The 440,129-nt window shown below is 66.2% G+C and carries 469 protein-coding genes, 6 tRNA genes and 2 pseudogenes (2 of these 477 cut by a window edge); 240 read left to right on the top strand and 237 right to left on the bottom strand.

The features are described 5' to 3' along the window. The 3 genes in view from P0204_RS08580 to P0204_RS08570 are tightly spaced (at most 9 nt apart) and all read left to right on the top strand, a layout consistent with a single transcriptional unit that may run on beyond the window. On the top strand, window positions 1-449 hold the final stretch of the coding sequence (locus P0204_RS08580; RefSeq protein ID WP_276178210.1) for an extracellular solute-binding protein. 847 nt of this gene lie to the left of the window's left edge; only the last 449 of its 1,296 coding nucleotides appear in the window; its start codon lies off the left edge, out of view; the stop codon is at window positions 447-449. Window positions 450-458: 9 nt separating this feature from the next. After that, window positions 459-1,421, top strand: coding sequence for a carbohydrate ABC transporter permease (locus P0204_RS08575; protein ID WP_276178208.1), 963 nt, complete (start codon window positions 459-461; stop codon window positions 1,419-1,421). Then, entirely contained in the window at window positions 1,421-2,503 is a 1,083-nt protein-coding gene (locus P0204_RS08570) for an ABC transporter permease subunit (RefSeq protein WP_276178206.1), read from the top strand. Before P0204_RS08575 ends, P0204_RS08570 begins: the two co-directional genes overlap by 1 nt. A 27-nt stretch (window positions 2,504-2,530) precedes the next feature. Here P0204_RS08570 and P0204_RS08565 read toward each other — a convergent pair whose 3' ends face one another. Further along, window positions 2,531-3,232, bottom strand: a complete 702-nt coding sequence (locus tag P0204_RS08565; RefSeq protein WP_276178204.1) for a nucleotidyltransferase family protein — start codon at window positions 3,230-3,232, stop codon at window positions 2,531-2,533. 374 nt (window positions 3,233-3,606) lie between these two features. Here P0204_RS08565 and P0204_RS08560 point away from each other — a divergent pair, with 374 nt between their 5' ends. Then, complete coding sequence (locus P0204_RS08560; RefSeq protein ID WP_276178202.1) at window positions 3,607-3,867, top strand: hypothetical protein; 261 nt, start codon at window positions 3,607-3,609, stop codon at window positions 3,865-3,867. Between the two features lie 87 nt (window positions 3,868-3,954). Further along, window positions 3,955-4,338: a methylglyoxal synthase gene (locus P0204_RS08555; protein ID WP_276178200.1), complete on the top strand. Its 384-nt coding sequence runs from the start codon at window positions 3,955-3,957 to the stop codon at window positions 4,336-4,338. A gap of 11 nt (window positions 4,339-4,349) precedes the next feature. On the opposite strand, the gene queC is transcribed toward P0204_RS08555, so the two are convergent. Genes queC through P0204_RS08540 form a run of 3 tightly spaced genes read right to left on the bottom strand, consistent with a single transcriptional unit; the run spans window position 4,350 to window position 6,292 of the window. Next, the gene (gene queC, locus P0204_RS08550; protein ID WP_276178198.1) at window positions 4,350-5,063 is read right to left on the bottom strand and encodes a 7-cyano-7-deazaguanine synthase QueC; all 714 of its coding nucleotides are present in this window, start codon (window positions 5,061-5,063) and stop codon (window positions 4,350-4,352) included. A gap of 3 nt (window positions 5,064-5,066) precedes the next feature. Then, on the bottom strand, window positions 5,067-5,846 hold the full coding sequence (locus P0204_RS08545) for a 7-carboxy-7-deazaguanine synthase QueE (RefSeq protein ID WP_276178196.1): 780 nt from the start codon (window positions 5,844-5,846) through the stop codon (window positions 5,067-5,069). Further along, window positions 5,846-6,292 carry a 6-pyruvoyl trahydropterin synthase family protein gene (locus P0204_RS08540; protein WP_276178194.1) on the bottom strand — a complete coding sequence of 149 codons (447 nt, stop codon included), beginning with the start codon at window positions 6,290-6,292 and terminating at the stop codon, window positions 5,846-5,848. Before P0204_RS08540 ends, P0204_RS08545 begins: the two co-directional genes overlap by 1 nt. Window positions 6,293-6,371: 79 nt before the next feature. On the opposite strand from P0204_RS08540, the gene P0204_RS08535 reads away from it, so the two are divergent. Continuing rightward, entirely contained in the window at window positions 6,372-7,064 is a 693-nt protein-coding gene (locus tag P0204_RS08535) for a hypothetical protein (protein ID WP_276178192.1), read from the top strand. Window positions 7,065-7,455: 391 nt separating this feature from the next. Then, entirely contained in the window at window positions 7,456-7,887 is a 432-nt protein-coding gene (locus P0204_RS08530) for a universal stress protein (RefSeq protein ID WP_276178190.1), read from the top strand. On the opposite strand, the gene P0204_RS08525 is transcribed toward P0204_RS08530, so the two are convergent. After that, window positions 7,880-9,088 (bottom strand): inorganic phosphate transporter, encoded by a 1,209-nt coding sequence (locus P0204_RS08525; RefSeq protein ID WP_276178188.1) that lies wholly within the window; start codon window positions 9,086-9,088, stop codon window positions 7,880-7,882. The two genes, P0204_RS08530 and P0204_RS08525, sit on opposite strands and share 8 nt — an antisense overlap. A 152-nt stretch (window positions 9,089-9,240) precedes the next feature. Here P0204_RS08525 and P0204_RS08520 point away from each other — a divergent pair. The 4 genes from P0204_RS08520 to P0204_RS08505 all read left to right on the top strand — a co-directional run bounded on the left by P0204_RS08520 (window position 9,241) and on the right by P0204_RS08505 (window position 13,119). Continuing rightward, window positions 9,241-9,344: transfer RNA gene (locus tag P0204_RS08520), tRNA-Ile, on the top strand. Between the two features lie 688 nt (window positions 9,345-10,032). Further along, entirely contained in the window at window positions 10,033-11,988 is a 1,956-nt protein-coding gene (locus tag P0204_RS08515; protein WP_276178186.1) for an archaea-specific SMC-related protein, read from the top strand. A 41-nt stretch (window positions 11,989-12,029) separates the two neighbouring features. After that, window positions 12,030-12,647 (top strand): rod-determining factor RdfA, encoded by a 618-nt coding sequence (gene rdfA / locus P0204_RS08510; RefSeq protein ID WP_276178184.1) that lies wholly within the window; start codon window positions 12,030-12,032, stop codon window positions 12,645-12,647. Window positions 12,648-12,789: 142 nt separating this feature from the next. Further along, window positions 12,790-13,119 (top strand): hypothetical protein, encoded by a 330-nt coding sequence (locus tag P0204_RS08505; protein WP_276178182.1) that lies wholly within the window; start codon window positions 12,790-12,792, stop codon window positions 13,117-13,119. Between the two features lie 8 nt (window positions 13,120-13,127). On the opposite strand, the gene P0204_RS08500 is transcribed toward P0204_RS08505, so the two are convergent. Further along, entirely contained in the window at window positions 13,128-14,375 is a 1,248-nt protein-coding gene (locus P0204_RS08500) for an outer membrane protein assembly factor BamB family protein (protein WP_276178180.1), read from the bottom strand. A 130-nt stretch (window positions 14,376-14,505) separates the two neighbouring features. Here P0204_RS08500 and P0204_RS08495 point away from each other — a divergent pair, with 130 nt between their 5' ends. Then, complete coding sequence (locus P0204_RS08495) at window positions 14,506-14,685, top strand: HVO_0416 family zinc finger protein (protein WP_276178178.1); 180 nt, start codon at window positions 14,506-14,508, stop codon at window positions 14,683-14,685. A gap of 125 nt (window positions 14,686-14,810) precedes the next feature. On the opposite strand, the gene P0204_RS08490 is transcribed toward P0204_RS08495, so the two are convergent. After that, a complete protein-coding gene (locus P0204_RS08490; RefSeq protein ID WP_276178176.1) occupies window positions 14,811-15,272 on the bottom strand; it encodes a PadR family transcriptional regulator in 462 nt (153 codons plus the stop codon). 156 nt (window positions 15,273-15,428) lie between these two features. Here P0204_RS08490 and P0204_RS08485 point away from each other — a divergent pair, with 156 nt between their 5' ends. From P0204_RS08485 to P0204_RS08475, 3 genes are read left to right on the top strand one after another with little or no spacing between them, the layout of a single operon-like run. Then, window positions 15,429-15,779: an ArsR/SmtB family transcription factor gene (locus tag P0204_RS08485; protein ID WP_276178174.1), complete on the top strand. Its 351-nt coding sequence runs from the start codon at window positions 15,429-15,431 to the stop codon at window positions 15,777-15,779. 51 nt (window positions 15,780-15,830) lie between these two features. Continuing rightward, window positions 15,831-16,130 (top strand): DUF7521 family protein, encoded by a 300-nt coding sequence (locus tag P0204_RS08480; protein ID WP_276178172.1) that lies wholly within the window; start codon window positions 15,831-15,833, stop codon window positions 16,128-16,130. Between the two features lie 54 nt (window positions 16,131-16,184). Further along, window positions 16,185-18,026 carry a UvrD-helicase domain-containing protein gene (locus tag P0204_RS08475; RefSeq protein WP_276178170.1) on the top strand — a complete coding sequence of 614 codons (1,842 nt, stop codon included), beginning with the start codon at window positions 16,185-16,187 and terminating at the stop codon, window positions 18,024-18,026. A gap of 18 nt (window positions 18,027-18,044) precedes the next feature. Here P0204_RS08475 and P0204_RS08470 read toward each other — a convergent pair whose 3' ends face one another. Continuing rightward, a complete protein-coding gene (locus P0204_RS08470) occupies window positions 18,045-18,293 on the bottom strand; it encodes a DUF7533 family protein (RefSeq protein ID WP_276178168.1) in 249 nt (82 codons plus the stop codon). A gap of 88 nt (window positions 18,294-18,381) precedes the next feature. Between P0204_RS08470 and P0204_RS08465 the strand changes: the two genes are divergently transcribed. Continuing rightward, window positions 18,382-18,873: a metallophosphoesterase gene (locus P0204_RS08465; RefSeq protein WP_276178166.1), complete on the top strand. Its 492-nt coding sequence runs from the start codon at window positions 18,382-18,384 to the stop codon at window positions 18,871-18,873. Window positions 18,874-18,911: 38 nt separating this feature from the next. Here P0204_RS08465 and P0204_RS08460 read toward each other — a convergent pair whose 3' ends face one another. Then, entirely contained in the window at window positions 18,912-19,976 is a 1,065-nt protein-coding gene (locus P0204_RS08460) for a type II glyceraldehyde-3-phosphate dehydrogenase (protein WP_276178164.1), read from the bottom strand. A gap of 169 nt (window positions 19,977-20,145) precedes the next feature. Here P0204_RS08460 and P0204_RS08455 point away from each other — a divergent pair, with 169 nt between their 5' ends. Next, a complete protein-coding gene (locus P0204_RS08455; protein ID WP_276178162.1) occupies window positions 20,146-21,099 on the top strand; it encodes an aminopeptidase in 954 nt (317 codons plus the stop codon). Window positions 21,100-21,103: 4 nt separating this feature from the next. On the opposite strand, the gene P0204_RS08450 is transcribed toward P0204_RS08455, so the two are convergent. Further along, window positions 21,104-21,520 carry a DUF1648 domain-containing protein gene (locus P0204_RS08450; protein ID WP_276178160.1) on the bottom strand — a complete coding sequence of 139 codons (417 nt, stop codon included), beginning with the start codon at window positions 21,518-21,520 and terminating at the stop codon, window positions 21,104-21,106. Window positions 21,521-21,670: 150 nt separating this feature from the next. Here P0204_RS08450 and P0204_RS08445 point away from each other — a divergent pair, with 150 nt between their 5' ends. The 3 genes from P0204_RS08445 (at window position 21,671) to P0204_RS08435 (ending at window position 23,766) form a co-directional block, all read left to right on the top strand. Next, window positions 21,671-22,324: an HVO_0476 family zinc finger protein gene (locus P0204_RS08445; protein WP_276178158.1), complete on the top strand. Its 654-nt coding sequence runs from the start codon at window positions 21,671-21,673 to the stop codon at window positions 22,322-22,324. 1 nt (window position 22,325) lies between these two features. Then, window positions 22,326-22,955: a protein-L-isoaspartate(D-aspartate) O-methyltransferase gene (locus P0204_RS08440; RefSeq protein ID WP_276178156.1), complete on the top strand. Its 630-nt coding sequence runs from the start codon at window positions 22,326-22,328 to the stop codon at window positions 22,953-22,955. Between the two features lie 82 nt (window positions 22,956-23,037). Then, window positions 23,038-23,766 carry a protein-L-isoaspartate O-methyltransferase family protein gene (locus tag P0204_RS08435; RefSeq protein WP_276178154.1) on the top strand — a complete coding sequence of 243 codons (729 nt, stop codon included), beginning with the start codon at window positions 23,038-23,040 and terminating at the stop codon, window positions 23,764-23,766. Here P0204_RS08435 and P0204_RS08430 read toward each other — a convergent pair. After that, window positions 23,763-24,206, bottom strand: a complete 444-nt coding sequence (locus tag P0204_RS08430) for a DUF7382 domain-containing protein (protein ID WP_276178152.1) — start codon at window positions 24,204-24,206, stop codon at window positions 23,763-23,765. The two genes, P0204_RS08435 and P0204_RS08430, sit on opposite strands and share 4 nt — an antisense overlap. 75 nt (window positions 24,207-24,281) lie before the next feature. Here P0204_RS08430 and P0204_RS08425 point away from each other — a divergent pair, with 75 nt between their 5' ends. Genes P0204_RS08425 through P0204_RS08405 form a run of 5 tightly spaced genes read left to right on the top strand, consistent with a single transcriptional unit; the run spans window position 24,282 to window position 28,577 of the window. Beyond that, on the top strand, window positions 24,282-25,310 hold the full coding sequence (locus P0204_RS08425) for an ATP-binding protein (protein ID WP_276178150.1): 1,029 nt from the start codon (window positions 24,282-24,284) through the stop codon (window positions 25,308-25,310). Window positions 25,311-25,358: 48 nt separating this feature from the next. Next, window positions 25,359-25,751: a fluoride efflux transporter FluC gene (locus P0204_RS08420; protein WP_276178148.1), complete on the top strand. Its 393-nt coding sequence runs from the start codon at window positions 25,359-25,361 to the stop codon at window positions 25,749-25,751. Then, window positions 25,748-26,092 (top strand): fluoride efflux transporter FluC, encoded by a 345-nt coding sequence (locus P0204_RS08415; protein ID WP_276178146.1) that lies wholly within the window; start codon window positions 25,748-25,750, stop codon window positions 26,090-26,092. Before P0204_RS08420 ends, P0204_RS08415 begins: the two co-directional genes overlap by 4 nt. A gap of 38 nt (window positions 26,093-26,130) precedes the next feature. Beyond that, window positions 26,131-27,237, top strand: coding sequence for an aminotransferase class V-fold PLP-dependent enzyme (locus P0204_RS08410; RefSeq protein WP_276178144.1), 1,107 nt, complete (start codon window positions 26,131-26,133; stop codon window positions 27,235-27,237). 38 nt (window positions 27,238-27,275) lie between these two features. Beyond that, the gene (locus P0204_RS08405; RefSeq protein WP_276178142.1) at window positions 27,276-28,577 is read left to right on the top strand and encodes an eIF2B alpha/beta/delta subunit family protein; all 1,302 of its coding nucleotides are present in this window, start codon (window positions 27,276-27,278) and stop codon (window positions 28,575-28,577) included. A gap of 43 nt (window positions 28,578-28,620) precedes the next feature. Here the strand turns inward: P0204_RS08405 and P0204_RS08400 are convergent, their stop codons facing one another. The 7 genes from P0204_RS08400 to P0204_RS08370 all read right to left on the bottom strand — a co-directional run bounded on the left by P0204_RS08400 (window position 28,621) and on the right by P0204_RS08370 (window position 36,124). Then, entirely contained in the window at window positions 28,621-29,367 is a 747-nt protein-coding gene (locus P0204_RS08400) for an MBL fold metallo-hydrolase (protein ID WP_276178140.1), read from the bottom strand. A gap of 121 nt (window positions 29,368-29,488) precedes the next feature. Next, window positions 29,489-30,520 (bottom strand): phosphate signaling complex PhoU family protein, encoded by a 1,032-nt coding sequence (locus P0204_RS08395; protein ID WP_276178138.1) that lies wholly within the window; start codon window positions 30,518-30,520, stop codon window positions 29,489-29,491. A gap of 1 nt (window position 30,521) precedes the next feature. Next, window positions 30,522-31,199 carry a phosphate signaling complex protein PhoU gene (phoU, locus tag P0204_RS08390; protein ID WP_276178136.1) on the bottom strand — a complete coding sequence of 226 codons (678 nt, stop codon included), beginning with the start codon at window positions 31,197-31,199 and terminating at the stop codon, window positions 30,522-30,524. A gap of 7 nt (window positions 31,200-31,206) precedes the next feature. Next, window positions 31,207-32,121 carry a phosphate ABC transporter ATP-binding protein PstB gene (gene pstB, locus P0204_RS08385; protein ID WP_276178134.1) on the bottom strand — a complete coding sequence of 305 codons (915 nt, stop codon included), beginning with the start codon at window positions 32,119-32,121 and terminating at the stop codon, window positions 31,207-31,209. Beyond that, a complete protein-coding gene (gene pstA, locus P0204_RS08380; protein WP_276178132.1) occupies window positions 32,118-33,731 on the bottom strand; it encodes a phosphate ABC transporter permease PstA in 1,614 nt (537 codons plus the stop codon). Before pstA ends, pstB begins: the two co-directional genes overlap by 4 nt. Further along, the gene (pstC, locus tag P0204_RS08375) at window positions 33,731-34,861 is read right to left on the bottom strand and encodes a phosphate ABC transporter permease subunit PstC (protein WP_276178130.1); all 1,131 of its coding nucleotides are present in this window, start codon (window positions 34,859-34,861) and stop codon (window positions 33,731-33,733) included. Before pstC ends, pstA begins: the two co-directional genes overlap by 1 nt. A gap of 66 nt (window positions 34,862-34,927) precedes the next feature. Next, window positions 34,928-36,124 carry a substrate-binding domain-containing protein gene (locus P0204_RS08370; protein ID WP_276178128.1) on the bottom strand — a complete coding sequence of 399 codons (1,197 nt, stop codon included), beginning with the start codon at window positions 36,122-36,124 and terminating at the stop codon, window positions 34,928-34,930. A gap of 227 nt (window positions 36,125-36,351) precedes the next feature. On the opposite strand from P0204_RS08370, the gene P0204_RS08365 reads away from it, so the two are divergent. After that, complete coding sequence (locus tag P0204_RS08365; protein ID WP_276178126.1) at window positions 36,352-37,287, top strand: hypothetical protein; 936 nt, start codon at window positions 36,352-36,354, stop codon at window positions 37,285-37,287. Here the strand turns inward: P0204_RS08365 and P0204_RS08360 are convergent. Beyond that, complete coding sequence (locus P0204_RS08360; protein WP_276178124.1) at window positions 37,284-38,063, bottom strand: DUF7537 family lipoprotein; 780 nt, start codon at window positions 38,061-38,063, stop codon at window positions 37,284-37,286. The two genes, P0204_RS08365 and P0204_RS08360, sit on opposite strands and share 4 nt — an antisense overlap. Window positions 38,064-38,208: 145 nt before the next feature. On the opposite strand from P0204_RS08360, the gene P0204_RS08355 reads away from it, so the two are divergent. The 3 genes from P0204_RS08355 (at window position 38,209) to P0204_RS08345 (ending at window position 41,017) form a co-directional block, all read left to right on the top strand. Further along, complete coding sequence (locus tag P0204_RS08355) at window positions 38,209-40,023, top strand: formate/nitrite transporter family protein (protein WP_276178122.1); 1,815 nt, start codon at window positions 38,209-38,211, stop codon at window positions 40,021-40,023. A 299-nt stretch (window positions 40,024-40,322) separates the two neighbouring features. Next, a complete protein-coding gene (locus P0204_RS08350) occupies window positions 40,323-40,877 on the top strand; it encodes a type II toxin-antitoxin system death-on-curing family toxin (RefSeq protein WP_276178120.1) in 555 nt (184 codons plus the stop codon). A gap of 2 nt (window positions 40,878-40,879) precedes the next feature. After that, on the top strand, window positions 40,880-41,017 hold the full coding sequence (locus P0204_RS08345) for a hypothetical protein (protein WP_276178117.1): 138 nt from the start codon (window positions 40,880-40,882) through the stop codon (window positions 41,015-41,017). Between the two features lie 144 nt (window positions 41,018-41,161). Here the strand turns inward: P0204_RS08345 and P0204_RS08340 are convergent, their stop codons facing one another. The 7 genes from P0204_RS08340 to P0204_RS08310 form a co-directional block, all read right to left on the bottom strand. Further along, on the bottom strand, window positions 41,162-41,512 hold the full coding sequence (locus P0204_RS08340) for a rhodanese-like domain-containing protein (RefSeq protein ID WP_276178115.1): 351 nt from the start codon (window positions 41,510-41,512) through the stop codon (window positions 41,162-41,164). Window positions 41,513-41,550: 38 nt separating this feature from the next. Next, window positions 41,551-42,093 (bottom strand): NUDIX hydrolase, encoded by a 543-nt coding sequence (locus tag P0204_RS08335; RefSeq protein WP_276178112.1) that lies wholly within the window; start codon window positions 42,091-42,093, stop codon window positions 41,551-41,553. Then, window positions 42,090-42,503, bottom strand: a complete 414-nt coding sequence (locus P0204_RS08330; protein WP_276178109.1) for a hypothetical protein — start codon at window positions 42,501-42,503, stop codon at window positions 42,090-42,092. Before P0204_RS08330 ends, P0204_RS08335 begins: the two co-directional genes overlap by 4 nt. Next, window positions 42,503-42,916, bottom strand: coding sequence for a DUF5809 family protein (locus tag P0204_RS08325; RefSeq protein WP_276178106.1), 414 nt, complete (start codon window positions 42,914-42,916; stop codon window positions 42,503-42,505). The genes P0204_RS08330 and P0204_RS08325 overlap by 1 nt, the downstream gene beginning before the upstream one ends. 23 nt (window positions 42,917-42,939) lie before the next feature. Beyond that, complete coding sequence (locus P0204_RS08320) at window positions 42,940-43,350, bottom strand: DUF5810 domain-containing protein (RefSeq protein WP_276178104.1); 411 nt, start codon at window positions 43,348-43,350, stop codon at window positions 42,940-42,942. A 43-nt stretch (window positions 43,351-43,393) separates the two neighbouring features. After that, window positions 43,394-43,888 (bottom strand): GNAT family N-acetyltransferase, encoded by a 495-nt coding sequence (locus P0204_RS08315; protein WP_276178101.1) that lies wholly within the window; start codon window positions 43,886-43,888, stop codon window positions 43,394-43,396. Window positions 43,889-44,187: 299 nt separating this feature from the next. Beyond that, window positions 44,188-46,161, bottom strand: a complete 1,974-nt coding sequence (locus P0204_RS08310) for an aconitate hydratase (RefSeq protein ID WP_276178098.1) — start codon at window positions 46,159-46,161, stop codon at window positions 44,188-44,190. 134 nt (window positions 46,162-46,295) lie between these two features. On the opposite strand from P0204_RS08310, the gene P0204_RS08305 reads away from it, so the two are divergent. After that, on the top strand, window positions 46,296-46,757 hold the full coding sequence (locus P0204_RS08305) for a deoxyuridine 5'-triphosphate nucleotidohydrolase (protein ID WP_276178095.1): 462 nt from the start codon (window positions 46,296-46,298) through the stop codon (window positions 46,755-46,757). Window positions 46,758-46,762: 5 nt separating this feature from the next. Here the strand turns inward: P0204_RS08305 and P0204_RS08300 are convergent, their stop codons facing one another. Next, a complete protein-coding gene (locus P0204_RS08300; RefSeq protein WP_276178092.1) occupies window positions 46,763-47,197 on the bottom strand; it encodes an acyl-CoA thioesterase in 435 nt (144 codons plus the stop codon). A gap of 76 nt (window positions 47,198-47,273) precedes the next feature. On the opposite strand from P0204_RS08300, the gene P0204_RS08295 reads away from it, so the two are divergent. Next, window positions 47,274-47,423 (top strand): 50S ribosomal protein L40e, encoded by a 150-nt coding sequence (locus P0204_RS08295; protein WP_276178089.1) that lies wholly within the window; start codon window positions 47,274-47,276, stop codon window positions 47,421-47,423. 42 nt (window positions 47,424-47,465) lie between these two features. On the opposite strand, the gene P0204_RS08290 is transcribed toward P0204_RS08295, so the two are convergent. After that, a complete protein-coding gene (locus tag P0204_RS08290; protein ID WP_276178087.1) occupies window positions 47,466-48,077 on the bottom strand; it encodes an MBL fold metallo-hydrolase in 612 nt (203 codons plus the stop codon). A gap of 79 nt (window positions 48,078-48,156) precedes the next feature. Here P0204_RS08290 and P0204_RS08285 point away from each other — a divergent pair, with 79 nt between their 5' ends. The 4 genes from P0204_RS08285 to P0204_RS08270 all read left to right on the top strand — a co-directional run bounded on the left by P0204_RS08285 (window position 48,157) and on the right by P0204_RS08270 (window position 50,396). Beyond that, window positions 48,157-48,876, top strand: a complete 720-nt coding sequence (locus P0204_RS08285) for a ThuA domain-containing protein (protein ID WP_276178085.1) — start codon at window positions 48,157-48,159, stop codon at window positions 48,874-48,876. A 146-nt stretch (window positions 48,877-49,022) separates the two neighbouring features. After that, entirely contained in the window at window positions 49,023-49,211 is a 189-nt protein-coding gene (locus tag P0204_RS08280; RefSeq protein WP_276178083.1) for a DUF5786 family protein, read from the top strand. Then, window positions 49,208-49,759 carry an endonuclease dU gene (locus P0204_RS08275; RefSeq protein ID WP_276178081.1) on the top strand — a complete coding sequence of 184 codons (552 nt, stop codon included), beginning with the start codon at window positions 49,208-49,210 and terminating at the stop codon, window positions 49,757-49,759. Before P0204_RS08280 ends, P0204_RS08275 begins: the two co-directional genes overlap by 4 nt. A gap of 49 nt (window positions 49,760-49,808) precedes the next feature. Further along, window positions 49,809-50,396, top strand: a complete 588-nt coding sequence (locus P0204_RS08270) for a uracil-DNA glycosylase (RefSeq protein ID WP_276178079.1) — start codon at window positions 49,809-49,811, stop codon at window positions 50,394-50,396. 2 nt (window positions 50,397-50,398) lie between these two features. On the opposite strand, the gene P0204_RS08265 is transcribed toward P0204_RS08270, so the two are convergent. The 3 genes from P0204_RS08265 to P0204_RS08255 are packed head-to-tail and all read right to left on the bottom strand — an operon-like array spanning window position 50,399 to window position 53,304. Next, complete coding sequence (locus P0204_RS08265; RefSeq protein WP_276178077.1) at window positions 50,399-51,391, bottom strand: PhnE/PtxC family ABC transporter permease; 993 nt, start codon at window positions 51,389-51,391, stop codon at window positions 50,399-50,401. Further along, window positions 51,388-52,194 (bottom strand): phosphonate ABC transporter ATP-binding protein, encoded by an 807-nt coding sequence (locus tag P0204_RS08260; RefSeq protein ID WP_276178075.1) that lies wholly within the window; start codon window positions 52,192-52,194, stop codon window positions 51,388-51,390. The genes P0204_RS08265 and P0204_RS08260 overlap by 4 nt, the downstream gene beginning before the upstream one ends. Before the next feature lie 39 nt (window positions 52,195-52,233). Then, on the bottom strand, window positions 52,234-53,304 hold the full coding sequence (locus P0204_RS08255) for a substrate-binding domain-containing protein (RefSeq protein ID WP_276178073.1): 1,071 nt from the start codon (window positions 53,302-53,304) through the stop codon (window positions 52,234-52,236). A 317-nt stretch (window positions 53,305-53,621) separates the two neighbouring features. On the opposite strand from P0204_RS08255, the gene hisH reads away from it, so the two are divergent. Next, window positions 53,622-54,326 carry an imidazole glycerol phosphate synthase subunit HisH gene (gene hisH / locus P0204_RS08250; RefSeq protein WP_276178071.1) on the top strand — a complete coding sequence of 235 codons (705 nt, stop codon included), beginning with the start codon at window positions 53,622-53,624 and terminating at the stop codon, window positions 54,324-54,326. A 308-nt stretch (window positions 54,327-54,634) separates the two neighbouring features. Here the strand turns inward: hisH and P0204_RS08245 are convergent, their stop codons facing one another. Beyond that, a complete protein-coding gene (locus P0204_RS08245) occupies window positions 54,635-54,982 on the bottom strand; it encodes a hypothetical protein (RefSeq protein WP_276178067.1) in 348 nt (115 codons plus the stop codon). A gap of 119 nt (window positions 54,983-55,101) precedes the next feature. Here P0204_RS08245 and P0204_RS08240 point away from each other — a divergent pair, with 119 nt between their 5' ends. Both P0204_RS08240 and P0204_RS08235 read left to right on the top strand, forming a co-directional pair. Beyond that, entirely contained in the window at window positions 55,102-56,766 is a 1,665-nt protein-coding gene (locus tag P0204_RS08240; RefSeq protein WP_276178064.1) for a histidine kinase N-terminal 7TM domain-containing protein, read from the top strand. A 45-nt stretch (window positions 56,767-56,811) separates the two neighbouring features. Beyond that, window positions 56,812-57,915: a tRNA (guanine(26)-N(2))-dimethyltransferase gene (locus tag P0204_RS08235; RefSeq protein WP_276178061.1), complete on the top strand. Its 1,104-nt coding sequence runs from the start codon at window positions 56,812-56,814 to the stop codon at window positions 57,913-57,915. Here P0204_RS08235 and P0204_RS08230 read toward each other — a convergent pair whose 3' ends face one another. After that, entirely contained in the window at window positions 57,916-58,326 is a 411-nt protein-coding gene (locus P0204_RS08230; RefSeq protein ID WP_276178058.1) for a hypothetical protein, read from the bottom strand. 90 nt (window positions 58,327-58,416) lie between these two features. Here P0204_RS08230 and P0204_RS08225 point away from each other — a divergent pair, with 90 nt between their 5' ends. After that, on the top strand, window positions 58,417-59,856 hold the full coding sequence (locus P0204_RS08225) for an MATE family efflux transporter (RefSeq protein WP_276178055.1): 1,440 nt from the start codon (window positions 58,417-58,419) through the stop codon (window positions 59,854-59,856). Window positions 59,857-59,866: 10 nt separating this feature from the next. Here P0204_RS08225 and P0204_RS08220 read toward each other — a convergent pair whose 3' ends face one another. Further along, window positions 59,867-60,268, bottom strand: a complete 402-nt coding sequence (locus tag P0204_RS08220; RefSeq protein ID WP_276178053.1) for a hypothetical protein — start codon at window positions 60,266-60,268, stop codon at window positions 59,867-59,869. A gap of 58 nt (window positions 60,269-60,326) precedes the next feature. Further along, the gene (locus tag P0204_RS08215; RefSeq protein WP_276178050.1) at window positions 60,327-60,497 is read right to left on the bottom strand and encodes a hypothetical protein; all 171 of its coding nucleotides are present in this window, start codon (window positions 60,495-60,497) and stop codon (window positions 60,327-60,329) included. Window positions 60,498-60,513: 16 nt separating this feature from the next. Here P0204_RS08215 and P0204_RS08210 point away from each other — a divergent pair, with 16 nt between their 5' ends. Next, window positions 60,514-61,761: a YihY/virulence factor BrkB family protein gene (locus P0204_RS08210; RefSeq protein WP_276178047.1), complete on the top strand. Its 1,248-nt coding sequence runs from the start codon at window positions 60,514-60,516 to the stop codon at window positions 61,759-61,761. After that, window positions 61,758-62,648 (top strand): phosphatase PAP2 family protein, encoded by an 891-nt coding sequence (locus P0204_RS08205; protein WP_276178045.1) that lies wholly within the window; start codon window positions 61,758-61,760, stop codon window positions 62,646-62,648. The genes P0204_RS08210 and P0204_RS08205 overlap by 4 nt, the downstream gene beginning before the upstream one ends. Window positions 62,649-62,672: 24 nt before the next feature. On the opposite strand, the gene P0204_RS08200 is transcribed toward P0204_RS08205, so the two are convergent. The 4 genes from P0204_RS08200 to glnA form a co-directional block, all read right to left on the bottom strand. After that, window positions 62,673-64,787, bottom strand: coding sequence for a CapA family protein (locus P0204_RS08200; RefSeq protein WP_276178043.1), 2,115 nt, complete (start codon window positions 64,785-64,787; stop codon window positions 62,673-62,675). Beyond that, a complete protein-coding gene (locus P0204_RS08195; protein WP_276178041.1) occupies window positions 64,784-65,965 on the bottom strand; it encodes a folylpolyglutamate synthase/dihydrofolate synthase family protein in 1,182 nt (393 codons plus the stop codon). The genes P0204_RS08200 and P0204_RS08195 overlap by 4 nt, the downstream gene beginning before the upstream one ends. Window positions 65,966-65,967: 2 nt before the next feature. Next, window positions 65,968-67,152, bottom strand: a complete 1,185-nt coding sequence (locus P0204_RS08190; RefSeq protein ID WP_276178039.1) for a poly-gamma-glutamate biosynthesis protein PgsC/CapC — start codon at window positions 67,150-67,152, stop codon at window positions 65,968-65,970. 330 nt (window positions 67,153-67,482) lie between these two features. After that, the gene (gene glnA / locus P0204_RS08185) at window positions 67,483-68,841 is read right to left on the bottom strand and encodes a type I glutamate--ammonia ligase (protein WP_276178037.1); all 1,359 of its coding nucleotides are present in this window, start codon (window positions 68,839-68,841) and stop codon (window positions 67,483-67,485) included. 126 nt (window positions 68,842-68,967) lie between these two features. On the opposite strand from glnA, the gene lrp reads away from it, so the two are divergent. The 4 genes from lrp (at window position 68,968) to P0204_RS08165 (ending at window position 73,109) form a co-directional block, all read left to right on the top strand. Further along, window positions 68,968-69,429, top strand: coding sequence for an HTH-type transcriptional regulator Lrp (gene lrp / locus P0204_RS08180; protein ID WP_276178035.1), 462 nt, complete (start codon window positions 68,968-68,970; stop codon window positions 69,427-69,429). Window positions 69,430-69,543: 114 nt separating this feature from the next. Further along, the gene (locus P0204_RS08175; protein WP_276178033.1) at window positions 69,544-70,140 is read left to right on the top strand and encodes a TetR/AcrR family transcriptional regulator; all 597 of its coding nucleotides are present in this window, start codon (window positions 69,544-69,546) and stop codon (window positions 70,138-70,140) included. Further along, complete coding sequence (locus tag P0204_RS08170; protein WP_276178031.1) at window positions 70,137-71,624, top strand: MATE family efflux transporter; 1,488 nt, start codon at window positions 70,137-70,139, stop codon at window positions 71,622-71,624. The genes P0204_RS08175 and P0204_RS08170 overlap by 4 nt, the downstream gene beginning before the upstream one ends. An 87-nt stretch (window positions 71,625-71,711) precedes the next feature. Continuing rightward, window positions 71,712-73,109, top strand: a complete 1,398-nt coding sequence (locus P0204_RS08165) for a protein kinase domain-containing protein (protein WP_276178029.1) — start codon at window positions 71,712-71,714, stop codon at window positions 73,107-73,109. On the opposite strand, the gene P0204_RS08160 is transcribed toward P0204_RS08165, so the two are convergent. The 3 genes from P0204_RS08160 to P0204_RS08150 form a co-directional block, all read right to left on the bottom strand. Beyond that, window positions 73,092-74,054 carry an AEC family transporter gene (locus P0204_RS08160; RefSeq protein ID WP_276178027.1) on the bottom strand — a complete coding sequence of 321 codons (963 nt, stop codon included), beginning with the start codon at window positions 74,052-74,054 and terminating at the stop codon, window positions 73,092-73,094. The two genes, P0204_RS08165 and P0204_RS08160, sit on opposite strands and share 18 nt — an antisense overlap. A 256-nt stretch (window positions 74,055-74,310) precedes the next feature. After that, entirely contained in the window at window positions 74,311-75,993 is a 1,683-nt protein-coding gene (thsA, locus tag P0204_RS08155) for a thermosome subunit alpha (RefSeq protein ID WP_276223259.1), read from the bottom strand. Window positions 75,994-76,237: 244 nt separating this feature from the next. Continuing rightward, window positions 76,238-77,209, bottom strand: coding sequence for an ATP-binding protein (locus tag P0204_RS08150; RefSeq protein ID WP_276223258.1), 972 nt, complete (start codon window positions 77,207-77,209; stop codon window positions 76,238-76,240). 251 nt (window positions 77,210-77,460) lie between these two features. On the opposite strand from P0204_RS08150, the gene P0204_RS08145 reads away from it, so the two are divergent. Together P0204_RS08145 and P0204_RS08140 are read left to right on the top strand one after the other, a co-directional pair. Then, window positions 77,461-78,774, top strand: a complete 1,314-nt coding sequence (locus tag P0204_RS08145; RefSeq protein WP_276178025.1) for an outer membrane protein assembly factor BamB family protein — start codon at window positions 77,461-77,463, stop codon at window positions 78,772-78,774. Further along, the gene (locus tag P0204_RS08140; RefSeq protein ID WP_276178023.1) at window positions 78,771-79,982 is read left to right on the top strand and encodes an outer membrane protein assembly factor BamB family protein; all 1,212 of its coding nucleotides are present in this window, start codon (window positions 78,771-78,773) and stop codon (window positions 79,980-79,982) included. Before P0204_RS08145 ends, P0204_RS08140 begins: the two co-directional genes overlap by 4 nt. 4 nt (window positions 79,983-79,986) lie before the next feature. Here the strand turns inward: P0204_RS08140 and P0204_RS08135 are convergent, their stop codons facing one another. The 4 genes from P0204_RS08135 to eif1A form a co-directional block, all read right to left on the bottom strand. Further along, window positions 79,987-80,535 carry a KH domain-containing protein gene (locus tag P0204_RS08135; RefSeq protein WP_276178021.1) on the bottom strand — a complete coding sequence of 183 codons (549 nt, stop codon included), beginning with the start codon at window positions 80,533-80,535 and terminating at the stop codon, window positions 79,987-79,989. 70 nt (window positions 80,536-80,605) lie between these two features. Continuing rightward, on the bottom strand, window positions 80,606-82,108 hold the full coding sequence (locus P0204_RS08130; protein WP_276178019.1) for an HTTM domain-containing protein: 1,503 nt from the start codon (window positions 82,106-82,108) through the stop codon (window positions 80,606-80,608). Between the two features lie 58 nt (window positions 82,109-82,166). Beyond that, window positions 82,167-83,117 carry a serine/threonine-protein kinase Rio1 gene (rio1, locus tag P0204_RS08125; RefSeq protein WP_276178017.1) on the bottom strand — a complete coding sequence of 317 codons (951 nt, stop codon included), beginning with the start codon at window positions 83,115-83,117 and terminating at the stop codon, window positions 82,167-82,169. Window positions 83,118-83,150: 33 nt separating this feature from the next. Next, complete coding sequence (gene eif1A, locus P0204_RS08120) at window positions 83,151-83,438, bottom strand: translation initiation factor eIF-1A (protein ID WP_276178015.1); 288 nt, start codon at window positions 83,436-83,438, stop codon at window positions 83,151-83,153. A gap of 98 nt (window positions 83,439-83,536) precedes the next feature. Here eif1A and P0204_RS08115 point away from each other — a divergent pair, with 98 nt between their 5' ends. From P0204_RS08115 to P0204_RS08105, 3 genes are read left to right on the top strand one after another with little or no spacing between them, the layout of a single operon-like run. Continuing rightward, complete coding sequence (locus P0204_RS08115) at window positions 83,537-84,031, top strand: twin-arginine translocation signal domain-containing protein (protein WP_276178013.1); 495 nt, start codon at window positions 83,537-83,539, stop codon at window positions 84,029-84,031. 15 nt (window positions 84,032-84,046) lie between these two features. Beyond that, entirely contained in the window at window positions 84,047-84,457 is a 411-nt protein-coding gene (locus P0204_RS08110; protein WP_276178011.1) for an SCP2 sterol-binding domain-containing protein, read from the top strand. Window positions 84,458-84,494: 37 nt separating this feature from the next. Continuing rightward, window positions 84,495-84,692, top strand: a complete 198-nt coding sequence (locus P0204_RS08105) for a DUF7470 family protein (RefSeq protein WP_276178009.1) — start codon at window positions 84,495-84,497, stop codon at window positions 84,690-84,692. Window positions 84,693-84,770: 78 nt separating this feature from the next. Here the strand turns inward: P0204_RS08105 and P0204_RS08100 are convergent, their stop codons facing one another. Continuing rightward, window positions 84,771-86,744, bottom strand: a complete 1,974-nt coding sequence (locus tag P0204_RS08100; protein ID WP_276178007.1) for a DUF460 domain-containing protein — start codon at window positions 86,742-86,744, stop codon at window positions 84,771-84,773. 111 nt (window positions 86,745-86,855) lie between these two features. Between P0204_RS08100 and P0204_RS08095 the strand changes: the two genes are divergently transcribed. From P0204_RS08095 to P0204_RS08085, 3 genes are all read left to right on the top strand, one after another. Further along, window positions 86,856-87,245, top strand: coding sequence for a DUF7383 domain-containing protein (locus P0204_RS08095; RefSeq protein WP_276178005.1), 390 nt, complete (start codon window positions 86,856-86,858; stop codon window positions 87,243-87,245). 173 nt (window positions 87,246-87,418) lie between these two features. After that, the gene (gene thsB, locus P0204_RS08090) at window positions 87,419-89,095 is read left to right on the top strand and encodes a thermosome subunit beta (protein WP_379801678.1); all 1,677 of its coding nucleotides are present in this window, start codon (window positions 87,419-87,421) and stop codon (window positions 89,093-89,095) included. A 290-nt stretch (window positions 89,096-89,385) separates the two neighbouring features. After that, complete coding sequence (locus tag P0204_RS08085; RefSeq protein ID WP_276178003.1) at window positions 89,386-90,249, top strand: ATP-grasp domain-containing protein; 864 nt, start codon at window positions 89,386-89,388, stop codon at window positions 90,247-90,249. A gap of 159 nt (window positions 90,250-90,408) precedes the next feature. On the opposite strand, the gene P0204_RS08080 is transcribed toward P0204_RS08085, so the two are convergent. Next, the gene (locus P0204_RS08080; RefSeq protein ID WP_276178001.1) at window positions 90,409-90,792 is read right to left on the bottom strand and encodes an Hsp20/alpha crystallin family protein; all 384 of its coding nucleotides are present in this window, start codon (window positions 90,790-90,792) and stop codon (window positions 90,409-90,411) included. Between the two features lie 211 nt (window positions 90,793-91,003). On the opposite strand from P0204_RS08080, the gene gap reads away from it, so the two are divergent. After that, window positions 91,004-92,011, top strand: a complete 1,008-nt coding sequence (gene gap / locus P0204_RS08075; RefSeq protein WP_276177999.1) for a type I glyceraldehyde-3-phosphate dehydrogenase — start codon at window positions 91,004-91,006, stop codon at window positions 92,009-92,011. 241 nt (window positions 92,012-92,252) lie between these two features. Then, on the top strand, window positions 92,253-93,455 hold the full coding sequence (locus P0204_RS08070) for a phosphoglycerate kinase (protein ID WP_276177997.1): 1,203 nt from the start codon (window positions 92,253-92,255) through the stop codon (window positions 93,453-93,455). Window positions 93,456-93,465: 10 nt separating this feature from the next. Here the strand turns inward: P0204_RS08070 and P0204_RS08065 are convergent, their stop codons facing one another. Then, entirely contained in the window at window positions 93,466-93,627 is a 162-nt protein-coding gene (locus P0204_RS08065) for a hypothetical protein (protein ID WP_276177995.1), read from the bottom strand. A 156-nt stretch (window positions 93,628-93,783) separates the two neighbouring features. Here P0204_RS08065 and P0204_RS08060 point away from each other — a divergent pair, with 156 nt between their 5' ends. Next, window positions 93,784-94,359, top strand: coding sequence for a riboflavin synthase (locus tag P0204_RS08060; protein WP_276177993.1), 576 nt, complete (start codon window positions 93,784-93,786; stop codon window positions 94,357-94,359). Here the strand turns inward: P0204_RS08060 and P0204_RS08055 are convergent. Continuing rightward, window positions 94,356-95,390, bottom strand: coding sequence for a PrsW family intramembrane metalloprotease (locus P0204_RS08055; protein WP_276177991.1), 1,035 nt, complete (start codon window positions 95,388-95,390; stop codon window positions 94,356-94,358). The two genes, P0204_RS08060 and P0204_RS08055, sit on opposite strands and share 4 nt — an antisense overlap. 88 nt (window positions 95,391-95,478) lie before the next feature. Here P0204_RS08055 and pdxT point away from each other — a divergent pair, with 88 nt between their 5' ends. Continuing rightward, window positions 95,479-96,063, top strand: coding sequence for a pyridoxal 5'-phosphate synthase glutaminase subunit PdxT (gene pdxT / locus P0204_RS08050; RefSeq protein WP_276223242.1), 585 nt, complete (start codon window positions 95,479-95,481; stop codon window positions 96,061-96,063). A 36-nt stretch (window positions 96,064-96,099) separates the two neighbouring features. Beyond that, on the top strand, window positions 96,100-96,396 hold the full coding sequence (hisE, locus tag P0204_RS08045) for a phosphoribosyl-ATP diphosphatase (RefSeq protein WP_276223241.1): 297 nt from the start codon (window positions 96,100-96,102) through the stop codon (window positions 96,394-96,396). Between the two features lie 2 nt (window positions 96,397-96,398). Here the strand turns inward: hisE and P0204_RS08040 are convergent, their stop codons facing one another. Further along, window positions 96,399-96,719 (bottom strand): ASCH domain-containing protein, encoded by a 321-nt coding sequence (locus P0204_RS08040; RefSeq protein WP_276223240.1) that lies wholly within the window; start codon window positions 96,717-96,719, stop codon window positions 96,399-96,401. Between the two features lie 121 nt (window positions 96,720-96,840). On the opposite strand from P0204_RS08040, the gene P0204_RS08035 reads away from it, so the two are divergent. Next, window positions 96,841-97,839, top strand: a complete 999-nt coding sequence (locus P0204_RS08035; protein ID WP_276223239.1) for an NOG1 family protein — start codon at window positions 96,841-96,843, stop codon at window positions 97,837-97,839. Here the strand turns inward: P0204_RS08035 and P0204_RS21060 are convergent. The 3 genes and pseudogenes from P0204_RS21060 to P0204_RS08015 form a co-directional block, all read right to left on the bottom strand. Then, window positions 97,840-98,798 (bottom strand): annotated as a pseudogene (locus P0204_RS21060) (calcium/sodium antiporter). It abuts the gene before it with no gap. A 62-nt stretch (window positions 98,799-98,860) separates the two neighbouring features. Beyond that, a complete protein-coding gene (locus P0204_RS08020) occupies window positions 98,861-99,571 on the bottom strand; it encodes an SIMPL domain-containing protein (RefSeq protein WP_276223235.1) in 711 nt (236 codons plus the stop codon). A 61-nt stretch (window positions 99,572-99,632) separates the two neighbouring features. Beyond that, window positions 99,633-100,919, bottom strand: a complete 1,287-nt coding sequence (locus P0204_RS08015) for a TIGR00341 family protein (protein WP_276223234.1) — start codon at window positions 100,917-100,919, stop codon at window positions 99,633-99,635. Window positions 100,920-101,010: 91 nt separating this feature from the next. Between P0204_RS08015 and engB the strand changes: the two genes are divergently transcribed. Both engB and P0204_RS08005 read left to right on the top strand, forming a co-directional pair. Then, window positions 101,011-101,628, top strand: coding sequence for a GTP-binding protein EngB (engB, locus tag P0204_RS08010; RefSeq protein WP_276223233.1), 618 nt, complete (start codon window positions 101,011-101,013; stop codon window positions 101,626-101,628). 82 nt (window positions 101,629-101,710) lie between these two features. Next, window positions 101,711-102,130, top strand: coding sequence for a hypothetical protein (locus P0204_RS08005; RefSeq protein ID WP_276223232.1), 420 nt, complete (start codon window positions 101,711-101,713; stop codon window positions 102,128-102,130). Between the two features lie 28 nt (window positions 102,131-102,158). Here the strand turns inward: P0204_RS08005 and P0204_RS08000 are convergent, their stop codons facing one another. The 6 genes from P0204_RS08000 to P0204_RS07975 all read right to left on the bottom strand — a co-directional run bounded on the left by P0204_RS08000 (window position 102,159) and on the right by P0204_RS07975 (window position 108,217). Beyond that, window positions 102,159-103,238 (bottom strand): ATP-binding protein, encoded by a 1,080-nt coding sequence (locus tag P0204_RS08000; RefSeq protein ID WP_276223230.1) that lies wholly within the window; start codon window positions 103,236-103,238, stop codon window positions 102,159-102,161. 94 nt (window positions 103,239-103,332) lie between these two features. After that, entirely contained in the window at window positions 103,333-103,626 is a 294-nt protein-coding gene (gene yciH, locus P0204_RS07995; protein ID WP_004516073.1) for a stress response translation initiation inhibitor YciH, read from the bottom strand. Window positions 103,627-103,680: 54 nt separating this feature from the next. Next, window positions 103,681-105,879 carry a transglutaminase TgpA family protein gene (locus P0204_RS07990; RefSeq protein ID WP_276223186.1) on the bottom strand — a complete coding sequence of 733 codons (2,199 nt, stop codon included), beginning with the start codon at window positions 105,877-105,879 and terminating at the stop codon, window positions 103,681-103,683. Next, window positions 105,876-106,847 (bottom strand): DUF58 domain-containing protein, encoded by a 972-nt coding sequence (locus P0204_RS07985; protein ID WP_276223184.1) that lies wholly within the window; start codon window positions 106,845-106,847, stop codon window positions 105,876-105,878. The genes P0204_RS07990 and P0204_RS07985 overlap by 4 nt, the downstream gene beginning before the upstream one ends. Continuing rightward, window positions 106,844-107,803 (bottom strand): AAA family ATPase, encoded by a 960-nt coding sequence (locus P0204_RS07980; protein WP_276223182.1) that lies wholly within the window; start codon window positions 107,801-107,803, stop codon window positions 106,844-106,846. The genes P0204_RS07985 and P0204_RS07980 overlap by 4 nt, the downstream gene beginning before the upstream one ends. 153 nt (window positions 107,804-107,956) lie before the next feature. Next, complete coding sequence (locus tag P0204_RS07975; protein WP_276223180.1) at window positions 107,957-108,217, bottom strand: DUF7573 domain-containing protein; 261 nt, start codon at window positions 108,215-108,217, stop codon at window positions 107,957-107,959. 83 nt (window positions 108,218-108,300) lie between these two features. Here P0204_RS07975 and P0204_RS07970 point away from each other — a divergent pair, with 83 nt between their 5' ends. Next, entirely contained in the window at window positions 108,301-108,519 is a 219-nt protein-coding gene (locus P0204_RS07970) for a DUF8024 family protein (protein ID WP_276223178.1), read from the top strand. Here P0204_RS07970 and P0204_RS07965 read toward each other — a convergent pair. Beyond that, window positions 108,476-109,450 carry a 5,10-methylenetetrahydromethanopterin reductase gene (locus P0204_RS07965; RefSeq protein ID WP_276223177.1) on the bottom strand — a complete coding sequence of 325 codons (975 nt, stop codon included), beginning with the start codon at window positions 109,448-109,450 and terminating at the stop codon, window positions 108,476-108,478. The two genes, P0204_RS07970 and P0204_RS07965, sit on opposite strands and share 44 nt — an antisense overlap. Window position 109,451: 1 nt before the next feature. Continuing rightward, the gene (locus P0204_RS07960) at window positions 109,452-110,216 is read right to left on the bottom strand and encodes a coenzyme F420-0:L-glutamate ligase (protein WP_276223175.1); all 765 of its coding nucleotides are present in this window, start codon (window positions 110,214-110,216) and stop codon (window positions 109,452-109,454) included. A gap of 114 nt (window positions 110,217-110,330) precedes the next feature. On the opposite strand from P0204_RS07960, the gene P0204_RS07955 reads away from it, so the two are divergent. Continuing rightward, window positions 110,331-110,654 (top strand): hypothetical protein, encoded by a 324-nt coding sequence (locus P0204_RS07955; protein WP_276223173.1) that lies wholly within the window; start codon window positions 110,331-110,333, stop codon window positions 110,652-110,654. Between the two features lie 22 nt (window positions 110,655-110,676). Then, window positions 110,677-111,468 (top strand): inositol monophosphatase family protein, encoded by a 792-nt coding sequence (locus P0204_RS07950; RefSeq protein ID WP_276223172.1) that lies wholly within the window; start codon window positions 110,677-110,679, stop codon window positions 111,466-111,468. Here P0204_RS07950 and P0204_RS07945 read toward each other — a convergent pair. From P0204_RS07945 to P0204_RS07930, 4 genes are all read right to left on the bottom strand, one after another. Then, entirely contained in the window at window positions 111,443-111,931 is a 489-nt protein-coding gene (locus P0204_RS07945) for a metallophosphoesterase family protein (RefSeq protein WP_276223170.1), read from the bottom strand. The genes P0204_RS07950 and P0204_RS07945 overlap by 26 nt on opposite strands. Window positions 111,932-111,961: 30 nt before the next feature. Beyond that, window positions 111,962-112,282 (bottom strand): winged helix-turn-helix transcriptional regulator, encoded by a 321-nt coding sequence (locus tag P0204_RS07940; protein ID WP_276223169.1) that lies wholly within the window; start codon window positions 112,280-112,282, stop codon window positions 111,962-111,964. A 103-nt stretch (window positions 112,283-112,385) separates the two neighbouring features. Beyond that, complete coding sequence (locus tag P0204_RS07935) at window positions 112,386-113,039, bottom strand: hypothetical protein (RefSeq protein WP_276223168.1); 654 nt, start codon at window positions 113,037-113,039, stop codon at window positions 112,386-112,388. 106 nt (window positions 113,040-113,145) lie between these two features. Continuing rightward, window positions 113,146-113,218: transfer RNA gene (locus tag P0204_RS07930), tRNA-Asp, on the bottom strand. Between the two features lie 282 nt (window positions 113,219-113,500). On the opposite strand from P0204_RS07930, the gene P0204_RS07925 reads away from it, so the two are divergent. The 6 genes from P0204_RS07925 to P0204_RS07900 are packed head-to-tail and all read left to right on the top strand — an operon-like array spanning window position 113,501 to window position 121,636. After that, window positions 113,501-113,728: a DNA-directed RNA polymerase subunit H gene (locus P0204_RS07925; RefSeq protein WP_276223166.1), complete on the top strand. Its 228-nt coding sequence runs from the start codon at window positions 113,501-113,503 to the stop codon at window positions 113,726-113,728. After that, window positions 113,728-115,293 carry a DNA-directed RNA polymerase subunit B'' gene (locus P0204_RS07920; RefSeq protein ID WP_276223164.1) on the top strand — a complete coding sequence of 522 codons (1,566 nt, stop codon included), beginning with the start codon at window positions 113,728-113,730 and terminating at the stop codon, window positions 115,291-115,293. The genes P0204_RS07925 and P0204_RS07920 overlap by 1 nt, the downstream gene beginning before the upstream one ends. A gap of 3 nt (window positions 115,294-115,296) precedes the next feature. Next, window positions 115,297-117,123: a DNA-directed RNA polymerase subunit B gene (gene rpoB, locus P0204_RS07915; RefSeq protein ID WP_276223163.1), complete on the top strand. Its 1,827-nt coding sequence runs from the start codon at window positions 115,297-115,299 to the stop codon at window positions 117,121-117,123. Window position 117,124: 1 nt separating this feature from the next. Continuing rightward, a complete protein-coding gene (locus P0204_RS07910) occupies window positions 117,125-120,034 on the top strand; it encodes a DNA-directed RNA polymerase subunit A' (RefSeq protein WP_276223161.1) in 2,910 nt (969 codons plus the stop codon). 1 nt (window position 120,035) lies between these two features. After that, complete coding sequence (gene rpoA2 / locus P0204_RS07905) at window positions 120,036-121,211, top strand: DNA-directed RNA polymerase subunit A'' (protein WP_276223159.1); 1,176 nt, start codon at window positions 120,036-120,038, stop codon at window positions 121,209-121,211. Then, on the top strand, window positions 121,211-121,636 hold the full coding sequence (locus P0204_RS07900; protein WP_276223157.1) for a NusA-like transcription termination signal-binding factor: 426 nt from the start codon (window positions 121,211-121,213) through the stop codon (window positions 121,634-121,636). The genes rpoA2 and P0204_RS07900 overlap by 1 nt, the downstream gene beginning before the upstream one ends. A 48-nt stretch (window positions 121,637-121,684) precedes the next feature. Here P0204_RS07900 and P0204_RS07895 read toward each other — a convergent pair whose 3' ends face one another. Continuing rightward, window positions 121,685-124,075, bottom strand: a complete 2,391-nt coding sequence (locus P0204_RS07895; RefSeq protein ID WP_276223155.1) for a methyl-accepting chemotaxis protein — start codon at window positions 124,073-124,075, stop codon at window positions 121,685-121,687. A gap of 182 nt (window positions 124,076-124,257) precedes the next feature. On the opposite strand from P0204_RS07895, the gene P0204_RS07890 reads away from it, so the two are divergent. From P0204_RS07890 to P0204_RS07870, 5 genes are all read left to right on the top strand, one after another. Next, the gene (locus P0204_RS07890) at window positions 124,258-124,686 is read left to right on the top strand and encodes a 30S ribosomal protein S12 (protein ID WP_276223153.1); all 429 of its coding nucleotides are present in this window, start codon (window positions 124,258-124,260) and stop codon (window positions 124,684-124,686) included. Between the two features lie 2 nt (window positions 124,687-124,688). Further along, window positions 124,689-125,300, top strand: coding sequence for a 30S ribosomal protein S7 (locus P0204_RS07885; RefSeq protein ID WP_276223151.1), 612 nt, complete (start codon window positions 124,689-124,691; stop codon window positions 125,298-125,300). Window positions 125,301-125,398: 98 nt separating this feature from the next. Further along, complete coding sequence (locus tag P0204_RS07880; protein ID WP_276223149.1) at window positions 125,399-126,013, top strand: biotin transporter BioY; 615 nt, start codon at window positions 125,399-125,401, stop codon at window positions 126,011-126,013. Then, window positions 126,010-126,711: an energy-coupling factor ABC transporter ATP-binding protein gene (locus P0204_RS07875; protein WP_276223147.1), complete on the top strand. Its 702-nt coding sequence runs from the start codon at window positions 126,010-126,012 to the stop codon at window positions 126,709-126,711. The genes P0204_RS07880 and P0204_RS07875 overlap by 4 nt, the downstream gene beginning before the upstream one ends. Further along, window positions 126,705-127,415: an energy-coupling factor transporter transmembrane component T family protein gene (locus P0204_RS07870; protein ID WP_276223146.1), complete on the top strand. Its 711-nt coding sequence runs from the start codon at window positions 126,705-126,707 to the stop codon at window positions 127,413-127,415. The genes P0204_RS07875 and P0204_RS07870 overlap by 7 nt, the downstream gene beginning before the upstream one ends. On the opposite strand, the gene P0204_RS07865 is transcribed toward P0204_RS07870, so the two are convergent. Then, the gene (locus P0204_RS07865) at window positions 127,416-128,213 is read right to left on the bottom strand and encodes a DUF5781 family protein (protein ID WP_276223145.1); all 798 of its coding nucleotides are present in this window, start codon (window positions 128,211-128,213) and stop codon (window positions 127,416-127,418) included. A 191-nt stretch (window positions 128,214-128,404) separates the two neighbouring features. On the opposite strand from P0204_RS07865, the gene P0204_RS07860 reads away from it, so the two are divergent. The 10 genes from P0204_RS07860 to P0204_RS07815 all read left to right on the top strand — a co-directional run bounded on the left by P0204_RS07860 (window position 128,405) and on the right by P0204_RS07815 (window position 136,206). Continuing rightward, window positions 128,405-130,594: an elongation factor EF-2 gene (locus P0204_RS07860; RefSeq protein ID WP_276223144.1), complete on the top strand. Its 2,190-nt coding sequence runs from the start codon at window positions 128,405-128,407 to the stop codon at window positions 130,592-130,594. Between the two features lie 276 nt (window positions 130,595-130,870). Continuing rightward, window positions 130,871-131,089 (top strand): hypothetical protein, encoded by a 219-nt coding sequence (locus P0204_RS07855; protein ID WP_276223142.1) that lies wholly within the window; start codon window positions 130,871-130,873, stop codon window positions 131,087-131,089. 253 nt (window positions 131,090-131,342) lie between these two features. Continuing rightward, window positions 131,343-131,879: an amino acid-binding protein gene (locus tag P0204_RS07850; protein WP_276223140.1), complete on the top strand. Its 537-nt coding sequence runs from the start codon at window positions 131,343-131,345 to the stop codon at window positions 131,877-131,879. Then, window positions 131,876-132,826 (top strand): homoserine dehydrogenase, encoded by a 951-nt coding sequence (locus tag P0204_RS07845; RefSeq protein WP_276223138.1) that lies wholly within the window; start codon window positions 131,876-131,878, stop codon window positions 132,824-132,826. The genes P0204_RS07850 and P0204_RS07845 overlap by 4 nt, the downstream gene beginning before the upstream one ends. A gap of 163 nt (window positions 132,827-132,989) precedes the next feature. Further along, window positions 132,990-133,385: a DUF4870 domain-containing protein gene (locus P0204_RS07840; RefSeq protein WP_276223136.1), complete on the top strand. Its 396-nt coding sequence runs from the start codon at window positions 132,990-132,992 to the stop codon at window positions 133,383-133,385. A gap of 359 nt (window positions 133,386-133,744) precedes the next feature. Beyond that, on the top strand, window positions 133,745-135,010 hold the full coding sequence (gene tuf / locus P0204_RS07835; RefSeq protein ID WP_276223134.1) for a translation elongation factor EF-1 subunit alpha: 1,266 nt from the start codon (window positions 133,745-133,747) through the stop codon (window positions 135,008-135,010). Between the two features lie 3 nt (window positions 135,011-135,013). Next, window positions 135,014-135,325: a 30S ribosomal protein S10 gene (rpsJ, locus tag P0204_RS07830; RefSeq protein ID WP_276223131.1), complete on the top strand. Its 312-nt coding sequence runs from the start codon at window positions 135,014-135,016 to the stop codon at window positions 135,323-135,325. Between the two features lie 211 nt (window positions 135,326-135,536). Beyond that, window positions 135,537-135,608: transfer RNA gene (locus P0204_RS07825), tRNA-Ala, on the top strand. A 145-nt stretch (window positions 135,609-135,753) separates the two neighbouring features. Then, window positions 135,754-135,960, top strand: coding sequence for a type II toxin-antitoxin system HicB family antitoxin (locus P0204_RS07820; protein ID WP_276223129.1), 207 nt, complete (start codon window positions 135,754-135,756; stop codon window positions 135,958-135,960). After that, on the top strand, window positions 135,961-136,206 hold the full coding sequence (locus P0204_RS07815) for a type II toxin-antitoxin system HicA family toxin (RefSeq protein ID WP_276223128.1): 246 nt from the start codon (window positions 135,961-135,963) through the stop codon (window positions 136,204-136,206). Window positions 136,207-136,360: 154 nt separating this feature from the next. On the opposite strand, the pseudogene P0204_RS07810 reads toward P0204_RS07815, so the two are convergent. From P0204_RS07810 to P0204_RS07775, 8 genes and pseudogenes are all read right to left on the bottom strand, one after another. Beyond that, window positions 136,361-136,611 (bottom strand): annotated as a pseudogene (locus P0204_RS07810) (type II toxin-antitoxin system HicA family toxin). Then, the gene (locus tag P0204_RS07805; protein ID WP_276223126.1) at window positions 136,612-136,884 is read right to left on the bottom strand and encodes a type II toxin-antitoxin system HicB family antitoxin; all 273 of its coding nucleotides are present in this window, start codon (window positions 136,882-136,884) and stop codon (window positions 136,612-136,614) included. Window positions 136,885-137,140: 256 nt separating this feature from the next. Continuing rightward, on the bottom strand, window positions 137,141-137,278 hold the full coding sequence (locus P0204_RS07800; RefSeq protein ID WP_276223124.1) for a hypothetical protein: 138 nt from the start codon (window positions 137,276-137,278) through the stop codon (window positions 137,141-137,143). A gap of 76 nt (window positions 137,279-137,354) precedes the next feature. Then, a complete protein-coding gene (locus tag P0204_RS07795; protein ID WP_276223122.1) occupies window positions 137,355-137,546 on the bottom strand; it encodes a hypothetical protein in 192 nt (63 codons plus the stop codon). Window positions 137,547-137,552: 6 nt separating this feature from the next. Next, a complete protein-coding gene (locus P0204_RS07790; protein WP_379801686.1) occupies window positions 137,553-138,392 on the bottom strand; it encodes an aldo/keto reductase in 840 nt (279 codons plus the stop codon). 67 nt (window positions 138,393-138,459) lie between these two features. Continuing rightward, the gene (locus tag P0204_RS07785) at window positions 138,460-139,446 is read right to left on the bottom strand and encodes a Gfo/Idh/MocA family protein (RefSeq protein ID WP_276223120.1); all 987 of its coding nucleotides are present in this window, start codon (window positions 139,444-139,446) and stop codon (window positions 138,460-138,462) included. A 25-nt stretch (window positions 139,447-139,471) separates the two neighbouring features. Next, window positions 139,472-140,797, bottom strand: coding sequence for a hypothetical protein (locus P0204_RS07780; protein ID WP_276223118.1), 1,326 nt, complete (start codon window positions 140,795-140,797; stop codon window positions 139,472-139,474). Window positions 140,798-140,847: 50 nt separating this feature from the next. After that, window positions 140,848-141,123, bottom strand: a complete 276-nt coding sequence (locus P0204_RS07775) for a DUF7577 domain-containing protein (RefSeq protein ID WP_276223116.1) — start codon at window positions 141,121-141,123, stop codon at window positions 140,848-140,850. A gap of 185 nt (window positions 141,124-141,308) precedes the next feature. On the opposite strand from P0204_RS07775, the gene P0204_RS07770 reads away from it, so the two are divergent. From P0204_RS07770 to nucS, 3 genes are all read left to right on the top strand, one after another. After that, window positions 141,309-142,703 (top strand): PAS domain-containing sensor histidine kinase, encoded by a 1,395-nt coding sequence (locus P0204_RS07770; RefSeq protein ID WP_276223114.1) that lies wholly within the window; start codon window positions 141,309-141,311, stop codon window positions 142,701-142,703. A gap of 71 nt (window positions 142,704-142,774) precedes the next feature. Further along, window positions 142,775-143,206 (top strand): hypothetical protein, encoded by a 432-nt coding sequence (locus P0204_RS07765; protein WP_276223112.1) that lies wholly within the window; start codon window positions 142,775-142,777, stop codon window positions 143,204-143,206. A gap of 9 nt (window positions 143,207-143,215) precedes the next feature. Continuing rightward, the gene (gene nucS, locus P0204_RS07760) at window positions 143,216-143,944 is read left to right on the top strand and encodes an endonuclease NucS (protein WP_276223110.1); all 729 of its coding nucleotides are present in this window, start codon (window positions 143,216-143,218) and stop codon (window positions 143,942-143,944) included. Window positions 143,945-143,980: 36 nt separating this feature from the next. Here nucS and mutS (P0204_RS07755) read toward each other — a convergent pair whose 3' ends face one another. From mutS (P0204_RS07755) to P0204_RS07725, 7 genes are all read right to left on the bottom strand, one after another. Then, a complete protein-coding gene (gene mutS, locus P0204_RS07755; RefSeq protein WP_276223108.1) occupies window positions 143,981-146,698 on the bottom strand; it encodes a DNA mismatch repair protein MutS in 2,718 nt (905 codons plus the stop codon). 47 nt (window positions 146,699-146,745) lie between these two features. Then, entirely contained in the window at window positions 146,746-147,939 is a 1,194-nt protein-coding gene (locus P0204_RS07750; protein ID WP_276223107.1) for a DUF5305 domain-containing protein, read from the bottom strand. A 48-nt stretch (window positions 147,940-147,987) separates the two neighbouring features. Beyond that, window positions 147,988-149,136, bottom strand: a complete 1,149-nt coding sequence (locus P0204_RS07745) for a signal peptidase I (protein WP_276223106.1) — start codon at window positions 149,134-149,136, stop codon at window positions 147,988-147,990. Window positions 149,137-149,197: 61 nt separating this feature from the next. After that, on the bottom strand, window positions 149,198-150,097 hold the full coding sequence (locus P0204_RS07740) for a rhomboid family intramembrane serine protease (protein ID WP_276223105.1): 900 nt from the start codon (window positions 150,095-150,097) through the stop codon (window positions 149,198-149,200). 32 nt (window positions 150,098-150,129) lie between these two features. Continuing rightward, complete coding sequence (locus P0204_RS07735; RefSeq protein ID WP_276223103.1) at window positions 150,130-151,074, bottom strand: hypothetical protein; 945 nt, start codon at window positions 151,072-151,074, stop codon at window positions 150,130-150,132. Window positions 151,075-151,724: 650 nt separating this feature from the next. Continuing rightward, window positions 151,725-152,522, bottom strand: coding sequence for a hypothetical protein (locus P0204_RS07730; protein ID WP_276223102.1), 798 nt, complete (start codon window positions 152,520-152,522; stop codon window positions 151,725-151,727). 381 nt (window positions 152,523-152,903) lie between these two features. Continuing rightward, on the bottom strand, window positions 152,904-153,482 hold the full coding sequence (locus P0204_RS07725; protein ID WP_276223100.1) for a hypothetical protein: 579 nt from the start codon (window positions 153,480-153,482) through the stop codon (window positions 152,904-152,906). Between the two features lie 436 nt (window positions 153,483-153,918). Here P0204_RS07725 and P0204_RS07720 point away from each other — a divergent pair, with 436 nt between their 5' ends. From P0204_RS07720 to P0204_RS07705, 4 genes are all read left to right on the top strand, one after another. After that, window positions 153,919-154,536 carry a DUF7344 domain-containing protein gene (locus tag P0204_RS07720; RefSeq protein ID WP_276223099.1) on the top strand — a complete coding sequence of 206 codons (618 nt, stop codon included), beginning with the start codon at window positions 153,919-153,921 and terminating at the stop codon, window positions 154,534-154,536. Further along, window positions 154,529-155,386 carry a hypothetical protein gene (locus tag P0204_RS07715; RefSeq protein ID WP_276223098.1) on the top strand — a complete coding sequence of 286 codons (858 nt, stop codon included), beginning with the start codon at window positions 154,529-154,531 and terminating at the stop codon, window positions 155,384-155,386. The genes P0204_RS07720 and P0204_RS07715 overlap by 8 nt, the downstream gene beginning before the upstream one ends. 97 nt (window positions 155,387-155,483) lie before the next feature. Then, the gene (locus P0204_RS07710; RefSeq protein WP_276223096.1) at window positions 155,484-155,813 is read left to right on the top strand and encodes a thioredoxin family protein; all 330 of its coding nucleotides are present in this window, start codon (window positions 155,484-155,486) and stop codon (window positions 155,811-155,813) included. 65 nt (window positions 155,814-155,878) lie between these two features. Continuing rightward, window positions 155,879-156,649: a DUF7847 domain-containing protein gene (locus tag P0204_RS07705; protein WP_276223095.1), complete on the top strand. Its 771-nt coding sequence runs from the start codon at window positions 155,879-155,881 to the stop codon at window positions 156,647-156,649. A gap of 9 nt (window positions 156,650-156,658) precedes the next feature. Here P0204_RS07705 and P0204_RS07700 read toward each other — a convergent pair whose 3' ends face one another. Both P0204_RS07700 and P0204_RS07695 read right to left on the bottom strand, forming a co-directional pair. Then, window positions 156,659-157,099, bottom strand: a complete 441-nt coding sequence (locus P0204_RS07700; RefSeq protein ID WP_276223093.1) for a universal stress protein — start codon at window positions 157,097-157,099, stop codon at window positions 156,659-156,661. Window positions 157,100-157,123: 24 nt separating this feature from the next. After that, window positions 157,124-158,212: a sulfite exporter TauE/SafE family protein gene (locus P0204_RS07695; RefSeq protein ID WP_276223091.1), complete on the bottom strand. Its 1,089-nt coding sequence runs from the start codon at window positions 158,210-158,212 to the stop codon at window positions 157,124-157,126. Between the two features lie 177 nt (window positions 158,213-158,389). Between P0204_RS07695 and P0204_RS07690 the strand changes: the two genes are divergently transcribed. Further along, on the top strand, window positions 158,390-158,569 hold the full coding sequence (locus P0204_RS07690) for a hypothetical protein (RefSeq protein WP_276223089.1): 180 nt from the start codon (window positions 158,390-158,392) through the stop codon (window positions 158,567-158,569). A gap of 58 nt (window positions 158,570-158,627) precedes the next feature. Here the strand turns inward: P0204_RS07690 and P0204_RS07685 are convergent, their stop codons facing one another. Further along, window positions 158,628-159,254 carry a DsbA family oxidoreductase gene (locus P0204_RS07685; RefSeq protein WP_276223087.1) on the bottom strand — a complete coding sequence of 209 codons (627 nt, stop codon included), beginning with the start codon at window positions 159,252-159,254 and terminating at the stop codon, window positions 158,628-158,630. A gap of 63 nt (window positions 159,255-159,317) precedes the next feature. Further along, window positions 159,318-160,682, bottom strand: a complete 1,365-nt coding sequence (gene thiD / locus P0204_RS07680) for a bifunctional hydroxymethylpyrimidine kinase/phosphomethylpyrimidine kinase (protein WP_276223085.1) — start codon at window positions 160,680-160,682, stop codon at window positions 159,318-159,320. A 125-nt stretch (window positions 160,683-160,807) separates the two neighbouring features. Between thiD and P0204_RS07675 the strand changes: the two genes are divergently transcribed. Then, on the top strand, window positions 160,808-160,963 hold the full coding sequence (locus P0204_RS07675) for a DUF7331 family protein (RefSeq protein WP_276223083.1): 156 nt from the start codon (window positions 160,808-160,810) through the stop codon (window positions 160,961-160,963). A 103-nt stretch (window positions 160,964-161,066) separates the two neighbouring features. Here the strand turns inward: P0204_RS07675 and P0204_RS07670 are convergent, their stop codons facing one another. Next, window positions 161,067-163,205, bottom strand: coding sequence for a PGF-CTERM sorting domain-containing protein (locus tag P0204_RS07670; RefSeq protein WP_276223082.1), 2,139 nt, complete (start codon window positions 163,203-163,205; stop codon window positions 161,067-161,069). A 222-nt stretch (window positions 163,206-163,427) separates the two neighbouring features. Between P0204_RS07670 and P0204_RS07665 the strand changes: the two genes are divergently transcribed. The 6 genes from P0204_RS07665 (at window position 163,428) to mutS (P0204_RS07640) (ending at window position 171,614) form a co-directional block, all read left to right on the top strand. Then, window positions 163,428-164,117 (top strand): 2-phosphosulfolactate phosphatase, encoded by a 690-nt coding sequence (locus P0204_RS07665; protein ID WP_379801713.1) that lies wholly within the window; start codon window positions 163,428-163,430, stop codon window positions 164,115-164,117. After that, window positions 164,117-164,887: a PHP domain-containing protein gene (locus P0204_RS07660; protein WP_276223078.1), complete on the top strand. Its 771-nt coding sequence runs from the start codon at window positions 164,117-164,119 to the stop codon at window positions 164,885-164,887. Before P0204_RS07665 ends, P0204_RS07660 begins: the two co-directional genes overlap by 1 nt. Window positions 164,888-165,189: 302 nt before the next feature. Further along, the gene (locus P0204_RS07655; protein WP_276223075.1) at window positions 165,190-166,047 is read left to right on the top strand and encodes a DUF8171 family membrane protein; all 858 of its coding nucleotides are present in this window, start codon (window positions 165,190-165,192) and stop codon (window positions 166,045-166,047) included. Between the two features lie 9 nt (window positions 166,048-166,056). Continuing rightward, complete coding sequence (locus tag P0204_RS07650) at window positions 166,057-167,850, top strand: ABC transporter ATP-binding protein (protein WP_276223074.1); 1,794 nt, start codon at window positions 166,057-166,059, stop codon at window positions 167,848-167,850. Further along, complete coding sequence (locus tag P0204_RS07645; RefSeq protein WP_276223072.1) at window positions 167,847-168,812, top strand: energy-coupling factor transporter transmembrane component T family protein; 966 nt, start codon at window positions 167,847-167,849, stop codon at window positions 168,810-168,812. The genes P0204_RS07650 and P0204_RS07645 overlap by 4 nt, the downstream gene beginning before the upstream one ends. A gap of 72 nt (window positions 168,813-168,884) precedes the next feature. After that, the gene (gene mutS, locus P0204_RS07640) at window positions 168,885-171,614 is read left to right on the top strand and encodes a DNA mismatch repair protein MutS (protein WP_276223071.1); all 2,730 of its coding nucleotides are present in this window, start codon (window positions 168,885-168,887) and stop codon (window positions 171,612-171,614) included. Window positions 171,615-171,680: 66 nt separating this feature from the next. Here the strand turns inward: mutS (P0204_RS07640) and P0204_RS07635 are convergent, their stop codons facing one another. The 3 genes from P0204_RS07635 to P0204_RS07625 all read right to left on the bottom strand — a co-directional run bounded on the left by P0204_RS07635 (window position 171,681) and on the right by P0204_RS07625 (window position 173,730). Then, the gene (locus tag P0204_RS07635) at window positions 171,681-172,187 is read right to left on the bottom strand and encodes a hypothetical protein (RefSeq protein WP_276223070.1); all 507 of its coding nucleotides are present in this window, start codon (window positions 172,185-172,187) and stop codon (window positions 171,681-171,683) included. 41 nt (window positions 172,188-172,228) lie between these two features. Beyond that, the gene (locus tag P0204_RS07630) at window positions 172,229-173,482 is read right to left on the bottom strand and encodes an HAD family hydrolase (protein WP_276223069.1); all 1,254 of its coding nucleotides are present in this window, start codon (window positions 173,480-173,482) and stop codon (window positions 172,229-172,231) included. Between the two features lie 77 nt (window positions 173,483-173,559). After that, window positions 173,560-173,730, bottom strand: a complete 171-nt coding sequence (locus P0204_RS07625; protein WP_276223067.1) for a hypothetical protein — start codon at window positions 173,728-173,730, stop codon at window positions 173,560-173,562. 130 nt (window positions 173,731-173,860) lie between these two features. Between P0204_RS07625 and mutL the strand changes: the two genes are divergently transcribed. From mutL to ygfZ, 4 genes are all read left to right on the top strand, one after another. Beyond that, on the top strand, window positions 173,861-176,005 hold the full coding sequence (gene mutL / locus P0204_RS07620) for a DNA mismatch repair endonuclease MutL (protein WP_276223065.1): 2,145 nt from the start codon (window positions 173,861-173,863) through the stop codon (window positions 176,003-176,005). Between the two features lie 82 nt (window positions 176,006-176,087). Beyond that, window positions 176,088-177,029, top strand: a complete 942-nt coding sequence (locus tag P0204_RS07615) for a sugar kinase (RefSeq protein WP_276223063.1) — start codon at window positions 176,088-176,090, stop codon at window positions 177,027-177,029. A 48-nt stretch (window positions 177,030-177,077) separates the two neighbouring features. After that, the gene (locus P0204_RS07610; RefSeq protein WP_276223061.1) at window positions 177,078-178,331 is read left to right on the top strand and encodes a carboxypeptidase-like regulatory domain-containing protein; all 1,254 of its coding nucleotides are present in this window, start codon (window positions 177,078-177,080) and stop codon (window positions 178,329-178,331) included. Between the two features lie 38 nt (window positions 178,332-178,369). After that, complete coding sequence (gene ygfZ / locus P0204_RS07605) at window positions 178,370-179,455, top strand: CAF17-like 4Fe-4S cluster assembly/insertion protein YgfZ (protein WP_276223060.1); 1,086 nt, start codon at window positions 178,370-178,372, stop codon at window positions 179,453-179,455. Here ygfZ and P0204_RS07600 read toward each other — a convergent pair. Both P0204_RS07600 and P0204_RS07595 read right to left on the bottom strand, forming a co-directional pair. After that, a complete protein-coding gene (locus P0204_RS07600) occupies window positions 179,446-179,841 on the bottom strand; it encodes a hypothetical protein (RefSeq protein WP_276223058.1) in 396 nt (131 codons plus the stop codon). The two genes, ygfZ and P0204_RS07600, sit on opposite strands and share 10 nt — an antisense overlap. Before the next feature lie 64 nt (window positions 179,842-179,905). Then, complete coding sequence (locus tag P0204_RS07595) at window positions 179,906-180,133, bottom strand: DUF7860 family protein (protein WP_276223056.1); 228 nt, start codon at window positions 180,131-180,133, stop codon at window positions 179,906-179,908. Window positions 180,134-180,214: 81 nt separating this feature from the next. On the opposite strand from P0204_RS07595, the gene P0204_RS07590 reads away from it, so the two are divergent. Continuing rightward, complete coding sequence (locus tag P0204_RS07590; protein ID WP_276223054.1) at window positions 180,215-180,460, top strand: DUF8151 family protein; 246 nt, start codon at window positions 180,215-180,217, stop codon at window positions 180,458-180,460. A gap of 1 nt (window position 180,461) precedes the next feature. On the opposite strand, the gene P0204_RS07585 is transcribed toward P0204_RS07590, so the two are convergent. After that, window positions 180,462-181,544: a geranylgeranyl reductase family protein gene (locus tag P0204_RS07585; protein ID WP_276223053.1), complete on the bottom strand. Its 1,083-nt coding sequence runs from the start codon at window positions 181,542-181,544 to the stop codon at window positions 180,462-180,464. 51 nt (window positions 181,545-181,595) lie between these two features. Next, a complete protein-coding gene (locus P0204_RS07580) occupies window positions 181,596-182,042 on the bottom strand; it encodes a DUF5518 domain-containing protein (protein ID WP_276223052.1) in 447 nt (148 codons plus the stop codon). Window positions 182,043-182,163: 121 nt separating this feature from the next. Here P0204_RS07580 and P0204_RS07575 point away from each other — a divergent pair, with 121 nt between their 5' ends. Next, window positions 182,164-182,550, top strand: a complete 387-nt coding sequence (locus P0204_RS07575; protein ID WP_276223051.1) for a hypothetical protein — start codon at window positions 182,164-182,166, stop codon at window positions 182,548-182,550. Between the two features lies 1 nt (window position 182,551). Here P0204_RS07575 and P0204_RS07570 read toward each other — a convergent pair whose 3' ends face one another. From P0204_RS07570 to uvrA, 8 genes are all read right to left on the bottom strand, one after another. After that, window positions 182,552-183,061 carry a DUF7519 family protein gene (locus P0204_RS07570; RefSeq protein WP_276223050.1) on the bottom strand — a complete coding sequence of 170 codons (510 nt, stop codon included), beginning with the start codon at window positions 183,059-183,061 and terminating at the stop codon, window positions 182,552-182,554. Continuing rightward, complete coding sequence (locus P0204_RS07565; RefSeq protein WP_276223049.1) at window positions 183,045-184,967, bottom strand: DUF7269 family protein; 1,923 nt, start codon at window positions 184,965-184,967, stop codon at window positions 183,045-183,047. Before P0204_RS07565 ends, P0204_RS07570 begins: the two co-directional genes overlap by 17 nt. After that, complete coding sequence (locus P0204_RS07560) at window positions 184,964-185,635, bottom strand: DUF4129 domain-containing protein (protein ID WP_276223047.1); 672 nt, start codon at window positions 185,633-185,635, stop codon at window positions 184,964-184,966. The genes P0204_RS07565 and P0204_RS07560 overlap by 4 nt, the downstream gene beginning before the upstream one ends. Before the next feature lie 50 nt (window positions 185,636-185,685). Continuing rightward, complete coding sequence (locus P0204_RS07555; protein ID WP_276223046.1) at window positions 185,686-186,666, bottom strand: AAA family ATPase; 981 nt, start codon at window positions 186,664-186,666, stop codon at window positions 185,686-185,688. A gap of 73 nt (window positions 186,667-186,739) precedes the next feature. Next, window positions 186,740-187,696: a WD40/YVTN/BNR-like repeat-containing protein gene (locus P0204_RS07550; RefSeq protein ID WP_276223044.1), complete on the bottom strand. Its 957-nt coding sequence runs from the start codon at window positions 187,694-187,696 to the stop codon at window positions 186,740-186,742. A 48-nt stretch (window positions 187,697-187,744) separates the two neighbouring features. Then, complete coding sequence (locus P0204_RS07545) at window positions 187,745-189,673, bottom strand: S9 family peptidase (RefSeq protein WP_276223042.1); 1,929 nt, start codon at window positions 189,671-189,673, stop codon at window positions 187,745-187,747. A 47-nt stretch (window positions 189,674-189,720) separates the two neighbouring features. Next, window positions 189,721-190,482 (bottom strand): hypothetical protein, encoded by a 762-nt coding sequence (locus P0204_RS07540; protein WP_276223039.1) that lies wholly within the window; start codon window positions 190,480-190,482, stop codon window positions 189,721-189,723. Window positions 190,483-190,550: 68 nt separating this feature from the next. Next, window positions 190,551-193,535 carry an excinuclease ABC subunit UvrA gene (gene uvrA, locus P0204_RS07535; protein ID WP_276223038.1) on the bottom strand — a complete coding sequence of 995 codons (2,985 nt, stop codon included), beginning with the start codon at window positions 193,533-193,535 and terminating at the stop codon, window positions 190,551-190,553. 226 nt (window positions 193,536-193,761) lie between these two features. Between uvrA and P0204_RS07530 the strand changes: the two genes are divergently transcribed. Continuing rightward, window positions 193,762-194,343: an LURP-one-related/scramblase family protein gene (locus P0204_RS07530; protein ID WP_276223036.1), complete on the top strand. Its 582-nt coding sequence runs from the start codon at window positions 193,762-193,764 to the stop codon at window positions 194,341-194,343. A gap of 48 nt (window positions 194,344-194,391) precedes the next feature. After that, a complete protein-coding gene (locus tag P0204_RS07525; RefSeq protein ID WP_276223034.1) occupies window positions 194,392-195,810 on the top strand; it encodes an LVIVD repeat-containing protein in 1,419 nt (472 codons plus the stop codon). Here P0204_RS07525 and P0204_RS07520 read toward each other — a convergent pair. The 3 genes from P0204_RS07520 to P0204_RS07510 form a co-directional block, all read right to left on the bottom strand. Then, window positions 195,802-197,193, bottom strand: coding sequence for a ribonuclease FAU-1 family protein (locus tag P0204_RS07520; protein ID WP_276223032.1), 1,392 nt, complete (start codon window positions 197,191-197,193; stop codon window positions 195,802-195,804). The genes P0204_RS07525 and P0204_RS07520 overlap by 9 nt on opposite strands. Then, a complete protein-coding gene (locus P0204_RS07515) occupies window positions 197,190-197,564 on the bottom strand; it encodes a DUF7532 family protein (protein ID WP_276223030.1) in 375 nt (124 codons plus the stop codon). The genes P0204_RS07520 and P0204_RS07515 overlap by 4 nt, the downstream gene beginning before the upstream one ends. 240 nt (window positions 197,565-197,804) lie before the next feature. Then, window positions 197,805-197,966, bottom strand: a complete 162-nt coding sequence (locus P0204_RS07510; protein WP_276223028.1) for a preprotein translocase subunit Sec61beta — start codon at window positions 197,964-197,966, stop codon at window positions 197,805-197,807. Window positions 197,967-198,073: 107 nt separating this feature from the next. Here P0204_RS07510 and P0204_RS07505 point away from each other — a divergent pair, with 107 nt between their 5' ends. Continuing rightward, the gene (locus tag P0204_RS07505) at window positions 198,074-198,340 is read left to right on the top strand and encodes a thioredoxin family protein (protein ID WP_276223026.1); all 267 of its coding nucleotides are present in this window, start codon (window positions 198,074-198,076) and stop codon (window positions 198,338-198,340) included. A gap of 77 nt (window positions 198,341-198,417) precedes the next feature. Here the strand turns inward: P0204_RS07505 and P0204_RS07500 are convergent, their stop codons facing one another. Beyond that, window positions 198,418-198,633, bottom strand: a complete 216-nt coding sequence (locus tag P0204_RS07500) for a hypothetical protein (RefSeq protein ID WP_276223024.1) — start codon at window positions 198,631-198,633, stop codon at window positions 198,418-198,420. Window positions 198,634-198,705: 72 nt separating this feature from the next. Further along, on the bottom strand, window positions 198,706-199,227 hold the full coding sequence (locus tag P0204_RS07495) for an archaemetzincin family Zn-dependent metalloprotease (RefSeq protein ID WP_276223022.1): 522 nt from the start codon (window positions 199,225-199,227) through the stop codon (window positions 198,706-198,708). 39 nt (window positions 199,228-199,266) lie between these two features. Here P0204_RS07495 and P0204_RS07490 point away from each other — a divergent pair, with 39 nt between their 5' ends. From P0204_RS07490 to npdG, 4 genes are all read left to right on the top strand, one after another. Beyond that, window positions 199,267-199,665 (top strand): UPF0146 family protein, encoded by a 399-nt coding sequence (locus P0204_RS07490; protein ID WP_276223021.1) that lies wholly within the window; start codon window positions 199,267-199,269, stop codon window positions 199,663-199,665. 35 nt (window positions 199,666-199,700) lie between these two features. Then, window positions 199,701-200,564 carry a TIGR01548 family HAD-type hydrolase gene (locus P0204_RS07485; RefSeq protein WP_276223019.1) on the top strand — a complete coding sequence of 288 codons (864 nt, stop codon included), beginning with the start codon at window positions 199,701-199,703 and terminating at the stop codon, window positions 200,562-200,564. Between the two features lie 114 nt (window positions 200,565-200,678). Beyond that, window positions 200,679-201,068: a hypothetical protein gene (locus P0204_RS07480; protein WP_276223017.1), complete on the top strand. Its 390-nt coding sequence runs from the start codon at window positions 200,679-200,681 to the stop codon at window positions 201,066-201,068. A gap of 54 nt (window positions 201,069-201,122) precedes the next feature. Beyond that, the gene (gene npdG, locus P0204_RS07475; protein WP_276223015.1) at window positions 201,123-201,788 is read left to right on the top strand and encodes an NADPH-dependent F420 reductase; all 666 of its coding nucleotides are present in this window, start codon (window positions 201,123-201,125) and stop codon (window positions 201,786-201,788) included. Window positions 201,789-201,830: 42 nt separating this feature from the next. Here the strand turns inward: npdG and P0204_RS07470 are convergent, their stop codons facing one another. Beyond that, entirely contained in the window at window positions 201,831-203,660 is a 1,830-nt protein-coding gene (locus P0204_RS07470; protein ID WP_276223013.1) for a ribosome biogenesis/translation initiation ATPase RLI, read from the bottom strand. Between the two features lie 2 nt (window positions 203,661-203,662). Continuing rightward, window positions 203,663-203,959: an EMC6-like membrane protein gene (locus P0204_RS07465; protein ID WP_276223012.1), complete on the bottom strand. Its 297-nt coding sequence runs from the start codon at window positions 203,957-203,959 to the stop codon at window positions 203,663-203,665. 127 nt (window positions 203,960-204,086) lie between these two features. Between P0204_RS07465 and P0204_RS07460 the strand changes: the two genes are divergently transcribed. Then, entirely contained in the window at window positions 204,087-204,350 is a 264-nt protein-coding gene (locus P0204_RS07460) for a helix-turn-helix domain-containing protein (protein ID WP_276223010.1), read from the top strand. A gap of 22 nt (window positions 204,351-204,372) precedes the next feature. Here the strand turns inward: P0204_RS07460 and P0204_RS07455 are convergent, their stop codons facing one another. From P0204_RS07455 to P0204_RS07445, 3 genes are all read right to left on the bottom strand, one after another. Beyond that, window positions 204,373-204,927 (bottom strand): cysteine hydrolase family protein, encoded by a 555-nt coding sequence (locus tag P0204_RS07455; protein ID WP_276223009.1) that lies wholly within the window; start codon window positions 204,925-204,927, stop codon window positions 204,373-204,375. After that, window positions 204,927-205,751, bottom strand: a complete 825-nt coding sequence (locus tag P0204_RS07450) for a YqcI/YcgG family protein (protein WP_276223008.1) — start codon at window positions 205,749-205,751, stop codon at window positions 204,927-204,929. Before P0204_RS07450 ends, P0204_RS07455 begins: the two co-directional genes overlap by 1 nt. Window positions 205,752-205,887: 136 nt before the next feature. Beyond that, the gene (locus tag P0204_RS07445) at window positions 205,888-207,768 is read right to left on the bottom strand and encodes a PINc/VapC family ATPase (RefSeq protein WP_276223006.1); all 1,881 of its coding nucleotides are present in this window, start codon (window positions 207,766-207,768) and stop codon (window positions 205,888-205,890) included. A gap of 95 nt (window positions 207,769-207,863) precedes the next feature. Here P0204_RS07445 and P0204_RS07440 point away from each other — a divergent pair, with 95 nt between their 5' ends. The 5 genes from P0204_RS07440 (at window position 207,864) to P0204_RS07420 (ending at window position 212,925) form a co-directional block, all read left to right on the top strand. Beyond that, window positions 207,864-208,955, top strand: a complete 1,092-nt coding sequence (locus tag P0204_RS07440) for a M20 family metallopeptidase (protein WP_276223004.1) — start codon at window positions 207,864-207,866, stop codon at window positions 208,953-208,955. Window positions 208,956-209,008: 53 nt separating this feature from the next. Then, complete coding sequence (locus tag P0204_RS07435; RefSeq protein WP_276223002.1) at window positions 209,009-210,508, top strand: carboxypeptidase M32; 1,500 nt, start codon at window positions 209,009-209,011, stop codon at window positions 210,506-210,508. Window positions 210,509-210,600: 92 nt separating this feature from the next. Further along, entirely contained in the window at window positions 210,601-211,587 is a 987-nt protein-coding gene (locus P0204_RS07430; protein WP_276223000.1) for a methyl-accepting chemotaxis protein, read from the top strand. 60 nt (window positions 211,588-211,647) lie between these two features. Beyond that, window positions 211,648-212,463 (top strand): SAMP-activating enzyme E1, encoded by an 816-nt coding sequence (gene ubaA / locus P0204_RS07425; protein WP_276222999.1) that lies wholly within the window; start codon window positions 211,648-211,650, stop codon window positions 212,461-212,463. Between the two features lie 81 nt (window positions 212,464-212,544). Next, window positions 212,545-212,925, top strand: a complete 381-nt coding sequence (locus P0204_RS07420) for a DUF5658 family protein (protein ID WP_276222997.1) — start codon at window positions 212,545-212,547, stop codon at window positions 212,923-212,925. Here P0204_RS07420 and P0204_RS07415 read toward each other — a convergent pair whose 3' ends face one another. Continuing rightward, window positions 212,926-213,837 carry a cobalamin-binding protein gene (locus tag P0204_RS07415; protein ID WP_276222995.1) on the bottom strand — a complete coding sequence of 304 codons (912 nt, stop codon included), beginning with the start codon at window positions 213,835-213,837 and terminating at the stop codon, window positions 212,926-212,928. Between the two features lie 97 nt (window positions 213,838-213,934). On the opposite strand from P0204_RS07415, the gene P0204_RS07410 reads away from it, so the two are divergent. From P0204_RS07410 to P0204_RS07395, 4 genes are all read left to right on the top strand, one after another. Beyond that, window positions 213,935-214,414 carry an RNA-binding protein gene (locus tag P0204_RS07410; protein WP_276222993.1) on the top strand — a complete coding sequence of 160 codons (480 nt, stop codon included), beginning with the start codon at window positions 213,935-213,937 and terminating at the stop codon, window positions 214,412-214,414. A gap of 104 nt (window positions 214,415-214,518) precedes the next feature. Then, a complete protein-coding gene (locus P0204_RS07405; protein WP_276222992.1) occupies window positions 214,519-214,878 on the top strand; it encodes a cell division protein SepF in 360 nt (119 codons plus the stop codon). 68 nt (window positions 214,879-214,946) lie between these two features. Next, the gene (locus P0204_RS07400) at window positions 214,947-215,891 is read left to right on the top strand and encodes an ABC transporter ATP-binding protein (protein ID WP_276222990.1); all 945 of its coding nucleotides are present in this window, start codon (window positions 214,947-214,949) and stop codon (window positions 215,889-215,891) included. Next, the gene (locus P0204_RS07395; protein WP_276222988.1) at window positions 215,888-216,655 is read left to right on the top strand and encodes an ABC transporter permease; all 768 of its coding nucleotides are present in this window, start codon (window positions 215,888-215,890) and stop codon (window positions 216,653-216,655) included. The genes P0204_RS07400 and P0204_RS07395 overlap by 4 nt, the downstream gene beginning before the upstream one ends. A 240-nt stretch (window positions 216,656-216,895) precedes the next feature. Here the strand turns inward: P0204_RS07395 and P0204_RS07390 are convergent, their stop codons facing one another. Beyond that, window positions 216,896-217,288 (bottom strand): DUF5611 family protein, encoded by a 393-nt coding sequence (locus tag P0204_RS07390; protein WP_276222987.1) that lies wholly within the window; start codon window positions 217,286-217,288, stop codon window positions 216,896-216,898. A gap of 38 nt (window positions 217,289-217,326) precedes the next feature. Then, window positions 217,327-218,118: a DUF7093 family protein gene (locus P0204_RS07385; protein ID WP_276222985.1), complete on the bottom strand. Its 792-nt coding sequence runs from the start codon at window positions 218,116-218,118 to the stop codon at window positions 217,327-217,329. Between the two features lie 134 nt (window positions 218,119-218,252). Here P0204_RS07385 and P0204_RS07380 point away from each other — a divergent pair, with 134 nt between their 5' ends. The 3 genes from P0204_RS07380 (at window position 218,253) to P0204_RS07370 (ending at window position 221,688) form a co-directional block, all read left to right on the top strand. Beyond that, window positions 218,253-220,601, top strand: coding sequence for a CARDB domain-containing protein (locus P0204_RS07380; protein WP_276222984.1), 2,349 nt, complete (start codon window positions 218,253-218,255; stop codon window positions 220,599-220,601). Beyond that, window positions 220,586-221,305, top strand: a complete 720-nt coding sequence (locus P0204_RS07375) for a hypothetical protein (protein WP_276222983.1) — start codon at window positions 220,586-220,588, stop codon at window positions 221,303-221,305. The genes P0204_RS07380 and P0204_RS07375 overlap by 16 nt, the downstream gene beginning before the upstream one ends. 89 nt (window positions 221,306-221,394) lie before the next feature. After that, complete coding sequence (locus P0204_RS07370) at window positions 221,395-221,688, top strand: DUF6432 family protein (RefSeq protein WP_276222981.1); 294 nt, start codon at window positions 221,395-221,397, stop codon at window positions 221,686-221,688. A 17-nt stretch (window positions 221,689-221,705) separates the two neighbouring features. Here the strand turns inward: P0204_RS07370 and P0204_RS07365 are convergent, their stop codons facing one another. Further along, window positions 221,706-222,878 carry an MBL fold metallo-hydrolase gene (locus P0204_RS07365; RefSeq protein ID WP_276222979.1) on the bottom strand — a complete coding sequence of 391 codons (1,173 nt, stop codon included), beginning with the start codon at window positions 222,876-222,878 and terminating at the stop codon, window positions 221,706-221,708. A 70-nt stretch (window positions 222,879-222,948) separates the two neighbouring features. Here P0204_RS07365 and P0204_RS07360 point away from each other — a divergent pair, with 70 nt between their 5' ends. Beyond that, window positions 222,949-223,551, top strand: coding sequence for a transcription antitermination protein (locus tag P0204_RS07360; protein ID WP_276222977.1), 603 nt, complete (start codon window positions 222,949-222,951; stop codon window positions 223,549-223,551). Between the two features lie 122 nt (window positions 223,552-223,673). Then, the gene (locus P0204_RS07355) at window positions 223,674-224,030 is read left to right on the top strand and encodes a winged helix-turn-helix transcriptional regulator (RefSeq protein ID WP_276222975.1); all 357 of its coding nucleotides are present in this window, start codon (window positions 223,674-223,676) and stop codon (window positions 224,028-224,030) included. 4 nt (window positions 224,031-224,034) lie between these two features. Here the strand turns inward: P0204_RS07355 and P0204_RS07350 are convergent, their stop codons facing one another. Together P0204_RS07350 and P0204_RS07345 are read right to left on the bottom strand one after the other, a co-directional pair. Continuing rightward, complete coding sequence (locus P0204_RS07350; RefSeq protein WP_276222973.1) at window positions 224,035-225,381, bottom strand: RNB domain-containing ribonuclease; 1,347 nt, start codon at window positions 225,379-225,381, stop codon at window positions 224,035-224,037. A gap of 41 nt (window positions 225,382-225,422) precedes the next feature. Next, on the bottom strand, window positions 225,423-225,704 hold the full coding sequence (locus P0204_RS07345; protein ID WP_276222972.1) for a DUF7562 family protein: 282 nt from the start codon (window positions 225,702-225,704) through the stop codon (window positions 225,423-225,425). Between the two features lie 127 nt (window positions 225,705-225,831). On the opposite strand from P0204_RS07345, the gene P0204_RS07340 reads away from it, so the two are divergent. The 4 genes from P0204_RS07340 (at window position 225,832) to P0204_RS07325 (ending at window position 230,404) form a co-directional block, all read left to right on the top strand. Then, the gene (locus P0204_RS07340; RefSeq protein ID WP_276222971.1) at window positions 225,832-227,406 is read left to right on the top strand and encodes a bacterio-opsin activator domain-containing protein; all 1,575 of its coding nucleotides are present in this window, start codon (window positions 225,832-225,834) and stop codon (window positions 227,404-227,406) included. Window positions 227,407-227,668: 262 nt separating this feature from the next. Continuing rightward, on the top strand, window positions 227,669-228,640 hold the full coding sequence (locus P0204_RS07335) for a phytoene/squalene synthase family protein (protein ID WP_276222970.1): 972 nt from the start codon (window positions 227,669-227,671) through the stop codon (window positions 228,638-228,640). Between the two features lie 19 nt (window positions 228,641-228,659). Continuing rightward, window positions 228,660-229,385 (top strand): lycopene cyclase domain-containing protein, encoded by a 726-nt coding sequence (locus P0204_RS07330; RefSeq protein WP_276222968.1) that lies wholly within the window; start codon window positions 228,660-228,662, stop codon window positions 229,383-229,385. A 44-nt stretch (window positions 229,386-229,429) separates the two neighbouring features. Next, the gene (locus P0204_RS07325; protein WP_379801714.1) at window positions 229,430-230,404 is read left to right on the top strand and encodes a Brp/Blh family beta-carotene 15,15'-dioxygenase; all 975 of its coding nucleotides are present in this window, start codon (window positions 229,430-229,432) and stop codon (window positions 230,402-230,404) included. 126 nt (window positions 230,405-230,530) lie between these two features. On the opposite strand, the gene P0204_RS07320 is transcribed toward P0204_RS07325, so the two are convergent. Together P0204_RS07320 and P0204_RS07315 are read right to left on the bottom strand one after the other, a co-directional pair. Then, on the bottom strand, window positions 230,531-231,859 hold the full coding sequence (locus P0204_RS07320; RefSeq protein WP_276222964.1) for an ammonium transporter: 1,329 nt from the start codon (window positions 231,857-231,859) through the stop codon (window positions 230,531-230,533). Window positions 231,860-231,863: 4 nt separating this feature from the next. Beyond that, window positions 231,864-231,992 (bottom strand): hypothetical protein, encoded by a 129-nt coding sequence (locus tag P0204_RS07315; RefSeq protein WP_276222962.1) that lies wholly within the window; start codon window positions 231,990-231,992, stop codon window positions 231,864-231,866. A 366-nt stretch (window positions 231,993-232,358) separates the two neighbouring features. Between P0204_RS07315 and P0204_RS07310 the strand changes: the two genes are divergently transcribed. Next, window positions 232,359-233,045 (top strand): hypothetical protein, encoded by a 687-nt coding sequence (locus tag P0204_RS07310; RefSeq protein WP_276222960.1) that lies wholly within the window; start codon window positions 232,359-232,361, stop codon window positions 233,043-233,045. Window positions 233,046-233,103: 58 nt separating this feature from the next. Here P0204_RS07310 and P0204_RS07305 read toward each other — a convergent pair whose 3' ends face one another. Together P0204_RS07305 and P0204_RS07300 are read right to left on the bottom strand one after the other, a co-directional pair. Beyond that, window positions 233,104-233,694: a 50S ribosomal protein L15e gene (locus P0204_RS07305; protein WP_276222958.1), complete on the bottom strand. Its 591-nt coding sequence runs from the start codon at window positions 233,692-233,694 to the stop codon at window positions 233,104-233,106. Window positions 233,695-233,854: 160 nt separating this feature from the next. Next, on the bottom strand, window positions 233,855-234,925 hold the full coding sequence (locus tag P0204_RS07300) for an iron transporter (protein WP_276222956.1): 1,071 nt from the start codon (window positions 234,923-234,925) through the stop codon (window positions 233,855-233,857). 132 nt (window positions 234,926-235,057) lie between these two features. Here P0204_RS07300 and P0204_RS07295 point away from each other — a divergent pair, with 132 nt between their 5' ends. Beyond that, on the top strand, window positions 235,058-236,020 hold the full coding sequence (locus P0204_RS07295; protein WP_276222955.1) for a C-terminal binding protein: 963 nt from the start codon (window positions 235,058-235,060) through the stop codon (window positions 236,018-236,020). 57 nt (window positions 236,021-236,077) lie between these two features. Here P0204_RS07295 and P0204_RS07290 read toward each other — a convergent pair whose 3' ends face one another. From P0204_RS07290 to glmM, 4 genes are read right to left on the bottom strand one after another with little or no spacing between them, the layout of a single operon-like run. Further along, entirely contained in the window at window positions 236,078-236,866 is a 789-nt protein-coding gene (locus tag P0204_RS07290; protein WP_276222953.1) for an HpcH/HpaI aldolase family protein, read from the bottom strand. 42 nt (window positions 236,867-236,908) lie between these two features. After that, window positions 236,909-237,229, bottom strand: a complete 321-nt coding sequence (locus P0204_RS07285) for a cupin domain-containing protein (protein ID WP_276222951.1) — start codon at window positions 237,227-237,229, stop codon at window positions 236,909-236,911. 24 nt (window positions 237,230-237,253) lie between these two features. Beyond that, window positions 237,254-237,673, bottom strand: coding sequence for a hypothetical protein (locus tag P0204_RS07280; protein WP_276222949.1), 420 nt, complete (start codon window positions 237,671-237,673; stop codon window positions 237,254-237,256). A 37-nt stretch (window positions 237,674-237,710) separates the two neighbouring features. Then, window positions 237,711-239,045 carry a phosphoglucosamine mutase gene (glmM, locus tag P0204_RS07275; protein WP_276222947.1) on the bottom strand — a complete coding sequence of 445 codons (1,335 nt, stop codon included), beginning with the start codon at window positions 239,043-239,045 and terminating at the stop codon, window positions 237,711-237,713. A 100-nt stretch (window positions 239,046-239,145) separates the two neighbouring features. Here glmM and P0204_RS07270 point away from each other — a divergent pair, with 100 nt between their 5' ends. The 3 genes from P0204_RS07270 to P0204_RS07260 all read left to right on the top strand — a co-directional run bounded on the left by P0204_RS07270 (window position 239,146) and on the right by P0204_RS07260 (window position 241,165). Further along, complete coding sequence (locus tag P0204_RS07270) at window positions 239,146-239,556, top strand: NUDIX hydrolase (protein ID WP_276222945.1); 411 nt, start codon at window positions 239,146-239,148, stop codon at window positions 239,554-239,556. Further along, entirely contained in the window at window positions 239,553-240,185 is a 633-nt protein-coding gene (locus tag P0204_RS07265) for a class I SAM-dependent methyltransferase (RefSeq protein ID WP_276222944.1), read from the top strand. Before P0204_RS07270 ends, P0204_RS07265 begins: the two co-directional genes overlap by 4 nt. 65 nt (window positions 240,186-240,250) lie before the next feature. Next, on the top strand, window positions 240,251-241,165 hold the full coding sequence (locus P0204_RS07260; RefSeq protein WP_276222942.1) for an NAD-dependent epimerase/dehydratase family protein: 915 nt from the start codon (window positions 240,251-240,253) through the stop codon (window positions 241,163-241,165). Here P0204_RS07260 and P0204_RS07255 read toward each other — a convergent pair. The 8 genes from P0204_RS07255 to P0204_RS07220 form a co-directional block, all read right to left on the bottom strand. Beyond that, window positions 241,162-241,929 carry a hypothetical protein gene (locus tag P0204_RS07255; RefSeq protein WP_276222940.1) on the bottom strand — a complete coding sequence of 256 codons (768 nt, stop codon included), beginning with the start codon at window positions 241,927-241,929 and terminating at the stop codon, window positions 241,162-241,164. The two genes, P0204_RS07260 and P0204_RS07255, sit on opposite strands and share 4 nt — an antisense overlap. Before the next feature lie 101 nt (window positions 241,930-242,030). Further along, entirely contained in the window at window positions 242,031-243,086 is a 1,056-nt protein-coding gene (locus tag P0204_RS07250) for an ABC transporter substrate-binding protein (RefSeq protein WP_276222939.1), read from the bottom strand. A gap of 514 nt (window positions 243,087-243,600) precedes the next feature. After that, window positions 243,601-244,575: an ABC transporter substrate-binding protein gene (locus P0204_RS07245; RefSeq protein WP_379801715.1), complete on the bottom strand. Its 975-nt coding sequence runs from the start codon at window positions 244,573-244,575 to the stop codon at window positions 243,601-243,603. A 659-nt stretch (window positions 244,576-245,234) separates the two neighbouring features. Further along, entirely contained in the window at window positions 245,235-246,143 is a 909-nt protein-coding gene (locus P0204_RS07240) for a serine/threonine-protein kinase RIO2 (RefSeq protein WP_276222935.1), read from the bottom strand. Between the two features lie 264 nt (window positions 246,144-246,407). After that, on the bottom strand, window positions 246,408-247,061 hold the full coding sequence (locus P0204_RS07235) for a potassium channel family protein (protein WP_276222933.1): 654 nt from the start codon (window positions 247,059-247,061) through the stop codon (window positions 246,408-246,410). Between the two features lie 2 nt (window positions 247,062-247,063). Continuing rightward, entirely contained in the window at window positions 247,064-248,503 is a 1,440-nt protein-coding gene (locus P0204_RS07230; RefSeq protein WP_276222931.1) for an APC family permease, read from the bottom strand. A gap of 278 nt (window positions 248,504-248,781) precedes the next feature. Continuing rightward, window positions 248,782-249,204, bottom strand: a complete 423-nt coding sequence (locus tag P0204_RS07225; RefSeq protein WP_276222929.1) for an acyl-CoA thioesterase — start codon at window positions 249,202-249,204, stop codon at window positions 248,782-248,784. Window positions 249,205-249,307: 103 nt separating this feature from the next. Continuing rightward, window positions 249,308-249,634 (bottom strand): hypothetical protein, encoded by a 327-nt coding sequence (locus P0204_RS07220; protein ID WP_276222927.1) that lies wholly within the window; start codon window positions 249,632-249,634, stop codon window positions 249,308-249,310. A 185-nt stretch (window positions 249,635-249,819) separates the two neighbouring features. Between P0204_RS07220 and P0204_RS07215 the strand changes: the two genes are divergently transcribed. Next, window positions 249,820-250,563 carry a bacteriorhodopsin gene (locus P0204_RS07215; RefSeq protein WP_276222925.1) on the top strand — a complete coding sequence of 248 codons (744 nt, stop codon included), beginning with the start codon at window positions 249,820-249,822 and terminating at the stop codon, window positions 250,561-250,563. Between the two features lie 45 nt (window positions 250,564-250,608). Beyond that, window positions 250,609-250,854: a hypothetical protein gene (locus tag P0204_RS07210; RefSeq protein ID WP_276222923.1), complete on the top strand. Its 246-nt coding sequence runs from the start codon at window positions 250,609-250,611 to the stop codon at window positions 250,852-250,854. A 14-nt stretch (window positions 250,855-250,868) separates the two neighbouring features. Here the strand turns inward: P0204_RS07210 and P0204_RS07205 are convergent, their stop codons facing one another. From P0204_RS07205 to P0204_RS07185, 5 genes are all read right to left on the bottom strand, one after another. Beyond that, complete coding sequence (locus P0204_RS07205; RefSeq protein ID WP_276222920.1) at window positions 250,869-252,947, bottom strand: AAA family ATPase; 2,079 nt, start codon at window positions 252,945-252,947, stop codon at window positions 250,869-250,871. Then, window positions 252,947-253,147 carry a hypothetical protein gene (locus tag P0204_RS07200; RefSeq protein ID WP_276222919.1) on the bottom strand — a complete coding sequence of 67 codons (201 nt, stop codon included), beginning with the start codon at window positions 253,145-253,147 and terminating at the stop codon, window positions 252,947-252,949. Before P0204_RS07200 ends, P0204_RS07205 begins: the two co-directional genes overlap by 1 nt. Before the next feature lie 79 nt (window positions 253,148-253,226). Continuing rightward, window positions 253,227-253,403, bottom strand: a complete 177-nt coding sequence (locus P0204_RS07195; protein WP_276222917.1) for a hypothetical protein — start codon at window positions 253,401-253,403, stop codon at window positions 253,227-253,229. Between the two features lie 203 nt (window positions 253,404-253,606). Continuing rightward, window positions 253,607-254,137, bottom strand: coding sequence for a peptide-methionine (S)-S-oxide reductase MsrA (gene msrA / locus P0204_RS07190; protein ID WP_276222916.1), 531 nt, complete (start codon window positions 254,135-254,137; stop codon window positions 253,607-253,609). A 62-nt stretch (window positions 254,138-254,199) separates the two neighbouring features. Continuing rightward, window positions 254,200-255,840 carry an NADH-quinone oxidoreductase subunit D gene (locus tag P0204_RS07185; protein WP_276222914.1) on the bottom strand — a complete coding sequence of 547 codons (1,641 nt, stop codon included), beginning with the start codon at window positions 255,838-255,840 and terminating at the stop codon, window positions 254,200-254,202. Window positions 255,841-255,922: 82 nt separating this feature from the next. Here P0204_RS07185 and P0204_RS07180 point away from each other — a divergent pair, with 82 nt between their 5' ends. The 3 genes from P0204_RS07180 to P0204_RS07170 all read left to right on the top strand — a co-directional run bounded on the left by P0204_RS07180 (window position 255,923) and on the right by P0204_RS07170 (window position 258,309). Then, window positions 255,923-256,597 (top strand): helix-turn-helix domain-containing protein, encoded by a 675-nt coding sequence (locus P0204_RS07180; RefSeq protein WP_276222912.1) that lies wholly within the window; start codon window positions 255,923-255,925, stop codon window positions 256,595-256,597. 48 nt (window positions 256,598-256,645) lie between these two features. Continuing rightward, window positions 256,646-257,476, top strand: coding sequence for a deoxyribonuclease IV (locus tag P0204_RS07175; RefSeq protein ID WP_276222910.1), 831 nt, complete (start codon window positions 256,646-256,648; stop codon window positions 257,474-257,476). Between the two features lie 89 nt (window positions 257,477-257,565). Then, window positions 257,566-258,309 (top strand): class I SAM-dependent methyltransferase, encoded by a 744-nt coding sequence (locus P0204_RS07170; protein WP_276223254.1) that lies wholly within the window; start codon window positions 257,566-257,568, stop codon window positions 258,307-258,309. 12 nt (window positions 258,310-258,321) lie between these two features. Here the strand turns inward: P0204_RS07170 and P0204_RS07165 are convergent, their stop codons facing one another. Beyond that, on the bottom strand, window positions 258,322-258,969 hold the full coding sequence (locus P0204_RS07165; protein ID WP_379801716.1) for a DUF7095 family protein: 648 nt from the start codon (window positions 258,967-258,969) through the stop codon (window positions 258,322-258,324). Between the two features lie 99 nt (window positions 258,970-259,068). Here P0204_RS07165 and P0204_RS07160 point away from each other — a divergent pair, with 99 nt between their 5' ends. The 3 genes from P0204_RS07160 (at window position 259,069) to P0204_RS07150 (ending at window position 262,238) form a co-directional block, all read left to right on the top strand. Continuing rightward, window positions 259,069-259,767 carry an alpha/beta fold hydrolase domain-containing protein gene (locus tag P0204_RS07160; protein WP_276222906.1) on the top strand — a complete coding sequence of 233 codons (699 nt, stop codon included), beginning with the start codon at window positions 259,069-259,071 and terminating at the stop codon, window positions 259,765-259,767. Window positions 259,768-259,887: 120 nt separating this feature from the next. Then, complete coding sequence (gene ncsA / locus P0204_RS07155) at window positions 259,888-260,883, top strand: tRNA 2-thiolation protein NcsA (protein WP_276222904.1); 996 nt, start codon at window positions 259,888-259,890, stop codon at window positions 260,881-260,883. Window positions 260,884-260,957: 74 nt separating this feature from the next. After that, on the top strand, window positions 260,958-262,238 hold the full coding sequence (locus P0204_RS07150; RefSeq protein WP_276222903.1) for an FG-GAP repeat domain-containing protein: 1,281 nt from the start codon (window positions 260,958-260,960) through the stop codon (window positions 262,236-262,238). 57 nt (window positions 262,239-262,295) lie between these two features. On the opposite strand, the gene ftsZ is transcribed toward P0204_RS07150, so the two are convergent. From ftsZ to P0204_RS07130, 4 genes are all read right to left on the bottom strand, one after another. After that, complete coding sequence (gene ftsZ / locus P0204_RS07145; RefSeq protein ID WP_276222901.1) at window positions 262,296-263,534, bottom strand: cell division protein FtsZ; 1,239 nt, start codon at window positions 263,532-263,534, stop codon at window positions 262,296-262,298. A gap of 2 nt (window positions 263,535-263,536) precedes the next feature. Beyond that, window positions 263,537-263,716: a CopG family ribbon-helix-helix protein gene (locus P0204_RS07140; protein WP_276222899.1), complete on the bottom strand. Its 180-nt coding sequence runs from the start codon at window positions 263,714-263,716 to the stop codon at window positions 263,537-263,539. Window positions 263,717-263,954: 238 nt separating this feature from the next. Next, window positions 263,955-264,560, bottom strand: a complete 606-nt coding sequence (locus tag P0204_RS07135) for a double zinc ribbon domain-containing protein (RefSeq protein ID WP_276222897.1) — start codon at window positions 264,558-264,560, stop codon at window positions 263,955-263,957. 68 nt (window positions 264,561-264,628) lie between these two features. Continuing rightward, window positions 264,629-264,793, bottom strand: a complete 165-nt coding sequence (locus tag P0204_RS07130) for a hypothetical protein (RefSeq protein WP_276222895.1) — start codon at window positions 264,791-264,793, stop codon at window positions 264,629-264,631. Between the two features lie 179 nt (window positions 264,794-264,972). Here P0204_RS07130 and P0204_RS07125 point away from each other — a divergent pair. Continuing rightward, window positions 264,973-265,046: transfer RNA gene (locus P0204_RS07125), tRNA-Tyr, on the top strand. Window positions 265,047-265,277: 231 nt separating this feature from the next. On the opposite strand, the gene P0204_RS07120 is transcribed toward P0204_RS07125, so the two are convergent. Further along, a complete protein-coding gene (locus tag P0204_RS07120) occupies window positions 265,278-266,843 on the bottom strand; it encodes a globin-coupled sensor protein (protein WP_276222894.1) in 1,566 nt (521 codons plus the stop codon). Between the two features lie 195 nt (window positions 266,844-267,038). On the opposite strand from P0204_RS07120, the gene P0204_RS07115 reads away from it, so the two are divergent. The 12 genes from P0204_RS07115 (at window position 267,039) to P0204_RS07060 (ending at window position 276,763) form a co-directional block, all read left to right on the top strand. Next, the gene (locus P0204_RS07115; RefSeq protein ID WP_276222892.1) at window positions 267,039-267,197 is read left to right on the top strand and encodes an FmdB family zinc ribbon protein; all 159 of its coding nucleotides are present in this window, start codon (window positions 267,039-267,041) and stop codon (window positions 267,195-267,197) included. Between the two features lie 113 nt (window positions 267,198-267,310). After that, on the top strand, window positions 267,311-268,300 hold the full coding sequence (locus tag P0204_RS07110; protein WP_276222891.1) for an aldo/keto reductase: 990 nt from the start codon (window positions 267,311-267,313) through the stop codon (window positions 268,298-268,300). A gap of 283 nt (window positions 268,301-268,583) precedes the next feature. Further along, entirely contained in the window at window positions 268,584-269,204 is a 621-nt protein-coding gene (locus P0204_RS07105; RefSeq protein ID WP_276222889.1) for an HAD family hydrolase, read from the top strand. Beyond that, the gene (locus P0204_RS07100; protein WP_276222887.1) at window positions 269,201-270,124 is read left to right on the top strand and encodes a CobD/CbiB family cobalamin biosynthesis protein; all 924 of its coding nucleotides are present in this window, start codon (window positions 269,201-269,203) and stop codon (window positions 270,122-270,124) included. The genes P0204_RS07105 and P0204_RS07100 overlap by 4 nt, the downstream gene beginning before the upstream one ends. Continuing rightward, window positions 270,115-270,888 (top strand): adenosylcobinamide-GDP ribazoletransferase, encoded by a 774-nt coding sequence (gene cobS / locus P0204_RS07095; RefSeq protein WP_276222885.1) that lies wholly within the window; start codon window positions 270,115-270,117, stop codon window positions 270,886-270,888. The genes P0204_RS07100 and cobS overlap by 10 nt, the downstream gene beginning before the upstream one ends. Further along, complete coding sequence (locus tag P0204_RS07090; RefSeq protein ID WP_276223252.1) at window positions 270,888-271,427, top strand: NTP transferase domain-containing protein; 540 nt, start codon at window positions 270,888-270,890, stop codon at window positions 271,425-271,427. Before cobS ends, P0204_RS07090 begins: the two co-directional genes overlap by 1 nt. Window positions 271,428-271,467: 40 nt before the next feature. After that, entirely contained in the window at window positions 271,468-272,514 is a 1,047-nt protein-coding gene (gene cobD / locus P0204_RS07085) for a threonine-phosphate decarboxylase CobD (RefSeq protein WP_276222884.1), read from the top strand. Then, entirely contained in the window at window positions 272,511-273,212 is a 702-nt protein-coding gene (locus tag P0204_RS07080; protein ID WP_276222882.1) for an adenosylcobinamide amidohydrolase, read from the top strand. Before cobD ends, P0204_RS07080 begins: the two co-directional genes overlap by 4 nt. A gap of 9 nt (window positions 273,213-273,221) precedes the next feature. Continuing rightward, window positions 273,222-273,872 (top strand): cob(I)yrinic acid a,c-diamide adenosyltransferase, encoded by a 651-nt coding sequence (locus tag P0204_RS07075; RefSeq protein ID WP_276222880.1) that lies wholly within the window; start codon window positions 273,222-273,224, stop codon window positions 273,870-273,872. 47 nt (window positions 273,873-273,919) lie between these two features. Then, complete coding sequence (locus tag P0204_RS07070) at window positions 273,920-275,398, top strand: cobyric acid synthase (RefSeq protein ID WP_276222879.1); 1,479 nt, start codon at window positions 273,920-273,922, stop codon at window positions 275,396-275,398. A gap of 58 nt (window positions 275,399-275,456) precedes the next feature. Continuing rightward, window positions 275,457-276,224 carry a nucleotide-binding protein gene (locus P0204_RS07065; protein WP_276222878.1) on the top strand — a complete coding sequence of 256 codons (768 nt, stop codon included), beginning with the start codon at window positions 275,457-275,459 and terminating at the stop codon, window positions 276,222-276,224. After that, a complete protein-coding gene (locus P0204_RS07060; protein WP_276222876.1) occupies window positions 276,221-276,763 on the top strand; it encodes a DUF8054 family protein in 543 nt (180 codons plus the stop codon). Before P0204_RS07065 ends, P0204_RS07060 begins: the two co-directional genes overlap by 4 nt. Here P0204_RS07060 and P0204_RS07055 read toward each other — a convergent pair. The 14 genes from P0204_RS07055 to P0204_RS06990 form a co-directional block, all read right to left on the bottom strand. Further along, window positions 276,760-276,993 carry a helix-turn-helix domain-containing protein gene (locus P0204_RS07055; protein WP_276222874.1) on the bottom strand — a complete coding sequence of 78 codons (234 nt, stop codon included), beginning with the start codon at window positions 276,991-276,993 and terminating at the stop codon, window positions 276,760-276,762. The genes P0204_RS07060 and P0204_RS07055 overlap by 4 nt on opposite strands. A 264-nt stretch (window positions 276,994-277,257) precedes the next feature. Further along, window positions 277,258-278,055 (bottom strand): helix-turn-helix transcriptional regulator, encoded by a 798-nt coding sequence (locus P0204_RS07050; RefSeq protein ID WP_276222872.1) that lies wholly within the window; start codon window positions 278,053-278,055, stop codon window positions 277,258-277,260. A gap of 56 nt (window positions 278,056-278,111) precedes the next feature. Then, on the bottom strand, window positions 278,112-278,630 hold the full coding sequence (locus tag P0204_RS07045; protein ID WP_276222871.1) for a DUF7261 family protein: 519 nt from the start codon (window positions 278,628-278,630) through the stop codon (window positions 278,112-278,114). After that, window positions 278,627-279,031 carry a DUF7262 family protein gene (locus P0204_RS07040; RefSeq protein ID WP_276222869.1) on the bottom strand — a complete coding sequence of 135 codons (405 nt, stop codon included), beginning with the start codon at window positions 279,029-279,031 and terminating at the stop codon, window positions 278,627-278,629. Before P0204_RS07040 ends, P0204_RS07045 begins: the two co-directional genes overlap by 4 nt. Continuing rightward, window positions 279,024-279,725: a DUF7263 family protein gene (locus P0204_RS07035; RefSeq protein ID WP_276222867.1), complete on the bottom strand. Its 702-nt coding sequence runs from the start codon at window positions 279,723-279,725 to the stop codon at window positions 279,024-279,026. Before P0204_RS07035 ends, P0204_RS07040 begins: the two co-directional genes overlap by 8 nt. Then, entirely contained in the window at window positions 279,722-280,168 is a 447-nt protein-coding gene (locus P0204_RS07030) for a DUF7266 family protein (protein ID WP_276222865.1), read from the bottom strand. Before P0204_RS07030 ends, P0204_RS07035 begins: the two co-directional genes overlap by 4 nt. Further along, window positions 280,161-280,874, bottom strand: coding sequence for a DUF7289 family protein (locus P0204_RS07025; RefSeq protein ID WP_276222863.1), 714 nt, complete (start codon window positions 280,872-280,874; stop codon window positions 280,161-280,163). Before P0204_RS07025 ends, P0204_RS07030 begins: the two co-directional genes overlap by 8 nt. Next, a complete protein-coding gene (locus P0204_RS07020; protein WP_276222860.1) occupies window positions 280,871-282,757 on the bottom strand; it encodes a type II secretion system F family protein in 1,887 nt (628 codons plus the stop codon). Before P0204_RS07020 ends, P0204_RS07025 begins: the two co-directional genes overlap by 4 nt. Then, entirely contained in the window at window positions 282,747-284,978 is a 2,232-nt protein-coding gene (locus P0204_RS07015) for a type II/IV secretion system ATPase subunit (RefSeq protein ID WP_276222859.1), read from the bottom strand. Before P0204_RS07015 ends, P0204_RS07020 begins: the two co-directional genes overlap by 11 nt. A gap of 108 nt (window positions 284,979-285,086) precedes the next feature. Continuing rightward, window positions 285,087-285,257 (bottom strand): hypothetical protein, encoded by a 171-nt coding sequence (locus P0204_RS07010; protein ID WP_276222857.1) that lies wholly within the window; start codon window positions 285,255-285,257, stop codon window positions 285,087-285,089. Window positions 285,258-285,291: 34 nt separating this feature from the next. Next, a complete protein-coding gene (locus P0204_RS07005) occupies window positions 285,292-285,480 on the bottom strand; it encodes a hypothetical protein (RefSeq protein WP_276222856.1) in 189 nt (62 codons plus the stop codon). Between the two features lie 45 nt (window positions 285,481-285,525). Beyond that, a complete protein-coding gene (locus P0204_RS07000) occupies window positions 285,526-286,212 on the bottom strand; it encodes a hypothetical protein (RefSeq protein WP_276222854.1) in 687 nt (228 codons plus the stop codon). A gap of 66 nt (window positions 286,213-286,278) precedes the next feature. Next, window positions 286,279-288,537: an amino acid permease gene (locus P0204_RS06995; protein ID WP_276222852.1), complete on the bottom strand. Its 2,259-nt coding sequence runs from the start codon at window positions 288,535-288,537 to the stop codon at window positions 286,279-286,281. After that, window positions 288,530-288,967, bottom strand: coding sequence for a universal stress protein (locus P0204_RS06990; RefSeq protein ID WP_276222850.1), 438 nt, complete (start codon window positions 288,965-288,967; stop codon window positions 288,530-288,532). The genes P0204_RS06995 and P0204_RS06990 overlap by 8 nt, the downstream gene beginning before the upstream one ends. A 188-nt stretch (window positions 288,968-289,155) precedes the next feature. Between P0204_RS06990 and trkA the strand changes: the two genes are divergently transcribed. Further along, complete coding sequence (trkA, locus tag P0204_RS06985) at window positions 289,156-290,487, top strand: Trk system potassium transporter TrkA (protein WP_276222849.1); 1,332 nt, start codon at window positions 289,156-289,158, stop codon at window positions 290,485-290,487. Continuing rightward, complete coding sequence (locus P0204_RS06980; protein ID WP_276222848.1) at window positions 290,484-292,061, top strand: TrkH family potassium uptake protein; 1,578 nt, start codon at window positions 290,484-290,486, stop codon at window positions 292,059-292,061. The genes trkA and P0204_RS06980 overlap by 4 nt, the downstream gene beginning before the upstream one ends. Here the strand turns inward: P0204_RS06980 and P0204_RS06975 are convergent. Beyond that, window positions 292,058-293,593, bottom strand: coding sequence for a TrkH family potassium uptake protein (locus tag P0204_RS06975; RefSeq protein ID WP_276222846.1), 1,536 nt, complete (start codon window positions 293,591-293,593; stop codon window positions 292,058-292,060). The two genes, P0204_RS06980 and P0204_RS06975, sit on opposite strands and share 4 nt — an antisense overlap. Window positions 293,594-293,839: 246 nt before the next feature. Between P0204_RS06975 and phoU (P0204_RS06970) the strand changes: the two genes are divergently transcribed. After that, a complete protein-coding gene (gene phoU, locus P0204_RS06970) occupies window positions 293,840-294,520 on the top strand; it encodes a phosphate signaling complex protein PhoU (RefSeq protein ID WP_276222844.1) in 681 nt (226 codons plus the stop codon). Window positions 294,521-294,535: 15 nt separating this feature from the next. Here phoU (P0204_RS06970) and P0204_RS06965 read toward each other — a convergent pair whose 3' ends face one another. From P0204_RS06965 to P0204_RS06955, 3 genes are all read right to left on the bottom strand, one after another. After that, window positions 294,536-295,879 (bottom strand): alkaline phosphatase family protein, encoded by a 1,344-nt coding sequence (locus P0204_RS06965; RefSeq protein WP_276222842.1) that lies wholly within the window; start codon window positions 295,877-295,879, stop codon window positions 294,536-294,538. 85 nt (window positions 295,880-295,964) lie between these two features. Continuing rightward, entirely contained in the window at window positions 295,965-296,090 is a 126-nt protein-coding gene (locus tag P0204_RS06960) for a hypothetical protein (RefSeq protein WP_276222840.1), read from the bottom strand. Window positions 296,091-296,203: 113 nt separating this feature from the next. After that, window positions 296,204-296,737: an inorganic diphosphatase gene (locus P0204_RS06955; RefSeq protein WP_276222839.1), complete on the bottom strand. Its 534-nt coding sequence runs from the start codon at window positions 296,735-296,737 to the stop codon at window positions 296,204-296,206. Window positions 296,738-296,992: 255 nt separating this feature from the next. Here P0204_RS06955 and P0204_RS06950 point away from each other — a divergent pair, with 255 nt between their 5' ends. Next, a complete protein-coding gene (locus P0204_RS06950; protein WP_276222838.1) occupies window positions 296,993-297,352 on the top strand; it encodes a PadR family transcriptional regulator in 360 nt (119 codons plus the stop codon). Window positions 297,353-297,354: 2 nt separating this feature from the next. Here P0204_RS06950 and P0204_RS06945 read toward each other — a convergent pair whose 3' ends face one another. From P0204_RS06945 to P0204_RS06935, 3 genes are all read right to left on the bottom strand, one after another. After that, the gene (locus P0204_RS06945) at window positions 297,355-297,909 is read right to left on the bottom strand and encodes a DUF7108 domain-containing protein (protein ID WP_276222837.1); all 555 of its coding nucleotides are present in this window, start codon (window positions 297,907-297,909) and stop codon (window positions 297,355-297,357) included. After that, the gene (gene rnhA, locus P0204_RS06940) at window positions 297,902-298,495 is read right to left on the bottom strand and encodes a ribonuclease HI (RefSeq protein ID WP_276222836.1); all 594 of its coding nucleotides are present in this window, start codon (window positions 298,493-298,495) and stop codon (window positions 297,902-297,904) included. Before rnhA ends, P0204_RS06945 begins: the two co-directional genes overlap by 8 nt. A gap of 61 nt (window positions 298,496-298,556) precedes the next feature. Beyond that, on the bottom strand, window positions 298,557-298,964 hold the full coding sequence (locus P0204_RS06935) for a hypothetical protein (RefSeq protein ID WP_276222834.1): 408 nt from the start codon (window positions 298,962-298,964) through the stop codon (window positions 298,557-298,559). Between the two features lie 96 nt (window positions 298,965-299,060). Between P0204_RS06935 and nreA the strand changes: the two genes are divergently transcribed. From nreA to P0204_RS06915, 4 genes are all read left to right on the top strand, one after another. Then, a complete protein-coding gene (gene nreA / locus P0204_RS06930; RefSeq protein WP_276222832.1) occupies window positions 299,061-300,335 on the top strand; it encodes a DNA repair protein NreA in 1,275 nt (424 codons plus the stop codon). A 39-nt stretch (window positions 300,336-300,374) separates the two neighbouring features. Next, on the top strand, window positions 300,375-300,545 hold the full coding sequence (locus P0204_RS06925) for a hypothetical protein (RefSeq protein ID WP_276222830.1): 171 nt from the start codon (window positions 300,375-300,377) through the stop codon (window positions 300,543-300,545). A 142-nt stretch (window positions 300,546-300,687) separates the two neighbouring features. Then, the gene (locus tag P0204_RS06920; RefSeq protein ID WP_276222828.1) at window positions 300,688-300,831 is read left to right on the top strand and encodes a hypothetical protein; all 144 of its coding nucleotides are present in this window, start codon (window positions 300,688-300,690) and stop codon (window positions 300,829-300,831) included. Window positions 300,832-300,872: 41 nt separating this feature from the next. Further along, complete coding sequence (locus P0204_RS06915; protein WP_276222826.1) at window positions 300,873-301,118, top strand: hypothetical protein; 246 nt, start codon at window positions 300,873-300,875, stop codon at window positions 301,116-301,118. 9 nt (window positions 301,119-301,127) lie between these two features. Here P0204_RS06915 and P0204_RS06910 read toward each other — a convergent pair whose 3' ends face one another. Then, window positions 301,128-301,409, bottom strand: coding sequence for a DUF5789 family protein (locus P0204_RS06910; protein WP_276222824.1), 282 nt, complete (start codon window positions 301,407-301,409; stop codon window positions 301,128-301,130). A 111-nt stretch (window positions 301,410-301,520) separates the two neighbouring features. Here P0204_RS06910 and P0204_RS06905 point away from each other — a divergent pair, with 111 nt between their 5' ends. The 3 genes from P0204_RS06905 to P0204_RS06895 are packed head-to-tail and all read left to right on the top strand — an operon-like array spanning window position 301,521 to window position 303,514. Further along, complete coding sequence (locus P0204_RS06905; protein ID WP_276222823.1) at window positions 301,521-302,519, top strand: cell division protein CdpA domain-containing protein; 999 nt, start codon at window positions 301,521-301,523, stop codon at window positions 302,517-302,519. Between the two features lie 50 nt (window positions 302,520-302,569). Beyond that, window positions 302,570-302,893: a transcription factor S gene (locus P0204_RS06900; RefSeq protein WP_276222822.1), complete on the top strand. Its 324-nt coding sequence runs from the start codon at window positions 302,570-302,572 to the stop codon at window positions 302,891-302,893. A gap of 9 nt (window positions 302,894-302,902) precedes the next feature. After that, the gene (locus P0204_RS06895; protein ID WP_276222821.1) at window positions 302,903-303,514 is read left to right on the top strand and encodes a DUF6517 family protein; all 612 of its coding nucleotides are present in this window, start codon (window positions 302,903-302,905) and stop codon (window positions 303,512-303,514) included. Here the strand turns inward: P0204_RS06895 and P0204_RS06890 are convergent. The 5 genes from P0204_RS06890 to P0204_RS06870 form a co-directional block, all read right to left on the bottom strand. Further along, a complete protein-coding gene (locus P0204_RS06890; RefSeq protein WP_276222820.1) occupies window positions 303,495-303,899 on the bottom strand; it encodes a hypothetical protein in 405 nt (134 codons plus the stop codon). The two genes, P0204_RS06895 and P0204_RS06890, sit on opposite strands and share 20 nt — an antisense overlap. A gap of 4 nt (window positions 303,900-303,903) precedes the next feature. Then, a complete protein-coding gene (locus P0204_RS06885; protein ID WP_276222819.1) occupies window positions 303,904-304,110 on the bottom strand; it encodes a hypothetical protein in 207 nt (68 codons plus the stop codon). A gap of 46 nt (window positions 304,111-304,156) precedes the next feature. Beyond that, window positions 304,157-304,879 (bottom strand): methyltransferase domain-containing protein, encoded by a 723-nt coding sequence (locus P0204_RS06880; protein ID WP_276222818.1) that lies wholly within the window; start codon window positions 304,877-304,879, stop codon window positions 304,157-304,159. Between the two features lies 1 nt (window position 304,880). Then, window positions 304,881-305,279 (bottom strand): nascent polypeptide-associated complex protein, encoded by a 399-nt coding sequence (locus P0204_RS06875; RefSeq protein WP_276222817.1) that lies wholly within the window; start codon window positions 305,277-305,279, stop codon window positions 304,881-304,883. 70 nt (window positions 305,280-305,349) lie between these two features. Next, on the bottom strand, window positions 305,350-305,817 hold the full coding sequence (locus tag P0204_RS06870) for a PUA domain-containing protein (RefSeq protein ID WP_276222816.1): 468 nt from the start codon (window positions 305,815-305,817) through the stop codon (window positions 305,350-305,352). 149 nt (window positions 305,818-305,966) lie between these two features. On the opposite strand from P0204_RS06870, the gene P0204_RS06865 reads away from it, so the two are divergent. Further along, a complete protein-coding gene (locus P0204_RS06865) occupies window positions 305,967-306,149 on the top strand; it encodes a DUF8178 family membrane protein (protein ID WP_276222815.1) in 183 nt (60 codons plus the stop codon). Here the strand turns inward: P0204_RS06865 and P0204_RS06860 are convergent. Next, window positions 306,146-306,643: a LabA-like NYN domain-containing protein gene (locus P0204_RS06860; RefSeq protein WP_276222814.1), complete on the bottom strand. Its 498-nt coding sequence runs from the start codon at window positions 306,641-306,643 to the stop codon at window positions 306,146-306,148. The two genes, P0204_RS06865 and P0204_RS06860, sit on opposite strands and share 4 nt — an antisense overlap. A 266-nt stretch (window positions 306,644-306,909) precedes the next feature. Between P0204_RS06860 and dapA the strand changes: the two genes are divergently transcribed. From dapA to P0204_RS06845, 3 genes are read left to right on the top strand one after another with little or no spacing between them, the layout of a single operon-like run. Beyond that, window positions 306,910-307,836, top strand: coding sequence for a 4-hydroxy-tetrahydrodipicolinate synthase (gene dapA, locus P0204_RS06855; RefSeq protein WP_276222813.1), 927 nt, complete (start codon window positions 306,910-306,912; stop codon window positions 307,834-307,836). Next, window positions 307,833-308,585 carry a 4-hydroxy-tetrahydrodipicolinate reductase gene (dapB, locus tag P0204_RS06850; protein WP_276222812.1) on the top strand — a complete coding sequence of 251 codons (753 nt, stop codon included), beginning with the start codon at window positions 307,833-307,835 and terminating at the stop codon, window positions 308,583-308,585. Before dapA ends, dapB begins: the two co-directional genes overlap by 4 nt. A gap of 54 nt (window positions 308,586-308,639) precedes the next feature. Continuing rightward, window positions 308,640-309,479, top strand: a complete 840-nt coding sequence (locus P0204_RS06845) for a 2,3,4,5-tetrahydropyridine-2,6-dicarboxylate N-succinyltransferase (RefSeq protein ID WP_276222811.1) — start codon at window positions 308,640-308,642, stop codon at window positions 309,477-309,479. 176 nt (window positions 309,480-309,655) lie between these two features. Here P0204_RS06845 and P0204_RS06840 read toward each other — a convergent pair whose 3' ends face one another. Then, on the bottom strand, window positions 309,656-311,026 hold the full coding sequence (locus tag P0204_RS06840) for a protein kinase family protein (RefSeq protein ID WP_276222810.1): 1,371 nt from the start codon (window positions 311,024-311,026) through the stop codon (window positions 309,656-309,658). A gap of 168 nt (window positions 311,027-311,194) precedes the next feature. Here P0204_RS06840 and lysA point away from each other — a divergent pair, with 168 nt between their 5' ends. Further along, complete coding sequence (gene lysA, locus P0204_RS06835) at window positions 311,195-312,427, top strand: diaminopimelate decarboxylase (protein ID WP_276222808.1); 1,233 nt, start codon at window positions 311,195-311,197, stop codon at window positions 312,425-312,427. Beyond that, complete coding sequence (locus P0204_RS06830) at window positions 312,424-313,614, top strand: M20 family metallopeptidase (RefSeq protein WP_276222806.1); 1,191 nt, start codon at window positions 312,424-312,426, stop codon at window positions 313,612-313,614. The genes lysA and P0204_RS06830 overlap by 4 nt, the downstream gene beginning before the upstream one ends. Before the next feature lie 16 nt (window positions 313,615-313,630). Here the strand turns inward: P0204_RS06830 and P0204_RS06825 are convergent, their stop codons facing one another. The 5 genes from P0204_RS06825 to P0204_RS06805 all read right to left on the bottom strand — a co-directional run bounded on the left by P0204_RS06825 (window position 313,631) and on the right by P0204_RS06805 (window position 318,900). Then, window positions 313,631-314,941: an MFS transporter gene (locus tag P0204_RS06825; protein WP_276222804.1), complete on the bottom strand. Its 1,311-nt coding sequence runs from the start codon at window positions 314,939-314,941 to the stop codon at window positions 313,631-313,633. A 62-nt stretch (window positions 314,942-315,003) separates the two neighbouring features. Then, complete coding sequence (purB, locus tag P0204_RS06820) at window positions 315,004-316,386, bottom strand: adenylosuccinate lyase (RefSeq protein WP_276222801.1); 1,383 nt, start codon at window positions 316,384-316,386, stop codon at window positions 315,004-315,006. Window positions 316,387-316,423: 37 nt separating this feature from the next. Beyond that, the gene (locus P0204_RS06815; RefSeq protein WP_276222799.1) at window positions 316,424-317,383 is read right to left on the bottom strand and encodes a PrsW family intramembrane metalloprotease; all 960 of its coding nucleotides are present in this window, start codon (window positions 317,381-317,383) and stop codon (window positions 316,424-316,426) included. Window positions 317,384-317,439: 56 nt separating this feature from the next. Beyond that, complete coding sequence (locus P0204_RS06810; protein ID WP_276222797.1) at window positions 317,440-318,291, bottom strand: eIF2B alpha/beta/delta subunit family protein; 852 nt, start codon at window positions 318,289-318,291, stop codon at window positions 317,440-317,442. Between the two features lie 60 nt (window positions 318,292-318,351). After that, a complete protein-coding gene (locus P0204_RS06805) occupies window positions 318,352-318,900 on the bottom strand; it encodes a hypothetical protein (protein ID WP_276222795.1) in 549 nt (182 codons plus the stop codon). Between the two features lie 128 nt (window positions 318,901-319,028). Here P0204_RS06805 and purH point away from each other — a divergent pair, with 128 nt between their 5' ends. From purH to folP, 4 genes are all read left to right on the top strand, one after another. Beyond that, window positions 319,029-320,642: a bifunctional phosphoribosylaminoimidazolecarboxamide formyltransferase/IMP cyclohydrolase gene (gene purH / locus P0204_RS06800; RefSeq protein ID WP_276222793.1), complete on the top strand. Its 1,614-nt coding sequence runs from the start codon at window positions 319,029-319,031 to the stop codon at window positions 320,640-320,642. Window positions 320,643-320,748: 106 nt separating this feature from the next. After that, window positions 320,749-321,327 carry a hypothetical protein gene (locus P0204_RS06795; RefSeq protein ID WP_276222792.1) on the top strand — a complete coding sequence of 193 codons (579 nt, stop codon included), beginning with the start codon at window positions 320,749-320,751 and terminating at the stop codon, window positions 321,325-321,327. A gap of 123 nt (window positions 321,328-321,450) precedes the next feature. Next, on the top strand, window positions 321,451-322,254 hold the full coding sequence (locus tag P0204_RS06790; protein WP_276222791.1) for a hypothetical protein: 804 nt from the start codon (window positions 321,451-321,453) through the stop codon (window positions 322,252-322,254). Window positions 322,255-322,294: 40 nt separating this feature from the next. Beyond that, entirely contained in the window at window positions 322,295-324,733 is a 2,439-nt protein-coding gene (gene folP / locus P0204_RS06785; RefSeq protein WP_276222789.1) for a dihydropteroate synthase, read from the top strand. 17 nt (window positions 324,734-324,750) lie between these two features. Here folP and P0204_RS06780 read toward each other — a convergent pair whose 3' ends face one another. Beyond that, window positions 324,751-326,640 (bottom strand): DEAD/DEAH box helicase, encoded by a 1,890-nt coding sequence (locus P0204_RS06780; RefSeq protein WP_276222787.1) that lies wholly within the window; start codon window positions 326,638-326,640, stop codon window positions 324,751-324,753. A gap of 44 nt (window positions 326,641-326,684) precedes the next feature. Continuing rightward, window positions 326,685-327,740, bottom strand: coding sequence for a glycosyltransferase family 4 protein (locus P0204_RS06775; RefSeq protein WP_276222786.1), 1,056 nt, complete (start codon window positions 327,738-327,740; stop codon window positions 326,685-326,687). 81 nt (window positions 327,741-327,821) lie between these two features. On the opposite strand from P0204_RS06775, the gene P0204_RS06770 reads away from it, so the two are divergent. Next, window positions 327,822-329,624: a S9 family peptidase gene (locus tag P0204_RS06770; RefSeq protein ID WP_276222785.1), complete on the top strand. Its 1,803-nt coding sequence runs from the start codon at window positions 327,822-327,824 to the stop codon at window positions 329,622-329,624. Window positions 329,625-329,682: 58 nt separating this feature from the next. Continuing rightward, a complete protein-coding gene (locus P0204_RS06765) occupies window positions 329,683-330,162 on the top strand; it encodes an NUDIX hydrolase (protein WP_276222783.1) in 480 nt (159 codons plus the stop codon). On the opposite strand, the gene P0204_RS06760 is transcribed toward P0204_RS06765, so the two are convergent. Then, window positions 330,163-331,221 (bottom strand): NAD(P)-dependent glycerol-1-phosphate dehydrogenase, encoded by a 1,059-nt coding sequence (locus tag P0204_RS06760; RefSeq protein ID WP_276222782.1) that lies wholly within the window; start codon window positions 331,219-331,221, stop codon window positions 330,163-330,165. It abuts the gene before it with no gap. Window positions 331,222-331,382: 161 nt separating this feature from the next. On the opposite strand from P0204_RS06760, the gene P0204_RS06755 reads away from it, so the two are divergent. Continuing rightward, on the top strand, window positions 331,383-333,911 hold the full coding sequence (locus P0204_RS06755; RefSeq protein WP_276222779.1) for a beta-glucosidase family protein: 2,529 nt from the start codon (window positions 331,383-331,385) through the stop codon (window positions 333,909-333,911). 71 nt (window positions 333,912-333,982) lie between these two features. Beyond that, the gene (locus P0204_RS06750) at window positions 333,983-335,077 is read left to right on the top strand and encodes a TrmB family transcriptional regulator (protein ID WP_276222777.1); all 1,095 of its coding nucleotides are present in this window, start codon (window positions 333,983-333,985) and stop codon (window positions 335,075-335,077) included. 1 nt (window position 335,078) lies between these two features. Here P0204_RS06750 and P0204_RS06745 read toward each other — a convergent pair whose 3' ends face one another. The 5 genes from P0204_RS06745 to P0204_RS06725 form a co-directional block, all read right to left on the bottom strand. Next, a complete protein-coding gene (locus tag P0204_RS06745; protein WP_276222775.1) occupies window positions 335,079-336,062 on the bottom strand; it encodes an NAD-dependent epimerase/dehydratase family protein in 984 nt (327 codons plus the stop codon). Between the two features lie 96 nt (window positions 336,063-336,158). Further along, complete coding sequence (gltB, locus tag P0204_RS06740) at window positions 336,159-340,706, bottom strand: glutamate synthase large subunit (RefSeq protein WP_276222773.1); 4,548 nt, start codon at window positions 340,704-340,706, stop codon at window positions 336,159-336,161. A 162-nt stretch (window positions 340,707-340,868) separates the two neighbouring features. Next, the gene (locus P0204_RS06735; protein ID WP_276222771.1) at window positions 340,869-341,285 is read right to left on the bottom strand and encodes a CBS domain-containing protein; all 417 of its coding nucleotides are present in this window, start codon (window positions 341,283-341,285) and stop codon (window positions 340,869-340,871) included. A gap of 247 nt (window positions 341,286-341,532) precedes the next feature. Continuing rightward, window positions 341,533-342,195 carry a DUF2306 domain-containing protein gene (locus P0204_RS06730; RefSeq protein WP_276222769.1) on the bottom strand — a complete coding sequence of 221 codons (663 nt, stop codon included), beginning with the start codon at window positions 342,193-342,195 and terminating at the stop codon, window positions 341,533-341,535. Window positions 342,196-342,312: 117 nt separating this feature from the next. Further along, window positions 342,313-342,900: a TetR/AcrR family transcriptional regulator gene (locus tag P0204_RS06725; RefSeq protein WP_276222768.1), complete on the bottom strand. Its 588-nt coding sequence runs from the start codon at window positions 342,898-342,900 to the stop codon at window positions 342,313-342,315. A 398-nt stretch (window positions 342,901-343,298) separates the two neighbouring features. Here P0204_RS06725 and P0204_RS06720 point away from each other — a divergent pair, with 398 nt between their 5' ends. Next, on the top strand, window positions 343,299-344,102 hold the full coding sequence (locus P0204_RS06720) for a hypothetical protein (RefSeq protein WP_276222767.1): 804 nt from the start codon (window positions 343,299-343,301) through the stop codon (window positions 344,100-344,102). Between the two features lie 161 nt (window positions 344,103-344,263). Here the strand turns inward: P0204_RS06720 and proS are convergent, their stop codons facing one another. The 3 genes from proS to P0204_RS06705 form a co-directional block, all read right to left on the bottom strand. Continuing rightward, a complete protein-coding gene (proS, locus tag P0204_RS06715) occupies window positions 344,264-345,718 on the bottom strand; it encodes a proline--tRNA ligase (RefSeq protein WP_276222766.1) in 1,455 nt (484 codons plus the stop codon). Window positions 345,719-345,833: 115 nt separating this feature from the next. After that, window positions 345,834-346,556, bottom strand: a complete 723-nt coding sequence (locus P0204_RS06710) for an ATP-grasp domain-containing protein (RefSeq protein ID WP_276222765.1) — start codon at window positions 346,554-346,556, stop codon at window positions 345,834-345,836. Window positions 346,557-346,595: 39 nt separating this feature from the next. Then, window positions 346,596-347,078, bottom strand: coding sequence for a DUF7984 family protein (locus P0204_RS06705; RefSeq protein ID WP_276222764.1), 483 nt, complete (start codon window positions 347,076-347,078; stop codon window positions 346,596-346,598). Window positions 347,079-347,160: 82 nt separating this feature from the next. Between P0204_RS06705 and P0204_RS06700 the strand changes: the two genes are divergently transcribed. Both P0204_RS06700 and P0204_RS06695 read left to right on the top strand, forming a co-directional pair. Next, entirely contained in the window at window positions 347,161-347,583 is a 423-nt protein-coding gene (locus tag P0204_RS06700; RefSeq protein WP_276222763.1) for a disulfide bond formation protein B, read from the top strand. Between the two features lie 40 nt (window positions 347,584-347,623). Next, complete coding sequence (locus P0204_RS06695) at window positions 347,624-348,658, top strand: aldo/keto reductase (protein ID WP_276222761.1); 1,035 nt, start codon at window positions 347,624-347,626, stop codon at window positions 348,656-348,658. A gap of 18 nt (window positions 348,659-348,676) precedes the next feature. Here the strand turns inward: P0204_RS06695 and P0204_RS06690 are convergent, their stop codons facing one another. The 3 genes from P0204_RS06690 to P0204_RS06680 all read right to left on the bottom strand — a co-directional run bounded on the left by P0204_RS06690 (window position 348,677) and on the right by P0204_RS06680 (window position 350,161). After that, window positions 348,677-349,480, bottom strand: a complete 804-nt coding sequence (locus tag P0204_RS06690) for an endonuclease III domain-containing protein (protein WP_276222760.1) — start codon at window positions 349,478-349,480, stop codon at window positions 348,677-348,679. Between the two features lie 68 nt (window positions 349,481-349,548). Further along, window positions 349,549-349,962, bottom strand: a complete 414-nt coding sequence (locus tag P0204_RS06685) for a DUF371 domain-containing protein (protein ID WP_276222759.1) — start codon at window positions 349,960-349,962, stop codon at window positions 349,549-349,551. A gap of 25 nt (window positions 349,963-349,987) precedes the next feature. Continuing rightward, window positions 349,988-350,161, bottom strand: a complete 174-nt coding sequence (locus P0204_RS06680; RefSeq protein WP_276222758.1) for a hypothetical protein — start codon at window positions 350,159-350,161, stop codon at window positions 349,988-349,990. A 327-nt stretch (window positions 350,162-350,488) separates the two neighbouring features. Between P0204_RS06680 and P0204_RS06675 the strand changes: the two genes are divergently transcribed. Together P0204_RS06675 and P0204_RS06670 are read left to right on the top strand one after the other, a co-directional pair. Further along, window positions 350,489-351,379, top strand: coding sequence for a coiled-coil protein (locus P0204_RS06675; RefSeq protein WP_276222757.1), 891 nt, complete (start codon window positions 350,489-350,491; stop codon window positions 351,377-351,379). Window positions 351,380-351,416: 37 nt separating this feature from the next. Beyond that, window positions 351,417-352,115, top strand: coding sequence for a LysE family translocator (locus P0204_RS06670; protein WP_276222756.1), 699 nt, complete (start codon window positions 351,417-351,419; stop codon window positions 352,113-352,115). Here P0204_RS06670 and P0204_RS06665 read toward each other — a convergent pair. Further along, on the bottom strand, window positions 352,110-352,826 hold the full coding sequence (locus P0204_RS06665) for an HD domain-containing protein (protein WP_276222755.1): 717 nt from the start codon (window positions 352,824-352,826) through the stop codon (window positions 352,110-352,112). The genes P0204_RS06670 and P0204_RS06665 overlap by 6 nt on opposite strands. A gap of 433 nt (window positions 352,827-353,259) precedes the next feature. On the opposite strand from P0204_RS06665, the gene P0204_RS06660 reads away from it, so the two are divergent. After that, the gene (locus tag P0204_RS06660) at window positions 353,260-353,988 is read left to right on the top strand and encodes a GNAT family N-acetyltransferase (RefSeq protein WP_276222754.1); all 729 of its coding nucleotides are present in this window, start codon (window positions 353,260-353,262) and stop codon (window positions 353,986-353,988) included. Here P0204_RS06660 and P0204_RS06655 read toward each other — a convergent pair. The 4 genes from P0204_RS06655 to P0204_RS06640 all read right to left on the bottom strand — a co-directional run bounded on the left by P0204_RS06655 (window position 353,985) and on the right by P0204_RS06640 (window position 355,480). Then, window positions 353,985-354,179, bottom strand: coding sequence for a hypothetical protein (locus P0204_RS06655; RefSeq protein ID WP_276222753.1), 195 nt, complete (start codon window positions 354,177-354,179; stop codon window positions 353,985-353,987). The two genes, P0204_RS06660 and P0204_RS06655, sit on opposite strands and share 4 nt — an antisense overlap. A 232-nt stretch (window positions 354,180-354,411) precedes the next feature. Continuing rightward, a tRNA-Gln gene (locus P0204_RS06650) sits at window positions 354,412-354,515 on the bottom strand. Between the two features lie 51 nt (window positions 354,516-354,566). Next, on the bottom strand, window positions 354,567-355,001 hold the full coding sequence (locus P0204_RS06645) for a metal-dependent transcriptional regulator (protein ID WP_276222752.1): 435 nt from the start codon (window positions 354,999-355,001) through the stop codon (window positions 354,567-354,569). Next, complete coding sequence (locus P0204_RS06640) at window positions 354,998-355,480, bottom strand: ferritin family protein (RefSeq protein WP_276222751.1); 483 nt, start codon at window positions 355,478-355,480, stop codon at window positions 354,998-355,000. Before P0204_RS06640 ends, P0204_RS06645 begins: the two co-directional genes overlap by 4 nt. A 255-nt stretch (window positions 355,481-355,735) precedes the next feature. Between P0204_RS06640 and P0204_RS06635 the strand changes: the two genes are divergently transcribed. Further along, window positions 355,736-357,370: an alpha-amylase family protein gene (locus P0204_RS06635; protein WP_276222750.1), complete on the top strand. Its 1,635-nt coding sequence runs from the start codon at window positions 355,736-355,738 to the stop codon at window positions 357,368-357,370. A gap of 12 nt (window positions 357,371-357,382) precedes the next feature. Here the strand turns inward: P0204_RS06635 and P0204_RS06630 are convergent, their stop codons facing one another. The 7 genes from P0204_RS06630 to P0204_RS06600 form a co-directional block, all read right to left on the bottom strand. Then, window positions 357,383-357,889 (bottom strand): GNAT family N-acetyltransferase, encoded by a 507-nt coding sequence (locus P0204_RS06630; protein WP_276222749.1) that lies wholly within the window; start codon window positions 357,887-357,889, stop codon window positions 357,383-357,385. Window positions 357,890-357,955: 66 nt separating this feature from the next. Then, window positions 357,956-358,261, bottom strand: a complete 306-nt coding sequence (locus tag P0204_RS06625) for a putative quinol monooxygenase (RefSeq protein ID WP_276222748.1) — start codon at window positions 358,259-358,261, stop codon at window positions 357,956-357,958. 127 nt (window positions 358,262-358,388) lie between these two features. Then, on the bottom strand, window positions 358,389-359,621 hold the full coding sequence (gene sufD / locus P0204_RS06620) for a Fe-S cluster assembly protein SufD (RefSeq protein ID WP_276222747.1): 1,233 nt from the start codon (window positions 359,619-359,621) through the stop codon (window positions 358,389-358,391). Between the two features lie 2 nt (window positions 359,622-359,623). Beyond that, complete coding sequence (gene sufB / locus P0204_RS06615) at window positions 359,624-361,054, bottom strand: Fe-S cluster assembly protein SufB (RefSeq protein ID WP_276222746.1); 1,431 nt, start codon at window positions 361,052-361,054, stop codon at window positions 359,624-359,626. Between the two features lie 31 nt (window positions 361,055-361,085). Beyond that, entirely contained in the window at window positions 361,086-362,012 is a 927-nt protein-coding gene (locus tag P0204_RS06610; RefSeq protein WP_276222745.1) for an ABC transporter ATP-binding protein, read from the bottom strand. Between the two features lie 158 nt (window positions 362,013-362,170). After that, window positions 362,171-362,887 carry a DUF4166 domain-containing protein gene (locus P0204_RS06605; RefSeq protein ID WP_276222743.1) on the bottom strand — a complete coding sequence of 239 codons (717 nt, stop codon included), beginning with the start codon at window positions 362,885-362,887 and terminating at the stop codon, window positions 362,171-362,173. Between the two features lie 45 nt (window positions 362,888-362,932). After that, the gene (locus P0204_RS06600; protein ID WP_276222742.1) at window positions 362,933-365,734 is read right to left on the bottom strand and encodes a DNA-directed DNA polymerase; all 2,802 of its coding nucleotides are present in this window, start codon (window positions 365,732-365,734) and stop codon (window positions 362,933-362,935) included. A 99-nt stretch (window positions 365,735-365,833) separates the two neighbouring features. Between P0204_RS06600 and P0204_RS06595 the strand changes: the two genes are divergently transcribed. The 3 genes from P0204_RS06595 (at window position 365,834) to P0204_RS06585 (ending at window position 366,990) form a co-directional block, all read left to right on the top strand. After that, on the top strand, window positions 365,834-366,025 hold the full coding sequence (locus tag P0204_RS06595) for a DUF7331 family protein (protein WP_276222740.1): 192 nt from the start codon (window positions 365,834-365,836) through the stop codon (window positions 366,023-366,025). Between the two features lie 85 nt (window positions 366,026-366,110). Beyond that, on the top strand, window positions 366,111-366,539 hold the full coding sequence (locus P0204_RS06590; protein WP_276222738.1) for a DUF7322 domain-containing protein: 429 nt from the start codon (window positions 366,111-366,113) through the stop codon (window positions 366,537-366,539). A gap of 25 nt (window positions 366,540-366,564) precedes the next feature. After that, window positions 366,565-366,990, top strand: coding sequence for a DUF7346 family protein (locus tag P0204_RS06585; RefSeq protein ID WP_276222737.1), 426 nt, complete (start codon window positions 366,565-366,567; stop codon window positions 366,988-366,990). Here the strand turns inward: P0204_RS06585 and rad50 are convergent. Further along, window positions 366,987-369,656: a DNA double-strand break repair ATPase Rad50 gene (gene rad50 / locus P0204_RS06580; protein WP_276222736.1), complete on the bottom strand. Its 2,670-nt coding sequence runs from the start codon at window positions 369,654-369,656 to the stop codon at window positions 366,987-366,989. The genes P0204_RS06585 and rad50 overlap by 4 nt on opposite strands. A gap of 13 nt (window positions 369,657-369,669) precedes the next feature. After that, window positions 369,670-370,944 (bottom strand): DNA double-strand break repair protein Mre11, encoded by a 1,275-nt coding sequence (gene mre11 / locus P0204_RS06575; protein WP_276222734.1) that lies wholly within the window; start codon window positions 370,942-370,944, stop codon window positions 369,670-369,672. Between the two features lie 118 nt (window positions 370,945-371,062). Here mre11 and P0204_RS06570 point away from each other — a divergent pair, with 118 nt between their 5' ends. The 12 genes from P0204_RS06570 to P0204_RS06515 are packed head-to-tail and all read left to right on the top strand — an operon-like array spanning window position 371,063 to window position 384,217. After that, window positions 371,063-371,683, top strand: coding sequence for a DUF7310 family coiled-coil domain-containing protein (locus P0204_RS06570; RefSeq protein ID WP_276222733.1), 621 nt, complete (start codon window positions 371,063-371,065; stop codon window positions 371,681-371,683). Continuing rightward, window positions 371,680-372,156: a DUF7311 family protein gene (locus P0204_RS06565; RefSeq protein ID WP_276222731.1), complete on the top strand. Its 477-nt coding sequence runs from the start codon at window positions 371,680-371,682 to the stop codon at window positions 372,154-372,156. Before P0204_RS06570 ends, P0204_RS06565 begins: the two co-directional genes overlap by 4 nt. Further along, the gene (locus P0204_RS06560; protein WP_276222728.1) at window positions 372,149-374,005 is read left to right on the top strand and encodes an ATPase, T2SS/T4P/T4SS family; all 1,857 of its coding nucleotides are present in this window, start codon (window positions 372,149-372,151) and stop codon (window positions 374,003-374,005) included. Before P0204_RS06565 ends, P0204_RS06560 begins: the two co-directional genes overlap by 8 nt. Beyond that, window positions 374,002-375,675 (top strand): type II secretion system F family protein, encoded by a 1,674-nt coding sequence (locus tag P0204_RS06555; protein ID WP_276222727.1) that lies wholly within the window; start codon window positions 374,002-374,004, stop codon window positions 375,673-375,675. Before P0204_RS06560 ends, P0204_RS06555 begins: the two co-directional genes overlap by 4 nt. A 32-nt stretch (window positions 375,676-375,707) precedes the next feature. Beyond that, window positions 375,708-376,175 carry a DUF7283 family protein gene (locus P0204_RS06550; protein ID WP_276222726.1) on the top strand — a complete coding sequence of 156 codons (468 nt, stop codon included), beginning with the start codon at window positions 375,708-375,710 and terminating at the stop codon, window positions 376,173-376,175. After that, window positions 376,156-376,545: a DUF7285 family protein gene (locus P0204_RS06545; protein ID WP_276222724.1), complete on the top strand. Its 390-nt coding sequence runs from the start codon at window positions 376,156-376,158 to the stop codon at window positions 376,543-376,545. The genes P0204_RS06550 and P0204_RS06545 overlap by 20 nt, the downstream gene beginning before the upstream one ends. After that, on the top strand, window positions 376,542-377,429 hold the full coding sequence (locus tag P0204_RS06540; RefSeq protein WP_276222722.1) for a DUF7284 family protein: 888 nt from the start codon (window positions 376,542-376,544) through the stop codon (window positions 377,427-377,429). The genes P0204_RS06545 and P0204_RS06540 overlap by 4 nt, the downstream gene beginning before the upstream one ends. Next, on the top strand, window positions 377,429-380,503 hold the full coding sequence (locus P0204_RS06535; RefSeq protein WP_276222720.1) for a DUF7286 family protein: 3,075 nt from the start codon (window positions 377,429-377,431) through the stop codon (window positions 380,501-380,503). The genes P0204_RS06540 and P0204_RS06535 overlap by 1 nt, the downstream gene beginning before the upstream one ends. A 40-nt stretch (window positions 380,504-380,543) precedes the next feature. After that, window positions 380,544-380,972 carry a DUF5791 family protein gene (locus tag P0204_RS06530; RefSeq protein WP_276222719.1) on the top strand — a complete coding sequence of 143 codons (429 nt, stop codon included), beginning with the start codon at window positions 380,544-380,546 and terminating at the stop codon, window positions 380,970-380,972. Then, a complete protein-coding gene (locus P0204_RS06525) occupies window positions 380,969-381,856 on the top strand; it encodes an SDR family oxidoreductase (protein ID WP_276222717.1) in 888 nt (295 codons plus the stop codon). Before P0204_RS06530 ends, P0204_RS06525 begins: the two co-directional genes overlap by 4 nt. Before the next feature lie 44 nt (window positions 381,857-381,900). Continuing rightward, entirely contained in the window at window positions 381,901-383,097 is a 1,197-nt protein-coding gene (locus P0204_RS06520; protein ID WP_276222715.1) for a DHH family phosphoesterase, read from the top strand. A 34-nt stretch (window positions 383,098-383,131) separates the two neighbouring features. After that, entirely contained in the window at window positions 383,132-384,217 is a 1,086-nt protein-coding gene (locus tag P0204_RS06515) for an aldo/keto reductase (protein WP_276222713.1), read from the top strand. On the opposite strand, the gene P0204_RS06510 is transcribed toward P0204_RS06515, so the two are convergent. Next, window positions 384,218-384,388 carry an HVO_0758 family zinc finger protein gene (locus tag P0204_RS06510; protein ID WP_276222711.1) on the bottom strand — a complete coding sequence of 57 codons (171 nt, stop codon included), beginning with the start codon at window positions 384,386-384,388 and terminating at the stop codon, window positions 384,218-384,220. It lies immediately after the preceding gene. A gap of 117 nt (window positions 384,389-384,505) precedes the next feature. Between P0204_RS06510 and P0204_RS06505 the strand changes: the two genes are divergently transcribed. The 5 genes from P0204_RS06505 to P0204_RS06485 all read left to right on the top strand — a co-directional run bounded on the left by P0204_RS06505 (window position 384,506) and on the right by P0204_RS06485 (window position 388,527). Next, the gene (locus P0204_RS06505) at window positions 384,506-385,642 is read left to right on the top strand and encodes an MFS transporter (protein ID WP_276223251.1); all 1,137 of its coding nucleotides are present in this window, start codon (window positions 384,506-384,508) and stop codon (window positions 385,640-385,642) included. Window positions 385,643-385,684: 42 nt separating this feature from the next. Beyond that, window positions 385,685-386,149: a DUF7109 family protein gene (locus P0204_RS06500; protein ID WP_276222709.1), complete on the top strand. Its 465-nt coding sequence runs from the start codon at window positions 385,685-385,687 to the stop codon at window positions 386,147-386,149. Between the two features lie 114 nt (window positions 386,150-386,263). Beyond that, the gene (locus P0204_RS06495; RefSeq protein WP_276222707.1) at window positions 386,264-386,746 is read left to right on the top strand and encodes an HTH domain-containing protein; all 483 of its coding nucleotides are present in this window, start codon (window positions 386,264-386,266) and stop codon (window positions 386,744-386,746) included. Between the two features lie 57 nt (window positions 386,747-386,803). Further along, window positions 386,804-387,421, top strand: a complete 618-nt coding sequence (locus tag P0204_RS06490) for an NUDIX hydrolase (RefSeq protein ID WP_276222705.1) — start codon at window positions 386,804-386,806, stop codon at window positions 387,419-387,421. Window positions 387,422-387,429: 8 nt separating this feature from the next. Then, on the top strand, window positions 387,430-388,527 hold the full coding sequence (locus P0204_RS06485; protein ID WP_276222703.1) for an NAD(P)/FAD-dependent oxidoreductase: 1,098 nt from the start codon (window positions 387,430-387,432) through the stop codon (window positions 388,525-388,527). Between the two features lie 6 nt (window positions 388,528-388,533). Here P0204_RS06485 and P0204_RS06480 read toward each other — a convergent pair whose 3' ends face one another. Further along, window positions 388,534-388,986 carry an Hsp20/alpha crystallin family protein gene (locus P0204_RS06480; RefSeq protein ID WP_276222701.1) on the bottom strand — a complete coding sequence of 151 codons (453 nt, stop codon included), beginning with the start codon at window positions 388,984-388,986 and terminating at the stop codon, window positions 388,534-388,536. Next, complete coding sequence (locus tag P0204_RS06475; protein ID WP_276222699.1) at window positions 388,983-389,141, bottom strand: DUF7559 family protein; 159 nt, start codon at window positions 389,139-389,141, stop codon at window positions 388,983-388,985. The genes P0204_RS06480 and P0204_RS06475 overlap by 4 nt, the downstream gene beginning before the upstream one ends. Before the next feature lie 104 nt (window positions 389,142-389,245). On the opposite strand from P0204_RS06475, the gene P0204_RS06470 reads away from it, so the two are divergent. The 7 genes from P0204_RS06470 (at window position 389,246) to P0204_RS06440 (ending at window position 398,172) form a co-directional block, all read left to right on the top strand. Next, window positions 389,246-390,049 (top strand): DUF429 domain-containing protein, encoded by an 804-nt coding sequence (locus P0204_RS06470; RefSeq protein WP_276222696.1) that lies wholly within the window; start codon window positions 389,246-389,248, stop codon window positions 390,047-390,049. A 51-nt stretch (window positions 390,050-390,100) separates the two neighbouring features. Further along, entirely contained in the window at window positions 390,101-392,002 is a 1,902-nt protein-coding gene (locus P0204_RS06465; RefSeq protein WP_276222694.1) for an ABC transporter ATP-binding protein, read from the top strand. A 42-nt stretch (window positions 392,003-392,044) separates the two neighbouring features. Then, on the top strand, window positions 392,045-392,401 hold the full coding sequence (locus P0204_RS06460) for a DUF4112 domain-containing protein (RefSeq protein WP_276222692.1): 357 nt from the start codon (window positions 392,045-392,047) through the stop codon (window positions 392,399-392,401). Window positions 392,402-392,424: 23 nt separating this feature from the next. Beyond that, entirely contained in the window at window positions 392,425-394,152 is a 1,728-nt protein-coding gene (locus P0204_RS06455; protein ID WP_276222690.1) for a radical SAM protein, read from the top strand. Between the two features lie 39 nt (window positions 394,153-394,191). Then, the gene (locus P0204_RS06450; protein ID WP_276222688.1) at window positions 394,192-396,009 is read left to right on the top strand and encodes a flippase-like domain-containing protein; all 1,818 of its coding nucleotides are present in this window, start codon (window positions 394,192-394,194) and stop codon (window positions 396,007-396,009) included. Window positions 396,010-396,115: 106 nt separating this feature from the next. Beyond that, window positions 396,116-396,877, top strand: a complete 762-nt coding sequence (locus P0204_RS06445; RefSeq protein ID WP_276222686.1) for a DUF7001 family protein — start codon at window positions 396,116-396,118, stop codon at window positions 396,875-396,877. 32 nt (window positions 396,878-396,909) lie between these two features. Beyond that, window positions 396,910-398,172 carry a glycosyltransferase family 87 protein gene (locus P0204_RS06440; protein ID WP_276222684.1) on the top strand — a complete coding sequence of 421 codons (1,263 nt, stop codon included), beginning with the start codon at window positions 396,910-396,912 and terminating at the stop codon, window positions 398,170-398,172. A 3-nt stretch (window positions 398,173-398,175) separates the two neighbouring features. Here the strand turns inward: P0204_RS06440 and P0204_RS06435 are convergent, their stop codons facing one another. From P0204_RS06435 to P0204_RS06420, 4 genes are all read right to left on the bottom strand, one after another. Further along, the gene (locus P0204_RS06435) at window positions 398,176-398,826 is read right to left on the bottom strand and encodes a class I SAM-dependent methyltransferase (RefSeq protein ID WP_276222683.1); all 651 of its coding nucleotides are present in this window, start codon (window positions 398,824-398,826) and stop codon (window positions 398,176-398,178) included. After that, window positions 398,823-399,719 carry a thiamine-phosphate synthase family protein gene (locus tag P0204_RS06430; protein ID WP_276222681.1) on the bottom strand — a complete coding sequence of 299 codons (897 nt, stop codon included), beginning with the start codon at window positions 399,717-399,719 and terminating at the stop codon, window positions 398,823-398,825. The genes P0204_RS06435 and P0204_RS06430 overlap by 4 nt, the downstream gene beginning before the upstream one ends. Next, window positions 399,719-400,306 carry a dCTP deaminase gene (dcd, locus tag P0204_RS06425; RefSeq protein ID WP_276222679.1) on the bottom strand — a complete coding sequence of 196 codons (588 nt, stop codon included), beginning with the start codon at window positions 400,304-400,306 and terminating at the stop codon, window positions 399,719-399,721. The genes P0204_RS06430 and dcd overlap by 1 nt, the downstream gene beginning before the upstream one ends. 64 nt (window positions 400,307-400,370) lie before the next feature. Further along, window positions 400,371-400,976, bottom strand: a complete 606-nt coding sequence (locus P0204_RS06420) for a YIP1 family protein (protein ID WP_276222676.1) — start codon at window positions 400,974-400,976, stop codon at window positions 400,371-400,373. 105 nt (window positions 400,977-401,081) lie between these two features. Between P0204_RS06420 and pth2 the strand changes: the two genes are divergently transcribed. The 3 genes from pth2 to psmB all read left to right on the top strand — a co-directional run bounded on the left by pth2 (window position 401,082) and on the right by psmB (window position 402,925). Beyond that, window positions 401,082-401,420 (top strand): peptidyl-tRNA hydrolase Pth2, encoded by a 339-nt coding sequence (pth2, locus tag P0204_RS06415; protein ID WP_276222675.1) that lies wholly within the window; start codon window positions 401,082-401,084, stop codon window positions 401,418-401,420. 78 nt (window positions 401,421-401,498) lie between these two features. Beyond that, window positions 401,499-402,233: an archaeal proteasome endopeptidase complex subunit alpha gene (gene psmA, locus P0204_RS06410; RefSeq protein WP_276222673.1), complete on the top strand. Its 735-nt coding sequence runs from the start codon at window positions 401,499-401,501 to the stop codon at window positions 402,231-402,233. Continuing rightward, the gene (psmB, locus tag P0204_RS06405) at window positions 402,233-402,925 is read left to right on the top strand and encodes an archaeal proteasome endopeptidase complex subunit beta (protein ID WP_276222670.1); all 693 of its coding nucleotides are present in this window, start codon (window positions 402,233-402,235) and stop codon (window positions 402,923-402,925) included. The genes psmA and psmB overlap by 1 nt, the downstream gene beginning before the upstream one ends. A gap of 40 nt (window positions 402,926-402,965) precedes the next feature. Here the strand turns inward: psmB and P0204_RS06400 are convergent, their stop codons facing one another. Then, window positions 402,966-403,256: a DUF7526 family protein gene (locus P0204_RS06400; protein ID WP_276222668.1), complete on the bottom strand. Its 291-nt coding sequence runs from the start codon at window positions 403,254-403,256 to the stop codon at window positions 402,966-402,968. 137 nt (window positions 403,257-403,393) lie between these two features. On the opposite strand from P0204_RS06400, the gene P0204_RS06395 reads away from it, so the two are divergent. Together P0204_RS06395 and truD are read left to right on the top strand one after the other, a co-directional pair. After that, window positions 403,394-404,737, top strand: coding sequence for an MFS transporter (locus P0204_RS06395; protein WP_276222667.1), 1,344 nt, complete (start codon window positions 403,394-403,396; stop codon window positions 404,735-404,737). A 53-nt stretch (window positions 404,738-404,790) separates the two neighbouring features. Continuing rightward, a complete protein-coding gene (truD, locus tag P0204_RS06390; RefSeq protein WP_276222666.1) occupies window positions 404,791-406,161 on the top strand; it encodes a tRNA pseudouridine(13) synthase TruD in 1,371 nt (456 codons plus the stop codon). Between the two features lie 5 nt (window positions 406,162-406,166). Here truD and P0204_RS06385 read toward each other — a convergent pair whose 3' ends face one another. Then, on the bottom strand, window positions 406,167-406,907 hold the full coding sequence (locus P0204_RS06385; RefSeq protein ID WP_276222663.1) for a potassium channel family protein: 741 nt from the start codon (window positions 406,905-406,907) through the stop codon (window positions 406,167-406,169). 100 nt (window positions 406,908-407,007) lie between these two features. Between P0204_RS06385 and P0204_RS06380 the strand changes: the two genes are divergently transcribed. Further along, on the top strand, window positions 407,008-407,736 hold the full coding sequence (locus tag P0204_RS06380) for a DUF2103 domain-containing protein (protein ID WP_276222662.1): 729 nt from the start codon (window positions 407,008-407,010) through the stop codon (window positions 407,734-407,736). Window positions 407,737-407,769: 33 nt separating this feature from the next. Here the strand turns inward: P0204_RS06380 and P0204_RS06375 are convergent, their stop codons facing one another. Further along, window positions 407,770-407,994 carry a hypothetical protein gene (locus tag P0204_RS06375; protein WP_276222661.1) on the bottom strand — a complete coding sequence of 75 codons (225 nt, stop codon included), beginning with the start codon at window positions 407,992-407,994 and terminating at the stop codon, window positions 407,770-407,772. A gap of 184 nt (window positions 407,995-408,178) precedes the next feature. On the opposite strand from P0204_RS06375, the gene P0204_RS06370 reads away from it, so the two are divergent. The 7 genes from P0204_RS06370 (at window position 408,179) to P0204_RS06340 (ending at window position 410,895) form a co-directional block, all read left to right on the top strand. Then, a complete protein-coding gene (locus tag P0204_RS06370) occupies window positions 408,179-408,487 on the top strand; it encodes a 50S ribosomal protein L37ae (RefSeq protein ID WP_276223250.1) in 309 nt (102 codons plus the stop codon). 26 nt (window positions 408,488-408,513) lie between these two features. Continuing rightward, entirely contained in the window at window positions 408,514-408,648 is a 135-nt protein-coding gene (locus P0204_RS06365; RefSeq protein WP_276222660.1) for a DNA-directed RNA polymerase subunit P, read from the top strand. Then, window positions 408,645-408,920, top strand: a complete 276-nt coding sequence (locus P0204_RS06360; protein ID WP_276222658.1) for a KEOPS complex subunit Pcc1 — start codon at window positions 408,645-408,647, stop codon at window positions 408,918-408,920. Before P0204_RS06365 ends, P0204_RS06360 begins: the two co-directional genes overlap by 4 nt. A 78-nt stretch (window positions 408,921-408,998) precedes the next feature. After that, window positions 408,999-409,406, top strand: coding sequence for a DUF7344 domain-containing protein (locus P0204_RS06355; RefSeq protein ID WP_276222656.1), 408 nt, complete (start codon window positions 408,999-409,001; stop codon window positions 409,404-409,406). A 37-nt stretch (window positions 409,407-409,443) separates the two neighbouring features. Beyond that, window positions 409,444-410,208: an aldo/keto reductase gene (locus P0204_RS06350; protein ID WP_276222655.1), complete on the top strand. Its 765-nt coding sequence runs from the start codon at window positions 409,444-409,446 to the stop codon at window positions 410,206-410,208. Between the two features lie 59 nt (window positions 410,209-410,267). Then, a complete protein-coding gene (locus tag P0204_RS06345) occupies window positions 410,268-410,657 on the top strand; it encodes a prefoldin subunit beta (protein ID WP_276222654.1) in 390 nt (129 codons plus the stop codon). 4 nt (window positions 410,658-410,661) lie between these two features. After that, a complete protein-coding gene (locus P0204_RS06340) occupies window positions 410,662-410,895 on the top strand; it encodes a DUF3194 domain-containing protein (protein ID WP_276222652.1) in 234 nt (77 codons plus the stop codon). On the opposite strand, the gene P0204_RS06335 is transcribed toward P0204_RS06340, so the two are convergent. Continuing rightward, on the bottom strand, window positions 410,892-411,191 hold the full coding sequence (locus tag P0204_RS06335) for a DUF8142 family protein (RefSeq protein WP_276223249.1): 300 nt from the start codon (window positions 411,189-411,191) through the stop codon (window positions 410,892-410,894). The two genes, P0204_RS06340 and P0204_RS06335, sit on opposite strands and share 4 nt — an antisense overlap. A 113-nt stretch (window positions 411,192-411,304) precedes the next feature. Here P0204_RS06335 and P0204_RS06330 point away from each other — a divergent pair, with 113 nt between their 5' ends. After that, window positions 411,305-411,757, top strand: coding sequence for a bifunctional nuclease family protein (locus P0204_RS06330; protein WP_276222650.1), 453 nt, complete (start codon window positions 411,305-411,307; stop codon window positions 411,755-411,757). Window positions 411,758-411,802: 45 nt separating this feature from the next. After that, window positions 411,803-412,459 carry an HAD family hydrolase gene (locus P0204_RS06325; protein ID WP_276222648.1) on the top strand — a complete coding sequence of 219 codons (657 nt, stop codon included), beginning with the start codon at window positions 411,803-411,805 and terminating at the stop codon, window positions 412,457-412,459. Window positions 412,460-412,608: 149 nt separating this feature from the next. On the opposite strand, the gene P0204_RS06320 is transcribed toward P0204_RS06325, so the two are convergent. Then, on the bottom strand, window positions 412,609-414,153 hold the full coding sequence (locus P0204_RS06320; RefSeq protein WP_276222646.1) for a (R)-citramalate synthase: 1,545 nt from the start codon (window positions 414,151-414,153) through the stop codon (window positions 412,609-412,611). A 143-nt stretch (window positions 414,154-414,296) separates the two neighbouring features. Further along, on the bottom strand, window positions 414,297-414,641 hold the full coding sequence (locus P0204_RS06315; protein WP_276222644.1) for a DUF192 domain-containing protein: 345 nt from the start codon (window positions 414,639-414,641) through the stop codon (window positions 414,297-414,299). A 110-nt stretch (window positions 414,642-414,751) separates the two neighbouring features. Here P0204_RS06315 and P0204_RS06310 point away from each other — a divergent pair, with 110 nt between their 5' ends. The 5 genes from P0204_RS06310 to P0204_RS06290 all read left to right on the top strand — a co-directional run bounded on the left by P0204_RS06310 (window position 414,752) and on the right by P0204_RS06290 (window position 420,599). Next, complete coding sequence (locus P0204_RS06310) at window positions 414,752-416,275, top strand: sensor histidine kinase (RefSeq protein WP_276222642.1); 1,524 nt, start codon at window positions 414,752-414,754, stop codon at window positions 416,273-416,275. Window positions 416,276-416,297: 22 nt separating this feature from the next. Continuing rightward, on the top strand, window positions 416,298-416,921 hold the full coding sequence (locus P0204_RS06305) for a DUF7097 family protein (protein WP_276222640.1): 624 nt from the start codon (window positions 416,298-416,300) through the stop codon (window positions 416,919-416,921). Between the two features lie 67 nt (window positions 416,922-416,988). Beyond that, window positions 416,989-418,107: an ATP-binding protein gene (locus P0204_RS06300; RefSeq protein ID WP_276222638.1), complete on the top strand. Its 1,119-nt coding sequence runs from the start codon at window positions 416,989-416,991 to the stop codon at window positions 418,105-418,107. Continuing rightward, window positions 418,107-418,676: a GMP synthase subunit A gene (locus tag P0204_RS06295; RefSeq protein ID WP_276222635.1), complete on the top strand. Its 570-nt coding sequence runs from the start codon at window positions 418,107-418,109 to the stop codon at window positions 418,674-418,676. Before P0204_RS06300 ends, P0204_RS06295 begins: the two co-directional genes overlap by 1 nt. 60 nt (window positions 418,677-418,736) lie before the next feature. Continuing rightward, window positions 418,737-420,599: a DUF2070 family protein gene (locus P0204_RS06290; RefSeq protein WP_276222634.1), complete on the top strand. Its 1,863-nt coding sequence runs from the start codon at window positions 418,737-418,739 to the stop codon at window positions 420,597-420,599. Between the two features lie 90 nt (window positions 420,600-420,689). Here the strand turns inward: P0204_RS06290 and P0204_RS06285 are convergent. Continuing rightward, window positions 420,690-420,774, bottom strand: a tRNA-Ser gene (locus P0204_RS06285). A gap of 96 nt (window positions 420,775-420,870) precedes the next feature. Between P0204_RS06285 and P0204_RS06280 the strand changes: the two genes are divergently transcribed. After that, window positions 420,871-421,818: an AAA family ATPase gene (locus P0204_RS06280; RefSeq protein ID WP_276222632.1), complete on the top strand. Its 948-nt coding sequence runs from the start codon at window positions 420,871-420,873 to the stop codon at window positions 421,816-421,818. Here P0204_RS06280 and P0204_RS06275 read toward each other — a convergent pair. From P0204_RS06275 to P0204_RS06265, 3 genes are read right to left on the bottom strand one after another with little or no spacing between them, the layout of a single operon-like run. Continuing rightward, window positions 421,815-422,294: a DUF7519 family protein gene (locus P0204_RS06275; protein WP_276222630.1), complete on the bottom strand. Its 480-nt coding sequence runs from the start codon at window positions 422,292-422,294 to the stop codon at window positions 421,815-421,817. The genes P0204_RS06280 and P0204_RS06275 overlap by 4 nt on opposite strands. Then, window positions 422,291-424,141, bottom strand: coding sequence for a DUF58 domain-containing protein (locus P0204_RS06270; RefSeq protein ID WP_276222628.1), 1,851 nt, complete (start codon window positions 424,139-424,141; stop codon window positions 422,291-422,293). Before P0204_RS06270 ends, P0204_RS06275 begins: the two co-directional genes overlap by 4 nt. Further along, window positions 424,138-424,989 (bottom strand): DUF4129 domain-containing protein, encoded by an 852-nt coding sequence (locus P0204_RS06265; RefSeq protein ID WP_276222626.1) that lies wholly within the window; start codon window positions 424,987-424,989, stop codon window positions 424,138-424,140. The genes P0204_RS06270 and P0204_RS06265 overlap by 4 nt, the downstream gene beginning before the upstream one ends. Window positions 424,990-425,077: 88 nt before the next feature. Here P0204_RS06265 and P0204_RS06260 point away from each other — a divergent pair, with 88 nt between their 5' ends. Next, complete coding sequence (locus tag P0204_RS06260) at window positions 425,078-425,791, top strand: DICT sensory domain-containing protein (protein WP_276222625.1); 714 nt, start codon at window positions 425,078-425,080, stop codon at window positions 425,789-425,791. A gap of 110 nt (window positions 425,792-425,901) precedes the next feature. Here the strand turns inward: P0204_RS06260 and P0204_RS06255 are convergent, their stop codons facing one another. The 5 genes from P0204_RS06255 to P0204_RS06235 all read right to left on the bottom strand — a co-directional run bounded on the left by P0204_RS06255 (window position 425,902) and on the right by P0204_RS06235 (window position 430,000). Then, on the bottom strand, window positions 425,902-426,687 hold the full coding sequence (locus tag P0204_RS06255; RefSeq protein ID WP_276222623.1) for an N-acyl homoserine lactonase family protein: 786 nt from the start codon (window positions 426,685-426,687) through the stop codon (window positions 425,902-425,904). A 67-nt stretch (window positions 426,688-426,754) separates the two neighbouring features. Further along, window positions 426,755-427,909: an acyl-CoA dehydrogenase family protein gene (locus P0204_RS06250; protein ID WP_276222622.1), complete on the bottom strand. Its 1,155-nt coding sequence runs from the start codon at window positions 427,907-427,909 to the stop codon at window positions 426,755-426,757. A gap of 209 nt (window positions 427,910-428,118) precedes the next feature. Next, a complete protein-coding gene (locus P0204_RS06245; protein WP_276222621.1) occupies window positions 428,119-428,721 on the bottom strand; it encodes a chemotaxis protein CheC in 603 nt (200 codons plus the stop codon). Between the two features lie 83 nt (window positions 428,722-428,804). Beyond that, on the bottom strand, window positions 428,805-429,197 hold the full coding sequence (locus P0204_RS06240; RefSeq protein WP_276222620.1) for a DUF8048 family protein: 393 nt from the start codon (window positions 429,195-429,197) through the stop codon (window positions 428,805-428,807). Between the two features lie 134 nt (window positions 429,198-429,331). Beyond that, window positions 429,332-430,000, bottom strand: a complete 669-nt coding sequence (locus P0204_RS06235) for an O-methyltransferase (protein ID WP_276222618.1) — start codon at window positions 429,998-430,000, stop codon at window positions 429,332-429,334. 183 nt (window positions 430,001-430,183) lie between these two features. On the opposite strand from P0204_RS06235, the gene P0204_RS06230 reads away from it, so the two are divergent. Next, complete coding sequence (locus P0204_RS06230) at window positions 430,184-433,987, top strand: DUF7289 family protein (RefSeq protein WP_276222617.1); 3,804 nt, start codon at window positions 430,184-430,186, stop codon at window positions 433,985-433,987. 338 nt (window positions 433,988-434,325) lie between these two features. On the opposite strand, the gene P0204_RS06225 is transcribed toward P0204_RS06230, so the two are convergent. The 7 genes in view from P0204_RS06225 to P0204_RS06195 are tightly spaced (at most 18 nt apart) and all read right to left on the bottom strand, a layout consistent with a single transcriptional unit that may run on beyond the window. Continuing rightward, window positions 434,326-435,090, bottom strand: coding sequence for a DUF7289 family protein (locus tag P0204_RS06225; RefSeq protein WP_276222616.1), 765 nt, complete (start codon window positions 435,088-435,090; stop codon window positions 434,326-434,328). Then, the gene (locus P0204_RS06220; RefSeq protein ID WP_276222614.1) at window positions 435,090-435,554 is read right to left on the bottom strand and encodes a DUF7266 family protein; all 465 of its coding nucleotides are present in this window, start codon (window positions 435,552-435,554) and stop codon (window positions 435,090-435,092) included. The genes P0204_RS06225 and P0204_RS06220 overlap by 1 nt, the downstream gene beginning before the upstream one ends. Further along, window positions 435,551-436,471, bottom strand: coding sequence for a hypothetical protein (locus tag P0204_RS06215; RefSeq protein ID WP_276222613.1), 921 nt, complete (start codon window positions 436,469-436,471; stop codon window positions 435,551-435,553). Before P0204_RS06215 ends, P0204_RS06220 begins: the two co-directional genes overlap by 4 nt. Then, on the bottom strand, window positions 436,465-437,067 hold the full coding sequence (locus P0204_RS06210) for a DUF7288 family protein (protein ID WP_276222611.1): 603 nt from the start codon (window positions 437,065-437,067) through the stop codon (window positions 436,465-436,467). Before P0204_RS06210 ends, P0204_RS06215 begins: the two co-directional genes overlap by 7 nt. Next, the gene (locus P0204_RS06205) at window positions 437,061-437,567 is read right to left on the bottom strand and encodes a DUF7287 family protein (RefSeq protein WP_276222609.1); all 507 of its coding nucleotides are present in this window, start codon (window positions 437,565-437,567) and stop codon (window positions 437,061-437,063) included. Before P0204_RS06205 ends, P0204_RS06210 begins: the two co-directional genes overlap by 7 nt. 18 nt (window positions 437,568-437,585) lie before the next feature. Then, on the bottom strand, window positions 437,586-439,631 hold the full coding sequence (locus tag P0204_RS06200) for a type II secretion system F family protein (RefSeq protein WP_276222607.1): 2,046 nt from the start codon (window positions 439,629-439,631) through the stop codon (window positions 437,586-437,588). After that, a protein-coding gene (locus P0204_RS06195) for a type II/IV secretion system ATPase subunit (protein WP_276222605.1) crosses the window boundary here: on the bottom strand, window positions 439,628-440,129 show its final stretch. Its footprint extends 1,991 nt past the window's final position; the window shows 502 of its 2,493 coding nt (coding positions 1,992-2,493); the start codon falls outside the window, past its right edge; its stop codon occupies window positions 439,628-439,630. Before P0204_RS06195 ends, P0204_RS06200 begins: the two co-directional genes overlap by 4 nt.

Here is a 440,129-nt window from a genome sequence, read left to right as displayed (position 1 = left end):
CGTGGGCGCTTGCCACGTTCAGCGACAACGACATCAACTACGAAGTGTTCAGCTTCCCCGAGATGGACGGAGGCGAACCGAGTCCCTACACGGGGATCTCGGTGTGGTACTTCGCCAAGCCGATGGCGGACGGCGGTGCCGACGCCACGGCGGCGCGTGAGTTCGTCGAGTGGTACGTCACCAACGAGGACCACCTCAGTACGCTCGCCCAGGAGCAGGGCGCGATCCCGGTACTCGACAGCCTCGTCGGCAGTTCCGACCTCCCGGCGGCGGTCCAGGCCTACTCCCAGTCGGCCGGCCAGGGCACCCCGATGCCCAGCGCGCCCCGGATGGACGACGTCTGGGACCCGATCGGCAACGCACTGACCAAGGCCTTCAACGGCGACGCCAGCGCACAGGAGGCCCTGGACACGGCCGCATCGGAGATCCGCAGCAACTGGGAAGGCTAGAGGGCACTCATGAGTACGGTTTCACGCGTCGCACGCCGCGTCGAGAACGTCCCCTTCCTCGATCGGGAAGACACGTCGTTGTTGCTCGTCTTGCCCGGGTTGTTCATCTTCTCGGCGTTCATGCTGTTCCCGGTCGTCTATCTGATCGGCATCTCCTTTACGAACGCCGAACCGGCGAACCTCTTCGCCGGCGACGGGGCGATCGCAGTGTTGACGTTCGGCGATGCGACCTTCGTCGGTCTCAGGAACTACGCCAACGTGATGACCGACCCCGAGTTCTGGAACTCCTTCGGTGTGACCTGGCTGTTCGTCGCGACGAGTGTCGTCCTCAAGATCGTCACGAGCCTCTCGATCGCGCTCGTGGTGACCAGCGATCTCGTCCGCGGGAAACGACTGCTGCGTTCGTTCATCATCTTCCCGATGGGCCTGCCGCCGATCTTCATCATCACGGTGTGGCGCGGGATCTTCAGTTCGGCCCAGTTCGGCCTGATGAACCAGTTGCTGACCGGTTTCGGCTTCTCCTCGATCTCGTGGCTCTCGAACCGGTGGACCGCGTTCATGGCCTACAACGTCACCGAGGCGTGGCTGGCCTACCCGTTCATGGTCATCATCACCGTGAGCGCGCTCCAGGACGTCTCGGAGGAACTCCACGAGGCCGCCGTCGTCGACGGCGCCGGCTTCGTCTCCCGGTTCGTCCACGTCACGCTCCCGTCGATCAAGCGACCGGTGTTGTTCGCGACGATCCTCACGTCGGCCGCCTCGTTCCAGCAGTTCCTGATCCCTTACGTGTTCAACGAGGGCGGTCCGGCCCGGGCGAACGAACTCATCGTCGTCTACGGCTACCGCGAGGCGCTGCAGTTCCAGGAGTACGGTCGCGGTGCCGCGATCAGTATCGTCGCGCTGCTGTTCATCGGCGCGTTCATGTGGCTGAACGTCAAGAAAGGTCGGCTGGCTGACGGGGTGAACGACTGATGGGACTGCTCTCGAATATCACACGGAAACTCACCGAGGACGCCCTCAACGTCGCCCGGACGCCGATCGAGACCGTCCGGCAGTGGAAATACACCGTCGAGGCGGTCCAACGCGGCGAGGTGCCCGCTTCGGAGGTCCTGCGGGTCGTCGTCTCGACGATCGCCGCGACGGCGATGGTGCTCGCGCTCCTGTTCCCGATCTACTGGATCTTCACGGCGGCCATCTCCGGTTCGGGGGCGTCGCTGTACACGTCCGACAGCATCACGCTGATCCCGCCGAACCCGACGGTGAAGCCCTTCGTCTGGGTCGTCGGTGACATCGGCATCCCGTCGCTGGCGATCACCGTCGGTGTCCCGCTGACGGATCTGGCGTTCGTCTTCGAGACGCCCGGACTGACGTTCCTCGACGCCTCGGCCTACGGCGTCGACCGGCCGTCGGAGTTCAAGCAGTTCCTCTGGAACAGCGTCACCGTCGCGATCCCGACGGTACTGATCGCGATGGCGCTGATCATCCCGGCGTCGTACGCGCTCTCTCGCCGTGAGTTCCTCTTCCGCCGGAAGATCCTGTTCCTGTACGTCCTGATGACCCAGGTCGGCGGCGGACTCGGCGTCGCCCTGCTGATCGGGATGTACGCGATCTACGTCCAGTTCGGCATCAACGACAACAAACTGGCGCTGGCGGTCTACTACGCCGCGACGGCGGTCCCGTTCAACACGTGGCTGTTGAAGACCTACATGGACGGGATCCCGGTCTCCTACGAGGAGGCGGCCGTCGTCGACGGCGCGCCGCCGTGGCGCGTCGTCTGGGAAGTCATCCTCCCGATGTCCGCGGCGGGCCTCGCGACCGTGTTCATCTTCACCTTCCTGACTGGCTGGACCGAGTTCGTCGTCGCCCAGACGCTGCTGGGTACCGAGAACTACACCCTGCCGGTCGGACTCTACTCGCTCGTCGACGAGTACTCGATCCCGTGGGCGCGGTTCTCCGCGTTCGCGCTCACGTTCGCGACGCCGATCATGCTCGTCTATCTCTTCGCACAGCGATACATCGAGGGCGGGCTCTCCTTCAGCGGCGTCGAAGGCTGACCCGCCGCCGCGTTTCGTCGCACCTGCTCAGTCGAGCCGTTCGGCGACCTCTTCGACGTCCACCGTGTCGTTAACGTTGTGACACCAGCCGTCGAGTCGAACCGTCTCGACCCGATGGCCCGCCTGCACCAGGAGGTCGACCGCGTCGGCGAGTTCGTACTCACCGCGAGCCGACGGTCTGAGCAGCCGACAGGCCGGCTCGATCGTCGGCTCGAACACCTGAAACCCTCGGACGACCAGCGTCGAGGGCGGGTCGGCCGGTTTCTCGACGAGTCCGGTGACCCGACCGTCGTCGGTTTCGACGACGCCGGTCTCGCGGGCTTGCTCGCGTGTGACCGACTCTACCAGGAGTGTAGCGGCTGCATCAGTCGCCCCGTGGCGGTCGAGGACCGCGTCGAGGTTCGCCCGGCAGACGTTGTCCCCGTTCATCACGACGGTCGTCCCGTCGAGGGGACACGCCTGCTGGAGTGCGTGAGCGGTCCCGAGTTGCTCGGCCTGGTGGACGTATTCGACCGGGACGCCACGGTAGTCGTCGTCGTAGTATTCGACGATATCGTCGGCTCGGTAGCCCACCACGGCGATCAGTCTGTCGACACCGACCGACAACACGGCATCGAACGCGTGTGAGAGGAGCGGTTGCCCGGCGACCCGGACGAGTCCCTTCGGTCTGTCGGCAGTCAGTGGCCGCAGTCGCGTTCCCGATCCGGCCGCGAGTACGACACCGTCCATACCGACAGTGCAACTGGTCCGGTCAAAAACACCACGGCAATCGTCGGGCCGGATCGTCCGGCTGGCGACGGATCGTCGGCGCGCACGGGGGCTCCCTCGATCCGGTGATCCGAGACCGTCGATCCATTGCTGCCGGGCGAGACGAATCATTAAGTAGTACCACGGAGTATCACCTGTTGGTGTTGGGAGAGAGTACTCCGGGCCGTGCCTCTGACAACCTCTGTCCGGGAGCCCTCCGACACCGTTTTTGACACCGATCGACCGTCGACAGATCCCGTTGTCCGACACGAGCCTGACACACACCCGCACGGAGCTGTTTCACGCTCTGAAACAGCTGAACACCTATTAAGCGCTAGCCCGGCGTGGTGTCGTGTATGAGCACCGACAACGGAACAGTGTACCTGCTGCAGGACGACGACGACGACGGGTGGGAGACCCCGGTGCCTGCGGACGAAGTAATCACCAACGCGGTTCTGGCGGCGACAGATCTCACTGTCGAGGATGTCGGCGACATCGAGCAGTACGTCGACGAGGAGACACTGCGCACGGTCGTCAACGACGGCGAGCCCGAAACGTTCACCGTCGAGGGACATCCGGTCACGGTCTCCGCCGACGGCCGGGTCGACGTCGAGTAGACGGAACGGCCCAGGCCCCCTTCTGGCAGTGGTAGCGTCTCCGACAGGACCCAACCAGCTTTTAGCCCGGCTTCCGAGAGACGACTCATGACACGCGTCGCGCTCATCGCCCACGACGACGAGAAACCCGAGATGATCGACCTCGTTCGGACCTACGAGTCGCTGCTGTCCGAGTTCGACCTGGTCGGGACGGGCACTACGGGCCAGCGGATCAGCGACGAGACAGATCTGGAGATCGAGCGGAAACAGAGCGGGCCGCTGGGCGGGGACATGCAGATCGGCGGTGAGGTCGCACAGGACGAGATCGACGCCGTCGTCTTCCTGCGGGACCCCCACACTGCACAGCCACACGAACCCGACATCACGGCGCTGTTGCGCATCTGTGACGTCCACGACGTGCCGCTGGCGACGACTCGAACGTCGGCGGAGTACGTCCTGGACGGGGTGGCCGCCGACAGCGCCGACGACTGAGGACGGTCCGGTCAGTCCGCGTACTCGGGCCGGCGCTCGTAGGGGATCGGATCGCGCTCGCCCAGCCGCTGGAACGCCTCTAGCCGGAAGGCACAGGCGTCACAGGTCCCACAGGCGGGTTCGTCGCTCCGGTAGCAACTCCAGGTGTCCGCGTAGGGGACCCCGAGTTCGAGTCCGCGCTCGGCGATGTCGGTCTTGGTCCACTCGACGAAGGGCGCTTCGAGCGCGATCTCCGTGTCGGGTTTCGTCCCCACGTCGACGACTGACTGGAAGGCCTCGAAGAAAGCGGGGCGACAGTCCGGATACCCCGAGAAGTCCTCGCTGTGGGCACCGATGAAGACGGCGCTCGCGCCGTTGGCCTCGGCGAACGAGACGGCCATCGACAGCAGGTTCGCGTTCCGGAAGGGGACGTACGAACTGGGGATCTCGTCGCCCTCGGTGTCGGCCTCGGCGACGGCCATCCCGTCGTCGGTGAGCGAGGAGCCGCCGATCTGCCGGAGGTGACTGGTCTCGACACGGAGGAACTCCGCCGCATCGACGTGGTCGGCTAGCGCACGCGCGCAATCCAGTTCACGTTGTTCGGTGTTCTGTCCGTAGCTCGTATGCAACAGGTACAGGTCGTCGTACCCGCGGGCCTGTGCCTCGTAGGCGGCCGTGGCGCTGTCCATGCCGCCGGAGGCGAGCACGACAGTGCGGTCCGCGTGTGTCTGTGAGTCGTCTGTCATCTATCAGGTTCCCGGGGCGTCGTTCCAGAGCGTGACGTGGAGCCGGGGCGTGTACCGGTACCCGTGTTCCAGCGCCAGGTCGGCGACGACCGGGCGGGTCTCGTCGAGTCGATCGCGACGCTGTCCTTCGGGCATCAACAGGACGCTGTCGTCGGGGACGGGCACGTCGGCAGCAGTCCGAATCCGTTCGAGCAGTCCCTCGATCTCGTCCATGTCGTCGGGACCGGTGACGACGAACTTCAGTTGGGTGTCGTAGCGCTCGACCAGCGTGGCGAGCGTGCCGACGTCGAGCCGGCGGTCCTCGTGGCGGTCGGCCCACTCGCCGTCACCCTTCGGGTCGCGGTCGGCGGTCGGCGTGCTGGAGGCCAGTTTCGGACTCACGCTGGCCAGATCGATCGGTGCTTCCGGGACGATGGTCCCGTTGGTCTCGACCGTCGTGTGATAGCCCCGGTCGGTCAGTCGCTCCAGCAGGTCGGTGCTGGCGTCGTGGACGAGCGGTTCGCCGCCGGTGAGGACGACGTGGTCCGCGTCGTATCCCTCGATGGCGCCGAGGACCTCTTCGATCCCGTACCAGTCCCCGGTCGGTTCCCAGGAGGTGTGGTACGAATCGCAGAACCAACACCGGAGGTTACAGCCGCTGGTCCGGACGAACACCGACGGAGTGCCGGCCAACCGTCCCTCCCCCTGCAGCGAGCAAAACAGCTCGTTGATCGGGAGCGCGTCGGCCTCCGCTGTGGCGGTGTCGAGTTCGTCGAGCACGGTAGCGTCACTCGCGACGGGCATCAGCGGGTACAGAGTTCGCCGGTCTCCCGGACCGTCACGGCGACGGTCGAGACGGTCTCCGGGAGTTGCTCGGCCAACCGTTCTTCGAGGACTGTCGCCATGACCTCCGCGGTCGGTGGCCGCTCTAACACGACGACGGCGTCGCCGTCGCCGCTGGCCTCGAAGGCGTCGATCAGCGGGTCGCCCGCCTCCAGTAAGAAGCGGTGGTCCCAGGCCTCGATGGCGTCGGTGACCGCTCCCTTGTCGACGACCCACCCCGCCTCGGTCAGGTCGCCGGTGAGCCGGACCGTCAGTTCGTAGTTGTGCCCGTGCGGACGCGAACACTTCCCGTCGTGGTGCATGAGCCGGTGGCCCGCCGAGATACGTACCGGGCGGTCGCCCCCGACAACGAGGGTCCGCTCGCCGGCATCGGCGACCGGATCGGGTTCCAGTACTCTCTGAGTCATACTGAAAGATTATCGAGTGCCGGGATAAATCGCTCGGACCGGCGTAAGGGATAGGATGGTGGGGCACTCAGACAGTAGTGTGACACGACGTGCCGTGGAAGACGGGTTCGAGCGGTACCTCTCGGACCTCGTCGACGAGACCTACGCGGCGTTCGACGTGGCAGCCGTCCTCCGTGGTTCCCGGGGTGGCGGGAGCAAAGCTGCGAGCAAACTGTTGAAGAACAGTCGACCCCTGGAGCGCCACGTCGTCCGCCCGAAACTCAGGGAGTATCAACGGGAGATCATGGCCCAGTTCGAACCGGTGTTGGACTACGCCGCGGACTCCGAGACCCCCTTCGAGGAGTATGCCGACGACGTGTTGGCCCGGGATATCTACTGGAACTCGCTGGCCAACAGCGTCAGGGGCGAGCGCCGTGAGACGATCCGTGAGACGTTACTGTCCCGACAGCGGACGTTCGGCGACGACATCGCGCCCCTGATCGACGCCGAGAGCGACGAGTTCTGGACCGCCGTGGCGGAGGTGTACGACTACGAGGAGGCCATCGATATCGTCGAACGCCATTTCGAGTACAGCACGCCCCTCCAGGAACACCGGGACGCGTTCGTCTTCGAGTTGGAGATCGATCCGGGCGAGGTCCTTGGTGGACTCGCCAGAGCGCTCCCGTCGCTGGAAGTCGAGTTCACCGACGAGGCACTCCGGTCGATGCGGCGTGCCGAGCAACGTGTTATTCCCGATGCCAAATCGGACGTCGAACAGGTCTTCGAGGAGTGAACCCCAGTCGTGGGTCGGGTAGCCAGCAGTCGCTGATGGGCAGTCGAATGGGGAGACCGGGACACGCCGGAAGCGTGCCCCGGTGGACAAGGCAATCGATGGTATTGGTGGACAGCGAGGCACTACTCTGGCACGGAGAGTGCCTCGTGGCTGACTGACGTGGCAGGGACGGTCTGGAAACGGTGGTATCGTGCCCCTGGGGAGGGGCGGATCGCCGGGGACAGGTGACCGACGATGGGATACGGGTACAGCCCGTTCGCCTGCCAACCAAGTGAACCGGCCGAGACAGTAAATAACCTACGAAATATGTTATTTTCAGGCCGAGTAAATAGTTCGATCCCGGGGACCACCCGGGCGGGAGAATCTTGTACGCCGCCACGCTATGGAGCGCATGGCCCCGGACCACGTTCTCGTTCCGCTGGACGGATCGCCGCTCTCCGACGCGGCGCTGTCACACGCACTCGAAACCTTCGACTGTCGAGTGACGGTTCTGAACGTCGTGACGCCGTTGGACGACGGGATGAGCGAAGGTGGCGTCGTCGGGGCCGGCGAGCAACGCCGTCAGCAGGCCCACGAACGGGCCCAGACACTCGTCGAGCGAGCCGAGACGACGGCCAGCGAGACTGACCGTGCGGTTGAGACGGCCGTCGAGACCGGTGATCCCGCCGAGACGATCCTGGCGTTCGTCGACGATAGCGATGTCGACCACGTCGTCATGGGCGGGCACGGACGGACCGAGCCGAATCTGGTCGATCGGTTGTTGGGGACTGTCGCGACTGCCGTCGTCAGCAAGGCATCGGTGACGGTCACCGTCGTCAGATAGCGCCCAATGCCGTCCCCAAGACACGGTAGAGACCGAAGCCGATGCCGATTGACGCGACGAGCGTCAGGACCCAGAAGGTGAGCGTTACACCGATCTTCCGCCGGGAGACGCCGGCCGACCCGCCCGCGAGACCCCCACCGATGACCCCCGAGATGATGATGTTGTTGAACGAGATGGGGATTCCCAGTGCGATCGCCACCTGAGCGATGATGAACCCCGGGACCAGCGCCGCGATCGACCGGCGAATTCCCAGTTGGGCGTACTCCCGCGAGGTCGCCTGCAGGAGCCGCGGCGCGCCCATCCACGCGCCCGCGAGGATACCGGCTGCACCGATCGCGAGGAGGACGATCCCCGGCAGCCCCAGTTCCACCCGGTAGAGGTTCTCCAGTGGCCCGGTAGCCAGTCCGACCTGGCTCCCGCCACTGGAGAACGCGACGACGCTCCCCAGCGCGACCAGGAACGTCTTCACGCCGCGGTCGACGGACTCCTGTGTCCGTCGCCGGATGAACACGAACCCGCCGAGCGCAGCAACCACTGTCACCGCGAGTACGTCGAGTTCGAGCCCACCGATGGCCGGCGTCGTCACGAACTGCCCGAAGAAACTCGCCAGTGACGCCTGTGTCTCGCCCGGGGGTGACGGGATGACACTCAACCGGACGTTGGCGACGATCCCGCCGACGACCGCTGCCAGAACGGGGACGCTGACCGTCTCGGGGATATCGTCCCGGCGTAGCAACGTCGCCGTGAGATACGCCAGCCCGCTCGAGACCGGTGGGACCAGGACCCAAAACAGGAGTATCTCCCGGTAGGTGTCGTACACCGGTGCCCCGCCGAGCGAGAGACCGACACCGACCATCGCACCCGTCGTGGCGAACGCCGCCGGGACGGGATACCCCGAGTACACGCCGAAGGCCATGAACGCCGTCGCGGTCAACAATCCCGCCGTCGCGGCCAGCGAGGTGATCGGCTCCCCTTCGATCAGCCCCGATCCGACCGTCTCGGAGATGCTCCCACCCTGTGTGAGCGCGCCCAGCGCAGCCAGAATCCCGATGAGAAACGCCGCTCGCATCGTCGAGATCGCGTTGGCCCCGATCGCCGGCGCGAACGGTGGCGAGTTGCTGTTCGCACCGAGCGCCCAGGCAGTCCCCAGCCCCGTCACCGTCGCGAGACCGACTAACGCCCAGAACCCCGCCGCTGCCATCAGACGCTCACTCCCGCCGCGACACGTCCACACCGGCTGTCCATGATCACGATATTGGTACGTCCGGGCGAAAAGGGTTTGTACCCGTACTACGGTCGACGACGCCCAATCCCGATAGGCTAAAGGGCGCCACTACAGAACGCACATACAGAGGGCCCTTAGCTTAGTCTGGTTAAAGCGATCGGCTCATATCGTCGACGGGACTCCGTCGGCGTGGGATACCGATTGAGCGCTGGTTCAAATCCGGCAGGGCCCACTTCTGCTGTTGACTATGGCGATAGAAACCACGATCGATCTCCCGTAGCCACCGAAAACCACTGCACACCCGATCGCACGACTGCAGTGCGATCGATGTGTAAATCGGTTCGATTGTTACTATAGTGTGCTACCGATATCAACGAGTGGATGTCCTAAATCTAGGAACATCTCATCCGGGCCGTCACGAAAAAATGGCTTTGTATCCACAGATACCGGCTGCAACGGGAAATTATATCGAGTTCTCCCAAGAATTAATCCCAACTGGGGGTTTGTGGGATCGTCTGGGAAAATCCCAGGACAAATACGCAAATGTGGGTACGTAATGGGGGTATTTGGATCTGCAAGCTAAATATCGGTGCGAAATTAGATTTTCACTCACGTATTTCGATATATGTATTCATATGGGTGGATCAGCACTCTAAGTGTACTTCGAATACGGTCGAAATCTAGTTCGGTGTATCTGTCCGGATGTGGACTCATCGCTTCTCCACACGTGAAACTCGCTGGCTGGTGGAATAACGAAGGTACGATTGTTAGCCAGTGTATGCCGTTGCTGCTTGGTTAGTGCCAGTGACCGGATAACAGAGGCACACGATCGGAGACAGTCATCTGCGAGTTCAGCAGTACCGAAACGTATCGATAGATAATAAAACAGTTTTTTTACTGTTGGGGCTGAGGGTGGATATATGGGAATGTCTCAACAGTCCTCTGATGTGGCGCAGTTTCACGTCGAAAACATCGGGGGCATCAGCGAGACCAGTGTCGATATCCCGCCGGGTGTAACTGTCCTCACAGGGAAGAACGCGACGAACCGTACGTCGTTTCTTCAGTCTATCATGGCAGTGATGGGGAGTAACCAGGCGACGTTGAAAGGCGATGCCGACACGGGCAGTGTGGAACTATCGATCGGCGGCCAGTCGTACGAACGACGGCTGAAACGGACCGGTGGAACGGTCCAGTTCGAGGATGGCGGGTACCTCGACGATCCGGCAGTCGCAGACGTGTTCGCGTTTCTGCTGGAGACCAACGAGGCCCGCCAGTCGGTCGCACGTGGTGACGATCTCCGTGAGATCATCATGCGACCGGTCGATATCGACGAAATCAAACACGAGATCCGCCAACTCGAAGAAGAAAAAGGCGAAATAAACGACGAACTGGCGGAGATAGAATCGAAGAAGCGCGACCTCCCCGATCTAGAGCAGCAAAAAAGCAAAATACAAGATCAAATATCGGAAAAAAGAGACGAACTGGCCGAGAAAGAAGACGATATCGACTCGAACAGTCGCGATATCGAAGAGAGTCGGAAAGAGCAGGAGGAGTTAGAGGACAAACTAGACGAACTCCGATCGACACGGTCGGATCTGGAGTCGGTCCGCCGGCAGATCGAGACACAGGAGGAGAGTATCTCCTCGCTGAAACAGGAACGCCAGGAGCTCGAATCGGAGCTTTCGGACCTCCCCGAGACGCCGATGGGCGAACACCAGCATCTCGACGACGAGATCAGCCGTCTGCGCGATCAGCGACAGGCACTCAACACGGAGATCTCCGATCTCCAGAGTCTCATCCAGTACAACGAGGAACGGCTCGAAGAGGAGGATTACGGCGTGATCCAGTCGCTCGACGACGAGCAGGGCGAACCGGCGGACGCGGTCACCGACAGACTGCTCGACGACGACGAATCGATCGTCTGTTGGACGTGTGGATCGACGGTCGAACGCGAACAGATCGAGGAGACGGTCACCCGGTTGCAGGACTTACGCCAGGAGAAGGTCGAGGCGCTCAACGACCTCAAATCCGAACTTGACGATCTCAAGAGCCAGCAACGCGAAGCCGAACGGCAACAACAGCGTCGGGAAGACGTTCAGGGACAGATCGAGGACATCGAGACGGAACTGGAACGCCGTGAGGACCAGATCGACTCGTTGAAAGAGCGCCGTGAGTCACTCACCGACCAGGTCCAGACTCTCGAAGAGGAAGTTGACGACCTCGAATCCGAGGACTTCGACGATATCCTCTCGCTCCACAAGGAGGCAAACCAGCTCGAATTCGAGATCGATAGCTTGGAGTCGGACCTCGACGACATCTCCTCGGAGATCGAATCGATCGAGGAGCTGTTAGACCGCGCAGACGATCTCCGGGCCGAGCGTGACGAACTGGTCGAGGAACTCACCGACAAGCGGACCAAGATCGACCAGATCGAGGCGGGGGCAGTCGAGGAGTTCAACGAACACATGGACGCGATCCTCGACATCATGGAGTACGAGAACCTAGAGCGGATCTGGATCGAGCGTGTCGAGCGGACGGTCCGTGAGGGGAGACAGAAAGTCGACAGGACGGCCTTCGAACTCCACATCGTCCGGACGACGGACAACGGAGCCGCCTACGAGGACACGATCGAACACCTGAGCGAGAGCGAGCGCGAGGTGACCGGTCTGATCTTCGCGCTGGCGGGATATCTGGTCCACGATCTCCACGAAACGGTGCCGTTCATGCTGCTTGACTCGCTGGAGGCGATCGATTCGAGCCGGATCGCCGAACTGGTCGCGTACTTCGCGGACTACGCCCAGTATCTCGTCGTGGCGCTGTTGCCCGAGGACGCACAGGCACTGGACGCGGAGTTCCACCGCATCACCTCGATCTGACTCAGTAGCCTTTTGTCACTATTCTCGCTAGGGATACCACGATGGCAGACACACCGGACGACCGGCCAGCGAGTAAGGTAGCACGCCTCATCGACGAGTACGGGTTGGACGGGCTCGGGGCCGATCTGGAAGCGCGGTGGACGGGTGAGGGCGCCGAGCGGATGAGTCTCCGGGATCTCGCGGAGTTTTTCAACAAGCGGCTGCTCGAACAGTTGTTACTCGACGCCGGGATGAGCGCCCTCGAAAGCGATGTCCGGACGACCTACGAGAACCTCACCGGCGACGATGTCAGTACTGGCGTCAGGACCGATACGCGAAACCGACTCGAACGGAACGGGATCGACGTCGAGGATCTAGAGCAGGACTTCGTCACCTACCAGGCTATCAGGTCGTATCTCAAGGACTGGCGCGGTGCGGAGTACGAGGGGCTGAGCGACCAGGAGAAAATCGAGAAAGACCTGGAGAGTATCCAGCGATTGATGACGCGGACGCTCTCGGTCACCGAGGAACGTATCGAGAAGCTTCGGGATACGGACCGGATCGACATCGACGACTTCGAGGTGTTCCTCGACGCCCAGGTCCTCTGCCAGCAGTGTGGGACACAGTACACGGTCGCCACGTTCTTCGAGCAGGGTGGCTGTTCCTGCCAGCAGGAGTAGCCACAGCACGGTCGGATTCCCTCTCCCACTCATCGCACTGATACGCCTGTTTTACTGGATCGACGTGCGTATCCGACGGACATACCGGTAGATACCGGCGGGATGGTAATTGTTTTGGGGGTGACCGTTCATACTCCGGACAATGAGCGAGAACGAGGACGCAGACGGTAAGGAAGTGTCCGTATCGATGGAACTCAGCGGCGATTACGAGGAAGTCATCTCCAAGCTGGACTCCAGCGACAGCGGGCGGACGGATCTCGATCCGTTGCTCGGCGATCTCGAAATCCTCCTGGAGACGGTCGTCCGAATCAACGGCGGTACCCGGAGCGCGATCGCCCAACAGCTTCCGGAAGGGATGACTGTCGCCTTCGATGCACAGGCCGTCGTCGACACGCTCCAGGTGTTAGAACGGTACGACCTCGTCGTCCTGGAGGGCAACACCTGGAAACCGGGACCGAGTCTGCAGGAGTGAGTCGGGTGTCAGCCGCCGATCGCGTGGACGGTCCCAGCGAGTGTCGGGACCCACAGGCGCCCCCCGCTGACGATCGGCGTACTCCGCTCGACTGGGACATCGAGCGCGTGTGACCAGTTGACCGACCCCGTCGCGCGGTCCAGCGCGTACACTGTGCCGTCGTTGGCGACGACGTAGAGTGTCCCCGCGACGAGGACTGGGGCGTTCGAGAGCGCGGTGTCGAGTTCCGTCTTCCAGCGTTCGAGTCCGTCTTCGAGCCCGTATATCTCGCCGCTGTCGGTCCCGAAAAACGCCCACTCGCCGTCGATGACCGGGTTGTGCCGGACCGGACTGGCGGTTCCGAACTCCCAGATCAGCCGTCCGTTGGTGTTGAGTGCCAACAGTTTGCCATCGCGGCTGGTCGCGTAGACCGCGCGGCCGTCCGTGGCGACACCGCGGATGCCACGCCCCTCGTCGTACTCCCAGGAGTCGGCCGCAGAGTCGGCGAGGGCGAAGACGCTCCCGCTGTTGGTCCCGACGTACGTGACACCTCGCACGCGGGCGATCGCGGTCCGCACTTCGGCAGTCACGTCGGTCTGTCCGGTCCGACCCCCGGAGTTCTGCTGTAGTTCTAGGACGCGGCCACCGCCTGTCCCGACGATGACGGTCCCGTCGGCGACGTGGGCCGTCCCGAACCCGGCCCCTGACGAGGGGCTGTAGGTCCAGAACTCCTCGCCGCTGGCCCCGTTGAGAGCGTACATGGTTCCGGTGTCGGTACCGGCGAAGACGAACCCTTCCTTGTGAACGGGCGTCGCGTGGACTGGACCGTCCGTCGCTGCTCTCCATTGCTGGTCGCCCGAGACCGCGTCGATCGCGTGGATCGCACCCGCGTCGGAACTGCTCTGGAGGCTCCCGGCGCCGACGAACAGCGTGCCGTCGACGAGCGTCAGTGATCCCTCGGTCGGCGTGCCGAGATCGTACGTCCAACTCGTCGCCGGTGGTCCGGAAAGTCCGGTCGCCTCCGGGTGGACGCCGAGGTTCCCGGCCGAGTAGTGATACGAGGGCCAGTCGGCCTCGGGAAGTAACTGTGGCGTCTGTGTCGGCGTCGCAGTTTCGGTCGCTGTTGCGGTGTCGGTCGCCGTCGCAACTGGTGTGTCCGTCACAGCGTCGGTCGCCGTTGGTCGATCGTCGTCGCTGTCCCCCCCACAGCCGGCGAGCCCGACCGCCGTCGTCGCGACGGCAGTCAGGAACGTCCGGCGTCGAACCGTCTCACGCATCGACTAATTCACCGATCTTCTCCATAATATAACTACTGAAATCTAAAATTGAAGGGGAAATCCGACGTCACGGGCAAATCTTTCCGGGTATCGGTAGACCTATATGGTGGTGTGGTATAGCATATCACGTATGGCGTCCGCACCGAGCAGCGACGATATGTTCGACCAGTTCCTCTCCCAACGGGGCCACGACGTTGAGACGGCCGCCTGGGAGGAGAACTACAACAAAAAGCAGTGTCCCGACTGTGGCGGTCTCCACGACGACGCGGCGACAGAGTGCTCGGTGTGCGGGTGGACACCTGTAAACTGACGGGGTCCCGGTCAACTGACTTTTCGGCGATCAACTGTGCCAGCGGTAGCTCTCAGCAGCTAAAACACGGGTCGACCCCGGGACTGGGGTCAGGAGTCGCCGGGGCGACCTCGGGGAGAGAGCGATTAGACGCCGTCGAGTGACGCGTGGAGGAACAGTCCGATCGCGAGATGTTGATACATCGCGTCCTCGATCTTCGATTCGGCTGCTGCCGCGTCGTCGATCGAGTACTGCTTAGTCTGCACGAGTTCGTGCATCCGGAGTTGGCCTTCGGCCTCGAGGTCGTGTAGACGCGGGTACACCGTCCCCGGACTCAGATCCGCATCGAAGAGCCGCGAGAGTTCCTCCATGAGTCCGGTACCGTGTGTCTCGTCGTCGGCCAGCGCGATCATCGCGAGCAGGATCTCGTCCAGGCTCTGGGTCACGAGGCCGTCGTCGACGGTGAGATCACCGTCAGCAACGTCCTCGATGACCGAAGACAACAGCGGCTCCGGAATGGTGCCACTCTCGACTTCCGGACGATCCGTCCCGCCGAGAGGGGTCAGTTGCTCGTCGGGTGTCTCGCCCACGGTCGTGTCCGTCGTCATGCGACGGAGGTTGTCTCCGGACATCGTCTCACCTGAACGCGATCCGCAGCTACGGGTTCTACTGCCAGTCGCATATATCGGCGGCAGTGTTTTCTGAGCGTGAAAGGACCCCGGCGCTCGGAAACGCTTTTACTGCCCCGGGAGAATTGGACGGTAGTGCCGGACGACAAGAGTATCGAAGAGATTCTCGATACGATCGGCGATCAGCACGCACGGCGCGTGCTGGCCGCCATCAGTCGGGAGCCACAGTCGGCCAAGGAACTCGCCGAGGAGTGTGACCTCTCGTTGCCGACGGTGTATCGCCGCATCGAGATGCTCGACGAGTACAACCTCATCAAAGACCAGACGCTCGTCGCCGAGGACGGGAACCACTACAAGGTGTACCAGTCGAACTTCGAGTCGACAGTCATCTCCTTGGAAGACGAGGAGTACAAGGTCCGCATCTATCGCGAGGAGAACCTCCCCGACCGGTTCGGCCAGCTCTGGGACGAACTCAACCCCGAGTGACCGTGCCGACGCGAATGTTTACGACCCCGGTGGGCAAACAGAGGTGACAAGATGGCCGACGGTGTCGCAATCGCGCGCGGTGTGCTCGTTTTGATGCGGATGGTGGTGTTCGGGCTGACACTGGGGATCACGCTCATCAGCTTCCAGGCGTATCGAAAACGGCCCTCGGAACGCCTTCAGTACGCCTTCGTCGGGTTCGCGTTCATCAGTATGGGGGTCGCAGTCTCCAGTGTCATCACCCAACTGGGGGCGGCCAACGTCGACGCGCTGGTGCGGGTGTTCTTCCAGATGGCCGAGACCGTCCCGTTCATCATCGGGTTCGCGATGTTGTACGTCTCACTGTACCGCTGACGGCGGGTCGCGAAAGCGCGCCGTTTATCCGTCCGCGCCTCTATTATCGTTTCAATGACTGAACCGACCACCGAGGTCGTCCGCTTGTTCGGTGGACCCGGCAGCGGGAAGACGACGGCCCTCCTCGACCGTGTCGACGAACTGCTGGAAGACGACGACGTCGACTTCCGGGACGTACTCGTCGTGTCCTACACGCGTGCGGCGGCAGCCGAGGTCCGTGAACGGCTGGCCGAACGGCTGGACGTGACGCCCCGAGCCCTCCGTGGGAACGTCTGTACGATGCACGCGAAAGCCTACGAACTGCTGAACCTCTCGCGTGGCGACGTCGTCGGCGAGGACGACAAAGAGGAGTTCTGTGATCAGTTCGGGATCGACTACGAGGACGAGTACGAGGGGTCCCGTCGGCGGTCGGCCCGCTCGACGACGCTCGGTAACAAGATCATCGCGACGAGCCAGTGGCTCCAGCGGACCCGCCGCGACGTGGCTGACTGGTACGACGTGCCGTTCAAGTGGGACGACGAGGAGGTCCGCCTCCCACCCGAGATCGACGACAACGCCCAGACGGGCAACAAGTACACGCCGACGTGGCCGACCGACGACGACCGCGTCGACGTGCCCGAGGCGATCCGTGGCTGGCGGACGTACAAGGGTGACAACGACGTCATCGGCTTCGCGGACATGCTCGAACGGGTCGCTCAGCGCTCGCTGCTGCCAAACGTCGACTACCTAATCATCGACGAGTTCCAGGACATCACGACGCTGCAGTACGACGTCTACCAGGAGTGGAAACCCCACATGAAGCGCGTGCTGATCGCCGGCGACGACGACCAGGTCGTCTACGCCTGGCAGGGGGCCGACCCCGACCTGCTGCTCGAAGAGGACGTCACCGAGGACGAGATCCTCCCCAACTCCTACCGACTCCCCTCCCAGATCCTCAACGTGGTCAACCGCGAGGTCCGCCACATCGAGAAACGCCAGGAGAAAGACCTCAACCCGCGCAAGGAGGGCGGCCGGGTCGAGGCGGTCCCCAACCCCTCGATGTTCGATCTGGCTCGGAACGTCAAAGCCACCGTCGGCGAGTCCGACGAGACGGTGATGGTCCTCTTCCGGGCCCGCTACCAGATGTTCCAGTTCATCGACGAGTTCATCGACGAGGGGATCCCCTTCTCCTGTCTGACCGACCAGCGGATGTGGACCGACCGGCTGACACAGTACGTCCGCGGGGTCGAGGCTATCGAGAACGACGAACACCTCTCGGTGTTGGAGGCACGCCGGCTGGCCGATATGCTGGCCGATTCGGCCTTCGGGACCGGCGAGCGGGACGACTTCTTCGACGAACTGGAGGAAATCGAGGAGAACCACGTCAAAGAGGACATCGCCGAGATCGAGATCTCGCCGGACGTCGTCCGGGACCACGTCCCGTTCGTCCCCGACGCCGCCTCCGCCGGCGACATGCTGCGGAAGGTGACGAACTTCCAGGAGCGGACCGTCAGCGCCTACTTCACCGGCGACTACCGCGGGATGGACGCCGATCGGGTCCGTGTGGGCACGATCCACTCCGCGAAAGGTCGCGAGGCCGACCACGTCTTCGTCGCCACCGACCTCACCGAGAAAGTCGTCGAGCAGATGGCCGCGACCGTCGAGCAGAACGGCATCGAGGTGCCCGGAGTCGACGAGTTCACCAAACACACGAGCCCCGTGCCGACGCTGACCGACAACGAACGCCGTGTCTTCTACGTCGGGATGTCGCGGGCCCGCGAACGGCTGGTCCTGCTGGAGAACCTCGTCGACGGCGCACCGACGCTGCCCATCGACGTCCTCCTGGAGAACGAGCCAAGTGAGCGCTCCATCGAGGAACTGCTGGAGGAAGCCAGCGAACCGCTCGCGGCCGACTGACGGCTCGCGCGACCTGCCCTACTCGTCTTCGTCGGGATCGTCAGTTTTGGCGACGGCACCGACGGTCTTCTCCGCGGCCATCGCCGGCACGTCGGTCGGGGTGACCAGATATCGCTCGACGGCGACCATCCCGGCAGCGATCCCCAGGAAGCCGACGCCGGCGACGAACTCGCCCCGGAGCAGGTGCTCTGCGCCGAACAGCGCGACGGGAACGGCGAACACGACGACCGTCAGCAGGCCGATCGTGTCGAGGATGCCCCCTGCCATTGAATGGGATTGTCGCCAGCGGGACAAAAGCTTCGCGGGACGGCGCCGCGGGGGTACGTTCTTGACAGCCGCGACGGAACGAGTGGGTATGCACGTGGGCATCGTCTCCGATACGCACGACAACCTGGCGCTAGTCGAGGCCGCAGTCGAGACTTTCAGCGAGGCGGACGTCGACGCGGTCGTCCACTGTGGCGACTTCGTCGCGCCGTTCTCGGTGACACCCTTCGAGGGCGACTGGACGTTCTATGCCGCGCGGGGCAACAACGACGGCGAGTGGGCCGTCCAGTCGACCGTCGCGGAGTTCGGGACGTACCTGGGTGAGATGGGCGAGATCACGCTCGACGGCGCGGAAACCGCAGTGTATCACGGGACCAGCGGCGCCATCGTCGACGCCTTGGTCGAGTGTGGTAACTACGACTACGTCTTCCACGGGCACTCACACGAGCGTGGGACCGAGGAGTACGAGGGGACGGTCCGGGTCAACCCCGGTGGCATCGCCATCCCGCCGGCGCCCGAGGCGTTCTCGGTCGCGACGCTGGACACCGAGAGCGGGGACCTGACGTTCCACGAACTCGGGTAACGGTCCCGTGGTGGCCGGCGTCACGACAGCCAGGGCGATCAGTCGTCGGCTGTCCGCCGGGCGGTGCTTCCACCGTGTTGGACCAGGCCGCGTCCGATCCCCAGTGCCTCGTCGGTCCGGCTGATGCTACGGGCGGCGTCGGGGGTCCGTCCGGACAGCGCGCGGACGGCGTCGATGTTCTCGGGGACGACGTCGGCCTCCTGGTGGATCGCCTGGAACAGATAGAGGTCGTTGTCCTCGACGGTGACCGACTCCGCCCAGATGCAGTTCTCCCAGACGTCACCCCGCGGACGGCCGGCGTCGCGGGTGTACTCTTTGAGCTTCCCGGCCCCGTCGATCCCCAGCGTCTCCGGGATGAGAAACAGCCGGGACTCCGCCGTCAGCAGTTCCCGGACCGCCGTGGCCGACGGGGTCGACTCCAGCGTGACGTTGACACTGTGGGTGTGCATCTGTGTCGTCGGCACTTTCATCCCCATTGTGTCGACGTCGATGTCGGGAAAGACCGTCTGGACGTCGGGGCCGTGGTGGGAGGGGATCTCCACTGGATCGGGGAGGGTGTCGTTGATCGGCCCGCGACTGGTCTGACCGGGGTCACCGCCGCGCCGGACCAGGGTCACCCGGGCCTTCTCGATGCCGTAGCGTTCCCGCAGCGGGGCGAACAGGCGTGACAGGCCGGTCGTGTTACACGAGACCACGCGGGCGGTGTCGGCGTTCAACGCGGACTCGTAGTTCGCTCTGGCGTTGAAGCTCATCTCGGCTACGTCGGGGTCCTCGCCGCCCTGGAAGATCGCCGGCGTGTCGTAGTCGGCGTAGAGGTCGGCGTTTTTCGCCCCGATCCCGCCCGGCGTCGTATCGACTACGACGTCGCTGGCCGCGACGAGATCGTGGACCGTCCCCTCGGTGTGGAGTCCAGCGGTGTCGAACGGAGCGCGGCCGTCCTCACCGGCCGCATAGAGGTCGTAACCACGGTCGTGTGCGATCGTCGCCTCGAAATTCGGTGTCCGTTTCGAGACGCCAGCGACGGTCATATCGGGCTGGGCACGCACCGCGTCGGCGACTCGTTTGCCGATCGTGCCAAAGCCGTTGATGCCCACATGGAGCATGTCAAGGCGTTCTCGGGAGACGACGATATTCTTTACGGTTAATAGTTATAGAAATTAACTCGGATCGTTGTACTCTCGGGCGGTCGCGTCACACGACGGGTGCCGACAGCGCCGGGTCGGCTGGCTCTCCCGTACCAAGAGTTAATCCGCTCCCGACCGACCCGTCGGTATGGACAACTCGTCGCTCAGACGGCCAGCAGAGACAGCCATCAAGCAGTGTCTGAACCTCCAACCCGACGAATCCTGTGCGGTCGTCACCGACGACAAGCGCAAGGCGATCGGCGAGGCCCTCGCCCGGGTCGCCGCCGAGATCACCGAGGACACCGTCTTCGTTCGATACCCGCCGGGGGACCAACACGGAGAGGAACCACCGGCGCCGGTCGCCGGCGCGATGCGGACCGCGGACGTGGTGTTGGCGCCGACGACCAAGAGCCTGAGCCACACCGACGCCCGTAGCGAGGCCAACGCCGCCGGCGCTCGGGTCGCGACGCTGCCCGGTATCACAGAGGACGTGTTCCTGATGGGGCTGGACGCCGACTACGACAGCATCCGCGAGCACTGTGAAGCGGTCCTCGAACAGGTTCGGGACGCCGGCGAGATCCGGGTCACCTCCCCACAGGGGACCGACATCACCTTCGGCCTCGGCAGTCGGGAGTGGCGACTCGATACCGGAATCGTCCACGAACCGGGCGAGATGTCGAACCTGCCGGCCGGCGAGGTGTTCGTCGCCCCCGAGACAGCCGACGGCCGGTTCGTCGTCGACGGGACGATGCGCCCACACGGGAAACTCGACGGAAAGCACCTGACCTTCGAAGTCGAGGACGGGTTCGTCACCGAGATCGACGACCCCGACGTTCGGCGGGAACTCGACGCGGCCGCCGAGGAGGTCGGGCGGGACGCCTACAACTTGGCGGAACTGGGCATCGGGACGAACGTCGCCGTGACGGAACTGGTTGGATCGGTCCTCCTCGACGAGAAAGCCGGCGGGACAGTCCACATCGCCGTCGGCGACGACCACGCGATCGGTGGGGACACCCACGTGCCGATCCACCTGGACGGTATCCTGACCGAACCGACGGTGTACGCCGACGGCGACCGGATCGAGTTGCCATCGGCCGAGTGACCGGTCACGTGAGCGAGACCCCTTCCCGGCGGTAGACGTAGCCACACAGTGCCACCGCCCACACGAGCGCCCCGACCAGGACGGAGTCCATCGGCACCGGATAGCCGACGTTCCAGGCGAGGACGAGCGCGTGGAGCGCGCCGAGAAAACCCGTCGTCGCGACCGTCACGACCGTTGGAACGCGGGAGTCGCTCGGTGGGTCGTAGCTGAATGCCGTCTTCACGAACAGGAACACCGCGAGCATGATCGCCGGCAGCAACGCGACGCCGACGGCTTTCGGGACGTAGTTGTCCGGCACTCCGGAAGCCGAAAAGTGGATCGCCATCTCGGCGGGGAGCCGTGGCCAGAGGGCAACCCCCAGTAGCGCCGTCAGGAGAACGATACCGACGTTCAACGCGTCAGCGGGCCGATATCGAGGCATCGACTACCTGTTGAACCGCTGACTCCAAGATAGTTTTGTCGGGTCAGGAGTGACGGGACAGCCCACGTCTGTCAGGTCTGACCGTGCCAGCGGCCTGCACGACCTGGGCGTGGCGACGACCATTTACGCCCGGCCCGTCAACGCCGACGTATGACTACAGTTTCACCCGGCGAACGGGTCGGCCTCCCCTGTCCCGCCTGTTCGCCCGACGTCGAGACCGTCCACGAAGTGTTGAAAGAGGGCGGCCAGGTCACTGTCCGGTGTACCGAATGTGACCACGTCCACAAGGAACAGCTCCCGGAGGAGACGACTGTCCCACGGAACGTCGTCGTCTCCCAGGACGGGGAATCGTTCACCGCCCAGGTCGACGTCCCCGAAGACGAACAACTCGCGGTCGGGGAGGAGTTCCTCTTAGAGACCGAGGAAGCCGTCGTGACCGCCCGGATCACCAGCTTAGAGACCGCCGAGGGCCGCGAGGAGGAGGCACCGACCAGCGCCGTCGAGACCATCTGGTCCCGAGCCGTCGGGAACGTCGCCGTCAACGTCACCATGCATCCCAAAGACGGCCGCCACGACGAGACCGAGAGCTTCAAGCTCCAGGTCCCCGGCGATTATCAGTTCCAGGTCGGCGAGACCGAGACCTTCGGCGACGAGGAGTTCACCGTCGAGGGCATCCACATCCGCGACGACGCCCACGGCTACGACTTCGACAAACTGGACTACGAGGGCGACAGCGCCGTCGCGAAGGACATCAACCGGTTGTACGTCCGCGACGAGTCGACGACCGCGTGGTCGGCCTGGTAGGATGAGCGACCCGGCGCGGGACCGCGCGGCGCTGGTCGACCGGCTCCGGAGCCGCGAGCGGATCGACGACGAGCGGGTTCTCGACGCACTCGAAACGGTCCCCAGACACGAGTTCGTTCCCGAGGCGCGGCGCCACCGTGCATACGTCGACAGTCCGCTCCCTATCGGCGAGGAACAGACCATCTCCGCGCCACATATGGTCGCGATCATGGCGACGCTGCTGGAACTCCAGCCCGGCGACCGCGTCCTGGAGATCGGGACCGGCTGTGGCTACCACGCCGCGGTCACGGCCGAACTGGTCGGAGCAGAGCACGTCTTCAGCGTCGAGTACCACGACTCGCTGGCACAGGCAGCACGGGAACGACTGGCAGCGACGGGATACGGGGACGTATCGGTCCGTACCGGCGACGGTAAGCAGGGCTGGGCCGACCACGCTCCCTACGACCGCAGCTACCTCACCTGCGCCGCGCCGGAGTTTCCGCGGGCGGTGGTCGAACAGACCCGTCCCGGCGGATTGGTACTCGCCCCCATCGGGAACGGGCGCCAGCGACTGGTCCGGGCACGCCGGCGCGCCGACGGCTCGCTGGACCGGGAGACACACGGCGGTGTGCGATTCGTTCCACTCAAATGAGTCTGAGCGGCCGACGCGTAGACATCGCTGCGCGGGTGGCCGAGGCCGCGTCATTCATATAGCTCCGCGCGAACCCACAGGTATGGACACGGCGGTGCTGCGGGACGATATGGTCGACAGCCTCCAACACGACAGCAAGGGTGTCGTCCAGAGTGCGTGGCTGTCGGCGGCGATGCGGTCGGTCCCACGGGAGGCGTTCGTCCCCGAGGAGCAGGCCTACTCCGACCGGCCCTTCGAAGTCATGGGGACGCGGGTCCTCTCGCCCAGCACTGCCGCCCGTCTGCTGGAGGCGCTGGCACCGGCCGAAGACGACGACGTACTCGTGGTGGGTGCCGGGATCGGCTACACCGCGGCGGTGCTGGCCGAGCGGGTCGGTGCGGCGAACGTCCAGGCGATCGATATCACCCGGCGGCTGGTCATCGAAGCGCGGTCGAACTTAGCGACCGCCGGCTACGATGCGGTCCTCGTCGACCGACGGGACGGTGCCGACGGGCTCCCCGAGTACGCCCCCTACGACCGCATCCTGCTGGAGGCTGCTGCCATCAACCCACCCCGAGCGCTGGTCGACCAGCTCGCGCCAGACGGCCGGCTCGTGATGCCGCTCGGGACCGGCGAGCAGACGCTGACGATCGTCGACGCCGACGGCGAGACCGACCGCCTGGGCGGCGTCGCGTTCGCGCCGATGCTCGTCGAGGGCGAGCAAGCCGACACCGTCGAACGAAACCGGACCCAACGCGAGGACCGCGAACGCGCCCGGAAAGCAGCGGAGACGCGACCGGGCTGGGAACACGAGTGGATCGACTGGGACTAGGACCGCACCACCAACAGATCCGTATTGGCCCGATTGTCCTGGTAGCTACTGCCGGCGGGCGGTTTCACCTCGAAGACGATCGTCCCCTCGTCCTGATTGGGACCCAACGACGGCGACAGCGACAGCGACGCCGTTCCGCCCGATCCGGTCTTCGCGGTCTCGACGGAGGAGAGTGTCGCCGTCCCGCTTTTCGCGACGACCGTCGCGTCGGCGACCGGCGACCCCTCGGGATCGACGACCGTCACGGAGACGGACCCGCTCCCGGGTTCTGTGACCTCCGGGGACGGCTGGACGTCGACCTCGGTGACTTGGAGTGTCTGGATGCCCGAGATCGTGCTCATCATCACGCTCATGCAGGCGACGCCGACGACCAGCGCGATGACCAGTCGGATGGGAAGTCCTTCGATACCACGTTCGTCCCGCCATAGGGCTTCGAACACGGGGCGGCCTGGTCCCGGATTCGTACTTGAACCCTCGTCCAAGCGTTCAAATACGAGGCCGAGACCAGCCCCGGTATGGTCGTCATCGGACGCGAGGACGAACAGGGACCGACGGCTCGATTGGGCCACTATCGGGCACGCGATGGGAGCCGCGGGGCACACGTCGACCTGGATCTCGACGGCCCCCACGCCGGCCTGGTCGTCGGGAAGCGCGGGATGGGAAAGAGCTACACGCTGGGCGTCCTCGCGGAGGCGCTGGCCGAGACTGACGGCGTCACCCCGGTCGTCGTCGACCCGATGGGTGTCTTCGCCGGGCTCGCGGACGTGGACGCCCCTGCACGGGTCCTCGATCCACAGGTCCGCGCGGACGCGCTCGGCCCACGTGAGTGGTGTACGCTGCTCGGAGTCGGACCGGAGAGCGGCGTAGGGAGTCTGCTCTGGCGGGCCACGAGCCACGCCGGGACGCTCTCGGAGATGCGTCGCTGGGTCGAGAACGCCGACGCCGAGCGGTCGACACGGCGCGGGGCAGCCAACCATCTGTCGCTGGCGGCCGACTGGAACGTCTTCGACCCCGACGGGCTTGCTTCGACAGCCTTCGACAGCCCCGGGGTGACTGTCCTCGACCTTTCGGGTCAGACCCGCGAGCCCGCGGGTGCAGTGCTCGCGGCGGTCGCGACCACCCTGTATCGGGGGCGAGTCGAGGGGACGACGACGCGACTCCCCTGGGTACTCGTCGACGAGGCGCACGCGTTCACCGACGGCGTCGCTGCCGGCCCCCTCCGTCGGCTCGTCACCCGGGGCCGACAGCCCGGTGTGAGCCTGTGGCTGGCGACACAGCGCCCGAGCGCGCTGCCGGCGGTGGCGGTGTCACAGGCGGATCTCGTTCTGGCACATCGACTGACGGCTCGGACCGACATCGAGGCGCTGACAGCCGCTCGCCCGACGTATCTCGACGGGGAGTGGTCGACACGGCTCCCCGAGGAACCCGGCGAGGCGCTCGTCGTCGACGACACCACCGAGTCCGTCCACCACGTCCGTGTCCGCGAGCGGCGGACGCCACACGGTGGTGACAGTCCGTGCGCGTCCGCTGTAGCTGATCCGTGACGGCCGTCGACCGCAACGCAGGAGTAGCCCGGCGGTCTCGTCCCGCCAATGAGTGGGTTCCGCGAGGGGTGGGTCGGGCCGCTGGCGCTGGTCGCCGTCGGTGGCTGCCTCGGGGCCGCGCTCCGACACGGGATCACCGTCCTGACGCCGGGTGTCGCCGCTCTCCAGGACCCGATCACCGGAACGCTCGCCGCGAACGTGCTCGGGAGCTTCCTGCTGGGTGCCATGGCCTACGATGCGGGCGTCGGCCAGGTCGTGCCCACGCGTGCTAGATTACTCGTCGGGACGGGGGTTCTCTCGTCGCTGACGACCTACAGCACCTTCGCGGTCCAGACCAGCGGCCTCGGTCCGGAACTCGCCGCCCTGAACGTCGCCGCGAACTACGGGCTCGGCTTCGCCGCGGTCGTCTGTGGACAGCGACTCGCGGGGTGGCTGTCGTGAACCCGTTCGTCCTGGTCGGGATCGGCGGTGCAGTCGGGGCGATGGCCCGATACACGACTGCCCGGCTCCTCGAACGCGAACTGGTCGATACGCTCTCGGTGAACGTCCTCGGCAGCGTCCTCTTGGGTCTGCTGGTCACTGCTCCGGCCGGCGACGCGGTCGCGCTCGCGGCCGGCACCGGATTCTGCGGGGCGTTCACCACGTTCTCGTCGTTCGCGGTCGAGACGGTCCAGTTGGCCGGGGACGGCGAACTCCGGACGGCTGCGCTGTACGCCGGCGGGATGTTCGCGGCGGCGCTGGTCGGTGTCTTGATCGGTGGTACCCTCGGCGGCGCGCTGTAGCACGCAGGGCTCAAGGCGCCGGCGGGCCTGCATCGACTATGGACCCTGCCGAGCTTCGCCGGTCGATCCCCGCACTGGAGGAGCGTACGTACTTCAACACCGGAGCGAGCGGCCCCAGCCCGCGCCACGTCGTCGAGGCGGCGACCGGCTTTCTGGAGCGCCACGAGTTCGAGGGCCACGGCCCACGGGACCCCTACGAGATGGGGTTCGGGGCGATCGACGACGCCCGCGTGGTCGCCGCGGAGTTCCTGGGTGCCGGGACCGACGACCTCGCGTTCACCCGGAGCACCGCCGACGGCATCAGCCTCGTCGCCGGTGCGATCGACTTCCAACCCGGCGACGTGGTCGTCCGGACCGACCTCGAACATCCGGCCGGGACCCTCCCCTGGGACCGCCTGGCCGACACCCACGGCGTCGAAGTCCGGGTCGTCCCGACCGACCGGGGACGGCTCGACATGGCGGCGCTGAAAGACGCCGTCGAAGACGCACGGTTGGTCGTCCTGAGTTCGCTCACCTGGACACACGGGACCAGGCTCCCGGTCGCGGAGGTCGCCGACGTCGCCCACGACGCGGGCGCACAGGTGCTCGTCGACGCGGTCCAGTCGGTCGGCCACCACCCCGTCGACGTCACCGACTGGGGCGCGGACTTCGTCGCCTGTGCCGGCCACAAGTGGCTGCTGGGCGTGTGGGGTGCCGGGATGTTGTACGTCGCTCCCGGGGCTCACGATCGACTTCGACAGACCAGGATCGGCTACCGGAGCGTCGAGGACCCCGGCGCGAGCGAGTACACCTACCACGCCGGCGGCCGGCGGTTCGAGGTCGGGACGACCACCCCGGCGCCGTACGTCGCGCTGGCCGAAGCCATCGAGACGGTCGAAGCCGTCGGGTTCGAGACGATACAGTCCCGGGTCCAGCGGCTGACCGACCGGCTGAAAGCGGGACTCGGCGACCGGCTGGTGAGTCCCGAGGACTACGAGTCGGGACTGGTCACCTTCGCCGCCGAGGACCCCGAGGCGACGGTCCAGCGGCTCGGCGAGGCCGGCGTCGTCGTCCGGTCGCTCCCCCAGCCCCGGGGTGCCGTCCGGGCGTCGGTCCACGCGTTCAACACCGCCGAGGACGTCGACCGACTGCTCGACGCGCTGTAGCCCCCACGCTCATTATCCGGGCGGGCGACGGGTCGGCCATGCCTTCCCGCCCGGTCGTTACCTGTTTTCTGCGTACCGACGGCGAGATCCTCCTGTTGTGCCGCAGCGACGGGGTCGGCTCCTCTCCCGGCCGGTGGGGCGGAGTTGCCGGACACGTGGCCGACGACGGCGACCCGACCGCGCCGGATCGCGACCCGGAGACCGCAGCGCGGGCCGAGATCGCCGAGGCGACCGGGCTGGAGCACGCAGTCACGCTCGCCAGTCGGGGCGAGCCGTTTTCGGTCGCCGACGGGACGGACGACTGGCTCGTCCATCCGTTCCTCTTCGACTGTGACTCCCGAGCGGTCCGGACGAACGCGGAGACCGCCGAGACAGCGTGGGTCCAGCCCCCCGAGATCCTCCGGCGGGAGACGGTTCCCCGGCTCTGGACGGCCTACGATCGGGTCCGACCGCGCGTGGCGACCGTCCGTGAGGACCGGACCCACGGCTCGTCGTGGCTCTCGGTGCGGGCACTGGAGGTCCTCCGGGACGAGGCGGCCGCCGTCGTCGAAGGACACCGGGACGACTGCGAGACGGTCGAACGGCCCAGCGACGACTGGGACGGACTGGCGGCCCTGGCTCGATCGCTCCGGGACGCTCGTCCCTCGATGGCCGTTCTGGCGAACCGGATCAACCGGACGATGCTGGCCGCGAGCGACGGTCGGTCCCCGGCGACCGTCGAGACTGCGGCCGGCCGAGCGGTCGAACAGGTCTGTGCCGCCGACCGGGAGGCCGCCCGAGCGGCCGCCGAGGCGTTGCCGGCACGGATCGCGACCCTCTCGCGCTCGGGGACGGTCCAGGAGACGCTCCACGAGGCTGCACCCGAAGCGGTCCTGGTCGCCGAGTCACGCCCGGGCCGGGAGGGAATCGGCGTCGCCGAGGCGCTGGCGGCGTCGACGGACGTGACACTCACGACCGACGCCGCGCTGGCGTTCGAACTCGACGACTGGGACGCCGGGGCGGTGCTCGTCGGTGCCGATCGGATCTTGCCGGACGGCCGTCTCGTCAACAAGGTCGGCACCCGCGGGGCGGTGCTGTCGGCCGCAGCCGCCGACTGCGAGGTGTTCGTGGTGGCCGCAAGCGACAAGATCGCTCCCGAGGACGGGTACGACCTCGAACCGCGCTCCCGGGCGGAGGTCTACGACGGTGCGGCCGACGTAGCCGTCACCAACCCGACTTTCGACGTGACGCCGGCCGACCCGGTGACGGCCGTCCTGACCGAGCAGGGCCGACTCGACCCCGCGGAGATCCAGGCAGTCGCCGCCGCTCACCGCGAATGGCAGGCGTGGGACGACGGGTGAGGCGGCAGCTCCGATGTACGAGCCGGTGGGAGGCGAGTCGTGCTCACTGCTCGTCTAAGGCGACCGGGACGCCGGCGCTGGCCACGTCGGCGGCGAAGGCCCGCGAGTCGGCAGCGAGCGTCGAGAAGGTGTTGTAGTGGACCGGAACGACCAGGTCGGGGTCGATCGTCGCCGCCAGTCCCGCGGCCTCCTTGCGGTCCATCGTGAACCGCTGACCGATCGGCGGACAGAACAACGAGGTCTCCACCGTTCGGTGTCCGGGTAACACGTCCGTATCGCCTGGCCAGAAGCAGTGGGTCCCGTCGACGACCGCCAGGAAGCCACAGCCGAAGCCCTCGGGGTGGTAGGGGGTCCCGTCGGGACGGGTGTGTGGGCCGTCCGGTTCGTTGTACGCCGGCGTCGTCCAGATGTCTGTCCCCTCGACGCCGAGTTGGTCGGCGGAACCGATCTGCCGGACTTCGTAGGGGAGATCCGCGAGTGGTCGGAGATCACGTTCGCGCGCACGCCCCTCGATCCCCTCGAAGGCGACGACCGTCGCATCGGGGGCGGCGACCCGTTCGATGGCGTCGGGATCGTAGTGATGGACGTGGCTGACACAGACGATGTCGCCGTCGCGGGCGTCGTAGTCGCGTGCCGGCGGGTGGCCGATACCTTCCTCGAAGGGTTCCCACTCGCCGGTCAGGACGCCGTACCGGCCCGGGTCCATGTAGACGACCGTGTCGTCGCCGGCGAGCCTGATCGTCGCGTACCCGAGCCACTCGACGGCGAGTCCGTCGTGTCTGACCGTCATCGCCTCCATCTACGCGACCGGAGACATAAAGCCGCTACGAGCGCTGGCGTCTCACAGCGACGTACCGGTACGCGCCGTCCCCGGTGTCGGCGCGACCGGAAACAACCTATACGACTCACTATCAGTCGTTGGCGTCGGCCGGCTCCGCAGCCGGGGCCAGCGAGTCCTCACGGAGTGCGCTCCGGAGGCCGAGTTCGGCGACGTTACCGCCGTGTTCGGCGGTGCGCTGGAGGCTATCGACGACGTGTGTGAGCCGGTAGTCGCTCTCGGGGGCCTCGAACAGTCGCCGGTCGAGGTCCGCCACGTCGGTCCGGACGCGGTCCCGATCACTCAGTGCCTGGTGGGCGGTGTCGACGCCGGCGTCGTCGATGACGACACGGACCGCCTCCTCGACCGTGCGTTGTGCCGTGGCAGCGATCCCGTCGATGTCGTCCGCGAGGTCGCCGGCGACCGGCGATTCCAACCGGGCGGCCACGCAGGCGATCCGCTCGGCGTGGTCGGCGACCCGTTCGAGTTCACGAGCCGTCGCCCACAACTGGAACAGTTCGGGCCGGGTGAGACCGAGGGCGTCGACCTCGTCGAGTTTCGCGAGGCCGCGCTCGAAGTGCCGTTCGATCATCGCGTACAACCGGTCGGCCTGGTCGTCCCGGTCGGCGGGCTGGTCGACCCCGCCGGCGCCGGTCAGCGCTGCGACGGCGTCCCGGTGCATCGAGAGCGCGACGAACTGGAGTTGCCGGACTGACTGTGTGATCGAGACCTCCGTCGCGTCGAGCATCGTACGGACCGTCACCTCGGTCGCCGATTCCTCGGCGACGGCGACTCCGGTCAGGTTCCGGGCGACCCGGTCGATGGCTCGTCGTTGACTGTCGGTAAAGCCCTCGGGCGCTGTGAGCCGTATCGATTCGGCTCCGGCGGCGTATGCCGCCCGAAGCGACTGTTCGACGGCGTCGGCGTCCTCGGGGGGAACCTGAATCTCGATGGGGCTGGTCACGCCGCGATCACAGTCGCCGGCCTGGACGACGAGTAACCCGTCGATATGCGTGTGGAGGTCCACGACGGTGCCGGCGGAGACCTCCGCCTGTTCGGCCCACTCCTTCGGGAGCGAGACGGTGTACGTTCCGCCACCGACCTGTTGGATCTTGCGTGTCTCCATGTCAGTAGATGAGTTCCGTGCTCGAATCGACCATGTACAGTGTTCGTGCTGCGATGTTGACCGCGTGGTCGGCGATCCGTTCCAGATCCCGGATCGTCAGCAAGACTCGTGAGACGTCGTCGAGCAGTTCCTCGATCGACCAGAGTTGGTCGTCGGTCGCCTCCCGCTCGATGAGGTCCCGGACGACGGTCTCGCTGGCGTGTTGACAGAGCGCGTCGATCTCGTCGTCGTCGGCCGCGATCGTCCGACAGGCGTCGGCGTCGTCGGTCCGGTACGCTTCCAGTGCCCGTTCGACGAGAGCCACTGCGTCGGCCCCGATCTCCTCGATGGCGACCTCGGGGAGGATCTCGCCGGTGGCTGCGAGCCCGTAGTTGGCGAGGTTCGTCGCCAGGTCGCCGATCCGTTCGAGGTCCGTGATCACTTTGAACGAGGTCGCCACGAACCGGAGGTCCGTCGCGACCGGTTGCTGGAGGGCAAAGAGGTCGATGCAGTCGCCTTCGAGGTCGAGGTACAGGTCGTTGACCTCGTCGTCGCCGTCGATAACCGTCCGGGCCAGTTCCTCGTCACCGGTCCGAATACTCTCCAATGCCAGCTCCAGGCGCTCGCCGACGAGATCACCCATTCCGACTACGTCCGCCCGCAGCGTCGCCAGCCGCTCCTGGTAGGACTCGCGTGACATCGCTCGCTCACCCGAACTTGCCGGTGATGTAGTCCTCGACGCGTTGGCTCTCGGGGCTCTCGAAGATCTTCTCCGTGTCGTCGTACTCGACGAGTTCGCCGCCGGTGAGGAAGACGGCCGTCTGGTCGGAGATCCGGGCGGCCTGCTGCATGTTGTGGGTGACGATGACGACCGTGTACTCCTCGCTCAGTTGGGCGATGAGGTCCTCGATCTTCGAAGTCGCGATCGGATCGAGCGCCGACGCCGGCTCGTCCATCAGGATCACCTCGGGATCGACCGACAGACACCGAGCGATACAGAGGCGCTGTTGCTGGCCACCGGAGAGCCCGAGCGCGTTGTCGTCGAGGCGGTCCTGCACCTCGTCCCACAGCGCCGCGTCGCGGAGACACTGCTCGACGAGTTGCTCGCGCTCGGCCGCGTCGCTCCTGTTGAGCAGCCGTGCCAGCAGCCCCGTCTGGAGGTCACCGTGCTTTTCGGGGCCGTACGAGATGTTCTCCCGGATCGACTTCGGGAACGGGTTCGGCGACTGGAACACCATCCCGACGCGCTTGCGTAGTTCGACCAGGTTCACCCCTTCCTGGTAGATCTCCTGCCCGTCGATCTCGACGGAGCCGTCGATCTCGGCGCTCCGGATACGGTCGTTCATCCGGTTGAGACACCGGAGGAACGTCGACTTCCCACAACCAGAGGGGCCGATGAGCGCGGTGACGCTGTTCTCCGGGATCTCGATGGAGACCTCTTTCAGCGCGTGGTCGTCGCCGTAGTAGACGTCGAGATCCTCTGCGGCGAGTTTCGTCCGACCGTCGAACTCGTACTCGCGCCACTCCTCCCGGACCTGCTCCTCGGTTTCACCGCTCGTCGTTTCGAGGGGTTGGTCCGACTCGATGCCTGTCTGTCCTGTCGTCTCTGTCGTTTCACTCATGATTGAAGTCGCCTCCGGAAGTAGTACCGCGCGCCGATGCCGATCGCGTAGAACGACAGCACCACCACGAGCAACATCAGTGCCGTCGCCCACTGGAACTGTTCGGGGTTGGTGACGTTGTCACCGAGACCGACGCCGGCCGTGATGAGGGCGTACAACTGGAACGGGAGCGCCGTCGTCGCCTGTAGCAGTTCGGGGTTGGCGACGAACGGCGGGGTGCCCGTGAACTGGAACCCGCCGATCACGTCGACCGTCGACCCGCCGGGCACGAACGTCCCGCCGGTCATCGTCAGCAGGATGGGGGCCGTCTCGCCGGCGATCCGACCGACACCGAGGATGACGCCCGTGACGACGCCCGGGAGCGCGGCCGGGAGGACCACGCTGCGTATCGTCTGCCACTTCGTGACACCCAGCGCGGCGCTCGCGTCGCGGTACTCGTCCGGCACCGCGAGGATCGCCTCCCGGCTCGTGATGAGCACCAGCGGGAGGAGCATGAACCCGAGCGTGAGCATCCCCGAGATCAGCGACTTGTTCCCCCCGAACCGCGGGATGAGGAAGGCGAACCCGAACAGGCCGAACACGATGCTCGGCGTGCTCCAGAGCCCGTTGGTCGCCACCTCGACGGCCTGGGTGAGCCGGCCGCGCTCGGCGTACTCGGTGAGGAAGATCGCCGCGCCGACACCCAGGGGCACCGCGAACAGCACCGCGCCGATCACGAGCCAGATCGTGCCGACGATCGCCGGGAGGACGCCCTGGAAGTCGTTGAGCAGCGCCACCCCGTTCATCACGAACGGGACCGAGAACGGCAGCCCGACCGTGAGACCGAACAGGGTCACGTCCGGTCCCGTCCCCAGTTCGGCGCCGGTCAGTAGCCCCGGAACCCCCTTCATGGTCGTGAACGCGACCAGCACGAACAGCACGCCGACGATGGAGCTCGCGTTCAGGTAGATGAGTACGTACGCGCCCATGTGCCGACCGCGGGCGCCGAATCCGCCGTAAGCCTTCGCAGCGGCCCAGCCCGAGATGAGTGCCGCGAACAGCGTCGCCATGGGGATGACGAACTCGGCGGTGAACGAGGCCTGTTGCTCGAAGCTCAGCTCCCACGCCCAGGCCGGCCCGATCGTCCCCGTGACGAAGGCGAGCCCCGTCAGCAGCGTGAGCGCACCTGCCGGAAGCGTCGAGCCGATGTCCTCACGGGGCAGCGCGGTCAGCGCGAACGCGCTACCGCCGGCGAGGGCGGCGACTGGCAGCCACGTCAGTCCCCCGAACCCGAGCGTCTGGGAGGCGACCAGCCCTCCGACGGCGAACCAGATCGCCGAGAAGACCGTCGCCGCGACCAGCCCGGCGCTCGGGCTCGGTTGTGTCTCGACGTAGCCCAGGAACGAGCCGATCCCGAAGGTGATCACGGCGCCGCCCAGGGTCACGAGGATCAGGCCCAGCAGCGTGACGACCGGCACGCCCGCGACCGGGTCGCTGATGGTGATGACCTCGAACAGCGCCGCCAGCGAGAGGGCGAACAGGAGCGCCGAGAGCGCGACCGCACCCGCCGCGACCGCGTTCGTCTCCGAGACGTCGCCCGTGACGAGGTTCGTCTTCGTCGCACCGGCCATCAGATCTCACCCCCTAGTTTCCGGCGCATCCGCCACTCGATGTACTGTGCCCCGATGGAGATGAACAACACCGTGACGAACAGGATGACGCCGGCGATGAACAGGGCGTCCATCTGGAGCCCGTCGGCCTCGCCGTAGTTGTTGGCGATGAGCGAGGTGAGCGTCTCCTGGCCGTAGAAGACGTTGTACAGCGGTTCGGTCAGTTGCGGGACCCCCCGAAGCATGACCGTCGCGGCCATCGTCTCGCCGATGGCCCGTCCGACGCCCAGGAGGACTGCCGCTGAGACCCCCGAGAACGCCGCCGGTAGCGTGATCGAGGTCATCGTCTGCCAGTCGGTGGTCCCCATCGCGAGCGAGCCGCTCTTCATCGATTCGGGGACGCTCGACAGGGCGTCCTCCGCGACGGAGACGACCGTCGGCAGCGCCATCAGCCCGACGACGATTCCGACGAACAGGTACGACCCCTGGCCGGTGGTCCGGAACTGGTCGGCCGCCCACGGGCTCAGGATGGTGAACCCGATGAACCCGTAGATGATGGAGGGGATCCCTGCGAGGATCTCCACGCCCGGTTTGACGACTTCACGGACGGTCGCGGGGGCGATCTCCGAGAGGAACAGTGCCGCGGCGACCCCGAGCGGCGCGGCGACGGCCGTCGCGATGGTCGTCACCATCACTGTCCCGTGGATCATCGGTACCATCGAGTACCGGATCGGGGGGGAGACGGCGTCCCACTGTGTCTGCGTGAACAACCGTAGTCCGGGGACGGCGACGCCGAACACCGTCACACTCTCGTACTGGACGACCGGGATCGACTCGACGGAGATGAAGACGACGATCAACAGCAGTATCATGATCGTCGAGACCATCATCGAGAACGTCAGCACCTGGGCGGTCAGCCCCTGGTGCCGTGCCCAGCCGTATCCAGCGCTGCCCAGGAAGACGGCGAACGGAACGATCGTCAGCGGAGAAACCGCGAGGAACCCGGCGAGTGTCGCCACCAGCGCGACCGCCATCACGCCGACCGTAACCAGCGCCGCCGGCTCGGTTTCGGTGACGAAATCACGGAGCTGCCGGCGCCGCCGCGCCAGCGCGCCCGTTCCGGCGCCTGCCTCGTTCGATGTACGTGTCATAATGTGTACTGTATGAAATTAAGTGCGAAGTTCGGAGTATCCGTCCCCACTTCGCGGGATACCGTCTCAGGCCTGGTCCGGCAGCTTTTCGGCCTCGGACTCGATGTCGCTGGTCGGGAGCGGGATGTAGTTGTTCTGCTCGACGAAGACGATCTGTCCGAACTGTGTCAGGAACATGTTCAGGAAGGCCCCCTCGCGCAGATCCGTCCCGCTGGGGGTGTCTTCCGTGATCTTCGTGTACATGTGCAGGTCCCGGTTCAGCGGGTACGCGCTGTCGAAGATGGTGTTCTCGGCGTCCTTGTTCGGCTCGTACAGCGTCCCTTCGAACTCGATGCCGATCGGTTGGACCGACTCGCTGGTGAACGCCAGTGCCATGTACGCGATGGCGCCGTCGTTGTTGGCGACGGCCTCGGCGACCTGCTGGTTCTGGCCGAACCGGGAGTCGACGCCTTCCATCGATGCGTCGGCGCTACCGAGCATGTTGAGTCGGAACGACGTGTCGGTGCCCGACCCTTCCGCGCGGCCGATACAGAATATCTCCTGGTCCGGGCCGCCGACCTCGGACCAGTTGGTGATCTCGTCCTGGTAGATCTGGCGGATCTGCTCGCCGGTGAGTTGCGTGACGCCGGCGTCGTAGATGTCGCTGCTCACGACGACCGGCTGGCCGTCGCGGCCCACGACGTGGTCGACGAACTGCTCCTGGGCTTCGGAGTCGCTGATGCCGAGCTCGGCCGTGATCGGACCCGAGGAGTTGCCGATGTCGACCAATCCGTCCCGGACCGCCTTACAGCCCGTCCCGGAGTGGCTCAGACTGACTGTCGCGTTGAACGGCGGGTTCGAGCGCTCGCCCGTCTGTTCGAAGCCGTACAGTCCCGCGAAGTAGTCGGCGAGGTATTCGTCCGTCTCGATCTCGCTCCAGCCGGGAACGGAGCCCTCGTCGTTCGACCCCCAGTACTCGCCGTCACTCGGGGGCGCGTTGGCGTTCCAGTAGGAGGCACCCTTGTTCGAGATGGGGTACACTGTCGAGGACCCCTCGGCTGTGAGCAGGTCCGTGTTCATTCCCCCGTCGCCACCGTCGCTACCGCTTCCACCATCGCTCCCGCTTCCACCGTCACTGCCGCTCCCGCCGTCGCTCCCGCTTCCACCGTCACTGCCACCATCGCCACCGGAACACCCAGCCAGCCCTGCCGCCCCGATGGCGCCTGAAGTGAGGAGGAACTTTCGCCGTGATACGCCAGTGCCGGACGCTTTGTCGTCTGACATCAGGCTATCCAAGCCCGTATCGGGGTAAAAGGGATTATAATACCTCTATACGGTGGTTTGTCCCGATACAGAGCCGGGAGTACCAGTCAGTTCGTACCTATATTGACATATATGTCTATATATCGAATCCCCTAGTGACGAGACGACTATATCGATAACGAGAGAAACAGTCACGAAACGACGGCTCTGACGGAAAGTATACATCTCGTGGCGAGGAACTCGCGGGTATGAGCGAGAACGGGCTGATCGGCCGACCGGTCGAGGACGTGATCGAGGCGATCGTCGACCGGGAGGACGACTGCGACCCGAAGGCAGTACGGGAGGCGCTCGACCCGGTCACCGACGACGGCGTGGTCACACGCGAGGCAGTCGAGACGGCCGTCTCGGACACGTCCAAGGTGGTCGCGACGGCCGAGACGCGCGTCGAACTCGCCGGAATCGCCTACGAGGACGCGACGGCGGCGGCCGCCGCGGTCGACGACTTCGAGATCGTGGCGGCCCGCCTCGACGCGTACGCGGACCGGCTCGAAGCCGTCGAAGCGCGGGCCGCCGATCTCACCGATGACCTGCGGACACCCGTCGACCGACTGGACGATCCCAGCGCCGTCTACGAGTTGGCGACGGAACTCCGGGAGGTCGCGACGACCGCACAGGGTGTCGTCCGGACGGCCGACGACCTCTCTACGGATCTGGAGCAGTTCGAGTCGTGGCTCGCGGAGCCGGACCGGCGGTACGACGAGTTCGAAGCGGACGTCGATATCGTCGACGAATCGCTCGACGACTTGACGGCCGCGGCCACCGCGCTCTCGACCGACAGTGACGCGCCCGCTGCCGACTGGGCGGACGCGACGATGCGAGCGCGCGTCCTGGAACTGCTCGTCGCCGACCTCCGTGCCGAGTTGGCCGCCCTCCGGAGTTGGGCCGACCGCGAGGACGCGCAGTTCCGCGCCAGCCTGGACGACCGGGTGGCCGACGCAGAACGCCGGACCAGGGAACTGAACGACACGCTCGCCGACCACGCCGAACCAGCGTGGCGCGACCGGTTCGACGACGCCCTCGGGGCGTTCGACGCGGAGCTAGACGGGTTCGAGCCGCCGGTCGACTGGAACCGCGTCCAGGAGACCCTCGAAGAGCGAAGGGAACAGTCCCTTCCCGACCGTTAGGAGACCCAGGCCGGACGGTCGACGCTCGTGTTCCCGACCGCCCCGAGCCGATGCCGGATCGTCACTCGGACCGGCTCGCCGCGGACGGTCGTGTCGTACTGGACCCGGAGTGATCGGATCAGTCCCGCCTCTGTCACGGCTACCCGTGCGGTCACGTTCCGTGGCTCGCGTACCGAGAGCGGGACCAATGCTGCCGGCAGGGTCGGCAGCTCCCTCGACCGGAGGACGGCTCCGTCGGCGGTCGGTTCGACCTCGTACGTGCCGTCCGCGAGCACCTGCTCGCGGAGCATCGTCCACTGCCGGAAGTGTCCGGGAGCTGATGGGAACGGTCCCTGCTCGATGCGGGTACCGTCCCCGTCGAACGTACGGACGTACACCGTCGAGCCGTTGGTCCAGAGCTCGCTCTGCCCGATCGTGGGCGACAACGGGCCGGAACTGTTGATCTCGACGCGCTCGAACAGCGTTCCGTTGGCGGCGACCCGCCGGTCCCGGTCGATCCGGGTCGTCCAGTTCGTCCCGCGGATGGTCACCGTCCGGTTCAGGCGGTAGCCGGTCGCCGAGCGATGTTCCGTGTCGGCCGCGAGCAGCCGGTCGGCGTCGATGACTGTCGTCTCCCCGTCCGTCGCGGGCACCCCCGGTGCCACTGTCGAATCCTCCGGGACCGGTGCCGGTGTCCGGCTCTCAGTCGCCGTCGTACCGTCGAGACCGGCAAACCCGTCACACCCCGCCAGCAGCACCAGACCGAGTAGCGCCAGCGCGGGCCAGGAATCGGACATCGTCTAGGAGTGAGTCGACGGCTGGCTTAGTTCTTACTTCGGTCCGTCCGGCGACTGAGTTCCGACGATCGGCGGGTATCCGGTCCGTCTGCCGGAACCACGGTGAACAACAACCTCTTAGTCCGTGTGTGACACCCGTTTGGGCATGAGCGATCCCGACGCACAGGACCCCGAGGAGTCGGTTCGTGAGGCCGTCGAACGGTCGCGGAGTGGTGCACCCGCGGTCGGGAGTGTCGTTCGTGACCGCTTCTCCTCGGACGAGGTGTTCCAGCGGATCGTCGCAGCTGCCGACGAGGAGATCACGGCAGGCTCCCGGGAGCTGTTTTTCAGCGCCCTCGCCGGTGGGTTCGCGATCACCATCACGTTCATGCTGTACGTCTCGATGAAGACGTCGACCGGCTCGGACCCGATACTGAGCGCGCTGCTCTACCCGCTGGGGTTCATCTACATCATCATCGGCGGCTATCAACTCTACACCGAGAACACGCTGCCACCGGTCGCACTGACACTGGAACGGCTGGCGAGTATCCCGGCGCTCCTCCGTAACTGGATCGTCGTGCTCGCCGGGAACTTCACCGGTGGGGCGATGGGTGCCGCGGCGCTGGCCTTCGGCGGCGTGCTCTCCGCGGACGCGGGGATGGTCGCGGCCGGCATCGCACAGGAGGGGGTCGCCACGGCCTGGTGGAGCCTGTTCAGTAAGGCCGCCTTCGCCGGGCTGATCGTCGCCGGTGTCGTTTGGGTCGAGTACGCGGCCCGGGACACCATCTCCCGGCTCGTGGTCGTCTATCTCGCCTTCCTCGCGATCCCGCTCGGCGGATTGTACCACTCCGTCGTCTCCTTCACCGAGATGATCTACCTGGTGTTGCTCGGGGATCTCGCGGTCACCGTCGGCCTCGTCGAGTTCGTCCTGCCGGTGTTGCTGGGCAACACTGTCGGTGGCGTCGTCCTCGTCACGGTCGTCAACTACTTCCAGACGACGGAGGAACGGCTCGCCTCGGCACGGTTCGAAGGTGCCGAACGGCAACTCTCCGTCTCGGAGTGGCTCCTCGGCGGGCTCGCGGGGCGATCGTACGTCCCACTGCTCGACCCGGAAGACGCCCCCGCAGTCCACGATAGCGGGTCCTATCGCATCCTCGTCCCGATCCTGAACCCTCGCACGGAGACGGACCTCGTCAGGCTGGCGTGTACACTGGCGAGCCAGCGGGAAGACGCGGTGGTCACCCCGGTCCACATCGTCCAGACGCCGGCCGGCGGACGAGGATACGACACCAAGCAACGCCAGCAGATCGTCGACGAGTCGACGAAACTGCTCGACGAACTGGAAGCAGTCGCCGACGAGTACGAGGTCGCGTACGAGAGTTCGACTGTCGTCTCCCAGCGCTCGTTCGAGACGCTGTTCGAGGTCGCACGCCGGCACCAGGCGGACCAGGTCGTGATGCAGTGGGGAGACAACAGAGTGTGGGGTGCCGGGAAAGCCGGGGGATCGCTCAGTGATCTCACCCGCGAACTCCCCTGTGACTTCCTCGTCCTCAAGAACCGCGGGTTCGACCCGTCGCGGATCTTGCTCCCGACCGAGGGCGGGCTCAACTGCGAGTTGAGCGCGGAGGTCGCCACCACCCTCCAGTCAGCGGTCGGGGCCGAACTGTCGCTGTTACACGTCGTCGACGGCCAGCACGAACGCGAAGCGGGCGAGCAGTTCCTGGCGGACTGGGCCCGCGAACACGATCTCGAATCGGCCACCCAGACCGTCGACGACACCGGTGATGTCGAGACCGCGATCGCTCGCGAGGCACGGGCACACTCGCTCGTGGTCATCGGCGCCACCGAACGCGGACTCCTCTCGCGGCTCGTCCACGATTCGCTCAACCTCTCCGTGATCGACGAGATGGAGTGTTCGGTCCTCCTCACAGAGCGGGCGACACAGCGGTCGTTCACCGAGCGGCTGTTCGGTCGCCGGTGAGGGGCTGTTGCCCAGGGAACCGGCCCGCGCTTGTCCGAGTGCATGCAACGAGGTATACATAGACTGCGTCGATATCAATTGGCTGTCGTCAGACTACTGCTCAGGACGAGAACCTGAGTTCCACACGGCCGTCAACAAACGAGTTTTTCACGCGGGGGAGTCTATCCGCTCTCGGTGGCGATGACGAGCAGTTACCCCCGCTGAGACTCATTTTCTATTAATAGATCCTCCCGAGGTAGACACAAATCCAATCTCCGAAATCAGTACTTGCATACGTTTACCGACAGTAGTCAAGAGTGATGGCAGCGGGACCAGACTCGCTCAACTACCTCACTACAGAGGACATCCTCTCGATTCACGAGCTGGTTGTCGAGTCGAACGAAGATACGGAGGCTGGCGTCGCCTCGACAGGCGACATCGAATACACAGTCGAGCACATCCGTGAGGGACACTTTGGTCACGTGCCCGGGTCCCTCCACGAGAAAGCGTACCAGCTGCTCCGTCTCATCGTGGTCAATCATCCGTTTGTCGACGGGAACAAGCGAACGGCACTCATGTCGATACGCGTCTTCTACGCGTTGAACGGCCTAGAGTTCGCGTATGACAGTCAGATCAAGGAGATTCTGAAAGCGTTGGCGACGGATGAGACGGCCGTCGAGGAAGGAGTCATTCTTTCTTACCTCTGCGAACACACTGCACCGCTCGAACCGGAATACAAAGCGACTGTCGAGCTCTGGTTGTCACGAATCATGGACGCTGAACGAATCCCGGGCGACGTCGAACCTGACCCGTCCGAGAGCAACCGTCACGGCGAACCGAACGATTATCACTCGGACTCGCGTAGTGAGGAGTAAGAATGGCCGCTGAAAGCGACGCACCCGACCTGCCGGACGACCTGTCGCCCGAGGAGGCCAGACGCTACCTGATCCGGTTCCTCGGAAAACAGGATCTCGACGAGCACGCGGAGATATACGAAGAACTCGCATACGAGTGACCGGCCGCGCGAGTCGATAGGTGGACTTTTTTGACACGGTAGTCTACTTTCCGACGGTGGCGATGACGAGCAGTTACCCCCGCTGAGCCCCTTGTGACGATAGTTTTACCCGAGCCACCGTCTTTCCCGAGCGGGGAGTGAGGATCAGAACGGCGCAGCCGGCCCTTCGTCGGACTGTTCGGAGATGTCGCCGTCGAGTGGCCCGTCCCAGCCGCCCAGTCCCGGCGCGAAACTCTCGACTGTCCCGTCGAAGCCCTCGTAGGAGGCGATCAGCCGGGCCGCTTGGACGCTGGATTTCCCGTGAGGGCAGATCGTGACGATCCGGTCCACGCCCTCGAAGCGCTCGACGTCGTCGACCAGACGGTTCAGCGGGACGTTCTCGCTCCCGGGAATGTGGGCTTGGTCGAACGCCCGGGGCGGGCGGATATCGACGACGGTCGCGCCGTCGTCTTCGAGTAGCGACTCCAGTTCGTCGACGCCGATTTCGCCGTCCATACCGATCGCTAGCGGGCGAGCCCTAAACGTTCACTGGACTACAACAGCCCCTCGGCCTGTGCGAGGAGGATCCCCTCGATAGTCGCGTCGTTGGCGGGTTCCGCACGGGCGACGTCGAGCGCGTCGGCAATCGGGACGGTCGTCACCGAGAGGAACTCGTTGTCGTCGAGGTCGCGGTCGACCGGCTCCAGACCCTCGGCGAAGACGATCCCCCGTCGGTGCCGGAGGACGCCGGTCGAACACCAGAACTCCTCCAGCAGGGAGAGGCTCCCGGCCGCGAAACCGGTCTCCTCGCGCAGTTCTCGCTCGCCGGCGGTCGTGTAGGATTCGCCGTCCTCGACGATCCCGGCGGGGAGTTCGAGACACTGCTCGCGGATGGTCGGCCGGAACTGCTCGACCATGACGAGCTCCTCGCCCGTGGTCGCCACGACGACGACGGCGTCGGGGAGTTCGGCCCAGTAGTACTCCTTCTCCGACCCGTCCGGCTGGCGCACGCGGTCGTAGCCGCCGGTGTACCAGCCGGTCTCGTACTCGGCCGCGGACTCGACGACCGGCCAGTCCCACTCGCTCGTGTCGGTCATACCGACTGTGAGACCGCGACGCGGTAAAACGTGCCGTTGTGGCTGACGACGACGCCCTCACCGACCGTGGCGTTGTCGTACCGCTGTCTGAGGGCGTCGCGTTCGTCGAACGGCGAGTGGGTGAACGCGCCTTTCAACCCGACGGGGCCGCGCCAGTACGGCGCCGAACTGCCCGCGGTGTCGGCCGTCGCGTTGCCGAGTGCGGCCGTCGTGTAGGGATACCGGCGGTCGGTGAGGACGCTCCCGTTGACCGCCGTCCCGTTCTCGACGCTGTAGGTCCCGTCTGTCGGCGTCGCCGTGACGTAGTAAGGGTCGCCGCTCTTGAGATACGAGGGCAACGCCCCCAGTGCCAACAGGAGGACGACGATGACCAGAATCCCGACGAGCGTGTTGCGGGTGACCGGACGCATCAGACGACCTCGCGGTAGAGGCGTCCGAAGGCCTGTCTGCGCAGCGTCCCGACGGCGGCGTCCCGTTCGTCCTGGAACGTGGCGGCGACCCCCTCGTCGGCGAAGGCCGGCGCGTGCCAGACGACGTTGTCGACGTGTTCGGAGCCGACGACGGTGACCTCGTGGTCGGTGCCGGCCCGCCACTCCTCGAACTCCGTGCGACTTCCGACGGTGACCGCGAGCGACTCCGCGAAGATGACGTCACGAGCCGTCTCGACGACCTCGCTCGTGACTCGCCGATCGTACTCCTCGGGGTCGAGCCCCATCGCCTTCGCGACTTCCCTGACGACGACCTGTGCGGTCGGCCCGACGGCGTCGTAGCGTTCGCGGGCCGCCTCGACTGTCGACGGCGAAAACTGCCCCTCGGTCTCCATACCGGGAGTAGGCGACGACGGGACTACTCGGTTTCGTCTCCGGTCGCCTCGTCCGCGTCGGAACCGTCGCTCTCGTCCTCGTCGAGCATCTGCCGGGTGAGGTCCCGGGCCTCCGCGAGGACCTCGCGGTCGCCCTCGCTGAGCGAGCGCGACCCGCGCTGGCCGGCGCTGCCCTGGGGGCGGTCCTGCTCGTGGTGGTGGTCGTGACCCTGGTCGGTGGTGTCCTCGAACACCTGTGGGTACTCAGTCTCGTCGGCGTACTCGACGACGAGGTCCGCTAGCTCGGATTCGCCCATCGACCCCCAGTCGGGGACGTGGTCGTCGAGCCACTCCTCGTGGGCGGTATCGCCGGTGATCGCGGTAAACGCGATGTGGTTCGCGAGGTGGCGATCGTCGGCCTGTGGGTCCGTACAGACTGGACAGGTATACCCCATCAGCCGAGGCAACGCCACCGAGACGTATCAACTGCCGGGTTCGTCACAGCGTTCGGACCAGCACGTACGCGTCGGCCCCGTTGCTGTAGTAGTTCGGGATCGTCTTCCGGTGTTCGAAGTCGAATCCCCGATAGAGCCGTCTCGCCTCCTCGTTGTCGGCCCTGACTTCTAGTTTGACCGAGCCAGCGCCCGTGCCCGCCAGAACCCCGAGCGCCCGGGAGAGTAACGCGGTGGCGATCCCCTCCCGACGGTTGTCGGGCCGGACCGCCAGATCCTTCACGTGGCCGAGCGGCGTCCCGTGGTTCGGGACGGTGTCGGCGACGACGTAGCCCGCGACGGTCGGTGCCGTCGTGGGATCGCCGGTTTCGGCGACTAAGAACCCGTCTTCACCCAGATAGCTCTCCAGCGCGGAGAACGGCCAGGGTTGGGGAAACACCGTCTGCTCGATGCGGTGGATCTCCAGGAGGTCCGCACGCTCGGCCGGGCGAACAGTGGGTGGGTCCGATTCCGCCGACCCGTCGGGGGACACCGTCGTCACGGCCCGTCGTACGGCTGGCGAGTACATAGGCGTTGTCGCCGAGTCGTGTGTCGCTCTCACAACGAGCGGCGGCGGCCACAAGGTTCATATCCGTCAGTAGTCTAGGTCCGGATGCACCCGTTTTGGGTGCCACCACCCCCCACCACCCACCCCCTCTTTCCACTTTCCACTTACCCTCTCAGCGGCTGCTCGATCCGGTGTTGCCTGTTGAGCGACCGCGCTGCCGTTCACGGACTGACGATACAGCGATCGCTGGGCACCGTCGCGTCAGAAAAAATCGTCGAAAGCGAAGGGGAGTCTCAGTCGTCGGCAGGTGCGGCGCCGCCGCTCTCGTGTTGCTGTTTCGTGTGCGAGAGCTTCCCGCCTGCGGCGAGGATCTCGCGTTCGCGCTCGGAGGCGTCGAGGTGGCCGGTCGCTTCCCAGTCGTCGTTGACCCGGATGGTGAACTCCTCGTCGCCGGAGCGGACGGCCTCGGCGGTGTCGTCGACGATCTCGATGTCGTCGCCCTGCTCGATCTTCTCGTAGGTCTCCTCGTCGATCTCCAGCGGGACGATCCCGAAGTTGAAGAGGTTCGCCTTGTGGATGCGGGCGAAGCTCTGTGCGAGGACGGTCTCGATACCGAGATACATCGGACACAGCGCCGCGTGTTCGCGCGAGGAGCCCTGCCCGTAGTTCTCGCCGGCGACGAGGACGCCGCCGTCGGCGTCCAGCGCACGCTGTGCGAAGGTCTCGTCGACACGCGAGAGCGTGAACTCCGAGAGCTTCGGCACGTTCGACCGGTACATCAGGATGTCCTGCGTGGCCGGGATGATGTGGTCGGTGGTGATGTTGTCCTCCATCTTGAGGAGGGCTTCACCGCCGACATCGGCCTCCAGGGGGTCTTTCAGCGGCACGTCGCCGATGTTGGGTCCCTTGATGAGTTCGTCGTCGACGGCCTCGTCGGGCGCGATGAGGTCCGACTCGGAGTTGCCGATGTACTCGTCGGGCATCTCCAGACCGGGTGCCTCCAGGTCGCCCAGTTCGTCGGCCAGGTCACGCGGGTCGACGATCTCGCCTTTGATGGCCGCCGCGGTGGCGACTTCCGGCGAGCAGAGATAGACGTTGTCGTCCTCGATGCCCGAGCGGCCCTCGAAGTTGCGGTTGAAGGTTCGCAGCGAGACAGAGTCGCTGGCGGGCACGTGGCCGATACCGATACAGGCACCACACGTCGCCTCGGAGAAGTTGACGCCGGCGGCCATCATCTCCGCGGTCCAGCCCTCGCGGGCCAGCATCTCGGACGCCTGCTTCGAACCGGGGGCGACGATCATCTCGGTCTTCTTGTCGATGTTGCGCCCTTCCAGCATCTTCGCGCCGGGGAGGATGTCCTCGTAAGCGCCGTTCGTACAGGAGCCGATCATGACCTGCTCGACGTCGACGCCCTCGACTTCACGGACGGGAACGACGTTGTCGGGCATCGACGGCTCGGCGATGAGCGGTTCCAGCTCCGAGAGGTCGACCACGATCTCGTCGGCGTACTCGGCGTCGTCGTCGGGCTGGAGTTCCTCGTAGACGTCCTCGCGACCGAGGCGTTCGAGGTAATCCTCGGTGTTCTCGTCGGTCGGGAAGATCGAGGAGGTCGCACCGAGTTCGGTCCCCATGTTGGTGATCGTCGTCCGCTCGGGCACGGAGAGGGTCTCGACACCGGGGCCGGTGTACTCCAGGACCTTGCCGACGCCGCCTTTCACGGAGAGACGACGGAGCAACTCGAGGATGACGTCCTTGGCGGTGGCCCAGTCGGGCAGTTCGCCTTCGAGCCGAACGTTGACGACCTCGGGCATCTCGATGTAGTAGGCACCGCCACCCATGGCGACGGCGACGTCGAGGCCACCGGAGCCGATGGCGAGTTCACCCAGGCCACCGGGGGTCGGCGTGTGGGAGTCCGAGCCCAGCATCGTCTTGCCGGGTTCGGCGAAGTTCTCCTTGTGGACGTTGTGACAGATGCCGTTGCCCGGACGCGAGAAGTGCGCGCCGAAGGTCCCGGCGGCCGACCGGAGGAACCGGTGGTCGTCCGTGTTCTTGAAGTCGAACTGGTAGGTCTGGTGGTCACAGTACTGAGCGGCCAGTTCCGTCTGGACCTCTTCGAGGCCCAGGGCTTCGAACTGAAGCCAGACCAGCGTCCCTGTCGTATCCTGTGTGAGCACCTGATCGATCTCGATGCCGATCTCCTCGCCGGGTGTCAGCTCCCCTTCGACGAGATGTTCGTCGAGAATCTTTTCCGTTAGCGTCTGTCCCATAACGTCCCAGTATCGATGGCGCGCGCGTATAAATCCCGCGTATCCTGCCCTATTTTTCATCTATCGGAACTCCGGCGTTGGGCGATGCGACCCGGAACGGCAGGTCTTTCGCCCTGGCGATAGCAGCGCCCATCATGTTCAAGAGCGGCCGTTTCGTCGCCGAGGAACTGGACGACCTCCGTCCCGAACAGATCCAGCCCAACGGCGTCGACCTCACGCTCGGGACCGTCTACGAGCAGGTCGAACCAGGCTTCATCGGACAGGACGGCAAGACTGTCGGGGAGCGCCGGGAACTCGACGCCGACGACGACGTCTATCGGCTCGAACCTGGCGGCTACGTCGTCCAGTACGCCGACCGGGTAGTCATCCCGGAGGACCACGTCGGCTTTCTCTATCCCCGGTCGTCGCTGCTGCGGAACTCCTGCATGCTGGATACGGCTGTCTGGGACGCCGGTTACGAGGGCAAAGGCGAGGGACTGCTGGAGGTCCACCACCCGATCGAACTGGAACAGGGCGCTCGCATCGCCCAACTCGTCCTCGCGGAGGCGGCACACGAGGGGACCTACGAGGGGAGCTACCAGCGCGAGAACCTCTGACGCTTTCAGGGTTCGTCTTCCAGAGCCCGCTCGCGCAGTTCCTCGCAGGCCTCGCTCTCGGCGGTCAGGTCGGGCACTTCCGTCGGTTTCCCGTCCTCGATAGCGACGAAGGTGGCGTAGGCGCTGGTGGTCGGTTCGGTCTCCCCGGTGTGGGGGTTCTCCCGTGACACTTCGATGTGGACCCGGACGCTGGTCCGGCCGGTCGCGTACGCGTAGGACTCGATACGGGCGTTGTCACCGATGGGGATCGGTCGCTCGAAGTCCACACGGGACATCTGTGCGGTGACACAGGACTGGCGGGCGGCCCGCATCGCCGACATCGCGCCGAACTCGTCCATCCACTTCATCACGATCCCCCCGTGGGCGCTGTCGTAGTTGTTCGCGTCGCCTGGCTGGACCCGCTCGCGGTTGACGATGTGTGTCTCCTCGATGGTCGGCATACCCCCGTTTGACGGGGCGGCCTGAAAACGGGTCGGAAACTCAAAGCTTAAACGGCCCCACCGGCAACGGACGCGCATGGCTAGTTTCGAAGAAGCGTCAGAGCGACTCCTCAACAAGCAGATCTGCATGCGCTGTAACGCCCGGAACCCCCAGCGAGCACAGCAGTGCCGGAAGTGTGGCTACGGCAAACTCCGCCCGAAGGCGAAGGAACCGCGGTCCGCATAACCGAGTCGTTTTCTCCGTCGCTCTCCCGGAGAGCGGCTGCGCTCACTCGTCGGGGTATTTCGGCTCGCGCCGTTCGGCCCGTTCCAGCGCCCGCTCGACGATCTCCCGGACGTCGCCGTGGAAGACGCTCCCGTGGCCCGAGTACATGTGCTCGACGCTATCCGGCAGCCGGTCGAGCAACTCGCGGATGCTCTCGATGAGCCGCTCGCGGGACTGGCCGGGGTAGTCGGTCCGGCCGAACGACCCGCCCTCGAAGGCGCCGTCGTCGTGGACGACCACGTCCCCCGAGAACAGCGAGGCCTCGGAGGCCAGCGAGACGTGATCCTCGGCGTGGCCCGGGGTGTAGACGACCTCGCAGTCCTCGTCGCCGACCGGGACCGTGTCGCCGTCGTCGATGGCGTGGTCCCGGCGGGCGTGGTCGGCGTAGGCGTACACCTCGGTGTCGAAGGCGTCCAGTACGGCGTCGAGTTGCTCGACGTGGTCGCCGTGTTGGTGGGTCAGGACGACGGCGTCGAGCGTCTCGGTGTGTTCCCGGATCGCGTCGACGACGCCCTCGTAGGCCCCGGCGTCGACGAGCGTCGTCCGGTCGCCGGTGGCGAGGTAGGCGTTACACGTGAACGTCTCGGCGTCGGCGGTGACGGTGTGGACCTCCATGCGGGAGTGGTGGGCCGGGAGGCGTTTGAGTGTCGTGGTCGTGCGCCATCTTTACGCGCCCGCCCGGTCCAGACCAACCATGGTATCCGTCACTGTCTGGAACGAGTACGTCCACGAACGGGACGACGAGGAGGTCGCCGAGATCTATCCCGAGGGCATCCACACGACGATCGCCGACGCGCTGGCCGAGCGAGGTCACGAGACGCGGACCGCGACGCTCCAGGAACCCGAACACGGGCTCACCGAGGCCGTCCTCGACGAGACCGAGGTACTGACCTGGTGGGGCCACGCCGCCCACGACGAGGTCGACGACGAGATCGTCGAGCGGGTCGCCGAACGCGTCCAGAACGGGATGGGGCTGCTCGTGCTCCACTCGGCGCACGCCTCGAAGCCGTTCAAACGGCTGCTGGGGACACCCTGTGACCTGACCTGGCGGGAGGCCGGCGAGCGAGAACGGTGCTGGGTCGTCGACCCGGGTCACCCGATCACCGACGGACTGGGCGACTCGCTGGTCTTCGAGGAGGCGGAGATGTACGGCGAACCCTTCGGCGTCCCCGAGCCCGATCGGTTGGTCTTCACCTCCTGGTTCGAGGGCGGTGAGGTGTTCCGCAGCGGCTGTTGCTACCGGCGGGGGCGGGGCCGACTGTTCTACTTCCGGCCGGGTCACGAGACCTACCCGATCTACCACCGCGACGACGTCCAGCGCGTGCTCGGTAACGCCGTCGAGTGGGCCGCACCGACCGAGGGCGCCGACGCCCACGCGGGCAACCGGAACGTCGACCCACGGGAATCACTCTGAGCCCGTAAACCGATAGACTGCGACGACGTGTCCTTCGACGATGGTCGAAAACGTGGGGTAGACACGCCCACTCGTGGGCTGGCGTGGTCGCTGACTGAGACCGCCGGGTGATTTATTGGGGGGAACAACGTAGGTATACACGTACCATGGGGTTCGGGAGCTACGACGAATCAGAACAAGACAACCAGGAGTACGACACAGACTTCGACGACGACGATGGACTCGACACGGAGGACAACACCCACAAGGGTGATGTCGAGTACGAGTTCACGGCGTCGAACGACGAATTACTCGACCGGCTGAAGGATATCAAGGAGACCGAGACCAACACGTGAAACCGGGGGTTCGCGCCCTCGGCGTCGCTGAGTCGTACCGGGAGTCGACAAGCCACTTCGCTGGTGCCGTCGTCCGCGCCAGCCGGGTGGTGGACGGGTTCGTTTTCGATACGTGTACCGTCGGTGGGAGCGACGCGACCGCCACCGTCTGTGAGATGGTCGAGCGACTGGGGCGTGCGGACGTTCGATATCTCCTGATCGCTGGCATCGCGCCGGCGTGGTTCAACGTCCTCGACCTTCGGCAGCTCCACGACCGAACAGGGTTGCCGACCGTCTCGGTGACTTTCGAGGACTCTCCCGGACTGGGGAGCGCGATCCGCGAGGCGTTCGACGATCCCGAGACGGTCCAGCATCGCCTGTCGACCTACCGTGCCCAACCCGACCGCCGGCCGGTCACCGTCGACGACGGGACGGTGTACGTCCGGAGTGTCGGCCTCGCCGACCAGGAGGCCGCCGACGTGGTGCGGGCGTTCACCCCCGAGGGCGGGCGGCCGGAACCGCTCCGGGTCGCACGGCTCGCCGCCCGTGGGCTGGTCGATGCCGAGTGAGCGACGCCGAGACCGCCGCCCTTGATACCGCCGGGTCCGAACGACCGGTATGGAAGGGATGGACGGACTCGACGTCGTCGCCTGCGAACGCTGTCCGGAGCTTTGCGAGTCGCGGTCCCGCATCGTCAACGGTGCCGGCCCGGCGGACGCGGATCTCCTGTTCGTCGGTGAGGCTCCGGGTGCCAACGAGGACGAGCAGGGCGAACCGTTCGTCGGCCGCAGCGGCGACGTGTTAGACGAGACGCTGCGTGAGGTCGGACTCGACCGGGGGGACGTACGCATCACCAACTGCGTCCGCTGTCGTCCCCCGGACAACCGTGACCCCCACGTCGAGGAGCGGGCACACTGTCGGCCGTACCTCGAACACGAGATCGACGCTGTCGATCCCGCGGTGGTCGTCACGCTCGGGAAGGTGCCGGCGGAACACCTCTTGGAGCGCGACGTCGCGGTCACCGGCGAGGCCGGCGAGGTGTACGACGTCCCGATCGAGGGAACGCCCCGGCGAGTCCTGGTGAGCGTCCACCCGGCGGCGACGCTGTACGATCCGAGCCAGAAAGAGACGTTCGGGTCGGCACTGGAGACGGCCGCGGAGTTCTCCGACGGCGAAAGCGGCCAGAAGCGATTGGGTGACTTCTAGTCCTAGTTCTTCTCGGTTCGACCGACCCACTTCTCGGCGTTCAGCAGGTCACGCAGTCCCTCGATGAATCCCTTGCTCTCGTGTTCACCCGGCCGCAGGCGGGCGCGAATCCGCGAGGAGAGCAGTTCGATCGAGAGGACGACGACGAAGACCATGACGATGCCCGCGGCGGTGTTCTGGAACTGAAGCAGGTCCTGCTGGTTCCGGATGTACAGCCCCAGTCCGCCGGCACCGACGACACCCAGCGAGATCGCGATGCGGGTGTTGATCTCTAAGATGTACAGCGTCCAGGCGATAAAGGAGCGGGACACCTGGCTCAACATCCCGAACCCGACCGTCTGGGTCCGGGACGCACCCGTCGACTGGATGGCCTCGATGGGGCCTTCCTCGACCTCTTCGAGTTCGTCGGTGAACAGCCGGCCGAGGTTGCCGACGGTGTCGGTGGCGATCGCCAGCACCGCGGTCGCCTGACTCGGCGGGCCAAACGGGATAAAGAGGAAGATCCAGACGATCGCGGGGATGGCGCGGATCGCACTCATCGTCCCGCGGAAGATGAAGTTGAACGGGAACGGCGTCACCTGCTCGCTGCCCAGCACACCGAAGACGAGTGCGGGCAGGAAGCCAAGAACCGTTCCGAGGAAGCCAAGCAGGAGTGTCACGACGCTGGCTTTCACCAGGGTCAGCCGGGGCGAGGCGAGGCTCTCGACGATACTCCCCGGGTTCCCGAGGCTCGCGCCGACCGCTTCCAGTCCGGTGATGCCGTTGTTCTTCGTAAACAGCGTCAGCGCCTCGAAGTTCGGCGGGAAGAAGGCGAAGATGAACTCGATGAAGCTGGGGACGCCGCTGGAGATCTCTCCGAGGTCGAACTGGACGAACCCCAGCCCGAAGTACGTCACCGCGAGGATACCGACCACGAGCAGGAGCGTCGAGACCTGCTTGATCCGCCGGGACCGCTGGAGGGAGTTGAGCTGTGCCGAGATCGGACCGGTGCTCACGCCGACCCACCTCCCTCGACGGCCGACCGCGGGGCGCTGGTCCCGGTCGGATCGTCGGACTCGTCGGCGAGTTCGCCCGAGGCGTCCTCGCCGTAGTAGATCTCGTCGACGACGTCCATCGTCAGATCCTCGCGGGTCCCCTGGAAGACGACTTCGCCGTCCCGGACCCCGAGGAACGTATCGCCGAACTCGCGGGCGATGTTGACCTGGTGGAGGCTCGTGACGGCCGTCAGATCACGTTCGCTCGCGGCCTGTTTCATGTAGCTCATCACGTCCCGGGCGGCCTTCGGGTCGAGGCTGGCGACCGGTTCGTCGGCGAGCAGGAGGTTGGGCTGTTGGACCAATGCGCGGGCGATGCCGACGCGCTGTTTTTGCCCCCCGCTCATCGAACCGGCCCGCTGGCCGGACTCGTGGAGCAGGCCGACGGTATCGAGTGCCTCCAGTGCCGTCTCTTTGTCCGCCTCGCTGTGCCAGGTGAGGAAACTCCGGAGGAGCCCGTTCCGCGAGAGTGCGCCGGTGAGCGCGTTCTGGAAGGCGCTCATGCTCTCGATGAGGTAGTGTTCCTGGAACACCATCCCGACGTCCTCGCGGGCGCTCGTGGCCGACTGACCCTGGATGGCGACCTCCCCCTCTGTGGGCTGTGTGAGTCCGTTCAGGACGCGCAGGAACGTCGACTTCCCCGCGCCGGACGGTCCGAGCAGGATGACGAACTCACCCTCCTCGATCTCGATATCGATGTCCCTGAGGGCGACCGTGTCCTCGCCGTAGATCTTCGTTACGTCGTCGAAGGTAACTGCGGGCATGGTTGTGGTGTGAGATGCGAGAGTGATAAACCGTGATGGTTAGCCGCTGAAGAAGTCCGCACCGACGCCGAGGGTCTCTGCCTTGTCGATCACGATCTGGTAGTCGTCGATGCTCGCTTCCCGGACCTTGCTGAACCAGAGGTCGTCGTCGGTGCCGTCCTCGCCGTCGGCGCCGTCGAACGCCGAGGCGGGTGCCTCCAGGAACGCCTCCTGGATCGCGTTCTTGGCGTCGTCGTCGAGCGCGCTGCTGACGACGATCGGCGCCCGGGGGAGACCGGTGTCCTCGTGGAGCGTCGTCGCGTTGCTCTGCCACTCCTCGGGGGCCGGCCCCGTCTTGGTGTCGCGGACGAACCCGCCCATGGCCGCGGCGTCGACCTCACCCTGGACCAGGAGCGTGTACGACTGGACGTGTCCGCCGGCGAAGATCGGTTCGAAGCCGGCCTGGGAGCCGTTGCCTTCGGGGAGGTTCCCGACGTCGATGCCAGCCTCTTTCATCGCGGCCGTCGGGAAGAGGAAGCCGCTGGTCGAGAGCGGGTCGCTGAACGCGACACTCTTGCCCGAGAGGTCCGACAGACTGCTGATCGAACTGTCGTTCGGCGTCGCGATGATACTCTTGTAGGTCCAGCCACCGTAGCCAAAGCGCTGGACGATCACCTCGGAGTTGTCGGTCTGGTGGCCGACCGCGGCCGCGAACGGCCCCGTCTCGGCGAGGTTCGCCGTCCCCTGCCCCAGCGCCTGGATGACGGCGCTGTAGTTGCTCCCGACGTTCATCTGGGCGTCCAGCGCCGGGGGAACGTCGAAGTTGCCGGTGATGTACTCCTCGAGGTAGTCACGGAGCGGCGCGTACTGGACGTAGAGGTCCTCCTGTGGGACGCTCGGCGAGAGGTTGAAGTTGAGTTCCTCGTTCCCGCCGAACGTGACTTCGGGACCCGACGGCGTGTCCGTCGCCGTTTCGGTGTCCGTGCTCTCACCCTCGGAGGAGGACCCGTCCGACGATCCTCCGTCACTGCCGGACCCGCCGTCGCCAGAGTTGTTGCCGGAACAACCGGCGATGACGCCGGCCGCCCCGAGTGCCCCGATGCCTTTCAGGAAGTTTCTCCGCTTTCGCATATCCGGCGCTACAATTCTGAACCAATAAAGCGTTCATATGTCTGTTATATAGCCGACGCCATCCGAGACAGAATATATATAGCTAACAGTTCCAGAATATACTATATGTATTCTAACTCCCGATTTAACTGGCTGGACGTTCACAACTTTACACAACTGGTGGATAGTTTTCACACAGCGCTGGGCCGTTCCCTATCGAGACGACATCGGGAACGACCCGTGTGGTGATCCGCGCGGACCGGGACAGGCGACTGTCGTCGACCGGTAACGCTGCGGCAACAGGAACGCACTTACCGGGGGTCCGCCTACCAGGACGTATGAGTGCCAGACAGACCGCCGCGGAGGTGGTGGTCGTCGACTACGGACTGGGGAACCTCCGGAGTGTCACCCGCGGGCTCGAACGCGCGGGCGCCCAGGTGACACTCACCGAAGACCCCGCGTCGTTCGACGCCGCGGACGGCATCGTCCTCCCGGGTGTGGGCGCGTTCTCCGAGGGGATGGACAACGCCGGCCCGTTCCGGGACGCACTGGTCGAACAGGCCGAGGCGGGCAAACCACTCTTCGGAATCTGTCTCGGGATGCAGATGCTGCTGACGACGAGCGAGGAAGCCGACCACGCCGGCGAGGGCGACGCCGAGGGCCTGGACCTGATCCCCGGCGAGAACGTCCGGTTCAGCCGCGACCAGACGGTCCCCCACATGGGTTGGAACCAACTGGACGTACAGCGGGACCACCCGCTCGTCGAGGGAGTCGACAGCGTGGGATCGGAGATCCCACGGGCAGACGGAACCGCCGGCGGCGGTTCCGTCGACGGCGAGTACGCCTACTTCGTCCACTCCTACTACGCGGTCCCCGACGACGAGGACGCGGTGGTCGCTACGACAGATTACGGGACGGATTTCGCCTCGATCGTCGCCAACGAGGCCGGCAACGTCTTCGGGACCCAGTTCCACCCCGAGAAGTCCGGCGAGACGGGCCTGCAGATCCTGCGGAACTTCGTCGACTACTGCGTCGAGCGGTAGGCGAGTCTGCGGTCGCTGTCGCTTTTTGTGGTCGCGGTCACGGGTGCTGTCGCTGGTCTGCTGTCGTGGTGGCCGGGAGCGAGTGCCGCGACGGCAGTCGCGGTCGACCGTGCCGGGAGACCGGTGGTCTCCCGAACCTCGCGGTGTGATCGCGAGAACCTGGGGACGGGCAGGGCTGTGCCGGGAGCCTCCGGCGGCGCAGCCGCCGGTTCACCGAACGCGAGGCGACGCCGAGCGTTCGGCAGTTTTTCCCCACGTTTTTGCAAGCGGGGGTCGCCGATGGCGACCCCCCGCAGTAAAAAGTGGGTCTACAGGAAATCGCGAACGTCGGAGTACCACATGTCGTGGTCGTCGACGGCGTCGATGGCCTCGGCGATGCGAACCGCCAGGGCGTGCCAACAGAGCTCCTCGGGATCGTCGGGATCGAGGTTGTATTCGGCGTCAGCACACGTACAGCCGTCGTCCTCGACGATGTACTCGTCCTTGTGGCCGACGACCACGACGAAGTCCCGGTACTGTTTCACTCGCCCCTCGCCGACGGCTTCGATGGCCTGTGTGCCGCGGTCGCCGTGGGCGGCGACGATACGTGACACTCCCTCCGGGGTCAACTCCCCGTCGGCTTCCAGCCGTGTCACCCAGTCGTCGACCGCAGTCACACCCCGGCTACGGAGAGGCGCGACTAAACAGCGTCGTCTGCCTGTCGGTGCCACCGCCGCTGGAGTCACTGTCGGCGGTCCCCGGAAAGGTCAACAGGGAGTAGGTCCTGGAACGGAGCATGGTCACCGACATCCCCTGGCCAGCCGTCGGTGCGCTCGCCTCGGGGGTCGGCTCGCTCTATCTGCTCGCGCGCTTGCGGCCACACTGGGAGCAACCGGGTGCGCGGTGGTTCGTCGCGACCATCGCGACCATCACCGTCTGGTCGGTGGGATACGCCGTCGGGATCGTCGCGGTGTCGCCGCCGTTTCGCGTGGCGGTCGAGGTGCTCTCGTGGATGGCCGCGGGCTGGATCGGCTTCTTCTTCCTGTCGTTCGCGCTGGGATACACCGGACGGACCGGGATCGTAGAGAGCTGGTGGTACCGGGCGAGCGCTGTCGTTCCTTTAACGATTTCGCTGTTGGCGATCGCGAGCACACAGACGCCGCTGCTGTGGGGCGGCTACGAGCCGGTCCGTGTGTGGGGCGTCCTCGGTGCGGCGTATACGTTCTTGCCGCTGGGATACGTCTCGATCCTCGGCGTGATGCTGTTCGTCAGCATCGGGACGGTCCTGCTGTTCGATACGGTGATCAGCTACGGCCCGCTGTACCGACGGGAAGCGATCGCCGTCGGACTGAGCCCGCTGCCTCCGGGGGTCGGTGCGTTGCTGTGGGCGCTGGGGCTGGGGCCGCCCGTGAACCTGACGCCAGTCCTGTTCTTGCCCCACATCGTCCTGGACGCCTACGCGTTCGTCGGCGGGGGGATGTTCGAGTTCCACCCGGCGACGCGCCGGATCGGCGAACGGGCGGCGATCGACGACATCGGAACGCCGGTCGCCATCGTCGACGTCGAAGGCCGTATCGTCACGCTCAATCCGGCGGCGGAGGCGACTTTCGGCGTCGATACGGAGTCGGCGCTGACGCGGCCACTGTCCGCGATTCTGGGTGACGAGCGGATCACTGTCAACGGCGAGGGCGAACGGATCGGCGTCGAGACCGACAGGCAACGCCAGGAGTTCAAGACACAGCAGACGGAACTCCGCGACGAGGCCGGAACTCACCTTGGCTACACCGTCCTGTTCCAGGACATCACCGACGAGATCCGCCGCGAGCGACGGCTGGAGGTCCTCAACCGGTTTCTCCGGCACAACGTCCGCAACGAGAGCGTGGTCATCAGGGGCCGTGCGGAGTTGCTGGCGGAGACGCTGGACGGCCAGGAGGCGGCCCACGCCCAGACGATCGAGGCGGCGGTCGGCCGGCTCGTCGACTCCGGGGAGAAGGCCCGAACGCTGTCGGAGGTCTCGACCAGCGGGGACGCGTTCGAGACGGTCGACGTGGTGTCGTTTCTGGCCGGTGTCGTCGACGCTCTGGGGCCGGAAGCCGGCGAGCGCGTGACGGTGTCGGTCCCCGACGGACTCGAACTGTCGACACAGCCGGTGTTGCTGGAGGTACTCGTCGAGAACCTCGTCGAGAACGCCGTCGAGCACACCGACGGCTCCGACGTGACGGTATCGGCGACGGTCGACGAGGGTGCCGTGGTGCTGACCGTCGTCGACGGCGGCCCGGGTATCCCGGACCACGAACTGGCGGTCCTCGACAGCGGCCAGGAGACGGATCTGAACCACGGGAGCGGGATCGGCCTGTGGCTGATCAGGTGGGTCGCGACCACGCTGGGGGCCGAACTGGCCTTCGAGGTCGAGTCCGGAACGAGCGTCACCGTCCGGCTCCCGGACGAGCGAGCAGAGTGACCCGTGTGTCGAATCCCTTAACGCGTTCGACGGATATCGTCGGGTATGCGCGTCAGCGAGGGGCAGGTGACCGTGACGGTTCCCGAACAGGCCGACGCCGGGAAAGGCGAGAACGTCTTCTTCAACCCGGTCCAGGAACTGAACCGGGATCTGACGGTTGCGACGCTTCGGGCCTACCGGGACCGCGAGGACCGGGCGTCGTCGTATCTCGACGCCACTGCCGCCAGCGGTGTCCGTGGGGTCCGGGCGGCCGCCGACGGCTGGGAGACGACGCTGTGTGACATCGACGAGGAGGCGGTCGCCCTCTGTGAGCGGAACCTCGAACGCAACGGCGTGGCGGGGGCGGTCCGACACGAGGACGCCAGCGTGCTCATGCACACCGACACGTTCGACGTGGTCGACGTCGACCCGTTCGGGACGCCGATGCCCTTCGCCGACGCGGCGGTCAAGGGCACCCGGAACCTCCTGTGTGTGACCGCGACCGACACCGCGCCGCTGTGTGGCGCGCACTTCGAGAGCGGCGTCCGTACGTACAGCACGGTCCCGCGAAACACCGAGTACCACGCCGAGATGGGGCTGCGGGTCCTGCTGTCGGCGATGGTCCGGACCGCCGCCCGGTACGACATCGCGGCCCGGCCGATCCTGAGCCACGCGACGCGTCACTACGCCCGGACCTACCTGGAGTTCGATCGGGGCGCGAGAGTCGCCAACGACTGCATCGACGAACTGGGCCACGTCTACCACTGCCAGGAGTGTCTCTGGCGGAACCACGAGCGCGGGCTGATCGCCGACGCACCCGAGGAATGCCCGGAGTGTGGGCAACACCTCCAGACGGCGGGTCCGATCTGGCTGGGTCGGACCTGCGACCCAGCGTTCGCCCGGTCGGTCGCCGAGTACGTCACCGACGACATGGGGACAGCCGAGACGGCCAGAGACCTCCTGGCGACGCTGGCGACGGAACTGGACACGCCGACCCACTACGACCAACACCGGCTGTGTAAGCGCTGGGGCCGGGGCGCCGACGCGATGGACGAGTTTCTCGGAACGCTCCGGGACGCAGGATTCGAGGCCACCCGAACGCACTTCGGCGGGACGACGTTCAAGAGCGACGCCGACGTTGCCCAGATGCGCGCGGCCGTCGAGGCCTGATCAGCGACCGTCGACGTTGCCCAGGCGTGCGAGTTTTTGCGAGAGGTCGTAGCCCAGCAGATACAGCGGCCGCAGGAAGTAGTTCGCCATTCCGGCCAGTCCGAGTAGTCCGCCGAACGATTGGACCTCGCCGGGAGTCGCGGTCGGCCGAATGACCAGCGGGACGGCGGCGAGTACCATCGCGAGCCAGAGCCAGCGCAGGATCAGATCGATGTCGACGCCCAGGACGCGACCGGCCGCCGTCTCGGGGCGTGTGAGGAACAGTCCGACGGCCAGGACGACGAACCCGGCCGCCAGCGGGAGCGACGCGCCGACGCCGACCACGCTCAGTCCGAGCAGCACGAACCCGGCGACGAGCAACAACAGCGTCATCTGGAGGGTGCCGTCCCGGATGGCGACTGGGGAGACCATATCCGTCCGGAGGGTAGGGCGGCGTATAAAAACTGCTACCCGTCGGGGCGGTTCTTAACGCCTTTCACCGTCGGCCACGAACTGGCGACGGTGTCAGGCTCCCGCTATAATCCCGTCCGTGTACTCTTGTTGGCTATCGGGAGCCTGCTCGCACGGGCCGGCCTCGTCGAACGTGATCGTATCGCACGGACGACCGAGCTATCCTGGCCCAGGATCGTCACCGGCCTCGCGCGCATGTCCAAATCGACTGCCGACGTGGCGATGGTCGGGCTGGCGATCGGGCCGACCGCCATCGCGGGCGTCGGCTACGCGACGCCGTTCTGGGGGCTGGCGTTCGCGCTCGGCGGGGGTGTGGCCGGCGCGACCATCGGTCTGGTCTCTCAGCGCTACGGGGCCGACGCCCGCGAGGAACTCGGGCTGTCGGTGACCACGAGCGCCGCGGTCGTCGTCGCGATCACGGTCCCGGTCGCGGCGCTGTACTGGGTCGTCCCCGGCCCGCTGATCGACCTCGTCGGGTCGGGATCGCGTGCGGTCGCGTTCGGCGAGTCGTACCTCAAGGTCGCCGCGCTGGGGGTCCCGTTCGCCGGCTTGAACCTCGTCGGGAGCAGGACGCTGGTGGGTGCCGACGACGCCTGGTCGGCGATGGTCGTCCGGGCGGGCGGGGCCGTCGTCAACGTCGTCATCAACGCCGTCCTCATCTTCGGGCTAGAGATGGGCGTCGTCGGTGCCGCCATCGGCACCGTCGTCGCGAACGTTCTCGTCACTGCCGCGCTGGTGGTCGGATTGACACGCGGGGGTCTGCCAGGGGTCCCGTTTCCGGTACGGATTCCGGTCGCCCGGCCGTTCCTGGATCGCTCGCTGGCCCGTGACCTCGTCGAGATGGGTGCCCCGCTCGTGGGGACGAACCTCGCGCGGACGGGCGCGCAGTTCCCGCGGCTGTTCATCGTCGGGTTGTTCGGCCCCGACGTCGTCTCGGCGTACGTCGTCGCCCTGCGGGTCCGTGCCCTGCTCGATACGCCCAACTGGGGGCTGAGTCTCGCCTCCAGCAGTCTCGTCGGGCAGGCCCTCGGTGAGAACGACGAACCGGAAGCGACCGCCTGGGCCCGGACGGTCCTCCGGCTCGGGATCGGTGTCTATCTCCTTGTCGCCGTCGCGCTTGCACCGTTCTCCCGACAGATCGGCCGCCTGTTCGTCGAGGACACGACGCTGTTGCCGCTGGTGACCGTCTTCGTCGCTGTCGCGTGCGCGAGTGTTGTCTTCCGGGGTATCGACGGCGGTGCAACTGGACCGCTCCGGGCCAGTGGCGACACCCGCTGGCCGCTGTACTCACAGCTCCTGGGGATGTACGTCTTCGCGCTCCCGGTCGCTTACGTCGGTGTGGTCGTCCCCACGATCGGTGTCACCGCCCTGTACGCCTCGCTGCTCGTCGAGACAGCGGTGCCGGCGGCGATCACCTACTACCGGTTCCGGTCGGGGACTTGGCGGGTGGTCAGCCGCTCGTATCGCCCGGACGCGGCACTCGACGACTAGAAAAAGCGCGTTACTCCAGTTTCCGCTCTGCGGCCGCGATGGAGTTGGCGGTCTTGCCGTCGTAGCCGGCCTGTCGCGAGCGCCGCTGGAAGGCGTTCTCGGTGACCATACTCGTCTCCTCGCCGACGACTCGGACGACGTCGCCGACGCCCATCTCTTTCAGTTTGACCTGTGCCTCCTTGATCGGTTTCGCGGCCTCGGGCGACGGCGGCGTGAACGTCGAGACGTCGTTGATGATCGCGAACCCGTCGCGGAGCCCCTCGGCGGCGGCGACGGTCTCCTCGGCGGCGACTTCCATCTCCTCGGCAGTGAGGGTCCCACTAAACTCCAGGTACAGCGTGTTCGCGGCGGTGTCGGCTCGGATCTCGTAGCTCGCGTCCGACTTCTCGCCGGATCTGGTCGTGGCGGACATTGTAATTACTCATAGAGTACGATGTGAGGTGGAACCATTCCCTTACTGGTTAGGCCAGCTAGCGAACCTCGGAACTCGACGCCCGCGAGAGCAGGTAGACGGCGATGCCACCCAGTAGGAGATCGAGCGCCGACAGCGCGAGGACGGTACTGGAAGAAGGAAGCGGGAACTGCGACAGGGTCGCGCCGATGACCGCGCCACGCCGTCGGGCCAGTATATTTGTGCGCACAGACCGACCACTGGACGTGAACCGGAATCGCGCCATCGGTGTCGGCCGGGACCTCGTCGGGACGGTCCGGGGAGAGCAGATCTCGTTTCTGGCGGCGGGGATCGCCTACTACATGTTCGTCTCCGTGCTCCCGCTGTTGTTGCTGGCGCTGGTCGTCGGATCGCTGCTCGGTGGCGAGGCCTTCGCCACACGGGTCGTCGGTGCGGTCGGCTCTGCGCTGTCGCCGGCCGCCTCCGAACTGTTAGAGGGCGCACTGACGAGTGCTGCCGGGCGGGGCGGGGCGACCGTCCTCGGTCTGGCGGTGATGATCTGGGGTGCGCTGAAGGTGTTCCGCGGGCTCGATCTGGCTTTCTCCGGGGTGTACGGCGCTCACGAGCCCAAGCCGATCGCCGAGCAACTCGTCGACGCGCTGTCTGCGCTCGCGGGGATCGGGCTGGCGATCGTGGGGCTGGGTGTCGTCGGCGCGCTGGGGGCCGTTCTCGGGGTTCAGGTGGCGCTGGGCGGGCTCGCGCTCGTTCCGATCCTGACGGTCGCCTTCCTCCCACTGTACTACGTCTTCCCGGACCAGCCGATGGAGATTCGGGAGGCGGTTCCCGGGGCGGCGCTTGCGGCCGTCGGTTGGACGCTGCTGGGGACGGCGTTCAACGTCTACGCCGCTCAGGCGGACGCCTACCAGCTCTACGGTGTCGTCGGGGGCGTCCTGTTGTTGGTGACCTGGTTCTACTTCGCCGGCCAGATCCTGCTGGTCGGGGCGGCGCTGAACGCGGCGCTTGCCGACGACTCGGACCGGCAACTACAACAGGGCGCGCTTCGAGGGTCCGGCAAAGCGATGAGTGAGGACGCCGACGAACACACCGGCGAGACGCCGCCGCCCGGCGCCACCGGAGACGGGCGGGACGTCGAGGACCTGACCGACGAGGAACTCGAAGCGCTGCGCGAGGAGTTCGAGGAGTTCCGGGACGACGTCGAGTCCCGGACGCTCCACCGCGAGGACGTGGAGAACGACCTCAAACAGTACGTCCGCCGGCGGATGCGTCGCGGTCACGCCCGCGGGTGGGGACCGTACGTCGTCCTGCTGTACGGGACAGTGATGACGCTGGGGGCGTTCTACTACCTGAAGGGCCCCTGGGCGGTCGCCTCGATGCTCGTCATCTGGCTGTCGACGCTCGGGCTCTACGTCGTGATGCTCGTCGTCGGCGTCACGTTCCGGGTGACCGGCCTCCCGCGCCGGGCGGTCGACCGGGTCCGTGACTGGCGGCAGTGACTCGCGGCGTCGGCGTCGCCGACCTCCTGTCGTCGCTCCCGGGGGTCGCCGTGGTCCTGTTCGCCCTGCTGACCCAACTCGGTGATTTCTGGTTCACGTTCTCGTTGTCGGCGCTGTTGTACTGGCTCGGGGCACAGACGCCACGCGTCGGCCACAGGCTCACCCGCGAACGGGCGGCGATGGTCGTCGCGTTACTGGCCGCAGCGGTCGCCGTGGCCGTCTCGCTGAAGGGCGTCTTCGGCCTCCCGCGCCCTGTCGGCGCCGGCGTCCCGGCACACGCAGACCTCGTCCCGGCGGCGTTCAGCGGTGCCTACAGCTCGATGGCGACCGGCGACGGGTACGGCTTCCCCAGCGGGCACGCGACCACTGCGGTATTGGTCTGGGGGGGTCTGGCGTGGGCAGTCCGGATCGGGACACGCCGACAGCGGGCAGCGGTCGCCGGCGGTGTGGCGCTGCTGATCGGGCTCTCACGGCTCGTTCTGGGCGTCCATTTCCTCGTCGATATCCTGGCCGGGTTCGCTATCGCAGGCGCAACGCTCTGGCTGTCGGTGACGCGACTCGGGACGCCGGATCGCGTGTTCGGGCTGGCTGCCGTCGTCGCGGCCGCCGGTATCGTCGCCAGCGGACTAACCCAGGACGTCGCCGCCGGACTGGGGATCGGTGTCGGCGGCGCAGTCGCGTGGCAACTCGTCGGGCAGCGGGTCCCGGAACCGACACGCCGGGGCGCTACCGCGACGGCGGCGTTGGGCGTCGGCGTCGTCCTCACCGCTGCCGGCGTGACGCTCGCGGTCCGGCCCGGCCCGCTGACGACTGGGCTCGCGGCCGCCGTCGGGACGGCGCTCCTGTTGGTGATGCCACTGGCCGGCGAGCGTCTCGCGGGCCGGTGAGACGGCTACTGTCGCGGTGTGGACTCAGAGGAGTCGTGGCCACTGGACACGCTCGGCGAAGGCCGGGAGCCCGAACTCGACGGTGGCTGGGTCCCGGACCCGGATGTGATCGGCCCTGCGGTCTGCGGTCGTCCCCTGGTCTCCCCACTGGACGAGGCGCACGTCGTCGATTTCGGCCCTTCGACGGCCGTTCGCCGGCGGGGCGAGAGTGTGCAGGACGTTCACGTGGGTCGCGCCGGTCGGCGGGGAGGCGTCACGGACGAACCGCTGCCAGCGATCGCCGGTCGGCGGCAGTGACCACTGCCGGCGGCCGATCGCCGATCCGTCGGTGTCGGCGAACCAGGTCAGTTCCAGCGTGGTCCCCGTCTCGCTGGCCCGATAGTTCGTCGTCACAGTCAGCGGGCCGTCGATCGGGACTCGACGCGTGTTCGAGAGAACCGCTCGCGAGCGGTTCCCGTCGACTCGGCGGAGGCGGACGCCGCCGGAGCCGTCTGTTCCGTACTCCCTGCGTACCGTGGGATAGGTCCGCCCGTACCGCCAGAGTGAGCCGTCGTACCCCTCTCCGTCGATGTCGGTACTCTCGAACCGACCGGTCGGCAGGAGGTCACGCCCGAGTCGGATTTGCCCCTCCGTGACTCCGGCTACCCAGCCGACCTCCCGGGCATAGATCGCACCGCGCTCGGGGAACTGCTTGCTCACAGCCCGCTCGGGCCGACTCCCCGCACCGAACGTGACACCGGACCGCGTGGCGGTCGCTTCCTCGCTCGATGTCGCGAGTGTGTTCCAGGTCACCGTCCTGTTCGGTTTGCCGACGATCCCGTGGGGGACGAACCCGTCGATCAGGACCGGGTCAACGGTCGCCCGTTCGGCGCCCTCGGCACTGACAGTGACGGTCAACAGGTACGTCGGGAACGTCGGCCAGATCCGTTGGTCGAACACGAGATTGCCCAGCGACCACGCGACGAGCGCTCCCTCGACCCGCTCGATCCCGCCTGTGACGTGCGGGTGGTGGTTGACCACGAGATCCGCCCCGCTCCGAGCGGCCGTCGCTGTGAGCCGTCGCACGTCGGGTGTCGGTGTCCGCTGGTACGGCTCGCCACCGTGGATCTGGACGACGACGACGTCGGCAGTCTCGTCGGCGCGTCTCACGGCTCGGTCGAGCCGATCGGTCGTCGCACGGGCGGCCCCGACGCCGGCAGGGACGGTCCGGGACTCGCCGTCGATGGTGACGGTGACGGGCCTGTCGGTCGGCCCGTTCGCAGCCAGATCGATCGCGTAGAAGTCGCCGGTGATCGTCGTACACGACAGAAACGCGACGGTGAGGTCGCCGGCCCCCTGGACGTGTGGCTCCCAGGCGGCCGCCGCCGAGGTCCCGGCACCGGAGTAGCCGACGCCGGCCCCGGCGAGCGCCGCGGTCGTGTCCCGGAGCCCCGGCCCGAGCGCGTCGAGGACGTGGTTGTTTCCCAGCGCCGCGTAGTCGACGCCGGCGGCGGCGAGCGCGTCGGCAGCGACGGGGTGTGAGGCGAAGGAATAGGTCTTCTCCGGGTGACGCAGACCCCGCGTCGTCAACGGGGTTTCGAGGTTCACCGAGGTGAGGTCAGCGGCCGATAACGCCGGCTCGATCGGATCGAGGATCGCGTCGTGGTCACCACGCCGATCGCCCGGATCGATGCGTGCCCGGGGGTTCAACTGGTCTGTCGGGTCGGTGTAGAAACGTCGAGCGAACATCGTATCGCCACCGAAGGTGAGCGTCGCCGTTCCGGTCGCTTCGGTCACGACAATCCTGTGTGTCGGTCCTGGTCGGCAGGCCCGAACACGCTCGTTGTAGCCGTCTTTCCGGACGCGAACCCAAACTGGCCGACGCACCGAAAGCGAGAACCGGCCCCCGTCGTCGGTTCGTGCTGTCGCGAGGTTAGTCCCGCCGGTACCGAGTGCCGTCACGTCGGCGTCCACAACTGGCGTTCCTCCCGTGTCGACGACACGTCCCCGAACCGCGGTCGCGGACGACTGTGGGCCGGTGTCCGGTGGGTCCGAGGCGGGGAACACGTCTGCGATAGTGCCACACCCCGCCAGAGCGGTACCCGCTACAGTTCCGACGGTCCGGAGCAACGCACGGCGTGAGCGGCCACTGTCGGTCACTGTCGGCTCACCGCCCGTTCCTGTCGAGTGATTGCGGCCGGTTCCCGGTCGATCGTCCGTGCTTCGATCTCGGCCTGGATGTCGCGCATGAACTCGGTGACGGTGTTGCCCATGACGAGTACCGGATTGCCGGCAGCGAGCACGTCCGTCAGAACCGACTCGGGGGCCGCCCCCTCGCCGTACGTTCGGACGGGAAAGTCCGCCGTGTTGGCGAACGCGTGGCGGCCGTCGCCGAGGGCGTGGATCTCCCCGGCGTGGCCGTCTGCCAACAGCGCCCCCAGATACCGACGGAACGACGCTGTCCGTCCCCGGCGGTCGGCACGGAGGTTCACCAGCGGTTCGACGACCGTCCCGCTCTCGCCGACCAGCGCCCGTCTGACGATCTCCGTGCTCTGGACGTCGTTGACGGCGGCTGCGTCGTGCACTTTCCCGTTCGGAAGGACCTGCCATTCCGGGGCCATCGAGGCGAGTTTCCGGTCGACGTCGGCCGGCGAGAGTGGCGGTTCACCGACCGCGTCGAGTACCTCGTTCAGACCGAAGACGACCTCACAGCCGGGGTACTCGGTGGCCCAGCCGGGCGGATCGACGTGTCTGACGACCGCGTCACGTCGTTCGAGCTCTCTGGTCAGGTACGACCGGAGTTGCGGGTCGGATTCGCCGTTGATAACCGTCGTCCCGGCAGGGACACTCCGGGCCAGCGACCGCGCGATCGCCGTCCTGGTCCGGCCGAGCGTGTCCATGTGGTCCTCCCGGACATTGATCAGGAACAGTACGTCCGGTTTCACGAACGATTGGTTGACGAGCCGCGTCGTGTACTGTCTGATCCCTTGATTCTCGATTACCGCAACATCCGCGTTAGATACACGCTGGAGTTCACGCTCGTTCTCGTAGAGACGAACCTGCCCGTCCCGCTCGACGGGTCGTTCGGTGCCGTTGTAGAGCGTGACGGGTTCGTCGCCGGTGATCTTCGCGATGACATCGTTCCCCCGCCGGTGGAACACGTCGTGGAGCCACCGGGTGGCCGAGGACTTGCCCCGGACGCCGGAGACGACGATCCGGGTATCGATCGCGGCCAGTCGTCGCCGGTGGACGGGGCCGGCACCGAGCGCATCCGTCACGCCGGCCCAGCCCCACTTGAGAAGGCGTGCGACGGTGTCACGATCGAACGGCACGTCCATGGTCACAACTCCTCGCTCGGGTCCGGTCCGGTGGCTTCGGGGGCAACAGTGATTTCATCGTCCGGCCGGAGTCGTTCGAGATGGTAGAGTTCGTACAGCGCGGGAAGACAACACACCGCTCCGGCGGCCACGTGTCTCCCGGAGACGTACTGGAGGAGTCCGGACGCCGGTGGGATGACGAACAGTCGAGCGATGGCGACAACCGTGACGAAGACACCGCCGGTCACGAAGAGGTTCGCGCGCCGCTCCGCCGGCGGCACCACGTGGAGATTGTAGCCGGTCACACCCCCGAGAATACCGACGAAAAACGGCAACAGTCCGTGCTGGACCGGGACGACTGTGACGGCGGAGATACTCCCCAGGAGGCCGACAATGACACCCAACCCGAGGACGACACGGCCGTACAACAGCGTCCACCAGTGGACGAACTGCACCGCGAGGTACGCTGTCGCGGCCGTTCCGATCCACAGTGGGAGCATCCAGCCGTTACGGAACGCGATGAGGACGATCAGCGGGACGACGATCACGCCCCCGATCCGAAGCCCGTACCGCGACCGGAGTGCTTCCGAAACGAGCAATCCTACCGAGAGCAGGCTGACTGCCAGGGTGTCCGAGGCCAGCACCGGGAGGTTCGGCCGGTCAACGACCAGGTCGAACGCGACCGCGATATCGGAGTTCGGACCCAACAGCAACGGTGGCAACGCTCCGGCCAGCGGCGAGAGGCCGACGAGGATCACCAGTCCGATCCCGACGACCGTCAGCAACAGCACGGTCGCGAGGCTCCACACCATGTCGAGGACCCGCTTTTCCGCATCGATTCGATGGTAGTTGTACGCCGCGATGCCCGGCAGGACGCTACCGACGAACTCGACCTGTGTCAGTCCGATGTCGATCCCGGCAGCGATAGCGAGGAACTCGAACACCAGGACGGGCACGAGCGCACCGATCAGCACACTCACGACGAACACGGGTCGTCCGTAGAGCAAGACGCGGTTCTTGATAACGCGAAGCGAGACGTACGCCGCCCCGACGCTGGCGAGGAAGACGGGAAACGTCGCGAAACTCCTGAGGAGATACACCGAGACGAGTGGAACGACGATCACGCCACCGAGGCGCAACCCGGCTAACTGCGCCGCTCCCACCCCGATGACCAGACCGACGAGCATCACTGTCGTGGCGATCAGCATTAGTCCAACTCCCCCTCGCCCGGCACCGCTTTGCGGCCCCTACACGGGCTGTATCCGACGGTTCTGCCCCGCTGTAGTTGATTGCCAGGCATAAGCTTTGTCTCACCGACGCTGTGGTTCAGCGTGTCAGCGGGTGGGACCCCGACCCACGGTCGGATGTCGACTCCGCCGTGGGCAGGACGGTCCCCTCACGCTCGGTTCGCCGATGTCAGCAGCTGTCCCCGCTGCGAGGCCGGCAGAACAGCGCAGTCGCTCTCGGGACTCGTGTGCCGAAAGAATCGGTGGCGGATACCGACACGGAGCGATCCGTGTGTCGTCGTGTGCCGGCGCTTAGAAGGTTTCCAGGTACCGGTCGATCTCCCACTGGGAGACGTCGACCAGGTAGTCCTTGAACTCCTCGCGCTTGGCCTCGACGAACTTCTCGGAGACGTGCGGGCCGAGCGCGTCGAGGACGACCTCGTCCTCTTCGAGCGCGTCGACGGCCTCTCCGAGGTTCGTCGGCAGCGTCTCGATGCCGTACTCCTCGCGTTTCTCCTCGTCGAACTCGTAGATGTTCTCGCGGACCGGGTCCGGACAGTCGAGCCCCTTCTCGACGCCGTCCAGGCCGGCGTGGATGAGCGCCGCGAAGGCGAGATACGGGTTACACGACGGGTCGGGGAAGCGGGCCTCGATACGCGAGGCGGCCGGGACGCGTGCGGCCGGCTTGCGGATCAGGGCCGAGCGGTTGCGGTCCGACCAGGCGACGTAGACGGGTGCCTCGTAGCCGGGGACGAGCCGCTTGTAGCTGTTGACCGTCGGGTTGGTGACGGCGGCCAGGGCCGGGGCGTGTTCGAGGATGCCGGCGATGAAGCTGTGGGCCGTCTCCGAGAGGTCGAACTCGTCGTCACTGTCGTGGAACGCGTTCTCGCCGTCCTCGAACAGCGAGATGTGCGTGTGCATCCCCGAGCCGTTGATGCGCGGGATCGGCTTGGGCATGAACGTCGCGTGCAGGTCGTGTTCGGCCGCGATGGCGCGAACGACCGAGCGGAAGGTACCGACGTTGTCGGCCGTCGACAGGGCGTCGTCGTACTCGAAGTTGATCTCGTGTTGGCCCTGAGCGACCTCGTGGTGGGAGGCTTCGATGTCGAAGCCCATGTCTTCGAGGCCGTAGATGATGTCACGGCGAACGTCGCTGGCGAGGTCCTTCGGCGCGAGGTCGAAGTAGCCACCGGCGTCGTTGGTCTTCGTGGTCGCGCGACCGTCCTCGTCCTCCTCGAAGAGGAAGAACTCCGGTTCGGGGGCCGCGTTGACGGTGTAGCCCATCTCTTCGGCGCGGTCGAGTGCGTCCTGCAGGACGCCACGCGGGTCGCCGACGAACGGCGCGTCCGTCGAGGTGTCGTGGACGTCACAGATCAGACGCGCGCTGTTACCACCCTCGATGTCGTCGCGGTTCCGCCACGGGAGCAGGGCGAACGTCGACGGGTCCGGGACCAGGCGCATGTCCGACTCCTGGATGCGGACGAAGCCGTCGATGGACGACCCGTCGAAGTAGATCCCTTCGGTGAACGCCTTCTCGGCCTGGTCGGCCGGGACGGAGACGTTCTTGACTGTGCCGAGGATGTCTGTGAACTGAAGTCGAAGGAAATCGACGTCCTTCTCTTCGATCTCGTCGAGCACTGCCTCTGCCTCGTCGGAGAGTTCGCTTGTCATCTTTGAACACCGGATAGGAACACTGGCACTACTAAAACCCTGCTGATTTGCGCAAAGATTCCGAACTCCGCCCAGCCATCTGGACGTTCGTAAAATTCTAATGCCCACGGGGTGTGATTGGATGGTATGACGTACGAAAATCTCGACCGCAAGCTAGTGAATGCCCTGTTGGGGGATGGACGCGCCAGTCTCCGAAGCCTCGGTGAGGACCTCGACGTCTCTGTAACGACGGTCTCGAACCACCTCTCGACACTCGAAGACGAGGGAATCATCAACGGCTACACGCCCAAGGTCGACTACGGGGCACTCGGCTACGACGTCACAGCGATCGTCCAGTTGAAAGTCGAGGGATCGTCCCTGCCCGATGTCACCGAGGACCTCAAACAGCACAAACAGATGATCTCGGTCTACGAGGTCACCGGCGACTACGACATCATCGCCATCGGGAAGTTCACCGATACGGACGGGATGAACGCTCAGATCAAGGAGTTGTTGACCGATCCCGACATCAAGGAATCGAACACGTCAGTCGTCCTCAACGCCGCAAGCGAAAACGAACAGTTCGACCTCGACCTCGACGAGGAGTGACCGCGCCGTCGTTCTGCCGGTAACTGCCCGACCAGCGGCTGTGGCGTGTCGATACATACCATCGTATCGAGGGACCGACGGGTTCTTGACTGACCAGTCAGTTAGTTATCGGTGATGAGCAACGGCGACACTGCAGACGACATCATGGGCGCGACCTATCGCGCGCTGTGTGCCCACGGGTACGCCGACCTCACGATGCAGGACATCGCCGACGAGTCCGACAAGAGCAAGGCGGCCCTCCACTACCACTACGACAGCAAACACGAGTTGCTGTGTGCGTTCCTGGAGTATCTCTACGACGGGTTCGCCGAGCGAACCGGCGCCCCAGACGACGGCACGCCCCGCGAGCGGTTGCTGGATCTGATCGACGACGTTCTGGACAAGCCCGACGGCGACGACCAGGAGTTCGGGACGGCGATCCTGGAGATCCGCGCCCAGGCACCGTACGAACCGGGTTTCCGTGAACGACTGACGCGGTTCGACGACTACCTCGTCGACGAACTCACCGATATCATCGAGGCCGGGATCGAGGACGGAAGCTTCGATCCCGAACTCGAACCGGACGATACGGCACAGTTCATCGTGACGGTCCTGACGGGCGCGGCGACCGAACGGGTCACCACCGGACGGCCGGTCGCCTGTACCAAGCAGATGTTGACCGAGTACGTCGAGACGCACCTGCTTGCCGATCCACAGGAGGTCGAGGCATGAGTCCCCGAAGCGTCGCCGAGCGGATCGTCGACCGCCTCGACACGCTGTTCAAGGGCCAGGAGCAACTCGATCTCACGAGCGGCGACATCGGAAAGCCGCTGCTGTATCTCTCTTTCCCCATCGTCGTCACGAACCTGCTCCAGGTCGCGTACAACCTCGCCGATACGTTCTGGCTGGGTCAGTACTCCACGACGGCGCTCGCGGCGATCTCGTTTGCCTTCCCGATGATCTTCCTGCTGATCTCGCTGGGCATGGGGCTCTCCGTGGCCGGCAGCGTTCTGGTGGCCCAACACACCGGTGCCGACGAGCCGAAGAAAGCCCAATACGCGGCCTCACAGACTCTGACCTTCGCAGTCGGCGCTTCGTTCATCCTGGGCGCGATCGGCTTCTTCTTCGTTGAGGACTTCCTGGCGCTGTTGGGGGCGTCCCAGCAGGTGCTACCGGGTGCGACGGGCTACCTCCAGGTCGTCTCGCTGGGCCTGTCGACGATGTTCGGCTTCTTCGTGTTCATCGCGCTGATGCGCGGGGCCGGCGACACGATCACGCCGATGCTCGTGATGTTCGGGACGGTCGTGTTGAACATCGCTCTGGACCCGTTCCTGATCTTCGGCTGGGGACCGTTCCCGGAACTGGGCGTCATCGGCGCCGCTGTCGCGACGATCTTCTCGCGGGGGCTTGCCTTCGCCGTCGGCGTCGCCATCATGCTCCGGGGGACGCGGGGCATCCAGATCCACCTCCGTGACATGGTGCCGGACCTCCCGTATCTGGGGAAACTGCTCCGACTGGGCATTCCGGCCTCCCTCGAAGGGACCGGCCGGGCGTTGTCGATCAACGCTATGCTGTTCATCGTCGGGACGTTCTCGGTGACCGTCGTCGCAGCCTTCGGGGTCGGCATCCGCGTGTTCTCGCTGGTCTTCATGCCCGCGATCGCGATGGATCGGGGCGTCGAGACGATGACCGGCCAGAACCTCGGCGCGAACCGGCCCGACCGGGCGGCGAAGGCGAACCACTTCGCCGCGAAAGTCTCGTTCGTCATCCTCACTGCCTTGGGCGCGGTCACCATCTTCGCTGCACCGACGGTCGTCAGCGTCTTCAGTGACGACCCGGAGGTGGTCCGTATCGGCGCGGAATTCCTCCAGTGGGTCGCCCCCACCTTCGGCTTCATCGGTATCGTCCGGGCGTACTCTGGCGGGTTCCGCGGAGCCGGGAAGACGCTCACCGCGGCCGCGATGGCCGTGACGATGCTGGGGATCATCCGTCTGCCCGTCGCGTGGGTCGCCTCCCGACCGGTGGCGATCCCGGCCTGGCTCGGGCCGACGCTGACGGACCTGTTCGCACAGTCGCTGGGCGAACAAGGGATCTGGCTGGCCTTCGGCGTCTCGAACGTCCTCGCCGCCGGGATCGCGACTGCTTGGTTCCTCCGTGGGACATGGCGGGACGCCGACCCGCGCGCGTCGGGCGGGCCGGCGACCGCCGACGACTGACGCGGTGGCCGTTCGGCTGTCGGCGTCGACGGGCGTGTGACGGCCGTCTGACTGAGATTCTTGTGAGCGGGTGCCAACCAGACGGATATGAGTTCGGGCGCCGGCCCCGAGGACAGTGCCGACAGCCTGCTGTCCGTCTTCGGGACGCCGCTGTTGTCGGCTCTAGAGAGCGACGCGGACCGGGCGGCGGCGCGTGCGCTCTGTCTCCTGGCCGACGCCGATCCGTCGGTCGTCCCGGCGTTGACCGAGCGACTCGTCGGCCGACTCCCCGAGGCGGAGGACACGCAGGTCCTCGTCAGGACGCTCGCGACGCTTGCGGCCGACCACACCGACGCCGTCCGCCGGGTCGTCGCCGATCACCGTGACCGGAAACGCCTCTCGAGTGCGATCGCGGACGCGACGGTCTGGGAGTTCGACCGTGCCGCCGACGGCGGCAGCGTCCTCGGCGCCGTCAGACAGGCCGTCGACAGTCAACAGGCGGAGCCGGTCCGACCGGGTGTCGTCGAGCGAGAGACCGACACCAGCGGCCGGACCGCCGATCCCGAGCGAGCCGCAGACCGCGAACACCGGGGTGACCCGGCCGCCGTGACACGGCGCGAACGGCTCGCCCGTGCCGAACAGTCCGAGGCGTTCCAGGCGATCAGTCTCCTGGGGAACTTCGAGGAGATCGCTGTCGTCGAACCGGAACAGGCGGTCCGGTACGGCTCGGTGTTGCGGACCCGGGCGACCATCGACGGCGAGGACCACGGCGTTGCACTCCGACTGTTCGACCCGCCCGATGACGAGGAGATCCGGCGGGCGTTCGGTGCCGGCGTCGCCGAGGCGCTGGCCCAGTGGGACGGGCTGGCCGTCCACGAGGGGATCGCGACCGTCCACGACTGGGGGGATTACCCCCGTCCGTGGGTCGCGACCCCGTATCTCGACGGGACACTTGCCGACCGTGGCCGGGTCGGCGTCGAGCGTGCGCTACGGGAGACCGCTCACCTCGCGGGCGCGCTCGCCCACTGTCACAACAACGGCGTGGTCCACGGCGGACTCGACCCGAAGACGGTCGTCTATCCGTCCAGTGAACTCTCGGGACTGCCGGCCCCCCGACTGGACAACGTCGGGATACTCACGATGGTCCGGGAGCACGTCCAGCCGGCGAACTACCTCGACCCGCGCTACGCCGCCCCGGAGTATTTCGACCGATCGTACGGCACCGTCGACGCCGCGACCGACGTCTACGCGCTCGGGGCCGTCTGCTACCGGCTCCTGACCGGCCGACCGCCGATAACCGGCGAGTACGGCGCTGTCCGGAAGACAATACTGACCGAGGGAGTTCCGGCACCGAGCGAACGAGAACCACAGCTCCCCGACGCCGTCGACGCCATCGTCAGGAAGGCGACTGCGGGACGGAAGCTGAGTCGCTACGAGACGGCTGCGGAGGTTCGTCGGGACTGCTGGCGGTTAGTGCGCTCGCTGCCCTCAGACGAGCAGTCCTGACTGCAACGCGGCGACCAGCAGTGTCACCGTAAGCACGCTCGCGACTGTCGTCACGAACACTGTCGCGCTCACGAACTCGCCGGGTTCGACGCCCGCCTCGTCGACGCTGAACGCGCCCACGAGGATGAGCGTCGTCACGCCGGTCGGGGTCGCAAGCAGGAGCACGACCACGCGAGCCGCGGTCCCGTTCCCGAAACCGACGAGTCCGCCGGTCGCGAGCACCGCCCCGGTGGCGACCAGGGGTGCCAATAGAAGTTTCAACGCGCTCGCGACCCCGACCGGGCGGAGGGTCCCCGCCACGTCGACCGAGGACAGCTGGATCCCGAGGATGAGCAACATCACGGGGATCGAGGCGTTGCCCAGCAACGCCAGCGTCTGCATGAGCGTCGATTCGGTCGGTGGAACGACGCCCAGCCACCGCACCGCCAGCGCGAGGACGACGGCGTACACCAGCGGGACGCCGAACACCCGGCGCATGTCCGCCAGCGGACTGCTCCCACTGCCCCGGGCGGCGACGTAGATACCCACCGTGTACAACAACACGCCCTGGAGGGCCGTCACGAGGACGGCGACGCTCCGCCCGGTGGGGCCGAAGGCGAAGTCGGCCAGGGGGATGCCGTAGTTGCCGGTGTTGGGGAAGACGCTCACGAGGACGAACGCGCCCAGGAACGGCTCGGTGTGGCCCCAGAGCCGTCCGATCCCCTCCGCGACCGCGAGCATCGCCGCGGTGAAGAGACCGACGGCGGCGACGACCGCGAGGATCGTCCCGCCGGCCAACTCCGAGGTCGTCAGGCTGTGGACGACCAGTGCCGGCGCGAGGACGTAGACGGTGATCGTGTTGAGCGGGTCGGCGTCGACGTTCTCGAACCGACCCAGGAGGAACCCCAGCACCGCCACACCGACGACCGGGAGGATAGCCGACGCGAAGATACCGAGCAGCGACACTGGCCGGGACTCACGCGGCGACGGTGAGAACCCTTTCGACTCGGCTCAGCGCTCGTCGGCGGAGTCGGGTCTACAGTCCTCATCCACTCGAACGTGGCAAGTGCTACGAAAGCGAAAACGGAGCGAAATCAGTTAGCGAGCGGGGCGGGCCGGGAAACATCCGGCACGCACAGCGCGCCGGTTCGATCGCGACGAGCGACCGGCGCGCGGCGGGAGGTCGTGAGGGACTGTCGGTCCCTCGCTGCTCGGACCTCGCTTACATCATGCCGCCCATGCCGCCGCCCATGCCACCCATGCCGCCGCCCATACCGCCGGGCGCGCCGCCGGGGCCGCCTGGGCCGCCTTCCTCGTCGTCGTCGTCGCCCTGGCCACCCTTGAGGTCGCCAGCGGCGATGACGTCGTCGATGCGCAGGATCATCACTGCGGCTTCGGTCGCGGACTCGATAGCTTGGGTCTTCACACGGAGGGGCTCGACGACACCGTCTTCTTCCATGTCGACGACATCGCCGGTGTACGCGTCCAGCCCGAAGGTGGTGTTGCCGCTGTCGTGCTGGCTACGGAGATCGACCAGCGAGTCGATCGGGTCGTGACCCGCGTTCTCGGCGAGGGTGCGCGGGATGACGTCGATGGCGTCGGCGAAGGCCTCGACGGCGAGTTGCTCGCGGCCGCCGACCGAGTCGGCGTGGTCGCGCAGACCGAGGGCGAGCTGGGTCTCGGGGGCACCGCCGCCGGGCAGGACTTTGCCGTCCTCCAGCGTGGCGGCGACGACGCCGAGCGAGTCCTCGATGGCGCGCTCGACCTCGTCGACGACGTGTTCGGTGCCACCACGGAGGATCATCGTGACGGCCTTCGCGTCCTCGACGTCCTCGACGAAGATCCGCTCGTCACCGGCGATGTCCTTCTGGGCGACGGAGCCGGCGAAGCCGAGGTCGTCCTCGGTGATGTCGTCGATGTTCGAGACGATGCGGCCGCCCGTCGAACGCGAGAGCGCGTCGATGTCGGACTTCTTGGCACGGCGGACCGCCAGGATGCCCTCCTGGGCGAGGTAGTGCTGGGCCATGTCGTCGATGCCCTTCTGGCAGAAGACGACGTCGGCGCCGACCTCGGCGAGCTTGTCGACCATCTCTTTGAGCTGTTTCTCCTCCTGGTCGAGGAACTGCTGGAGCTGGTCGGGATCGGTGACGTTGACCTCGGTGTCGAGTTCCGTTTCGGGAACTTCGATCGCCGTATCCAGCAGCGCGATGTCGGCGTCCTCGACGGCGAAGGGCATGTTGTCGTGGACACGCTCCTTGTCGACGATGACGCCCTCGACGAGTTCGGACTCGTCGGTCGCGCCGCCGACGACGGTCTCGATCTGGATGTTGTCGGTGTCGACGGTGCCGTCCTCGTCGGCAACGGCCTGGACCGCACGGACGACGAGTTCGGCCAGCACGTCCTTCGAGGACTCGGCGCCCTTGCCGGTCATGGCCGTGCCGGCGACCTTCTCCAAGCTCTCGGTGTCGTCGGCGTCGACCTCGATGGCGTTCTCTTCGAGGATCTCCTTTGCCTTCTCGGCGGCCTGGCGGTACCCCTGGGCCAGGATGGTGGCGTGGATGTCCTGGTCCAGCAGTTCCTCGGCCTTCGAGAGGAGTTCACCGGCGATGACGACGGCCGTCGTCGTGCCGTCCCCGACCTCGTCCTCCTGGGTCTGGGCGACCTCGACGATCATGTTCGCCGCGGGGTGCTCGATGTCCATCTCGTCGAGGATGGTGACGCCGTCGTTCGTGACGACGACGGAGCCGGAGTTGTCGACGAGCATCTTGTCCATGCCCTTCGGACCGAGTGTGGTCCGAACGGACTCGGCGACGGCCTTGCCGGCCGTGATGTTCATGGACTGCGCGTCTTTCCCGGATGTCCGCTGGGACTCCTCGGAGAGTACGATAAGGGGCTGGTTGCCCATCTGCTGTTGAGCCATAGTCAAGACGATGATTGATTGTCCTTCTATATAAATCTACTGGAGGTGGCCCGGGAGCCCGGGACAGACGGCGCTAAAGCGGTATGTGATGCCGTACCGCAGTGGTTTTAAATACGGCGGGGAAGCTCCCGCCGGAGCGGAACTCAGCGTCCTAATGCACTGGAGGATGTGGCAGGATTACAGAACTGGGGGTATCCGCCCGGTACCTGGCCGCACAAGCGGCGGTGTGTCACTGGCCCATTCCGAACCGGCGGTGACGGAGTTCGGGCGTGATCTGGATACGGTCGATATCCTGGCCAGTGCGGTACCAGACGAACGCCGCCCGGGTGAACAGTTCACGACACTCGATCCGGACCTCCCGGGGGTTGCCCTCGGTCCGCTCGTGGATGTCCTCGATCGCGGCCTTGGTGAACAGGTCCGGGGGCTGTCCGTCGTACTCCTCGCCCCGAAAGTAGGCCAGCGAGCGGGCGATGTACTCGGCGACGTCGCTGGGAGAGAACGGGTCGATCCCCTCGTAGTAGCGCAGTCGGGAGTCCAGGGTCCCGCGGATCTCGGCCACGCGGCGCTTGCCCTCGGGCGTGCCCGAGAGGAACAGACGGACCCCGGCGTCGCCCGCGACCTGCAGCGGCGACAGCAACTCGGCGTCCAGCACCTCGATCTCGTCGACGACCAGCAACAGCGTCCGGTCGTCCTCCCGGACCCGCCGGACCATCTCGCGGACGGCCTGTTTGGCGTCGGCCGTCGCCCACGGGATCCCGTTGCGGACCTGCGAGTAGCGCCCGAAGTCGACGGAGTAACCCGCCGAGTAGCCGGCCGTGAGGATCGTCTCGTAGAGCTTGCGGGCGGTGGTCTCGCCGGGGTTGTCCAGGTGCGTGACGACGAACCGGTCGTGTTTGCCCAGGTCCCGGAGGACGATCTCGCGGAACGCGGACTTCCCGGAGCCGTAGGGACTGACGAGCCCGATGTGCTGGTCCTGGAGCAACCAGGAGGTGACCTGGTTCAGCATCTCCGTGTCGTGGCGGACGTACAGCGGTTCCGGCATGTGATCCAGGCCGGCCTCCTCGGTAAACGGGAGGTCGGTCACGTCCTCGGCAGGGCCACCCAGCGCCTCGCCGAACGACAACAGTCGCTGCTCGACCGCTTCGAGTTGGTCCAAGAGGACACCGTCGGTCACCGAGTCGGCGTCGGCGTCCGTCCGGATCTGTTCGAGTTTGTCGACGACATCCGAGACGGTCTGGCCGGAATCGCTGTCGGTGTCTGTCCCGCCGCCCGAACCAGTGCTATCGTTTCCCACGGTATTCTTTGAGTCTCTTTCGGGGCTGAATCAATATATGTTACGCCTGTCGGTCGTTCTGACGGGACGCGTACCGACTCACCGGGTCGACAGGGAAGTCCGGTTTCGCCGTTCGTGTCGTGGCAAATCATCAAGTGATCGTGTGACACTGATCGAATATGGGCCAGCGCAGCGAGGGGAGTGCCGAGTCACGCCGCCTGTCCCGGCGGCGGGTCGTGCGGTCGATCGCGGCCACACTGGGGACGGCCGGGATCGGCGGCTGCTTGCGGAGTGATCGCCAGGAGACGACTCCGGCGGCGACGGCCAGTCCGGACGCGTCGACCGCGACTGCGACCCAGGCGGCGCGCTCCGAGACGGCGGCCCCGGAGACGCCGACGGAGACGCGGACCCCGTTCGCGACGCCGGAACCGAACCGGGAGATCGCAGGCGAGTGGACGACCGCCTATCACGACCAGCAAAACACCGCTTACGCGGCCGACGCGACCGGGCCGCGGGACCGTGTCGGGGCGAAGTGGCAGACCGAGGTCGACAGGAACATCTTCCCCAGGGCCGGCGTCGCCGTGGTCGACAACACCGTCCTGGCGGGACTCTACGGCGGCGCGATGCTCGCTCTCGACGGGCGCGACGGGAGCGAGCAGTGGCGCGCTTCGGTCGGCGGGGACGTCTACGCGACGCCGGCCGTCGCCGACGGGACTGCCGTGTTCGGCGCCACGGACGGGAAACTCCACGCGGTCTCGGTGAGCGACGGGAGCGAGCAGTGGACCTACGAGACCGGCTACCCGCCGAACGTCCCGGTGACCGTCGTCGACGGGACCGTCTACGCGAGCGTCATGTACGACCGGCTGACGGGCGCAGTCGTCGCGATCGATCTGTCGACCGGCCGCCGTCGGTGGCGCGTCGACACCGAGATACAGGAGGAGGCGACGCCTGCCGTCGTAGACGGCACCGTCTACGTCGGGTCTAGCGACACGCTGTACGCGCTGGACGCGGCGACCGGACGGGAACGCTGGAGCCGCTCCGACGGCGCCGGTCCCTACAACACCACCGCGGTCGACGACGATCGGATCTACGTCACCACGGAGCAGGGCCGCGTGCTGGCAGTCGACCGCGACGACGGGAGCCGGCAGTGGCAGCGCTCGATCGATCCGGATGTCCCGACCGGCCCCGCCCGCTCGCCGGCCGGCGTCGTCGTCGCGGATTGGGACGGCGGCGTCCGTCTCCTGGCGCCGTCGGACGGGACGGTCCGCTGGAAGCGGTCCCTGGACGTCGGGCGGCCCGTGCGCGGACACCCGACGGTCACCCCCGAGGCAGTGTACGTCGGCAACCACCGGATCGATATCGCCGACGGGACCGTCCGCGGCCCGGTCGGACCGGGACGGAGCGTGTACCAGTCCACCGTCGCCGGCGGGACGCTCCTCTATGCCGTCCGCAGACGGTTGATCGCCGTACAGACGGAGGAGCCGCCGGAATGACCCACAGACGACAGTTCCTCGCTGCGCTCGCTGCCGGTGTCGGGGCCGGGGGGTGTCTGGAGTTGCGGTCCCCCAGCGAGCGGACCGCGACGGAGACACGGGATCGGACGCCCGCGACCACACGCGAGCGGGCGACGGCCACCCCGACCGCTGTGTCAACCAGTACGGGCACGGCCGACTGGCCAGGCCTCCGGCGCGGCCCCCGAAACAGCGCCAGCGTCCCCGAAGCGGCCGGCCCCCAGTCGAAACCGACGGCGGTCCGACGGCTCACAGCCAGTGAGGGCGAACTCAGAACCGCTGCGGTCGTCGACGGGACCGTCTACGCCAGCGACGACGACGGGGGCGTCCACGCTTTCGACAGCGGTACCGGACAGCGACGGTGGTACACGCCGGGGACGGGGGCGATCTTTCACACCCCCGCGGTCGCGGACGGGACCGTCGTCGTCGGGGCCGGTGACGCGGGCGTCAAAGCTCTCGACGCGGAGACGGGCCAACAGCGGTGGTCGTGGTCGGTCCGCGAGCGCGTCACGTCGGCACCGGCTATCGCCGATGGGACGGTGTACGCCGGCCGGGAGACGGTCGCTGCGCTGGCGCTCGACTCGGGACGGGAGCAATGGCAACGGGGGTTCGAGCACGCCACCGGCACGCCTGCCGTCACCGACGGGACCGTCGTCGTCCCGGCTGGGAACGGGTCGATCGTCGGACTCGACCGGGCGACCGGGCGGCGTCGCTTCCGGTTTTCGGCCGTCCTGCAGCACATCAGCGAGGCCGTGATCGTCGCCCGATCGGCGTACGTCCCGGCCAGTGACGGGTCGATCCGTGCGATCCACCTCGAGACCGGCGATCAGCGGTGGGCGACGACGATCGCCGAACCGTCAGACGATCGGAGCGTGTTGCCGCTCCGGCCCGCTGTCGCGGGATCGACGCTCGTCACCGGCGTCGAGACCGACGGTTCGGTGACAGTCGTGGGACTGGACATGGCCGACGGGAGCACGCGGTGGACGTGGTCGCCCGATTCGTTCGTCTCGGCACCGGTCGCCGCGGGACCGACCGTCTATCTGTGTGTCGGCACCCGTCTCACCGCCATCGCGGCTGCCGACGGGAGCGAACGCTGGACGATCGAGCACCGACGGGTCCCGGACACGCTGGTGCTGGCCGGAGGGCGACTGTACGTGCAGGGGAACTCGATCCGGGTCTACGCGGACTAGCTGATCAGCCCGTGAACTGGTGGTACTCCAGGCCCTTGTGTTTCATCTCGTTGTGTTTCCGTTCGAGGAACGAGTACACCGACCCGTGGGGAGCGCCGTCCAGCAGCATCTCTACCGCTTCGCGGACGGCGTCGACCTGTTCGGGGCCGCCGATGACTCCCAGGGTCGAGCCGTAGATGACGACCGCGGCACCCGTCAGTTCCTGCATGAGTTCGCGGGTCCGTCCACCCTCGCCGATGAGCCGGCCCTTCTGCCGGCGGAAGTCGTTCTTGTTGCGGGAGGCGGCCTCGATGTCGATGAGCTCGAACATCATCATGTCGTCTTCGAGCAGCGCCAGCGCGTCGTCCGGGGAGAACCCGCGGCCGATCGCCTTGACGATGTCCGGCCCCTTCAGCGCCGTCACGGGGTCGCCGACGGTCTCGATCTTGACCGATCCGTCCTCGGAGTCGATGTCGAGACGGACCTCCGCGCGGTCCTCGATCTCGCGCATCGTCTCACCACCGTCGCCGATGAGAACACCGATCCGGTCCTGCGGAATCTTCACGTGTTGCATAAGTATATCCGTTCGTAAGAGGGCCAGCCCGTTTAAAACTTCGGCGTGCAAGCCGTCCTGCGACCGGTTCTCAGGGGTCGCAGCTGTGACTCGTGAGGTGGTCGGTCCCCTGTCGGACGGTCCCGTCGTCGGTCACCCAGAGCGTGACGTACTCGAACTCGATCGTTTCGAGGTCGGCGTCGTGCTTGCGGTTCCACTGCTCGCAGTGGTACTGGAGGAACAGGTCCCGCTCGGCGGCGTACCCCGGTTGCCGGAGGTTGCTCAGGTACTTACGCCAGCGCTGGTTGGGGTACTGGTGAGCGAGGTCGTCCAGCCCGGCCGGCCGGTCATCGGTGACGGGGCCGCCGTGGGCAACGCCGACCGTCGTCCCGTTCGCCAGGGTCCCGGGGAGGCGGTACCACCCCGTCTCCCGGAGCGGGTCCGGTGCGAACATGTTCCAGTACTGGGTCAGATACAGCGTCTCGCCGTAGGTCTCCAGCGGCTCGGGGGTCGTGTCCTGCGGACCGACGTCGGCCCGGTTGGTCAGCAGCTGTGCGTTGAACGCCCCGACGAACAGTAGCGAGACGAGGACGACGACGACGGCCACGACACGGAGGTGAGCACGCAACCGGGCGAGCCTGTCGGGGGTCGACAACGTCGGATAGAGTCCGCTGAGAACCCCCTCCAGCGCGGGACGCCGGAGTCGTTCGATCCGCTCGGGCGGGAGCAGGCGGTCCCAGACGGGCGTCGGGAGAAAGAGGAGCAACACCACGACGACGACCGCCGGAAACAGGCCGAGATGCATCGAGAGGGCCATCCCGACGTGCATCGAGACGAACAGCGAGGCGAGGAGTGTGCGTCTCCACCCCGTCAGGAGCAGGAGGCCGGGCGAGAGCGTCCAGAGGACGAAGACGGTATACCCAAGGACAGTTGTCACGAGCGGGACGGTCCCGAGGAACTCCCCGAAGGCGGTCGTGAAATGGCCCAGTCGGAGCGTGTAGGTCAGGCCGTCGCCGGCCGCCCAGACCGTCCCCATGTGTTTGAGCGTGGCGTTGGTGCCGTACATGAACACGACCTGGCCCAGCAACGCGGCGGTACCGAGCGAGGCGACCCGTGTCGGCGGAGCCTCGTGGTGGAGCGCGTCGACGGAGAACCGGGCACCGAGCGGGACGAACAGCGACCAGAACAGCGTCAGCCGAACCAGCGTGTCCCCGCCGTTGAGTGCCATCGGGAACCGTGCGTGCAGCGAGAGCCACAGCAGCCAGGTCAACAGCGTCGCCAGCCGTGTCCGGTAGCCAACGAGGAAGGCGAGTGCCACGACTCCCTGAAGCGCGAACAGTGCGGCCAACTCCGGCACGTCGCCGACCGCCAGATGAACCGAAAGCGGGTCGTACAACTCGATCGCCGCCGGTCGCGGGAAGACGCCGCTGTCGCTGTAGTGGGCGCGGAGATCCCGGGCGCGCAACAGGAGATCCGACAGCAGCAACAGCCCGAGCGAGATGCGAACGACCCCCAGCGCCCGCGTGTCGACGGCGACGCGGTCGCGGACGGCGGCCCGGAGCCGGGCCGGGAGTCGTTCCTGCCAGGTGCCCATACGTCCAGTCGACAGGTGTGCCTCTTAGCGCTTTGCCTGACTGAAAGGGCGCTTCGGGTTACGCCGACGGATCGTCGACATCGTCCGTCCCGCCGTCCTCGCGTTCGGCCGCGACCGCGTCGTCGTCGGCTCCCCGGTCGGTGTCGTCGTTGTCCCGCGGCGTCGCGTACTCCCGGACGTACGCGAGCAGGTCGTCGGGGGAAGTTTCGACGCCCTGGCGGGCGAAGAAGTTCGCCACGTTCCGGCAGTCCCGTTCGAGGAACTCCTCGGCGTTGGGATGGTAGACGGTGACCGCCTGCCCGAGGTCGATGATGTACAGTTGCCCCTCGTGGAAGACGATGTTGTACTCCGAGAGGTCGCCGTGTACCAGGCCGGCGTCGTAGAGCCGTCGCATGTACTCTTTGACGACGTCGAAGGCCATCTGTGGGTTCTCGATGTGGACCTCGCTGAGCCTGCGGGCCCGCCCCTCCTCGGTGCCCAGATACTCCATGACGAGGACGTTGCGCTCGACGGCGATGGGTTCGGGCGTCCGGACGCCCGCCCGACGCGCCCGTTTCAGATTCGACGACTCCTTGCGAACCCAGGCGGTGACGACCTTCTTCTTGTCCGAACCGATTCCCTCGAAGCGCGGGTCGCCGTCGAGATACCCCCGCATGTCCTTGAAATCGGAGGCGTTGATACGGTAGACCTTGACCGCGACCTCTTTCTCGCCCGACAGTGCGGTGTAGACGTTGGCCTCTTTGCCTGTCGAGATCGGGCCACCGAAGGCGTCGATGTGGCCGTCCTGAACGAGTTTGTACAGCGCGCCGTAGGTGGCGTCGTCGAAGACGCTGGCCTCGACTTTGAACTGGTCCGCGTCCTTGATACGCTCGCGAAACTGGCTGAACTCGCGGTCCCGCTTGCGGGCGATGCGATCGGCTTCGGTGTCGGAAACGTCGACTTCCTCCCACTCGTCACCCGGTGTCTCGACCTCGTCGGTGTCGAGGAGTCCGAACTCCGCCTCTGTCACGTCTCGGCCCTCACTTGTCGTGTCATGCGGTGGCTACTCCTGGATGTGTCCCTCCTCGCGGAGTTGGTCCGCGTCCTGTTTCTCGTAGCGCCAGGTGATGTCGGCCTTCTCGTCTTGCCAGTCCCAGGGCTCGACGAGCACCACGTCGTCTTCCCGGATCCAGATACGTTTCTGCATCTTGCCCGGGATCCGGGCGGTTCGTTCGACCCCGTCCATACAGCGGACCGTCACCCGGTTCGCACCGAGCATGTCTGTGACGATCGCGAACACCTCGTCCTCCTCGGGCATCCTGAGGTCCTTCCGGCTGTCGTTGTCGCTCATGCGCGGACGTTCGTTCCCGGGAGGTTTAACTTCTGTCGACTAGCTTGGGACCACCAACCACAATCCTTATTCGGCGTACTCCGAACTGTTTTGACAGTATGAGCGACGAGCACGACCGCAGACACTTTCTGAAGTTCGCGGCCTCCGGGACGGTCGCCTCCGTGGCCGGCTGTGTCTCCTCCGACGGCGACGAGGAGTCGATCGACCCCACCGAGACGGACCTCGACGGGACACCGACCGAGACCTCCGTTCAGACGACCGAGGGGAGCGACACGGCGACGGTGACGGCCGCTATCCGGCCCGACCCCGCCAAACTCCAATCGATACGAACGGAGATCACCGAACGTGTCCAGAACGGCTCGATCAACCAGACGCAAGCCCAGACGGAGTTTCAGCGCCGACGGGCGGAACTGCTCACCGAGAGCGCCGAGTCCTTCCGGAGTTACCTCTCGGAGACGCCGATGACGCTGGAGGACGCGAAAGCCGACAGCGGCGCCTTCCTCGTCAGCGGTCCGTCGAACGCGCTCGTCGGGATGCTCACGGACAACCTGGTCGAGGCACTGATCCCGGCAGCGAACTTCGAGAACATCTGATCGGGACTGCCGACAATGAGTGTGAAACTACCCGGAGACGCCGACGAGTGGGCCACGCAGTGGCGCGACCGGCTCAACGACCGGACCGAGTTCCGGACGGCCGCCGAGGAGTTCGTCGCGACCTTCGAGTTCGAGATCCAGGCCGACGACACGTACGAGGGTGATTCTGTCACGATCGTCGTCGACGTCGACGACGGCACCTGTACCGGTGCCGCCATCAGCACAAACGGCGACTACGACTTCGCCCTTCGGGGGCCATACGCCGCCTGGAAGGCCCTACTGCAGGGCGAGTTGGACGTCTCGGAGTCGGTGATGAGCGGGACCTTCGACGTCGAGGGGAACACGATGACGCTGTTGCGCCGGCAGGACGCTATCGCCGAGATGGTCGCCGCCGCTCAGGGGATCGACACCGGCTTCGAGTACTGACCGACGGGCTTTTTTCGCCGACCGGAGGAATCGAGGTATGCTCGACAAACTCGGCGCGGTCGGTATCGCCGGTATCGTCGTCGCAGTCGGTGGGATCGGACTCGTCGCGTCACAGGCACCGCTGATCGCAGCCGGGATCGCGTTCGTCGTCGCCGGTCTCGCGCTCGTCGTCTACGGACTCGTCTCCACGCTCATGGCCGCGTTCGGCATGGGCGGGGCGGGTGGACTCCCCTGAACTGCCCCGGCAGTCGAACGCGGAGGGGGACTCCGCGAGACCTCACACAGACACGCCGACAGATCGTGACACTCGTCGTTAGTCCTCGACCGGGCGGTCCGCGCGGTGTTCGCTGATGATCTGGTCGACCATCTCGGCGTTGCGCTCGCGTTTGCGGTCCTCGGCGCGGTCCTCCCAGTCGGCGACCGCCGCCTCGACCTCGCGTTCGCGGGCCACGGCCAGTTCGTCGACCTCCTGGACGGTGACTAGTTCCGCGGGTGCGACCGGGACACGGTGGTCGAACAGCACCTCGTCGGCGGCGTCCGAGAGGTTCCCCGACCGGAGGACGATACGGGGGTCGATCTCCGCGAGCAGTTCGGCCGTCGACCGGCCGGCGCCGGAGGCGTCCCGGAACATGATCACGTCGTCGGGGGCCAGGCCGAACCGCTCGTCGGCGTTCTCGATGTCGCTTCGGGTGAACTGCTCGACGACCTTGACCGGGACCAGCCCCTCCTGTTTCTCCGAGACGTCCGCGAAGTTCGAGTGGTCGAGCTTCCAGAGGGATTTCAACCGTTCCAGCTTGTCCGACAGTTCTTCACGTTTCTCGCGTTCGGCCTCCAGGTCCCGTTCCAGTGCGTCGTTGCGCCGCTGGAGCCGGGTGACCTCCCGGTCTTTGCGGACCTCGCGCCGGCCCTCGCTTCGGGCCTTCTCTAGCTGTTTGTCCTTCTCTTCGAGTTGGTCGTCCTTGCGCTGGATGGTCGATTTGAGGTCCTCGACGTGCGATTCGAGCCGGTCGATCCGCGATTCGAGCCGCCGGATCTCCTCTTCCTCCTCGGTCAGCTCCCGCGGTTCGTGGGTGGCTGTCTCCTCTTCGTCGTCGTCCTCGCCGGTGATGTCCGACAGGACCGCCTCGACGGACTCCTCGCCGGCGACGACGCGGGCGACGACCGGGCCGACTTCCTCCTGTGGCGGGACCTTGCTGGCGATGCGATCGAATTGGTCCTCGTGGTCCTCGTAGGCGTAGAGCGCGGCCGCCATCGCGTCCCGCTCGTGGTCGTTGTCGTACCCCTCCTCGCGGGTCCGGTGTTTCTTCTCGTCGACCGGGAGGTCCCGGTCGGGCGTCCAGCCGGCGGCGTTGAACGATCGGCGGAGTTTCTCGACGGTGTTTGGCATCGGCGTCACGTCGGCGGCGACGACGACCGGGCGGCCCCGTTCGATGATCCACTCCGTCGTCGCGGCCGCGTCGTCGGTCCGCGAGGAGTAGACGTCCAGTACCTCGCCGTCGAGACCGACGATGGCGACGGCCGTCGTCGTCCCCGGGTCGACGCCGACGACGACGTGGTCCCGGCGTTTGGCCAGCGGGCGGAACTCGATGCCGTCCCGGCGGACCCGCTCGATCTCGACGCGGGTGTCGCCCGATCGGTTCCGGGAGACCGGAATGTCCTGTGGACGCGCCTGTACGCGGAAGACGGCGTTCGAGAAGCCGCCGTACTTCTCGGTGACCTCGCGGTCGTACTCCAGGCCGGCCTCCTCCAGGGCGGACTCGACTTCCCGACTGTGGGTCTTGACAGAGCCATGGATGCGGCGGGTGTACCGGTCCTCGGACCAACCGCCTTTTCCGGTCGAGCGCCCGCGAGCGACCTTGACTTCGGTCGTGTCGGTAAAGGCCGACACCTCCTGGCCGACGTTCGCCGCCGCCAGGCGTGCGGCGGCCTCGGCCTCCTGCATCGGCTTCTTGCCGTACGGGACGCCGTGGCGCTTGGCGACCCGGGAGAGCGGTTCCGGCTGCTCGTCGCCGGTCACCTGGACCAGGCGCGTCTCGTCCGGGAGCTGTCCGAGGAAGTGGACGAGTTGGTCCTTGTCGGCGGCCAGTTCGTACATGTTGTCCGTGGCGACCATCGCCGGCTCCTCGGCCTCGATCCGTCGGCGGAGTTTCCGCCGTGAGACCACGTCGCGCTCGATGGACTCCCCGTCGAAGACTACAAGCGCGTAGGAGGGAGCGTCCCCGCGCACGTCGCCGCTCTGGATGTCGACCCCGAAGACGACCGCGTCCAGGGCTGCCGTGCGATTCACGCACGGGCGTAGGCGGCCAGTGACAATAAATCCGTTCCGAGCCCCACCGGCGTCGTTCGGTCGACGGCGTACCGGTGCGCCTTTTTGAGGGTGGCGGCCCACGGCACCAGTATGGCTCACCGTGCCAACTACGCGCGCTGTACGTTCCAGCAACACCTCGGTCCGTCGGCGGACTCCCTCGACGTTCCCTGGGCGGAGTTCGTCGGCGATCGGACCGATCGGCTCGACTTCGAGGTTCCGGTCGCCGACCCTGCCGACCCCTACGTCGAGATGCAGGTCTACGACGTGGGCGACTACGACCACGAACTGCTCGTCAACGGGGAGGCCCTCTCCGGGTTCGACATCGCGATCGGCGACGGCTGGCAGTACTGGATGGACACCGTCGTTCCCGACCGTCTCGACGAGGGCGAGAACACGCTCCAGTTCCGTCGCAACGCCGACGGGAAGGACGCGTTCGTCGTCGGATCGGTCAACGTCCACTGGAAGGAACCCGTAGAGTAATATATAAACCCGCTCGCCGCTCGCCGCTGTCCCGTGTGACCGTGTGTCACAATATCCAGTAGATAGCCCCGTAGTGGTGCGGTTTCACCGATTCGGGCCGGCACCCCCTCGTGACGGTCGAGCGGTATCAACCCATACTTTTATATAGAACCACATACAATCTTCGCCTGATTATGAGTCAACGTCAGATGCAGGGACAGCCGATGATCATCCTGGGAGAGGACTCCCAGCGGATGAAGGACAAATCTGCACAGGAACACAACATCTCCGCGGCTCGCGCGGTCGCCGAGTCGGTCCGGTCGACACTCGGGCCGAAAGGGATGGACAAGATGCTCGTCTCCTCGATGGGCGACGTCACCGTAACGAACGACGGGGTGACGATCCTCCAGGAGATGGACATCGACAACCCGACGGCCTCGATGATCGTCGAGGTCGCCGAGACCCAGGAGGACGAAGCCGGTGACGGTACCACCTCCGCCGTCGCCATCGCGGGCGAGCTGCTGAAGAACGCCCAGGATCTCCTGGAGCAGGATATCCACCCGACGGCGATCATCAAAGGCTTCGACATGGCCGCAAGCGAGTCCAAGGAGATCGTCGCCGACATCGCGACCGACGTCGACCCCGACGACGAGGACCTGCTCCGGAAGGTCGCCGAGACCTCGATGACCGGCAAGGGCGCCGAGCTCAACAAAGAACTGCTCGCCCAGCTCATCGTCGACGCCGTCAACGCCGTCACCGTCGAGGCCGAGGACGGCTCGGTCGTCGCGGACCTGGAGTATCTCAACATCGAGACCCAGACCGGTAGCTCCGCCGGCAACTCCGAACTGCTGGAAGGCGCCGTCATCGACAAGGACGCCGTCCACGAAGAGATGGCGGAGAACGTCGACGACGCGAAGGTCCTGTTGATCGATACGGCGATCGAACTGGACGAGACCGACGTCGACGCCCAGCTCTCGGTCGACGACCCGAGCCAGCTCCAGACGTTCCTCGACAAGGAAGAGGAACAGCTCAAGGAGATGGTCGATCAGATCGCCGCGACCGGTGCCAACGTCGTCTTCTGCCAGAAGGGCATCGACGACATGGCCCAGCACTACCTCGCACAGCAGGGTATCCTCGCCGTCGAACGGGCCAAGAAATCCGATATCGAGTTCCTGAAGGAGGTTCTGGGTGCTCGCGTCGTCTCCGATCTGGACTCCGCCACCGAAGACGATCTCGGGCACGGTTCCGTCGAGCGCGACGCTGCCGAGGGTCTGTTCTACGTCGAGGGGACTGGAGCTGACGCCCACGGCGTCACGCTGCTCCTGCGCGGCTCGACCGACCACGTCGTCGACGAGCTCGAACGCGGCGTCACGGACGCACTCGACGTCGTCGCCAGCACGGTCGCCAACGGGACGGTCCTGGGCGGCGGCGGCGCACCGGAAATCGAGGTCGCTGCCCGTCTGCGGGACTACGCCGACTCCGTCGAGGGCCGCGAACAGCTGGCCGTCGAGGCCTTCGCCGACGCGCTGGAGATCATCCCGCGTACGCTGGCCGAGAATGCCGGCCTGGACTCCATCGACACGCTGGTCGACCTCCGTGCGGCCCACGAGGACGGCCAGGTCAGCGCCGGCCTGAACGTCTTCACCGGCGATGTCGAGGACACCCTCGAAACGGGCGTCGTCGAACCGGCTCACGCCAAGCGCCAGGCGCTCTCCTCGGCTGTCGAGGCCGCGAACCTGGTGCTCAAGATCGACGACATCATCGCTGCGGGCGACCTCTCGACCTCCGGTGACGGGGACGAGGGCGGCGCGCCCGGTGGCGCTCCCGGCGGCATGGGTGGCATGGGCGGCGGTATGGGCGGCATGATGTAAACCCACTTTTTACGCGAGGGCCTCGCGCTCGCTCGGGCGAGCGCTCGACCCCCGCGTAAAAACTTGGGGAAAAAGGCGGAATCGCCTGCGGCGATTCCGAGAACCGCGCCCGAAGGCGCGGATGCTTGGCCTCCCCACCATTTCCCGCACCGCTCGCTAACCGATCGCGGTTTCTTCGACTTTTCTCTCAGTCACGGCGCTCGCGGTGGACCCCGACTGCGACGGCTTGCCTGCCCCGGCCAAACGCAACTGAGACAGGTCTTTGTAGCGACCGCTCTTTACTCCACCAGATGCTCCGACTCGCCGTCGCCACCCGCGCCGAGACCTTCGAGCGGATGCGCGAGCCACTCGCCCAGCGTGGCATCGAGATCGGCCACGTCGAGACCGCCGAACGGGCGATTCCCCTCGGTGAGTCGCCCTTCGGGACCTACGACGTGGGCCTCGTCTACCCCTCGCGCATCATGGAGGGGGCCGTCGCTGACGCGATGCTCGATGTCCCGTGGATCAACGACCGCGAGGCCATCCTCCGCTCACGGAACAAGGCGGACGTGTTAGCACGACTCGGGAACTCCGACTTGCCAGTCCCGGAGACGGTCGTCGTATCGAATCCGGCTGACGAGGCCGACCTCGTGGCTGCCTTCGAGCGAATCGGCCCGCCCGTCGTCGTCAAACCCAACTCGACGACCCGCGGTGTCGGTGTCACGGTCGCTCACGACCTCGATTCCTTCCTGGGAATCGCGGACTACCTCGACTTGGTACACGACTACCGCGCGACTGGGGACCGATCGTTTCTGGTCCAGGAGTACCTCCCCGACGCCCGCGACTATCGGGCGATGGTCCTCGACGGCGAGTACGTCGGAGCGGTCGAGCGTCGTCTGTCCGAGGAGCAACGGGCGAACGGCCGCTGGAAGCACAACGTCCACCGCGGTGCCGAGGCGACCGGCGTCGACCTCCCTTCCGAACACCGACGGCTGGCCGAACGAGCGGCCGCGGTGCTGGACATCGACTATCTGGGGGTCGATCTGCTCGTGACCGACGACCGCACAGTCGTGACCGAGACGAACGCACGACCGACTATCGATAGCGCGGCGAAGTACGAAGTCGGATTCTGGGACGATCTCGCGGGACTGATACGAGAGACTTCGGAGCGGTAAGTGGCGTGTAGCCCACCCGACGGAACGCGTCTCCTGCGGTAAGCAGCCACCGATCGAAGCGGTTCAGCGGACGCGAACGGAGTGAGCGTCCGGCCCTTTTCCCGTTACAAGGGGGGAGGGGATCGCCATCGGCGACCCCGTGCAGTAAAAAGTGGGTCGCTATAGCTCGATGTCGGCCGAGTCCTCTTCGCGGTCGAAGGTGACTTCGAGGATCCCGTTGTTGTACGTCGCCGAAGCGGAGTGCTCGTCGACTCGGCTCGGTAGAGTGAGCCGTTCGTGGTACTCCCGGTCGTGACTGCCGGCGTCGATGGTCAACACCGTGCCGTCACACTTCAGATCGATCGCCTCCTTTTCGACACCGGGGACGTCGGCGACGACCCGGACCTCCTCGTCGGTCTCGTGGACGTCGACGTGGATGTTCCCGCCGTCCGCACTCGTGTCCCGATCGATGTGGACCTCCCCCTCGGCGCCCATCATCTCGTCCATCATCCGCTCTATCTCCCGAAAGAACTCGTCGAACGGATCGTCGTCGTCGCGTCTCATTACTACTCGATGGTTGGGTCGTCCGTCTCAAAAGCCTTCTGTCGGGGTCCGTTCTTGACGGTGGATCGAACACATTCACTCACGGTCGTCTCTCCCGTGTGAAACAGTCCCGTGTATACGGTCCTGTTCGGTACGGAACGCGCACAAACAAACAATAATCCGCGACAACTCCGAAAACTCTTTACTCTGAACCGAAGGTATTCTAAGCGGTATGAGCGACCCAGTTCGTGTCGGCCTCAACGGCTTCGGCCGGATCGGCCGGAACGTATTTCGTGCTTCGCTGGAGAACGACGACGTCGAGATCGTCGGGATCAACGACGTGATGGACGACGACGAGATCGATTACTTCGCACAGTACGACACCGTTATGGGAACACTCGACGGTGTAGGCGTCGAAGACGGTGTTCTCTCGGTCGAGGGTACCGACTTCGAGGCGGGCGTCTTCCACGAGACCGACCCGACCCAGCTCCCCTGGGACGACCTCGACGTCGATGTCGCCTTCGAGGCGACCGGCATCTTCCGCACCAAGGAAGACGCCAGTCAGCACCTCGAAGCGGGTGCCGACAAGGTCCTGATCTCGGCACCGCCGAAAGGTGACGACCCCGTCAAACAGATCGTCTACGGCGTCAACGAGGACGAGTACGACGGCGAGGACGTCGTCTCGAACGCCTCCTGTACGACGAACTCCATCACCCCCGTGGCGAAGGTGCTCGACGAGGAGTTCGGTATCAACGTCGGCCAGCTAACGACCGTCCACGCCTACACCGGCTCCCAGAACCTGATGGACGGTCCCAACGGTAAGCCCCGGCGCCGCCGCGCGGCCGCCGAGAACATTATCCCGACCTCGACGGGCGCCGCACAGGCGACTACCGAGGTTCTGCCCGAACTCGAAGGCAAACTCGACGGGATGGCCATCCGCGTCCCGGTCCCCAACGGCTCGATCACGGAGTTCGTCGTCGACCTCGACGACGACGTGACCGAGGCTGATGTCAACGCCGCCTTCGAGGAGGCCGCTACCGGCGAACTGGAGGGTGTCCTGGGTGTCACCGACGAGGACGTCGTCTCGACGGATATCCTCGGCGACCCCTACTCGACGCAGGTCGACCTGGAGTCGACGAACGTCGTCAACGGACAGACGAAGATCCTGACCTGGTACGACAACGAGTACGGCTTCTCGTGCCGGATGCTCGACGTGGCGCAGTACATCACCGAGGCGTAACCGGCCCTGCTCCGACGTTTCGTCTGAGTCCCGTATTCTACCCGTTTTCGACGGTCCCGACGTACTCCGAGGAACCTGCCACGAGGGGACGGCTGCGTGCGTCGGGAGACCACCGGCGGTCGAGACCGACTCCGCCGCCCGGTTGTCCGGTCGCAGGTCGGTCCTCCCCGTTCGGCTCTGGTTCGCCACGCGCCGGCCCGACTCGGAAACGACTAAACACACGGCCGGCGTCCCCTCTGACATGACGTTCCAGACGCTCGACGACCTCGAGGACGGCCAGCGCGTCCTCGTCCGCCTCGACCTCAACTCGCCGGTCGAGGACGGCGAGGTACAGGACAACCGCCGGTTCGACCGCCACGCCGAGACGATCCGCGAACTGGTCGACCGGGAGTTCGAGATCGCGGTCATGGCCCACCAGGGCCGCCCCGGCCGTGACGATTTCGTCTCGCTCGAACAGCACGCCGAGATCCTCGCGGCCCACATCGACCAGGCCGTCGACTTCGTCGACGAGACCTACGGCCCCCAGGCCATCCACGACATCGCCGATCTGGACGGTGGTGACGTGCTCGTCCTGGAGAACACCCGGATGTGCGACGACGAACTCCCCGAGGAGGACTCCGAGGTCAAATCCCAGACCGAGTTCGTCCAGACGCTGAAAGGCGAGTTCGACGCTTACATCAACGACGCCTACTCGGCGGCCCACCGCTCGCACGCCTCCCTCGTGGGGTTCCCGCTGGTGATGGACGCCTACGCCGGCCGGGTCATGGAGACCGAGTACGAGGCCAACACCGCCATCGCAGAGAAGGAGTTCGACGGCCAGGTGACGATGGTCGTCGGCGGCACCAAGGCCACCGACGTCATCGACGTGATGACCCACCTCGACGAGAAGGTCGACGACTTCCTGCTGGGCGGGATCGCCGGCGAACTGTTCCTCCGTGCGGCGGGCCACCCCGTCGGCTACGACATCGACGACGCGAACCTCTACGACGAGCAGTGGGAGGCAAACAGCGGGAAGATCGAGACGATGCTTGACGACCACGGCGACCAGATCACGCTGGCCGTGGACCTGGCCTACGAGGACGACGGTGACCGCGCCGAACAGGCCGTCGACGACATCGAGGAGAAGACGGTCTCGTATCTCGACGTGGGTTCGGAGACGGTCATGGAGTACTCCCCGATCATCCGCGACTCCGAGGCGGTCTTCGTGAAGGGTGCGCTCGGGATGTTCGAGGACGAACGGTTCTCCGTCGGCACGGCCGGCGTGCTGGAAGCCATCGCCGACACCGACTGCTTCTCCGTGGTCGGGGGCGGCGACACCTCCCGTGCCATCGAGATGTACGGCATGTCGGAAGACGAGTTCGGGCACGTCTCGATCGCGGGCGGGGCCTACATCCGCGCGCTCACCGGCGCGAAACTCGTCGGCGTCGAAGTCCTCAAGCGCTGAGAACGGCTTTTCAGGCGTTGCGTTTCGTCTCCGCGTGGCGCAGTTCCCACGCGTCCTCGTCCTCGTCGGCGTCGGCGACGGAGGGGCGTCGCTCCCGGGATCGGAGCCGTGCGTGCCGCGCTGTCCAGTCGCTGTCGTCGTCGCGGGCGTCGGCCGTACCCTTCGGTGACATACCCACTGGTATCACCGTCTCGATTATATCCTTTGTGATCAATCGTGAATAAAACTAACTCGGATTCGAGTATACGTTCATCGGACCGTAGGGAGTAGTCGACGCTCGCGGACACGGAAGCGAAGGGCTTTCTGCGCACTCGGACCTACAGGGGGTATGTTCACCGGTATCGTCGAGTCGACCGGCGAAGTACTCGCAGTCGAAGACGACGAGGGCGGCCGTCGGCTCCGGATCGACGCCCCGTTCTCGGAACTGGACCACGGCCAGTCGATCAGCGTCAGCGGCGCCTGTCTCACCGTCGAGGCGTTCGGCGAGGGTTGGTTCGAGGTGTTCCTCGCCCAGGAGACGCTCGCCCGGACGTTCCTCGACGAGATCCGGGCGGGCGACCGGCTCAACCTCGAACGAGCGATGCCCGCCGACGGCCGGTTCGACGGCCACATCGTCCAGGGTCACGTCGACGCCACTGCCGAGGTCGTCGGCATCGACCAGGAGGGTGAGGACTGGACGTTCTCCTTCTCGCTGCCCGACGCCCAGCGGGACTACCTCGTCGAGAAGGGATCGATCACCGTCGACGGCATCAGCCTCACCGTCGCCGCCCGCAACGACGAGCACTTCGACGTCGCGATCATCCCGACGACCTACGACGAGACGACGCTCTCGGAGAAGTCGGTCGGCGACCCGGTCCACCTAGAGGTCGACGTCGTCGCCAAGTACGTCGAACAGCTCTGTTAGGACTCGAACTCGGTCTCTTCGGCTCGATACTGTGGCCCGTCGTCGGTCTCGTGGGCCCGCGAGTACGCCTGTCGGTACGCCCGCAGTTTCCGTACCAGGACGAACCCGAACACCGAGTCGTAGACGACGACGAACCCGAAGAAGGCGACGAGATAGTCGACGTTGTACACCTCCGAGATGATGAACGTCACCGGGCTGGCCAGCGTGTTGTACATCGCGTGGATGATCGAGGCGATGAGCAACCCCTTGAGGACGATCGGGCCGGCCTCTCTCGGGTTGAATTTCGCTAGACCGAGGTAGTAGCCGGCGAACGCCGAGTAGATGACGTGGCCCGGACCGGCCAGTGCCCGGATCGCGGTGATTCCGCTGCTCTCCCCGATCGCCCGGAACGTCCCGCCGACGATCTCGGTGTTCTGAGAGATATACAAGGCGTTCTCGATGGTCGCAAAGCCCAGTCCCGCCGCGGCGCCGTAGACCGCCCCGTCGATCACCGCGTCGAACCGGTCGTCACGGAACGCATAGAGGCGCACGGCCAGCAGTTTCACGCTTTCTTCGACGGGACCGACGACCAGGAAGAAGAAGAAGAACTGGCCGGCCGGGGGAAACAGCCCGAACCCAGACCCGATCGCCTGGACCGGGACGCCGATGAAGACGTTGAGGAAGCCCGCAAACCCCGCGAACAGCACACCCAACAGGAAGGTCCCGACGAGCAGTGTCAGCGGTTCCTGGGTCGTCACGTCCGCGTACCAGATGTAGGCGGCAAGCGCCAGCGCGGGGACCGCCGACAGCAGCGCCATCCCGGCGACGACCGGCTGATCGCCGATCGCGCCCAGGCTCCCGAACAGGATCTGGAGACCGAGGATGAGGATCGCGAGCAGGACCGTCAGCCACCGGATCGCCCGCAGGGAGACGTAGTAGAGCCAGTGGGCGAACCGGTCGAGAACGGAGCGGGGCTCCCAGTCCGCGATCTCGTAGAGGTCTTCGGATGGGTCCGCGTTCGCTTCGACCGGGTCCCGCCGTCGCCGTGCCATACCACGGGTAGGGGCCGCCCGCTACCTAACGGTTTGGCACTGTCACCGAGGCGAGGGGGTTTTGACTCCCGCCCCCGTACCGTGTCACATGACTCTTCGGGCGGGTGTACTCGCTGTCCAGGGCGACGTCTCGGAACACGCGGCGGCGATCGAACGGGCCGCCGCGGCCCACGACGAGACTGCCGAGGTCGTCGAGATCCGCGAGGCCGGGCTCGTCCCCGACTGTGACGTCTTGCTCATGCCGGGTGGCGAATCCACGACGATCTCACGACACATCCACCGCATCGGTCTCGACGAGGAGATCCAGACCCACGTCGCGGCCGGAAAACCCGTGCTCGCGACCTGTGCCGGGCTCATCGTCGCCGCCAGCGACGCCCACGACGACCGCGTGGACACGCTGAACCTCGTCGACGTCACCGTCGAGCGCAACGCCTTCGGCCGACAGAAAGACAGTTTCGAGGCCGCCCTCGACGTCTCGGGGCTGGACGAACCGTTCCCGGCGGTGTTCATCCGGGCGCCGCTGATCGACTACGTCGGCGACGACGTGGAGGTCCTGGCGACCTGGGACGATCAGGCGGTTGCGGTCCGTGACGGTCCCGTCGTCGGGACTTCCTTCCACCCGGAGCTGACCGCGGACTCCCGGCTCCACGATCTGGTCTTCTTCGAGGCGTAGCGACGGGTTGAAACGCTCGCCCGTCGACGAGCCGGTATGCGCGACAGCGACGCCGACATCGTCCGGGAGCTGTTCGAGGTCATCGAGGACCGCAAGGAGACTCTCCCCGAGGACTCCTACACTGCCTCGCTGTTCACCCACGAGAAAGGAGAAAACGCCGTCTTAGAGAAACTCGGCGAGGAGACGACGGAACTCGTTTTGGCAGCCAAAGACGACGACCGTGAGGAGATCGCCCACGAAGCCGCGGATATCGTCTACCACATGCTCGTCCTGCTGTCGATGAAGGAGATGGACGTCGAGGACCTGCTGGACGAACTGGAAACGCGACGGTAGCCTCACTCGCCGTCGACGGCTTCGAACCGGTGGCGGACGACCTCGCTGTCGTCGTCCCACTCGAAGGAGTCGTGGACGCGTTCGAGCCGCTGGCGGTAGGCATCCAGGTCCTCAGACCCTTCGCGGCGGGCGTCCTCGTCGGTCAGATCGCCGAGCGTTCGCCGGGTCACGTCGGTCACCTCGAACCGTTGCCCGTCGATCTCGAAGGTATCGCCCGCCTCTGCGTAGGCGTGCCCGCGGTGTAGTTGTGTGACTCGGCCCGCGGCGGCCATCTGCTGGACGTGCTCGTTTGGCAGGAGTTCGCCGGCGTCGATGTGTGCCATACCGGTAGTCACGGCGCGAGCGACAAAAGCGGTCGGCCGAAAGCGGGCCGCTGTGGCGACTGTACACACGCCAATCGCCGATTGGACGACCTTTTACCCCGTCGCCGTCTACACCGTGTCAATGAGCCATCCCTTCGAGAATCTACCGACGACGCCGACGTCCGAGGAGATACTGGACAAGGCGTTCTCGCGAGCGACCCGGGCCGGCGGCGCCAAGGAGGGCGTCGAGGCCCAGCAGTCGATGCTGATGACCGCCTCGAACATCGTCTCGGACAACCTCCAGAACGTCGCCCAGTCCTGGCCGACCATCGACGAGTTGGAGCCGTTCTACGTGGAACTGGCCGACGCCGTGATCGACGATTCCGCCGAGAGCGACCAGCAACAGGGTATCGACGACCTGAAACAGCACCTCTCGCGCGTCTCCTGGGCCGGCCGGAAAGCAAAGGAGATCCGCCAGGAGTACGAGAGCCGTCTCGTCCGCGGCGACAAGGAGACCGCCCGCAAACTCCGCAAGCAGGCGTTTGCCCGCATGGCCGACGTCGTCGAACAGGTCGAGGAGGATCTCGCGGCCGTCTCGACGGCCCGTGACGCCCTGAAAGTCCTCCCCGACATCCGACCCGACGAGCCGACCATCGTCGTCGCCGGCTACCCCAACGTCGGCAAGTCCTCCTTCGTCAACACCGTCACCCGCGCGGACAACGAGATCGCGGCTTACCCCTTCACGACGACACAGATCCGCGTCGGTCACTTCGAGGACGGGCGCATCCGGTACCAACTGGTCGACACGCCGGGACTGCTGGACCGACCGCCGGAGGAGCGAAACGAGATCGAGTCACAGGCGGTCAGCGCGCTCGAACACGCCGCCGACGCCGTCCTGGTCCTGCTGGACCCGACGGGCAACTGTGGGTACCCCCTCTCCCAGCAACTCGAACTCCGTGACGCCATCGCCGAGCGCTTCGACGTGCCGGTCCTGACGATCGCCAACAAGAGCGACCTCTCGACGGACGTCGAGGCCGACCACTACATGAGCGTCACCGAAGCCGACAACGTCGAGGGCGTCCTCGACGCCGCCGTCGAGGCCGTCGACTACGAACTCGAACTCCCCTTCGACGAGGAGTGACTACCCGAGCAGTCCGAGCGCCCACCGAACCATCTCCGAGGCCGCGAACAGCGCCCCCTCCAGTCGGGACAGCACGCGCCCGGTCCACAGCGCCGTGACCATGGCGACCGAGACGACCCCCAGCCACAGCAGCGTCTCCGCCGCCGTCCCGCTGACCGTCAGCGGGCGGACGAGCGCCGCCACGCCGACGATACCCGTGCTGTTGTAGATGTTGCTACCGACGACGTTCCCGATGGAGACGCCGAGGCTCCCACGTCTGATCGCCACCAGCGAGACGGCGAACTCCGGGGTCGAGGTGCCGGCCGCGACGATCGTGCCGCCGATGACCCACTCGGAGATCCCGGCGCCGCGGGCCAGCGCCGACGCCGCCAGCACCATGTAGTCCCCACTCACCAGGATGATCGCCAGTCCGGCGACCACAACAGGGCGTCCCGGCCGCGGAACGACACCCGTTCGGTGACCCCTCGCGTCACGGCGTCCGCAGACGCCGATTCGGTCCCGCCCGTGGTCCGGAGGAGATACGCCGTGTACGCCAGAAACGAGCCCAGCAGGACGGCCCCCTCGATCCGCGTCACAGCGCCGTCGAGCAGGACGACACCGCCGAGGCCGACACTCGCCAGCAGGGCGACGCCGTCCCGCCGGACGAGCCCCTCGGTGACTGGCAGGACCCGTATCAGCGAGACGATCCCGAGGATGAACGCCAGGTTGTAGATGTTCGACCCGAGGACGTTCGCGACGGCGATGTCGCCCAGCCCCTTCAATGCGCTGTCGACCGAGACGGCAAGCTCCGGCGTCGAGGTGCCGGCCGCGACGATCGTCAGCCCGATAGTGAGGTCCGAGAGGCCAAAGCGGCGGGCGAGACGCACGACGGCGTCTACCAGGAGCCGTGCGCCGACCCAGAGGCCGAGCACGGAGCCGACGATGACACCGAGTTGGACGACGGGGCCGCCTGTGACCATCGAGTAGGACCACTGGCGACAGGGGGATGAAAGTTCCTCTCGAACCCGCCCGTCTGGCCGCGTCAGTCTAGCGTGTAGGTCACCTGGACCGACGCGTCGACGGTGATCGTCGTCGGTTGGATGGTCGTCCGCCCGCCGGCGTCGGCGGCCGCGGTCTCCGCGTAGACGACGTAGTTGTCGCTCTGGCTCGTCTGGATCGTGGCCACGTCACCGACCGAGCGGTCGGCAGCGTCGGCGACCGTGTCCGCGTCGGCACGCGCCCGATCCATCGCCGTCTGCAGGGCCTCCTCGCGGGCGTCCTGCCGGGTCTGTTCGTTCAGTTCGTAGCGGATCCCTTCGACGCGGTCGGCGCCGGCGTCGACGGCGGTGTCGACGAGCGTCCCGGTCGTGTTCACGTCGCCGGTCTCGGCCTCGATGGTGTGGACGGCGATGTAGCCGACCTGTTCACGGCCGGTCTCGGTCCGCTCGTACTCCGGTTCGATCCGGAACCGCGAGGAGGTCACCGTCGCGTCTTCGCCGCTGAGTGCCTGCTGGATCGACTGTGCGTCGCCGCTGAGGGCGTTACGTGCTGCTTCGGCGGTCTCACCGCGACCGACGGCCGCGACGGTGACGACCGCCCGGTCGGGCGTCCGTTCCACGTCCGCGTCCGCGCTGACGCTGACCGTCGCGTTGTCCGGTGTCGTCGCCTGTCCCGTATTCCCGACTGTCAGGCCGACAGCGCCGACTGCCAACAGTACGACTGCGCCACTGATCGCAAGTAGTTTCGCGTCCATAGCTGGGGGAACGCGGCCGGCACTATTTATATAATCGTACGCTCAAAGCCGACCTTGACCGTTAGGCGGTACTTTCGACGGTGACGTAGTGGACCTCGGTCTCCACGTCCCGCCCGGCGGCCCGGTCGGCGATGGCGTCGAACTCGTCGGCCAGTCCCGGCGGTCCGCCGTTCGCGCTGGGCGGGAGGCCGACGGTGACGATCACGCGCTGGGGTCGCTGGAAGATGGCCGTGTTGGTGTACTCGACCTCCACGCCGAGTATCCGTACGTGCTCGTCGGCGCCGTCTTCGATCCCCGTTCGGATGTCCTCCTCGGTCGTCGCGCGGTTGAACGAGTCGAGTGTCACGCCCCCCAGAAACGCCGAGAGGACCAGAATCGAGACCACGAGGACGCCGATCCGCTGGATGGTCGCCGAACGAGCGTCACCCTCCCGGAACCAGTGTTCGGGCCGGTACCCCTGGTACCACAACCCCACGAGGACCGCGAGGTTGATCGAGAGGACGTTCACCAGCACCAACACGCCCGATCCGAGGCTCACGAGCGGTTGGCCCCAGGCGATGCCGATGCCGACCGTCGCCGCCGGCGGGATGAGCGCGACGGCGATCATCACGCCGACCAGTGCCGTCGAGACGCCGCTGGTGAGACTGAGTACGCCCGCCGCGCCGGCACCGATCGCGACCACGAGCGAGAGGAAGTCGGGCGCGACCCGCTCGCGGATCTGCCCGACCGAGGTAACGTCGGCCAGCGGTGGGATGACGTGGGCGTAGCGGACGAGCGCCGCGAAGACGGTCGCGCTCGCGATGGCCACGAGCAAGCCGATCGCCTGGAGCTTGACCCCGCGGACGAACAACTCGTGGTCGTCGACGACGGTCCCGACGTTCGCGGTCATCGCTGGCCCGATCAACGGCGCGATGACCATCGAGCCGACGACGACCGCCGGCGAGTCCAGTAGGAGCCCGGCCGTGGCGATGACCGCACTGATGACCGTCATGATGACGTAGGTCGACAGCGACGGTGCCAGGTCCCGGGCCTTCGCCGTCAGTTCCTCGCGGGCGATACGGTCCTCGTCTTCCTCCTCGGCGTACCGGTCTTCGAGTTCCTCGAATCGCTTCGAGATGACTGTGTTGGCCTCCAGGACGACGGTGTAGGCGTCGTCGTCGATCCCGACCGACCGGAGTTCCTCCAACACCGGCTCGACGGCGTTGGTCGGCAGCGGGAACGAGACGACGGCGGTGAACTCCCGGCCGCTCGTCTCGTCGTTCAGTACGTAGTCGATCTCCTCGGTTTCGAGGACGTCCAACACCGCGTCTCGCTTGCCCGTCGGAATCGTGATCTGGACCAGCCGCACGGCTATCGGTCCGATCCCTGGGGACAAAAAGGCCCTGTCGGGGCCAGGCGGAAACTGACGCGCTTTTCCCGTTCGACGGAGTAGACGGGGTATGTTCGAGTCACGCCCCAACCGCGGCAGCGAGGTGGTCCTCGTCGGCCGGTCCAACGTCGGCAAGTCGACGCTGATGCGGGAGCTGACCGGCCACACCTTCGACACTGGCCAGAACCCCGGGGTCACCCGCAGCCCGAACCACTACGACTGGGCCGGCCCCGATTTCGTGTTGACGGACTTGCCCGGCTTCGGGTTCATGAAGGGCGTCCCCGACGACGTGCGCGAGCGGATCAAGGCCGACGTCGTCCGCTACGTCGAGACCAACGCCGAGAAGATCCTGGTCGGCGTCCTCGTCGTCGACGGGAAGGCCGTCGTCGACATCATCGATCGCCACTCCGGCCCCGACGAGATCCCCCACGACGTGGAGATGTTCCACTTCCTCCGGGAGGTCGGCGTCGAACCGGTCGTCGCGGTCAACAAGATGGACAAGGTCGACGACGAGGACGAACGGCTGAACGAACTCTGTGATCGACTGGGGCTGCACCCGCCCTGGCAGCAGTGGCAGGAGACGATCGCACCGATCAGCGCCAAACGCGGCGATATCGACGCCCTGAACGAAGCGGTCAGGACCCACCTCCACGACGCACGGCGCGACGATCTGTTCCAGTTCTTCTGAGGTGCTGTCACCGTCCCAGGTCGATCGGGCTCCCGACACGTCTCCCGATTGACTTTTTGTGGTCGGCACCGGAACCCCCGATATGGTCCGACTGCCCTCCCACCACAGTGCCGGTGTCATCTCGACGGCCGGTGGCGTCGGCTACGCGGTGGCCGTCCTCACCTGGATCTTCTCGTCGGGTGTGTCCTTCGGGGATAGCTCGCTCCCGGCTGTCGCCGTCGGCTTCCTCTATGCCGGCGGCGGGATGTTCCTGAGCGGTGCCGTCCCGCTGTATCTGCTGCTCAGGCTGTCGTTGCTCACACCGACTCTGATGACGCTGTGGATACTGGGCGATACGGTCTGGCAGTCACTCTACGGCAGTCACCTCCACCCGCTCTCGTCGTATCTGACCGTCTGGCCGCTCCTGTTGGGTGTCGCAGTCGCCGTCGGGATCGTCGAAGCGTTGCTTCGGACCGGGGTCGACCACTGGTTCGATCAGTTCGGACTCCGGACGTTGCGGTGACTCCCTGTGACTCCGGACCCGCACTCGCTCAGACCGCCGGGAGGTCCACGACGAACACTGTCCCGCCGGTTTCGTCCCACTCGGGTGCCCCGAGTCCGTCGTACCTGCTGCGGGGGGTCGCCCACACGGTCCCGTCGTAGGCCGCGACGAGGCGGTCGACGATGCTCAGCCCGCTCGCGTCGCCCGAGGCGTTGTCGAACAGTGTGCGTGCGGTCGCCTGGTCGATGCCCGGGCCGTCGTCGGCGACGGTCAGCCGGACCGTCCCGGCGGTCTGGCTGACGGTGACGTGGACGCGCGGCTCGGCTCCCTCCGCGTGTTCGACGGCGTTCTCGACGAGGTTGTCGACGATCGATTCGAGTCCGTCGTTGGCCCGGACCATCGCCGTCTCGGGACAGTCGGTCGTCACTGTCGCCAGTGTCGTCTCTCTCGTCTGTGCGGTCACCGCCTCGACCACCGCGACCAGATCGATCGGCTCGAAGCTCCCATTGCCGGTCACCGTCTCGACGATCGATCGACTGGTCTCGATACGCTCGGTCGCCTCGTTGGCCTTCCGGCTGATGACGTCGACGCTCTCCGGTCGGTGGTCCTCGGCGAGGACGTCTGCATGCCCGCGGATCGCCGTCAGATCGTTCAACAGATCGTGTCTGATGACGCTGTTGACGAAAGACAAGGCGTCGGTCAGGACCGCAGCCCGGCGTGCGTCCTGCTTCGCTCGCGCGTTGAAGTAGCCGGCGACTGCGCCGGCGACCCCGCCCATCCCGAGCCCGGTCAACAGCGGAAACACCGGTTCTACCAGAGGTCGCCCTTCGTAGAGTCGGACGCCGATGGTCCCACCGATGACGAGTCCGCCGGCGACGCTCCCGGCGACTGTCCAGGTCGACACTGTCCACCGCCCTTTGGGATCGAAGGGCGAGCACCAGAGCCAGTACCCGGCGACGACGAGCGCCAGCGCCGGTGTACCATCGAGCAGGAGCGCCAGGGCTGGACCCACCGGGTTGTCCAGCAGGAGCAACTCGTCGATGTGATAGAACACGGCGGCAAAGAGCAACAGCCCGCCGAACAGAACCACGCCGATCGGCGACTCCTTGGCGAGCTGGTGGCGGTCCATACCGGTTTCGAGAGATCACGAGGGAAAAACGTTGCACCCCCAGTGTCGCCACTGATAACGTCGGTGACGGACCACAGAAGGGGAACTCGGGTGATCAGGCGACGTTGAAACCTTTGTCGCGGAGGAAGTCCTCGACGCGACCGGTGTGGTTGCCCTGGAGTTCGATCTGGCCGTCTTCGACCGTCCCGCCGCAGGCGAACTTTGACTTCAGATCCGAAGACAGGGAGTCCATGTCGACGTCTTTCGGGTCGAACCCCTCGATGATCGTTACCTCTTTCCCGTAACGGCGCTCGTCGATGCGGATGTTGATCTCCTGAGACTCTTTGGCCACGTCTTCGCAGACGCAGAGCTCCTCAGGCAACCCGCACGTCGAGCAGACTTCCGACATTACACCGGGCAGTACGAAACCTTGGTATTAAACACTGTCGGGGGAACCCGACGCTCACTGCTCGGAGACCACTTCGTCGGCGAGTTCGACGGCTGTGTCGGCGGTCGCCTCGTCGACCCGGCCGCCGTATCGCGCCCGTTCGCGTAGCTGTGCCAGCCGACGAACCCGTTGGTCCGCATCGATCGCATCGAGGTAGGCCCGGACCGTCTCACCGTCCCGTCGTTGCCGGTTCCGACGACCGAGGACGTACAGCACACGCTGGAACGCCCGCTCGACGTCCGTCTCGGGGTCGACCCGTCGCTGGTACCGGACCCACACTGCCCTGTACAGGCGTTCCGAGAGCCCGCTCCGGCGGGCACCCGCGGCGACCCCCAGGAGGGCGACGACTCCCAGTGTGGCCTCTTCGCGGGACGGGAGGTCGATGTCGCTGCCGATCCCGTCGGCGGCCGCCCCGGGATTCCCTGGTCCCGACGGCGTGTCGGGATTGTTCTGTAGCGGCGTCGGCGTCGCGCCCGTGTCGGTTGTGGCGTTGGTGTCGGTTTCGGTCAGCGGTGGCGGCGTCGGCGTCGGTGTCGAACTGAACCCCTGGCTGCCGGTCTGCCCGGTATCGACGTTGGGGACCGCGGCACTGCGGGCGTCTTCGAGTTCGCTCTGCTCGGCCTGTTCGCGCGGGCCGGTGGGGGTCGGGTCGAACCGTACCCACCCCTGCTCGGGGAAGTACACCTCGACCCAGGCGTGGGAGTTCAGCCCGCGGACGACCCACCGCTCCTCGTCGACGCGCTCGCCCGGCGTGTAGCCGACCGTCAGCCGTGCCGGGATACCCTGGGTCCGTAACATCACGACCATCGTCGTCGCGAAGTAGACGCAGTAGCCTCGATCCATCTCGAACAGGAAGCGATCGGCGACGTTCCGGTCGGGTCTGTCGACCTCCAGGGAGTACTCGCGGTTGTTTTCGAGCCACTGCTCGACGACCAGCGCCGTCTCGTAGGGGTTCTCGGCGTTGCTGGTCAGGGTCGTGGTCCGCTCGCGGACCCGATCGGGTGTGCTGTCGGGCAACTGGAGGTAGCGCTGGCGGACTTGGTCGGGATAGTCGGTCCCCGCGTCCCGGAGCTGCTGAGGTGTCGCGAGCAGGACCTCGGAGGTGACCTCGTAGCTATCGCCGACCGACAGCTCCCCCGCCGGCTGGAACCCGTCGTGGGCGGTCACCTCGAAGTCGGGATCGCCGCGGTACCGGACTGCTTTCCAGGCACCGGGAGCCGTCGCGATCGCCGATTCGACCTCGAAGGACTGTCGGAGCGTCCGGCTGTCGCCGTCCGGGCCTGAGAGCCGGCGTCCGCCGTAGGAGCGCGCACTCCCGGTTCGGACCCAGCCGTCACCGGTGTAGCGGTCGTAGGCCGCGACCCGCCAGTAGCGGGGTTCGTCGCTCTCGACGGTGAACCGCACGGTCGGCGTCAGCGAGATGTCGCCCTGGACCGACAGCGTCTCGTCCGCGTTGATCAGACTCGTCTCGATGGTCGGACCGTCGGTGTCGTCGGTAAACGACAACGAACTCCCCGTGACCGAGGGGATCGTCGAGACCACCGACGGAACGATGATGACTGCCGCGAGCTGTTCCAGTACCGCCCGCCGGCTGGCGTCGATCCCGTCTGCGGAGCCGTCCGTGTCGGGGTCGGGAGCCGGCTCGGTCCCTTCGTCGATCACGTCCAGGTTCCCGAACCCGAGCGTCGCGACCGCGCCGACCACGCCGAGCAGCGTCGTCACCAGCCCGGCGTCCGTCGTCAGCACGAAGAAGGCGAGCGTCGTCCCCGCGCTGACTGTCGCGGTGACGTACCACCGTCGCAGCGCGAAGTACCACGTCAGAAACACCGGTGCGGGCGCGAACGATAACACCCACAGCCGGACGTTGGCGATCTGGAGCAGCGATCGGCCGGTCACGAGCGCGATCGTGTCACGCACCAGCGCAGCCAGCTCGGGATCGGTCGAGAGGTTCGTCACGTACCAGGCGATCCCGGCGGTAAACAGGACGGCACCGATCGCGATGGCGAAACCGGGCCGTAACACCCGGGCGATCAGGGTCGCACCGGCCAGTGCCAGCGCCACCAACACGAGAAACAGCGTCGGCGACCCGACCACGTCGGTGAGGTGGTACATCGTCCGCAGCGGCGCTCCGAGCACCAGCGCGACCGACAGCAGCGCGAACAGGCGGGGCTCGTCGGGCAACCGGTCCCGAAGCCAGACGGTCGGCCCGTTCATGCCTCACCCCCGGCCAGCGGGTTCTCGCGGCTGGTCGTCACGTCCCCGAAGCGGTGTCGGCGTCCCTCGATGGTGACGGTCACGCCCGTCTCGCGGGCCGTCACGAGGATGTCGGCCGCGTCGGCCCGCCCGGTCTCGCCGGCGCCGGTCCGTGCGAGCGTCTCCAGCAGTCGGGTCCGGTGGGTGTCGCCGTATCCCTTCGAGACGGTCCCGCCCGGAACGGTCAACTCGACGGTCAGTCCGGCCTCCAGTGCGGCCATCGCGACCGTCGCGGTAGCGGCCGCCATCTCGTCGGCGACCCCCTCGTCGGCCTCGCCGACGACGAGCAACCCCTGGTCGCTGTGGTGGTCGGCGAACTCCTTGACGAGCATCTCGTCGCGTTTGGCGCTCGACTTCCAGTGGACGTCCCGCAGCGAGTCGCTGGGAACGTACTCGCGCAGGCGGTCGAACGCCTGTCGGTCCTCGGCGTCGGGCGCGAGCGTCCGCGAGAACGTCTTCGGGCCGCCGATCCGGTACACCGGCGGGTACACCAGCGTCTCGGTCGTCGCGTCGACCGTATACTGTCTGCGGACGAGTCCCAGCGGATCGGTGACGACGGCCTCGACCGGGCCGAACTGCTTGGGACCGCGGTCGGTGTAGGTCACGTCGTACCGGACCGTCGTGGGCAGCGAGCGGGTGACCCGCCCGTCGCCGTCGACGCCGTCGGGGACCTCGTCCGCCAGTCGAGCGAGCCCGTTGCCGTCGGCGTCGAACGCGACGGTCCGTTCGTCGCCGGGGTATCCCCGGCGAGGCTTGTCCCGGTCGATCGTCGGCGGACCGGACCACAGCACCTGGACGGTCGCTGCCAGGAACAGTACCACTGCCGGGCCGGCGACGGCGTTGAGCCCGGCCTGCCCGTACCGCGTCCCCATGACGAACGCCGCCGCCGCGACGAGCAGCACGGCCAGGCCCCGGCGTGTCGGTCTCATTCGACCGGAACGCTGTCGAGGGCCTCACGGACGAGGTCGGTCGCCGACTGGTCGCTGCTGTCGGTCCGGATCCGGTGGGGGAGCACGACCGGGGCCTCGGTCTGGAGGTCGTCGGGGACGACGTACTCACGGCCGTCCAGGACCGCCCGGGCCTGTGCCGCTCGAAGCAGCGAGATACTCCCCCGGGGGCTCACGCCCAGTTCGGCGTGTTCGCGGGTAAACCGGGCCAGTCGCGTCGCGTAGGTCCGGATCGGCTCCTCGACTGTCACGTCGGCGACGGTGTTCTGTGCGGCCGTCAACTGTTCTAAGGTCGCCACCGAGGTCAGTTCCTCGATGGGGTGGTGGCCGACGACCTCGCCCAGCATCGCCGACTCCTCGTCGGCTTCCGGATAGCCGAGGTGGAGTTTCGTCATGAACCGGTCGAGTTCGGCCATCGGCAGGTCGTAGGCCCGGTTGCGCTCGACGGTGTTCTGCGTGGCGATGACGGTGAAGGGGCTGGGGACGGCGTGGGTCGTTCCGTCGACGGAGACCTGCCCTTCCTCCATCGCCTCCAGCAGCGCCGACTGGGTCTTTGGCGGGGCGCGGTTGATCTCGTCACCCAGGACGACGTTGGCGAAGATCGGACCGGGCCGGAACTCGAACTCCTGGGTCTTCTGGTTGAAGACGTTGACGCCGGTGACGTCAGTGGGGAGCAGATCCGGGGTGAACTGCACCCGCTTGAACTCCCCGTCGAAGGAGGCGGCGACCGATCGGGCGAGCATGGTCTTGCCGACCCCGGGGACGTCCTCCAGGAGGACGTGGCCGCGACCCAGCAGGGCGATGACGATGTGTTCGATCTCGTCGTGGTGGCCGACGATGACTTCCTCGACGTTCTCGATGACGCGCGTCGCGACCCGTGTCGCGTCACGTACGGGACTGTCCGACTGCTGTCCGCGTGATGTATCCGTGTCAGTCATAGGTTGTGGCCCGCGCGACGAACACCGGCGACGGGAGGGTGACAATCGGGTCGTCACGGGTGTTCGCCCACTCCATGCGCGGTTCCAGTATGGCGGCTCCTTAGGTGTGAGGACACGTAACTCTGGTGGATGGGCACCCGACACACACTCGCGTTACCACTCCTTGCAGGCCGAACAGACGAGGGAGCCGTCCTGCTGCCAGCGGCGCTCGACGACGGTGCCACAGGCTGCACAGGCCGCCCCGTCGCCGGACCAGGCGTAGGTCGTCGTCGCGGGTTCGATGTCGTCGGACTCGCCACGGTCGGTCGCTGTACCGTCGTCGCTCGTCGGCTCCGATCCTGTTGAGTCCTCAGCCGGGGCCTCCGCGGACTCGTCGTCGTGCAGAAATTCGTCGAGCGAAACGTCTTCGGCCATACGTGGTAGCTACCGCGCCAGCGGGAAATAGCTGACTCGCCACGAACGGAAACACAAAGTGGGGCCACCGCTAACGACCGGGTATGCAAGGCCTCCTCTCACAACTCGTCCAGAGCGTCATCGACATGCCCGGCAGGTTCATCGACATCGCACTGAGTGACCCGATCTCGGCCGTCCTGATCCTCATCGGTGCGACGTTCGTCGGGCTCTCTTCGGCCGTCTTTGGCTACCTCTCGATCGGTGCCGTGCTCTCGCTGTTCAGCGGTGCTGGCGGTCGACAACCGCCCCAAGCAGGTCGATAGCCGTCTCGATGTCGGGGCCGAGTGGTGACGCGAACACCACGCTGTCGGCGTGGGCAAGCAGTTCTTCGGTCCGCTCGGCTACCTCGTCGGGCGTGCCGGCGACACAGAACGCGTCCAGCATCGGCTCGGTCACCATCCCGAAGGCATCCTCGAACTCGCCGGCGGAGATGGCGTCACCGATCTCGCCCGCGGTGTCGTGGTCGATGCCGTGGCGGTCCAGCACGGGTGGGGGTGAGCCACCGGCGACGAACGCGACCGGCGGGCGCGCGGCTTCGCGGGCGGCGTCGGCGTCCTCGGCGACCGAGACGCTGGCGTAGGCTGCCAGGTCGAACTCCCCCTCGGCGACGCGGTCGTCGGCCATCTCCGTGACTTGTTCGCGAGCCCAGGCCAGGTCCTTCGGATGTGAGCCGTTGTACAGCGCGCCGTCGGCGTGTTTCGCAGCCATCCGTGTCATGTGTGGCCCCTGTGCGCCCACGTAGACCGGGATCTCGCCGGCGTCGTAGTTGAGGCCGGCGTCGACGGCCTCGAAGGTCCCGTCGTGGTCGACGCGCTCGCCGTCCCAGAGCCGCTTTGCGACTTTGAACGTCTCTAAGACCCGCCGGAGCGCGTCGTCGTGGTCGAACCCGAGGTTCCTGATCGTCGACTTGTCGCCAGGTCCGACGCCGAAGACGGCCCGCCCGTCGCTCTGCTCCGCGAGTGTCGCGACTCGCGAGGCCAGCGTCACCGGGTGGGTCTCGTAGGGGTTGGCGATGCCTGGTCCCAACAGGAGTTCGTCGGTGCGAGCGGCCATCTGGGACAGCGCCATGAACTGGTCGCGGTTGTTGTAGTGGTGGCTGGCGAAGACGGCGTCGAAGCCCTCCTGTTCGGCCTGGGTGGCGAAGTCTGCGAGCTGTGCGACCGGGTGTTCCGGGGTGAGTTCGATAGCGTACATGTTACAGTGACCACTCTCTGAGCGCCTCGCGGACGACGTCGCTGTCCTCCTCGCGATAGAGGGCGTCGCTGTCGTCGTGATCGCCGAAGGCGAACTCACGGACGACCGCGACGGGGGTTCCGCCGGCACCCTCGCCGGTGACCAGGTTGGCGGCAGCGGCGAGTTCGTCGACGACCGCCTGGACGGTGGCGCTCAGTTCCCGTCCTTCGCGGTCGTGTTCGCCGCGCCAGTCGCGTGCGGCCGGGATGCCGGCCCAGCCCAGCGCGACGCCACGCTGGCCCAGGCGGAACGGCCGACCCGAGGTGTCCGTGACGATCACCGCCACGTCGACGCCCGCCCGCTCGCGGATGTCGGCCCGCAACTGCGCCGCGCTCACAGTCGGATCTTCGGGGAGCAAGAGCAGGTCCGCGTCCGGGACGTTCGAGCGGTCGATGCCGGCGTTGACCGTGATGTGACCGAACCGGGTGACCGCGAGGACGAACGGGGCCTCCGTGAGGATCTCCTCGCTCTCCTCGACGACGGCCTGTGCGAACCGGGGGTCCTTGCGCTCGCCGGTGACCGACCCGATGGCGTCGGCGATCCGGCGGGCCTGCTCCCCGGGCGCGTAGTCGTCGAGGTCGGCCTGCCGACCCGCCGCCTTCGAGACGACGGTGCTAGCGATACAGACCACGTCGCCGTCCCGGAGATCCGTCTGTTCGACGACGAGGCGGGCGACGTCGTCGCCGGGTTGCACTTCGGGTAGCCCCTCGACCGCGAAGACCTCCATACCCCCGCTGGGGTCGCTGTCGGAAAAAGGACGCCGATAGGTGCAAGCCCGGCCGACGGCGGCAACCGATGCCGGTACCGCGGCGGGTGTCACCCGGAGTCCCCCAGGGGCGGTATGGACACCCGGCTCGCGGCGTTCGTGCTGTTGCACGCGATGGGGTCGACTGCGGGGTTGCTCCTGGCGTTTCACGCCGTCAGGACCGTCACCGGCGGCACCGCGACCACTGCCGTGCGCCGGGACTACGGCGTCGGCGGCCTGCTCGTCGTCGTCGGGCTCGGCTTCCGCTTTCTGCTCGTCCCGACCGCACAGGCTCCCCAGGCGATCACACGACTGCCGGGTGGGGTACTCCGGCCCGTCGGGGCGGCCCTGGCTGCCGTCGGCGGCGCCGTCTGCCTGTGGGCGCTGGCCCGCCTCGGTCGGAACCGAAAGAGCCGATAGCGTCCTGGCCGACGACGCCATCGTGTCGACCGATCTCGCACCCGTCGCACGGACTGCCGCCGAGGACGCCGGCGACTACCTCCGTGAACGGTTCGTCGACGGCACGACCGACGCCGAGTACGGGACCACCGACGTGAAGGCCCACGCCGACCGCGAGGCCGAGCGGCGGATCGTCGACCGCCTCCGGGCCGAGTTCCCGGACCACGCCATCACGGCCGAGGAGTCCGGCCACCACGAGGGCGACGGCGACTACCGCTGGGTCGTCGACGGCCTCGACGGGACGAACAACTTCGCCGCGGGCATCCCGACCTTCGGGGTCTCTGTCGCGGCCGTCGACGCCGACACCGACGATCCCGTCGCCGCGGCGGTCACCCTCCCGGCGCTCGGCGACACCTACGTCGCCGTCCGGGACGGTGGCGTGACCCACAACGGCGAGTCGGTCTCGGTCACCGACGGCGAGACGCCACCCGTCGAGGCCGGGACCGTCGCCTTCGTCATCGGACATCCCGTCGTCTACGACGGTCCCGGGCGCGAGAACGCCGACGAGATCCGCTGGGAACTGGGACAGACCGCCAAGCGGTGCATCCAGACCTGGGCGCCCGTCGTCCACTGGGCGCTGCTGTCCCGCGGTGGGCTAGACGGGTTCGTCTGTCTCCACCCCGACGAGCGCGAGCAGATCCCCGGGGAGTTGCTGGCGACCGAAGCCGGCTGTCGCCGTCGGGCGGAGGGGCCACTGTCTGCGTTCGCACCGACCGGCGACGCGGCCGAAGAACTGCTGGCGACGGCGGTCAGTGTTCGTGAACCGTTAGACTGAGATCGCCGTCGCTCACGTCGGCGGTCAGCATCGTCGTCCGGTCGGCCGGCGCTGCTCCCGTCGCACTACCCGGGTTCAGGAGCCGAACGCCGTCGTGGACCGTGTCCAGCAGTTCGTGGGTGTGGCCCGCGATACCGACGGCGTCGGTCCCGGCTTCGTGCCGTACCGTGTCGGCGACGCGGTCCTCGTAGCCCCGCCGCGAGCCGGTCCCGTGGGTGACGACGAAGGTCACGCCGCCGAGTTCGACCGTCGCCGTCTCCGGAAGCCCGGTCCGTGGGTCCATGTTCCCCGCGACGGCGGTCAGTCGGGCCGACATCGCTCGGACGTTCGACAGCGCCCCGTCACTGTCGAAGTCGCCCGCGTGGATCACGTGGTCGGCCGCTTCGATACGCTCCCGGAACGGGGCCGGAATCCCGCTGGCCCGTGACGGAATATGCGTGTCGCTGACGATGGCGATCTCCATACCGGCGGTTGGCGACCGCGCCAGAAATGACTACTGCCCGCTCTCTGCGGGCTCGACGCTCGGCGTGAGTCCGCGAAGCTCCGTGAGCTGTGCGACGAGGTCGTCGATCCCCTCGTTGATGGCGGCGATTCGCTCGTCGATGTTGTCAGCCGGAACCGCGCCCTGTGGCGTCGGCTCGACCAGTTCGTCGTCTTCGAGCATCCGCAGCGAGTACCGCACCTTGTGCTCGGCGATACCGGTCTCCTCTGCGAGCCGGACGATCCCGATCGGCCCCGACTCGATGACGGCTTCGAGGATGGCAAGGTCGCGACTTTCCTTGTCGACCTGATCTGTCAGTCGGTCCAGTCCCATTGAGAATCTTGTTCCCACGTATTGGACGACGATACATAAACGCCACAGTTCCACTGTGTTCTTTCACGAAATCCAACAATACTGGGTCGGGGACGCCGCCGACTCACTCGTCGTTGACCGGCGTCCGACGGAGTTCGTCCAGTTGATCCCGGAGCTTCGATAGCTCGGTCTCCAGTTCCTCGCGCCTGTCGATGAGCGCGCTCAACTCCTCGGTGTTGACCGAGTAGTCGTTCTCCAGAGCGACATCGAGAGCGTCGGTCGTCGCCGCCGCCAGATCAGTCGAGACACCCAGGAGTTCGCTCGGGGTGCCACTCGACTCGTACAGATCTACGTCTCCCGAACGGGGCCGGTAGGTCACCATCGGCGACTCGACGCCGTGGTGGTAGGTCACCGTGTAGCTCGTATCGGTCACGGGGTTGTGCCGGTCCTCGGCGATCTCCGTGCGAACGATGTTGAACGGTTCGGCCAGCGAGGGGAACGTCTCTGCGATGTCCCGGAGCCGGTCGGCGGCGGTCACGTCCAGTTGTGCCTCCACGTCGCCGAAGAACTGCCGGGAGTTCGTGAGACTGAACGCGACCGTATAGAAGACGGATTCGTTGTTCTCCGCGAGGTCTCTCACTCGCTCGCGGACTTCCTCGTGGCGTCCCTCGACGGCGAGTCGTTCGAGCTCTCGCAACAACGCTCTGGCCCCTTCCTCCCGTTCGAGGAACGGCTCGACGATCGCCCCTGGCATCTCCTCGCCGTCCACGTCGTCCATGCCTACCTGTTCTGGCCGGCATCCTAAACAGTCTATCGGCGTCTCCGGCGATCCGAGACGTCCCTCGGCGACGAGCGCCTCGCTTGTCGAGTTGAATTCAGAGAAACGCCCGGAGCGGGATTTGAACCCGCGTCACGACCGTGACAGGGTCGTATGATGGGCCACTACACCATCCGGGCACGCTGCCTTGCTGCACTCATTCGTATCCCGGTGGGAGTATTAAGACTTTCCAAACGGTGGCGCCCTGGGATGGTGACCCGTGACGGGACCCAAACTTCTATATCTGCGCTGGTCGAACCGCCACGCACGTAAGCGCTTCTCACGGTCCGTGTGTGGGGCCGGGGTCAGATAGCTGCTGCCGGCCAAGTTGGCAAGCGTTATATGCGTCCCGACGATAAGTGCCTGTAGTATCTCGTGACAGCAACCTTCTCCAGCCACAGGCCCCACGCACACGCACACACATGGTAGATGTAAGTCAACACGACCTCGTCCCCGACCACAGCGTCGTCGACGAGGACGACCTCGAAGCAGTGCTCGACGAGTACGATATCAAGAAGACCGACCTCCCGAAGATCAAACGCGCCGATCCGGGACTCCCGGACGACGCCGAGGTCGGTGACGTCATCCGTATCGTCCGCGACTCGCGAACGACCGACGAAGCAGTCGTATACCGACTGGTGGTGGAATAATGGACACACAGGACCGCCGCAAGATCTCACGCGAATATTTCGGTAAGGAACGGCTCGCAGAACACCACTTCCGCTCGTTCAACGCCTTCCTCGATCGAGGGATGCAACAGGTCGTCGACGAGAAAGAGACCATCGATACCGACATCGGCGACAAGGAAGGCCAGGAGCCGGTGTGGGTCGAACTCGGCGACGTTCGCGTCGTCACCCCCCGCGTCCGCGAGGCCGACGGCAGCGAGGAACTGCTCTATCCCCAGGAGGCTCGGCTACGCAACATCACGTACTCCGCGCCGGTGTTCATGGAGATGGCCATCGTCCGCGGTGGCGAGGAGGAACCGGAGGAGGTCGTCGACCGGACCGAGACGAAGATCGGTCGCATGCCGATCATGGTCGGCTCGAACAAGTGTAACATCGTCGGCTTCTCCGACGAGGAACTGATCGACATCGGCGAGGACCCCGCCGACCCCGGTGGCTACTTCTGTGTCAACGGCTCCGAGCGGGTGCTGATGACCAGCGAGGACCTCGCGCCGAACAAGATCCTCGCGGAGTACGACACCAAGTACGGCGACGAGGTCCAGGTCGCGAAGACCTTCTCCCAGCGCCGTGGCTACCGCGCACTCGTGCTCTGTGAACGGACCCGCGACGGATTGCTCGAAGTATCCTTCCCGTCCGTCTCGGGCAGCATCGACTTCGTGACGCTCGTGCGCGCGCTCGGGCTGGAGTCCGACGAGGAGATCGTCCACCGGGTGAGCGAGGACCCCGAGATCGTGAAGTTCATGCTGGAAAACCTGGAGGAAGCGGAAGTCCAGACGACCGAAGAGGCCATCGAGACGCTGGGCCAGCGCGTCGCCTCCGGCCAGGGCAAGAACTACCAGCTCAAACGCGCCAACTACGTCATCGACCGGTACCTGCTCCCGCATCTCCACGAGGAGGGCGTCGACGAGGAGGAGGTCCGGATCAACAAGGCCTACTACCTCTGCCGGATGGCCGAGGCGTGTTTCGAACTCGCCTTGGACCGCCGGGAGTCCGACGACAAGGACCACTACGCCAACAAGCGGCTGAAGGTCAGCGGCGACCTGATGACCGACCTGTTCCGGACCGCGCTGAACAAGCTCGCCCGGGACGTGAAGTATCAGCTCGAACGCGCGAACATGCGGAACCGCCAACTCTCTGTCTCGACGGTGGTCCGCTCGGACGTGCTGACCGAACGGCTCGAACACCCCATCGCGACGGGGAACTGGGTCGGGGGCCGTTCCGGCGTGAGCCAACTGGTCGACCGGACGGACTTCATGGGCGTGCTCTCACACCTCCGGCGCCTCCGCTCGCCGCTCTCGCGCAGCCAGCCCCACTTCGAGGCGCGTGACCTCCACGCGACCCAGTGGGGTCGTATCTGCCCCTCGGAGACGCCCGAGGGTCCCAACTGTGGCCTGGTGAAGAACTTCGCCCAAGCCATGGAACTCTCACAGGACGTCGCGGAGCCACAGGAACTGAAACAGGAACTCGCCGAGATGGGGGTCCAGGGTATCCCCGGCATCGAGTCGATCGAACAGACGCCCGCGGACGATTAAACAATGAGTCAGGGACGAGAAGCCAAAGTATACGTCAACGGTAGTTTGGTCGGGACACACCCCGACCCCGAACAGCTCGCACAACAGGTCCGACAGGCCCGCCGACGGGGGGACGTCTCCCAGATGGTCAACGTGTCGGTCAAGGACCGCACGGACGAAGTCATCATCAACGCCGACGCCGGCCGTGCTCGGCGTCCGCTGCTGATCGTCGAGAACGGCGAGTCGCTCATCTCCGACGAGGAGGTCGAGCAGCTCAAAGCGGGCGAACTCGGTTTCGACGATCTGGTCGACCGCGGACTCGTCGAGTTTATCGACGCCGAGGAAGAGGAGGACATCCTGGTCGGGGTCGACGAGGACGAACTCACCGAGAACCACACGCACCTCGAAATCGACCCGCAGTTGATGTTCGGGATCGGTGCGGGGATGATCCCCTACCCCGAGCACAACGCCAGCCCGCGGATCACGATGGGTTCGGGGATGATCAAACAGTCTCTGGGGCTGCCCAGCGCGAACTACCGGATTCGCCCGGACACGCGCCAGCACCTCCTGCATTACCCGCAGCTCTCGATGGTCAAGACCCAGACCACCGAGCAGATCGGCTACGACGACCGCCCGGCGGCACAGAACTTCGTCGTCGCCGTGATGTCCTACGAGGGGTTCAACATCGAGGACGCCCTGGTGATGAACCAGGGCTCGGTCGATCGTGGGCTCTCGCGGTCGCACTTCTTCCGGACCTACGAGGGCGAGGAACGGCGCTATCCCGGCGGTCAGGAGGACCGCTTCGAGATTCCCGACGACGAGGTCCGTGGGTCACGCGGCGAGGAAGCCTACACCCACTTAGACGACGACGGGCTCGTCAACCCCGAGACCCAGGTCGGCGAGAACGCCGTCCTGCTGGGCAAGACCAGCCCGCCCCGGTTCCTCGAAGAACCGGACGACATGGGTGGCCTCTCGCCCCAGAAGCGCCGCGAGACCAGCGTCACGATGCGCTCGGGCGAATCCGGAGTCGTCGACACGGTCACACTGATGGAGGGCGAGGACGGCTCGAAGCTCTCGAAGGTCTCCGTGCGTGACGAACGCATCCCGGAACTGGGCGACAAGTTCGCCTCCCGACACGGTCAGAAGGGTGTCGTCGGTCACATCGCACCCCAGGAGGACATGCCCTTCACCGAGGAGGGTGTCGTGCCGGACCTCATCATCAACCCCCACGCGCTCCCCTCCCGGATGACCGTCGGACACATCCTGGAGATGATCGGGGGCAAGGTCGGCGCACTCGAAGGCCGGCGCGTCGACGGGACCGCTTTCACCGGGGAAGACGAGGAGGAACTCCGCGGCTCCCTGGAGGACCACGGGTTCTCCTCGTCGGGCAAGGAGACGATGTACTCCGGCGTCACCGGCGAGAAGATCGAGGCCGAGATCTTCGTCGGGGACATCTTCTACCAGAAGCTCTACCACATGGTCTCGAACAAACTGCACGCCCGTTCACGCGGGCCGGTGCAGGTCCTGACCCGACAGCCCACCGAGGGGCGGGCCCGCGAAGGTGGCCTGCGCGTCGGGGAGATGGAACGGGACGTGCTCATCGGACACGGCGCGGCGATGGCGCTCAAAGAGCGCCTGCTCGACGAGTCCGACCGCGAGTGGATCAACGTCTGTGGCCAGTGTGGGATGACCGCCGTCGAGAACGTCGAACAGCGGCGGATCTACTGTCCCAACTGCGAGGAGGAGACCGACATCCACGAGGTCGAGATGTCCTATGCGTTCAAGCTCCTGTTAGACGAGATGAAGGCACTGGGTATCGCTCCGCGAATCGAACTGGAGGACGCAGTTTAAGATGAGTTCACAGCAGACACCCAAAGAGATCGGGCAACTCAGCTTCGGGCTGATGGACCCCGAGGAGTACCGAGACATGTCGGCCACGAAGGTAATCACGGCCGATACGTACGACGACGACGGCTTCCCCATCGACATGGGGCTGATGGACCCCCGACTCGGGGTCATCGATCCCGGCCTGGAGTGTAAGACCTGCGGGAAACACTCCGGCTCGTGTAACGGCCACTTCGGGCACATCGAACTGGCCGCGCCGGTGATCCACGTCGGCTTCGCGAAGCTCATCCGACGGCTCCTTCGTGGGACCTGCCGGGACTGTTCGCGGCTCTGTCTCGACGAGAGCGAACGCGAGGAGTTCGGCGAACAGCTCCAGCGGACGCGTGACCTCGGTCGGGACCTCAACGACGTCACCAAGTCGGCGATCCGCCAGGCACGCAAGAAGGACCGCTGTCCGTTCTGTGGCGAGAAGCAGTACGACATCAAACACGAGAAGCCCACGACCTACTACGAGGTCCAGCAGGTGTTGTCCTCGGAGTACCCCGAGCGAATCGCCGCGGCCATGGAGGAGGCCGACGATCCGATCGCGCCGACGGACCTCGCCGAGGAGACGGGCATCGACGCCGAGCGCGTCCAGCAGATCCTCAGCGGCGAGTTCCGCCCCCGACAGGAGGACCGCCGAGCGCTGGAGAAGGCGCTCAACGTCGATCTGACCGAAGAGGACATGAACAAGCTGATGCCCAGCGACATCCGGGACTGGTTCGAGGACATCCCGGACGAGGACATCGAAGTCCTGGGGATGAACCCCGAGCGGTCCCGGCCCGAGTGGATGATCCTCACTGTGCTCCCAGTACCGCCGGTGACGGCCCGTCCCTCGATCACGCTGGACAACGGCCAGCGGTCCGAGGACGACCTCACTCACAAACTGGTCGACATCATCCGCATCAACCAGCGGTTCATGGAGAACCGCGAGGCCGGTGCGCCACAGCTGATCATCGAGGACCTCTGGGAACTGCTGCAGTACCACGTCACCACGTTCATGGACAACGAGATCAGCGGGACGCCGCCGGCGCGACACCGCTCCGGCCGGCCACTGAAGACCCTCTCCCAGCGTCTCAAGGGGAAGGAAGGACGGTTCCGCGGTTCGCTCTCCGGGAAGCGCGTCAACTTCTCCGCCCGGACCGTGATCTCGCCGGACCCGACCCTATCGCTCAACGAGGTCGGCGTTCCCGACCGGGTCGCAAAGGAGATGACCCAGACGATGAACGTCAACGAGCGCAACCTCGACGAGGCCCGCCACTACGTCGCAAACGGCCCCGAGGCCCACCCTGGCGCAAACTACGTCCAGCGGCCGGACGGCCGTCGGCTCAAGGTCACCGAGAAGAACTGCGAGGAACTCGCCGAGAAGGTCGATGCCGGCTGGGAGGTCAGCCGCCACCTCGTCGACGGCGACATCATCGTGTTCAATCGCCAGCCGTCGCTGCACCGGATGTCGATCATGGCTCACGAGGTCGTCGTGATGCCGTACAAGACGTTCCGGCTGAACACGACGGTCTGTCCGCCGTACAACGCCGACTTCGACGGCGACGAGATGAACATGCACGCGCTGCAGAACGAGGAGGCCCGTGCGGAGGCCCGTGTCCTCATGCGCGTGCAGGAACAGATGCTCTCGCCCCGGTTCGGCGAGAACATCATCGGCGCGATTCAGGACCACATCAGCGGGACCTACCTGCTGACCCACACCAACCCGCAGTTCAACGAGACCCAGGCCCTGGACATGCTCCGGGCGACACGTATCGACGAACTGCCCGCCCCCGACGGCGAGGACGAGGCCGGCGAGCCCTACTGGACCGGCCGCTCGCTGTTCTCGGAACTCCTGCCCGACGATCTCAACCTGGACTTCACCTCCTCGGCCGGCGACAACGTCGTCATCGAGGACGGACAGATGGTCTCGGGCACTATCGACGAGGACGCTGTCGGTGCCTTCGGCGGCGAAGTCGTCGACACCATCGCGAAGGACTACTCGAAGACCCGCGCGCGGATCCTGGTCAACGAGATCTCGGCGTTGGCGATGCGGTCGATCATGCACTTCGGGTTCTCCATCAGTATCGACGACGAGTCCATCCCCGCCGAGGCAGAAGAACAGATCAACGACGCGATAGACAACGCCTACAACCGCGTCGAGGAACTCATCGAGACCTACGAGCGGGGCGACCTCGAATCGCTGCCCGGCCGAACGGTCGACGAGACCCTCGAGATGAAGATCATGCAGACGCTGGGCAAGGCACGTGACTCCGCCGGTGACATCGCCGAAGACCACTTCAGCGACGACAACCCGGCCGTCGTGATGGCCGAGTCCGGCGCGCGTGGGTCGATGCTGAACCTCACGCAGATGGCCGGCTGTGTCGGCCAGCAGGCAGTCCGTGGTGAGCGGATCAACCGCGGCTACGAGAACCGCACGCTCTCTCACTTCGAGGAGGACGATCTCTCCTCGGACGCCCACGGCTTCGTGGAGTCCTCCTATCGGTCCGGGCTCGGCCCGAAGGAGTTCTTCTTCCACGCGATGGGTGGCCGCGAGGGGCTGGTCGATACGGCAGTCCGGACCTCCAAGTCCGGCTACCTCCAGCGCCGACTCATCAACGCCCTCTCCGAACTGGAGACGCAGTACGACGGTACCGTCCGGGACACCTCGGATACGATCGTCCAGTTCGAGTTCGGCGAAGACGGGACCTCGCCGGTCAACGTCTCCTCCAGTCAGGAGGGGGCCGCCGTCGACGTCGAGGAGATCGCGGACAACGTCCTGAACGAGGAGTTCGACAGCGAGGAGGAAAAAGAGAGCTTCCTCGGGCAGCGTACCGAACGCACCAACCTCTCGGAACACGCCGACGACTGGTGGATGGCCGAGGGGGACGACTAACATGGTATCCGAAGACATCGAGGCCGTCGTCGAGGACACGGACCTTCCCCGACGGCTCAAAAACGACGTGTACAGCACGATCGAAGAGCGAGCGGTCGACGTCGAGGAGGCCGACCGAATCGCCAAGGCCGTCGAGTCGAAGTACCAGAACACCCGCGTCGACCCGCTCGATCCGGTCGGCACTGTCTCGGCCCAATCGATCGGTGAACCCGGAACGCAGATGACGATGAACACGTTCCACTACGCCGGTGTCGCCGAGATCGACGTGACCCAGGGGCTCCCGCGGCTCATCGAACTGGTCGACGCCCGGAAAACACCGGACACGCCGATGATGACGGTCCATCTGGAGGACGAGTACGCGACCGATCGCGAGCGAGCCCACGAGGTCGTCTGGAAGATCGAGGCCACGAAGATCCTCGCGCTGGGTGACATCTCGACGAACGTCGCCGACATGCTCGTCGAGATCGATCTCAACGAACAGACGCTGTTAGAACGGTGGCCGACCGTCAACGACGTCGACGCGATCGCCGAGGAGATCGCCGACACCATCGAATCCAACCTCGGTGTCACGGCCCGGCAGGTCGGGACCGTCATCGAGTTCGGCCCGGAGGAACCCAGCTACCGGGACCTCCTCCAACTCGTCGAGGAACTGCGGGACATCGTCTTCAAAGGTATCGAGGACATCTCCCGGGTCGTCATCCGCAAGGAGGAGACCGACAGCGGCGAGGAGTTCGTCCTCTACACCGAGGGGTCGGACTTCGGGGAGGTACTCGGTATCGAAGGTGTCGACGCGTCCCGGACGACGTGTAACAACATCCACGAGATCAACGAAGAACTGGGCATCGAGGCGGCCCGCGAGACGCTGATCAACGAGACGATGAACACCCTCGAAGAGCAGGGGCTCGACGACGTGAACGTCCGCCATCTGATGCTGGTCGCGGACATCATGACAAACGAGGGGACAATCGAGTCGATCGGCCGCCACGGCATCTCGGGGTCGAAAGACTCCGTGCTCGCCCGCGCAGCCTTCGAGGTGACGGTCAACCACCTGCTCGACGCCGCCATCCACGGCGAGGTCGACGAACTCGACGGGGTCACCGAGAACGTCATCGTCGGGAAGCCGATCAAGCTCGGGACGGGTGACGTCGACCTCCGGATGGGCGCGAGTCAGGACTGATGCGCGTCGAGCTCTCGGACGACGCGCGACAGCTGGTCGCCCTCTTCGAGGACGAGGCAGCCGTCACCGTCCGGGACTGCGTGATCGACGAGGCTCACGACCAGGTCGTCTACCTGGTGAAACGCGGCGAAATAGCCGACGCCATCGGACCTGGCGGCGAGACTGTCACGACCGTCGAGGAACGGATCGGCCGACCCGTGAAACTGGTCGAGGACGCCGACACCGCCGAGGACTTCGTCGCGAACGCGCTGGCCCCGGCGGCGGTGTACAACGTCACCATCTCGGAGAACGACGACACGATCGCGTACGTCGAGGTCGCACAGGAGGACCGTGGTGCCGCGATCGGCCGCGAGGGCCGGAACATCGACGCGGCGCGACACCTCGCACGACGGCACTACGGGATCGACGGCATCGAGTTGACCTGAGTCCGTTCGGTAGTTCTTTCGCGTCTGGACCCGCCAGCGACGGCCCTATCAGTCGTCGTCGGCCGCTGCCTCGTCGTCGGGCTCGTAACCCCCAGTGTTGCCGTGTTGGGTCGTCTCGACGTCGAACTGTCCCAGTAGCTCCCGGAGGTCGGTCGCCTGGCCGGCCAGCGAGTCGATGCTGTCGCTCACTTCGTTGATCGTCGCCGTCTGCTCCTCTGCCGAGGCAGCGACGTCCTCTGCCTGACCGGCGGTCTCCTCGCTGATCGAGCCGATCTCGTCGACCATCGAGACGGTCTGCTCGGTCGCGGTGGCCTGTTCGTCGGTGGCGGCGTTGATCGACTGTATCCCCTCGTTGACCGCTTCGACGCGGTCGACGATGGCTTCCAGTGACTCGATCGCCCCGTCGACGGTCTCGATCCCCTCGGAGACGCTGTCGCCCATCTCCCGGATGTCGGTCACGGCCTCGCCCGTCGAGGACTGGACCTCCGCGATGACCGTCGAGATCTCCTCGGTGGCCTCGCCGGTCTCCTCGGCCAACTGTTTGATCTCGTCGGCGACGACGGCGAAGCCCTCGCCGGCCTCGCCGGCCCGGGCGGCCTCGATCGAGGCGTTCAGCGCGAGCATGTTCGTCTGCTCGGCGATGTCGTCGATCAGGTCGACGATCTCGCCGATCCGGGTCATCTCCTCGTCGAGGGCCTCGACGCGGTCGATCGTCGTCTCGGCCCGGCGCTCGATGTCGTTCATCACGTCGACGGCGTCCGTCGCGCGAGTGCGCCCGGTCTCACCGATCTCGGCAGCCTCCCGGGAGGTGGTAGCGACCTCGTCGGCCTGGGAGGCGACTTCCTCGATGGTCGCGGAGAGATTCGACATCTCGTCGGAGGCCCGCTGGATGTGCTCGTGTTGGTCGTCGGCGCCGGCGGCGATCTCCTGGACCGACCGGCTGACCCCCTCGCTCGCGTTCTGGACTTCGGTCGCACTGGCGCTGATCTGTTCGGCGGAGTCCTCGACGTCGGCGGCGAACTCCCGGATGTGGACGACGGTCTGGCCCAACTGGGCGACCATCTCGTTGAACGCCGTCGCGATCTCGGCCATCGCCTTGTTGTCGGTGTCCGTGTCGAGTCGCTGTGAGAGGTCGCCGTCGGCGGCGGCACGCATCACTGTCGAGAACTCCTCGGCCTGGCGTTCCAGTGACTCGGCCAGTTCCTCGGCCTCCCGCTGGGCCTGCTCGGCCTCGGTCTTTGCTCGTTCGATGTCGTGGATGAACCCTTCGAGGTCGACCCGCATCTCGTCCAGGGACTCGCCGAGTCGGCCGGGGACCGCCCGATCGAGGACGGGGTCGTCGAACTCCTGTCGAGCCAGCGCGTCGGCTTGGTCGGCGACCGTCTGGAGATACGACGCGATGTCACCGAAGGCGTCTTCGACCTGTCCGATCTCGTCCATCCGGTCGGTGTCCGTGGTGTCGTCGCCGATCCGGCCAGCCGCTAGCGCGTCGGCCCGGTTCGTGACCGCCGCGAGCGATCGACGAATGTCCCGGCCGACGAAGGCCCCGAAGGCGACGAACCCGACGAGCGCGAGGCCGAGCAACGCGAAGATGTTCCGCTGGACGCGGTTCCGGACCGCGAAGGCGTTCTCGACGGGGACTCGCTTGACGAGGACCCAGTTCGTCTCGTCGCTCTCGGTGTAGGCGAACAGCTCACCGCCGCCCTGGACGGTCCCGTTCGTGGTGTTTCGGCTGGCCTGGAGCACCTCGTTCTCGGTGCCGTCGGCGTAGCGGGTCAGGATTCTCGACTCGTTCTCGGCGATCTGTATCTCACCGGCCGGGGACAGCACCTGGGTCTTCCCGCCCTCAATGGTGGACCGGAACTGCGAGCCGCGCGTACTGATGTCGTAGGTGAACACGACCGCCCGCGTGCGGTCGGGGATCTTGCTGGCGAAGGCGATATGATAGTCGCCGTCCCAGCGGAACACCTTCGAGCGGGCGACGTCGTTGCGGCCGTCGAAGACGAGTGTCCCGCGCTCCCAGGCGATCGACATCTCCGAGAGGGTCCTCCCGGTCATCGATTCGTTGGTACTCCGGTCGATCTCGCTGGTCACGAGATTCACCAGATGGATCTCGTCGACGGTTCGGTTCCGCCGTTCCCGTTCGTTCTTGATCGTCGCTTCGATCCGGGTGTCCGTAGCGCCGCTGATGTAGTAGTGATTCGAGAGGAGTCTGGTCGCTTCGCGCTGTTCGCTGACCCACTGATCCAACGCCGCGGCTTCCTGTTCCGTGGCCGTCAGCAGTTCGTCGTTGCGCTGTGTGGTCAGTTCCGCTGCGATGGACCCCTGCGCTACCAGTCCCGCACTGAGGACGACGACGGCGATGACACCGACCGCGAGTGCGAACTTGCGTAAGTAGCTTTTCCGGACCGCAACTGGGAGTAGTGATCGTGCCTTCATTCCTGTCCCGAGTGATTTCCGGATGCTTTCGCGAGGCTGATAGTAAATCCACCCCCCTGGTTATCAGGTGTGAATACGGCTCTCGACGTGCCGGATTCCCGCGCTAGACCACGACACACGCGGTGCGTGCACGGATCGGAAAGAGGAGTCTTAAGTACCTCCGTCGGGTACGAATTCGTACTATGACGAACGGCAAATACGCCGCCCGTAAACTCAAAAAAGACCGCCAGAAGCATCGGTGGTCCGACTCGGATTACGCGCGACGAGAGCGCGGGCTCGGCAAGAAGTCCGATCCGCTTGAGGGTGCGCCTCAGGGTCGTGGCATCGTTCTGGAGAAGGTCGGAATCGAAGCGAAACAGCCCAACTCCGCGATCCGGAAATGCGTGCGGGTGCAGCTGATCAAGAACGGCAAGCAGGTCACCGCCTTCTGTCCCGGTGACGGCGCTATCTCCTTCATCGACGAACACGACGAAGTCACCATCGCCGGGATCGGTGGCGCGAAGGGTCGTGCGATGGGCGACCTCTCCGGTGTCAACTACAAGGTCGAGAAGGTAAACGGCGTCTCGCTGATCGAACTCGTTCGCGGTAACGCAGAGAAACCGGTCCGCTAATCATGAGTACAGAGGATTCCCCCGAGCCGGACGCACCCGGCGCCGACGACGAGACTGCTCGCGCGAAGCTATTCGACGAGTGGGAGGTCACCGACATCGAATACTCCGATCCGTCGACCGAGCGCTACATCACTGTCACGCCCATCGCTCACACGATGGGTCGTCACACCGACAAGCAGTTCAAGAAAAGCGAGATCAGCATCGTCGAACGGCTGATCAACCGTCTGATGCAGACCGACGAGAACACGGGCAAAAAGCAGCTCGCGACCTCGATCGTTCGGGACGCGTTCGATATCGTCCACGAGCGCACCGAAGAGAACCCCGTCCAGGTGCTCGTCAGTGCCGTCGAGCACAGCGCCCCGCGTGAGGAGACTGTCCGCCTGAAGTACGGTGGCATCTCCGTCCCGAAGGCCGTCGACGTCGCTCCCCAGCGCCGCGTCGACCAGGCGCTGAAGTTCATCGCCGAAGGCGTCTACGGCAGTTCGTTCAAGACGACGACCGACGCGTCCGAGGCCCTGGCCCAGCAGCTGATCGGCGCTGCGAACAACGACGTCCAGGCCTACGCCGTCAACCAGAAAGAAGAGAAAGAGCGCGTCGCCGCCGCCGCGCGGTAACCTCGATCGTTTGCTGCCCGCGTCGCGGGCCGTTTCTCGGTTTCGCGAGCCTCTGGTAAACCGCCGGCTATATTTTGGTTGACGAGGGAATGGTCCGCATGGCACAGGAACACGACTCCGTCGAGTTGGTCGGCGACGAGGCAGTCAAACACATCTCGCTCGCGGCGGTCCTCGCGGCGCTGACAGCCGTGTTCGCGTACGTCTCGATCCCGGTTCCGGGACTCCCCGCACCGATCTCGTTTCAGGTGTTCGGCGTCTACTTCGCTGGCCTCCTGCTGGGACCCCGTTGGGGCGGCTTCTCGATCGCGCTCTATCTGCTGGTCGGGATCGCCGGCGCGCCGGTGTTCTCGAACGGCGGCGCGGGGCTCGGCTACGTCCTCGGGCCGACGGGGGGCTACTTGATCGGCTTCCTCGTGGCCGCGGTCGTCATCGGAGCGATCGTCCACCGCCCGTTCGGGAGTATCGCCGACCGTGGTTCGGGGCCTCGACAGCTCTCGGAGGTCTCGGTCGGCGTCCAGGCCGGCGCGCTCGTCGTCGGTCTCGTCGTCATCTACGCCGTCGGCGTGCCGTGGCTGGCCTACGCGGCGGGACTCCCGCCGGTGGAGGCGGCGACGGTCGGTGCCGCGGTGTTTCTCCCGGGTGACGCTATCAAGATCGCCGCGACGCTGGCGCTGGTCCGGGGTGGGGCGCTCGCCCGGCAACAGGCCGTATGATCTCCGTCACCGATCTCGTCCACCGGTTCGGGGACGCCGTCGCTCTCGACCGCGTCTCGCTGACCGTCCCCGACGGGGAGTTTCTCCTGCTGGTCGGCCCGAACGGGAGCGGAAAGACGACGCTCGTCCGCCACTGTAACGCCCTGCTGGAACCCGATTCGGGGACCGTCACCGTCGACGGCGTCGACGTGACCGAGGACCCGGTCGCGGCACGGACGAGCGTCGGGATGGTGTTCCAACACCCCCGCGATCAGTTAGTGGCTGCGACCGTCGGCGCCGACGTGGCCTTCGGCCCGGAGAACCTAGGATTGGAGCGGGCAGAGATCGACCGCCGGGTCACCGAGGCACTGGCGGCCGTCGACCTGGCCGGTCGCGAGGAGGCACGTATCGACGCACTCTCGGGCGGGCAGCAAGCCCGGGTGGCGATCGCCGGAGCGCTGGCGATGGAACCGACCCATCTCGTGCTGGACGAACCCTTCGCCGGCCTGGACCTACGGGCGCGGCGGTCGGTACTCGCGAAACTCGACGAACTCGCCGCCGAGGGGACCAGCGTCGTCGTCGTCACGCACGATCTACGGGACCTCCGGGAGCGGGCGGACCGGATCGTCGCTCTGTCCGAGGGTCGGATCGTCGCCGACGGCGATCCCGAGACGGTCGTGCCCGATCTGGAACCGCTCGGTGTCGACGCGGGATGCTGACCTACGAACCGGGTGCGACGGTGGCCCATCGGCTCGACGCGCGGTCGAAACTCGCCTTCCAGGTGGGGTTCGCCGTCGCCGTCTTCGCCCGACCGACACCGACCCGGCTCGCCGGGCTGGCCGTTCTCGCCGGGGTCGTGCTGACGGCGGGACGGCTCTCGCCGCTGACGGTGCTCCGGAACTACTGGTTCGTCGTCGCTATCCTCGCGCTCGGGCCGCTCTCGGCCGCGGTGGTCCTCGGGTCGCCCTGGCTGGCCCCCGACCGCGCGCTGGTGCCGACAGTCGCGGTGACCCGCGTCCTCCTGGTACTGTTCGTCAGCGCAGCCTACGTCCGGACGACGCCGGTTCGGGCGACGCGGGCCGCCATCCAGCGACACGTCCCCGGCCGCTTCGGCCAGGCGCTCGGTGTCGGCGTCGCGCTCACGTTCCGGTTTCTCCCCGTGCTCCGGCGGGATCTCCTGTCGGTTCAGGACGCGATCCGGGCACGCGGTGGGCAACGGCGCTCCGTCGTCGACCGGGCGCGCCGGATCGCCGTCGTCGGCCTCGCACGAGCGTTGGGGCGTGCCGATCACCTCTCTGTCGCCCTTCGAGCCCGGTGTTTCGCCTGGAACCCGACGCCGCCGGCGATGGCTTTCGGGCGGGGCGATTACCTGGTGGTCACGGCCGCCGTCGCACTCGCGGTCTCGCCGCTGGTCACCGCGTGATCAGTCGGCTGCCTTCGTCCCGCTGGTGGCGTACGCGCGGGTCACGTCGACCAGTGCCTTCCGGAATTCGGAGGCGTCGGGGTCGGGTGACAGCGAAGCGAAATGGCGCTTGAACTCCGCGAGGCTGACGCCCTCGGCGTCGGCGGCCGCCGCGTGCGCGAGATCGTATAACCGGTGGTCGTCGTCGACGAGGTCGTGGCGCTCACACAGTGCGAGCGCGAACGCGGCGTTGACCGCGGTGATCTCGGGATCGGCGGCCGGCGTCAACCTGGCGGTCGGTTCGTCCGGGCCGCGATCGCGTGGTGTCGTCGGGGTCACGTGGTCCCAGCCCGGGGGGTCAGCCGGACGGTCCGCGACTGCCGCGGCCAGACTCGCCTCCAGGAAGGGGACGAGTTTGTCGCCCGGTGCCATCGCCATCCAGACGTCGTCGGCGTAGACATCGCGCATGTGGTTGGCGATCTGGTAGCAGTGGGTGAGTTTCCGCTGTTCGACCGACCGGCCCGCAAGCGCCAGGTAGATCGCCTCCTCTGTCGACTGGGTGTGTGACGGGTGGCCCCGTTCGTGGTGGTGCATGTGTGCGAACTCGTGGAGCGCGAGTTCCCGGGCCATCGCGCTGGTCGCGGCCTGCCGGGAGATCGTCAACAGATGGCCGTCCTCGCTGTGACTCACCCGCGTTCGTTCGTCGGGGTCCTCACGGACCCGGACTGTCACTGGCCGGTCGAGATCGTACTCCGTCGAGAAGAGGTCTTGTGCGCCGAGAAACGGTTCGACCGGCCCGCCCTGTACGTGTAGTTCCATGTGTGTCGTTCACAGGGGATGGGATACCATTAATCCACGGCCGTTCCGTTCTCCACGCTCGGGAAGAAACGATCAGGCCGGAACGGAATACCTCGAATGAGTGAGAGTAGCACGCGTAACTGCCGGAATCAGCCGTCCGGTCGTGGCGAAACACTATCCTTTTGACCCTCCTGTTGATACTCTTCTGTATAATGGGCCGACGTAAGAAAATCGTTCAGGAATGTGAGACACTGATGAACGACCCGGAGTACATCCGGAACATCGCCATCGCTGCTCACGTCGACCACGGGAAGACGACGCTGACTGACAACCTGCTGGCCGGTGCCGGCATGATCTCCGACGACACCGCGGGCGAACAGCTCGCGATGGACACCGAGGAGGACGAGCAGGAACGTGGGATCACCATCGACGCCGCGAACGTCTCGATGACCCACGAGTACGAGGACCAGAACCACCTCATCAACCTCATCGACACGCCGGGCCACGTCGACTTCGGTGGCGACGTGACCCGCGCGATGCGTGCGGTCGACGGTGCGCTCGTCGTCGTCGACGCCGTCGAGGGCGCCATGCCACAGACCGAGACGGTGCTGCGCCAGGCGCTCCGTGAGGGCGTCAAGCCGACCCTGTTCATCAACAAGGTCGACCGCCTCATCTCGGAGCTGCAGGAAGGCCCCGAAGAGATGCAGGAGCGCCTGCTCGCTGTCATCCGTGACGTCAACGAGCTCATCCGCGGGATGACCGAGGAGATGGACGACATCGACGACGACTGGACCGTCTCCGTCGAGGAGGGGACCGTCGGCTTCGGGTCGGCGCTGTACAAGTGGGGCGTCTCGATGCCCTCGATGCAACGCACCGGGATGGACTTCGGCGAGATCATGGAGCTCGAACGCGCCGACAAGCGCCAGGAACTCCACGAGCGCACGCCGCTGTCCGACGTCGTGCTCGACATGGTCTGTGAGCACTTCCCGAACCCCGTCGACGCCCAGCCCCGTCGTGTCCCGCGTATCTGGCGTGGGGACGCGGACTCGGAACTCGCCGACGACATGCGGCTCGTCAACGAGGACGGCGAAGTCGTCCTGATGGTCACCGACATCGGTGTCGACCCCCACGCCGGCGAGATCGCTGCCGGCCGTGTCTTCTCCGGAACCCTGGAGAAGGGCCAGGAGCTGTACGTCTCCGGGACCGCCGGCAAGAACCGCATCCAGAGCGTCGGGATCTACATGGGTGGCGAGCGCGAGGAGGTCGAACACGTCCCCGCCGGCAACATCGCCGCCGTCACCGGCCTCAAAGACGCTATCGCCGGCTCGACCGTTTCGAGCATCGAGATGACTCCCTTCGAGTCTATCGAACACATCTCGGAGCCGGTCATCACGAAGTCCGTCGAGGCACAGAACATGGACGACCTGCCGAAGCTCATCGAGACGCTCCAGCAGGTCGCCAAGGAAGACCCGACGATCCAGGTCGAGATCAACGAGGACACCGGCGAACACCTCATCTCCGGCCAGGGTGAGCTCCACCTGGAGGTCATCGGACAGCGCATCGAGCGCAACCAGGGCATCCCGATCAACACCGGGGAGCCGATCGTCGTCTATCGCGAGGCCCCCCAGTCCAGCTCCCGCGAGGTCGAGGGCCGCTCGCCGAACAACCACAACCGGTTCTACATCACCATCGAGCCGCTCAACGAGGACATCGTCGAGACGATCAAGCTCGGCGAAGCCTCGATGGACATGCCCGAACTGGAGCGCCGTGAGGCTCTCCAGGACGCCGGCATGGACAAGGACACCTCCCAGAACGTCGAACACATCCACGGGACGAACGTCCTCATCGACGACACGAAGGGGATCCAGCACCTCAACGAGACGATGGAACTGGTCATCGAAGGGCTCGAAGAGGCCCTCGACGACGGTCCCCTCGCTGCGGAGCCGGTCCAGGGCTCGCTCATCCGGCTCCACGACGCGCGGCTCCACGAGGACGCCATCCACCGCGGTCCGGCACAGGTCATCCCGGCAGTCCGGGAGGCCGTCCACAACGCACTGATCGACGCCGACATCAAACTGCTGGAGCCGATCCAGCAGGTCCGTATCGACGTACCCAACGATCACATGGGCGCCGCGAGCGGCGAGATCCAGGGCCGTCGTGGCCGCGTCGACGACATGTACCAGGAAGGCGACCTGATGGTCGTCGAGGGCGTCGCGCCCGTCGACGAGATGATCGGCTTCTCCAGTGACATCCGCTCGGCCACCGAGGGCCGTGCCTCCTGGAACACCGAGAACGCCGGCTTCCAGGTCATGGCCGACAACCTCCAGCCCGACAAGATCACCGAGATCCGCACGCGAAAGGGGATGAAGACCGAGCTGCCGGAAGCGATCGACTACTTCTAAGACTCCACTTTCTGGAACGGGAGTTTCCGCGCTCGCTCCGCTCGCTGCGGGAACCCCCGCTGCAAAAAGCTGGGAAAAAGGCGGGACCTCGATTCGTTCGGTCCCGTGAGACCGTGCTCACGATGTTCGCGCGGTACGCTTGTCCCTCCGCAGTCCGACGACTCACTCGGAAACACTGGCCCGCACCGTCGGGGTGAGTTCGGCACACTCGACAGACCGCTACACCTCGCCTCTCTCTTCCCATACGTTTAGGCTCCTCTCGGGCCAACGATCGGTATGAGCCGACTCTACCAACTGGTGGACCTCCTGATCGCGGCGCTGATCGCCGGCACGTCGACGTTTATCTGGCAGTCCATCCTCGGCCCGGCGATCGCGCTGTGGCTCTCGACGCTGTTTGCGGCGATCTACTACTTCTCGCGGAACCCGTGGGGGTCCCCGCGGGGCGAGCAGTTCAACGAGTGGATCGACGACATCTACGAGGAGTTTCTCCCCTAACCGACGATCGAGAGGTACTGTTCGCGGGCGCCGATCTCGGTGTCGACGGGGCCGTCGTAGCGGCTCTCGCCCCGGTCGAAGACGGTGAGTCGGTCGATCAGTCCCTCGAAGGTCCCGACGTGATGGGTGACCGCCAGTACGCTCCGGTCGTCAGTGCAGTCTATCCGCTCGCACGAAACGCTGGGATTCTTATAGCTACCCCCTCTGAGTCACCGACAATGAGCGGAGATACTCCACAGGAGGTGAGCGGGCGATGAGCGACTCGACCGACGAGGTTCGGTCCTACACAGTTCGGCTCGAACTGGTCGACGAGCCGGGTGAACTGTTGCGGGCGCTCGGGCCCATCGCCGACAACGGCGGTAACCTCCTCTCTATCTTCCACGAACGGGGCAATGTCACGCCCCGCGGGCACATCCCCGTGGAGGTCGACATGGAGGCGACCCCCGAACGGTTCGACGGTATCGTCGACGCGTTGCGCGACGCGGGCATCAACGTCATCCAGGCTGGCGCCGAGCGTTACAGCGAGACACTGACGGTCGTCCTCACGGGGCATCTCATCAACACGGACCTCTCGGATACGCTCTCGCGCATCCAGGAGCATACAGACGCGACGGTGACGGACCTCTCGTTGTCGGCGCCCGAAGGGACCGAGGACGCCACCTCCAGCGCACGGATCAGATTGGCGACCGAACAGAACGCGACCGAGTCAGTGATGGAAACGATCAGAGATATCGCGGCCGAAAAGGAGCTACGTGTCATCGAACCACTGGCCGCCGGGGGTGAACTATGAGGCTGGCAGTAATGGGTGCCGGCGCGGTCGGCGGGTCGGTCGTCGAACTCGCGGCCGACTACGGCCACACCGTCACTGCGTTCTCGGACTCACGGAGCGCCGCGATCGATCCGGACGGTCTCGATACGGCGGCCGTTCTGGACCGGAAAGCAACGGACGGCATCGTCGGTGACGAAGCACCCGAAGACGCCCTCCAGGCGCCATACGACGTCCTCGTCGAGGCGACGCCGACGACGCTTGGTGATGCCGAACCCGGTTTCGGCCACCTCAAGACCGCGCTTCAACGGGACCGACACGTGGTCCTCGCGAACAAGGGACCGGTCGCCGAACGGTACGCGGATGTCCGGGAACTCGAAGCGGAAAGCGAGGGGACGGTCCTGTTCGAGGCGACCGTCGGCGGTGCGATGCCGGTCCTCTCGACGATCGACGACTTCGATCCGGAACACATCACCGCGGTCCGGGGAGTCCTCAACGGGACGGCGAACTTCATCCTCTCGCGGATGGCCGCAGAAGGGCTGGGATACGAACACGTTCTCGCGGAGGCCCAGGACCTGGGCGTCGCCGAGGCCGACCCGACGTTCGACGTCGACGGCACCGACGCAGCCTTGAAAGGTGTCATCGTCGCCAACGTCCTGGCCGACGACGGCCGGGAGTACACGCTCGAAGACGCCGAGGTCGAGGGGATCCAGGACATCGCGGGCAGCGCCCTCGAACTCGCCCAAGAGGAGGGGCGGACGATCCGCCTCATCGCCGAAGTCGCCGAGGGAGAGGTCCGCGTCGGCCCCCGACTGGTGCCGGAGAACGCACCGCTTGCGCCGTCGGGGACGCGCAACATCGTCCAACTGGAGACCGAACACGCCGGTCGGCTCAACATCTCCGGTCGCGGTGCCGGTGGCCCTGAAACCGCGAGTGCCGTCCTCGCAGATGTCGGTCGACTCGGGCAGTAGCTATCCGAGAGCTGACCAGTACTGCCTATACGCTTTTGAAACCAGGTGTCGTCATCCGTTTTACCGACGGCCAAGATATGTCGAAGGATCGAACGATCGCCGGATTATAACACCTGTCGCTCTGAGGGAAATTATTATATGCGATCGTGTAGAGTCCGGATATATGGCGACGCAATCAGATACGGTGGTGCCAGGTGCGGAAGCTGACGACGCGGTGTTCGGACTCTCGGCGAACATCGCGGCTGCGATCGGCTACATCCTGTGGCCGATCGCGCTGATCTTCCTCTTCGTCGAGGAAGACGGCAACGAGTTCCTGCGATTCAACGCGGCACAGGCCGTTGCCTTCGGGATCGGTCTGTACGTCTTCCGGTTTGCAGTGGGATTCATAACCGGGTCCTTACCGGGAACAATCGCGCTGCTGGCTGGCCTGATCATGGGCGTGTTCAACCTGGCTATGTTCGTCGCGTTCATCTTCCTGGCGTACAAGGCCTACTCCGAGGAGACCGTCGAACTACCGATCTTTGCCGACATCGCGCGCTCCATCGAGGAAGCGCTGTAGTCCGGGCGAACCGACCACAGACGCATTTTCCAGTGGTGTCATAGGACCCATCCGGGTCTGACTTTCGCGAGAAACGATCCGTGGCGTCCTCTGTCTATCCAGCTCGACGGGACTGCCGTGAGCGTAGCGAACGGGAAGTCGGCGAGGAAACGAACGGAATGAGTTGGGTGGACTCGCCGGGATTGCCTGGTCCGGTCTTTCAGTAGTCCGTCGTTGTCGGCCGCTCTCCAACCCACATCATGACACGTCATGTCGAACCGCACGATAGCGCGGGGATGACGCCTGCTCGCTTTCGAAATGATTTTATGAACCACCGGCTAAAGATTCCGATACAGCGCCCCTGCGCGTGAGATTCAACAATGAGCGACGAACAACACCAGAACCTGGCCATCATCGGCCACGTCGACCACGGAAAGAGCACGCTCGTCGGCCGCCTCCTGTACGAGACAGGATCGGTACCGGAGCACGTCATCGAACAGCACAAGGAAGAAGCAGAAGAGAAGGGCAAGGGCGGCTTCGAGTTCGCCTACGTCATGGACAACCTCGCCGAGGAGCGAGAGCGTGGTGTCACCATCGACATCGCCCACCAGGAGTTCAGCACGGACACCTACGACTTCACCATCGTCGACTGTCCCGGCCACCGTGACTTCGTGAAGAACATGATCACGGGCGCGAGCCAGGCCGACAACGCTGTTCTCGTCGTCGCCGCCGACGACGGTGTTCAGCCCCAGACCCAGGAACACGTCTTCCTGGCCCGAACGCTTGGCATCGGCGAACTCATCGTCGCCGTCAACAAGATGGACCTCGTCGACTACGGCGAGTCCGAGTACAAGCAGGTCGTCGAGGAGGTCAAGGACCTCCTCAACCAGGTCCGCTTCGACACGGAGAACGCGAAGTTCATCCCGGTCTCGGCGTTCGAGGGCGACAACATCGCCAGCGAGTCCGAGCACACGGACTGGTACGACGGCGAGATCCTCATCGAGGCACTCAACGAACTGCCGGCGCCGGAACCGCCGACGGACGCGCCGCTTCGCCTACCGATCCAGGACGTCTACACCATCTCCGGTATCGGGACGGTCCCGGTCGGCCGTGTCGAGACGGGTATCCTGAACACGGGCGACAACGTCTCGTTCCAGCCAAGCGACGTCGGCGGCGAGGTCAAGACCGTCGAGATGCACCACGAGGAAGTCCCGAAGGCCGAGCCCGGTGACAACGTCGGGTTCAACGTCCGTGGCATCGGCAAGGACGACATCCGCCGCGGTGACGTCTGTGGTCCGGCCGACGACCCGCCGTCGGTCGCCGAGACGTTCCAGGCCCAGATCGTCGTCATGCAGCACCCGTCGGTGATCACCGAGGGGTACACGCCGGTCTTCCACGCTCACACGGCACAGGTCGCCTGTACCATCGAGTCCCTGGACCAGAAGATCGACCCCGCCTCCGGCGAGGTCGCCGAGGAGAACCCCGACTTCATCCAGAACGGCGACGCTGCAGTCGTCACGGTTCGTCCGCAGAAGCCGCTCAGCATCGAGCCGTCCGGCGAGATCCCGGAGCTCGGCTCCTTCGCCATCCGCGACATGGGTCAGACCATCGCTGCTGGTAAGGTCCTCAGCGTCAACGAGCGATAACACATGTCCCAGCAGGCACGCGTTCGGCTCGCAGGCACGAGCCCCGACGACCTCGACAACATCTGCGCCGACGTGCGGGAGATCGCCGAGAAGACCGGTGTCGAGCTGTCGGGGCCGGTCCCGCTCCCCACCAAGACGCTGGAAGTCCCCACACGCAAGTCCCCCGACGGTGAAGGGACTGCGACGTGGGAACACTGGGAGATGCGGGTCCACAAGCGGCTGATCGATATCGACGCCGACGAACGGGCACTGCGCCAGCTAATGCGCATCCAGGTGCCCAACGACGTCTCCATCGAGATCGTCCTCGAGGACTGAGCGAAGCGTCAGCTTCGCGAGGGTCGAGGCGCGCCCACAGGGCGTGGCTCGGGACTGATCGTCGCGTCGGCCTCGATATCCGTCCGTGAGGCCGGGTCGCATCCGCACCGAACCGCACGCCGGGACACGTCCACACGCCGTGTGAATCGCTATCGAAGGTCGCCCTCACGCGCAGGGTTTTTACGACCCGGCGTTCGAGAGGCAAACGCGCGGGCTCGTAGATCAGTGGCAGATCGCTTCCTTCGCAAGGAAGAGGCCCCGGGTTCAAATCCCGGCGAGTCCATATCCAGCGTATCACAGTTTTCAGGCCCTCTACCGCTGTCCAGTCGCACCCACAATGAACTCTCCTGGAATCCGTCGTGGACTAGACGCACACCCGTTTCGACCACGGCCGAACCCTTATCTGATATTCAGGCGTATCATGCTGTATGAGCACCGGACGTGAGATCCGTCTCATCGAAGAGGACGATGGCTGGTGGTCGGCGGTAGACGAGGAAACCGGTGTTGCGAGTCAGGGACCGTCACGGACGGCGGCGCTCGAAAACCTCGATGAAGCCATCGAGCTTACCAAGGAAGCGAGAGCCGGGGACACAGCGGCTCCCGAACCCGATGCGCCGTGGTTCGAGGACTCGTGAATGGTCACGAGAGATTTTTCGGGCAGTGAAATCGTCACCGTCCTCCGGAAGTTCGGGTATCGCCACGACCGGACACGCGGTGACCACGCAATTCTCAAGTACACCCATCCCGAGGCTGGCGAGAAACGGACCGTCACCGTACCGCTCCACGACCGACTCCGCGTCGGAACACTGCAGCGCATTGCCGACCAGTGTGGTACGAACGACTTCCACGCGTGGTGTGAGTGGATCGACGAGCATCGGTGAACATCGGTGTCACGGATCGAGCCGAATCCGAACTCACGAGTTGTTCGGTCGGGGTATCCCTGGACCGCACCACAGCGTCGGGGTTAGTCCGAATCTTTCACGCGGCGTGACGAAACCCCGGCGGGTTCATCTAAGACATCTGCTCTCGGGCGTTTCAGCTGTTGTGATCGATCCAGTCGCAGGACGTGTCGAAGTCGTTCGCACCAGCCCCGTTTGCGATGTCTCGCAGTGTCCCGGGTTTGAGTTCGTCGTGGAGCGGCACGGTCACCTGTCGCCTGTCGTCGTCGTTGGTCGGATGGACGTAGTAGAGTTGTGCGTGGTCACCGATTGTTCGTCGCCACTCGAAGCCCCGACGTTGACCAGCACTTTCACGACTTCCATCCCCGAGAAGGTCCGTCGACCCATCTACTGCATGAAATCCGGCAGCTCCGTATCGCCGGTTGTGTTGTCGTCCGGATCGATGCCCAGTTCACGGAGTTCTTCGTCGGTCGGTTCGCGACCGATCTCGCCCTTGTGGAGCGCGACGGCTTCGTCGAGCATCTCGAGCGCGTGCTCGCGAGTCTCGCCCTGGGTCGTGACTCCAGTTTCGACGTCGGTGATGACCCAGTCGTCGCCCTCGCGCCACATCCGAATCTCGTCCTCGTGGTCGGAATCGCCTTCGCGGGTCGAACTGGCCATATAGGACCGTATTGCTCGGTCAGGGGGATAAACGTTCGGCGCTGGCAGGTGTCGGAGGAGCCGCCAGCCGCTGGAACCGACGGTTCAGGTGGAATCGAGCGCGATTTCGCGGTCTATCCAACTCGGCGAGTCCATCCAACTTTCTCGTCCTATCGAACTATCCGGATGAGGGACGCTCGTCGCGTTTAGAAGAACAAGGCCGCTGCGGACTCACAAAACTGGACTCCGGTCCGACCACCGAATCAGTTAGCCACGCTCACGTCTGGTCGGCTTCGGGATTGTTGGTCCGGCGGTACGAGCCGACCATCTTCCAGAGGGTGTCATTGAAGTCGTCGCCGTTCGCTTCGTCCTCGATCTGGCGGTACAGGTTCTCCGGGACTTCGATGCGAGGCATCGGGTGTGTATACTTCGGGAGGGGTTATAAAATCCGTCTGACACGGAATCGAGTAAACAGTTCTCTCGTCTTGCGGTTAGCGATCCACTCCGTAGAGCCATTTCGCCCCGAAGAAGACGAACCACGCCATCCAGACACAGAAGATCGTCAGCCACACGGCGTACTGGACGGTCGGGTTCGGAACGAGGAGATACGCCACCACCAGCAGGCAGCCGACGCTCAGGGCCGCGGCGGCGTCGTAGCGGTCAAGCGGCGGTGGCGTGACCATCGAGACCTACTGTGAGATCCCGTAGGTGTCGCCAGTCCAGTCCCTGACTGGATGGTCGTAGACGGTCCGTTCGCGGTCGATCTCGTCGATACGCTGGTGGTCGTCGTCGTCCAGATCCCAATCGAACAGCTCCAGGTTGGCCCGGACGTGGTCCGGGGAGGTTGATTTCGGGAGGACGACGACGTCGTTCTCGACGGCCCATTTCAGGACGATCTGCGCCGGCGAGCGGTCGTACTTCCCGGAGAGATCCTGGATCACGGGATCGCCGAACACCTCCGTACGAGCGAGTGGTGCTGCAGCCTCGACGACGGTGTCGGTCTCGTGGCAGTAGTCGACGACGTCGGGTTGGGTGTTCCAAGGGTGGTACTCGATCTGGTTGACCGCGATGGGAACCGGCGAGATGTGGTGTGCGGTCGAGAGCTGGTAGGCGCTGAAATTCGAGACGCCGACGTTCCGAACCAGCCCCTCATCGTGGAGGTGCGCCATCGCCTGGAGCGTCTCCCGCAGCGAGATCGCCGGGTTCGGCCAGTGGACCAGATAGAGGTCGAGGTAGTCGGTCCCCAGCCGTTCGAGCGACGCCTCGCAGGAGGCGATCACCGACTCGTAGTCGAGGTGTTTGGGGAGGACTTTCGAGGTGAGAAAGACGTCCTCGCGGTCGTAGTCCGCCAGTGCCTCACCGATCGTGGCCTCGTTGTGGTAGCCCTCGGCCGTGTCGACGTGGGCGTAGCCGGCGTCGAGACCGGCACGCACGGACTGTGCGAGGGTATCTCCCTGGAGTTGCCAGGTACCGATCCCGACCATCGGGAGTTCGTCGCCGCTGGGCAGTGTCTTCGTGGGGGGTGTCACGGACGGTATCTCGCCCGCGGTCGGCAAAACCGTTGGGTCGCGTGTCACCCGCGTGACCCGATCGTCGTTACTCCACTGTCGGGGCAACGTCGACCGGCTCGCCCCGTTCGGCGCTACGGGCCAGGGCGTCGATCGCGCGCATGTTGCCCAGCGTCTCGGCGCGGTCGACAAGCGGGTCCACTCCCGCCGACACAGCGTCGGCGAACCCCTCGACCTGGAGGCGGTACTGATCGACCGGGTCGAACGTCTCCGTCACCTCGCGGCCGTCGACGGCGTAGGTCAGCGAGACGGACTGGTCGGGTTCGGGGCCGAAGCAGTCCCGTGCTTCGAGCCAGCCGTCGTCGGTCTCGACTCTGTACCGTTCGACGTGAGGCGAGTCGAACCCACAGGCGATCTGTGCGACCCGGCCGTCGTCGTAGGCGAGGGTACCGGCGAGGTTCGTGTCGACACCTGTCTCCCGGGAATCGGTCGCGTGGGCGAACGCCCGGTTCGGTTCGCCGAGGAACCCACGGACCGAACTGACCGCGTAACAGCCCACGTCCATCAGACTCCCGCCGGCCAGTTCCGGATCTAGTCGGATGTCGCCGTCCCAATCCAGCCGGAATTTGAACGACGACTCGACCGCGCGGAGTTCGCCCAGTTCCTCGCGGACGATCTCGCGGGCCCGCCGGGTTCTGGGGTGGAACTGGTACATGAACGCCTCCATCAGGGTCACGCCCCGATCGGCACAGTACTCGAAGAGGTCGATCGCCTCGGCGCTGTCGACGGTCAGGGGTTTCTCACAGAGGACGTGGTGGTCGTGATCGGCCGCTCGCTGGCTCCACTCGGCGTGGAGGGCGTTGGGAAGCGGGTTGTACACCGCGTCGATGTCGGCGTCGGCCAGGAGCGTCTCGTAGTCGCCGTAGGCCTCGGGGATGCCGAGGTCCGCTGCGACACGTCGCGCCCGTTCGGCGTCCCGGGAGCCGATGGCTGTGACCGTATGCTCGCTGGCCTGGATCGCGGGGATCACGGCTTCACGGCCGATCTTCGCCGTCGAGAGGATACCAAAGCGCATGCGTGGACCGACGTAGCCCGCCCTCCTAAACCCCCGTATCGGGGCGGCTCGGGTCGGCCTCGAGGCGAGCGGTCCGTTCGGCGACCGCGGCCATGTCCTCGGTCACGAACTCCCGGCGGTCGGGGGCGAGTTCCGCGGCGACTTCGTCGGCCCGCTCGACGTGCTCCCGTGCCTCTCGGAGAGCGGCCCTGGCGCCGTCCTCGTCGCCGCTCTTGGCGAGCCAGTCGCTGGCGTTCAGTCGATCCTGGGCCGCGGCTCGCCGGGCACCGATGAGCGCGGTGGCGGTGTCGGCCACGGTGTCCCGGAGCTGCTCGGGGTCGCCCTCGAACCGTCGCCGTCGCCCCCAATCGAGCGTGACCGCGTCCTGATACCGTTCGAGCGCGGTCTCCCAGCGCTCGCTCGCGGTCTGTGGGTCGTCGGTCTCCCGGGCAGCGGCGGCGGCCTCGCGTGCCGCGTCCAGCGGCGCGCTGGCGAGCCGGTCACACTCCTCGTCGACTGCTGCGAGGCGTTCTTCCAGCGGGAGGCCGGTCACGCCGTGGGCACGCGCCCGTCGATAGGCTTCGCGGGCGCGTTCGTAGGCGTCGTAGGCCGTGGCGTACTCGCTTCGGTCCCAGGCGGAACGGGCCCGTTCGTGGGCTCTGGCACCTCGGGTCGCGGCGAGTCGGCCGCGTGCCTCGGCCATGTCGTGTTCGATGTCGTCGACGACGGCAGTCCCGCGCGCGACTGCGTCCGGCCCCAGTTCGTCGAGATGGTCCCGTGCGTCGGCTACCTGTGTCTCGGCTGCATCGAGGGCCTCTCTTGCGGCGTCTAACCGTCCGTCTTCGACAGCGTCGTGGGCTGAACTGACTCGATTATCGGCCCGATCGAACAGCGTCTCGGCGCGGGTCCAACACTGGACCGCTTCGTCGACGTACCTCGCGACCGGGTCGAGGTCGCCACGGCAGGCGAACTGCCAGCGCTGTTGGCCGTCGGCGACGAGTTCGAGTGTCGAGGAGAGGAAGTTCGCGCTCGTCTCGACGGTCAGGACCTCGCGGTACGGCAAGGTGAAGACCCGGTCGTCCTCGGCGTCGCCGCCGACGACGAACACCATTCGGCTGTCGGTGGCGACGGCGAACGCCCGATAGCTCCCGCTCGGAGCGTACGTGTCCGGGCCGCCGTGGATACAGGTGACGCCCCGCTTCTTGTTCCAGGCGACGTATCGGGCCTGTTCGGCGTCTCGAAGGTGTGTCGACAGCGGGAGACACAGCAGCGACCGCCCGAGAACGCCGTCGCTCTCGGTCCGGTCGAGGACGCCGTCGTCGGTCGCTGTGACATCGATCACCCGGTCCATCCGGCCACCCTGGCAGTACACACCACTTGTGTTACGTTGTTGTTATCCGGAAATAAGCGCTTCGTCCACGGTTAGTGTGGATGACTCCCACCGGTCGGCTGGCGTTGTGGGGCCTGTTTCGAGAGGTCGGCGACACAGGTCCGACAGAACCGATAGTTCGGGTCGTTGGTCGTTCCACACTGTGGGCAGTCGACCTGTTCTCCGCGTCCGCCAAGCGACTGTGTCTGCTCGCCCTCGGACTCGGTCGTGGCCGTCTCGTCATGACTCCGGTAGGCGTACAGCATCGTCAGCACGTGGATGCCCACCAGCAGCGCGATGGCGCCGTACAGCCACTGGGTCCCCACCATAGGAGATACTACGACGAGCCGACACTTGAGGATTGTGGGTAGTTACCACACTGAGATGGATCGACACCGATCCGGCCCGTCCGTGGGACGGATCGTCTCCCCGTCGGGCCGTCGGCGGACAGCTGTCCAGTTTCTACCGCCCGCAGAGACAAACGCTTAGAAGCTCGACCACGTACCGGGTGGTGATGGACCCCGACGAGGGAGCGATGCTCCCCGTGCTTCTCGACCAGGCACTCGATAAGATCGTCCTCGTGGACGCTGACGGCGAGTACCTGTACGTCAACGCGGCCGCCAGACGAATCCTCGGCTTCGAGTCCGAGGCGCTCGTCGGGACCAACGCGTTCGAGTACATCCATCCCGTGGATCGGGATCGGACCTGGGCGACCTTCGAGTCGGTCGTCGACGCCGACGAACCGACTGCAGAGACGGTCTCGTACCGGCATCGCGACAGCGACGGTGGGTGGATCTGGCTGGAAAGCCGGTTCTCGAACCAAACCGACGAGGGTCTCGGTGGGTACGTCATCAGCTCTCGGGAGATCACACGCCGGCGGGAGGCCCAACGCGAACGTGCCGCGGTCGAAGAGCAGTTCATCGAACTCTCACAGGCTGCCGACGACGTGCTCTGGCTGTTCGAGGGCGACTGGAGCGAACTCCTCTTTCTCAACTCCGCCTACGAGACCGTCTACGGGCAACCCTCGGACGAGGTCCGGGCCGACCCGACGGCGTTTCTCGACACCGTCCATCCCGACGACGTCGACCTGGTCGTCGACGCGATGGACCGACTCTCGGCCGGCGAGCCCGTCGACATCGAATACCGTGTCAATCCGGACCGTGACTACGGCGTCTGGGTCTGGGTCCAGGGGACACCGATCATCAGGGACGGGACCGTCGACCGCATCGCCGGGTTCACCCGCGACATCTCGGACCGTCGGCGTCGGGAACGCCAACTCGTCGTGATGGGGAACATCCTCCGACACAACCTCCGGAACGACATGACGACGATCGTGGGCAACGCCGAACTGATCGCCGACCGGGGCGGTGAGGCGGTGGAACCGTTCGTCGAGACGATCGTCCGGGTCGGGGAGGCACTGCTCGAAGACGCCGAAACACAGCGCCGGATCATCGACTTACTCACCGATCACGAGATGCCGACGGTCCGTGATCTCGCCGCTATCGTCGAGACCGAAGTGGCGACACTCCGGGAGACGTATCCCGACGCCGTCGTCGAGACCGATATCCCCGCGACGGCCGACGCTGCGGCGCTGCCCGAGATCGCCGCCGCCGTCGGCGAACTACTCGACAACGCCGTTGTCCACGCCGAGACCGACGCTCCGACAGTGGCGGTGTCGGTCCGGGCCGACGAGCAGTGGGTGACCGTCGAGGTGTGCGACGACTGTCCGCCGATTCCGCGGGAGGAGTTCCGGGTACTGACCGGCGAGCAGCCGATGGACGAGGTCACACACACGACCGGACTCGGGCTCTGGCTGGTCTTCTGGAGCGTCGATCTCTCCGGGGGGCGCATCGAGTTCGACGAGACCGACCGCGGGAACCGCATCAGTATCTCGTTGCCGGTGCGCTGACCCGAAGTTCAAGTGCAGTGACGGGGCCAGGCGCTCACGATGCGAGCACTGCATACGCTTCGGAGGCGCTGATGGGTCGCCGGACGCTCGTCGTCCGACCGCGCTCCCGTGGCCGGGTCGCCCTCCGTGTCGCACACTGGGGCGTCGACGCCGACCCGATCGTCCAGTCACAGCCACTGGGCGGTGACGTGCCCGCCCGAGCGGTCTGGACCGAACTCGACGCCACCTACGACCGGGTGGTCGTCGTCGACGGGACGACGCGGAGCTACTGCGTCTGCTGGCTCGACCCGACGCTCTCGGACGCCGACGACGTGGCACTCGCGACGGCGGCCGACCTCGACGCCCTGCGTGCGTGGTGGGTCGAGACGAAAAGCCGTGCCTGTGCGGACCGACAGCGGCGCCGGCCCCGTGTCGTCCGCTCGGGACTGGTGCGGGCACTGGAGCGGCGGGCACGGACCGCGTTCCCGCCCGACGACACGCCATTTTTACCGACCGACCGCTAACCGACAGCCGTGACCGCCGAGAGTGCCGTCGAGACGTTGAGCTATCCGGCCCCCGACACCGCGTGTGACCTCGTCCAGCGGGGCATCGACCGCGGCGCGATGGTGACTCTGTTCGGTCGCTGTGCCGTCGAGTACGAGGGCCGGGCCGAGAGTTCCCTGGCCCCCGGTGACCGACACGTCACGCTCAAGCCCGACGGCGCCGCGCTGGTCCACACTGACGAGGGCCAACAGCCGGTCAACTGGCAGCCCCCGGGGTGTGAACACACCGTCGCCGTCAGCGACGGGACCCTGCTGGTCCGGTCGACCCGGGAGACGCCCGCCGAGCGACTGGCGATCACGTTCGAGCGGGTGGCCCACGCCGCCGCCTTCGACGTGAGCGATCCGGAGGACCTGGCGCTGACCGGGACCGAGGCCGACCTCAAAGAGCGGATCCTCGACACGCCGGCGCTCGTCGAGGACGGGCTCACGCCGCTGGCGACCGAGCGTGAGACGCCCGCCGGGGCCGTCGACATCTACGCCGAGGACGCGGCCGGTCGGACGGTCGTCCTCGAACTGAAACGGCGGCGGGTCGGCCCGGACGCGGTCGGCCAACTGGACCGCTACGTCGAGGCGCTCGCCCGGGAACTCCACGCCGAGACCGAGGTCCGCGGTATCCTGGTCGCGCCGTCGGTCACCGACCGCGCCCGCCAGTTGCTGGCCGAGAAGGGTCTGGAGTTCGTCTCGCTCGAACCGCCGTAGTTCCGCTACGGCGACACGTTCGCCCGTGTGGCGTGTTCATTCGACCCGATCCGCCAGCGTCGCCAGCGTGTTCATCGCTTCGAGCGGCGTCATCGTCGCCACGTCGACTTCCCGCAACGTCTCGCGAACCGACCCCGGTGCCGACGCGTCCGAGCCCGTCGAGTCGTCACGGTCGCCACCCGTCGCCTCGGTTCCGCCGACGTTCGCCGTCCCGTGTCCGTTCGTCGCCGGGTCGCCGGTCGGCGGCTCGCCCGCGTCCGACGCCTGCTCGCGGTCCAGCAGTGCCCGCGAACGTTCGACGACCGACTCGGGGACGCCGGCCATCTCGGCCACCTCGACGCCGTAGGAGGCGGCCGCCGGGCCGGCGGCGAGTTCGTGGTCGAAGACGACCTCGTCCCCGGGGCTGGTCTCGAAGTGACGGTTGACGACACCCGGGAGATCGGCGGCCGCGTCGGTCAACTCGTGGTGGTGGGTCGCAAACAGCGTGTAGGCGCCGACCTCGTCGTGGAGGTACTCCGTGACCGCCCGTGCGATCGCCAGGCCGTCGGCCGTCGAGGTTCCGCGGCCGACCTCGTCCAACAGGACCAGCGACGCCTCGGTCGCCGACTGGAGGATCGTCGCGAGTTCGGTCATCTCGATCATGAACGTCGAGCGGCCGCCGGCGATGTCGTCGCTGGCCCCGACCCGGGTGAACACCCGGTCCAGGATCGGTACCGACGCCGACTCGGCGGGGACGAAGCTCCCGGCCTGTGCCAGTAGGCAGAGACAGGCCACCTGACGCATGTAGGTGGACTTCCCGCTCATGTTGGGGCCGGTGATGACCGCAAAGCGGGGCGGGTGGTCGTCGTCCGCGCGGTCGCCGACCGCGCCCAGGCGGGTGTCGTTCGGGACGAACGCGTCCTCGGCCCGCTCGACGACTGGGTGGCGACCGGCGGTGATGTCGATGCCGTCCGCGCCGACCGTCGGCCGGGCGTAGTCGTACCGGGCAGCGACGGTCCCGAAGGAGACGAGTACGTCCAGTCGCGCCAGTCGGTCGGCCAGCGCCTGGATCCGCTCGGCCTCGTCGGCGACCGTCTCTCGGACCGCACGGAACAGCTCGTACTCCAGGTCGTCGGCCGCGGTCTCGGCCCGCATGATCTCCTCCTCGCGAGCTTTCAGCTCGGGCGTGTAGAACCGCTCGCTGTTTTTCAGCGTCTGGCGGCGCTGGTAGTCCTCCGGCACCGAATCGAGGTTGGCGTTTGTCACCTCGATGTAGTAGCCGTGGACGCTGTTGTGGCCGACCTTCAGCGAGTCGATGTCGGTCCGTTCCCGCTCGGTGGCTTCGAGGTCGTCGATCCACTGCTTGCCCGATCGCTCGGTCGAGCGCAACTCGTCTAACTCCTCGTCGTACCCTTCCCTGATGACGCCGCCCTCGGTGATCTCCTGGGGCGGGTCCGGCCGGATCGCGGCCTCGATCTCCTCGCGCACGTCCGCGAGCGGGTCCAGCGTCGCGTGCAGGTCCCCGAGCAGCCGGGCGTCGGCGTCGGCCAACTGCTCGCGGACGTCGGGGACGACCGACAGCGTCGCCGCCAGCGAGCGCAGGTCCCGGGCGTTGGCCCGGCCCCGCGAGACCCGCGAGACGAGCCGTTCGAGGTCGTAGACCTCGTTCAGCAGGTCGTGGAGCGCCTCGCGGGTCGCCGGGTCCCGTTTCAGCACCGCGACGGCCTCGTGGCGGGCGTCGATGCGGTCCTCGTCCAACAGCGGCCGGCGGAGCCAGTCGGTCAGTTCCCGCCGGCCCAGCGCACAGGCCGTCTCGTCGACCGTGTCGACCAGCGTGCGGTTCTCGTGGCCCCGGACCGAGCGGCGCTCGAACAGTTCCAGGCTCTCGACGGCCACCGCGTCGAGGAGCATGTACTCCCGTGGATCGTACCGGGTCAGGTGGTTGAGGTACCCCAGCGTCTCAGTCGGGTCGTCCTCGGCGGTCGGTTCGCCGTCGGGACCGACCGCGCCGCTGTTGCCCCGCGTGTACTCCGCGTAGGCCAGCAGCGCTCCACAGGCCCGTCTCTCACTGTCACCGGCCAGCAGTCGCTCGGGCGGGCCGAAGTACCGCTCGACGAGGTCGGCGGCGGCATCCCGTTCGAAGGCCGCCGGCTCGTACGCCGAGACGAGACATGACGGCCCGAAGACCGCCTCTTCGTCCACCTCGACGCCGGGGCCGACGATCGCCTCCGCCGGCCCGAAGCGGCTCAACTCGTCGGTCACCGCCGTCTCCGAGCCGACGCTGGTCGCGTAACAGTCCCCCGTCGAGACGTCCAACAGCGCCAGCCCGTAGTCGTCACCACCGGCCAGTGCCGCGACGTAGTTGTTGTCCGCGCCGCCGAGTAGTTCGGCCTCGGTCAACGTTCCGGGCGTGACGATGCGGGTGACGGCCCGCTCGACGACGCCGCTGACCTCGTCGGGGTCCTCGACCTGGTCGGCGATCGCGATCCGGTAGCCTGCGTCCAGCAGCGTCTCGACGTAGGACTCGGCGTTGTCGATGGGGATGCCGGCCATCGGATACTCGCCGGTGGAGTCGGTCCGCTGGGTCAGCGTGATCTCACAGAGCCGCGCGACCCGCTCGGCCGCCTCACAGAAGGCTTCGTAGAAGTCCCCGACCTGGAAGAGCACGAGCGCGTCGTCGTACTGCCGGCACAGCTCGAAGTACTGTGCCATCATCGGCGTCAGTTCGTCGTCCAGCTCGGCCATCTTCTCCGGTGGGCCAAGCGCAGCGTCCATGGACGACCAGCGGGGGCGGGCGGTCAAATACCCCACGGTCGGCTCTCTCACCCAGTGGTGTCGCCGTCAGGGTGTGGCTCGTCGGTCGGCTGTTCGTCGGGCTGGTCCCCGTCCGTTCTGTCGCCATCGGCGTCCTGGTCGAGGGGGTCGATCCCTCCGGTGTCCTCGGCCAGCGGGTCCGCGGGAGCGTCGTAGCGGAACCACTGCTCGCTCCCGAGCACGAGACAGGCACCCCTCTCGGGGTCCTCGATGACCCTGTTGTCCGTGTCGATGGCCACGTCGACGAGCCCTTCGAGGGAGTCGACGGTCACCGTGGGTGGCCCGTCCGCCTCCGTCGGCACCCGGCCGGTGGTTATCCACTCGTCGAACTCCGCACGTGTCTCCTGGTAAGCGAGCCACTGCCGTTCGGCCTCCGAGACATCCAGCCGGCCGGTGTATCTCGCCCCTGTGAGACCGAGTAGCCCACACAGCGCGATTCCGAGCAGCAGCGGGCTGCCGATCCGTCGGACCGGCCCGTATTCGGCGGGGACGGTGACGGGCTCGCTTTGACTGTCGGACTCGACGACCGGGCCGGGGGTACTGACGCGATAGACGCCCCCGTCGGCCGTTATACGCAGCCGGTTCGTCCTCGTGACGTCGACCGGTTGGCCGTTCCGTGTCCCCGAGACGTTCGTCCGTGCGAGGACGGAGACTTCGAGCGTTCCGGGCGATCCGCCGAGTTGCTCCTCAATCCGTCGGGCCTCCGCAGTCGCTGCTGTGACGTTCACCGAGAACGGCACGTTCGTCCGTTCGTCCGGCGCCAGTGACCCCTCATTAGCCGCTGCCAACGGCCGCTCGACGGACCAGTAGACGGTCGTGTTCCCGCCCTCGGTTGCGCCCACCGAGCGAAAGACGAGGAGAACCGTGGTGGTCGTGTTCAACGTGCCCCCGTCACTGGCCGCGTAGCTGTAGGTCACCGACCCGTTCAGCCGCGGGCTGATCCGCCGGAAGTAGACGTTCCGGTTCCGAAGCACCGTCCCCTCCCCGAACGCGTCGGTTCCGTTTACGACGCGCGCCCGGTGGGAGACGTCGAACGTGGAACGCCAGGAGGAGACCTCCCGCGTCTCGGTGGTCGTCCCCGGCTCGACGTGCGTCGTATACGCGAGGTAGCCGCCGACAGCCCCGCCGATCAGGAGGACGGCAACGAGCACGGCGAAGTTGTCAGCGACGACCGTCCGCAGTCGTCGGCTCCGACGGTTCATTCTCATTGGAATACTGGTTACTGTGTGGTAATATCTTGGATCGTAACACTACTTGAGTCGGGAGACGAACCGGTCGAGGCGGGAGGGGGCCTCCCGCGAGCGCGAGCGCACCCGACCGGTGTCGACGAACGCCGCGCCGAGCAGATAGAACGACCCTGCGAGGAGCGCGTCGATGACGACGATCGGCGTCCAGGGGTGTATCCGGTAGAGGCTCCGTATCGTCGACTGCGGCAGGAGATGCAGGTACCGGTACTCGACGACGAAATACCGGTAGTAGCCGGTCTCCGGTGGGGCCGTGATACTGATCGTCCCGTTGACCGTCGATCGAGCCGGTACCACTGTCTCCCGCGGTTCGAACGTGACGCCCTCGGTCACCGGATCGACGTACGTGACCATCGGGACGAACCCGCCGTTGCCCAGGATGTACCGGGACGATTCGGTCGTCCCCTGTTCGATGACGCGGAGGCCCGGGGAGTCACTCTCGGAACTGACGACGCCGAACTCCTGTGACCCGGACGGCCCGACCATCGCGGCTGTCGCCGACAGGACGACCGCTCCGGCCAGGACGAGCAGTATCAGCCGGACACTCACGCCCGTCTGTCGGGAGGTCTCGCGTTGTTCGCGCTCCCGATCCCCGCCCAGCAGGATGTCGATAGCGTAGCCGGCGACCGACAGCGCCACCAGCAGGTACGCGATCCCCTGTGTCCCGAGCAGCGAGCGTGTCCCGGCAAGCCGGGCTAGCTGTCCCTGGATCGCCCCCAGCGTCTCCTGTGTCCCCGACACGAGGAGGCCGACGCCGGGGACGGAGACGACCGTCCCGCCGGGCTGCCAGACGACAGCGACGATCTGGGCCTCGGTCACCGGCGGCTCGTCGCTGTCTTGGTCGGTGAACGGGTTGTTGTCCCCGCGAGTGACGTATCCCCGGTCGGTCCGGTCGACGACGCGGTGGGTCGTCAGCCCGCCCCCCTGTATCTCCTCGGCCCGGAACGTGACGACGTCGCCCTCCTCGACCGGGCCGGCCAGCGCTGCCGGAATCGCGACGAAGCCGTCGCCCGGGTTCAGCGTCGGCTGCATGCTCCCCGTCGTGACGTAGCCCAGCAGGACCGGCTGTCCGAGCAGTTGCCCGACCACCATCGACACGAGGAACACCACGACGATCACCTCGAGCAGTGTCTCGGTCCAACCCCGCACCGTCATCGGCAGCGATTGGACCTCCACCTATAAATTTCTAGTGACATGATCGATTGTTGTAACTTCTTCATATCGCCAGACGCTCCTCGATAGCGACCAGTGTGAACGAACCGATGAACCCCAGCGCGTACCCGACCAGGTGAACGTACAGGTTCAGGACGCTGTTCCCGACGACGGGGTTGATCGGAAAGGTGACGAAAGGAACGGTCAGAAACAGGCCAGTCGCGAGGACGAGCAACTCGAAGTGGCCGGAACGGGTCGTCGTGGTACGCAGGGTCGCCATCAGCGCCGTGACGTGGTCGCGCACCGCTAGCGTGTACAGTGTTAACACCAGTGTCAACGCCGCGACGAGGCCGATCAGCGACGCGACGAGGACCGAGGTAACCGGAACGGTGACACCACGGATCGGGACACTCACCCGGGTAGTGGCGACGGCACCGAGTGTCAATACCGTGATCAGCTGGAGTCCCGAGAAGAACAGCAACGGCGCGGTCGTCTCCGTCGGGGCCACGTCGAACCGCCGTTCGAGATGGACGGCGATCGCCAGTGGGAGATAGCCGTACAGCGCCATCGCCACGCCCGAGAAGCCGACGCTTATGCCCTCGCGGACGATCGCCAGGTTCAGGTACGACAGGACGGGCGGACAGACCAGCACGAACGAGACGAACACGACCCGAAACCGTTGCCGATGGCCGCTCACGACGCTCAGTAGGTAGACGGTCGGCGCGAGGACGGCGTACGCGAGGAGGTTCCGGTGCAAGTGTGTCTCGTTCAGGTGGACGAACGGCGCGGCGACCGCCGTCCCGAACGACGGGGCGGCGTACTCGAAGACGAGCGACCGGCGGACGGACGCCGGCAGCGACGCGACCGCGATCAACAGCGCAGGCACCGTGAGCAGGAGCACAACGTCGACGGCGGTGGCGCTGTCCAACAGTTCGCTCACTGTCGGCGTCGTATCGTCGTCCATCGTTCGCTCGGTGGAAGACTCGCCTGGTCCGTTCATTCAGATCGAAGCTCGTCCCCCCGTGCCCGCTCGGCGGCCCGACGCAGTAGGTACGCCAACAGGAGCAGGACGAGGAGTGCTCCGAAGACGACTCCCGGGTCCTGTGCGAACCCGCCGAGTTCCGTCGGCTGGCCGCCGACTGGGTCTTGATCCACGACCCTCCCGGCATCGGTCGGACTCGGCGTGGCCGTCGGTGTCACACCGCCGACTCCACCTATCGACGACGAGCCGACGCCGCCGTCGGTTGTCGAGGTCGGCGGGGCGACGCTCTGTTCCGGCGTCGCTGTCGGTGTCCTCCTATCGCTGTCGTCGCTTTCGTTGGCATCGGTCGGCGTCTCAGTCGCCGTCGGCGTCGTATCGTCGCCGTCGTCTTCACTCTCGTCGGTGAGCGACGGCTCCGGCGTCGGTGTCGGCTCGGGCGTCTCCGCCGGTGCTGGCGTCGATTCGTCGGGAGCCTCCGCGTGGACGGTGAAGGAATCGGCCTGCTCGACGTCGTGATTCCCGCGGGTGTCGATCCGCAGCCCCACGTGAACGGTCGCGTTCGGCCCGAGCACGACCGCTTTGTCCTCCCGTTCGAGGGTGCTGGCTGCGCCCCCGCTGCGGTAGAACCGGACGTCCTCGGCGTCGTTGGTCAGCCACACTTTCGCTTGCTCGGCCCCGGTGTACGTGATCGTGAACACGTCGTCGATGCGGGTGGTCGCGTTCTCCTTGACGCCATCCGCATCGGCGTATGGGTTCGATTCATCCACTACGATCTCTATCTCGCCGTCCTCGTCGAGCACTGCGTACCGCCCGTTCGGTCCCTCCGCGGGCGCGAGGTGGACTTCGCCGGTGATCGAATCGGTGCCCGACTGGGTGAACGGCGCTGCGCCCGTCGGCACGAGCAACACTACCGACGCCAGTGCGAGCACGGCGACGAGGACGAGTGTGCGTCGGGCCACGGGCGGTCTCTTCGGTTATTGCCTGAGCTACAGTATTGTATTTCTCTCTATGCGGGGGCGAAAAGAGTGTTAGACGGTGTTTGGAACTGTGCTAAAACGATACTTCGACAGCCTGAGATGCTATTCGTCGTGACGATCAACGGCGGGCTCCCCACATTCGACGCGGTTGGTATGGCAGAACCAGAAACCCCGCGTAAGTCTGTCCAGCCCGTGAGTTCCGACGGGAAATGTCTGTATCGATAATCGTTCTGCTGAAACGATCTGGCGCCCAGCTTCGGACGTTTTGATACACGTCTGGAACAGTTCGAAATTGATGGCTTTCGTCGGAGTCTCGAACTGAAGTCTGTGAAGGGAAGCAGTTGGCACTGATTCAATACGGGCGATCTGAGGAACAACTCAATGTTTCGATACACTGAATGTCCGAACGTGCACCTTCCCACAAAACCCAGTACCGTGATCACATCTACCGGTGGTAACCAAGTGGAGATCGAACTAATCGAGTCATCGTGTGGTAGCTGTCCACAATATATTGGTCAAGTGGATCGGAGCGGTCTAGCAGTGAGTCTCCGTACGTCGATAATCCGCAAGTTGAAGGACCCGATTGCTGCCTCACCTCCCAGCAAACGGAGTAAGCATGACAGCCTGACTACTTACGACGGGGAGTCCGATGGCCAAATGTCATTGACCGTATCGTACGTGAGTTTGGAAGTGGTGTCGAACGCCTCAATCGTGAAGTTTGCGTCAATATCCCGCGGTTCGTTTGCCTCAGTATTCTCAGCCACATCATTAACCACGACTCGGAAAACGACCGGGAAAGATTGACCCGGTGCGATTTCAAGTGCCCCCGCTGCCGATTTGTCACTGGACTGAGTCAATGCCGTGCGGTTTGGCGCATTTGATGGGGTATCATTCGGGCCTTGGTGGAACCAATATTCATTGGAGCCAGGGTCATCGAAGCCCCCGCCAAGACCGTTACCACTACCCTCCACTTTAGAATCGCGGCCGATCAGTGCGAGGCCTCCTTTCCCATTGTAATCTCTCAGTGGCAGGGATGGTACGGTAAGAAACTGGACATCGACCCCAGCCGGCCCTTCCAGACTCGGCGTGCTAATATCATTGTTTGCGAGAGGATTCTCAACCTCGACGTAAAGGGTCTCATCCGACTGGTTCTGGAGTTCGAAGGCCGGAGCAATCGCAGTATCGGATTCCTCGAATAATCCGGAGCCCCCGTAGTCGCTGTTCCCCGCCAAGTTTATCGACATCGGACTTGATTCTTCGACGTACTCTGACCCAGTTTCGGGGTCCACACCCAAGTATGCGCTTTCCGAGCCCACAACGTCGATACTCATAGCCCGAGAGGCTTCGGTCGTAAACGCACCGGTACCCATTGCAGCCGCCGAGCCGGCGGCGAGCGATCCCATTCCGATCAGGAACTTGCGTCGTTGCATTGGTCGTTACCTCGTTGGCACCCACCCCCAAAGGGTCGGTGCGCTACCAGATACCAGAGACGCTATGGACATTGTAGTCCGCTCTTTGAGCAAAATCGCAGATCGATTGAACGATCGTATACCCTGTTTGAACTGAACGGGTGAGCCGATCGAACCGAGAAAACTGTCCCAGAACCTGAGCAATGCTGCGAACTGCCGACCGATGTCAGAGTCCGACTTGCCCGATAGCCGTGATCTGGATACCGACGCTATCCGAGCCTGGGTACGGGTTCGATTCGTCTATTAAAAGTCTTCTCTCGTCGTTTTCGCTGAATCCGGCGTATCTCCCGTCGAACTGGCCGGATCGATTCGAACGTCTCGAATATCTATGGGTGCGGACGCTTATTCGGCCGGTTCAGATTCCGGCTGCTCTGGTGGGTCGTCTTGGTCGGCATCCCTCGCGTAAATCGTGACCTCGCCTTCTAAGTCCTCGACACTAGTGTCTCCAGTCGTATCGATCTCGATACCTGGCGTCATATGGGCTCCTTCCCCGAGCCCTTCTTTCCTGTTTTCCCATCCGTTGAGACTGTTCCCGTCTGGATCACTGAACCGGTAGAACGTTACACCGTCCATATCGGTTTCGAACCACACGTCTACCGACTGAGTTCCGAGGTTCGAAATCCTGAACACACCGTCAAACTGCATCACTGAATCCGGATTCACTCCTTGCGGGTCGGGTTCACCGGAACCGAGATCCCGTTCCCCAAAGTCCAGAGTAAGCGTGTTCTCCTCGATGGACGAGAACAGTGAATTATCGCCTTTACCGTTAGCACTCAGCTTGAGATAGCCGTTCGAGTCTTCGGCTACACTAACGGTTAGATCACGATCCGCTTCGGCACTCGTAAACGCACCGGTACCCATTGCAGCCGCCGAGCCGGCGGCGAGCGATCCCATTCCGATCAGGAACTTGCGTCGTTGCATTGGTCGTTACCTCGTTGGCACCCACCCCCAGAGGGCCGGTGCGCTATCAGCTACCACAGATGCATCGGATATTGTAGTAGTCTCTATGATACGAGTGCATAGACCGATTGAACCACGACATACGCTGTTTGAACCGAGCGCATCGCCCCGGTAGATGTGGTCATACCGAGTGAGAAACCGGGAATAGACTCTTTGAAATCCCGACAGATCGTGTTCGATCGGCGATCTCACACGCCGTCTCGAAAACGGAGGGTTATCCGCCAGCAGCGCCGGTATTGTAGGGATTCCGAAGTGAAGATTTCGCCCGAAGGCAGTCTATTCGTCCTCCTCAAAATCCAAAACTAACAACAACTTTATGACCTTCTGATATAGAACTGAACTGTAGTCGTCACGAACACTATCGGCAGTGTTCGATAGCTCCAGGGTGGGAGGGTACATGAGTAAATCACAGTCACAGCACACTGGTGGCATCGATATCGATCAGTTACGAGTGCCGGAGACGGAGGTCGGAAACGAATCGCTGACGCGGGACGAGATCTTCGAGATGTTGAGCAACCGGCGACGTCGGTTCGTCATCCAGTACTTGAAAAACAAAGAACAGGTAGGCACACTCTCGGACTTGGCTGAACAGGTCGCTGCTTGGGAGAACGACAGCAGTATCCGGGAGATCTCTTCGAGCGAGCGCAAGACGGTGTACTCCTCGCTCCAGCAGTTCCACCTCCCGAAGATGGACGAAACCGGCATCGTCGAGTTCGATCGTCGGGCCGGCGTCGTCGAGTTGACCGACGCCGCCGCCGAGCTCGACATCTACCTCGAAGTCGTCGACCGGTACGACATCCCGTGGAGCTTCTACTACATGGGCCTCAGCGCTATCGGCGCGATCCTCGTCGGACTCGCCTCGCTGGGTGTCCAGCCGTTCGTCGCGATCCCGCCGACCGGGTGGACGGTCTTCCTCATCGGGGCGTTCGGCGTCTCGTCGCTGTCACATTTCCTCCTTTCGCGGGGGATGCGACTGGAGTCCGCCGACAGCCCGGCGGAGGTCGAGGATGTATAGGCGACTCGCGCTCGTGCTCGCGCTGGCCGCAGCGGCGATGCTGACTGTCTCGGCTCAGGGGTTCAGTTCGGTTTCGGCCGATCGGCAGGTGTCCGTCGACGTGGTCGGCGACAAGAATGCGTACATGTCCTTACGGTACGAGGATCTCTCCCTGAACGCCGACTCACACGAGACGGTCGAGATCGAGTTCCTGAGCGTGAGTAACCACTTCAACCAACCGGTCGATCTCACGGTCTGGTACGCCGTCGGGCCGGACGAGGTAGACGAGCCCGATCAGGAAGTCGAAACGCACGATGGCGTCGGCATCGGCGAGTCGTTCGACGTCTCGACGACCGTTGAGTGTACCCCTTCGGACACGATCGAGCGAACTGTCTCGTTCGATGCCCAGGCAGACGGTGGCAGCGTCTTCGCCGAGACGACCAGTCCACGGACGGTCGAGTACACCGTCACCTGTGCGGACGAGCGGACCACGACGGGCCAACAGAGCCAGACCGACGTTCGATTCAACGGGAGGCGTGGCGCGGTCTCCGTCTCGGGACTCGGTCCAGACGCTGACCGAACCGCGACCGTCTGGGTGCTGGACGGAGCGGACGGTGTGGTTACTCAGCGCGACGTTGTGGTGCCCACGAACGGGCAGCTCACGAACAATTACGGTTCCGACGAGGCCATCGCCGCCGTCTCGCTCGACGCGACCGGCGAGGTCTACGTCCATCCCGCCCTCGAGCGGACGAGTGAGGGCGGCGACTTACTGATCGGGGAGGGGTCGGACAAGGCCGCCGACCCGGTCTGTGACGGGCTGGACTCCCTGAAACGGCTACAGGGTACTTCGGAACTCGCCTGCCCGTCCTGAGGTGGGTCACCGCGTTCTTCCCTATCGCCGGTATTCCAGGTAGTCCTCGACGCGCCCGTCGGTACAACGTTTTCACTGTCAGTCGCGTAGTGTCGCTATGAGCACGACACACGACCGGCCGATCACAATCGAGACCCGATCCGACCTCGACGACGTGCTGGCTGGCGAGGAGCGCGTCCTCGTGATGGTCCGCACCGAGGGGTGTACGATCTGCCAGTCGATGGAACCGATCCTGGACAACGTCGCCCGGGCGACCGAGGCCCGTGTCGTCGTCTTCAACCCGAAACGCGACCTCGACGCCGTGGCTGCCTTCGACGTGCGCTCGGTGCCGACGTTCCTGCTGTTCGCCGCCGGCGAACTGATCGATCGTCGGGCCGATGGTTTCGTTCCCACCGCCGATCTGGTCGCGTTCGTCGAAGGCGAGTGAGCAGCGTTTCAGGCTCTGACACACCGGGAGAACGCTTATCAGGCCACTCCGGGAACACCGACGTGATGTCCCTCCAGATCGGCTCCGCCGTCAGCGGAGCAGTCGACCGACTCGTCAGTCGAACCGGCGGTGCCCTGCTCGTCAGTTACTCGGTGCTCGTGATCGCGATACAGGTGTCGATGAACACAGCTATCGCCCAGCTCTACCGCCAGATGGGGTTCACCGAGGCCGCGACCCTGCTGCCGCTCGCCCTCGACATCCCCCTCGGTGTCGCTGTCGGGAGTATCTTCGTGGCGATGCTCCTCTCGACGTACCTTTCGATCGTCGGCGTCCGGACCTTCGTCGCGGACGCACAGGAGTCGTTCCCGGCGGGCGCGTTGACCCGGAACGTCCCGCTGGCCGTGGTGAACGTGCTGGTCGGTGGCGTCGTCTACGGGCTGGCCGTGTTCGTCGGCTCGCTGTTGCTCCTCGTTCCGGGGATCTTCCTGTACGTCGTTTTGATCTTCATGGTCCCGTACATCGCAGTCGAGGACGACAACTTCGTCACTGCGCTCCGGAAGAGCTACCGCCTCAGCGAGGGCAACCGGATAACGCTCTTCCTGTTGCTGGTCCTGGTCGTGACAGTCAGCGCCGTCTTCGGCGGTATCGTCGGTGCCGGCACGTTCCTGCTCTCGCCGTCGCTGTCTCAGCTAGTGGTCACGCTCGTCCAGGCACCCACGTCGCTGTTCTCGCTCGCCGTGATCTCGGTCGCGTACAGCCAGCTCCGCGAGGGCGAATCTGACTCCGGTGTCACACCCGGGCCGTCGGAGGATACCGGAGCGACGACCGCACTCTGAGTCCCCGTCTCAGCTCTCGTCCCCGAGACGAACCGTCACTACCGGTACCGGTGATCGACGGACGACCTTCTCCGCGACGCTGCCGATGAGATAGTGATCCAGTCCAGTCCGCCCGTGGGTCCCCATCACGACGATATCCATCCCCTCGTCCGTGACCGTGTCGAGGATCTCCGTCTTGGGAACACCCTCTACGATACTGGTCTCGATAGCCACTCCGTCGGGCAGTGCGTCGACAGTTTTTTCGATGGCCGTCTCGGCACGCTCGCGTTCGGCCTCCGTCCAGGCGGCGTCCGAGAGGCCGCCGGTCGGACTCTCGAAGCGGTTGCGCGTATCGACGACCGAGAGGACGTGGACTGTCGCACCGAACTGCCGTGCGAGTTCGCCCGCGTGGCTGGCTGCCTCGGCGATGCCGTCGCTCCCGTCGGTCGGAAGCAAGATGTCGTCGTACATATCCGAACGAAACAGCCCGGACGGTTAGAACCCACCGAACGCCATCAGGAACAGGGCGACCGAGATGACCGCGAACAACACGCCGACGCCCTTCTTGATGAGGCCGGTATCCAGCGTGGCCGAGACGTAGGGTGCGATCTGTCCACCGGTGACCGTCGCCGGGACCGTCCAGACGACCATGTTCCACGGGGTCGAGGCGAGGTCCATCGTGTGGCCGCCGACGAGCCCGCCGCCGAAGACGTGGACTAGCGAGGCCAGCACGGCCGTCAACGCGACGACGATGTGGTTGGTCCCGATGGCGACACGGACCGGCACGTTCGTGCGCAGCATCGAGATGATCCCCAACTCGCCGATCCCGAAGCCGGCCAGTCCCTGGAACACGCCGCCGACGCTGTAGTTGGCGAACCGTTCGAGGTAGCCGCCATGCGAGTAGGTGTAGTCGTTGCCGTCGCGGTCGACGCGGGTGATCGTCCCGTCGGCGGCCTTCTCGACGCCGGCCGGGCCGAGCTTGTCGTCGTCGTTGGGCAGGCCGGGTTGGCCGCCGTCGGCTGCGGTGTCGGCCTCGTCGCCGCCAGCGCTGGGGTCCTCGTGGCCGAGATCGGCCTTGAACAGGAGGAACGACGCCGCGATCAGTGCCAGTCCCAGTAGCGCGTGGAACAGCCACGCCGGGATAATAAAGGAGAGCAAGGCGCCGGCGACGACGAAGGGGATGCCGCCAAGCACCAGCGACAGCGCCAGGCGACGGTCGACCAGCCCGTACTGGATGAACGCCAGCGCGGAACTGGAGAGGCCGAATGACTCGCTGATGAGCCCGACTTTCACCAGTGTCTCCGGGGTCAGTGTCTCGCCGGCGATAACCGGGAAGACGAAGATGAGGAAGGGGACGAACAGCGCCGACCCGCTGATCCCGACCGTGTTGACGATGGTCGCCCCGACGATGAACGCCAGGAACAGCCACCAGTACTCCAGCCAGTAGTCGGTCCCCGCGGTCTCCGGAATCGGCGCTACCGAGTAGACACCGACGACGAACAACAGCGGTGCGAGAAACACGAAGACGTGTTGGTACTTGAGAAAGGTCTTCTGTACGCTCCCTGACGATGGCGACGCGGTCATTGAGGCTTGAGAACGCTGTTGGGAATTTGGGTATAAGGGCCTTGTTGTCTCCGTTCAGCTCCCGGAACTTCGTGCAGATCGCTGTCACCCGGCGTCGCACGCGTGCCCGCGAAAACTGGTCACATGGTCGGCGAATCCCTAACGTTTATTCAATGGGGTATGGTAGTGTGTATCGTAATGAGCCTTCAGGAGGGACCCCAGGCGGCAGAGCAGGCAGCATACGACGACGGTAGCGAGGACCAGCCGCCGACAGGGCTGTCCGTACCGGGACTGGGCGTCCTCCGGGACCACTTCGAGAACTGGGCGGAGCGGTACGTGGAGATGCGGGTCCAGGCACGTACCGGTCGCTGGCGCTGACGGCTCCTCGTTCTCGCGTCGCACGTCGATACCGACAAGCCCGTGGGTTCTCTCGCGGTTAGACGCCCTCGACCAGCCGCTCGATGTGTTCCGGTGGAACCGCGCCGCGGGCGGCGTGACCGTCGTAGGCGAACGTCGGGACGCCGGTCACGCCCGCCTGCTGTGCGGCCGCGAACTGCTGGCGGACTTCCGCCCGGAGTGTCTCGTCGTCCAGCGCCGAGTGGACCGTCTCGGCGTCGACACCGGCGTCGGTCGCCAGGTCGACCAGTACGTCCCGCTCCCCGATGTCGCGCCCCTCCTGCCAGAGCGCGTCGAAGACAGCCTCGTCGAAAGCCAGCCACGTCTCGTAGTCGGTGTGTGATTTCAGGTAGTACGAGACCACCTGCGCCGGCAACGAGTCGATATCGGTCGCGATGTCGAGGTCCATCTCCACCCCGTACTCGTCTTGTAGGCGGCGCACGTTCTGTTTGGCCTGTTCGTAGTAGTCGTCGTCTTTCCCGTCGTCGACGGAGTGGTCGATGGTGCCGTCGGGGGACCGCTTCCCGCTCCGGAGATCGAAGGGGTGCCAGTCGATGTCGAGGGGCTCCTCGCGTGTCGCCTGGTACTGTCGGAGCGATTCCCGTCCGAGGTAACAGAACGGACAGACGTAATCGGAGTAGACCGTGATCTGTGGTGCGTCGCTCATGCTTGGGATTGGAGCGACGACTACAAAAACCGACGGCCGACTGCCGCCGGCCGCGGACGACCGTCAGGCGTCGATGGCGTCGAGTACCGTCTCGATGTGTCCGACGAGCGTATCCGCGTCGGCCCCGAGCAGTGTCGCACTCGCCTCGACGCCGACTTCGCCGTTGTCGACGACGGCGACGGGCGTCTCCGGGCTCGCCTCGAAAGCCTGTCCGACCCCCCACGTGGTCGCTTCCGTCTCAGCGCCGGCCGGGCGGTCGGCCCGGTCGTACGTCGAGACGGAGCCGGCCAGTTCCCCCAGGGCCGCCCGCACGTCGTCGTTCAGCCGGCAGTTGACGGCGAACCGAACGGCCGGGTCGTGCTCCCGGGCCGCCAGCAGGAACCGACCGACCGTCCCGGAAACGCCGTAGCGGACACCCCGGTTGGGCCGGACCCCGTCCCGGGTCCGGGTGATGCGGCCCTCGACGGCGGCGGCGTCGTCGGGCGTCTCGGCGTAGGCTGTCGCGCCGGCGACGGTCATCCCGACTTCGGGGACCAGCGGCGAGACGTCCAGATCGACACACGCCGAGACGATCCGCTCGACGGCTTCGACGGTCTCCGTCCTGCTGGCCTCGTTGCGTAGTTCGACCATGTGGTGGACGGCACCCGGTCCCTCGCCGACGTCGTGGTGGTATCGGACCGCCCGCGCCAGGAGGTCGATCCCCGCCGACACGGCTCCGGACAGGTCGTCGCCGTGTGCCAGACGGGTCGCGATCGCCGACGAGAGCGTACAGCCCGAGCCGTGGGTCGCCGCCGTGTCGATCCGGTCGTGGCGGAAACTCGTGACGCCACCCGCCTCCTCTGGTGCGGTCACGAGCGTGTCGACGACCTCCTCGCCGGTGATGTGGCCGCCCTTGACGAGCGCGGCGTCGGCCCCCATCTCGACGATGTCACGGCCCGCGCGTTCCGCGGCCTCGGGGTCCTCGACGTCCCGACCGGTCAGGACTTCGGCCTCGTCGGCGTTGGGCGTGACGAGCGTCGCCTCGGCGAACAGTCGCTCGTACGCGTCCTCCGCGTCCTCGTCGAGCAGGCGATCCCCAGAGGCGGCGACCATCACCGGATCGACGACGAGGTTCTGTAGCTCCGGGGCGTGCTCGACGACCAGGTCGACCACCTCGCTCGTCGCGAGCATCCCGGTCTTGACCGCTCCCAGGTCGAAGTCGGAACGCACCGACTCGATCTGTGCCGCGATCTCCTCGATCGGAAGCAGATGTTGGCCCTGGACGCCGGTCGTGTTCTGTGCCGTGACGCTGGTGATCGCGCTGGTCCCGAATCCGCCACCGGCCTCGATCGTCTTGAGGTCGGCCTGGATGCCGGCCCCGCCACCCGAATCGCTCCCGGCGATCGTCAGCACGGCCGGGGGTGTGACTGGTGCGTCTGCGCGTGTCATAGACGGTGTGTCGATCGGTGGGGAAAAATCCCTGCTGGTCTCGCCGTCCTAGTATGGTAATAATACTCCGTATCACATCCGGGAAACGCTTATAGGGTATCGATTGCCTACAGTGGGATACGACGATGGAATCGGCACCGGACGAATCCCAAGCGGAGTACGGCAGTTTCACCACCGGCGGCGGCGACGTCGTCATCTACGACCGGGAGAACCCGGAGGCGTGGCTCCAGTCGAACTATGCCGTCGACGTCGGTGCCACTTCGGAACGAACAAGTGCGTAACTGCCCCTTCTGACACCGGCTCCCGACGGCTCCGAGCCGTGGGCTCGCGGACCGTCGTTTTCGCACCCCCTCGAACGTGGTGGCCGGCGTAGCCACGCCCCGATCAGCGACGGCGAGACGCGACCAGCGTCCCGAGTGCCAGCGCCAGGACGGCGAGTGCGACCGTGAACCCCGGGCCGTCCGCACTCGTCGTCCGTGGCGTGGTCGTCCCCGACACTGGTGTCGGCGTCGGTGTCGGGGTCGACTCCGTCGTCGCGGCCGGTGTGACGGTGATCGTGACCGGGTCGGCGCTGCCGGCCGCCACCAGCACGTCGCCCGGTTCGGGCAGTCTGATCCCGGTCGACAGCTCCGTGCTGTTCCGGGGCGGGAGATACACCTGCCGATCCGTGACCCGCTCGAAGTCCCGCGTGAACACGACCCGTCCAGCGGCGGGGATGTCGGCGGTGTTCGTGACCGTCGCCGTCACGACGACCTCGGTCCCGGCGCGAGCGCTCCGCGAACTGACCGCGATATCGGTCACTTCCGCCCGGGCCGGCCGCTGGACGAGGACGGTGACGTTGGTCCCGTCCAGACTCAGTGTGTACTGCCCGGGGGTCACGAACGTGTGCGAGAGCGGGACCACCCGTGTCGTCGTCGGCGCGATCCGCCCCCCTGCGGTCGTCACTGTCGTCCCGTTGATGTCCATCGTCGCGTTGTACTGGCCCTCGGTCCCGCCGGCGTTTCGGACGATCGCGTCGACGGTCAGTGTCTCGCCGACGACCAACTGGAGCGGTATCTCACCCCCGACTGGTCCGTCCCGATACTGTCCGTCGACCCGGTAGGCAGAGCGGTTGTCTGCCGCCGGGAGCGCGTACCCGATACGGGCGGGTAACTGTCCGAACACGGCCGCGTGGCGGCTCTCGTTCCACATCCTCACGGTCGCCGTGGACCCGGTGTAGTTGGCGGCCAGCGTGCGGGCCTGCTCGCCCCCGGCCCGCTCGACCGCCGACAGCAGGTTCGCTTGTGTCACCGGCCGCTCACGCCCGTTCAACAGGCGCATCGTGTCCTGAAACGTCCGTTCGTCGTTGGTCGACAGGCGGATCCGTTCGTCGATGCGCCCGGCGACCAGCGGGCCACGGTAGTAGTCGGCGCTCTCCTCCCACGTCGAGGGTGCCGCGAGGATGATCCCGTCGTAGACCGGATCGGCGCCGGCGCCGAGTCGCGATCGGTAGGCGTCGAAGTCGATCCGGTCCTGTTCCAGTGTGAGGGCGGCGGCGTAGTACACGGCGCTGGATTCGACGAGCCAGCGGGTCCGGCTCGTCGGCCTGAACGCCTGTCTGCTGTGGACGTACTCGTGGAGCCAGATGTTCTCTGCCGTGTCGAGCCGTTCGTCGTCTTTGACCCACATGTCCGCGTCGCCGACCTGGTAGCCGCGGGCGCCCCAGGTGACGTTCGTCCCGGTCGGCGCCGCGACGACGAAGACGTGTTCGTCCCGGTCGCCGACCCGGAGCGCGTTCGAGGCGTTCGACAGCGACGACAGGACCGAGTCGGGGGAGTCCGCCATCGAAGCACGGTCGGGGACCACGAGCCGGATGGTCTGATCGTTGGCCGTCCGCTCGGTCGTCGTTCCGGTACCGAGATACACGACCCACTCGCCGGCCGCCCCCGGCCCGACCGTGTGGATGTCCCGCCGGAAGGTCACCGGCGTGGTCCCGACGTAGGTCCACTCCGTGGGCGTCGCCGAGCGGGTAAACAGCGCCCACTCGCCGGCGTCGACGCCGACGTACCGCCCGGCGGCGCTCTCCGGCCCGGACCGGTCGAGGGTTTCGTTGGGGTTCCGACGGTACGCGAGGGTCGGCGTGGCCGACTCGCCGTCCCACTCGTAGGTCGTCCCGTTGACGCGGGTGAACCCGGTCGTGCGTGTCACGGTCGCGTTCTCGGGGAGTGTCGTTTCGAGCGAGCGGACGCGATCGGGAATCGCGTAGCGTAACCGAACGTCGACGCTGCCGGAGTCGTTTGCCGTGAGGGCGAACGACTGGTTGACGGTGATCGTCTCGCTGTCGGCGACCTGCTCGGTAGCGGTTCCGTCCCGGGAACCCACCTGCGGATCTTCGGGGGACCCGACGGTACCGCCGCTGCTCGCTCCGGCGGCGTCGACCGCTCCTGCCTGAGAGGGTGTCGCCGACGCCACCGGCACAAACGCCACGAGAACGAGCAGGGCCGTGAGTCCGGCGGCGATAGTCCACCGGCGCACCCCGTCCATTGACCCATGGTACCGGCTCACGGTTGAAATAGTTGACCGATACCCGGTGGGGGCACACACCCAGAGGATACCGAGTCGGCGGAACTGTACGACTCCGGTCCGCTACCGATCACTCTATTCGGAACTATAGCACTCATAGTCACACTCAAACGACGTTCCGATGGAGTTCCGGGCGTGAGTCTGTTAGCAGACGGGACGGCCGAGTCGCTGCCGATCGAACAGATGATCCCCGCACGGGCACAGATCCCGGACGACCCCGAGCCGGGGAACTACGTCGTCGTCGACGTTGCACAGTTCTCGACGACGGTCCCGGAGCTGTTCGCGAACGGCGCCGAGTACATCCACATCACCGAAAACCGTGGTGAAGAGCCGGCCTTCCAGGCCGACCATCCACGGGCGAAGATCGGCGGTGGCTCCGGTCCGAACTACCGCGGCGAGGAGGGATACGACTTCTTCAACTCGCCGAGTTTCGTCCAGGACGTCGACGTGGCCGGCCGGCCGACGGCGATGACGTCTACGAACGGTGGGAACGCCGTTACCGATCTCCGACTCGCGGGGGGCGACGGGGTGAACGTCTACGTCGGGGGGCTCACCAACGGCGTCACACTGGCCGACCACCTCCGGGAACAGGACGAGGAAACGTACTTCGTCGCCGCTGGGTCCAACGGGAAACCGTCACCCGAGGACGTCGCGGGCGCGCTGTTCATCGCTCGCCACCTGCTTGCGGACCCACCGACCGACCGCGAACGGGCGGTGTACCGCGAGATGGTCGAGTTCTCGAAGGGTGCGAAGTACGAACGCCGCCCCCAGATCAAGCGGACGGACCTCTACGAGTACGTCCTCGACTTCGATAGCCGCGACGTCGTCCCGAAACTCGACGGACAGAAGCTCTACGACGTCTCCGCGGACTGATGCGGACGGACGTCCACACGCACACGACGTTCTCCGACGGGTCGGCCCTGTCGGCGATGATCGAGGCGGCCGAAGCGGCCGGACTCGACGGCCTCGGTCTCACCGACCACTGTATCCTGACCGAGGACGCGTTCGGCCGCCACGAGACGTACGACCTCGACGAGACCTACGAACGGCGCCGCGAGCGGATCGATACAGCCCGTGCGACGACCGATCTGACGCTGTACGACGCGGCCGAGGTGAGCTACGTCCCGGGGGACGCCGATCGGATTCGGGAGTTCCTCGCGACCGCCGACTTCGAGTACAGCATCGGCAGCGTCCACTTCGCCGGGGACTACGACTACACCTCCGACGCCCAGTACGTCGATAGCGCAGCGGGGGTCCGACGGGACGCCGTCGAACGCTACTACGACACAGTCGTCGACTTGGTCGAGGCCGACCTGTTCGACGTGCTCGGCCACCTCGATCTACCGGAGCGACTGGAGACGCTCCGGGGTGTCTCGCGCCCGAGCGATTACGACCGCGTCGCCGCGGCGCTGGCCGACTCACGGACCGTTCCGGAACTCAACGCCGGACGGGTCAACGACGCGCTCGGACGGCCCCATCCGGACCCGTCGATGCTGTCACGGTTCGCCGACCACGGTGTCGGATTCGTGCTCGGCACCGACAGTCACCGACCCGAAGAGGTGACGACGCGAGTCCCGACGCTCCGTGACCGGATCGCCCGATCGGCTATCGACTGCCTGGAGATCGACGCTGTCCTCGCCTGACTCCCTTCGGTAAGGCTGTGGTATTGCTCGGCGTAAGCGGCCGGACTGGCCGACCCGTCACACCGTCGCTCACGCGCCGATCGCCGGCGGTCTCCGCTCAGTTCTCTGCAGACACCGAGATTCGCACAGCCAACCGACCGTTTCGGTCGTCTCCCGGCTCTGCATACCACTCAATAGCGATCGGGAGTGATCCCGACCGCACTGACCCGTGGACAACAGCACGTACCAAACGGTATCGGCACCGAGACGCCAATATCACACATATCACGGGTTAAATAAAACGGAGGAAAACCCCCTCCCGTATGGGAATTAACACCTCGGCGGAGTCGAGTAGCGTGTTCAGCTTCGACCACAGGGACATGATGGTGTTCATCCTCGTGATGTCCCTGCACGGGTTCCAGAGCATGATCACGGAACTCCTTCCGGAGTTCTCGATGGGCGGGCTGGGTCTGGAGATCGGCCCGTTCTGGTTCGTCGCGATGTCGGTGGTCCTGCTGTTCCGGTCGTTCTGGGCCTGTCTCGCGATCCCCGTCGGTGGCATCGTCTTCGGTGAGATACTGATCGGCGACTTCAGCGCCCTCGGGGCCGTGGAGGGACTGATCGTCATCACCATGTCGTGGTTCTTCGCCATGTCGTTGATCACCGATCCGACGGACGTGAAACAGATCGCGGCCGTCGGCTTCCTCGCGAAGGCGATGGAGGAAGTCGCGGCGTGGTTCATCGACGTCGGGAAGTTCTACGTCGGCGTCGAAGAACTCGAAGCCATCTCGTGGCTGCCCGAGACGGTCTGGGCAACCGAGGGGATGGGCGCACTCGTTCAGATCATCGGGGCCGGCCTGATCTTCGGTGCGATCCCGACGCTGTATCTCTACCCCCGCCTGCGCGGGAAGATCGAACCGCTGCTCGGGATGAACCCGATCGACGGACGCGACGGCCCGATGTTCACCCGGTCGTCGCTGAAGCGACTGGTCGCCTGGGCTGCTCTGCTCCCGATCGCCTTCGCCGTCGAGATGCTCAGCGAGACCAGCGGCGGCCTCATCGTCTTCGAACCGCAGTTCGTCGAAACGTACGGGCAAGCGTTCCTGTTCGTCCCGATCGTGATCTCCGCGCTCGTCGCGTTCGGCCTCGTCTACTACCGCCAGCAGCGGACCCAGGCCTGAGCCCACAGCATGAGCCAGGACACAATCGTCGTCGACAACCTGACGTTCCGCTATCCCGGCGGTGACGAGCCGGTGTTACGGGATGCGAACCTGACGATCGAACCCGGGGAGTTCACGGCTATCGTCGGCGGCAACGGAAGCGGAAAGACGACGCTGTGTAAGACGTTCAACGGCCTGATCCCGCACTTCTTCGAGGGCGAACTCGACGGCACGGTCGAAGTCGCCGGAATCGACACGGTCGACTCCAGTGTGGCCGAGCTGTCCAGACACGTCGGCTACGTGTTCCAGGACTTCGAGAACCAGCTGGTCCAGGAGACGGTGCGTGACGACGTCGAGTTCGCCCCGCTGAACTACGGGCTCGACGACTACGAGGAACGGGCCACGCGTGCGTTGGAAGCGGTCGGCCTCGCGGACCTCGACGACCGGTTCATCTGGGAGCTGAGCGGCGGTCAGCAACACCTGGTCGCGCTCGCGGGCGTGCTCGCGATGGACCCCGAGTTCATCTTCATCGACGAGCCGGCCGCCCAGTTGGACCCACACAACGCACGGGAGACCTACGAGCAACTCCGCTGGCTCCACGAGGAACAGGGCAAGACGATCATCGTCATCGAGCACCACTCCGAGTTCATCGGCGAGTACTGCGATCAGATGGCGCTGGTGTCCGACGGCGGCGTCGCTTGGAAGGAGCCGGTGTCGGTCGGCCTCAACCGGCTCGACGACCTCCTCGCACACGACATCCACCCGCCACAGGTGACACAGATCGCCGACGGGCTGCCGTCGGGGGCAGGGCGGCTTCCCGACGGCCGGTACCCCGTCACCGTCGAGGGGGCAGTGACGGCGTTCACCGACGCGCCCCCACAGCTGGCCGACGGCGGCGTCGAGGCGACGACACCGACAGCTGACACGACCACACCGACGACCGCCGGCGACGGCGAGGTCCTCGTCTCGCTGGAGGGCGTCGAGCACGGCTATCCGACGCTCAGGGAGGGATACAACCGGGTCCTCGACGGCCTCGATCTCGACCTGTACGCCGGCGACCGCGTGGCCCTCGTCGGTGCCAACGGCGCCGGCAAGTCGACCCTCCTGCGGCTCATCACCGGCATCGAAGCACCCGATTCGGGGACCGTGACCGTGCTAGGACAGGACACCGACGAGACGCTCCCGGAGGAGTTGGCCGACGATACCGTCTACATCCACCAGAACCCCGAGGAGATGTTCGTCGAAGACACCGTCCGCAAGGACATCGCGTACTACCTCGAAGATCGCGACGCGGACGGCGTCGACGCACGCGTCGACGACATCGTCCAGTATCTGGACCTGGCGGAACTCGCCGACAGGGACGGTCGACTGATGAGCCTCGGACAGCAGCGCCGGGCGTCGCTCGGGATCGGTCTGGCGACGGATCCGACCGTCGTGTTGCTGGACGAACCGACCGGCAGTCTCGACCTGCAGAGCCGCCGTGAGGTGACGGGGATGCTCCGGAAAGCCGAGAGCCGCGTCGAGACGGTCGTCGTCGCCTCCCACGATCTCCAACTGGTGGCCGCCTGGGCCGACCGGGTTATCGTCATGGGCGACGGCGACGTGCTCGCCGACGCGCCGCCGGCCGACGTCTTCGACGACACGGACCTGCTGGCCGAGGCCGATCTCCGTCAACCGCAGGTCGTCGAACTCGGCGACCGCCTCGACGTGGCGTCGCCGGTGCTCACGACCGATGCGATGGTCGAGGCGATCAGTTCGACCGAACTCGGCGGTCCCGACCACCCCGACGACCCAGCGGGCGTACCGACTTCGGAGGACCGATGAAATACGTCGACGCCTTCACCGACATCTCGGTCGCGGACGTCAAGGTCGATCTGATGCGGACGGCCTACGACAACGAGGACGCGTTGTTGAATACGTTCGATCCACGGGTCGTGTTGCTGTGGACGGTCCTGTTCATGATCGTCCCGTGGCTGTTCTACGACCCGCTCCCGCTCGCGGTGATGCTCGGGGCGGCGTTCGTCCTCGCGGCGCTGTCACAGGTTAGCAAGTATCTGCTCGCCCTGTTGCTGTTCGGGCAACTCACCAACGTCGGCTTCTTCGTCGTCGTCGTCCCGCTGATGGGTGGTGTGCTCCGCGCCGCGACGTACCTCGGTGACAACGCAGGCCGGGTGATCGACGCCGCCGTAGCGCTCGACCTCGGCGTCTTCGCCGAGGCCGGGACGATCGTCGCGACCGCGACCAGCCAGGGCATCACCACCGCGTTGACGAGCCAGGAGGTCGGTATCGACGCCGTCGGCGCGGTCGTCCCGTTCTTCCTCAAACTGACGATCATCTCGGTGATCAGTCTCGCCGTCTTCTCCGCGATGAGCCCACAGAAGATCAGCAAGGGGATGCTTCGGCTCGGTGTCCCGCGGCAACTCACCTTCGCCATCGCCTACGGCTACCGGATGATGCCGCTGCTCGTCGAGGAGTACCACGCGCTGATCAACTCCTTCCGGCTCCGGAGCAAAGTGCCCGAGGAGAAGGGACTCCTGAACTGGCGGTACTTCTACTACCTACTGAAGCTCTCGATCAAGGCGTTCTATCCGCTCATCTTCAACGTTGCCAAACGCGCCCGTGTCACCGTGGAGGCGATGGAGACGAAAGGGTTCTCACAGTCGCTTGCGGACTCCGAGAGTCGGACGCTTCGAACGGAGAACATGCGCATCCAACCGCGTGACGTGTCGTTCGTCTTCGGTTCGTTGGTGTTCGTCGTCGCCCTCTCGGTGGTGTTCGGCGGGTAGCGTCCACTGGCTGTCGTCCCCACCGACTCGGCACCCGCAATCCTTACCCCGGGGACGACCACAGAGAGGGATATGACAGAGGCGACGGGTATCGTCGGGGAGTTCCTCGCACTCAAGGAGGAGACCGACGCCGACGTGCTGACGATGCAGTGTGGGGACTTCTACGAGTTCTTCGACGAGGACGCCGAACTGGTGGCGGACGAACTCGACCTGAAGGTGAGTCAGAAGTCCTCACACGGTTCTTCGTATCCGATGGCGGGCGTCCCGGTCGACGATCTGACGCCGTACGTCTCGGCGCTCGTCGAACGGGGTTACCGGGTCGCCGTAGCCGACCAACACGAGACGGCCGACGGCCACGCCCGGGAGATCACCCGCGTGGTCACCCCTGGCACGCACGTCGAGACGGGTGACGACGCGGCCCAGTACCTCGCGACGGTCGTCCGGGAGAGCGAGGGGCGGGGTTCCTCGGGCAATACGGGGTCCAGCGACGGCGACACCTACGGCCTGGCGTTCGCCGACGTGACGACCGGCCAGTTCCAGGTCACACAACTCGACGACGCCGACCCGGGTGCGGTGCTCTCGGAGCTGTACACCTTCTCGCCGGCCGAGATCCTGCCGGGGCCGGATCTGCGGGGGGACGACGAGTTCCTCGACCGCCTCCGCGAGCGGACCGACGCGACGCTGACCCTGCACGCCACGGAGTCGTTTGCGCCCGGCCGAGCCCGCCACCGGGTCCGCGAGCAGTTCGGAGCCGAGACGCTCGACAGCGTCGGTGTCGCCGACGACGACGCGGCCATCGCTGCCGCCGGTGCCGCGCTGGCCTACGTCGAGGAGACCGGCGTCGGCACGCTGGCAGCGGTCACGCGGCTGCAGGCCTACGGCGCTCGCGAGACCGTCGACCTGGACGCGACGACCCAGCGCAACCTCGAACTCACCGAGACCATGCAGGGGGACAGTTCGGGGTCGCTGTTCGAGACGATCGATCACACTGTCACCGCCGCCGGCGGGCGACTCCTGCGGCGCTGGCTCCAGCGGCCCCGCCGCGATCGGGGGGAACTGCGCCGTCGACAGTCCAGCGTGGCGGCGCTGACTCGGGCGGCGATGGCCCGCGAGACCATCCGGGAGACGCTGGGTGACGCCTACGACCTCGAACGGCTGGCCGCCCGGGCGACCTCCGGCAGCGCCGACGCGCGTGACCTCCGAGCCGTCCAGGAGACGCTGGCACTGCTCCCGGTGATCGCCGACGCCGTCGCGGAGACGGAGCGCCTGGCCGACTCGCCGCTGGCGGACGCGCTGGCCGGTGCCGACCGCGAGGCCGCCGCGACACTGGCGGCGGAACTCGACGACGCGCTCGTCGAGGACCCGCCCGGAACCGTCACGCAGGGCGGGCTGTTCCGCCGCGGGTACGACGCGACCCTCGACGAGATCATCGCGGAACACGAGGCCGCCCTGGAGTGGCTGGAGACGCTGCCGGAGCGGGAGAAAGACCGGACCGGGATCACCCACCTCTCGGTCGACCGCAACAAGACCGACGGCTACTACATCCAGGTCGGGAAGAGCGAGACCGACCAGGTGCCCGACGACTACGAGGAGATCAAGACGCTCAAGAACTCCAAACGCTACACGATCCCGGAACTCGACGAGAAAGAGCGGGACGTCCTCCGACTGGAGGAGCGCCGCCACGACGTGGAGTACGAGCGGTTCCAGGACTTGCGCGAACGGGTCGCCGACCGCGCGACGCTGTTGCAGGACGTGGGCCGGGCGCTGGCGGAGATCGACGCGCTCGGATCGCTCGCGACGCACGCCGTCGCGAACGACTGGACCCGGCCGGAACTGACCGATGGCCGTGAACTGTCGATCGAGGCCGGTCGCCACCCGGTCGTCGAGCAGACGACCGAGTTCGTCCCCAACGACCTCTACATGGACGAGGACCGGCAGTTCCTGGTCGTCACCGGTCCCAACATGAGCGGGAAGTCGACGTACATGCGCCAGGCGGCGCTGCTGACGCTGCTGGCCCAGGTCGGGAGTTTCGTCCCGGCCCGCTCGGCCACCGTCGGCGTCGTCGACGGCATCTACACCCGCGTCGGCGCGCTGGACGAACTCGCACAGGGCCGGTCGACGTTCATGGTCGAGATGCAGGAGCTATCGAACATCCTCCACTCGGCGACCGAGGAGTCGCTGGTCATCCTGGACGAGGTCGGCCGCGGGACAGCTACCTTCGACGGCATCTCGATCGCGTGGGCGGCCACGGAGTACCTGCACAACGAGGTCCGCGCGAAGACGCTGTTTGCGACCCACTACCACGAACTGACGACGCTGGCGGACCACCTCGACCGGGTCGAGAACGTCCACGTCGCCGTCGCCGGCGACCCCGAGGACGGCGAGGACGACGTGACCTTCCTCCGGACGGTCCGGGACGGTCCGACCGACCGGAGCTACGGTATCCACGTCGCGGACATGGCTGGCGTTCCCGAACCGGTCGTCGACCGCTCACAGGCGGTGCTGGATCGCCTCCGCGAGGAGAAGGCCATCGAGGCCAGAGGGAGCAGCGGAAGCGGGACGAAACAGGCCGTCTTCGACCTCTCGTCGGGCAGTTTCGCCGCCGCGGAGGGACCGACGGCCGGCGAGCAACAGGCCAGCGCCGACGGCGGCGGGACGGCACCGACCGATGCCGTCACCGACCGCTTCGGCGAGGAGGCCGACGAGGTGTTGGCGGCCCTCTCGGAACTGGACGTCAACGAGACGCCACCGGTCGAGTTGATGGCGAAAGTCCAGTCCTGGCAAGACGACCTCGAAGAATGACGCCACGACGGTGACACTGATACCGGTAGCCACCTGTCGACCGGCGACTGGAACCCGAAGGCGGCGCTACTCTAGGACCGACTTCGGGCGTTTGAGGTAGAACTCCTGGTCGAGTACCCGCTGGAACACCTCGTTTAGCGTCTCGACGGCTGCCGGGTCCGGATCGAACTGGATGTGGGGTGCCAGGTGATACCCCTTCGCTCCCGTCAGGAAGAAATACAGCGTCCGGTGGTGGAGTGCGGTCGCGTCGACGACGCCGACCGTGGCCCCGTCTACGGCCTCGGCGAAGTCGTTGAGCATCGAGGCGATATCTTCGTGGAGCCGGTCGTCGGGCCGTTCCAGGGTCGTCCCGAACGTCTCTTCGAGGAAGTCGCTGGTCGCCCGAAGGAACGGGTTGCTGTCGATCCCGGTCGGATCGACCGCCGCGAACGTCTCGTAGAGCGACAACAGCGTCTCCAGTTCGGCCGCCGTCACTGCGATCGGGCGCACCGGCTCGCCCTGTGGGAGCGAGTAACTGGGAAACGAGTGTGACTGTGGGTCCGGGACCTGCCCGAACACCGAGTCCAGGGACATACCCGTACTGGACTCTGGAGCGTCTAATCTTTTGGTGTCGCTCAGGGCCGACGGTCGTCCAGCGCCGCCAGCAGCCGGCTCCCGTAGGCGACCCGAAGCACCGAGGTGGCGTCGCCGGCCTCGAAGACCAGGTCGTCGTGGGACCGGACGTGGGCGAGGACGTCGCTCGACGCGTGGTCGGGCGCGGCAGCGATGCCGGCGTCGCGCTCGGCGACCCACTCCATCACGCGGAGATCGCTCTTGCTGTCGCCCATCACGAGCGCGAACGGGTCCGCGATGTCCAGTACGTCCAGCGCGGCCTCGACGCCGGCGGCCTTGTCCAGTTCCAGGCTGACGAGTTCGACGGCGTCGCCCTCGTAGTAACCCACGTCGATCCGTTCGAGCACGTCGAGGAACGCCTCGGGGACGGCGTCGAGGTCCACGTCGACGGTCTCGTCGTCCTCGAACACCGCTCGGATCTCGGGATCGCGGCCGAAGTAGCTCCTGGCGGCCGCCGCCGGGCGGTCGAGGGCCGTCTCGGTCTCGTCGGCGACGACGCGGCCGATCAGATCACAGAGGTATCCGACCCCTTCGTCGATGACTTCGACGGCGGTCTCGCTGCCGATCTCGGCGTTCGGTTTGAGCGTGACGTTGAACTCGTTGCCCTGGAGGTGGACTCGGTGAGCGAACCCCTCGGGGGCCTCCGAGAGGACGCGCCGGCGGACGGCATCGAAGACGCCGACGATAGCTGGATCAAGGTCCTCGTAGAGGAGTCGTTTGGTGTCCGGGCCGTGGCCGGGCGTGAAGACACCGTTGCCGGACTCGTAGACGATGCTGACCGACCCCGAGGAGACGATGTCGTTGCCCAGTCCCTGGATGGTGAACCCCTTGACGTTCTCCAGGGTCTGACCGGTACAGACGACGATGGGGACACCCGCCTCGTGGAACTCGGTCAGCAGGTGCAGCGTATTGCGGGGGATCTCGTTGTCGGTGTAGCCGGCCGACCGGAGCGTCTCGTCGACGTCCAACACGAGGACGTTGACCGCCCGGTCGTGTTTGGTGTAGAGGTCCAGCGCGGTGAAGGCCTCGTCGCGGGTGAGCCGTGCGGCGATCTCGGCGTAGGTCTCGCCGGTGACCGGGAACTGCTCGGCGACGACGGCCTTCCGGCCCTCCAGTTCCTCCTTGATCTCGCCCCACTGTTCGAGCGTGATCGGCGAGTCAAGCGGCGGGAACAGATCGACGAACTCCTGGTAGGCCCGCAGTGTCGCCGTGTCCATGTCCTCGTAGAGTCGGTAGAGCTGGTCGTACTGCTCCATCGGTGTCGTACTCCCGCAGTCGCCGTGGGGACACTTCACTCGCCCGGTCGACACACGGTGGAAAAAACGGCCGGTTGCTACGCCTCGTCGCCGCCGTCGGTCAGGATCTCGACGTCCTCCTCTGTCGCCGTCTCGCTGAGGAACGACGGTAGGTCGGGATCAGTCTCTTCACTCTCGGTCTCCTCGTCGGTGTCCAGCGACTCCTTTGCTGTCGTCCACTCGCTATCGTGATCTCTGTGGTGACACATCGTCACTCACCGCTCGATGCTGAGGACTGCCCACTGTTAACAGTTTTCATACGATGGGTGATAGACGCGAGCCAGTCACGCTCAAGTCGCTGCGTCCGTTACGAGCGATAATGACCACGCGGGGACCGACATGACCGACATCCAGCAACTCGACGAGCGGACCGTCGAACGCATCGCGGCCGGCGAGGTGGTCGAGCGGCCCGCCTCCGTCGTGAAGGAACTGGTCGAGAACGCCATCGACGCCGACGCCGACCGGGTGGAGGTGACCGTCGAGGCCGGCGGGACCGAAGGGGTCCGCGTCAGCGACGACGGCGTCGGCATGGATCGGGAGTCGGTCCAGCGGGCCGTCGAGCAACACACGACCTCGAAGATCAGCGACATCGCCGACCTGGAGGGTGGCGTCGGCACGCTGGGATTCCGTGGGGAGGCGTTACATGCGATCGGCGCCGTCTCGCGGCTGACGATCACCACCCGACCCCGCGGCGGCGACGTGGGGACCGAACTCGTCGTCGAGGGTGGCGAGGTGACCGACGTGGGGCCGGCCGGCTGTCCGGAGGGGACGACCGTCGCCGTCGACGACCTCTTCTACAACGTCCCGGCCCGCCGGAAGTACCTCAAGCAGGCCTCGACGGAGTTCGCCCACGTCAACACCGTCGTCACGAGTTACGCGCTGGCGAACCCCGACGTGGCCGTCTCGCTGTCCCACGACGGCCGCGAGACGTTCGCCACGACCGGCCAGGGCACCCTCCGGGAGACCGTGCTGTCGGTCTACGGCCGCGAGGTCGCCGAGTCGATGATAGCGGTCCACGCGGGCGCGAGCCCCGCGGACCGACGGAGCGGAGAACGAAGTGACGCGCGGAGTGACGGCGAGGACCTCCCGGACGGACCGCTGGACGGTGTCCACGGGCTGGTCTCGCATCCAGAGATCACACGGGCCGGCCGGGAGTACCTCTCGACGTACGTCAACGGGCGGTACGTCCGGGCGAAGACGGCCCACGACGCCGCCATCGACGCCTACGGGACCCAACTGGCGCCGGACCGCTATCCCTTCGCCGTCCTCTTTCTGGACGTACCGGCCGGCGACGTGGACGTGAACGTCCATCCTCGCAAGATGGAGGTCCGCTTCGCCGACGACGAGGGGGTCCGCGAGCAGGTCCGGACGGCCGTCGAGGACGCCCTGTTGCGCGAGGGGCTGTTGCGCTCGACTGCTCCACGCGGCCGCTCACAGCCCGAACAGACCGAGATCACGCCGAACAGCGATGGAGCGGCCGACAGGGGGTCGACGGATACCGCCCCGACTCCGTCCGACACCACCACTTCGGGTGGAACCGACAGCGAGGACACCACCGCTTCGAGTCCGTCCTCGTCCGGCGCCGCCGGTCGCGGGGCGAGCGGGACGACCGCCGGCGATTCAGGGTCGCCGTCAGGGTCCCAGAGGAACACCACAGCCACTGACCGGCCGGACTCCGCTACGGAGACGGACGCGGATCGACAGTCCGGCGGGGACGCGGGCCTGGACAGTTCCGAGACGGCGACACGGCCGAATTCCGGCGACAGCGCTGGTACGGCCGGCTCGACCGACTCCGGCTCGGATTCCGACCGGAAGTTCGCCGGCGGGCACGACCAGGCCCGAATCGGCGGCGACCCAGAGACCGACCACGACCGGCTGCCGTCGATGCGGATTCTCGGCCAGCTCCAGGAGACCTACGTCGTCGCGGAGACCGACGACGGGCTCGTGGTGATCGACCAGCACGCCGCCGACGAGCGAGTCAACTACGAGCGACTGCAGGCGAAGTTCGACGGCGAGACGACCACACAGGCGCTGGCCGAGCCGGTCGAACTGGAGCTCACTGCCCGAGAGGCGGCGGTACTGGCCGACCGAACGGACGCGCTGGCGAGCCTGGGCTTTCACACCGCCCGGACCGGCGAACGGACCGTCGAGGTACGCACCCTCCCCGGTGTCATCGCCGACGCTGCCGGACCGGAGATCGTCCGGGACGTGCTGGGGGCGTTCGTCGAGGGGGCCGACGAGGCCGCGGCGACGGTCGAGGCGGCGGCCGACGAACTGCTGGGCGACCTGGCCTGTTACCCCTCGGTGACGGGCAACACTTCGCTGGCCGAGGGGTCGGTCCGGGAGCTGCTGGCGGCCCTGGACGACTGTGAGAACCCTTACGCCTGCCCCCACGGTCGGCCGACGATCATCGAGATCGATCACACCGAACTCCAGGACCGGTTCGAGCGGGACTACCCCGGTCACGGCGGCCGCCGGGACTGACCGCGTTCGTTCGGGATACCCGCCGGTCGGATTCACCGAAGGAGGCGTGTGAACTAAGTCGGATACTGCCGATTGGCGTGGTATGACACTCGTCAGCTTCGGTGAGACGGCCCTTCGGTTCGCCCCGCCGGAGGGCCACCGGTTCGAGACGGCCCGAGAGGTGTCCCTGCGTGCGGACGGGACCGCGAGCAACGTCGCGACGACGGCCAGTCGGCTCGGGACCGAGAGTGTCTGGCTCTCGAAGCTCCCGGACACGCCGCTGGGACGGCGTGTCGTCGCCGAACTCCACGAACACGGGTTGGAGACGGAGGTCGTCTGGTCCGACGACGGGGATCGGCAGGGGCTGACCTTCTACGAGGACGCTGCGCCGCCCCGCGAGGATCGGCTCATCCAGGACCGGGAGCGCGTCGCGGCCGCGACGATCACGCCTGGCGAACTGCCGATGGACGTGATCCAGGCTGCCGACGTGGTGTTCGCCGCGGGGTCGACGGCCGCGCTGTCGGACACCGCCGCCGAGACGCTGGGGGCAGTCCTGCGGGCTACCTCCGGGGCCCGAGCGCTCGATCTGGACTTCGACCCCGGACTCTGGGACGCCGACACGGCCCGTGAGCGCCTGGAGCGTCTCTTCGACGCCGTCGACGTCCTCTTTCTCAACGAGGACGAGGCGACGACCGTCTTCGACCGCAGCGGTTCCCCACGCGAGTTGACACACACGCTCGCTTCGTCGTACGACTTCGACTACGTCTTTCTCACGCGCAGCGAACACGGCGCGGTCGCGTACCACGACGGCGTCGTCCACGAACGAGACGCCATCGAGACCGATATCGTCGACAGTTCCGGCCAACACGACGCGTTCGTCGGGGCGGTCATCGACCGGCTGATCGCCGGCAGTGCGACCGACGAAGCGCTGCTGTACGGGGTTGCCGCCGCCGCGCTGGCACGGACCATGCCCGGTCCGTTGGTCCCCATCGAGGCCGGGGAAGTGGCGGCGCTGGTCGACCGGGAAACGTCGGGACGCCGATAATCTCATCCTGCCGACAGAGATTTACGGCCGCCACGTATCATCCCGACTATGCACACCCCGTGGCGGTCGCTCGCTGTCTGTCTCCTCGCAGTGGGGTTGACGGCGGCACTTGTCCCTGCTCCTGCTGTCGCACAGTCTCAGGTGACATTCACCGTCACCGTCGTCGATCAGGACGGTGACCCTGTCAGCGGTGCCGGCGTCTCCGCGACGTGGAACGACGGCGGTGGCCCGATCAACGAGACGACACGTGCGAACGGCCAGGCGCTCGTCGACGTTCCCGAGGGAGCGGATGTCACGATCACCATCGACGACGACACCTACGTCCGGAACACGCCGGTGTCGGTCGAAGACGCCTCCAGCAGGGAGGTCCGTGTCGAGGTTTCGGAGGCGACCGTCGCCACCATCACCGCCGTCGACGGTAACGGCCAACCGGTCCCCGACGCCCGGGTGACGCTGTATCGCTCGGGCAAGTTCGTTACCGACCGATCGACCGACGAGGACGGCCGGATGACCTCACAGCGCATCGAGGAGGGGGAGTACCGCGTCACCGTCTCCAAAGCCGGCTACTTCGACACCCGGGTCACCCGCGTCCTCGAAGGGCAACCGCGTCGCGAAATCACGATCGAGGAGGGGTCGGCGCTGGTCACGTTCACGGTCACCGACGATCACTTCGAGGAGCCCCAGCCGGTGCGGAACGCGACGGTCACGGTCGGTTCGGCCGGTTCGGTCCAGACGCTCTCGAACGGTGAGGCGACGATCCGGGTCCCGGTCAACGACCAGTACCGGACGACGATCACCAAGGACGGCTACGAGACGGTTCGCCAGACCCTGACAGTCCGAGAGTCCGAGACGGCGCTCAACGCCACCATCCAGCGGACGCCGCGGCTCAACCTCAGTTCGGACAACCGTCGGATCGTCGTCGGTGAGACGGCCCGCCTGACCGTGCGGGACGAGTACGGTGACCCCGTCGAAGGGGCGACGGTCGCTCGCAACGGGAGTTCGATCGGGACGACGAACGCGAACGGCGTCCTGACCGCCGAGATACCGAGCGCCGGGCCGGTCGAGTTCTCCGCTCGGTCGGACTCGCTCTCGACGAGCATCGTGGTCGAAGGCGTCCAGAGCGGCGACGAAGCGACGCCCACGCCGACGCCGACCGCGACTGCCACGCCGACCGCGACAGCGACCCCGACACCGACCGACGGCCCCGGCGGGCTGATCGAGGTCGACGGTCCCGGCTTCACGCCTGCCGTCGCCGTCGTCGCCGTGGCGCTGCTGTCGGCGCTGGCCGCCCGGCGACAGTAACGGGACGCTTTTGCCTCCCAAGCCCCCATCCGGGAGCGATGACTGTTCTCCAGGACATCCACGAGGCCCACGGGGCGACGTTCCGGTCCGTCGGCGGCCGCCGCGTCGTCGACACCTACGGCCGCCCCGAGCGGACCCACCGGGCGGTCCGCAACGTCGTCGGCGTCTGTGAGTTCGGCTACGGCGTCCTCGTCGTCACCGGCGAGGATCGTATCGACTACGTCGACAACGCCGTCTCGAACCGCGTCCCCGACGGCGACGGCGAGGGGTGTTACGCGCTCCTGCTGGACCCACAGGGCGCTGTCGAGACCGACATGTACGTCTACAACGCTGGCGAGCGCCTGCTGGTGTTTACCCCACCCCAGCGGGCCGAACCGCTGGCCGAGGAGTGGCGCGAGAAGACGTTCATCCAGGACGTCGAGATCACCGTCGCGACCGACGACTTCGCGGTCTTCGGCGTCCACGGTCCGAAGGCGACCGAGAAGATCGCGAGCGTGCTCCACCAGACCGGGACACCCGAGGCCCCGCTGTCGTTCGAGCGGGGCGAACTGGGTGACGCCGGCGTGACGGTGATCCGCACCGACGACCTCTCCGGCGAGGAGAGTTTCGACGTGGTCTGTGGCGCCGACGACGCCGAACGCGTCTTCGACACGCTCGTCAACCGCGGGCTCAACGCCGTCCCCTTCGGCTACCGAACCTGGGAGACGCTGACCCTGGAAGCAGGGACGCCGCTGTTCGAGACGGAGATCGAGGGTGCGCTCCCCAACGATCTCGGACTCCGGACCGCGCTCGACTTCGAGAAGGGCTGTTACGTCGGCCAGGAGGTCGTCTCGCGCATCGAGAACCGCGGCCACCCGCGGACGCGTCTGGTCGGCCTCCGCGTCGATGCCCTGCCCGAGGCTGGCGCGGCGGTCTTCGCCGGCGACGACCACGTCGGATCGGTGACCCGCGCCGTCGAGAGCCCGTCCCTCGACGCGTCGATCGCGCTGGCGACCGTCGACTGGGAGCTACCCGAAGAAGACCTGACCGTCCGCGTCGACGGCAGCGAGGTCGGTGCTGTCCTCGCTGACCTGCCGTTCGTCGACGGCTCCGGCGACTCGGCGCGGCGGCCCCGCTACGCGTAACCGGTGTCGTCACCGGGCGCGTCGGTGTCCCCGAGATACCCCTCGATAGCGACCAGGGCGGTGTAGGCGGAAAACGCCGCCAGACACATCCCGCCGAACTGCGTGGTCGCGGTCAGTGCCGGCCCGACGGCCTCGTACTGTAGCGGCGCGACGATGAGCCAGGCACCCAGCACCGTCGCCATCACGCCCGCGGCGAAACGGGGCCGCCCGCGGTCGCGGATCGTCTGTGCGTTCTTGCCGGCGAAGACGGCCCCGACGACGGCCGACAGTGTGACGCTCCCGCGGATGCCGGGGCTGGCACCGAGCGCCAGCGGCGCGACGAACGCGACCAGACAGCCGAGCAACGCGACTGCGGCCGAAGCGGTCGTAAACCGTGATGTCTGCATGACCAGTGGTTGTCGTGGTCGGGATAAATAGCTTCTACCAACTTCGGTGCCGACGGCTGGCGGCTCACTCGGTCAGCGGCAGGATGATCCCGAACACGAGCGGCGACAGCAACCCGATCACGATACCGAACGCTTCCATGTTCGTCAGGAGGAGTTGTTCCCAGCCGGGGAGCGGACCGGCGACGGCCTGTCCGACGGTCTCGCCCAGTGCACCGACGACGAACAGGCCGACGCCGAGGAGAAAGCCCCGCTTGGCCATCGTCGCGTGGTCCATGTTCCGTGTTTGTGCCATACGCTGTGGGCCACGCTCCGTCGTAAAGACCGTTTCTGTTCAGCGAAAGGATTACAACGGCCTCCCGCATACCAGCCGTCGATGAACGGAATCGTCTCGGAATCGCTGGTAGAACTCCTCGGAATCGTGATCTCCGCTGTCGCCGCTGGCGTCCTCACTGCCGTCGGTGCGCTGGCCGAAAACGCCGGACTGGCCGACCTGCTGGCCGGACAGTCGGTCTTCGGGCTCTGGGAACTGGGAATGGGTGCGCTCGCACTGTACGCCGGGATCTATCTGCTCGGCTACAAGCGAGTCGTGGTGCCGGTCGGTCAGTCGCTGGCGAACTGAGTCAGGACCGCGACAGCAACGCTTTCAGTTGCTCGCGTGAGAAGACGGTCGTCGGGCGGTCCATGTGGACACCGATCTCCCCTTCGAAGAGTTTCATCCCCAGCCGCTGGATCGGCTCCGGGACCGAGTAGCCCGCCCGGACCGCGTGGCCCAGCCTGATGTCGGTCCGCAGTTCCGCGCGCCAGGCCCGCTCGTAGTCCCCCAGCGTCGCGGGGTCGGTGGGATCGATCTCGTTCGCGGCGTGGTCGGCGGCGGTCATGCCATAGAGGATGCCGCCGCCGGTGAACGGTTTTGTCTGTGCGGCGGCGTCCCCGATCAGGAACGACCGCCGGCCGGTCACGCGCTCGGGCGGGCCGACCGGGATCAGTCCCGAACAGCGGCGGGTCACGTCGGCGTCGTAGCCCGCCAGGAACTCCTCGAACCGGCCGGGGGCGTCGTCGCCCGGCGGGACCGCCAGCCCGTACTCGACGCCGGCCTCGCCTCGCGGGATACGCCAGGCGAAAAACCGCGGGACGGTGAGGTGGACGTCGACGAAGTCGCCGTGATCGACCGTCCCGTCGAACCCCAACACGCCGTGGAGCAACTCGTCGGGTTCCGGCAGCCCCAGTTCGCGTCGTACCCGGCTCTTAGGGCCGTCACAGCCCGCGACCAGCAGCGCGCGGTGGCGCTCGATGCCGTCCGGGCCGCGGACTTCGACGGTGACGCCGTCGCGATCCTCGGTGACGCCGACGACGGTGTGGTCCTCGCGGACGTCGGCGCCGGCTTCGCGGGCCAACTCGGCCAGATGCCGGTCCAGCCCGACACGATCGATGACGTTCGAGACGGCCTCGTCCTTGTAGAAGGGGTAGTCGTCGCTGCCCGGGCCGCCGGTGTGGAACCGCGCCCCGAAGACCTCGTTCTGGAGGAGGTCGTCCCGCGCGTCGTCGGTGTACTCCCAGATATCCGTACTGACGTGGCCCGAGCAGGCCAGTGGTTCGCCCACCGTCCCCTGCTCGAAGACGACCACGTCGAGCCCGTTCCGGGCGGCCTGGCGGGCGTACCGCGAGCCGGCCGGGCCGGCACCGACGACGGCGACATCGTACATACACGTCGTCAGGGTGTCACGGGGCAAGTACCTTCTCGATTCGACCGGGCGTCAGTGGCTGGCCGCCGGACGGCGACCGCCACCGCTGCGCTCGGCGATCCAGCCGCCGAGCCGTCCGCCCAGCGCGCCAAAGAGCGCCGAGAAGGAGACGACGAGACCGAGGAACATCAGGGTGAACAGCGCCACCGCGAGCGAGCCACCGACCACGAACCAGGCCGATCCGCTCAGTGCGGTCGCGGCCGTCAGGAGATCCCAGACGATCCACAGCGCCGGGACCGACCCGACGACGCCGGTTCGGAGGCCGACGGGGCTGCTCTCGAGGCCGCGTTGTTTCGCGAGGTAGCCGACGACGATCGCCGCGAAGAACACTGCACTCAGCGACATCTCGGAGCCGGACTGCCAGTAGCTGGCGAGGGTGAACGGTGCCGAGAGGACACCGCCGAGAAGGGCGTATCGCCAGGTGTCGTTCAACTCGTGGAGGGGACCGATTCGGGTCACACGGGTGTGTTGTCAGCCAGTGGTAATAAATCCTGACCATGCGTCTCTCAGTCTGTCACTCACTGCGAACGCTGCCCCACAGTCCGGGCAGCATATGCCGCTGTGACCCCTGGCAGCCGGTATGGCAGAGTACCAACCTGGCGTCTGTAACATCGGCAGGGTCGAGCGGCGCCGCCGGCGGTTCGCCGGAATCGGCTCGTTCGCGGCTGCTGTGGCCGTCGTCGTCGCCGTCGCTCTCGACACGGTCCCGACGACGGCGTTGTGGGCGACCGTCCCGTTCGTCTTCGGCGGTTGGATCGGCGTCCTCCAGGACTACTTCCGGTTCTGTGCGGCCTTCGGGGCGCTGGCCCGGTACGATCTCACGGGTTCTGGCGGGGGACGCGGGTCCGCCGCCGAGGCCGAGGCGGTGCGGGCGGACCGCCGGAAGGCGCTGAAGATCGTCCTGTTGGCGGCCGTCGCGACGGCCGCGACCGCGATTCCGCTGTTCGTCTTTGCGAGGATGGTGTGACTCATCGAAGCGCGACGGTGAAGGCGACGGCAGCGAGGAGCAACAACCCGACTGCGAGGGGAGACGTGCTCGTCACCGCGGACCGGTATGTGAGATAGCCGACGCCACCGCCACCGACCAGGACCGCCAGCGTCGAGACGGCGTGGACGAGTTCCACGCGCAAGGTCGGGACGCTACGCCCCATCTGTCGCCCCAGTCGACAGGCGTGTCTGGCGGTGACCCAGGCGAGAACGACAGGGACCGAGGCAGCGAGCAGCCAGACTGGCGACCGCCCGGCGGTCCTAGCAAGGAGGACAGCGCCGAAGAGCCCAACAGCCCCGAGAGTCAGAAGGCCGTCCCGGTCCCGGACGACGCCGACCGCTCCCAACAGCGCGCCGAGCAACCCGACACCGAGCGGCGCGGGGGCCGGCGCAGCGAGCGCCAGCACGACGAGGGTGGCGAGGGCGCTGAGACCGACGCTGAACCGCGGCGGCGTGCCGTTCCGGTCCGGGGAGTCAGACGGTGGCGACACGCGCACACACCTCCCCGAGTTCGTCCGCCGGGTCCCAGTCCGTCACCGGGATGTCGTGACCACGGAGCGTGGAGAGTCGCTGTCGGCGAACGAGGCGACCGTACGTCCCTTCGACTGTGGCCGCGCCGGTACAGTCCGGACTGACGACCGTGGTGTCGTGCCCGGCCAGTTCCAAGCGACGCGCCAGGTCGACGCTTTCGTCGTCACACATCGGCGAGACGAACAGCACCTGTACGTCCGGATCGAGTCGCGCGGCGAGGCTCGACGCGACATCCTCGCCTGTCGCAGACGCTGTCACCGGCCGCCAGGGGACGGCGTCCCCGCCGGCCAGCAGCGTCCGTAACGCCGCCCGCTGTTCGTCTCCCGCCTGTGGTGGCCGCCAGCAGTCCCCTGCTGTCGTCGCCAGCCCGACCGGGACACCATCGGCGAGCAGGCGGCCGACCACCGCGTCCGCGGCGACGGCGGCGTGGCGGGGTGCTGGGACGCCGCCGGGGCTCGCCGCGACGTACGCCGCCGGACGCGTGTCGACGACGACGGCGACGCGTGCCAGTCGCGGCTCGCGGAACTCCACCGTCGCGAGGTCGCCGGTCTTTGCCCGGTGGTGCCAGTCGATGCGGGCCGGCGGATCGCCGGGGCGGTACTCCCGGAGCGTGTCGAACTCCACGCCCGAACCGCTGGCGTCGGCAACCTGCTGGCCGGCGTCGAGTGTGACCTGTGACCGTCGCTCGACCGACTTCCCGTCCTGTTTCCCGAAGCCACAGTGGAGTTCCGTCGGGCCGTCGGCGGCCCCGACGGTGGTCACCGTCTCCGTCGCACCGGCAACGTCGCCGACGACGACAGTCGCCGGGTCGAACGTGTGTCGTCCCGGGACGGCCCTGACCGTGTACGAGACCGTCCTGGCCCGTCCCGGACGCAGCGCCGTCGTGAACCGGGGGTGGCCGTCGGCGACCGTCAGCCCGGTCGGGACCCCGTCGATCAGCCGGATGTCGGGCAGGGTCGTCGTGCCGACGTTCTCGACCGTGACCGTGACCGTCACCGCCTCACCCGGAGCCGGTGTCGTCGCGTCGAGAGAGCGTGACACCGCTAGATCGACCGTCGGCGACCACACCTTCGCTGCCCCGGCCAGCGACACGCCGAGGGTCGCGGTCAGGACGGTCCCCGGATAACCGAGGACGGTCCCGACCGCGCTGGCGAGCAGGACCGCCACCACGACACGTCTGGTCCGTCCGGTCGTCCGCTCCCGTGGCAGGTCGTCGGGCGGCCAATCGGTACCCCCGCTCGCGGTGGCCGGTGGCTCGAGTCGCGCGTCCGGCCGGGGGGTCCCGTCGTCGGCCCGATCGGCGAGGGCCGTGACGGCGTGGCACGCCCGCTCGACTATCGGTAGTTCGCCCTCTCGACCCGGGAGGAACGCCCAGCGGGACAGCGGCGGACAGAGGTCGCCGGCGAAGAACGCGCTCGCGGCTGGGTCGTCGGTCCAGTCCCCCCGTCGTAGCCGCTCGCTCGCAGCCCCCCGAGGGAGTCCCTCGACCCGGGACAGTACGTCCTCGCCGAGGCGCTGGAGCCGTGCCCGGAGCCGTTCGCGCGGCGTCGCACCGTCGGATTCGACGGCGTCATCGGCGAGTCGCCGCCGGCCGACCAGACCCACGGCGTCTAGGAGCTCTCGGAGTTCGGTGCCCGGGACGCTGTAGGCCGGCCGCGTCTCCGGGGTCGGGAGCGTCACCGACGGGTCGTCGCCCCCGAACAGGCGGTCGGCCGCGAGGAGAACCGCTGCGAGCCCGACAGCGATGGTCGCCAACGTCGCCACGACCCGCGGCAGCAGTGTCCCGCCCGGAACCAGTACCAGCGTGAGTCCGCTCGCTGCCGCGAGGACGCCGACGAGGACAGTTTTCCGATTCCGGTCGGTCACGCGTCTCCCCCCTCTATCGGCGGGAATCCGAGCCGATCGGCCAGTTCACGGGCTCGCCGCTCCCGGCGCTCCGTCGGACAGGCCTCGCCGTACCTGACGGCACAGAACGACTCGGTGAGTGCGCTGACCGGCGGTTCCGGGTAGCCGGCGGCGACCGCCGCCGTCGCGACCTCGGCCGGCGTGTCGCCCGCGTCTCCGGCCTCGACCTGCGCACACAACGCCCGCCACGCGCGGTAGACGTCGTTCGTCGCGGGCACGTCACCGGATAGGGTCACGCGGTCGGGATCGGGGACGGTCGGTTCCGGTGGTCGCTCCTCGTCTTCCGTCGATTCACTCTCGTCACCGCCGGTCAGGCCGTACAGGGCGAGGAGGCTGCCAAGGAGGAACAGCCCGAGCCCGGCGACGACCTGCCAGAGCGGCGGTTCCCCACGGGCGTCGGCGGCCGCCGTCGCGGTGGTCCTGGCGGGTTGAGCCACAGTCCGCTGTGACTGACTCCCGTTGGATTCCGGAGTGACCGCCCCGGCTCCCCCGCTCCCGACGGTTCGCTCCGGCGGTGTCGTGGTCGATTCGACCGTCGGTTCGGTCGAGACGGTGTCGACGGACGCGGCGACCAGGCCCAGCGCGAGGACGGCTAGCGACGCGAGCGCGAGCGGGACGAGTCGCTGCACGCTACCGCCTCCGCCGGGGGCGTCTCGCGGCTGTCTCCTCGGGCATCGGTTCACCCCTCCGTCGGCACCCGCTCCTCCGGTGGTGAGACCGTCGGCGCCGGGACGCCGTCGAGGGTTGCCGCGACGACCGCCGCCGCCGTCGTCCCGTCGACCGACGCGTCCGCGGTCAGGGAGAGCCGGTGTGCGAGGACCGGTTCGGCGACCGTGGTGACGTCGACCGGCCGGACGAAGGCCCTGCCGTCGACGACGGCTCGCGCCCGCGTGGCTTCGAGCAACCGCTGTGTCCCGCGGGGCGAGACCCCGACTTCGACGCGCGTGTCGTCACGAGTCGCCTGCGCGATGTCGGTGATGTATCCGACGACGTCGTCGTGGACGGTGACGGTCTCTGGAACTGCCTGGAGCGATCGAACACGTTCGGGATCGAGCACCGTCCGTACCGACGGCGTCTGCTCGTCCCGGCGGGTCCGCTGGCGCAACAGCCCTCGCTCGGCGGTCGGGTCCGGGTAGCCGATACTCGTCTTGATCAGGAACCGGTCGCGCTGTGCCGCGGGCAGGGGGAACACGCCCTCGCTCTCGACGGGGTTCTGGGTCGCGACGACGACGAACGGTTCGGGCAGGGGGTGGGTCTCGCCGTCGACGGTCACCTGGCGTTCGGCCATCGCCTCCAGCAGTGCCGCCTGGGTCTTCGGCGGTGCCCGGTTGATCTCGTCGGCCAGCACGAAGTTGGCGAATACCGGTCCCTCGCTGAACTCGAAGGCGTCGTCGCTCTCGCGGTACAGCTGTGTCCCGGTGATGTCGGCCGGCAGGAGGTCGGGAGTGAACTGGACCCGCGAGAACGAGAGGCCGAGCGCCGACGCGAAGCTGCGCGCGGTCAGCGTCTTCCCGGTCCCGGGGACGTCTTCGATGAGAACGTGCCCCCTTGCGAGGACGGCTGTCAGTACTGTTTCGAGGAACTCGTCGTCGGCGACGACCGACGACGAGACGGTCTGGAGGACCTGGTCGCATTCAGAGCGGGCTTGCGGAACTTCCATCGCACGGTGGTGGATGGGCAAACATGATAGTCATTACGACAATCACCTCGAAAGTCACTTCCGGCGGTCCCGTTCAGACGACCACCAGCCCGCGTGGCACCTGGTTGTAGTCGGGATGCCACTCCCCGACACGGCGCCACTCGGCCCCGCTTTCCGACCGGAACAGTCCGTGGTTCGTCAGCGCGTAGACGGCCGTTTCGTCCCGGGCGAGCACCGGCCGGGCCAGTCCGTCCGGACCGGGGAGGCCGTCCATCGCACGCTCCCACCCGTCGCCGGCCGAGCGATAGACGTAGCTCTCCCCGCCCGTCGAGTGGGCCGACCGCGGGCCGCTGGCCGCCGAGACGACGACCGTCTCCGGGTCGTCCGGATGGACGGCGACGCTCCAGACGTAGCGATGGGAGAGGCCGTCCTGGGGGTGAGTCCACGTCTCGCCTCGATCGTCAGAACGGGCGTAGCCGTCGCCGGCAGCGGTGTAGACCCGATCCGGGGCGTCCGGGTGGGTCGCAAGCATGTGGATGTCTCGGCGGGCGCCGTCGGGGTGGTCGAGCCAGGTCCGGCCGCCGTCGGGACTCCGGACGAAGGCGCCGGCCTCGACGGCGACGTAGAGGCGGTCGGGGTCGTCGGGTGCGACGGCGAGCCAGCGGACGTGGTGGGTGTGGGGGCGGGGCGGGAACGACCATCGGGAGGCCGACTCCAGGTCGGTCAGTCCGTCACGTTCGGTCCAGCGCTCGCCGCCGTCGCCCGACCGGTAGACGGCGCTTGGCTCCGTTCCCGCCCACACCACGTCGGGGTCCTGCGGGTCGACAGTGACCGCGGTCACGCGGTCGCCGGCATCCAGTGCCGTGCTCCAGGAGCCCCCGCGGTCGGTCGTGTACTGGAGGCCGGCGTCGACCGTCCCGACGAACGCTCGCTCGGGCGCGTCGGAGTGGGCACCGAGACACTCGACGTCGTGGTTCACCAGACGGTCCTTCCAGGCGTCGCCGCTACCGACGAGGACGCGATCGGAGAGCGCGGCGTAGGCGGTGTCCATACCGGTGGTACGCGGCCAGTCGGCAGAAAACTACCGCCGAGGCCGTCTTCAGTCCTCGGCGACGACGGGTTCGGTACCGAGCCGCCGGTCGAGGAAGTCCGCGAGCAGGCGGAACAGCCGGATCTTCTGGTCGATATCCGAGGAGGCGTGGCCCTCCTTCCCGAGTTCGGTGTACTCGTAGTCGCCTGCCTCGACGGCCTCTCCGTCTCCCGGCGGGCTCTCCGACCCCGGCCCCTCGGTGTACCCGAAGTCGTCCAGTGCGTCCCGGAACAGACGGGCCTGCGAGACGGGAACCCGGCGGTCGTTGACGCCGTGGAGCACGAACAGCGGCGCCGAGAGGTTCTCGACGTACCGGATGGGCGACCGCTCCCGGTAGAGGTCGCCGTTCTCCTCGGGCGTCCCGATGTTCTTCTCCAGTAACTCGGTCCGGTAGTGGGGCATCGTCGTCTCGTACATCTCTTCGAGGTCGGTCAGCCCGATCCAGGCGACGCCAGCGTCGTACAGGTGCGGGTACTGGACCAACTGCCAGTACGCCGAGTAGCCACCGTAGGAGCCCCCGAAGACGGCCACCCGGTCCCCGTCGAGCCAGTCGTACTCTGCGAGGACGGACTCGGCGCCGGTCGCGATGTCCCCCTGTTCGGCGCCGCCCCAGTCGTCGTACAACTCACGGACGAACGAGCGGCCCCGGCCCGTCGAGCCCCGGTAGTTCACCTGCAGGACCGAGTACCCCTGCTGGACGAGAAACTGGGTGTACAGATCGAAGGCCTTGTGGTCCATCCCGCGGGGACCGCCGTGGGGGTTGACGACCAGCGGCGACGGTCGTTGGCCGGAGTCGTACAGCAACGCGCCGATCTCCAGCGTGTCGTAGGGATCGTGGTCGACGGCGGCCTGTGGCGTCTCGGGGACGCCGTCGGAGTCGAACGTGCGGTACTCGGCGTCGGCGAAGTCCTCGGGGGAGAACGGGCCGTACTCGGCGGCGACCAGCGTCTCCGTCCCGTCGGTCGAGAGGTCGTAGGCAAGCAGGTCCGGTCGGCGGGTCGGCGTCGTGTGGGTCAGCAGGACCCGGTCCTCGCCCAGCACGGCGTCGCCGGCCAGTCCGAAGCCGGCGACTCCCTCGGGAAGGTCCAGTTCGCGGGACTCGCCGCTCTCGACGTCGTAGACGACGGGCATCTTGGCGGCCTCGCGGGTCCGGACCGCCAGGAACCGCCGGCCGTCGGGCATGAACAACGCCGGGGACTCCTCGCTGTCGCCGCCGAACCAGGTCACCTCGTCTGTCCGGAGGTCGTAGACGCCGCTGCGGGTCAGATCGGCGCTGTTGTCCGAGACGAGCAGGCGTTCGCCGTCGGGTCCCCAGTCGACCGGCGTCGCCTCCGACCCCGTCTCCCCGAGTTCGAGGGTCCGGGCAGCGGAGCCGTCGGCGTTCGCGACGTAGACGTCCAGGTTGCCGAAGTCGTCGGATTCGTTGGTGGCGTAGGCGATGCGGTCGCCCGCCGGCGAGAGCAGCCCGCCGCGGGCCGCCCGGTCGTGATCGGTGAGTTTCGTCGTCTCACCGCTCGCGAGGTCGTGGCTGTAGAGGTTCATCTGGCCGTCCCGCGTCGACCCGACGAGCAGCGTCTCCCCGTTCTCGCCGACGTCCGCGAGGACGGTCTGGCCGTCGAACTCGACGATCGGCTCGACCGCGCCGTCCCGGTCGATCGCGTAGATGTCGTTCTGTTCGTTGCCGTCGTCGTCGAGGTGGAAGAACACGCGGTCGCCGTCGGCGTCCCACTCGACGAACCAGCGGGCGTTCCGCGGGACCTCGCCGTCGCTCCACTGGGTGTGTTCGCCCGTCTCGACGTCGAGTACGTGCAGTTCGTTGCGGCCGCTTCTGTCGTAGTAGAAGGCGACTTCGCTCCCGTCCGGGGAGGCCGTCGGGTGTGCCAGCGTCGGGAGACTCGCCAGTTCCTCCAGCACGTCGTCGGTGTCGGAGTCGGGCATACTTCCGACCGACTCGCGACGCGAAAATATGCTTTCTGCCTACGGGTTCAACGCCACCACCGCAGCCCGACCATCACGAAGACGATCGCTAGCTGGAGGACCCCCTGGAGTCCGCCGAGACGGGCGTTTCGCATCCCGATCTCCGAGATCAGGTCGATGTCGGGGTTCTCCGAGACGACCTGGCGGTAGATGCGTACCTCCCCTGGGAGGATCACGCCGAAGCCCTGGACCGTCAGCAGCGTCACGATGGCCAGCGTGGCGACGATCCAGGGCGAGGTCATCGCGAAGTCGGGCAGGGCGGTCCACAGATACGCGCCGGAGCCGACGACCGCGACGGCGAGCGCCAGCAGCGTCTTGGGGTCGGTCAGCGCGTCGAACTGTGCGCCGAGCAACAGGACGATCGGGATCGTCGTCGCCGCGGTCATGAGCGCTAGCCACGGGTCGGCGTTCGGGAACTTCCCGAGACGGAGCGCCAACACGATTCCGCCGGTGATCGTCACCGTCGCCAGCGTCGGCATCAGGAAGGTCATCTTCGGCGTGAACGACCGGAAGAACGACGCTCGCTGCTCGGGTTCTTGGCCGCCCAGGACTGGCCCCAACACCAGCCCGATGAACAGGTCGATCCCGGTCCAGAGAACCCCGGCCATCACGTGGACGTAGGTCAGCGCACGGATGCGCCCGCTCGCGACCGCCGCGGCGAACGCCACCAGCGGGATCGCCACCGCCCCCACCGCGAACGCCGGGTTCGCCTGCTGTGCGAGCCCACCGATGCCCCGCTTTCGCGTCGGTTCCGCTGTCGACTGTGCCATACGAGCCGTGTCCGTCGACAGTCACAAAAAGCGTTGGTCCGGTTGCGGCCGTCTTGTGGTGCTCGCTCTCAGTCGTCGTCCGCTTTCGCGGCGACCTCGTCTGCGTCCCGGTCGGCGCGTGGCCCCTCCAGGTCGACGCCGGGCAACAGATCACGGAGGTACCGGCCGGTGTGTGACTCCTCGGTCCGAGCGACCGCCTCGGGCGTCCCCTCGGCGACCAGTCGACCACCGTGTTCGCCGCCCTCCGGCCCGAGATCGACGATGTAGTCGGCGTTTTTCACGAGGTCGAGTTCGTGTTCGATGACGACCACGGTGTTGCCGTCGTCGGTCAGGCGGTGGAGGACGTCGATGAGTTTCCGCTCGTCGGCGGGGTGGAGCCCGGTCGTGGGTTCGTCAAGCAGATACAGCGTCTCGCCGGAGTCTTTCTTCCCCAGTTCCTCGGCGAGTTTGATCCGCTGGGCCTCGCCCCCGGAGAGCGTCGTCGACGGCTGGCCGAGTTTCATGTAGCCCAGCCCCACGTCCTTCAACAGTTCCAGCCGGCGGCGGATGCCGCTGTGGCTCTCGAAGAAGTCGTAGGCCTCGTCGACGGTCATCTCCAGCACGTCGGCGATGGTCGCGCCCTTGTACTCGACATCCAGCGTCTCGTCGTTGTAGCGGGCGCCGCCACACTCCTCGCAGGGAACCTCGACGTCCGAGAGGAAGTTCATGTCGATGGTGACCGTTCCCTGGCCGCCACAGCCCTCACAGCGGCCGCCCTTGACGTTGAAGGAGAACCGTCCTTTCTCGTAGCCCCGCTGTTTCGAGAGGTTGGTCTCGGCGAACAGCTCCCGGATGTGGTCGAAGACGTTCGTGTAGGTCGCGGGGTTCGAGCGGGGCGTACGGCCGATCGGGGACTGGTCGATCAGCCGGACCGTCTCGATCCGGTCGATCCCCTCGATGGCGTCGTGTTCGCCGGGGTTGACGTCGGTGTCGTTCATCCGGCGGACGAGTCCCTTGTACAGCACGTCGTGCATCAGCGTCGACTTCCCGGAACCGGAGACGCCGGTGATGGCGGTGAACGTCCCCAGCGGGAACTCGACGTCCAGATCCGCGAGGTTGTGCTGACGCGCTCCCCGGACCGTGAGAGCGCTGTCGGACTCGCGGCGCTCGTCGGGCACCGGGATCTGTCGCTCGCCGGCCAGGTAGTCGCCCGTGATCGACGCCTCGGCGGCCATCAGTTCCTCCTGTGGCCCGTTGACGACGATCTCTCCGCCCTGTTTGCCCGGGCCGGGACCCATGTCGATGACGTTGTCGGCCCGGCGCATCGTCTCGGTGTCGTGTTCGACCACGAGCAGCGTGTTCCCGAGGTCACGCAGTTCTTCGAGGGTGTTGAGCAACCGGTCGTTGTCCCGCTGGTGGAGCCCGATCGAGGGCTCGTCGAGGACGTACAGCACGCCCACGAGTCCGGACCCGATCTGGGTGGCCAGCCGGATGCGCTGGCTCTCCCCGCCAGAGAGGGTCGCCGCTTCGCGGTCCAGCGTGAGATACTCCAGGCCGACCTCCTGCATGAACCCCAGGCGGGCGCGGATCTCCTTCAGGATCTCCGCGGCGATCTTGGTGTCACGGGCCGAGAGGGTCGCCTCCATCTCCTCGAAGTGGGCCAGGGCGTCGCCGATGGACATCCGGTTGACCGCGGTGATCGAGGTCCCGTCGACCAGCACCGCGCGGGACTCGGCTTTCAGTCGGGTCCCCTCGCAGGCCGGACACGTCGTCGTCGCCATGAACTCCTCGATGTGCTCGCGGGCGCGGTCGGAGTCGGTCTCGACGTGCCGGCGTTCGAGGTTCGGGATCACGCCCTCGAAGCGCTCGGTCTTCTCGCGGGTGCCGTTCTTCGTCCGCCACTCGAAGTGGACCACGTCGTCGGTGCCGTAGAGGAACTGCCGCTGGATGGACTCGTCCAGTTCTTCGAAGGGGGTCTCCAGGGAGACGCCGAAGTGGTCGGCGACGTTGTCCAGTTGTCGGGAGTAGTAGGTCCGGTCGTAGCTCCAGGGCTCGAAGACGTGCTTGAGTGGCTTGCCGGGGTCGGTGATCACCAGCTCCTCGCTGACCTCTTTCGTCTCGCCAAGCCCCTCACACTCCGGACAGGCGCCGTGAGGCGAGTTGAACGAGAAGGAGCGGGTCTCGATCTCGGAGATGTCGATCCCACAGTGGGTGCAGGCGAGGTCTTCAGAGAGTTCGACGACGAGGCGGTCGTCGCTTTCGGCTGCCGTCGCCTCGTCCTCGGCGTCCCCGAGGGCGCCTGTCGACCGCGCCGTCGACCCGCCCAGCGCCTCGGCGGCACCCTCGGGTGGGTCCGGGACGACGACTTTCAGCGTCCCGTCGGCCTCCTCCAGAGCCGTCTCCACGGAGTCGGTGATCCGCGACCGAGCGTCCGCAGAGACTTTCACGCGGTCGACGACCACGTCGACGGTGTGATCGTAGTTTTCGTCTAAGTCGGGCCGATCCAGCGTCAGGTCGTACTCCTCCCCGTCGACCTCCACCCGGGAGTACCCCTCGCTCACGAGGTCGTCGAACAGGTCCTCGAAGGCGCCCTTCTGGTCCCGGACGACCGGCGCACAGAGTTTCAGTCGCGTCCCCTCGGGGAGATCGAGGATACGCGAGACCATGTTCTGGGCGGACTGCTCGCCGACCTCGCGGCCACACTCCGGACAGTGAGGGACCCCGACGCGGGCGTACAGCAGGCGGAGGTAGTCGTGAAGTTCCGTGACGGTCCCGACCGTCGACCGGGGGTTGTTGGCGGCGTTCTTCTGGTCGATCGAGATCGCCGGGGACAGTCCCTCGACGTTCTCGACCTGGGGTTTGTCCATCTGCCCCAGGAAGTTCCGGGCGTAGGCCGACAGCGACTCGATGTAGCGGCGTTGCCCCTCGGCGTACACTGTCTCGAATGCCAGAGAGGACTTGCCCGACCCCGACAACCCCGTGACGACGGTGAGTTCCTCGCGGGGGATCTCCACGTCGACGTCCTTGAGGTTGTGCTCCTCGGCACCGCGGACCTCGATGACGTCCTTGCTCATCTATGGGGTTCCCAAGGACGGTGGCCGTGAAACCCTGTCGGTTCCTGTCCGTCTCCGGTCACTCGACGAACCGAGAGCCAGCCCCGTGCGTAGGTTTCGGTCCCCGACGCCGATATATTACGTGTCCAGTGGACCGGAGAATGGGATTAGACGGTTCTATACGACTATATATCTGCTTTTGTTACGTCCATTACAACTAAGTGACTGTGTATCGAGGGTCGAAAATATGAGCACGACTGGGACGTACGACATCACGGGACTGGACCTGAGCGACGACAGCTACACCGTCGAACAGAGCCTCGTCCGCAACAAGTACAAGGCGATGGACGACAACGACAACGTCGTCCTCCGCGGGAAACAGAAGATGTTCAAGGCCAAGGAGTCGTTCCCCTTCGTCGACGGAAACGACAACGACGTCTTCGAGGTCAACGCCGGCAGCATGCTCGACGTCGCGGGCAACTACACACTGACCGACTCACAGACCGACGAGGATCTCGTCGTCCTCGACAACGACTTCTCGATCCTGCAGGACACGTGGCGCGTCCGCGACGCCCAGACCGAGGAGGTGCTGGCACAGATCGACTCCCAGGGTGCCGCGATCACGCTCGCCCGCCACTTCCTCCCGTTCGGTCAGTGGATCCCCCACAAGTACGAGATCACCGACAGCGAGGGCGGTCACGTCGGCAACATCGACGGCCAGTTCTCGATGAAAGACCGGTACGACATCACGATCGACGACGCCAGTTCCGTCCCGAAAGAGGTCATCATCGCGGCCGCGATGGTCATCGACGCCATCCAGGGGAACTGACCGCCCGCGCACCGCAACGCTTCTTTCCGTCTGTCCCCGAGCGCCGGTATGAACCGCCGGGCGTTCCTCCGGACCGTCGGCGTCACGGGCGCTGCTGTCGGTGCCAGCCTCGGGGGCCGGACCGTCTCCGGCCATCCGCTCCCCGAGGGCACCGACCGGACGCCGATCTCGGAGACGCCGTCCGGCGACGGACCGCTCGGTTTTCTCGCGCTCTCGGCGGCCTACGAGACCGTCACCAGCCCCGACGGCCACACGGCCTACGTCGCGACCGGCGACGGAGTGGCTGTCGTCGACCTCGTCACGCCGACCAGACCACGGCTGCTGACCCGGGTCTCAGACCTGCTGGGCGACACCGAGTCCGGACCGATCAACCGCGTCCAGGACCTCGCGGTCAGCGGGAGCCGGCTCCTGGTCGCGGGGCCGGCCCACCCGGCCGACGGGGCACACGGACTGGTCGTCTTCGACGTTAGCGATCGACAGGCACCAACCCAGGTCGGGGCCGCCCAAGTCGAGACGACGATCCACAACTGTGATTTCGACGGCCGCCACGCCTACCTGACCGGCGGCGGTCGCGACGGGAACCCGCTGCTCGTCGTCGATACACGAACCGGCCGGGAAGTCGGGACCTGGCGGCTGACCGACGCCGACGAGCGGTGGGCAGACGTTCCCGCCACGCTCCGGCCGCTCCACGACGTGTGGGTCCAGGGCGACCGGGCGTACTTGGCCTACTGGGACGCCGGGACGTGGGTGCTCGACGTCTCGGACCCGACGGCCCCAGAACGCCTGGCCCGCGTTCGCGGGCGGTCACCGGCCGAGTTGACGGCGGTCGAGGACCCCGGAACCGAGCGGTCGGAACCGCCCGGCAACGACCACTTCGTCACCGTCGACGAGACGGCCGGCCTGCTGGGGGTCGGTGCCGAGTCCTGGGACCTGGACGGCGACGACAGCGGCGGGCCGAGCGGGCTCGCGCTCTACGATATCGACGACCTGTCGGCGGTGACCCACCTCGCGACGATCGAACCGCCGCCGACCAGCGACCCCACGCCTGGCGGGGTCCTGACGACGGCACACAACTTCGAGTTGGTCGACGGCCGGTGTTACTCGGCGTGGTACAACGGCGGCGTCAGGGTCCACGACCTCTCGGACCCGTCGGAGCCACGCGAGATCGCAACGTGGCGTGACGCCGACGACACGGCGTTCTGGACCGCACAGCGGGCCAGCGGCTGTTTCGTCGCGACGAGTACGAACGCCGTCGGCGGCGCCGACGTCCAGCCCGGGCTCTACACGTTTCCGGACCCGGCCAGTGTCGAGACGCCGACGGCCACCGCGACACCGACCGAGGGATCGACGGGACGGTCGGCGTCGGGGGTCTCCGGCGACGGGTTCGGCGTCCTCGGGGCGCTGTCGGCGCTGGGACTCGCGGCCTGGTACGCCCGTCGTCGACGCCGCGACGACCACTCACGATAGGGCGTTCTCGACGGCCGCGGCGACGCCGCGGGCCCGTTCGGCGAGTTCTTCGGGGACCTCGCCTGCCGCGACGGCGGCGTCGAGTTCGTCGTCGTCGACGCGTTCGACGGTTCCGTCGGCGTGACGGACCACGTCGACGTGCAGATCGACGTAGCGGGCCGTCTCCGGGAAGATCTCGACGGGGGTACAGACGTTGACGTAGGTCCCCTTGCTCGTCCCCTCGCTGTCGCGGTAGGTCGTCGGGTACCACCACCGACCCTCCTTCAGGGTCGTCTCGGCGATGTCTCCGCCCTCCTTCGGGACGCCCAGGGCGTCGTACTCGCCGCCGGGTGAGAGTTCCCGTTCGACGGTGACGGTCCCGTCGGCGTCGACGGCCGTGACCTCGCCCCTGCCCAGGCTGATGAGCCGGCCGTCGGGCTTGCCGTGGCCGAGTTCGAGCGACCCGCCCTCGCGTGGCCCGAACTGCTCGGCGGTGACGGCGAAGGGGAACTCACCCTCGGGGTCGTCACACAGTGCCTCGACGTAGTCGATGGCAGTGCTCGCGGTCCGGTGGCCGGCCTTCAGCCGGTGGTGGCCGGTCATCGTCGTCGTCACTGCACGGCGGGCCTCGTCCAGTTCGAAGCGGCTCTCCCGGCCGAACCAGACCCACGTCGTCGTCGTGTCGTCCCAGTAGCAGTGCGGAGCGGTCTCCTCGGCCGGCGGCGCGTCCGCGAGCGCGTCGTCGATGGCCGCGGCGCGTTCGTTGGCTGCCGACAGTGCCGCCGCCAGCGCGTCGAAGTCGGCGTCGTCGCTCGCCCGTTCCCAGGAGACCCCCCACCCCTCGCGGGGATCAGCCGCCACCAGGTCCAGCATCGACGGACCGCCGACGCCGCCGGTGTCGGTGCTGGCTCCCCGGACGAGCGACAGCAGCGACCCGCGGACGGCGACGGCCGTCTCCAGGACGGGCCGGCCGTCCGTCCAGGGAGCGCCTGCCTCGGCCACCTGGACCACTAGCCGGTCGCCGGTCTCGACGCGGTCGTCGGCGTTGCCGTACGGCAGGAACCCTTCGGCGTCACCCAGGTCCACGACCGCACCGCTCCCGAGCGTCTCGGTCACCTCGCCGGCGTAGACGGCCCCCTCGGGCGTCGGGTCCGGCCACCACAGCGTGTCCCGTCCCACGCCGGTCACGAGTTCCTGGACGGCCGCGACCCGCTCGTCGTCGCCGCTGACGCCGACACCCTGGCGGTCGTCGGTCGTCGCGACGGTCACTGCGGCCCGCTCGGTTCCGAAGTCGGCGTCGAACCGGTCGCGGATCGGCCCGGACGCCTGGACCACCTCGTGACCGGCCTCTGTCAGCAGGTGGGTCAGCGCCGTCGTGTAGATGCCCCTGAGCTTGACGGTCATAGCGCGTCCTCGTCGTACGCGAACCGGACCCGGCCGTCGACGGTCGGCCCCAGCGTCAGTTCGACACGCTCGTCGCTCAGGACGCGCCCGCCTTCGACTGGAACACCCCACCGGTCGAACCGAAGGTACCCCCGGATGTCGTCGGCGTGGGTGAATAGATCACAGTAGTCGACGGTGTGTTCCTGGATCTCGCTGGCACTGTGCGCGCGGTCCATGTCGGAGTAGACGGTCCCGGCGTCGGCGAAGAACGCCTCGATGTCGGCGGCCGCGTCGGCGGTCGCCTCGACGACGGCCTCGGACGCTGCCTCGATGGTCGCCTGGTCGACGCCGGCCTCGCGGAGCGCGTGCTGTTCGCGCTGGGTGAAGTGCATACCCGCTGTTGGGTGACAAGCGTGGAAAAACGCCGCGACTTCCCATCATGGAAGCAACAGCCGGGTGTCAACGGCGTTCGGAGCATCCGCCGAGCGGAGGCTCACTCGAACGGGATGGGGCAGCCCGCGACCGAGAACGCGCACGGCGAACCCGTGAGTAGTGTGGTCGAACCGTTTTCGCGGCGAGTGGGACGGCAGGCTCGGAGAGCGCGTGCGGACACCCGAGGAAGAACGGCGGCCTTATACTGCGGTGGCGTTCAGCACGAGCATCAGTACACCGAACAGGACGCCGAAGGCGACGATTGTTCGCGGGTCGACACGGATCGTGTTCTGGTCTTCGGCGTCGAAGTACCGGACGAGTCCGGCACTGGACATGAGTCCGCCGCCGTCGCTACTGCTCATATCCAGTCTTCGTCAGTCCCGCGGAGTAAGCCTTTCGGCTTCGGTCGTGTCCGAGCGCCGCACATGGACAACCCTTATCTGGCCACATAGGTTACATCGAAGAGACCATGACGGTTACACTCAAGGACTTCTACGCCGACTGGTGTGGTCCGTGTAAGACCCAGGACCCGATCCTTGACGACCTCAAGGAGGAGTGGACCGACGTCGAGTTCGAGAAGATCAACGTCGACGAAGAGCAGGACGTCGCCAACGAGTACCAGGTACGCTCGCTGCCGACACTCATCGTCGAGAACGACGACGGCATCGTCGAACGCTTCGTCGGCGTCACGCAGGCCGACGACTTGGAGGACGCACTGCAGCAAGCGGGCGTCTGAGGTAACTCCTTTCTCCGTCGTTCGCTTCGTCCGGAGCGACGGCACTGTCGCCGACGGGCCGAGACGTACTGCCCGAATCAGGCCGCGGGGTCGCTCGTATCGCCAGTCTCCGACCCGGCGACTGCGTCGTCGAGGCCGTCGGCGACCTCGTCGGGGTCGAACTCCTCGTCCGGCCGGAGTTCCCGGTCGGAGGCGTCGTCGTCCTGGTGTTCGGTAACCGATTCACCGCCGGTGACCGAGACGAAGATGTCACCGAGTTCTTCGGCCCGATCGGAGGACTGGCTCTTGCTCATTACACACACACCTAAGCCGTAGAGGATATTATCCGGACAGCCTAATTCGTTAGGTACGATCGCGGCCGCCGATCAGAGGACGTTCCGCTGGCAGGAACCACACAGCGAGGGTTCTTTCACGTCGACCTGCCGGACCGTCGGGGAGAAGTTCATGACACAGCGTTTGTTGTCACAGTGTTCCAGGCCGAGCGTGTGGCCGATCTCGTGGACGACCTCCTTGCGGACGCGGGCCGAGAAGATCTCGCCGGCCGAGCGGTTCGAGAACCCGCCATCGGAGGTCGTCTGGAGCCGGTAGGTGGAGATGACGCTCCCGGAGCCACCCAGATACGCTAAGCCGAAGACGTAGTTGCGGCGCCGGTAGAACAGATCCATCGGGGTGATCGCGATGTTCTTCCCGCCCGACCCCACTCGGCGAGCCAGGTCGATGAACTCCTCGGCGCGGTACTGGTCGCGGTCGGCATCGTACGCACCGGCCGGGATGGACTGGGGATCGTGCATGGAGACCTCGCAGTCGTAGGTCGCCCGCAGCCCGTCGGAGGCCTCGCGTTTGACCTGCGCGGAGACCTCGCCGACCGGCACGATGTCGACGTGCATGCGAACGCATATGCGCCGCCGTCTCATAAATATCCCGACGTGAGCAAGCCCGACGAGGCCCTCGCCGACCGGCTCGCGACCGTCGCAGCGTCGGCGGTCGAGGTCGGGATCGGGAACCGGCCGACGGTCGCCGCCGCGCTCCGTGATCGGGGGGTCGCAGTGACGGCGACCGACATCGAGCGTCGGCCCGTCCCCGAGGATGTCGAGTTCGTCCTCGACGACGTCACCGACCCAGAGACGGCCGTCTACGAGGGAACTGACGTCGTCTACGCCCGCAACCTCCCGCCGGAACTCCACCGGCCGGTTCGGTCGGTCGCCCGAACCGTCGGGGCGGCCTGTTGGTTCACCACGCTCGGTGGCGATCCACCCGTCGTCCCCGTCGATCCCGAGTCCTTGCCCGGGGGTGTGACGCTGTACCGGGTCACCGACGGGGGATAGCAACAGGCTTGAGGCCGGGGTGTCTTCCGCCGGGTATGCAGGTCGATGCGGTCGTACTCGACGTCGACGGCGTCCTCGTGGACGTAGCCGACTCCTACCGACGAGCCGTCGTCGAATCCGTCGACAGGGTGTACGGCGAGACGATTTCCCGGGCGGAGATCCAGCGGTTCAAGGACGCCGGGGGGTTCAACAACGACTGGGAGGTCACCGACGCCGCGGCGCTGTTCGTCCTCGCCAGCCGGGAGGCCGACGTGGCGGATCTCGCGGCCTTTACCGACGCCATCGCCGAGCGCGGCGGTGGACTGGACGCCGCGAAGGCCGTGCTCAGGGAACTGCTCGATCCGGCCGCCGCCGATTGGGTGTTCGACGCCTGGGACCGGGACCGGCTCCGTGAGGTCTTCCAGACGCTGTATCTCGGGAGCGAACTGTACCGCGAACTGGAAGACGGCGAACCGGCCTTCGACGCACCCGGGTATATCCACGACGAACCGGTCATCGTCGAGGACGGGACGCTGGCGACACTGACCGAGCGCTACGATGTCGGCGTCGTCACCGGCCGGCCGGCCGCGGAAGCCGACATCGCGCTGGATCGGGTCGGACTGGACCTGCCCGGGGAGCACCGCTTCACGATGGACGACTGGGAAGAGGGCAAGCCCCACCCGGCCGCGCTCGTCACGCTGGCCGAACGGTTCGACGCCGAACGGATCGCCTTCGTCGGCGACACGTTGGACGACGTCGAGACGGCTGTCAACGCCGACGAGACCGACGACCGCGTCTACTACGGGGTCGGTGTCCTCACCGGCGGACTCTCCGGCGAGGACGGTCGGCGGAAGTTCGCCGGCGTCGGTGCCAGTGCCGTCGTCGAGTCGGTCAACGACCTCCCGGACCTGCTGGAGTGATTGTAGCGACGTACCGGTACGCGCCGGCTCCGGGGGCGGCACTGTCCGGAACTGATCTCCAATGACCACGATCAGAGCGCCACGCCTTTGGCTGCTGGCGACCCACGCCCGGATATGCGCCAACGGACGATGCTGGCCTGGTCGATCCTGGTCAGCATCTGGACTGCCATCGTCAGCGGTGCGGCCGTCTACGAACCCACCGTCGACCTCGTTCCGCTCTACGCCGTCTCGTTCCAACTCGTCGCGCTCGGAGCGACCTACTGGACGATCCGGCGCAACGAGGCGGCCCTAGAGGAGGCCCACCGCCCCGGACGGATGCTGCTTTTCATCCTCACGCTGTTCGTCGCGACGGTTCCGCTGGTGACGAGCGCGAACACGCTCCTGGGTCACACGTCGCCGCTCGCGATCGCCGCCCAGCTCCTCGGGTTCGCGATCGGACTGGCCGTCGCCCTCTACGTCGCCTACGGCGGCGGCTTCGAGTACGCCTGGGAGCACTACACCTAGGCAAGCACCTCCGGTCGCACAACGCTTATTCACGACTCGGCCTACCCTCCCGGTATGGAAATCGCGATTCTCGGCGGGACCGGAGATATCGGTGAAGGGCTGGCCCTCCGCTGGGCGAAGGACACGGACCACACGCTCGTCGTCGGGTCTCGGGACGCCGAGAAGGCCGCCGATAGCGCGGCCGACTACGAGGCGACGCTCGCCGACCGCGGCCGATCGGTCGACGTCGACGGGGTGACGAACCCCGAAGCCGCGGCCCGGGCGGACGTGGTCGTCGCCGCCGTCCCCGCGTACCACCTCACCGACACCGTCGAAGCCGTCGCCGACGACCTCGGCGACGCGATCCTGGTCTCACCCGCGGTCGGGATGAAACGCGACGAGGACGGCTTCCACTACAACCGGCCCGGCGTCGGCAGCGTCACGGAACTGGCCGCCAACGCCGCCCCCGAGGGGACGCCGGTCGTCGGCGCGTTCCACAACCTCGCGGCCGGCCGGCTCTCGGATCTGGACGCCACGCTGGAGTGGGACACCATCGTCGTCGGCGACGACGGCGACGCGAAGGCGACCGTCCGGGACCTCGCGGAAGGGATCGAGGGGCTCCGTGCGCTGGACGGCGGGCCGCTTGCCAACGCCGCCGAGGTCGAGGGGCTGACGCCGCTGCTCATCAACGTCGCGCGTCACAACGACGGGCTCCACGACCTGGGCGTGCGGTTCAACTGAACGGGCGCTCGTTGGGGCCGGGGTTCGGCAAAAGACGGCCGCTCAGGGCGAATAGTAGTACTCGCCGGCGTTCTTCTGCTCCCGGTCGAGTTGCGAGCCGGGTTTGTTGATGCGGGGCCGGGAGGTCCGCTCGTCGCGGCGGAAGGTGATATCCAGGTTCGCGAGGAACTCGTTCATCCCCTCGCGCATCCCCTGGGGCGGGGTCGCGTGGCCGCGCTTTGCGGGTTCCCCCTCGAAGACCAGCAGGCGGTCGGCCAGCAGGTCGATCATGTAGATGTCGTGGTCGATGACCATCGCCGTCGCGTCGTGGTTCTCGGCGTAGCGCCGGATCGCCGAGGTCGCGAGCACTCGCTGTTCCACGTCCAGGTGTGCCGAGGGTTCGTCCAGCAGGTAGAGATCGGCGTCCTTCGAGAGACAGGCGGCGATGGCGACCCGCTGGCGTTCCCCGCCCGAGAGGTCGGTCAGTTGCTGCTCCATCACCGACTCCAACTGGAGGGGCTGTGCGATCTCGGTGTTCCAGTAGGAGGTTCCGAAGTCGTCGGTGATCGTCGAGAGGAACGCGTCGACCCGCATCGGCTGGTCGATCTCGATGTACTGGGGCTTGTAGGCGATGTCGAGGCTCGAATCGACCGTTCCCTCCGTGGGTTCGAGTCGGCCGGCGAGCATCTTCGCGAACGTCGACTTCCCGATCCCGTTGGGGCCGACGACGCCCAGCACTTCGCTCTCGCGGATGGTTCCGGAGTCGACTTCGAGCGAGAACTCGCCCTCGCCGTAGCTCTTCGTGAGGTTGGGGTACTCGATGACGACGTCGCCGGTCGAGGCGGTCCGGGGCGCGTGCTCCTCGAACTCGATCTCGGTCTGGCGGACCCGCATGTTCTCGTTCTCCAGGTAGCCCGAGAGGTACTCGTTGATCCCCTTCTTCGTGGACTTTGGCGCGGTGATGACACCGAACGCGCCGGGGGTCCCGTAGGCGACGTTGATGTTGTCAGCGAGCAGGTCTAAGATCGCCAGGTCGTGCTCGACGACAAGCATCGACCGGTCGCCGTCCTCGGCGAGTTCGCGGATGAGCCGCGCGGCGGTCATCCGCTGGCCGATGTCCAGGTAGGGCGTGATCTCGTCGAGGAAGTAGAAGTCGGCGTCCCGTGCCAGCGTCGCCACCAGGGCGACCCGCTGGAGTTCGCCCCCGGAGAGGTCGTCGATGTGGTTGTCGACGACGGGGCCGATCCCGGTCCGTTCGACCAGCTCGTCGAGTGCGCCTCGCTCGTCTGTCTGTGCGAGCAGCTCCCGGGCTTTCCCGTCGAACTGGTCGGGGATGCGGTCGACGTACTGTGGTTTGCGGGCGACGGTGATGTCGCCGTCGCGCATCTGTTCGAGGTAGTCCTGTAGCGCCGTCCCGCGGTACTCGTCCAAGATCTCGTCCCAGCCCGGTTCGGTGCCGTACTGGCCGAGGTTCGGCGACATCTCGTCGGCCAGGATGCGGACGGCGGTCGTCTTCCCGATCCCGTTCGGACCGAGGATGCCGGTCACCTGGCCCTCGGCGGGCGCGGGCAGACCGTACAGCGCGAAGGCGTTCTCGCCGTACCGGTGGACCGGTTCCTCGGTCAACTCCTGTGGGAGGTTGACGATCTCGATCGCGTCGAACGGACACTTGTTGACACAGATGCCACAGGACTCGCCCAGACAGATCTCCTCGGAGATGAAGACCTGGTCGGGCTTGCCCTCGAAGGGTTCGTCCTCCTCGTACTTGTCCTCGCGTTTGACGATGCACTCTTTCCCGCTGCGGTTGGGCGGGCAGTAGTTCATGCACTCGTAGTTACAGCGGTCGGGTTGACACCGCTCTAGGTCCACGACCGCGATGCTGTCCTCGGCCATCCTCAGACCCCCGTGGTCAGCATAACGCCCCAGCTGACGAACCAGAGGGCGAAGGTCATAAACGCGATGTAGAGGACGTCTTTCGTCGAGAGGTCCTCCTGGCCGATACCGGCGACTTTGAGGACCGGGAACTGTGCGAGGACGGCGACTGCGAGGATCGCGACCCCGATGGTGTCGGTCGCCCCGCTCGCGACGGCGTTCGAGCCGAACGCCGCGGCGATACCGGCCACCGCCGTGATCGTCGTGACGGTGAGCCCTCGCATGTGCGAGCTCATGCCGTCCGCCGTGTCCGTTGCCATACGCGCACTTGGACTACCCACAGTCAAAAGGGGCGCGGTTCCACGATCCGCCGTCGTTGTGGCCGGCAGGCCGGGTCTCCGATCAACTCCTCAATCTTTATGCATCCGGCGCGTCTCGGTGGAGGTAATGACGGAATCCGACGGGGAGGAAATCGCGGATCTCCCTCCGAGCGCCAAGCTCGTGTACAAAGTGCTGGAGTACGACGGGCCGCTCACGCAGAAAGGAATCGTCGAGGAGTCGATGCTCTCGGCACGGACGGTCCGCTACGCGCTCGAACGACTCGACGAGGTCGGCGTCATCGAGGAAGACGTCTACTTCGCCGACGCGCGACAGAACCTCTACGAGATCACCGACCAGCCGGCCGAGGCCGACGCCGCCGTCTCGGACTGACTGCCGGCGGGCCGAACCCTTTTCACTCCGTTCTCCGCCCACACAGCCCCGCGGTCGTTTCGATCGTCGCGAACTCGCCGGCCAGTTGTGCAAGCGCCGTCCGGTGGACCAGATCGGCGGCGAACCGCTCCTCGTCCAGCCGCCGGTCGAACGTCGCGGTCGCGTCACGGACGAGAGTGACCGCGAACCCACGGTTTTCGGCCATCCGGACCGTCGTCGAGACGCAGTGGTCGGTCGTCAGCCCGCAGACGACGACGGTCTCGATACCGCGGTCCGACAGCCACGGTTCCAGTTCGGTTCCGACGAAAGCGCCGTTGACGCGTTTGGTGACAGCGTGTTCGTCGCTGCGTGGCGCCAGTCCCGGTTTGAACGCGAAACCGGGTTCGCCGTCCCGGAGCGGTGAGTCCGGCTCTGTCGAGTCGTGTCGGACGTGGACGACGGGGTCGCCTCGGTCTCGCCAGGTCGACAACAGCCGTCGGGCGTTCGTCTCCGCATCGGGGTTGTTACGGGGTCCCCACCTGCCGTCGTCGAACCCTTGCTGGAAGTCTACCAACAGGAGAGCCGGATCGGAGGCCATCAGTCGACTGGCTCCGACTGCTCGGCCCGTCCGACGAGCCACTTCGATTTCGGGTGGTCCCGTGTGACGGTCATCGGGCACTCGTCGGGGGCCTGTTCGGGGTCCGAGGAGAGCATGTACTGGGGCCACTCGCGGTCGCCGTCGACGCCCCAGTCTCCCAGATCCGCGTGTGGACAGACGGCGTCGTACTCCCCGAGTCGGTCCTGGATCACGTCCCGAGCGTGTTGCCCGGCGGCCGTCTCAGCCGTGACCTCCAGTGCTTCGAACAGCGCGCGCGGCTGGAACGTGATCTCCAGGCCGACCGGACAGTACCGGCTCTTACGCGTGTCGTAGAACGGTGCCCGGCAGGTCGGAAACATCGGTTCGCCGGCGAAACAGAACTCCCAGTAGGGGTCCGCCGGATCGGTCGGTATCTCCTCGGGCCACGGCTCCGGGTCGTGGACGTGGAGAAATTGGAGGACGTGCCAGAGCGCGTCGTGGTACTCCGATTCGGTCAGCGGGCGGTCGGGCGGTCGAAAGAACGTCACCAGCGACGCCCGCTCGCTGTGGTCCTGATAGCGCTCCAGATACGAGCACAGGGTTTCACCGAGGTCGAACAGTGCCTCCGGATCGGTCAGCGACGGGACGGCCGTATACAGCGGCTCTCCCTCCCGAACTGACTCGGCCCCGAAGAAACAGGGGAACGGCGTCCCGTTCCGCTCTCCCGTCAACGCGTCCCGGAACGTCCGCCAGTGGTCGGCGACCCACGCCGGGGTGTCCCCGGCTTCGACCCGGGCCGCCAGTGTCTGTTGATCGAGCAGCGTTCCGACGACTGCATCGCTCATAGGTATCAGTCGGTGCGCTCCCGGAATTATCCATCGGTCCGCTCCGACAGTCCCGGTAACCCGAACGCGGAAACGCACACACGTGGTCTGGAGTCGTACTGGAAGCGGGAACTTCGGTTCGGGTACCGCAGCCCGCTCAGGAGGGGGTGACGGTGATCGTCTTCCCGCGGTCGATCGCCCGCTCCAGTTCCTCGGCGATACCGGAGCCACGGGAGACCTGGACCTCGCCGCCACGGGAGACGGTCGCGGTAAAGAGGTACTCGCCGTCGGCCTGGACCTCGACGGTCTCGCCGGCGTGACCCTCAAGCGGGATCATCACGTGTCGGGAGGTGACCTCCGGCGTGACGATCTCGCCCTGCTTGCTCCCGCTGGCGTCGGCCTGTGGCCCGCCGGAGGGGCCTGTCGGGCGGTCCTCGAAGGTCCGGACGTCGATGTCGATCCCCAGGCGGTTCTCCACGTCGGAGATGCGGCCCCCGCCCTTACCGATGACCTGGGAGATGTCGTCGTCCTCGACCCAGACGATGGCGGTGTTCGGGCCGCGGAGTTCGACCTCGACGTGGCCCCGGGCGATCGAGCGGATCTCGCGTTCGACCTCCTGCTTGGCCAGGCGGTCGACACCGGAGTCCTCGCTGTCCTCCTCGTCGTTGAGCGGGACGGTGACGACCTGGCGGTTGAACGTGTAGATCTCGTACTCGGGCTGGCCGGTCTCGAAGTCGCGGATGACGATGACCGGCCGTGCGAGGTCTTCCTCCATCAGACCGTGGGGAACCTTCACCTCGGTCGTCACGTCGTAGACGGTGTGGACTTCGCCGGCTTCGATGTAGATGACGGTGTCGACGATCTGGGGGATCAGCCCCAGTTCGACGCGGCCGATGAGCCGCTGGAGCGCGTCGACGGCACGGGTCGCGTGGACGACCCCGACCATGCCGACGCCCGCCAGCCGCATGTCCGCGAACACTTCGAAGTCGTCGGTCTTGCGGACCTCGTCGTAGATGGTGTAGTCGGGCCGGACCATCAGCAGCGAGTCGGCGGTCTTCTCCATCGAGCCCCCGAGTGCGGTGTACTGGGTGATCTCCGGACCGACCTGGAGGTCACGGGGTTTCTCCATCGTCTTGACGGCGTAGTCGGCGTCGACGAGGAACTCCCCGACGGCCTGGGCGAAGGTGGACTTCCCGGCACCCGGTGAGCCGGAGATGAGGACGCCCCGCTGGTGGTCGGTAAAGCGGTCGCGCAGTTCGTCGGCGTGTTCGTAGTCGTCCAGATCGGTCTTGACGATCGGGCGGACTGCAGTGATCTCCCGGGCGTCCGAGAACGGCGGCCGGGCCATCGCGATCCGGAGGTCCTTGAACTGGACGATGGTCATGCCCGGTTCGTCGAGTTCGACGAACCCCTCCGGCGAGGAGCGGGCGGCCTCCTCGATGTCTTCGACGTACTCGCGGAGTTCGTCCTCGGTGGCGATGGCGTCACGGATCGGCTGGTAGTGCATGTCGCCGATCGACCCCTTCTTGGCGAACGGCTGGACCCCCACTTTCAGGTGGACGCTCATCGTCCCCTCGTCGAAGAAGTTCTCGATCTGGAGGTGTTCGACCGTGCGGCCACGGGGTTCGACGTACTCCACGTCCAGCCCCTTCGCGCGGGCGACTTCCGCCTGCACGTCGTCGCTGGTCACCAGCGTCGCGTCACGGTCCCCTGCTACGTCCCGGATCAGCGCGTCGATCTGACCCTCGCCGGCCTCCCGTTTCTCGATGGCGTCTGGTCGGCGGCCGACGTACTCGACGTCGATGGTCCCTTCCTCGGCGAGATCGACGAGCGTCTGGAGTTCTTCGAGCCCTTCCCAACCGGTCTCCCGGCCGTCGTTGGCCTGTGCTTCGAGTTCGCCGACGACGGCTTCCGGGACGACGACCGTCGCGCCGGCAAAGCCCCTGCCGTCGACCGTCGAGTCGGGGTCGGCGTCGGCTTCGATCTGCTCGGACACGCGGCCGTCGATGACCACGCTCGTGTCCGGTACGATATCCATACTGTCGATAGGGTCCCGTCGCCTGATAAGGATGTTCAACCGGTCCCGCCGGCCGACTCCACCGAACTCTTGCCCCGTCGCCCCGAGGCCCCGGTATGGATATCGCGGATCTCACCGAGGAGTTGGTCGCGATCCCGAGCCACCGGGCAGGCGACCACGACGAACGGGCCGCCGGCGACTTCATCGCGTCGTGGCTCCGGGAACGGACCGACGCGACCGTCCGACGCGACGGGGCGGGGAACGTCATCGCCCGGAAGGGAACGGGACCGTCGCTCGCACTCGTGGGTCATCACGACGTGGTCCCGCCGGACGACTCGCAGATCGAGGGCGACGACTACGCCGTCGAGCGCCGTAACGGCCGGCTCTACGGCCGTGGGACCGCCGACATGAAAGGCTGTGTCGCGGCGGCCATGCTCGCCTTCGCCGCGGTCGATCCCGCTGGCGAACTCGTCTTCGCCTCCTTCGTCGGCGAGGAACAGGGTGGCATCGGCTGCCGGGCGGCTATCGAGGACGGGTTCGCGCCCGACTACGCCGTCGTCGGCGAGGGGTCGACTGGCTACTCCGCGGCCGGCGTTACGGACGTGGCCGTCGCCCACAAGGGTCGCCGCGGGTCGACCATCGTCGCCGAGGGGGAGGCTGCCCACGCCAGCGAACCCGAGGCCGGGGAGAACGCCGTCTACCGGGCCTGTGACGCCGTCGACGTAGTCCGTGACGTCCAGTTCCCCGAGACGGCGGTCCTGGGACACTCGCTGTCCGGGAGCGTCGCCGTCACCGAGATTGACGGCGGGTCGGCCTGGAACGTCGTCCCCGAACGCTGCGAGGTGACCGTCGACGAGCGGACCGTCCCCGGTGAGCGGGCACCGCTGGAGCGGGTCGAGACCGTCGACGGAGTCTCGCTGCGGATCGACCAGGACCTCCCGCCGATGGCCTGTGGGGACGCCGCGTTCGCCGATGCCGTCCAGTCGGCGGCCGCCGCCGCGCAGGACGGCACCCCCGAACAGGTCGTCAAACCCCACGCGACCGACGCGGGGTGGCTGGCCGACGCCGGCACCGACTGTGTCGTCGTCGGGGCGGCCGAACCCGGCGAGGCCCACACCGCCGACGAGAGCGTCTCGATCGACGTGCTCGATCGGTGTCGAGCGATCTACGGGCGGGTCGCTCGGATGTGGGACGGCGCACAAAACTGACACCGTTTACCGCCGACCTCGTCCATTTACCGTGTGGGTCCTAACGGCCGGCCATGGCACGCGCAAGCGAACAGTCCTCCACCTACGAGCAGTTCCTCGATCACGTCCGACAGCTCCACTACGTCCAGGACGCCAACGGTGTCCTCCAGTGGGACCAGCAGGTGATGATGCCCGACGCCGGCACGCCGGCGCGAGCGAAGCAATCCTCGGCGGTCTCGACGCTCCATCACGACCTGCTGACCGACGAGCGACTCGGCGAGTGGCTCGACGAACTCGACGAGGCGGACCTCGGCGACGAACAGCGGGCCGTCGTCCGCGAGGTCCGCCGCGATCACGAGCGTGCGGTTCGGGTCCCAGCCGACCTCGTCGAGCGCATCTCGGAGGCCTCCTCGAACGCCTTGCCCGTCTGGAAGGAGGCCAAGGCCGAGGACGACTTCTCTGCCTACGCCGAGACCCTCGAAGAGCTGGTCGACCTCCGGCGGGAGTACGCCGAGGCGATCGATCCCGACCGGGACCCCTACGAGGTACTGTTCGAGGAGTACGAGCCGTACCTGGGCATCGACACCGCGGAGGACGTACTGACCCGCCTGCGGGACGAACTCGTCCCGCTGATCGACGACATCGCCGACAGCGACGTCTCCCTGGCCGATCCATTCGAGGGAACCTACGACGACGACACCCAGCACGGCCTCGTCGAGGAGGCACTGGACGTGCTGGGCTACGACTGGGACCGCGGCCGCCTGGACACCGCGCCCCATCCGTTCTCGACGGGAACCCAGTTCGACGCCCGCGTCACCACGCGGTTCAAACCCGACGAGCCGCTGGACGCCGTCGGCTCGACCATCCACGAGTTCGGCCATGCCACCTACACGCTGGGGCTACCCCAGGAGCAGTACGGGACCCCGCTTGGCTCGAACCGCGACCTCTCGGTCCACGAGTCCCAGTCGCGGTTCTGGGAGAACCACGTCGGCCGCTCGCTGCCGTTCTGGGAGTTCTTCGCCGGGACGGCCAACGACCACCTCGGAACCGACGCCACGCCCCGTGCGTTCTACGAGGCCGCAAACGAGGTCTACGACGACAACCTCATCCGGGTCGAAGCGGACGAGTTGACCTACCACATGCACATCATCCTCCGGTTCGAGATCGAACGGGATCTCATCCGCGGTGATTTGGACGTCGAGGAGGTCCCACAGGTCTGGAACGACAAGATGGAGGAGTATCTGGGGATCAGGCCCGACACAGACGCCGAGGGCTGTCTCCAGGACATCCACTGGACCAACGGTGCCTTCGGTTACTTCCCGACGTACACGCTGGGGTCGGTACTGGCCGCGCAGTTGAACCACCACGTCCGTCAAGACATCGCCGACTTCGACGAGCAGGTTCGAGCCGGCGAGTTCGGCGAGATCCACGACTGGCTGACCGACCACGTCCACCGCCACGGCGCCCGCTACACGACCGACGACCTGATCCAGGAGGCGACCGGCGAGTCCTTCACCGCCGACCACTTCCTCGACTACGCCGACGAGAAGTACCGCGCGCTGTACGACTGCTGATCGCCGATCGATCGTCCAGTCGCCGGGCGCGGTTTTCAAAACTGATACTGTTTGGTACACCTCTTATATAATAATGAGTAGACCGACCTCCTATGGCCAAAAGCGATCTCGATAGCGGAGAGTTGGCGAGCGACGCCGATATCGACGACGACATCGACGCTGATATCGAGGACGACGTCGCCGAGAACATCGATCGCCAGGCAGGCTACGACCACGAGCAGGCCAGCGAGATACAGACACTGATCGCCGAACTGGAGAACTCCTCTGTCGATATCGCCGAGGAGACCGACGACATCCGTGAGCAGGCGGCCGAACAGTACGAGGCGATCTCGGAGGTCGCCAGCGAGGTATCGAACCTCTCGGCCTCCGTCGAGGAGATCGCCTCCTCCTCCGAGGAGGTCTCGGCGGCCACTCGGGAGGCGACGCAACTCGCAGAGCGGGGACAGGACAACGCGGAGGACGTCCACGCGGCCATGGAACGGATCCAGTCGGCCGCCGGGAGCGTCGCCCAGGACGTCCAGACCATCCAGGAGAGCGTCGAGGAGATCGACGAGATCGTCGAGGTGATCAACGACATCGCCGACCAGACGAACATGCTGGCGCTGAACGCATCGATCGAAGCGGCCCGGGCCGGTGAGGCCGGCGAGGGTTTCGCCGTCGTCGCCGACGAGGTCAAATCGCTGGCCGAGGAGTCCCAGGACCAGGCCGCGGCGATCGAGCGGATGATCGACGGCATCCAGGACGACACCGCAAACGCCGTCGAGAGCCTCGAAGAGAGCAACGCCGAGATCGACGAGAGGATCGAGACCGTCGAGGAGTCGACGGAGATCCTCGACGAGATCGGTGACGCGGTTACCGAGGTCAACCACGGGATCGAAGAGGTCGCGACGGCGACCGACGAGCAGGCCGCCGCGACCGAGGAGGTCGCGAGCATGCTCGACCAGTCGACGACCGCCGCCCAGACGATCGCCGACTCGACTGCCGAGATCGCCGAGGAGGCCGTCGGACAGACCGACCAGATCGCGGCGATCAACCGGAAGATGGACGGCCTGGTCGCGGACCTCCAGCGGAACAACTGATCGGGCGTCGCCCGACAGCCGATCCCGCCGTTTATCTTCGCTGGGGGGCAACCCTCGGCCATGCGTCCGGATCTGGACCCCGAACAACTCGACCGGTACTCCCGTCACATCATCATGGACGACGTGGGGCCGGACGGACAGGCGGCGCTGCTGGACACCGACGTTCTCGTCGTCGGTGCCGGCGGACTCGGCTCGCCGGTCTTGCAGTATCTCGCGGCCGCCGGAATCGGCCGGCTGGGTATCGTCGACGACGACACCGTCGAGCGGTCGAACCTCCAGCGGCAGGTGATCCACCGTGACGACGACATCGGGCGGCCGAAAGTCGAAAGCGCCCGCGAGTTCGTCACGGGACTGAACCCCGACGTGACCGTCGACGCCCACGAGACCCGGCTGACAGCCGACAACGCCGCCGACCTCGTCGACCGCTACGACATCGTCGTCGACGCCTCGGACAACTTCGCCACCCGGTTCCTGGTCAACGACGCCTGCACCCTCTCGGGGACGCCGTTCTCCCACGGCGCGGTCTTCCGGTTCGAGGGGCAGGTGACGACCTTCTCGGGCGAGGGACCGTGTTACCGCTGTCTGTTCCCGCAGGCACCGCCGGAGGGGACCGTCCCGGACTGTGCGACCGCCGGCGTCCTGGGCGTGCTCCCCGGCACTATCGGTTGTCTCCAGGCCACGGAGGTCGTCAAACTCGCGATGGAGTACGGCGAGTCCCTGGACGGCCGACTGCTGGCCTACGACGCCACCGACATGTCCGTCGACGAGGTCCCGGTCGCGCCCGACCCGACCTGTCCGGTGTGTGGGGAGGACCCGGCGATCGACCGGGTCGCCGACGCCAGCTACGACGGCCGGTGCTCGCTCGCCGACGACTGATCGCTACGGGCGGTTCTCACTGCTGATAGCTGCACAGCGACGCTTATGTCGGATTAGCGAACAGGTGTCGATAGGACTTCCATGCCGAATCCCGAGCAACGACATCCCCTCGCCCGGGCGTTGACGTTCCGCCTCCAGAAACCCGGCTACGTCGAGTTAGTGTTCGCGCTGGTGTTGATCTGGGGCTTCGGCGACGCGACCTCCACGCTGTTTGCCGCCCGCTTTGCCGGCGCTGGCCTGGAGGCCAACCCCTGGATTCGGCTGCTGTTGCGCCACCAGCCGATGGCGGTCATCCTCCTCAAGGGAGCGACGGTCCTGTACGTCGGTGTCGTCCTGCTTGAGTGTCGCCAGTTCGTCGAATCCCTCCCCTGGTGGCGCGCCTGGCTGCTGGCCGTCGTCGCCGCCGGGGCGCTCGTGGTCCTCGGAAACGTCTACGTCGGTCTGCTCGCCGTCGCGGCCTGATCAGGCCCGGACGGTCCCCAGTTCGACGACCGCGTCCCGCGGTGGCGCGTCGAAGCGGTCCGGATGCAACAGCGCCGCCAGAAACTCCATCGTCTCGACGAGCCGTGGCCCCGAGCGGTTGACGTAGTGGTGGCCGTCCATCACGTGGACACGACCCTCCCGGACCGCCGTCAGTTCCTCGAACCCGGGGCGGTCGGTCAAATCCCGGCGGTTCTCGCGCGTCTGGTCGATGTCGAAGCCACAGGGCGCGGCGACGAGCACTTCGGGATCGTACTCGCGGATCTCATCCCACTCGCGCGGTCGGGACTCACCGCCAGCGACCTCCAGGCCGTAGCGGCCGCCGGCCCGCTCGACCATCTCGGGGACCCAGTGGCCGGCGACCATGATCGGGTCGAGCCAGTCCAGGACGGCGACCCGGGGTTCGGTCTCGGCACATGCGGCGGTCGTCTCGACGGCGGCGACCCGACCCCGGAGCGTCGCGACCAACTCGCTCGCCCGCTCGTCGCGATCGATGGCCATGCCGACCTCGTGGATCGACTCGAAGAGGTCGTCGAGGCTGTGGACGTCCAGCGTCAGTACTTCGGCGTCCAACCCCAGTTCCTCGACGGCCGTCGCCACCTGGACGTGATCGACGGCACAGACGTCACAGACGCCCTGTGTGACGACCAGGTCGGGGTCCAACTCCGCGAGTGTCGTCCGGTCGATGGCGTAGACGCCGTCGCCGGCCTCGGCGTCGGCGACTTGCTCGTTGATCTCGGCGCTGGACGCAGTCGGGTCGACCCGTGTGCGGTTGACCGCCGGTCGTTCGCGGGCGGCCGGCGGGTAGTCGCACTCGTGGGATACCCCGACGGGTTCGACCCCGAGTGCGTAGACGATCTCCGTGGCGGACGGCAGGAGCGTGACGACGCGCATACTTCTCCTACGGGCGGTCCCGGGCTAAAGGCACCGCTCGTCCCCGCGCTCGTGGGAGGTCGTTACGCTTACGCTCCCTGCCACACGAGAGGGGCACATGAACGTCAAATCGCGCCACCACCTCCGCTCGGACGAGGTCGACGCCATCACGACCGCCCTCTCTGAGCACCTCGGTGTCGAGTTGGACGCCGACAGCTACGAGAAAGTCGAGTTCGACGACAGCGACTGGGACGTCGTCCTCGTCGACGGGGACCCGCTGGTGCTATACGTCGACGACGAACCGTTTCTCACCGTCGAGGGGGCCAACGACTACCCGCCACAGAAACACGTCGTCACGGTCGACGCAGGCGCGATCTCCTTCGTCTCGGACGGCGCCGACGTGATGCGGCCCGGGATCACCGAGGCCGACGCGGACATCTTGGATGGTGACTTGGTCGCCATCGCCGAGGAGTCCCACGGGAAGGTGCTGGCGATCGGCCGCGCGATGACCGCTGGATCGGATATGGTCGGCGACAGCGGGAAGGTCGTCTCCTCGATCCACCACGTCGGCGACGATCTGTTCGAGTTTTCGGTGTAGCGGGCGTTCGCTCTCCGTTCAGACCGCTTTTGTTCAGGAACCAATCGGAGAACCAAACTGTGTCTGACGTAAGACCTAAATCGTCACGGCACGCCGTGGGGGACATGGGACTCATGAGTTCGATCCTCGGCGAGTCGGGGTCGTCCCGGAAGACCGACGACTACGTCGAACTGAACGCCGACGACTTCGAGACGTCCGGGGCCGACGTCGACCGACAGGTCCGGATCGCACAGATCAGCGACACACAGGACGTCGTCGAGATCAAGGACGCGGTCTACGACGGCGACATCGTCATCGCCGACATCATCCGTCACTCCACGCAGGACCGGACGATGGAACACATCAGCGACGAACTCAAGCAGGTCACGAACGAAGTCGGCGGCGACATCGTCCAGAAGGACGACGACCAGCTCATCATCACTCCGTCGGGCGTCGGCATCTCCCGCGACCGGCTGGGTCGGTAGTACGGTACCAGGGATCACACGCGCCCGGCTTCGACGTGTTTTTCGGCCTTCGAGCGCTTGCCTAGACGATGACTGAGCCGGCAATCCGTGCCCGTGACGTACGCAAGCAGTACGGCGACGTGCAGGCACTCGACGGGCTAGAGTTGACCGTCGAGCGCGGCGAGTTCTTCGGCCTTCTCGGCCCCAACGGGGCGGGCAAGACCACGTTCATCAACACGCTGGTCGGCCTGGTCCACAAGGACGGCGGGACCGCCGAGGTGTTCGGGTTCGACGTCGAGGACGACTATCGGGAGGTCCGTGACCGCATCGGCCTGGCACCACAGGAGTTCAACGTCGACCGCTTCTTCCCGATCATCGAAGTACTGGAACACAAGGCCGGCTACCACGGCATCTCCAGCGCGGAGGCCACGGAGCGGGCCGAAGAAGCCCTGAAGACCGTCGGTATCTGGGAGAAGCGGGATACCCGTTTCGACTGGCTCTCGGGCGGGATGAAACGCCGGTTCATGCTCGCGCGTGCGCTGGTCTCGGAACCCGATCTACTGATCCTGGACGAACCGACCGCGGGCGTCGACGTCCAACTGCGCCACGACCTCTGGGATATCATCAACCGGATGAACGACGCGGGGACGACCATCGTGTTGACGACCCACTACATCGAAGAGGCCGAACGGCTCTGTGACCGGGTCGCGATCATGGACGGCGGCCGCAAGGTCGAGGTGGCCACGCCCGACGAACTGATGGCCCGGGGAACCGATACCATCGCGATCGGACTCGCGGACCCGCCCCGAACAGCGCCGACGCTGAGCGTCGACGGCGTGACCGATATCGAGGTGACCGACGACGGACTCAGCGTCACCGCCTCGGGCGGGAGCCAGACCGCGCCGGCGCTCCTCCGTGAACTCGAAGCGATGGGCCACACCGTCACGTCGCTGGACATCCGTCGGGCTTCGCTCGAAGAGGTGTTCGTCGACATGACCCGTGACGAACGCGAGTACGCGGAGGTGTCAGCATGAGCCAGGGGACGACACAACTCCTGACACTGACTCGGCGCGAGGTGCTCAGGTTCGTCCGGCGGCCGTACAACACGTTCCTGCCGCCGATCATCACGAACTCCCTGTATTTCGCCGTCTTCGGTGTCATCCTCGGCAGCCGGATCGGCTCGATCGCCGGGGTGAGCTACATCCAGTTCGTCCTCCCGGGACTGGTCGTCCTGGGTGCGATCTCCGATAGCTTCGAGAACGCCTCGTTCACGATCTTCCACGGCCGGTGGAACGAGTACATCCAGGCGGTGACTACCTCCCCGATGTCGAACCGGGACATGGTGTCGGCGTACGTGACAGCGAGCGCGCTGCGGGGGATCGTCACCTCGCTGTTGATCATCGGCGTCGGACTCGTCTTTACTTCGGTCCCGGTCGCCAACCCGGTCTACCTGATCGCGTTCGTCCTCGTCATCACGACGTTGTTCGGCGGTCTCGGTGTGATCGGCGGGCTCTGGGCGAGTGACTTCGACTATCTCACGGTGATGAACCAGTTCATCCTCCGGCCACTGGTGTTTTTCGGCGCGGTGTTCTACTCGCTGGAGGTCCTCCCGCCGCTCTGGCGGAGCGTCTCGCTGTTCAACCCGATGGTCTACATGGTCAACGGGGTTCGCTATGGCATGATCGGCGTGACCGAAATCGATCCCAACACGTCGCTGCTGGTTCTGACCGGCGCGACGATCGCTGTCCTGGCGATCGACTTCCTGCTGTTCAAGCGTGGCTACGGACTCGCAGAGTAAGAACCGGGACCGAAGATGACGGATACGTGGAGGGAGCCACCCTCCAGGAGGTCATCAACACATGACGTAGCAGCGGATCGCTGCCAGAGCCCGGATACTTGTGAGCGCCTCCGGGAACGGCGTAGGTGAGTGAACGACATGTGCGTATTTATCCTTGACGGCCGTGATAACGATACACAGCGACGACTATCGCTGTTCGAACCGCCGGTGTCCCGGCGGGACATCTATCGTGGCGCCGGCTTAGACGTTGTCGGGCTTGTCAGCTTCGTCCTCGACCGATCGCTTCATCGAGTCCCGGCGTGCCTTCGCGTCACGATCGGTCGCGTCCTCCAGAAAGTCGTTTTTGACTGCGACGGCGTCTTCGGCTGCCTCGACGTGACCCTCGGCGATGACCTCCTCGGCAGGACGCTCGTCGATGTGTAGTGCCAGTTTGTCTTTCTTGCCACTGTAGGTGACCCTCCCCGCGACGACACGTTCGAACACCGGATTGTCCGGCTCGTCGACGACGAGCAGGTCGTTACCGTTGTAGTCCTCCGTGTCTGTCACCTCTCCGAAATACTCCTCGACGAACGCTTCCATGTCAGGGACGCGGTCCTCCAGATGCTCGCCCCGTCGCATCTTGTACTCTCGCATGGATTGGACTTTGCGAGGCCCCGTCTTACCCTTTGTGTTCACTCGGTGTGTTCCGTGACCAGTGCGCCCTTCTGACACTCCGGACAGAAGTCACCTGCCCGCAGCGACGATGCCTCCACGTCGGTCGTAAACCCACACTCCGGACAGCGAAACTGGCCGTCGGGGACCGTGATAGCCGTGCCACCCAGTGGTTCGACGTCCGGTCCGTCGTCGGTCTCGTCTTCCGTAGACACCGGCTCCCACTCCTCTCGTTGCCCCTCGCTGTCGGTCCCGTCGTCCGCTGCCTCCTGGGGCCACTCACCGGGGTCCCGATCGGTGTCGTCGTCCGTCTCGTCGAGGATGACCGCGTCGTCGTCTTCGGGATCGGGCTCGGGTGCTGTCCCGTCCTCCGCGTCGGGAATTCCGCTCGTCGTCGCCGGTTCGTCGAGTTCGGTGTCGCCGCTGTCGGGACCGTCCTCGCTCTCGATGATCTCCGCGTCGTCTTCATCCGGTGGTGTCGGCGAGGGTGGCGTCGAACTGCCGACGGCCTCGCCGGTCTCTCCACCGTGGTGTGGTTCCTGTTCGACCGCGTTCGGCTCGCTGCCCGTGGCATCGCCGTCCGTGTTCTGTTCCCCGTCCTCAGTATCGTCAACCTCCTCGCCAGCGATGTCCGAGGGCGTTTCGATCGCCGTCACTTCCTTGTTCTCGGAGACGACCCGTGTGTTTCCACACCGCGTACAGGTCTCCGTCTCCGTGATGGTGATGACGACTTCGCTCCCCTGTTCCTCTCGGTCGCGCTCGACGGTACTCTCACCGTACGTATGCCCGAGGATGGAGCATTTGAGACCCATTGTCAGTGTCTCCTCTCGTGACGTACTTAAACCCTCCCTGTCGCTCTGTCGACACTGGTGTTCCCGCGCTTCTCGAGTAATGTATCGATATAGAAAGGACTATATTTATTCTCTATATTACGAAATTTTATACCATGGGAGGCGGCGAACGGCTACCGATGCGAACGAGTACGATCGCTGTCGTCGTCTTCGTGGTTGTCTTGTCGGGGACTGTCGCTGCCTCGACGAGCGTGAATGCGAGCGATCCACCGCTTGCCGATGCCGGGCTTGACCAGACTGTCTCGCCGGGGACGACAGTCCATCTCGACGCGAACGGTTCACGCGACCCGGACGGACGGCTCTCTTCCGTTCGATGGCGAATCGATGGACCGGCCGGCAGCTCGGTGACGCCCGACTGCCGGTCCTGCCGACAGACGACGTTCAGACCCACCACTGTCGGGCAGTACAACGTTACGCTCACCGTCACCGACGACGACGGACAGACTCGCTCCGACGCGCTCGAAGTCGTCGTCGAACCCGATGACGGACCGGTCGTCTCGCTCGCTGGGCCGGCGACCACATCCCAGGGACGACCCACGACCATCCAGGCCAACCTGACCACTACTGCTGGCCGTCTCGATACGCTCGCGTGGGTCATCAACGGGGAGTTCGTCCGTCGTGAGCCTGTTACGGGCACAGAGACGACCGTATCGCTTACCCGACGATTCGATGCGACCGGTTCGGTACAGGTCCGTGCGGTCGCGTACGACACCGGCGGCCATCGCGGGACAGCATCGCACGGAGTGACTGTCACACAACCACTGGAACCACCGACACCTGGACCGCCACCGGGTCCTGGAGAGCCCCAACCTACACCGGAACCAGGCCCTCCCCCGACGAACGGTTCGCAACCGGGTGGCGGTAACCCGTCCTTCGGGATCACCCAACTTACCGCACCGACACGGGCGACGACGAGTTCCGCCGTCCCTGTCACGGCTACCGTCCAGAACACTGGGACGGCCCGTGGCACGTATCCGGCACGCCTGCTCGTCAACGGAAGCGAGGTCGGTCGGGAACCGGTGACAGTCGATCCGTCAGCGTCGGGCACTGCCACGTTCCGCCACCAGTTCACACAACCGGGGACGTACAACCTCACCGTCGGGACCCAGTCGACGCTACTCGAGGTTGGTCCCGCTGTCTCCGGAAACAGTGGGCGGATATTCGTCGAGACGATCCACGCCCCCGATGAGGTCCAGGAGGGCACGACTACTACCGTCTACGGGCGGGTGGTCAATACGGATACTACGACCCGAACACTCGACACGCCGTTTGCCATCGACGGACGAACGGTCGATACCAAATCGGTGACGGTCGAGCCGAGCGAGACACGATACGTCGCGTTCAACGCTACGTTCGACACTCCGGGAGCGCGGACCGTCAGTATCGGTACCGAATCGACGACGGTCGTCGTCGATCCGGTCGCTGATCCGCCGACCTTCCGTGTCGTTCGTCTTACCACGCCCAACCAGACACTCGATGTCGGTGAGCGTGGGACGTTTATCGCCACCGTTCGGAACGTCGGTGAACGACCCGGAACATACGATGCGACGCTGACCGTCGACGGGGAATCGGTCCAGACCCAGTCTGTAGCCTTGCCTGTCGGTGCCGAGAGACAGGTTCGGTTTACCAACTCGTTTGCCGACGACGGTAACTACTCGGTCAGCGTCGGGACCAAGCAACGATCGGTCGAGGTTGTCGATTTCGGACAGGTCCGTGTCTCCAGCCTCGACGTACCGAACCGAGTCGAGACCGACGAGAACTTCGACGTTAGCGCTACGATCACGAACACGTACTCCCATCAAGAAGTACAGGACTTCGAACTCTACATCAACGGTAAACTAGAGGGACGAAAGGAGTACGTCTCGATTTCCGGGGGCAGCCAGACCACCGTGGTGTGGGAGAACCGATATCTGGAACACCGCGGTGCGTTCCCGCGGACGTTCGAGATCCGCGTCCGGTACCAACGCGGGAACGTCACCGTCGTCCCACCTGTCACGGAGGATACCAGCAACGCCGGCTCGACGTGTGACGGCGCTTACGTCTGGACGGATATGGACGGTGACCTCGTCGGCTGTCTGGATCAAAACAGTACGGATATCCACTACAGCGACGACGGTGAAGAGGTTTGGATCGACGCGAACGGGAAGGATGGACTGCAAATTTCACAGGACGGAGAGATGGTTACAATCATGAACGATACTACAGTTGAGGAACACGGGGGCAAAATTCCCGGAAATATCGTACAAAAGTATAAGAGAAAAGAATATAATACTAGGTATATTGGCGGAAAAGACGAAGATTCATCATCAACTATTGATTTAGATGGCATGAATACAAAAGATGGCGACAGTGACGACGGTACTGGCAGCTGTCCGACCTGCCGATCTGACCCGGCTGATTCAAGAATAGGTTGCCGAACTGGAACAGGATGTCAGATATATTAAAAATGGCTAAGAAAATGAATATCCGACTGGGTATTATTGTATTTGTCGTTGTAATAGCCTCTTTTTCTGGCTGTACTGGACTATCCGACAGTACTCAAAAAACAACTACGTCTGAACCACAGTCGCCGACTCCGATACACGACGCAACCAATACTGAATCTACCACTCCAACTCCAACCAATACGGGAGGCTCCACGGATACTCCCAAGACGACATCAGTACAACAAACTGAAGAAGCTGATACTACCACCGAATATAATAAAACGATAGAATCACGCCGACAGCACTACCGTATCTTTGCCGAGGACTATGTTCGTGGTGTCGCCGGTGGGAACAGTACTACTACGTTCGGCCTTGCGGAGATTGATGCCCGAAACCGTAGTGTTCGATTCTTCCACCGAGCACCGACGAACAACACGAGCCAATATCTGTTGGAACAATACGTTATCCTCTATGGATATCAACGTATTATCGAAACGTATCCTAGGAATGAGGAGCCGTTTACCGACGAAGATAAATCCTGGATCCCCCGCACGGTCAACGTTACCGTCCGAACGCAGGATGGCCGGTTGTACGAACGGGCATACATCAAGTACGACTGGGGACTTGCCCGAGCGAACGGTAATATATCGGAACGAAAGTACCATTTCCTCTACATCGGTGAGGCCGAACCTGGCCCAGCACATCCTGAAGAAGGGATCTAGCCACGTACCTCACCTGACTGTCGCCGTCGACGGAACCGACCCGTTCAGCGAGGGACAAAGCCAAGAACTAGCCAGTTATACAGAGACGTATGAGAGCGAAGCCCGAGTACCGAGACCGGGACGACGCGGAGGTCGCGGTGCTCGATGCCCTCGCTGATCGCCATCAAGAAGGGATGACGGTGTTCGAACTCCGGTCCCGTGCAGACGTCAGTATCGACCAGATCGAGGGAGCACTGGCCGCGTTGAAAGCCGACGACCTCATCGAGGTTGAAGACGACGGCGAGCGGACCGTCATCCGTCCGGAGGAACACGTCGTGGGGACTCCATCACCGGACGAAGACGAATCGTTACTCGAACAGTTACGGCGACGGTTACCGTTGTAGCGCCACGCTGCTACGCCTCAATCGTCCGCCGGTGTCGCCGCACAGTTGTTCGGACCGAGTTCGAGTTCGAACGCCGCCTCGTCGTCGACCACCGCGACACCGAGATTGATGTCGATGATTCGTTCGAAGTTGGCCGGCTGTGGGGGGATGTCATCACGGAGCCAGGTCACGAACGAATCGCGGTCCATTCCGAAGGCCGGGAGTCGCTCGCGGAGTTCGCCCAGGCGTGCGGTGTAGCTCCCGTCCTCGACCGGGATCGTCTGTGTGCCGTGGTGGCCGGGCGCGACGAGCGTCTCGTCGGGGAGGTCGGCCAGGCGCTCGGTCAGCGTCACGTAGAGTTCCGCTGCGAGGGCCGCCACGCCGTCGCTTCCGGTTTCGAGGTCCGGTCGCGCGATGCTGTCCAGAAAGACGCTGTCGCCGGCCAGCAGGATATCACCGACTCGAAAGCCGGTCATCCCTGTCGTGTGGCCCGGTAGTGCCAGTGATCGAAGGGTCGCCGAGCCGACGATGATCGACTCGCCGGGGTCCAGCGCGGTCACGTCGAAGGTGACGCCACGCTTGACCGCCGCGGCGGGCAGGACCGGTTCGGTGTCGGACTCGGTTGCCAGACGATCGAGCCCGCTCACGTGGTCGGCGTGGACGTGGGTATCGATCGCGTAGGTCAGGGTCGCCCCGTGGTCGCGGGCGTCTGCGAGGTATCGATCAGTGAACGAACGGAGCGGATCGACGACGGCGGCCTCGCCGTCACTGACCACGAGATAACTCAGACAACCCGAGGAAGGCCGCTCGTACTGGAGGATCGTCCCGGTTGGTGACGGGAGTTCGGTCACTACGTAGAGCCGCGCCCATCCCTCCATCCCCTCGGCGAGGTTCTGTGCCTCGATGCCGGCGTCTTCGAGGAGGCCTGCGACGAATGCGCTCCCTTCCCCGCGGCCACAGACGACGGTGATCGGACCCTGGCCCGGGAGATCGGCGACGAGTTCGTCGACATCGCCGGTGACCGAGGCCTGGATGAACTTCGAGAGCGGTACCTGTGAGGCGGTGACCGAGGGGCCGTCGATGTGCCACTCCTCGAACTCGTCGCGGTCGCGGACGTCGAGGAGTCGGACTCGTTCACCGGCTCGGAGCTGTGTGTGGAGCGCCGCCGGTGTCACCGACGGCGCATCTGTCGGTGGGTCTGGGCCAGTCATATCGGAGACAGGGCCTCGGCGGCGATAAATCGGGCGGAGGGTCTATGACGATCTCGCTCCCAGAGGCCGTATGGACGCCGACGGAGTCATCTCGACCGTTCGCGACGAGCAAGCGACCGAACTCGACCGGTTGGGTTCGGACAAGGCACTGATCGCCGCGACAGGAGCGACACTGGAGACCGACGCGGTGCGCGAAGCGGCGGCGACACGGGAACACGCGCTCGCGTCGGCACTCGACGACTGGAGCGACGAGATCGACGGCGCTATCGGCGCGGCGTTCGCTGCGGCTGCCGACGGGGCAGCCGAGCGGGCGAGAAGACTCGACGCGCCTTCGGGCGCGCCCGACGCGTTCGGTGAGCATCTGGGGCAGGTCACCGGGACCCCGGAACGCGTCGGTGCCGGGCTCGTCGCCGCGCCGTTGGTCCTGGACCGGTTCTATCTCCAGGTCGTGAGCTTCTTCGTCAACGAGGCGGACGAGCGGGGAGCGGCGCTCGCGAGAGAACTCCGGACAGCGGCCAGTGACTTGGAGGAAGCGCGTAACGCACTCGGTGTCCTCGCGACCGAAGACCGTGAACAGGTGCGGAACACGGCAGTCGAGGCCATCGGCGTCGCCTACACTGCCTACGCCGACGCGCTGACCGAGATGGGACTCGATCCAAAACCGATCTGCTAGTCGCGTCGGTCCGTGGTGCCGGGGTAAGCCGTGATATCACAACGGACGACCGGGGTCGGACAGTCCCCCGCAACTCGTGTCGACAGCAATACCTATTTTACGTGTGGTTTTGAACTGATAGTATGGCCGGTGAGCCGGAGACACGAGACTACCACCCGTGTGAGCACGACGGCATCCGCCGGGCGACGGCGATCCTCGGCCGCAAGTGGCATCCGCTGTTGATCACGACACTGCTGACCGACGGTCCCCTGGGGTTCAACGAACTGAAGGCCCGACTGGACGGGATCTCGGACAAGGTACTCTCGGAGTGTCTGGACGAACTTCAGGAGGCCGGCCTGGTCACCCGCGAGGTGATCGACGACAAACCGGTCAGGGTCGAGTACTCGCTGACGGCCGCCGGTGAGGCGCTGCAACCGGTGATCGACCAACTCCGGGAGTGGAGCAGAGAACACCTCGATGCAGCAGAGACGGGTGCCTGACTCGTTACTCCTCGTCGCGCCCGTCTCCGTCGCTCCCGTCCTCGCCGTCGACGATTTCGATCCCGCGGTTGTTGACCGCCGAGGGGTCCAGACCGACCTCCTGGAGGAAGTTCTTGTACTCCCGCTCGCACTGTTCGGCGTCCTTCTGGCGGTCGCTGGCCCGATCACACAGCGCGATCAGATCCTCGGGCACGTCGTTGGTGTAGACGATCCAGTGGTTGATGAGGTCCGAGAGACGCCGGATCGGCGAGGTGAAGTGGCCGTAGATCTCGAAGTTCAGCGCGTGGTGGCCGCCGAAGGGGTCGTTCATGTACTTCGCGCGTGGCATCACCTTCATCACGGCCCACTGGATCTTGTCCAGTTGGCGTCCGGGGGCCTGCTCCAGCGTCGCGTTGACTGCCTTCCGGGGGTCGTCCCACGTGCTGCCGGGGATCGAGACGCCGTCCAGTTCCTGGATCTCGACGAGCGCCTCGTCCCACTCGTCGGGACTGGGCTGGGGGTGGACCCGATACATCGCCTCGACCCCGCGGTCCCACATCAGTTCGTGTGTGACGGCCTTGTTGGCCTTGAGCATGCACTCCTCGATGATGGTGTGGGCGCGGTCCCGGGCCGGGTTGAGCACGAGCGAGCCGTCTTCTTTGCGCTGTTCGTGCATCCGGTCGGCCAGTTCCCAGACGAGTTCGGTCTTCTCGGCCAGGTCGACCGACTGGTCCTCCAGCAGGTCCGCGGCGCTGTCTGGATCGTCCAGCAGTCGCTCGGCCTCCGTGTAGGTCAGGCGAGCGTCGCTCTCGATGACTGACTTGTAGATCTCGATGTTCTCGTAGCCCAAGTTCTCCTTGTCGAGGTGCATCTCGACGGTGTGAGCAAGCCGTTCCTCGTTGGGGACCAGCGAGCAGACGGTCTCGGCCAGCACCGGCGGCAGCATGTGGACTGTGTAGGCCGGGAGATAGACGGTGTTGCCCCGCTCGACAGCTTCGTCCCACATCGCGGTGTCGGGGTTGACGTAGTGGGTCACGTCGGCGATGTGGACCCAGAGGACGTACTCGTCGTCGCGTTCCTCGACGGAGATGGCGTCGTCGAAGTCCTGGGCATCGATGGGGTCGGTCGTCCAGGTCGTCATCTCCCGGAGGTCCTCGCGGTCGTCGATCTCCTCGCGGATCTCGTTGTCGACGTCCTGGGTCCGTGCCTTCGCCTCTTCGAGGACTTCCGGCGGGAACTCGTCGGGGATACCGAACTTCTCGAACAGTTCCTCGCGTTTGTTCTCTAAGTGTCGGGCCATCTCCTCGTCGATCTCGACGGGGCCCTGCCCTTCGGCGGTGCCGGCCGCCGCCTGGGCGTCGTCGGTAGTCATAGGGCCGGCTACGACCAGGGTGTAGTTAGGACTGTCGGGGCCTACCGCTCGACGTTGCGTTCCTCGGAGAGTTCCCGATAGCGTTCCAGAAAGGTCTCCCGATCGGTCTCACCGGCACCGGCCGCATCGAGTGTCGTCTCCAATCCCTCGCGTGGCTGTCGACAGAGGTCGCTGAAACAGTCGGTACAGAAGAACTCGAACTCTTTCTCGTGTCGCTCCCACCGATTACCGTGCTTGTCGTACTCGCGGGCGTCCGACCGTGCGACGCTCTCGCCACAGCCGATGCAGGTCACCGTCTGCCGGTCGGTCCGGGACCCGAACATACCTGGCGGTAGCGACCACTCCGTAATAGCCTTTCCCCCCGGTCGGGGTGGCTGGCGACCCCACGATTTATCCGCTGGCCAGCAGTAGTGTGTGCATCGACACCATTCACCGGTGGCCGGATTCGCCATGAGGGCATCACAGACACTCGCGCGGTCGACGCTGGACACGCTGCCGATGAACATCGCGGTGTTGGACGAGGACGGGACGATCCTCTTTACCAACCGGGCCTGGCGGGAGTTCTCCGGGGTCGAAGACGAGGAGATCGAGGGGGTCAACTACTTCGAGACGACCGACGTCGAGGCCGACGAGTACGCACAGGCGGCCGTCGACGGGATCAAGTCGGTCATCGACGGGGAGGAAGAGCTGTTCACGCTGGAGTACCCCTGTCACACGCCCGAGAAACAGCAGTGGTTCCTCATGCGGGTCGCCCCGCTCCCACAACAGGAGGCCGGCAGCGTCGTCATCGCACACATCGACATCACACAGCGGAAGCTCGCGGAACTCGCGGCCGACCGCCGGAGCGAACAGCTCGATGCCCAGCGCCAGGACCTCGAACACCTCCTGTCGCGGATCGACGGCCTCGTCCACGCCGTCCTCGACGACGTGATGTCGGCCGACTCCCGTGAGGAAGTCGAGCGGACGATCTGTGACCGTGTCGAGACGGTCGAGTCCTACCAGGTGGCCTGGATCGCGGGCTTCGACATCCGGCGGGAGACGCTGGAACCGACGGCCGGATCGCCGGACGCGACTGCTGGGATCTCCATCGAGGCCGACGACCCGGTCGCGACTGCCGCTCGGACCCGGGAGATCCAGACGGTGACAGGGGAGTTCGGCGACACCCACGCAGGGATCGCCGGCATGGAAGCGGGATCGATGGCGGCTGTCCCGCTGGCTTCCGGCGAGTCGCTGTACGGGGTTCTGACAGTTTATGCCGACAGTATCGACGTGTTTGACCCCCGCGAGCGGGCCATCCTCGGTGTGATCGGGCAGGCGGCCTCGAAGGCGATCGACGCCATCGAGACCAGCCGGGTGTTGACTGCCGACAACGTCACCGAACTCGAACTCCAGATCGCCGACGAGGATGTCTTCTTCGTCGGCGTCGCGGCGGAACTGGACTGTCGGATGGAGTACGGCGGGAGTGTCGCCGACGAGGACGAGACGGTCATGTTCTTCAACGTCACCACGGACGACCCGTCGGCGGTCTGTGCCCTCGCCGCCGACCACCCGCAGGTCACTGCTGTGACCCACGTCTCCTCGGGTGACGAGACGTCGCTGTTCGAGTTTACCGTCGCCGATCCGCCGGTTGTCTCGCTGTTGGCCGACCGCGGTGCCGAGACGACGGACATCGTCGTCGAACCGGGCCGGGCGACGTTCACGGCGACGCTCTCGGCCGAGACAGCGACCCGTGCCGTCGTCGAGCACGTCCGGGACCACCACCCGAACACGGAGCTCCTCTCGGTCCAGGAGCGGGACGAACCGCCGACGACCAGAAAGGCGTTTCTCACGTCAGTCGAGGAGGACCTGACGAACCGGCAACTGGCCGCGCTCAGGAAGGGGTACCTCGGCGGGTTCTTCGAGTGGCCCCGTGAGGTCTCGGGAGACGAACTCGCGGCGTCGATGGATATCACGCCGTCGACGTTCCACCAGCATCTCCGTGCGGGCGAACGAAAGCTCCTGACAGCGGTGTTCGAGTCCCGGTAACCCACTCGCGGGAGACGACTGCACGTCTCCTCCAAAGTAGTTGGGTACACAGCTTAAAGTCGCAGTACCACTATTTGCATGTAGATGACGTGTCATCTGGATTCCAGCGGAACGCCGCGTTCGGTGTTCCCCTCCGACCGAGGGTATCCCAGTCCGGAACGGACCGCGAGACCGCTGGGAGGAACCGCTTCGAACGTTCGAACGGCGCTTTCGATGCCTGCCCCAGAGGCACGACTCGCGTACTGACCGATCCTGTAATTCAATGCAATCTGATAATATCCAGGCCAGCAAGTCGATCCAGCAACGAACGGGCCGAACGTTCCACCTCGCGACCCGTCTGCTCCCCGAGCGAACCCGCCATCCGACCTACGTGATGTACGCCTTCTTCCGGGTCGCCGACGACGTCGTCGACCAACGGGACGGGCCGCCCCCGAACGTCCAACACGAGCGGCTCGAAGAGTTCCGGGAGATGGCGCTTGGCAACCGGGAGCCCGAGGACTCCGACGAGGGTGCGGTCCTCGCGGCCTTCCAGCAGCTCCGTGAGGATCACGACATCCCCGACGAGGAGGTCAACGTCTTCATCGACGCCATGGAGATGGACATCGCCCAGGCGCGGTACGAGACGTTCGAGGACCTCCGTGAGTACATGCGTGGCTCCGCCGTCGCGGTCGGGAACATGATGACGATGGTGATGGACCCGCCGGAGAAAGAGACGGCGCTCCCACACGCCCAGGCACTGGCCGAGGCGTTCCAGTTGACGAACTTCCTCCGGGATGTCCGCGAGGATATCCACGATTACGGCCGGGTCTACCTCCCACAGGAGACGCTGGAGCACCACGGCGTCACCGAAGAGCAACTGGGCGACGCCGAGGTCGACGAGGGGTTCCGCGCGGTGATGCAGACGGAGTTGGCCCGGACCGAAGAGCTGTACCGAGAGGGAGTCGCCGGCATCCGGTATCTCCCCGAGGACTGTCAGTTCGGCGTTCTGCTGTCGGCAGTACTGTACGCCGAACACCACCGTCTCATCCGTAACCGTGGGTACGACGTCCTCTCGGAGACGCCCGAACTGACCCGCCGTCGCCGGCTCTGGCTGTTGGCCCGGACCTGGTGGCACTGGCGCCGAAACGGTGATCCCGAGGCGACGTTCTACGCGGTCAGTGCCGTCTCCGAACAGTCGCCCGGGACAGTTCCGGCCGAGGTCACTAGCCCGGGACAGCCGACCTGGCGCGGGTGAGGACTCTCCGACCGGGTCGATGACAGCCCTGCTCACCTATCTCCAGTTCCACGCGCTGTTCGTCGTCCCGGTGGTCGTGGGACTGGTACTGACGACCCCGTACCGACTCGCTAGCCGCCGGACTGTCCTCACGGCCACGGCATTGCTGGCCGGACTCGCGCTCGTGTACACGACCCCCTGGGACAACTACCTCATCGGACGCGGCGTCTGGTGGTACGGTGAGGGGACGGTCCTCGTCCGCGGGTTCCGTGCGCCGCTGGGGGAGTATCTCTTCTTCCTGTTACAACCGTTCCTGGTCGGCCTCTGGCTCGCTCGCTTCCGGGTCGACACGACGCCGTCGTTGCGGACGCCGGTGCGGGTCCGTGCCGTCGGCTTCCTGGCAGCAGCCCTCGTAGGAATCTCGGGCCTCGCTCTCCTCGACCGGTCCAGCGGGCTGTACCTCGGATCGCTGTTGGCCTGGAGTGCGCCGATCCTCGCGATCCAGTGGGCCTTCGGCTGGCAGTTCCTCCGCCGGGAGTGGCGGACCGTCGCCGTCGGGACGCTGGTCCCAACCGGCTACCTCTGGTTGATCGACAGCGTCGCGCTGGCGCTGAACATCTGGTCGCTCTCGGACCGGTACACGACCGGGCTGGAACTCCCGGGACTCGGGCTACCGATCGAGGAAGCCGTCTTCTTCCTGTTGACGTCGCTGTTCGTCGTCCAGGGGATCGTCCTCTACGTCTGGGTGGTCGATAGATGGTCGTGACGCGATTCCCCGAGCGCACCCGCGAGACGCTCCGGGATACCGGGATGGTTCCTTCCTGGGTGATCGTTGTCCTCGTTGTCCCGTTTCTCGCCGGCGTGTCTGTCCCGCTCTCGCTCCAGTATCTCCCACTGATCGTCAGCGCGGTTCTCCTGGGACTACCCCACGGTGCCGTCGACCATCTGGCGGTAGCGCGCGCACGCGGCCGAGAACCGACTTACCGGGCGATCGCCCGTGTGGTCGCCCTCTACGGCGTGGTGGGTGGTGCCTACGCAGTCGCGTGGTTTCTCGCGCCTGCGCTCGCGTTCGTCGTGTTCATCCTCGTCACGTGGTTCCATTGGGGTCAGGGCGATCTCTACGCGTTGGTGGCGCTGGCCGGTGTCGACCACTTGGAGTCGGTTCCACAGCGACTCGCTACCGTCGCCGTCCGGGGTGGACTCCCGATGTTGGTCCCGCTGCTTTCGTTCCCGGAGTGGTACCGTCGCGTCGCGACCGATCTGGTTGGCCTGTTCGCACCGACAGCGGTGACGGCGCTCCAGTGGGCGTTCCGGCCGCAGGTCAGAGCAGCTCTCGCGATCGGCTACGGCGTCCTCGTCGTCGCCGTCTTGGTTGTCGGCTACGCCCGGGCGGACAGCGTCCGGCCGTGGCTGCTCGACGCCGGTGAGACGGTGGGACTGATCGCGTACTTCGCGCTCGTCCCGCCGGTGGTAGCCATCGGGTTCTACTTCTGTCTGTGGCACTCGCTGCGCCACGTCGTACGGTTGCTTGCCGTCGACGACACCGCAGTTACAGCCATCGAGGCCGGTGACGTTCGGACCGCGTTCCTGCAGTTCGCCCGGGATGCGGCACCGCTGACGCTCGTCTCGCTCGCACTACTGGGCGGGCTCTCTCTGGTCGTTCCGAACCGACCGGAGACGGTTCCCGAAGCCGTCGCCCTGTACCTGGTGTTCATCGCCGTCGTCACGCTCCCCCACGTTGTGGTGGTGACGGTGATGGATCGGGAGCAGAGCGTCTGGTCGTAGTCCGTCCGGGCCGATCTGGAGCAGAGCATCTGGTCGTAGTCTGTCCGGACCGACCTGGAGCAGAGCATCTGGTCGTAGTCCGTCCGGGCCGACCAGGGGCAACGCCTCGCCCCCGTCCGAAGCCGTTCAATCGTCGGCAGGGGGGTTGTCGCCCGCTGGTTCGGGGGACGACTGTCCGTCGCTACTCCTATCGACGAACTCGGGATAGGCGGTGTAGCCGTGTTCGATCCGGTCGAGGCCGGTCGACTCTGCTTCCCTGTCGACACGGAGGCCGACGGTCACGTCCGCGAGCGTGAAAACTATCCACGTGCTGACGACGGTCCACACCGCGATGGTGACGATCCCCACCGTCTGTGCGACCAGTTGCATCGCGGAGAACCCGCTGACGGCGAACACCGGGATCAACCACGTCCCCAGCGCGCCGGCGCTCCCGTGGACAGCAAAGACGCCACAGACGTCGTCGATCTTCAGCCGGTTGACGACGAAGTGGTAGACCAGCGGGGTCTGGATGCCCGCGAGGATACCCAGGACGAGCCCACCGTACCACGTGACGTGTGGGACGGCACCGGTAACGGCGACCAGCCCGGCGAGCAGCCCGTTCGCAGTGAACAGCGGGTCGGGTTTGCCCTTCGTGTAGGCGGTGGTCAGCGCCGCAGCGACCGCACCCGCGCCCATTCCCAGCGTCGTGTTGAGTGCGACACGGCCGAGCACGGCAGCGTTGAACGCCAATTGCCCGTTCTCGGCTGCCAGGACCGTCGCCTGGGTCCCGACGTTGAAGCCGTACCAGCCGAATGCGAGGATGAAGGTTCCCAGCACGGTAAACGTCAGCGAGTGGCCGGGGATCGGTCGGCTCGTGCCCGTCCCGTCGAACCGGCCGCGGCGTGGCCCGACCATCCAGGCACCGACCAGACCTGCCAGGCCGCCCAGCATGTGGACGACGGTCGCACCGGCGAAGTCCTGGTAGCCGACGCCCAGCGCCATGCCGAGAAACCCGTCCGCGGAGAGCAGTCCGCCGCCCCACGCGAACCCCTGGATGACTGGATAGATGATCGCGGTGAGCGCGATCGAGTAGATCACGTACGCCTTGAACTTGATCCGTTCGGCGACCGCACCGCTGACGATGGTCGCGGCCGTCATGGCGAAGACGGCGCTGAACAGCCAGTCGACCCACTGGGTCGGATCGCCGATATACGAGAACGCGCTTGCCAGGTCGTAGCTACCCGGTGACGTGAGCCCGCCCGCCAGCCCCGCGATCCCGAGGCCGACCAGGAAGTACACGAGCACGCCCATCCCCCAGTCCATCAGGTTCTTCATGAGGACGTTCGCGACGTTCTTTGCCCGGACTTGCCCGGCCTCTAGCATCGCGAACCCGGGCTGCATGAAGAAGATGAGAAACGAGACGGTCAGTATCCAGATCGTGTTGACTCCGCTGGCGAGCGTCCCCAGGTCGACCATCGGATCAGTCCTCCTCCCGACAGCCGGTCGTCAGTACCCGGCCGCGGCTGTCGGCGCTCGGTCGCCGACGTGAGTACAGTGCCAGGCGTTCGTCCATACTACAGCTCGTCTCCGGGTTAGTCTGCCCGATCATCTCATCAGCGACCTCTCGAATGCGAGGATATAACGCTTCTCCGGAAATAATACGCACATCTACGAACTATCTAGCCACATTCCATCAATATAAGGGAGTTTTGCGCCAACACAGTCGGTCTCCCCTTGCTCTTGATCGGTGGGCGACGGTTCCCGGGGCTCAACGCTGCTATCGCCGATTGTCGACGACGATCGATGTCGGTGACGCGAACCGTTCCCAGTTGGTCGGTTCTGCGCCTCGTATTGATTAATGGATAATAGGAGTAGGTTTAGCATGCCCCGCTCGCAAGACACGAGCAGTGAGTGATCGCCATGAGTGCGGGATGCGTTCGGAGCGGGCGCCGGCCGTACGGCTGGGGGATCGATGATGGCTGACCAGTCGGCCACGGAACGAGCCGAGATGATGGCTCAGATGGCACCCCATCCGTCCGTGACCACGGACATTCTACTGGGGGGTGGCCCGGATTTCACTGGCTCCCGTCTGGTCGGCGACCCACCCGTTGCGTACCTCGACGACACCGAAGCACCGGCATACGTCCTGACCGACGCCAAACGCGGGCTGGCGATCGGGCTGAAGCGCGATCGGACCCCGCCCGACGACGACAGGGGGACGGTCGTTCTCGTCACGGGCCGTCGGACGCTCTGTCTCGTCGGGACGCGTCCCGACGACACTGTCGTCGAGATTCCACACGCCAGTGTCGCCGATGTCGAGTACCACACCGGCTTTCTGGCAAACCGGCTCGAAATCCGCACGCCGGACCGGATCTACCACTGCTGGCTCGATCGCGGAACCGACGAAGATCTCTTGGAACAGACAACCGAGTATATCCGCCAACGGCTCGCGGAATCGGCGGACGGCGACGCCGACACCGCAGCGAGTGTGCTCACCTACCGGGGCGAACCTCTCCCTGGACACACGGCCCACGACACTCCCGTTGCGACCGACGGCGAGGGCTCCAGTGGCGACGGAACCGAGGAGACAGACGAGGACGGCGATGCCGACGACACCGTGATGTACCGCGGTCAGCCGGTCGACCGGTCGTATCTGGAGTGAGGTCGTGTCGCCACTGGGATCGGAACCGTGACGAACCGAAAACAGCGTTACGGGGGCGTTACTTGCCCTTACCGCGGTTCGCGCGCAGGGACGGCCGGGTCTTCTCGGTGCCCTTGCCCTTCTCGCCGAGGCCGCGGTTTCGCTTGCCGGCGCCGGTCAGGCCACGGAAGACGCGGTCCGTGTGGTCGTCGTCACAGATCCACGAGAGATCGTCGTCGTTCTCGATGGCCGGATGTTCCGGGTCGACGAGGATGATCTCGTGCCACTTCTGTCGGCCGTCCTGACCGACGGAGTAGCTGTTGAGCACCCGAAGGTTCGGGTAGACCCGTGCGGCGCGCTCCTCGGCGACGCGCTGGATGTCCTTCCGGCGGGTGATGCGGGTCACGCCCTGGCGCTTGCTGCGGCGCCCGGCCGTGAACCGCTGTTTGCGGGCCCCGCCCTTGCGGACGGAGACGCGGGCGACGACGACGCCCTGTTTCGCCTTGTAGCCCTGCGAACGGGCCTTGTCGAGGCGGGTCGGGCGCTCGATGCGCTCGACTGCGCCCTCGTTGCGCCAGTCCTGTTGTCGCTGCCACTGTAGTTCCGCGAGCTTTCCGTCGCCCGGGTTCTTCCAGGCGTCTCGAATGTAGGAGTATGCACTTCGTGCCATGGTGTCTCACCACGGGCGTTGCGTGGTTCAAGTCCCGAGCGGGACTCACATCCCGACCTGTACACACAGGTGCCCGCTGGTGCCCGTCCGCCAGCGAGTTGAAGGTACTTTCCGGGTAGTCCCCTTAAGATGTTCGAACCGTCGCTGGTGTGTCACCCGGTCACGAGAGCGTCAGGGACACGTCGGGCATCTCGCCCAGCAGGCCGCCGAAGGCCATCTCGTACCCCTCGTGGCGGGCAGTCTGTGGCTGTGCGGTCACCGTCAGCGCGAGGTCGTCTCCCGACGCGACGTCGTCGACGACGGCACCGTAATGATAGCCCAGGTCCGGATCGAGCGTCCGCCGGAACCGTCCGTCGTACACCGTCTCGCCGTCGCTGGTCAGCGTCCCCGACAGTCCCATCGCCGGAATCACCATCCGGTTGTAGCGGGTCCGTGCCGAGACGGCGACGTAGCTGCCCTCGGCGTCGACCCCGGCCGGCGGCGCGTCGAGCGTCGTCACGAGCAGTCGAGCGTCGTTGCTCATCGCCGTCCCCCGTACCGTCCCGGGCAGTTCGTCTTCGGTCGGGGCGAACGAATCGGGCAACATCTCCATCTCCATCGGTTCGACGGCGCCGGGTTCACCCGCGTTGTCGAGTGTCCGGTACGTGAGTTCGTCCCGAGTGGACTGGCTGTAGGAAAAGGGGATTTCGGCGGTCGTCGGCTCGCCGAACCGGTCGACGAAGCTCCCGGTCCGCCGTGTCGACATCGCGCCGACGCTGAGGACGACCCGGTAGTCGCCGTCCCCGTCCAGGCCGAAGTTCGCGCCGTAGTGAAACCCCATCGGCTGGGAGAGCATCGGGTAGATCGTCTCCTGGGAGACCAGCGAGTCGTCCTGGTAGATCTCGACGGTCAGCCCGGTATCGGGCAGCACCATTCCCGTCTGGGGGTCCCAGACCACCGACATCAGGTGGACGTCGTCGTCGGAGTCGATCGGGGTCATCGATCCGGAACTCCCGTTGATGTTCCAGAAACGGTGGGGATAGCTGTACATCAACCCGAAGGCGTAGTCGCCGGTCTCCGTGGTCCCGACCATCTCCATCCCTTCGAGGTGGGTCGGGTAGTAGACGGCGTCTGGGCGGTCCTCGACCAGCGGGGGCGCGCGAGTGCTCTGTGTTTCGAGTCCACCGAGACAGCCGGCGACGGCGGCGACCGTCACAGTGCTGCCGGCACGGAGGAACGAACGGCGGTCCATATCCCGTGTTGGCTCCGCACGGTAAATACGGATTCTGGTCCGGTAGTCGAATCACCGCCGACTCCCACACGCGGTTCCTATCAGGTGGGAAGACCGGAGGCCGTTATATACCGGCGAGCCGATGTAACGTGTATGCCACGAGTGGTCGCCAGTGACGATCCGATGATCGACGTAGCGTTGCTCCGCGCCGAACTCGACACCGAGGTCGTCGCCGCGGACACGACCGACGAAGCGGCGTTCCGTGCCGCCGCGACCGGTGCCGATGCCGTCGTCGTCGATGTGAACACGCCGGTGACTGCGGCGGTTCTCGACGAGTTGGACCAGCTCAGTATCGTCGCCCGCGCGGGCGTCGGCATCGACAACATCGACGTACCGGCGGCGGCCCGCAACGGGGTCACCGTGACGAACGTCCCGACCTACTGTACCGACGAAGTCGCCACCCACACCGTGACGCTCCTGCTCGACTGTATCCGTGACGTCGCTGCCTACGACCGGGATGTCCGGGCCGGTAACTGGGACTGGAATCGCGGTCGGGCAATCCACCGTCTGGCCGGCCGGACGCTCGGGCTCGTCTCCTACGGACCGATCGCCCGGCGGACCCGGCAACAGCTCAGCGGGTTCGATCTCGACGTGATCGCCTACGATCCCTACGTCGACGCCGACGAGATGGCCGAGGACGACGTCGAGAAGGTCACCCTCGACGAACTGTACGAGCGGGCCGATTACGTCTCCCTGCACGCGCCCCTGACCGACGAGACCGAGGGAATGGCGGACGCCGATGCCTTCACGGCCATGCAGGACCACGCGATCCTCGTCAACACCGGCCGTGGCGGGCTGGTCGACGAACGGGCCTTGGCCGACGCGCTGACCGGCGGCGAGATCGCGGCCGCGGGGATCGACGTGCTCCGGCAGGAACCGCCGGCCGAGGACAACCCGCTCGTCGGCCTCGACAACTGTCTCGTGACGCCCCACGCGGGCTGGTACTCCGTCGAAGCCCGCGAGGAGCTGAACGCGACCGTCGCCGAGAACCTCCGGGCGTCCTTCGCCGGCGAGACGCCGCCGAACCGCATCGATCCCGAGACCGACTGGCTCTGAGGCCACGGCCGCGCTGCGATCGACGAGGCGAAGGGCCAGTCACAGGGCAACTGAGATCTACGTTCCGTCGTAGGAATCTAGCCATCCTGTCAGTGTCCGCTGGAGCGCGCCCGTCGTCGATCCGAGGTTCAGCAGCTGGTAGCCGTTGGCCGCCTTCTCGTTGACGTCGTCCATCCCGAAGCCCAGGCCACCGACCGGGACGCCCGCTTCGACGGCCGCCGCACGGACTGTCTCGACGGCGTCCACCACTTCGGGGTGGTCCAGTTCGCCGGGATGGCCGAGCGAGACCGACAGATCGAGCGGGCCGATGAACACGAACCCCAGGTCCGAGACGTCGAGGATAGCGTCGATGTTCTCGACCGCGGCGGCCGTCTCGACCGTGGTTCCGACGAGGGTCTCGGTGTCCTCCTGTTCGACGTAGTCCTCTGCCAGCCCCCAGCGTCTGGCTCGGGGTGCTGCCAGCCCGCGGTCGCCCGGGTCACCGTCGTAGCGGAACCGCGCCGACCGGACAGCGGCCTCGACCTCCGTGGCTGTCTCGACGCGCGGGAGAAAGAGGCTCCTGACGCCGACGTCCAGGGCCTTCCGGACCAGCGTCGGATCGGTGTCGGGAAGCCGGACGAGCAACTCCACGCCGCTTCGCTCGGCGGCCCGCAGGAGGTTCTCGACGCTCGTGGCGTCCCAGGGGTCCGGCCCGCCGTGTTCCAGATCGATCCAGACGTAGTCGACGCCCAGGTCGCCGTAGAACTCCACGAGCGTCGGACTGTACGTGTTGTCGAGGATTCCGAGCGCGACGCCGCCGTCTTCGAGTCGCTGCCGGAGTCCGTTCGTCGCTGGTGACGGTCCCATACCTAGCCCTCTCGCGTGAGGACAATAACCGCACCGACCACGCTACGGCAGCGGACAGAGACTCGCGGTCAGGACCGCCACGGTGTCGGTCTCGTTGCGCGCGCCGTGGAGTTGGCCCCGCTCGTTCAGTACGACACCGGGTGCCGTGATCGTCGCTTCGTCGCCGTCGCGCGTGACCGTGACCGTGCCGTCGACGACGTGGAAGACGTTCGTCGCGCCGGCGTGTTCGTGCGGATCGATCGCCGCCCCCGGCCCGAGCGCGAACGCCTTCACGAGGACGTCGTCGGTCACCGCCAGTTCCGTGTCGACGACCGCACCGGGCTCCGGGTCGAGGTCGGCCGCTGCCAGGAGATCGAGTTCCATACCGACGCGTCGGACCGGCGGGCCTTAGCTGCTTGCCGTCCCCGCTTCGTTCCGCACGTCGGCGATCAGATCACAGAGGACGTGGAGATACAGCGTCAGCCCCACGACCGTCGCCCAGCCGTGCTCGCCCAGCGCGACCAACCCGAAGACGGCCAGGCCGGCGAGTACGACGTGGCTGAGCAGGCGCTGGAGCGGCGAGAGGTCGTCCGGATCGAAGATCGCCCGCTGATCGAGGAAGACGATCTTCGGGGAGCGGAGGACTCGCCTGAGGTTCTTCGTCGATCCCGTGTTCAGGGAGGCGACGAGGAAGTGATCGAAGTCGATTCCGACGCCGACACCGACGACGACGGCGAGTAGGACGGCCGGGTGGCCGGGTGGCGTCGTCGCCAACAGGAGCACGACCGCGAGCGCCAGCGATCCCAGCGCGTGGTCCCGGGAGTACACACCTCCGCTTCGTCGGGTCGACTGATAAACCCCGCTTTCACGCCATGGCGTCGTCCAGCAGCGAGCGTGCCACGGCCAGCAGCTCGTCGGCACGCTCGGGGTCGCGGGACTCGGCGGTCAGCCGGACGAGTGCCTGGGTGCCCGAGGGGCGAACGAGGAACCAGCCGTCGTCGGTACCGACGCGAAGCCCGTCGAGGTCGGTCACGTCGTCGTACGCCGCCCTGATCTCTGTCTCGACGGCGTCCATCACCGCCTCCTTCCGCTCGGTCTCGACGGTCGCCCGGCGGATCGGGTACCGCTCGATGCGGTCGATCCGTGCAGAGAGCGGCTCGGCCGCCGCCAACACGGCGAGTTTCACCCCGGCCAGGGGGCCGTCGGGACAGTACGTCTCCGCGGGGAAGATCCAGGCCCCCGAGGGCTCCCCGCCGAAGGCGACTCCCTCGTCGCGGGTCCGTTCCGCGACGTAGACGTCGCCGACCCGGGTCCGGACCACGTCGGCGCCGACTTCGGCCAGCGCGTCGTCGACCGCGAGGCTCGTATCGACGGGTGCGGCGACGGACTCGCCGTCTCCCGCCTCCTCGCGGCCGAACATCGCCAACAGCAGATCGCCGGGGACGAACTCCCCACCGTCGGCGACGGCCATCATCCGGTCGGCGTCCCCGTCGTGGGCGATCCCGAGGTCGGCGCCGGTCGCCTCGACGGTCCTCGCGAGCGTCTCGCAGGTCTCGGCGGTCGGCTCGCTGGGCCGTCCCGGGAACCGGCCGTCGGGCTGGGCGTTGAGCGTCTCGACGTCGGCACCGAGTTCGTACAGGGCGTCGGCTGCGACACCGCCCATCCCGTTCCCGAGGTCGACGACGACCGAGAGTCCGTCGAGGGAAACCCCGGCCTCGTCGGCGTCACGCCGGCCCGCGTCGACGAGCGCACGCCGGTGGACCGCGCTCGCGTCCGGCCACTCCCGGCAGGTCCCCTGTCGGTCCCAGCCGGCGAGGTCGTAGTCGCCGGCCTCGATCCGGGCTTCGATCTCGTCCTGCTGCGCCGTCGAGAACGCCTGGCCGGAGGGCGTCCACAGTTTCAGGCCGTTGTCCGCAGGGGGGTTGTGCGACGCCGTCACCACGATACCCGCGTCGGCGTCCTGTGGCTCGATCCCCCGGGCGACCGTCGGCGTCGCTGCCATCCCGGCGTCGACGACGTCCGTCCCGGTCTCCTGGAGGCCGGCGACGACGGCGTCACGGAGCATCCGCCCCGAATCGCGAGCATCGCGGCCGACGACGACGCGGTCGGCGTCGGTTCCCACCGCCCGGCCGATGTCAAGTGCCACTGCTGCCGTAATCGTCTCCCCGACGGGCCCACGGACGCCGCTCGTTCCGAACATACCGGGTACGAGGGCACCCCACTGTATAAAATCGGCCGACAAACCGGCAGACGTTCGTTGCACCGACAGCTTCAGGCCCCGCTCGACGCATCAGTGGTGTATGACTGAGCGCCATCTGTACGCGACCGTGAGCATCCGCGGGGTGCTTCGGACAGCCGACGAGGACGTGTTGCTCCTCCGGCGGGCGACCGACGGCGGCTGGGAGCTCCCGGGCGGACGACTCAACGTCAGCGACGACGACGTGCCGGATGGGCTCCACCGCGAGATCGTCGAGGAGACCGGCCTGGATGCGACCATCCACGATCCGGTTCACGCGACCTCCTGGCGAAACGAGGCCGATGAAGGCCGATTCGCCGTCTACTACCACTGTCGCGTCACGGACCGGACGGTCTCACTCAGCGACGAGCACACGGCCTCCGACTGGTTCACGGTCGCAGACGCGATCGAGCGGCTCAGCGACCCACAGGCGACCGCAACCGAACGCGCCGCCGACTGCACGACAGAGGGGTGACGGTGTCCGACGGTCCCGACCATCCGCTGTTCGCAGCGATCTACGACCCCGTGACTGCCGTCGCCGAGCGGACACTGCTCCGCCCCCATCGCCAGTACCTCGCTCGTGACCTCGGGGAGACGGTGCTGGACCTGGGGGCCGGTACCGGCGCGATGTTCCCGTTTCTGGCCGGCAGTGGGTCGGCCATCCACGCTGTCGAACCCGACGGGCACATGCGACGGCAGGCCGCCGAGCGAGCGCGATCGCTTGGGCTGGCGGTTGCGCTCCGGTCGGCGGGCGCGGCCGACCTCCCGTACGCCGACGACACGTTCGACACGGTGATCGCGTCGATGGTGTTCTGTACGATCGGCGACCCCGAGGGGGCGCTCGACGAGGTCGCACGCGTCCTCGAACCCGGCGGCGAGTTCCGCTTTCTCGAACACGTCGCCGACGACGGCTGGCGCGAACGCGTCCAGCGAGCGGTTGCGCCGCTGTGGCGCCGACTCGCCGGTGGCTGTCACCTCACCCGGCGGACGGCGGCACTCTTTGCGGCCCACCCCGCCTTCGACGTACTCGAACTCGAACGGCGCACCCTCGGTGTGACACCGATCCGCCCGTTCGTCCGGGGACGCCTCCGCAAACGGGCGTGACCGGGATGCTGTGACGGCTCGGCGGTCCACCGAGTATTTACGCCGGCCGGTACATCCTCGGGACAATGACACAGACGCCAACCGGCCGGCAGGTACTCGTCACCGGCGGCGGCGGCTTCATCGGGAGTCACATCGCCGACGCACTGCTCCCGGACAACGAGGTCCGCATCCTGGACGACTTCTCCTCGGGGTCGCGCGAGCGGTGTCCGGACGGTGCGACGGTCGTCGAAGGCGACATCCGTGACCGGGACACCGTCGAGACGGCCATGGACGGCGTCGATCTGGTCTTCCACGAGGCGGCCGTCGTCAGCGTCGCCCAGTCCGTCGAGGACCCGGAGACGAGCCACGCGACGAACGTCGACGCGACGCTCTCGATCCTGGAGGCGGCCCGTCGTGCGGACGCCCGGGTCGTCTTCGCCTCCAGCGCGGCGATCTACGGCGCACCAGAGTCGATCCCCATCGCCGAGGACGACCGGAAAGAGCCAAGTTCTCCCTACGGATTGGAGAAGCTCAGCGGCGACCACTACTGTCGGCTCTACCACGACCTCTACGGCCTGGAGACGGTCCCGCTGCGGTACTTCAACGTCTACGGTCCCGGACAGACCGGCGGCGACTACGCCGGGGTCATCAACGTCTTCACCGACCAGGCACGGGACGGCGGCCCGCTGACTGTCGACGGCGACGGGGAGCAGTACCGCGACTTCGTCCACATCGACGATATCGTCCAGGCGAACGTGCTCGCGGCGACCACCGACGCCGTCGGCCGTGCCTACAACGTCGGGACCGGTCAGCGGACGACGATCCGCGAACTCGCCGAGGCGATCCGGGACCGGATCGATCCCGACGCCGACATCGTCCACACCGATCCCCGACCGGGCGACATCCGCGAAAGCCGGCCGGACATCTCGCGGGCCCGCGAACAGTTGGGGTACGAACCGACGCTGTCGCTGGGTGAGGGCCTGGACGATCTGCTCGGCTAACGCCGCTCGACCGGCGTCGAACAGCGCAGACAGAGGGTGTTGCCGGCCGCCCAGTTGACGTCGGTCGACTCGCAGGCGGGACAGCGGTGGTTCGCGTTGTCGTACTCGGTCGTCCCGCGCGGGGCCGCGAGGTATCCAGCTTCGACCACCCGCTCCAGGAGGCTCGGGAACCGCCGTCGCTTGTAGTCGGCGCGGTGGCCGAGGAAGCCGCCGGCGTCCGCCGGGTCGCTCCCGTGGAGGTCCTCCCACGCGATGGCGATCTCGCCGTCATCGAGGCTCCGTGCGACCTGTTTGAGCGATGCGGCCGCGGCCTCGAACAGCGGCGTCGTCCCGACCGCCTGCGGGCTGTCGACGCTGTCACCGGCCCGCTCGTAGGCCGACCGGGCCTCGCGGTAGGCGTCAGCGACGCCGTCCATCCCCCCGATCGCCCGGAAGTCCGCGGCGAACTCGTCGAGACAGGCTCGCTGAACGGGCTTGTCGAGACCGCGCTCGAGATCGTTCGCGACTGCGACTCCCTCGACACCCCGGCGGGTCGCCCGCCCGTCCTGGCCGGCGACCCGGTAGGCGACGCCGGCGAGACAGAGAAACTGCAGTCCGGCGCCGACCCACCCCTTCTCGTCCGGTTCGAACGGGGACTGGCCCGCCCGCGGTGTTGCGAGTCGCTGCCAGGCCGCTCGCGTGTACTCGTCGCCGGCCCGCTCGTACTCTCGGCGAGCCAGTGCCTCGATCGCACGCTGTCGGCTCCCGCTGCCGTCGTCGGTCATATCCCCAGTTGGACCGGGCACGGATAGGCGGCCCGGTCGGCCACGACTCACGTCCCACGTCGCGTCGGTGCCTCCGCCGTCTTCGTCTCGGTAGCAATCAGTCAGCTGTCGCCGTTGATACTGTCAGCGAGCCGCTGGCGGTCGAACAGCCGTTCCGATGGGCTGTGTTCGCCGACGCCGTTCCACTCGCCGAACCGTTCGGGGAACAGCTGCTTTGCGGTCATCTCGATCTGGAAGATGTTCATGACCGGCCCCTGCGTGGGCGTGCCGCCGACGTAGACGCGGTCGTTCTGGACGGCAGTGAGTTCCCGGGCGACGGGGTTGTCGGCGAAGAACGCCCGCATCGCGCGGGTCCGGTCCGACGGCTCGATGTCCCAGTTGTGAACGATCACGTCGGGGTCGACTTCGAGGAGGCCTTCGATGTCGTAGCTCCCCTCGTAGTTCTCCGCGTACGTCTTGTCGCTGTCGGCGAAGGCGTCCTCGACGCCGAACGGCCGGTACTGGGCCTTCCCGTAGCCCGGTGCGTTGATCTTGTACGGCGAGAACGTCTCCTCGTCGGGGGAGAACACGAGAAGGCCGACTGATGGGCGGTCGGACCGGGACGGAAGGTCGGCCGTGATCTCGGTGACCAGACCGTCGCGGATCGCCTGCAATTCGGCCGCCCGCTCGGCTTCGCGGTAGACCTGTCCGAGCTTCTCGGTGAGCTCCCAGAGCGAGTAGTACTCGTAGTCACCGCCGTACTCCGCCGGCGGCTCGGCGTGGGCGCGACTCAACCGGTTCGCAACGAACGGGCCGATGTTCTCTTCGATCTCTTCGACGTCCGTCATCGACCATCCCGACCAGCCACTGTACCCGATGTTGACGGGATCGAGGTGGTGGACGTCCGCATCGAGTTCGTAGAACTGCTCCTTGTCGAGCCCGTCGTTGTAGAGCGGCGCAAGTCCGCCCGTGTCGAAGGAGACGCCGTCGAGCTGGTCGTAGTAGCCGGCGTAATATCCCTCCGGATGCCCGAGCGAGAGGACGGCGTCACCGTGGCCGAGGCCCACGAGGATGTCGGCCCACGTCGCGTCGTACACCGTCGCCGTCTCCGGCGGGCGCTCGAACTCGACCGTCCCGACGGGCGACATCGTCACCGAATAGCTCCGGTCTTCCGACATCGTGGTCTCCGTTGCGGGTGCGTCCGCTGTGTCGGTCCGGGTCGCCGGTACCTCGGAGTCTGACCGCCCGGTACAACCAGCGAGCAAGCCGGTCCCGAGGACTCCTCCCCCGTACTTCAGATACTCTCTACGAGTCGACGAACGCTGTCTTCTGTCATCTCTCGCCATGGATTTTGGCTAACCTAAAAATACATAACTGCTTCGGTTTTTAGCCGAACCTAAAAATAAGCCTCGGCTCCGGTCGCCCTCCAGCGGTCGTTGTTCCCCTGTCAGTCTGTCTGGGGCTGAACGCCGGAGTGTTCCAGTACGCCAGTAAGGTACCGGTCTATGGCGGACTCGATATGTCGCCGAGCAGGGCGAACAGCTGTTCGACACGGCCACCGACGCACTCTGTTCGTTCCTGAGCCGAGTCGGGACCGCCGAGTGAACCCCACCGAGCACGAACGCAAGCAGTTCGGTGTCACTGTCCGAGACAGAAGCCGTTCTTCGGAGCGTCCTGTATTCGCAAACCGTCTCAGATATTCCCGGCGACGATCTCTGCGACGCGTTCGCGGTCGAACAGCGTCACGTCCTCGAACAAATCCGAGTAGATATCCTTTGCCGCCCGTTCGGTGTGGTAGAAGTTGATGATCGGTCCCTGGTCGAGATAGCCAGCGCTGTAGACCGCACCGTCCTGGACTGCCTGCACGCCGTTCGATCCGTCTTCCTCTCGTAGTGGCTCGACAACCTCCTCTTGGAACGCAGATTCCGACGCCCCTCCGTAGTTTCGCACCAGTAGTACCTCGGGATCGATCTCGATCAAGGCTTCGAGATCGAGGGTCCCCCTGTCAGAGAAACTATAGTGTCCCACGTCCGTCGCCGCAAGTGCGTCGGTGAGGCCGAGATCGCGCCACTGCTTGGTGCTGACCCCGCCATCGTCAAACCGGAACGTGTAGAACTGGAACCCCGACCCGTCGGCCGGAAAGACGAGGAGGGCTGTCGGTCGCTGCTCGGCCGGCGGCAGGTGCTCCTCGATCGAGTCGAGCATACGCTCGTGGAGTTCGACGAATGCTTGGTAACGATCCTGTGCCTGAAAGACCTCGGCCATCAATTCGAAGGCCTCGTAGAGGGTGTAGTAGCGGTAATCGTGCCAGTCGTCACTGTGCCGACGGATGAAATTGCCAAAAAACGGCCCAAGGTTTTGCTTGACCTCATCGACGTCGCCCTGATCCCAGTCGTACCAGAGCCGCAGCAGATGTGGGTCTATGAAATGCACGTCCGCGTCCATCTTATAGAACAGTTCCTTATTCACGCCGTCGTCAACCAGTTCTATGATCTCGTCCGCGTCGAATTCCACACCCGGAAGCCCTTCGAAGGCTTCGTTCGCAAACCGATCGTGATTCTGAATACCAAGCGTCTGTCCACCGCCCAGTGCGAACGCCATATCCGCGAAAGTCGGGAGTAACGCGGTCCATCGCTCGGGTGGTCCGTCGAATTCCACCGCACCCATCGGTTCGATCTCGACAGTGTACGACCCATCCCATCCAGTCCCAGCATCCGTCCCCGAACTGTCAGTCTGTGTCGACTGAGCGGCCGATTCTGTAGACTCCGACTGGGGAGCGCCCGAACAGCCGGCAAATACCCCAGTCCCCACAATTGCCCCACCGTACTTGATGTAGTCACGCCGCGTCGGTGCGTTCTCGCCGTCGTTAGCGCGCTCCATAAATTTAGGTCTGCCTAACAATTACAAAAGCGTTCCGAACTTTAGGCCGGCCAAAAAATTCTCGGTTGCCCATCCCTCACCGGCAGATAGACCGAACGCATGAACCGACTGGCCGAGGCGTTCGTCCGACTCACTCTCCGAGAGCAACTCCGGACTGTCGAATCTCTGTGCTGCACTCAGACGATCATCAGCTCTCCGACCTCTCGACGATGGCTATCCCGACTGGTGCTCGGTACTTCCACGCCCACGATTCCCGCTACCGAGAGCGTACAGAAGTTCGAGACGAAAGCTAGGCGTCCAGTCGTGGGGAGAGATCGACTCGACAGTCAGGCGGGAATTGGCCTCTCCTCAGAAACTTGGTTGCGACATCGCGGATTTCATATCGCGACATGTGGTTTAAGACGCGGAAACCGCCACGGCGTCTGCGAGATTGGGGGCAAACGAGGTTATTCGGCGTAGGCAGCCAGTTCCTCGAACTCGTCGCCAGCGATCGCCGCCGTGAGGTCGTCGATCTGCACCTCACCGACGAGTGCGGGATACTTCCGCTTGAAGTAGTTCACGATGTTCTCGACGTCACGGGTCAGCAGTTCCCGGGCGTTCTCGTGGTCCGTCGGGACTGCCTGTGGCCAGTCGAAGACGACGACGCCTTGCTCGGTGACGAAGACGTTGTATTCGCTCATGTCGGCGTGGACGAACCCGCCGTCGTAGGCCGCCGCCATCTCGTCGAGGACGAGTTCGAGCACTGGGACTACCTGTTCCTCCGAGAGTTTGGTCCGGGAGAGTTCGACGCCGTCGATCTTTTCCATGACGATGGCGTGGCGGTTCGTATCGAGGGGCTGTGGGACGGACACGTCCGGATACAGCGTCTCCAGGGCTTCGTACTCCCGTTCGGCGGCCTTGCGGGCAGTGTACTGCCAGGAGACGTGTTCCCGGTCGGCGGTGTACTCACGCTCTTTCATCACTTCCCGGAAGTTCGTGTACCCCTCGCGGTGGAACTTCAGTGCCAGTGGCTTGTACGACTGAGCTTCGTAGACGTCGCTTTCTTTCCCGACACCAAGGGGCGACCCGACGCCTTCGAGGGTCTCGCGCTGGGCGAAGGTGTGTAACGCGAGTGCGTCGTACCCTTCGAAGGTGAGCTTGAACCCCTGGTACTGGATGGTCTTGCGCTCGACCAATCCGCGGTCTTCACAGCGGTCCAACCGGTAGTCGACTTCCTCTGCCGTCAGTCGGGAGAACTCGACGAGTTTCTCGCGGGCGACGTACTCCGAGAACCGCATCCCGTGTTCGACCCCCGACAGCAGGTTGATGTCGTCCTGCTCCAGTTCGGCAACCACGGGGGCGACGTTTTCGACCATTACACGACGGTACTCGCCGGACTCCTAAAAGCTCGGCGCGTCGAGTGGAAGCTGATTTTAAATAGTATATCGCTATACAGAACTCCGTGGTAGCGGGTCACCCGGGGGACCACTGCTCTCGCTCACCGCTTCTGAGTGACCATAGAAGCCACCGGTACCCTGATCAACCGGGTACTGGGAGAACGAAGACAGCAGACCAATCCGCAAAGCTCCGGGGAGAGCTGGCGTGCCTGACCGGAGACGATCGACGCTATTGGCGGCAGGTCACCCTCGGAGGAGGTTCATGACCTCGTCGACGACATCCGGTTCGACGGCGACGACGTACCGACGACCGGGACGGAGTTCCGTATCGGGTTGTGCGACCCGTTCACCGTCGTCGTCGGAGATAACGAGCGTTCCAGCGGGGAACCGGACGTCGGCGAGCCGCTTCCCGGCGGCCGGCGCGCCCTCCTCGACGAGCACCTCCATGATGTCGAGTGTTCCTGTGACATCGGCCAGTGTCTGGACGTCGCTGCCGACGATCTCGTTTGCGGCGACACGTGCCCCCGCTCGCTCGGGGTAGACGATGGCGTCGACGAACTGCTTGTAGCCGGCACCGTCCCCGTGATCGATCCGCGCAACGGTTCTCGCGTCCGGCGACAGCCGCGTCGCCATCATACAGACCGCGAGGTTCACGCCACTCTGTCCGGTCAAGCCGGCGACGACGTCGGCTTTCTCCAGCCCGCCCTGGGCGAGGATCTCGGGGTTCGTGGCGTCGCCCTGGATGACTGTCGCCATCCACTCGTCGGTCAGTGCCTCACAGGTGGCGGGATCGCGCTCGATGATCGTTATCTTGTGTCCGCGGTCGGCGAGCAGTTCCGCTGTCTGGAAGCCGACACGTCCACCGCCGACGATGAGTACTGATTTGTCCTGGGTCATAGTTAATCGTCCTCCGCGACTGCCGTCTGCTGACCGGTCCCCTCTTCGGAGTCCCCGAGCGCTCTGAGTCCGTAGTACGCGAGGATACCGAGCGCCACCCAGCCTACGCTGAGTAGCAGTGCGAGCACGTCCGTCCGGAGTAGATAGACCACTAGCACCCCGGTCAACAGCAGATTCAGTGCGATGCCGAGGATCGGTGTGATCGGGTAGTACGGCAGTTCGTACGGGCGTGCCATGTCCGGGCGTTCCCGTCTGAGTTTGATCACCGAGCCGTTGACGATGACAAACGAGAGCAGGAAAAAGAGGCTGGACATGTTCCCCGCGCTCTGGGTCGGCAACACGACGGAACTCAACATCACCACTGCACTAGCGATGATGGCCCAGAAGGGGGTTCCGAACCGGTGATGGATCTGGCCAAACGAGGGGAGCAACTGCCCTTCGCGTCCCATCGAGAACGCCACCCGGGAGGAGGCGATGACCACGGCGTTTAGTGCCGTAAGCGTCGAAAACACCGCGCCGAAGACGATGACCGCGCCGCCGTTGCCGATGACCGGGAACGATGGCATGAAACTGGTCGCCGCCTGGGCGATTCCGGCCTCGCCGGCGTCGGCGAGACCGACCGATCCGAGGGTCCCGATGGCCACGCTGACCACGGCGACGTAGACGACTAGCGTCACGGCCAGGCTGATGAAGATGGCTTTCGGGATGTTCTCCCGGGGGTTCTTGACCTCCTCGGTGACCGTCGTGATGAGGTCGTACCCCTCGAAGGCGATGAAGGTCAACCCCATCGCGGGGAGGATACTGAGGGCGGTCTTTTCCCCCGGGAACAGCGGCTGGAACTCCGCCCCGGAGAACTGTGGCGACGTGACGCCGTAGCCGACGAACACGACCAAGATGCTGACTTTGATCGCCGTGAATATCGTCTCGACGCTCCCGCTCGCGGCTGTCGAGGCGGCGTTCAACGACACCAGCAGCAGGACGGCACCGAACGCTAACCCGATGCCGACGGGAATCCCAACGTCGATGACCGGGACGGCGACCGCGCCGACCTCGCTGGGCGGAGCCGTGATGCCATAGACGTGGAGGAGCTCCAGGAAGTTCGGCGCGAAACCGAGCGCGTACAGGCCACCGGCGACCATGTATGCGAACCAGAGCAACCACCCCATGATGAACGACGGGAGGTCGGCGAACACCTCCCTGACGAAGGCGTACCCGCCGCCGCTCTTGGGGATCGCCGAGGCCAACTCGGCGTACGACAGCGCCGTGAAGGCGGTGACGACACCGTTGAGGACGAACACGAGGAGTGCGGCGGGGCCGGCGATTTCGGCGGCGAGCCCCGTCAGAACGAAGATCCCGGCGCCGATCATCGCGCCCATCCCGATCATCGTCGCGTCGAGTAAGCCGAGTTCGGCTTCCGGCGATCGTTCACCGTGACTACTCATCGGTTGGTGTCCTGGCCGAACCCCCGTCGTTGCCGCCGGCAGTCGATAGCCCGATCAGCGGTACGTGTCCGGTCGATTCTCCCGAATCCATGCGGGTGAGTCTAGTGGGAGACTTCCAATTCAAACTATGGGTCTCTGAGACACCGGGAGAGCGTATCGAGGAGGCGGAGGTTCGAGTCGCCCACTGTCGTTTCCTATCGTGCTATCTGGTGTATAGCGTCAGACGCACGTACCGACCGATCAGTCCGTCGGACTCCGGAAAACAGACGATTCGGGGGCTATAGCCCTTCGAAATCCGCAATCGACTCGCGCCAGCTGTCGGGGATCGGGATGGGGGCCTGCTCGGCACGGCTGTAGGTGACGACAGTCGTTTCACCGGTCGCAGCGACGGCACCGTCGTTTCGGATCTCGTACTCGAAGGCGAAGCTCTTCTCGCCAAGCCGGGAGACTCGGACGCCGACGGTGACGCTGTCGGTTAGCTGGACAGGCTGCTCGAAGTCGATCTCTAAGTTGGCGATGACGATCCCGGTCCCCTCGCCCGACGCGGACAGCAGGCCCCCTTCCCCGCGGCCGACGACGTCCGCGAGGTAGTCGATTCGTGCCTCCTCTAAATACGTCCCGTACCGGACGTTGTTGACGTGGCCGTAGGTGTCGAGATCGTCGTAGCGGACCGCGATATCCGTCGTGTATTCGAAGCTCACAGCAGGCGTTGCACCCCCAGTCGCTTAGTCTCTCCCCAGTCGGGTCCCGGTCGCCCGTTCGAGTCCGTCGCTCGCGTGCGCGAACCAGCACTAGGGCCCCGAGTCAGTACTCGTGGAAGACTCGCTGGCACTGTGTGCACTTGATCTTCGCCGACCTGAACCACGGGTTCACTTTGATGACTGCGCCGTGACAGTCCGGACAGACACCCATATTGTTCCCGTCGGCCACCCGCGTCGAGAGGTCCAACAGGAGGTCCTCCAGTTCCTCGATCCGCTTCTGTTGCTCGTCGACCATCTCCCGGAGCTCGTCGGTTGACTGTGTCGACGTTGCCGCATCGGCGTCGAGGACTGCTCCGGCTTCCTCCCCCGTGTCTTGGGTTGTCTCTTCCGCCCCCTGCTTGGCTTCGGTCGTCTCTGACTCGTCCGCCATACGGGGACCTTCGGAAGACGCACTTTTCAATGTAGTACCTATTTAATTACCCATCAGTTCGAGCCCGTTCGGGTTGCTACCGGTTGATACGTCGAACTACCCGTAAACACGTATCAGTTTGGGTATAGCCTTTTTTGTGTATAATCCATTCATACGCATGTACCATGCTGCCAATACCGCTGCAGATGTCAAGTCTCGGGGTAGAGGGAGAGGGAATATGGCTCGCGCTCGGTACCATCGGAATGCTGCTTGGCATGGTGTATTTCATGTCCAAGGGATGGGACGTGCAAGACCCACGTGAAAAGGAGTTCTACGTGATCACGATCCTCATCGCGGGGATCGCTGCGGCGTCCTACCTGTCGATGTTCTTCGGGTTCGGCCTCACGGAGGTCGAACTCGTCAACGGACGAGTCATCGACGTCTACTGGGCGCGGTACGCCGACTGGCTGTTTACGACGCCGTTACTGTTGCTCGACATCGGCTTGCTCGCCGGTGCCAGTAACCGCGACCTCGCGTCGATCATCACGATCGACGCGTTCATGATCGTGACCGGCCTCGCCGCGACGCTGATGAAGGTGCCCGTCGCACGGTACGCCTTCTGGACCATCAGCACTATCGCGATGCTGTTCGTGCTGTACTACCTCGTCGTCGTCGTCGGCGAGGCAGCGTCCGAGGCCGACGAAGACACGCAGGCGACGTTCAACACCCTGCGGAACGTCATCCTCGTGGCCTGGGCCGTCTACCCGGTCGCGTGGCTCGTCGGCACCGAGGGGCTCGGCCTCGTCGGCCTGTTCGGCGAGACGCTCCTGTTCATGATCCTGGACCTGTTCGCCAAGATCGGGTTCGGGTTCATCCTCCTGCGCAGTCGCGCCGTCGTCGGCAGCGACTCCGCACCGACCCCGTCCGCTGAGGAGACCGCCGCGGACTGATCGCCTACCGTAGCGCTTTTTATCGAGACGGACACCACCGTAGCAGTGAACGATTCCGACGACATGAGCGACCACCCGCCCACTCCGGAGGAACTGAACGTCCGGTCGCTCGCTGGGCTGGTCGTCTCGGTCGCACTCGCTGCCGTCGGACTGTTCATCCTGCCGGTGTTCCAGTCGTTCGGCCTCGCCTTCCGGCCGGCGTTCTGGCTCGTCCTCGCGATCGAGGGAGTCGCGCTCGCCGGCGTCGTGATCTCGGTGCTGACGCTTCACCGCGAGCGCACACTCGAGTGAGGAGCCGTCGCCGGCTAGTCGAACCGGTCGAACGACTCGTACTCGCGCCGACTCCGCTCGGAGAGAGACGGTTCGACGGCCGATAGCGCCTCCGAGACGTGCCTGGCCCGGAGTTTCGGCGTCCGGGACGACTTCGATCCATCCCGGAGGTGTTCCCCGATCGCGAGGAGTCCTGCTTCCCTGACGACGGCCGCGATGTCGCTGCCGGTGTACCCCTCGGTTCGTTCCGCGAGCGCCCGGAGATCGACCGAGTCGTGGACCCGATCCCCGAGATGTGCCGCGAAGATCTCCCGTCTGGCGTCGGCGTCGGGCATCGGGACCTCGACGATCCGGTCGAACCGCCCGGTCCGAAGCAGTGCTTCGTCGAGCCGGTCCGGTCTGTTCGTGGTCGCGATGACGGTGATCCCGCCTCGTCCCTCGATCCCGTCTAACTCCGTCAGGAGTTGTGAGACGGTCCGTGCCGTCGCCGGGGAGTCGCTGTCGTCGTCCCGCGTCGCACCGAGTGCGTCGATCTCGTCGAAAAAGAGGATCGCGGGTGCGTTCGACCGAGCCCGGTCGAACACTCGCCGAACCGCACGCTCGCTCTCGCCGACGTACTTGTTCATCAGTTCGGGCCCGTCGACGGGGAGGAAGTTCGCCCCGCTGGTCGAGGCGACCGCGCGTGCGAGCATCGTCTTCCCGGTTCCGGGCGGGCCGTACAACAGGACGCCCGCCGGCGGATCGATCTCCAGCGCGTCGAACAGTTCGGGGTTCGTCAGCGGCCAGTCGACGGCCCGGATCAGCTCCCGCTTCGCGGCCGCGAGGCCCCCGATGTCGTCGAACGACGTCGACGGGACCTCCGGTACCGACCCCCGCATCCCGCTGGGACCGACGGCGGCCGTCGCCTCGGCGAGGTCGTCGGCCCGGACGACGACCTCCCTGGATCCGTCCCGGGCTGTCGCCGTATCGACCGCGTGTGACCACAGCGCGACGAGATCGGCGGCGACGTAGCCGAAGGCCTGCTCACCCGTTTCGGTGAGGTCCACACCCGGCCCGGTCGGCGTGTCCCCGGCGACGGCGGCGAGGATGTCGGCCCTGTCGCTCCGGTTCGGTTCGGAGACGGCAACCGTCCGGGAGAGGCGGTTCCCCTGGACGTAGGTCACTGGAACCGCGCTCTCCTCGGTCGCCTCGGCGGCGACGACCACGCCGTCGGTCGCCGCGATCCCGTCCAGCCAGTCCCGGAGGAGCAGTCGGACGCTGGTGGTGCCTTCCTCCGCGATCGTGTCCAGCGCGTCGAGGTGGACGACACTCCGACCCGCGCCACGGGCTGTCCTGGTGACGCTGTTCAGGTGGTCCTCGGCAGCGTCGTAGCTCACGGCGAGGAGTCGACCGACGTCGACGCTGTGGAGTGCCGCGTCGAGGCGCCACGCGGCGTGACAGAGGAGGTGGGTCTTTCCGACACCGTGTGGTCCCGTCACGAGGACACCGGCCCGACCAGCGCTCGATTCCGCGCTACCGCCGCTCAGCGGGCCGGAAAGCGCCGATCCGAGCGCTTCCACTGTCTCATCGTACCCGCCGACGGCCGACGCGGGCAGGGGGTCGAGTCCACCCATCGAGCCGACGGGGGCGGGACCGTCCGTCACCTCGACCGTCGTCGCCTCCGTCAGTACCACCGGACCCGGGGGACGCGTCGAGAGGACTCGCAGCGGGATGTCGAGGGAGCCGTCGAACAGCGACGCGGTGACGGTGTCGCCCTCCGATACCGGGTGAGTCCCGACGGCGTCCCTGACCAACCGATCCCCGCCGCGGATGGCGAGTCGCGTGACCGGTGCGACCGTCACTTGTTCGGCCGGTTCCGGCTCGACCCGCTGAACCGACACCGTCTCGCCGTCGCTCACCCCGAACCGTTCGAGCGACGCCCTCCCGACGGCGAGTCGCTCCCCGGTGAGCGACCCGTCGATCCGAACCGTCGCTGTCGTCCGTGTCCCGTCGGTCCGACGGACGGCGATCGCGTCACCGTCGGCTACTCCCACCTGTGTGGCGGCCGACTGGGAGAGTCCGACCCCGTCGATCCCGTCCCTGACGACGACCGTACAGTCGATACGGGGCGCCATCAGTTACGGACCAGTGCGTCGGGGACTGCACTCCCGTGCAGGACGTATCTGACGAGCCCGAACGCCACGAGTGCGAGCGGGGTTGCCAGGATGCTCATGTATATCGTGACACCCAGCGCGTACCCGACGACGTTCGACACTACGACGACGACGATGGCCGCAGCCATCGGTACCCTGTCTTCCGGTTTGAAGCCTGTCATCGGTTACCGCTCCTCGGTTCTGGCCGCGCGCATAGCAGTACTCGGTCTAGCGACTGCTGTGGTTTAGCGTTGGCGCCGATCAGCGGGCCGCTGCCAGGCGACTGACCGACCGCCCCAGCAGTCCCACCATCACCCCGACCGCACTCAACAGCCCGAACTGGACGAGATCCCCGTTCAATCCCGCGAGCAGTCCGACGATCAGCAGTACGGCTGCCACGACGAGGTGTGCGCCGAGAACGAGCCGACCCGCGTTCATCTCCCGTCCTCCCGACGACCCGGTCGGCTGTGTCGGTGCCACCGGGTGATCGACTGCTCGTCGAAGGTATGCCACCGGCTGGTCGGCCGGTGGCGGGTATCCACAACCAGGGTTTGGTGGATGTGCCGTCGTCCGGAGACGACAGCAGTGTTACATTGTAGTTGCATATGTATATGTTTTGTCTCGTCCGTCCCCTCGAACAGTTACTCGGCCGCCAGGAGGTCCGCGTGTTTCTGCTTGAGTTTCTCGATCTTCGGCGGGATCGTCATCGTACAGTAGGCCTGGTTGGGGTTCTTCTCGAAGTAGTCCTGGTGGTACTCCTCGGCGGCGTAGAACGCCTCCAGGGGCTCGATCTCGGTGACGATGTCGTCGTCGTAGCCCGGCTGGATCTCCTCGATGAACGCCTCGACGGCCGCGCGTTGCTCCTCGCCGTGGTAGAACACGGCAGAGCGGTACTGAGTCCCAACGTCGTTGCCCTGACGGTTCAGCGTCGTCGGGTTGTGGGTCGTGAAAAAGACCGCCAGTAGGTCCTCGTAACTCACCACGTCGGGGTCGTAGGTGAGTTGGACACACTCGGCGTGGCCGGTCTCTTCCCGACAGACCGCTTCGTAGCTGGGGTCCTCGACGTGGCCGCCGGCGTACCCCGAGACCACCGATTCGACACCATCGACCTGCTTGAACACCGATTCGGTACACCAGAAACAGCCGCCCGCGAACGTCGCCTGTGCTGTCATCGTGGCTACGCGTACGCGCGCGAACTACAAAAGGAGACGGCCGGGAGAGTGACAGTCGGGATTCACCGATCGACGTCACCCATGATCGGGTCCAGACTGCCGATACTGGCGACCAGATCCGGGATGAACTCGCCCTCGGCGATGGCGGGCAGCACCTGGACGTGTGAGAACGACGGGCCGCGGATCTTGAACCGGGCGGGCGTGTCCGTCCCGTCCGAGCGGATGTAGATGCCCAGTTCGCCCTTCGCGGACTCGACCGCCCGGTAGATCTCGGTGTCCGGGTCCGGCCGGAGCGTCCGGGGGACGTTGGCCTGGATCTCGCGGTCGTCCTCGGGCCACTGTTCGAGGCGGTCGACACACTGGTCGATGATCTTCGCGGACTCCTCGACCTCGCGCAGCCGGACCAGTACGCGGGCGAAGTTGTCGCCGCTCCCTTCGGTGGCGACCGACCAGTCCAGTTCGTCGTAGTAGCCGTAGGGGTCGTCACGTCGGAGGTCGTAGTCGACGCCCGACCCCCGTGCGACCGGGCCGGTACAGCCGTAGGCCTTGGCGGTCTCGGCGGGGAGCCGGCCGGTGTCGACGGTCCGCTTCTGGAAGATCTCGTTGCTGGTCAGCATGTCGTGGTACTCCGTGAGTTTTCGTGGGAGGGAGTCCAGGAACGCCCGGATCTTCTCGAAGAACTCCGCGCGCGGTTCCGGAAGGTCCCAGGCGACGCCGCCGACCCGGAAGTAGTTGAACATCAGCCGCTGGCCGGTGAGGTCTTCGAGGATGTCTTGGACGATCTCGCGGTCCCGGATTCCCCACTGAAAGACCGCGGTGAACTCGCTGATGACGTCCAGGGCGTAGGTGGCGACGGCGAGCATGTGTCCGAGGATCCGGGAAAACTCCGCGCTCATCGTCCGGATCACCTGGGCGTACTCGGGGACCTCGATGTCGACCATGTCTTCGATGGCGCGGGCGTAGGCCCACTCGTTACAGAGGCCGGCCCCGCTCCAGTCCCAGCGGTCGGGGTAGGGCATGATCTGGTGCCGGTAGGTCCCCTGCTCGCACATCTGTTCCTCACAGCGGTGGATGTAGCCGATGTCCGGGTCCACGTCCGCGACGGTCTCGCCGTCCAGCGTCACGTTCAGGTGGAGGACGCCGTGTGTCGAGGGGTGGTGTGGCCCCATGTTGATGTGCATGGTGTCGGGACCTTCCCGGCGGTCTTCGAGGATGCGCTCGTGTTCGCGGTAGGTGACGATCTGTGGCTGGTTCTGATCGTAATCGGGCGAGAGCGGGTGGCCCTGCCAGGTCTCGGGGAGGAGAATCCGCCGGAGGTCGGGGTGGTCGTCGTACTCGATCCCGACCAGGTCGTAGGCCTCCCGTTCGTGCCACGCTGCGGTCGGGTAGACCGGCGCGGCCGATTCGTTGTGGGGGTCGTCCGTCGGCGAGGGGACGACAACCGACAGTTCCTTCGTGGGGTCGTCGTAGCTCCGGAGGTGATAGATACTCTCGTAGCGGTCCTCGTAGGCCTGGGCCGTGACACAGGCACAGTGATCCAGTCCCGCCTCGGCTTTCAGCGTCGCGAGGACGGTCCGGACCTCGTCGGCTCTGACGACGACAGCAGGTGCGTTCTCGTGCGTCTCGGTCTCCAAAACGTACTCGCGGATCGGCTCGACCAGGTCCGACTCCCGCTCAGGACCGGCGGCAACTGTCCGGGACATACGCGGACGGACGGCCGCGAGTCGCCTCGAACTGTCGCCTCTGATGCGAGGTTCCTTTATATATGGGTCCGGAACCACCGCTGTGAAATACGTCAGGCTCTCGCTGGCGATGGACCCGCCGGTTCGCCACCCGATGCACCAGTTCGTCGTCGAGACCGACGGGTACGACGCCAGCTACATGCTGCGGGGCAACAGTGTGGGCGAGGAGCTCCAGACCCTGCTCTTTCACGTCGATGGCTTCCCGCCGGACCCCTACCGGGAGGCCCTGGAGGCGACCGATCTCGTCGTCGACTACGCCATCTCGACGTGTCCGGACGAGACGTTCTACCTCTACGTCCAGGATCGGCCAAGCGAGACCGACACGGCCCTCGTCGAGGCGCTGACGCGCGCTCAACTGGTGGTCGTCTCACCGGTCGCGTACCTGGCCGACGGCACCGTCGAACTCACCCTCGTCGGTCCGGGCCAGGCCGTCCAGCGCGCCGTCGATGCCGTCCCCGACCCGATCGAGGTCGACGTGCTGGAGGTCGGTACCTACGACAGCCGACGGCTCGACACCGGCAGCACGCTCACCGACCGGCAGTTCGCGGCCGTCGCGGCCGCCGTCGAGACCGGCTACTACGAGAACCCTCGGGACGGAACCGTCGCGGACGTGGCCGAGCGAATCGACTGTGCCCCCGGGACAGCAGCCGAACACCTCCGGAAGGCCGAGGCTCGCGTGATGGCCGGCCTCGTCGATTCGGACACCGGACCGGTGTGACGGCGGCGGTCCGGAACCTCTTTGCCCGGTCCAACCCCACCGACGGATATGCTCAGAGTGGGTGCACACACCTCTATCGCGGGCGGCGCGTACAACGCCGTCGACGAACAGGTCGACTACGGCGGGAACTGCGGCCAGATCTTCTCCCATTCGCCGCAGGTCTGGCAGGACCCCGATATCGAGGACGAGGAGGCCCAGCAGTTTCGGGACCGGTCGGCGGAGCACGGCGTCGGACCGTGGGTCATCCACTCCTCGTATCTGGTCAACCTCTGTACGCCGAAAGACGACCTCCGGGAGCAGTCCATCGACGCCATGCAGAAGGAGGTCGACGCCGCCGCGAAACTCGACATCGAGTACGTCAACGTCCACCTGGGCGCGCACACCGGTGCCGGCGTCGACGGCGGCCTCGACAACGCTGCCTCGGCGCTTTCCGAACTGGACGTCCCCGACGGCGTGACCGTCCTGGTCGAGTCCGACGCCGGCAGCGGGACGAAACTGGGCGGGGAGTTCGAGCACCTCGCGACGGTTCGCGAGCGGACGGACCTGGACATCGAGTTCTGTCTCGACACCGCCCACGCGTTCGCGGCGGGCTACGACCTCTCGACCCCCGAGGGCGTCGACGAGACCCTCGCGGAGTTCGACGAGGTGGTCGGCCTGGCGGACCTGGCCTGTGTCCACCTCAACGACTCGAAACACGAGTGTGGGACCAACAAGGACGAACACGCCCACATCGGCGAGGGCGAGATCGGCGAGGACGGCATGACCGCGTTCGTCAACCACGACGCAGTCCGGGACCTCCCGCTGGTCCTCGAAACGCCCTCGGAGGACGGGAAGAGTTTCGCCTGGAACATCGAACGGGTCCGCGAACTGCGGGACTGAACCGGACCGCGACGTTTTTTACCGCGACCCGACAGCTACCACCCGTGCGACGGTTTTCCGCCGACTACCTGGAAGCCACCCGGACGGGGATGTGGGCCGACTCTCGCGCGGCGCTCGCGGATCTCGAACTCGGGACGTGCCAGCGAGTGCTGGACGTCGGCTGTGGCACCGGCGAACTCACCCGCGTCCTCCGCGAGGAGACCGACGGAACCGTCGTCGGGGTCGACGCCGACGCCGACCTGCTGGCGTCGGTCGGCGGGCCGACGGTCCAGGGCGACGCCACGCGACTCCCCTTCGCCGAGGACAGTTTCGATCTGGTTGTCTGTCAGGCGCTGTTGATCAACCTCCCCGATCCGGGCGCGGCGGTCCGGGAGTTCGCCCGCGTCGCCAGCCAGCGGGTCGCGGCGGTCGAACCGAACAACGCCGCGGTCACCGTCGAATCGACGGTCGCGGCCGAACCTCCCCTGGCGCGGCGCGCACGCCGGTTCTACCTCGACGGCGTCGGGACCGACGTGGCGCTTGGCAGCGACGCGGCCGACCTCCTCCGCGAGGCGGGGCTGGACGTGGTCTCGACGCGTCGATACGACCAGGTCCGTGAGATCACCCCGCCCTACGGCGAACAGGCGATCCGGTCCGCGCGTCGGAAGGCCACCGGCGAGGGGCTGGCCAGCGACCGCGAGACGATCCTCGACGGCGAGACGACACCGGAAGAACTGGACCGGCTACGCGAGCAGTGGCGCGAGATGGGGCGGACGGTCGTCGAGCAGATGGGCGACCGGGCGTACGAGCGCCGCGAGACCGTCCCGTTCTTCGTCACCGTCGGTCGGGTGTGACTCGCCGTCCCGCTACACTACGTCGCCACGGACGGAGGGGCCGTCCTGCCGTTCCCGGTAGGCCCGTACCGCCTCGGCGGCCTCGCCGGCCTCGGCTTCCTCCATCCCGAGCATCTCCAGGGCACCCGACAGCGTCGGCAGGACGAACTCGCCGTTCCGGAGCTTCTCGAAGGCCTCCGTCGACCGTCTCCCTTCGACCCACAGACAGGCCCCCCGCGGGTCGAGGATCTGCTCGTAGTCCTCGCGGGCCATCGCACCCTTCAGTCGCTGGGTGACGTTGTCGTCGAAGGAGGCGTTACACACTTCCAGGTGGATCGGCTCGTCGGTATCGGGCAGGAGGTGTGCGGCCAGGCACTTCTCGGGGGCGGCGTGACCGCTGGCGTTGGCACGCAGGTACTCGGGGTACTCGTCGGCCCACGCGGCACGGACGGTCTTGCCGACACCGTCGACGCCGTGGCTCCGCTGGAACTCCGCGGCGCGCTCGGGAGCGTCCTTGAAGAGGATATCCTTCGTGACGTAGACATCCAGGCGCTCGACGGGGTCCAGTCCCAGCGCGACGTCGCCGAAGACCCACAGTTCCCGGACCGGCACCGGCATCCGTTCGTCCTCGACGGTCGCGACGATCTCCTCGACGCGCTCGACGGCCGTCGAACGGTCCATACTCATCGACCGACGATAGGGGACGACCGCTCAAAACCCTGCCTCTCCGCTGGCGATCTCGGGACCGGATTTTAGACGGTGGCGGCCGGACCCACAGCCATGCAGATCCGGGTCTACGACGACGGCGCCGAGCAGGACTGTCTCCTCGTGTTGGGCTGGGGGAACCGCTGTCGCCACGAGAACGTCCAGTGGCTCGTCGATCAGGTCGCCCGGGAGTACCGGACCCACGTCGTCGAACTCCCGACTCACATCACCGACCTCCAGCGGGAGTGGGTCGATCCCGTCCGGGAGTACGCGGCCGATCTCGACCAGTTCCCGGTTCTCGCCCACAGCGCCGGCGGGCTCACCAGTGCCTTCCTCGACGTTCCGGGCGTGACGAACCGCGTCTATCTGAGTCCGTGGTGGGGCAGCGACCTCCCGATTCCCGATCCGGTCCTCGATCTCGTGACGAGTCTCCCCGTTTCGAAACCGATCGTCCCGACGGGGAACCTAGACGGTGAGGGGATCGGCGACCTGGCGACCGACGCGCAACTGGCCGACGGTCCCGACGCCGCCTCGCCGGCGTTCCTGCGGACGACCCGGCGGGCACAGGCACGCCTGCCGCCGGCCCGGGACGACGCCGTCGCCTTCTGTACGCTCACCGACCGGGTCGTCGACCCGCGAGCGATCGGCCGGCGGCTCCACGCCGATCGAATCCGACTGTACCAGGGCGGGCACGAACTGTTCTCCTCGTCGAGCCGCGAGCGCCACGTCGACACCGTCTTGGACGCGCTGGAACGCGGCCCCGACGCGTTCTGACTCGGGCGCGTTCGCCCTCGCCGGTACCGATGTGGCCGGTGTTCGCACCTCCGGACACAACTCGTTGCGGGTCCGATACGAGACGAAACCCTCACCTCTGCCCACACGAAATCACGGGTAATGGAGTGTGACAAGTGCGGTGATGACGCGGTGCTGCACGCAGCCTACTCGGGGCTGCATCTCTGTGGGGACCACCTCTGTCGCGCCGTCGAGAAACGGGTCCGGCGCCGCATCCGGGACGACGGGCTCGTCCCCGACGACGCCACGCCCGAGGACCCCGAGACGTGGGTCATCGGGCTCTCGGGCGGGAAAGACAGCGTCGTCCTCACCGAGATTCTGACCGATGTCTTCGAGCAGGACCCCCGGATCGAACTCGTCGCGCTCTCGATCCACGAGGGGATCGAAGGGTACCGCGACGAGAGCTTAGACGCCTGCCGGGAACTGACCGACGACCTCGACATCCACCACGAGGTCGTCTCCTACGAGTCCGAGTACGACGTCCGGATGGACGAAGTCGTCGAGGATGATCCCGAGGGGATGGCTGCCTGCGCGTACTGTGGGGTGTTCCGCCGGGACGCCCTCTCGCGGTACGCTGAGGAACTCGGTGCGGACAAACTGCTGACCGGCCACAACCTCGACGACGAGGCCGAGACGGCGCTGATGAACTTCCTGGAGGGTGACGTCTCCCAGATGGCGAAACACTTCGACGCCTCGCTGGGTCCTTTCGAGGGCGACGGCGACGGGCCGACCGACCGCCCGCGTGAGGAGCAAGACCACCACGTCCCGCGGGCAAAGCCCCTGCGTGACGTCCCGGAGAAGGAGATCGCGCTGTACGCCCGCTTCCGGGACCTGCCGGCTCACATCACGGAGTGTCCCCACGCCGAGGAGGCCTACCGCGGCGAGATACAGGAACTCATGCTCGATCTCGAACAGAACCACCCGGGGACCCGCCACTCGATCATGGCCGGCTACGAGAAACTGGCGGCGCTGGCGGCACAGACCTACGGCGGCGACGACGCCGAGACCGATTTCGGCGAGTGCGAGAACTGCGGCGCGCCGACGGCCCGGGATCGCTGCCGGAAGTGCAACCTGCTCGATGCGCTGGAAGCCGTCTGAGCCGCTCCGTTGTCAACTCCGATACTGTCCCGCAGCTAATATGAGTGTCCGAGTGCTATCGTCTCGCTGTTACGATGGTCTCCGGGCCGTCTTCCAACGGTGAGCGTGGCGTCTCGCCGGTCGTCGGCGGCGTTCTCCTGCTCGGTATCGTGGTCCTGCTGGTCGGGCTCTCGTCGGTGTTCGTCTTCCAGTTGACCGACGAACAGACGCCCGCCCCGGAGACGGCCTTCGACCTCGAACGGACCGACGGCGCCTACGAACTCGTCCACGAGGCCGGACCGGAGATCGACGGTGACCGGGTCACGCTCCGTGGCGTCGCCGACCCCGACGTGTTACACGGTCGGACGCTGGCGGCCGGCCAGTCGGTCGTCGTCTTCCCCCAGGACGAGACGCTACGGATCGTCTGGACCGAGTCCAAGGGCGAACCCTCTTCGTATATCCTCGCGCGGTTCGATATCGCCGAGATCATCGCGTCCGGTCGGTTCCCCGGTGGAACCGTCTTCACGGGGAACGCGACTGGGATCACCACGATCTCCGGCGACGGCGGCAACGTCAGCGTTGTCCCGAACGCCAGCGACGTCGAAGCCATCGGCCCACCAAAGGCAGACGTCACCGGCGACGGCGCACCCGGGGTCCCGTACGTCAACAGCAGCGGCGCGGTCAAACTCGTCGACGCGACGGGAGACGTGACGACCGTCACGACCAACTCAGCCGTGCCCGACGGGACGGAGGACAAGACGCGGCTGGCCACTGGCTCTTGGAACGGGAGCCCGCCGTCGGTGTTTTTCGTCAACGACACGAGTCCGTCGGCGATCTACCGCTCGACACCCAGTAGCGGCGTGACCGTCGTCGCAACCGATCCAGGCGGTGACGGCGCGAACGCGGTCGTCGGGCCCGGTGACATCGACGGTGACGGGACCGACGAACTCGTCTTCGCCGACGGCAGTCAGACGCTCCAGTATCTGGAACCCGGTGGCAGTGTTCACAGTATGTCGACGAGCCTCGGTTCCAGTACCGGCATCGGTGCCGGCACGATGGCGGACTTCGACGGCGACGGGACCCCCCGGGTCGCCAGCGTCGACGGCGGGAACGATGTCGTCCTCACCAACGACACGAGCGGGGACGAGATCGGCAGTAGCGACGTGAGTGGCGGGTCGACACCGTCGGCGATGAAGGCGACTGCGACTGCCGCCGATGTCGACGGCGACGGGAACCCGGAACTGGTCTACTTGGAGGAAAGCAGCAGCGACATCAAGTACCTCGACGACATCGACAGTGGCACCATCGATATCGAGTTCCTGAACGATACGGACGGTGACGAGATCGACGGCTACGCTGGGACGGGCGTCGCCTGAGAGTGCGGCCGCTGATCGGTCGAAATACGGAGAAGGTGGGGGTCGGGGGTCGACGGGTTACTCGTTGGTCCGGATGACGTCGAGTCCGTTGTTGGTCTCGACCTCGCTGCGCCCGCCGTCGGTCTCGCCGTAGCCCGCGGAGTGACCGCCGCTCTGGCCGCCACTGTGTCCGCCGGTGCCCGTACTGCTGGCCTCGACGTTATCGCTCGCGTCGAAGGAGGTGTCGTCGCCGACCTCCTGGATGGCCTCGCGGGACTTGTTGGCCTGCTTCTGGGTCGTCGGACCCAGCACCTGTGCGGACTGGACGCCGGTCATGATCGCCATGACGCGGACCTTGCCCTTGTACTCTTCCTGGATGCGGGCGCCCCAGATGACGTTCGCCGAGGCCTCGAGGCGCTCGGTGATGTTCTGGGCGATGCCCTCTGCCTCCTTCAGCGTGAGGTCCGGGCCGCCGGTGATGTGGACCAGACCGCCGCTGGCGCCGCGGTAGTCGACATCCAGCAGCGGGTGGTTCATCGCGTCCTTGACGACCTCCTCGGTCTTGTTCTTGTCCTGGGTCTCGCCGACCAGCATGACGGCGACGCCACCCTGGTTCATGATCGATGTCATGTCGGCGTAGTCCAGGTTGATCAGGCTCGGCTGAGTGATCGTCTCGGAGATCCCCTTGACCGTCTCGGCGATGATCTGGTCCATCACCGAGAACGCCTTGCCGATCGGCAGGTTCGGCACGTAGTCGAGCAGTCGGTTGTTGTCGAGGACGATGATCGAGTCGGCTTCCTGGCGAAGCTTCTCTAGTCCTTCCTCGGCCTTGACCGTCCGGGCACGCTCGACGTTGAACGGCGTCGACACCATGCCGACGACGATCGCGCCCTGTTCTTTGGCGATCTTCGAGACGACGGGGGCGGCACCGGTCCCGGTCCCGCCACCCATGCCGGCGGTGACAAAGACCAGGTCGGCGTCGCCCAGTACTTCCTTGATCGTGCCCTGGGCCATCTCGGTCGCGCGCTCGCCCATCGAGGGGTCGCCACCGGCACCGAGCCCGTTGGTCAGGGACTTGCCGACGAGGATCTTCGTGTCGGCCTCGATCATTTTGAGGTGCTGTTTGTCCGTGTTGATCGCCACGGTATCGGCACCGTCGACGCCGATGTTGTACAGCCGGTTGACCGTGTTGTTCCCGGCGCCACCGCAGCCGACGATGACGATACGGGGGTCACCGAACCCGTCGACGTCCTCGTCGGACAACTGTTTTTGTTCCTGCTCGTCGCGCTCGAGGGCCTCGTTGACGATGTCCTGCATCGTTATGCCCTCGCCCAGCTCCGTTTGCGGTTACCGTTCCGCTCGGAGTTCTCCTGTTCGGCGAGCATCTCTCGAACAGCGGCCCGGATCGCTTCGCTCCGGTTGGGGTATTCCCCCGTTGCGACCATCTGTTCGACCTCTTCGATCTGCTGTTTCGGAATCCGTAGTGTCACACGCTCCATGTTCGTATTTTCCCCTTTGGGTAAGACGACTCGGTCCGAGCGCGTTTGCGGCCCGGGCCGACTGTTTACACGGCGAAACCGCCGGACTGCGGCGTTCATGCCGCCCGAGGGCCGCCGCGTAAGACAAGCCGTCTTACGCAACCTGTACCACAGACCGTTATGTATTAAAACTTTCCCCGAGTGTATGACAATCACTCGTTCCTGCCGTAAACGGGTCTAAGAGTGGTATACACAGCGTTTACGGATTATCGAGGACATCCGCAGCCGGCGTCCGGCGACCGCAACTCGGGCAGAATCCCCAATCCGATCGGAGTTCGTCACCGCACTCACAGAACACACGGCGGGATGCCTTCTCACCACAGTTCGGGCAGTAAACGTGGGACGAAGACACTGTTTCGCCACATTGCGCGCAGTCGCGTGCCACGTCCGGTTCCGCGTTTTCGTCGTCGTTCGGGTCCGTCTTACGCGAATCGGAGTCGTGTGACACGCCCGTCGACGCGTCGTGTGACACGCGTTCGTTCTCCTCGTGTTCGGCCCCGGAATCCGGTGATACAGCCGCTGAATCCTGTTCTAACGTGATGTTTACGTTCACGTCTTGCGCGCGCTGACGAGTAAACGTCTCGTCGAGTCTGTCGGTGACGATCGCGTCGACACGTTCCGCGATGAACTCGTCGATGCTGTCCGTGTCTCCCGTCGTGTGAGACACCGCTCCGTCGGCCGTCGAGGATTGACCCTCGCCTAAGTACTCCCGGAGGGCTTCCCGCATGACCTCGCTCTTGGAGGCGTCGAACTCCTCGAGTTGCGCGACGAGGTCGTCGTCCGCGCGGAACGTGATCTTACTCATACGACTCGTCGGACACGATGATCCCCGAGTAATTAAATCTTCCCGCGCTGTCTGACGGCTGTCTGCTGTTAGTCCTCTCTGGGGTCGAACCCGACCTCCCACGCTTCCGCGCAGTTCGGGCAGGTGATCGTGTAGGTGTCTGATCTGAGAAGATGCGACTCGACAGTGATCTCGAAGCTGTCGACATCGCGCGCACACTCGATGTGGAACCCTTCCCCACAGTGGTCACACATGACAGACTTCTTCGCGTTGGTCAGCCGGCCGTTACAGTATGGGCAGTCACCGAGCACCGTACTACCGTGTATGACCACCGTTAGTAATATTCTTTCGTGCTCTTTCCCGTGTCACGACCGGCCGTACCCCTATCGAATAATAACCCTTAAGTCCGGACGGCGGATGCCTTCTCATGTAACCGCCCTTAGCTCAGACTGGTAGAGCAGTCGACTGTAGATCGACTTGTCCCCCGTTCAAATCGGGGAGGGCGGACTGGACTTTGACACCTGTGAGCGACGGCGAACGGTGTCGAATCCGAGCGACGACTGACCCGATCTGAACACGCCAGCCGCAACCCGCGCAGGGAGCAAAGCGACTGAGCAGGAACGTCTGGCATCTGTTCAAATCGGGGAGGGTGGACTCCTCTTCCAGCCGATCCGTAGCCGACTGTCGATCAGCTTGTCGCTGTCCTCGTGGAGCCCTCTCGCGGTTACAACGGGTGGTTCACTCCGTCAGCCGATCCGCAGTCTGTGAGACCTCGTCCACCGTCGCGGCCTGTTGTTCGGTCGCAGCGGCGATTTGCTCGACCTCTTCGACGACGGTATCGGTCTGTTCGACGAGTTCGTCGAGCATACTCGCAATCTCCTCGCTGCTCGCGGCTTGGTCGTCTGTCGCAGCCGAGACTTCTTTGATGCCGTTCGCCGTCTCGCGGACAGCGTCGGTGATGTCGTCGAGCAGGTCCATCGCTTCGCTGACTCGTTCGATCCCGTGTTCGATCTGCTCTGTCGTCGTGTCGAGGCTCTCGACGGTATCGGTCGTATCAGCCTGAATGTCGGCGACCAGCGCTTCGATCTCGCTGGCACGCGCCTGGGAGTCGCCAGCCAGCGACTTGACCTCGTCGGCGACGACGGCGAACCCGGAGCCGGCCTCGCCGGCACGCGCCGCTTCGATCGAGGCGTTGAGCGCGAGGATGTTCGTCTGCTCGGCGATGTCGTTGATCACGTCGACGACTTCGTCGATCTCGCTGACGCGGTTCTGGAGTGCATCCACGTCGTCCGCGACCTCGTCGACGGCCTCACCGACACCATCCATGACCTCCATTGCATCGTCGGCAGCGGTCTGGCCGTCCTCGGCGAGGTTCCGAGCGCGCGTGCTGTTTGATTCGACCTGTGAGGCGCTCGCGGCGACCTCTTCGATGGTTGCGCTCATCCCGGACACCTCTTCGGTGATAGTATCGATGTGTTCGGCCTGTTCGTCGGTCAGCGCGGATATCTGCTGGGTACTCTGTGCAACGTCGTCGGCGGAACGACGTAGTTCGTCCAGTGGTCCCTCCAGGTCCTCCTCGACTTCCGTTGCCAGTCGTTCACGGCGGGCGACCTCTTCGCGGACCTTCTCGTTGTAGGAGTGAATATACGTATCCGCGACCACCTGCATGTCGAGATTGATGATACGCAGGACCGACAGGAGTTCTCGTTTGAACGCGCCGACCTCCTCGGTGATAGCTGACTCGGCCGAATCGGGGAGTGGTGCCGAGTCGGCTGTCGATCCCGTGGCCGTGCTACCGTCGGCTGTGTCGGCCCATTCGGCTTCGAGTCGGTCGCGCATGCGGGATTCGAGTCGATCGGCAAGCAGTGGTAGGATCAGGTCGTAGTAGACGCCGTACTGGCCGATGTAGTGTTTCATCGGCATTTCGAGGATGTCGTGGAGCTTCCCGATCCGGGCGCGGTCCCGGAAGTACTCCTGGCCGTACTCTCCACCGGCGAGCGTCGCGAAGTACGCTTCCTGTGTCTGTTTGAGCGCGTCGATGGCCTTCGGTGATCGTTCGATGACTTCGATGGTCTGGTCGTGTTCGAGGAGGTTCTCGTAGAACTGCTCGCCGATCGCTTCTGCGTGGTCCTCGAACGTGTCTTGGAGCGCTCGCAATCGGTCGACATCGTCCTCGCCGAACCCGATGAACGCCTTGCGCCAGGCGACCTCGTCTTCGTCGAGACCGATGTCGGACATCAACTCGTCGGCGTCGACTTGGTCGTTCAGACCACCCTCTCCGAACATCTCCGCATAGTCGTCCATACGATGGGACTATGATGGGTTGTAAAAACGATTTGCATACCACTCCATAGATGACACGACGGACGCGGGGGACCGGTTCTGTCGGCTGGTTCGTCTCACGGAACGGACGAACCGGCCGACGCGGACCGCGTAAAACGTCCTGAACGATCTCCGGCTTTTATATCCAGGTGGGGTGTATCGCCGACGTGGTCGTCGATGGATGTCCTTGACAAGGCGAAGGTCGTCTCCGGACTGGGGACAGCGGACCGACAGCCCTACGTCTGCCTGTCCTGCGGGAGCGCCTTCGAGATCCAGTACCACTCCTGTCCGGCCTGTGGCGGTTACGACATCCGCCGGGCGAAGTGGGTCGAGTAGCTGTCGGCGTCCACATGGCACGTCCGACGCGACCCGCACGAGCGGGCTCACGCCCGTTTTCTGATCGCGCCCTCGTAGGAAGGCATTAGTGGTAACCACGGCTAGCCCGAGGTATGAACCACCGATTGCTCGGTTCGACCGGCTACGGAGTGACAGATGTCGGCTTCGGGACGTGGAACATCGGCGGCGACTGGGGCGACGTGGACGCCGAGGAGGGCCGCGAGGCAGTCCGGGCCGCCCTGGACGCCGGCATCGATTTCATCGACACCGCCGACGTCTACGGTGACGGCTTCAGCGAGCAACGCATCGCCGAAGTACTGGACGAGCGAGGAGTGCGGGACGAGGTCACCGTCGCGACGAAGGCGGGTCGCCGACTCGACCCACACACTGCCGACCGCTACAACTACGAGAACCTCTCGCGGTTCGTCGACCGCTCCCAGGAGTACCTGGGGACCGACACGCTCGAACTGGTGCAGCTGCATTGCCCGCCCACGGAGGCGTATTACCAGCCCGAGACCTTCGAGGCGCTGGAGCGCCTGCGCGAGGAGGGGGAGATCGCCCACTACGGGGTCAGCGTCGAGAAGGTCGAGCAGGCCCTGAAAGCCATCGAGTACCCAGGGGTCGAGACGGTCCAGATCATCTTCAACATGTTCCGCCAGCGCCCGGCGGAGCTGTTCTTCGAGGAGGCCGCTAGGCGGGATGTCGGTGTCATCGCGCGGGTCCCACTGGCCTCCGGGCTCCTGACCGGAACGCTCTCCCGTGACATGGAGTTCCCGGAGAACGACCACCGGAACTTCAACGTCGAGGGGGAGGCCTTCGACCGCGGGGAGACCTTCGCCGGCCTGCCCGTCGAGGACGGGTTCGACGCCGTCGACGCGCTCCGGGGACACGTCCCCGAACGGATGAGTATGGCCCAGATGGCGCTGCGCTGGATCCTCGATCACGACGCGGTGTCGACGGTCATCCCGGGATCGACGACCCCGGAGCACGTCCAGGCCAACGCGGCGGTCAGCGAGATGGCACCCCTCTCGAACCAGACCCACGGGGCGGTGCGTGACGTCTACGAGGACCACGTGTACGACGCTGTCCACCACCGCTGGTAACGATTACTGTCGGTTTACGTACCCCTTTTCTACCCGTACCTTCGAGTTGGAATCCGGACCGATACCATGGTGGGTGGTAAAAACAAGTGGCTGCCGTATTGCGATTTAGATACGAAATCTGACTGTAAACGCGAATCGAAGTATACATTTTCTGGTAGATTCTCGGTCCAGTAGTAAACTAAAACTGATATTTGTCTGACGGTGTCCCGTCGTTCCCGGGGGAGGTCCCGACGCTGCCTCGCTCACCGGACAGTTCAAGTACGATTGCAGTAACTACGCGAACGTGGCACTCTCCTTCGACCTGTTCGGGACGCTGGTCGCGGCCGACCGACCCAGTACGCCGTGGGATGCCGTCGCTAGCGCGCTGACCGACCGTGGGATCGCGGTCCCGGACGATTGGGAAGACGCCTACCGGAGCTCCCACCGCGAGTACGAACGTGGCCGGGAGGCCCCGCTACCCGAACACGTCCGCCTCGCCTTGGAGAGCCGCGGTGTCGACGTTTCTGCCCGGGTCGCTCGGGACGCAGTACTCGACGCCTTCGACAGGCCGGTGACCGTTCGGCCCGACGCCGGGGCGGCGGTTACCGCTGCCCGGGAGCAGGGACCGGTCGCGGTCTGCTCGAACTGTAGCGTTCCGGGACTCGTCGAACGGACGCTCGACCGTGCGTCGCTCGGCCCCTTCGACGCCGTCGTCACCAGCGTCGACTGCGGGTGGCGGAAACCCCACCGTGAGATATTCGCGGCGACGGCCGACGCGCTGGGCGTCCCCCTCGCGACCTTGGTCCACGTCGGTGACGACGCCCGTACCGACGGCGGTGCAGATCGGGTCGGCGCGCGGTCGGTCCTGATCGACGAGACGCCGCTCGCGACGGTCGCGAGACGCTGTCGGGAGGGGTCGCTGTGAGCACGGCCGCGGGGCTGGCCGTCCTCGTCGCCGCCGCGTTGGAAGGTGGCCTCGGAGAGCCGCCTACCCGCTGGCACCCCGTCGCCTGGTTCGGCGTGCTCGTCGGTGCCGTCGACCGCCCGTGGGACCAGCCCCTCGCCGTCGGCGCACTCGCCGCGGCGGCGCTGCCGCTGGGTGCTGCCGCCGGCGTCGGGACACTCGTCGTGGGGGCGGGCACGGTCACACCGATCCTCGGCGTCGCGGTCGCCGGTGCCGTCCTGTTCCTGACGACGAGTCTCCGGCGACTGCTGTCGGCAGCGAACGCCGTCGTCCGGGACAGCGACCGGGATGTCGCGGCTGCCCGGGAGGGACTGTTGGCGCTGGCCGGCCGGGACGCGGCCGACCTCTCGCCCGGCCTCCTGCGAAGCGCGACCGTCGAGAGCGCGGCCGAGAACCTCGCCGACGGGCTGGTCGCGCCGCTCGGTGCGTTTGCCCTCGCCGTCGTCCTCGCGCCGGCGGTCGGGCTCCCACCGCTGCCGGCTGCCGCCGGCGCTGCCGCCTGGGTCAAAGCGGTCAACACGATGGACTCGATGCTCGGCTACCGATCGAAACTGGTCGGGACGCCGGCGGCGCGGCTCGACGACGTGGTGATGTGGCTCCCGGCCCGGGTCAGCGCGCTGTTGCTGGCGGTGATCTTCCTCGACTGGAGGTGTCTCTGGCGCGCCTCCCGGTGGCTCGATCGGGTGCCGTCGCCAAACTCCGGGTGGCCGATGGGGGTCGCCGCGGCAGCCCTCGACAGTCGCCTGGAGAAGCCCGGCGTCTACGTCCTCAACGCCGACCGCGACCTCCCGTCGGTCGCCGGCGCACGCCGTGGCATCCGCCGGGTCGGCGCCGCGGGCGTGCTGGCGTACGTTGTCACCGGGGTGATCGCGTGGTCCTGACCGCGCTTCGCGGGGCGCTGGGGTTCCTCTCGCGGCTCCCGGTCGGACACAGCGAGGCCGCCTGGAACGCCTTCACGGCGAGCCCGACGGCGTTCCCGCTTGCGGGCTACGTCGTCGGCACACTCGTCGCCGTCCCGTTCCTGGCGACTGGAGCCGTCCCCACGCCGGTCGTGGCGGCGGGCTACCTCGTGGCGGTTGTCCTCGTCGTCGGCGTCAACCACCCCGACGGCCTCGCGGACCTCGGCGACGCCGCGGCCGTCCACGGCGCGGCCAGCGAGCGACGCGAGGTGATGCGTGACACGACCGTCGGCGTCGGCGCCGTCCTCGCGCTGGGCACCGTCCTCGCGGTTCTGGCGCTCGGGGCGCTCGCGACGGCCGCGCTCGCCCCGCTCGTCGCCGTCGCGCTCGTCGTTGCCGCCGAGGTGAGCGCGAAACTCGCGATGGCGACGGTGGCCTGTCTCGGCCGGCCGAGCCACGAGGGGTTCGGCGCGACCGTCGTCGGCGACAAGCGACCCGTCGACCTGGCCGGCCCGCTGGCGGTCACCATCCCCGTCGCCGTCCTCGCCGTCCCGGGGACCGCCGTCGCCGTCGTCGCCGGCCTCGCAGTCGCCGCCCTCGTCCGGCGGTGGGCACACGCTCGCCTGGACGGTGTCGGCGGCGACGTGTTGGGTGCGACGAACGAACTCGCCCGAGCCGCTGCGCTCCACGCCGGGGTCGCGGCGACGGCGCTTCTCGGGGAGGTGGCGCTGTGGACGCGCTGGTGATGTGTGGGGGTCGCGGGACCCGACTGGACAGCGACGCCGAGAAACCCCTCTTTCGGGTCGGCGGCGTCCCGATGGTCGACCGCGTCCTGGCGGCGGTCCGGGAGAGCGCCGTCGAGACGGCCTACGCCGTGACGTCACCGCAGGCCCCGGGGACCGCCACTCACGTCGACGCGCCGGCCATCGAGACGCCGGGCGAGGGGTACGTCCCGGACCTGGAGGCGGCGCTGTCGGACGACCGGCTCTCGCGGCCGGTCCTGACAGTCGCCGCGGACCTGCCGCTGCTGGACGGGCCGGTCCTCGATCAGGTCCTCGCGCGCCACGACACCGGATCGCTGACGGTGCTCGTCCCGGCGGCGCTGAAACGCGAGCTGGGCGTCAGCGACGACACGACGTTCCGGCGGGAGGGTCGGGAGGTCGCACCGACTGGCGTCAACGTCGTCGGCGACGACGGCGACGACGCGGTCCTGTTCCACGATCCTCGGCTGGCGATCAACGTCAACACGCTGGCCGACGCCCGCGTGGCGGGTCAGCGCCTGTAGGCGCGAAAGCTTCTCCACGGTGCCGACCGTCCCGAGGGACATGGACCCCGATACGGTCGCGGCACTACGGGCGCAGGGTGGGATCGACGGCGCTATCGACGCCGACGGCCGGGTACCACACGGTAGCAGCGACGACCCGGAACTGCTGGATTTCAGCGCCAACACGAACCCAACGACTCCCCCTGGCGTGACCGGGGTCTTCGAGGACGCGTTCGACCGCGCGCGGAGCTATCCCGACGACGGCTATCCCGAGTTCCGGGAGGCCGCCGCGGCGTTCGTCGACTGCGAGCCCGGCCAGGTCGTCCCGACCGCCGGCGGCCTGGAGGCGATCCGGTTAGCGATCCAGACGACGGTCCGGGCCGGCGACGCCGTCCTCGTCCCCCGGCCGAGTTTCGGCGAGTACGCACGCGAGATCCGTCTCCAGGGGGCCGAGCCCGCGTTCGTCGCCCACGACGACCTACTCGATGCGGACCCCGAGCCCTACGCGCTCACGATCGTCTGCAACCCGAACAACCCGACCGGCGAGACCGCCGCCCCGGACGCGCTCCGGTCGTTCGCCGACCGCTGTCGGGACGCCGGGACGACGCTGCTGGTCGACGAGGCGTTCCTCGGGTTCACGGACGACCCGTCGCTGGCCGGGCGTGAGGGGGTCGTCGTCGCCCGCTCGCTGACGAAACTGTTCGGTCTCCCCGGCGTCCGGATGGGGTACGCCGTCGGGACCGGCGATCACCTGGAACGGCTGGTGACGGCGCGGCGCGCCTGGTCGATGAGCACCGCCGCGGCCGCGGTCGGCACGCACTGTTACGGACAGACGGCGTTCGTCGACCGCACGCGCGAGCGGGTCGACCGCGAACGCGAACGGATGCGCGAGCGCCTCCGGACCCGGTTCGGCGTCGCTCCCTCCGACGCCCCGTTTCTCCTGTTGTCGGTGTCCGACACCGACGTCGACGCCCTCCTGACCGAGGCCCGCGAGGCCGGCATCGCGCTCCGGGACGCGCGCACCTTCCGCGGGCTCGACCGTCACGTCCGTGTCGCGGTCCGCACGCCGGCCGACAACGACAGGCTCTTGGAGGCACTGGCGGTGTGACGTTCCAGACGACAGTCCGGGAGGGGGTCTGTCAGCTCCGCCGGCCCGGTACCCGCTGGCTGTCGACGGCGTGGGACGGCGGCTACGTGCGGGCCGACGCCGCCTACAACGTCACGGTCCCGACGGCGTTCGACCGGACCGACCTCGACGCCTACCGGGCGGAACGGCTCGGAGCCGCCGGCTTTCCGGTCGGGCCGACGCTGCTGACCGGCGTCCGGATGGCCGACGCCCGCCGTGCCCGCGACGGGCCGGTGACCGTCGTCGCCACGGCGGGACTCTCGAACCCCGCGGTCCTCCCGGTCCACGCGGACCGATCGGCCGCCGACGAGGCCAGCACCGGCACGGACGAGTGGCGTCCCGGCACGGTCAACCTCCTCGTCGGCGTCGAGCGGGCGCTGGACGACGGCGCGCTGGCGACGCTCCTGGCGACCGCCGTCGAGGCGAAGGCCGCGACGCTCCAGGCGCTCGCCGGCGTCCCGGGAACGACCTCCGACGCCGTCCTCGTGGGTTCGGCACCCGACTGCGAGCGGGCCGGGTTCGCGGGGAGCGCGACCACGGTCGGGGCCGCGACGCGGGCCTGTGTCCGGGACGCCGTCGCTGCGAGCCTCGATAGCCACTACGACGACGGCCCGCCCGTACCGGCCGACACCGACCACGGCGTCGTCACCGACCGCCAGACAGATGTCGACCGCCCGTAACCTCACGGTATGGACGACAACGACGCCGGCCCGACGGCGGAACCGATCGAACCGGCGAGCCCCGACGAGTTCGGCCTCGTTCAGGTCTGGTGGGGCGACGGGAAGGGAAAGACAACCGCCGCCCTGGGGATGGCGACCCGGGCGGTCGGTCACGGCTACCGGGTCCACCTCCTCCAGTTCATGAAAGGCGGGACCGGGACGGTCGAGGACGTGCGGGGCGAGTACAACGCCATCGCGGCCCTGCCGGGCTTTTCCTACGAGAACGCGGGCCACTACGGCTGGCACGGCTTCCTGGACGGGAGCGACGACGACGAACACGCCGCACGCGCGAAAGGCGCCCTCGACCGCGCTCGCGAGATCGTCGACGCGACGGCCGAGGCACCCGCAGACGAACCGTTCGGTGCCGACGCGCCGGCCGACACGGGCGTCGACATGCTCGTCCTCGACGAGGTGCTGTACGCCGCCAACCGCGGCCTGATCGACCCCGAGGACGTCCTCGCGCTGATCGAATCCAAACCCGACTCGCTCGAACTCGTCCTCACCGGGGGACACGACCGGCCGGCGTACCTCTTCGACCACGCCGACCTCGTCAGCGAGGTCAGCAAGGTGAAACACCCCCTCGATGCCGGTCACTCCGCGCGCAAGGGAACGGAGTACTGACTCGCCGCCGAACCACTCTTGTCCGTCGCCCGCGGAACGGTCGATAGATGCCGGACGCGCGGACGATACTGGTGGCCGGAACAGCCTCCCACGTGGGAAAGAGCACTGTAGCGGCGGGACTCTGCCGTGTGTTGGCCGACCGTGGTCGATCGGTCGCGCCGTACAAGGCCCAGAACATGAGCACGAACGCCCGTGCGACACCCGGTGGCGAGATCGGCGTCTCCCAGTACGTCCAGGCCCGGGCGGCCCGCGTCCCCCCGGAGACGGACCACAACCCTGTCCTGTTGAAACCGCGAGGGGACGGGGAGTCCCAACTCGTCGTCGACGGCGAGGCCGTCGCGGACGTTCCGGCGGGACAGTACTACGATCGATACTGGGACGACGCGCTCGGGGCCGCCCGCGCGGCCCACCGTCGACTCGCGGCCGACCACGACGTGATCGTCGCCGAGGGGGCGGGATCGATCGCCGAGATCAACCTCCACGACCGTGACCTGGCAAACGTCGAGACGGCCCGCTTTGCCGACGCCGACGTCCTCCTCGTGGCCGACATCGAGCGCGGCGGCGTCTTCGCCTCGCTCGTCGGTACACTGGAGTTGCTGCCGACGGATATCAGGGACCGAGTCGTCGGCGCGGTGATCACGAAGTTCAGAGGCGACCGATCGCTGCTCGCGCCCGGGCTCGACGCCTTCGAGGACCGAACGGGCGTCCCGGTCCTTGGCGTGCTCCCCCACGACGACCCCGGACTGCCGGAGGAAGACAGCGTCGCACTCCCGCCGGTCGGGCAGCAGGCGATCGAGGGAACCGACGACGGCGTCGCCGACGCGGAGGCGGTTACCGTCGCCGTCCCACGGTTGCCCCACATCTCGAACTTCACCGATCTCCAGCCACTCGCCGCGACACCGGGCGTCCGTGTCGCCTACCTCCCGCTCTCGGCCTCGCTGACCGACGCCGACGCGGTTGTCCTTCCCGGGAGCAAGAACACGGTCGACGACCTGCTCGCACTCCGGGAGGCCGGCTTCGACACGGCGCTCTCGGCGTTCGACGGCCCCATTGTCGGGCTCTGTGGCGGGTACCAGATGCTCGGCGATCGTATCCACAACGCCGACATCGAGGGGACCGGCGACAGCGAGACAGTCGAAGGACTGGGGTTGCTCCCCGTCGAGACGACCTTCTCGCCAGAGAAGACCGTCGAACGTGTCACCCGCCGTCTCGACGGGGTCGGTCCATTAGCCGGTGCGACCGGCGTCGTCGAAGGATACGAGATCCACATGGGTCAGACGACGCCGACCGCCGACGTCTCCCGGCCGTTCGACTCGACCGGGGCAGCGACGGATACGGTCCTCGGAACCTACCTCCACGACATCTTCGCCAACGACGAACCGAGAGTTGCCTTCGTGAAAAATACGATCGAAACGGCCGGAACGGAGTATCAACTGGAGCTTGACTGTGATCGGGACAACGCCTACGACCGGGCGGCTGCGCTCGTCGTCGACCACGTCGACCTCGGGCCGTTGGGTATCGACTGAGTTTTTTCAGCCGCAAAACCTGCGAAGTTTTTTGTGCGAGCGCGAACCCAGAACCGCCATGGTCGAAGTCTTCGCCGTCGCCAGCGGGAAGGGTGGGACCGGGAAGACCACCAGCACGGTCGCCCTGGGGATGGCACTGGCCGACCGGTACGACGTGACCGTCGTCGACGCCGACACTGGGATGGCTAACCTGCTGTTTCACGCGGGCCTCTCGGACGTGGAGACGACGCTCCACGACGTCCTCGCCGGCGACCGCCCGATCGGTGAGGCCACCTACGACCGCTTCGGGATGAGGGTCGTCCCCTGCGGAACGAGCCTCGACGGGTTCCGTGACGCCGATCCGAAACGACTCCGTGAGGCCGTCGCGACGCTCGCGACCGACACCGACGTCCTGCTGTTGGACTCCCCACCGGCACTGGATAGTCGCGCTGCGGTCCTCCCGATCGTGATGGCCGATCGGATCGTCGTCGTCCTCCAGCCGACGATCCCCGCGATCTCGGACGGTCTGAAGGTTCAGGAGTACGCGAGTTCCTACGGGACCGGTGTCGCCGGTGTCCTGTTCAACAAGGTCCGACCCGACGAGGACATCGAGGGGATCGCCGAGAAGACCGAGCGGTATTTCGACGGACCGACCCTGGCGACAGTGCCCGAGAGCGAGCAGGCCCGCGAGGCCCGCCGCGCCGGCCGGCCACTACTCGCTCACGCACCGGAGTGTGACGCCGCCGGCGCGTTTCGCCGTGTTGCAGACGGACTCTCCGTACAACCGGTTCCCTCGGAGACTGTGGCCGATCGGGTCCGCAGTGCCGTCATCCCCGAACCGCCATGAACCTGTCCCGCGGTCGCTTGGAGAAGTCACGCGTCGTCGCTGACCCGCGCGACACACTCGCCGAGGCGCTCGACCGGGGCTTTACCGGCTACACGGTCTTTGAATCCCAGGACGCGCTTCTGCTCGACGCCGACGGGCGGGGTGTCGTCACGTTCGAAGACGGCGTCCCGACACGCGCCTACCACACCGGTACCGAGCGGGGCGGCCCGCCGGCGCTCGCGGACCTGGCCGTTCCCGGGCCGTACCACGTCACGATGTACGCGACCGAGTCGTCGGTACTGTCCGACTCCGGGGACGACGTGATTCCGCCCGGGATGGCCGCGGAGCGACTCGCCGGGGACCCAGCCCTGGCACGGAGCACACGACGGGCCGCACCGACGGAGCGGCGACGCGCTTCGACGGACGAGAGAGCGGACTCGACCGAGGAGTCGACACAGGGAGCGGTCGAGGCCTTCCTGGAGAACGAAGCGAAGATCGAAGCGATCCGCGAACAGGCTCGTACGGAGGCACAGGAGCGTGCCGAGGAGTGGGACCTCTAGTCGGTCCGAACGGGAATCCACCAGACACGCGAGCGCCCGCCGACTTTCTTGCTCGTGATATCAGTCTCGTCTTCGAGTGCGTGTAACTTGTTCAGTGCCGTTCGGCGAGAACAACCCAATCGATCGGCGATCTCCGACGCGGTCAGTGGCTCAGCGTAATCCTCACGCTGCTTGAACACCTCGATGACATCCGATTCAGTGTACTGGATTTCCCGTCCGGGTGGTGACATATCCACACCGACGCCCCGATGTTACTTATAGATTGAACCGGCACGACCCGACAGTCACTGCCCGGTGACCGTCGGGTCGTACCCGTGGTCCGGAACTTGGTGTTACAACTGCTGTAACATGTGTTCGGGTCAGTAACACAGTGCAGTGCGTAGATATAGGTCGGTATCGGTTTCAGTAACGGACGCCCTTCCGCTACGGCGTCCACGGGTGCCCCACCTGACGCTTCGGCCCCTCCTTCATCCGCTGGTCGCCGCCATCCGTTTTCACTCCGGTGCCGACAACACGGTCCCGAGCGGCGTCGCAGCCGCACGGTACTGTTCGAACTGGTCGATCGCCCACTCCCGTGCGACGGGGTCCTCGACGACCAATGCCACACGGAGGTTGTTCCCGTCGTCGTAGGCACCCAGACAGCACCCGCGGTCGTCGACGACGAGCCCGAAGTCGAGCGACGATTCGTGGACGTAGAACTCGATCGATTCGTGGTCGATCCCCCGTTCCAGTTCCTCGCGGAACTCCCGTTCGGAACGCTCCAAGACGCCGTCGTCGATGATCGATTCGATCCGGACGCCTCGTTCCAACAACGTTGCAGCAGCCTCGTTGAACGTCGCTGCCACGATCGGGGAGATCGTCTTGACCGGCCCTTCGGCGTCGGCAAACCAGTCGGTGAGCCGGTTGACGGGTGCGAGCGGCGTCTGTTCGCTGCTGACGGTTATCCTTCCGGCGTCGAAGACGATATCGGGGAGTTCGTCGCCGATCGGTCCGAGATACTGCGCAAGCGGGCCGAACTCCCTGGCTCGCTCGGCCTCGTTCACCAGTGCGGCGTACCGTTCGTACATCCGTCGACCGGTTAGCGTCAACCGGTAGTCCCCGTCGACTTTCCGGACCCACTGCCGGTCGCTACAGCCAGCTAAGATCCGTTGGATCGTCGTCCGCGTCGCGTCGATCCGTTCACACAGTTCACAGGGACGCGCCGGCGACTCGGCCAGCGCGGAGACCACGGCGAACCGTGCGGGTGAGCCGGTCAGAAATTGGATGTCCCGGTGAACTGCATCCCGTGTCATTACTACGACATACGGCCGTACGGTAAAGAATGACTCGGTCGTGTCCAGTCGCGTCCTCAGCCAGTCACCGGGACGACGACGGTGACAGCGGTCCGACCCCGCTGTGTGGTGACTGTCACGTCGAACCCGACCGCCAACACGTGGGTTCGTCCGGTGCGCTCCTGGACAGCGACGCCCCGGTCGGTCCGACACGGTCCGAACGCACGGTTCGGACCGCTGGCACAGTTCGAACGTTGCCAGGCTGTCGCGGCCGTCTCGTTGTAGCTCACGTTCCGAACTACGCCCTCCCGGACGCCTGCTGTCCGGAGCCGATCGAGCGTCGGTGCGAGGGTCCCGCGGACGGCACTGACTGCGGCACTGCGGCGGGACCAGCTGTAGTCCCGTGGAATGCCTCGACTGGCTGCTGGCACCGACCGTTCGAGGACGCGTAGCGTCGCGGCGGTCGGATCGTCGTCGTCGGCTGTCGCATGGACGTCCCCGTGATAGCCGAGTTGTAACGCCGCAAGCACCAGTAGCGCGATCGCGATCGCGACCAGTACCGCGGCGACGAGGACGAGCTGTCCGCGTTCGCTCACGCGTACCACACCTCGACGCTGACCTGTCCGGCGCCAGTCGGGACGACAGCCGTCCCTGTCACCGTCTGTCGTGGCTGGGCGAGGCCGACGCTCCCATGTGGTGTCTCGATCCGAAAGAGAACGTTTCCGGGGAGAATCCGTTCGACGCGTCGTTCGAGCGCTCCGCGTTCCCGATCGAACGCTGCCTCGCTCGCGACGACTTCCCGGAGCCGTGTCGACCCACCGTGGCGTGGCTGTTCGTTTGCCAGTACCGTCGCCACGTCGGTAGCGTACGCTTCCAGTTGTGGGCCGCGGGCGTCCGCCGCCGGTGGTCCAAGCGCGAAGCCGAGCGTGACGCTCAGGATCACCACGACGCCGATAGCCACTTCGAGTACCGACAGCGGTAGCTGTCCCCTACGCATCGACGGTCACCACCAGCGTCGCCTTCGTCGTCCGGGGCGGTGCGTACTTTACAGTCACCGAGCCTGCTGGGACCACTCCGGCTCCCTCGAAACGCAGTTCCGTCGTTTCGTAGGGGACCAGCGACACGGTGAAGGTCCCGTTTAGCCCGCTCCGGTTGTGCAGGACGACCCGCTCGTCGGCTCTGACCGTCCAGAGTTCCGTCCCAGGCGGTGTCGAAACCGTGATCGTCGCGCTGTCGGTCCGGCGGGGCAACGTCACCGAACCGCTCCCGGTTACGTTCGGGGTGACCGTCCGTGTCTCACGACGCTCGACGAGGACGATCCGCCGAACCGTCGTTCCCCCGCTCGTCGTTCCAGTCGCTGCCAGCCGTGAGCCGTTCAGCGAGACTGCGACGGTGGTATTCCGCGCCGGCGGAACCGATCGAACGAGTCGTCCCCGGTCGAATGTGGCGACCCGTGTCGCGTTGAGGACGTTGGCGCGTGCCGCCAGCGGTCCCGCCGGAGCCACGAGCCGATCGGCAGTCGTCACGGCCAGTCGCCGTTCGTCGGCTGTTCGATCGTGTCCGGAAAGCGTTCCGTCCGCGACTGCCAGTGCCAGTCCGGTTACGACGGTCAACAACACCAGAGCGACTGCGAGCGACGGGAGTGAGGTCTGTGCTCGTTCCGCCGCGGGCCTGTCCAGTGATTCCCTCATGAATCCCCCTCCAGTGTCACCGTCACGTTTCCCCGCCCGCCGGTTACCCTGACGGTCGTCTGCTCTCCGCTCTCCCAGGCTCCGTCGAGGCTGTCGACCCGGCTCGGAAGGACCGGCTGGACACGCCCGTCGATCGACGGGTCCGGGTGGTCGAGGACGAGCGAATCACCGTCTGTCCGGATCGTGTAGGCGGCTCCGTCGATGGTCGCCGGCAGATCGACCTGGACGCTGGCGGTCACGGTCCGCGCTCGCGGTGGCACCGCCGCTTCGATCCGTGCCGCCGACTGCACTAGCGTCCGCTCTCCGAGTTCACTCCCCACTGCGGACTGATACTCAGGCACCACGCCGCCGTACAACGTCGTCGTCAGGAGCCCGATGTAGAGGACGACGATACCGAGCCCCAGTAGCTTCTCGACGACCGTACTGAGTCCACGACTATCCATGTGCTACCTCCGTTCGCATGTCGTGGACGACGAGATAGACGGTCTCCCGTCCGCCGACGCTAGCGACGACGCTCGGCGTCCCGTCACCGTCGATATCGCGGGTCCGCGTCGCCAGTCCCAACTGGCGGAAGTACCGCCCGAACGCCTCGGGTGTCGCCGTCTCGATCGCGATCCGATAATCGGCCCTGGGGAACCGCTCCCGAGTGTGGCTGACGTTCGTCCGGAGCCGTGCGGTCACGGTATCGCCGGCGACCGCACCGCCGCTGGCGTTGAGCCGTGGTGCCCCGACGACTAACGTGTCTTTCGTCCGTGTGACGGTCAGCGACGGCTCGCGAACGAGCCACGCCTCGTCGGGTCGACCCCGAACCACGGCGCCGCCGACGAACGCTGTTCGGGCGCCTGACGTGGTGTAGACGAGCGCGTCTATCGGGACGACACGGACGACACCGCTGGCGTTTAGCACGCGTAGTTCCCGCTCGGCGCTCCCGACGTGTCCGTCGGTGAATCGGAGCTGTGTTGTCCCCTGGCCGGTCCGTTCACTGGGTTCTAGCCCGTTTTGAAACGCATCCGCGACCCGCGTCGCGTCGGCCGTGGCCGTCTGTCCGTCGACGATGCTGCCGACCGTCGCGGTGAGGCCGCCGAGCGCGACGTGGGTCAACCCCAACAGGAGGACGACCCCGACGACGTGTGACTGTGCTCGCCTCACAGTAGTCCCACCCCAGCGTAGACGACGTAGCCCAACACGACCAGCAGACTGGAGTGCAGCAACGCCTCGTAGACACCCCGACTGGCGGTTCCAGCGAACCAGCCACAGGAGACCATCGTGGCCTGCGTGACGAGATAGAACCGGCGACGAGCACTGGCAGGATCGATCGCTCTCGGGTTCAACGCGATGCTCTGTCCGCCGGTGACCGCCGACAGCTGTGCGAACCGGTCGAGGACGTAGACGTTTACCGCCACGGTGATACAGACGACGAGGAGCGCGGTCGTCCAGCCGACGGCGACGTAGACGAGCAGCGCCGACCGGAGCGCCTTCCGCTGGTGATAGAGTTTCCCGATCTCCGTCTGGAGCGTCTCGAATATCTCCTCGGCGTCGCTGCCGGCGTCGAGGGCACCGACGACGAGCCCGACCGTCTGCTCGGCCAGCGGCGTCCCGACCCGGTCGACGAACTGATCGAGCGCCGCGGCACGGCGGTCCGCCGAGGCGTCGGCGGGGCTGTCGCCCAGGTCCAGCGTGAAGGCAAGCGCCCTGACGTCGTCGGCGAGCGCACCGAGTTGGATGTCCTGTGCGACACGTTTGACTGCGTCCGGGAACGGCCGCCCGAGTGCCACGTGCCCCGCGACTGCGTGGACGAAGTCCTGTATCTCTCGGTCTTTGGCGTCGTCTCGTCTCGCACGGCGGATCGAGACCACTCCGATCGGGAGGCCGACGGCCGCGTACGTGAGTATGGCGACGTTCAACGGCCCGTACCCCAGCGCCCACAACCCGGCTGCGATCGGTCCGCCGATCGGGAGACAGACGGCCGTCGCACTTGCCGGGTTCGACGGCGCAGTCGCCAGGATCGAGACGAGGTTCTCCGGACGGCTGTACGACGGTGCTGCCGCGTTGTGTGGCCGGAGCGTGACGACGACCGCGGCCGAGAGTGCGCCGGCGGCGAGGACGAAGACGGCACTGCCTGCGACGACGACGGTCTGTGTCGAGACCGACCCCACCGGGGTCGAAACAGCTCTCGACAGCCCCGGCGCGAGGACGCTCATCACCGTCACGATGAGGACGACGAGTGCGGGGAGGATCAGCAAGACGACGAACAGTTCCGCGAGCAGTTCGAGATACCCCGTCGCTCGCTCGTGGCGCCGACTCTGTTGGTGTGAGAGGAGCCGTCCTTCCATCTCCAGATATCCCTCCAGCGCTTCGGCGCTCTGGTTCGCGTGCTCCCGGAACTTCAGCAGGAACGGCGCGAGGAGGTCCCGAGACGGAGTTTCGCTCGCCACTCGCTCTAACCCTTCGTCGAGGCTCCCGGTCAGCGCGGCCCGGTTGAGCGCGCGTCGGAACGCGACGGCGGTCTCGCCGTACGCGTCCTGTTGGGCGACCGCTCGCAACATCGCTCGCTGATCCTGTGCCCCCGCAGCGAGGACGCGGAGGTACCGGACCGCTCCCGGCAGTGTCGACTCGATGTCGGCCCGCCGTGCCGTGGCGACCCAGGCGAGGTATCGACCGCCCAGCCTGAAGACGACCCAGCGTGCGAGGGTCCCGACGACGAGCCCGACACCGGCGGCAGCGACTCCACGCGGGACTGCGGGCAGCTGTACACGATCGAGTACCGGGAGGCTGTTGCTCCCGGCCGTCGTGACCGCGTCGACGGTTGCCGGCGGGAGCAGTGCGACAGCCGATGCGGCCACCGCCCCACTCGCCAGACAGAGTATCCAGGAGAGTGCGTACAGCCGTGCCACGTACAGACCGAAGTCGACGTCCGGGTTCGCTTCTCGATACAGCTCTCGCGTACGGACGTGGCGAGTATCGTCCGCGTGATGCCCGAACAGGGCATACAATCCTCGGTCGAGCAGTCCGAGCGTCCCATCAGTCGTCATCGCTCACCCCTGTCTCGACTCCAGCGCCGTCCGCCTCCGCCTGTCGGCGCAGTCGCTCGACGGTCGCTGCCTCGTTGGTCTGGAGATCGGCCAGGACGCCGAACAGGTCGTCGAAGTCCCGACAGCCTTCCCGAACCAGATACTTGACGTACCGATGGCGGCGGTGGAACCGATCCTCGACGGTTTCGACGGGTTCGTCTCTGAGTCGCCCGAGTCGTTCGAACACCTCGGTCCGGACCTGGCGGTCCTCGTCGCCGAGTGACGGGTGGTCGTAGCCGACGGCGTAGCTCCCGTCGGACTCTCGCCAGCAGACCGTATTGTAGTGGAGGACGGTGCCGTCCTTCCGGATCGTGCCGGCCCGGTCGCCGCTCTGTGGCTCGTCGACGAACTCGACCACCTCGCCGACGTAGCGGTCACCGTCGATATGCCGCGGAAACACGACCAGATCGATCTCTTCCAACAGATAGGTCGGGACTCCCTTCTCGATGCTGCGATTGACGAGCGTCTCGATGTCGTCGGCGTGTGTCGTCCCGATGACGCCGTGGCCGGTGTTGAGCGCCTCTGCGAACGTCTCGAACGACGCTGGCGTGTTGATCTCGGCGATAACCTCGATATCCGGGTTGAGGTAGTTGCATTGTGTCATCAGGTCAGCCATCGTCACGCGCCGGTGGTCGCGCTCGTGGTCCCGTGTCGTCAGCGACACCCCAGTTTCGTGTGGAATCCGGACCTCCCGTGACCCTTCATCCATACTGATCGGACGGTCACGGTAGGGGATGAACGGCATGTGGGCGTTCATCAACGTCGTCTTCCCGACACCGGTTGCACCCGAAAACAGGACGACGCCGTGGGATTCATAGAACAGCCACAGCAGCGCGACCAGTTCCGTCGGCAGCGAGTCCCGCTCGATCAGATCGACTGGTGTCATCGCGTCGGCTGACTGCTTGCGGATCGAGATGTGTGGGCCGCCCTCGCTGATCGTCGGGAGCGCGACCGCACAGCGGACCGTCTCGTCGGCGTCGTGGACGGCTTCGCTGTCGGGATCGACGTTGACCTTCGCACTCGGGTTCGAAGCGTTGAGTTCGGTCCCGTCGTCAGTCGCCAACTGGGTGACGACGTTGACGAACCCCTGTTCGGAGTCGAACTGGAGGTTCGTCGGGACCCGGCCGTCGTGGCCCAGGTCCGCCCGGGGGAGCACTTTGATCCGTTCGCCGACGCGGTTCGCTTCGATGTCTTCGAGCGTCGGATCACGGATCGGAACTGTCAGTTGTCCGTATCCGACCAGATCACGGAGGACGTAGTACAGCAGGTCGTCGAGGCGGCCGTCGGAGAACCGACTGTCGACCGGTGGGACCGCCAGGTCGAACTCCGCCAGGGCGGCCCGCAGTCTGTATCTGGCCGCATCGAGCCACTCGGTCGTGTTTCGGACCGTCAACTGTCGTGCGAGCAGTGATCGGGCACGCTCGCGGACGAACTCGACGCGGTCCTCGACGAGTCCGTCGACGTTTGTCTCCCAGATGCGCTCTTTACACTCCTTGATGAGTGTCTCGTCGCCGGGCAGTAGCGACGGTTCTCTGACGGCGTATTTCGTGGTGAACGGGTCCGACCCCAGTAGGTGTTCGCGGTAGACGACGACCGGGATCTCGAACTCGTGAAACTCGACGGTGTGGCGCTCGACGCGCTCGCTGGTGAACCGATCGATGTAGGACGGATCGGTGTCGAGGTCGGTCTCGGCGGGCGCGTAGTCGGCGGTGTGGACGACGACCCCGTCGTCGTCGATATCGGCGACGTCGATCCGGTCGTCCAGTGCGTACGGCGTCAGTTCGCCGAGACACGCCAGCGAACAGAGTGCGTGGTATTCGATGCGGCGACGGCCGGCCGGCGAGCAGTCGACGAGCCGGTCGATCACCTGCTGGTGTTTCGGGTCGAATCCCCGTTCCATCCGCTCGACAGCACCTTCTCTGGTCCGTGGCCGCTGTCGTTCGGCCGTCTCGAAATAGCTCTCGACCGTCGCGAGTGCCTCGGCTTCCCCGGCAGCGAGGACCGGTTCACGGACCTCGTAGCCGAACCCGTCCTCGCGCGAGCGGATGGTGACGACGACGCCAGGATAGAGTTCGTCTTGCTCGCGGACCGACGGCGCGTACCAGGCGTCGGTGTCGTCGGGCGGAACCGGCGACGGAACTGACCGTCTCCCTCCTCCCTCGGTACCCCCTCGATTGCTCATCTTGGAGAGGTTTGTCTACCGATTTAATTTAAAACTTAGGGAAGAGTATAGAATCGGTCGTCGGCAGTTTCATCGAGCGATGTCGGTCACTCTCTGGCCCGGGTCGACTCAGGCCTTCGCGCCGGCGACGCCGCTGCCGATGGCGGCGCCACACTCGGTACACGCGACGAGATAGAACCGCTTGGAAGCGGCGAAGAATCCGGTCGTCGCGTCCATCTCGACGAACTCCACGTCGTCCTGTGCGTCCAGAGTCGCCTCGCATTCGGGGCAGTGAACCATTGGTGGGCGATCGTGATTCGGTTGTCGGTAGTTCTCAGACGGCACCACCGCCACCGGCCTTCGCGCCGGCGACGCCGCTGCCGATCGTTGCGCCACAGGCGGCACAGTTGGCGGTGTAGAACCGCTTGGATGCCGCCAGGAACCCGGTCGTGGCGTCCATCTCGGAGAACTCGATGTCGTCCGCCTCGGCCAGGGTTGTCTCACATTCAGGGCAGTGTACCATACACGCACCCGTACTCGGTCGGCGAGCAAATAGCTGTGGGCTGGCTCAGTAGTGTCGGAACAGCAGTTGCCGGACGTCGTCTTTCGTCCGCACGCCCGTCGTCGTCCCGTCCGGGAGATCGACCTCGTAGGGCTCCTCGCTAGTCTCGCTTTTGCGCCACTTGTCGTCGTGTTCCCGGAGGAGCCGGTTGGCCGCCGCGAGGACGCCGCTGGGGCCGTTTCCACCTGTCTCCCCGTCGTCCGTGTCGCCGTCCGTGGCTTCGTCGTCGGTCACGTCAGTGGTGTCGTCGGCGTCTGCGCCATCGGTATCGTCGTCCTCGTTTTCAGGGGTCGCCGTGCCGGCGGACGTAGCGTCGGCGGTGGGACTGTCCCCGTCGTCCGACGCCGTCTCGTCACCGTCGACCTCCACACCGTCGAGGCGGCGTGCGAGTTCCGCCGGTCCAAGTGTCGTCAGGAGCTTCCCACGCATCTCGTCGGCGTTGATACCGCTGCCCGGGATGTCGTCGACGGTCGAGGCGATCTGCTGGAGTTCGGGGTACTCGGCCGACGCGATGCGGTCGTAGGGGCCGCGCTCTTCCCCCTGCTCGTCCGGCGGCGTGTACGTGTCCAGCAGGTAGTCCAGCGCGTCTTCGACCGTCGTGTGGCCGTACGTCTCGACGAAGGCCGCTTCGACGTCGGCACGGACGGCTTCGAGTTGCTCCCGTTGGGACTCGGTGATCGATAGCTCCGGCATCGTTCGGGGCAACGGCGGCCCGCGGCATAATTCGTTCCCCGTCCGAGACGGGGGTCCCGGCGTCGGTTACCCGAACAACCGCTCCAACAGGCTGCGGCTCCGGTGTTTCTCGGCCAGCAGGACCGAACATTCCACGTCGTCGACGACGTCGAGCACGAGGGATCCCGACATCAGCCGCCGGAGCAGTCCCTCCTCGGTCGCGCCGATCAACACCAGTGTCGCGTCCTCGGCGGCCGATTCGATCGCGTGCTCGACGTCTCCGGTTTCGATCCGGCGTGTGGCGTCCGTGAGTTCGTGATCGGCAGCCCAGGCGTCTAGGAAGTCCCGCGCTTCGGCCTCGGACTCGTCGCCGCTGGCGACGTTCAACAGCGTCACTTCCGAGCCGTATTCGGCCTGGAGCAGTCGCGCGATCTCGGCCGAGAGATCCGAGTCCGGACCGCCGGCGGTCGGCAGGAGGATTCGCGAGGGGTCGAACCCGCGGTCGCGCAACACCAGGAAGTCACACGGCACCGACTCGGTCAGTTCGTCGAACGCGGACTCGGCGCGGCCCGGCGAGCCGTGGGCGTCCGGCCCCCACCCCATCACGACGAGGTCCGCGTCGTGGGTCTTGGCGGCGTCGAAGATCTCGTCGAACGATCGGTGGGAGATGATCGTGTGTGTCTCGACGTCGACGCCGAACGTCTCGGCGTCCTCACGGGCACTCTGGAGCAATCCGGCCGAGGTCTCGTCGATCTCGTCGGCACGCTCGGCAGCGCCGGCCAGGGCGGTCTGGTCCGGTACCGTGACGATGTGGGTCGCGACGACTGTCCCACCACGCTGTTTGGCGATGGCGCTGGCAAGCGTGATGAGTTCCGTCTCGTGTTCCGGGTTCGCAAGCGGGACCATCACGCGGTACTGACCCCCGTCGGGTTGGACCCCCGCGGCGGCGTTGACCGCAGCGTCGGGCAACTCGTCCGAGCGCGAGAGGATGTGCTCCGAGAGGATGCCCTGCTTCTCGGTGCGGGTCCGGGCGTAGCCGACGTACCAGAGGACGGCCGCACCGGCGATCCCGAACGTGAGCAACAGCGCCTCGCCCGGGACGAAGGCGAGCAGGGCGAAGGACAGTATCGTGCCCAGGATCGGCAACAGCGGGAACAGCGGGACGGTAAAGTCCGGCGCGTACTCCTCGGGTGCGACGACCCGCATCACGATCAGTGCGATGTTCAACAGCCCGTAGATGATCAGGTGGAGGCCGGAGGCGGCACCGGACAGCAGCGCGATGTCGCCGATCACGATGAACAGCAGGATGAGCCCGCCGGTGATCCCGATGGCGCGGTAGGGCGTCCCGAAGCGATCGTGGATCTCGTTGAGCGCCGGCGTGACGATACCGTCCCGTCCCATCGCGAAGTTGATCCGCGAGGACGCCAGGATCGACGCGTTCGCGCTGGAGGCCGTCGCCAGCAGGCCGCCGAACAGCAACGCACCGCCCATCAGCGCCCCCTGGAGGTACTCCCCGATCTCGACGACGGCGATGGGTCGTGGCTCGTCCGCCGGGATGTCGACGAACAGGTCAGCGATGAACCCTTGGGGGACGGCCGCGCTCATGACGACCAAGACCAGCGCGTAGATGACCGTCACGAGGACGACGCTACCGATGACCGCACGCGGGAGGTTCTTTCCCGGGTCTTTGATCTCTTCGGCGACGCTCGTGATCTGGACGAACCCCAGATACGAGACGAAGATCAGTCCCGTCGTCTCCAGTGTCGTGACGACGTCACGGGCGGGCGGGAGGTTCGCAGGGTCGGCCCGCAGCGTCCCCAGGAAGGTGAACACCGCCAGGATGGCCACCAGGAGGACGACGATGACGTTCTGGAGCCGACCGGTCTCCTTGGCGCCGACGTAGTTGATCGCGACGAAGAGGGCTCCGCCGACCAGTGCGATCAGTTGGATGTACGAAAGCGAGAGCGGCCCGGCACCGACCGAGCCACTGAGTCCGAAGATCCGTGCGATGTAGCGGCCGAAGCCGACCATGTAGAAGGCGCTGGCGAACGCCAGGCCGAGCCAGTTCGCCCAGCCGGCGACCGAGCCAAACAGCGGCCCCAGCGCGTGGTTGACGTAGTAGTACGCACCGCCCGAGCGGGGCATGGCGGTCCCGAGTTCGCTGGCCGACAGCGCCGTGAACATCGCGATGACACCCCCGAGGACGAACGCGACGGCGGCCATCGAACCGGCGTTCATGATCGCCTCGCCCGGGAGAACGAAGATCCCGGCCCCGATCATCGTTCCGACACCGATCGTCAGCGCGGCCAACGGGCCGAGATCCTTCGCGAGGTCCTCGTCACCCATCGCCGTCTGTCACCTCCGTCGTCGACTCGGCGTCGGGCAGCACGACCACCGGGCGGTCGTTCTCCGTGACCAGGCGCAGTGCCACGTCACCGGTGATCAGTTGCACGAACCGACTCCCGCCCCGTGGTGTCACGACGACCGCCGTCGCGTCGTGGTCCGCGGCCGCCCCGAAGATCGTCTCGACGACATCGGTTCCGTAGCTGATCTCGGTCTCGATGTCCCCGAGGACGTCCCTGGCGGCCTCGAACATCTCTTCGGCGGCGAGTTCGCGCTGCTCGACGCCGGCCTTGTCAGGTGCGCCGCCGGCCTTCTCGATGACGTTGATGACGACGACCTCGCCGTAGTCCTGTCCCGCGAGCGCCCGTGCGGAACTCGCTGCGTCCTCGTCGCTGTCGACCGGGAGGATGACCCGATCCAACAGGTCAGCCATGGTAGGACCTCCCGTCGGGGGGCCGATGCTCGTGGCGATCCAGCGACCACATTGCGGCTGACCGGTTCATATCCTCCTCGAAGCACGGACGCTAGTTAACGTTCACGTCTGGCGGTACCTGTGAGATAGAAACCCACTTTACGCGGCCACCTGAAGCGGGCAGACATGAACGACGCGGAGGGTCGCGCGTGTACGTAATCATCGTCGGTGCCGGCGAGGTCGGCTCCGCCATCGCCGAGAGCCTCGCGGACTCGCACGAGGTGGCCGTCGTCGACGTCGACGGCGACCGGGTCGAGAAGTTGATGTACGACGTCGACGTCCTCGGCGTCGAGGGCGACGGTGCGGACTTGGATACGCTCCAAGAGGCCGGAATCGACGGGGCGGACATGGTGATCGCCAGCACAGACAACGACGAGACGAACATCGTCACCTGCGGGACGGCAAAGACCGTCGCGGACGTGTTCACCATCTCCCGGGTCAAGAGCGCCCGGTTCCTCCGGACCTGGGAGCACGCCGAGGGAGCACTCGGCGTCGACCACATGGTCGCGACGAATCTCATGACCGCAGAGACTGTCAGTCGCGTCATCGGGCTCCCCGCGGCAAACGACGTCGAAACCTTCGCTGGCGGCATCGTCCAGATGGCCCAGTTCGAGATCATCCAGAGCAGTCCGGTCACTGGCCAGACCGTCGAGGAGGCCGACCGCTACGAGTCGCTTACCTTCGCCGCGATCATCCGGGACGACGATGTCGTCATCCCCAGCGGGGACACCGTCATCGAGACGGGCGACGACGCCATCGTCATCGGCAGCCGCGACAGCGTCCAGTCGTTTGCACACGACGTATCGCCGGCGCTCGACCGCGCTCGCGACGTACTCATCGTCGGCGGCAGCGACATCGGCTACCACACTGCACGCCTCCTCCAGGAACGCGGACTCAAACCCCGGTTGATCGAGCGCGACCACGAGCGGGCACGGGAACTGGCCGAGCAACTCTCCGGAACGACCGTCCTGGAGAGCGACGCGACAGACCGCGAGTTCCTCGAACGGGAACACGTCGAGGACGTCGACGCCGTCGTCGCGGCCCTCGATAGCGACGAGAAGAACCTGCTCGCCGGACTGCTCGCCAAGCGTCTGGGCGCCGACCGGGCCGTCGCGATCGTCGACGCCGGGGAGTACGTCGAGCTGTTCAAGGAGGTCGGCATCGACGTGGCGATCAACCCCCGAGAGGTCACCGCCGAGGAGATCACCCGGTTCACCCGGGAACACCGTGCGGAAAACGTCGCGATCATCCAGTCCGACCGCGCCGAGGTCCTCGAAATCGAGGTCGACGCCGACAGCGTGCTGGCCGGGCGTCCGATCCGGGAGTCCGTCGGGGACCTCCCGGACGGAGTCGTCATCGGCGCGATCACCCGCGACGGCGAACTGGTCATCCCCCGTGGTGACACTGTCATCGAGCCCGACGATCACGTCGTCGTGTTCGTCGACGCCGCGGCCCTCGACGAGGCCAGCGCGAAACTGTGACTCTCACCAGTACGGGTCCGGGATACGGGGACCTTCGTGTCGATTGGCGGGCCTCCGTTTCGCTGGTCGGGACCGTCGTAAAGTACCTCTCGGTCCCGCTGGTACTCCCGTTGCTCGTCGCGCTGTACTACGGTGACGGGATCACGACGTTCGGTGTCACGATCGTCGTGAGCGTCGTCCTGGGCGTCGCGCTGGAACAGTTCGACGCTGACCCGGATATGGGTGCCCGTGAAGCGTTCCTGATGGTGTCGCTCACGTGGCTGGCCGTCGCGATCGTCGGCACCTTCCCCTACCTGATTGCGGGCTACGGGACCGAGTCGACGCTCGCGAATCCGGTCAACGCCCTCTTCGAGTCGATGTCCGGGTTCACAACGACCGGCGCGACCGTGATGGGTTCGATCGGGTTCGAACGACACTCACACGCCCTGTTGCTGTGGCGCCAACTCACCCAGTGGCTCGGCGGCATGGGGATCGTCGTTCTCGCCGTGGCTATCCTTCCGGAACTCTCCGTGGGTGGTGCCCAACTGATGGACGCGGAGGCACCCGGCCCGGGAATCGAGAAGCTCACGCCACACATCGCCGAGACCGCCCGCGTGCTCTGGCTCGCGTACTTCGGGTTTACGCTGCTGGAGATCGGCCTGTTGTACGGCGCCCACGTGTCGGGGTTCGCGCCGAACATGGGCGTGTACAACGCGGTCGCCCACGGGCTGACGACGCTCCCGACGGGCGGCTTCTCCCCCGAAGCCCGTTCGATCGAAGCGTTCTCCGCGGTCGTCCAGTGGATCGTCATCCCGTTCATGGTCGTCGCCGGCACCAACTTCGCGCTGATCTGGCGCGCACTCAGGGAGGAGCCGCTCTCGCTCCCGGCAGACAGCGAGTTCCGCTTCTATACGGGCGTGATGGCCGCGTTCACGGCCGTCATCGCCGGGCTTCTCTTTGCCGGGGTCGGCGCCGGGCTGGAATCCAGCCCGAGCGGCGTGCCGACCGTTCCGGGCAACGCGGAACGAGCGCTCAGACACGCCACGTTCCAGGTCGTCTCCATCGTGACGACGACCGGCTACGCGTCGATGGATTTCAACACCTGGGGCCAGTCGACGAAGGCCCTTCTGCTGTTTGCGATGTTTCTCGGTGGATCGGCCGGCTCGACCGGCGGTTCGATCAAGGTGATCCGCTGGCTGGTCATCATCAAATCGTTGCGCCGCGAGCTGTTCACGATCGTCCACCCCGAGGCCGTGACGCCGGTCACGCTGGGCGGACGGGCGCTCGACGAGCGGGCGATCCGGGGGATCTACGCGTTCACGTTGCTGTACGTCGTTCTCTTCTTCCTTAGCGTCGTGCTGGTGTTCCTGGATACGGTGCGGGTCGGCTACTCGGTCTCCGTACTGGAGGTCATGTCTGCCGTCGCGGCGACGCTTGGCAACGTCGGTCCGGGCTTCGGTGCTGTCGGTCCGATGAACAGCTACATCGACTTCGCCCCGACCAGTAAAGTGTACCTGATCCTGTTGATGTGGGCCGGCCGGCTGGAGATCCTGCCGGTGTTCGTCCTGTTGACGAGGGCGTACTGGCGGTCCTAACGCCGCCAGAACGTCGGGGTGAACACCGCCAGGACGGTGATGATCTCCAGGCGGCCCGCCCACATCAGCAGGATCATCACGAACTTCGTCGTGTCCGGCAGCATGAGATACGAGCCGAACGGTCCGAGCCGGCCAAACGCGGGGCCGATGTTCCCGATGGCCGCCAGGCTCGCACCGACGGCCTCCAGGGCGGTCAGTTCGATACCGACTCGGGCAGCATCGAGGGCGATGAACACCGCACCAAGTCCGAACAGCAGGAAGTACAGGAGCGTAAAGCCGACGACCCCTCGGATCGCCTTCTCGTCGATCACGTGGCTGCCCAGCCGGATCGGCTGGACGGCTTCGGGATGGGTCACCTGGAACAGCTCGCGGCGCAACGACTTGAGAACGATGAGCCAGCGGATCACCTTGATTCCCCCGCCGGTCGACCCGGCCGACCCCCCGATGAACATGGTGAACAGGAGGACGAGCTGTCCGTGTGTGTCCCACTCGGCGAAGTTACTCGTCGCGTATCCCGTGGAGTTCATCAGCGAGCCGACCTGGAAGGCGGCCTGTCGCAACGCGTTCCAGAAGGTCCCCTGCGTGGTTCCACCGGGCGAGACGGTCGGTGCGGCCCGGAAAAACAGCAGGCCGGTGAGCACGGCTGTCAGGACGGCGATGGCCCCGGCGTAGGCACGGAACTCCCGATCACGGAGCGGCCGTCCCAGGTCGCCGTCGAACAGGTGCCAGAACAGCGCGAAGTTGGTGCCGGCGACGACCATGAACGGGATGACGATCCACTGGACGGCCACCGAGAAGGCAGCGATGCTGTCTGCCCTCGTCGAGAAGCCGCCAGTCGGAAGCGTCGAGAACGCGTGTGCGATGGAAGTGTACAGGTCCATCTCCGGGGCGTAGCCCAGCACGTGCAGGCCGTACAACAGGACCGCGAGCAGGACGGTGAACGCGAAGTACGCCTGCCAGAGGATACGGGCGGTCTCGGCGATCCGGGGCGTGAGTTTCTCCAAGGTGGGACCGGGCGCTTCTTCGCTGACCAGCTGTGCACCGTTGACCGACAGTTCCGGCAGGATCGCGACCATCAGGACGATGATCCCCATGCCGCCGAGCCACTGGGTGAGTTGGCGCCACAGCATCAGCGCGTGGGAGTGGCTGTCGGTACTGATCGAGCCCATCACGGTCGCGCCGGTCGTCGAGATGCCCGACATCGCTTCGAAGAGGGCGTTGACCGGGTCCGCCAGGGTCGACTCGGTCCCGTAGCCGGCCAGGACGTACGGCACCGCGGCGACGACGGCGACGACGAACCACGCGAGTGCGACGAACAGCAGCGCCTCCCGGGACTGGAGGTCTTCGTCCCCGTCGAGCTGTTCCAGCCCGAATCCGAGGCCCACGGCGACGATGATCGAGATCCCGAAGACGACGACGTCCTCGCCGTAGACGATCGCGGTTACCAGCGGAACGAGCATCGCTACCGAGAGGAACTTCACGACCGTTCCGGTCAGTGCGACGCTCTTGTGCCAGTTTACGACAGTATTCATAACGCGTGACGACCCCGCTCGGCCGGGTTGATCCCGGTGGATTCTGTCTGGAACATCAGTTTTCGGCGCTCTCGTCGCGAGTGCCGACCGGACTCGTCGATCGATCGGCCGTGACAGGCGTCACTCGCACACGCGGGACTATTAAAATTGGCAGAGTCACGCCGATCGCTGCGCCGCTGTCGAGGAGTATCGGGAGATATTGAGAGAAGGGAAAGGCTGATACGCGCGTCCGGCACACTCCCGACCATGCCACGCGAATCGTATCAGGAGCGGCTCGAAACCCTCCGTGAGGACGTCCTCTACATGTCCGAAGTCGTCCTCGAACGCTTCCGGCTCGGTCTCAACGCGCTCGAACAGAAAGACGAGGAGCTCGCCTGGGAGGTCATCGACGGCGACGACGAGGTGAACCAACTGTATCTGGATCTCGAACAGGACTGTATCGATCTGCTGGCGCTCCAGCAACCGGTCGCTTCGGATCTCCGGTTTATCGCGGCCTCGTTCAAGATCATCACCGACCTCGAACGGGTCGGCGACCTGGCGACGAACCTCGGCGAGTATTCGATGGACGCCGAGCGCGACGTGTTCCCGGAGGTCGACATCCAGGATATCGGCACGGCCGTCGTCGAGATGATCGAGGACGCGATGGTCGCCTACAGCGAGGAAGACCCCGAGCAGTGTTACGCGATCGCCGAGACCGACGACGTCATCGACGAACAGTGCGAGGACGCCTCGGAGGCGGTCGTCCGCGACCTCATCGAGCGCCAGATCGACGCAGACTCCAGCGAGACCGACATCGAACAGCTGATGGCCGACGTTTCTCGGCTCTTGCTGACGATCCGTGACATCGAGCGCGTCGGCGACCACGCGGTCAACATCGCCGCTCGAACGCTGTACATGGTCGAGAACGACGACGACCTGATCTACTGACCGCGACCGACGCGTCTAGACGAGACTCGTCCCGTCGAACTCGCCGCGGTCGTAGTCGTGGTCCATCAGCGAGAGGACCGTCGGTGCGATGTCGTAGAGGTCGGCGTCGTTGATGCGGGCGTCGTCGTCCTCGACGAGCAGGGTCGCGTTGTCGAAACTGTGCATCCCGTTTCGCGGGCCGACGCCGAAGACGTCCTCGGAACCTTTGAAGCCGGCCTTGAGGTCGAAGCCGTGGTTCGGGACGACGACCAGATCCGGCGCGATGTCCTCGTGGTCGCCGCGGAACGCGTCCTCCTTGGTGACCACGCGATCGGCGACCGGGTTCCCGTCGGGGCCCTCGAGCGCTTCGAGTTTCTCTTTGAGTTCCGAGCGGACCTGTTCGTACTCGTCCTGTGGGACGCTCCCGTTCGGTTCCCGTCCTTCGAGGTTGATGTAGAAGCGACCGGGAATGAGCGAGTACGCTTTCGTGTCGTCGCTGATGTCGCCCAGTTCCGAGTGGTCGTCGTCGTGGAAGTCGAGCCACCCCTCCTGGCGGAGCCACTCGTTGCAGTGGACCTCGTAGTCCAGAGCGGTGAACCCGTGGTCGGAGGCGACGACCATCGTCACGTCGTCGGGGAGCATCTCGCGGAGTTTCCCCAGGTAGTCGTCGACTGTGCTGTAGAAGTTCAGGAACGCCTCCCGGTTGTCCGTCTCCTCGACGTAGTCTTTGAACAGGAAGTGGTTGACCCGGTCGGTGGTCATGAAGACGCCGAAAAAGAGGTCCCAGTCGTCCTGCTGGACGTAGTGTTTGAACGTCTCGAAGCGCTTCTCGACGGTCTCGTGGGCGTCCTCGACGAACTCGGTCTTGTCGTCGTCGTGGCCGAGTTTCGCGTTGACGTCGATCCGGTAGTCCGTCTCTTGGAGACGGTCACGCAGGTCGTCGGGATAGGCCGCCTTGTCGACGCCGGGCGAGAGAAAGCCCGAGACCATCCGTTGGACGTTGCGCTGGGGCGGGAACGTGACGGGGACGTTCAGTACCGTCGCGTCCCGACCGTCCTCGGTGACCCGGTCCCAGAGACGCTCGGCCTGGACGTCCCGGCCCATCGGGACGTAGGTATCGTACGACCCGACCTCGCGGTCCTGGAAGCCGTAGACGCCGGTCTGTCCCGGGTTGACGCCGGTGGTCAGCGACGGCCAGCAGGCGCTGGACTCCGGGGGAACGATGCTGTCGATCGCGCCGCCGCTGCCGTCTGCGGCCAGTTCCGTGAGGTTCGGGAACACGTCCGGATGCTGGTCGATTAGGCTGTACGGTACGCCGTCGATACCGAAAAACGCGACGCGTGGGCCGTCGTCGCCCTTCAAACGGTCGAATAGTCCCATGCCCCTCTTTACTGGTGACGGGGACAAGAAGCTTCTTTTCGCAACAGCGTCGGGAGAAGCGGCAACCTGTACACCGGTGACAGTGTCACTCGCCGGTACCAGCGTTTTCGGGAACGACTGTCAAGTGGTCGATTCCGGGCGGTTCACTGTCTGTCGGCTCCGGAACGACCGTCGGGTGGTCGAGTGCTGCGTCTGTCTGATCGGTCGCCATCACACCGACTACTACCAACCCCTCCCCCTAAAAATTACCCATGCTCATAAATCATCGGCAACACCCGCCGATATTATCGATGAGCATGGCTCGTCGGGAACGGACCGCCCGGCTCAGTCGAACTGCTCGTCGTAGAGGTCCTGCGCGTGCTCGATGGCGTCTTTCGCGGCCTGCTTGTCCTCGAAGCCCTGGGTCTCGACTTCCTTGCCCTCCTCCAGGTTCTTGTAGGTCGCGAAGAACTCGTCGATCTCGTCTAGGGTCTGCTGGGGGATGTCGTCGAGGTCCTCGATGTGATCGTAGCGGGGGTCCTCGATCGGGACAGCGATGACCTTGTCGTCCTGTTCGCCGTCGTCGTCCATCTTCATCAGCGCGACCGGACGGGCTTCGATGATACAGCCGGGGAACGTCTGGTCCTCCACGAGAACGAGGACGTCGAAGGGGTCCTCGTCGTCGTAGTAGCTCTGCGGGATGAAGCCGTAATCGGAGGGGTAGTGGACGTTGCTGTGGAGCACGCGGTCCAGCACGACACCGGGAACCTCCTTGTCGTACTCGTACTTGTTGCGCTCGCCTTTGAGACACTCGACGACGGCGTAGATCTCTTCGGGCGGGTTCGGTCCGGTTTCCAGGTCTTCCCAGAGGTTCGTCATCATCCGCGAGTGTGCCGCGCCGGCAAAAATCACTTTCGTCATCGGTTTACCCTGGGCCACAAGATATTTCCTCAGCCCTCGCAGAGTAATAGCGAGGCGACGGTTCTCGCGATGCCGATACAGCTATGACACCCGTAATTATCCAGTTTCCCGACAAAGGCTTCGTCGTCGTTAGTGTGGCGCTGTCTGGCACATATTCCTTATAGGATGATTGAGTTAACAAGTGTTAAATAGTTTGACGACATGTCTATATCCATGTCAGAGGCACAAACAGTCACTAGCAGTCCGGGCATCGCGAAAGAACTTACCGCTTTCCAACAGAACATCCTCGTCATCCTGTCGGAGGAACCACGGTACGGCCTCGCGATCAAGCGGGAACTCGAATCCTACTACGATGACGAAGTCAACCACGGTCGGCTCTACCCTAACCTCGACGACCTCGTCGAGATGGGGCTCGTCGAGAAGAGCGAACTCGACAAGCGGACCAACCAGTACTCACTGACCGACGAGGGGAAGGAAGCTGTCCTCGACCAGCTCGGATGGGTGTTCTCGAAGTTCGCTACCGACGAGAGCCGTGGGGACGAACTCCACGACCTGGTCGACGCTCAGCGGTAACTTCAGCGTTCGGGCGACCGACTTTCGGCTTTCTCGACGGCTAACTCGACGGACTCCTCGAGCAGCGACCGCTGTCTCTCGGTCGGCCAGGCGTTGCGCCTGAAGTAGTCGGTCTCGAACTCGGCCAGCTCCGCCGGTGTCGCGTCGGCGATCGGTTTGGCGTAGTGGTTGCTCATGAAATCCGCTAGCGCCTGTGCCGTCGCACCGTGGACCTGGCCGTGGTCCTCGGCAACAGCCTCGGCGACCGCTTCGTTCGCGTCGGCGACGTCGGCCCACTCGTTCGGATCGCCGGTCCCCGAGAGCTGGCGTTCCACGCCGCGGTCGATGTCCTCGACACGGCCGGGTCGGATGACGCCGTCCTCGACCCACTCCTGTGGGTGGCAGACGAGGACGTCGCCCGTGTCGTCCTCACGAACGCGAGCGGTGTACTCGTGTGCTGCGAGCAATGTCTCACGGTCGTCTCGGTAGGCCGCCGCCTCGTCCTCGTCGACGGCCTGGCGGGCGAGTCTGGTGAGGCGTTCGGCCTCCTCGATCACGTCGGCTGGCAGTTCAGTCATCGTCGAGTGCGTCGTTGGCTAGTTCGTCGGCCCGTTCGTTTATCTCCCGTGGAACGTGCTCGATCGACCAGTCGTCGAACCGCTGGAGGAGTTCCAGCACTGTCACCCGCTTCTCTCGCAACTCGGGGTCGTTGGTGTCCCACTCGCCGCGTATCTGCTTGACGAGCAGGTCGGCGTCGACGCGGATCTGGACCTCCGAGAAGCCGTAGTCGGCGGCCACCTCCAGAGCGTGTATCAGCGCGTCGTACTCGGCCTGGTTGTTGGTCGCTCGGCCGATGGTCTCGCCGGCCTCGGTGACGATCCCGCTGTCGTCGACGAGTACGTAGCCGATGGCGGCCGGTCCGGGGTTCCCGCGGGAGGCCCCGTCGGAGTACAGGTGGACTCGGCCGCCGTCGTCGCGGAGCACCCCCTCCAGCCGTGCGGTGTCCCCGCCCTGGACGACGACTTTCCCGTCGTAGGCGACCGCAGTCGCACCGCCGTACTCGGCACGCCAGCGCTCGTGGTCGGTGTTACCCGATTCGACGGACACACCTGCGGCTTCGAGTCGCTCGCGTGCAGTCGCCTCGTCGCATTCGATGACCGGCATCGTCTGTGGGTGACCGACCTGTCGGTATAGCGGTTGTGATCGGTCGGAAAACGTCCTGTCGTCAGTTCCCGGACCGACCGGCGATCCGTTCGGCACCGGTGCGGCGGCCTTCCTCCCCACCCATGTACCGTTCGGCCAGCGCCGCCACGCCGGCGAGGGTCAAGACGAGGCTACAGACGAGTTGGATCGTCAGGAACGGATCGAAGTTCGCGAACACGAACGGGGACCCGGCCAGGACGAGCCCACAGACCACTGCGGTGAGTGCGCCGACAGTACTGGCCTGTTTCCCCGAGGAGATCCGGTAGGCCGAGTGGGCGATCGCGAGCGTACCGACCTCACCGAGGAGTACGTTGATGAGCGACTGTTGATGGGATGGCCGGTACACTCCGACGAGTCCGATAATGACGAACCCGAGGAGCGCCGCGATGATCGTCCCCAACTTGAGTACGGTGGTTCTCGTTTCGGACATTATTTATTACACCTGTTGTTACTCGACCCACCTACGTAATAGTTGCTGACGTTCGTGGGGACAGGTTCATAGCGGCCAGGGACCAACGAGCACCGAATGCGCCTCGACGAGTTCATCGACGAGTTCGAGCGCGACGAGGCGGCACAACGGCGTCGCCTGGCCGCCGAGAAGTCCTACGCCATTACGGACCACCTCGAAGACGTCGAGCGACAGGTCCAGGAGGCCGTCCAGGACGACACGCTCGTCGGATCGACGGCCCCGGAGATCTTCGTCGGTCGGTCGGGCTACCCCAACGTCTCGACGGGACTGCTCTCGCCCGTCGAACCCGACGCGGCCGCCGAGGGGTTTGCCACCAGCAGCGACTGGTACGACTCGGGGCTGGGTATCGAGGACGTCCTCCAGCGACGGACGGGACTGCTCAACTCGGCACAGTCGCTCTCGGTCGACTCGGTCCAGCAACGCGGCAGCGCCTACGACGTTTGGGACGGCTTCGTCGGCGTTCAGCGGGAGGTCGCCATCGCCGACCACCCCGTCGACGTGGAGGTCGGGCTCGACGGGACACCCGAGATCGACGTGGGGTTCGACGACGTGCGGACGCCGACCGGCCCGCGGGCTAGCGCGACCGGTGCAGACCTCACGGAGAACCCCCACGTCCCGCGATCGGTCGAGAAGACGCTCTCGGACGACGACTGGGCCGCCGAAGGGGCGATGACCTACCTCTACCGGCGCGGGTTCGACGTCTACGACATCAACACGATCCTCTCGGCGGGCGCGCTGGGCCAGGCCAGCGAACGCTCGCTCGTCCCCACCCGATGGTCGATCACCGCGGTCGACGACACCGTCGGCCAGTATCTCCGGGGGAGCCTGCAGACGGCCGACACCATCGACAAACCCGAGCTCTGGTACAACGAGTACATGGGGAACCGGTACTGGGTGCTGCTCGCGCCCGGCCGCTGGGAGTTCGAACTCGTCGAGATGAAAGCCCCCGAGAGCGTCTGGAACCCCCGGCCCGGGAGCGGCTACTACCTCGCAAGCGCCTACGAGGGCTACGAGGGACGGACCGGCTACGTCGAGGAGACCGCCGGAGCCTACTATGCGGCACGGCTGGCAGCGCTCGAACACCTCCAGGAGCGCGGGCGGCAGGCCAAGTGTCTGGTCCTCCGGGAGATCACCGACGACTACTGGGCACCGGTCGGCGTCTGGCAGGTCCGCGAGGGCGTGCGCAACGCCTTCGAGGGGGAACCGGGCGTCGGACAGTCGTTCCGTGAGACGCTCGACGCGATCACCGATCAGCTTCCGAGCGGCTTGGGGCCGTTGCGACGGAAGTCGGAACTGGTCGCTGGGCTCCAGTCACAGCTCACCGACTTCTGAGGGCACAACGCTGACGACGGTCGGCCTGCAAGCGACGGTATGGTCCCGCTCCTCTTCCCGGGCATCCCCGGTGGTATCGAACTGCTCGTCGTCCTCCTGCTGATGGCGTTCTTGGTCGTGGTCCCCGGCGTTCTCTTCCTGGCTGTATACCTCGTCGGGAAGCGCCGGGGTCGCTCGGAAGCGTCCGAAGCCGGCGACCCGGAGCCGTAGTTCTCTCAGTGACTCCCGGGTCGAAAAGTACCCCACGAGAGTCGAATTGTCCGATTACAGACCTGCTGACGGGCAAACCGGTCCGCTTATCGGTCCCAATCTGTGAGCGCTAGGCGTGTCTCCGGAGCGAACTGGCCCCGATATGTCCGAGCGACTCACCAGCCGTGCCTACGAGATTACCGTCGACGACGGTCGCGATTCTTTCTTCGCGCTCAGTATCGAGGGCGACCACGAGGCCGAGTGGCTGGCCTCTGATACCGTCTGTGCGCTCGAAAACATGCGATAGCTCTCCGAACACTTTACTCGACGGGCCGACCAGATCGCGGCATGGTTCTGCTCGGACAGGCCGGCCCGGGAACCGGCGACCTCGCCGTGATCGCGCTGTTGCTCGTGGCGATGATCGTTCCCGTCGTGATCGTCCTGGGGGTCGCCCTCTTTCTCACTCGCGACGAGTGGACCGGCGACCGGAACGACCACGTCGACAAGGAACTCTCGGCGGATCTGGGCACGGTTGGAACCTCGGAGACCGACGACCGCCAGGCCGAGTCCGACGGCCCGCGCGACGGCGAGTGACCGAGCCGATCACTCGGTCGGGACCGGACCGGTTCCGATGGCGTCCCGGACGGCGGACTCGAACTCGCGGCGATCCGAGAAGTACGGCACGTCGACGGCTTCGAGTACGTCGGCGAGTTCCCGGGGACCGTCCGGAGTACGGATGGTCGTCTCGCCCTCGCGGTCGACGATGGTACTGTGTTCGATACCCCAGGTGAGCCGCGCGGAGACACGGGCCAGCGGCGCACCCTCGACGTCGGGACCCTCGCCGAGTTCGACGGCTGGTTCCTCGTCTTCCTCGTCGTCGCTCATATCTGCACTGTGCCAGTCGGTTCGATTAGTGTTTTCGGTGTCGGTTGCTTCCCCGACCGTCATGCGCGTGTCTGACGGGGTGTTTTGCCGCTTGCGGTGCTAGAGCCCTCTATGACTAGTCTGAATGACGTGTACGACGGGGAGGTCGGACGCGTCGCATCACGCCGCCAACAGGTCGTCGGGATGGGGCTGTTTCTCGCGGGGGCCGCCGGGCTCGTCGCGGCGATCGCGTTCGCGACCACACCGATCGGCCAGCGGTTCGAACTCAGCGAGTACGCGGCCCGGGAGGTCGCCGGAACGGTCGCCGGGCTGGGGTTGCCGGCGGTCATCCTCGGCGTCTTTACCGTGTTGCCCTCCGGCCGTCGGACCCGCGCCGCGGCGGCGTTGGGTACCAGCGTCGCCGTCCTCGGCGTCGCGTTGTTCCGGAGTATCTACCCCTACAACTGGGTCGAGTCGGCGCCGCTTCTGGCACTGGGTGTCAGTATCGTCTACTCGCTCGGCATCCTGGCCGCGTTCTGGGCGCTGTTCGCGGCCGTCGCCACGTTCAAGACGCGCACCGACCCCGGCGGGACCGCACGGATGGAGGTCACCGAGTCGGGGACCATCCGCCTCGTCGAGGACGCAGGGTCGGTCTCGTCGGTGGGCGGTGTCGGCCTCTTCGGTGGAGAGCCGGACGGGGACGTCGAGACCCAGACCAACCAAGCGAGCCAGTCAGCCGCCCGGAGTGACGGGAGCGGGACGACGGAGCACCAGCCGGCGAGCGGCGGTGGCGGGCAGTCTCCGGACCGGCCGGACTCCGGCCCACAGCGCTCGGAACAGCGGACAGGCGAGACACGGCAGTGGGACGACCGCACTGACTCGACCCTCGACAGCGACATCGCACAGGCCGGCCCGGAGTCGACGCCGACCGCAGACGGCGGGACCGAGAGCGTCTCCAGTGATCCGATCACCGACACTGCGGTCCGCCGTGGCGAGCCGGACATCTACTGTGGCAACTGCCGACACTTCCAGTACGTGATGCACGACGACGATATCGTCCCGTACTGTGGGTTCCACGAGAAACTGATGGACGACATGGACGCTTGCTCGGCCTGGACGAACAACGACTAACGCGGAACCCTGGCGTTTAACACGATCCGGCGGTGTAAGGAAGAGCAACAATGAAATTCTGCGACGAATGCGGCTCGATGATGAAGACGGAGGGTGACAGCTGGGTCTGTGGGAGCTGTGGGTACGAGACGGTCCGCGACGAGGCGACCGACCAGCAGGCGGTGACCACCCAGGGCCAGGAGGAGTCCGAGATCGTCGACACCTCCGAGGTCGACGCCGAGGACATGGGTCCGACGACGGGCGCGCGCTGTCCGGAGTGTGGCAACGAACGGGCCTACTACGAGATGAAACAGATCCGGGCCGCAGACGAGTCCGAGACGCGCTTTTTCACCTGCACCGAGTGCGAACACAAGTGGCGCGAGGACGATCACTGAGACAGTACCGTGCCCGACGACGCCGCCTTCCCGACTGTGCCGGACGATGCTCTGGCCGACGGCGGCTGGGAACTGATCGACGAGAGCGTCGAGACGGTGTTCCAACTCTCGGCGGCGAAAGTCGAGGGAGCGACGGAACTGTACGACGACGTACGGACGCGGGAGACGGCGGAGGCGGCGACGGGGATCGACCGCCAGTGGCGGTTCTTCTTCGCGACGCGGCTCTCCTTCCGGCCACCGCTGTCGCCCGGGATCGGCCCGGCGATGATCCTCCCGACGGTCCGATCGGAGGCACAGTCCGCCTTCGCGGACGAACTTCGGGATCGGGGGTTCGAGAACGTCGACCGCGGCCGGACGGAACGCATCCGGGTCGGGACCGGGGACCGCGCTCGCGTCCGGCGATACACGGCCTCTATCCCGCTCGCGGAGACCGACGCGACGCTCGCCATCGAGGGATGGGTCGCCGTCTGGCACGGTGACGGCTTCCGGATCGCAGCCGGTGCGTATCCCGACCGGCCCGTGGCCGACGTCCTCGGCGTGGACTCGGCTGCGGAGGCGCTCGGGCGGTCGGGCCGGGACTACCGGGACGAGCTGTTCGCGCTCATCCGCGCCGTCGAGTGATCGCCGCGAGCAGCGGGCCCTCGGGGACGAGTTCGACCGGTCCCAGACCCAGCCGGCGGGCGAGAGGGCTCGGATCGGCGTCCGATCCCAGGCGAGCGATCGGCACGCCACGGACGCGGAGCTCCGCGGTCAGCCCCACGGACGCCAGCGCGGCGGCGCCGTCCATCGCCCGGTCACCGTACTCCCGTCGCAACGCGAGGAGGGGTCCGAACCCGTCGAGGTCGGCCGCCACCAGGTCGCCGTAGCCGGTCAGCGTGATCGGGCGCCCGTCGACTGTCACGGTGAGGTCGGCGTCGACTCCGAGCGACGGGCGCCCCTCGATGACGTCGAGTAACTCGGCGACCGTCTCGACGGACTCGCCGGGCTGGCGCTTGGATGCCGTCACTGGCTCACTCTTCTTCGCGGGTCGTGATCGTCAGTGTCCCGTCGACGCGCCAGTGAGCGTGGTCGGCGTCCTCGCCGGCCTTGCTGGGGACGTCGACTTCCATGTCCTCGAAGTCGTACGTGATCTGTGCGTTGCGGCCGGTCAGTCGGTCGTAGAGGCTGATCGCGAGTTCGGGCCAGGTCGTCGTCTCGGTGGGTTCTGGGTCGCTCATCTATCCACCTGTACGGACCAGAAGGGTTTGAAACCCCCGCCCGCGGTCAGGGCCGGCGCGCGACGGTGAGATAGCCGGTGTGACCGACCCCACCCGTCGACGGGCGCGAGCCGCGGTCGTCGAAGTCCATCTCCCGCTGGATCGTATCCAGCGTCTCGATGCCGTCGAGACCGACCTCGCGCGCGGCGGCGACCGTCTCGCGGGTGTTCTCGACGAACGGGGAGTAGACCGCCAGGGACCCGCCGCGCGCGAGCAGCGTCGGCGCCCGCTCGACGACTGTCGGTGCGTCTTCGGTGTCCAGTGTCAGCGCGTCGAAGCCGGCGAGGTCGTCTAGATCGTCGGTCACGTCGCCGGTCCTGATCTCGACGGTGTCGGCGACGCCGGCGACGGCCATGTTCTCCCGGGCGACCGCGGCGAAGTCGGCGTCCCGTTCGTAGGTCACCACCTCGGCACCTGCCCGGCCCATGTAGGCGGCGAGGATGCCGGTCCCCGTCCCGGCGTCGAGGACGCGGTCGCCGCCGGAGATACCGGTCTTGCCCAGGACCAACCCCACGTCGCGGGGCATCATCGGCGCGCCGGTCCGTTTGAGGTGGGTAAAGAGGTCCGGCCCGCGCAACGCTCGGACGGTAAAGCCCGTCCCGAGATGCGTCTCGACGACGTCTCCGGGCGCGACGTCTTCGGGGACCTCCAGGATACCCAGGTCGGACTCGAAGCGCTCGCCGGGTTCCAGCAGGTACTCGCGGTCCTCGTGGACGAAGAGGTAGGCCACGTTACTCCAGTTGGTCGACCGCGTCGGCGAGGTCGCCGTCGTTCGCTTCGAGCGCTTCGCGGGCGGTGTCCTCGTCGACGCCGGCGCGCATCGCGACGAGTTCGACGTCGTCGGGATCGACGCCGTCGTCGCCCGTCTCCTCGGTCTCTTCGGCGTCTTCCGCGGTCGCGTCGCTGGTCTCGCCAGCGCCCAGTTCGCGGGATTCGGGTTCACCGACGACTTGGTAGGTCTTTTGGCCCTGCGCTTCCATCAACTGGACCTCCGCGTCGGTGAAGACGAGTTCCTCGTCGGGCGTACGGATAATTACCTCTTCGGCATCGATGTCGTCCATGTCGATGCCCATCTGTTCCATCATCTGTTTCATCTTGCGCGGGTTCATCCCGCCGCCTCCGCCGAACATACCCGAACTGCGCGTTCCGGTCGGAAAAATATAGCGACCCGCCGTCTCGCGAGCGATTCCGCCCGCGGCCTCACCCTTCGATGCCCTGACGGACCTTCACTGCCATCCCGGTCTCGAAGTCGCCCATGCCGTCGCCGGGCAGTTCCGCCCGTCCGACTGCTAGCAGGGTGCCCTCGGCGTGCATCACGAGCACCTCGTCACCGGGGCGCAACTCCGGATCCGCCCGCTGGACGAACTTCGCGAAGACGTTGCGTCCCTCACGGACGAACGGTTCGCTCTCGTCGCCGACGACGACCCGGTGTCGCGGGGCCGCGAAGCCGTCCGCGAGCCGCGTACCGCCGGCCGGCCCGAGCCTGAAGCGGCCGTCGTTCCCGTAGGTCACCACTCGTCCGTCCCCGTCGTGGACCTGGCGCGGCCGGCCAGAGGAGGTGTGGGTCACCTCCAGATCGTCCGCCGGCGTGAACAGCGTCGCCCCGGCGCCCCGGCCGAACTGGTAGTCGGCAGAGCGTCGGAGCCCGCGGAGCTCTCGGTCGGTCATGGTTCCCCTGGACGGGCCGCCGACAACGGTGTTTCGGTCTTCGAGCGTGTGAAGTGCCCACAGTATTCGGGGTATTTATCATGATTTATCGTATAGCCCTCCGGCGGTTTTGGGGAAATTTATACCGGATGAAGCCAAAGAGTATCCACATGGCAACAGACACGCGAAAGGTCGCGCTGGGTGCGCTGCTGCTGATCGTCAGCAGTGCCCTGATTCTCGGCACGGGACAGATATCGCTGAACGTTCCGGTGTACGCGGCAGCCCTCGCCGCGCTCGGACTGGCCGCCGGGGCGCTTCTGGTCGGCACCTCCGAGGACGGCCGCGCCGTCTAGAGGAGGAACCGGTCGGTATCCTCGCTCAGGTCGACGAACATATCGACGGCCTCCTTGAGGTCTTCCGAGGAGGACTCCTCGAAGCCCATCGCCTCGACACGACAGCCTTCGTGACGGAGATACCGACAGAGCCGTGCGAAGTCGCCGTCGCCCGTACAGAGGACGACCGCGTCGTTGTGTTTCGCCAGCGTGACCGCGTCGAGGCTCATCCCCACGTCCCAGTCGGCCTTCTTCGACCCGTCCTGGAATGTCTTGATGTCCTTGATACGGGTCTCGAAGCCGATGTCGTCCAGTGCCTCGAAGAACGTCTCCTCCTCGGGGGAGTCGGCGCGGATGACGTAGGCGATCGCGCGGGTCAGTTCGCGGCCGTCGACGGCACCGTCCAGCAGCGACGAGTAGTCGATGTTCCGCGAGTAGATGCTCTGTGCCGTATGATAGAGGTTCTGCGCGTCCGCGAGGACGGTCACGCGCTGTCCAGAATGAGAAACTGTCATACCGATGGTTGTCCGGCCCGTAAAAATAGGCTTTCGGGCGCGGCGTGCGGGAACACAAGGGCTAAGTTCCTCACGATCTGTCATTCTCTCATGCGACGGCCCACGACCGACCAGTCTGTGACCCTCCCCCGCCAGCGGGCCGTCTCCCTGCCGAAACGCAAACGCACCTTCTAGTGGCTCGTGGCGGGCGTGGCGCACCCGTCCCGGGTCGGTTCCGTGCACCGCCAACCGGACGACATATCCCGACGCGATACGACACCCCAGCAATGACAGCGATCGACTTCCGCGGCGTGTACCCCGCGATGTGCACGCCGTTCCACGGCGACGAGGAGCGCAGTATCGACTACGAGACACTTCAGGAAGACGCCCAGCGACTCGAAGCCGCAGGCGTCGACGGCCTGGTCCCGGTCGGTTCGACCGGCGAGTCGGCCACCATGACCCACGACGAACACATCGACGTGGTCGAGGCGGTCATCGACGCCGTCGACGACGTTCCCGTCATCGCCGGCACCGGCAGCAACAACACCCGCGAGGCGCTCTCACTGTCCCGCCGGGCGGCACAGGCCGGTGCCGACGGACTCCTGTTGATCTCCCCGTACTACAACAAGCCCGAACAGCAGGGACTGATCGACCACTACACCACGATCGCCGACGAGGTCGACTGTCCGCAGATCGTCTACAACGTCCCCTCCCGCACCGGCCGCAACATCGAGGCCGACACCGCGGTCGAACTCGCGAGCCACGAGAACATCGCGGCGTTCAAGGCCGCGAGCGGCGACATGGGACAGATATCGGAGATCGTCGAACGCACGCGCGACGAGGAGTTCGCGGTGTTATCCGGTGACGACGGGATGACCCTGCCGATGCTCTCGGTGGGTGCCCACGGCTGTATCTCCGTAGCCGCGAACGTCGAACCCGAGCGGACCTGTGCGATGGTCGGGGCGGCACTGGCCGAGGATTACGAGCGCGCACGCGCGATCCACCACGAACTCGGCCCGCTGTTCCGCGCGCTGTTCGTCGAGACCAACCCGATCCCCGTCAAGGAGGCCATGCGCATCCGCGGCTACGGCCCGGCACACGTCCGGTCGCCGCTCACCCGTCTCTCCGAGGAACATCTGGACCACCTGCGGGACGTGTTGGCCACCCTCGAAACCGAGGACCTCGAAGACGAGTACGCGGAGGCGGAGCGATGACACGCGTCGCCGTCAACGGTGCGACCGGCCGGATGGGGACGACGGTCATCGAGACGGCTGCCGACCGTGGCCTGGAGGTCGTCGTCGGGTTCGATGTCGAGGCCGGGGAGGTCTCCGGCGTTCCGGTCGTCGAGAGCGACGATATCGCGGCGACGCTCGACGAGTACGAGGTCGACGTGGTTGTCGACTTCTCGATCCCGGCGTCGACGCTCCCGCTGGCGGCGGCCTGTGCCGAGACCGGCACGGCGCTGGTCGTCGGGACGACCGGCTTCGACGAGGACGAGATGGCGAGCCTGAAAGACGCCAGCGAGCGGACGGCGCTGTTGAAGGCCACCAACTTCTCGCAGGGCATCCAGGTCCTCCAGCGACTGGTCGGCGAGGCCGTCGCCACGCTGGACGACTACGATCTGGAACTCATGGAGACCCACCACAACGGGAAGGTCGACGCCCCCTCGGGGACCGCAAACACGCTCCTCGAGACAGTCCAGAAAGAGCGCGACGTCGATCCGGTCTACGGCCGTGAGGGCCACGCGCCCCGCGAGGACGACGAGATCGGCGTCTTCGCCCGCCGGGCCGGCGATATCCGCGGCGAGCACGAACTGATCCTGGCGGGCAACGACGAGGTCCTCTCCTTGTCTCACCGTGCCGAGGATCGGGGCGTGTTCGCCGCCGGCGCACTCGACGCGGCGGACTGGCTCGACGGCCGTGACGCGGGCTGGTACGACTTCGGCGCGGTCGTCGACGCCTGAACGCCGACGATATTCGGGACTGCTAAACCACCGGGGCGGGTACCGACGGGTACGATGCTCGGACAAGACCTCGAACAGAACATCGGGGACCTGTGGACGGCCTACGAAGAGGGTGCGACGATCGAAGACGTCGAACCGTCGCAACTGGACACGCTCGATACCTTCCTGGCGGCGCTGGAAGCCGGTGAGGTACGGGCCGCCGAGAAGGTCGACGGCGAGTGGCAGGCCAACGAATGGGTCAAACGTGGCATCCTGCTGAACTTCGCGTTCCGGGAGACCCGGAGCCGAACCTACGGCGGCGTCGACTACCACGACGTCCTGCCGTTGCGGGACACCGACGACCTCGGCGAGCGTGGCACACGGAACACACCGGACGGGACGACCATCCGCCGCGGCGCGTATCTCGGCGAGGACTGCATCATGATGTCGCCCTCGTTCGTCAACGTCGGTGCCCACGTGGGCGACGGGACGCTGATCGACTCGTGTGACACCGTCGGTTCCTGTGCTCAGATCGGCGAGAACGTCAAACTCGGCGCGAACACGCTGATCGGCGGCGTCCTCGAACCGGTCGAGAGCGCCCCGGTCATCGTGGAGGACGACGTCTCGCTGGGTGCCGGCTGTCGCGTCACCAGCGGCTTCGTCGTCGGCGAGGGGTCGATCGTCGGCGAGAACACGCTGTTGACGCCCCGGATTCCGGTGTACGACCTCGTCGAAGACGAGGTCATCTACGGCGAGCTACCGCCCGAACGGCGCGCGTTCCAGCGGTTCGTCGACTCCTCCGTCGGCGAACACGACCTCTTCGACGGCGGGGCCTACAAGCCCGCCGTCGTGGCGACCGACGTCGAGGAGGAGACGCTGGAAGCGACCGAGAGAGAGGACGCGCTTCGGGAGTAGCGAGGCGCTGAGCGTAGCGAAGCGCCTCGACAGCGATGCGGTGAGCGAAGCGACTCGCGGAGACAGCGAGGCCGACCGTAGGGAGGCCTCGACAAAGCGCAGCGGGGAACGGAGTGACCCGCGAGCAGCGAAGCATCTCGAACCGGAACGCGAACGGAGTGAGCCGTAGCGGGCGTTCAGACCGAACCGGTGAGGTCCCGATAGAACGCGATCGGCGAGCCGTACCGGTCGTCGGGGTCGGGAGCGAGCGCCCGGCGCAACACCGGCTCGACCGCCTGGGAGACGTCACTGACTGGCTGGGGGGTCCGGAGCTGTCCGGTCCGAACGGCGGCCTGCGAGTCCGTGGCCGTCTCCTCGACCGGCGTCGTCTCACAGAGCAGCCAGTAGGCGATCGCGCCGAGTTGGTAGACACTCGTTGTCGGTCTCAACTGCCCGTCGAGCTGTTCCGGTGCGGTGAACGGGCTCCCGTGGTCGACGCCCAGGGCTTCCCGGACGGCCCACTCGATCCCCCAGTTCGAGACCGTCGCTCGCCAGCCGCTGTCGCCGCCTTTCAGGTGGATATTCGCCGGGTAGAGTCCACAGACCAGGAACGACGAGTCGGCGACGGTGGTGACGGCATCGACGACGTCACCGAGAACGTCGAGCCGGACCTGGACCGGGAGGTCGGTCCCGATCTCGGCGAGGGTGTGTTTCCCGACGCGGTAGGCCACCCACGGGGTCGGCGCGGTCCCGGATTCGTGGACCGTCGCCACGTGGGTGCTCTCGTCGACTGTCTCCCAGCGTGAGAGGCGCTCGGAGAAGGCCGGCTGGACGCCCTCGTCGGTACCGTGCTTGCTCGACACCGCCAGGATCTCGGCGCGGGTCCCGCCGTCCCACGGAGTCGCGTACCGGTTGACGACACCGTCGGTGTCGATGAACTCGACTTTGGTCACGTCGGGGATCGACGCGCCCAGTTGTCCCGGGCTCGCGGGACCGACGTAGTCGACCGCCGTCCCGTCGGTGGTCGTCTCGGGAGCCGTCTCCTCGGGATCGTCTTCCGCCTCGGGCGGTGGGACCGACTCGATCGCTTCCTTGCGGAACCGGACTCCCGATCGGGTCACGTCGTGGCGCAGGAACCGGTGCTCCCGCTCCTCGTAGGTCCGGCCCCGACGGTCGTACGCGTGCAGGTGTTTGAAATCGTAGCTCCGCTGGAGTTGCTTGCCGTGCGTTCCGGCGGCTTCCCTGGAGTCGTGGACCGCCATGGCGCAGGTTCCAGCGTCGGGGACGACGGTCCAGGCGTCGACCAGGTCGTCGTACTCGACGACCAGGCACTCGAACAGCGGGTTCCAGTACACTTCGCTGACGCTCCGGGGGCCGTCCCAGCGGACGGCACAGGGGTGTCTGTCGGCGTCCATCTTCGATTTCGCGCTCCGGACGGCGTCGATCTGTTCGCCGTGTGTCGAAAACGTCTCCCCGTCGCGGGCACCCCGGCGGTACTCCTCGACGAGCCACACCCGTCCCTGTTTGACGATCTCCAGTGGTGGCTTCTGTGGCACGTCCGGTGGCATGGCCTGACGAGTGCCGGCCGCGCCCCCCGCGCGGCCGGTTGCTCTTGACACAGTAACATCGCCCCTCTGATAAGTATGTGTCGCCGAGGGTGTCCGAATCCGCTGGCAGACGGGTGTCTCCGTTCCAGAGCGGAACCCTTGTTACTCGCCGACGCCGTGTCTCGTGCAATGAGTCACCCCTCGCCGCCGGTCCGTCGCCTCGCGGACTGGGATCACGACCGACTGTCCCGACTCGCTGCCGAGCACGGGACGCCGCTGTACGTCGTCGACCTCGACCGCGTCGCGGAGAACTACGAACGGTTCGCCGCGGCGTTCCCCGACGCCCACGTGATGTACGCCGCCAAGGCCCACACCGGGCGGGCGGTGCTGTCGACGCTGCTGGAGACGGGCGCGGACATCGAGTGTGCCGCCTGGGGGGAACTCCAGCGAGCGATCGACGCCGGTGCCGATCCCGACACGCTCCAGTACACCGCCGTCAACCCCCCGGACCACGACCTCGATTACGCCGTCGACCTGGCGGCCGACCACCCGGGACTGACGATCACCGGGGGCGCGCGGGATACCTTCGACCGCCTCGAAGCCCGGGGATACGACGGCCGCGTCGCCATCCGGATCAACCCCGGTATCGGTACCGGTCACCACGAGAAGGTGGCGACGGGCAAGGACGCGAAGTTCGGGATTCCCTACGACGAGGTCCCCGATCTCGCAGCGGAACTCGACGACCGGTTCGACCTCGTCGGTATCCACGCCCACGCCGGCAGCGGCGTCCTCCACGACGACTTGGACGACCACTGCCGTGCCATCGCGAAGGTCGCCGAGATGGGGCGGACCGTCGAGCGGTCCCACGACCTGGAGTTCGTCGACTTCGGCGGGGGCTTTGGCGTCCCCTACCGCGAGGACGAGGAGCCACTCGACATGGATGTCGTCGGCGAGAAGGTCCGGGATGCGGTGGGTGACCTCGACGCGCAGATCAAACTCGAACCGGGACGGTACGTCGTCGCCGACGCCGAACTGATCCTCACCGCGGTCAACACGATCAAGGAGACGCCGGCGGCGACCGTCGTGGGGGTCGACGCCTCCCTGGCGACGCTGATCCGCCCGGCCATGTTCGGCTCCTACCACCCGATCCGAAACGTCTCAGCGCCGGGTCGGGACGCCGACCCTGTCTCCGTGGGCGGGCCGTGCTGTACGAGTGCCGACGTGTTCTGTACGGACCGGCCGGTCGCCCGGCCCGAACGGGAGGACCTGCTGGCGATCGGTAACGCCGGCGCGTACGGCTACGAACTGGCGAACCAGTTCCACTCCCAGCCCCGGCCCGCGGAGGTCGCCATCGAGGGCGACGAGACGCGAGTCGTCCGGGAGCGGGAGACGCTGTCGGACGTGACGCGGGTCGAACGATGACACGGGAGTTCGACCTCGACAGCTTCCACCGGGCGGCCGTCGAGACGCCCTCTCACGAGGACGTCGATGCGATGCGTGAACTGCTCGTCGAGACGCTGACGGAGGCCGGCGTCGACCCGACCGTCGACGAGTTGGGTAACGTCGTCGCGACCCGCGGGAAGGGAGCGGGAACCCACCTCGTGCTCAACACCCACATCGACACCGTCCCACCCCACCTCCCTTACGAACGTCGCACGGAGCCACCCGGACCCGACGAGACCGTCGACGGCAGCGGCGGCGAAGGGGACGAGGGACCCCCCGCCTCGGAACAGTCGAGCGGTGACCAGCGGGAACCGCGAGATACCGGCGACGTGGTCTGTGGTCGCGGCGCGTGTGACGCGAAGGGGCCGCTCGCTGCGCTGCTGGAGGCGTTTCTCACTGTCGCCCCCGGCGACGGGCGGGTGACGCTCGCGGTCTCGATCGACGAGGAGACGACACAGACCGGCGGGGCGCACCTCGCCGAGACGGTCGACGCCGACGGGTTCATCGTCGGCGAACCGACCGGGCTGGACGTCTGTACCGCCGCCCGCGGCCAGTTCGAGGGGACCGTCACCATCCACGGCGAGAGCGCCCACGCGGCGGACCCGGGCAGCGGGCGGAACGCGATCCGAGCGGCCGCGCCCGTGCTCCAGGCGATGGAGAGCTACGACGAGCAGCGCGGTCCCGCCGATCACGACGTCCTGGGGCGGCCGATCCTGACAGCCTCGATGATCGAGGGCGGCGAGGCGACCAACCAGGTACCGGCCGAGTGTACGATCACGTTCGACCGTCGGAGCGTCCCGCCCGAGACGAGCGACCAGTTCTGTTCGGACCTCGCCGACCATCTCGGCCAGTGGTTGCCCGACGGGATGGCGCTCTCCGTGGAGTTGATCAGACCCGACACGCCGTTTCCGGAGGCTTTCGCCACCGACGAGACGGACCCGCTGGTTCGCACACTCAGCGAGGCCAGCGGCGGTGATGTCCGGCCCTTCGGCGCCGCGACCGAAGCCTCCTACTTCGCCCAGCGGGGGCCGACGGTCGTCTTCGGTCCGGGCGAGTTGAGCGACGACGCCGGCGCGGTCGCACACTCGAACCGCGAGTACGTCCGGCTCTCGGCGGTCCGGACCGCGGCGCGGGCGGTCCGTGAGACCGCCGAACGGCTCCTGTAGATCCGTCGCGTTCCGGTCAGTCCTGTGGGTTCGGCTCCACGCGCCCGTCGGCCTCGGTGAGCGTCTCGCTCACCTGGGTGTAGGTCAGGACCAGCGCCACCAGCGCGAGGACGGCACCGACGGTAAAGGGCGTCGAGAACCCACCGAGGTTGAACAGGACCCCGGAGGCCAGCGGACCGACAGCCACCCCGAGCCCGAACGCCATCGTCAGCACCGAGAGGGTGGTCCCCGACCCGCGCTCGCCCGCCAGGTCGCCGGCCAGCGCCAGCGACGGCGCGAACACCAGCGCGACGGCGATCCCCTGGACGAACCGCGCGGCCAGCATCAGCCACGGGTCCGTGACCACGCCCTGTGCGAACACCGCCGGCACGAGGACGACGAAGCCGGCGACGACGAACGGCCGCCGGCCGATCCGGTCGCTGGCCCGGCCGATCGGGACCTGCAGGAGGACGTTGGCGATGACGACGGCGGCGAACTGGACGCTGAACATGAACGTCGACTCGTCGAGACGCATCCGGATCGGGCCTTCTAGCGTGGCAAACAGCGCGATCGTCGTCGCCATCAGGAACGTGCCGATCCCGAGGACGAACACCGAGTCCAGTCCCCGTCCGTCGGGGTCCATGACGGCGATCGAGAGGTCCTTGCTCGCCGCGTCGGCGGCGACGGGCGGGTCGCTGATGAGCACCGCGACGAGCACGAAACTGAGCAGGGCACCGCCGACGGCGACGGCAAACGCCGCGTTGAACCCCGAGAGCGCGGTCCCGAACAGGTCGTAGACGACGACGCCCTCGGCAGCGAGTCCACCGGTGATGACGATGCCGGCGACGATCGGGCCGAAGCCGAACCCGATCAGCCGGAAGGTGTTGAACACGCCGAAGTTCCCCCCGCGCTCGCTGTCGCTCTCGGCGTAGTCGTTGACCAACGCGATCGTCGCCGGGATCGTGAAGGCGGCGCCGATCCCCTGGAACGCGCGCGCACCCAGGACGGCCCAGTAACTCGACAGGAACGGGTAGGCGGCGCTGCCGATCGCAAACAGCACCAGTCCCGTCAGCACGAACGCTCGCCGTCGGCCCGTCCGATCGGAGAGCCGACCGGTAAAGGGCTGTCCGAAACTGTTCAACAGGCCAAACAGCGAGAGCACGAGTCCGATCAGCGTCTCCTCCCGGAGGACGAACCCGAAGAGTTCGCTCCCGACGATTCCGGTCAGCGTCACCTGCCCGCTGGCGATGTACAGCGGGAGGACGATGATGAGAAACGAGTTCCCCAGCGCGTCGGCCATCCGGGCGAACGCCAGCGTGAGGACGCGGGTGTCGGTGCCGAGGACCATCTACCACCAGGGTTGGACTGGCCTGTGGTGAGCGTTCCGATCACGTCCTGGGGAGGTACCGATCAGGCGTCGTCGGCGAGTTGCTCGGCGATTCCGGTATACCCCGTCGGCGTCAGCGCCGAAAGCTCCGCTCGCACGTCCTCGCTCACGTCCAGGTCGTCGATCATCGCCTGGAAGTCCGCCATCGTGACCTGCTGGCCGCGGGTCGCCTCCTTGACCTGCTCGTAGGCGTCCGCGAACCCTTCTCGGCGGAGGATCGTCTGGACGGCCTCGCCGATGATCTCCGGTGTCTCCGCTAGCTCCGTGCGCATCACCTGCTCGTTGGGGACGACCTTCGCCAGCCCGTTCTGGCACTTGCTGTAGCCGACCAGACAGTGCGCGAAGGCGGCGCCGACGTTCCGTTTGACCGTCGAGTCCGAGAGGTCACGCTGGAGGCGGGAACTGGTGACGTAGTCGCCCAGGAAGGTCAGATCGGAGTTGGCCTTCGAGAGGTTCCCTTCGCTGTTCTCGAAGTCGATGGGGTTGACCTTGTGTGGCATCGTCGAGGAGCCCGTCTCGCCCTCGACGGCCTCCTGGCCGAGATAGCGGTCCGAGACGTAGAGCCACATGTCCAGGTCCATGTCAAGCAGAACGTTGTTCGCGCCACGGAGGGCGTCGAAGACGGTCTGGAGGTCGTCACAGGGGTTGACTTGCGTGGTCAGCGGTTCGTGGTCCAGGCCGAGGTCCGCGACGAACGCCCGCGAGAACGCCGGCCAGTCCACGTCCGGGTAGGCGGCGTGGTGGGCGGCGTAGGTCCCGGAGGCACCGGCGAGTTTCCCCGAGAGATCCTCGGCGGCCCGCTCGATCCGACCGATCGCTTTCCCGAGCCGGGAGGCGTAGACGGCCATCTCCTTGCCGAAGGTCGTCGGCGTCGCGGGCTGGCCGTGCGTGCGGGCGAGCATCGGTACGTCGCCGTAGCTGTGGGTCATCTCGACGAGGGTGTCTCTGATCTCGCGCAGTTCCGGGACCAACACGTCGGCGACGGCCAGTTTGACGAGCAGCCGGTGGGCGAGGTTGTTGACGTCCTCGCTGGTCAGCCCGAAGTGGATCCAGTGGTCGGCGTCGAGGCCGTCGGGCATCCCAAGGCGGACGAAGTACTCGATCGCCTTCACGTCGTGGTTCGTCGCGCTGTACTCGCCGTACCCCTCCGTCTCCAGTTGCTTGACGACGTTCGCGTCCTCGTCGTCGAACTCCTCGTACAGCGCCCGCAACGTCGTGCGTTGCTCGGTGCCGACCGTCAACGGTGTCGCGTCGAGGTCCGCGAGCGCGAGCAGGTACTCGACTTCGACCTGGACGCGGGCGCGCATCAGCGCCCGCTCGCTGGCGTACGGGACGAGCGGTTCGGTGTAGCGGGCGTACCGGCCATCGAGCGGCGATACGGCGGTGAGTGGCCCTCTCTCGGTCATGCGAGAGGGGACGCGAGAGGCGCGAAAAAGCGTGTCGTTACGGGTCGCCCGCGGCCTCGGTCTCGTGGTAGTGGTGTTTGTACCGGGAGAGTTTCCGGTAGAGCGCGTAGCCCACGACGGCGTCGAAGACGACGACGAAACCGACGAACGTCAGGAGGTTCCAAGGGACGATCCTGGGGAGGTATGTCACAGACGTGTTGTAGATGGCGTGGACGAGTGCGGCGATGAGGATGCCCTTCACGACGATTGGCCCTTTGTTCTCGGGGTTGAACTTCGCGAGCCCGAGGTAGTAGCCGGCAAACGAGGAGTAGAGGACGTGGCCCGGGCCGACGAACGCGCGACTCGTCGCCGTCTGGACTGCCGCCAGCACCGGTTCCGCGGTCTGTGTCGAGGTGGCCTGGAGGTAGCCCTGGGAGATATACAGCAGGTTCTCGATGGTCGCGAACCCGAGGCCGGCGACTGCGCCGTACACCACGCCGTCGACGACGGCGTCGATGGTGTCGAACGCGCCGACTCTGATCCCGAGCCACTTGACCGTCTCCTCGATCGGGCCGACGACGACGAAGAAAAACAGCGCCATCCCGACGACCGGGACGAGCCTGAACAACGGCTGCAACAGCGTGTTGAACAGGGCGGCGATACTGGCGAAGACGATCGCCAGGACGAAGGTGATCGCCAGGGGTTCGATCGGCTCGCGGATCGTCGGATCGTCGTACCAGAGATAGCCGACGATCGCGAGGGCCGGCAGCGCCGACAGCGTCGCCAGGACGCCGACCGAGGGCCGGCGAACGACCAGCAACACTGTCGCGGCCAACTGGGCGAAAAAGAGGAGGACGCCGACGGCGATCAACAGCCATCGCCGGGAGGCGTGTAAGAGGCCGTACAACGACACCGATACCCGATCGAGTGGTGACCGTACGTCCCACGAGGCGATGTCGTAGAGGTCTATCGAGCCGGACAGCGCCGCCTTGACGGGGTCGGTCTGGTCGTCTGTCACACCAGGGTGGTCACGAGCCTGGCACCTCAGCGTTTCGGCGAGGGCGGTCCCACGGCTCAGAACTCCAGTATCGCGTCCTCGGTGACGACGATATCGAGCAGGCGCGTCGGGACCTCGTCGTAGCCCGGGTTCAGTACGTCGAACCCCTCGGGCGGTTCGAGCGTGACCTCGGAGGGCGAGCGGTACGTGTTCTGGAAGGTGAATCCGCTGCCGATGAACTTCGAGGAGGAGGCCACGACGGTGACGGACACGTCCTGGTCGGCGGCCGTGGCGACGATCGGGTAGGTCCCGATCCGGTTGTACAGCCGATCGTCGATCAGACAGTTCATCCCGACGAGGACCCGGTCACACTCCCGCAGCGCGTGCCCGGCGGCACCGTCGACGACGAGCGTCACGTCGACGCCGTCGCGATCACTCAACTGCCGTGCCGTCCGCCGACCGAGATAGCGCGGCCGTGTCTCCGTGACGTACAGGTCGAACTGCGTGCCGTTTTCGAGTGCCCGTTCCAGCGTCGCCAACACGGTCGAGGAGCTCCCGTGTGTCAGCAGGACATCGCCGTCTTCGATCAGCTCGGCCCCCCGGTCGGCCGCGGCGGCCTTACTGGATTCGAGTTCGGTGACGACGTCTTCGACGACGCTCTCCAGGACTGCCTTGGCCTCCGCAACCGTGGTCGGGTCCGCCTCGGCCACCGATTCGACGATCCGCTGTTGGGTCGTATACAGCGGTGCGTGCGAGCGGTTCGCCCGCTGGAGGGCGCCGCTGTTGCGTTCGAGCGTTCGCTGGAACTCCTCGACGCTGTGGGCCTCTCGCTCGGTGAGGTCGAGCAGTGCGTTCGCGGCCTTGACGGCCACGATCGAAGCGCTCTGTGTATCCATCTCCTCTATCTCTCGAACTGTCTGGTCGATCATGACGGATGCTGTGATCGCAGACCGTATAGCTGTTCCCAGATAGCGTCGGTCCCGACCCGATCAGGAGAGCCAGCCGTAGTCGTCGGTCGACTCGCCGAAGCGGCCGTCGGGTGGGTCGTAGCGGTAGAAGTCCTGACCGAGCGCGATCCAGGCGATCCCGTAGAGGGCGGCCGCGGCCGGGATCGCCTCGTACAGGAGAAAGCCGATCGTGCCGAGCGCGAGCAGAACGCCCAGCCACGGGGGCTGGATTCGGGTCCGAACCAGGCCAGTTGCCACCAACAGCGACCCTACGGACAGGCCAAGCACGCCGACGGCCAACACGCCGTCGCCGCCGCCGGTCGCGAGCCGGAGTCCCTGTCCGACCGCGAAGACGAGGCCGGAGAGGCCACCCAGCCAGGCGCCGGCCGTCCCGGGTCGTTTCATGCGCTGGCCGTAGAACTCCTCGACGGCGTAACAGCCGGCGACGACGCCGACTGTCGAAACGACGATGGCACCGACCAGCGGGGTCGGTGTCTCACCCAAGACGTGTGCCGCGCCAGCCCAGCCCGTCCAGAGGAGGCCACCGACGGCTGCGACAGCGCCCGCCAACTGGCTCCGTCCGTTCGCCATACCCGAGGCTACGGGGCCGGCTACAAAGGGACACCGACACGGAACCGTGCCGGCGCTCGGCTCACTGTCTCGGTCCGTCCAACGCTCGTTTCGCAACTACTTTGCGCGCTCCCCGCAGCCACTCAGATATGAAACTCGCCGGTATGGCCAGCAACCGTGGCCGAAACCTGCTGAACATCGCCGACCGCGCTCCGGGCGGGGCGGAGTTCGCTGTCGTAGTGACCAACGACGGCGACGCCCCGGTCCTCGAAGCCGCTGCCGAACGCGGTCTCCCGACGGAGGTCGTCGAGCACGACTCCGAGGAGACCCGCGAAGCCCACGAACGGCGCGTCCTTGACGCGCTCTCGAAGTACGACTTCGACCTCGTCGCCCTGGACGGTTACATGCGCATCCTCGGCGAGACGTTTCTGGACGGGACACCGACGACGTTGAACGTCCACCCGTCGCTCCTGCCGAACTTCCCGGGAGCCGACGCTCACGAGCAGGTACTCGAATCGGGCGTGAAAGTCTCGGGCTGTACGGTCCACGTCGTCGACGAGACGGTCGACGGCGGCCCCATCGTCACCCAGGAGCCGATCCCCGTCTTCGAGGGCGACGACGAAGCCTCTCTGAAAGAGCGGGTCCTCTACGAGGGCGAGTTCACCGCCTACCCGCGGGCGATCAAGTGGTTCGCCCAGGACCGCGTCACCGTCGAGGACGACGGCACCGTCACCGTCGAGGGCGACGAGGGCGGGGAGTTCCCGGCTCGCCGGATCGTCTCCGACGACCGCGCCGCCGACCTGCGCTACGGGGAGAACCCCCACCAGGACGCCGCGCTGTACGCCGACACCACCGTCTCGGAGGCCAGTGTCGTCCACGCCGACCAGCTCAACGAGGGCGCGAAGGGGCTGTCGTACAACAACTACAACGACGCCGACGGCGCGCTGAACCTCATCAAGGAGTTCGAGGAGCCCGCGGCGGCGGTCATCAAACACACCAACCCGGCCGGCTGTGCCACCGCCGACACGCTCTCGGAAGCCTACACCGACGCGCTCTCGACGGACCCGATGAGCGCCTTCGGCGGCATCGTCGCGCTGAACCGCGAGTGTGACGCCGACACCGCCGAACGGATCATCGACTCGTTCAAAGAGGTCGTCGTCGCTCCCGGGTACACCGACGCCGCACTGGACGTCCTCTTCCGGAAGGAGAACCTCCGCGTGCTGGACGTGAGCCCCGTGAGCGGCCCGACGGACGAGTCCGGCCGATCCGACAACTTCGAGGTCACGGACACGCTCACCGAGAAACCCCTCGTCGGTGGCCGACTCGTCCAGGAACGGGACACCCAACACCTCTCGGCAGCGGACCTGGAGGTCGTCACGGAGCGTGAACCCACCGACGACCAGATCGAGTCGATGCTGTTCGCCTGGCACACGCTCAAACACGTCAAGTCCAACGGCATCCTCTTCGCCAGAGGGACGGAGACGGTCGGCATCGGCATGGGGCAGGTCTCCCGGGTCGACGCCGTCCGCCTGGCCGCGATGAAAGCCGACGAGCACGCCGAGGGGAAAGACGCCGAGGGTGCCGTGATGGCATCGGACGCCTTCTTCCCGTTCCCGGACGGTATCGAGGAAGCCGCGGAGGCGGGGATCGAGGCCGTCATCCAACCCGGTGGCTCGAACAACGACGATTCGGTCATCGAGGCCGCGGACGAACACGACATGGCGATGGTGTTCACCGGCCAGCGGTCGTTCCGTCACGACTGAGAACGGCGACCGCGTCTCCCCGTGACCGTCGTCCCCGTGACCGTCGCTTCCCGTGTCGTCGGCACGGTGACGCAAGCCATTTGACGTGACTCCGACTAGTGACGGTGTGACCTGGCTCTCCGAGAACCGCCACTGGCTGTTGTTCGCCGGTGTCGTCCTGACGACGCTGGGAACTGTCGGAGTCGCCGTCGCCGGCGTCGTCACCACGCTCACGACGCTCGTCAGCGGCGGCCCCCTCCTCCCGACGCTCCCGGCGTTCATCCTCGGAACGTTCCTGCTTGCGGGACTCGATATCGTTCTCGTCGTAGCGCTGGTGGCTGAACTGGCCAGCCGGGCCTCCCTACCGAAGAGCCAGCGGGTCGCCGACGGACTGAGCCGACTGGAGCGGCTCCTCCCGCCGCTGTCCGCGCTGGGACTCGCCGACCGGTTCGAACCGCCCGAACCGACCGTCGAGGAGCGCCGCGAGGAACTCACACGCCAGTACGTCGAGGGGGAACTGAGCGAGGCACAACTCGAAGCGCGTCTCCGCTCGCTCCTCGACGAGGAGACGGCGGATCGGGACGCACCCTCGGCACGTGCCGTCGTCGACGAGCGGGCCGTCGCGGAAGCCGACGGAGATGGCGGCACCGACGAGACGGTGACGGGGCTGGAGGCCGGAGAACGGGGCCGAGAGACGGAGCGGTAGTCGCCGGCGACGAACGAGCCGTCCCGCTCGATCACCGGTTCGAGTGACCGTGTCGCCGCCGGCATCACTGGTCCGGCTGTCGAGCCACCGCTGTTTTTGCTCCCCGGGGTCCAAGACGGACATATGAGCGATTACACGGTCGTCCGCATCGACGTCGACACGGACGTGGTCAGGCGGGCGGCGAGGGTGGTTCCCGGGGTCGAGGTGCCCGCGGAGTTCGATCCCGACTCGAAGCGAGTGACGCCGTTCCCCGGTGGCACCGACACGAGCGCCGACGAGGTCGATCCGGCGGCCGGGCGGACAGAAACCGGCCATATTCGATCGCTGGTCGGCGAATACGGGCTGCTCGCCGCTGGCGTCGCCCTCGTCGGTGTCGGGGTGGCGACGGTGAGTCTGTGGTGGTACCGGCGCCGGAACCGCACGGGCGAGCAGTCGGTCGACGACGGAGCCGAGCGCCCCGCCTGGGGGGAGACGCCCCCTCCGGCGGACCTCACGGCAACCGAAGGCCGGCACACGAGCGCCGAGCGCGTCCGGAGTCCCGACGATGTCCCCGGCGAGGACGTCACTGGCGTCGACGAGATCGGTGGCACGGAGCCGACCGAGTTCGACACTGCCGTCGGGGAGACGGCGACCGAAGAGCGCGACGCCGGAGTGTCGGCCGACGACTCGAACGCTGCCGTGGCCGAACACGACGAGTCGAGTGAGAGCGCACCGCACGAGTCGGTCGACGACCCGAACGCCGCCGAGGGTGAGCCGACCGACGACGAGCGGACAGCCGAGGCCGACTCTCGCTCCGATGACGAGTCGTCCCCGGACAGCTCCCCGCCTCCGGGAGCGAACGGGAGCCTCGACCGGGCGCCGCTGCTGGGCGTGGCCTTCGTCGCGCTGAGCGGTGTGGTCGTCCGGTGGCTCCAGCGGGAGTCGTAGGTCCGACAGGCTAAAGCGCGACGACGTGATTACCGCGAGCATGGAGTTCCACGAGGCCGCGAACTTCCTCTTCGAGTTGCGCCGGTTCGCCTCCCGACCCGGAACCGACGCCACGGGGGACCTGCTGTCGTCGCTCGGAAACCCCCACGAGGGGCTGGACTGTATCCAGATCGCCGGGTCGAACGGGAAGGGGTCGACCGCCCGCATGGTCGAGCGAACCCTGCGGGAGGCCGGACTGGACGTCGGCCTCTACACCTCGCCCCACCTCGACGACGTCCGCGAACGCATCCGCACCAACGGACGGAAGATCCCCGAGAGCGCGCTCGTGGAGTTCGTCGAGACGGCCGAACCGCACCTCACAGCACAAGGCGCAGTCGGCGAGTCGCCGACCTTCTTCGAGACGCTGACGGCGCTGGCACTCTGGGAGTTCGACCGCCAGGACGTCGATGTCGCCGTCCTAGAGGTCGGGATCGGCGGCAAGTACGACGCCACCAGCGTCGTCGATCCCATCGCTAGTACCGTCACTTCGGTGACGCTCGAACACACCCACATCCTCGGGGATACCGTCACCGAGATCGCGACGGACAAGGCCCACGTCGCCCCCGACGACGCCCCGCTGGTCACCGCGACGACCGGCGACGCGCTGGCAGCCGTCCGGGAGGTCGCCGGGGACGTGGTGACCGTCGGCGACGGTGACGCGGACGTGACCGTGACCTACCGCGGCCGCGAGGGACTGGAAGGTGCCGTCACCGTCGAGGGCCCCGACTGGCGGGTCGAGACCCGCCTCCCTCTGCTGGGGGCACACCAGGCGACCAACGCCGGCGTCGCGGCGACGCTGTGTCGCCAGGTCGCCGACGTTTCGCCGACCGATCTGGAACGCGGGTTACGGAACGCCCACTGGCCCGGCCGCTTCGAGGTGATGGGCGAGGACCCGCTGGTCGTCCTCGACGGCGCGCACAACCCCGGCGGCGTTGAGCGGGTCACCGAGACACTCGGAACCTTCGACTACGACGACCTCCACGTCGTCGTCGGTGCGATGGTCGACAAGGACCACGAGCGGATCGCACAGGCGCTGCCGGCGTTCGACCACGCCGTCGCCTGCCATCCCAACGTCGACCGGGCGGAAGCCTCGGACGTGGTCGCCGAAGCACTCCGGACGACGACGGACGCGACCGTCGAAACCCGATCGGACGTCGCCGGCGCTGTCGGGATGGCACTCGACGCGGCCGACCCCGACGACGCGGTACTGGTCACCGGATCGCTGTACGCGGTCCGGGAGGCCCGAACCCGGTGGGCGCGACCGATGGTCCCGAAACGCGTCGACTCGATCCCGGAGGCTCGCCGGACGCTCGAAGACGCTCACGTCACCGAGGCCGGTGCCTGGCGGATGCGCGGGAAGGGCGTTCACCGCGTCCTGCGGACCCGCGTCCAGCCCCGCCAGGGCCAGTATCTCAAGGAAGAACTGCTCTCGCTGGGCGGGGAGTGTGCGATCTCGGGGCTGAACAACCAGGACGAGGAGAACGTCGATATCGTCATGATGGCGACGATGGCCCAGTTCAAGCGCCTGGCCGACAAACTCGACGGCCAACCGTACGGCCTCTCGACGTTCGCCGACGAACTCCGGGCGGCGCTGGACATCCAACAGCCGGCCGAGGACGGCGACTACCCCTGGTCGGACGGGACCGCCGTCATGGGCATCCTCAACATCACGCCGGACTCGTTCCACGACGGCGGCGAGTACAACGCCGTCGAGGACGCCGTTTCCCGTGCCGAGGGGATGATCGAGGCCGGCGTCGACATCCTCGACATCGGCGGGGAGTCGACCCGGCCCGGCGCCGACGTGGTCCCGGTCGAGGCGGAACGCGAGCGGGTCGTCCCGGTCGTCGAAGCCCTCGCCGACCACGACGTGGCGCTCTCGGTCGACACCCGGAAGGCCGCCGTCGCCCGGGCGGCCTTAGACGCCGGCGCGGACATCCTCAACGACGTCTCCGGGCTGGAAGACCCCGAGATGCGGTTGGTCGCCGCCGAGTACGACGTCCCAGTCGTCGTGATGCACTCCATCGAGGTCCCGGTCGACCCCGACAGCGACATCCACTACGACGACGTCGTCACGGACTGCATTGACGCCCTGACCGAGCGGGTCCTGCTGGCCGAGAAGGCCGGACTGGACCGCGAGCAGATCATCGTCGATCCCGGCGTCGGCTTCGGGAAGTCCGCCGCCGAGAGCTTCGAGTTGCTTGACCGACTCGACGAGTTCCAGGCGCTGGGCTGTCCGATCCTGGTCGGCCACTCCCACAAGTCGCTGTTCAGCCTGGTCGGCGAGGAGGCCGGCGACTGTCTGGAGGCGACGATCGCCGGGACGACGCTGGCCGCCGAGCGCGGGGCCGACATCGTCCGGGTCCACGACGTCCCCGAGAACGTCGCCGCGGTCAACGTCGTCCAGGCGGCCGCGGACCCGAGCCGGTTCGACGACGACTAACTGGGCCGCGCCCCCGATCACTCCCCGTCGACGGGCGTCTCGACGACCTCGGATTCGGTCTCGTTGACCCTGATCCCCTTCGAGGCGAGATGTCGCATCTGTCGGCGGACGAAGTCCTCCTCGGTCGTCCCGCGGGTCGCCAGCACGACCATCCGGGCGTCGCCGGCCGGCCGCATCGTCCGCCCGGCCCGCTGTGCGCCCTGGCGGCGCGACCCCCCGAGCCCGGAGGCGACGATGGCGAGTTCGGCGTCCGGCAGGTCGATCCCCTCGTCGCCGACACGCGAGACCAACAGCGTGTCACGCTCGCTGCGGCGGAACTCGTCGAACAACTTCTCGCGGCGCGCGTGGGGCATCTCACCGCTGATAAAGGGAACGTCGATGGCCTCGCTGATCGCCTCGCCCTGGTCCAGGTACTCGACGAAGACCAGCGCCTTCGCGGCCGGGTGCTGTTCGAGCGTGTACTGGATCTCCTCGATTTTCCCAGTGTTCCCGGCGGCGGCCTGCCGACGCCCGTGGCCAGAGGTGGTGGCGTACTCGCTGCGCTCGGTGTCGCTGCCCCACGGGACCAGACGGATCTCGACTTCGGGTTCGGCGACGTAGCCCTCGTCGAACAGTTTCCCCCAGTCGGTGCCGATCGGCGGGCCGACGAGGGTGAAGATCTCCTCCTCGTCGTCGCTCTCGCGGGTCGGCGTCGCGGTCAGGCCGAGGCGGTGTTTCGTCTGGAGGTCCGCGCTGCGGCGGTGGATCGGGCTGGGGACGTGGTGGACCTCGTCGTAGACGATCAGTCCCCACTTGCGCTGGTCGAACAGCTTCCGGTGGCGGTCCATCCCGGCGGTCCGGTAGGTAGCGACGGTCACCGGCTTGATCTCCTTGGTACCGCCGTGGTACTCGCCGATGTCGTCGTCGGTCAACGTCGTGTGTCGGACCAGTTCGTCCCGCCACTGTGTCGCGAGTTCCCGCGACGGAACCAGGATCAGCGTCTCGCCGCCGATGGCCGCCATCGCACCCATCGCGGCGACGGTCTTACCCGAGCCCGGCGGCCCGACGAACACGCCCGATCCCTGGTCGGTAAAGCGCTCGACCCAGTCGGCCTGGTAGTCCCGGAGCCGCAGGCGAAGCTCCATCTCCAGGGCGTCGCCGGTCTCCAGTTCGCGGTCGTCCCTGACGGGATACCCGGCCTCGTAGAGGGTCCGTTTGACTGCGGCGGTCGCGTCGGCGTTGACCCACGACTCCGAATCCGAGATGGGTGCCCGGAGGTGGTCGTCGTCGAGTTTCTGCCGGGCGACGTTCCCCATCAGATCGTCGTTCTCGGCTTCCAGGACGACGTAGCCGTCCTCGTGGGTGTAGAGCCGGAACTTCCGGGCCCGTTCCCACTGGCTGGTCACCCACTCTTCGAGGTGGGGCGAGCGCTCGCCCAGTACGTCCCGCATCGTCGCGAGGAGGTCGTCCAGGGACTCGTGTGGGGCCGCCCAGATGTCCTCCTCGCGGAGTTCGTAGACGTACCCGCCCGAGCGGTTGGTGTCCTGCAGACGGGCGAACTGCGAGAGCTGTGCCCGCGTGAACTGGTGGGGGTGTTCGACGACGATCTCGCGCCGATCGGGGAACAGGACGACCCGCTCGCGGTCGGTCACCTCGGCGAGGTCGGCCGGATACCACACCGAATCGATGTCGGCCACGTCCTGGCGCTGGATGTCGCCCTCGGCCGCGAGGGTCTCCAGTGCCTCGCGAGCCTCGTCGGGCGTCAGGTCGGTCTTCCGGGAAAGCTCAGTCGCCGTCAGGTGTGGACGGCCGACTGCGTCGATGGCGTCGTAGACCGCGTCCAGTTCGATTTCTGGGTCGTCGTCCGACGCCGCGTCTCCCGCTGTCTCGTCGGCCGGGTCCGGTGCCTGCGTCTCGTCGGCGGTCATTGTCTCCGGTAGCGGCGGGAGGGGGAAACGGGTTTCGTTGCGCCTCACCAGAGACCGTGTTCGGCGACGAGTTCGTCGTAGATGGCCTCGTATCTGCCCCGGACGGCGTCGTGGTCGAACTCGGCGAAGGAGTCGTCGATGTCCCGGCGCTCGTGGTCGGCCGACTCGACGATGGTGTCGGCGATCTCCTGAGGGTTGGTCACCCGGAAGGCCCGCTCGCGCTGCTCGACCAGTTCGTGGGCGCTCGATTCGGCCTGGTACTCGACGATCCCGAGACAGCCACAGGCCATCGCCCACAGCAACTCGGTGGCGAACTGCTCGCGGACGGCGGTCTGGACGAACGTGTGTGCGCCCTTGTAGATCGAGACCCGGCGCTCGCGGTCACACTCGCCGACGAAGGTCACGCGGTCGTCGATCCGGAGGTCCGAAACCTCCTGCTCGTAGGTCGCCCGCTCGGGGCCGTCGCCGACGACGGTCGCCGACCAGTCCCGGTCGCGTAGCTCGGCGAGTCCCAGCAGGAGCGACTCGACGTTCGCGCTCTCGTCCAGCGGGTGGGCGTAGACCACGTCGATGTCCTCGGCCGGCTCCGTCTCCCGGACCGTCGACATGTCGATGCTCTCGGGGACGATCCCCGTCGCGCCGTCGTAGCCACGTTCCCGGAGGTGGGTCCGTTGCATCTGCGCCGGGACGGTGACCCGGTCGGCCCACCGCAGTGCCAGTCCTGTTGTCCGGGAGCGGGGTAGCGGCTCGTCGCCGAACCAGTCGACGGCGACGGGCGCTCTGGCGAGTGTCCCGCCGAACCCGGCCGCGAGCGCGATCCCCGGCGGGTGTGAGAGTGCGTGGATCACGTCCGGGTTGTGGCCCGCGAGCAGTGCCGGGAGCCTGAGACAGAACGAGGGCTCGGTCGGAGTGGCGGTGACCGCACGGTAGGCGACGTCTTCGGGCTCGAAGCGGCTGTTCTGTCCGTCCCACCACTGCGCACAGAAGACGGTGACCTCGTGGCCGGCGTCGGCCAGGTGGGTCGCGAGCCGTTCCAGCCGGCGTCGTCCCTCGGTGTCACGGTGGTGGGGCGTCTCCATGGCGACGACCGCGACACGCATACCCGTCGGCACACGGGGGGCGGTGAAAAAGCCACCCGTTCGCCACAAAGCGTTTTTGCCGTCGGACGCCTCGATTCCGCCGTGTACGAGTACGACCTCGAACGCTATCTGAATGTCCACAGCGCCTACGGCGCGTCGCTCGGCCCGGACGGACAGCTCTCGTTCCTGATGGACACGACGGGCGTCGCCCAGGTCTGGACCCTCGACGAGCCGTGTGGCTGGCCCGACCAGCGGACCTTCGCCGACGAGCCGGTGAGTTTCGTCGACTACTCGCCGACCAGGCCGGAACTGGTCTTCGGGATGGACCGGGGCGGCAACGAGCGACTGCAACTGTATCGACTCGACGAGGACGGCCGGGTGACGAACCTGACCGAGCGGCCGGACGCCAAACACCGCTGGGGGGGCTGGCACCCCGACGGCGACCGGTTCGCGTTCGCCTCGAACCGCCGCGACGAGGCGGTCTTCGACGTCTACGTCCAGGAGCGAGAAGGCGACGCCGAACTCGTCTACGAGGGCGACGGCTGGTTCTCGGTCGGCGGGTGGTCGCCCGACGGCGAGAAACTGGTCGTCAGCGAGGCCCACTCCAGTTTCGACCAGGACGTCTCCGTCCTCGACGTCGACAGCGGCGAGTTGGACCACCTCACCCCACACGAGGGCTCGGTCCGATATACGAGCGTCTCCTGGGGACCCGACGGTGAGGCGCTCTACCTCGTTACCGACGAGGGCAGCGATACGCTCTCGCTGGCGCGGCTCCGACTGGACGGCACGCTGGAGACGGTCCGGGACGGCGGCGAGTGGAACATCGACGGCGTGGCGCTGGACCGGGAGTCGGGCCGGCTCGTCTACTCGCGCAACGTCGATGGGTACACCGAACTCACCGTCGGCGAACTGACCGGCCCGACGGCTATCGAGGAGTTCCCGGCGCCGGACCTTCCGGGCGGGCTCGCCGGCGGCGTCTCCTGGGGGCCCGACGCCGAGCGGTTCGCCCTCGGCGTCACCGGCCGGCGACAGAACACGAACGTCTTCGTCGTCGAGACCGAGACGGGCGAGAGCGAGCGCTGGACACGGGCCTCGACGGCCGGCATTCCGCCCGAGACGTTTATCGAACCCGAGGTCGTCCGCTTCGAGTCGTTCGACGGCCGCGAGATTCCGGCGCTGTTCTCGCTGCCAGCGGACCCTCCAGCGGGCGAGACGCCGGTGATCGTCGACATCCACGGCGGTCCCGAGAGTCAGCGCCGCCCCTCGTTTTCGGGGCTGACCCAATATTTCCTCTCGCGGGGCTACGCCGTCTTCGAGCCAAACGTCCGCGGGTCGACGGGCTACGGCAAGGCTTACACCCACCTGGACGACGTCGAGAAGCGCCTGGACTCGGTGCGGGACCTCCGGGCGGGCGTCGAGTGGCTCCACGACCGGCCGGCGGTCGACCCCGACCGTATCGTCGCCATGGGTGGCTCCTACGGCGGGTTCATGGTCCTCTCGGCGCTGACGGAGTACCCCGACCTGTGGGCGGCCGGCGTCGACGTGGTCGGCATCGCCAACTTCGTCACCTTCCTGGAGAACACCGGCGACTGGCGGCGCTCGCTGCGAGAGGCCGAGTACGGCTCGCTTGCGGAGGACCGCGAGTTCCTCGAATCCATCTCGCCGATCAACAACGTCGACCGGATCGCGGCACCGCTGTTCGTCCTCCACGGAGCGAACGACCCCCGTGTCCCGGTCGGGGAGGCCGAACAGATCGCCGAGCACGCACGCGAGCAGGGCGTCCCGGTCGAGAAGCTCGTCTTCGACGACGAGGGTCACGGGATCAGCAAGCGCGAGAACCGTATCGAGGCCTACAGCCGCGTCGTCGACTTTCTCGACGAGCACGTCGACGCCGACGAGTCGTAGTTTCTGCCCGTGAAAACGACGTGCCGGATTTATGTCGGCGCGGTCGCACGTCGGGCACATGGAGGGGGTAGACCGGGCACGGGAGCAGGTCCAGGAGCGGCTGGACCGCCTCACAGCGGGGGAGCAGTCGCCGCGAATCAACCAGGAGACGGTGGTGACGACGGGCGATCGGTACCGGGCGGCGATCGACCGATCTCTGGAGGGTGTGTTCCAGGTCCGGGTCGCAATCACCAACAACGCGGGCGAGGTACTGGTGCGGCCGGGCGACGACGGGATGGGGCTCCCGTGCGGGGAGACCGACCCGGGCGAGCCGATCGATGCGGCGGCCCGACGGATCGCACGCGGGCAGGCCGGAATCGACTGTCGCCCGCGTGAGGCCGTCGAGGCGACGATCCGCGGGATCAGACACGAGGACGAACCCGGATCGGATGCCGTCTATCGGCTCTCTGTCGTCTACGCGGCCGACGCGGCCGATCCGGATGCTGCTCCGGAGAACCACCGGTGGGAGCCGACCCATACCGTCGACGCACCGCTGTGATCAGATGACGCCCGTGACCGTCGCGGCCTCGATCGCGGCTTCCTCGCTCATCCCGTTGCCCAGGATCGTGTAGCGGTCGCGGATCTCGTGGGCGGTCGTCAACGCGTCGACGACCGTCCCGTCGTCGATCCCCAGTTCCTCGGCGGTCGTCGGGGCACCGATCTGTGCCAGCGCGTCGCGGATATTGCGCCACATCCCCTTCTCGCCGTCCTGGAGGTACGCCGTGATGATCGAGCCGACGCCGACCTGGTGGCCGTGCAGTGCGGCGTCCGGGACGAGCCGGTCCAGTTGGTGCGAGAAGAGGTGTTCGGCCCCGGACGCGGGCCGGGAGGAGCCGGCGATCGACATCGCGACCCCCGAAGAGACCAGTGCCTTCACAACGATCCAGGCCGACTCCTCCAGACCGCGTTTGACCGAGCCCGCGCTCTCGACGAGCATCTCAGCGGTCATGCGAGCCAGCGCGCCAGCGTACTCCGAGTACTCGACGTTCTGTAACCGCTGGGCCAGTTCCCAGTCCCGGACGGCCGTGTAGTTCGAGATGATGTCTGCACAGCCGGCTGTCGTCAACCGCCAGGGGGCTTCGGCCAGCACCGTCGTGTCGGCGACGACCGCCAGCGGGGGCTCGGCGGCGACGCTGTGGCGCGTGTCGCCTTCCGGAACCGATCCCCGGCCCGAGACGATCCCGTCGTGACTGGCCGCGGTCGGCACCGAGACGAAGCCCAGGCCGAGGTCGTCTGCGGCCATCTTCGTGATGTCGATGGCCTTCCCGCCACCGACGCCCAGCAGGAAGCCGGCTTCGACGGACTCCGCGTAGTCGATGACCGTCTCGACGGCGCCGAAACTCGCCTCGTCGATGACGATCTCGGCCGGATCGTACCCCTGGTCGGCGAACTGCTCGACGACGCGCTCGCCGGCCACGTCGTGGGGTGTCGGGCTGGAGACGACCAGCGGTCGGCCCGCGAGGTGGAGTTCCTCGACTGCGTCGATCGTCTCCCCCAGGACGCCGTGGCCGACCACGACGTTGCGCGGGAGCCGAATCCAGGTGCGCTTGTCGAACATACCTGCCTCTCGTCCCCGCGGTGGGAAAACGGTTTGTCCTCCTGTCGATCCCATCTCGCGGATAATTCGATTCAGACGAGTCGGAAACAAACGTTTGGAACGTCTCCTCACGAAGATTTTCCCAAAACGATAATTATAATCACTGATTGGGGTGGAACGCGATGGCACATCACAACGACACGACCGAGGGGACGCTCGGGGAGACGTCCCGTCGGACGTTCATGAAGGCGACCGGTGCGGCGACGGGGGTAGTCGTCGCCGGCACCGGGACTGCGGCGGCACAGACTGACGTGGACGCGATCATCGACGAGTTGACGCTCGAACAGAAGGCGGCCCAGATGACACAGGTCGCGATCAGTTCCTTCGAACCCGAGCCAAGCGAGTCGAACGTTCCCGACAATTTCGGGGTCGACACCGTCGGCGAGTACTTCAGCGACCTCGGCGTCGGCTCGATCCTCTCGGGCGGGGCCGAACCCCCCTCCTTCCAGGCGTCGGACGTCGTCGAGGGGGTCAACGACCTCCAGGAGTACAATCTGAACAACTCCGACCACGGGATCCCGTTCCTCTACGGCGTCGACGCGACCCACGGAAACGTCCTACTGGAGGGCGCGACGGCGTTCCCACAGCGGATGAACATGGGCGCGACCCGAGACCCCGACCTGATCGCCGAGGCCGAACGCCACACCAGCGACGCGACGGCCTCGATGGGGGCACACTGGACGTTCGCGCCGACGACGGACCTCCAGCGGGACCCACGCTGGGGCCGGTTCTTCGAGGGGATCAGCGAGGACCCGAAACTCACTGGCGACATCTCGCGGGTTCGGGCGGACGCACTGGAGGACGACGACCGGCTGACCGCCTGTGTCAAACACTTCGCCGCGTACTCGACGCCCAACAACGGCAACGACCGGGCGCCGGTCGACACGTCGCTGCGTGATCTCCGGACGAACGTCATGCCGCCCTACCGCGACGCACTCGAATCCGAACCCGGGACGGTGATGGTAAACAGCGGAGCGGTCAACGGCAAGCCCGCCCACGCCTCCCACTGGCTGCTGACGCGGATGCTCCGGGACCACTACGGCTTCGAGGGCGTGGTCGTCTCCGATTGGGACGACCTCAACCGGATGATAACCAACCACGACTACGCGCCGGACTTCCGGACCGCGACAAAGGAGGCGATCAACGCCGGCGTCGACATGTACATGATCGGTAACGGGGGTTCGGCACCCGGCCCGGTCCAGTACGTCGACACCGTCGTGAGCCTCGTCGAGGACGGCGAGATTCAGATGGACCGCATCGACGAAGCGGTCCGTCGCATCCTGGAACTGAAGGTGGACCTCGGGCTGTTCGACCAGCCGACAGTCGACGAGTCACGCATCGGCCAACGGCTCGGCGGCGCGGCCGACACTGCCGAACAACTGGCCAGGGAGTCCCTCGTCCTGCTGAAAAACGACGACGGGGCGCTCCCCATATCGAGCCAGGACGACGTGTTACTGACCGGACCGGGCGTCGACAGCAACGGCAACAACACCCGGGCACTGATGCAACACGGTGGCTGGACGCTCGGCTGGCAGGGCGCCAGTGCCGGCGGCCCGTACCCGAGACAGAACCTACTGACCGACGCGCTCCGGGACCGGGTCGCGAACCTCACCCACGTCCCGACCGCCTACGACAACACCGGCTGGTGGGCCGGCCAGGGTGACGGACCCGACCAGCAGACCGACGAAAACGGGAACTTCGACTTCACGGAGAGCCAGCGCCAGCGGGTCGAGGACGCGGCACCGGACGCCGACGCTGTCGTCGTCGTCCTCGGTGAGGGGACCCACAACGAGGGCTTCGGTGACCGCGACGAACTCGTCCTCGACGAGGCACAGCAGGACCTCCTCGATACCGTCGTTTCGGCCGTCGACGACTCGACCCAGGTCGTCGGCGTCTTCCTTGCCGGCAGCCCGCGTGGCTCCCCGGAGACGTTCTCGAAACTCGACGCGGCGCTGTTTGCCGGCCAGCCCGGGAGCGACGGCGGCCCGGCGATCGCAGATACCCTCGTGGGCGAGTACAACCCGTCCGGAAAGCTCGCGTTCAGTTGGCCCGAAAACGTCGGAACGGCACCGGTCCAGTACAACCGCTACGACCCGACCTCGACCGGTGCGACCGACAACACCCCGATGTTCGAGTTCGGTCACGGGCTCTCCTACACCGACTTCACCTACGAGTCGGTCTCGGTGACACCGCCGACCGTGGGCAACCCGGCCAACAGATCGGAAGTCACAGTCACGGTCGAGGTTCGGAACTCGGGCGAGATGGCCGGCGAGCACGTCGTCGAACTGTACAACACCCAGTCGTACGGGTCGGTCCTCCAGCCGATCCGCCGACTACTGGGGTACGAACGGGTGTCGCTCGACGCCGGCGAACGGACGACCGTCGAGGTCACTGCCGACCTGCGTGCGCTGGAAGTGGTCCCCGGTGACGTGCTGGCGCTCGGTCCGAAGGTCGTCGAAGCCGGCGAGTACGAACTCACGGTCGGACAGGGCGGACCGACGACGACCCTTACCGTACAGAACACGGCGAGCATCACCGATCCCGATCCGGTACCCGGCAGTGCGGACGCACAATCCTCGACCGCTCGGAGCCAGGACCCGACGATGGAAGACGTCGTCGACCTGCTGAAAGAGGCACGCCGCTCGTCCTGATCGGCGCCCTTCCCACCCACACTTATATTTCCGCTCGGTGAACGTGTCGCTATTCCGGTGCGAGAGTGACGATGAGCGACCACGAGCGTATGGATACAGCGACCCTCCGGGAGACACTCCAGCATTACGGCCTCTCCGAGACGGAGGCGGAGACGTACCTCGCGGTCGTCGAGCGCGGGTCCGCGACGGCGAGTACCATCGCTGACGCGGCCGGCGTCTCGACGAGTTACGTCTACGATATCTGCGACCGGTTGGCGACCGAGGGGTTCGTCAGCGTCGAGGACCACCGGACGCCGACGCGCATCCGGGCGGTCGACCCCGCAGAGGCGTTCGGTGCACTCCGGAGTGAACTCGATACGGTCGAGTCGGCAGTGACCGCGCGGTACGAGCAACGGGCCGACGACGACAACTCCTTCGAGGTCGTCAAGTCCCGCTCGACGATCGTCAAACGGCTCGAACAGTACATCGACGCCGCCGAACACGAGGTCGTCTTGCAGATCCCGTCCCGGCGTCTGCCGGAGGTCAGAGAGAGCCTCCGACGGGCCCGCGAACGCGGTGTGTTGGTCCTGTTGACCCTCTCGCCGAACGATCGATCGTCGGGGGACGAACCCGATGACTCGCCGTCGTCGCTCGATCTCGACGGTGTCGCGACCGTCGTCCGGATCGGTCTCGGCGGTGCGCCTTCACTGCTGTCGATCGACCAGCAACGGGGGTTCGTCTCGCCGGCGACGATGCTCAGTTGGGACCACGACGAGACGCGGGCGATCACCTTCTCCCAGGAGGCGATCGCGGCGGTGTTGGTCGGGTCGTATCTGGGGAACTACTGGCCGATCGGCGAGACAGTCGCGGTCACGCGGCCGCCGGAGCTACCGCTGACCTCGCGGATGTTCAGGCACAGCGTCCTCGCGGCGACGCTGCATCGGCGTGCCGGCCAGCGACTGACCGCGGAGTTGTACGCCCGTCCGACCGGGACCGACGACCCCTTCGAGACCATCGTGGGCGAGGTCGTCGACGTGCGACAGAACCTGCTCGATCCGCCCGACAGCGACTTCGGCTTCGAGAACTCGCTGGTCGTCGACACCGGCGATCGGCGCGTCTCCGTCGGCGGGATCGACGCCTTCCTAGAGGAGTACGAGACCAAACAGACGACGCTCCGGCCGGCGTAGCTCACTCGTCCAACCGCTCGATGAGGGACCGTTCGACGGTCCGGTCCGGCCCGTGGTCCCGCCCCGTCCGGCCGCTCGCTCGGTGTTCGGCGACGGTCCGGTCGAGCGCGGTCGCGTGGTCCGTCGCGGACCATCCCAGCCCCCGGAGCTTCGCGGTCGACAGGAGATGCGGCGGCCGCCGGTAGATCGGGAAGTCGGTCGGCTCGATCCCTTCGGTCGCGAGTTCGCGAGCGCTTGCCCCGACCGTCTCCACGTCGGTCGCACAGGTCTCGACCAGCAGGTCGATCCACTCGGCGAGCGTCGGGGCGTGTTCGTCGCCGACGTTGTAGGCCTCGCCTGCGGTCCCCTCCTCGGCGACGGTTCGCAGGGCACTGGCGACATCTTCGACGTAGACCATCTGCCAGAGGCTCAGCCCGTCCTGGGGGACGACGATCCGATCGTAACTGTCGACGCGGTCGATCCAGTACGCGAACCGCTCGGTGTAGTCGTGTGGGCCGTAGACCACGGTCGGTCGGACGCTCATCGCACGGACGCCCGCCTCGGCCGCCGCGAACACCACACGGTCGCCTTCGGCCTTTCGTGGGCCGTATGTCTCGGTGCTGTCGGTCATCGCCTGTTCGGGCGAGCAATCCGTAAGCGGCGTCTCCCCCTCCCGTTTCGGCGTCCGATCGACGCCGTAGGCCGCGCCGCTTGAGACGTAGACGTACGTGCTGTCGGCGAACACGTCCGTCGCTGTCCGGACGTCCGCCGGGAAGTACGCGACACAGTCGACGACGACATCGGGGTCGACGGTCTCGTGGGCGCGTTCGAGCGCGTCGCGCTCGCGCCGATCGCCGGTCACCTGCGAGACGCTGTCGTCGTCGGCGAAGGGGTCGTCGTGGCGGCCCCGGTTGAACGTCGTGACGTCGTAGCCGGCGTCCCGGAACTCCTCGACGGTGTATCGCCCGATGAACCGTGTCCCCCCGATAATCAGCGCGGTCTCCATATCTCGGCTATCGGACGGGCGGAAGAAAACGAATGGGGTCAGTCTCGGACCGATCGGCGGCGATCACCGTCCGACTGTTCGACGAACGCCAGTCGCTCAGTCGTCGGTCGAGGCCGCGAAGTCGGTCTCCGAGGCGTCGGCGGCCGCGGTGGCCGAGGCCGGCGGCTCGTTGCGCACGTCGTCGCGCTCGCGGTCGGAGATCACCTCGGCGTAGGCGTCGGGCATCACCTTGGTGAAGTTCTCGACGACAGTATCCCAGTCATCGAGCAGTTCCGCCGCCCGCTCGGAGTCGGTGTATGCGGCGTGGTTCTCGACCAGTCGGGTGATCATCTGGCGATCTTTCCCCTCCAACTCGTCCATGATGGTTACCATGCCGGTGTTCGCCTGTTCGGCGAAGGTACCGTCGGGGTCGTAGACGTAGGCGACGCCGCCGGACATCCCGGCCGCGAAGTTCTTCCCCGTATCGCCCAGGACGACGATAGCGCCGCCGGTCATGTACTCACAGCCGTGGTCGCCGACGCCCTCGACGACGCCTTTGACCCCGGAGTTGCGGACGGCGAAGCGTTCGCCGGCCCGCCCGTTGACGTAGATCTCGCCCCGGGTCGCGCCGTAGAGGGCGACGTTGCCGATGACGATGTTCTCGTCGGCCGCGTAGGTGGCTTCCTCGGGCGTGTTGACGACGAGTTTCCCGCCTGAGAGGCCCTTGCCGACGTAGTCGTTCGCGGTCCCGGTCAGTTCCATGGTGACGCCCTTCGCGAGGAACGCACCGAAGGACTGGCCGGCGGTCCCGTCCATGTCGACCCGGACGGTGTCGTCCGGTAGGCCCTGTTTGCCGTACTCCCGGGAGATGCGGTTCGAGAGGGTCGCGCCGACGGCGCGGTCGACGTTGTCGATCCCGGTGTCGATGGCGACCGGTTCGCCGTTCTCGATTGCCGGTTCGGCGGCTTCGATCAGGTCCCAGTCCAGTTGCTCGTCGACGTCGTGGGTCTGCTCCTGTTGCTTGTAGCGACCGTCGTCGCCGGCGGGTTCGGCGATCACCGACGAGAGGTCCAGCTTCCGTGCTTTGGGCTGTTCGACGTCGTCGCGCATCTGGAGGACGCTCGCGCGCCCGATCATCTCGTCGATCGACTCGAAGCCCAGTTCGGCCATCAGTTCCCGGAGTTCCTGGGCGACGAAGGTCATGTAGTTGATGACGTGCTGTGGCTCGCCGGGGAACCGGTCGCGGAGTTTCTCGTTCTGGGTGGCGACGCCGACCGGACAGGTGTTCTCGTGGCACTGGCGGGCCATCACACAGCCCGATGTGACCATCGAGGCGGTCCCGAAGGTGTAGCCCTCGGCGCCGAGCAGGGCGGCGACGGCGACGTCGCGGCCGGTCTTCATCCCGCCGTCGGTAGTGATCTTGATCCGGGAGCGCAGCCCGGTCGCCCGGAGCATCTGGTTGGCCTCCGCGACACCCAGTTCCCAGGGGAGCCCGGCGTTCTTGATGGAGGTCTTCGGCGAGGCGCCGGTCCCGCCGTCGTGGCCCGAGATGTGGACCACGTCGGCGTTGGCCTTCGCGACGCCGGCCGCGATGGTACCGATGCCGTCTTCGGCGACCAGTTTGACGTTGATGTCGGCCTCCGGGTTGCTCGCTTTCAGGTCGTGGATGAGCTGTTTGAGGTCCTCGATGGAGTAGATGTCGTGCAGCGGCGGCGGCGAGATGAGCCCGACACCCGGCGTCGCGTACCGGACGTGGGCGATCATCTCGTTGACCTTCATCCCGGGGAGATGGCCCCCTTCGCCGGGCTTCGAGCCCTGTGCCATCTTGATCTGGAGTTCATCGGCCGAGGCGAGGTAATCGGAGGTCACGCCGAAGCGCCCGGAGGCGACCTGCTTGGTCGTACACTCCTTCTCGGTGCCGAACCGCTCGGGTGGTTCGCCGCCCTCGCCGGTGTTGGCGTTGGCCCCGAGGCGGTTCATCGCGATGGCGTTGTTCTCGTGCATCTCCGGAGAGAGCGAGCCAAGCGACATCGCCGCCGTCTCGAAGCGCGTGACGATGTCTTCGACGGGCTCGACGGCCTCGATCGGGACGGACTCACGATCCGAATCCAGTTCCAGCAGCCCGCGCAGCGTCTGGAGCTGCTCGTTTTGCTCGTTGATGAGCCCGGCGAACTCCTTGTAGATATCGTAGTCGCCGGTGCGGACGGCTTGCTGGATCTTCCCGACTGTATCGGGATTCCACTGGTGGTGGATGCCGTTGGAACGGAACTCGTACTCGCCCTGTCGGGGCATATCGGGTTCGTCCTCGCTCCAGGCCACGTCGTGACGCTGGAGGAGATCCTCCTCGATGTCCCCGACGCCGATCCCCTCCGTCCGGCAGGTCGTCCCCTCGAAGTACTCCGCGATGAAATCCGAGGAGAGCCCGACGGCCTCGAAGATCTGAGCGCCCTGGTAGGACTCCACCGTCGAGATGCCCATCTTAGCCATCGTCTTCAGGAGGCCGTCCTCGACGGCACCGACGTACGCGTCGATCGCATCCGCTAAGTCCGCGCCGTCCGGGCCGGCGACCAGGTCTTCGATGGTCTGGTAGGCCAGGTAGGGGTTGACCGCGCCCGCGCCGTAGCCGATCAGCGTCGCGAAGTGGTGGACCGCACGCGGATCGCCGGACTCGACGACGAGGCCGACGTGGTTTCGCAGCCCGTTGCGGACGAGGTGGTGGTGGATGCCACCGACCGCCAGCAGCGACGGGATCGGGACCCGGTCGTCGCCGGCCGCTCGGTCCGAGAGGACGAGGATGTCGTGGTCCTCGGCCGCCGAGTCGGCAGCCGCCCGGAGTTCCTCGACAGCGGTCTCTAAGTCAGTCCCGGGCTCGTAGGTCATGTCCAGGACCTTCGTCGACATCCCGTTCTCGTCGATCTCCTTGATCGCCTGCGTCTCCTCGTCGGTGAGGATCGGCGAGTCGACGACGAGCTGGCGGGCGTGTTCCTTGCTCTCGTCGAGCAGGTTGCGTTGGAAGCCCAGCCGCGACTCCATGGAGGTGACCAGTTCCTCCCGGATGTAGTCAAGCGGCGGGTTGGTCACCTGTGCGAACAGCTGTTTGAAGTAGGTAAACAGCGGGCGGTTGAACTGCGAGAGTACCGACAACGGCGTGTCGTCGCCCATCGAGCCGACGGGGTCTTTCCCCTTCTCGGCCATCGGTTCGATGAGGTGGTCGACCTCGTCGTAGGTGTACCCGTACATCGCCTGGTGGCTCCGCAGGCCGCCGACCGCATCCTGTGGCGTGTTGTCGTCGCGGTCGGCGATCTCCTCGATGTCGACCTGCTCCTGGTCGACCCACTCGCCGTACTTCTCGTCGGTGATCTCGTCGAACACTTCGGCGTCCGGGATGACGCGCCCCTGCTCGGGGTCTGCGAGGAAACACTGGCCGGGCTGGAGACGGCCGCGTTCGCTGATATCGCCCGTGTCGTGGTCCAGCGCGCCGGCTTCCGAGGACATCACGAGCGTGTTGTCTTTCAACACGTCGTACCGGCAGGGACGGAGTCCGTTGCGGTCGAGTACGGCACCGATACGGTCGCCGTCGGTCGCGGCGACGAGTGCGGGGCCGTCCCAGGGCTCGACCAGCGACGCGTGGTAGTCATAGAAGTCACGCCGGTCGCCGGAGACGTTGTTCATCTCGCCGCGCCAGGCCTCGGGAATGAGCATCCGGAGCGCGTGGGGGAGATCACGGCCCCCCTGCAGGAGCAGTTCGAGCGCGTTGTCGACGCTCGCCGTGTCGGACTGCTCGGGGTCGTCGATGATCGGCTTGATCGTCTCTAGATCGCCCTCGAAGGTGTCGCTCGCGATGTCGGTCTCGCGGGCGCGCATCCAGTTGATGTTGCCCTGGATGGTGTTGAACTCGCCGTTGTGGATGATCCGGCGGTAGGGGTGTGCGAGGTGCCACGCGCCCAGCGTGTTCGTCGAGAACCGGGCGTGGACCATCGCGAACGTCGATTCGAGCCGTTCGTCGGTGAGGTCCGGATAGTAGTCCGGGAGCTGTTCGGCGGTCAGCAGGCCCTTGTAGACGACGACGTCCGTCGCCAGCGAGACGACGTAGAACCGTTCGTGGCCCGCTGGCTCCTCGGATTCGACGGTGGTTTCCAGCGCGCGTCGGCCGACGTACAGTTGGTTGTCGAACTCGGAGCCGGTGGCCCCCGTCTCGGAGGTGACGAAACACTGGACGATCTCGGGTTCGGAGTCCAGTGCCGTCTGGCCCAGGCCGTCGTTGTCGGTCGGGACGGACCGCCACTCGACGACCGACAGCCCTTCGGCGGCCAGTTCCGACTCGACGAGCCCTTTCAGATCGGCCGCTTCGTCCTCGTCTTTCGGCAGAAACAGCGTCCCGACGGCGTACTCGCCGGGTGCGGGGAGATCGGCGTCGACCTCGTCGGCGAAAAAGTCGTGTGGCGTCTGCAACATGATTCCGGCCCCGTCTCCGGTGTTCGTCTCGGCCCCTGTCGTCCCTCGATGTTCGAGGTTCTCCAGAAGATCTAGTCCGTCCGATACTACCCAGTGGTCACTGCCGCCGTCGAGGTCCATCACTACCCCAACGCCGCAGTTCGACCGCGCGTCTGTGGGGTCTGCGAGCCCGGCCTCACTCGCAGACTCACCCGTAGGTCGCTCAACCATATGTGCATAGGTCTCTGGAAAACGAGCACAAGAGGGTGTCCCTCAAGGTATAAGTGTTCTTAAATCCCACATTAGGACATTTATATTATACACGAAAAATAAGGATGGTCACTCCGTCACGACCGATCGGCGCGTGGACCGGGACAGCGGACCGAGTTCGTCTCAGTTCGCGACACGGGCGGGGGAGGGCTCTTCGATGCCGGAGAGGTAGGCAGTGAGATCGGTCGTTGTGATGATTCCGACGACGCCCTCGGTGTCGTCGACGACCGGAACGTGGTGGATCCCCTCCTCGATCATCAGGTCGGCGACCCGTTCGATGGATTCGTTTACCGACGTCGTGACGACATCGGTCGTCATGTGGTCGGCGACCGTGACCGCACTGGGCCGCCCGCCTTGCGCAGCGATGCGGACGAAGTCCGTCGAGGTGAGGATCCCTTCGATCCGGTTCTCGTCGTCGACGACGACGACGGAACTGATCCCTTCGTCTAACAACTGTTCGGCAACCGATTCCGCGGACGCATCGGCAGCGACGGTCGTTACAGGTGAGGACATCAGTCGGCCGACAAAGATATCGTCCATGCCTGGCGATACCATGGGGCCGGGTTTAAAATTGTCGTCCATTACAGTTCCGAGACGTCGTTCGGTGAGGGTGGCGTTGCTCGACCGGCCCTGTCAAATGTTGATATATTGATTTCTTCGCGGAAATCTGTCCGCCGTCTTCCGTTTGTATGACCCTGGTCTGACGGCACTTTATGTGGTACCAGCGGGGATTACTCCCTGGGGGCATGGAGAAGGTCACACGCTCCCTACCCCACATTCTTCCGGGCTACTGGGACGCTGCTGGCCCGAACCGTCGTCTGTACCTCCGGCCCAGATATACCAGTAGTGGCGTCCCGAGGACGGTCGGCCAGAGCCAGCGGACGACGGCCGGGAGAACGAGGACGTTCACGGCCGAGAACGCGGAGACAGCGGCGATGTAGCCGGCACCCATCCGGATGACGTTTTGGCCGACCCACTCGCCGGGTTCGGGGGACGTTCTGAACGACCGCACGTCACCGACGGCAAAGGTCGCTCCCAGTCCACCGAAGACCAGAATCACGGTCGCGAACCCGTTTCCGTCGAGATACCACAGGGTCCCGACGATCAGGAGCCCGACGCTCGCGGCACCGAACAGCCCCAGTGCGACCCAGTCCGTCCGCTCGGGCGCGTCCGTCGGCCGCTTGCGCGAGAGGACCCGATAGCCCGAGAACGCGAAGTAGAAGCTGAAAACCGCGACCAACGAGAGGAACAGTCGGAACGACGTCGGGTCGAGGGCGTACAGCGCCAGCGACGTTCCGGAGACGACTGCCATGGCGTAGACGTAGGCCATCCCGGACTGCCGGTGCCGACGGCCACCCTTGGCAGTGACGAACGCGCCGAGCCCGCCGCCCAGCGCGACGAACCCGGCGACGACGTGGGTACCGAGCGTCAGGGCTTCTACCAGTGTCATTGGATAGTCGTTCCGAGCATCGGTTCGCCGGTTGTGTGAGCAGGGTAATAACTCTGTTGAGCGAACACTCACTCGTCTCCCGAATCACGGAGTTGTCCTGCTCTCCGCCGTCTCGGCTCACGTGTCCGCCACGAGACCGTCGACGTAGGCTTCCCATCCCGCCCGGAGGTCCGCGCCGACGTCCATCCCCAGTGCGACGTGGAACCCCGTCGATCCGTCGGCCGCGGCCAGGAGGAACGCCGCGGTCGCTTCGGGGTCGACCGGCCGGAACGTTCCCTGTTCGATACCGTCGGCGACGATCTCCGTCAGCGTCTCCAGCGTCGCCGACTCCAGTGTCTGCAGTGGCCCCCGTAGCGTCTCGTTGTGGGGCGCGTGCGAGAGCAGTTCCATCACCGCGACGTGGACGCCTGCGCCTTCCTCGCCCGGTAAGCGAAAGAGGGACTCACAGGCCGCTCGAAGTCGGGTCTCCGGGTCGTCGGTGTCGATGTCGGCCAGTTCCTCGCCCAACTGGCCCGCGGCGAACTCCAGAAACGCCGCGATCATCCCGTCTTTCGAGTCGAAGTGATAGTACAGTCCGGCCTCGCTCTTTGGATACTCCGCGGCGATCTTCGCGGTCGTCAGTCGTGCATAGCCGTGTTCGGCGAGCGCGGCCCGTACCGCCTGCGCGATTTCGGCCTCGGCATCGGCCGGTACTGAGTCGGTCATACGACTAGGTGAGTGTTCACTCCATACCACCTTTTTCATCGTCAGGTGTCCTCGCGACGTGCTGTGGCGCTGTCAGGACCGTGGCGGCATCCGTCGTGAGTTCCGTCAATCGGCTCGCTTTTCCCGCCGTATTCCGACGAGATCGGCACTGAACACTGGGAAAGAATCAGCGATTGATCTCAGCATTCGACCGTTGCGGGCGGCTCCAGGCCGGTAGACGGCCGCTCAATTCGTGACTGTCCCTCGTTCGAGACACCCAAAGGGCTGTTTGAGTCTGCCCAAAGACTCTCTTTCGTCCCCGCACACCGCCCGATATGGTTCGACGGAACGTCCTCGCGGTTGGCGGTTTGGTAGTCCTCCTCTTGTTAGCGGGGTGTTCGGCCGCAGGCTCATTCGATATGGAAGCGGCGACCGACGGCGGGATCGCCCAGGAAGCGAGTCGCACAGTGCCCGAGACGGCTGACGAACCAGTGGAACACGGTGCGGTGGTTCGAGCTGCGATCGAAAACGGCTCAGCGACAGCCCGGAGCCGGGAGCCGCTGGTTGCCCCGGGGTTACCATTCAGGAGCGAGGGGCGATACTACAACGTCTCGTCGTCAGTTGTCGACCGACAGCCGGGGACGTTCCACAGACTCGGCATCGACTACAACGGGACTGCCCAGGACAGCGCGACTGTCGGTTACGAGAATCTCTCGGCCCGCGACCGAACGGTACTCAGCCAGGTGTTGCCTCCGGTGACCGTCGCGAAAAAGCCGGGTCCCGACTACTATTTCGATGGAACGTACACTGCGACCGAACGTAATCAATCCACCCTGCTGGCTGCCGATACCGAGGCGGTTCGGTATGAGGGTGAAACGTATCCCATCGTCGTCACGGAGACTGATTCGGTCACCCTCCCGACCCGTGAGTACACTGCAACTGTCGTCGCCAATACCACCGGGGCGTACGCCCAGCAGCTCCGGTCCGAATACGTCTTCACGCTCTCAGGGCTCTCAGACGCCGAGCGCTCGGTCGTCACGGAAGCTATCAACGACACCTACTACGCGAACACCGATCGGGACGAGGCGTTTACAGCGGTGTTGGAGCGGTTCCGACAACGAGACGCGATTACGCAAAACGAGTACCGGGGAGTATGGTTGGTTCGCTACGACGGTGAGGTCTACGTTGCCGAGCTTTCGTACGAGGGATTCGATATGGAATAGGCCGGGAAGCTGGCGGTAGATGACGAGCGCCGCTCTGTTACGACACCCGCTGTCTCTCGCGGACCGACTCTCTCAGTTCTCGCACGGTTCCGGCCGTGTCTCCCCGCGTTTCCGCGGGAGCGAGGGAAGCGATCGGGACCCTCTGTCTCGAAGCAGTGAGGTCAGTAAGACTTCGCGAAGTACGCCGTCTCTTCGCTCGGTTCACCACAGATCGCACACTCGTCGTGGATCGGTTCCTCGTCCCGGTCGAGGGGGACCATCACGATCTCGGCGGCGATGGCGTCCTTGATCGGCTCCTCACAGGCCTCGTCACCACACCAGCCGGCCTTGACGTAGCCGCCGTGCTGGCCGATGGTCCCGAGGATCTCCTCGCGGGATTCGGCCTCGCGGATCTCGCCGTCGAGCGTCTCCTCGGCGCTCGCGTACAGTTTCGCGTGGACCGTATCCAGATGGTCCTGGGTGGTCTCGGCGATCCCCTCGCGGTCGACGGTCTCCTGGTCGCCGTCGGGGCGGTGGACCAGCGTCGCCTCCTCGTCGTCGACCTCGTGGGGGCCGACCTCGATCCGGAGGGGGACGCCGTTGAGTTCGTGTTCGTTGTACTTGAAGCCGGGATTGCGGTGTTCGCGGTCGTCGAGGTCGACGCGGACGCCGCCCGCCTCCAGTTCGGCGGCCAGGTCGGCGGCGTACTCGATCACGTCGTCTTTGGTGTCCTCCTGCCAGATGGGGACGACGACGACCTGCGTGGGGGCGACGGCGGGCGGGAGCACGAGCCCCTGGTCGTCGGAGTGAGTCATGATGAGCGCGCCCATCGCGCGCCAGGAGATGCCCCACGAGGTCGTGTGTGCGACGTTGTCCTCCTCGTCCTCGTCGGCGTAGGTGATGTCGAACGCCTCCGCGAAGGAGGTCCCCAGGTAGTGTGAGGTCGCGGCCTGGACCGACTTGCCGTCGGGCATCAGCGTCTCGATGGTCGTGGTCGTGTGGGCACCGGGGAACTTGTCGTGTTCGGGCTTGCGACCTTTCAGCGGCGGCATCGCCATCACATCCTCGTAGAGGCGCGCGTACTGGTCCAGTCGGGTCATCGTCTCATCCCACGCGCCGTCCGCCTCGGCGTGGGCGGTGTGGCCCTCCTGCCAGAGGAACTCCTTCGTGCGGAAGAACGGTTTCGTCTCGGTGGCCTCCCACCGGACGACCGAACACCACTGGTTGAGTCGCATCGGGAGGTCTCGGTGCGAGCGGGTCCACTGAGCCATGAAGGGCGCGATGATGGACTCGCTGGTCGGGCGCACGGCCAGTCGCTCTTCGAGTTCGTCGTGGCCGCCGTGGGTCACCCAGGCCACTTCGGGGTCGAACCCCTCGACGACGTCTTTCTCCTTCTCTAGGTAGCTCTCGGGGATGAAAAGCGGGAAGTAGGCGTTGTCGACGCCGGTGTCCTTGAACCAGCCGTCGAGGTGGTCCTGGATGTGCTCCCAGATCGCGTACCCGCGGGGCCGTGTGACGATGAACCCGCCCATCGGTGCGTAGTCCGCCAGGCCGGCCTTCTGTACAACTTCGGCGTACCACTCGCCGGTCGCGTGCTCCTTGGACTCGGTGATCCCGAGTTCCTGCTCGCCGCTCATACTCCTACTCTGACACGGGGGGGATAAACCCACTACGCTTCCCGCCGGCCACACTGAAAGACCCTGCTCGCAAGCGCCCGTGACAACCACGACCGTCGGGAACCCGCCGGGCTACTCAGGCCCCGATCGTCGTCAGCGAGGCGACCGAGTCCGCGATCCGACGTTCCATCCCGGTCCCGGTGAAGCTCGGTGCGGGATCGACGTCGACGGCGTAGAAGCCGTCCTCGCCGCGGACGAAATCGACGCCCAGTGCACGGGCCTCGAACCGGTCGAGCAGTTCACGGACCTGTGCCGCGAGCGTGATGTCGACGTCGCCCTCGCTGACGAGGTCCGTCTGTCCGGTCAGCTTCGACCGGGTGGTCAGCACGCGGACGTGGGTCTCGCGGCCGTCGTCGACGGCGTAGTACTTGTAGTCAATCGGGTCCGTCCGGACACGCTCCTGATAGAAGTCCCCCGGACCACCGAGTGTCGGCTGCCCGGTCCAGCTGTATCGTTCCCGCGCAACGGAGTCGCCAGCCGGCTTCTCGAAGGTGATCGCGGGAATCCGACAGCCAACCGCCTCCAAGGCGTTGAACGCGACGAGCCGACAGGAGAGTGCGGTCGTCGGGACGAAGCCGTTCCACGTCGGCACCCCGACCCGGTCGGCGTAGTGGAGCGCGGCGAACGACTCGGGTCTGACCGTCTCGTTGACCAGCGCAGCCAGATCGCCGATCTCGGCGTGAGTGACCCGCTCCCCCGGATCGAAGAACACCACGTCGAACCCCCGCGCTGCGAGGCGCTCTGCGACCGGCCAGAAAACCGGGTGGGTACGCTCGCAGATGAACCCGATCGTATCCATATCGGGCGGTCGAAGGGGGGCGACAAAAAAGTTGGACGGTCACTCGACGGTGAACGGGCTCGCCCCTTCGCGCCAGGGCCACCCGGGGAGCCTGGTCTGTGTGCCAGCCGCCAGGGCCGCATCGAGGTCGTCGACGCCGGCCCCGTCGGTCTCGTCCCCGTGGACGTGGACGTCCGCGACGTGGAACGTCGCTTCGGCCAGCAGTCTGAGCGGTTGCCCGCCGGCGATCATCGCGGCCAGTTCCCGGCCCAGCAGTTCGTCGACCACGAACCCCGGATAGTCGCCGTCGACGTCGAGCCTCCGGAGCAGTCGGACCAGCGTCGCGACGTTGACCGCGCGGTCGCCGTCGGAAAACACCGCCCCGATACAGTCGTCGTAGGCCTCGACCGAGACCGGTGACACGTCGACTTCGAACTGATCGCCCAGCCGGGAGCGGGTCTCGTTGACCAGCGGGACTACCACCGGCGCGCGCTCGCGGACCCACTCGGACTCCTCCTGGACGACTTCCTGTGTGATGTGCATACCCCGATATCGGTGTCAGGTCCCTTCGCTGTGGCGCCGCGGGACCGGGAACGCTTTTGTCTCGTCCGACGACAGCACCGGTATGTCCCGCGCCAGATCCGTCCGCTCCCCGCGGCCGCTGTTGGGTGCCGCGACGGTGGTCGCCGCCGTCGCCACGGCCGGCAGCCTCTTTCTCTCGCTCGGACTCGGACTGACACCCTGTCGGCTCTGCTGGTACCAGCGCATCCTCATGTATCCGCTGGTCGTCGTGGTCGGTGTCGCAGCCATCGAGGAGCGATCCGGTGTCGCTCGGACCGTCCTCCCGCTGTCGGTGTTCGGCCTGGCTCTGGCCGCCTATCACTCCTGGCTCCAGGTGACACAGACGACGTGTTCGGTCGGTGTCGTCAGCTGTGCGACCGTCCAGTATCGGCTGTTCGGGCTACTGACGATCCCCAACCTCTCGCTGCTGGCGTTCCTGTTGGTGACCGGGATCGTCGCCGTCGCCTCGTGGCGGACCCGCCGGTGAGGGCACAACGGTTTTGCGTCGACCGGGCGTCGGCCCGAATATGGAGTACACACGACTCGGTTCGACGGGAACGACAGTCTCGGAACTCTGTTTCGGTACCTGGCGGTTCGGACGCGAGACCGGCGGTGTCGTCGAGACGGACCGCGAGCAGGCCCACGAACTGCTGGACGCAGCCTGGGAGCGGGGGATCAACTTCATCGACACGGCGAACGTCTACGGCACACCCAACGGCCGTAGCGAGGAGTACATCGGGGAGTGGCTCGAAGAGTACGACCGGTCGGACTTCGTCATCGCCTCGAAGGTGTACTTCCCGTTCGACGGCTGGGGCGAGCCCGGACCGAACGACTCCGGACTGGGCCGGAAACACATCCGCGAACAGGTCGAAGGAACCCTCGACCGCCTCGGCACTGACTATCTGGACCTCTACTACATCCACCGCTGGGACGAGAACAGCGACATCGAGGAGACGTTGCGGACGCTCAACGACCTCGTCCGCGAGGGGACGGTCAACTACCTGGGTGCGTCGACGATGGCCGCCTGGCAACTGACGAAGGCCCTCTGGAAGTCCGAGGTCGAGGGCCTCGAACGGTTCGAGGTCACACAGCCGCTGTTCCACGCCGGCTACCGGGACGACGTGAAAGAGTACCTCGACGTGTGTGCCGACCAGGAGATCGCAGTCTGTCCGTACTCGCCGCTCGCTGGTGGCTTCCTCACCGGGAAGTACGAACGCGCCGACCCCGACGACCCGACGAAGTTCGAGGGACCCGAAGGTGCGCGCGGTGACATCTACGACTCCTTCGAGGACTACTACCTCTCCGAGCGTGGCTGGCACGTCCTGGAGGAACTCCGCGCGGTCGCGGACGAACTCGACGCCACGCCGGCACAGGTCGCACTCCGGTGGCTCATCGAACAGCCCGATTTCACCTGCGTCCCCATCGTCGGCGCGCGCACGGTCGACCAACTCGACGAGAACGTCGGCGCGGTCGACGTCTCGCTCTCGGACGACCAGTTCAACCGGATCGTCTCGGCCCGCTACGCCGGCGACGGTCGCCGCTGGGGTCACCGAACGTCGTAACCGGCGCTGTACCGCCGCTCAGTCGCTCGCCTCGGCCGGGTCGACGACCTCGCCGCTGGCCGGATAGACGCCGATCTGATCGCAGTGGTCGGCCAGCGGACACGCGTCCGGATCGTCCAGACAGGCGGGCTTCCGTGCGCTGCAGTACTCTCTGCCGAACTGGATCATCGCGGTGTGGCCGAAGCCACATTTCTCGGCCGGAACGGCCGCTTCGAGGTGCTCGCGGACTTCCTCGTGGTCGGCGTCGGCCGGTGCCAGTCCCATCCGGCGGGCGATCCGGTGGACGTGGGTGTCGACGGGGAAGACGCCGCCGCGGCCGCCGGCGAACAGCAACACGCAGTCGGCCGTCTTCGGGCCGACACCGTTGAACGCGAGCAGTCGATCCCTGACCTCGCTTGGCTCGCCGTCCTTCACGAACGTGTCGAACCCCGTCTCGCCGCCGTACTCCTCGCGAACCCCTTCGGCGATGGCGATGATCCGTTCCGACTTCTGGTTGTACAGCCCGGCCGCCGAGATCGTCTCGGCCAGCTCCTGCTGGTCGGCCTCGGCCAGCGCCGCCACGAGGTCGCCGCCGCCGTACCGGTCGACGAGCGCGTCGTGGGCCGGCTGGCTCGCCTTGTCGCTGGTGTTCTGACTGAGGATCGTCCGGACGAGACACTCGAAGCCGTCCCGACCGCCGTAGCTCTTCTGCCAGTACAGCCCGCCGAGCGCGTCGACGACCGCCTCGGCACGGGTACCGGCGGTGCCGGGGTCGAAGGCGTGTTCCTCGCCGCCGCCCGTTTCCCCGCCGCTGATGTTGCGCTCCGGTTCGGGATCTCCCATATCGGACGCTTGGACCCGACGATCAAAAACACCGGCTTCGGCGATCCCCGCCGCACCGTCCGTTCCGCTCAGTCGACACGCAACGTCAGCGTGAGGTCGGCACCGGCCGAGAGCGCGTCCACGAGGTCCCGGTCGACGTCGCCGGCCGCGGCGTCCGCGCCGACCATCACGGTCCGGTCGTCGACGTAGTCGCTGGTTCGGAGGACGTGGCTCCGGTCGCTCTCGAAGGTGAGATCGGGGTGGCCCGTGCCCGTAATGGTGGTCTCGTGGCCGTCGACCTCGATCGTCGCGGTGATCGTCGCGTCCCCGTCCTGGCAGGCGTCGACGAACTCGTCGTCGAACGCCTCGGGGACGCGGTCGGCCTCGACGCCCAGGATACAGTCCCCGGCGGGTGTGAGAAAGTCGTCGCTCGTCACTTCGAGGGTACTGGCGTGCTCGCCGCTGACGTTGTCGTGCCCGTGGGCGTGGACGACTTCTTCCATACGCTCGCTGGAGCGGCGACGCACTTCAGCGCGCGGACTCGGAGCTGAGAACGGTCACTGTCACCGCTCCACACGAGCACTCGTAGGCAGCCCGGCGGCCGTGCTCGGTCTCGAAGACGAGTGCCGGTTCGTCTAACCGCCGGCTACACGTCTCGTCCTCACAAGTCGGCGTTCGGAGGTCGTCGAGTTCGTCCAGCATATCCCGAAGTAGGATGGCCACCGATGTTAATGCGAGCCATCCCCGGAGTGAAAGTGAAAGTGGATCTACTGAGCTTTATATATTGTTCCGTACCTGTGTCAATCGTTCACTCGGCCGTTCTCGGGTGTGTGAGGCGAAACCACGGTATCGGTTCCACCGGAATATTTAAACAACTCCCCCTGGTATGTTCAGTTACCAGAACGCTTCCGCGTTCAGGCAGTATCGCTTTCCGCCCAACATGAGAGGGAACCCTTGTTATTGGCGTCAGCCCCTCACTAGCGGATCGACTGGCTATCCGGAAGCGGTGATGGCATAGAGGTTTCAACAATGGCAGACTCGATAGACGAATCGAAAAACGTCACAGTAACTGAAGAGGATCTCGAAAACAAATCGAAAGGCGAGCTCATCAAACTCGCCGGCCAGCTCCGCGACCGACGCAACGAGCTGAACCAGATGGCCTCCGAGCGGGCCTCCAGCCGCGACGACCTGAACGCGAAGACGCGCGAGAAGGTCGACGAGGCTCAGGAGCACCGCGAGAACCGCGACGAGCTCAACGAGCAGGTCCAAGAGCACAAGGACAAGCGCAACGAGCTCAACGCGAAGGCCAACGAGCTGTTCGACAAGGTCGACAGCCTCAAGAACGATCTGGAACTCGACGAGGGCAAGTCGGTCGACGAGCTCAAAGACGAGATCGAAGATCTCGAATTCAAGCAACAGACCGAGGTGCTCTCCTCCGAGGACGAGAAAGAGCTGATCGAGAAGATCGAGGAGAAACGCGAGAAGCTCCAGGAGAAGACGGAGAAACTCGATCAGACCGACGATCTCGAAGAGCTCAAGGAAGAGGCCGAAGAGGTCCGCTCGGAGGCGTCGAAGCACCACCAGAAGGTCACGGAACTGGCCGACGAGGCCCAGAAACACCACAACGAGATGATCGAGGCCTACCGCGAGGCCGACGAGATCCGTGACGAGGCCGACGAGAAACACGAGGAGTTCGTCGAGGCCCAGGAAGCGGCCGACCAACACCACGAGGACTTCGTCCGCGTCCAGAAGCGCCTGCGCGAACTGGACAAGAAAGAGGAAAAGCAGGAACGCTCCGCCCGCGAAGAAAAGCAGGAGGCCGCCAAGGAGGAGGCCGAGGAGATCTACCAGAAGTTCAAGGAAGGCGAGACCCTCGACACCGAGGACCTGATGAAGCTGCAGAAGGCCGGCAAGCTGTAATCTGCGACTGATTCTCTCTCGATTTTCCGGACTATAGATGCATCTCTGGACCGTCCCGGTACTCTCTCTCGTCACGCTCGTTCCGACAGCTATCGGCGGTGTACTCTTCGGTCTCGCGTTGGCGGCCCCGCCCGGACCGATGAACGCCGTGATCGCCGAGGAGAGCGCGGTCCGTGGCTGGCGTGCCGGGTTCACCGCCGGTCTCGGTGCGATGACGGCCGACGCGTGTTTCTTCGTCCTGGCCGTGCTGGGTGCTGCAACCGTCGTGACGAACACGCCGGGACTCCGTCGTGTGATGATCGCCGGCGGCGGGCTCCTGATGCTCTGGTTCGCCTACGGTGCTGTCGGGGAGGCCAACGCACTCTCGACCGCCGAGGCCGACGTCGACGAGGAGAGCCAGGGGTTCCGGAAGGCGCTGGTCCTGGCGTTGACAAACCCCTACCAGGTCGCGTTCTGGCTCACCGTCGGCATCGGATTGCTAGAGACGGGGAGCGTCGACGTCCTCTCGTATCTCCCGTTCGTCGGAGCGGACCTGGGTGGACTGTTGGTGGTCCAGACGGGTCATCCGGTGTTGCTCGCGGGGTTTTTCGGCGGGATCGTAGTCTGGATAACGGGGTTCCCGGCGGCGATCGTCGCCGCTCGGCGACGCGTCGAACGGCTCGCTCCGATCGTCGCGTGGGCCAGTGCGCTCGTGCTCGCGTCGTCCGGGGTCCTGTTCCTGTTCGAAGCGCTATGAGTCACGCATTCCGGTCGCCACGTCGTCGATGGGGTCGTCGGCGGCCATCTCCGAGACCTCCATTTCGAGCCACTCCTGGAACCAGCGGGTCCGTTTGAGTCGCTTGTGAGCGATCGATTCGGCGGTATCACTCTCGACACGTTCGCGTGCGTCGTAGCCTCGCTCGATCACGCGGTCGACCATCTCGGCTGCGTCCATGTGTGTCCGGGACTCGTAGCCCATCCGTAACAGCATGAGTGCCGTTCCGTTGGCACCGACCTTATCGAGGACGTCGGCCTCGATGAGACACTGGGTCTCCAACGGGAGATCGGCCAGATCACCCTGGTACGAGTGGTCGGCGATGGCCGAACACACCTCTTCGACGAAGGACTCGGGGTAGTCCCCGTGTGCACGGAGGTACTCACGAGCGATACGTGCCCCGGCTTCGGCGTGAACGTCTTGGTCTGCTTCCAGTTTCGCGATGTCGTGAAACAGGGCAGCGACGCGTGTCACGTCGACGTTTGCACCCTCTTTACGGGCGATCTTCGTCGACAGGTCGACGACGTTGAGGATGTGATTGAACCGGTACTCCGCCGAGTGCCAGGGGTACCATCGCATCCGGCCGCCCTCGTCTTCGTTCTCGACACTAGCAGCCAGGTAGTCGTGGACGAAAACCCGCATCGCTTCGAACTCCTCGTCCGAGACTGGTGACTCCCTAATTTCGACGCCCACAGAACCACCTCCGCCGACAGATTCTCGTATTCATCTTATAACTAGAAAGGCACGTTCGACTCTTTAGCGTTACGACAGACTCTTGGCTTCCGGCGACAGAGAGTGCTGCCGGTCAATACAGCGGTAACGGGACAGAACAGCCTGGGTACCGAAACGCACGATGGTTGAGCGAGCAGTGGTACCCAGCTCGACAAGTCGGACGGACAGGCGGTACAGAACAACCTCTGGCTCGGTAACGGGTCGGCGGAAACTGTGTCGCTATCTGTTCACCTCCATCGCTGATTAGTCCATCTTTGTGCAGATATATAAGACTTTTCCGGACGTAAATTGGATTGTATAATGAATTTGTTGACGTACTAGTGTACGGGCACTCGTCACAGATTCCCGGCTGGTGGGCTGTACGTTTATGTCCATTCGTGCCGACGGTTGACATATGGATATCCGACCAGCGGAACCCGCGGACGGGCCGGCAATCAGGGATGTCGCACGGCGCTCGCTCCAGGCGTCCTATTCGCTAGGGCCACAGGCGATCAACAGCGCCATCGAGGAGTGGTATGACGAACAGCGGCTCGCCGAGACGTTGGCTGACGAGGACCGTCTCCTGCTTGTCGTCGAACGAGACGAACAGGTCGTGAGCTTCTCCGAGAGTGTCCTCTCGGCCGAGGACACCGGCACGCTCCTGTGGATTCACGTTGACCCAGCACACCGTGGCGAAGGACTCGCTTCGACGCTGTTCGATGCCACTCGGACCCACCTAGAAGACCGTGGCGCCGCCCACCTCCGCGGCCGTGTCCTCGAGGACAACGTCGAGGGCAATACGTTCTACACGGAGCGTGGGTTCGCACACGTCGGCACCGAGCAGGTCGAGATCGACGGCCGAACGTACGTCGAAAACATCTACTCCGAGGCCGAACAGCAGGGCCGTGAACCGATCGACGACGAGAGTAACCGGACTGTCTACGTGGACCACGACGCCCACGAACGTGGTTCGATCGCTCCTTTCCACGTCGTCTTTACCGACGAGGAGGACGACGACAAATACGGCTACTTCTGTAGCAACTGCAAGACACTTGCCAACGCGATGGACTCGATGGGACGCATCGAATGTGATAACTGTGGGAACGTCCGGCGACCGCTTCGGTGGGACGCAGCGTACCTCTAGTCGCTGGTATCGTTGAGCCCCGGTGACCGTCCCGAACTGTCCCGGCGTGCTGGTTTGAGCACTAACCAGTAATACAGGCCAAACAGCACCAGCGCGACACCGACACCGATGAGGATGTCCCCGGCGAGGAGTCCGGTCGTGAGATGTGCCGGCACTAGCCCACCGTCGATTACTGTCTGTAGCTGTGGCATAGTTGATCATCTATCCGGACCGAACAAAAACCCGACTTTCGTTCCCAAACGGTGAAAACCGTATTCGACGACGCGAGACGCCGACAGCGGCGACCGGATCGACTGGGTGGTGGCTCCGTGGTCACCGGTGTGAGTCAACGGGCATCGGACCGGAACACGACTCGTTGATCACCCCCCGGAAGGTTCGCATCCGCGGACGATGCTTTCGCTTCCTGGACCGTTCGCCACAGAATAGTCCCGGGCGGATTCGAACCGCCGTCAAGGGCTGTCTTCGACGCCCGGTCGAGACCGACCGTCTCCAAAGGCCCTTATGATTGGCCACTACACCACGGGACTTCGCCGCTCGCCAGGAGAAACAATCCCCGGAACGCACTTGAACGCTTCGAGTCAGTCGCTGATGACCTCGGCTTCCGTCTCCAGCAGGCCACAGACGTCCTCCTCCGCGCTGAAACAGTCGGGACACTGGGGTTCCCGATCGATGATCGTATCGAGGCGTTCGGCGACCGTCTCGTCGATGACTCCCTCCAGTTGCTTTGCCTCGGTCCTGAACTCCTCGACTTCGAGCACCTCGACGAGGAACCGTTCGATGATACAGTAGTTCTGGAGCGCGTCCCTGGCCTGTTTGATCCCTTTGTCGGTAAGGTCGACTCCCTTGTACTTCTCGTGCTCCAGGAGGCCCCGGTCTTCGAGTTTCCCGATCATCTCGTTTGCGCTGGCGGGACTCACGTCGAGTAGGTCGGCGACGTCGCCGGTCGATGCTGGACCGTCGGACTGGTCCTGGACAAGGTAGATCGCTTTCAGGTACTGAGCTTGGGTGTTCATCCGTGGTCCTCCATCAACTCTGTCACGTCTTCGACGCCCTCGGCCTCTTCCTCGCGGATCTCTTTGAGTACTGTCAACAGCCGCTCTCGGTCGATGCTAAACTCCACTTCGGAGGTCTCGATCGCCTCGATCAGATCGTCGTAGAACTTGTAGGCGGTCTCTTCGTTGCACAACTGGTCGTAGAGGATGCCGTCGAACTCCTCGTCGGTCTCGTACTGGGCCTCGACGAGCGTCTCGATGTCGTCGAACGGAACAGTGTCGGCGTTCAGTTCCTCGACGAGGCGTTCGAGACGTTGGCGGTGGTCGGCCGACTCGGCGACGGCGTGGTCCAGCAACTCGGCGACCGCCGGATCGAGCGGTTCGTCGCTGGCCTGGGCGTGCTTGTGCGAGCGTGCCTCGACGACTTCCTCGAGGACCACGCCGATCTGGAGGAGCCGGGTGAGCTGGTGGTCCGAGGCGATCGGTGCCTGGAGGCTCACGGCGATCCCTCCGGCCAGTAGTCACGTGCCGAAACAGTCATGTTCGCCTCTCGGGTGGGCGTCGACTTAAGCCGTTCCCTGTCGGATTCGGTTTACGGGGTCGTGGTTCGACTGTCACCGTCGAACAGGCCGCTCGCTCGATCTCGTGTGATTGGTTGTGGGGACTCGGCGGCTGGATGCCCCGAACCGATGGAGCACTCATACCGACCGAGTCGAAACGCTCACTATCCGGGCAACGGTGGTGTAGGCCAAGAGATGACCGACCCAGGCTGGCACGAAGACGCCGTGATCTACACGCTCGACGTGAAGACGTTCAACGACAGCGACGGCGACGGCTGGGGTGACTTTCAGGGGCTCATCGAGAAACTGGAGTATATCGACGAACTGGGCGTCGATTGTCTGTGGCTGCGCCCGTTCTACCCCAGCCCGCTCCGTGACAACGGCTACGACGTGGCCGGGTACCGCGACGTCGACGACCGATTGGGGTCACTGGCGGACTTCCGCGAGTTCGCCGAGAAGGCCCACGAGCGAGACATCAAGGTCCTGACCGACCTCGTCTTCAACCACACCTCCACGGATCACGAGTGGTTCCAGAAGGCCCGCGAGGACCCCGAGTCGAAGTATCACGACTACTACCTCTGGACCAGCCACGTCGACGACGCATACGACACCGTCAACATCTTCCCCGAGTACGAGGACGGCGTCTGGACCTACGACGAGACCGCCGGCAAACACTACTTTCACCAGTTCTACCACCACCAGCCCGACCTCAACGTCGCGAACCCGGCGGTCCGCGACGAGATGTACGATGTCCTGCGGTTCTGGCTCGATCAGGGGGCAGACGGCTTCCGGATCGACGCTGCCCACCCGATGCTCCAGGCGAAAGGCCACAACGCTACGACGGAAGGCGTCTGGATCTTCGAGGAGATGAAAGACGTCGTCCGGGCCGAGAAGGACCACGCCGTCCTGCTGGCCGAGGCCGACGACCAGCCCGACGAACTGGACTACTACTTCGCCGACGGCAACGCCTTCGACCTGATGTTCAACTTCGTCCTGAACGCCCACATGGTCTACGGACTGGGGGTCAGAGACACCTGGCCGCTCCACCGGGCGGACGAGATCCTCCCGGACATCTCCCACGTGGGACAGTGGGCGAACTTCCTCCGTAACCACGACGAGTGGAACCTCCTGAAACTGCCACAGGAGGCGCTCGAACACGCCCGGGAGTACTTCGGACCCGAGGACGGCTCTTCCTGGATCTTCGGCCGTGGGCACCGGCTTCGGTTGGCGGACCTCCTGGACGGCGACCACGACCGCATCGCGATGGCCCACAGCCTCCTGTTCTCGTACCCCGGCACGCCGGTGATCCTCTCTGGCGACGAGATCGGGATGGGGTCGGATCTCTGGCTCGAAGAGCGGGAGTCGGTCCGCACGCCGATGCAGTGGGACGACAGCGAGAACGGCGGCTTCTCGACGGCCGACCGCGAGGACTGTTACAACCCGCCGATGGTCGGCAACGAGTTCAGCTACGAGCAGATCAACGTCGCCGAGCAACAAGGCGACCCCGACTCGCTGCTCTCACAGGTCCAGCGAATCGTCGAGACGCGCCAGGAACACCCCGCGATCACCGACGGCGACTTCCACATCGCCGAGACGGGCCACAAGGACGTGATGGTCCACCGGATCGATACCGACGACCACGCCTACATCTTCGCACACAACTTCGCCGGCGACTACCGTGAGTCGGTTCTTCAGTGGGAGGTCCCCGACGCCGACACCACGACGGAACTCGGCCCGGGCGGCTACCACGTCGAGGACGGCGGCGTCACGTTCCTGCTGGACCCCTACGACTACGTCTGGCTCCACGGCGACAAGTCCGACTGGGACTGAGCCGCCGCGTCACTACTGCCCGTCGGTTCCCGCGGGCGGCCACTCCGCCCAGGGGACGTCCCGACCGGGATAGGCGACACGCTCGAACGGCCACGCCCTCGCGATCCACTCTCTGGATGCCGTTTCGATCGCTGCCGCAAGTCCACGGTCGATCGCCGCGTCGGAAACCCAGTAGTATACCGCCGCGTCGTACTCGGTCACCGTCGTCGGTTGCACGTACAGACAGCCCAGTTCGACCGTTCCCTCGGTGTCGAACACCCCGTAGGTGAACGCGTCCCGCCGCTGGTGTTCCTTGTAGTGCCAGCAGACGTCGACCCGGTTTTGCGTCTCCGAGAGTCCCGTCGGCCACTCGTCGTCCGATCCGAACGTCCCGTGTAACCGCTCGCCGCTCTCGGTCACCGCGTCGTAGTCGAGACCGGCGTCGTCGGGCGTCAGCGGACGGAGCAGGAACTGCTCCCGTTCCAGTCGGTCGGGAACGCGTTCGGACGGGTCCAGCAAGTCCGGCGTCTCGAAGGGCATACGTCCGGGGACACGCGACACGGATATCGTCGTTGTGGTCACGCAGTCTCCGGCGGTCCCCGAAGGTCAGGCGTGTTTCGCGGCGAGGACTTCGATCTCGTCGATCTGTGGCCCCTCGACGAACAGTTCGTCGGCCCGCTCCATCAGTTCGGCCGCGATCTCGCCGTCGAGGTGTGCCTGCCGACCGTCCTCGTCGGGGAACGTATCGAAGATGCCGAAGGTCGTCTCGTCGAGTCGGAGCGCGAACCACGTCGTCGTTCCCTCCTCGGCCTCGGCCTGTGGGAGCGCGGATTCGAGGAACTCGGCGACTTCCTCGGTCTTGTCGGGCTTCGCTTCGAACCGTGCCTGGAGCGCGTAGTTGGATTCGCTCATCGCGTCCGAGACGTGGGACCGAACGTGAATAAGGGGGTACCCTAACGGACCGCGGAACGGCCGCTCTCCCCAGTCGAGCGGCCGCTGGTCGAACGACGGCGATAAAAAACCGCGATCGCGGGTCGGGTTACTCGGTGAGGCGCTGGACGATCAGGTCGTCCAAGTCGTCGCGGAGTTCGTCGACCGCGACCTCGTCGAGGACGGGGACGAAGAACCCTTCCACGAGCATGTTCTTCGCGCGCTCGGGGTCGACACCGCGGGAGGTCATGTAGAACATGTCCTCCTCGTCGACCTGCCCGACCGTTGCGGAGTGGGAGGCCTCGGTGTCGTGGTTGTTGATGATGAGTTTCGGCGAGGCGTCGGCCTCGGACTCGTCGCTCAGCATCAGCGTGTTCTCACGCTGGTAGGAGGAGGTGTCCCAGGCCTCGGTGCCGACGTCTTGGACGCCCTCGTAGACCGAGCGGGCCTGGTCGTCCAGCACGCCGCGGGTCACGAGGTCGGCGACGGTGTGTTCGGCCTCGTGCCAGACTCGGCTCGCGATGTCGAAGTGCTGGTCGTCGTGGCCGAAGAAGGCCCCGACGATCTGGGACTCGCTGGAGTCGCCCAGCAGGCGCGTCTCGACGTTGCTCTTGGTCAGCCGGGAGCCGATGTTGCCGTCGATCCAGTCGACGGTACTGTAGGTGTCGGCGTGGCCGCGCTTGACCTGGTAGTTGTAGGTCTCCTCCGAGAGGTTCTGGAGCGTGCCGTACTGGACGTAGGCGTTCTCTCCCGTGACGGCCTCGACGACGCCGGAGTAGTACCGTTCGCGCGCGGTTTCACCGCTTCCATCCGAGGCGTCCTCGCCGGTGGTCTGGCGCTCCAGGATCGTCACCGACGAGGAGTCTTCGGCGACGACGAGCGTGTAGTTGAACAGCGACCGGCTGTTCATCGTCGTCCGGATCTTCACGTCCTCGGCGTCGACGCCCTCGGGGACGTAGACGACGGTCCCGGCCGAGAACAGCGCCGTCGACAGCGCCGTGAGGTAGTCTCGCTGTGGATCGACGACGCTACCGAAGTGGTCTTCGATCAGGTCGCCGTGTTCGTCGAGCGCCTCGGACCACGAGAGGACATCGACGCCCTCGGCGTCGACCCGGTCCTTGTCCTGTGCGTACTCCAGCGGGTCGACCAGCGTCTCGTAGTCTAAGGCGTCGAGGTTCGTCCACTTGCGGCCCGGCGTCTGGATGACGTCGGGCATCTCCAGCTCTTCGAGCGCCTCGAACGCTTCCAGCCGCGTCTCCAGCAGCCACTCCGGCTCGTCCAGATCGGCCGAGATCTGCTCGACTTGCTCCGCTGTCAGTGTCGCGTGTACCTGCGTGCTCATTGTTATCCGAGCGAACCCTCCATCTCCAGTTCGATGAGGCGGTTCAGTTCGACGGCGTACTCGATCGGGAGCTCCTCCGTGATCGGCTCGATGAAGCCGGCGACGATCATCTGTTTCGCGTCGTCGTCGTCCAGTCCGCGGGACTGGAGGTAGAAGACGTCCTCGTCGCCGATCTTGCCGACGGTCGCCTCGTGGGCGACGTCGACGTCCGACTCCTGGATCTCCATGTACGGCATCGTGTCCGAGGTGGACTCGTTGTCGAACATCAGCGCGTCACACTCGACGGACGTCGAGGAACCCTCGGCGCCGTCGGCGATGTGGACCAGTCCGCGGTAGTTCGTCCGGCCGCCGTCCTTGCTGATGGACTTGGACTCGATCGTCGATTTGGTGTCGGGCGCGTTGTGGTAGACCTTCGCGCCGGTGTCGATGTCCTGGCCCTCGCCCGCGAAGGCGATGGTGATGTGGTTGTCCGTCGCCCCCGGCCCCTTGAGGACCGTCGACGGGTAGAGCATCGTGGCCTTCGAGCCCATCGAGCCCGAGACCCACTCCATCGTCCCGTCGGCCTCGCAGATGGCGCGTTTGGTGTTGAGGTTGTAGGTGTTCTTCGACCAGTTTTGCACTGTGGAGTACTGGACGTGGGCGTCCTCGCCGACGAAGACCTCGACGCCGCCGCTGTGGAGGTTGAACGCCGAGTATTTCGGGGCCGAACAGCCCTCGATGTAGTGGACCTCGGAGTTGTCCTCGGCGATGATGAGCGTGTGCTCGAACTGGCCCATCCCCTCGCTGTTCATCCGGAAGTACGCCTGGACGGGCATGTTGACCGTGGTGTCCTCCGGGATGTAGACGAAGGAGCCACCGGACCAGACGGCCCCGTGGAGCGCGGCGAACTTGTTGTCGCTCGGGGGGACACACTTCGTCATGAAGTGTTCTTTGACGAGTTCTTCGTGCTCCTGGACGGCCTTGTCCATGTCACAGAAGATGACGCCTTTCTCCTCCCACTGTTCCTGCATGTTCTGGTAGACGATCTCCGACTCGTACTGAGCGCCCACGCCCGAGAGGGCGTTCTTCTCGGCTTCGGGGATGCCCAGTTTGTCGAAGGTGTCCTGGATCTCCTCGGGGAGATCCTCCCAGTTCTCGGCGCCGCCGCGTGTCTCGATGTCGGGCCGGATGTAAGGGACGATGTGGTCGATGTCGACCTCCGAGAGGTCCGGTGCGCCCGGCCAGCCGGTCGGCATCGGCATCTCCTGGAACTGTTCGAGCGCGCGCAGACGCCGCTGGAGCATCCACTCGGGCTCGTCCTTGTCTTCCGAGATGACCCGGACGGTCTCCTCGGTCAGCCCCTTCTCGGTCTCGAAGGCGGCCTTCTCCTCCTTCTTGAACTCGAAACGGGCTTCGGTGTCGGTCTCTTTGAGATGGTCTTGATCTGAACTCATATGTTGATTTGGTGGTGTAGACTGATGGGCGTTACGCGGCCTCGTAAACTTCCTCGCGGACCCAGTCGTAGCCCTCGTCTTCGAGCTTCTCGGCCAGCTCCGCGCCGCCGCTCTTTGCGATCTTGCCGTCGAGCATCACGTGGACGTGGTCGGGCTCGACGTAGTCGAGGATGCGCTGGTAGTGGGTGATCTGGAGGATCCCCGCGCCCTGCTCGTCACGGAGTGCGTTGATCCCGTTGGAGACGTCCTGCAGACGGTCGATGTCCAGCCCGGAGTCGATCTCGTCGAGGACGGCGATCGACGGTTCGAGGATCGCGGCCTGGAGGACCTCGTTCTGCTTCTTCTCCCCGCCGGAGAAGCCGGCGTTGAGATAGCGGGAGGCGAACTTCTCGTCCATGTCCAGTTGCTCCATCTTCTCCTGGAGGATCTCCTGGAACTCGGCGACGCCGATCTCGCCCTCTTCGACGTTGCCCTCCATCGGCGAGGTGTCGTAGCCCGCGGCGTCCTCGTTGGTGTCCTCGGACTCGGCTTCCGCTTCGTCCTCGTCCTCGAAGAGTTCCTCGCGTTCTTCGAGTTTGGCGTTGAGTGCCGTTCGCAGGAAGTTCACCATCGTGACGCCTTCGATCTCCGCGGGGTACTGGAAGCCCAGGAAGATGCCCAGTGCGGCCCGCTCGTTGGGTTCCAGATCGAGCAGTTCCCAGGTACGCAGGTCGTCGGGGATGTCGACCTCGTCGCCGAACTCGTCGTCCTCGAGGTGAAGCAGTACCTCGCCGTCGGTGACCTCGTAGGCCGGGTGGCCGGCGATGATCTTCGCCGTTGTCGATTTCCCCGAGCCGTTGGGTCCCATCAGCGCGTGGATCTCGCCCGACTCGACTTCGAGGTCGACACCGCGAAGGATCGTTTCACCGCCCTCTTCTGCGACTTCAGCGTGGAGATTGTTGATTTCGAGTACTGCCATGGTGGTCTCTTAGGTCAACCGAAATGTAGGGCGTGACGCTGATAATAGTTTCGAGTTTCTACGCTTCGTTTTCCGAATCGAAAAGCGATATTCGGATATGGGAAATCCCGTTCGGTCGGTCCGGAATCACGGCCGTCGGCCGGTCGGACCCGGAGCGGTCACTCGCCGGCGGTCGGTGACACCGGCCGCACGGCGTCCGGCACCGCTTCGCAGTCGATCCACTCGACCTCGAACGAGCCGCGGTACTCGAAGACGAGTCCGACCAGCGGGTTCGTCACGGTCACGGCGATGCGGAACTGTTCGGTCTCGTCGTCGTACCACTCGTGGACGGTCGCCTGTGCGGAGAGCGCCAGCGGCAACGGCACGCAGGTCCCGACTGCGTACAACCGCTGTGGCCCGGTCGTGATCTCGATGCCGCCCCGGTCGCTTACGGCCAGGTCGATGTCGACCGCGAGATGGTGACGCGTCCCGAGGTAATCGACGATCCGCTCCCGCTCTTCGCTGTAGATCATCGCGGCGTCGAACCGCCGGCGCCGGGGCATATCGAACCGCCGCAGCCACGTCACCGTCTCCCGTCCGAACGCGTCCTCGTAGGCGTAGTTCCGGATCGTGAACGGGACCGCGGTGTTCTGCTCGGGGAACATCGTGTTGTGTGTCGCACCGAACCACAGGAACGGCAGCAGGTGTGGCCCGCCGTTTCGGACGTACTCCATCGTCCCGCGGCCGATACAGGCCACGCCGTCGGCGCTCGTGAACCCGAACCGCTCCTGGATCTTCGGGTGCAGCGCCGTGAACTCCTCACCCAGCGCCCGCTCGTAGATCGACCGGCCGTCGGTACCGCCCACTCGGGGGGTCTCGTCGTCGAGTTCGACCATCTACGGTCCCGTCGTCAGCCGCCGTTATAATCGCTCTGACCGGAGCTACATGAACTGGCCGAGCCCGGTCTGTTCCTGGCCGCTCTTGACCTCCTCCCAGGAGATGTCCAGGGCTTCGAGGATCCGGGCGATCGGCCCTTTCAGCGTCTTGTCGAGCATCTTGTCCCAGTCGACCTCGAACTCCTCGGGGATCTGGTCGGCGTACTCGAAACAGATCACGTCGGGGTCCCGGCGGAACTCCCCGTACAGCGGGTCCTGTGCCGGGTCCAGCCCCTGCTCGGCCTCGATACGCTCGAAGAAGTCCGAGTGGACCCGATCCAGGTAGAGACGCTTCGGTTTCGACCCGCTCTGGAAGTTCGTCCCCAACAGGAGGTTGGCGTACTTCGCACCCCTGACCTGTGCCGTGTCGGTGTCGTAGTTGTCCAGTTTCTTCCCGATGCCACCGGGGATGCCCACGTCGTCGAGGTCGACGTTCCCGGCCTGGTAGTCCTCGATCACCTCGCCGACGTACTCCTTGATCGACTCGGCGTCCTCGCCGTGGACGATCCGGTCGATGACCTCCTTCTGGACCCGCTTGGTGATCGGCGCGATGTCCGACCGCTGGTACTCGAAGCCCGTGATGTCGATGTCGTCAACGTCCTTGCCCTCCTTCCAGACGATGTGGCCGGCGTAGCGTTTCTTTTTGCCCGCCTGGAAGAACCGCCGGTAGAGTTTCTCGAACTCGATCTGGAAGCGGTGGTCGTCGGCGTTTAGCCGGTCGCTGGCGAAGTCGTCGTAGGAGGCGTTGATCGTCTCCTCTAGCTCGAAGCCTTTCTGGATCGTCGCCGCGATCGTCTCTAACTCCGGTTCGTCCATCTCGGGATGTTTCTCCCGCATCGCGTCGGTGATCTCGACGCTGCTATCGATATCCTCGGCCGAAACATCCCCCAGCTGTAACATGACGGAGTCGGTGTCCCCGTATACGACCTCGTACCCCTCGCCTGCGACGACTTCGTCGGTGTAGTCGATCACGTCCCGACCCGTAGCGGTGACGGCTGCGCCCATCTCCTTGTCGTACAGGCGGAACCGGTCCCATCCCAACACGCCGTACAAACTATTCATGATCACCTTCACTGCCGCTTGTTGGCGGTCTAAGCGCTCGTACTCCGGATTGTCGGGATCGAACGAGTTCCGCCGCTCCTTCTTCTCTTCCCGTTCCGTCAGGAGTTCGTCGACCATCTCCCGGATGACGCCGTCCGGCTCCTTCCGGAAGTGGGTCCCGTTGGGTGCGCGGTAGGTCTCGCCGTCGTAGCGCTCGGGATCGACTTTCGTCTCCGGGCTGGCGTTGGTCGTCACCATACACATCGGGTACAGCGATTTCAGGTCCAGCACCGTGACGTTCTCCCGGACGCCGGTGATCGGGTCGAAGACCGCTCCTCCCTCGTAGTCCTCGCTCTCCTGCTGGCCTTTCGAGGGCAGTGCGAACTCACCGTGGAGTTTGTGGAGGACGTACATGTCGACGGCGTCGCCGGGGGTGGTCGCGTCTTCGAGCTTACAGCCGACGAACGTCCGGACCTCGTCCCAGAAATCCACGATGTCCTGTTCGCGGTCGAGTTCGACACAGAGCTCCACGTCACGGAGGTTGTACTCCAGCAGGCGCTCGGGGTCGTCCTCCCAGAGATCGCCGATGTCGCCGGCGTACCGTTCCTTGCCGACGCCGAGTTCCTGCTCGCCGACGGCGTCCAGCCGGTAGGACTCCAGTTCGGTGAACTGCGTGCGCTTGTAGGCATACAGGAGGTCGAAGACGACTCGTCCCTTGATGTCGGGCCCCTGCCAGTCGCTGCGCCAGACCTCGTCGACCCGCGAGAGGCGGTCGATGTCGAGGTCGTAGTCGTGGTCGAAACTCCGGAGTTCATCGAGCCGGTCCAGCAGGTACGGTGCGTCGAAGTCGTCGAAGTTCCACCCCGTCAGCACGTCGGGATCGGTCCCGACGATGTAGTCGACGAACGCCTCCAGCATCGCCTCCTCCCGTTCGAAGATCCTGACGTCGACGTCGAGGTCGTCGTCGCCGATCGGGTCGTAGCCGGCCAGCGCTTCGGGGCCGTCGACGCCTTCGGGCGACTGATACAGCCAGAGGATGTACTCGTCGTCGTAGGAGTCGTGTGAGGTGAGACAGACGATCGGCTCCTCGCCGTCTTCCGGAAAGCCCGAGCGGTCGTCGACCTCGATGTCGAAGGTGTTGACTCGCGGATCGGCACTGGCCTCGACGGGGTCGACCTCGCTGTGGTGGACCGTCAGGCTCCCGTCCTCGCTCTCGCGGGCCGGCACGCGGACGCCGCTGGTGATGTCCTTGTCGATGAGCAGGCGGTTGGGGAAGAGGATGTCCGCCTCGTAGTGGTCGAAATCGTCCCGCATCTGGCCCACGTCCCGTGGGGTCTGTCCGAAGATCTTGACCAGTCGTTCGCCCCGGATCGACTCGTAGGGCTCGCCGTCGGCGTCGGTCTCCTCCCAGCCGGTGATGCGGTCGTACTGGCGGAGTTGGTCGGGCGAGACCGACGACGCGGGCGCGTAGAAGTACGGCTTGAACTCGTAGATCTCGGCGTGGACGGCCTCGTTGTCGTCGGTCCGGCCAAAGACGTGGACGACGGGGAACTCGTCGTCGCCCCGTCCCTCGACGGTGTAGTCGACCTGGGTCACGACGAACTCGACAGTCTCCTCGACGGCCGGGAACTGCTGCTCGTCGATGTCGACGACGGTCGCGTGGCTGTCGTCGTTTCCGGCGACTGCTGCCGCCTCGTCGGCCGGCCGGTCGTCGCTGGCGCTCCCTCCCGTGAAATCCCCGAGGGCTCGCTGACTCTCGTCACTCATTGGCCGTCCTTCGAGGTGCCCGATGAAAACACCGGCGGTCGAAATTGTCGTGGGCAGAAAGTATATGTTATGCTGTGTCATACCGGACGACGAAGTCCCATGTCGCACCACGCATCCCCAGACGGCGAGGCGGACCGGTCGGAGCAACTGCGTTCGGAGCCGGCGCTCCCGGACGCGATCCAGACGACGGAGACCTACGAGGTGGACAACGGGACAGTGTTCTACGACGCCCAGAACCCGCTCGCGTGGCTCCAGTCGGACGTGACGATGCCACTGGACGAGATCAACTGAAGCGCGTCGGAGCCCGCGGTGTCCGACCGCCCAGCGGCCGCGACAGACCGGGAACGCTTTTTCGCTGGGCTCCCGTAGCACGGTCGTGGTCCTGCCCCCCGACGAGGACGACTCGGATTCCGGCCCGAGTGTCGTCAACGAGAAGAGCGTCCACGAACCCGAGGAGTTCGACCCCGACAGTCTCGGGCCGTCAATCCCCGAAGCACCGTCAGCACCGGAGCCGCCGCGGGACGGCTCCGCCAGCGAGATCTCCGGGTTGTTCTGGAAACTCGTCGTCGTGTTCAACGTCGCGCTGTTCGGGCTGTCGGTCGGCCCGATGATCATCTACTTCGAGGGGCAGACGGACCGCGGCGTCCAGGTGTTTCTCGTCGGCGCTATCGCCTTTGCCTACGGGTACTTCCGCTATCGTCAGTTCATGAACGACCGCGAGGACGACGACGGTGACGAGGACACGGACGACGACAGTGACGAGTCGGCGTCGCCCGACACGGAGCCGATCGAACGCAACGGCTAACCGTCGACCCCGGCTACAGCCCCGTATGCGAACCGTCCGCGACGAGTCGGGCACGCGCTATCTGCTGCTCAAACGGTCCAGCGACGCGAGTCTGGTCAGAGACCCCGAGACCGGCGAGCGAACGCACGTCCCCAACGACCGACTCGAACCCGTCGAGGGCGAGTCGCCGCTGGAGACCGCCGCGGCGGCGGTGTCAGATCCGGTCCGTCGACTTCTCACGGCAGCCCACGACGACCGCTCGCTGGGGCTGCTCGTGGAACTCGACGCCCGCGGGCCGCTCGCGGTGACGGATCTGCTGGGCAGCTACGATCTCTGTGAGAGCGACCTCCACGGCCTGCTCGGGGAGTTCCGCGCGGCCGGGCTGGTCACGGAGGCGTCGGTCGCCGGCCAGCGGGGCTACGACGCGACCGAGACGACGGCCGACGCCCTGGCTGCCCTCGACGCCCGTTAGACCAACTCGGCGACGGTCGCCTCGACCCGTTCGACACGCGAGCGGTTCGTGGTCGCGTCTTTCTCCACCCGGACCAGATCGTCGGCGGCCCCGACGAGTTCGTCGTCGTGGCTGACCACGAGGATCTGTTCGACGCCGACCTCGTCACGCATGTACTCGATCAGGTCGAGCAACCGGGTGACGTGGCCCGAGTCCAGGAACACCGTCGGCTCGTCGAGGATCAGCGGCGGCATCGGTGCCGACCCCTCGATCCCCTCCGCGAGCAGCCGGTAGATCGCACACCGCAGACTGAGGTTGAACAGCGCGCGTTCGCCCCCCGAGAGCTGTTCGGGCTCCAGCGGGTCGCCGTCCTTCTGGTAGACGGTCAGTTCGTACTCCCCGTCGAGTTCGATGTGGGAGTACGAGTCGTTCTGGTAGACCAACTCGAAGGTCTCGTTGAGCATCCGTTCGAGCGTCTCGACGTTTCGCTGGCGGAGTTGTGCCCGCAGCGTCCCGTACATCTCCTGGAGCTGTTCGGCTTCGTCGTACAACTGCTCCAGGCGGTCGAGGGTCCCGGCCAGCGATGCCCGTCGCTCGCGCAGCGACTCCAGTTCGTCAAGCTCGGAGCGGACGCCGCCGATGGCGCTCTGGAGGTCGTCCCGGCGTTCGCGCAACTCCGCCAGTTTCGCCTCGGCCTTCTCCACGTACGCCTCGGCCCGCTCTTTCTCCGAGCGGGCCTCCTCGACCCGTGACTCGTCGACTGCCTCGGCCAGTTCCTGTTTCCGTTCGCGTTTCTCGGCCAGGCGCTCGCGGCGCTCGTCGTTGACCTCGGCGAGCTGTGCCCGCCGGCTACGGAGTTGCTCGATGTCGTTCTCACAGTTCTCGATCCCGTCCAGTAGCTCCAGTACCCCCTCTAACTGTGCGATCGACTCCTTGACTGTCTGGTGTTCCTGGTTGCACTCGCCGATCGTCGACCGGCACTCCGCGGCCCGTTCCCGTGCCGCCTCGGCGGCCTCGCGTTTCGCGTCGGCCTCGGCCTCCAACTCGTCGGCGTCCGCTCGGAGTTCGTCGACGCGTTCCTCGTCGTCGTCCAACCCCGACTCCTTCTCCTCGATCAACTGGACGACCGTCGAGCGGTTGTCGCGGAGCCGTGCCAGTCGGTCGGCGGCCTCGGCCAACTCCTCGGCCGCTTCGAGGTCGTCTTCTAGGCGCTCGACCGTCTCCCGAGCGTCGGCCAGGTCGGCTTCGAGGTCGGCGATCCGCTCGCGGTCGTCCTCGATGGACTCGACGTGCGGTGACCCCGTGACGTCCTGGCCACACTCGGGACATTTCCCCTCCTCCAGCAGCGCCTCGGCCTCGGCGAGCGAGGACCGCTCGTTCTCCAGTCGCGTCTCCAGTTCGGTCACCCGCTGGCGGGTCTCCGCCAGTTCCGTAGCGACCGACTCCCGGTGGGCGTCGACCCCGTCCCGGTCGATCTCGGCGGCCTCGAAGGTCGCCTCGACCGACTCGATCTCGTCGTCGATCTCCGAGAGTTTCTCGCGTCGCTCGGCGATGGTCTCGCGTGTGTCGGCCAGTTCCGACTCCAGTTCCGCGGCGCTCTGGCGCTTCGTCTCCACACGCGAGGCCAGGTCCTCGGCCTGTTCGGTCAGGCTCTCTGCCTCGCCGCTGTGTTTCTGTGCTTCGACCTTCTGGCTCTCGATGCGGGATCGCAATTCCTCCCCCCGTTCGTCCAACTCGTCGATCCGGGCCGTGACGGCGTCCCGGTCGGCGCTGTCGAGTTCGGTCTCGGTGACCTGCTCGTCGAGATCAGCCCGCAGTGAGTCGCGGTCACTCTTGCGCTCCGAGAGCTCGTCTTTGAGCTGCTCCCGTTCGCTCTCGGCCTCGGTGATCGTCGTCTCCAGGGAGTCGATGTCCTCGGTCAGTTCCGCCAGTTCGGTCTGTTTCTCCTCGTACTCGTCGAGGACGGACTCGGCCTGATCGCGGGTCTGTTCGGCGGTCGACTGTTGGTCCTCGATGCGCTCGATGTCGGACTGGACCTCGTTGAGTTCCGTCTCTAGCCCGTTGAGTCGCTCGTGGAGGTCCTGTGACTCCTTCTCGTCGATCTGTTCGTCCAGTTGTTCGAGCCGCTCTTGTTTTCCATTTCGGACACGCTTGACCCCCACGCGGGCGTCGCTGGCCCGTTCGCGGTACGTCTCCAGTTTCCCGAGTTGCAGGAGGTCGTCGAGCATGTCCTGGCGGTCGCTCGCAGTGGCGTTGATGAGCTTGTTCACCTCGCCCTGCCGGACGTACGCGCAGTTGACGAACGCCTCGCTGTCCATCCGGAGGAGTTCGGTGATCCGAGCGCGCACGTCACGCGCCCCCTCGAAGGTTCCTGTGGGCGTTTCCAGGACACACTTGGCGGTCGTCGCCCGCTCGCCGGTCGCCCGGACCCGGCGGGTCAGATGGTACTCCTCGCCGGCGTGGGTGAACCAGAGATCGACGGTGCAGTCGTCGGCGCCCAGCGTGACCACGTCCCCGAGGGTCTCGTCGATCGCTCTCGCGCCGTAGAGGGCGAAGAAACACCCCTCAAGCAGCGAGGACTTCCCGCTGCCGTTGAGTCCGTGGATGACGGTGACACCGGGGGCTAACCGCAGGTCGGCGTCGTCGTAGCATTTGAAGTTCTCCAGCCGGACGCGCTGGAACTTCATCGCTTCCCCTCCATCAGATAAACTCCTCCATGCTCGACTGGTCCTCGCCGTCCCGTGTCTCGGCGTCCGCCGGCGAACCGCCAGTCGTGGACCCGTCCGCGCTCGATTCGTCCGGTCGGCGCTGTTCCGGTCCGCTCCCGTCGGTCGACTCGGACGCAGCCGCGTTCGGCCCGTCGTCGGCAGTCAGCGCCTCGGGGTCGTCCTCGATCAGTTCACGGACCCGCTGTTCGACCGTCGACGTGACGTTCGCGTCGGCCACCTTCGAGGCCCGGATGGTTTCGTCGATGTCGCGGGCGGCCTCGCTCAGCCCCAGTTCCCGGACCCGTTCGGCGACGGCGTCGTCCGGGTCCGCGAAGCTCACGTCCGTCTCGTCGGTGTCGGCCGCCAGCTCCCGGTGGTCCGTGACGCGGGCGACCAGCGCACCCGCATCGAGGGCGAACTCCTCGACGCTGGCCGGGGCGATGGGGTCACCGTCGCCGTCGATGCTCACGATGACGACCGCGTCCGCGACGTCGTACTGGCCGACCTGGCTCCGCACGCGGTCGATCCCCTCTTCGGGCCCGAGGTCGACGTCGACGTAGACGAACTCCCGGGTGTCGAGCCCGCGTCGGGTGATCCGGACCTCCCCGTCGAAGGTGACGATGTTGTACCCCCGGTCCTCGCGTTCGCTCGCGCTCGCGCGCTCGGTCGATCCGCAGTAGGTGACCCAGGCGTCGGCGACCGCCTGTTTGGCGGGTGCGTGGTTGTCTCCCAAGAGAAGCGCGTCGAACGCCACCGAGGACTCGTTCAGGACGACCTCGGCGTCCCAGTCGCCGTAGTCGAAGGGCTGGAACAGCCCGTGGGTGACGAGCGCGGCGTGGTCGGCGTCGTGGGGGGCGAACTCGTAGGACAGGGAGTCACGCTGGGACCGCGGGACGAAATCGAGCCCGTAGAACGCCGTATCGCCGACCACGGTCGGCTCGTCGTCCAAGCGGGTCGCGAGCCCCAGCGACTCGTAGAGGTCGAGCCACTGTGCGTCCCGCTTTGCCTCGTGGTTTCCCACGACGGCGAGAAACGGGATATCGGCGTCGTCGAGTTCTTCGAGAACCGAGAGCGTCCCCATGATGTCGGTCAGGGAGGGACGACGGTCGTGGAACAGGTCTCCGGCGTGGACGACGGCGTCGACCCCGTCCTCGATGGCGTCGTCGACGACCTGCCGGAACGCCGCCAGGAAGTCCCGGCGACGCTCGGGGACGTGGTACTGCTGGTACCCCAGGTGGGTGTCGCCCGTGTGTATCACCCGTGTCATTCGTCCGTGCGTATGCCGTCCCCGCCTAAAGAGGTGTTGCGACCACGGTGAAAGTGGTCACCGTCGCCGCGGTCACTCGGACGAGGGTTCAAATACCAACACGGGGCCAACCGCGGACATGGCAGACAGCGAGACACTGTCAGAACGGGTCAGTGCCGTCGAGCGAGCGATGACCGAAGGCGAAAAGACGCTGCCCGACGCCGAGGCCGTCGCGGAGCTAGAACCCAGAGTCGCCGACGTCGAAGACCGATTGGCCCTGCTGGACGAGCGAGTGACCGAGCTGGAGGCCGCGACCCAGGCACTCCGTGGCTACGTCGGCTCGGTCAAATCGGTCAACGAGGACGTCGAACAGCGTGCCGACGCCGCGCTGGCAGCCGTCGACCGACTCGAAGACCGTCTCGAATCCCGGCAGGCGCCACGGGAGCCAGATCCACAACCGGATGCCACCGGATCGACAGTACAGGATCGGCCGGCGATACAGCAACGGTCACGCCGCGCCGAGGGCGGTCGGTCCAGCGAACACCGCGAGCAGTCCCCGGCTCCGAACCGCGATCAGATCGACGGACTGGCCGACGTGGATCAGACAGGGACACCGCAGGACGGCACAGGCCAGGACGCCGATGGAGTCAGACCACCCAGGACAGTCGGTGACGAGTCCGGGCGGACCGGCGGATCGCATCGCTCCGGCGAGGACCAAACTCGGGCCGGCGTGTTGGCTCGCATCCGGTCGCTGCTGTGATCGTCCGGCTGGTCCTCGCGGTCGTGATCGCGGCGGCACTGATCGGCGCGAGTATGCCGGGTATCAGAACTGTCCGGGCCGACCACGCCGACGCGACCGTTGCTCGCCAACTCGATACGCTGTCGACGCGGCTCCAAGCGATGGTCGAGCGCGACGATCCGGCCGTCGGTCCCGGTGCGCAACTGCGAGTCGACGTCCGGCTCCCACACCGATCGTTCACCCGGAGCAGGATCCGCTCCCTGTCGATCACCACCGACAGCAACGCGACTGTCGCGACCTGGCGCGTCGGTGACCGCGGTCAGACGCGACGACGGCTCGTCGGCCTCCCCCTCCGGACGACGGGAACCGACCTCACACTTCGGGGCGCCGGAACACATCGCCTCGTGTTCGGTTACCGACTCGACGACGGACGGATGGTGGTGACCGTCCGGCGATTTAAATCGGATGCCGGGGCCACGGTGGACCATGCGTGACCTGCTACTGGGTTCGACCGACGAGCCCGACTGTCGCTGTCGGACGACAGTCGACGGTTCGTTGCTTCGGGTCGACGCAGGCGACTGTCCGGGTGGGGGCGACCTGGCCGCCGAACACGCCTGCCGGGCGACCGTCGTCGAGGCGTCGAGCGCCCGCTCGATCGACCGAGTCGTCACGAGCGACTGCGGACTAGAACGGGCTTACCTCGACGGATCGGCAGCACTGCTGTGTGCCGCCGGTCGGTTCGCGGCCCGTGTCGCCACGATCGACGAGCGACTGGCCGACCGGGCACGGACCGATCCCCTGGCAGCAGCCGAGGAAGCGGTCGGGCGGGCCGGCCCAGTCGCGACCATGGCGGCAGAGACGGGGCTCGCCGTCGCGAGCGAGCGGTCGAACGACTACGAGACCGCCCTGAGCGCCTACGTCGGACCGACAGTTAGCGACGCGCGGGTCGCCGAGACACCGCCAGGCGACGCGGTACTCGTCGATCGGTGGCGGACCGAGACGGAGGCGGTCGTTCGGCAGTACGAACGCAGCGGTGAGATGGATCGCTACCACCTAGAACCGCGTGAGTCACGGTTCGAACCTGCGACGACCGAACTCCTCTCGGAGGCCTACGGCCGCCTCGCGCGTTCGGGAACCGGTGACACGCTGACACCGTATCAGGCCGCGAGTGCCGTCGCTGAAGACGGGGCCACAGCCGCGACTGTCGGCTCCGTACTGGCCAAACACACCGAGGGGGTAGGCATCTTACAGGACTTCTTCGTCGACCCGCGCGTCTCGGACGTCTTCGTGACCGCCCCGGCCGCCCAGACGCGGCTCCGGGTCCGCGTCGACGGCGAGACGATGGAGACCAACGTCAGGCTCTCTGTCGAGGGTGTCCGGGCACTGGCCTCGCAGTTCCGCCGGTCGAGCGGCCGGGCGTTCTCCCGGGCAAGTCCCACGCTCGACGCCACGACGAGCGTCAACAGCCGACGGATCCGCGTCGCTGGTGTCGCCGACCCGGTCAGTGACGGGTCTGCGTTCGCCTTCCGGGCCCACGATCGTGAACTCTGGCGGCTCGCAGATCTCGTCGCCAACGGAACCATGCCAGCTTCCGTTGCGGGGCTGCTGTCGGTCGTCGTCGAGCGTGGCGGCGCGTGTCTGGTCGCGGGCCCGCGTGGTGCTGGCAAGACGACCACGCTGGGGGCGTTGCTGTGGGAACTTCCCCGTTCGGTCCGGACAGTCCTCATCGAAGACACGCCGGAGCTCCCGGTCGAACAGCTCCAGGACGACGGCAGGGACGTCCAGGCACTGCGGACGACGACGTCAGACGGTCCGGCTGTCGACCCGGCCGAAGCACTCAGAACGGCGCTCCGACTCGGCGACGGCTCGCTGGTCGTCGGCGAGGTCCGGGGTGAAGAGGCTGCGGTGCTCTATGAGGCGATGCGTGTCGGTGACGGAGACGACGCTGTTCTGGGCACGATCCACGGTGGTGGGCCACAGGCCGTCAGAGAGCGCCTGGTGACCGATCTCGGCGTTCCCGAGCAGTCCTTCGCTGTCACTGATCTGGTCGTGACGCTGGGACAGTCAGACGCGACCGGCGATCGGTTCGTCCAGCGTGTCGACGAGGTCCGGGACCGGGAGCACGGTGTCGTGTTCGAACCACTGTTCGCCCGGGACGGTGACACGACGGAGCCGACCGGCGTTCTCGATCGGGGAAACAGCCGGTTGCTCGACACACTTGCACGACCGCCCGAATCCTACAGCGAGATACGGTCCGTAGTCGCGACTCGCTCGGAAACGATTCGGGATGGTGGCGGCAGCCATACAGACACTGCGAACCTCAGCCGGGAGCAACAGCTGTGAGCGGCGCGTCTCCGTCCATATGGGCGCTCTCGGTGTCGGTCCCCGAGTCATACCGTCGTGCCTGTCGGCTTCTGGACATCGAGACGACTCCCGAAGCGATCCTGGTGGTGAGTTACGTGATCACGGCGGTACTCTCCGGCGGTGGCATCGCGGTGGTCGTCCTCTTCGGGAGCCGTGTGGGTGGGATCACCCTCATCTCGCTGGCCGGCTTCGCTCTGATCGGTGGCCGGTACGGCATCGAACTGGCGGCACAGGCGCGACGTATCCGTGCGCTCGGTACCGCGCCCTCGCTCGTTACCAGGCTCGTCCTCGCGGTCGAACTGTGGCCGACAACCGAACGGGCGGCGGCGTTCGCGAGCCGGACGGGATCGGGACTGCTCGCCGAGAGCCTTGCGACCCACCACCAGCGGGCGCGTGACTCCCCTCACAGCGGCCTTCGGACGTTCGCCGACGAGTGGGGGGAGACGTTCCCGGCGCTGGAACGTGCACTTACCGGTGTCGAGCGTGCCGCCGGAGCCCCTGCCGACGAACGGAGCGAGATCCTCGCAACGACGCGACGGCTGTTACTCGATGGCACGCGCGAGGAGATGGCCTCCTTCGCCGCTGCCCTCCGGGTCCCGACGACGGCGCTGTACGCGTTCGGCGTCTTGCTCCCGCTCGCGCTCGTCGCGCTCGTCCCGGCCGCTGGGATGGCAGGGATTCCGGTCACCGGCTCGTCTCTGGTCGCCGTCTACGTCGTCGTCCTCCCGTTGGGACTCGTCGTCGCCGGTGCCTGGCTTCTCGCCAAACGGCCTGTCGCGTTCCCACCGGTTACGGTCCCTCGGAGTCATCCCGAGGTCCCCGACAGTCCGTGGCGTGGCCTCCTGGCCGGTCTCACGGTCGGCGGGGGCTGTCTCGCCCTCGGAACTGCACTGCTCCCAGTGTGGGGTGTCCCTGTAGCCGTGCTCGGGTCCGGGATGGGGACAGCGCTCGTCGTCGCCTACCGTCCGGTCGTTACGGTTCGAAAGCACGTCGTCGCGGTCGAGTCCGCTCTCCCGTCGGCACTCCAGGCACTCGGCCGACGGATCGATCGCGGGGAAGCCGTCGAGACGGCGATAGGGACCGTCGCCGACGAGAGTCAGGCCCCACTCGCTGCGGTGCTGGACGCAGCGTCGTGTCGCCAACGGCGGCTCGGGCTCACCGTCGACGAGGCATTCACCGGTGAATACGGTCCCCTCGCGACGCTCCCGAGCCGCCGCGTCCGTGAGGCGGTAGCACTGTTGTCGGCGGCGGCCACGATCGGCCCACCGGCAGGCCAGGTCGTGACCGAGATGGGGGAGCACCTCTCCGATCTCCGCGAGGTCGAAGCAGAGACTCGCCGAGACCTCTCACAGATCACTGGGACGCTCACCAACACGGCTGGGCTGTTTGGCCCGCTCGTCGGAGGAGCGACGGTCGCCCTCGCCGGTTCGATCGGCACGACCGGTCCGGTTTCGACTGTCTCTGTCTCGGTGCTTGGCCCCGTCGTGGGCTGGTATATTTTGCTCCTCGCCGCTGTTCTGACGACGCTGGCAGTCGGCCTCCGTCGTGGACTCGATCGCGCGCTCGTGGGATACCGTGTCGGGCTGGCACTGCTCTCGGCGACTGTGGCGTACTTCGCGGCTATCACCGGGACGGGACTTCTGGTGTAGGTTTAAGTCCGATACCGTGGCCAGACCGGTCTATGTTCGACGCACCGATCGATACGGTCACGCTCTGGGCCGGCGTCGGAGCGGTGAGCGTCGCCGTCCTGACTGTGATCGCACAGGCACCGACGACCGCACCACCAGCGGCAACGGCGACAGCGGCGGCTGTCGACGAGGTGACGACGAGTCCGGCAGGCTCTGTCGAACGACGACCGCTTCGTGCCCAGTACTGGTCCCTCGACGGCCGGCAACTCGGGTTGCAAAACGAGGGGGGAACGAGCCACGCAACGCTCCATCGGGTGGCTATCCCGGCCGGGGATCGTCGACTCGGGCAAGTCCTCGATGGAGCCGGTCCGGAGACGGTGTTCTCGTCGCCGGCTGAGTTCCACCAGGCGATCGACCAGGCTCGGAACCGATCCCGGAACACGCGCTGGTGGTCCGCACCGGACCGGCTGACCGCTCGGCACGTCGCTTGGGGGGATGTGGATGTCACACTTGTCGGATAGAGCTACTGCAGAGCCACTGGCAGCACTCGTCGCGGTGTTCGCCGTTACGGCCGGTATCGCCCTGTACGCGGGCGTCATCGACGAGGCACTCGCCGGTTCTCAGGCCGAGCGAAACCGGGCCGCGCCGACGGCGGACCTGATCGAACGGAACCACTCGACGGTCGGGCTCTTCGATCCCTCGGGACTCGCTCAGTCACTGTCTGCTGTCCCCGACGGGTACTCCGGAAACGTCACAGTCCGGGCTGACCGAACGTGGGCCGCGGGGCCGGCACCACCGGCGAACACTGACAGTGTCCGACGATCAGTGAGTATCCGTGCTTCCCCTGGCATCGTCCAGCGTGGGACGCTCCGTGTCTCGGTGTGGCGATGAGTCGCGCGGTGAGTACTGCTGTCGACGCGACAGTGTTCCTCCTGTTCGTCGGTGCTGCAGTGGCAGTCGTCCTGAGCGGGACGGCGGCCGAACAGCCCCGAACCGGTAACCTGGCCGCCGAGGACGCCGAACTCCTCGCGACCAGCACTGCGACCGTCGAGTACAGCCTCTCGACGCGCGGTCTCGGGACCGACCACTCGGCACCGACCTGGGTCGCCAACGGGACCGCTCGCCGACAGCGATCGGCACACGGTACGGTCGCAGAGCTACTGGGGGACGGGGCCATGCGGTCAGCCGCGGTTAACGGCCAGTCGCTCTCACGCTCCGGGATCGGTTTCAAGCGAACGCTGTCGGCGACGACACAGCGACGACTCCAGGAGCGTCGGCGATTGACGGCTGTCCGGGTCCGGTGGCGGCCCTACCGGGATGCGCCGATCGGCGGGACCTACCACGTCGGGGAGCAACCGCCACGTGACGCGTCCGTTCGAGCAGGATCGGTGACGGTCCCGAGCGGGATGGACAACGTGACAGCGGCCGCCCTCAGGGCTGCCCGGTCGTCGGGGTACGACGGAGTCGCGACCGTCGTCGCACGGGCCGTCGTCGACGGCCTCTTCCCGCCCGAACGCACCCGACTCGCACTCCACGGTGACTATCCGGCCGACGTGCTGACGGCCGCTCGATACCACCGGACGGCCAACGCTACTGGTGCCGCCCCGCTCGCTCTCGGCCAGTCGAACGTCACGACACTGAATCGGAAGCTGACAGGCGCACTCGCCGAACTCCTCGAAGCCGACATGCGAACACAGTTCCGCTCGCCGACCGCAGCGGCACGGGCGACCGAGACACACCGCGTTCGAGTCACCGTCAGGACGTGGTCGCCGTGATGGACGACCGCGGGCGGATCCCGTTCGCGCTGCTGGGCGTGTTGTTGCTCGTCAGCAGTCTCACACTCGCACCGTCGCTGACGACACGACCCCCGGTCAGCGAGACGACGATCGAGCGGGCTGTCGACCGGACGACCGCCGAGACACAGACGGCAGTCAGAGACGGTGTCTCGACGGCCGGCCAGCGAGCGGCCGCAAACCCGGTCGTGACGCCGGCAAACACCACCGCCGGGCGTGCGCTCAACCGCTCGACCCCGTTCAGGGACGCGCTGCGGATCAGAGTGTATCTCCAGGTACGGGACCGCCTCGAACGAGTCGGCTACGAACGCGAGCGGGTCACCGCTACCGCGTCGCTCCCGCCCGTGACCAACACGAGTTCGCTGCGGGCGGCAAAGCGCCGTGTCGAAATCCGACCGGCCGGACCCAACGGGACGGCGCTTCGGGCGACCGTCGAGAACGTCACGCTCCGGGTTCGACGCGGTGACAACGTCGTCGAGCGACGGCAGGTCTCGCCGACAGTCGTGGTCGCGACGCCCGTATTGTCGCTCCACGAGCAGGTCTCGACCTACCAGGCACGGCTGAACAACGGTCTCGACAAACCTGGCTTCAATCGGCGTCTCACCGCTCGACTCTACCCGATGGCGTGGGTTCGTGGCTACGCCCAGTACGGTGGCGTCCCGATCTCGAACGTCGTCGGCAACCGCCACGTCTCGTTGGCTGCCAACGGTGCCCTCCTCGGCGTCCAGCGGTCGACGTTCGGGCGGAGCGATCCGGCCGGACGACGGGCGCTGACGGAGGCGACCGCAGTCACTGGGATCGAGGACGTTATCGGCGGGAGCAACCCCTCGGTTATCACGAAGAAAGTGCTCGATCAGGCGAGCTACCGGCCACCGGCCAGCGATATCGGCCGTGGCAACGCGAACTGGAAGTCCCCGCAACCCACCGAGAGTATGCGAACCGGGATCAACCAGACCGCGGACAGGGCCTTCCGTGACGTCGCCGGCCCGTCGAAACTCCGTGCTACGACAGCCGCCGCCTACCGTGTCGAGGCACGACTCGTGACCGATACCCGCCGACTCAGAGGCGGCAAACCGTCGATGCCGGCGTCTCCCGGTGCGAACTGGACGCTCGTCGACGACCGGACGACCGACACGACGACGGTTCGAAACGCCAGTGGCGCGGTGTCGGTACCACAGGGCTGGCACCGGCTCGACGGCGTCGCTCGGACAGTCCAGGTGCAGTACCGACGAACCGCCGAGTGGACCAACGGTTCGGCCACACGGACGACAGTCACCGACCGGACTGCCAGCTACCGCGTCGGTGTCGCACTGGTCGGGCGCCACGATAGTCAGTCGGTGGCCCCGGCAAACGGTATCTCGACAGCCCACGATCCGAGCGGTAGTCCGCTGAACGGGTCGAACCTCGCGGACGTCGAGTCGAAAGCCAAACAGCGGTTGGTGACGGATGCAGGTGGCTACAGCACGATCGTGGCCAGTGCTGCGACAGGCCGCGTTTCGACTGCACCGGTCGAGATCCGGGCGGACCGCCCGCCGGGTCTTCGGTCGTGGGTGTACCGTGACCTGATGGGGCTTCGGGAACGCGTTCGGAACATCAGTGTGACAGTCGAGCGGGGGAAGATCGGGACGTTCGAGACGAACCCGCCCGGCCGACTTCTGGAACGACTGGAAGCCCGTCGCTCGGCCCTGGAAAACGTGCCGAGGACGTACAACAGTACCGCACAACGCGCACGAGTTGCGGCCCGGATCGCGTATCTGGACGCGGTCGAGAAACGGCTTGCGGACCAGTACCGAAAGCGCATGAGTAGACGGGACCTGTTCGACTCCCAGCTACAGCAACGGACGGGTGGTTCGATCCGGGACCTCCGCCGTGGGTTGACGGCCCGACGGACGAAGGTACCGCGAGCACGCCCGGTTCCGGAGGGAATCGCCGGTCCAGTCAGAACGCGCGTCGACGCCCGCCCGCCGTATCTGACGCGAGCGAAACTGAACGAGAAACAGTATCCGGCGCTGAACGGAACCGAACACCCGCTCGTCACGGAGAACATCAACGTCTTCACGCTCCCCTACGGTAACGCTGCCTCGGAACTGACGAGTATGATCCTCGCGACGAACGACCGGACCCGGCTCTCGACGGCTGCGACGGCGCTTCGGGCAGCGAACGCGACGATCGACAACGGGCGCACTACGACCGTCTCGGGCAACGCCACCAACGGGACGAGTCGGAACACGACGACCGTCACGTTCCAGCCCGTCAACGCGACCGTCGTCTCGCGGCGCGACCGGCTCCAGAACAACGTCAGACTGATAAACGGTTACCTCGCGGACCAGATGGTCGACGTCGTCGCGACCGAAACGACGGCGAGCGAACAGGAGAGCAGGACCATCGTCGCCGACGGACTCGATCGGTGGAACACGACTCACGAGCGGGCAGCGGCCCTGACGGACGGCCGTGCAGCCCGTCACGTTGGGACCGTCGCCGCGCGTCGACAGAACCTCTCGCGGTCGGAACGCGACTGGCTCCGCCTCAGGCTCTCCGCCCGCCTCCACGAGGAACGGAACGAACCGCGTATCGGCCCGCAGTCGAAGCTGGTCAACGAATCGGCGTCGGCGACCCGATCGGTCGCCGAGACGGCGATCACGACCGCGATCACGGAGACGACGAAGTTACAGGCCGAACAGCTCGCGAAGAAGCGACTCGGGACGGACATGCTCCCCGCGGGCCTCCCGGTCGCACCGCCGGTCATGCCGTGGTACGCGACGACGAACGTCTGGTGGGTCTCGGTTCGGGGCGAGTACGGGAGGTTTGCGGTCACGGCGAACCAGGGACCACCGTCGGCCCCGGCCGGGATGACGACCTACGCGCGAGACGGTGATGCCGTCGCGATCGACGTCGACGACGACGGACGGGACGAACGGCTCGGGACTGCCGACCGGATCTCGTTTGCAGCCGAGACCGGAGTCGTCGTCGTGGTCCCACCCAAGCCACGGGGTGTGGGTGACAAGGACGGCAACACCGTCGAACGCTCGCCGGGCTGGCCGGACGCGGGCGACTGAGAGTGACAGCCACTAATACCCCCCGTCCGTACCACGCACCATGCTCAGAGCGGAGTTTCCGGACGCGGCCGAGCAGTCCCCGGGGGAGTTGCTCGCGGCCTACGAGTCGGTCCTGGCGGGGACGGTCGACGCTGCCGGTGTCAACACTGTCGCCGAGCAGACGGGGCTGGACCGGGCCGTGATCGAGGCGTTGGCAGACGGCGAGGGGGCGGACGTGACCCTCGCGGACGCGGCGGCCGTCCTGGCGACGGACCCGGACAGGCCCGACGCGGGAGCGATCGAAGCCGAGGCACGCGACATCCTCCTGATGGGGATGACCACGGCCGTGATGGACGTCGAGTCGCTGGCTTCCGGGATCGACAGCGAACTCGACGCCAAAGAGATTCAGCAGAAGATCGAGGGGCGATACCCGGTGACACTCGCCGAGTACGCACGTCTCCACCAGTACATCGAGAGCCGGAAACAGTGACCGAACGCGTCGTCATCCTCGGCTGTGGCTACGTCGGGCTAGAACTCGGGCGACAGCTGACGCCGGCACACGAGGTCGTCGGCGTCCGTCGGTCCGAAGCGGGACTTGAGGCGGTCGCCGAGGCTGGTCTGGAAGCGGTCGAGGCCGATATCACGGACCCGTCGTCGCTGGATGCGGTCCCGGACGCCGACTGGCTCGTCTTCGCGGCCAGTTCCGGAGGCCGCGGTGCCGAGGCGGCCCGGGAGGTGTACGTCGACGGCTTGGAGACGGTGATCGATCAGTTCTGGAGCCGCTCGGACCCGCCCGAACGGCTCGTCTACACGTCCAGTACTGGCGTCTACGGCGACCACGACGGCGATTGGGTCGACGAGTCGACGCCGCTCGCTCCTCAGACGGAGAAGACCCGGGTCCTCGCGGAGGCCGAGCGTGTCGCCCGTGAACGGCCGGCAGAGTACGGTGGCCACGGGACAGTCGCCCGCTTCGCCGGGCTCTACGGTCCGGACCGATACCGGTTGGACCGCTACCTAACGGGGCCGGTGACGGCTGGCTATCTCAACATGATCCACCGGGACGATGCGGCCGGTGCCGTCCGGTTCCTGCTTACGGAGGACCACCGGGCGGAGACGGTACTGGTCGTCGACGACGAGCCCGTCGAGAAGTGGGCCTTCGCGGACTGGCTCGCCGAACAGTGTGACGTGGAGTTCCCGCCCAAGCAGACGAAAACCGAACGGTTGGCCGACGACGACCTCTCCGAGACGGCCCGCCGACGCATCCAGACGAGCAAGCGTTGCTCGAACGCGCTGTTGCGGGAACTGGGCTACGAGTTCGCGTTCCCGACCTTCCGTGAGGGATACCACGCGGCCGTCGAGGCCTCCCTCGAGTAGCGACGGGGGAACATTCTTATCTGGTCCCGCGGGATGTATGTGGTATGACACCAGTGGTGGCACAGCTCGATGGTCGGGCTGATGCCGCTGTGGCAGCGGTCAGAGACCAGCCCGTCCTCGCCGCGGCAGTCGTCTGTCTCGTCGTGTTGCTCGCGCTCGCGGGCTGGCTGATCTGGCGGCACCTCTGTCGGACTCCGGCAGGCCGATTTCGTGCTGTTCTGGCCGACTACGAGGAGATCGCCGTCCTCATGCATCCCAACCCTGATCCGGACGCGATGTCCTGTTCGCTCGCGGTCGCCGAACTCGCCGGCGCGGTCGACACGGCGGCGACGATGGTGTATCCGGGCGAGATCCGCCGTCCGGAGAACCGTGCTTTCGAGACGGTCCTGGACCTGGAGTTCGAACGGATCGAGTCGGCCGGGGAGATCGGTCCCGAACAGATCGTTCTCGTCGACCACAACGAGCCACGGGGGTTCCCGGGGGCCGAGACCATCGACCCCGTCGCTGTCGTCGACCATCATCCGGGCAACGGGACCGGGACACGCTTTACCGACGTACGGACCGACGACGGCGCGTGTACCACCATCTTCGCCGAGTACTTCGCGGAACTGGACTGGGAGTTCTACGAGGTCGAGACGGGTGTTGGCGACGGGACGTTCGACGGGACCGACGTTCCCGACGAGATGCTTCCGTCCCACGTCGCGACCGGGATGCTCTACGGTATCCAGTCCGACACCAGATCGCTGACCAACGGCTGTTCCTCTGCCGATTTCCGGGCAGCTTCGTTCCTCTATCAGGGGATCGACGGGGATCTGCTCAACCGCATCGCGAACCCACAGGTCGACGCCGAAGTCCTCGACGTGAAAGCGCGTGCGGTCACCAACCGTGACGTCCGGGCACCCTACGCATACAGCGACGTCGGGGAGGTATCGAACTCCGATGCGATCCCGCAGGCCGCAGACGAACTGGAGACCTTAGAGGGTGTCTCGGCGGTCGTCGTCGTCGGTCAGAGCGACAAGACGCTCCGGCTGGCGGGGCGGTCACGGGACGACCGGGTCCACATCGGGCGAGTCATCGAGTCGGTGCTCGACGACGTACCGATGGCGGAGGGCGGTGGCCACGCGCGGATGGGTGGCGGACAACTGTCTGTCGACCATCTGAACGGGATCGGACCGGGCAACGGCATCTCCCGTGACGAACTCCGTGAGCAGTTGTTCGACGCGATGAGCGGACAGCAGTGACGACCCTTTTGCGCCGCCGGCTCCAAGCACCGCTATGGCAACACGGGAGGCGACCTGGGCGTACCGGGACGACCACGACGACTTCGCACGGACGTTCTATCGACGGTTCGGGGACGGTGTCGTCTCCAGCATCGGCGTCGGCACGTACCTCGGTGACCCGACCGACGGGCGCGACGACGCCTACCACGACGCTGTCGTCACCGCCTTGGAAGGCGGGATCAACCTCGTCGACACGGCGATCAACTACCGCCACCAGCGCTCCGAGCGGGTCGTCGGGCGTGCCGTCGCGGACGCCGATGTCGACCGGGAGGCCGTCGTCGTCGCGACCAAGGGCGGGTTCGTCCCGTTCGATGGCGAGCGGCCCGCCGATCCCGGTGCCTTCGTCCAGTCGACGTATCTCGACACCGGAATCGTCGACCGCGAGGACCTCGTCCGGGGTCAACACTGTCTCACGCCGGCGTTTATCGACGACCAGCTCGATCGGTCGCTGTCGAACCTGGGACTGGAGACGATCGATCTCTACTACGTCCACAACCCGGAGACACAACTGGCGGCCAACTCCCGTGAGGCGGTCTACGACCGACTCGAAGCGACCTTCGAGCGGCTGGAGGAACGGGCTGCGGCCGGCGACATCGAGCACTACGGGGTCGCGACCTGGGAGGCGTTCCGGGTCCCACGGGACCACGACAGCTACCTCTCCCTGCCGGAAGTCGTCGAACGGGCCAGAACAGCGGCCGACAGCGCCGGCAACGCTGCGACCCACTTCCGGGCAGTCCAGCTCCCGTTCAACGTCCGGATGGCCGACGCGTTCACGGTCGAGGCACACGAGGGGGCGGACGGTCCCCAGTCGGCGCTGTGGTTCGCCCACGAGGCGGGGTTGGACGTGTTCACGAGCGCCTCGATCATGCAGGGGGAGCTCGCGGACGCGATCCCCGACGATGTCGCCGCGCGGCTCGCGGGCGAGACCGACGCGCAGCGAGCGATCAACTTCGCACGCAGCGCTCCCGGCGTTACCTCGTCGCTGGTCGGGACGGGATCGGTCGAGCACGCGAGGGAAAACGTCGATGCCGGCCGGTACGAACCGCTCGGAGCGGACGCCTTCGACGCCGTCTTCGAGTGACTACCCCAGCTCCTTCCACTCGCTGCCACATTCGGGACAGCGGCGGACCTTCCCGATATCGTCGGGGTTGTTGTCGGTCGTCAGCGTCTCCTCACAGGCGGTACAGGAGAGTCGTCCGTAGTTGTCCTTCTCGACGTCGCCGGCCCGCAGCGCTTTCCTGACCGAGTCCATGTGTGGGCGGTTGTCACCGGGGAGTAAAAAGCCCGCGGCGGATTCGGAAGGTTTGTCTCTCCCCGTGGCCCAGGCGGGGACGTGTCACGCCGTTCGGTGTTCGGATCGCTGCTCGGGTTGGTCTTTCTCATCAACCTGGCGAGGGTCGTCTTCGCGCCGTTGATCGAGCCGATCAGGGCGACGACCGGGGCCAGCAACGCGACGCTCGGGCTGTTGGCGACGATGGTCTGGGTCGGGAGCGCCGTCCCGCGGCTCCCGACTGGGTTCCTGCTCACCCGGATCAGCCGGGCACAGGCGATCTTCGGCTCCGGCGTCGTGTTGACCGCCGGCACTGTCTTCACCCTGTTCGCCCCGACGCCGCGGTTGCTCCTCGTCGGAGCGCTGACGATGGGGTTGGCAAGCGGGGTCTACATCGTCGCCGCGAACACGCTCGTCAGCGAACTCTTTCCGAGGACTCCCGGCCGGGCGCTGGGCCAACACGGCGTCGCGAGCCAACTCGCCGCTCTGGCCGCTCCCGGCCTGGTCGGTCTGGCGCTTTCGCTCGGTAGCTGGCGGTTCGTCCTCCAGTGGATGGCCGTCGGCGCCGGCGCGACGACGGTCGTCTTCACGCTGATGGCCCGCCGAACCGAGTTTCCCGACGCCGGCAGCGAGGATCGGGACGTGATCGGCGCGATCAGCGCCCAGCGGCGGATCGTCCTCACTGCGGTCGTCGCCCTGGGACTTACGACGATGATCTGGAACGGGTTGTTCAACTTCTATATCACCTATATCAAGACGACGGGGCTCTCGGAAGCGACCGGACGGACGCTGCTGCAGGTCGCCTTCGGTGCCGGCGTCCCGGCCTTCTACGTCAGCGGCCGGTTGGCCGACCGCCTGCCGAACATCCCCTACCTGCTTACGATCCTCGCGGCGTTTACCGGCTGCATTATCGTTCTCCCGACTCTCTCGGGCTTTTGGCCCCTGGCGGTTGCCACCGCCGTCACGGGGTATGTCATCCACAGTATCTTCCCGGCCGTCGACACCTACCTCCTGGGATCGTTGCCGGATCGTCACCGGGCGAGCGCCTACGCGGCCTACGGTGCCGGGATGATGGTCTTCCAGGCACCCGGTAGCGTGGTCGTCGGCGTGCTCCTGGACAACGGCGTTCCGTTCGGTACTATCTTCCAGTTGATGGCCGGCACGTTGCTGGTCGTTCTCACGACACTGGTCGTGTTACACGCCGACGGACGACTCCCCAGCGGGGCGAAGGCCTGACGGCTCGGTAACGCTGAAGCCACCGGCGTCCGGACGGTCCGTATGGACATCTCTGCCGACGAACTGGCCGGCATCGTCGACCTCTTCGACGCGCTCTCCCGAGCGGAACTCGGGCGGGCGTGTGCCGAACTCGCGTTCAAACGCGGGGAGGACACGGACCCCGCCGCATACGACGACGTGATCGACGCCGCCGTCGAGTCGTACCATCTCGTCGGTGTCGACGCCGACGAGGCGGAGGCGGAGGTACTCGTCGTCGGGCCGACCGCCTTCCCGACGCTTCCGGACGGGGCCGGCGACCTGCCACACATCATGGACGTTCCCGATCGGGACCTCTCCCGTGACCGCGTCGTCGAGGCCGTCGAACGCCAGTTCCGGGCCGACGCGGCGGCGGCGATCGACACCGGCGACGAGGACCGGATCGCGGATCTTCTAGACGTGAGCTACGACCTCGACGCCTGGGGTGCGGTCGATCTCGGTGCCGCGCGTGATCGGCTCGATAGCGCTTGAGCGCAGTATCTGTCGGTCGAATCGCCGTGCTACGTATTAGTGGATGTGCAAACACCTATAACAGCCTAGACGAAACGGTTATTGGATATTCTGAGGTATTTGTTCACACGACACATGCCCCAACAGTCGACGATCGACTCGGCGAACGACGGGACGACCGTCAGGATGACTCTGTGGACGCGGCAACCGGTCTGTGGGACGCGGACGACCGTCCTCGATCGGCTGGGACAGCTCCGTAGCCAGGGTGCGATCGACGGGTTCGACGTGGAGACCTGGCCCGACGAGATCCGGCTCGACGGTGAGACCACACACGACGAGATCGTCGCGACGTTCGAGCGGTTCGGGGACTGGGCGAGTGACCACGGCGTGACCGTCGAACCGCCGTTCGAGACTCGACAGGTCTCTCCCCTGTTGGGCACCTCGTATCGGGTGTTGCGGCTGCCGGTGATGGTGCTTGCCGTCTACGACGACGAACTGGCGGGAGTCTATCCCTGTACCGACGGGGCGGAGACGACGACGATTCCGGACTTTCTGGATGCCTACGAGGCGGACGGCGGTCTCCCGGCGACGGACGCCCACGCTCTCAGCGGCGACTGACTGGCCAGTGGCACCGTCGACCAGCCGACTTATTGTCGTCCGCTTCCCACAGAGCGTATGGAGTTCGACCGGATCGGAGACCACGAACCGGTGGTCGTCGACGACGAGCGGCGCGAGGCAGCCGTCGTCGCTCCGGTCGTCAGTAGCGACGAGGAGTCGATCCTCTTCACGAAACGCGCGGATCACCTTCAGGACCATCCCGGGCAGATGTCCTTTCCCGGTGGCGGTCGCGAGCCCGAGGACGCCGACCTCCTCCAGACCGCGTTACGGGAGGCGAACGAGGAGATCGGCCTGGACCCGCGTGCGGCAAACGTCGTCGGACGGCTCGACGACATCCGGACGGTCACCCACTACTCGGTGCGACCCTTCGTCGCTCGCATCCCCGAACGTGACTACGTCCCGAACGATCAGGAGGTCGCCGAGATCGTCTGTCTCTCGGTCGCGGCACTGACAGATCTGGACAACTACGAGTCCGAACAGCGTGACCACCCCCACTACGGGGAGATCCGGTTGCACTTCTTCTACGTCGACGGCTACACGGTGTGGGGAGCCACCGCACGGATGCTCGTCCAGTTGCTCGAACTCGGGACCGACTGGCGGGCGCCCGCCGAACCGGATCGCTACGCCGGCCCGGACGACGACCTCCCGCCGCGGGTCCGTGACGAGGTGGAGTGACCGAACCGATGACGGTGGCCGTCGTCGGCGGTGGGGCCGTCGGTCTCGCTATCGCCGGATCGCTCGCGGAGCGAGGCGCGACTGTCACGCTGTACGAACGCGATCGGCTGGGGAGTGGAACGACCGGTCGGGCCGCCGGCATCTGTTACGACGCCTTCGCCGACCCGGTGGACGCGGCGGTCGCGGGCCACGCGATCGATCGGTACCGCGAGTGGGGCCTCCTGACCGACTGCCCGTACGTCTGGCTCGCTCGCGACGCCGACGACGCCGCGGCTATCGATGGACAGGTCGACCGGATGCAGTCCCACGGACTGGCCGTCTCGCGGCTCGCGCCCACCGAGTTGGCCGACCGCTACCCGGCGCTCGACACGGAGGCGGTCGTCACCGCCGGTATCGCGGCCGACGCAGGGCTGCTGGACCCGGACGCGGCCGTCGAGTTTCTCGCCGAGCGTGCCCGCGCCGCCGGGGCGGCGATTCGAACCGGGACCGAGGTGTCACTGGCCGGTCCCCGGACGGTCGAGACGCCCAGCGGGACCGACACGGTGGACGCGGTCGTCGTCGCGGCCGGCCACGCGACGGCACCGCTGGTCGGGGCCATCGGCGTCCCGCTCGCGCTGGAGACCTATCGCGCACAGGCGCTCCGGACCGACGCGGTCGGGGCGACGCTGCCCGCGCTGTACGACGCGACCGCGGAGTTCTACTGGCGGCCACAGGCGGAGAGCCTGCTGGTCGGTGACGGCGCACACGCGGCCACCCCCGAAGACTGGAACCCCGACGCGGACCCGTCGTTCGTCTCGGGCGCGCTCGAACGGGTTGCGGACGCGACGACGCTCTCCCCGACAGCGACACGGTCGTGGGCCGGGATCTGTACGGCGACGCCGGACCGCGATCCGCTGGTCGGTGCCGTGGCCGAGGGCTGTTCCGTCGCGACAGGGTGGCACGGTCACGGGCTGATGTGGGCACCGGCCGTCGGCGACCACGTCGCCAGCGTCGTTCTGGGAACGGCGTCGCCACTCCCGGAACAGTTCGCCACGCGGGCTGATCCGACCCGCTTCGACGGCGACGAGGCGTTCGACCCGCTGGGTGACCCGACGCGGGACTGGTGAGGCCGGTCAGGCGTCGCCGTCGTCGCCCTCGTCGGAATCGTGGTCGTCGGTCGCTCCTTCCTCGTCTTCGGGAGCGGTGTCTTCCGCTTCGACTTTCGGGACTGTCACCTGCAGCGTCCCGTCGGCTTTCAGCGTCGCGGTCGCGGCCTCGGCGTCGACGACCGCGTCGGCCGGCAGCGTGAGCGAGCCGTCCAGGGACAGCCCGCGACCGGGAAACAGCATGTCGAACCCGTCGTGGAAGTCACGGAACCGATCGATCCGGACCTCCACCCGGTCGTCGACGTATCGGACCTGAACGTCGGAGGCGGTCGCGCCCGGTGCGTCGAACACCACGAGGTAGGCGTCGTCGGACTCCAGGAGATCCGCCGGCAGGGGCTTGCGCTCCTGGACGCGCGAGGAGGCGCGGCCGACGTTCTCGAAGACGGCGTTTTCGAGGGTTTCGCCGAGCTCGCGGATCATAGCTCGATCGCCTCGAGACAGTCGACCCCCCCGCAGTACGGGCAGGCGAAGTCGGCGAGCCCGACATCCTCCGGCATATCGTACGTGTAATGCAGCTCGAACATGTCGAGTTCGCAGTCGTCGTCCGTACAGACGACTTCCATCGTGGCGGGCATACCGATTCGTTGGTTCGTCGGGGACAAACCGCTTTCGGACGGGTATCCACCCCGACGCCACACCGGGTCCGAAGGTTCATGGCACTGCCGGTGAACGTGTGGGTATGAACGAGGGCGTACTGGGGGTCGACTTCAGCGGCGCGAGCGCGGCCGGCGACGCGCTCTGGGTCACCGAGGCGACGCCCACCCCGCGAGGGCTTCGTGTCGACGAGTGCTACCGCGCGAGCGACCGCTGGGGCAGCGACCGCGAAGCCGCACACGCCGGCCTCCGCGAGCGGATCACCGACGACGATATCGGGACGGTCGGGATGGACTTCCCGTTCAGCCTCCCCCAGACGGTGTTAGACGCCCAGTGTGGGGGCAGTTGGACGGGCCTGTTGGAGTGGCTCGGCGGCTCGGAGGGTCCCAACGACCCGCGGTCGTTCTCCCAGCGCTGTCGCCGGACCGCCGAGATGGCCGTCGAGAAACGCGACGTCCGGCGGGAGACCGACCTCCGCCGTGGGGCGCTCTGTCCGTACACCAACCGCACGCGCAGCATGACCCTCTACGGCGTCCGGGACGTGCTGGGGCGGCTGGCCCAGCGGGCCGACACCGCCGTCGTGCCGATGCAAGACGAGACCGGAGAGACGACGACGCGGGTCTGTGAGGTCTACCCCGCAGCGACCTTCAGCTGGCTTGGCTGTTACCGCGAGGGGTACAAGAACGTCGAGGGCGCCCGCGACCGGCGTGGGGCCAACGTCGACGCCATCTCGGACTGTAGCGTCCTCGTGGGCGCTCACCGCCGCCAGTACCTCGACAACCACGACGCGTTGGACTCGCTGGCCGCCGCAGTCACGACGGCTCGGGTCGCCGACGGCGCACGGCCCACTCCCGCCGGACCGGTCACTGAAGGCTGCATCCACGTGTAACCCGTCGGAGCCGAACGCGGCATATTTCCGCCTGCGGCCGGAACAACGGCTATGTCTGAGGACCACGGTGGGTTCGAGGGCGTCCGCGAGAACGTCGACGGGCATCCGATGGTCAACCTCTTCGGGTACGCGACGCCGTACTGGCTCCGGCTGCTCGCTGGGATCCTCGCTGCGTTCTGTACCCGCTTTGCCCGGCTCGTTCCGCCCATCGTCGTCGCCGCCGCCATCGATCGGGTGATCCTCAACAGCGGCGAGCCCGGACTGTTGACGACGGCCGGGCTGCTCCCGACCGGCAGCATCACCGGGGAGGCGGCACGCGTCGCCTTCCTCCAGCGACTCGTCGTTATCGCCGCCGTGGCGTACCTGATCCGTTCTGTCACGCGGTTCGTCTCGCGGTACCTCCTGCAATCGACCGCACAGAAGATCCAGCGTGACCTGCGTGACGACACCTACGACCACCTCCAGCACCTCTCGATGGACTTCTTCGCCAACCACCAGACCGGCGGGATGATGTCGATCCTCAACAGCGACATCAACCGGCTTGAGTCGTTTCTCAACACGGAGTTCCGCCAGCTCATCCGCGTGGTCGCCACGGTCGGCGGGATCGCTGCCGTCCTCTACTGGCACTCCCCGACGCTGGCGCTGATCGCGCTGGCCCCGGTCCCGATCATCGGCGTCGCCAGCGGCTATTTCCTCACCTGGATCGAACCCCGCTACCGGTCGATCCGCCGGACCGTTTCGCGGCTCAACACTCGCCTGGAAAACAACCTCAGCGGCGCGCCGGTCATCAAGGCCTTCGACCGCTATGCCTTCGAGCGCAAGCGTGTCACCGAGCAGAGCCAGACCTACCACGACGAGAAGGTCGGCGCGCTGCGCATCCGGCGGGCCTTCTTCGCCGGGCTCCGGCTGCTGACCGGGGTCGTCTTCGTCGGCATCCTTTACGTCGCCGGGATGGATTTCGTCACGAGCGCGCCCGGTGAAGCGGCCCTCCAGACCGGGACCTTCGCGCTCTTTTTCCTCTATCTCCGCCGGCTCTACTCGCCGATGCGCCGGGTCGGGAAGTCGGCGAACAAGTACCAACTCGCCAAGTCCAGCGCCGAACGTGTCTTCGGCCTGCTGGGACAGGCCCCGACGATCACCGACCCCGAGGACCCGTATCGACCCGACGACATCGATGGCCGCGTCGACTTCGAGGACGTGACCTTCGGCTACGATGACGACCGACCGGTCGTTCGGAACGTCTCCCTTTCCGTCCCGGCGGGCGCGACCGTCGGGCTGGCCGGCCCGACCGGTGCCGGGAAGTCGACGCTGCTGAAACTCGTCCCCAGGTTCCACGACGTGGATTCGGGCGCGGTTCGGGTCGACGGGGTCGACGTCCGCGAGTACGCGCTCCAGTCGCTCCGTGACGACATCGCCATCGTCGAACAGCAACCGTATCTCTTCTCGGGGACCGTCGCGGAGAACATCGCCTACGGCGACCGGACAGTGTTAGACGGGGAGGCCGACGGCGACGAGGCCGCACGCGAGCGCGTCCGGGAGGCTGCCCGGGCCGCGGAGGCTCACGCCTTCGTCGAGGACCTGCCCGAGGGCTACGACACTCAGATCGGCGAGCGCGGGATCAAACTCTCGGGGGGCCAGCGCCAGCGTGTCGCCATCGCCCGCGCGCTGTTGAACGATCCGGAGATCATCATCTTCGACGAGGCCACGAGCGACGTCGACACCGAGACCGAGGAGCGCATCCAGGAGAGCATCGAGCGCCTCGTCGAGGACCGGACGGCCTTCGTCATCGCCCACCGCCTCTCGACGATCCAGGACGCCGACCGCATCGTCGTGCTCGACGACGGGGAACTCGCCGAGCAGGGGACACACACCGACCTCCTGGCCGCCGGCGGCGACTACGCGGACCTCTGGGACGCCCAGGCCGACGAGGGGCCGGTCAGTGCCGACGACTGAGAGCGGGCCAAGCGCTATTGTCGCCGCCGACGATGGACTCGTATGGAACAGGAACCGCCCGGGTTGACCCGCATCCGGCGGGTCGCGCGACTGCTAGACGACAGCGTCGGGGTCCCGCTGACCCGCTACCGCGTCGGCCTCGACGCGCTGCTGGGGCTGGTCCCGGTCGCCGGTGACACCGTCACGGCCCTGCTCTCGCTGTACATCGTCGTCGAAGCCGCTCGGCTTGGCGTCTCCCTGCGGACGCTCGCCCGGATGGTGCTGAACGTCGGGCTGGACTTCGCCGTCGGTTCGGTCCCGGTGGTCGGGGACCTCGTCGACGCCCTCTGGAAGGCCAACGAACGGAACGCCGAGCTGGCGGCCGCCGACCTCGCCCGGGCCGACCAGACACCGTTTTAGGCGTCGAGCGTCAACCCCGGGCTATGACCGACCCCGAGACGCTCTCCGTGACTATCGTCGACGGCTACGTCGACGAACCTGCACACTTCGGGGTCCCGCCGTACATCTCGACGTATCCCCGGTACGCCGCCGGGGCACTCGTCGACGCCGGCGTCCCGAGCGAGCGGATCACCTACCACACGATCGACGAACTCCGCGAGGAACGCCGCCGCTGGCAGGCCGTCGAGGAGGCCGACCTCATGGTCTACGTCGGCGGGATGACCGTCCCCGGCAAGTACGTCGGCGGGACCCCCGCCGAGCCAGACGAGGTCCGGGAGCTGGCCTGGACCGCCGAGGGGACCTCCATCATCGGCGGCCCCGTCCGGTTCGGCGTCGGCGAGGCCAACGAGGGCGCGAGCGAGACGGCCAGGGACGATCTGGACTTCGACTTCATGGCGATGGCCGACGTCGAGGCGGCCGTCTTCGACCTCGTCGAGTCCGGCCTGGAGGGGTTCAACGACCGCTACCGCTCCGTCGAGGAGGAGACCCGCTGGGCGCGGGCCGGCGCGTTCGTCGTCGAGCACCACCCCAACCATCCGGAGTACCTCATCTGCGAGATGGAGACCTCCCGGGGCTGTCCGTACCGCTGTTCGTTCTGTACGGAACCGATGTACGGCGACCCGGACTTCCGCCCGCCCGAGAGCGTCGTCGACGAGGTCGACGCCCTCTCGGACCACGGTGTCAAGCACTTCCGTCTGGGCCGACAGGCCGACATCCTCGCGTACGGCGGCGACGGCGAGGCACCGAACCCCGACGCGCTCCGTCGGCTCTACGGGGGCATCCGCGAGGTCGCGCCAGACCTGGAGACGCTCCATCTGGACAACATGAATCCCATCACCATCGTGAAGTGGCCCGAGAAGGCCCGGGAGGGGATCCGGATCATCGCCGAGCACAACACGCCCGGCGACACGGCCGCGTTCGGCCTGGAGTCGGCAGACCCGGAGGTGATGAGCGACAACAACCTCAACGTCACCGCCGACGAGTGTTTCGAGGCCGTGAAGGTGGTCAACGAGGTCGCCGGCTGGCGGCCCGGTGGGGATGGGGACCCGCGGACCGATGCGGACGGGTCAGCACCGAACTTCGGCGAGGACGCAGCCCCTCGCCTCCCGAAACTGCTGCCGGGGATCAACCTCGTCCACGGGCTGAAAGGCGAACGCCGGGAGACCTTCGAGCACAACAAGCGGTTCCTCCAGCGGGTCTACGACGAGGGGCTGATGCTCCGTCGAGTGAATATCCGCCAGGTGATGGCCTTCGAAGGGACCGACATGGCCGAGACCGGCGCGGACATCGCCAACGACCACAAGAAGCTGTTCAAACAGTACAAACGCGAGGTCCGCGAGGAGATCGACAACCCGATGCTCCAGCGGGTCGCCCCGCCCGGAACGGTGCTTCCCGACGTCCATCTGGAGTACCACCAGGACGGCAAGACGTTCGGCCGCCAACTCGGGACCTACCCGCTGTTGGTCGCCATCCCCGGCGAGCGCGAACTCGGCCGGGTGCTCGACGTGGCGATTACCGACCACGGCTACCGATCGGTCACGGGAGTCCCGCACCCGCTGGATCTCAACGCCGCGTCGATGGACGAACTCCGGGCCATACCGGGGATCGGCTCCCAGACCGCCGGCAACATCGTCGTCGAGCGTCCTTACGAGTCGGTCGATGGCGTCGCCGACGCCGACCTCTCGAAGTTCGTGACTGCCGAGCGATCGTAACAGAAAACTCTTGGCCCCAGTGGCGTCTACCGTGTTGCAATGAGCGACATCGAGGTGAGCGTCGTCCTCCCCGCGTACAACGAGGAGGACACCATCGAGGAGACCGTCTCGGTCACACTGGAGACGCTCGCCTCCTTCCTGCCGGCCGGCAGCTTCGAAGTCATCGTCGCCGAGGACGGCTGTGACGACCGGACACCGGAGATCGCGAGCCGTCTGGCCGCCGAGGACGACCGCGTCCGTCACGTCCACAGCGACGAGCGACTCGGTCGGGGCGGTGCCCTGGAGTACGCCTTCCAGCGGGCCGACGGCGGGACGCTCGTCTACTTCGACACCGACCTGGCGACGGACATGCGCCACCTGGAGGAACTCGTCGAGAGCGTCCGATCGGGGGCCTACGACGTCGCGACGGGGTCACGCTGGCTGCCCGAGAACCGGGCCGACCGCCCGGCCAGACGGGGCGTCCCGAGCCTGGGATACAACACGCTGGTGCGGGCCGTCCTGCGCTCGAAACTGCAGGACCACCAGTGTGGGTTCAAGGCCTTCGACAGGGACGCGATGGAGACGCTCGCGCCGATGGTCGAGGACGAGCACTGGTTCTGGGACACGGAACTGCTCGTGAAGGCTCAGCGAAACGGGTTCCGCGTCAAGGAGTTCCCCGTCGACTGGACGCCCAAGGGCGACTCGAAAGTCGACATCGTCCGGGACGTCTTCGGGATGGGGAGCCAGGTGTTGCGGACCTTCTGGGAGCTGTCGGTCAGCCCGCGGATCACCCGCCGGGTGTCGCTGGGGGCCGGCACCCTGCTGGTCGTCGTCGCCCTCTTGTTGATGACCCAGTATCTCGACCCCCGGACGGTACTGGAACGGATGGCCGACGCGGACCCCGCGATCGTCGCCCTCTCGGGAGCGGTGTACGCCCTCTCGTGGCCGCTGCGTGGGATCCGGTACCGGGACATCTTGGACTCGATGGGGCATCACGAACGCTGGGAGTTCCTGACCGGTGCGGTGTTCGTCAGTCAGACCGGGAACCTCGTCTTCCCCGCGCGGGCCGGCGACGCCGTCCGGGCCTACGTCGTGAAGGCGCGCCGCTCGATCCCCTACCCTACCGGCTTCGCCTCGCTGGCCGTCGAGCGCGTCTTCGACCTGCTGACGATCACGCTGCTTGCCGGTGTGGTGCTGATCGGGTTGGCGGTCACCGGGTCGGCCGACACACTCTTCGCCGCGCTGGCCGGCGACGCCGTCGGCGGTGACACGGCCAGCAGCGGCCAGACGGCCGTCGTCGTGGCGGCGGCGGTCGGACTCGCGGCCATCGGCGCGGTCGCGGCCATCGTCGCCAGCGCCCGCACCGACCGGAACTTCGTCCGTGCCGGGGTGGGGCGACTCAGCGACGACTCCTACGCCGACTACGTCGCCGGCGTCATCGAGGGGTTCGTCGCCGACATCCAGACGGTGACCGCCGACGGGGCGGCGTTCGTCCGTGTCGGCCTCGGTAGCCTCCTCATCTGGTCGCTGGACGTGCTCACGGCGCTCGTCGTGTTCCGTGCCTTCGGCCAGTCGCTGACGCCGTCGCTGATCGCCGTCGGCTTCTTCGCGGTCAGCGTCGGCAACCTCGCCAAGGTACTCCCGCTTACGCCGGGCGGCGTGGGGCTCTACGAGGGCGCGTTCACGATCATCGTCGCGCCGCTGACCCCCGTCGGCGTGACGACGGCGCTCTCGATCGCCGTGGTCGACCACGCGGTCAAAAACGCCGTCACGGTGGTCGGCGGTATCGTCTCGATGGCGTGGCTCAACGTCTCGCTGACGAAAGCCGTCGAGGAGTCACGGAACGCGAGCGAAGTCGAACCGGAGGCCGAGGCGTAGGTCCGGAGCCGTCGGGGGTCTCCCGTCGATAGCTGACCCGTCCTGATCGACGCCACGACGTTCGGGACCGTCGGATCGAAGTACCACCGAGTTGTACAACTGTAATATGAAACGGGTCACACTCTACCGGGCGCCGACGACCGCCGCCGACGTCGAGGCCGTCGGCGACTGGCTCGACGATCGGATCGACGCGACCGTCCGGGTCAGGGACCGGTTCTGTTCGCTGTACGGCGACGACGGGCTCGCCGAGACGTTCGCCGACGCACGTGTGCTGGACCCCTACGACCGCGCGACGGGAAACACGATGCTGGGAATCGTCCGCTACGAGGAGCGTGCCCTGGAAGACCCCGAGCGGGGCGGCGGCGTCATCTACGACGGCCTGGCGGTCCAGCGCGCGCTGTACGAACGGGTACCGGCCGACGAGCGGACGCTCGATCACCTCCATATCCCGGTGCTCGACCGCGTGGTCGGAACCTGGGGCGACCACGACGGCCGGTGGCACAAACGCGTCAACGTACTCGGACAACCGGGAGTGGTCTCCGTCCCGGGACTGTACGAGGCGCCCGCGAAACCCGAGCAGTACTACAAGGAGAAACAGCAACACGCGATGGTCTCGGGCGACGCGCCACCCCGAGAGGTGCTGGAGTCGGCGGTCGACGGCGAGTTCCTGGTCGCCGACGATCCACGGACGACCGATGCACTGAAGGGATACGTCCTGCAAGCAGCCCACTACCTGTCGACCGGCGAGGCGTTCTGTGACGAGTCAGGCTGTCGCCTCCACAACGCCCATCGACAGCCCGGTGTCGTGGCCGCACAACTCGACGACCCCGAGTTCTGCCCGCGACACGCCGATCGCTACCGGGTTTGACGGGACACCACGCCGGTCGTCCCCGACTGTCCATGTCCCTCTCTACCACTCGCCGCGATGTCTGGCTCGTCCTCGGGAGCGCCGTCCTTCTGGGTGCCGGATTGGGCCTCTACTACGTGCTGGCCTGGCCGGTCAAGATCGGACTGAACTACCGGGTGTACGACGCCGCCGCGCGGGCGGTCCTGGCCGGCCGAGATTTCTACGCGGTGACGCCACCCTCCAGCCGGTTCCACTATCTCTACCCGCCGGTGACGGTACTGGCGTTCGTTCCGCTCGCGCGACTTGGGGAGTGGCCGGTCGGTTACGCGATCACGACAGTGCTGACGGTCGCCGCCAGCGGCTGGCTGACGCGCCTGCTGGCCGGGTACGTCGAGTCGATGGGCTACCGAGTCCCGCGGAGCGACCGGCTACTCGTGGGTGCGTTCGTCCTCGCGTCGGTCCACGCCGTCCCGTCGCTGGCCTACGGCCAGGTCAACCACCTGCTCGTGGCCGCCTTCGCGGCCGGACTCGTCTGGCTCGACCGGGACCGCGAGTGGCTGGCCGGCGTCGCGCTCGCGCTGCCGGCCTTCGTCAAGGTGTTCCCGGCGGCCGTCGGCCTCTGGTTGCTCTACCGGCGTGCCTGGCGGGCCATCGTCGCCGCCGTCGGGACGGCAGTGGCGCTCTCGCTTGCCGGCCTCGCAGCGTTCGGACCGGCCACCTACAGGACCTACGTCTTCGACGTCCTCCTTGCGCGACGGGACACGCAGGCGTTCGTCGGCGGCCTCGACCCGGGAGTGAGCTACGTCACGCTCCGCCGGCCGCTGTCGGTGCTGTTCCCGACCGTCGATCCGACGTGGTACGCCGCCGGTGCCGCGGCGCTGCTGGCACCCGCGGTGGCCGCGCTGTACTGGCGCACTCGAACCACGACCGACCGGCTGGTCGCGCTGTACGGGACCCTCGTCGCGATACTGCTGTTTTTCCCGTCGCTGCTCCTGTACTACGTCTACCTGACGTTCCCGCTGGTCGTGCTCCTCTACGACCTCCCCCGAGGATGGGGCCGCCGGCTGTTCGTCGGCGGGACGCTGCTCGCGACACTCTCGCTGTCGTTCAACGCCGTCCCGCGGTTGGTCGACCTCCTCCCGCTGGCTCCCGAGACCGTCACGCAGATCACGGTAACGCTCCGTCCCGTATTCACGCTCGGAACGCCGGTCTTGTACGGTTGTCTCCTCTCGCTCGTCGGTTGTCTCGTCTATCGGCTCGAACGAGAACCGACGCCGGGAACCGCGGACGCCGCGTCGCCGGGGACGAGCGACTGAGCGTCAGGCGACAGTACCCGACAGCAGTCCAAGATAGCCGCCGGCCAGCGTCTCGTACCGGCGGTCGACGGTCCGTTCGGTGAGTCGTCGGCGTGCGGCCCGAACTCGCCGCTCGAAGGCCGTCGCCTGCGAGTCCCGCGCCAGCCGGCTCCCCGGCGAGGAGAGTCGGACGAACCCCTCGAAGACGACGTTCAGCGGGAGCGCGACGGTCGCGTCGCTGCGCTGGAAGTTCAACAGCGCGATCCGACCGCCGGGACCGACCGCGTCACACCACCGGTCGACGACTGGTTCGGGGTCGGGGAACAGGCCGGCGACGAACGTCGCGAGCACCGCGTCGGCGTCCCGGATCGGCGGGTGCGCGGCGTCACCCTGGACGTAGTGGACGCCGTCGCCGGCCCGGTCGGGGTGCCGGCCGGCCCGGTCGAGCATCCCCCGCGTGAGGTCGACGCCGACGACCGTCCCCCCCGGGCCGACCTGCTTCCGGAGGGACGGGACGTTCGCGCCGGTGCCACAGCCCATCTCGACGACGGTGTCCCCGGCCGACAGGTCCAGTGATTCCACGGCCCTCGCACGCCAGGAGCCGACGAAGGGGAGCGAGGCGAGGGCGTCGTAGAGGCGCGCCCACCGCCCGTAAAACGACCGAACGTCGGTCACAGCAGCTCACGTGTGCGCTCGGCGACGGTCCCGGCGTCGGGACCGAGCACGTAGACGACCGGCTCGACGCCCATCCCGCCGGTCTGGTAGAGCACGTCGGCGTCGGGCGTCTCGGCCAGCGCCTCGGCGACGCCGGTCTCGACGCTGGCCTCGGCGTCGAACTCGGCGGTCGTGTAGCCGGCCTCGGAAAGCGCCGTCACGATCGACTCGTCGTAGCGGACGTTCAGGGCCGCTCGCGCGTCGCTGCCGGCCGCGCGGGCCGCCAGCAACACCGACGCGACGTGTTCGCTGACGCCGAACTCCGGATCGGCCGGGATCGTCGCCCGCCCTTTCACGTCGAGAATCCGTCCCGGGACGGCGGCGACGTCCTCGATGCTGTCGCCGTCGGGCAACGCTTCGACGAGGTTCGACCCCACCGCGGGGATCAGCGTCGCGAACCCGCTCGTGTTCTCTAAGACCTGGAGCCCCCGCCGGACCGACGAGAGCGCCTGTTCGGCCGCCCGTAGCGTCGAATCGGGGTCGTGGACGGCGAACTCCCCCTCGTACTCGGCCAACTCCGGCACCCGCTGTTCGTGCAGTTGGGCCAACAGCCCGCCGCGTTCGAGTTCACGGATGAACACCTCCGTCTCGACCAGCGCCTGGACCGAGGTCGTCTCGCCGGCCGCCAGCCCGTCGGCCAGCCGCTCGACGAGTTCGGCGAGTCCGCGGTGGTCGAGCAACGCCTCGTTGCGGTCGACGTTCCCGTGGACGTACTTCGAGACGGCGCTCTGGCTGATCCCGAGCAACTCGGCGACCTCCGACTGGGTGAGGTCTCGCTCCCGGAGCGCCTCGGCCAGCAGCGACCGGAACGTCGGCAGGAACTCCTCGACGACGACCTCCTCGATGAACCGCATCACTGATCGCCTCCGAACTCGCGATCCCCCTGTATCTTGCTCGCCTGTGGCCCCTTCTGACCCTGGTACTTCGAGCCGCGCTCCTCGCCGTATGGCCGATCGGCCGGCGTCTTCAGTTCCGTAAAGGTCAGCTGCGAGATGCGCATCCCCGGGGAGAGGGCCACGGGCGCGGTCCCGAGATTCGACAGTTCGAGGGTGATCTGGCCCTGGTACCCGGGGTCCGCCAGACCGGCAGTGGCGTGGACCACGATCGCCAGACGGCCAAGCGACGAGCGCCCCTCGACGTGGGCGATGAGGTCGTCGGGGATCTCGACGCGCTCGTAGGTCGTCCCCAGCACGAAGTCGCCGGGGTGGAGGATGAACTCGTCGTCGTCATCGACGACCGTCTCCTCGACGTAGTCGGCGACCTCCTGCTCGCTGTTGGGGTGGATACACGGGATGTTGGCGTGCTGGAACTCCAGGAACTCCCGGCCCAACCGGAGGTCGACGCTGGCGGGCTGGATCTGGATGTCCGGATCGTCGAGGGGTTCGACGACCAGATCGCCGTCTTCGAGGCGCCGCAGGATGTCCGCGTCCGAGAGGATCATTACCCGAGGTAGGGCGACCCGGCGCCTAAAACGTCCCGCCTCGGAGCGCGAGCCATCGCGGTGGTCAGACGAGCACGACGAGGGCGACGGCGACGACGATGGCCGTCGCCACCGCGCTGAACCGGTCGATACCGTGGGCGACTCGGAGGCCGGCCGCCCAGATGAACGCCTGCCAGGCGGCAGTCCCGATCTGGACCAGGAGGACCGCGAGCCCGGAGACCCCGCTCTGGAGCGGGCGGAGTCGGGCACCGAGCGCCGCCAGGCTATCGATCGCGAGGTCGGCCTGGAGGCCGTACACCACGAGGGCCGCGCCGACGACGACGACGCCGACCAGCGTTGGCACCAAGCCCCAGGCCGCGACCTCCAGCGTCGCGCCGAACGTGCCGCGTCCGCCGCCCAGTTTCGCTCCGAGGAACAGCGCCGCCCCGAGCACGAGCCAGAGGACGAGCACGGCCAGGAAAAGCAGCGGGAGCGCGTCGGTCACCGCCGTCCGGAACTCGCCGGTGACTCCGTTCCCCAGTCCCCGAGCGAACAGCCACAGCGAGGCGCCGACGACGCTCGTCAGGACCAGCGAGAACAGGGTTGCCAGTCCGGCCCCGAGGACGCCGTTCAACTCCGACTCGCGGTCCGCGAAGAACTGTCGGGGCTGGGTCAGGAGTCGCAGCGCCATGGGGTGTCGTGGGGGACTCCACGCCCATGGTGTATGTACCCTGTGGTACGTGCAACCGGTCGGGTGCTCCGAGGGGGCTTTAAGTACGGGTCGCCATGTTGGGGTATGAAGCAGGCCATCGTCGCTCGTGTGGACATCGGGATGGGCGAGGGGAAACTCGCCGCCCAGGTCGCACACGCCGCCCTGTCGGCCTTCGAGGACGCGGGTCGGAAGGCCCGGACCGCCTGGAAAGGCGAGGGCCAGAAGAAGGTCGTGCTCAAAGCGACGAGCGAGGACGAGCTGTTCGAACTCGCCGATGCTGCCGAGCGCGAGGGCCTGCCGCATGCGGTCGTCAGAGACGCCGGTCACACCGAGCTCGATCCCGGGACCGTCACTGCGTTGGCGGTCGGTCCCGCAGAGGACGAACTCGTCGACCGGGTCACCGGCGACCTGCCGCTGTACTGAGGACAGTGGCGGCCATACCACCGGTATGGTTATATACAAGAAACCCTAACCTCAGGTGAACAACAGAGAACACAGATCATGCAAGGAAACGAACAGCAGGCGTACGACCGCGGGATCACGATCTTCTCGCCGGACGGGCGCCTCTACCAGGTCGAGTACGCCCGCGAGGCGGTCAAACGCGGCACCGCGAGCGTCGGTGTCCGAACTGCCGACGGTGTCGTACTGGCGGCCGACCGGCGCGCCCGGTCGCCGCTCATCGAGCGCGACAGCATCGAGAAGATCCACGAGATCGACGACCACGTCGGGATCGCCAGCGCCGGCCACGTGGCCGACGCCCGGCAACTCATCGACGTGGCGCGCCGGCAGGCTCAGGTCAACCGGCTGCGCTACGACGAGCCGGCCTCCGTCGAATCGCTCACGAAGGAGATCACCGACTACATCCAGCAGTACACCCAGACCGGCGGCGCACGGCCGTTCGGCGTCGCGCTGCTGGTCGGTGGCATCGAGAACGGCGAGCCCCGCCTGTTCGAGACGGACCCGTCGGGGACCCCTTACGAGTGGCAAGCGGTCGCCATCGGTGGCTCCCGCGAGGACATCCAGACCTACCTCGAAGAGGAGTACACCGACGAGATGGACCTGGAAGCCGGCGTCGAACTGGCGCTGCGCTCGCTCGCGTCGGTCAACGACGACGGCCTCGACGCGACCGGTGTCGACATCGCCACGATCGACGTCGAGACCGAGCAGTTCACGAAGCTCGAGGAGGACGACATCGCCGACCGCCTGGCCGAGTTCGAACTCGGAGGTGAGGAGTGATGTACGATCCCGACAACCGCCTGACCGACGCCTACGAGCCACAGGTCGGAACCATCCCCTCGGACGACAGCAACCGCGACGAGGAGACGGTGACCAAGACGGGGACGACCACGGTCGGTATCAGCACCGACGAGGGCGTCCTCATCGCGACGGATCGACGCGCCTCGCTGGGCGGCCGGTTCGTCTCGAACAAACAGGTCCAGAAGGTCGAGCAGATCCACCCGACGGCCGCGATGACGCTGGTCGGCAGCGTCGGCGGCGCTCAGTCGTTCATCCGCTCGCTGCGCTCGGAGGCGAACCTCTACGAGGTGCGTCGTAACGAGCCCCTGAGCATCCACGCCCTGTCGACGCTCGCGGGCAACTTCGCCCGCGGTGGCCCCTTCTTCGCCATCAACCCCATCATCGGCGGGGTCGACGAGGACGGCAGCCACGTCTACAGCGTCGACCCGGCCGGCGGCGTCCTGCAGGACGATTATACAGTTACGGGCTCCGGGACCATGGTCGCGACGGGGACCATCGAGGGCGAGTACGACCCCGAGATGAGCCTCGAAGAAGCCCGTGAGCTGGCGATCCGTGCGGTCCAGTCCGCCGCAGAGCGTGACACCGGTTCCGGGAACGGAATCGTCCTCGCCGAGGTCACCGAGGACGGCGTCGAGATCGACCGGTTCGAGGACTACGAGTCGGCGGTCTGAGACTGTCACCGACCGGTTTTCGCGTTCCGACGCGACGAGATCAGTCGAGTCGCGTCGCCTCGTAGACGCCCGGCATCCCCGTCTCCCGAACGCTCGCGGTCACTTCCTCGCCCTCGTCGGCACCCCGTTCCGCGACGAGCGTGATCGGTTCGATGGGTCGTCGCAGCAGAAACGCCCGGACGCGTTCGAACCACGACGGGACACCACCCTCCCGACAGACGAGGACGTACCGCGAGTCGGCCAGCTCTTCGAGTTCGGGCTGGAGGTCGTAGTCGTCGAGATCCGACGGCTCGACGACGTGGATGACTTCGCCGGTGATCCGCTCGGTCATACCCGTGGCTCGGGCTGGAGCCATATGTGTGTCCCGTGTCCCGAACTGGTGTGTGAAAATCCCGCATTATACCGCTATATAGTCGCTACTGGCCGCAATTCCCGGAACTAAGTACCCGCCGACCGTGCGAGTCACCCATGGCCACCGACGGCGAGGAACCGGTCGACCTGCTCGATAGCTTCCGGCAGTTCTTCGCCCTGGAGCGGGACGTGCTGGTCCTCTCGCTGTCGATGCTCGCTTTCAGCCTAGCGTTCCAGATGACCGGCCGGTACGTGCCGGAGTACCTGCGCGTCCTGGGCGCGAGCGCGAGCGTCATCGGTCTCTACGGCAGCGTCGGCAACCTCATCAGCGCCGTCTACCCGTATCCGGGCGGTGCGATCTCCGACCGGATCGGCTCGCGGCTGGCGCTGACGGCCTTCGCCGTGCTGGCCACCCTCGGTTTTGGCCTGTGGTATCTCGCTTCGATCGTCGGCGATGTCGCCGTCGGCCCGCTGCAGGTGCCCGCCTGGGGACTGGTCTTCGTCGGTCTCTTCCTCGCACAGGCCTGGAAGTCCTTCGGGCTCGGGGCCACCTTCGCCATCGTCAAACAGGCGGTCCCGCCCCAGCGGCTGGCGATGGGGTTTGCCAGCACGGAGATGTTCCGCCGGATCGGCTTCCTGTTCGGCCCGCTGCTCGCGGCCGGCCTGCTCGCGCTGACGCCGACGTTCTCCGGGGGGTTCCAGTCGATCCTGCTCGCGGCGATCGCGTTCTCGCTGGTCGCGACCGTCGCCCAGCACGTCCTCTACGACGCCAGCGAGGACTCGCTGGGGAAGTCCTTCGAGGGCGTCGGTCAGGTGCTCGCGGACCTGCGGTCGATGCCCGCGCCGCTGCTCCCGCTGTTGGTCGCGGACACGCTCGTCCGGTTCGCCAACGGGATGGTCTACGTCTTCTTCGTCATCGTCGTCACGGACTTTCTCTCCGTGGGGTTCTCCGGGTTCGGGCTCTCGTTGCGTCCCGACGCCTTCTTCGGCGTCCTGCTGGGCGTCGAGATGGTCGTCGCCATCCTCTCGATGGCGCCGGTCTCGAAACTCGCGGAGTACGCCGGCCTCAAGCCCGCCGTGGCGCTCGGGTTTTCCGTGTACGCACTCTTCCCGCTGGCACTGATCTTCGCGCCGGCCGACCAGTGGCTCGTGATCGCGCTCTTTGCCTACTCCGGGCTACGCTTCGCCGGTTTACCGGCACACAAGGCGCTGATCGTCGGTCCCGCCGAGGCCGACGCCGGCGGCCGCGTCACCGGTACCTACTACCTCGTGCGCAACACCGTCGTCATCCCCAGCGCCGCCCTGGGCGGCTGGCTCTACGGCAGCGAGTGGGCGCTCGGTATCGCCGGCCGGACCATCAGAGCCGGTCCGCAACTGGCCTTCCTCACCGCCTCGGCTGTCGGCCTCCTCGGTGTCGCGTACTTCATCGCGTTCGGCGAGGAGTTCGACGCCTACGACTGACCGCCCGCACAACGCCAACGCTAAACCCGTGCCGACGAAGGAGCCACTAACAGATGCGCGAGGCCCACGCGATCGAACAGTCGGTCGGCATGGAGTACTACGTCAGTGACGCCGACGGCGTGGGCGGCCACCTCAGGGAGTCACCGGCGGACTTCCGGGTCACGGAACTGGAGGCGTTCGACACCGAACCCGTCGACGCCGACACCGGTGCCTACCCCCATCTCGTCGTGCGTGTGGAGCTGCGCGACTGGGACACCAACGACTTCGCGAGTGCGCTGTCGGACCGGCTGGGTATCTCCCGGGAGCGGGTCTCCTGGGCGGGGACCAAGGACAAGCGCGCGGTCACCCGCCAACTGTTCTCGGTCAAGGGGATCGACGCCGAGGCTGTCCCCGCGATCGACGACGCCGACATCGAGGTGATCGGCCGTGCCGGCCGGCCCATCCTCTTCGGTGATCTGGCTGGCAACGCCTTCGAGATCGTCGTCCGCGAGGCGGACGCACCGGACAACGCCGCGTCGGTACTCGGCGATCTAGCGGCGTTCGGCGCCGGCGAGGACGGGGACGAGGGGTCCGGGAGGGGCCTCCCTGACGACGAACGGACCGTCGGCGTCCCCAACTACTTCGGCCAACAGCGGTTCGGGTCGCGCCGGCCAGTCACCCACGAGGTCGGCCTCCAGATCGCCCGCGGGGAGTGGAAAGGTGCCGTGCTGGCCTACGTCGGGAACCCGAGCGAACGGGAACCGGCGGATACCCGCGAGGCACGGGCCTACGTCGACGAGACCCACGACTGGGCCGGTGCGCTGGAGCGACTGCCCCGTGCGCTCGGCTACGAACGCTCGATCTGTCACCGGCTCGTCGAGAACGGTGCCGGGACCCCGGCGGACTTCCGGGACGCGCTGGAGGCGGTCCCGTCGAACCTCCAGACGCTGTTCGTCAACGCCGCCCAGTCGTACGTCTTCAACCGCATCCTCTCTGAGCGGCTGGCACGGGGGCTTCCGTTCGACCGCCCCGTCGAGGGCGACGTGGTCTGTTTCGCCGACGGTGACGCGCCCGAGGGCCTCCGGCTCCCGGACACCGACCGAACCCAGCGGGTGACGGATCGACGCCTGCGGACCGTCCAACGACACTGTGCGCGTGGACGGGCGTTCGTCACAGCGCCGCTGATCGGGACCGAGACGGACCTGGCAGACGGCGACCCCGGAGAGATCGAACGGGCGGTGCTCGCCGAAGTCGGCCTGGAACCCGGTGACTTCGACCTCCCGGGGGAGTTCGACTCGACGGGGACCCGCCGGGCAGTCCTGCTCCGGACCGATCTGGCCGTCGCCCGCGACGGGGACGACCTGGCGTTTTCCTTTTCGCTCCCGAAAGGGAGCTACGCGACGGTTCTACTGCGGGAGTTCCGCAAGGGCGACCCTGCCGTGTGACCGGTTCACAGCTCTTCTGCTACCTCCGAGCCGCTGACCTCTTCGGGGATGACCACCACGTCGGCACCCACACGCCTGGCCGTCGACTCGTACATCCGCTCCCCGACCCGGACCACGAGTCGTGCCTCCGGCGCCAACTGGCTCACGGCGACGCCGATCTGGATGTTCGCGCTCGAATCGTCGATGGCCGCGACCACCGCCGCTGCACGGTCGACGCCGGCTTCCTCCAAGACCGGTTCCCGACGCGCGTCGCCCGCGACGACCAGCGTCGACTCGTCGATGCGCTCCCGCTGGCTCTCGTCGGATTCGACGACGACGACCGACCGCCCACGGGATCGGAGCCGTTCTGCGACTGTTCGTCCGAACATCCCGTGTCCACAGACGACGACGTGGTCGGTGAGTTCCGCGATCTTCCGTTCCGTTTGCATACGTCTGAGTTCCTCCTCCAGTCGGCCGTCGAAGGCCGCGTCCAGCGCCGATTCCCCGACCCAGATGCCGGCGAGAATCAACGCCGTGAACGCGACGACGGCGAACCCTTTGGTCGTCCGCTCCGGTCCGTCGTGGTGTTCGAAGTACAACTCGATGCTGGTCGGGTCGAGCAACCAGAAGGCCGCGTCGACGACCGAGATACCGGTCAACGCGACGAACCCGGCGATGCTGGCGGCGACGACCGCCACGAACGCCGTCAACGGTCGCGTCGCTGCCCGCACCCGTTCTCGCAGCGATCCGAGCGGTCCGGCACGCACGGGAGTCTGTTGGACAGCCGAGCAAAAAATGTGTTGGCAATGCACATGGTCGAGCGACGGACCGCCCCGCTTATCCCCGGCAGGTCCCGTATAGACGACCATGGACTGTCGGCAGTGTGCGACGCCGCTCTCCCGACCGGGCGATTACTGCCTGGTCTGTCACACTGCCAATACGGAGGTCGTCGTCCTGGAACTGGGCCGGGACCGGGCGACTGTCTCCTGTATCGCCGACGACGAGGTCGTCGGCCAGCGAACGGTGACGACCACGCCGGAGGGCGGGGGAAGCGACCAGTCGGCCGTGGTGGAACTGCGCAACTTCGCCGGGCTGATCGCAGACGAGGTGCGCCGGAAGCGACCGGAGGAGGTGTACGTCACGGGGGATCGGGCCGTCATCGGTGCCGTCCGGGGCCAACTCCACTACGAGTTCTACCGGGTCGAAGGCGACGACCCGGTCCAGCGGGTCCTCGACCGCCGCGGCGAACCCGCCCTGGAGGTCGTCGAGGCGTCGCTGGCCGAGAAGCTCGGCGGGAGCCACTCGACGCTGATCGGCGGCCGGACCGGGCAGCAGGCCCTCCAGACCGTCGCGGACCATCCTCACGTCAAGAAGGTCATTCCGGGGCCGATCGACGCCAGCGGCTCCGGGGCCCGTGGTGGCGTCCGAGCGAAGGCTACGCGGGCGGACGCGAACGGGAACGTCCGGGTGTTGATCCGGGACGGCTCGAGCGTTCAAGAGAACCGTGTGGTCACGACCGCCGGCGACCGCGAACTGGGTGAACACGTCCGTGCCGATCTCAACGAGGCGCTTCAAGCGGCTGAACTCCAAGAGTAACGCCCGTCCACCGACGAGGGTGACGTTGGCCCGTCAGACGAACTCGGCGAGCAGGAGGAGGACACTCGGCGCGGCCAGCAACACCAATCCACCCAGGATCAGCAGCGCCGGCACGACCAAGAGCCCGGCATCGGTAAACAGCCACATTCCTAGCCCGGCGATCAGGACGACGAGTCCCACGAGACGGAGGACCCAGGTGACGATGCCCTCGAATCCCGAGTCCGCGACGATGTCGACGACTTCGAGTGCTTCGTCCATACAGTTCGAGGGTTCTCGACACGAACGCTTAGAAGCTGTGGCCGTTTTTATGTTGTCTGACGTTAATTGAGAGATATTATGATTGCATAAATACTATCTCTCTCAGGTGCCACTTCTGGCTCCCGTGTCCCCTGTGAGTCTATACCGAACGGAACCAGCCGCGGAACTCGCTCTCGAAGGGCTTATGTGGACGCTCGGCGGACAGCAGAACACTATGGCCAGCAAAAAGGGACGTACCGGAAGCGCCGGCCGGTTCGGTGCTCGCTACGGTCGTGTCTCACGCCGCCGCGTCGCCGAGATCGAAGCGGAGATGAACGAAGACCACACCTGCCCGAACTGCGGTGAGGACCGTGTCGACCGGCAGGGAACCGGTATCTGGCAGTGCGGCTACTGTGAGTACACGTTCACCGGCGGGAGCTACAAGCCCGAGACGCCCGGTGGCAAGACCGTCCGCCGCTCGATCCGTGCCGCGCTGGGAGAAGACGAGGAGTAAAGAGTCTCCATCGACACACACAACGTATGAGCTACAAGTGTTCTCGCTGTAAGCGCGACGTGACGCTCGACGAGTACGGTGGCGTCCGCTGTCCGTACTGTGGGCACCGGGTGCTGCTCAAGGAGCGCGCGCCAGACATCAAAGAAATCAACGTCGAGTGAGCGGTCCACACACCACTGTTCTCTCCGTTCCGTTCGACTCAGCCGAACGCGCTCGCCGGGTCGAGCGCAGCGTCCGCCCCGAGATCGGTGCGATCGACGGTGACAGGACGACCGCGACGCTCGTGCGCGAGGGGGACACCGTCGAGATCACGGTGACTGCCGACGACCTCGTCGCGCTGCGAGCCGGTTGTAACACCTGGCTGACGCTGGTGGGGACCGCTGAGAGGGCCGATACCGGTGCGGGAACGGTCCAGAGCACCCGAGAAGGATAGTCGGGAGACAGTGTCCGAAGCCTCGTCTAGGTAGCTAGATAGTCAGTTGATACCCGGGGCGGTCAATCGTATCGGTGTATGTCAAACCGTAGTACCGACGGTTCAACGGGTGAGCAGTGGCAGGGAATGACGCCACAGGACCGTGGGTTCACGACGCCGATCGTCGACGACGTCTTCGACATCCTCGCGGACTGGCGGCGGCGCGCAGTCTGCCGACACCTCTCGACGGCCGACCAGCAGGCTATCGATGTCCGTCCTCTCGCCGTCGCCGTCAGCACCCGTGGACAGTCGAGTTCAGTCCCCCCGACCGACGCAACCGTCGACGCCGTCGAGACCGAACTGATCGAGACACATCTCCCGAAACTCCACGACTTCGGCGTACTGGATTTCGACGAGCGCAGCGAAACGGTCCGGTACTGGGGAGCGCCCACCGTCGAGAAGTGGGCGGAACACGCCGATGCCGTCACCGACCACCGGGAGTTCTGACCGACAACCCCTTTGGATCGCCGGTCGACCGTCGCGTATGCATCTTCCGCCTGTCGGCCTCGGGACGATGGGAATCTCCGACGCATCGACGGTCGCGACCGCGATCGAGATCGGGTACCGCCATCTCGATACCGCACAGATCTACGAGAACGAAGGTGTCGTCGGCGACGGGATCGCCGCGGCGTCGATCGACCGCTCGGAGCTGCTCGTCGCGACGAAACTGTGGGTCGATCGTCTGGCCGGTGACGACGTCCGGCGGGGAACCGAAGCGAGTCTCGACCGGCTCGGGCTGGACGCGGTCGATCTGCTGTACGTCCATCGCCCTCGCGGCGACTACGAGCCGGGCGGGACGCTCCCGGCACTCGATGCGGTCCGGGAGGACGGACTGGCGACCCACGTCGGCCTCTCGAACTTCGAGCCCGAGCAACTGGCGACCGCTCGCGAGCATCTCGACGCACCTATCGCGGCCCACCAGGTCGAGTTCCATCCGTTCTTCTCCCGTCGGGAGTTGCTCGCGGACGCACAGACTCACGGCTATCCGCTGGTCGCGTACTCGCCGCTGGCGGGCGGGGCTGTCTTCGACGATCCGACGATCACCGACATCGCGGCGACCCACGACACCACACCCGCCGCCGTCAGCATCGCCTGGGTGCTCGCTCACGACAACGTCGTCACGATTCCGAAAGCGTCCTCCCGCGAGCACCTGCGGGCTAATCGCGAAGCTGCCGAGTTGGACCTGGACGAGAGTGAAATCGAGCGGATCGACGCGATCGACCGCGAGCAGGAACTCTATCCCGAGTAGGGGCCTGCCGCTCAGGGTGAAAGCGTGGGTTTAACACTGCGGACCTCGACCGTCGGAGTATGCAAGGAAATCTCCCACCCGAAGCACAGGAGAAGCTCGAGGAACTGCAGGACCTGCAGGAGACCGCACAGCAGGTCGCCGCACAGAAACAGCAGGCCGAGACAGACCTCCAAGAGTCACAGACTGCCCTGGACGAACTCGACGACGTCGAGGACGACACCGTGATGTACCGCGAGGTCGGCGAACTGCTGGTCCAGACGGATCTCGACGAAGCGCACGACGACCTCGAAGAGAAGGTCAGCAACCTCGAAGTCCGCGTCGAGACCCTCGAAAAGCAGGAAAGTCGCGTCCAAGAGCAGTTCGAGGAGCTCCAGAGCGAACTCCAGCAGATGCTCGGTGGCGGCCCCGGCGGCGGCCCGGCAGGCGGTCCCGGCGCAGGCGGCGCATAAGGCGATGCCGACAGACGACGAAGTCGTCGAGACGGCCGCCAACGCGGCCGAAAACGTCGTCTTCTCCCGGTTCGATGTCGGCGAGATCGAGGACATCGACGTAACCGTCACGTTCGAAGACGGGGTCCTCGACGTGGACGTCTACGTCAACGCGCCGGATACCAACGCCGACGAGCGGCAGGTCGCCGACGACGCCGCGCTCGCCGCACGCGGGGCGGTCGACGACCTGTTCGACTAGTTCTGTGGCCGGTCCTGTCCGGTCCGTTCGCTCGCGAACCCGGTCCGGAAGGCGATCCAGGCCAACACGCTGACGAACAGGATCGGGGGGAGAATCATGAACCCCCACAGCGGATCGAGCCCCCAGCCGAGCAACAACACGAGGTCGAACAGCCCCAGGAAGAGAAACGGGGCGACGTACTTGGCCGCGCGCAGGCGGTCGACACCCACGTCCGCCTCCTCGTCGTCTTCGAGGAGATCGGCGGTCGTCCGGGCACGGTTTTCGGCCCCCATCCCGCGTTCGGCGGCGTCGTCCATGTGGCCCGCTTGGGAGTGGACGGCCAAAAGTACCGTGTTCGCCGCCTGTGCGACGATAGCGACAGTCGGTAGCGGGGTATACATTTTCATAGCTCCGTCTACAATCCCGGGGTATGGAACACGAGGCCACGGTCGAGGGCGTCGGTGTCGGCGTCGACGACGAGGGGACGGGGACGCCGGTCGTCCTCCTCCGTGCGCGTGGAGAGATCGTCCCGATCTTCGTCAGCTCCGACCAGGCGCAGTCGATGCAGTTAGCGATCGACGGCGAGCCGTTCGAACGGCCGCTCACGCACGATCTCCTCGTCGAGATGGTCGCGGAGTTCGGCGGTGCGATCGATCGGGTTCGTATCGACGATCTGGCCGACGGCACCTTCTACGCGAAGATCGACGCCGAGCAGTACACGGAGGACCGCCGCCGGGATCTGGTGTTCGACGCACGTCCCTCCGACAGCATCGCGATCGCGTTGCGCGTCGATTGCCCGATCGTCGTCTCCGACGAGGTCGTCGACCAGGCGGGCCGCCCTCCCGAGGAGTTCGAACGGGAGGACGACGACCCCGGCTTCTGACCGAGAGCGAAACGCTTCTGTCCGCTGGCCTCCCAGCGGTTGTCGATGAGGTACGAGTCGGTCGTCTTCGACAACGACGGCGTCCTGTTGACCCTGACGAGTACGAGGACCCATCAGGCGGGGACCCGGGACGCGTTCAGACGGGTCGGCGTCGTCGATCCCCGGCCCGACCATCTGGAAGCGATGCGTATCGGCGTCACACCGGACCGACTCGACGCGGTCTGTCGCCACTACGGGCTGGACCCCGAGCAGTTCTGGAGAGCTCGGGACCGAGCGATCTCGGAGGCCCAGCGGGCGGCGATCCGGGCGGGAGAGAAGCGTCCCTACGGCGACGTCAGAGTCCTCGATCGGCTCGACGGGCCACTGGGCGTGGTCTCCTCGAACCAGCAGGCGACCGTCGATTTCGCGTTCGACCACTTCGGACTGGATCGACACTTCGGGACTGTCAGGGGTCGCCCGCCGACCGTCGGGAGCCTCCGACGGAAGAAACCCAGTCCCTACTACATCGAACAGGCACTGGCGGACCTCGGTGTGACCGACGCGCTGTACGTCGGCGACAGCGAATCGGACATCGAGGCGGCCCGGCGGGCGGGCATCGACTCGGCGTTCGTCCGCCGGCCACACACCGTCGACACCGACCTCTCCGTGACGCCGACCTACGAGGTCGATGGGTTAGACGCCGTCGTCGATATCGCCGAGTAACACACTCCCGCGGGTGTACCTGGATAGCTCTCAGTACCGTCTGATCCGGCTGTCGAACGGGGCCTCGGTGTCCGTCTGCGACTCGAACGCCGGTCGAAACAGGAGCAGGCAGCTGCTCTGTTGGTCGGCGACACGGACGTGTGCTCGACTCAGTCGTCGGCGACGAGCCGTTCGCTGTCGTCGGCGACCAGTCGGTCCATCGCGTCGACCATCGCCCGGACCGACGCACGGGTGATGTCGGAGTCGCTCGCCGAGACTCGGACGTGGTCGTCGCCGCGGGACATCTCGATCTCGACGGTCACGACCGCGTCTGTCCCGCCGGTGATCGCGTCGACGTGGTAGTCCTCCAGGGTCGCGTCGGCGGCGTGAGAGAGTGCGGTTTCGGCGGCGTTCATCGCGGCGTCGACTGGCCCCGAACCCACGGAGGCCTCCTTGCGCTCCTCCCCGTCGACCGAGAGCCGGACGCTCGCTGTCGGGGTGTCAGATCCGGAGACGGCCGTCAGGCCGAGCAACTCGACGCGGCGATCCTGTTCCTGGCCGGTCACGTCGTCGGCGATCGTCAGCAGGTCGGCGTCGGTGACCCGCTTGCCGCGGTCGCCGATCTCCTTGACACGGGCGACGATCTCGTCGAGTTGTTCGTCGGTCACCTCGACGTCGTGTTCGTCCAGCGCGGCCTCGACGCCGGCCCGGCCGGCGTGTTTGCCCAGCGCGAGGCGACGCTCCCGACCCACCTTCTCCGGCGGGTAGGGTTCGTACATCGCGTCGTCTTTGAGCGTCCCGTCGGTGTGGATACCGCTCTCGTGGGTGAAGGCGTTCTGGCCGACGACGGCCTTGTTCGGGGCCAGCGGGATCCCGGTCCGGCTGGCGATCAGGTCCGCGAGGTCGTGGACCTCGGTCAGTTTCATCGTCTCGACGCCGTAGCCGTGATCGAGTGCGATCGCGACCTCCTCCAGGGCGACGTTGCCGGCCCGCTCGCCGATGCCGTTGATCGTCCCGTGGACCAGATCTGCGCCGGCGGCTACGGAGACGAGCGCGTTCATCACGGCGAGTCCGAGGTCGTCGTGGGTGTGGGTGCTGACTGGTCCCAGGTCGGCGAGCCGGGAGACACATTCGAGTGCCCGGTCCGGCGTGGCGTGCCCGACGGTGTCGGCCCAGCAGATGCGGTCGGCACCGGCATCCAGCGCGGCCCCCAACAACTCTTCGAGGTAGTCCAACTCCGCCCGGGAGCCGTCCTCGCCGATGACCTCGACCCAGAGGCCGTGGTCGGTGGCGTACTCGACTAACTCCATCGTCGCGGCGACGTTCTCCTCGCGGGAGGTGCCGACCTTCCGCTCGACGTGTTTGTCGCTCGCGGGGACGACGAGGTTGATCCCGTCGACGTCACACTCCAGCGCGAGGTCGATGTCGTTTTTGATGCCACGGCAGAAGCTGGTCACCGTCGCGTCGAGGTCGAGTTCGGCGACTCGCGAGATCGTCTCGCGCTCGCCGGGGCCGGTACAGGCGCTGCCGGCCTCGATGACGTCGATCTCGGCGTCGTCGAGCTTGCGCGCGATCCGGGCCTTGTCGTCGGGCGTCAGCGAGACGCCGGGGGCCTGCTCGCCGTCGCGCAGGGTCGTATCCAGGAACTGTACCTCACCGACATCTGTGAGGGCACGCGTCGCTGGGTGCCCTCCGAACAATGGGTTCTGACTCACAGAAAATCCACTTCCATCACACAGCGGGACGAATTTCTCGGCCAGCCGCCTTGCGGCGACTTCCTCTATCCTCCGTCGGGTATTCCGACATAGTGGTGACTACTCTAACCTTCATGGTCTAAAAGGTGGCGGATGCGCCGTGGTCACTTGACGACGACCGTATCCCCCTCGCTGACGCCCTCAGCGGCCCCTGCGGGCAGTTCGAGGACCGTATCCGCGTTCGCCCAGCCGACCGACCGCCAGGGGTGCATCGTCTTTTTCGCCTGGACCACCCCGTCGGCCAGCCAGATCACGTCGAGCGGGAACGCCACGAACAGCATGTGGATGAACCGGCGACCGGTACCGTCGAACGGAAAGACCAGGGCGTAGTCGTCGGGAATCGACCGCCGGAACATCAACCCCCGGGACTGCTCGAAGGCCGATTCGGCCCGGTCGACCTCCGTCGCGAGCGTGCGGGCGGCACCCTCGGGGTCGTGGACGACGCGCATGTTCCCGACCCAGGACCGAGGGGGTGTTAGCTGTTGTGGCTGCCGGGCACGTTCCTATCTGGTGGGAACCCGTTCCGGGATTCATACCCCGGAAGCAGTGACCTTCGGATATGCATCGAGGTGTCGAGTCGGTTCGGATAGCGATGGCTCGGTTGCTCACCCGTCCCACGGAGCGGCAATGGCGGATCGGCGGGACACTGGTGTTGCTGGTGCCCGCGCTCGTCGTCGGGTCCGCGACCGTGATCAGGCTCGGCGGTCGATCGACGCCGGCGGAGGGACAGGTCGTCGCGAGCGCGGCCCTGGCCTGTATCGTCGCCCCGTTGGTCGTTGGCGCCCGCTGGCTCCTTACGAATGATCTTGACAGCGGCGCGGTCCGACGACTCGTCGCGTGGTCGCTGGCCGGGTCGCTCCCGATCACGACGCTTGCCCTCGTCGTCGTCGCGTACCAGCGTGCACACGAGATCGCCCTCGCCGACCCGTATCTCGTCACTGCCTGGGTAGCCGGGACCGGCGCGGTCGGCGGCCTGTTGACCGGTGTCTACGATGTTCGCCGGGAACGCGAGCGACGACGGAGCGAACGGTCACGGAATCGGCTCAAAGCTATCTTCGAGACCTCTCCTGTGGCACTCGTCGCGATCGACGACGACAGGACGGTCCGCTCGTGGTCCAGTGGAGCCGAGCGGTTGTTCGGCTGGACTGCGACGGAGATCTGTGACCAGCAGTACCCGCTCGTTCCGGCCGACCGGACCGACGAGTTCCAGCGTCACAAGGCCTGGGTCGACGCCGGGAACGTCATCGAGGGCGTCGCGACGAAACGACAGCGCAAGGACGGTTCGCTGATCGACGTGAACGTCTGGTCGGCACCGATCACCGACGCCGCCGACGACTCCGTCTCCGGACATATGATCGCGCTCGCGGACGTTACCGACAGGCGCCAGCGCGAGCAACAACTGGCTGTCCTCGAACGGGTCCTCCGTCACGACATCCGCAACACGGTCAACGTCATCGAAGGGAATAGCACGGTCCTCACCGAGGAACTCGACGGGGAACTGGGGACAGCAGCCAGACGCATCGTCGACCGTGCACAGCAACTCGGACGCCTCAGCGAGAAGGCTCGCGAGGTCACCGAAGTCCTGCGGTCCTCGTCGGCCGACCGGACTATCGATGCTGTCTCGGTGTTGGTCCGGGAACGACGACGGATCGCAGCGGAGTATCCTGACTGTCCGTTCGTCGTCGACACCCCCGAAGTCGCGTCGGTCGCCGGTGACGAGCGACTCGGGATCGCTATCCGTGAAGCCCTCGAAAACGCCGTCGAACACGGATACTATGGGACACCGGAGGGAACCGACCCGGAGGTCCGTCTGGGGGTTACTATCGAGACAGAGCACGTCGTCGTCGACATCGAGGACACGGGGCCGGGCATCCCCGAACGGGAGCGACGGCCACTGAGCGACGAGACCGAGACAGCGCTCCAGCACGGAAGCGGGATCGGCCTGTGGGCGATCTACTGGTTGGTCAGGAGCCTCGGCGGAGAGGTAACGATCGCTGACCGTGACCCACAGGGGACGGTCGTGACGATGCGACTGCCGCGAGCGGGAACCCAGCGACCGCCACAACCCGGACAGATTGAATAGCGTCCGAGCCACAGACGGCGGTATGGAGAAGGCACCGGGCGGGACGAGCGTCGGCGTCGACGACCCCTACGACCACGTCGACCGCTGTGATTTCGTCACCGACGAGGGGAAGTGTCGGTGGGCGCGCGAGCACGGCCACCACGACCCCGAGTTCGCCGACGCCCGGAGCGCCGAGGAGTTCCGCTGTCCGGCCGCCGTGGCGCCGGACGGCGACACCAGCGAGACGCGTGGCGTCTCGGAACAGTCGGGCAGGGAGCGACCTGCCCCGCGGGACGAGACCGAGTGGGAGTGGGCCGACTGTCCCCACTTCCGGTGCCGACAGCACGACCGCGAGTGTGTCCGCTGTGGGTTGACCGAGCGGCGGATGGCCCACTCCGACGAGCGGCCGCTGCTGGAGGAACACCACCTCTCCTACCGCGACTCCTCGGGGGACACCCTCGATCACGAGATCACCGTCTATCTCTGTCGGTGGTGTCACGCGAAGGTCCACCAGTCGTGGGCACGGATCGACGACGACGCCGGGCCGGACCCGGAGGCGCTGGCCGAACGCGAGGGGCGGCGCTCGAAAGAGCAGTCGGAACTGGGCTTCGAGTCGGCGGCGGAGCGGTATCGCGACGACGAGGACGCCGGGGATTATCAAAACTGATACTCTAGTGGGGCGGCTCTAAATACCCCCCCCGTAATACGCCAACACAGTCGTGAAGACCCCGACAGTGTCGAAGGGGACTCTCGGGACGGGCTATCTGGTCGCCATCGGCGTGACGCTGACGCTCGCACTCGCCTGTCACGCGGCGTCCGTCCTCGACGCGGGACCCTCGGGCCTCCTGGTTGTCGCGACCGGGCTAGTCCCCGCGTTGTCGCTGGCGGCGGCGAACTACTGGCTCCCCCGGAGCGGGCTGGAGGGCGAACAGATCTGGACGGTCGCCGAATGGGGCGGCCTCGGAATCGCCCTTCTCACGCTCGTAACCCTCGGAACTCTCGTCGTCGGTGCCTCTCCGACGTCGTTGGTTTCGGCGTTGCTCGCAAGCAGTATCGCGATGGGCGGATTCGTCGGGATCCTCGTGGGCGCGCTGCTCGAACTCCGTCGGGCGCGGCGGCGACTCCGTCAGAGCAACGCGGTCCTCAACCGCGTGCTCAGACACGACATGCGCAACGATTTCAACGTCGTGCTGGGGCACCTGAGTGTCCTCGAAGCCGAGACGACCGGCGACGCAGCCGACAGGGTCGACCGGATGTCGACGACCGTCGACCGGATGATCTCGACCACCGAGAAGGCACGCCAGATCGACGCGGCCGTCGCCGCCGACCGTACCGCCCAGACACCGACGGATATCGTTCCCGTCATCGAGGACCGTCTCGCGGCGTTGGAACAGTCACGGCCCGACGTAACCGTCGACGTGACGCTCCCGGAGAGCGCCGTCGCGTACGTCGACTGGCAGTTCGAGACGGTGGTGGACAACCTCCTGGAGAACGCCGTGGTCCACGCCGAGGGTGATCCGTGGGTCGGCATCACCGCTGAACGGGTCGGGAACCGTCTCCGTGTCCACGTCCAGGACAACTGTCCACCCATCGAGGACCGGGAGCTGACGGCGTTTACCGCGACCGACGAGACACAGCTCGATCACGCAAGCGGCGTGGGGCTGTGGCTTGTCACCTGGGTGATCGAGAACTACGAGGGATCGGTCTGGGTCGATCGAGTCGCGGACGGCAACGTCGTCACGCTGGAACTGCGGGCCACGACGACCTTCCGTAGACTCGCCTGCAAGGTCCGGAACCGGCTGTGGGACCAGTTCCAAGACATATATGTGCCCGCACGGCGTCGTGGCCAGTAATGACCAGTATCGCAGTCATCGACAACCACGGCCAGTTCACCCATCTGGAGCAGCGTGCGCTCCGGGACATGGGCGTCGACGTGGAACTCGTCGACAACACGACGCCACCGGCGGAGATCGACGCCGACGGGATCGTTCTCTCGGGCGGCCCGGACATGGACGATATCGGCAACTGCCCCGACTACCTCGACCTCGACGTTCCGGTTCTGGGGATCTGTCTCGGGATGCAACTGATCGCGGCGGAACTGGGCGGTCGCGTCGGCAGCGGCGAGTACGGTGGCTACGCCGACGTTACCGTCGAAGTTCTGGACGAGGACGACCCGCTGATCGGCTCGCTGTACCCCGAGACGCGCGTCTGGGCCAGCCACGCCGACGAGGTCAAGGAGGTCCCCGACGGGTTCGAGCGGACCGCCACCTCCGACGTCTGTGGCGTCGAGGCCATGAGCGATACGGAGGCCGACATCTACGGCGTCCAGTGGCACCCCGAGGTCGCACACACTGAAGAGGGCGAAGCGGTCTTCGAGAACTTCTTGGCCGTCTGTGACCGCAACGCGGCCCCACGCCAGTAACTGCCGCTGTGCAGTCGCGAGTGGATAGCTTTAGTACGGTCGACGGAGTGTGATATATAAATGACGGCGACACAGGGCAACCTGGCGAGTCTCTCCCGGTTCATCTTCCGGGCGCCGAACTGGTACTCCAGTCTCGTCTTCGCGCTGTGTATCGCTGCGATAACCGGCGTCGCCGCCTTCGACTCCCGGTTCGTCCTCGACGACGCCTGGCAGGGCGTGTTCTTCATCGGTATCCCGACCGTCGTGGCGGGAGCGGTGACCCCGTGGGTCGACAGGCAACTCGGCGGACAGTTGACGCCCAACCACGCGTCACTGTTGGCGCTGCTCTGTGAGGTCATCACGATCGCTATCCTCACCGTCGCCGGCGTCGTCGTCCTGCTGGTCCCACAACTGGGCCAGAACTTCGTCTTCGACGCGCTGATCGTCGCGCTGGCCTCGATCTTCGCCTTCCGTATCCTGATCATGATGGCGATCTCCCGGCACTCGCTGCTCCGGGCGGTCGTCCCGGCCAGCGTCCAGACTGTGACGGCGGCGGTCCTGTTGGCGATCTACAGCGGGACGACCGCCTTCATCCTCGAAGACCCGATGCTCCAGGAACTGCTTGCCCGCGCCGAGCAGGCGCCCCCGGAAATCCAGGGGTTCATCCCGGCCGACTTCGTCGTGCTCGCGGTCATCTGTGCCATCTACGGGCTGGCGGTCTGGCTGTTCCTGGTCGCGATCGACCAGCCCTGGCGTCGGTCGCTGGGCGTCTCGGCGCTGGATTTCCTGCGGGGGTTCGTCGGCCACATCGCCGAAGGGACCCGTGAACTGGAGGAGTTCTTCGAGGAGATCGGCGAGGAGGCGATCGTCCCCGTGACGGTGCTGTCGGTCAGACGCCTCGACGGCGAGGAGAAGGCCCGATTCGTCCTCCCGATGATCCACCCCGGACCGATGGGCGAGATCGGCGGCGGGAACCTCCCCAAGCGGGTGGCTGCCGACGCAGAGGGGCTGGCCTTCCCGCCCCATGCGACCGCCGGCCACGACTTCAACCTCGTCACCGAACGGGAGGTCGATACGATCCTTTCGACCGCCCAGGACGCCTACGACCGGATCGAGTACGACACCGAGGCGACGGTCGGCCGGCGGATCACCGAGGGGGAGGCGACCCTGATCGGGCAGTCCTTCGGCGACGACGCTCTCATCGTCACCACGTACGCGCCCGGGTGTGCCGACGATGTCGACTACGCCGTCGGCCTCTCGGCGATGTCCGAAGCCCGGACCGGCGGGATCGACGACGTCCTGCTGGTCGACGCACACAACTGTAACGACGGCCTGGAGGGCGAGGACCTGGGTCACGTCGTTCCCGGAAGCCAGCGGTCGTTCGACATGATCTACGGGGCCGGACGGTTGGGTGACATCCTGGGTGACAGCCAGCGGGGCGACCTCCGGTGTGGCGTCGCCTGGGACGAGACTCCCTGGGAGCCCGAAGACGGGATCGGTCCGCTGGGAATCCGTGTCTGTGTCTTCGAGGTCGCCGACCACCGGACGGCCTACGTGCTCATCGACGGCAACAACATGGAACCTGGACTCCGGGCGGACGTGATCGACACCATCGAGGGGGTCGACGCGGTCGAGGTGATGACCAGCGACACCCACATCGTCAACACCGTCGAAGCCGAGAACCAGGTCGGCCAGGCGATCCCCGACGCCGAACTGTCTGCCCTGGTCGCCGACCTCGTCGACCGTGCGGTCGCGGACCTGGAACCGGTCGAGGCCGGGATGGCCAGCGAACGGGCCGAGGTCACCGTCTTCGGCAACGATCGTACCGAGACGCTCGCCTCGACGGCCAACGCGATGGTCTCGCTGGGCGGGGCGCTGGCGGCCGCGTTCATCCTCGCCGTGATGGCGGTTAGTATCCTCGTGTTCGTCGTCGCCGGGCTCTGAGGGCTCCTCGCGGCTGTAGTCGGCTCAAGTCTTCCAGCGATAGATGCTCGCGACACACAGCGGTCGCTCGCGGAGTCGTTCGCCGAAAAACGCCGAGGAGGAGATTTGAACTCCTGAGTCCGTGAGGACAGTTGCTCTCGAAGCAACCGCCTTGGCCAGGCTAGGCTACCTCGGCTCGTCCGAGTATTCCGGAGGTTTCATTTTAGGGGTTTCGATTCGGTCGTCAACGTGTTCTCGACACACATTTACCGCACGCGTGACAGGGACGACCATGGACGTCACTGACGCCAGTGAGCTGTCGAGCCGACTCCTGGACGAGGTCGGGAGCGCAGTCATCGCCGACCGCGGATTCTTCGAGACGGTCCTCCTCGGTGTCGTCTCGAAGGGCCACGTCCTCCTGGAAGACGTGCCAGGGACCGGCAAGACGCTGACCGCCCGAAGCATGGCCACTGCCCTCGGCCTGTCCTTCTCCCGCGTACAGTTCACCCCCGACCTCCTGCCCGCCGACATCACCGGCACGCACGTGTTCAACGAGCAGACACGGGAGTTCGAGTTCACTCGCGGCCCCATCTTCGCCAACGTCGTCCTGGCCGACGAGATCAACCGCGCGCCGCCCAAGACCCAGTCGGCGATGCTCGAAGCGATGGAGGAGGGCCAGGTCACCGTCGACGGCGACACCTACGACCTCCCACAGCCCTTCTTCGTCATGGCGACACAGAACCCGGTCGACATGGAGGGGACCTTCGAACTCCCCGAGGCCCAGGTCGACCGCTTCCTCGCCAAGACCGCCATCGGCTATCCCGATAGCGAGGGGGAGGTCGAACTCCTCCGGCGACGGGCCGGCCGCGACACGCAGAGTCCGACGGTCGAATCTGTCCTCGACCCCGAGCAGGTCGAGGAACTGCGTGCGGTCCCCGAGACGGTCCAGGTCGACGACGACCTGCTCACCTACATGGCCGACATCGCCCGCGCGACCCGGGAGGACTACCGCGTCGAGGTCGGCGTCTCCCCGCGTGGGACCCAGCGGCTCTTCGAGGCGGCCCGCGCGATGGCGGCGATGGCCGGCCGAGAGTTCGTCGCGCCGGACGACATCAAGCGAGTCGCCCAGCCGGTGCTCGCTCACCGGCTCGTGTTGACGCCTGACGCCCGCGTCGAGAACGTCGACAAGGCCAGCATCGTCGAGAACGTGCTCGGCGAAGTCCCGGTTCCGACGGTCTAACCGCTCAACCCCGCGACTGCAAGGACCGCCCCGACCAGCAACAGCCCGGTCGTCACGGGACCGACGGACGGGACTGTCAGGACGAGCCCGGAGAGCGACAGCGCGCCGACGGTCAGTGCGGCGAGCAGCGTCCCGCCGGCGATCCGGACGAGCTCCGCGTTGTGCGTGATCGCGTCCTCGGTCATCGATTCCGCGAGATCGACGGCGTACTGCCCGAAGTCCCAGGCTAGTACCGCTGCCGCCACGGCCACCACCAGGACGATCGCCCCGGTTGCGGTGACGCCCGCGAGGACGACGCCACCACACTGCAGCACCGCCCCGAGGGTGACCAGCCGCCGCCGGGCGTCGAGGACACCGGCGGCCAGCACGAGCGCTCCCAGCAACGCCAGCCCACCGCCGGCTGTCGTCGCGAGGACGGCCGTGGCGACGAGTGCGGCCATCAGCGAGGCGACCCCGACCAGCCGTGGCTGTCTCATCGCGCCCACTCCCGTGCCTGCTCGAAGGCCGCCGCCAGGGGCTCGTCGTGGTGCCAGTCGACGACCGGAATCCCCTCCCGTCGCAGGTCGCTGATCCGGAACAGCCGGTCGGCCGCCGCGATGGTCCCGTCGGCCGTCGGGGCGACGCCGGGGTCCGGGCTGACGACGGTGACGGCGTGGCCGTACGCCGCGAGGTACCGCAGCATCTGGCGGATATCGTCGTCGACCAGCGGCGAACAACAGACGAGCTGTGCGTCGGCGGGCAGTTCCCGCCGGAGCCAGCGCAGCGTCGGCCCGAGGTAGAACTCGCCGTCCGGCGCGGACGGCCGGAAGACGGGGTCCGACGCCAGTGTCGTCTCCAGGCGGTTCTTGTGCGTCGGGCCGCCGCTGGGGCCGATGAACAGCCGGTCCGGCGCGAGCGCGGCTAGCCCGACCCGATCCTCGGCGTCGAGCCGTGACTCGACGACGCTTCGGGCCGCGATCACCGACCGGTCGATCGTCGTATCGAGATCCGGTGCTGCGGGTGCGTCGTAGGCGCTCGGCCGGGCGTCGACGAGGACGACGACGGTCGCGGCCTGTTCCTCGCGAAACTCCAGGGTCGATAGCTCCCGGCTGCTGGCGTACCGGTTCCAGTCGATCCGTGAGAGCGGATCTCCCGACCGGTACTCGCGGGTCGCGTAGAACGCGATCCCGTCCCCGCCCTGGTCAGCATCGATTCGCCCGCGGTGGCGGCTCGTCTGTGACCGGACCGGGGCGTCGGCCGCCACCCCAGGCAGCGAGACAGACAGCGTCGTGACCCCGGTGACGGCAGCGTCGGTGGTCGTGGCCGTCGCACCGACGGCGTCGGTCGCGACGACGGTCGGTGCGGTGAACTCGTGGTCGCCTCTGGTCGCCCGCAGCGTGTACTCGACGGTCGCGGTCGTTTCCGGCCGGAGTGCCGTCGCCAGTTGTGGGGTGCCGTCGGTGACCGCGAGCGTCTCCGGGACGCCGTCGGCGATCCGACAGTCCGTCAGGGTCCGGTCGCCGTCGTTGCGGACCGTCAGCGTCACGGTCACCTCGTCGCCGTGTGTCGGCTCGGTCCCGGAGAGGGCACGGTCGACCGTGACGACTGGCTCCGGCGTCGTCGTCCCGGCCCGGACCGCCAGGGCCACCACGGCGACGGCGCCGGCCAGTACGAGTGCGGGCCGCTCCCCGATGATACCGACCCCGAGGAGCGCGAGTGGGACGGTGTAGAACCCCGCCCAGCGCCCGGTCTCGACCGTTCCGGTCGTCGGTGTCGGAGCCCGCCGTCCGGGGACGTCGTCGACTGCATCGATACCGAGGATCGCCCGGAGCTGTGTAGCCACTCGATCGATCCGGTACCGGTAGCGGCTCCGGCCGGTGACACGTCCTGCGATCCGGTCGCGAGACTGTCTCGCTCGCCCGACAGTCGCTGCAAACAACGCTGCGGCGCTCGGGTCGTCGGTCCAGGTGCCGTCGCTGATGGCAGCTTCGGCTCGCTCCTCGTCCCGCTCGTGGCTCCGGACGAGTGCCCGTCGAAGCAACGCCCGCAGGTCGTCGGCGATCCGGTAGTCCCGGGTCAACCTCGACGCCACACCGGCCCCGTCGGCGGCCGTCTCGGGCGGTGACACGTCGCGCCCGGCCCGGTCGGGGAGTTCTGGACACCGCTGTGGTGTCCCGTACCGCTGACATCCCGCGTAGATAGCGATGCCGGCCGCGAGTAGGCCGACGAAGACGACGAAGCCCGGTTCGACGGTCACCCCGCCGGTCCCGCTCGCTGCGGTCCCGAAGCCGGCGAGCAGTAGACAGACGCCAACCGCGAGCGAGAGACGACGAAGGAGTGTCACGACGCCCCTCCGTAGGTCCGCTCGATGTTCCGCAGTGCCGTCTCCGCGCGTTCTTCGCGGCGTTCGGTCGCTGGCGAGTCGCTGTATCGGACCGTCTCGAACAGCTCCGTCAGGGTCGCCACGTCGTCGGCAGCCAAGCCGGCGTCGACGGCCGCCTCGGCGAACTCACGGGGGGTACAGCTCGCCTCGTCCTCGACGTCGAGAATCCCGGTCATCTCGTCCCAGGCCCGGTAGACGGCGTTGTCGAGTTGTTCGTCCGCAGCCAGCCGGTCGGCTGCCCGGCCCGCCGCGTCGGCTACGTCCGTCGCGGCCTCGGTCTCCTCCCCTCCGTCTTCCAGCTCGGTATCGTCCTCGGTCCGGACCCAGCTCTCGGTCCCGGTCACACGCCGGAGCAACACGCCGGCGAGGACGACGAGTGCGACCGCGCCCACCAGGCCGAACAGCCAGGGCGACCCGGATGTCTGTGCTGGACCGGAGGTAGCCTCGGTGATCACCGTCTCCGATCGGGCCGGGAGGCCACCCCCTGCGGTCCGGGGGTCGAACCCAACGACGAGAGCCGCGACGAGCAACACGACCGAGGTCAGCGCCGCCAGCACCAGATCGTCGGTGCCGTACTGTCGAATCCCGTACGCGAGAACGACCAGCAGGATAGCGACGGTGATCGCCAACAGGACCGGCCCGGTCTCCGGCGTCTCGCTGCCGGCGTCGCCCGCGCCGAGGTTGTGATTTCCGTCGGTACCGCCACTCTCGCCGCCACCCCTTGCTGGCGCGTCGAGCGCGGACGCGCCGACGACCAACGCCAGGAGGACCAGTCCAGTGACGACTGCGGTTGACAGACGGCGTGACACGACAGGCGGTTGCAGTGCGTCTCGTGTTAAGATTGCGCACTCGCATGGGGCAACACATAACACGGTCGGTCACTTCCGTCTACGGGAGATGTCGCTCTCGGAACTCATCTCGGGCGTCGAGGACCACGAGCAGACGCTGACGGTCTTCAACGCCGAGGCGTCGGTCGTCGCCGACCTCCGCGAGCAGTTCGCCGACCGGAACGTCCAGGTTCGGGCCGAGCGGACCGAGAGCGGGCGGCCAGGGGAGTTCGTCACGCTCAGCGACGACGGCGAGATCGTGACCGCGACGGGGTTGGCGTCGTTCCGTGACTCGATCGCCGGTCCCGACATCTCGCTCTCTGAAGCGCCGTATCGCCCGATTCTCGACAACCTCGACGAGACGATGTTCACCTCCTGGTCGATCTCGCAACTGGTCGCGGCCTCCCGTGAGATCGAGGATCGGGCCGCTCGCGTCGGCGGTGGGACGCTGCACGCCGGCTTCCAGACGGTCTCGACGCTCAAAGGCGAACTCGATCTCTACGAACACCTCGGCGAACGGGGTGTCGAGGTCCACGCCTACGCCGTCCCGGACGAGGAAGCGCCGTCACACAGCGCGTTCACGCTCCACGCCGACCGCGGTTCCGAGATCGCAGAGTCGTGGTTCGTCGTCTTCGACGGGAACGGTGACGACGAACAGAAGTGTGCGCTGCTGGCCGAGGAACGCGACCCGCGGGCATTCTACGGGTTTTGGACGTACGACCCGACGACGGTCGACTACATCGTCGAGCATCTGGAGTCGACGTACTGGCTCGTGGAGCAGTAGCGAGAGCCCGACGACGGAGTGAGGGGTCTCGGACAGCGAACGGCGAAGTGGGGAGCCGTGAGCAGTAGCGAGGGGCGCGAACACCGTGCGGAATCTCCGATGGTGCGCCCTCAGGCCAGCGACTCGAACACCGACAGATCGTGACCCAGGAGTACGTCGGCACCGGTCTCGCGTTGGATGTTCCGACACCGCTCTAGACTCTCCTTCCAGGCGGCGTTGCTCCAGAGGAGGCTCGTCGCCATCGACTGGCCGGCGTAGTTGGCTTCGACGTACGCCTCGTCGCCGACGATCAACAGCGGCGTCCCCGGGCGGTCGATCAGCGCGCCCATGAGCCCGGGGGTGTGACCGGGGAGGTGGAGCAGTTCGACGCCGTCGGTGAGGTGATAGCTGTCGCCGTGGACGATCTGCCAGTTCAGATCGTGGTCGAAGTCCCGTTGGAGGTAGGCGATCGATCCCTCGTCGGTGTTCGCGCTGAAGTACGCGAAGGGGAGTTCCTCGCGGTGGACGTAGACCGGTACGTCGGTTCCGGCGAACTCCGCGAGGCCGCCGGCGTGGTCCAAGTGGAGGTGGCTCATCACGACGGCGTCGATGTCTGCCAACTCGTAGCCGGCCCCGCCGAGGTCGTCGACGAGGTGGTGTTCGTCGGCGTCGACGTGGGCGAACGCCTCGTACAGCGGCTCGGGCCAGTAGCCGTCGCCAGCCTCGGGATGGGAGCCGGTGTCCCAGAGGATCGTCATCTCCGGGGTCTCGATCACGAGGTTCCAGACGACGTAGGTCTCGTACTCGTGGCTCGGGTCGCGGTTCGACGCGGTCGCGACGCTTGCGCCGTCGACGACGAAGTTCCGGTCCGCCTGTACGCGCCCACGGTCGAGAAACGTGACTTCGATGTCGTCCATATCCAGTGTACGCGATCCGACAAGATAAGGGGTGGCCCAAACAGGTCGGGTGCCGGTCTCGTCGGTCCTACTGCGGTGCCTGGCGGTAGATGAGGTTGCGCTGGATGTCGTTGGCGCCCTCGTAGATGACCGGGATGCGCACGTCACGATACACGCGGGAGATGCGGTTCTCGGTCAACACCGACCGGCCGCCGTGGAGTTGCATCCCGCGTTCGGCACAGTCCGTCGCCGCCTCGGTCGCGATGGTCTTCGCCAGCGCGGCCCAGTAGCCGGCGTTCTCGTCGTTGGCGACGCGTTCGGCGGCGTCCCAGGTGAGCGAGCGGGCGCTCTGGAAGTCCAGATGCATGTCCGCGAGTTTGTGCTGGACCGCCTGGAACTCGTCGACGGTCCGACCGAAGGCCTCGCGGTCGTGGACGAACTCCCAGGCCTCCTCGATGGCGGCCGCCGCGAGCCCGATCCCGTGACCGCCGACGATGACACGGCCGTGATTGAAGAAGTCCGCGAGCATGTAGAAGCCAGCGCCCTCGACGCCGACGAGGTTCTCTTCGGGGATGCGACAGTCGTCCAGCACGATGTGTGCCTGTTTCGAGGCGCGAAAGCCCATCTTCTCGGGGATGTGCTCGGCGTGGTACCCCGGGGCGTCGGTCGGGACGATGAACATCGAGTAGTTGCCGTACCGGTTGTTCTCGTCGTCGCCGGTCTTGGCGTACAGCGTCACCCAGTCGGCCTCGACGCCGTTGCCGATCCAGTACTTCTCGCCGTTGATGACCCACTCGTCGCCGTCTCTCTCGGCGGCGGTGGTCATCCCGGCCAGGTCGCTGCCGGTCTCGGGTTCGGAGACGGCCAGTCCCGTGATCTGGTCGTTCCGAGCGACCGGCTCCAGGAACTCCTCTTTCTGCCAGTCGGCGCCGTGTTCCTCGACGATCTCGGCACCGAAACTCGCGAGTTGGAGTGTCAGCGCGATCCCGGCGTCGGCCTTGTAGAACTCCTCTGCGATCGCCAGCACCTGCTGGAGGTCGAACCCTTTGCCACCCCACTCCTCGCCGAGGTCCTGGGCGACCAGACCGGCGTCCATCCCGGCTTCGAGGACCTCCCAGGGGTACTCGCCGGATTCGTAGTAGTCCGCGGCGTTGGGCTTGATGTGCTCTTCTGCGAACTCTCGGGCCTCCTGTTTGACCTCGCGGGCGTGCTCCGGGACCGGATACTCTGACAGTAGCTCCATACTCCCCTACATGTGCGGTGTCATCATATACCTCGTGGAACTGTCGGAAACACCTCGCTGGTTGTTTTAAATATGGGCCGCTCCGTGGGGAAACTCACCCGGGCAGGATGTCTCGAAGAAGGGAGAGTCGGGTCAGCAACACTCCGCACTCACTCACCGTCGCTGGCAGCGCCGATCGGGGTCGGCGCATCTACGGCGTTGGGTGGCGCTTACACCTCGATCTGTTGCATCAGGTCGACCAACTCTTCGAGTCTGGGGAAGGTGTAGACTTTGACGTTGATGTCCGACTCCAGTGCGTGAACTCGCGAGTCGAACATCAGCGCCATCTCGTTGTCGCGGTCGCCGACGAGTTGGTCGATCATCCCGCTTCCGGGGCCGAACGTGAAGTTCGGCGTCGAGATGTCGATGGTCGTATCCAGTACGTTCGCCCAGCCGTCGATGAAGCCCGAGGTCATGATGTTGCCGATCTCCTGGATCGCCGACCGCTCCATGTCGGTGAATCCGCTGGCGTTCGGGTCGGTCTCGCCCATGTCGCCGATCATCCCGTGTGCGAGTTCCTTGGCGCTCTGGGCGTTGAACAGAAAGAGGATGTGGCCGTGGGGCTGTTCGATCATCTCGATGCTGATGCCGATCTGTTTCTGGTCGCCGACGTGTGTCTTGATGTCCGGGACGTCGATGAAGTTGATCTTCGTGATCTCCATCTCCGTCTCCATCCCGGTCATCTGGCTCAAGTGGTTCGCAACGGTGTTGCCACCCTCTTTTGCCATCTTGTTGAACAACCCGAGCTTCCGGATATCTATCATCAAACTCATGACTGGGACAGCTACTGGCACCCACTTGCTGGCCCTGCCACATAAGCTATGCACCCCGATTTTCGCAGGCGAGAATGGGACGTCTAGAACTGCTCTGCGGTGTCGATGCCGACGACGACGCCGACCTCGTCCCTGTCGAAGTTGTCGTCGCCCCGGACCGCGCTCGCAAACAGGAGTTTCGCCTGTTCGGTGTGTGCGTACTCGATGGCTGCCCGTTCCGCCGGGTCGAAGCGAAACGAATCGAGCAACGACTCGAAGCGTGACTCCGGGACGCGGTAGGCCCGGGTCCCGTCGACAGTGACGTAGTCGCGAGGGCGCTCGAACTCCGAGTGCCGACCGATGAGTTCGGCGTGTAACACCACGAGCGCGTCACAGAGTTCGCCGACTGGGAGCCCGACGGCGTCGGCGGCGCGCTCGATTATCGCCCGGTCGATCCCGCTCTCCCTGGCTGCCGTTCCACTGTCGGTCGTTGCCATGACTAATGTAAACATATATCACTATTTGGCATCACTCTTTGGGTCGGTCCCCCTCGGCGGCACCGCTGTGACGGTCCCTCGGATAGCGCCGACCCGGGCCGGTGCGCTCCGGGCCACCGGGACGCCGGTCCCAATCAGCCCACGCGGACGCTGACGGCGACGCCTTCACCCAGCGGGAGCAGTCCCGTCTCGAAGTCGGGGTCGTCCCGGACCCGTTCGAGGTAGCCGGCGATCCCGCGGCTCGGTTCGTTGGCGGCGACGTCCTCGCCGGCCAGCAGGGCACGCACGGCTTCGAAATCGAGCGGGCCGGCCTCGATAGCGTTGTCCGCGACGACGACGCCACCGACGGGGACCGTCTCGCGGACGGCCTCGAAGGCCTCCGTGTACCGGTGTTTCTCGTTGTCGATCAGGACGACGTCGAAAGGGCCGGCGTACTCCTCGATGGTCTCGATGGCGTCGCCGTGTTCGAAGACGGCGCGGTCGGTGAACCCACCCCGATCGAGGAAGCCACGAGCTTCGTCGAGTTCGTCGGCGTCGATCTCTGTCAGGACGATCTCCCCATCGCCGGGGATCGCTGGCGCTATCCAGTACGCCGAGTAGCCAAAGCCCGAGCCGAACTCGAAGACCCGTGTGGCATCGACCAGTCGCGCGAGCAGTCGCAGCCAGCCGCCGACCGCCGGTCCGACCGTCGGGAACCCCTCCCGGTCGGCCTTCGCGTCCATCTCGGCGATCACCTCGTCGGGCTCGGGTGCCAGCGCCCGCGCGAACCGTTCCGTGACCTCGGGTAGTGGATTCTCGTCCATGACCGTGTCTGTCGGGGCTGGCGGTTAAATACCGGCACCTCCGTACGTACTTTCCTCCCTACGCTCGCCCGGCTCCGATCAACCTGTCTCGGTCGGGGATAGATCGGATGGGCCTCGTAAACATCAGCGAAGTTAGATAAACTAATCGAAACCTTTTACTTGTCACCCAGTAAGGCTTAGCTAATGACTTTAGAGGGGAGTAACGCGATCGATAAGCGTGGGATGTCGACTGTCGTGGCGGCGGTACTTCTCATCGGTATCACTATGGTGGGTATCGCTGTCGTTCTCCTGGCTGGGTCTGCCGTTGTGGAGGACCTAAATGCCGACTCGAACGAGGAGATCTCAGAGGAGACGATGCTGAAAGTCGACAGTGTCTTCCAACAGTCCGACGAGGATGGACAGACGTTCGAGATCAGCGACGAGGTCGACAAAGACGTCTCTATCAACCGGAACGCGACCTACAGTCTGACGCTAAACGGGGACGCTAACTGCATGGCAGGCCCCCGGCAGATGGGAACGATCAGACACGACGGGAAAGACACTGTTACTGCGTACGAGGCGGGTGGTGTCTGGAAGATGACCGAAGCTGGTGCGGTGATGAGTGCGCCGCCGGACCTGAACTACGACAACGGCTCGCTCTCGGTTTCGTTCACGAACGTCACCGGGGACCTCACCTCCAGCGGAACGCTGAAAGCGACTTCGAACGTTACGAAGGAAGTCAACGAGCAACGTAACATCAGCCGCGAACTGTACGGCAGCGGCGCTTGCTCGCCGACGACGGTCGACAACGCATCGCTGAAAATAAGCAACAGCACGTTCGCACGCGCATGGGCGGACTGGGCCCGGAACAACTACGACGACAAGCGCGTGAACGTGAGCGCCGAAGGCGGAATGCCCGCCGAACCCCACGACAACGTTACGATCACGTTCCAGCTTGGTGACGTGTCCGATCCCGAATTCCGGGCGAAAAACGTCACCGTGACACCGGGTCCGGGGTCAGACTACGAGGTCAGTGCCGAAATCACGAACGTTGGCGGACTGGATGCGACGAAGGAGGTCAGGTTCGTCTACGACAACGGGACGGTCGATACTTCCAAGGACGTGACTCTCGCAGGAAAGGCCAGCAAGACGGTCACCTTCACGCTCGACGACAGTGATATCGTCTCCGGGAGCCCCCCGAGACCGCGTAACGTCACGGTCGCGGCCGACGATAACTCGACGACGAAAGTCCAGTTCAACAGTCCATCGGCCACTCCGAACGTCGGGTTCTCCGCGGAAAATATCTCGACCGGGACGACCGTCGGGAACACGACTGACGGCCACGTCTGGGTCAGCAACACCGGCGGCATGACCAAGACGGCGACGATCGGACTCAACGTCACTGGCCAACCCAACACCACCTGGAGTGCGACGGTCCATCCCGGCGAGAACGTCAGCCAGGATATCAGCGACGCCCTGCCGATCAATCGCGAGGGGAAGCATCAACTGAACTTCACTGTCGGCAGTGACTCGATGCAGGTCCCGTTCGTCGTCGGACCCCCCGGTCGCTTTGAGATCAACAGCCTGAGCTACAACACGCCAACGCGGGGCGATACGGAGACGTTCTCGGCGACCGTCGAGAACGTCGGCAACCAGACGTTGACCGGCTACGTCAACGCGACGGTCAAGAACGAGGACACCGGGACAGTCGTCGCCAGCACCAACGGGACCGAGACGCTGGCAAACACCGATACGGCGACCCGATCGGTCACGCATACGTTCTCGAACACCGGCACCTACAGCGTGACCCTGACGACGCCGAACCAGACCCAGCGGAGCACGTTCTACGTCAAAGCCGGGAACGCGGCGCCGAATTTCGTCATCAACCGTCTGGAGATCGATCCCAGCAGCGTCAGGGAGACCAACGATGTCACGATCGGTGTCACCGTAACGAACAGCGGCGGAATCAGCGACGAACAGACACTCGACCTCGAGAATCAGGAGACGAACTCCGACCTCGAAGAGTGGGACGTGACGCTGAACCCCGGCCAGGAGAAGACAAAGACGTTCACGACGACTGTCGAGAACAACTCGGCTGATTTCGACATGGGCCAGAACACGATCGAAGCCGAGACCGAGAACGGCTCGTTGAGTCAGATTCTGGAGGTCAGAGCGGAAGGGTCCGGTGTCGAAGAAGGTGAAGACAGCGACGGAAGCGAGTTCCTCGAATTTACGAAAGACGCGCGAATCGAGATCGTCGCCGGCGGTTCGGAACTTGAGGGCAACGGTACGGACTACTACGGCAGATACGAGATCGCTGCGCCGACAACAGTCCGGACATACGTCGAGAACGAGACGACAACAGACATTTCCCCGCTCTGGACCGGCGAATACGGTGGCAACATCAACCACCCGCATGCAGAGCAGCGGATGTATCGGGAGACCATCGATAATCCGTACGTCAAAGAGATGAACGTCACCGCCGGGTCGAAGCTCTCCGTCTGGGGAACGTCATACTATTGTCGGGACTACAGAGACGACGGGTACAACCACTATCGGACCTTCCAGGGGACCGAATACGAACTGGACGCGTACACCTGTTCCGACTGGGGAGGTGAACGGATCGATATCACGAACACGAAGAGTTCGAGCAACGTTATTATCCTGGGCAACGGCGACAAACCGCCAGCACTCGGACAAGCGAGTGCGTTCCAACTCGGCCTGGACGACATGCTCGATACGGTCAACGCGAGCATCGACGAAGACGGGAACCTCCAGCTCGCCGAAGATCAGTACATCTTCATGTACGAGCTATCGGAGCGGAACGCGCTGCCCGAAAACGCCGATCAACCGAACGACCCGGACTACAACGACGCCGTCGTGTCGCTGAAGATCGTAAGTACAGAGCGTGAGAACGTCCAACCTGCGACGTTCAACATCACCGACGTGGACGCACCGGCACGGGTCAGCAGCGGTTCGGGAGACACCAGCGTCGACGTGACGATCAACAACACCGGTGAGAAGGCCGGACAGGCCAGTATCCATCCGGCGTTTGACGGTTCACCACAGAGTCCGGAAACCACGGGCGTACTCGATCCCGGCGAGGAGACGGACGTTACGATCACCCTGCCGACGGCGAGCTACGGCCCCGGGACGTACAACTGGGAAGTGGAGGCACGGGGAAGCGACGGAGTGACCGACGATTCACAGGCCCAGCAGCTACGGATCGGGAGCGCCGGCGGCCCGTACTATCAGGTGACAAAGATGGAGGGGCCGGCAGTCGCCGAAATCAACAACGGCACCGACGATATCGACGACAGTAACCCGGTTATCAGCACACAGATCGACAACATCGGGTCCAGAGACGGGACCAACATGGACCTGACGTTGGTCTACGAGAACACCGACACCGGAAACAGCTACTCCGTGACGAAGACGCGGACGATCTCGGCGGGTACCAGCACAGGACTCACCTTCGAGATCACCGCAACTCCGGGCCGTGAAGGGAACTACAGCTACTACGTGACGACGCCCAACACGACGAGCGGGAACCAGTCCATCGAGCTCGGCCAGTCGGATGTCGAACCGGCAAACATCAACATCGGGACGAAAGATTACACGCCCGGAACCCAGATCGTCCGCCGCGGACGTATCTCGCGGATGAACGTCGGTGTCGAAAACGTCGGTCGAGTCTCCGACGAGCGAGAGGTCCGTCTCCGGATCTCGAAGGACGACGGGACGACGGTCGTCGACAGTTCGAAGACCGAGACGGTGTACACCGGTGCAACCCAACCGACACAATACGGCTTCGACGTCAGTTCACTCTCGACAGGGAACACCTACGACTACGAGATACGGGTCTACAACGACACGCAGAGCGCAGAGAGTGGCGAGAACACCACTGTGCGTGGCGAGCTGTTCCTCCAGAAAGTCCCCGACGGCGTCAGTACGCGTGAGGACTCGCCGGTCAACGTCGACTCCGAAGTCATCAACGTGACCGCGCCGTAGTCATCCGTCGTTCGTCGTTTTAGTTTTGCACTGCTATTCGTCGCATAGCATACCGAGTCCGCGCCGATTGCAAGCACAGTCTCGCTCTTTCACAACATAGATTGACAGATAGGCTCCGCTACCGGTGTCGGGGATGACCCACCGCGAGTGAGAACTCCGTGGGGAGTAGTCCGGGCGTCGTCGTTCGAAGCAGCGAATCGACGGCTGGAGTAGAAGCACCACCGATCGACTGATCGTATCGGACCGATCGTCGCTTACTCGGTACGAAGCGACTGCAGTTACAACTCGACTGGGTCACTGAAACCCGTGTCCGACTCTACCCACGTCCCGTGTGGCGGTCAGGAGACCGCTTGGATATCGATCGACGTGTTCTCGACGACGGCCTGTTCGATTCCCGAACATTCGTACGTCCCGCCGGTTCCACTGACAGCGGTCCAGCCAAGATCGCGGTCGAACGTCCGTTTCCATGCGTCCGTATACTCGGTCCCGCTGACGTTGACGCTGACAGTCCCGTTGTCTGTCGCAGCGGATGCGGACGTTTGATTCGGGAAGTACAGCGACCGGTCCTGGAGTTGACTCCGGAGTGTCACCCGACCGGAGGAGGACTGGTTGAGATCGCCGATCACCTGTACGAACGACAGATGAGCGCCGTTGGCATCACAACGGAACGGTGGCGCGCGAACGACCCGGACGCCACCGTTGTCTTCGACACGGAACACCGCACCGCTTGTGTACACTAACTCCGTGTCGCTACTGGTCGTCCTGACGAGTGCCCCTGTCGAGACCGTCTCGTTTCCTGGGACGGCCGATACGTTGACGACAAAGGATGACGGCTGGCGGGCGAGTGAATGGCCCTGGAGTTTGATCGTCGTCTCACGCCGCGGCGCACGCTCGTTTCTGTGGTCGGATAGCGTCTCCGCGTAGCCGACCATCGTCGCTTCCGCAGTGTTCGTTTCGGCGCCGTCTCTGACGCCTTCGAGCGCCGTGAACCCGCCGACTGTGAGAAAACCGATCGAGCTGATGATGATGCTAAAGACGAGTGTGAACGCGACTAGATCCGACACTGCGCGACCGGTCCCATCGGGAGCGTATCTCGATATCATCAGTCTCTGATCTCCATGCACTGTGCGCTACTCGACGTGTTGAACCGGACCGTGACCGCGCCGCCGTCGGCGGTCCCCGAACAGATACGGCTCTGGTTCTCGAACCGGACGACCGTCGAGTAATCTTCCACGGTCGAGTTGACGTAGATTCTGGTCTGGCTGCTCGTCGGAACGAGCGAGATCCGGTACTGCTCGCCGGCGACGCGCTCGGGATAGCGCGACCGGAACTCGATGTCGGAGTTCAGCGTCGACGTGTTGAACTGGTCGAGTCGGACCAGATCGGTTGCGACACCCGAACCGATGTCGATCAGGCCCTCGCGGGCGACGTTTTCGGTCTGTCCCTCGATCAGCGACCCACCGGCGATCAACAGACCGGTGACCAGGAGCGTCGAGATGCCGATGGTCAACGCCTGTGTAACCGCCGGCGAGACACCGCGTGTGTCGGCGAACAACGACCCAATCATGTGCTGTTCTCCAGCATGATGGTGCGGTTGTAGCCGGTCTGTGGGCCGGTGTAGGTGAGATCGACGGCGGGAGTGATTGGATACGGTGAGTAATCGCCCGAATTGTAACTGGTGCTCGGGAATTCACCTGTAGAACCGTACCAGTACTTACCATCATTGACTTTGTTTCCGTTCCTAATCTCGATATTGTACGGTTTATCCAAAGTGTCTTCAAACGTAGTGAAATTCTCCGGAGGACCACTAGATCCTTTACAGGTGCCGGCAATCAGATTCAACTCTGGATCGCTGGTTCCCGAAGGGCAGACATCTGTTCCCGTAGTGGTATCGATCCGAATATCCCCTCCGGATGGTACGGCTTCAAGTCTCCAACTACTCCCGCTCCCACCTTGACCAGTTACTTCAATAGTGAACGTATTCGATGGCCCACCGATAACATTGGATAGTGTGAGATTGAACAGCACTATTTGATCTACGTCGTTGGCTATTGTCCAGTCATAACCTGGACCAGGTCCGCTTGGATCTGGTCGTTGAAAGTTGGTTGGGCTCGAACCCGTTTGGCTCGTGATGTTCCCCTCTGACGCCGTCCTGTTCAACGTCGCATTGATGTACACACCCGACTGTGAGCCGCTGACCCGCGTTCGATACCGCGTGTAGTTCCGCAGCGACGCGTTGAGCGAGGAGTTGTAGTCCGAGAACGTCGTGTTGCTGCGGACTGCCGTCGCGATGGTCGTGAGGTCTTGCTGAACGGCCGTTTCGCGGTCCTCGACTTCTTCGATCCGGTCGGCGCTCTCGGGGGTCGCCGTATACGAGGTCACGACGAGGCTGTTGGTGAGAATGATCGACAGCAGGAACACGATCGCGATCGCGATCCCGCCGACGAGCAGCAACTGGCCACGGGAATCGGCAGCGCTCACCATACGATCAGTCGCACCTCCACCAGATTGTACAGTTGTGTCTTGTCATCGGCATCGGGGATGTAGAAACTCGATATCGACTCTACACTCGGTCCCTCGTTCCCACAGGCGTTCGATTTCGACGCATTGTTGGTCCGGACCCGCATGTCGTCGGTTATCGCGACGGTCCGTGTCACGGTGGCGGCACCTGTCGACGGGCGGTTCGCACTCGCGGGCGAGTTCTCGGAGACGAGTTCCGTGACGCGTTCCTCACCGGTCTCGTTGAGGTAGTTGAAGTATATGTTGTACTGGTTCCCCCGGGAGTCGAAGGTCAGGTTGAGCATCTCCTCGAACTCCGCCGGGTTGCTCGAATTGTTGCCGTTGATGCGCGATCGGCCCGAATTGTAGCAGAGCACGGCGTTTTCCAGTGCGCCAGTGTTCTTGCTGACAGTCAATAGGTCGTCGGCCCGGGCTTCGAGCCGACGGGTTTCCTCTCTCGTTCCGTCTTCCCAGGCACGCGTGTCGATCGAAGTGATCCCGAACACCGTCGCCGAGATCACGAGGATCGCCGCCAAGACGCCTTCGAGCGTGTACGCCTGGCCACGGGAGCCACTCACCATGCGCGCACCACCAACCAACAGATCGGGTCACAGACGTCGTTTGTGTCGTTGTTGAGGCTGATAACTCGCGTCGCAGTCGAGGCGGTCTGGTTGTCGTACTCTGCACCCCACGCGAGATCTGTTGCCCCGGTGTGCGGACGGAGCTCTCCGGACTGCAACGTCGAGTTGTTTACGATACTCACGCTGAGTGTCGGATCTGTCCGTCTATCCGACGAGACGTTGACCCCCGCGTGTGAAGAGAGATCCCCGAGGTCCGACGGGAGTCTGTCGATCCCGCCTGGCTCGTCGTAGCGGAGCGTATTCCGATTGTCACTGACGCTGTAGTTCTCGACGATGTACGACGCGACTCTGTCGGCCTGTGGCTGTTCGATCGCTGTCACGGGGTCTTCGTACACTGAGAGCCCACCGCCCTGAATGAACACGAAGGTCCCGATGATCGTGAGGAGCAAGATGCTCGCTCCGACAGCGAAGTCCTGTGGCGTTTGTCCCCTATTGTTCATACAACCACCCAACAGATGTCATCCCACCGCGATCCACACCGCGAGTGCGATCGTCTGGAGGACGACCGCGAACTTAACACCCGCTGCTATTTTCACCTCACGTATATATCCGGCGATGAACGACGACAGGATCGCCTGGAGCGTCACCGCGTGGAAGAACAGCATCGACAGTGCCTCCGTATCGACGTTCCCGCCGAACTGCCCGCCACCGGCGGCTGAACTACTCGATCCTGACGCCTGGGTTGCCAATCCGGACATCACGTCGAGGAACTGCGTCTTCAGCAGGGCCATCACTCCAAGCAGCGTGAGATAGGTCATAAGGATAATGACAACTTGCATCCGCGTTCGGGACTTTCGGTCCCGATCGATGTCGTCCTGGTTCTCGGAGGCCTGTGCGGCCGTCGACAGGACGTCCTGAATCTGACTGGAGGCTTCCTGTGCCTCCGCGATCAGTTTCACTGTCCGGGCCAGCCGTGGGACGTGGTACTTGTTGTTGAACTCCCTGAGTGATTGTTTCAGACTGGTCCCGTAGTTGACTTTCGCGTGGATCGTCTCGAACTCCTCGGAGAGCTTACCCGAGGAGGTCTCGGAGACGACCTTGATCGATTCAAGCAGCGTCATCCCTGTATCGTTTGCCGAGGCGAGTTTCCGCAGGTTTTCCGAGAGGTTGTTGACGATGGCGTTTCGCGAACGTTGGTTCCATTCGTAGAAGATCGTCAACGGAAGGAAGTTGATGTACATCGGCATGTACACCCAGAAGAACGTCGACCGGACCGGGTTCTGGATGAACCCGCCGGGACCCTCCAGTTGGAGCGGGGCGAACCCGAGGAGGACGGCGGCGACGACCGCGACGATCGAGATCGGGATCGTCAGCCCGAGCACCAACAGCGGGTGGTCACGGAAGAAGTAGTGTGGCTCCGCGAGGATTCCGACCAGTTCGTAGGTCCCTTCCCGGCTCTTGATCCGATCGAAGACACTGAACTCACCGGTGTAGCGCTCGACGAGGCCGAGGTTGAACACGCCGACACCTTCGTCGACGACGATGTCCTCCTCGCCGGAGTTGGGCCGCAGGTAGCCGTCACCGATCGAGTCCTGGGTGACCGTCGACGTGAGGACGAGGAAGCCGACGCCGACCAACGGGATCAGGACGTAGACCGTCCCGTAGATGAGCATCTGCTGGGCGTTACCCATCATCGACATGATGACGAGGATGATGATGAGCAAGAGTGGGAACAGCGAGAGGGTCATGTACATCTCGCCGAACAGCTCCAAGGTCTCCAGCATCTTCTCCTGTTCCTGGCGGGCGGTCCGCATGTGTTTCTCCTTCTGGTCTTCGAGGAACGAGGTCATGTCCCCACCGGAGTTGATGATCGAGAGCATGTCGGTGAGGAACTGTGAGAGTTCGTCGGACGGGGTCTCTAGGGCCTGGTTCCGGACGGCCGTCCGGTAGTCGGTGTCGAAGTATTCCGTCTCCAGGACGAGCGACTGGAACTCGAGGGCGACTTCACCGTACGTGTCGTCGGCCTGTGCCATCGCCTGGAGGATCTCCAGTTGGTTCAGTCCCCCCACTGAGAGCGCGTACATAAAAGAGACGGCATCGGACAGCAGAACGTTGATCTCACGCTCGCGGGCGTTGGCCCTGAAATACGGGATCGAGACGAGCGATCCAAAGCCGATGGCGAACCCGATCGCTCCGAACACCAACCCCGTAATCAGGATCAATAGCGGGATCTTCAGCATGTTGATGATCCCCGCTACCGAGTCGGAGACGGTGATCCCGAGCAGTTCCAGTTCCTCGCCGGTCAGCGAGAACAACTCGACTAAGACGACGCCCAGAAAGGTCCCGAGCAGCCACAACGCGATACCGGAGATGATACCGACGGCGAGTGCCCGGGCGAGGAACATCTCGACGTTGTCCGCCATCCGGGCCTGGGAGAGTTTCTTCTCGACGCTGCCGACGAAGTCGCTGTCCTCGTCGAACAGCATCTGGTATGCCGGGTAGAAGGTGTCCCCCAGCGTCCCGTTGTCACTTAGCTGTTGTTGCCCCCGGGTATCGAGACTCATCCGTCGTCAGCCTCCGCGCCAGCTTTGGGAACGAACTGACCGAAGTCGACCTCGTCTTCCTCTTCCTCTTCGTCCTCCTGGAGGGTGTCGCCGTCCATCAGCGCCGAAACGATATCGGGCGTCTCGCGGCTCATGAACTGATCGAACAGCGGCTGTGCGTTGTCGAGGATGTCCTTGCTCTCTTCGAGCATCTCCTCGGGTGCCTCCGGTCGCGGAACCATCTCCTCTTTCTCCGGATCGATATCGATCTGCACCGACTCCATCTCCCGGAGGTCCTCAAGCGAGAGTTCGAGTTGCCCGTTCGCGATGAGCGTGAGGATGGTATCCGGATCGTTGATGAACGCCTGGATGGTCGCGGCGACCTCGGTGTAGGTGTTCAGCCCCTGCTCGATGAGATACGCCAGGACGACCTTGCGCTTGAACAGTTCCTCGTCGAGTTTCTCCTGGGTCCACCCGCGGTCGAACTTGACCTCTTCGAGGGTGTTGGAGTTGCCCATC

This window comes from Haloarcula halophila, assembly GCF_029278565.1.
Lineage (GTDB): Archaea > Halobacteriota > Halobacteria > Halobacteriales > Haloarculaceae > Haloarcula > Haloarcula halophila.
Note: the sequence above shows the minus strand (reverse complement) of the source record. Positions and strands in the feature narration are given on the sequence as shown.

What these genes read in the sequence shown, in the direction of transcription:
- P0204_RS06570 (WP_276222733.1), top strand. Translation starts at nt 371,063, where the DNA reads ATGGCAGACAGCGAGACACTGTCAGAACGGGTCAGTGCCGTCGAGCGA.
- P0204_RS07450 (WP_276223008.1), bottom strand. Translation starts at nt 205,751, where the DNA reads ATGAGCGATGCAGTCGTCGGAACGCTGCTCGATCAACAGACACTGGCG.
- P0204_RS07635 (WP_276223070.1), bottom strand. Translation starts at nt 172,187, where the DNA reads ATGTCCCTGGACTCGGTGTTCGGGCAGGTCCCGGACCCACAGTCACAC.
- P0204_RS07205 (WP_276222920.1), bottom strand. Translation starts at nt 252,947, where the DNA reads ATGGCGCCCCGTATCGACTGTACGGTCGTCGTCAGGGACGGGATCGAC.
- ygfZ (WP_276223060.1), top strand. Translation starts at nt 178,370, where the DNA reads ATGACTGTTCTCCAGGACATCCACGAGGCCCACGGGGCGACGTTCCGG.
- mre11 (WP_276222734.1), bottom strand. Translation starts at nt 370,944, where the DNA reads ATGACACGGGTGATACACACGGGCGACACCCACCTGGGGTACCAGCAG.
- P0204_RS06535 (WP_276222720.1), top strand. Translation starts at nt 377,429, where the DNA reads ATGGACGACCGCGGGCGGATCCCGTTCGCGCTGCTGGGCGTGTTGTTG.
- P0204_RS06915 (WP_276222826.1), top strand. Translation starts at nt 300,873, where the DNA reads ATGGTTCTGCTCGGACAGGCCGGCCCGGGAACCGGCGACCTCGCCGTG.
- P0204_RS08110 (WP_276178011.1), top strand. Translation starts at nt 84,047, where the DNA reads ATGAGTGTGAAACTACCCGGAGACGCCGACGAGTGGGCCACGCAGTGG.
- P0204_RS07040 (WP_276222869.1), bottom strand. Translation starts at nt 279,031, where the DNA reads ATGCGTAGGGGACAGCTACCGCTGTCGGTACTCGAAGTGGCTATCGGC.
- dcd (WP_276222679.1), bottom strand. Translation starts at nt 400,306, where the DNA reads ATGATCCTCTCGGACGCGGACATCCTGCGGCGCCTCGAAGACGGCGAT.
- P0204_RS07465 (WP_276223012.1), bottom strand. Translation starts at nt 203,959, where the DNA reads ATGGCAACGGACACGGCGGACGGCATGAGCTCGCACATGCGAGGGCTC.
- P0204_RS07175 (WP_276222910.1), top strand. Translation starts at nt 256,646, where the DNA reads ATGCTCAGAGTGGGTGCACACACCTCTATCGCGGGCGGCGCGTACAAC.
- mutS (WP_276223108.1), bottom strand. Translation starts at nt 146,698, where the DNA reads ATGGACGCTGCGCTTGGCCCACCGGAGAAGATGGCCGAGCTGGACGAC.
- P0204_RS06215 (WP_276222613.1), bottom strand. Translation starts at nt 436,471, where the DNA reads ATGGTGAGCGCTGCCGATTCCCGTGGCCAGTTGCTGCTCGTCGGCGGG.
- P0204_RS06730 (WP_276222769.1), bottom strand. Translation starts at nt 342,195, where the DNA reads ATGACACTGGTAGAAGCCCTGACGCTCGGTACCCACGTCGTCGCCGGG.
- P0204_RS06765 (WP_276222783.1), top strand. Translation starts at nt 329,683, where the DNA reads ATGGAGGGGGTAGACCGGGCACGGGAGCAGGTCCAGGAGCGGCTGGAC.
- P0204_RS07965 (WP_276223177.1), bottom strand. Translation starts at nt 109,450, where the DNA reads ATGTACGCTATCGAACTCACCCCGGAACACCCGGTCGCACAGCTCGCA.
- P0204_RS07305 (WP_276222958.1), bottom strand. Translation starts at nt 233,694, where the DNA reads ATGGCACGAAGTGCATACTCCTACATTCGAGACGCCTGGAAGAACCCG.
- P0204_RS08065 (WP_276177995.1), bottom strand. Translation starts at nt 93,627, where the DNA reads ATGTCACCGAAGGGTACGGCCGACGCCCGCGACGACGACAGCGACTGG.
- P0204_RS08085 (WP_276178003.1), top strand. Translation starts at nt 89,386, where the DNA reads ATGCTCCGACTCGCCGTCGCCACCCGCGCCGAGACCTTCGAGCGGATG.
- P0204_RS06560 (WP_276222728.1), top strand. Translation starts at nt 372,149, where the DNA reads ATGCGTGACCTGCTACTGGGTTCGACCGACGAGCCCGACTGTCGCTGT.
- P0204_RS06205 (WP_276222609.1), bottom strand. Translation starts at nt 437,567, where the DNA reads ATGAACAATAGGGGACAAACGCCACAGGACTTCGCTGTCGGAGCGAGC.
- P0204_RS07845 (WP_276223138.1), top strand. Translation starts at nt 131,876, where the DNA reads ATGAGGCTGGCAGTAATGGGTGCCGGCGCGGTCGGCGGGTCGGTCGTC.
- P0204_RS07115 (WP_276222892.1), top strand. Translation starts at nt 267,039, where the DNA reads ATGGATGTCCTTGACAAGGCGAAGGTCGTCTCCGGACTGGGGACAGCG.
- P0204_RS08140 (WP_276178023.1), top strand. Translation starts at nt 78,771, where the DNA reads ATGACCCACAGACGACAGTTCCTCGCTGCGCTCGCTGCCGGTGTCGGG.
- rnhA (WP_276222836.1), bottom strand. Translation starts at nt 298,495, where the DNA reads ATGCCGGTCATCGAATGCGACGAGGCGACTGCACGCGAGCGACTCGAA.
- P0204_RS07500 (WP_276223024.1), bottom strand. Translation starts at nt 198,633, where the DNA reads ATGAGCAAGAGCCAGTCCTCCGATCGGGCCGAAGAACTCGGTGACATC.
- P0204_RS06950 (WP_276222838.1), top strand. Translation starts at nt 296,993, where the DNA reads ATGTCAGAGGCACAAACAGTCACTAGCAGTCCGGGCATCGCGAAAGAA.
- P0204_RS07940 (WP_276223169.1), bottom strand. Translation starts at nt 112,282, where the DNA reads ATGGGACTGGACCGACTGACAGATCAGGTCGACAAGGAAAGTCGCGAC.
- truD (WP_276222666.1), top strand. Translation starts at nt 404,791, where the DNA reads ATGCGCGAGGCCCACGCGATCGAACAGTCGGTCGGCATGGAGTACTAC.
- P0204_RS08530 (WP_276178190.1), top strand. Translation starts at nt 7,456, where the DNA reads ATGGCCCCGGACCACGTTCTCGTTCCGCTGGACGGATCGCCGCTCTCC.
- nreA (WP_276222832.1), top strand. Translation starts at nt 299,061, where the DNA reads ATGCGCCTCGACGAGTTCATCGACGAGTTCGAGCGCGACGAGGCGGCA.
- P0204_RS06365 (WP_276222660.1), top strand. Translation starts at nt 408,514, where the DNA reads ATGAGCTACAAGTGTTCTCGCTGTAAGCGCGACGTGACGCTCGACGAG.
- P0204_RS06330 (WP_276222650.1), top strand. Translation starts at nt 411,305, where the DNA reads ATGGAACACGAGGCCACGGTCGAGGGCGTCGGTGTCGGCGTCGACGAC.
- hisE (WP_276223241.1), top strand. Translation starts at nt 96,100, where the DNA reads ATGCGCGACAGCGACGCCGACATCGTCCGGGAGCTGTTCGAGGTCATC.
- P0204_RS08355 (WP_276178122.1), top strand. Translation starts at nt 38,209, where the DNA reads ATGAGCGATCCCGACGCACAGGACCCCGAGGAGTCGGTTCGTGAGGCC.
- P0204_RS07065 (WP_276222878.1), top strand. Translation starts at nt 275,457, where the DNA reads ATGGTCGAAGTCTTCGCCGTCGCCAGCGGGAAGGGTGGGACCGGGAAG.
- P0204_RS06325 (WP_276222648.1), top strand. Translation starts at nt 411,803, where the DNA reads ATGAGGTACGAGTCGGTCGTCTTCGACAACGACGGCGTCCTGTTGACC.
- P0204_RS07320 (WP_276222964.1), bottom strand. Translation starts at nt 231,859, where the DNA reads ATGGTCGACCTGGGGACGCTCGCCAGCGGAGTCAACACGATCTGGATA.
- P0204_RS07335 (WP_276222970.1), top strand. Translation starts at nt 227,669, where the DNA reads ATGCAATCTGATAATATCCAGGCCAGCAAGTCGATCCAGCAACGAACG.
- P0204_RS08470 (WP_276178168.1), bottom strand. Translation starts at nt 18,293, where the DNA reads ATGGCAGGGGGCATCCTCGACACGATCGGCCTGCTGACGGTCGTCGTG.
- msrA (WP_276222916.1), bottom strand. Translation starts at nt 254,137, where the DNA reads ATGACAGCACAGGCGACGTTCGCGGGCGGCTGTTTCTGGTGTACCGAA.
- P0204_RS06600 (WP_276222742.1), bottom strand. Translation starts at nt 365,734, where the DNA reads ATGAGTGACGAGAGTCAGCGAGCCCTCGGGGATTTCACGGGAGGGAGC.
- P0204_RS06780 (WP_276222787.1), bottom strand. Translation starts at nt 326,640, where the DNA reads ATGACCGCCGACGAGACGCAGGCACCGGACCCGGCCGACGAGACAGCG.
- P0204_RS07345 (WP_276222972.1), bottom strand. Translation starts at nt 225,704, where the DNA reads ATGTTCGGGTCCCGGACCGACCGGCAGACGGTGACCTGCATCGGCTGT.
- P0204_RS07090 (WP_276223252.1), top strand. Translation starts at nt 270,888, where the DNA reads ATGTGTGGGGGTCGCGGGACCCGACTGGACAGCGACGCCGAGAAACCC.
- P0204_RS08490 (WP_276178176.1), bottom strand. Translation starts at nt 15,272, where the DNA reads ATGACGACGGACACGACCGTGGGCGAGACACCCGACGAGCAACTGACC.
- P0204_RS08395 (WP_276178138.1), bottom strand. Translation starts at nt 30,520, where the DNA reads ATGGAGACACGCAAGATCCAACAGGTCGGTGGCGGAACGTACACCGTC.
- P0204_RS06700 (WP_276222763.1), top strand. Translation starts at nt 347,161, where the DNA reads ATGTCCCGCGCCAGATCCGTCCGCTCCCCGCGGCCGCTGTTGGGTGCC.
- P0204_RS06210 (WP_276222611.1), bottom strand. Translation starts at nt 437,067, where the DNA reads ATGGTGAGTGGCTCCCGTGGCCAGGCGTACACGCTCGAAGGCGTCTTG.
- P0204_RS08400 (WP_276178140.1), bottom strand. Translation starts at nt 29,367, where the DNA reads ATGACGGTCAGACACGACGGACTCGCCGTCGAGTGGCTCGGGTACGCG.
- P0204_RS07610 (WP_276223061.1), top strand. Translation starts at nt 177,078, where the DNA reads ATGCACACCCCGTGGCGGTCGCTCGCTGTCTGTCTCCTCGCAGTGGGG.
- sufB (WP_276222746.1), bottom strand. Translation starts at nt 361,054, where the DNA reads ATGAGTTCAGATCAAGACCATCTCAAAGAGACCGACACCGAAGCCCGT.
- tuf (WP_276223134.1), top strand. Translation starts at nt 133,745, where the DNA reads ATGAGCGACGAACAACACCAGAACCTGGCCATCATCGGCCACGTCGAC.
- P0204_RS07035 (WP_276222867.1), bottom strand. Translation starts at nt 279,725, where the DNA reads ATGAGGGAATCACTGGACAGGCCCGCGGCGGAACGAGCACAGACCTCA.
- P0204_RS07820 (WP_276223129.1), top strand. Translation starts at nt 135,754, where the DNA reads ATGAGCACCGGACGTGAGATCCGTCTCATCGAAGAGGACGATGGCTGG.
- P0204_RS07420 (WP_276222997.1), top strand. Translation starts at nt 212,545, where the DNA reads ATGCCGAATCCCGAGCAACGACATCCCCTCGCCCGGGCGTTGACGTTC.
- P0204_RS06335 (WP_276223249.1), bottom strand. Translation starts at nt 411,191, where the DNA reads ATGGACGACGCCGCCGAACGCGGGATGGGGGCCGAAAACCGTGCCCGG.
- P0204_RS08130 (WP_276178019.1), bottom strand. Translation starts at nt 82,108, where the DNA reads ATGGGCACCTGGCAGGAACGACTCCCGGCCCGGCTCCGGGCCGCCGTC.
- P0204_RS07615 (WP_276223063.1), top strand. Translation starts at nt 176,088, where the DNA reads ATGACACTCGTCAGCTTCGGTGAGACGGCCCTTCGGTTCGCCCCGCCG.
- rpoB (WP_276223163.1), top strand. Translation starts at nt 115,297, where the DNA reads ATGAGTCAGGGACGAGAAGCCAAAGTATACGTCAACGGTAGTTTGGTC.
- P0204_RS06305 (WP_276222640.1), top strand. Translation starts at nt 416,298, where the DNA reads ATGGAGAAGGCACCGGGCGGGACGAGCGTCGGCGTCGACGACCCCTAC.
- P0204_RS07245 (WP_379801715.1), bottom strand. Translation starts at nt 244,575, where the DNA reads ATGGGTGCGGTGGAATTCGACGGACCACCCGAGCGATGGACCGCGTTA.
- P0204_RS07410 (WP_276222993.1), top strand. Translation starts at nt 213,935, where the DNA reads ATGAACGTCAAATCGCGCCACCACCTCCGCTCGGACGAGGTCGACGCC.
- P0204_RS07260 (WP_276222942.1), top strand. Translation starts at nt 240,251, where the DNA reads ATGACACAGACGCCAACCGGCCGGCAGGTACTCGTCACCGGCGGCGGC.
- P0204_RS07860 (WP_276223144.1), top strand. Translation starts at nt 128,405, where the DNA reads ATGGGCCGACGTAAGAAAATCGTTCAGGAATGTGAGACACTGATGAAC.
- P0204_RS06340 (WP_276222652.1), top strand. Translation starts at nt 410,662, where the DNA reads ATGCCGACAGACGACGAAGTCGTCGAGACGGCCGCCAACGCGGCCGAA.
- P0204_RS08475 (WP_276178170.1), top strand. Translation starts at nt 16,185, where the DNA reads ATGACTGAACCGACCACCGAGGTCGTCCGCTTGTTCGGTGGACCCGGC.
- P0204_RS06955 (WP_276222839.1), bottom strand. Translation starts at nt 296,737, where the DNA reads ATGACGAACCTCTGGGAAGACCTGGAAACCGGACCGAACCCGCCCGAA.
- P0204_RS06760 (WP_276222782.1), bottom strand. Translation starts at nt 331,221, where the DNA reads ATGTTCGACAAGCGCACCTGGATTCGGCTCCCGCGCAACGTCGTGGTC.
- P0204_RS07310 (WP_276222960.1), top strand. Translation starts at nt 232,359, where the DNA reads ATGGCTGACCAGTCGGCCACGGAACGAGCCGAGATGATGGCTCAGATG.
- P0204_RS08295 (WP_276178089.1), top strand. Translation starts at nt 47,274, where the DNA reads ATGGCTAGTTTCGAAGAAGCGTCAGAGCGACTCCTCAACAAGCAGATC.
- P0204_RS06805 (WP_276222795.1), bottom strand. Translation starts at nt 318,900, where the DNA reads ATGGCGAACGGACGGAGCCAGTTGGCGGGCGCTGTCGCAGCCGTCGGT.
- P0204_RS08115 (WP_276178013.1), top strand. Translation starts at nt 83,537, where the DNA reads ATGAGCGACGAGCACGACCGCAGACACTTTCTGAAGTTCGCGGCCTCC.
- P0204_RS07675 (WP_276223083.1), top strand. Translation starts at nt 160,808, where the DNA reads ATGGAATCGGCACCGGACGAATCCCAAGCGGAGTACGGCAGTTTCACC.
- P0204_RS06380 (WP_276222662.1), top strand. Translation starts at nt 407,008, where the DNA reads ATGGACTGTCGGCAGTGTGCGACGCCGCTCTCCCGACCGGGCGATTAC.
- P0204_RS07235 (WP_276222933.1), bottom strand. Translation starts at nt 247,061, where the DNA reads ATGACCCAGGACAAATCAGTACTCATCGTCGGCGGTGGACGTGTCGGC.
- P0204_RS06605 (WP_276222743.1), bottom strand. Translation starts at nt 362,887, where the DNA reads ATGGTCGAACTCGACGACGAGACCCCCCGAGTGGGCGGTACCGACGGC.
- P0204_RS06230 (WP_276222617.1), top strand. Translation starts at nt 430,184, where the DNA reads ATGACTTTAGAGGGGAGTAACGCGATCGATAAGCGTGGGATGTCGACT.
- P0204_RS06470 (WP_276222696.1), top strand. Translation starts at nt 389,246, where the DNA reads ATGAACGAGGGCGTACTGGGGGTCGACTTCAGCGGCGCGAGCGCGGCC.
- P0204_RS07710 (WP_276223096.1), top strand. Translation starts at nt 155,484, where the DNA reads ATGAGCACGACACACGACCGGCCGATCACAATCGAGACCCGATCCGAC.
- P0204_RS07805 (WP_276223126.1), bottom strand. Translation starts at nt 136,884, where the DNA reads ATGGCCAGTTCGACCCGCGAAGGCGATTCCGACCACGAGGACGAGATT.
- P0204_RS07375 (WP_276222983.1), top strand. Translation starts at nt 220,586, where the DNA reads ATGTCAGATATATTAAAAATGGCTAAGAAAATGAATATCCGACTGGGT.
- P0204_RS08330 (WP_276178109.1), bottom strand. Translation starts at nt 42,503, where the DNA reads ATGCGTCCGGTCACCCGCAACACGCTCGTCGGGATTCTGGTCATCGTC.
- P0204_RS06810 (WP_276222797.1), bottom strand. Translation starts at nt 318,291, where the DNA reads ATGATCGACCAGACAGTTCGAGAGATAGAGGAGATGGATACACAGAGC.
- P0204_RS06250 (WP_276222622.1), bottom strand. Translation starts at nt 427,909, where the DNA reads ATGGAGCTACTGTCAGAGTATCCGGTCCCGGAGCACGCCCGCGAGGTC.
- P0204_RS06660 (WP_276222754.1), top strand. Translation starts at nt 353,260, where the DNA reads ATGGATATCCGACCAGCGGAACCCGCGGACGGGCCGGCAATCAGGGAT.
- P0204_RS08170 (WP_276178031.1), top strand. Translation starts at nt 70,137, where the DNA reads ATGAGTCCCCGAAGCGTCGCCGAGCGGATCGTCGACCGCCTCGACACG.
- P0204_RS06450 (WP_276222688.1), top strand. Translation starts at nt 394,192, where the DNA reads ATGAGCGACATCGAGGTGAGCGTCGTCCTCCCCGCGTACAACGAGGAG.
- P0204_RS06885 (WP_276222819.1), bottom strand. Translation starts at nt 304,110, where the DNA reads ATGAGCGACCCAGAACCCACCGAGACGACGACCTGGCCCGAACTCGCG.
- P0204_RS07955 (WP_276223173.1), top strand. Translation starts at nt 110,331, where the DNA reads ATGGACACCCGGCTCGCGGCGTTCGTGCTGTTGCACGCGATGGGGTCG.
- mutS (WP_276223071.1), top strand. Translation starts at nt 168,885, where the DNA reads ATGACAGAGGCGACGGGTATCGTCGGGGAGTTCCTCGCACTCAAGGAG.
- P0204_RS07010 (WP_276222857.1), bottom strand. Translation starts at nt 285,257, where the DNA reads ATGGTTCACTGCCCCGAATGCGAGGCGACTCTGGACGCACAGGACGAC.
- P0204_RS08280 (WP_276178083.1), top strand. Translation starts at nt 49,023, where the DNA reads ATGGGGTTCGGGAGCTACGACGAATCAGAACAAGACAACCAGGAGTAC.
- P0204_RS07765 (WP_276223112.1), top strand. Translation starts at nt 142,775, where the DNA reads ATGGGTCGCCGGACGCTCGTCGTCCGACCGCGCTCCCGTGGCCGGGTC.
- psmB (WP_276222670.1), top strand. Translation starts at nt 402,233, where the DNA reads ATGTACGATCCCGACAACCGCCTGACCGACGCCTACGAGCCACAGGTC.
- P0204_RS06490 (WP_276222705.1), top strand. Translation starts at nt 386,804, where the DNA reads ATGGAGTTCGACCGGATCGGAGACCACGAACCGGTGGTCGTCGACGAC.
- P0204_RS08445 (WP_276178158.1), top strand. Translation starts at nt 21,671, where the DNA reads ATGACTACAGTTTCACCCGGCGAACGGGTCGGCCTCCCCTGTCCCGCC.
- P0204_RS08040 (WP_276223240.1), bottom strand. Translation starts at nt 96,719, where the DNA reads ATGGCACACATCGACGCCGGCGAACTCCTGCCAAACGAGCACGTCCAG.
- P0204_RS07665 (WP_379801713.1), top strand. Translation starts at nt 163,428, where the DNA reads ATGATCCCCGCACGGGCACAGATCCCGGACGACCCCGAGCCGGGGAAC.
- P0204_RS07295 (WP_276222955.1), top strand. Translation starts at nt 235,058, where the DNA reads ATGCCACGAGTGGTCGCCAGTGACGATCCGATGATCGACGTAGCGTTG.
- psmA (WP_276222673.1), top strand. Translation starts at nt 401,499, where the DNA reads ATGCAAGGAAACGAACAGCAGGCGTACGACCGCGGGATCACGATCTTC.
- P0204_RS06675 (WP_276222757.1), top strand. Translation starts at nt 350,489, where the DNA reads ATGGCAGACTCGATAGACGAATCGAAAAACGTCACAGTAACTGAAGAG.
- P0204_RS07215 (WP_276222925.1), top strand. Translation starts at nt 249,820, where the DNA reads ATGTCAAGTCTCGGGGTAGAGGGAGAGGGAATATGGCTCGCGCTCGGT.
- P0204_RS06720 (WP_276222767.1), top strand. Translation starts at nt 343,299, where the DNA reads ATGGAAGCGGCGACCGACGGCGGGATCGCCCAGGAAGCGAGTCGCACA.
- P0204_RS07020 (WP_276222860.1), bottom strand. Translation starts at nt 282,757, where the DNA reads ATGACGACTGATGGGACGCTCGGACTGCTCGACCGAGGATTGTATGCC.
- P0204_RS08305 (WP_276178095.1), top strand. Translation starts at nt 46,296, where the DNA reads ATGTTCAAGAGCGGCCGTTTCGTCGCCGAGGAACTGGACGACCTCCGT.
- pdxT (WP_276223242.1), top strand. Translation starts at nt 95,479, where the DNA reads ATGACTCTTCGGGCGGGTGTACTCGCTGTCCAGGGCGACGTCTCGGAA.
- rpoA2 (WP_276223159.1), top strand. Translation starts at nt 120,036, where the DNA reads ATGGTATCCGAAGACATCGAGGCCGTCGTCGAGGACACGGACCTTCCC.
- P0204_RS06545 (WP_276222724.1), top strand. Translation starts at nt 376,156, where the DNA reads ATGTCACACTTGTCGGATAGAGCTACTGCAGAGCCACTGGCAGCACTC.
- P0204_RS08495 (WP_276178178.1), top strand. Translation starts at nt 14,506, where the DNA reads ATGGCGTCCGCACCGAGCAGCGACGATATGTTCGACCAGTTCCTCTCC.
- P0204_RS06370 (WP_276223250.1), top strand. Translation starts at nt 408,179, where the DNA reads ATGTGGACGCTCGGCGGACAGCAGAACACTATGGCCAGCAAAAAGGGA.
- P0204_RS07300 (WP_276222956.1), bottom strand. Translation starts at nt 234,925, where the DNA reads ATGGACCGCCGTTCGTTCCTCCGTGCCGGCAGCACTGTGACGGTCGCC.
- P0204_RS07270 (WP_276222945.1), top strand. Translation starts at nt 239,146, where the DNA reads ATGACTGAGCGCCATCTGTACGCGACCGTGAGCATCCGCGGGGTGCTT.
- P0204_RS06905 (WP_276222823.1), top strand. Translation starts at nt 301,521, where the DNA reads ATGACTAGTCTGAATGACGTGTACGACGGGGAGGTCGGACGCGTCGCA.
- P0204_RS07770 (WP_276223114.1), top strand. Translation starts at nt 141,309, where the DNA reads ATGGACCCCGACGAGGGAGCGATGCTCCCCGTGCTTCTCGACCAGGCA.
- P0204_RS06655 (WP_276222753.1), bottom strand. Translation starts at nt 354,179, where the DNA reads ATGCCACAGCTACAGACAGTAATCGACGGTGGGCTAGTGCCGGCACAT.
- P0204_RS07290 (WP_276222953.1), bottom strand. Translation starts at nt 236,866, where the DNA reads ATGGGACCGTCACCAGCGACGAACGGACTCCGGCAGCGACTCGAAGAC.
- P0204_RS06290 (WP_276222634.1), top strand. Translation starts at nt 418,737, where the DNA reads ATGACGGCGACACAGGGCAACCTGGCGAGTCTCTCCCGGTTCATCTTC.
- P0204_RS08285 (WP_276178085.1), top strand. Translation starts at nt 48,157, where the DNA reads ATGGTATCCGTCACTGTCTGGAACGAGTACGTCCACGAACGGGACGAC.
- P0204_RS07355 (WP_276222975.1), top strand. Translation starts at nt 223,674, where the DNA reads ATGGCCGGTGAGCCGGAGACACGAGACTACCACCCGTGTGAGCACGAC.
- P0204_RS08565 (WP_276178204.1), bottom strand. Translation starts at nt 3,232, where the DNA reads ATGGACGGTGTCGTACTCGCGGCCGGATCGGGAACGCGACTGCGGCCA.
- P0204_RS06430 (WP_276222681.1), bottom strand. Translation starts at nt 399,719, where the DNA reads ATGCGGTTCATCGAGGAGGTCGTCGTCGAGGAGTTCCTGCCGACGTTC.
- P0204_RS06225 (WP_276222616.1), bottom strand. Translation starts at nt 435,090, where the DNA reads ATGATATCGAGATACGCTCCCGATGGGACCGGTCGCGCAGTGTCGGAT.
- P0204_RS08345 (WP_276178117.1), top strand. Translation starts at nt 40,880, where the DNA reads ATGGCCGCTGAAAGCGACGCACCCGACCTGCCGGACGACCTGTCGCCC.
- P0204_RS07520 (WP_276223032.1), bottom strand. Translation starts at nt 197,193, where the DNA reads ATGACCGTCAAGCTCAGGGGCATCTACACGACGGCGCTGACCCACCTG.
- P0204_RS06550 (WP_276222726.1), top strand. Translation starts at nt 375,708, where the DNA reads ATGTTCGACGCACCGATCGATACGGTCACGCTCTGGGCCGGCGTCGGA.
- P0204_RS07740 (WP_276223105.1), bottom strand. Translation starts at nt 150,097, where the DNA reads ATGGACGACGATACGACGCCGACAGTGAGCGAACTGTTGGACAGCGCC.
- P0204_RS07220 (WP_276222927.1), bottom strand. Translation starts at nt 249,634, where the DNA reads ATGGCGGACGAGTCAGAGACGACCGAAGCCAAGCAGGGGGCGGAAGAG.
- P0204_RS07325 (WP_379801714.1), top strand. Translation starts at nt 229,430, where the DNA reads ATGGTTCCTTCCTGGGTGATCGTTGTCCTCGTTGTCCCGTTTCTCGCC.
- P0204_RS07285 (WP_276222951.1), bottom strand. Translation starts at nt 237,229, where the DNA reads ATGGAACTCGATCTCCTGGCAGCGGCCGACCTCGACCCGGAGCCCGGT.
- P0204_RS07135 (WP_276222897.1), bottom strand. Translation starts at nt 264,560, where the DNA reads ATGAGTAAGATCACGTTCCGCGCGGACGACGACCTCGTCGCGCAACTC.
- P0204_RS07435 (WP_276223002.1), top strand. Translation starts at nt 209,009, where the DNA reads ATGGCACGCGCAAGCGAACAGTCCTCCACCTACGAGCAGTTCCTCGAT.
- P0204_RS07880 (WP_276223149.1), top strand. Translation starts at nt 125,399, where the DNA reads ATGGCACAGGAACACGACTCCGTCGAGTTGGTCGGCGACGAGGCAGTC.
- gltB (WP_276222773.1), bottom strand. Translation starts at nt 340,706, where the DNA reads ATGGTTGAGCGACCTACGGGTGAGTCTGCGAGTGAGGCCGGGCTCGCA.
- P0204_RS06870 (WP_276222816.1), bottom strand. Translation starts at nt 305,817, where the DNA reads ATGACCGACCGAGAGCTCCGCGGGCTCCGACGCTCTGCCGACTACCAG.
- P0204_RS08460 (WP_276178164.1), bottom strand. Translation starts at nt 19,976, where the DNA reads ATGCTCCATGTGGGCATCAACGGCTTTGGCACGATCGGCAAACGAGTC.
- P0204_RS06245 (WP_276222621.1), bottom strand. Translation starts at nt 428,721, where the DNA reads ATGAGTTTGATGATAGATATCCGGAAGCTCGGGTTGTTCAACAAGATG.
- P0204_RS07015 (WP_276222859.1), bottom strand. Translation starts at nt 284,978, where the DNA reads ATGAGCAATCGAGGGGGTACCGAGGGAGGAGGGAGACGGTCAGTTCCG.
- uvrA (WP_276223038.1), bottom strand. Translation starts at nt 193,535, where the DNA reads ATGAGCAAGGACGTCATCGAGGTCCGCGGTGCCGAGGAGCACAACCTC.
- P0204_RS06375 (WP_276222661.1), bottom strand. Translation starts at nt 407,994, where the DNA reads ATGGACGAAGCACTCGAAGTCGTCGACATCGTCGCGGACTCGGGATTC.
- pstC (WP_276178130.1), bottom strand. Translation starts at nt 34,861, where the DNA reads ATGACACGTACATCGAACGAGGCAGGCGCCGGAACGGGCGCGCTGGCG.
- pstA (WP_276178132.1), bottom strand. Translation starts at nt 33,731, where the DNA reads ATGGCCGGTGCGACGAAGACGAACCTCGTCACGGGCGACGTCTCGGAG.
- P0204_RS08035 (WP_276223239.1), top strand. Translation starts at nt 96,841, where the DNA reads ATGAGCCATCCCTTCGAGAATCTACCGACGACGCCGACGTCCGAGGAG.
- P0204_RS07480 (WP_276223017.1), top strand. Translation starts at nt 200,679, where the DNA reads ATGCGCCAACGGACGATGCTGGCCTGGTCGATCCTGGTCAGCATCTGG.
- P0204_RS08135 (WP_276178021.1), bottom strand. Translation starts at nt 80,535, where the DNA reads ATGCAACACGTGAAGATTCCGCAGGACCGGATCGGTGTTCTCATCGGC.
- P0204_RS07365 (WP_276222979.1), bottom strand. Translation starts at nt 222,878, where the DNA reads ATGACTGGCCCAGACCCACCGACAGATGCGCCGTCGGTGACACCGGCG.
- P0204_RS07980 (WP_276223182.1), bottom strand. Translation starts at nt 107,803, where the DNA reads ATGACTGACACGGATACATCACGCGGACAGCAGTCGGACAGTCCCGTA.
- P0204_RS07990 (WP_276223186.1), bottom strand. Translation starts at nt 105,879, where the DNA reads ATGAACGGGCCGACCGTCTGGCTTCGGGACCGGTTGCCCGACGAGCCC.
- P0204_RS06485 (WP_276222703.1), top strand. Translation starts at nt 387,430, where the DNA reads ATGACGGTGGCCGTCGTCGGCGGTGGGGCCGTCGGTCTCGCTATCGCC.
- P0204_RS07650 (WP_276223074.1), top strand. Translation starts at nt 166,057, where the DNA reads ATGAGCCAGGACACAATCGTCGTCGACAACCTGACGTTCCGCTATCCC.
- P0204_RS08320 (WP_276178104.1), bottom strand. Translation starts at nt 43,350, where the DNA reads ATGGGGTATACCTGTCCAGTCTGTACGGACCCACAGGCCGACGATCGC.
- P0204_RS06350 (WP_276222655.1), top strand. Translation starts at nt 409,444, where the DNA reads ATGCATCTTCCGCCTGTCGGCCTCGGGACGATGGGAATCTCCGACGCA.
- P0204_RS07550 (WP_276223044.1), bottom strand. Translation starts at nt 187,696, where the DNA reads ATGGACACCGCCTACGCCGCGCTCTCCGATCGCGTCCTCGTCGGTAGC.
- P0204_RS07525 (WP_276223034.1), top strand. Translation starts at nt 194,392, where the DNA reads ATGAACCGCCGGGCGTTCCTCCGGACCGTCGGCGTCACGGGCGCTGCT.
- P0204_RS07005 (WP_276222856.1), bottom strand. Translation starts at nt 285,480, where the DNA reads ATGGTACACTGCCCTGAATGTGAGACAACCCTGGCCGAGGCGGACGAC.
- P0204_RS06310 (WP_276222642.1), top strand. Translation starts at nt 414,752, where the DNA reads ATGCATCGAGGTGTCGAGTCGGTTCGGATAGCGATGGCTCGGTTGCTC.
- eif1A (WP_276178015.1), bottom strand. Translation starts at nt 83,438, where the DNA reads ATGAGCGACAACGACAGCCGGAAGGACCTCAGGATGCCCGAGGAGGAC.
- P0204_RS07900 (WP_276223157.1), top strand. Translation starts at nt 121,211, where the DNA reads ATGCGCGTCGAGCTCTCGGACGACGCGCGACAGCTGGTCGCCCTCTTC.
- P0204_RS07855 (WP_276223142.1), top strand. Translation starts at nt 130,871, where the DNA reads ATGAGCCGACTCTACCAACTGGTGGACCTCCTGATCGCGGCGCTGATC.
- P0204_RS07445 (WP_276223006.1), bottom strand. Translation starts at nt 207,768, where the DNA reads ATGGATATCGTACCGGACACGAGCGTGGTCATCGACGGCCGCGTGTCC.
- ftsZ (WP_276222901.1), bottom strand. Translation starts at nt 263,534, where the DNA reads ATGCAGGACATCGTCAACGAGGCCCTCGAGCGCGACGAGCAGGAACAA.
- P0204_RS06685 (WP_276222759.1), bottom strand. Translation starts at nt 349,962, where the DNA reads ATGGAAGAAGTCGTCCACGCCCACGGGCACGACAACGTCAGCGGCGAG.
- rdfA (WP_276178184.1), top strand. Translation starts at nt 12,030, where the DNA reads ATGGCAGACACACCGGACGACCGGCCAGCGAGTAAGGTAGCACGCCTC.
- P0204_RS07585 (WP_276223053.1), bottom strand. Translation starts at nt 181,544, where the DNA reads ATGTACGATGTCGCCGTCGTCGGTGCCGGCCCGGCCGGCTCGCGGTAC.
- P0204_RS07935 (WP_276223168.1), bottom strand. Translation starts at nt 113,039, where the DNA reads ATGGACGACGTGGACGGCGAGGAGATGCCAGGGGCGATCGTCGAGCCG.
- P0204_RS06465 (WP_276222694.1), top strand. Translation starts at nt 390,101, where the DNA reads ATGTCTGAGGACCACGGTGGGTTCGAGGGCGTCCGCGAGAACGTCGAC.
- P0204_RS07545 (WP_276223042.1), bottom strand. Translation starts at nt 189,673, where the DNA reads ATGCCCGACTCCGACACCGACGACGTGCTGGAGGAACTGGCGAGTCTC.
- P0204_RS07815 (WP_276223128.1), top strand. Translation starts at nt 135,961, where the DNA reads ATGGTCACGAGAGATTTTTCGGGCAGTGAAATCGTCACCGTCCTCCGG.
- P0204_RS08515 (WP_276178186.1), top strand. Translation starts at nt 10,033, where the DNA reads ATGGGAATGTCTCAACAGTCCTCTGATGTGGCGCAGTTTCACGTCGAA.
- P0204_RS08145 (WP_276178025.1), top strand. Translation starts at nt 77,461, where the DNA reads ATGGGCCAGCGCAGCGAGGGGAGTGCCGAGTCACGCCGCCTGTCCCGG.
- P0204_RS07725 (WP_276223100.1), bottom strand. Translation starts at nt 153,482, where the DNA reads ATGCAACGACGCAAGTTCCTGATCGGAATGGGATCGCTCGCCGCCGGC.
- P0204_RS06445 (WP_276222686.1), top strand. Translation starts at nt 396,116, where the DNA reads ATGAAACGGGTCACACTCTACCGGGCGCCGACGACCGCCGCCGACGTC.
- P0204_RS07670 (WP_276223082.1), bottom strand. Translation starts at nt 163,205, where the DNA reads ATGGACGGGGTGCGCCGGTGGACTATCGCCGCCGGACTCACGGCCCTG.
- P0204_RS07515 (WP_276223030.1), bottom strand. Translation starts at nt 197,564, where the DNA reads ATGCACTTCACCCAGCGCGAACAGCACGCGCTCCGCGAGGCCGGCGTC.
- npdG (WP_276223015.1), top strand. Translation starts at nt 201,123, where the DNA reads ATGGAAATCGCGATTCTCGGCGGGACCGGAGATATCGGTGAAGGGCTG.
- P0204_RS07200 (WP_276222919.1), bottom strand. Translation starts at nt 253,147, where the DNA reads ATGACAGGCTTCAAACCGGAAGACAGGGTACCGATGGCTGCGGCCATC.
- P0204_RS06460 (WP_276222692.1), top strand. Translation starts at nt 392,045, where the DNA reads ATGGAACAGGAACCGCCCGGGTTGACCCGCATCCGGCGGGTCGCGCGA.
- P0204_RS06840 (WP_276222810.1), bottom strand. Translation starts at nt 311,026, where the DNA reads ATGCCACCGGACGTGCCACAGAAGCCACCACTGGAGATCGTCAAACAG.
- P0204_RS08020 (WP_276223235.1), bottom strand. Translation starts at nt 99,571, where the DNA reads ATGGACGCGAAACTACTTGCGATCAGTGGCGCAGTCGTACTGTTGGCA.
- P0204_RS06875 (WP_276222817.1), bottom strand. Translation starts at nt 305,279, where the DNA reads ATGTTCGGCGGAGGCGGCGGGATGAACCCGCGCAAGATGAAACAGATG.
- P0204_RS06520 (WP_276222715.1), top strand. Translation starts at nt 381,901, where the DNA reads ATGACACCAGTGGTGGCACAGCTCGATGGTCGGGCTGATGCCGCTGTG.
- P0204_RS06440 (WP_276222684.1), top strand. Translation starts at nt 396,910, where the DNA reads ATGTCCCTCTCTACCACTCGCCGCGATGTCTGGCTCGTCCTCGGGAGC.
- P0204_RS07875 (WP_276223147.1), top strand. Translation starts at nt 126,010, where the DNA reads ATGATCTCCGTCACCGATCTCGTCCACCGGTTCGGGGACGCCGTCGCT.
- P0204_RS07920 (WP_276223164.1), top strand. Translation starts at nt 113,728, where the DNA reads ATGGACACACAGGACCGCCGCAAGATCTCACGCGAATATTTCGGTAAG.
- P0204_RS08365 (WP_276178126.1), top strand. Translation starts at nt 36,352, where the DNA reads ATGAGCGAGAACGGGCTGATCGGCCGACCGGTCGAGGACGTGATCGAG.
- P0204_RS07380 (WP_276222984.1), top strand. Translation starts at nt 218,253, where the DNA reads ATGGGAGGCGGCGAACGGCTACCGATGCGAACGAGTACGATCGCTGTC.
- P0204_RS08220 (WP_276178053.1), bottom strand. Translation starts at nt 60,268, where the DNA reads ATGTCCGCCACGACCAGATCCGGCGAGAAGTCGGACGCGAGCTACGAG.
- P0204_RS06220 (WP_276222614.1), bottom strand. Translation starts at nt 435,554, where the DNA reads ATGATTGGGTCGTTGTTCGCCGACACACGCGGTGTCTCGCCGGCGGTT.
- hisH (WP_276178071.1), top strand. Translation starts at nt 53,622, where the DNA reads ATGAGTGCCAGACAGACCGCCGCGGAGGTGGTGGTCGTCGACTACGGA.
- P0204_RS08235 (WP_276178061.1), top strand. Translation starts at nt 56,812, where the DNA reads ATGCGCGTCAGCGAGGGGCAGGTGACCGTGACGGTTCCCGAACAGGCC.
- P0204_RS07775 (WP_276223116.1), bottom strand. Translation starts at nt 141,123, where the DNA reads ATGGTGGGGACCCAGTGGCTGTACGGCGCCATCGCGCTGCTGGTGGGC.
- P0204_RS08000 (WP_276223230.1), bottom strand. Translation starts at nt 103,238, where the DNA reads ATGGACCGCCACCAGCTCGCCAAGGAGTCGCCGATCGGCGTGGTTCTG.
- P0204_RS07150 (WP_276222903.1), top strand. Translation starts at nt 260,958, where the DNA reads ATGGTCTCCGGGCCGTCTTCCAACGGTGAGCGTGGCGTCTCGCCGGTC.
- P0204_RS07070 (WP_276222879.1), top strand. Translation starts at nt 273,920, where the DNA reads ATGCCGGACGCGCGGACGATACTGGTGGCCGGAACAGCCTCCCACGTG.
- P0204_RS07460 (WP_276223010.1), top strand. Translation starts at nt 204,087, where the DNA reads ATGACGGAATCCGACGGGGAGGAAATCGCGGATCTCCCTCCGAGCGCC.
- P0204_RS07595 (WP_276223056.1), bottom strand. Translation starts at nt 180,133, where the DNA reads ATGGCACAAACACGGAACATGGACCACGCGACGATGGCCAAGCGGGGC.
- dapA (WP_276222813.1), top strand. Translation starts at nt 306,910, where the DNA reads ATGACAGCGATCGACTTCCGCGGCGTGTACCCCGCGATGTGCACGCCG.
- P0204_RS06355 (WP_276222656.1), top strand. Translation starts at nt 408,999, where the DNA reads ATGTCAAACCGTAGTACCGACGGTTCAACGGGTGAGCAGTGGCAGGGA.
- P0204_RS06935 (WP_276222834.1), bottom strand. Translation starts at nt 298,964, where the DNA reads ATGTCCGAAACGAGAACCACCGTACTCAAGTTGGGGACGATCATCGCG.
- P0204_RS07390 (WP_276222987.1), bottom strand. Translation starts at nt 217,288, where the DNA reads ATGCGAGAGTACAAGATGCGACGGGGCGAGCATCTGGAGGACCGCGTC.
- P0204_RS07360 (WP_276222977.1), top strand. Translation starts at nt 222,949, where the DNA reads ATGGACGCCGACGGAGTCATCTCGACCGTTCGCGACGAGCAAGCGACC.
- P0204_RS06295 (WP_276222635.1), top strand. Translation starts at nt 418,107, where the DNA reads ATGACCAGTATCGCAGTCATCGACAACCACGGCCAGTTCACCCATCTG.
- P0204_RS06315 (WP_276222644.1), bottom strand. Translation starts at nt 414,641, where the DNA reads ATGCGCGTCGTCCACGACCCCGAGGGTGCCGCCCGCACGCTCGCGACG.
- P0204_RS07785 (WP_276223120.1), bottom strand. Translation starts at nt 139,446, where the DNA reads ATGCGCTTTGGTATCCTCTCGACGGCGAAGATCGGCCGTGAAGCCGTG.
- P0204_RS06280 (WP_276222632.1), top strand. Translation starts at nt 420,871, where the DNA reads ATGGACGTCACTGACGCCAGTGAGCTGTCGAGCCGACTCCTGGACGAG.
- P0204_RS06680 (WP_276222758.1), bottom strand. Translation starts at nt 350,161, where the DNA reads ATGCTGGACGAACTCGACGACCTCCGAACGCCGACTTGTGAGGACGAG.
- P0204_RS07395 (WP_276222988.1), top strand. Translation starts at nt 215,888, where the DNA reads ATGAGCCAGGGGACGACACAACTCCTGACACTGACTCGGCGCGAGGTG.
- P0204_RS06965 (WP_276222842.1), bottom strand. Translation starts at nt 295,879, where the DNA reads ATGGGACTATTCGACCGTTTGAAGGGCGACGACGGCCCACGCGTCGCG.
- P0204_RS08175 (WP_276178033.1), top strand. Translation starts at nt 69,544, where the DNA reads ATGAGCAACGGCGACACTGCAGACGACATCATGGGCGCGACCTATCGC.
- P0204_RS08440 (WP_276178156.1), top strand. Translation starts at nt 22,326, where the DNA reads ATGAGCGACCCGGCGCGGGACCGCGCGGCGCTGGTCGACCGGCTCCGG.
- P0204_RS06495 (WP_276222707.1), top strand. Translation starts at nt 386,264, where the DNA reads ATGCCCCAACAGTCGACGATCGACTCGGCGAACGACGGGACGACCGTC.
- P0204_RS06710 (WP_276222765.1), bottom strand. Translation starts at nt 346,556, where the DNA reads ATGGATACGATCGGGTTCATCTGCGAGCGTACCCACCCGGTTTTCTGG.
- P0204_RS08240 (WP_276178064.1), top strand. Translation starts at nt 55,102, where the DNA reads ATGGTCACCGACATCCCCTGGCCAGCCGTCGGTGCGCTCGCCTCGGGG.
- proS (WP_276222766.1), bottom strand. Translation starts at nt 345,718, where the DNA reads ATGAGCGGCGAGCAGGAACTCGGGATCACCGAGTCCAAGGAGCACGCG.
- P0204_RS07510 (WP_276223028.1), bottom strand. Translation starts at nt 197,966, where the DNA reads ATGAGCAGTAGCGACGGCGGCGGACTCATGTCCAGTGCCGGACTCGTC.
- P0204_RS08540 (WP_276178194.1), bottom strand. Translation starts at nt 6,292, where the DNA reads ATGACTCAGAGAGTACTGGAACCCGATCCGGTCGCCGATGCCGGCGAG.
- P0204_RS08165 (WP_276178029.1), top strand. Translation starts at nt 71,712, where the DNA reads ATGAGTTCGGGCGCCGGCCCCGAGGACAGTGCCGACAGCCTGCTGTCC.
- lrp (WP_276178035.1), top strand. Translation starts at nt 68,968, where the DNA reads ATGACGTACGAAAATCTCGACCGCAAGCTAGTGAATGCCCTGTTGGGG.
- P0204_RS06735 (WP_276222771.1), bottom strand. Translation starts at nt 341,285, where the DNA reads ATGGACGATATCTTTGTCGGCCGACTGATGTCCTCACCTGTAACGACC.
- folP (WP_276222789.1), top strand. Translation starts at nt 322,295, where the DNA reads ATGGAGTTCCACGAGGCCGCGAACTTCCTCTTCGAGTTGCGCCGGTTC.
- P0204_RS07865 (WP_276223145.1), bottom strand. Translation starts at nt 128,213, where the DNA reads ATGGAACTACACGTACAGGGCGGGCCGGTCGAACCGTTTCTCGGCGCA.
- P0204_RS08005 (WP_276223232.1), top strand. Translation starts at nt 101,711, where the DNA reads ATGGTCCGACTGCCCTCCCACCACAGTGCCGGTGTCATCTCGACGGCC.
- pth2 (WP_276222675.1), top strand. Translation starts at nt 401,082, where the DNA reads ATGAAGCAGGCCATCGTCGCTCGTGTGGACATCGGGATGGGCGAGGGG.
- P0204_RS07495 (WP_276223022.1), bottom strand. Translation starts at nt 199,227, where the DNA reads ATGCACGTCGACATCGTGCCGGTCGGCGAGGTCTCCGCGCAGGTCAAA.
- P0204_RS06755 (WP_276222779.1), top strand. Translation starts at nt 331,383, where the DNA reads ATGGCACATCACAACGACACGACCGAGGGGACGCTCGGGGAGACGTCC.
- P0204_RS07960 (WP_276223175.1), bottom strand. Translation starts at nt 110,216, where the DNA reads ATGGAGGTCTTCGCGGTCGAGGGGCTACCCGAAGTGCAACCCGGCGAC.
- sufD (WP_276222747.1), bottom strand. Translation starts at nt 359,621, where the DNA reads ATGAGCACGCAGGTACACGCGACACTGACAGCGGAGCAAGTCGAGCAG.
- ncsA (WP_276222904.1), top strand. Translation starts at nt 259,888, where the DNA reads ATGGAGTGTGACAAGTGCGGTGATGACGCGGTGCTGCACGCAGCCTAC.
- P0204_RS07970 (WP_276223178.1), top strand. Translation starts at nt 108,301, where the DNA reads ATGCAAGGCCTCCTCTCACAACTCGTCCAGAGCGTCATCGACATGCCC.
- P0204_RS07405 (WP_276222992.1), top strand. Translation starts at nt 214,519, where the DNA reads ATGGGACTCATGAGTTCGATCCTCGGCGAGTCGGGGTCGTCCCGGAAG.
- P0204_RS08350 (WP_276178120.1), top strand. Translation starts at nt 40,323, where the DNA reads ATGGCAGCGGGACCAGACTCGCTCAACTACCTCACTACAGAGGACATC.
- P0204_RS06635 (WP_276222750.1), top strand. Translation starts at nt 355,736, where the DNA reads ATGACCGACCCAGGCTGGCACGAAGACGCCGTGATCTACACGCTCGAC.
- rad50 (WP_276222736.1), bottom strand. Translation starts at nt 369,656, where the DNA reads ATGAAGTTCCAGCGCGTCCGGCTGGAGAACTTCAAATGCTACGACGAC.
- P0204_RS08060 (WP_276177993.1), top strand. Translation starts at nt 93,784, where the DNA reads ATGTTCACCGGTATCGTCGAGTCGACCGGCGAAGTACTCGCAGTCGAA.
- phoU (WP_276222844.1), top strand. Translation starts at nt 293,840, where the DNA reads ATGCCACGCGAATCGTATCAGGAGCGGCTCGAAACCCTCCGTGAGGAC.
- thsB (WP_379801678.1), top strand. Translation starts at nt 87,419, where the DNA reads ATGAGTCAACGTCAGATGCAGGGACAGCCGATGATCATCCTGGGAGAG.
- P0204_RS08410 (WP_276178144.1), top strand. Translation starts at nt 26,131, where the DNA reads ATGGACCCTGCCGAGCTTCGCCGGTCGATCCCCGCACTGGAGGAGCGT.
- P0204_RS06925 (WP_276222830.1), top strand. Translation starts at nt 300,375, where the DNA reads ATGGTCCCGCTCCTCTTCCCGGGCATCCCCGGTGGTATCGAACTGCTC.
- P0204_RS07985 (WP_276223184.1), bottom strand. Translation starts at nt 106,847, where the DNA reads ATGAGACCGACACGCCGGGGCCTGGCCGTGCTGCTCGTCGCGGCGGCG.
- P0204_RS07715 (WP_276223098.1), top strand. Translation starts at nt 154,529, where the DNA reads ATGTATAGGCGACTCGCGCTCGTGCTCGCGCTGGCCGCAGCGGCGATG.
- P0204_RS07975 (WP_276223180.1), bottom strand. Translation starts at nt 108,217, where the DNA reads ATGGCCGAAGACGTTTCGCTCGACGAATTTCTGCACGACGACGAGTCC.
- cobD (WP_276222884.1), top strand. Translation starts at nt 271,468, where the DNA reads ATGGACCCCGATACGGTCGCGGCACTACGGGCGCAGGGTGGGATCGAC.
- P0204_RS07165 (WP_379801716.1), bottom strand. Translation starts at nt 258,969, where the DNA reads ATGGACCGTTCGACGGCCGTCGAGCGCGTCGAGGAGATCGTCGCGACC.
- P0204_RS07655 (WP_276223075.1), top strand. Translation starts at nt 165,190, where the DNA reads ATGGGAATTAACACCTCGGCGGAGTCGAGTAGCGTGTTCAGCTTCGAC.
- P0204_RS07945 (WP_276223170.1), bottom strand. Translation starts at nt 111,931, where the DNA reads ATGGAGATCGCCATCGTCAGCGACACGCATATTCCGTCACGGGCCAGC.
- P0204_RS07850 (WP_276223140.1), top strand. Translation starts at nt 131,343, where the DNA reads ATGAGCGACTCGACCGACGAGGTTCGGTCCTACACAGTTCGGCTCGAA.
- P0204_RS08480 (WP_276178172.1), top strand. Translation starts at nt 15,831, where the DNA reads ATGGCCGACGGTGTCGCAATCGCGCGCGGTGTGCTCGTTTTGATGCGG.
- P0204_RS06500 (WP_276222709.1), top strand. Translation starts at nt 385,685, where the DNA reads ATGGACATCTCTGCCGACGAACTGGCCGGCATCGTCGACCTCTTCGAC.
- P0204_RS08555 (WP_276178200.1), top strand. Translation starts at nt 3,955, where the DNA reads ATGACACGCGTCGCGCTCATCGCCCACGACGACGAGAAACCCGAGATG.
- P0204_RS06960 (WP_276222840.1), bottom strand. Translation starts at nt 296,090, where the DNA reads ATGGCGACCGATCAGACAGACGCAGCACTCGACCACCCGACGGTCGTT.
- P0204_RS07530 (WP_276223036.1), top strand. Translation starts at nt 193,762, where the DNA reads ATGAGCACGACTGGGACGTACGACATCACGGGACTGGACCTGAGCGAC.
- P0204_RS07440 (WP_276223004.1), top strand. Translation starts at nt 207,864, where the DNA reads ATGGATATCGCGGATCTCACCGAGGAGTTGGTCGCGATCCCGAGCCAC.
- P0204_RS08405 (WP_276178142.1), top strand. Translation starts at nt 27,276, where the DNA reads ATGCCTTCCCGCCCGGTCGTTACCTGTTTTCTGCGTACCGACGGCGAG.
- P0204_RS06745 (WP_276222775.1), bottom strand. Translation starts at nt 336,062, where the DNA reads ATGGAGACCGCGCTGATTATCGGGGGGACACGGTTCATCGGGCGATAC.
- P0204_RS07195 (WP_276222917.1), bottom strand. Translation starts at nt 253,403, where the DNA reads ATGAACGCGGGTCGGCTCGTTCTCGGCGCACACCTCGTCGTGGCAGCC.
- P0204_RS07050 (WP_276222872.1), bottom strand. Translation starts at nt 278,055, where the DNA reads ATGACACGGGATGCAGTTCACCGGGACATCCAATTTCTGACCGGCTCA.
- P0204_RS06670 (WP_276222756.1), top strand. Translation starts at nt 351,417, where the DNA reads ATGCATCTCTGGACCGTCCCGGTACTCTCTCTCGTCACGCTCGTTCCG.
- ubaA (WP_276222999.1), top strand. Translation starts at nt 211,648, where the DNA reads ATGCGTCCGGATCTGGACCCCGAACAACTCGACCGGTACTCCCGTCAC.
- P0204_RS07555 (WP_276223046.1), bottom strand. Translation starts at nt 186,666, where the DNA reads ATGGAAGTTCCGCAAGCCCGCTCTGAATGCGACCAGGTCCTCCAGACC.
- P0204_RS07000 (WP_276222854.1), bottom strand. Translation starts at nt 286,212, where the DNA reads ATGCCGGAGCTATCGATCACCGAGTCCCAACGGGAGCAACTCGAAGCC.
- P0204_RS07110 (WP_276222891.1), top strand. Translation starts at nt 267,311, where the DNA reads ATGAACCACCGATTGCTCGGTTCGACCGGCTACGGAGTGACAGATGTC.
- P0204_RS07590 (WP_276223054.1), top strand. Translation starts at nt 180,215, where the DNA reads ATGAACGGAATCGTCTCGGAATCGCTGGTAGAACTCCTCGGAATCGTG.
- P0204_RS07170 (WP_276223254.1), top strand. Translation starts at nt 257,566, where the DNA reads ATGTGGGCCGACTCTCGCGCGGCGCTCGCGGATCTCGAACTCGGGACG.
- P0204_RS06775 (WP_276222786.1), bottom strand. Translation starts at nt 327,740, where the DNA reads ATGCGTGTCGCGGTCGTCGCCATGGAGACGCCCCACCACCGTGACACC.
- P0204_RS06990 (WP_276222850.1), bottom strand. Translation starts at nt 288,967, where the DNA reads ATGGCTGACCTGTTGGATCGGGTCATCCTCCCGGTCGACAGCGACGAG.
- P0204_RS08545 (WP_276178196.1), bottom strand. Translation starts at nt 5,846, where the DNA reads ATGCCCGTCGCGAGTGACGCTACCGTGCTCGACGAACTCGACACCGCC.
- P0204_RS08560 (WP_276178202.1), top strand. Translation starts at nt 3,607, where the DNA reads ATGAGCACCGACAACGGAACAGTGTACCTGCTGCAGGACGACGACGAC.
- gap (WP_276177999.1), top strand. Translation starts at nt 91,004, where the DNA reads ATGAGCGACCCAGTTCGTGTCGGCCTCAACGGCTTCGGCCGGATCGGC.
- P0204_RS07340 (WP_276222971.1), top strand. Translation starts at nt 225,832, where the DNA reads ATGAGGGCATCACAGACACTCGCGCGGTCGACGCTGGACACGCTGCCG.
- P0204_RS07470 (WP_276223013.1), bottom strand. Translation starts at nt 203,660, where the DNA reads ATGGCCGAGGACAGCATCGCGGTCGTGGACCTAGAGCGGTGTCAACCC.
- P0204_RS06645 (WP_276222752.1), bottom strand. Translation starts at nt 355,001, where the DNA reads ATGAACACCCAAGCTCAGTACCTGAAAGCGATCTACCTTGTCCAGGAC.
- P0204_RS07315 (WP_276222962.1), bottom strand. Translation starts at nt 231,992, where the DNA reads ATGATCGGGCAGACTAACCCGGAGACGAGCTGTAGTATGGACGAACGC.
- P0204_RS07925 (WP_276223166.1), top strand. Translation starts at nt 113,501, where the DNA reads ATGGTAGATGTAAGTCAACACGACCTCGTCCCCGACCACAGCGTCGTC.
- P0204_RS08425 (WP_276178150.1), top strand. Translation starts at nt 24,282, where the DNA reads ATGGTCGTCATCGGACGCGAGGACGAACAGGGACCGACGGCTCGATTG.
- P0204_RS07385 (WP_276222985.1), bottom strand. Translation starts at nt 218,118, where the DNA reads ATGGGTCTCAAATGCTCCATCCTCGGGCATACGTACGGTGAGAGTACC.
- P0204_RS07910 (WP_276223161.1), top strand. Translation starts at nt 117,125, where the DNA reads ATGAGTTCACAGCAGACACCCAAAGAGATCGGGCAACTCAGCTTCGGG.
- P0204_RS08465 (WP_276178166.1), top strand. Translation starts at nt 18,382, where the DNA reads ATGCACGTGGGCATCGTCTCCGATACGCACGACAACCTGGCGCTAGTC.
- P0204_RS06995 (WP_276222852.1), bottom strand. Translation starts at nt 288,537, where the DNA reads ATGGGTGACGAGGACCTCGCGAAGGATCTCGGCCCGTTGGCCGCGCTG.
- P0204_RS06260 (WP_276222625.1), top strand. Translation starts at nt 425,078, where the DNA reads ATGTCGCTCTCGGAACTCATCTCGGGCGTCGAGGACCACGAGCAGACG.
- P0204_RS08420 (WP_276178148.1), top strand. Translation starts at nt 25,359, where the DNA reads ATGAGTGGGTTCCGCGAGGGGTGGGTCGGGCCGCTGGCGCTGGTCGCC.
- P0204_RS07840 (WP_276223136.1), top strand. Translation starts at nt 132,990, where the DNA reads ATGGCGACGCAATCAGATACGGTGGTGCCAGGTGCGGAAGCTGACGAC.
- P0204_RS08270 (WP_276178079.1), top strand. Translation starts at nt 49,809, where the DNA reads ATGGAAGGGATGGACGGACTCGACGTCGTCGCCTGCGAACGCTGTCCG.
- P0204_RS06540 (WP_276222722.1), top strand. Translation starts at nt 376,542, where the DNA reads ATGAGTCGCGCGGTGAGTACTGCTGTCGACGCGACAGTGTTCCTCCTG.
- P0204_RS07415 (WP_276222995.1), bottom strand. Translation starts at nt 213,837, where the DNA reads ATGCGCGTCGTCACGCTCCTGCCGTCCGCCACGGAGATCGTCTACGCA.
- P0204_RS08255 (WP_276178073.1), bottom strand. Translation starts at nt 53,304, where the DNA reads ATGCGAAAGCGGAGAAACTTCCTGAAAGGCATCGGGGCACTCGGGGCG.
- P0204_RS07250 (WP_276222939.1), bottom strand. Translation starts at nt 243,086, where the DNA reads ATGTCGGAAGACCGGAGCTATTCGGTGACGATGTCGCCCGTCGGGACG.
- P0204_RS07625 (WP_276223067.1), bottom strand. Translation starts at nt 173,730, where the DNA reads ATGTGTCACCACAGAGATCACGATAGCGAGTGGACGACAGCAAAGGAG.
- phoU (WP_276178136.1), bottom strand. Translation starts at nt 31,199, where the DNA reads ATGTCACGCGAGTCCTACCAGGAGCGGCTGGCGACGCTGCGGGCGGAC.
- P0204_RS07660 (WP_276223078.1), top strand. Translation starts at nt 164,117, where the DNA reads ATGCGGACGGACGTCCACACGCACACGACGTTCTCCGACGGGTCGGCC.
- P0204_RS07160 (WP_276222906.1), top strand. Translation starts at nt 259,069, where the DNA reads ATGCAGATCCGGGTCTACGACGACGGCGCCGAGCAGGACTGTCTCCTC.
- P0204_RS06900 (WP_276222822.1), top strand. Translation starts at nt 302,570, where the DNA reads ATGAAATTCTGCGACGAATGCGGCTCGATGATGAAGACGGAGGGTGAC.
- P0204_RS06750 (WP_276222777.1), top strand. Translation starts at nt 333,983, where the DNA reads ATGAGCGACCACGAGCGTATGGATACAGCGACCCTCCGGGAGACACTC.
- P0204_RS06275 (WP_276222630.1), bottom strand. Translation starts at nt 422,294, where the DNA reads ATGAGACAGCCACGGCTGGTCGGGGTCGCCTCGCTGATGGCCGCACTC.
- P0204_RS08570 (WP_276178206.1), top strand. Translation starts at nt 1,421, where the DNA reads ATGGGACTGCTCTCGAATATCACACGGAAACTCACCGAGGACGCCCTC.
- rpsJ (WP_276223131.1), top strand. Translation starts at nt 135,014, where the DNA reads ATGTCCCAGCAGGCACGCGTTCGGCTCGCAGGCACGAGCCCCGACGAC.
- P0204_RS07455 (WP_276223009.1), bottom strand. Translation starts at nt 204,927, where the DNA reads ATGGCCTCCGATCCGGCTCTCCTGTTGGTAGACTTCCAGCAAGGGTTC.
- purB (WP_276222801.1), bottom strand. Translation starts at nt 316,386, where the DNA reads ATGACCGAGAGAGGGCCACTCACCGCCGTATCGCCGCTCGATGGCCGG.
- P0204_RS07370 (WP_276222981.1), top strand. Translation starts at nt 221,395, where the DNA reads ATGAGAGCGAAGCCCGAGTACCGAGACCGGGACGACGCGGAGGTCGCG.
- P0204_RS06530 (WP_276222719.1), top strand. Translation starts at nt 380,544, where the DNA reads ATGCTCAGAGCGGAGTTTCCGGACGCGGCCGAGCAGTCCCCGGGGGAG.
- P0204_RS08300 (WP_276178092.1), bottom strand. Translation starts at nt 47,197, where the DNA reads ATGCCGACCATCGAGGAGACACACATCGTCAACCGCGAGCGGGTCCAG.
- P0204_RS08505 (WP_276178182.1), top strand. Translation starts at nt 12,790, where the DNA reads ATGAGCGAGAACGAGGACGCAGACGGTAAGGAAGTGTCCGTATCGATG.
- P0204_RS08055 (WP_276177991.1), bottom strand. Translation starts at nt 95,390, where the DNA reads ATGGCACGGCGACGGCGGGACCCGGTCGAAGCGAACGCGGACCCATCC.
- P0204_RS06455 (WP_276222690.1), top strand. Translation starts at nt 392,425, where the DNA reads ATGACCGACCCCGAGACGCTCTCCGTGACTATCGTCGACGGCTACGTC.
- P0204_RS06345 (WP_276222654.1), top strand. Translation starts at nt 410,268, where the DNA reads ATGCAAGGAAATCTCCCACCCGAAGCACAGGAGAAGCTCGAGGAACTG.
- P0204_RS06920 (WP_276222828.1), top strand. Translation starts at nt 300,688, where the DNA reads ATGTCCGAGCGACTCACCAGCCGTGCCTACGAGATTACCGTCGACGAC.
- P0204_RS07575 (WP_276223051.1), top strand. Translation starts at nt 182,164, where the DNA reads ATGGCAGAGTACCAACCTGGCGTCTGTAACATCGGCAGGGTCGAGCGG.
- P0204_RS07870 (WP_276223146.1), top strand. Translation starts at nt 126,705, where the DNA reads ATGCTGACCTACGAACCGGGTGCGACGGTGGCCCATCGGCTCGACGCG.
- P0204_RS06845 (WP_276222811.1), top strand. Translation starts at nt 308,640, where the DNA reads ATGCTCGGACAAGACCTCGAACAGAACATCGGGGACCTGTGGACGGCC.
- P0204_RS08340 (WP_276178115.1), bottom strand. Translation starts at nt 41,512, where the DNA reads ATGGACGGCGAAATCGGCGTCGACGAACTGGAGTCGCTACTCGAAGAC.
- P0204_RS06515 (WP_276222713.1), top strand. Translation starts at nt 383,132, where the DNA reads ATGGCAACACGGGAGGCGACCTGGGCGTACCGGGACGACCACGACGAC.
- P0204_RS07745 (WP_276223106.1), bottom strand. Translation starts at nt 149,136, where the DNA reads ATGACGGTGCGGGGTTGGACCGAGACACTGCTCGAGGTGATCGTCGTG.
- P0204_RS08190 (WP_276178039.1), bottom strand. Translation starts at nt 67,152, where the DNA reads ATGCTGATCGCCACGACAGTGATGCTCGTCGGTCTGGTCATCGGGGTG.
- P0204_RS07795 (WP_276223122.1), bottom strand. Translation starts at nt 137,546, where the DNA reads ATGGTCACGCCACCGCCGCTTGACCGCTACGACGCCGCCGCGGCCCTG.
- P0204_RS07885 (WP_276223151.1), top strand. Translation starts at nt 124,689, where the DNA reads ATGAGTACAGAGGATTCCCCCGAGCCGGACGCACCCGGCGCCGACGAC.
- P0204_RS07700 (WP_276223093.1), bottom strand. Translation starts at nt 157,099, where the DNA reads ATGTACGACGACATCTTGCTTCCGACCGACGGGAGCGACGGCATCGCC.
- P0204_RS08070 (WP_276177997.1), top strand. Translation starts at nt 92,253, where the DNA reads ATGACGTTCCAGACGCTCGACGACCTCGAGGACGGCCAGCGCGTCCTC.
- P0204_RS06860 (WP_276222814.1), bottom strand. Translation starts at nt 306,643, where the DNA reads ATGACAGTTTCTCATTCTGGACAGCGCGTGACCGTCCTCGCGGACGCG.
- P0204_RS07720 (WP_276223099.1), top strand. Translation starts at nt 153,919, where the DNA reads ATGAGTAAATCACAGTCACAGCACACTGGTGGCATCGATATCGATCAG.
- thiD (WP_276223085.1), bottom strand. Translation starts at nt 160,682, where the DNA reads ATGACACGCGCAGACGCACCAGTCACACCCCCGGCCGTGCTGACGATC.
- P0204_RS07120 (WP_276222894.1), bottom strand. Translation starts at nt 266,843, where the DNA reads ATGGACGACTATGCGGAGATGTTCGGAGAGGGTGGTCTGAACGACCAA.
- P0204_RS06240 (WP_276222620.1), bottom strand. Translation starts at nt 429,197, where the DNA reads ATGGCAACGACCGACAGTGGAACGGCAGCCAGGGAGAGCGGGATCGAC.
- P0204_RS08260 (WP_276178075.1), bottom strand. Translation starts at nt 52,194, where the DNA reads ATGCCCGCAGTTACCTTCGACGACGTAACGAAGATCTACGGCGAGGAC.
- P0204_RS06510 (WP_276222711.1), bottom strand. Translation starts at nt 384,388, where the DNA reads ATGGACTCGGTCAGGAAAGCGCTGCGGGCCGGCGACGTCGAGAAGGAC.
- P0204_RS07030 (WP_276222865.1), bottom strand. Translation starts at nt 280,168, where the DNA reads ATGGATAGTCGTGGACTCAGTACGGTCGTCGAGAAGCTACTGGGGCTC.
- P0204_RS07255 (WP_276222940.1), bottom strand. Translation starts at nt 241,929, where the DNA reads ATGACCGACGACGGCAGCGGGAGCCGACAGCGTGCGATCGAGGCACTG.
- P0204_RS07430 (WP_276223000.1), top strand. Translation starts at nt 210,601, where the DNA reads ATGGCCAAAAGCGATCTCGATAGCGGAGAGTTGGCGAGCGACGCCGAT.
- P0204_RS06585 (WP_276222737.1), top strand. Translation starts at nt 366,565, where the DNA reads ATGCGAACCGTCCGCGACGAGTCGGGCACGCGCTATCTGCTGCTCAAA.
- P0204_RS07485 (WP_276223019.1), top strand. Translation starts at nt 199,701, where the DNA reads ATGCAGGTCGATGCGGTCGTACTCGACGTCGACGGCGTCCTCGTGGAC.
- P0204_RS07730 (WP_276223102.1), bottom strand. Translation starts at nt 152,522, where the DNA reads ATGCAACGACGCAAGTTCCTGATCGGAATGGGATCGCTCGCCGCCGGC.
- P0204_RS08575 (WP_276178208.1), top strand. Translation starts at nt 459, where the DNA reads ATGAGTACGGTTTCACGCGTCGCACGCCGCGTCGAGAACGTCCCCTTC.
- P0204_RS07600 (WP_276223058.1), bottom strand. Translation starts at nt 179,841, where the DNA reads ATGCAGACATCACGGTTTACGACCGCTTCGGCCGCAGTCGCGTTGCTC.
- P0204_RS06945 (WP_276222837.1), bottom strand. Translation starts at nt 297,909, where the DNA reads ATGACTGAACTGCCAGCCGACGTGATCGAGGAGGCCGAACGCCTCACC.
- P0204_RS07690 (WP_276223089.1), top strand. Translation starts at nt 158,390, where the DNA reads ATGAGCCTTCAGGAGGGACCCCAGGCGGCAGAGCAGGCAGCATACGAC.
- P0204_RS08525 (WP_276178188.1), bottom strand. Translation starts at nt 9,088, where the DNA reads ATGGCAGCGGCGGGGTTCTGGGCGTTAGTCGGTCTCGCGACGGTGACG.
- P0204_RS07750 (WP_276223107.1), bottom strand. Translation starts at nt 147,939, where the DNA reads ATGAACCGTCGGAGCCGACGACTGCGGACGGTCGTCGCTGACAACTTC.
- P0204_RS06690 (WP_276222760.1), bottom strand. Translation starts at nt 349,480, where the DNA reads ATGGGAGATCCCGAACCGGAGCGCAACATCAGCGGCGGGGAAACGGGC.
- P0204_RS08455 (WP_276178162.1), top strand. Translation starts at nt 20,146, where the DNA reads ATGGACAACTCGTCGCTCAGACGGCCAGCAGAGACAGCCATCAAGCAG.
- pstB (WP_276178134.1), bottom strand. Translation starts at nt 32,121, where the DNA reads ATGAGTGAAACGACAGAGACGACAGGACAGACAGGCATCGAGTCGGAC.
- P0204_RS08080 (WP_276178001.1), bottom strand. Translation starts at nt 90,792, where the DNA reads ATGAGACGCGACGACGACGATCCGTTCGACGAGTTCTTTCGGGAGATA.
- P0204_RS06790 (WP_276222791.1), top strand. Translation starts at nt 321,451, where the DNA reads ATGAGCGATTACACGGTCGTCCGCATCGACGTCGACACGGACGTGGTC.
- P0204_RS08310 (WP_276178098.1), bottom strand. Translation starts at nt 46,161, where the DNA reads ATGGGACAGACGCTAACGGAAAAGATTCTCGACGAACATCTCGTCGAA.
- P0204_RS06475 (WP_276222699.1), bottom strand. Translation starts at nt 389,141, where the DNA reads ATGCCCGCCACGATGGAAGTCGTCTGTACGGACGACGACTGCGAACTC.
- P0204_RS06630 (WP_276222749.1), bottom strand. Translation starts at nt 357,889, where the DNA reads ATGCCCTTCGAGACGCCGGACTTGCTGGACCCGTCCGAACGCGTTCCC.
- P0204_RS07695 (WP_276223091.1), bottom strand. Translation starts at nt 158,212, where the DNA reads ATGACCGCGTCGCCATCGTCAGGGAGCGTACAGAAGACCTTTCTCAAG.
- P0204_RS07630 (WP_276223069.1), bottom strand. Translation starts at nt 173,482, where the DNA reads ATGGAGCAGTACGACCAGCTCTACCGACTCTACGAGGACATGGACACG.
- P0204_RS08335 (WP_276178112.1), bottom strand. Translation starts at nt 42,093, where the DNA reads ATGACCGACACGAGCGAGTGGGACTGGCCGGTCGTCGAGTCCGCGGCC.
- P0204_RS07185 (WP_276222914.1), bottom strand. Translation starts at nt 255,840, where the DNA reads ATGTCCCGGACAGTTGCCGCCGGTCCTGAGCGGGAGTCGGACCTGGTC.
- P0204_RS06200 (WP_276222607.1), bottom strand. Translation starts at nt 439,631, where the DNA reads ATGAGTCTCGATACCCGGGGGCAACAACAGCTAAGTGACAACGGGACG.
- P0204_RS07400 (WP_276222990.1), top strand. Translation starts at nt 214,947, where the DNA reads ATGACTGAGCCGGCAATCCGTGCCCGTGACGTACGCAAGCAGTACGGC.
- P0204_RS07140 (WP_276222899.1), bottom strand. Translation starts at nt 263,716, where the DNA reads ATGGAGCGTGTGACACTACGGATTCCGAAACAGCAGATCGAAGAGGTC.
- P0204_RS06420 (WP_276222676.1), bottom strand. Translation starts at nt 400,976, where the DNA reads ATGGCGCTGCGACTCCTGACCCAGCCCCGACAGTTCTTCGCGGACCGC.
- P0204_RS07540 (WP_276223039.1), bottom strand. Translation starts at nt 190,482, where the DNA reads ATGGCACAGTCGACAGCGGAACCGACGCGAAAGCGGGGCATCGGTGGG.
- P0204_RS06910 (WP_276222824.1), bottom strand. Translation starts at nt 301,409, where the DNA reads ATGAGCGACGACGAGGAAGACGAGGAACCAGCCGTCGAACTCGGCGAG.
- P0204_RS07130 (WP_276222895.1), bottom strand. Translation starts at nt 264,793, where the DNA reads ATGTGTGACCACTGTGGGGAAGGGTTCCACATCGAGTGTGCGCGCGAT.
- P0204_RS08435 (WP_276178154.1), top strand. Translation starts at nt 23,038, where the DNA reads ATGGACACGGCGGTGCTGCGGGACGATATGGTCGACAGCCTCCAACAC.
- P0204_RS07350 (WP_276222973.1), bottom strand. Translation starts at nt 225,381, where the DNA reads ATGACTACCGACGACGCCCAGGCGGCGGCCGGCACCGCCGAAGGGCAG.
- mutL (WP_276223065.1), top strand. Translation starts at nt 173,861, where the DNA reads ATGACCGACATCCAGCAACTCGACGAGCGGACCGTCGAACGCATCGCG.
- P0204_RS08290 (WP_276178087.1), bottom strand. Translation starts at nt 48,077, where the DNA reads ATGGAGGTCCACACCGTCACCGCCGACGCCGAGACGTTCACGTGTAAC.
- queC (WP_276178198.1), bottom strand. Translation starts at nt 5,063, where the DNA reads ATGACAGACGACTCACAGACACACGCGGACCGCACTGTCGTGCTCGCC.
- P0204_RS06625 (WP_276222748.1), bottom strand. Translation starts at nt 358,261, where the DNA reads ATGAGCGAATCCAACTACGCGCTCCAGGCACGGTTCGAAGCGAAGCCC.
- glnA (WP_276178037.1), bottom strand. Translation starts at nt 68,841, where the DNA reads ATGACAAGCGAACTCTCCGACGAGGCAGAGGCAGTGCTCGACGAGATC.
- P0204_RS06695 (WP_276222761.1), top strand. Translation starts at nt 347,624, where the DNA reads ATGGAGTACACACGACTCGGTTCGACGGGAACGACAGTCTCGGAACTC.
- P0204_RS07055 (WP_276222874.1), bottom strand. Translation starts at nt 276,993, where the DNA reads ATGTCACCACCCGGACGGGAAATCCAGTACACTGAATCGGATGTCATC.
- P0204_RS06400 (WP_276222668.1), bottom strand. Translation starts at nt 403,256, where the DNA reads ATGACCGAGCGGATCACCGGCGAAGTCATCCACGTCGTCGAGCCGTCG.
- P0204_RS08325 (WP_276178106.1), bottom strand. Translation starts at nt 42,916, where the DNA reads ATGGAGACCGAGGGGCAGTTTTCGCCGTCGACAGTCGAGGCGGCCCGC.
- P0204_RS08450 (WP_276178160.1), bottom strand. Translation starts at nt 21,520, where the DNA reads ATGCCTCGATATCGGCCCGCTGACGCGTTGAACGTCGGTATCGTTCTC.
- P0204_RS07800 (WP_276223124.1), bottom strand. Translation starts at nt 137,278, where the DNA reads ATGCCTCGCATCGAAGTCCCGGAGAACCTGTACCGCCAGATCGAGGAC.
- thsA (WP_276223259.1), bottom strand. Translation starts at nt 75,993, where the DNA reads ATGGGCAACCAGCCCCTTATCGTACTCTCCGAGGAGTCCCAGCGGACA.
- P0204_RS07890 (WP_276223153.1), top strand. Translation starts at nt 124,258, where the DNA reads ATGACGAACGGCAAATACGCCGCCCGTAAACTCAAAAAAGACCGCCAG.
- P0204_RS06235 (WP_276222618.1), bottom strand. Translation starts at nt 430,000, where the DNA reads ATGGACGAGAATCCACTACCCGAGGTCACGGAACGGTTCGCGCGGGCG.
- P0204_RS07230 (WP_276222931.1), bottom strand. Translation starts at nt 248,503, where the DNA reads ATGAGTAGTCACGGTGAACGATCGCCGGAAGCCGAACTCGGCTTACTC.
- P0204_RS06595 (WP_276222740.1), top strand. Translation starts at nt 365,834, where the DNA reads ATGTCGCACCACGCATCCCCAGACGGCGAGGCGGACCGGTCGGAGCAA.
- P0204_RS07645 (WP_276223072.1), top strand. Translation starts at nt 167,847, where the DNA reads ATGAAATACGTCGACGCCTTCACCGACATCTCGGTCGCGGACGTCAAG.
- P0204_RS06255 (WP_276222623.1), bottom strand. Translation starts at nt 426,687, where the DNA reads ATGGACGACATCGAAGTCACGTTTCTCGACCGTGGGCGCGTACAGGCG.
- P0204_RS07705 (WP_276223095.1), top strand. Translation starts at nt 155,879, where the DNA reads ATGTCCCTCCAGATCGGCTCCGCCGTCAGCGGAGCAGTCGACCGACTC.
- P0204_RS07075 (WP_276222880.1), top strand. Translation starts at nt 273,222, where the DNA reads ATGGACGACAACGACGCCGGCCCGACGGCGGAACCGATCGAACCGGCG.
- P0204_RS06395 (WP_276222667.1), top strand. Translation starts at nt 403,394, where the DNA reads ATGGCCACCGACGGCGAGGAACCGGTCGACCTGCTCGATAGCTTCCGG.
- P0204_RS08195 (WP_276178041.1), bottom strand. Translation starts at nt 65,965, where the DNA reads ATGGACGTGCCGTTCGATCGTGACACCGTCGCACGCCTTCTCAAGTGG.
- P0204_RS08360 (WP_276178124.1), bottom strand. Translation starts at nt 38,063, where the DNA reads ATGTCCGATTCCTGGCCCGCGCTGGCGCTACTCGGTCTGGTGCTGCTG.
- P0204_RS07505 (WP_276223026.1), top strand. Translation starts at nt 198,074, where the DNA reads ATGACGGTTACACTCAAGGACTTCTACGCCGACTGGTGTGGTCCGTGT.
- P0204_RS08370 (WP_276178128.1), bottom strand. Translation starts at nt 36,124, where the DNA reads ATGTCAGACGACAAAGCGTCCGGCACTGGCGTATCACGGCGAAAGTTC.
- P0204_RS06610 (WP_276222745.1), bottom strand. Translation starts at nt 362,012, where the DNA reads ATGGCAGTACTCGAAATCAACAATCTCCACGCTGAAGTCGCAGAAGAG.
- P0204_RS06705 (WP_276222764.1), bottom strand. Translation starts at nt 347,078, where the DNA reads ATGCACATCACACAGGAAGTCGTCCAGGAGGAGTCCGAGTGGGTCCGC.
- engB (WP_276223233.1), top strand. Translation starts at nt 101,011, where the DNA reads ATGTTCGAGTCACGCCCCAACCGCGGCAGCGAGGTGGTCCTCGTCGGC.
- P0204_RS08500 (WP_276178180.1), bottom strand. Translation starts at nt 14,375, where the DNA reads ATGCGTGAGACGGTTCGACGCCGGACGTTCCTGACTGCCGTCGCGACG.
- P0204_RS07685 (WP_276223087.1), bottom strand. Translation starts at nt 159,254, where the DNA reads ATGAGCGACGCACCACAGATCACGGTCTACTCCGATTACGTCTGTCCG.
- P0204_RS06825 (WP_276222804.1), bottom strand. Translation starts at nt 314,941, where the DNA reads ATGGTCCTCGGCACCGACACCCGCGTCCTCACGCTGGCGTTCGCCCGG.
- lysA (WP_276222808.1), top strand. Translation starts at nt 311,195, where the DNA reads ATGAGTCACCCCTCGCCGCCGGTCCGTCGCCTCGCGGACTGGGATCAC.
- purH (WP_276222793.1), top strand. Translation starts at nt 319,029, where the DNA reads ATGAAACTCGCCGGTATGGCCAGCAACCGTGGCCGAAACCTGCTGAAC.
- P0204_RS08230 (WP_276178058.1), bottom strand. Translation starts at nt 58,326, where the DNA reads ATGGTCTCCCCAGTCGCCATCCGGGACGGCACCCTCCAGATGACGCTG.
- P0204_RS06830 (WP_276222806.1), top strand. Translation starts at nt 312,424, where the DNA reads ATGACACGGGAGTTCGACCTCGACAGCTTCCACCGGGCGGCCGTCGAG.
- P0204_RS07060 (WP_276222876.1), top strand. Translation starts at nt 276,221, where the DNA reads ATGAACCTGTCCCGCGGTCGCTTGGAGAAGTCACGCGTCGTCGCTGAC.
- yciH (WP_004516073.1), bottom strand. Translation starts at nt 103,626, where the DNA reads ATGTCGGAAGTCTGCTCGACGTGCGGGTTGCCTGAGGAGCTCTGCGTC.
- P0204_RS08095 (WP_276178005.1), top strand. Translation starts at nt 86,856, where the DNA reads ATGGCTCACCGTGCCAACTACGCGCGCTGTACGTTCCAGCAACACCTC.
- glmM (WP_276222947.1), bottom strand. Translation starts at nt 239,045, where the DNA reads ATGTTCGGAACGAGCGGCGTCCGTGGGCCCGTCGGGGAGACGATTACG.
- P0204_RS06480 (WP_276222701.1), bottom strand. Translation starts at nt 388,986, where the DNA reads ATGATCCGCGAGCTCGGCGAAACCCTCGAAAACGCCGTCTTCGAGAAC.
- P0204_RS07895 (WP_276223155.1), bottom strand. Translation starts at nt 124,075, where the DNA reads ATGAAGGCACGATCACTACTCCCAGTTGCGGTCCGGAAAAGCTACTTA.
- P0204_RS06725 (WP_276222768.1), bottom strand. Translation starts at nt 342,900, where the DNA reads ATGACCGACTCAGTACCGGCCGATGCCGAGGCCGAAATCGCGCAGGCG.
- dapB (WP_276222812.1), top strand. Translation starts at nt 307,833, where the DNA reads ATGACACGCGTCGCCGTCAACGGTGCGACCGGCCGGATGGGGACGACG.
- P0204_RS06865 (WP_276222815.1), top strand. Translation starts at nt 305,967, where the DNA reads ATGGCAACAGACACGCGAAAGGTCGCGCTGGGTGCGCTGCTGCTGATC.
- P0204_RS06975 (WP_276222846.1), bottom strand. Translation starts at nt 293,593, where the DNA reads ATGAATACTGTCGTAAACTGGCACAAGAGCGTCGCACTGACCGGAACG.
- P0204_RS08105 (WP_276178009.1), top strand. Translation starts at nt 84,495, where the DNA reads ATGCTCGACAAACTCGGCGCGGTCGGTATCGCCGGTATCGTCGTCGCA.
- P0204_RS07240 (WP_276222935.1), bottom strand. Translation starts at nt 246,143, where the DNA reads ATGGTCGAAAACGTCGCCCCCGTGGTTGCCGAACTGGAGCAGGACGAC.
- P0204_RS07330 (WP_276222968.1), top strand. Translation starts at nt 228,660, where the DNA reads ATGACAGCCCTGCTCACCTATCTCCAGTTCCACGCGCTGTTCGTCGTC.